This is a genomic window from Corynebacterium bouchesdurhonense, assembly GCF_900078305.2.
GTDB classification, from domain to species: Bacteria; Actinomycetota; Actinomycetes; order Mycobacteriales; family Mycobacteriaceae; genus Corynebacterium; species Corynebacterium bouchesdurhonense.
The window spans coordinates 1-461373 of sequence record NZ_LT546028.1 but is presented as its reverse complement, the minus strand read 5'-3'; the positions used below and the strand labels follow the sequence as shown (position 1 = coordinate 461373).

The following is a 461373-nucleotide window of genomic DNA, read 5'->3' as shown; positions in this document are numbered from 1 at the left end:
TGCTGCCGGAGGTGGGCTGGTACTTCTGGGTCACGGCCCTGCTGCTCTCCATCATCTGGGTGTGCACCGCGCGCATCGTGGCGGAGCTGGCGGGCAACCGCATCTGGGACACGCTCCTGGTGGTCGGCTCTCCCCTGCTGATCATGCACGCCTTCACCAACTGGGACATCCCCTCGATCTTCTTCCTCGTCGCGGCGCTGCTCGCCGCGCGAAACCGTAGATTCTGGGTCGCGGGCATCATGGTCGGCGCGGGCACCGCGTTCAAACTGTGGCCCCTGTTCGCGCTCGGGGCGTACCTGACCATTGCCATCCGCAAACGCGACTTCCCTCCGTTTGTGAAGATGGCGGTCGCGGCGGCCGCAACCTGGGCCGCGGTCAACCTGCCGGTCTATATGCGCAACCCGGACGCGTGGGGCGAGTTCAACCGCCTCAACACGGAGCGCACCTGGGAGTGGACCACCATCTACGCCGTCATCTCCCGCACCTTCGGGTGGGCCGGGTTCGACACCGGCGGCGGCACCCCGGTGATCCTCAACACCGTCTCCTTCGCGCTCTTCGCGGGCGGCTGTCTCGCGGTGCTCATCCTCGGCCTAAAGGCGCCGCGCACCCCGCGCGTGGCGGAGCTGCTCACCCTCATCGTCGGCTTCTTCCTCCTCTTCAACAAGGTGTGGAGCCCGCAATACTCGATCTGGTTGATCGTCCCCGCGGTGCTCGCGCTGCCCTACTGGCGCCTGCTTCTGACCTGGATGACGGTGGACATGATGGTCTGGCCCGTGCTCATGTGGCACATGCTCGGCGCGGAGAACAAGGGCCTGCCGGGCGAGGTGCTCGACATCGTGGTCATCTGCCGCGACGCCCTGATTGTGACGATCATGGTGTGCGTGGTCCAGCAGATGTACGGCAAGGTGCGCGACAAGGTGGCCGACGCCCACAACGGCCACGACCCTCTGCTCAGCCGCCCCGTTGACTGGGAGACCCCCGCCGAAGGCTGGGCGCCGGAGGCCCGACTGGTGCCGGAGGCGCAGGCGTGATCAACACCACCACGGTTCTCGGGATCGCTTCCATTTTCGTGGCGTTCGCACTGTTCATGGCGTCTTTCTACATGGCGCTGAAGAAGCGCAAGCGCGAGGCCATCATCCTCGGTGCGACCGCCTTTGTGTTCATGACGGTCATTCCCGTCAGCCTCGCGCTGTTCGGCGCGGTGCCGAATCCCTCGTGAGGGGTGTGGGGGGTTTGTTTGTAAAGGGGGCGTCGGCAAGCAAAAGCCCCTGCTTTTTGCGCCTGTGAGCTGGCGGGGTACTGTTGTGGGGTTGCTTGACGTAAGCGACCCTCCTGCCACCGCCACAAGGGCGGTGGCCGATCAAACCAAGACCATAGGAGGTGATGAGGTCCGTGCGTCACTACGAAGTAATGATCATCCTCGACCCGCAGCAGGATGAGCGCACCGTTGCCCCGTCCCTGGACAAGTTCCTCGAGAACGTCCGCAAGGATGGCGGCAAGGTGGAAAAGGTTGATGTGTGGGGCAAGCAGCGCCTTGCGTACCCGATCAACAAGAAGGAAGAGGGCATCTACGCCGTGGTCAACCTCGAGTGCGAGTCTGACACGGTCAACGAGCTCGACCGCGTCCTGAACCTGAGCGAGACTGTACTGCGCACCAAGGTGCTGCGTACCGACAAGTAGAACCGGCTAGGCTCGTCACACGAGATCTATTCACCCGGAAGGAACAATCATGGCGCAAGGCGACACTCCCATCACCGTTGTTGGCAACCTGGTTGCTGACCCGGAGCTCCGATTCATCCCCAGCGGCGCACCCGTTGCGAACTTCCGCATCGCGTCCACCCCGCGGACCTTCAACCGCGAGACGAATCAGTGGGAGGACGGCGAAGCGCTGTTCCTGAGCTGCAACTGCTGGCGCCAGATGGCCGAGAACGTCGCCGAGTCCCTGACCAAGGGCATGCGCGTGATTGTGAACGGCCGGCTGAAGCAGCGTTCCTACGAAAACCGCGACGGCGAGAGCCGCACCGTGTTCGAGGTTGAGGTCGACGAGATTGGCCCCTCCCTGAAGTACGCCACAGCCAACGTGTCCCGGACCCCGCGTGAGGGCGGCTCCGGATACGGCGGCGGCCAGCGCCAGGGCGGCCAGAACCAGGGCGGCGGCTTCGGCGGCGGCCAGAACCAGGGTGGTGGCTTCGGCGGCCAGAACCAGGGCGGGTTCGCGGGCCAGGGCAACCAGGGCCAGTACGGCTCGGGCCAGGGCCAGCAGAACCAGGGTCACCAGAACCAGGGCCAGCAGTCCCAGCCCGCGGGCGACCCGTGGAACTCCGCGCCCGCCTCCGACGGTTTCGCAGGGATGGATGACGAGCCTCCGTTCTAAACGCGGTTAAACAGACGAAAACCCACACACAACGTTTCAACTACAAGGAAGGTTAGGATTCATGAAACTGATCCTCACCGCTGCCGTTGAGAACCTTGGTGAGCCCGGCGACATCGTCGAGGTCAAGGACGGATACGGCCGCAACCTCCTGCTCCCGCGCGGTCTGGCCATCCCGGCGACCCGCGGCGCAGAGAAGCAGATCCAGGACATCCAGCGCGCGCAGGCCGAACGCCAGGTCCGCGACATTGAGCACGCAAAGGAGCTGCGCGATCAGCTCGACCAGCTCACCGGCGTGAAGGTTGCCGTGCGCACCTCCGAGTCCGGCAAGCTGTTCGGCTCCGTTACCGCGGCCGACATCGCTGACGCGGTGAAGACCGCAGGCGGCCCGTCCCTGGACAAGCGCCGCATTAACGTGCCGAAGGGCCTTGTGACCAAGACTGGTGGCTACCAGGTGAAGGTCGCTCTCCACGACGACGTGGAAGGCAAGATCAACTTCGAGGTCGTTGGAGCCTAGTTCGCTTCACGACGATCGCTGGTAAACGCGATCCAACGACAACAGCATTTCGGCCGCGGGGCCCGCTTGTGAGGAGCGGGCCCCGCGGTCTTTTTCTACGACGCGGAGGCGAACGCGAGGGGGAGCACCTCGGTGCCGAAGCGCTGCGCGAGGTCCGCCGCGGCGACCGTTACCGTCCAGCCGGAATCGACCACGTCCGTGACCAGCAGGATGGGGCCCTGGGTGGTCGCGTCGACCCCGCTGTAGTCGAAGTAGCGGTCGAGCGCGTTGACGCGGAAGGCGGAGTTGCGGGCCTGGATCTCCTGCGGGCCCGCCGCCACCGCGCCCGCGAACTGCATCCTGCCCACCTCGGCGAGCGCCGCCGCGGTGGCCTCAACCATGGCGCTGCGGGCGGGGTCGGGGGAACCCAGGGCCACAACGGATACCGGGCGTTGCGCCCAATCCCAGCCGGCGAGGACCTCGACGAAGCGGCGCAGCCATTGGTCCTGGCGCCAGTCCGCGGCGGGGCGGTACGCGCTGTCGCGCAGGAGGGCGGTGAGGGCGGGGCCGCGGGCGACATCGTTCAACCGGCCCAGCGCCTTGCCCGGCAGCACGCCCGGGATTTTGCCCTTGCGGGCCGAGCCGGTGGGCCACTGCTTGCGCTGCGGCAGGGGGATACCCGGGGCTTTGAGCTGGGCATCCATCCGCTCGGCGAGGGCCGCGTCCACCTCTACCGGCAGGTGGTTGCCGGTGCAGTTGTCGCAGCGCCCGCACACCTCTCCCTCCGCCACCGTCGGGTCATCCAGCTCCCGGCGCAGGAAGATCATGCGGCACTGATCGGTGGCTTCGTAGTCCAGCATGAGGTTCTGCTCGCGTTCCCGGGCATTGGCCAAACCGGCGTAGCGCTCCTCGTCGTACTCCCACGTTGCGCCGGTGGACAGCCAGCCGCCGCGAACCCGCTCCACAGCGCCGTCCACGTCCAGCACCTTCAGGGCTTGGTCGATGCGGGTGCGGGAGAGGTCCACGACGTTCTCCAGCCGCTGAGTGGAGACGGGCTCGGAGGTGTCGAGCGCCGCGAGCAGCTGGCGCACCGTTTGCTCCGGCGGCATGGACACGGAAGCGAAGTACTCCCAGATGCGTGCATCCTCCGGGCCGGGGAGGAGCACCACCTCGGCGTGGTCGGTGCCACGGCCGGCGCGGCCGATCTGCTGGTAGTAGGAGACCGGGGAAGACGGGGCACCGAGGTGGATGACAAAGCCGAGGTCCGGTTTGTCAAAGCCCATGCCCAGTGCCGAGGTAGCCACAAGTGCCTTCAGTTCATTCGCTATCAGTGCCTGCTCGAGCCGCTCACGCTCTTCGGCCTCGGTACGGCCGGTGTAGGCCGCCACGTTCCAGCCCGCGGTATCGAGCGCCTCGGCGAGGTCGTGCGCCTCGGAGACGGTCAGGCAGTAGATGATGCCGGAGCCCTCGACGGTGCTGAGGTACTGCGCGATCCAGGCGGCCCGCCTTGTCGGATCCGGCAGCTGTACCACGTTGAGCGCCAGCGATTCGCGGTCCAGCCCGCCGCGGATGCTTCCCGTGTCCGCGCCGAGCTGCGCCACCACGTCCGCGACCACACGGTCATTCGCGGTGGCCGTGGTGGCAAGGACGGGTGTGGTGGCCGGCAGATCCCGGATCAGCAGCGCGATGCGGCGGTAGTCCGGGCGGAAATCGTGGCCCCAGTCCGAGATGCAATGGGCCTCATCCACCACCAGCATCCCAATCCCGCCGGCGAGCTGGGGGAGTACCTCGGCGCGGAAGCCGGGGGAGTTGAGGCGCTCGGGGCTAATCAGCAGCAGGTCAAGGGAGCCGATCCCGGCCTGGATGGCGTCCCACTCCGTAGCGTTGGCCGAGTTGATCGTGGCAGCCCTGATACCGGCCCGTGCTGCGGCCGCAACCTGGTTGCGCATGAGCGCGAGCAGGGGAGAGACGATGAGCGAGGGGCCGTGACCGGCCTCGCGCAGCAGCTTGGCCGCGATGAAGTAGACCGCGGATTTGCCCCAGCCGGTGCGCTGGACGACGAGCATGCGGCGGCGCTGGTTCACTAAGGCGTCGATGGCGGCCCATTGGTCGTCCCGCAGCTGGGCACCGGGGCCGGCGATGCCCTGCAGGAGGTGGTTGGCGTGGTCGCGGGTGGCGTTCATGGCGCTCACCCTATAGCACGCCTCCGACATCATCGCTGAGCTGGGAATACGTTCTCCGCGCGGGCGGCCATAAACTCGGCGATCTCGGCCGGGTCGGCGAGGAAGTCGCGCATGGCGCGGAACGGGATCGTCTCTTCCACGGACACGCCCCGCACGCACTCGGTACCAGTGCCCGCGCCACTGCCCGCGCCAGTGCCCGGGGCGCGGCGAACCTCGAAGATCTCGGCGCCGGGCACGGCGAGCAGGATGGGGGAGTGCGTGACCATCAGCACCTGCGCACCGGCCGCGGCGATGGCGTGCAGCTGTGCGAGCAGCGCCATCTGCGAGACCGCGGAGAGCCCGGCCTCTGGCTCGTCCAGGATGTAGAGCCCCTCCGGGGTAAACCGTGACGTCGCATCCAAGATTGACTCGCCGTGCGAGCGCCTCAGGAACTCGCCGTAAGAGCTGGCAGTGCCGTTGTGCGTCTCGGAGCGCAGGAAATAGCCGGCCTTGGCGCGGGGATCGCCGGTGATAGCGATCGAGCCGTAGAGATCCCCGCGGGGGCCGGGCAGCTGGGCGCCGTGCGTGCCGCCGGTGAGCGGGAAGCCGTACGCGCGCGCCACGGCCTCGAGCAGCGTCGACTTGCCGGATCCGTTCGGGCCGGTCAGGGCGGTCACGGAGTGGGTGAGGGCGATGGGCCCGGCCGCCGACAGGTGCGCGATCACCGGCGCCGCCCGCGCCCACTGGGGCGGGGTGCCGGCCACGGCCACCGTGTCCACCCGCATCAGGGCGCCACCAGGTACTGCGCGGTGCCGAGCGGGTCGGCGATGAACTCGCGGGTGGCGGTGACGGCCTCGGTTGCGTCGAAAAGCAATGGCTCAAGCGACGCGTCCACGATCTGCGCGCCGGGAACCGCGAGGAGGACGGGGGAGTGGGTGGCCATGATGACTTGGCTGCCGCGGCGGCCGAGCACGGTGAGCAGGCCGAGGAGTTCGAGTTGGGTGAAGATGGACAGGCCGTCCTCGGGTTCGTCGAGAAGCAGGAGCGTGCCAGGGCCGACGCGCCGGGTGAGCACGTCCATGATGCCCTCGCCGTGGCTGCGCTCGCGGATGCCCGCAAGCGGATCGCCCGGCAGCGACGCGTGGTACTCGGCCAGGTCGAAGAAGGATTCGCCGCGCAGGAAGAACACGTCGCGCGGGTTCTCGGTGCGCCCGATCCGCAGCGGCAGCGCCGTGACCTGGTCTCCCGCGGCGGTGAACCGCGCATTGCGCGACCCGCCGGAGGGGTTCGCGTGCTTGTCCACGGCCACCGATTCAACAAACGTGGACTTCCCCGAACCGTTCTCACCCGTAAGGATGGTTACGGCGCTGGTGAGCCGGAACGGGCCGGCGGCGAGTCGGCGAACGAGGGGTAGACCGGCGGCGTAGCCGCGCACCGCTCCGTCCAGCCGCACCGTGTCCACGTACATGGTCCGAGTATGCCTGAGCGCGCCGGGGCCGGGGAGTTGGGGGCTGTGGATAACTGTGGGTAACTGTGGGCAACAAAGGCCAGCTCACGGCCCCGGAGGTAGATGCTGGGGGGCATTGGGTGCCGGCGCGCGTTTGTCAAACGCTGTGGTGAGGGGGTTATGCACCGCTGGCGCAGGGCAGTGAGATTTGCAAAATGCGCCATCAGCTGCGGAAATAATGTAGTCCCACGAGGTCCGAGGGTGCGCGTCCACACGTTGTCCACAGTCCCGGGCATGGGGGTGTGGATAACGCCCGGCGGAAACGGGAATTTACTCACAGGGGTTGTGGATAACTTCCCTCGAGGTGGCGGATCCGGGGTACTTCTTCACCGGCTGACCGGGTACGCTGACCGGGTACGCTCACCGGGGAGCAACGACGGGAAGAGAGGGGACCCCACCATGGCCGCAGACAGCAGCTTCGACGACGATTTCGTGCCGCCCCCCGAGCCGGAGGAGGACGCGGCACCGGAGTTCTCGGACGAGGGCAGTGACGGCGGATCCCGCCGCCGCGGGGCGTCACGGTACGACGGGGGGCGCCGCGGCTCGGGCGGATCACATCGGATCTCCCGCGACGAGTACCGCACGCCGCCGCACGACGAGCGCGCGGAGCGATCCGTGCTCGGCGCCATGCTGCTCAACTCCGGCGTGGTGGTGGACATTGTGGACCGCCTGCGCGCGGAGGATTTCTACTACCCGGCAAACCAGCTGATCTTCAGCGCGATCGTGGACCTTTACTCGGAGGCGAGCGAGATCGATGTGCTCATCGTCTCCGGCCGCCTCGACCGCTTCAACCAGCTCGAGCGCGTTGGCGGCGCCCCGTACCTGCACACGCTGATCTCCGAGGTGCCTACCGCGGCCAACGCGATGTACTACGCCAGCATCGTGGAGGAGAAGTCCATCCTGCGCCAGCTGGTCAGCGCCGGCACCCACGTGGCCCAGTTGGGGTACGAGGGCGACGAGGGCATGGAGGTTGAGGCGCTGGTGGACCGCGCCCAGCAAGAGGTCTTCGCCATCACGCGCAACGACCGGGGTCAGGACTTCCGCGCCCTGTCCGAGCTGCTGAAACCCACCATCGACGAGCTGACCCAGATTGCCGCGGGCGGCGCGCTGGATCAGGGCGTGCCCACCGGGTTCATCGACTTGGACAACCTCACCAACGGCCTGCACGCCGGCCAGATGGTCATCGTGGCGGCGCGACCCGGCGTGGGCAAGTCCACGCTCGCGCTGGACTTCATGCGCTCGTGCTCCATCCACCACGGCAAGACCAGCGTCATCTTCTCGCTGGAGATGAGCGCATCCGAGATCATCATGCGCCTGCTCTCCGCCGAGACGGAGATCAAGCTGTCCTCCATGCGCTCGGGGCAGATGGAGGAGCGCGACTGGGAAAAGCTGACCCGGCGCCTTACCGAGATCCAGGACGCGCCCCTGTTCATCGACGACTCCCCGAACCTAACCATGATGGAGATCCGCACCAAGGCCCGCGCCATTAAGCGCCAGCACGGGCTCGACCTGGTGGTGCTGGACTACCTGCAGCTGATGAGCTCGGGCAAGAAGGTGGAGTCGCGTCAGCAGGAGGTCTCTGAGTTCTCCCGCCAGCTCAAGCTCCTGGCTAAGGAGCTGGAGGTGCCCGTAATCGCCATCTCCCAGCTCAACCGCGGCCCGGAGGCCCGCACCGACAAGAAGCCGCAGCTGGCGGACTTGCGCGAGTCCGGCTCGCTGGAGCAGGACGCGGATATGGTGTTCCTGCTCTACCGTCCGGATTCGCAGGACCGCGACGACGAGCGCGCGGGCGAGGCCGACATCATCGTGGCGAAGCACCGCGGCGGCCCCATCGACACCATCCCCGTGGCCCACCAGCTGCACTACTCCCGCTTTGTCAACATGGCCCACGGGTAAGGGGCAATTGCTTTTCGACGTTCGCTGTCCAAGCCGCAGGGCACCTACGCCAGCGCCACGCCCTTCTGCTCGGGGAGCGTGAACGCGGCCGCGCAGGCCACCGCGAACGCCGCCGCAAAGACGCTGAACACTGCGATGTTGCCGCCGAACGCCAGCACCGGCGGGACGATGAGCGGGGCCAGGATGGAGCCGATGCGGCCGAAGGATGCGCCCGCGCCCGTGCCGGTGGCGCGGATGGCGGTGGGGTAGAGCTCCGGGCCAATCGCGTACAGCGCGCCCCACGCGCCGAGGTTGAAGAAGGAGAGGAGGCACCCGGCCGCGATGATCTGCCACTCGGCCGTAGCCAGGCCGTAGAGCAGGGCGGAGACCGCGGAGCCTCCGAGGAAGACGGAGAGTGTGGAGCGGCGGCCCCAGACCTCGATGAGCCACGCTGCGGCCGCGTAGCCGGGCAACTGGGCGAGGGTGATGATGAGGGTGAAGCTGAAAGAACGCACCAGCGTGAAGCCCTGGCCCACCAGCAGTGACGGGATCCAGGTGAACGCGCCGTAGTAGGCCAGCGACACGCAGAACCAAACGGTCCAGAACGCGGCTGTGCGGGCGCGCAGGTCCGGGCCCCAGATGCCCCCGCGGATCGCTACCTCCTTCGGTGGGACGGAAACGTCGTAGTCAGCGGGGTCGGCCTCGGCCTCGAAGGCCCGAACGATGTCCTCCGCTTCCTCGTGCCGGCCCTTGGATTCCAGGAACCGCACCGACTCGGGCAGGCCCATCCGCACGTACAGCGCGTACAGCGCCGGCACCGCGCCGAGCGCGAGACCCCAGCGCCAGCCGGTCTCGCTCTGGGCCACGATGAAGGTGCCAATGATGGCGGCCAGGATCCAGCCGACGGCCCAGAACGCCTCGAGGAGAACAACCATGCGTCCGCGCACTCTGCGGGGCGAGAACTCGCTGACCATCGTGGACGCGACAGGCAGCTCGCCGCCGAGACCAAGCCCGACGATGAAGCGGAACACCATGAGCATGCCAACCGAGGTGGCCAGTGCGGAGGCGCCGGTGGCGATGCCGTAGATCAGCAGCGTCGCGGCGAAGACTTGGCGGCGGCCGATCTTATCCGCGAGCAGGCCGGCGAGTGACGCGCCGATGGCCATACCGATAAAGCCCACCGACGCGATCCAGGAGGTGGTGGACTTCTCCAGGTCCCAGTGGACCGCTAGTGCGGCGATGATGAAGGACACCAGGCCGATGTCCATGGCGTCCAGCGCCCAGCCGATGCCGGAACCGAACAGGAGGCGGCGGTGTTTCGGGGTGACCGGCAGGCGGTCCAGGCGTTCAGTGCGTGTGAGCTGCTGCGATGCGTCCATGCCGGGGAAGCGTACCCGTTTCCCAGGGCTGCGTGTTGGCCTCCCGGAATGCCACCCTGCGCTAACCCGCGAACTCCGCCTTGAACCCGCGCAGCCGCAGGGAGTTCGACACCACGAACACCGAGCTGAACGCCATCGCGATGCCGGCCAGCATGGGGTTGAGCCAGCCCAACGCCGCCACCGGGATGAGGATGACGTTGTAGGCGAAGGCCCAGAACAGGTTTGCCCGGATGGTGCGCAGCGTGCGGCGCGACAGCCTGATGCCGTCCACCGCGGAGCCGAGCGAGTCGCGCATCAGGGTGATATCGGAGGCCTCGATGGCCACGTCCGACCCCGCGCCCATGGCCATGCCCAGGTCCGCGGCGGCCAGGGCGGCGGCGTCGTTCACGCCGTCGCCCACCATGGCCACGTTCTTGCCCTGCGCCTGCAGCGCGCGCACCACGTCGACCTTGTCCTGGGGCAACACCCCTGCGGTCACGTCCGCCTCGTCGATGCCAACCTCGCGGGCGGCGGCCAGTGCGGCACCCTCGTTGTCGCCGGTGAGCAGGTGCGGGGTCAGCCCCAGCTCCTTCAGCCGGGCGATGGCGGCGGGGGAGTCGGCCTTCACGGTGTCGCGCACCGCGATTACGCCGGCGGCGCGCCCGTCCACCTCCACGGCCACGGCGGTCGCCCCGCCCGCTTCGGCGGTGTCGAAGGCGCTGCGCAGCACGCCGAGCTCGGTGGTGGGCCGGCCGACGCGCACCTCGTGGCCGTCGACAAGCGCTATGGCCCCCTGACCGGGCTCGTTGCGGAAGTCGGTGGCCTCCGGCGCATCGGTGGTTTCGGCGATCGCTTGCGCGATCGGGTGTTCGCTTTGCTTCTCGACGCCAGCCGCCAGCCGCAGCACCTCATCCTCACCAAAGCCCTCCGCGGGCGTCACCCCAACCACCCGCATCCGGCCGGCGGTGACCGTGCCGGTCTTGTCCAGCACAATCGTGTCGGCCTGGCGGGTGGATTCGAGCACCTCGGGGCCTTTGATGAGAAGGCCCAGCTGGGCGCCGCGGCCGGTGCCCACCAGGATGGCGGTGGGGGTGGCCAAGCCCAGCGCGCAGGGGCAAGCGATGATCAGCACCGCCACGGCGGCGGTGAACGCGGGCGCGGTGCCGTGGCCGAGTGCCAGGTGCACCACCAGCGTGACCAGCGCGATCGCGATGACGGCGGGCACGAACACCTGCGAGATGCGGTCCACCAGGCGCTGCACCGGGGCCTGGCCGGACTGGGCGTCCTTGACCAGCTTGCCCATCTGGGCCAGCGTGGTGTCAGCGCCGACCCGGGTGGCCTCCACCACGAGGCGGCCCGAGGTATTCAGCGTGGCGCCGGTGACGGTGTCGCCCTCCGTTACCTCCACGGGCACGGACTCGCCGGTGAGCATGGAGGCGTCCACGGCGGAGTGCCCGGAGACCACGCGGCCGTCGGTGGCGATCTTCTCGCCCGGGCGCACCACAAACTGGTCGCCCACCTGCAGCTGCGCCACCGGCACGCGCACCTCCCGGCCGTCGCGGATCACCGCGGCATCCTTCGCTCCCATGTCCAGCAGCTGGCGCAGCGCCTCGGAGCTCTGCCCCTTCGCCTTCACCTCGAACCAGCGGCCCAGCAGCAGGAAGGTGATCACCACGCAGACGGACTCGAGGTAGATCTCGTCCATGGTGGCGTGGGCCGGGTTGAGGCTCATGTGCATCTTCATGCCCGGCTCGCCCGCGTTGCCGAAGAACAGGGCGTAGATGGACCAGAAGTACGCGGCCGTGGTGCCGAGGGTGATCAGCGTGTCCATGGTGAAGCTGCCGTGGCGCAGGTTCAGCCACGTGGCGCGGTGGAACACGGAGCCCGCCACGAAGTACACGAGCGTCGTGGCGGCAAACGCCGCCCACTGCCAGTTGGTGAATTGCCATGCGGGGATCATGGACACCAGCATCACGGGCACGGAGATCAGCGCCGACCAGATCATTGTGCGCTTCAGCTGCTCGGCCTCGGCGTTGCGCGCGTCCTCCAGCTGCGCCTCTTTGCTCGCGCCGGCGGCGGGCGCGCCCGCGCCCTCGCCCGCCGTGCCCGCCTCTTCGCCTGCGCCGACCATCTCGAACGCGTCGTAGCCCGCGCCGCGCACCACCTCGATGAGCTTGGCGGGGTCCGCCTTTGCAGGGTCATAGTCCACGGTGGCGGTTTCCGTGGAGTAGTTCACCGCCGCCTCAACACCGTCGAGCTTGTTCAGCTTGCGCTGAACCCGCGACGAGCAAGACGTGCACGTCATGCCCGTCACGCCCAGCTCGATGTGCTGTAGGGCGGTTGGGGTCGGGTTTTTCTCGGGTGCGGTCATACTTCCACTGTATGCCCCGCGTCAAGGGGCATCCCCCGGCCCCCAAAACCGCGACCCCCGAGTCTGGCCAGCTTATGCCAGCGTGTAGCCGGCTTCCTCCACGGCGGCGGCAACGTCCGCGTCAGAGAAGCCCTCGCCGTCCACCACCACGTCGCCGGTGGTGTGATCGGCCTTCACCCCGGTCACGCCGGAGATCTCGCCGATCTCCTCCTGCACGCTCAGCTCGCAGTGGCCGCAGGTCATGCCCTCAACTTTGTAGGTGGTCTGTGCCATGGTTGTCTCCTTTGATCGTCGAAAAGCAACTGCCCCCAACGCTACGCCGAAATCTCAAACCCGGCGTTCTGCGCGGCCTGCAGCACCTCGTCGCCGGAGAAGTCCTCGCCGGTGATGGTCATGGTGCCGGCGTCGGTGTCCACATCCACGGTGTGCGTGCCCTCGATGAGGGAAACTTCGTCGATCAGCGAGTCGACGGCGGCCTCCGTGGAAGGGCCGGAGATACGGTAATTCTTGGTCATAAGCACTACCTTTGCGCGAGTTAGCAGGCCTAAAAGCCTGGCTGGGAATCAAACTGCCCCTGGTGCGGTTGAAACAGTTCGTACCTTAACAAACCCCACGCAAGGAGTGAGTCATGAGCACGATCGATGTAACCGAGGACACGTTCGAGCAGACCGTTACCCAGGGCACCGTCTTCGTCGACGCCTGGGCTTCCTGGTGCGGCCCCTGCCGCCAGTTCGCACCCGTGTACGAGCAGGTCTCCGAGCAGCACCCCAACGCCACCTTTGCCAAGCTGGATACCGAGGCGAACCAGCAGCTGGCCGCCGCGCTGGAGATCCAGGCCATCCCCACCCTGATGGCGTTCCGCGACGGCATCCTGGTGTACCGCAACGCCGGTGCCCTCCCGGCATCCGCGTTCGAGGACCTGGTTTCCCAGGTCGAGGCGCTGGATATGGACGAGGTTCGCCGCCAGGTAGCGGAGCAGCAGGCGCAGGAGGGCCCGCTTGAAGACGATCCCTTTGAAGACGACGCGGAGTAAGTAGCGCCGGTGCGCCGGCACGCCGGCGCACCGGCGCTGGGCTGCGGTGATGCGTACACTCGGGGCGGTCAGCAGCGAAACGCGACTTACCCCGGCGCCCGCGCGGCGCCCCGACGGAAGGATGTACGTCATGGCGAACCCGTTCTCGAAGGGCTGGAAGTACCTCATGCAGTCGTTCGACTCCAAGATCGACGAGAACGCCGACCCCCGGGTGCAGATCCAGCAGGCGGTGGCCGCCGCGAAGCAGAACCACCAGGAGGTCACCCAGCACGCGGCCGCGATCATTGGCAACCGCAACCAGCTGGAGATGAAGCTGGACCGCCTGATCAAGTCCCAGGAGGATCTGCAGGCCAAGACCCGCACCGCGCTGCAGGCGGCGGACAAGGCCGCCTCCGAGGGCGATGCGGAGAAGGCGCAGCAGTACAACTCCACCGCCGAGGTGCTCGCCTCCCAGCTGGTGGCAGTGGAGCAGGAGCTGGAGCAAACCCGCCAGGCGCACGCGGCGGCGGCGCAGGCCGCCAAGGAGGCGCAGGCCCAGCAGCAGCAGTCCGAGGCGCGCCTGCAGGAGCAGCTGCAGCAGGTCTCGCAGCTGGAGTCCCAGCTGAACCAGGCGAAGATGCAAGAGCAGACCGCCCAGACGATGGACACCATCCAGCAGTTTGGCGGGAATGACAACGTGCCCACCCTTGATGGCGTCCGCGACAAGATCGAGCGCCGCTACGCCAACGCGCTGGGCGCCCAGGAGCTGGCCAAGACCTCGATGAATGACCGGATGGCGGAGATCGAGGCGGCGGGCACCGACATCGCCGCGTCCAACCGCCTGGCTGAGATCCGCGCCTCCATGGGCGGGGAGCTCGAGTCGGGCACCGGCGCGGGCGACCGCGCGCTGGAGCAGGGCGCACCGGCGGAGGAGGACACCACCACCACCGGCGAGGACGGCGCGGAGAACGCGGAAAAATAGCCGCTGCGCCGGGCCTTCCGGCTTAGCCGCGGTGGATGTTGATCAGCACGCCGCGGATGCCCGAGTGGAAGCCGTCGCGCAGGTTGACCCGCTGCGCCTCGCTGAGCGTGTACTCGTGCAGCGTCTCGCAGGCGAACTGCAGCAGCGGGCGGTCAATCTCCGGGGGCAGGCCGCCACCAGAGAGCATGTGCGCCTTGTCGCGCTGCTCCGAGGTGGCGGCATTTTCGTACCACCAGGTGGCGTACTGCTGGCCCACGTCGTACGGCGTCTGGAACCCCGCGGAGGACCACACCTCCTCGGGCAGTGGCACGTAGCGGGAACGCAGCTTGCGCCGCGGCGCCATCATGGAGGGCTTCGGCGCCGGCTTGGGGCGGTCCGCCGGCTCCGGGTTGCTCAGCGTCTGGTTGCCCGGCTGGTTGCTCTCGGTGTTCGCCTCCACCTGCGCCTCCGAAGGCTCGTCCACCTCGGGGTTCGCGGGCGCTTCGGTGCGCTGCTCCGCGGGGGCTTTGCCTGCCGACGGCACATTGTGGCGCCGCGCCGCCTCCGCCACCATCGCGGGGGAGGGGCGCTGCGGCTGGGGATCCGGCTGGGGGCTCACTTGGCGTTCCAGCGGCTCCGCGGCGGGCGCGGGTTGCTCAGGTGCGAGCTGCTCCGGCGCCGAGGCACCCACCTCGGCATCGGCAGAAGGGGTCTCGGAGGGGGTGGTGGCGGCACTGGGGGCGTCGCCAAGCAAAAGCTCCTCCTCCGGGGTGCTGAGCGGCTCCGGGCCGTACCCCGGCACGGCGCTGGGGCCGTCGTCTTGGCTGAGCGGCTCCGCGTCGCTGAGCGGGCGCTCGCGGATGGTCGGCGGCAGGGGGCCCTCGAGCACCTGCAGCTGCATCGCGTCGGAGAAGTCCTCGCGAGGGTCGATGATGGTGGTGGTGTCGCACGCGTGGCGCAGTGCGGAGGACATGGAATCCCACCCGAAGCCGTAGAGGTGCACGCGCACCCCCATGTCCGCGGCCTCTTGCACGCCGGGGATCATGTCGGCGTCACCGGAGACCAGCACAAAGTCGGTGAAGGTGCCCCGGGTGGCGTTGATCACCAGATCCGCCACCAGGCGCGTGTCCACCCCCTTCTGCGTGCGGCGTTCGCCCCACTCGATGAGCTGGCCGGTGCGCAGCTGCACGCCCGAGCAGGAGCGCAGCGAGCGCTGGTAGCGGTGCGGGCCGGAATCCGGGATGCCGTCATACCAGTACTGCCGGTGCACCGGCTGACCGAGTTGCTGGGTAATCATGCCGCCGAGGGTGGCCACCACCTCGGGCAGGTCAATTTCTAACTGTGCGCGGGCGCCGATCTCCCACGAGTTGTAAAAACTCGCGAGCAGGTAGGACGTGTCCACGAACACCAACGTGCGTTCAAGCATGGCTCCTAAGTTCCGATTCTTTCGATTAATTCATTGGTTTCAGCTCCCTAGTCTGCCGTATATGCCCGTGCTTTGTCACCGGCGGGGGCGTGGCCAGCGGGTTTGTGGCAGGACGAGCGGGGCGGGGGCGGCTTGCTGGGTTCGCGCGGCGCCCTTGACGGTCCGCGGGGCCTCTTCTATGGTTAGTTACGCAAGTAACTAACCAACCAACGTCCCACACGGGACCCGCGGAGCAAGAATCCGCGGAGAAGGGAGGCCGCCTGTTGAACGCCGATACCGAGCCGCTCTTCATTCAGGTGGCCCGTTTTGTCCAAGACCTGATTGTGGACGGCTCGCTCGAGCCTGGCCAGCGCGCGCCATCCACCAACGAGCTCGCCGCCTTCCACGAGATCAACCCGGCCACCGCCCGCAAAGGGCTCACGCTTCTGGTGGATGCCGGGGTGCTGGAAAAGCGCCGCGGCATCGGGATGTTCGTCACCGCCAACGCGCGCGATGTGATCACCTCCGAGCGCCGCGGGGAACTGGCCGGCAGCTTCATCGCCCCGCTTATCGACGAAGCCCTGCGCCTCGGCTACACCCGCGCGGAGCTCCACACCTTGATCGACAAAGTTGCAGAAAGTAGAGGCATGTACCGATGAGCCAGCTTCACCCGCCAGTGATCCACGCCCGCGGCCTCACGCGCGCGTTCCGCAAAAAGGAGGTGCTCACCGGGGTGGACCTAGACGTCGCCGCCGGCGGCATTCACGCCCTGCTCGGGCGCAACGGCGTGGGCAAGTCCACGCTGCTAAGCATCATCGCAGGCCAGCTGAGGCCCACCGGTGGGGAGATCGAGGTGCTCGGCCTGCCGCCCTTCGACAACGCGGCGGTGATGGACCGCGTGGCCTACACCGGCGTCGACGTGGCCTACCCCTCTTCTTGGAAGCTCCGCAATGTCCTGCGCGCCGCCGCGATGCGCTACCCAGGCTGGCAGCAGCCGCTGGCCGACGAGCTGACTGCGGACTTCGGCCTCGCTCCGGACTTAGAAACCGCCTACGGCAGCCTGTCCCGCGGCCAGCGCGCCATGACGGGCATCATCGTCGGCCTGGCCTCGGGCGCCGAGCTCACCCTCCTCGACGAGCCTTACGTGGGCCTGGACACCCACAACACCGACGTGTTCTACCGGCACCTGCTGGAGCAGGGCGCGACCGGCCGCACCATCATCATGGCCACGCACCACGTCGTGGACGCCGCCAAGATCCTGGACACCGCCGTCATCCTCGGTCGCGACGGCCGCGTAGCCCAGCACATCGCCGCCGAAGACGCCGACAACTACCTGGTTGCCGCCGGCTCGTTCGAGCAGCTCGAGGGGGCCATTGCTTATCGACGCTCCCCCCACTCAACCAAAGCCCTCACCCCCCGCCCCCCGGAAGCCGCCTTGGCCCCGGGAATCCGCCCCAGCCCCGCCGACCTCGGCGACGTGATCGAGGCCTACCTGGAGGTGTCCTAAATGCCCGCCCTTCCCGCTCCGTCGTTCTCCGCCCGCCGGCTGTTCTGGCTCCAGCTGAAGGCGGGCCCCTGGTGGCGCTTCTTCGTGATGCTCCCGTTCCTCCTCATTCTGCTGACGAGCGCGGCCATCGGCAGCCCGGTGGTTGCAGCCGTGGCGCCGAGCATGGCCGCAACCGTGCTCATGCTCATCCTCTACCCCGAGGACGACATGGCGCAGGCGTACGGGCTTACCCGAGAGCAGACAGCCGGCGTGGTGGCCTACGCGGCAGTCCCCGCGGCGGCCATCTCCTTCCTCGCCTCGGTGGTGGTGCACCCCGGCGGCATCAATTTCCTCGGCGGTTCCCTGGCGGTTATCGCCACCGCCGCGCTGGCCGCGAACAGCCTTCCCAACGACGAGCCGAAGCGCAAAAACCCCGGCGCCGGGGCAGGATCTGCAGCAGGCTCCGCAGCAGGCTCCGCAGCAGGCTCTGCGTTCGCGGGCGGCGCCGCGCCGCAGCGCGCGTGGTTCTACCCGGCTCTTTGGGCCGTCGTCCTCGGCGCCGCCACTGGCGTCGTGTACCCGCTGAGCGCCCACATCCCCAACGAGGGCATCCGCCAAGTTGTCGCGGTATTCCCTGCCCTCTTCTTGTGGTTCGCTGTGCTCTTCCGCCCGGAACTGCGCCCCGCCACCGCAAAGACCCTCGGGCTTACCCGCAAGCGTTGGGCGCTGACCGCCCTCGCAGTCGCCGTCGGCGCCAACGCACTCTTCGGCATCACCGCGGGAGCTATCGCATTGCTTTTCGACGCCCCCCTCCAACCAATTCCCGTCCTCGCCGCCGTCGGAGTCCTCGCCACCTTCGCCGCCCTGGTGAGCACCGTCAACGCGGAGCCGCTCGCCTTCGCCCTACTGTGGATGTTCTTCTTCCCCGCCCGCTTGTCCATGGACGTCGCGATGCCGGCCGGGTGGCAGGAAGTGTTGGTGGGCACCGCGGTGCTGAGTGCGGCCGCCGCCCTCATCAGTGCCGTCATCCTGGTCTTGTACCTATCCGGCAGGATCAACACTTCGACAAAAGCAGCGAGCTTCCTAGGCGTCGACGATTAGCCAGAAAAGCGTGTTGTGCTGCGGGTTTGTGTTGTTGTTGGTGTGTGTGTAACTTTATCTGGGTCAGCGAGACCGACAGCGCCCCGCTAGAGAGTGTGATTGCCTCTGGTGTGCGGGTGGATAAGAAAACGATCGTCTGGCAATAATTTTTCGGCGCTTGTGTGCGCATGGTTGTGTGTGCGGGGTGTGCGTGTGTTGTTTGAGAACTCGATAGTGTGCCAATGCATTTTTTGTTTGTGGATTGGTTGTGTGCCTGTGTGGTGCATTGCTGGCTGGTGCCTGTTTTTGGGTGTTGGTTGGTGTGTGCTGGTGGTGGTGCCTGCGAACCTTTGATGGTGGGTGCTGCTTTGTGGGCATGTGATTGTTCACGGTGTTGGTCTTTGTTTTGTCCCCGTCGGGATGTGGGCCAATGCTTTTGTAATTGAAGGATTTTTTGTTTTGCCAGCCTGGCATTTATGCGCTGCTGTTTTTGGTGGTGTGTGGTGTTGGTTGGTTTGTTTTTGGTTGGGTTTGGGCTTTTCACGGCCTGTTTCTGCTGAAACGTTTTTGTGGAGAGTTTGATCCTGGCTCAGGATGAACGCTGGCGGCGTGCTTAACACATGCAAGTCGAACGGAAAGGCCTCAGCTTGCTGGGGTACTCGAGTGGCGAACGGGTGAGTAACACGTGGGTGATCTGCCCTGCACTTCGGGATAAGCTTGGGAAACTGGGTCTAATACCGGATAGGACCATCGTGTTGTGGCGGTGGTGGAAAGTTTTTTCGGTGTGGGATGAGCTCGCGGCCTATCAGCTTGTTGGTGGGGTAATGGCCTACCAAGGCGTCGACGGGTAGCCGGCCTGAGAGGGTGTACGGCCACATTGGGACTGAGATACGGCCCAGACTCCTACGGGAGGCAGCAGTGGGGAATATTGCACAATGGGCGCAAGCCTGATGCAGCGACGCCGCGTGGGGGATGACGGCCTTCGGGTTGTAAACTCCTTTCGCCAAAGACGAATTTTGACGGTATTTGGAGAAGAAGCACCGGCTAACTACGTGCCAGCAGCCGCGGTAATACGTAGGGTGCGAGCGTTGTCCGGAATTACTGGGCGTAAAGAGCTCGTAGGTGGTTTGTCGCGTCGTTTGTGGAATACCGCAGCTTAACTGTGGGGTTGCAGGCGATACGGGCATAACTTGAGTGCTGTAGGGGAGACTGGAATTCCTGGTGTAGCGGTGAAATGCGCAGATATCAGGAGGAACACCGATGGCGAAGGCAGGTCTCTGGGCAGTAACTGACGCTGAGGAGCGAAAGCATGGGGAGCGAACAGGATTAGATACCCTGGTAGTCCATGCCGTAAACGGTGGGCGCTAGGTGTGAGTCCCTTCCACGGGGTTCGTGCCGTAGCTAACGCATTAAGCGCCCCGCCTGGGGAGTACGGCCGCAAGGCTAAAACTCAAAGGAATTGACGGGGGCCCGCACAAGCGGCGGAGCATGTGGATTAATTCGATGCAACGCGAAGAACCTTACCTGGGCTTGACATACACCGGATCGGGCTAGAGATAGTCTTTCCCTTGTGGCTGGTGTACAGGTGGTGCATGGTTGTCGTCAGCTCGTGTCGTGAGATGTTGGGTTAAGTCCCGCAACGAGCGCAACCCTTGTCTTATGTTGCCAGCATTTGGTTGGGGACTCATGAGAGACTGCCGGGGTTAACTCGGAGGAAGGTGGGGATGACGTCAAATCATCATGCCCCTTATGTCCAGGGCTTCACACATGCTACAATGGTCGGTACAACGCGCAGCGAGCCTGTGAGGGTGAGCGAATCGCTTAAAGCCGGTCGTAGTTCGGATTGGGGTCTGCAACTCGACCCCATGAAGTCGGAGTCGCTAGTAATCGCAGATCAGCAACGCTGCGGTGAATACGTTCCCGGGCCTTGTACACACCGCCCGTCACGTCATGAAAGTTGGTAACACCCGAAGCCAGTGGCCTGTCATGGGAGCTGTCGAAGGTGGGATCGGCGATTGGGACGAAGTCGTAACAAGGTAGCCGTACCGGAAGGTGCGGCTGGATCACCTCCTTTCTAAGGAGCTTATTTGTTTTTCTGCCTCACGGTTGTGGGGTGTGGTTGGTTGAGTCGCCGTGGGTGCGGCTGCCGACCGTGTTATTGAAAAATCCAGGTGGACATGCACCGGCGCCACTGGGTGTGGCGCTCATGTGGTGTGGCTGCGTGGGTTACGCAATCAAGTGTTTGCAAGCAGTGTTTTGTGTGTTGGCATGCTGTCGGGTGTCTGGGGCAACACGCTTTGTTGTGTGTGCCTGGATCTGCGCACTGTGCTTTAGCCTTGTTGTGGTTGGGGTGTGGTGTGTGGGTGTGGTGTGTGAGAACTGGAGAGTGGACGCGAGCATCAAGCTAGGCCTGCGCGCGCTGTTTGTGTGTGTGGGTTTGGTTTGTGTGTGATTTCTTCTTGTTTGTTGTGTTTTAGTATGTGTGTGTTTGTTTGTGTGTGTTGTTGATCAAGGGCGTACGGTGGATGCCTTGGCATGCTGGGCCGATGAAGGACGTGCGAGGCTGCGTTATGCCTCGGGGAGTTGCCAACGAAGCGTTGATCCGAGGATGTCCGAATGGGGAAACCCCGCACCAGTTGTGTGGTGTGACCTGCAGGTGAATGCATAGCCTGTGTGGGGGTGTACGCGGGGAAGTGAAACATCTCAGTACCCGCAGGAGAAGAAAACAATTGTGATTCCGTGTGTAGTGGCGAGCGATAGCGGATGAGGCTAAACCTGATGCGTGTGATACCTGGCAGGGGTTGCGTGTTGGGGGTTGTGGGATGTCACTGTGCATGCACTGCCATGTGTGCGAAGTGTTGATGCGTGTTAGCGGAAGGTGCTGGGATGTGCCGCCGGAGAGGGTGAGAGCCCCTGTACGTGAAGGCGTGTGTCGCATTTGTGTGATGTCCCGAGTAGCAGCGGGCTCGTGGAATCTGCTGTGAATCTGCCGGGACCACCCGGTAAGCCTAAATACTCAGTGTGACCGATAGTGAATTGAGTACCGTGAGGGAATGGTGAAAAGTACCCCGGGAGGGGAGTGAAAGAGTTCCTGAAACCGTGCGCTTACAATCCGTCAGAGCACCACTTTGGGTGTGATGGCGTGCCTTTTGAAGAATGAGCCTGCGAGTCAGCGGCATGTCGCGAGGTTAACCCGTTTGTGGGGTAGTCGTAGCGAAAGCGAATCCGAAATGGGTGTTTGTAGTGGCATGTCCTGGACCCGAAGCGGGGTGATCTACCCATGGCCAGTGTGAAGCAGCTGTAAGAGGTTGTGGAGGCGCGAACCCACTTAGGTTGAAAACTGAGGGGATGAGCTGTGGGTAGGGGTGAAAGGCCAATCAAACTCCGTGATAGCTGGTTCTCCCCGAAATGCATTTAGGTGCAGCGTTATGTGAGCTTGCCGGAGGTAGAGCTACTGGTTGGTTGAGCGGGACTATCATCTTAGCAATGTCAGCCAAACTCCGAATGCCGGTTGAAGTGTTGCATGGCAGTGAGACTGTGGGGGATAAGCTTCATAGTCGAGAGGGAAACAGCCCAGATCGCCGGTTAAGGCCCCTAAGGGTGTACTAAGTGGAAAAGGATGTGGGATCGCGAAGACAGCCAGGAGGTTGGCTTAGAAGCAGCCATCCTTGAAAGAGTGCGTAATAGCTCACTGGTCGAGTGGTTCCGCGCCGACAATATAGTGGGGCTCAAGTACACCGCCGAAACCGCGGCAACGTATTTTTGCGTTGGGTAGGGGAGCGTCGTGTGTGGGGTGAAGCCGTATCGTAAGGGGCGGTGGACTGCATGCGAGTGAGAATGCAGGCATGAGTAACGAATGATACGTGAGAATCGTATCCGCCGAATGATCAAGGGTTCCTGGGTCAAGTTCGTCTTCCCAGGGTGAGTCGGGTCCTAAGGCGAGGCCGACAGGCGTAGTCGATGGTCAACGGGTTGATATTCCCGTACCCGTATGTGCGCGACCTATACCAGAAGCGGTGATACTAACCACCCTGACGCTACCCACACGCATCTTTGATGTGTGTGGGTGGTTGATGCGTGGGGCCTGAGTCGTGGAGGTCAGTGATGGGGTGACGCAGAGTGGTAGCCAAGCCGCTTATTGGATTGCGGTGCAAGCGTGTAGCACTGGGGCATGTGAAATGCGGCCCCTATGGTGTGTGAGGCGTGATGCGTAGCCCATGAAAGGGTGATGTTGGTGATCCTGTGCTGCCGAGAAAAGCCTCTAGCGATGTGCATGTACGGCCCGTACCCCAAACCGACACAGGTGATCAGGTAGAGCATACTAAGGCGGTCGGGTGAACTGTGGTTAAGGAACTCGGCAAATTACCCCCGTAACTTCGGGAGAAGGGGGACCACACCCGGTGATGGCCACGTGCTGGTTTGAGCTGGGGGTGGGCGCAGCGAAGAGAGGGGAGCGACTGTTTATCAAAAACACAGGTCCGTGCGAAGACGTGAAGTTGATGTATACGGACTGACGCCTGCCCGGTGCTGGAAGGTTAAGAGGACCTGTTAGGTAGGAATACCGAAGCGGAGAATTTAAGCCCCAGTAAACGGCGGTGGTAACTATAACCATCCTAAGGTAGCGAAATTCCTTGTCGGGTAAGTTCCGACCTGCACGAATGGCGTAACGACTCCCCTGCTGTCTCAACCACAGGCCCGGTGAAATTGCACTACGAGTAAAGATGCTCGTTACGCGCGGCAGGACGAAAAGACCCCGGGACCTTCACTACAGCTTGGTATTGGTGTTCGGTGCGGTTTGTGTAGGATAGGTGGGAGACTGAGAAGCGGCCACGCCAGTGGTTGTGGAGTCGTTGTTGAAATACCACTCTGACCGTAGTGGATACCTGAACCTTGGCCCATGATCTGGGTTGGGGACAGTGCCTGGTGGGTAGTTTAACTGGGGCGGTTGCCTCCCAAAATGTAACGGAGGCGCCCAAAGGTTCCCTCAGCCTGGTTGGCAATCAGGTGTTTAGAGTGTAAGTGCACAAGGGAGCTTGACTGCGAGACTTACAAGTCGAGCAGGGACGAAAGTCGGGACTAGTGATCCGGCACCTACTTGTGGATGTGGTGTCGCTCAACGGATAAAAGGTACCCCGGGGATAACAGGCTGATCTTCCCCAAGAGTCCATATCGACGGGATGGTTTGGCACCTCGATGTCGGCTCGTCGCATCCTGGGGCTGGAGTAGGTCCCAAGGGTTGGGCTGTTCGCCCATTAAAGCGGCACGCGAGCTGGGTTCAGAACGTCGTGAGACAGTTCGGTCTCTATCCGCCGCGCGCGTTGAAACTTGCAGAAGGCTGTCCCTAGTACGAGAGGACCGGGACGGACGTACCTCTAGTGTGCCAGTTGTTCCGCCAGGAGCACCGCTGGTTAGCTACGTACGGAAGGGATAACCGCTGAAAGCATCTAAGCGGGAAGCCTGTTTTAAGATGAGGTTTCATTTGAGGTTCCCAGGAGACTACTGGGTTGATAGGCCAGAACTAGACAGTCAGTAATGACCACAAGGCGACTGGTACTAATACACCAACAATTAACCCGCACAATCACCTATGTGTACTGATACACACCGTGCAAACAAATCAACGAAACCACACACAGTTGTGTGTGTTCGCGTCCACTCACCAGTATCTGACACACCACACCAACCCAGGTGTGGCCCCACATGTGTGTCGGTGGTTCATAGCGGCGGGGAAAAGCCCCGGCCCCTTCCGAACCCGGGAGCTAAGCCCGCCCGCGCCGATGGTACTGCCCCCGGGGGGGTGGGGGAGAGTAGGTTACCGCCGACCCAACAACCCAAAACAACAACTGCATATCCACGGCCCCGCACACCACACGTGCGGGGCCGTTGCGCTCTCACCCCTCACCGGTGAAACAGGCATCACCCCTTTTGGTCGGGCCCAACATGCGTTAGAACTCGAACACTGCACCTCGTTACCGCCATACGAACATGGTGGTAACGAGGTGCTGGTTTCGAGTTTCAGCACCCCCCGGGACCAGACGGGGTGTGAGCGCTCTTCGAAATGTAGCCCACTGGCGCTCTTTGAAAAGTAGCCCAGTGTGGTCTTGGGTTATTGTGCCTGATGTGGTTGCGGGGCGGGGGTTGTTGCGGGGATTTCCCTGCCTTTGATGCGGTGGCTGGTGCCGCGGTGTTGGAAGATTTTGGCGTGGTGGACAATACGGTCAACCATCGCGGTGGCGACAGTGACGTCGCCGAAGCATTGCGCCCATTGGGAAAATGCCAGGTTGGACGTGACAATGATGGAGCCGTGTTCGTACCGGCGGGACACGAGTTGGAAGAACAGGTTCGCGGCGTCGGCCTCAACTGGGATGTAGCCGAGTTCGTCGATGATGAGCAGGTGGTAGCCGCTTAAGCGTTTCAAGGTTGGTTCCAACCTGCCCATCGCGTGTGCTTCGGTCAGCGTGTTGACCCACCCGGCGGCGGTGTCGAACAAGACCCGGTAGCCTTGCTGGGCTGCGGTGACGCCGAGTGCTGTGGCGAGGTGTGTTTTACCGGTGCCGGGCGGGCCGAGGAGGACGACGTTTTCGGCGGTGGCGACCCACGCGCCCGTTTCAAGACGGGCGATCTCTGCCCGGTCGATTGCGGGTTGGGCGGTGAAGTCGAAGTCGGCGATGGTTTTTATCGAGGGGAAGCCGGCGCGTTTGACGCGTTGGGTGGCGCCGGATTCTGCTCTGGCGGTGGCTTCGACAGACAGCACTGCGGCGAGGTATTCCTCGTGTGTCCAGGATTCGGCGCGGGCTTGTTCCGCGATGGTTGCGTGGATGCTGGCGATGCGGGGTGCTTTGAGCTGCCTGGCGTAGCGGTTAATTGTTGCGGTGGTGTCGTGTGCTGGGGTGCGGGTCATGCCGTGGTCCTTTTCGCAGGGCTTGAGGTGATGCGGTCATAGACGGTGAGGTCGGCGGCGGCGATGTCGAAGCTGGGTTTCGGTGCAGGCGTGGTTGCGCGCTGCTGGCGCATTGCTTTGGCCGCGGCCTGGTGGGCGGGGTCGGTGATTGTGCGGCCTTTCGCCCAGATTCTTTGGTGGGAGGCGATTGTTTCCCCGCCCGGGCCGGTCACGATGACCTGGTGCAAGGTGGTGTGCACCGTGACGAGTCGGTCGACGTAGGCGGGGTCGACGCTGTAGTGGTTGGTGTCGACGGTGACGTAGTAGTTACGCGGCAGCCGCACTGCGGGGCGGGTGCCGAAGGTCGGTGTGTATGGCGGTAGCGGCCGCATCCCGGCCCGATCTGTGGCGAAGGCTTCAGCTGGTGAAGTCTTCAACACCGCGTGTGTTCTCACGTTGGCAACGGTGGTGAACCAGTCGTCGAGCTGGGCTTGCACATCCTTCGGACTGGTGAAGCGCCGTGCCGGGAAGAACGAGGTTTTCATGTACCCGTTGGTGCGCTCAACGATGCCTTTGGATTCCGGGTCCCTGGGTGGGGTTTGCACGATCTTGCAGCCCAACGCGCCGGCGAACGCGATCACCGGTTCGCACAGTCTGGCCCTGCCGATGCCCGATTCGCGGTCCCACACCAGTCGGGTGGGAACCCCTGTGAAGGTGTGCTCGAGGAGATCCCACATCCCGGCCAGAAGGTCGTCGGTGGTGCGCGACGGCAAGATCCGCGCCCCGGCGAAACGGGAATGGGAAGCAACCATCACCAACACCGGCAGCTTGCGAAACGCTCCGGTGTCATCGGGCAGCCCGCCCGGAGCGAACGTCAGGTCGCACTGGATCTCATGTCCCGGCAGGTGGTCCAGCGTGTCGACCGGATCTGGTGGAAGGTATTCCGGGCGTATTTTGGCTACGTTTTTGCGGAACCATGATTCTGACCCTTCCCAACCGACGCGCTGAGCGATGACTTTCGCGTTCAACCGGGGCGACTCGGCCAACAGGGCGCGCACCGCCGGCTCATAAGCGTCGAAACTCGTTGACCTGGCCGGGCGTGGAGAGTACTTCGGGGGAGAGTCAGACGTCAGAGCGCGTTCAACGGTTTTCTTCGCGCAGCCGACTTCCTCAGCGATCTTCCTGATTGATAGTCCCTGCCCACGCAGGAACCGAATTTGAGCCCATTGATCCAAAGAAATCACCCATCCAATCTTTTTCGGATGGGCTACATTTCGAGGAGCGTTTTGGGCTACTTTTCAACGAGCGCTGACACGGGGTCTGGTCCCCCGCCACAGGCCATCTGGTTCACCCCCCACACCGCCGCGGGCCGGTAAATAGGCATATTCCCCACCCGGGCCCCGCGCCCACAAACAGGCATAACCCCAGGTCGGTGCTCCATGGTAGGCGAATATGCCTGTTTGCAATATGCCTGTTTGGAAAAACCAGGCCACCACAGGCCACCGCGGGCCACCGAACCGGCCGCCGAGCCCACCCGGCGACGCCGCGGGCCGGTAAACAGGCATATTCCCCACCCGGGCCACACGCCAACAAACAGGCATAACCCCAGGTGGCTGATCCCCGGGAGGCGAATATGCCTATTTGCAATATGCCTATTTGTGGAAATGCGTATTTGCGGAGATGCCTGTTCACGAGAAAACAGGCACAACACCAAGGCAGCTAGAGCCAGGGGTCGGCGGCGAAGGTCCGCGGACTGCCGCTGAGGGGGTCGATGAAGTCGAGACCAGTAGATGTCAGGCGCAAGGGGATGGTGAAGTCTCCGTCGTCGGAGGCATGCACGGTGGGGTAGACGGGATCGCCGAGAATCGGCACGCCGGCCGAGCACATGTGGACTCTCAGCTGGTGCGTCTTGCCGGTCACCGGTTCTAGCAGGTACCGGGACAGAGGGTGCGAGACTCCGTGGATGCGCTGCAGGCGCTGCTCTTCGGTAGGGGCGAGGCGCAGAACCGAACGCAGGACGGTTTCCGAGTTCGGCTCGGCGCTGGCGACCTCCCGCGAGGCGATCTCCCCGGGACGCTTTTCGATGTGGCTGCGCCATGTAACCGGGGAGGTAACGCCCGTGTGGGCGGCGACCGCCTCGTACCGTTTGTGCACCTCGCGGCGGGCGAAGAGCTCCTGGTACGCGCCGCGGATGTCGCGGCGTTTGGTGAGAAGGAGTAGGCCCGAGGTCATGCGGTCGAGGCGGTGGGCTGGCGTGAGCTCCTCGTTGCCCGTGGCGCGGCGCAGGCGGACCGTCGCGGTCTCGGTGATGTGGGCCGCCCGCGGCATGGTGGCGAGGAAGGGAGGCTTGTTCACCACCATGATGTTGGCGTCCTCGTAGACCGTCTCAATGTCGTAGGGTACGGACGGTTCGGGCGCGGGCCTACGGTAGAAGAAGAGGTCGGTGCCGGCGGGGATGGGGGTTGAGGGTTGTACTGGGGTTGCGTCGATAAGCACAACAAGCCCCTCGTCAAACCTCCGGAGCACGGCCGCCTCATCATCGTCCGGGTGACGGTGGCGCTGCGTGGCAACGAGGTGCAAGATGAAGTCGAACGCGGAGATTGGCTCGGGCCCGTCGTGTCGGACGCGCGAGGCGCCGAGGCCGTCTCGGGGCGGGAGGGGGATTTTCGGGTGCTTCGCGCGGGCCATAGTGTGTAGTAGATTATCCGCCATGGATCTCGCGGCTCTACTTGAACCTGTGCTGGCCTTCTTCCGGGAGGGAGTGGGCAAGGCGATCTTCGACGCCCTGACCTTCGTGTACAAGCTGCTGTACCCCGCAAATGCGGAGGCGGCGAAGCCGGTGGTCATCCCCAAGTAGCCGGTGGCTCGTGCGGGTAAACTGCTGGATATAAGCAGTTGCCTACCGGAAAGGGCGAGGTATGTCCCGCGAAAATGAGCAAGACACCCCGGTTGTGGAGGCCACCGATGTGGTGGTGGCCGTAGACGGCAGCCCGGCGTCCAACAATGCTGTGCGCTGGGCCGCGAACACCGCCGCTAAGCGCGACGTGCCGCTGCGCCTGGCGTCGAGCTACACGCTGCCGCAGTTCCTCTACTCCGAGGGCATGGTGCCCCCGCAGGAACTGTACGACGACCTGCAGCGCGAGACCCTGCGCAAGATCGACGATGCCCGTGAGATCGCGCTGTCGGTGAACCCCGACCTGCGCATCGGTCACGCTGTGGCGGAGGGTTCGCCCATTGACATGCTGCTGGAGATGTCCCGCGACGCGGCCATGATTGTCATGGGCTCGCGTGGCTTGGGCGGGCTCTCCGGCATGGTGCTGGGCTCTGTTTCCGGCGCGGTTGTTTCCCACGCATCCTGCCCGGTTGTGGTGGTGCGAGAGGATAACGCCGTTAACGACGAAAACAAGTACGGGCCCGTGGTGGTGGGTGTCGACGGCTCCGAGGTGTCCCGTCGCGCCACCGAGGTGGCGTTCCAGGAGGCGCAGGCACGCGGCGCCGAGCTGATCGCTGTGCACACCTGGATCGACTCGCAGGTTCAGGCTCCGGGGGCGGGCTTTGCCATCACCGAGGACCGGTGGGAGGAGGTGCACACTGAGAAGTCCGAGCTGTTGGACAACTACCTCCGCGAGTTGGGTGAGGCCTACCCGGATGTGCAGATGGGCAAGATCATCACCCGCGACCGGCCCGTCCGCGCACTGACCGAGGCGGCCGCCGGCGCGCAGCTGCTGGTGACCGGCTCGCACGGCCGCGGCGGGTTCAAGGGGATGCTGCTCGGCTCCACCTCCCGTGCACTGCTGCAGTCTGCTCCGTGCCCGATGATGGTGGTCCGCCCCAGCTCGTAGGCCGTGGTAGCCCCGATCGCCGTATCGTTGGCGAATCGTGACCAGCATGCTCCCTTCCGGTGATCAACAAAACCTACACCTAGGGGCATAATAGGGCTGGTAAACGTATCACTGATTCCTTTGAAAGGGATATAGACATGACTCCTACCCTCGGTTTCATCGGCTGGCTGGTTATCGGCGGCCTGGCAGGCTGGGTTGCTTCCATGATTCAGAAGACGGACGCCCAGATGGGCCTCGGCCTCAACATCGTGGTGGGCATCATCGGCGGCCTCCTCGGTGGCTGGCTGCTCACCCTCTTCGGCGTCGACGTGGCGAGCGGCGGCTTCTTCTTCAGCTTCCTCACCTGCCTCCTCGGCGCGGTGATCCTGCTCTGGATTGTCAAGGCCGTGACCGGTCGCAGGAGCTAAGTACGCCGCGGAGCGCAGTATCCCCCCGAGGTGATCGAAACGATCACGTCGGGGGGATTCTTCATGTCCGAGCTATGAACGGAAATCGGCTCCGCCATGGGGAGCGCGGTAAGCTAGACGCACCGGTTTGTCTAGTTCCGCCCCCAGGGCGGCCCCTGCGATGCGGAAGAGAAGGAGACGGGCGTGACCAACGCTGCTACAGGCGCCAAAGCGGGCGCCGACTCGAGCACCGATTCGAGTAAGAAGAAGGCCAGCACGCGCCGCCGTAACCGCCCCAGCCCGCGCCAGCGGCTTCTCGACGCCGCCACCAAGCTCTTCAACGAGGAAGGCATCCGCGTCATCGGCATCGACCGCGTCCTCCGCGAGGCCGACGTGGCGAAAGCATCCCTGTACTCCCTCCTCGGTTCCAAGGATAACCTGGTAGTGGCATACCTTGAGCGCATGGACGAGGAATACCGCCAGCGGTGGACCGAGCGGGCCGCCGTGGCCAACGACGCGGACGGCAAGATCCTCGCCTTCTTCGACATGGCCATCGAGGAGGAGCCGGCCAAGAACTTCCGCGGTTCCCCCTTCTTCAACGCCGCGAACGAGTACCCGCGCCCCGAGACCGACTCGGAGCGGCGCATCGTGGACACGAGCCTGAACCACCGGCGCTGGATGCACGAGACGCTCGCGGCGCTGCTCACATCGAAGAACGGCTACGACTCCTCGGAGCAGGCGGACGAGCTGCTCATCTTCCTCGATGGCGGCCTGGCGGGCGCCCGCTTCACCCAGTCAGTGGCTCCCCTTGAAACGGCCCGCCAGCTGGCGAAGAGCACGCTCGGCGCGCCGCCGGCGGATTACTCCATCTAAGACTCGGCCGGCTCCCATCGGGTGTGGCCCTCGAGGGTGGGGGCCACGGCGATGCCCGCGGCCGCCGCCTTCGCGGCAGCTCGGGCTGCGGCGCGCTCTTCAGTCTGGCGGCGCATCAGTTCCTTGCGCGCGGACTTGCGCTGCTTGTTCAGCAGTTTCTTCTCCGCCTTCTCATCCAGCTTGGCCTGCTTGCGCTGAAGCTTCGCGTCGCGGAGCTCGCGGTGCACGCGCAGGGCGGTGTGGGGGCGCAGCACGGCGCTCGCGCGCTTGCGGCGGGCGGCGCGCTTTCGGGCCTTCACCTCGCGGTTCTCGCGGAGGTACGTGGCGCGGGCGTCGCGCTGGTGCTCGCGGTGCACCTCCTCGGCGGGGAATTTGCGCACCACCATCACCCAGAACACCGCGGTTTGCGTGGCGGTGAAGAGGTTGTTCACAACCCAGTACATCAGCAGGGCAATCGGCACGAGGCCGGTGAGACCACCCATGGCCAAGCTGACTGCCACAAACGGGATGACCAAGTACACGAAGCGGTACATGCGCCGCGTAACGGTGCTGTCCCACTCGAGTGTGGAGCGGGTGCGCAACTGGCTGACCACCATGTTGGTGGAGGTCAACACGATGGCGGTGATGATGAGGGGGAGCGCTAGGGAGCGGACGTCGATAAGCGAAGTGCCCAGGAAGTCGAACTGCTCGTCCGTCATCGAGACGTACGCCGGGAGGGGCACCCCGTGGAAGGTGGCGTTGCGGAAGGAGGTGATCTCCGCGTCGGTGAGCACGCCGATGCGGCGGTCCCCAGCCGCGCCCGGCACCGCCATCCAGAGCAGGAGGCGGTAGAGACCCAGGAACATCGGGATCTGAATCATCGCCGGCACACAGCTGGCAAAGGGGTTATAGCCGTGATCTTTCTGGATCTGCTTGCGGGCGTCCTCCTCGGCGCGGAGGTCCTCCGGATCCACCGACTTGCCGTAGCGCTCCTCCACGGCGTTCAAGTGCGGGCGCATGAGGAAGGACTTGCGGGTGGATTTGAACGTCTGCCACGCGAAGGGGAGGATGATGCCGCGGATGGTGAGCACCAGCAGCACGATGCAGGGCACCCAGGCCCGCACCTCGTCCATTCCGAAGACGCCTACGAGCATCCAGTGCCAAAACCGCATCACCGCGGACACCGGGTAGACGAGCATTTCCAGCATGTGCGTTAATGTTAGGCCATGACTCGGGCATCCACCCCACCGCTGTGGCCGGAGCCGCGCGGCGCGCAAGGCCCGCCCGCACCGACAGAGCAGCAGCCACCTTCACCGGCACCCGCGCCCGCGCCCGCAGCCGCGCCGGCGCAGCGGCGCCCGCGCCCGTCGCAGGTGATCGGCGAGCTGTTCCTCACCGTGGGCGTGATCCTGCTCCTCTTCGCCTTCTACGAGTCGTACTGGACCAACCTGGCATCGGGGAGGATGCAGCAGGAGGCCGAGCACCAGCTGGAGATGAAGTGGGACGGTAACTGGGTCAACCCCCGCGAGCGGGCCAAGCCTGCCCTCGGCGACGCGTTCGCGCGCATGTACATCCCGGCGTTCGGCTCGGACTACCAGTTCGCCATCATCGAGGGCGTGGACGAGCAGTCACTGCTTGTCGGCCCGGGCCGCTACCCGGACACGCAGCTGCCGGGCGAGCCGGGCAACTTTGCCGTGGCCGGGCACCGCGTGGGCAAGGGCGCGCCCTTCAACGACCTCGGGGCGCTGAAGGCGTGCGACGCAATTGTCGTGGAGACCCGCTCAGAGTGGGTGACGTCCCGCGTGATGCCGATGGCGCTGGCCCCCCCGCCCCGCCGCGGGGAGGGCGCCGGCTGCCTGCCCGCCGAGCTGAACGAGCGCGTTGCCGCGGGGGACTACGCCGCGGTGCAGGGCCGCCACATCACGCTGCCGGGGGACGTGAACGTGATCAACCCGATGCCGGAGACGCCGTCGGTGGAGGTGGTCCCGGGCATGGAGGCGCTGATCACGCTCACGACGTGTCACCCGCAGTTCTCCAACGCGGAGCGCATGATCATCCACGCGGTGCAGACGGAAACCATGCCCAAGAGCCCCGGCGACGGCGGGCAGGCCGCGCTGCCGCCCGCGATGAGCGAGCTGGGTTAGAGGCCGGATAACAGGAGGTACACGCGATGTACGAATACTTGTGGCGCAAGCTCCCGGGCCCGCCGGTGGTGAAGTGGCTGCTCACCGCCGTCATCCTGGTGGCGCTGTTCCTATTGCTGATGGAGGTCGTGTTCCCGTGGGTCTCGGCGCAGATGCCGTATAACGACGTCGCGGTGTAGCACCTGTTCTCTTATACACATCTCCGAGCCCACGAGACGGACTCCTATCTCGTATGCCGTCTTCTGCTTGAAAAAAAAAATTAACGTCTTCTGCCCGGCGCCCCACCTAACCCCCACCCGGCGCTCACATCCAGCGCGGCACGGGCGGCGTCCACGCGCGCATCGCGTTGAGCAGCTCAATCGGGTCGTCGGCCACCAGCAGGTGGTCGCGGTCGGTCTGGCGCACGAAGCCGTGGGCGACCATGTGGTCCACCATCTCGAGCAGCGGCCGCCAGAACTCGGCGCCGAGCAGCCCGATGGGTTTGGAGTGGATGCCGAGCTGTTGGCTCGTCCATTCGTCGAAAAGCTCGTCGAGCGTGCCGGTGCCCCCGGGCAGTGCGATGAACCCGCCGCTCAGCTCGCTCATCCGCGCCTTGCGCTGCGCCATCGTCTCGACGATCTCGAGCGTGTCCAGCGCGTCGAACTTCAGCTCGTAATTGGCCAGGTGGGTGGTGAGCACGCCGTGGGTAGGGCCTTTGCTTGCCGACGCCCCCTTTGCCACCTCCCCCATCAAACCCAGCTTGGAACCCCCGTACACCAGCGTGATCCCCGCCCTGGCCAGCGCCTCCCCGAGGGAGAACGCCAGCGCCGAGGTGGCCGGGTCTGTGCCGGGCCGCGCGCCCGCGAACACCGTGACCGCCCCGAGGTTGCGTGGCCGCAGCGCCGGGAAAATGCGCGTGGCCAAAAGTGGCGCGAGCTCCACGTGGGGCGCCGCGGGGTCCACCCACGCGTACTCGGCGATCTCCGCGGCTGGCGCCGGGGTGGCCAACATTTCCGCGGCGGCCCCGGCGACGGTGAAGACAGTGGAGGTCACGGTGTGGCCTGGCTCGTTTGACGCGGCCGCGGTGAAGCGCCCGAGGTAACCAAGCTCGCCTCGGGGCACGGCCAGCCCGGTCTCCTCCAGCGTCTCGCGCAGGGCGGCGTCCACCATCGTCTCGCCAGCCTCCGGCTTGCCGCCGGGCAGCTGGAACCGGGGGCTCGCGTGCTTGCGCACGCACAGCACCTCCCCGCCGGCGCGGCGGATCACCAGCGCGGCGACCGCGATGTCCGGCTTGGGCTCTGGCTTGGGCTCTGGCTTGGTCATAGGCCCAGGGTAGCGATGACCTGCTCCGCCACCAGTTGCGCCTTGACCGACTCGTCCTGGTTGGTAAACACCGTCACCGCGGTATCCCCCTTGGCCACGGAGTACGCCGCCCCGATGCGCCCCGGCACCTCGCCGCCGCCGTGGCGCCCGCCGTTCCAGCCGGGGGGCTGGTCCGCCGGCGCCGTGAGATCCACCGGTGCTGCCCAGTCCACCACCCGCATGGCCTCTGTGGGCGACGCCATGCGCCGCACCACCACGGTCAGCTGCGGCTCCTCGGGGTAGGACCAGAACTGGCAGGCGGGCGGGTCGAAGCGCGCGAAGGGAGAGGGAGTGTGGGGGGGGAGAGGAGGCGGGAGGCGGGAGAGGGGACACGCGTAAGATCGTCGGCAGCGTCGGAGGTGTATAAGAGACAGGGGTGGGGGAGGCGGTGTGCTCTGAGGGGGCGTCGACAAGCGAACAGCCCGAAAGCGCAAGGATAGCGCACGCGCACACGGTGGGTAGTGTCAGACGCATGAGCTCCAGACTAGTGATGTTGGAGCGGGACCCCGCGGACATCCCGGACAACAAAGCGCTCGACACGGGTATCACCGTCCTGTCGGTGAGCCTGGTCATCATCTCCCTGTTCGCGCTCGCGCGGATGCCGCTGAACGCCGCGCTGCTGCACATCGTGCTCGTCTCCGCCTTCTCCTTCCTCCTCTTCTACGGGCTCATGGAACTGCCGCGCTGGGGCGCGCTCGGGCGCGCCACGTGGCTGGTTGGCACCACCGCGGTGTGGATGGCGGACATGGCCGTCTCGCCCGTGGCCGTGTACTGGGTGTTCATCCTCTTCTTCATCTCGCTGCGCGCGTTCAACGACTGGCGGGGCGTGGCATTTGTCGCCGCGGGCCTAGCCATCGCGGTGGGCTTCCAGGTGCCGTCCGGGCTCACCCTCGGCGGCGTGCTCGGGCCGGCGCTCTCCGCCGTGGTGGTGGTGGCCATCAACTACGCCTTCACCACCATCGGGAGAGTAAGCCGGGAGCGGGAGGCGCTTATCGACGAACTCCTGGCCACGCGCGAGCAACTCGCAGCGTCCGAGCGGGAGGCCGGCCGCGCCCAGGAGCGCGAGCGCCTCGCCCACGAGATCCACGACACGGTGGCCCAGAACCTTTCTTCCATTCAGATGCTGCTGCACGCCGCGGAGCGCGACCTGCGCGCCACGGGCCTCGGCGAGGAGGAGCTGGAGGCGCCCATGAAGCGGATGGAGGCGGCGCGCCGTGCCGCGTCCAACAACCTCGCGGAGACACGGGCCATGATCGCCGCGCTGACGCCAGCGGGGCTCAGGGAAGCGCCCTTAAGTCAAGCCCTCGAGCGCATCGCGCGCGACTTCGCCGCGGCGAGCGACATGGACATCGAGGTGGAAACCCACGGCGAGGCGGGCAACCTGCCCATGCGCACCGAGGCCGGTTTGCTGCGGATCGCGCAGGGGGCGGTGTCCAACGCCGTGCAGCACTCCGGGGCGAGCCGCGTGCGGGTGACGCTCAATTACGAGCCCGGCGGCGCGCGCCTGGACGTGGTGGACAACGGCACCGGCTTCGACGTGGCGGCGCAGGCAGGCAAACCCGCGGGGCTCGGCCACCTCGGGCTCGACGCCATGCGCTCACGCGCGGCGGAGCTGGGCGGGGAGCTGACCATCGAATCCGCGCCGGGCGGGCCGACCGCGCTGAGCGTGGCCGTGCCGGCGGGGCCGGCGGTGCCGGCAGGACGCAAGGGGACCCGGGGATAGGATGAGGGCATGATTCGCGTGTTGCTAGCAGACGACCACGAGATCGTGCGCCTGGGCCTGCGCGCCGTGCTCGAGGATGCCGAGGACATCATGGTGGTCGGCGAGGTGGCAACCGCGGAAGGGGCCATCGCCACCGCGCAGGCCGGCGGCGTGGACGTGGTGCTGATGGACCTGCGCTTCGGCGCCGGGGTGGAGGGCACCCGCGTGATGACTGGCGCGCAGGCTACCGCGGAGATCAACGCCACCATGCAGCAACCGCCCAAGGTGCTGGTGGTGACCAACTACGACACGGACGCGGACATCCTGGGCGCCATCGAGGCCGGCGCGGTGGGCTACCTGCTCAAGGACGCGCCGCCGGAGGAGCTGGTGGCGGCGGTGCGCTCCACCGCGCGGGGGGACGCGTCGCTCTCGCCCGTGGTGCGCGACCGCCTCGACGCGCGGGAGCAGACCCCGCGCTCCTCGCTCACCCCGCGCGAGCTTGAGGTGCTGCAGCTGGTGGCGGCGGGTTCCTCCAACCGGGAGATCGGCGGGGAGCTCATGCTCTCCGAGGCGACCGTGAAGAGCCACCTCGTGCACATCTACGACAAGCTGGGTGTGCGCTCGCGCACCTCGGCCGTGGCCTCCGCGCGCGAGCTCGGGGTGCTGTAGGCCCGCTGCCTACTGCTGCTGCCTATTGCCTACTGCTGCTGCTTGCTGTGCAGCTCGGCGGCGAGCTGGGTCAGGTCGTCCTCGATCGCGTTGTGCGTGAGGCGCTGCTGCTCGGGGCTGGCGTGCTCGGCGTTGCGGACGGCCTGATCCAGGTTGGTCAGCCGCACGCGGGCGTCCTCGGCGAAGCCGCGGGGCACGGAGGCCTCGTTGTCCAGGTTCGCGCGCATGGCCTCGATGCGTGCCTTCAGCTCGGCGCCGCGGCCGGAGTGGCGCGCCAGATCCTGCGAGGTCAAGCCCATGTCGGAGGCGCGGTTGTTCAGCTTCTGCTGCTGCGCGGAGGTCAGCGCCTTGTAGATCAGCGGCAGCACGATCGGGACCAGCGCGCGGGCGCCGCCGGCGAACTTGGTGGCCTTCTTCCGGGTCAGGCCGGACTGCTCGATGCGCTTGAGGTGGGCCTGAGCGAGCTGCTTCTCGTGCTTGCGCTTGCGCTTCAGGCCCTTCTTCTCCTCCTTGAGCAGGCGCTTCTCGGCCTTGTCCAGCAGCTCGGCGGTGCGCTTGTCCGCCCGCGCCTCGTCCCGCGCGTACTTGCGGGCGCGCGCCTCGGCGGACTTCACCTGAGCCTGAGCCTGGGTGAGCTTCGCGGCTGCCTTTGTGCGGCTCTTCTTCCGCGACTTGCGGATGGTCTTGAGAATTCCCATGGGGCTGCTCCTGTGTGTAAATCCTTCGCTTCGCCCCACCACCATACCCGGACGCGTCGAGCCGCCTCCCGGGTAAACTCGCAAATATTGTGAATCACCCATCCCCCGTGCGAGCGTCCGACCTGGTGGGTTGCCGCTACCGGCTCCGCCAGCGCGCCGCGCACCCGGATGTCCCCCCGCTGCCGGAGGCGCTGGAGCGCAAACCCCGGCTCGACGCAGCCCGCGCGCTGGTGCTGGACCAGCTGCCGGTGAAGCGGGCGGTGGGGGACGGCCGGGGTCGGGCGTTCGTGCGCGTGGACCTGGATCCGGCGCAGGCGGACGAGCTGCGCGTCGCGGAGACGTGGGCGGCGGTACGCAAGCGCGCGCACCTCATCACCAACGCGGCACTGCGCGGGGAGATCGACGGCGTGGACGTGCTGGCGGAGGTAGACGTCCTGGTTCGCGTGGGCGGGCCGGGCGAGCCCGCGCGCTACCTCCCCGTGATCATCTCGGACCACCGCGTTGCCCGGCCGCACGCAGAAGAGACGCTGGAGATGGTTGCGGTGAACCGCCTCGGCCTCTCCGCGCCGTTGAAGGTGGGCGCGAAGGCCCGCCACCACACCCTGGACGGCTACCGGTTGGCGCTGGCGGAGCTCCTCCTGCGGGCGCACGGGCTGGCCACGGGCCGCGGCGGCGTGATCGGCCAGGACCGCTCGCGTGTGTACTTCGCCGACACCACCCGCTACGCCCCCGCGGTGCGCGGGGCGCTCGCCGCCCCCACCCCCACCGAGCCAAAGCGCCTGAAGCAGTGCGCCACCTGCAGGTTCTGGCCGCTGTGCAGGCCGCGCCTGGAGGAGCTCGACGACATTTCTCTGGTGCTGCCCGGCGGCCGGGGCGACGCGTGGCGCGAGCGGGGGCTCACCACGGTGCAATCGCTTATCGACGCCTCCGTTGGAGAGCCCTCCCGCATCGCCGCGGCCTGGCGCGAGGGCATTCCGGTGCTGCGCCGCCCCGGCACGATCGAGGTGCCGCGCGCCGACGTGGAGGTGGACATTGACATGGAGGCCTACCTGGATCAGGGCGCCTACCTGTGGGGCACGTTCGACGGCCGTGCCTACCGCGTCTTCGCCACCTGGGAGGAAGTGGGCGGCGCCGCCGAAGAGGCCAACTTCGCCGCCTTCTGGAGCTGGTTGACCCAGCTGCGCGAGACCGCGCACGCCGCCGGCAAGACCTTCCGCGCCTACTGCTTCTCCGCGAGCGGCGAGAACTACTGGATGCAGGCTTCCGCCCGCCGCTTCGGCAGCATGGATGCGTCTGAGGTGCAGGCCTTCATCGCCTCCGAGGAGTGGGTGGACGTCTTCGCCATCGCCCGGCGCCACCTCGTGGGCACGGACGGGCTTGGCCTGAAGGTGCTCGGGCCCGCCGCCGGGTTCGAGTGGGAGGACGCGGGCATGGACGGCGAGCGCTCCGTGGCCCTGCGCCGCGCCGCCCGGCTCGGGGACGCGGACGCCCGCGCCATGCTCCTGCGCTACAACGAAGACGATTGCCGCGCCACCCGCGCCGTCCGCGAGTTCCTCGCGGCCCAGGCGCCGGGTGTCCCGGAGCTTTTTGCTTAGCGACGCTCCCGGTACGCCAACCACCCCGCCACCAGCGTCAATACCCCCAACAGCCCGGCGAGCACACCGACGAAGCCCGCCCACGGCAGCGCCTCGAAGGCCCGGCCGGTGAGCGCGCCGAGCACCGAAGACCCGAGGTAGTAGGAGAAGACGTACAGGCTGGAGGCCTCCGCGCGGTCCCGCTCAGCGATCTGCCCCACCCACCCGGACGCGGTGGAGTGGACGGCGAAGAAGCTGGCCGTGAACACGAGCAGGCCCGCGAGCGTGAGCCCCAAGTGGTGGCTCGCCCCGATGAGCGCGCCGACGAGCATGAGCACCGCCCCGGCGAGCACCACGCGGCCGCGGCCGAACCGGGAGATGAAGGTGCCCGCCCGGGCGCTGGACCACGTGCCGGACAGGTACATCACAAAGGTCAGCCCCGCCAGCGCCGGCGGGAGGCCGAAGTCGTGGATCGCCCGGTAGCCGAAGAAGTTGTACATGGACACGAACACGCCCATGCCGATGAAGCCGCACGCGGCCAGGGCCACCAAGCGGGGGTTGGCCAGGTGGCGCGCCACCGCCTTTATCTCCGCGCCGGGCCGGATCGAGGCCTTCGGGCGAAAGTTGCGCTGCTCCGGCAGCATCCACCACGCGGCCGCGGCGAGCGCGAAGCTCACCGTGCCGCTGACCATGAGCGCCCACCGCCACGACGCCACCTCCAGCACGAACGCGGGCACGAGCCTGCCCATTAGCCCGCCAACGGTGTTGCCGGCGATGTAGAGGCCCATGGCCCTGGGCAGGTCTCGCTCGTCGATCTCTTCACTCAGCCACGCCATGGCTACCGCCGGCGTGCCGGCGATGAGCACGCCCTGCAGGGCGCGTAGCGCGATCATCTGCCCGATGGACTGGCTCAGCGGCAGGACGAGGCCCATGGCGGTGGCGGCCGCGGCGGAGATGGTGAGCACCCGGCCGCGCCCGAACTTCTCTGAGAGGATCGATGCCGGCACCACGCACACTGCCAACGCGCCGGTCGCCGCCGAGACAGTGAGCGCGGCCTGCGACGGGCTCACGCCCAGCGCCTCAGTGAGCGTGGGCAGCAGCGCCTGGGTGGAGTAGAGGCAGGAGAAAATGGCCAGGCCCACAAACAGCATCCCCACCGTGGCCCGCCGGTACTCGGGTGTGCCCCTGCGTATCGCTTCCCGCTGCTCACCTGTCCCGGCCATGCAGACCATGGTGGCCCTGCCTGCGACCCGGCGCAACAAAAAACCGGCATCCGCCGCGGGGGCGGGTGCCGGTGTATGCGCGATAAACGCTGAGAGCGCTTAGGCGGCGGCCTTTGCGTAGCGCTCGTTCACGTCGGCCCAGTTCACAACGTTCCACCAAGCCTCGACGTAGTCGGCCTTGACGTTCTTGTACTGGAGGTAGAAGGCGTGCTCCCACATGTCGAGCATGAGCACCGGGGTGAAGTCCACGGAGACGTTGCCCTGCTGGTCAGTCAGCTGCTGGATAATCAGGCGGCCAGCGATGTGGTCGTAGCCGAGCACGGCCCAGCCGGAGCCCTGCAGGCCGGTGGCCACGCCGGAGAACTGCTTCTTAAAGGCCTCGAAGGAGCCGAAGTCGCGGTCGATGGCCTCGGCGATCTCACCGGTGGGGTTGCCGCCGGCGTTTGGTGCCATGTTCTTCCAGAAGATGGAGTGGTTGGTGTGGCCACCCAGGTTGAACGCGAGGTTCTTAGACAGCGCGCGCAGGCGGTCCGGGTTGGCCTCGCCGTTGCGCTCTGCCTCGAGGGCGTCGAGCGCGGCGTTGGCGCCGGCAACGTAGGTTGCGTGGTGCTTGTCGTGGTGCAGCTGCATAATCTCCGCGGAGATGTGCGGCTCAAGCGCGTCGTACGCGTAGGGGAGTTCCGGAAGCTCGTAAACAGCCATGGTGGTAAGTCCTTTCGCTTGCGTTCGGTTGACGGGCCCCATGGTAGACACTTTTGCGCGGCCCGGGGGGAACAGGCGGGCTGCCTGGGGCGTTATGGCGGGTATGGGATTCCTTTTTGCCCCTGAACCGAAGCTTGTCGCCCCGGAGCAGGCCCTGCCGGGCCGCAGCGAGCCGATCTTGGCCAACCCGGGCCCGCACGCCGTGCTGGGCACCCCGATCACGGGACCGTGGAAGCCGGAGCAGCGCCGCATCCTGGTGGGCATCGGCTGCTTCTGGGGCGCGGAGAAGATGTTCTGGGAGCTCGAGGGCGTGGACTCCACCTCCGTGGGCTACGGCGGGGGCGTGACCGAAAACCCCACGTACCGCGAGGTGTGTACCGGGCAGACCAACCACGTGGAGCTGGTGGAGGTGGTTTATGACCCGGCGAAGCTGGAGCTGAAGGAGATCGTGCGCACGGCGCTCGAGGCGCACGACCCGACCCAGGGCTACCGCCAGGGCAACGACGTGGGCACGCAGTACCGCTCCGCCTTCTTCACCGACACGGAGGAGGAAGCCGAGCAGATCCGCCGGTGGATCGGGGAGTACGAGCAGTCCCTGGCCAGTGCCGGATACGGGGACATCACCACCGAGGTCCGCGCGGGCGCGGACTATTACCTCGCCGAGGACGAGCACCAGCAGTACCTGCACAAGGTGCCGAACGGGTACTGCCCGCACCACTCCACCGGCGTGGCCTGCGGGATCTAAGTCCCGCTTTAGTACCCGTACTTTGAGGGGAAGCCGCCGGAGGGTTTGCGCAGCTTGGTGGCGTCGTTGTGGATCCACTCGGCGGCGCGCTCGATCTCGCCGCGGCTCAGGCCCGCGCCCTCGCCGTGAACCACGGCGTTCCAGTACGCCACTGTCTCGTCGTGGTAGTTGTGCCCGTGAGGCGAGGGCACGTTCTTGGACACCAGCTGGTCAATCGCCACCTGCCACCAGGTCACCACGGGCATCCAGCGCAGGGAGTTGAGCACGTCGAGGCGCTGGGCGCGCGGGGCGGGGCGGTCGCGCGAGCCCGGCTCCTTCAGCCAGTCCGGGGCGCGCCAGATCAAGCTCGGTTCCCACCACACCACCGGGTCGGAGGCGTGCTGGGCGAAGACGTAGCGCGGCTCCTCCCACGTGCGGGCGTAGGGGTTGCCCTGGTAGTCGTGCTCGAGGTGGTCGGGGTGGGCGACGAAGCGGGCGTGGCGGCCGCCGTCGACAAGCGGGAGACGCTGCGGGGAGCCCTCCTCGCGCGCGCGGGTGAGTGCGCTGTGGTTGCGGGCGAAGCCAGGCACGCCGGTGAAGACGCCGCCGCAGGTGTCGCTCAGAAACTCGTCCACGCTCTCGAAAACATCGGAGACGCCGTAGGCCCCCAGGGATTCGCCGCCCACGTACAGCTTGGGCGCGGCACCCGCGTCCAGCTTGGCCATCTCGGCGCGGATCGCCTCCACGAGGGCGCGCGAGGAGCGCACGGGGGACTCGTGGTCCGCCACGTAGGAGTAGGCCGACGGCAGGAAGGAGTACTGCACGGCCACGATGGCGCAGTCTCCGCGGGTGACAAACTCCAGCCCGGAGGTGTGGAAGTCATTGATCCAGCCGGTGCCGGCGGCGGACATCACGGCGATGTGGCGGCGCTCGAACGCGCCGGTGCGGTGCATCTCCGCCACCGCCTCCTGCGCCATCGCCTCGAAGTCCGGTGCGGCCTCCGCGTCAAGGTCGTGCAAACCGATGAAGATGCGGATGGGCTCCTTCGCCTCGCCCGTGCCGAGGACGCGCTCGATGTCGCGCTTGCGGGGCCCGCCCGCCACCAGCGCGCGGCCCTGGCGCCCGAGCGAGTCCCACGCCACGGTGGAGGCGGGGGAGCCGGAGCGCTCGGGCTCGGTTGGGCGCTGGGCACCGCGCATGAACGCCCGGTCCAGCTCCTGGGCCTGGCGCGAGATGCGGGAGAAGCCCTGGCGGATGACCAACCGGTCCGCGAAGAGGAAGATGAAGCCGGCGCCGCCGAGCACGGCCAGCGGCCAGGAGGTGACGGGCGGTAGGCGGCGCCCCAGCAGCGTATTGAGCGCGTCGATGAAGGTCTGGATCACCTCGCCCAGCGCCAGCAGCGAGCCGTAGCCCACGGTGCCGAGGGTGAGTCCGACGATGGTCTCGAGGCTGCCGCGGCTCTCGCCCTCCACCTCCACCAACTTTTCCTGCTTGCTGCTGCGGTGCATGGAAAGGCCGTAGACGGTCACGGTCACCCCGCTCATGGCCACGCGCACGGGCGTGGGCAGCGGTCCGCGCCGGCCCACGCCGGCGGGGCGCAGCACCTGGGCCACGGCGGTGGCGATGCCGTGCCCGATGCCCTGGAGTACCGCCACGTTTGCGGTGGTGGTCCACCAGTTGTGGGGCAGCAGGGAGGGCGAGACCGCGCCCCAGGTGGCCACCTCGGCGCCGAGCGCGCCCGCGCGGAAGCTCTGCGGCAGGCGCTGGAGGCCGCGCAGGCGGAGCGCCGGGGTGAGGTCCGCGAAGACCTGCAGCGCGGCCACGGGGGCGGCGAGGATGCCGTCGCGGCTCACGGAGTAGCGCCGGCGCGCGCGGTCGACGGCGTTGATGGCGTCGCGTAGTGCGGGGCGGCGGGACGAGGTGGTGAAGGGGGCGTCGAAAAGCACGAAGCTCATTGTCCCAAAACTCGCTCACGCGCGCGGCGGGCCTAACCTGGCAAGGGTGAGCGGAACGAAGATTGTGGCGCATCGCGGCTACTCGGGCGTGTACCCGGAGCTGACCAGGAGGGCGTTCGAGGAGGCGCTGAAGCTGCCGATCCACGGCGTCGAGTGCGACGTGCGGCTGACCCGGGACCAGAAGCTAGTGGTTTTCCACGACGCGGCCGTGAACCGGACCACGAACGGCCACGGCACGGTCTCGCGCATGGACTGGGCTCAGCTGCGGGAGCTCAACGCGGGCACTGAAGAGGATCCGCAGCGCATTTTGCTTCTCGACGAACTCCTTGAACTCATGCAGGACTACCCCGACAAGCACATCTACATCGAGACGAAGCACCCCACGGTGTACGGCCCGGAGGTGGACGAGCAGACGCTGCGCGTGCTGCGCTACAACCACCTGTGGGACGCGGAGCGCGTGCACGTGGTGTCCTTCTCCCACAAGGCAGTGCGCTACTTCACGCAGTTCGCCCCAGAGCTGGAGACCTTTTATTTGTTCCGGCTGCGCGAGCTGCGGTTCAACCCCACCAACCGGATGTTCTCGCGGCCCGTTGGCGTGGGGCCGTCCCTGGGGCACCTGCAGGCGAAGCCGGAGCTTTTGGGCTACCGGGGGCTGAAGACGTACACGTGGACCGTGAACACCCCGCGGGAGATGCGGTGGTGCGCGGACCGCGGCGTGGACGTAATGGTCACGGACCTGCCCGAGCTGGCGCTGGAGACCCTGGCGCCTGAGACTCTCGCCGCGGACTGAGGGGGCGGGCGGTGCCGTAGACTTTGGCGCCATGGCAAAGAAGAACCGCAAGAAGAACGACACCGCTGACCTGCCCGAGGGCATGAGCCGCCGTCAGGCCAAGCTCGCCGCCCGCGCCGCCGAGCGCGAGGCGCTGGCCAAGGACCCGCGCCCCTTCGGCGGGCTGGCCATGGAGGCGGACCTGATCGCGCTGCAGGAGTTCGTGCCCTCCGCCGTGGCGCAGCTCGAGGTGGGCGGCGTGCCGGTGAACCTGGTCACCGTGCTGCCGGGCGCCGGCGCCGCCATGGTGCGCCCCGCCGAGGACGGCGGCGAGCGCTTCGTGGCTCTCCAGGTCGGCTCACACTCGCAGAACCCCGGCCGGGACCTCGCCTACGCCCTTGCCTGGGCGGCCGGTGCGGAGCCGGGCGAGAGCCTGCAGTCTACGGCCGCGGACGGTACCCAGCCGGAGCTTTCCTCGCTTATCGACGCAACCGCCCAGCTCACCATCCACGAGCACAGCGACTTCAACTGGTGGTTCGCCGAGGGCGCCCAGCTGCCGCCCGAGGTGCGCCAGGCGCTCGGCCGCGCGAACGAGGCGGTGATGCCGTCCACCCAGGTGAAGGTGGACGCGCCGGGCTCGGTGTGGTGGGTGAACCCGGGCGGCGGCAAGGCCCACATCCGCTGGGTGCGCCCGGAGGAGAACGAGAACCAGATGCTCTCGGCCCTGGCGCGCATCGCGGCCCGCGGCGAGCTCACCCTGGGCGAGGGCACCAAGTTCGCCGGGGCATTCCGCACCCACGGCGTGGTGGTCCCCGTGTGGGACCTGGACCCGGCCGTGGACGCCCAGAGCTACGCCGCGGCGCTGAGCTCCCTGAACGCCAGCATCGAAGCCGAGTACGGCAACGCCGCGCAGCTGAACGCCGAGGAGCGCAAGCAGCTGGACAACATCAAGTCGCGGCAGGTCACGATCTAGGGGCGTAGCGGCACAAACAAGCATATTGGCGCAAACAGGCATATTCCAAACAGGCATATTGCCTCCCGGGAAAATCTGACCTGGGGATATGCCGGTTTGACCCTTGCCGGGGCGCAACCGAATATGCCTGTTTGTCTCCTTGGTCTCCGCCGCCACGGCGCCCGGCCCTCGGCCGCCGGTTCTCGGCGGGCGGGAAGGATGTGGTTAGAGGGGGGGCGTCGACAAGCAAAAGCCCCGAAAACGGCCCGCAGCGCAAGGTGAATGGTTTACATTTCCTGGTAAATTACTCACCTTCCGAAGGAGTTCCGGTGGCAGCATTCCTTGACACCCTCAACGGCATCATCTGGTCCCAGTGGCTGGTGTACCTGTGCCTCGGCGCGGGCGTGTACTTCACCGCCGCGACCCTGTTCATGCAGGTGCGGTGCATTCCGGACATGCTCAAGCAGCTGCGCGAGGGGGAGAGCTCAGAGGCCGGCATCTCCTCCTTCCAGTCCCTGATGATCTCCCTTGCGGGGCGGGTGGGCGTGGGCAACATCGCCGGCGTGGCCACCGCGATCGCCTTCGGCGGGCCGGGCGCGGTGTTCTGGATGTGGATCGTGGCGTTCCTCGGTTCCGCCACCTCGTACGTGGAGTGCTGCTTGGCGCAGATATATAAGGAGCGCGACCAGGACACGGGCGAGTACCGCGGCGGGCCTGCCTACTACATTGAGAAGGCGTACCGCCACACCGCGGCGCGCCCGTTCGCGCTGGGCTACGCCATCTTCTTTGCCATCTGCATGATCCTTGCCACGTCCTACTTCCTGCCCGGCATCCAGGCCAACGGCGTGGCCGCCGCCGTGGAGAACGCCTGGGGCGTGTCCACCTGGGTCTCCGCGGCGGTGATGGCGCTGCTGCTTGCCTTTATCATCATCGGCGGGGTAAAGCGCATTGCCAACTTCGCCTCCCTGGTGGTGCCGTTCATGGCGGTGATCTACATCATCATGGCCATTGTGATCATGGTGGCCAACGCCTCCGAGGTGCCGGACGTGTTCGCCATGATCTTCCGCTCCGCCTTTGACAAGGAGGCGGCGTTCTCCGGCATGCTCGGCGCGGCCATCATGTGGGGTGTCAAGCGCGGCATCTACTCCAACGAGGCGGGCCAGGGCACCGGCCCGCAGTCCGCCGCCGCGGCAGAGGTGTCCCACCCGGCCAAGCAGGGCTTTGTGCAGTCCTTCGCCGTGTACGTGGACACCCTCTTCGTCTGCACCGCCACCGCCTTCATCATCCTGTCCACGGACATGTACAAGGTCTTCGACGGCCAGTCCGAGGACGGGGCGGTGCGCTACGCCGGCTCGCTGCCCGACGGCGTGGCGGTCGGCCCCGGCTTCGTCCAGTCCGCGCTCGACTCCTTCGCCAGCGGCGTCGGCCCGTCCTTCGTGGCCCTGGCCATCATGTTCTTCGCCTTCACCACCGTGCTGGCCTACTACTACATGGCCGAGGTGAACTACGCCTTCCTCATGCGCTGGGTGCGTAACGACGCCGCCCGCCAGGTGATCAAGTGGGTGCTGCGCGGCCTGATCATCGTCTCCGTGGTGATCGGCGCGACCACCACCCCGGGCACCGCCTGGGCGCTGGGCGACATCGGCGTGGGCACCACCGCGTGGCTGAACATCCTGGCCATCCTGGTACTGCAGGTCCCCGCCATGAAGTGCCTGTGGGACTACCGCCGGCAGAAGAAGGCCGGGTGGGACCCGCAGTTCGACCCGGAGGCCCTAGGCATCAAGAACGCCGACTTCTGGGTGGAGCGCAAGCACCGCATGATCGAGGACGGCACGTGGCCGGGTGTGGAGGGCACCGCGATCATCCGATAAGCCCGGGAGGCGCGGGCGGGCGGCGCGGGAGGCGGAGGGAGAAAACCCCTACCGCAGGGAGGCGAAGAGCGCTTCCGCCGCGGCGTCGTCCCAGACCACCACGTTGCCCACCTCCGTGTCCACGAACTCGCCCACGGGGACGGTCACGGTGTCCATCCCGCCGCGCAGCGCGAGCGGGATGCGGGCGAGGTTCCAGATGTGGTCCCGGTGCCCGACCACGAACAGGGTGGGCACCGTCCATGCGAGCGGGACCAGCTTGAACGGGTTGAGCAGCGTTGACGGAGAGGTGACCTTGCCCATCAGCGCGCTGAGGAACTCGCGCTGGCGCTGCACGCGGTCCAGGTCGCCCTGGGCGGTGGCGCGCGTGCGCACGTATCCGAGGCCCGTTGCGCCGTCCATCACCTGGCAGCCGGGCTGCACGTTGAGGTTGGCCAGCGGGTCATCGATGGCCTCCGCCACGCAGATCTCCACGCCGCCCACGGCATCTACCGCGCTTGCGAGCCCGCCCATGCCGATCTCCGCGTAGCGGTCAATGTGCAGGCCGGTCGCGTTCTCCACCGTCTGCACCAACAGGGGCGGCCCGCCGTACGTGAAGGCGGCGTTGATCTTCTCGTAGCCCACGCCCGGCACGGCAACGTACGAGTCGCGCGGGATGGACATCAGGGTGGCCTTGCCCTTGCGCGGCAGGTGCAGCAGCATGATCGTGTCGGTGCGGGTGGAGCCGATGTCCCCGCCCGTGCCGAGGCGGTCGATCTCCTCCTGCGTCAGACCGGTGCGCGAGTCCGAGCCGACCAGCAGCCAGTTCGTGCCGGAAGTCTGCGCGATTTGCTCCGCGGGCATCGCCTGCACGCGCGTCAGGCGGGTGTCCGTGAACAGCGCCGCCGCGACCGAAAGCACAAGCAGGGTGATCAGCACCGCGGCGCAGCCTGGGGCTTTTGCTTGTCGACGCCCCCCTGCCCCCGCACCCCGCCGCGCCCGCACCCTGTCTCTTATACACGCTCTTATACACCTCCGACCTCACCCGCTGCGCTCGGTGCCCGCGACCGGCGCCGCCGGGCCCGGGGGCGCGGGGGGGGGGGGGGGCGGGGGGGGGGGGGGGGGGGGGGGGGCTCCCCCCCCCCCCCCCCCCCCCGCCCCCCGCCGCGCCCGCACCTGCATCGGCGGCTGCTGGTACTGCGGCTGCTGGTACTGCTGCGGCTGCTGGTACTGCTGCGGCTGCGCGGGACGCTGCGCCGGCGGTCGGTACTGCCGCTGGGGCTGCGGCTGCTGGTACTGCTGCCGCTGCGCGGGCCGCTGCGTCGGCTGCTGGCGGCGCTGCTCCTCTTGGCGCTGCTGGTGCGGCGTGCGCCGGGGCTGGTACCCGCCCTGCTGCGCGGGGGCGCGGCGGTGCACCGGCCGGCCGTAGCGGTCCACCAGCGGTTTTCCGTCCTTGCCCAGCACGTAATCCCCCAGGTTGTCCCGGGGGTCGTTGGAGTGCGGCGTGGTTGGCATGGGGGACAGTGTAAACCTCGGGCGCTAGATCCCCAGCCAGGAGAGGTCCAGCAGCGGGTAGGCGATGTAGGCCACCGCGTCGATGAGGAAGTGCGCCAGCACCAGCGGCCACACCCTGCCGGTTCGGTAGAAGTAGTAGGCGAAGACAACGCCCATCACGATGTTGCCCACACCCGCCGAGACGCCCTGGTACAGGTGGTAGGAGCCGCGCAGGACCGCCGACGCCGCGATGAACTGCCACGGCTTCCACCCCAGCTGCCGCAGCCGGGTGCACAGGTAGGCCACCACCACCAGCTCCTCGCCGAAGCCGTTAGCCAGCGCCCACAGCAGGGAAGTGGGGATCTGCACGGCGCTGGTCGCCGGCACCACCACCTTGGACAGGCCCAGGTGCACCGCCGCGACGTAGAACGCCAGCCCAGGCAGGCCGATCAGGGCGGCGAAGCCTGCGCCGCGGGCCAGGTCGCTCCACCGCGGCCCGCGCCACCGCTCGCCCAGGAGGTACCAGGCCAGCCCGCCCCAGGCGAAGAGGGTGAGCGCGGAGGTGGCCTGCAGCGCGAGGTCGAGCCAGTGCGTTTGGGACTGTGCGTCGACAAGCGTTGTGCTCTGCGTGTTCAGCGGCGCGCGCTGCAGCGAGTCCACCAGGCGCAGCGCGGCGCGGATGCCGGAGGTGCCGAAGGTGACAGCGAGGACCAGCAGGATCTCGGTAATCTGGCGGCGGCGCATGCGGTAACGCTACCGTGAACGCATGACACGCATCGCCTACCTGGGCCCCGCCGGCACGTTCACCGAGGAGGCCGCCCGCCGCTTCGCCCTGCCGGGGGCGGAGTACGTGCCCGTGGATTCGCCCGCGGCGGCGCTCGCGGCGGTGCGCGGCGGTAGCGCGGACGTGGCCGCGGTGGCCATCGAGAACTCCGTGGACGGGGCGGTGACCTCCACCTCCGACGCGCTTGTTGCGCCCGGCGCGCAGATCTTCGCCGAGACAGAGCTGGCAATCGCGTTCGCCGTCATGACGCGGCGGGGCTTTTCGCTTGGCGACGCAACCACACTCGCCACCCACCCCGTAGCCTTCCAGCAAGTCAAGGGGTGGATGGCGGAGCGCACCCCAGGCGTAAGGTTCGTGCCCGCCCCCTCGAACGCGGCGGCGGCGCAGATGGTGGCCGCCGGCGAGGCGGACGTGGCCGCGGCCCCGCTGCGTGCCGCCGAGCTGTTCGGCCTCGAAGTCCACGCCACCGGCGTCGCCGATGTGGACACCGCACGCACCCGGTTCGTCCTCGTGGGCCCGGAAGGCACGCCGCCGGCCCCGACGGGCGACGACCGCACCTCCGTGGTCTTCCAAACCCCGAACGAGCCGGGCGCGCTGGTGGCCATCCTGCAGGAGTTCGCCGAGCGCGGGGTGAACATGACGCGCATCGAGTCCCGCCCCACGCGCCGGGAGCCGAACACCTACAACTTCTTCGTGGACCTGGCCGGCCACGTCTCCGGCGCGGGCCCAGGCGCTGGCACCGGCACCGGATCGGTGGCGGACGCCCTCGACGCCGTGCGCGGGCGTGCCAGCTGGTACCGCTTCCTCGGCTCCTGGCCGCGCGCCTCCCGCCTGGATTAGCCCGAACTAGCTAGCCCCAGCCGAGCTCGTGCAGCTCGTGCTCCTCCAGCCCGAAGTAGTGGCCCACCTCGTGCAGGACGGTGACGGCCACCTCCTCGCGCAGCTCCTCCTCGTCCGCGCACATCGCCTCGAGCGCGTCCTTATATATGAACACCGCGTCGGGCAGGAAGCCGGTGTGGTTGGCGTGCTGCTCCGGCAGGGGCACGCCCTGGAACAGACCGAGCAGGGAGGGGTTGTCCTCGTTGAAGTCGCGCGCGAGGATCACCACGTTGGTCATGTGGCGCGCGAATTCGTCGGGGATGAGGTCGAGGGCGTCGTTGATCATGCCCTCGAAGGTTTCCTGGCTCACCGGCGACATCATCGCTCGAACCCGCCTTTCGCTACGGCGCCGGGCGCAGCGGCCGGCGGTCGGGGCGGGGGCTGGGCGTTATCTACCGCTGATGCTCACTTGCGCAGAGTGCGAGGAGGCGGACTACTGGATCAGCGGTAGGCGCAGGAAAGTGTGAGTGGTTGCTGAGTTAGTAACAGACGAGGGAAACGGCGGCATCCTCAGCGCGTAAGGTCGCCGGCGGCGTCAGATGTGTATAAGAGCCGGGCGTGGTCCAGAACGGCTGCAGCGCGATGCGGTACAGGTTCTCCTCCCCGCCGAGGTACTCCTGCGCGGCGGTGGTGCACACGTTGCCAAGGTAGCCGTCCTGCTCCTCCACGCTCGGCGTGTGGTCGGCGAACACCGGCGCGAGATCCACCTGCGCCGTCACCTCCATCTGGTGCGGCTGGCCGCAATCCGTGGGGGAGAGGGAGTTGGCGCTGTCCACCGCCAGGCACTGGCCCGGATCGAACAGCCGCGCCTGGTCCTGGTCCGCCACCTTGCCCGTGGTCAGGACCGGCTCTCCCGCGCGGTCCGTCTCCTGCAGGCCGCACAGCATGGTGCGGTCCCCGTCTGCCCACGCGCTCGCCGGCGGCAGGATGGGCGCGATGGAGTAGCGGCCGTTGGGGTCATACTTCCCGCCCAGGTAGCGCACCGTGCCCGCGCCGCACAACTCCTCGCGCAGCTGCGCCTGCCTAGTCTGGTTGGGCATCGGCGCGTCCGGCCCGAACTCCGAGGTGGGGTAGGTGCCCAGGTCCTCGCGCAGGCTCACCTCGAAGCGGTGGGGCGCGGCGCAATCCGCCTGCTCGAAGCTCGAGATCGTGCCGTCCTCCGCCACCTGCCAGGTCAGACACGAGCCCTGATCCGCCGTGGTGAAGGAGGGGGCCTTCTCAACCGTCTGGGTTTCTGCGGCCGACTCGGTATCCCCGCCCGCGTCCCCGGCCACCAGGCCGTACGACCCCGCGCCCACCGCACCGGCGAGCGCCGCGATCAGCATGGCGCGCGTCGCGGTGTGCCGGGCCACCGCCTTCGGGCGCGGCGCGGCCTGGGTCGCCGCGGGTGCTGGGGGCGCTGCGGGCTCGTCGGGGGCTGCGGGTGCTGCGGGGGCTGCCATGCGGGACAGATTACCCCGCCTCGCGCGACACCCGGCCCCGCAGGCGGTAGCGGTCCGTGCGGTAGAGGGAGGTGCAGTACTCCACCGGGGCGGCTGGCGTTGCGCTGGCCGTGCCGGCAGTGCCGGCCGTGCCGGCCGTGCTGGCTAGGCGCACCACCTGCAGCAGCGGCGCGCCGGGCTCGACCAGCAGCAGCTCGGCCTCCTCTGGACAGGCGGCAAGCGCCGCCACCGTCTGCTCGGCTTGGGCAACGACCACCCCGTACGCCTCCTCCAGCACCCGGTACACCGAGTGCTCCAGGTCGCGCTCCAGCAGGCCGGGGGCCAGGGCGGCGTTGTACCAGGCATCATCCACGCCGTACGGCTCCCCACCGCCGAGGCGCAGGCGGCGCAGGTGGATGTGTGGGCCCGCCGTGCCGAAGAACGCGGCGGCTGCGGGCGGTGCGGGTTCCACCGCTGCCTCGAGCACTCGGGCGGAGGCCTCTACCTCGTGGCCGCGCATCTCGTCTGAGAGGCTGGCCAGGTGGATGCCGCCGACGAGCGGGGGAGGGGCCACGAAGGTGCCCTTGCCGCGCACACGCGTGAGCTTGCCTGCGGCAACTAGGTCCCCGATGGCGCGCCGCACCGTGATCCGGGAGACGCCGAACTCCTCCTCTAGGGCGCGCTCGCCCGGCAGGGGGTCCCCTGGCTTCAGCTCGCCCGCGACGCGGCGCTCGAGGATCTCGCGCAGCTGGGCGTGCTTCGGCTGCGGGCCGTCGGTGATCCCGTCGGTGATCATGACCCCGATTTTACTGCGCCCTGCCCGCTGCTGGTTATGACCAGTCATGCGGCATGTGCCGTGTGGGGCCAGCCGGTAGAGTGATGAGGCGTGATTGATCTCAAGAGTGTTCGCGAAAACCCGGATGTCGTCCGTGCCTCCCAGGCGGCCCGCGGGGAGGATCCCTCCCTGGTGGACCAGCTACTGGCCGCGGACGAGACGCGCCGCCAGGCTATCCAGGCCGCGGACGAGCTGCGCGGCGAACAGAAGGCCTTTGGCAAGAAGATCGGCCAGGCCGCCCCGGAGGACCGCCCCGCGCTGCTCGAGGGATCAAACGAGCTCAAGGCCCGCGTGAAGGATGCCGAGGCGAAGCAGGCCGAGGCGGAAGCTGAGGTTGCCCGCCTGCAGGTGGCCATCCCCAACCCCATCGTCGGCGCGCCGGCGGGCGGCGAGGAAGACTTTGTGGTGCTCGAGCACGTGGGCGAGATCCCCGAGTTCGACTTCGAGGTCAAGGACCACCTGGATCTGGGTGAGGCGCTGGGCATCATCGACATGATGCGTGGCACGAAGGTCGGCGGCGCGCGCTTCTACTACCTCGTGGGCGACGGCGCCTGGATGCAGTTGGGCATGCTCATGCTCGCCGCGCAGAAGGCGCGCGAGGCTGGCTTCAAGGTGATGATCCCGCCGGTGCTGGTGCGCCCCGAGATCATGGCCGGCACCGGGTTCCTCGACCAGCACGACGAGGAGATCTACTACCTGGAGCGCGACGAGCTGTACCTCGTGGGCACCTCCGAGGTGGCCCTAGCTGGCTACCACCGGGACGAGATCATCGATCTGAGCGACGGCCCGCTGCTCTACGCGGGGTGGTCCAGCTGCTTCCGTCGGGAAGCCGGCTCCTATGGCAAGGACACGAAGGGCATCCTGCGCGTCCACCAGTTCGACAAACTGGAAATGTTTGCCTACTGCAAGCCGGAGGACGCAGAGGAGATGCACCAGAAGCTCCTCGGCCTCGAGCGCGAGATGCTCGGCCTGGTCGAGGTGCCCTACCGCGTGATCGACGTGGCGGCGGGCGACCTCGGCTCCTCCGCCGCCCGCAAATTCGACACCGAGGCGTGGGTGCCGTCGCAGAACACCTACCGCGAGCTGACGTCCACGTCGAACTGCACCACCTTCCAGGCCCGCCGCCTGAACACCCGCTACCGCGACGCGGACGGCAAGACCCAGACCGCGGCCACCCTCAACGGCACGCTGGCCACCACCCGCTGGCTGGTGGCCATCCTGGAGAACCACCAGCAGGCGGACGGCTCCGTGGTGGTGCCCGAGGCGCTGCGCCCGTGGGTGGGGAAGGACGTGCTGACGCCGTAATGGAAACGCGCCGGTACCGCGGCTTCACCGTCCCGCGGCTGTTCAAAGAGATCAGCGTCAACCAGGAAGAGGCCGCAGAGCGCTTCTACCAGCGCAGCATCGCCTCGATCCGGCGCATCCTGCAGGCGTTGCGCATCGACGTCACCGTGGTCGGCGCGGAGAACATCCCGGCCACTGGCGGCGCGCTGATCGCCGGCAACCACACCGGGTACCTGGACTTCGCACTGATGGGCGTGGGCCCGCACATCCGTGGCAAGCGCCTCGTGCGCTTCATGGCCAAGCAATCCGTGTTCGAGGTGCCGGTGCTCGGCGTGATCCTGCGCAAGATGAACCACGTGCCGGTGGACCGCTCCAAGGGCGCATCATCCGTCTCCACCGCGGTGGCGATGCTGCGCAGCGGCAACCTCGTGGGCATCTTCCCCGAGGGCACCATCTCCCGCTCCTTCGAGTTGGCACACTTCAAAACCGGCGCGGCGCGCATCGCCCACGCCGCGGAAGTACCCCTGATCCCCATGGTCACGTGGGGTTCCCAGCGCGTGTGGACGAAGGATCTGCCCAAGCGCCTCCACCACGTGCCCGTGATCATCCACTACGGCGAGCCGGTCCAGCTCACCGGAGACGCGGAGGCGGACACCGCCGAGCTGAAGGCCCAGATGCAATTGCTTCTCGACGCAGCCCGGGACGAATACGCCCAGGCCCACGGCCCCTTCGGCGCCGAGGCGTGGCTGCCGCGCTCCATGGGCGGGACGGCGCCCACCGTGGAGGAGGCCGAGGAGCTGTACCGGCTGGAGAAGGAGGCCAGGGCGGCGCGGAAACGGGAGCGTCGATAAGCAACATGCCCCCCAAACTGATTGTCAGCGACATCGACGGCACCTTCCTCAACCCGCAGGGCCGGGTCACCGCGCGGCTGCGCGACGCGGTGCTGCGGGCCGTGGACGCGGGGGCCCACTTCGGCCTGGCCACCGGGCGGCCGCACCGCTGGCTGATCCCGGTGCTGGATCAGCTGCCGCTCGCGCCGGTGTGCGTGTGCGCGAACGGCGCGGTGATCTACGACCCGGCGGCCGACACCGTGCTGCACGCATTCGAGCTTGCGCCCGACACGATGCGTGACGTGGTGGCGTCGGTGGATCGCGCGCTGGCCGGCGTGCCGCACGGCTACGGCGTGGAGCGGGTGGGCCAGAGCGCGCTCGACCCCGAGGAGGAGTGCTTCCTGGTCACGCCCGAGTACAACCCGGACGCCTGGGACGCGCGCTTCGGCGTGGTGGAGGTAGCGGAGTTGGTGGCGGTTCCGGCTGCGAAACTGCTGGTCAGATGCGAATCCATGATGGCGGCCGAGATGCTCGACCTGATCGCTCCCGTGGTGGATCCCGCCGACGCGCACGTAACGTACTCCATGGACGAGGGGCTGATCGAGATCTCCCAGCCAGGCGTGAACAAGGCCGCCGGTGTGTCGCGTCTGGCCGCCCGGTACGGGGTCGAGGCCGGCGACGTGGTCGCGTTCGGAGACATGCCCAATGACCTGGAGATGCTTGCCTGGGCCGGCCTCGGCGTGGCCATGGGCAACGCATCGCCCGTGCTGCTCGACGCCGCCGACCACGTCACGGCCACCAACGACGCGGACGGCGTCGCGGTGGTTCTCGAGCGCTGGTTCTAGCTTTCAGGCGAAACGCTTCCGGAGGGCTTCGAGCCATTCCCTTCGCGTTTCGGTGAGCCGGTTGGCCATCTGTCGGGTTCCCGGGTGCGCGTCGATGAGCCGCTGCAGGTGGCCGATAAACGCGTCGCCCCTCGCCTGCTCCCACCCGGCCCGGTAAAACACGCCGCCGAGGTTCTGCAATTGCTTCTCCCTGAACCGTTCCACGTCTATCGCGTTTGCGACATGACCAGCTGTCCCGCTGGTTTTTTCCGCCCCGTCCGCCTCGATAACGATGAACCCGTTGAGGAGCGCATCTGCCCACGCCACCGTCGGGGTTCCATACGCATCCTCGATCTTGAAACCCACCTGGAACTCGATCGAGTGCACGCCCCGGAGTCGGCCGTCCGCGATGGCGCGCAGGAGCCTGTCGCGAACGATGGTTTCGAGCACGCTTTCCGACGTATCCCCCGAGAACCCGATCAGTTCCCGGAATTGCCGCAACCCTTTCGCTTGTGGCAACAGGGCGGTCTGCTCCAGCAGGTACCCCGCGGTTAGCTTTGGGTGCTGCCACCTGGCGGACTCGAGCTGCACCAGGGCCTCCATTCGCCCGTAGTACCTGTAGGAGTCGAATATCGTTCTCACCGCAATGGCGGTTCGCAGTCCCTGGTATACGCAGTATTCCTTGGGGCGGATGACCCCGCCGCGGTAGATCCTGTCCGGGTACGCCTTTCCCCAGGTCCTCGCGTTTCCCGGTAAGGCGAGGTCGACCCGGGCGACCCACCCGAGTGTGGAGAGGCCCAGCCACCTGGCTCCCGCCGGCCCAGTGATCACAGCTGTTTTACATTTCCCCGCAACGTCGCGAATGAGCGCGAGCTCAGCCTCGCGCTTTGTTTGATTGTCCCCCATGCGGACAGTTGTACCGTGTCCCGCCAGTTGCCGCCGAGTGAGTGCGGGTGCGCGGCGCCTGTGTCGGGGCATCGGGCACCGGTTGTGTGCTAGCAGGAGGAATGTCTGCTAGCGATGGGCGTCAGCTGCTAGCACGCAACGAAATCGCCGCAGAGTTTGCCCAGGTCATAGCTTTACATAACGGCGAAATGGGCGTTGTCTGCTAGCGGGGCACTAGCAGACAACGATCGAACTAGCGCGAGGCCGCCTGCACGCAGCGGGAATCCCGCACGCGCCACCTTCAGCGCCGCGGCGCCCCGCCCGTAGAATCACCCGCATGCCGCTTCTCGCCGCCATCGACCAGGGCACCACCTCCACCCGCGTCTTCATCACCGACGCCGACGGCGCGGTTGTCTCCCAGGCCCAGTTCGAGCACGCGCAGCATATGCCCCGGCAGGGTTGGGTGGAGCACGACCCAGTGGAGATCTGGCGCAACACCCGCAAGGCGCTGGTGGCGGCGCTGGCTGACAAGGACATCAGCGAGCAGGACATCGCGGCGCTGGGTATCTCCAACCAGCGCGAGACCGCGGTGATCTGGGACAAGCGGACGGGCAAGCCGGTCTACAACGCCATCGTGTGGCAGGACACCCGCACCAACCACGGCGGGGACCCGGCGAAGTATCTGCACCGGACGGGGCTGCTGCACAACTCGTACCCGGCCGGGCCGAAGTGGGCGTGGATCCTGGACAACGTGGCGGGCGCGCGGGAGCGAGCGGAGCGCGGCGAGCTTTTGGCCGGAACCATCGACACGTGGCTGATTTGGAACCTCACCGGCGGCGGGAAGGACCCGGCCAACGCGCTGCACCTGACCGACGTGACCAACGCCAGCCGCACCCTGCTGATGGATCTGCGCACGCTGGAGTGGGACGAGGAGCTGTGCCGGGAGCTCGGTGTTCCGGTGGGGATTCTGCCTGAAATCCGGCCGTCGATAGGCGAGTTCGGACGCATCCGGCGCCGCGGACCCCTCGGCGGCATCCCGATCACGGGGGTGCTGGGGGACCAGCAGGCGGCGCTGTTCGGGCAGCAGTGCCTGGGCGAGAACGACGCGAAGATGACGTACGGCACCGGCCTGTTCATGCTGCTCAACACGGGCACCACCCCGCGGATCAGCGACACGGGCATGCTCACCACCGTGGCGTACCAGCGCGAGGGGGAGGCGCCGGTGTACGCGCAGGAGGGCTCGGTGGCGGTGGGCGGCTCGCTGATCCAGTGGCTGCGGGACCAGCTGGGCATCCTGCGCACCGCGGAGGAGTCGGAATCGCTGGCGGCGCAGGTGCCTGATTCGGGCGGGGTGACCATCGTCCCGGCGTTCTCGGGCCTGTTCGCGCCGCGGTGGCGCCCGGACGCGCGCGGCATCATCTGCGGGCTGACGCGGTTTGTGGATCGGCGCCACATCGCCCGCGCGGCACTCGAGGCCACGTGCCTGCAAACGCTGGAGGTGGTGCGCGCGATGGGCGGCGACCCTAACCAGCTGAAGGTGGACGGCGGCATGACCAGCAACAACCTGCTGATGCAGATGCAGGCGGACATCCTGGGCATCGATGTGGTGCGCCCCGCCAACATCGAGACGACGGTGATGGGCGCCGCCTCCGCCGCCGCGATGGGCATTTCGCTTATCGACGCTCCCCTCGACCTCGGCGCCACCACCACCTTCCAAAGCAAAATGGCCGGCCCCGACAGGGACCGGCTCATCGCGCGGTGGGAGGACGCCGTGGCCCGCGCCCTCGAACAGGCCTAAGCGCTAGTTGGTGATGATGTTCACCGTCTTCGTGGAGGGCGTGAACACGATCGCGCCGCCCTCGAAGGTCATGCGGATCTCGCCGTCCTTCGCCTCGATGGCCTGGGACGTGGGCATGCCCAGCGGCCCGAGGTCCAGGCCTTGCTGCAGCCAGGCGTCCGCGATCTCGCCCGCCAGGGCGTAGATCTCGCCCTTGGCGTCCTTCACGCCGAGGCCGCCGGCGTAGAACACGAGCTCTTGGCCGCCGATGCCGGAGACCGCGCCCACGACCTCGCCGAGGGAGGGCTCGAGGCGCTTCCACGCGTCCGCCGCCTTCGCGCCGCCGGCCAGCTGCAGGGCCGGCCCCACGAGGGGGGTGATGTCCTTGACCGTCAGCCCGCTGATGATCTCGGTGCCCGCGACGTTCTTGATCTGGTTGTCGAAGTAGCCCTTGCTGAACGCCCAGATCAGCACCACACCTGCCAGGGTGCCGGCGGCGGTGGCGATGGCCACCTTGTCGCCGGAGGCGATGCCGGAGATGGCGTTGCTCAGGCTCGCCGCGGCGGTGGCCGCAGTGTTGGTCCCGGCGCCGGCGCCCGGGGTCACCGCGGTGGTGATGCCGTTCGGGTTCACGATGTTGGTGAGCCGGGGTACGGAGGGGTTAGCCACGCCGCGGATGCCGCGCACGGCGTTGTACTTGATGGCGGCGGCGGCGCGGATGTCGCCCATGCGCGCGTAGAGGTTGTCGCCGGGGCACTGGTTGTAGTGGAAGTCGCGGTGCGCGTTGATGTTGGGGAACATCGCGCCCTGGCCTCGCGCGTACTTTGAACCCTCGAAGTCGAACTCGGCGCGGTGGTAGCTGTAGCCCATCGGGTCGAAGCCCGCCACGGCGGCCTTCCAGCCGATGATCTGGCCCAGCGCGGCGATCGCGGCGGGGGGGGGCTGGGGGGGTTGGGAGTTGCCCAGCACGGACACGCCCCCGGGGGTCTGGTTGAAGCCGCCCCCGTGGGCGCCCTGCACCGCGCGGTCCAGGCCGCCCGCGCGGCCCTCGTAGATGTTGCCGTACTTGTCCACCATCGCGTTGTAGCCCACGTCGCCCCACCCGAGGTCCTTGGCGTGGTAGGCCCAGATGCCGCGGACGATGCCGGGGGCCTGGGCCTCGCTGTAGTCGTTCGCGCCCGCGGTGTGGTGGACCGTGGCCGCCGTCACCGGCTCGGTGTAGGTGGGGTTGTTGCTGCGGCCCGCGCCCCACTGCGCGCGCGTGATCACCCTCGGCATGCTCGCGGTGTACGAGTCCGCCACGGGTTTGATCGTGCCGTTGGTGGTGCCGGTGCCGCCGTCGAGGAAGACGGCCTCGATGTCGCGCGCGGTGGTGGCCGCGCCAGCTTGCGCGCGGCCGCCCTCCAAAAGGTCCACGTTGCCGGTGGAGACCTGGACGCGCTTGGTGGGCCCGACGTAGATCGGCTCGGTGCCGAACTTGGTGGCGCCGGCAGGCGGGTCGGTCTGGTCCATCAGGTACCAGGGGGACCAGGAGCCGTCGGCGTGCTGGGCGCGGACGTAGGCCACGATGTCGCGGTCGCCCGCCCAGGTGAGCCCGACCATGGAGAACTCGCGGTCGCGGGTGAACTCCTTGACCACGCGGCGCTCGTCGCCCTCGCCCTGGGACTTTACGGCGGCGTCATCCACCACCACGTTGGCGCCGTCGGCGAACGAGCCGGTGGCGGAGTAGACCTCCATGTCGGCCGGGGCGGCGGACTGGACCTGGAGGATCCGGCGTCCGCCGAACGCGGCGGCGGCCACCATGGCCACGGCGAGGATCGCGGCCAGCATCGGGTACGCGCGGGTGGGCGCGCTGTTGAGGCGTTGGCGTTGTTGCACGTCAGTACTCCTGTGGCAATTGTGAAGACAGTTAACTGATGTGGAGGATACCTGAACCTCAAGTTTAAAGTCAGGCTTTAGGGTTCGGCGTGTCGCTCCGCCGACCGTCGGCAAGCAGCTATGCAAAAATGACCGCATGACATATGACCTCATCGTTGTTGGATCCGGCTTCTTCGGCCTCACGGTTGCGGAGCAGGCCGCAAGCGAGCTGGGCAAGCGCGTGCTGGTGGTGGAGGCCCGCAGCCACATCGGCGGCAACGCCTACAGCGAGAAGGACCCGGAAACCGGCATCGAGGTGCACAAGTACGGCGCGCACCTCTTCCACACCTCCAACGAGCGCGTGTGGGAGTACGTCAACCGGTTCACCGATTTCACCGATTACCAGCACCGCGTCTTTGCCATGCACGACGGCACGGCCTACCAGTTCCCCATGGGCCTCGGCCTGATTAACCAGTTCTTCGGCCGCTACTACTCGCCCGACGAGGCCCGCGCGCTGATCGCCGAGCAAACCGAGGGGCTCGATCCGGCCGCCGCCACCAACCTGGAGGAGCGCGGCATCGCGCTGATTGGCAAGCCGCTCTACGAGGCCTTTGTCAAGCACTACACCGCCAAGCAATGGCAGACCGACCCCACGGACCTGCCGCCGGAGATCATCTCGCGCCTGCCGGTGCGCTACACCTTCAACAACCGCTACTTCAACGACACGCACGAGGGGCTGCCGGTTGATGGGTACGCCGCGTGGCTCGAGCGCATGGCGGAGCATGAGCTTATCGACGTTCGCCTCGACACAGACTGGTTCGACGCGGCCGCCACCATCCGCGCCGAGAACCCGGACGCCCCGGTGGTCTACACCGGCCCCCTCGACCGCTACTTCGGCTACTCGGAGGGTCGCCTGGGCTGGCGCACCCTCGACTTCGAGCAGGAAGTGCTGGCAACCGGCGACTTCCAGGGCACCCCGGTGATGAACTACAACGACGCCGACGTGCCATACACGCGCATCCACGAGTTCCGCCACTTCCACCCGGAGCGCGCCGAGTACCCGGCCGACAAGACGGTGATTGTGAAGGAGTACTCCCGCTTCGCCGGCGAGGACGACGAGGTCTACTACCCCATCAACACGCCCGAGGACCGCCAGAAGCTCGAGGCGTACCGGCGCCTGGCCGCGGCCGAGTCGGAGGAGAACAAGGTGCTCTTCGGCGGCCGTTTGGGCACCTACCAGTACCTGGACATGCACATGGCCATCGGCGCGGCGCTGTCCCTGTTCGACAACCACCTGCGCCCGTACTTTGAGGCCGGCGAGCCGATCTCGCAGCCGCGCGGGCACTAGGCGCGCGGGGGCGAGGGTATAGCGAAAATGGCAGCTCCGGCCATCCGGTCGAGTTTTAAACAACTCAAAACAACGGGTCTGACCTGTGTCGATTCGAGAATCCCGGGTGGGGTTTGGTCGCGAGTTGTTTCAGAGTTGTTTCAAACAACTTGTAAACAACCTTTGTTAATCTGAGTCCATGCTCGATTCAGGTTATGGGGGTGTGGAGGAAGCGCTGTCGGCAATTGAGGCCGGAGATAGCGCTGACAGCTGGGAATCTCAGGTGCTGGATTTCAAAGAAGATCCAGCTGTCCATCCGATGAATGGGAATCCCGATGCAAGCCTTGTGGAATTTCTTGTAGATGAGGTTATTTGTTTCTCCAATGCCGACGGTGGTGTCGCCTACATCGTCCTCGGCGTTAATGACAAGAAAGCGGGCCCTGCTGCGTTCACCGGCACTGATCGTTCATGTGACTGGTTAGTAGGAAAGATCTACAGCAAGACGCAGCCTCATATCCAAGTTGAAGCTTTTGAGATCGAGCGCTGCGGTAAGCGCTTGATTGCCTTGCGCATCCCAAGGGGGATGGCGCTGTATCAACGCTCCAAAGGTCAGGCAAGTAGACGCGTCGGAAAAAATTGCGTCCCTTTGGGGGAGGATGAACGTCGCAGTATTCACCTGTCTCGTTCGAACCCTGACCTGAGCGCTACTGCGTCTCGACGGGGCCCTGAGGATCTTGACCTCCAGGCGATCGAGCAGGCTAAAACCCTCCTTGTCAACCGGAAGCATGCCCTGGGTGATGATTCACCTGTGCCTCAGACGGGGCTTGAACTCTGCAGTGAGTTGGGATTGCTTACGGTGGACGGCGCGCTGACATTGGCGGCGGAAATCCTCTTCATGCGGCCACTGCATAACCGGACGGTTGTGAGGCATCTGCTCCGCGACGTGCCGAGTGGCGATCCAAAAGCAACTGAGATCTCCGCACCGTTGATTACCGCCTCGGACCAGCTTCGTGCGCTGATTAAAGCTCACACGTCGCAGGAGATTGCGCGAGTGCAACTCCCGAACGGCCAAGAGTTTCCCATTCCGGCGTTTCCGGCGACCGCGGTAGACGAAACTATCTCCAACGCATTCGCCCACCGCGACTGGGGAGCGACCACCGCAATCGTAGTTGACCAGTCTCCGACCAGCCTGACTGTGTGGTCTCCCGGAGGCCTCCCCGTAGGTGTGCCCGAGGAGAGAATTCTGACCACCCAATCGATTCCCCGAAACCCGATTCTGATGGGTGCATTGCGGCAGCTGGGGCTCGCAGAAGAATCTTCGCGAGGCTTCGATCGCATGTGGGTCTCTATGCTCGCCAGTGGTAGGCAAACCCCCAGCCTGAAGGCCGATGGGCCGTTTGTCGAGGTCACGTTGCCTGCTGGAAACGTCGATTCGGCGTTCATTAAGTCTCTGTATCTGCTACGTGCTGAATTCGGTGAGGCGATTTTCAATAGCCTGAATGGTCTTTTGGTGGCACGTCATCTAGCGAACCATCAGATTTTGATGACGTCCACAGCAGCCCGACTCATGCAAGTCTCGGAAGCGCAAGCCCACGAGACGTTGGGATGGTACGCAAACCAAGGCTTCCTGGAATCATTGAGAGACGCACCTGAATGGATACTGTCCGCTCGCGCGCGGCAGGCCTTTGAGGGGAACGGTTCCACTGCGAGTGCATTAGTGACTACAGAGGACTGGATCGTTGCTCAGTTGCGCGAAGGGAAGTCTGTGAACGCTCGTGAAGTTGCGAATGAACTTGGCGTAGAGCGTGAATCCGTGAGTCGAATCCTGCGCCACCTTCGGGATCTGGGCAAAGCGAACATCGCCGACGGCAGTCCGACTCGAGGTCCAAGTGTCCGCTGGGTTTCCAAATAAACAACTCAAAACAACTCGAAGTTACTGGGTTGAGCTGCGTCGATGAGCTGGTTTCGGAGAAAAATTTTCAGGGAGTTTTTTCGGAGTTGTTTTATACAACTTTGGCTAGGCACGCGGGACCGGGTCGACGAGCGTTGAGACGAGTCGGAAAACTCAGGCGAAGTACTCAGGCGAAGTTCCATGAGTTCGGCTGATCGGCGAGAAGCGAAAGCCCCCTAATATGTACACCCGTGGGAACATTCATTGCGCTGATCGGCCTGCTATTGGCCACCGTCCTTGTCGCCGCGATCGGTGAGCGAACCGGGCTGCCCTGGCCCGCGCTGCTGACGATTGCGGTGGCGCCAGTGATTTTCATCCCCGGGATCGACACGGTCACAATCGCGCCGGAACTGATCCTGCCGTTCTTCCTGCCGCCGCTTCTGTGGTCGCTCGCGCGACGCACGTCCTGGGGCATGATCCGGTCCCAGCTCAGCGTGGTCATCACCATGTCCGTGATCCTGGTGTTCCTCACCACGGCGGCGCTCGCATCCACGGCGATGTGGCTGATGCCGGGCCTGGGGCTCGCCGGTGCGATCGTGCTCGGCGCCGCCATCGCCCCGCCGGACCCGGTGGCGGTGGACGCCGTGGCGGGCCCCGCCGGCATTCCCAAGCGCATCACCGGCACCCTGCAAACCGAGGGCCTGTTCAACGACGCCGCCTCCATTGTCACTTTCAACGTGGCGCTGGCCGCGGCCGTTTCCAACGGCGACATCGACTTCGGCCACGGCTTCCTCGAGCTCCTCTACGCGGCCGCGGCGGCCGTGATCCTGGGCATCGTGGTGGGGCGCCTCGCCGCGCTGTTTGCCAACTCCGTGCCGGACTCGGTGATCCGCACCGCCTTCACCTGGGTCATCCCGTTTGCTATTTACGCGGGTGCGGAGGCCATCGAGGCCTCCGGCGTCATCGCCATCGTCATTGCTGCGGTGGAGATGTCCTCGCGCTCCACCATGAGCGCCGAGGACCGCCTGACCGGCCACTTCTTCTGGGAAACGGTGGAGATGCTGTTCACGGGTGTGGCCTTCGGGCTGATCGGCATGAGCGTTCGCGACGCCGCCAACACCGCCGGCACCCACATCTGGCAGGCCGTGAAGATCGGGGTGGTGCTGTCGCTGGTGGCCTTCGCAGTGCGCTTCGCCTGGATGTGGGTGCTGTGCAAGGTGAACCAGAGCAAGGGCCGCACCAACGTGTCGCCGTTGCGCCTCCAGGAAGTGCTCCTCATGGCCTGGTCCGGTATGCGCGGCCTGGTCACGCTGGCTCTGGTGCTGTCCATCCCGCCGGCGGCGACCCACTACCACTACGAGCTCTCCGTCATCGCCCTGACAGTGCTCACCTGCACCATGGTTATCCCCGGCCTGCTGCTGCCCTGGCTGGTGGGCAAGCTGGACCTGCAGTCCGGCCCCGACGCCGACGCCGACAAGGCCTATGAGGAGCTCAACCAGCGCGCTTACGCCGCCGCCCGCAAGGCCGTGCAGGAGGAGGCGGACGAGTTTGTCCCCGAGGCCTACGCCATGGTGCAGGAGTGGTTCGACTCCATTGCCGAACGTCGCATGCAGGACCCCGAGGGCTCCAAGGAGCGCAAGGAGCAGTTCCTCCGCGCCCGCGCCGGCGCCGCGAAGATGCAGGAGATCGCCCTGCGCGCCGCCAGCCGGGAGCTGCAGCGGGCGCGCCGGGAGCGCACGTACAACCCCGCCGACGTGGACGCCGTGCTCGCCGACCTAGACAAGCTGATCATGGCGCGCGAGCGCGGGGCCCTGGCCAGCCCCAGCCAGATGGTGAAGTGGGACGGCGAGAGCTAGCGGTTAAAGCTGTCGCGGTAAGCGCTGTCCCAATCGAAGCCGTCCGCCGGGTCCGCGCCGGGGCTGGGGCTGTAGCCGAGCGGGTCGCCGTCCCGGTCCGGGGCCTGGATGCCGCGCAGTAGGAACACGGCTCCCGCCACCGCGGCGAAGACGGCGATGAACACGGCCGTCGCGCCCGTGAGGAAGTAGAGCGAGGCCGCGCCGAGGATGATCAGCGCGGCGCCGAGGGCGTAATCCCGGCCGGATGTGCTGCGTTGATTATTCATGTGGCCGAGTATGCCCGAAACGGCGGCCGCGGTCGGGCCCGGTCCGGGTGGTTGGGGCAGTGGCGGGGCCTGGGTATGCCTGGGCGGCCATGAATTTTAAAAGATTTTTCACCCTCCTGGGCTTTTGGTGCCCCCGTCCACGGATTTTTGAAAATCGTCGGCCAGGGAGGTGGCGGGGCGCCCCGGCCAGCGCCCCGGCGCCCCGGCGGCCTACGCCTTCTCCAGCACCGCGGCCATGCCCTGGCCGCCGCCGATGCACATGGTCACCAGCGCGCGCTTCGCGTCGGTGCGGGCCATTTCGTGCGCGGCGGTGACCACCATGCGAGCGCCGGTCGCGCCGACGGGGTGGCCGAGCGAGATGCCGGAGCCGACGGGGTTCACACGCGGGTCGTCCTCGGAGATGCCCCACGCGTCCAGCACGGCCAAGGCCTGGGCGGCGAAGGCCTCGTTGAGCTCGATCAGGTCGATGTCATCCAGCGTGAGCCCGAGGCGGCCGAGCACCTTCTCGGTGGCGGTCACGGGGCCGATGCCCATCGTCTCGGGCGCAACGCCGGACACGGCCCAGCCACGCAGCACGGCCATCGGGGTGAGCCCCAGCTCGGCGGCCTTCGCGCGGGTGGTCACGATCATGGCGGCGGCCCCGTCGTTCTGGCCGGAGGCGTTGCCGGCGGTCACGCTGGCGCCTTTGACCTTCATCACCGGCCGCAGCTTGGCCAGCTGTTCCTCGGTGGTGCCGGGGCGGATGTGCTCGTCCTTGTCCACAACCACCGGGTCGCCTTTGCGCTGCGGCACCTCCACGGGCACGATCTCGGCGGCGAAGTCGCCGGCCTCCTGCGCGGCCGCGGCGCGGCGGTGCGACTCCGCGGCCAGCTTGTCCTGGCGCTCGCGGGAAACCGAGTACTCCTCGCGCAAGTTCTCGGCGGTCTCGATCATGCCGCCGGGGATCGGGTGGTGCTTGCCGCCGGCCTTCTCGCGGCCCTCCTGCAGGCGGTCGACGAACTGCATGGTGCCGCCCTTGGCGCCCCAGCGGATCTTGCCGTCCACGGTGTACTCGGTGTTGGACATGGATTCCGCGCCGCCGGCGATGATCACGTCCGCGGCGCCGGCGGCGACGTGCGCCGCGGCCGTGGCCACCGCCTGCAGGCCGGAGCCGCAGCGCCGGTCCAGCTGCATGCCGGGTACGCTCACGCCGCCCTCGCCGAGCTGGTTGTCCAGCGAGACGACGCGGCCCAGCGCGGGTGCGGCGCCGTTCGGGCCGGCCTGGCCGAAGATGACGTCGTCGATCGCGGCCGTGTCGATGCCGGACTCCTCGATTACGGCGCTGACCACGGCCCCGGCCAGGTCCTGCACGGGCACGCCGACGAAGGCGCCGCCGTAGCGGCCTACCGCGGTGCGCTTGGGGTTGCAGATAACAATGTCTGTTGCGTTCTCAGTCACGGTGTTCTCCTTATAAGTTGGCGGTTTCCACGTCGCGCGTGATCGCGCGCGCCGTTGCCTGTAGCGGGGGCAGGAGCTTGTCGACGACATCTTCCAGCCCGTATCCCGCCACCGGGGCCGACACATTGACGGCCGCGACGGTCTCGCCCGCGGCGTTGGTGATGGGGCAGGCCACGGAGCGCAGCCCCAGCTCCAGCTCTTGGTCGATCACGTTGTACCCGTTCCGCCGCGCGTCGCGGACGATGCCGGTGAGCGTGGGTGCGTCGTGCACGGTGAGCGGGGTGACGGGGGCGAGCGGCACCGAGGCGAGGTAGGCCTCAAGCTCGGCGTCGGGCAGGCCGGCCAGCAGTACGCGGCCCATCGCCGTGGCGTAGGCGGGGAAGCGGGCGCCGATGGGGATGTTCACGCTCATGATGCGGTTGGCGGCGGCGCGGGCCACGTAGACCACGTCCGGGCCGTCGAGCACGGAGACCGAGCAGGACTCGTTGAGCTCGTGCGACAGGGCCTCGAGGTGCGGCTGCGCTATGGCGGGCAGCCCCAGGCTGGAGAGGTAAGAGAAGCCGAGTTCGAGGGTTTTGGGGGTGAGCCAGAACAGGGTGCCGTCGGTAAGCGCAAAGCCCTCGCTGATGAGGGTGTGCAAGAAGCGCCTGGTGGTGGCGCGGGGCAGGCCGGTGGCCTCCGCCACTTGCGCGAGGGTTTGGCGGGGGCGGTCGGCGTCGAACGCGCGGATCACGGCGAGGCCCCGGCTGAGGCTCTGTACGAGTTGCACGTCACGTTCGGTCATGGGTGTGAGCCTAGCCCACGGAAGTTCGGTTTGTGAACCCTTGTACGCCAGACGCACATGCGTTAGGGTGACCACATGATTAACAAGGTGGTTTCTTCTGCGGAGGAGGCGGTGGCCGACATCTTTGACGGCGCCTCCATCGCCGTGGGCGGCTTTGGCCTGGTGGGCATCCCCGCCAAGCTCATCGAGGCCCTGCGCGCACAGGGCGCCGGCGATCTGACGATCATTTCCAACAACCTGGGCACCGACGGCTTCGGCCTCGGCCTCCTCCTGGCGGACAAGCGCATCTCCCGCTCCATCGGCTCCTACCTGGGCACCAACAAGGAGTACGCGCGCCAGTACCTCGAGGGCGAGCTCACCGTGGAGTTCACCCCGCAGGGCACCCTCGCCGAGCGGATGCGCGCCGGCGGCGCCGGCATCCCCGCCTTCTACACCAAGGCAGGCGTGGGCACGCCGCTGGCCACCGGCGAGATCCCGGTGCGCTACAACCCGGACGGCACCATCGCCGAGTACTCCAAGCCCAAAGAGCTGCGCGAGTTCGGCGGCGAGCAGTACGTCATGGAGACGGCACTCAACCCGGACTTCGCATTCGTGCACGCCCACAGGGCGGACCGCTACGGCAACCTCGTCTTTGCCAAGACCGCGCAGAACTTCAACCCGGACGCCGCCGTGTGCGGCAAGATCACCATCGTGCAGGCGGAGGAAGTGGTGGACGAGATCCCGGCGGCCGAGGTGAACCTCCCCGGCATCTACGTGGACCGCGTGGTTGAGGTCGGCCCGCAGGAGACCGGTATCGAATTCAGGACGGTGAGCGAGTAATGGCTTGGAGCAGGAACGAGATGGCGGCCCGCGCCGCCAAGGAGCTGCAAAACGGGGAGTACGTGAACCTGGGCATCGGCATGCCCACGCTGATCCCCGGCTACCTGCCGGAGGGGATCGAGGTGGTTCTCCACTCAGAGAACGGCATCCTCGGCGTCGGCCCTTACCCCAAGGACGACGAGGTGGACCCCGAGCTTATCAACGCCGGCAAGGAGACCATCACGGTCGCGTCGGGCGGGTCCTTCTTCGGGTCGTCGACAAGCTTCGGCATGATCCGCTCCCGCGCGATCGATGTCGCGGTGCTCGGCGCGATGGAAGTCTCCCAGTACGGTGACCTGGCCAACTGGATGATCCCGGGCAAGATGGTCAAGGGCATGGGCGGCGCGATGGACCTGGTCCACGGCGCCAAGAAGGTCATCCTGCTCATGGAGCACGTGAACAAGCACGGCGACTCGAAGGTGCTCGCCGAGTGTCGCCTGCCGCTCACGGGCGCGAAGTGCGTGGACCTGATCATCACCAACCTCGCCGTCTTCACCGTGGACGAGAAGCAGGGCCTCACGCTGGTGGAGGTCGCGCCGGGCGAGACGGTGGAGTCCGTCCGCGAGGCCACCGAGGCGCCGTTTGAGGTTGCTGTCTAGGGGCTTTCGCTTTTCGACGCTCGCGTGGCGGCAACCGCCGCCCGCCCTACACTGTGCCGGTGACAGTTTTCCTGACAATCATCGGCTTGGTCCTCGCCACCGTTTTCGCCTCCGCCGTTGGCGAGCGCACGTGGTGCTGGTCATGTCGGTGGCGCTGGTCTTCCTCACTATCGCCGCGCTGACGGCCACGGCGATGTGGCTGATGCCCGGCATCGGGATTGCGGCGGCGATGGTGCTGGCCGCGGCGATCGCCCCGCCGGACCCGGTGGCGGTGGACGCGGTTGCGGGCCCGGCCGGCATCCCGAAGCGCATCACGGGCACACTCCAGACGGAGGGCCTGTTTACCGACGCGGCGTCCATCGTGGCCTTCAACGTGGCGATGGCCGCGCTCGTCGCCGGCGGGGAGGTCGACTTCCGCGACGGTGCCCTCAAATTCTGCTACTCGGGTGGTCACCCCTAATTCCGCATCAAAGCTGACGGCGGTGGACGGCGCGGACGTGGCCAATATCAACGTGGCCGAGTGGTACGACGGCTACGCGCCCCGGCACGCTCTCATGCCCCGCGACCCGCTGCTGGCCGAGCTGACGGCCTGGGGCCTGGAGCGCGGGCCGGGCGAGACGCGGCCGCCGGGGGTGGCGTTGTTGGGACGCCGGTAAGCGAAGCCTGTTGCCGGGGTTTTCTTGGAGGGGCGCGGCTGGGGCGGGGCCGGGCGGGGCCGGGGCGGGGTGGCGGGTACTCCCCCCCACAAACAGGCATATTCCCGCAAACAGGCATATTCCAAACAGGCATATTGGCGCTCCGCGAAAACTGACCTGCGGATATGCCTATTTGGAGTCCGCGACCCCTCCGACGAATATGCCTGTTTGGGCGAATATGCCGGTTTGGGACCCAGGGAGCCCGGGGGCGGGGGCGGGGGCGCTCCCCCCCGCAAACAGGCATACCACGAGCTTTCCGTCATCGCGCTGAGCGTGCTCACCTTCACCATGGTGACCCCCGGGCTGCTGCTGCCGTGGCTCGTTCGCCAGCTCAACCTCGACGCCGGCCCGGATGCTGACGGTGGCAGGGTCAGTGCCGAGCTCAACGAGCGCGCGTACGAGGCCGCGCGCCGCACCGTCCAAGAGCACGGCCCCACGCTCGCGCCGGAGTCCTACTTCATGGTGCAGGAGTGGCTCGACGCGCTGGCCGAGCGCCGCCACGTGGGCCCGGAGGGGTCACGCGAACGTCGGAAAGCATTCGAGCGCGCCTGCGCCGCCGCGATCGAGGTGCAGAATATGGCCCTGGCCGCGGCGACCACTGAGCTGGAGCAGGCCCGCAGCGAGCGCCGCTACACCCCCGCGGACGTCGACGCCGTGCTCGCCGAACTCGACGCCATGGTCTTCGCCGCCGAGCGCGACGCGTTAGCGCCTCCTCGACGGCCTCGCTAGGGCGTTTGCTTACCGACGCTCGCCCTCCCCCCACATTCCCAAACGCCAACCAAACCCGTTTCAAAATGCCAAGCAGATGGCTTTCAAAATGTCGAAAACCCAGGTCAGGTCCTGCGGTGAAGAAAGCCATCATCGCGGAGCGGAAAAGCTGCCGCCGATCGCCGGAATGCTGTTGGCCGCCATGTGTCCGCCATCACAGACCCGTTACTACTCTTTACTATTTTTACTATTTCGCCGCACCGGAACTTCGCGTTGCACCGGCACCTCCCGCCCCGCCAAGCCGCGAGCCAGACAAAGATTCCCTGGCCGAACCGTTACGCTTAGGCGCTGTGGATACATCGAACACGCTTGCCGTCGAAAAGCTGCAGCGCGTCCTGCTGCCCAAGAAGGGCGAGCCGCATGACGTACGGATGCTCTACCTCATCGAGGCGGAGCACAACAAGCAGCGTCTGAGCTGGCCGGACCGCACAAGCCTGACCGTCCCGGCCGGCAACGAGGTGAGCTTCGAAACCTATTTCAACGCGTTCCCGGCCAGCTACTGGCGCCGCTGGTCCCAGCTGGACACGGTGGTGCTGGCCATGCAGGTCGAGGGCGCCGCCACTATCTCCGTTTACCGCTCGAAGCACGACGGCACCCGCGTCGCCGTGGACAGCTTCGAGGTGGCGGACCAGCAGGTGGAGATCCCGCTGAAGCTGGCCAACTTCGAGGACGGCGGCTGGCTGTGGTTCGACATCACCGCCGAGACCGACGCGCGCATCACCGACGCCGCGTGGTGCGCTCCCCAGCTGCCGGGGGAGCAGGTGCTTGCCGACGCCACCCGGGTCCCGCCCCAGCCCGCCCGCGTGGCCGTGGGCATCCCCACCTTCAACCGCCCGCGCGACGCAGTCAACGCGCTGCACGCCCTGGCCGAGGACCCGTACGTGCTCGAGCGCATCAGCGACGTGTTGATGCCGGACCAGGGCAACCAGCACCCGGCGGACCTGCCGGACTTCGCCGAGGCGGAGGCCAACCTGGAGGGCCGGTTGCGCATCTTCCCGCAGGGCAACCTGGGCGGCTCCGGCGGCTACTCCCGCATCATGTACGAGGCGCTGGAGCACACCGACGCCCCGTTCATCCTCTACATGGACGACGACATTGCCATCGAGCCGGACTCCATCGTGCGTGCGGTGCAGGCGGCGCGCTACGCCAAGCACCCGATCCTGGTAGGTGGGCAGATGCTGAACCTGCAGGACCGTTCGCAGCTGCGCACCACCGGCGAGGCCGTGGACCCGGCCACCTTCATGTGGGGCGCGGCGCCGCACGCGGTGTACGACCACGACTTCGCCCGCTACCCCCTGGGCTACACCGGCACCCGCGAGGAGCAGATGGACCCGCGCAAGACCACCTCGCGCGCGCTGCACCGCCGCGTGGACGTGGACTACAACGGCTGGTGGATGAACCTCTTCCCCCGCGTGGTGGCGGAGAAGCTGGGCCTGCCGCTGCCGCTGTTTATCAAGTGGGACGACACGGAGTACGCCCTGCGCGCCAAGGCCGCCGGCTTCCCCACGGTGACCTGGCCCGGCGTGGCCATCTGGCACATGGCGTGGGCGGACAAGGACGACGCGATTGACTGGCAGGCGTACTTCCACACCCGCAACCGCCTGATCGTGGCCTCCGTCTACGGCCCGGAGCAGCCGGACGGCATTCTGAAGAACATGCTGAAGAGCACGCACAAGCACATCATGTGCATGGAGTACTCCACCATGGCCATCCAGGTGGAGGCGATGCGCGACTTCCTCGCCGGCCCGGGCAAGCTTTTCGACGTCCTCGAGACCACGCTCCCCAAGGTGCAGGCCATCCGCAAGGACTACCCGGACGCGCAGGTGGTCCCGAGCGCCGCCGACCTGCCGGCGCCCACCGGCGCGCCGGGCGTGCCCACCCGCGACATCGGGGGCCGCCTGGCCAAGGTGAAGAAGCTGCCCTGGGCGGCGAAGGCGTTGCTGCACCAGCGCAAGGTGGAGGACCGGGCCCACTGGGACGCCCCGCAGCTCAACTTGACGGCGGACGAGGCCCGCTGGTTCACGCTCGCGCGGATTGACTCGGCCACGGTGTCCACCGCCGGCGGCACTGGGGTGGCGTTCCGCAAGCGCGACAAGCAGCTGGCCGACGACCTGCTGAAGCAGACGAAGGAGCTGCAGGAGCAGATCAAGCAGCGGTGGCCCGAGCTGCAGCGCGAGTACAGGGCTGCGATGCCCGAGCTGACCAGCCGCGAGAACTGGGGGAGGGTCTTTGATGCCCAGTAAGCCCGTCAAGCCCAGTAAGGAAGCCGACCTGCTGGTTGCGATCCAGGACGCGCTCTACTCGCCCACCGCGGCGAAGGCGGCGCGCACGCTGAGCCATTTCGGCGAGCACGACCTTGGGTGGTTGGGGGTCGCTGTGGTGGGCGCGAGCGTCGATAAGCAACGGCGCTCGAAGTGGCTCGCCCTGGGCGCTGGCACCTTCGCCGCGCACGCGGCGACCGTGGTGCTCAAGCGCATCGTGCGGCGCCCGCGGCCGAATGACGAGCGCGTGAAGATCGGCGTGAAGACGCCCTCGCAGCTGTCTTTCCCCTCCTCGCACGCTGCGAACACGGCTGCGGCCGCGGTGCACCTGGCGGACATCACGGGCAAGAAGTGGCCGTGGCTGCTGGTGCCGGTGATGATGCTCTCGCGTAACGTGCTCGGCGTGCATTACCCCACGGACACCCTCGCCGGTGCCGCGCTGGGGGCGGGCGCGGCGAAGCTTGCCACCTCGGCGGAAAGGCGGATCTCGTGACGCAGGAACCCTTCCTCAAACCCGAGCCCCACACCGAGGGCGTGGATGTGCCGCGGAAGAAGACACCGCCGAAGAACCTGCCGGACGCCATGATCAAGGGCCTGCGCCCGAAGCAGTGGGTCAAGAACGTCCTGGTGCTGGCGGCGCCGCTCGCCGCTGGCATGGACGCCTTCACGTCCCGCACGGCCGTGGACATCCTGCTCGCGTTCGTGGTGTTCTGCTTCGGCGCCTCCTCGATCTACCTGATCAATGACGCGCGCGACGTGGAGTCGGACCGCGAGCACCCCACCAAGCGCTTCCGCCCGATCGCCTCCGGCATGCTGCCGATCAACCTCGCGTACGCCATGGCGCTGATCCTCATCGCGCTTGCCATCGGCCTGTCCTTCCTGGCCACGGACGGCCCAGCGCTGGCGGGCGTGATTGGCATCTACATCGCGCTGCAGCTGGGCTACTGCTTCGGCTGGAAGCACATCCCGGTGATCGACATCGCGCTGGTGTCCAGCGGCTTCATGCTGCGCACCATGGCCGGTGGCGTGGCGGCAGGCATCGCCCTGTCCCAATGGTTCCTGCTGGTGGCCGCGTTCGGCTCCCTGTTCATGGCCTCGGGCAAGCGCTACGCCGAGCTGCTCCTGGCTAAGGAGACTGGCGCCAAGATCCGCCGCGCTCTGGAGGGCTACTCCGAGACCTACCTGCGGTTCGTCTGGACGCTGTCCGCCACCGCGGTGGTGATCTGCTACGCGCTGTGGGGCTTCGAGCTTTCCGACGCCACCGGGGGCGCCGCCGCCATCTGGTACCAGGTGTCGATGGTGCCGTTCGTCATCGCCATCCTGCGCTACGCCGCCGAGGTGGACGGCGGCCACGCCGGCGCCCCGGACGAGATCGCCCTGGAGGACCGCGTCCTGCAGCTGCTCGCGCTGGGCTGGATCCTCTGCATCACCATGGCCGTGTACGTGGTGCCGGCCATGGGCTGGTAGGCCTCCCCCCGCCTGTAGGGAAGTAGTATCTTCCGGGTGAAGAACCAAGCCCGCCTCTCGTTGACAGCCGCAACGCTGGTGGCGGGCGTGTTCGCGTTCTGGGGCGGGTGGGCCCGCCGGGGGATGAGCGATGACGGCCTGATCGTCCTGCGCACGGTGCGCAACCTGCTGGCCGGCAACGGGCCCGTCTTCAACGCCGGCGAGCGCATCGAGGCCAACACCTCCACGCTGTGGCAATACATGATCACGGCCGTGGCTTGGGCGACGGGCGGGCGCCTAGAGGATGTTGCCACCGCGCTGGCCCTGACGCTGACGGTGATCGCCGCGGCGTTGGCCACCTACACCTCCGGCTTGTACTGGCAGCACAACCTGCGCCGGACGGCGCCGGTGATCCCCTTCGGCATCATCATCTACCTGGCGCTGCCGCCGGCGCGCGACTTTGCCACCTCGGGCCTGGAGTGGGGCCTCGCCCTGTTCTGGCTGGCCGTGTGGTGGGCGCTCATGGTGGAGTGGGCCACGCCGGCGCGGCGCGCCGTGCCGCCGCCGGGCTACCTCCTTGCATTTTGGTGCGGCCTGTCCTGGCTGGTGCGCCCGGAGCTCGCCCTTTACGGCGGGGTGTGCGGCATCCTGCTCATCGCCTCCACGCCGCGTAAGACGCCAGGCATCCTCGCGGCCGCGCTGCCGGTGCCGGCGGCGTACGAGATTTTCCGCATGGGCTACTACGGCCTGCTCACCCCGCACACGGCGGTGGCCAAGTCGGCCGCGGAGTCCAACTGGTCCGCCGGGTGGACGTACCTGCGCGACCTGGTGGACGCGCACTGGGTGTACGTGCCGCTGGCCATCGCGGTGCTTGTGGGTGCGCTGCTGTTTCGCGGGGGCTACCGGGGTGGCGGTATGCGGGGGCGTCGATTAGCAATTGCCCTCGTCTGCCTCGGGTGCGCCCTGACGCATGCGCTGTACGTGCTGCGCGTGGGCGGGGACTTCATGCACGGGCGCATGCTCCTGCTGCCGCTGTTCGCGCTGCTGGTTCCCCTGATGGCGGTGCCCTACAACCGGGCGGCGGGGCTGGCGGGCGCGGCCGTGGTGGCGTGGGCGGCGCTGGCGGTGGCACGCCCGCCCTCAGTGGACGAGTCCACCTACCACCTGGAGGACGGCTCGCTGGGCATCGTGGACGAGCGCGATTTCTGGACGCGCGCCGTGGGCCGCGAGCCCGGAAACCCGCCGCGGTACGCCGAGGATTTCCTGCCCATGCCCATGATGACGGACTGGGACACCGTGCTGCCCAAGGCGATGGAGGACGGCGACGGGCAGATTGCCATCGCCCGCCTCCAGCGCAGCCCGGAGAAGTACACCTGGTACCCGCGACCCCGCTTCGACGGGGAGTCGGACCTGCAGCACCTGGGGGTGACGGCGTACTGGATCAACCTGGGCATGACCGGGATGAACTCCCCGCTTGATGCCCGCATCCTGGACACGATGGGGCTGGCGGACCCGCTGGCGGCGCGCATGCCGCGCGACCCCGACGGGCGCGTGGGCCACGACAAGTACCTGCCCGATGAGTGGCAGGCGGCCGATTCCGCCGTGGACCTGCGCAGCCTGCCGGACTGGCTGGACCGCGAGATGGCCATGCAGGCGCGCGCGGCGCTGCGCACGCCCGAGATCAACGAGCTGCTGCGCACCTCGCGCGAGCCGATGAGCTGGGAGCGCTTCAAAAAGAACGTGCGCTTCGCGCTCGGGCCGGGCCGGACGCTGACTATCGACAGCGACCCCTCGGGCTACCTGGACGAGACCACCTTGCGCTTGATCGAGGCGGGCGCGGACCTCGGGCGCCGGGGTGCGCAGGTGGCTTGGCCGGCGGGGGCTTGGTAACGTTACGGTAAATTTTCCAGATAACTGGTTTGAAGATAACCGTGACATAAATTGTCACCAAGACCGTAGGGATTTGGCATGCAAACTACTTCGAAGCGCCGCGGCCTTGTCGCGCTGGTGATGGCGCTGCTGACCATGATCGGCGGCGTGGTCGCCGCGCCTCAGGCGTCGGCCGCGAACCGCGACTGGCTGCGCCCCGATGCCACCGGCACCTGCGACTGGGACCCGGTGAAGTACTGGGTGCAGCGCTGCGACGTGTGGTCCCCGGCCATGGGCCGCAACATCGCGGTGCAGATTCAGCCGGCGCAGCGCGGCGGCAACGCGGGCCTGTACCTGCTGGACGGCCTGCGCGCCACCGAGTACACCAACGCCTGGGTCAACGACGTGAACGCGGCCGCGACCTTCGTGGACAACAACATCACCCTGGTGATGCCGGTGGGCGGCGAGTCCTCCTTCTACACGGACTGGAACGCGCCGGCGACGTACGACTTCAACAACCCGGTGACCTACAAGTGGGACACGTTCTTGACCAAGGAGCTCCCGCCGTACCTGGAGCAGCACTTCGGCGTCTCCCGCACCAACAACTCCATCGTGGGCCTGTCCATGGGCGGCACCGCCGCGGTGAACCTCGCTGCGCTGCACCCGGATCAGTTCCGCCAGGTGCTGTCCTACTCGGGCTACCTCACCACCACCATTCCGGGCGGCCAGACCGCGCTTCGTGCAGCGCTTCTCGACGGCGGGCTGTACAACCTCAACGCCATGTGGGGATCCATCTTCAACCCGCGCCGGTACGAGAATGACCCGTTCCTGAACATGGGCAACTTGCGCGGCAAGGACGTGTACGTCTCCGCCGGCTCCGCAATCCCGGGCCCGGCCGACGAGAAGTACCTGCCGCAGCACCGTGCCGCCGGCATCGCGCTGGAGTCCATCGCCAGCTTCACCACCCGCCTGTGGTCCGCTAAGGCGACGGCGACGGGCGTGCCGCACACCGCGGTGTTCACCCCGACCGGCCTGCACAACTGGGACCAGTTCGGCTCCCAGCTGATTGCCACCAAGCCGCGCATCCTGGACGTGATGAACGCCTGGTAAGCAGCCGGGTTTCGCAACCTGGTGCCAGCGCAACGCCCGCCACTTCGGTGGCGGGCGTTGCTATTTGTGTGCTCCCGGCACAGTTTTCACACCAGCCTCCGGCGTGTCTCTACACTCAAGTCTCAAGTGAAACTTAACCTTTGGGTACCTGACACGAAAGAGGCTTCAATCATGCGCGAATCCCGCTCCCGTTCCCCGTGGCTGCGCGCCGCGGCCCTCCCCGCCGCCGCAATCGTGACTGCTGCCCTCGTGCCGGCTCAGCTGGCGCAGGCACAGAGCGCGGACCTGTCCAGCCAGCTCAGCTCCAACCGCGGGTTTTCGGACTCGATCCGCCCCTCCGACCCGCCGAAGCGCACCCCCATCGACGTGGAGTCCCACCCGCAGGTGCCGGGCCTGCCGGCGGGTGTGTCCGTGGACCGCATCGAGTGGCTCACCCAGCGCCGCGTGGCGGTGTGGATTAAGTCCGCCGCCATGCCGGACCACCCCATCCAGGTGCAGATCCTGCTGGCGCGCGACTGGCACTCCAACCCCACCGCCACATTCCCGGAGGTGTGGGCGCTCGACGGCCTGCGCGCCCGCGACGACGAGAACGGCTGGACCATCGAGACCAACATCGAGCAGTTCTACGCCGACAAGAACGTCAACGTGATCCTCCCGGTCGGCGGCGAGTCCTCCTTCTACTCCGACTGGCAGCGGCCCAACAACGGCAAGCACTACAAGTGGGAGACGTTCCTGACCAAGGAGCTCGTCCCTGTGCTCAACAACGAGTTCCGCTCGAACGGCAACCGCGCCGTGGTGGGCCTGTCCATGGGCGGCACCGCCGCGGTGAACCTGGCGGAGCGCAACCCGCAGCTGTTCAAGTTCGTCGGCTCCTTCTCCGGCTACCTGGATACCACCACCACTGGCATGCCCACCGCTATCAAGGCGGCGCAGTTGGACGCGGGCGGCTACGACGCGGAGGCCATGTGGGGACCGGCGGGCTCGCAGGATTGGATCGACCACGACCCGAAGCTGGGCATCGAGAACCTGAAGGGCATGACGGTCTACGTCTCCTCGGGCTCCGGCCGGGACGACTTCGGCACTCCTGGTTCCGTAGCAAAGGGCGCCGCCAACCCGGCGGGCGTGGGCCTGGAGGTTATCTCCCGGATGTCCACCCAGACCTTTGTGGAGTACGCGTCGCGCACCTCCGTGAAGCCGATCGTGCGCTTCCGCCCGTCCGGCGTGCACTCCTGGGAGTACTGGCAGTTCGAGATGGGCCAGGCGTGGCCGTACATCGCCAACGCCCTGGGCGTGCCGGAGGAGGGCCGCGGCTCGAAGTGCATGCCCGTCGGCGCGATCGCCGAGGCCACGAAGTCCGGCGTGATCGGCAGCTGCGTCAACGACGAGTACACCGTGGGCACGCGCGAGAACCCGGGCAAGGCGGAGGACTTCCGAGCCGGCACCGCCTTCTGGTCCCCGAAGACGGGCGCGCACGCACTGTTCGGCGCGATCCTTGCCAAGTACAACGGCCTCGGCGGCGCAGCCGGCTGGCTGGGCTTCCCCACCACGGGCGAGACGGCGACGCCGGACGGCGTGGGCCGCTACGTCCACTTCCAGAACGGCTCGATCTACTGGACCCCGAAGACCGGCGCCTACGCCATCCCGGGCGACATGTTCGAGGCCTGGGGCAAGAATGGGTGGGAGACGGGCCACCTGAAGTACCCGGTTTCCGAAGCGAACCAGGTGGGCAAGGGCTACGTGCAGAAGTTCCAGGGCGGCTACCTCACCCGCAACCCGGACAACACCCACCACATCGTCCACGGCAAGATCGGCGAGAAGTACGGCGAGCTGGGCACCGCCACCTCGCAGCTGGGCTACCCCACCTCGGATGAGATTGCCATCCGCGGCGGCGCCTTCCAGCAGTTTGAGAACGGCAACATCTACTGGTCCCCGGCCACGGGCGCGCACGTGATCTACTACGGCGACATCTTCAACGAGTGGGGTAAGCGCGGCTGGGAGCAGGGCCGACTCGGCTGGCCCGTCAAGGACATGGCCGCCATCCCGGCCGGCGGGCTGACCATCCAGTTCCAGAACGGCTCGCTGGACCAGATCAATGGCGTTGTGGTGGAGCGCAAGCGATGAGAGCCGGGGAATTAGGCGTGGCCGCGCTCGCCATTGCAACGCTTACCGCGTGCGGCGGGGCCACCGTCGACTCGGCCGACGTGACGGCGAGCCAGGCGACGCAGGCGAGCCAGGCAACGGAGTCGTCGGAGTCGTCGGGGGCAACGGGGGCGTCGACAAGCGAAAGCTCCTCCCGCACCACCGCCACCGTGACGGTGACCTCCACCCGCGCCGGCGCGGCAGCCTCGACCGTCTCCATGGTGCAGGACCAACCGGCGAGCGCGGTCGACTCCATCCCGCAGCAATCGTCGCGGTACTCGGCGGGCGAGCAGGCGTTCCTGGACCACCTCAGGGAAAACGGGCTGAATATTGACGGGGTTGAAGATCAACTCACAGCTACCGGGGCTAGTGTGTGCGCAAACGACACCATCACCCGCGACGCGGTGGCGGGGCAGCTGGTGGAGCAGCGCCGCACGGACATGAATCCGGAGGCGGTGGGCCAGCTGCTCACCGACACCGCCCGCGCGAACCTCTGCTAGGAGGACACTATGCGCAGATCGCGCAACGCGTTCGTCCTCGCCGCGGTGCTGGTGGTCCTCGCCCTGATCGGGCTGGGGATCTACCAGTGGCGCGCCGGGGATACCCAGGGCCCGGGCACCGGAACGTCCACTGAGGCGCAGACCGGGGCCTCGAACACGGAGGCGGAGCCGACCACCCCGGCGGAGCCTGCGTGGTGCCCCGCGGTGGAGGTGGTGTCCGTGCCCGGCACGTGGGAGTCTGCGCCGGACGATGACCCCTTCAACCCGCAGGCGAACCCGGCGAGCTACATGCTCTCCATCACCAAACCCCTGCAGGAGCGCTACGACATCGACCAGGTGCGCGTGTTCACGGTGCCCTACACCGCGCAGTTTAGGAACATCCAGACCGAGCGCGGCCGCGCGGAGATGACGTACGACGACTCCCGCGCCGAGGGCACGGCGAAACTCGCCGGCGAGCTGAAGTTCGTCGCGCAGACCTGTCCGCGGACCCAGTTCATCATTGCCGGGTTCTCGCAGGGCGCGGTGATTGTGGGCGACGTGGCGGATCGCATCGGCACCTGCAACGGCCCCATCGAGTCCGAGCGGCTCCTGGGTGCGGTGATGATCGCGGACGGCCGCCGCGAGAACGGCGTGGGTGTGAACCCGGGGGTGGAGCTGGCCGGCCAGGGCGCCGAGATCACCATGCAGCCCTTCCAGCGCGTGGTGGACGTGGCCACCCCCGGCGCCACCATGACGGGCCCGCGCCCCGGCAAGTTCGGGGAGGTGGCGGACCGCGCGTACGAGGTGTGCGCGCCCAACGACACGGTATGCGACGCGCCGCTGGCCATCGGTAACGCCATCAACCGGGCCGGCGACCTGCTGCTGGCCAACGGCAACCACGCGCTCTACGCCACCAACCCGGATGTGATCCCCGGCAGCACCGCGTCGGCGTGGGCCCTTGATTGGATGGTCAACCGCATAGATAATTTGTAGCGGGAAACTAATTTTGTAGCGTTGTGAGCGCGGTTGAGAACGCGGCTGCAACGCAACGAGCACGCAACGAGAACGCAACTGGAACGCAAGGAGCGCTATGGACCTGAAAGCGATCATCGGCAAGTTCGTCGGCCCGGACGGCGCCATCGCTATCCCCGCCGGCCTGACCATCCCGGCTTTGACTGAGATGCTCTACCAGGCGGCCGAGCAGGCGGGGCGGCTCGACGCCACCTCCATCCGCTTCTGGGACTACTCGGAGGACGCTGAGGGGAAGGACACGGCCTACTCCCGCAGCGAGGTCAACACCCGCATCAAGGCCGTCGCCGCGCGCCTTGCGCAGGTGGGTGCGCCGGGGGACCGCGTGGCCATCCTGGCCGGCAACTCGCCGGAGTACATCTTCGCCTTCATGGGCGCGCTGTACGCGGGCCAGGTGCCGGTGCCGCTCTACGATCCGAACGAGCCGGGCCACGAGCACCACCTGAAGGCCGTGCTGGGGGATTCCGGCGCGCGGGTGGTGCTGACCAACAAGCAGGGCGCGCCCGCCGTGCGCGCCTATTTCAGCGGGCTGCCGGCCGCGGAGCGCCCCCGCATCATGGAGGTCGGCTCGCTGCCAGACTCGCTGGCGCGAGCCTGGGAGCCCATCGCGGCTCCGGCCGGGGACATCGCGTTTCTGCAGTACACCTCAGGCTCCACCCGCAGCCCGGCGGGTGTGGAGCTGACCAACACCTCAATTGTGACGAATGTGCTGCAGATGTACTTCAGCGTGGATGTGGAGCAGCCGCTGCGCATCGCCTCCTGGCTGCCGCTGCACCATGACATGGGCGTGATCCTGGCCACCCTCGGCGTGGTGTTGGGGGACGAGCTGGAGATCTTCGCGCCGCGCGACTTTGTGCAACAGCCGAAGCGTTGGATGGACCGCCTCACCCGCCGCGCCGGAGACCCGGATGACATGCACATCTACACCGTGGCCCCCAACTTCGCGCTTGAGCTCGCAGCCCGCTACGCCGCGGCCGAGGACCCGCAGGAGTACGACTTCTCCCAGGTCACCGCCGTGATCATCGGGTCGGAGTCCGTGACCAAGCCGTCGGTGGAGGCGTTTATGGAGGCCTTCGGGCCCTCCGGCATGCCGCGCGAGGCGCTGCGCCCCTCCTACGGCCTGGCCGAGGCCACCCTGATCGTGGCCACGCCGCAGACCACCGACCGCCCCCGCTACGCCGAGTTTGACCGCGCCGAGCTCGCCGAGGGGAGGGCATTGCTTGTCGACGCCCCCTCCGCCGACGCAGACACCGGCGCAGACACCGGCGCAGACACCGTCTCCTTCACCTCCAACGGCCAGCCGGTGGTCTCGCTGAACTTGGCGATCGTGGATCCTGAGACCCGCGCCGAGCTCCCCGAGGGCCGGGTGGGCGAGATCTGGCTCAACGGCCCGAACGCCGCCGCCGGCTACCTGGACCGCCCGGAGGAGACGCAGGCCACCTTCCACAACACCATCGGCGAGACGTGCACGCCGGGCCTGCCCGCCGAGCACTGGCTGGCCACGGGGGACCTGGGCGTGCTGGTGGATGGCGAGCTCTACATCACCGGCCGCGTGAAGGACATGGTGGTGGTGGCCGGGCGCAACCACTATCCGCAGGACATCGAGGCCACGGTGATGGAGGCCTCGGACCACGTGCGCCGGGATTCGGTGGCCGCGTTCGCGGTGCCCGGCGATGACGTGGAGCGCCTCGTGTTGCTGGTGGAACGCGCGGACGACGCGGGCGAGCAGGGCGACGCCGCCGCCGAGGACGCGATCCGCGCCGCGGTGACGCAGAACCACGGCATTTCGCCGGACGTGATCGAGTTCTCGGCCCCCAACACAATCCAGCGCTCCTCCTCCGGCAAGATCGCGCGCCGGGTGAACGCGAAGCGCTGGCTGGAGGCTGCAGAACCCGCCGGCGGGAGGTAACGGTTGCCCCAGCCAGGGCGATAAGCTCATACGTTATGACTGAGAACGAACTTGGCTTGTGGATCGAGCGGTGGGTCTCCGCCACAACGGGAGAGGAGCACATCGACCGCTCCAAACCGCTCGAGGCCTACGGCCTGTCGTCTCGGGATGCGGTGGTGCTCTCCGGGGAGCTGGAGAACCTGCTGGGCCGCCGCATCGACCCCACCATCGCGTACCAGTACCCCACCGTGGAGGCGCTGGCGCGCGCCCTGACGCAGGAGCGCGGGCGGGGGGCGCGGGTGGCGCTGGGGGAGCGTCGGCAAGCAGCAGGCTCCCCCGCGGAGCGCGACATCGCGGTGGTAGGCGCCGCCGGGCGCTTCCCGGGCGCGGCCAACGTGGATGAGTTCTGGCAATTGCTTCTCGACGGCCGCGTTGCAACCGGCCCCCTGCCCGCCGGGCGCTGGTCCGAGTACGCGGGCGACGCCTACCTGCGCACCAAACTCGCGGAGGAATCCACCGACGGCGGGTACCTGGACGACATCGCCGCCTTTGACAACGAGTTCTTCGGGCTCTCGCCGCTGGAGGCCCAGAACATGGACCCGCAGCAGCGCATCATGCTGGAGGTGGCGTGGGAGGCGCTGGAAGACGCGCACATTCCCGCCGACAGCCTGCGCGGCAGCGCCACCGGGGTCTTCGTCGGCTCCTCCAACAACGATTACGGCATGCTCATGGCCGCCGACCCGGCCCAGGCGCACCCCTACGCGCTGACCGGCAGCTCCTCGGCCGTGATCCCCAACCGCATCTCGTACGCGCTGGATTTGCGCGGGCCTTCCATGAACGTGGACACCGCCTGCTCCTCCTCCCTGGTGTCGCTGCACCACGCCGTGCGCGCGCTGCGCGACCGCGAGTGCGACGTGGCGCTGGCCGGCGGCGTGAACGTGCTGGCCAACCCGTTCGCCTCCCTGATGTTCTCCGAGCTGGGCGTGATCTCGCCCACCGGCGCCATCCGCGCGTTCTCCGACGACGCGGACGGCATCGTTCGCTCCGAGGCCGCCGGCATGGTGGTACTCAAGCGGGTGGCCGACGCGGTGGCGGACGGCGACGAAATCCTCGCCGTGATCAAGGGCTCTGCCACCAACTCCGACGGCCACTCCAACGGCCTGACCGCCCCCAACCCGGAGGCGCAGGCAGACGTGCTCGAGCGCGCCTACACCGACGCCGGCATCGACCCGGCTGAGGTGGACTTGGTGGAGGCCCACGGCACCGGCACCATCCTGGGCGACCCGATCGAGGCCACCGCGCTGGGCACCGTGCTCGGCGCGAACCGCACCAGCGCGACCCCGCTGCTGCTCGGCTCGGCCAAGTCCAACGTGGGGCACTCCGAGTCCGCCGCCGGCGTAGTGGCGCTGATCAAGGTGCTCGAGGCCCTGCGCCACGACACGATCCCGGCCACCGCGAACTTCTCCGCGCCGAACCGCTACGTGGATTTTGACGCCGAGCACATCGAGGTGGTGCAGGACCCGCGCGAGTGGCCGCGTTACTCCGGCCGCCGCGTGGCCGGCATCTCCGGTTTCGGCTTCGGCGGCACGAACGCCCACGTGGTGCTCACCGACTTCGACGCGGGCGAATACGAAGGCGCGGGTGGGGACGACACCGACCGGAGCCTGGCCGGCCTCGAGGTCGCCGCGCTGCCCGTCTCCGGCCTGCTGCCCTCGCGCCGCAAGGCCGCGGCGGGCGCGCTGGCCGAGTTCCTCGAGGGCCGCCCCGACGCGGACCTGATCCCCGTGGCCCGCTCGCTCGCGCTGCGCAACCACGGCCGTTCCGCCGCTGTGGTGCAGGCCGCCACCACCGAGGAGGCCGTGACCCGCCTGCGCAACGTGGAGGCGGGCAAGATCGGCCCCGGCATCACCGTGGCCGACGCACCGGACGCGGCCGGGCCCGTGTTCGTCTACTCCGGCTTCGGCTCGCAGCACCGCAAGATGGCCAAGCGCCTGATGGAAGCCTCCGAGCCCTTCGCCCGCCGCATGCGCGAGCTGGATGAGCTGGTCCGCTTCGAGGGCGGCTGGTCCATGGTGGAGATCATCGAGGACGACGAGCAGACCTACGACACCCGCACCGGGCAGGTCACCATCACCGCCATCCAGATCGCGCTGACGGACCTCATGGCTTCCATGGGCATGCGCCCGGCCGCCGTGATGGGCATGTCCATGGGCGAGATCGCCGCAGCCTACGCCGCGGGCGGAATCTCGGACCGAGACGCCATCCTGGTGGCCTGCCAACGTGCCCGCCTCATGGGCGAGGGCGAGGAGATGATCGCGGGCACCGACGGCGAGGGCGCCATGGCCGTGGTCGAGCTCGGCGCGCAGGCGCTGGCCGAGTTCGTGGCCGCGCACCCGCAGGCCGCCGGCGTGGAGCCGGCCGTCTACGCGGGCCCAGGCATGACCACCGTGGGTGGGCCCGGTCAGGCGGTGGACTTTGTGGTGGCCGAACTGGAAAAGGAGGAGAAGTTCGCGCGCAAGCTCAACGTGCGCGGCGCGGGCCACACCTCCATGCTGGACCCGATCATGGGCGACCTAGCGGCGGAGATCGCCGGCATCGCCGCCTCCCCGCTGCGCGTGCCCCTGTTTTCCTCCGTGGACCGCGAGACTTACCCCGCGGGCAGCGTGGTGCACGGCGCGGACTACTTCCTGCGCATGACCCGCCAGCCGGTCTACTTCCAGGACGCCACGGAGGCCGCCTTCGCCGCCGGCCACACCACCCTGGTTGAGGTCACGCCGAACCCGGTGGCGCTGATGGGCATGATGAACACCGCCTTCGCCGCCGGCAAGCCCGACGCTCAGCTGCTGTTCACCTGCAAGCGCAAGCTGGACGAGGCGGAGACGCTGCTGGACCTGGCCGCCAAGCTCTATGTCCAGGGGCAGAAGGTGGACTTCACCGCCTTCTACGGCCGCGGCCCCCGCATCGCCGCGCCGGGCACCCGCTTCGAGCGCAATCACCTGTGGACTCCCGCGCGCCCCTCCTCCGGCACCGGCTCGGTCCTCGGCGCGCGCGTGCAGCTGCCGGACGGCCAGGTGGCGTTTGCCACCCAAGCGGACTCCGTCTACAGCCCCGACCAGCTCATCGATGCCGCCGCCGCCGAGGTGCTGCCCGGTTCCCGCGTCACCGCGACGAAGGAGCACGGTTACCTGCCGGCGGACGGCGAGGTGACCACCGTGGTGGCCACCTCGCTCGGCGGCGCCAGCGTCCGCGTGTACCACGGCGCGTCGCTGGTTGCGGAGGGATTTGCGAGCTCGGAGCGCGTGCTTGCCGACGCCCCCTCAGGAACCGGCGCGCCCACGGATCGCAGCGCAGACTCCACCAGCGAGCTGGACGGCATCGAGGAGCTGCGCTGGGACCCGGAGTCCGGCGAGACGGTCGAGGAGCGCCTGCGCGCTATCGTCTCCGAGTCCATGGGATTCGACGCCGAGGACCTGCCGGACGAACTGCCCCTGATCGACTTGGGCCTCGACTCACTGATGGGCATGCGCATCAAGAACCGCATCGAGAATGACTTCCAGATCCCGCCGCTGCAGGTGCAGACGCTTCGCGACGCGTCCGTCGCCGACGTGATCACCATCGTCGAGGACGCGGTGGCGGGCCGCGAGCAGGTCATTCCGGCCGCCTACAACGCCGAGACGCGAGACCCGGCCTCCGAGGTGGCCAAGGCGAAGGCGGGCGGCGTGGGCGTGGCCCCGCGTGACGCCTCCGAGCGGATGGTGTTCGGTACCTGGGCCAAGTACGCGGGCGCGGCCCCCGCCGGGGTGACGTCCGAGCTGGCGTCGATAAGCGAAAGCACCGCCACCGAGATTGCCGCGCACCTCACCGAACGCTCCGGCATCGAGGTGACCGCGGCCGACGTGCTGGGTGCGCAGACTCTGGAACCGCTGGCGAACCTGGTGCGCGAGGGCCTCGAGACCGAGGTGGAGGGCAACATCCGCGTGTTCCGCGACGGTGCGCGCACACCCGTGTTCTGCTTCCACCCCGCCGGCGGCTCCTCCGCGGTGTACGCGCCGCTCGCGCGCCGCCTGCACCCGGACGTGCCCGTCTACGGCGTGGAGCGGCTCGAGGGCTCGCTTGAGGAGCGCGCCGCCGAGTACGTCAAGGACATCGAGGAGATTGCCGGCGACCGCAAGGTGGTGCTGGCGGGCTGGTCCTTCGGCGGTGCGCTGGCTTACGAGGTGGCGCACCAGCTGGGCAACGAGAAGGTGGAGTTCATCGCGCTCCTGGACACCACGCAGCCCTCCGAGCCCATCCCGGACACGCTGGAGGAGACCAAGGCCCGCTGGGGCCGCTACGCCGCGTTCGCCGCGGACACCTACGGCCTGGAGTTCGAGGTGCCTTACGAGCTGCTGGAGACGGCCGGCGAGGACGCGCTGATGGAGATGCTGCGCGACTTCCTGGCCAACACCGACGCCTCGGAGCACGGCCTCGCCGCCGGGGTGCTCGAGCACCAGCGCGCGTCGTTTGTGGACAACCAGATTCTCAACCACCTGGACTTCTCCCGCTGGGCCGACGTGGACGTGCCGGTGCTGCTCTTCCGCTCCGAACGGATGCACGACGGCGCGATCACGCTTGAGCCGAACTACGCGCACATCGACGAGGACGGCGGCTGGGGCGCCATCGTGGACGATTTGACTATTGTCCACCTCCCCGGAGACCATCTCGCCGTGGTGGACGAACCCGCGGTGGGCATCGTGGGCAAGCACATGAACGAGTGGATGGATGCACATGACAACCGCGGATAAGCTCGCAGACCTGCGCGCCAGGCTGGACAAGGCGCAGGATCCAGGGTCCGAGCGCTCGCGCAAAAAGCGCGACGACGCCGGCCTGACCACCCCCCGCCAGCGCATCGCCGCGCTTCTAGACGAGGGCTCCTTTGTGGAGATCGGCGCCCTCGCCCGCACCCCCGGCGACGAGAAGGCGGTCTACTCCGACGGCGTGGTCACCGGCTACGGCCGCGTCGACGGCCGGCCCGTGGCGATCTACGCCCACGACAAGACGGTCTACGGCGGCTCCGTCGGCGTGACCTTCGGCCGCAAGGTGGTCGAGGTGATGGAGTTCGCGATCAAGATCGGCTGCCCCGTGATCGGCATCCAGGACTCGGGCGGCGCGCGCATCCAGGACGCGGTGACGTCGTTGGCCATGTACTCCGAGATCGCGCGGCGCCAGCTGCCCCTGTCCGGCCGCTGCCCGCAGATCTCCATCATGCTGGGCAAATCCGCCGGCGGCGCCGTGTACGCCCCGGTGACTACGGACTTCATCGTGGCCGTGGACGGGCAGTCAGAGATGTACGTGACGGGCCCGAACGTGATCCGCGAGGTGACGGGCGAAGACATCTCCTCGGCCGAGCTGGGCGGGGCGCGCGTGCAGGAGCAGGCCGGCAACATCTCCGCCGTGGTGGGCAGCGAGGAGGAGGCGTTCGACTACGTCCGCGACCTGCTCGACCACCTGCCCACCAGCGCGTTTGACCCCCTGCCCGAGACTTGGGCCCCTGCCGACGAGGACTTGGACGACGCCCACCTCAACGAGTTCCTGCCCGACGACACGAACGCGGGCTACGACATGATGGAGCTCTTGGTGCAGCTCGGCGACGACGACACCCTGGTGGAGGTCCAGTCCGGCTACGCCGAGAACCTCATCTGCGCCTTCGGCCGCATCGACGGCCGGCCCGTGGGCTTCGTGGCCAACAACCCGATGTACCTGGCCGGCTGCATCGACGCCGACGCCGCCGACAAGGGCGCTCGCTTCATCCGCACCTGCGACGCGTATGGCATCCCGCTGGTCTACGTCGTGGACACCCCGGGGTACATGCCGGGCGTGGAGCAGGAGCGCCAGGGCCTCATCCACCGCGGCGCGAAGTTCGCCTTTGCCGGCGTGGAGGCTACGGTGCCGAAGGTGGCCCTCATCGTGCGCAAGGCGTACGGTGGCGCCTACGCGGTCATGGGGTCGAAGAACCTCGCCGGCGACCTGAACTTGGCGTGGCCCACCGCCCAGATCGCGGTAATGGGCGCGGCCGCGGCGGCCGTGATGCTCCAGGGCAAGCAGCTCGCCGCCATCGAGGATCCCGCTCAGCGCGAGGCGATGAAGAAGATGTTCATGGACTTCTATGACGAGAACATGACGTCCCCCTACGTCGCAGCCGAGCGCGGGTACATCGATTCGATGATCGAGCCGGCCGAGACGCGCATTGCTTTACGACGCGCCCTGCGCCAGCTGAGCACCAAGCACGAACTGGACCTGCCCAAGAAGCACACCATCTCCCCGCTGTAGTTGCGGAAGCTTCCCGGCTACACTCCCTCACAGACTCCGACTGAAAGGCTACTTACCATGATCCTCGTAACCCTCGACCTGCTCGGCGACATCATCAACAGCATCGTTTGGCTCGCCCTCGGCGTGGCCAACGGCAACCCGCTGTACAACCTGGGCTCGAGCTTCTAGGGGCTAGTTGCGCTTGCCGACGGCCCCCGCAACGCCGCGCCAACCCAGCATCAGCAGCGCGGAGACCGTGGTGGCGACGATAATGAAGGACCAGTGGGGAACCTTGCCGTTGCGCAGGCCCCAGATGACCAGGCCCGTGACCACGGTGATGATCCAGATCACGCCGCCCTTGTTCTCGCGGGTGATCAGCCACCCGAGGGTCACGCCGAGGGCGAAGGGCCACAGGGTGGACAGCCAGCCCGTGAAGGTAAACGGCATGTCGTCCGACTGGTGGGCCGCGCGGGCAAGGAGGGCGAAGGTGGCGATGGCCACGTAGTCGGCGGCGATGGCGGAGGGCTTGGAAATAGTTTTGCGCATGGGTCCCATGCTAAAGCAGTTCGGTCTCAGTTCGGCGCTTTGCCGAGCATGAAGCCGCGCCCCGCGTACACGGCCGCGTACACCACCCAGCCGATGGCGGTGACGAGGAGGAACGAGATGGCGCGGTAGATGGCGGTGGCTGCGGTTGCGTCGACAAGCGTCATGCCCCCGGCGACGAGCATGCCGGCGGCGACCGGCTCGACCGTGCCGAGCCCGCCCGGGGTGACCTGGGCGGAGCCGGCCAGCTTCGTCATGATGTAGGCGAGCGCGACGCCCATGATCGTCGTCTCGTTCAGGCCGGCGCGCAGGCCGGGCGCGGAGCCGAGGACGGCCCAGACGGAGAAGTACATGGTGGCGACGTCAAAAATCTGGTTGAGCAGCGAGAGCGTGGCGGCCGCGCCGAACTCGGCGGGACTGATGCGGATGGCGGCGATTTGGTCGATGACGTCGGCGAAGCGGCCCGGAAACCACCGCTTGAGCGGCTCCGGGTGGCGCGTGGCCCAGAAGAGGGCGGCCATGGTCGCCACCGCGACGATGAGCGATGCCGCGAGCGACGCCACCGACAGGTCCGCGCCGAGCAGCACCACGGCGCCGAGGCCGATCACCACCATCCACACCGCCGACAGGGCGCCGGAGACCACCACAAACCACCCGCTCAGGCCTACCGACGCCCCCCACGAGCGGTTGACCCGGAACGCGAACCAGGTGGCGATGGCGGGGCCGCCGGGGATGGTGGTGGACCAGGCGTTGGCAGCGTAGACCAGCGCGTTGGTGCGAGCCGGGCCCGTGATGCGGCCCTCAACGTTGAGCAGGACCTGCATCACGCCGGACATGGCGGCCATGGCGCACAGTGCGGTGAGGGCGGCGGCGGCGAGCGGGGGCCAGGTAACGCCGCGCAGCGCGGTGCGCGCCTCGCCGAGGAACGGCAGCTCGTCCCGGAAGAAGATGAGGAGGGCAACGATGGCCGCGAACGGGGCGAGCCACCGCGCCCACTGCTTAGCGCTCAATGGCCTTAGGGGTCTCGCGCCCCTCGCGCCCCTCGCGCTGGTCGAGCTGGCGCACGAGCTCGCCGAAGGGAACGAGGGTGGTGTCCTCCTTGACGGTGACGCCCGAGCGGTACGGCTGGGTGTCCACAACCGTCGCCTCGATCGGGGTTTCGCCAGGTGCGGGCGCGACCGGGGCGCCGGCGGCGTGCCCGCCCGAGGAGCCCTCGCCGAGGGAGGCGTAGGCGCGCTTGATCCAGCGCGGCGCCCACCAGTTGTCTTCGCGCAGCAGGTGCATCACGGCAGGAACCAGCAGGAGGCGGATCACGGTGGCGTCGAGCGCGAGTGAGAAAATCATCCCGAAGGCGATGTACTTCATCATCACGATGTCGCTCATGGCGAAGGCGCCTGCAACCACGATCATGATCGCCGCGGCTGCCGTGATGATCCCGCCGGTGCGCGCGGTGCCGTACGTGATCGCGCGGTCCGTCGACGCGCCGTTGTGGCGGGCTTCAACCATGCGGGAGAGCAGGAAGACCTCGTAGTCCGTGGACAGGCCGTAGAGGATGGAGATGATGAGGACGAGCACCGGGCTCATGAGCGGGCCCGGCGTGAAGTTGAGCGCGCCCGCGCCGGCGCCGCCCACGAACACGGCGGTGAGGAAGCCGAGGGTTGCCCCGATGCCCAGCACGTTCATGATCACGGCCTTGGCCGGCAGGATCAGCGAGCCGAAGAGTAGCGCCATAAGCAGGAAGGTTGCCAGCACCATGTAGAGGGCCATCCACGGCAGGCGCTTCAGCAGTGCCTCGATGGACTCCACCTCCATCGCGGGCGTGCCGGAGACGTAGGCGCGTACGCCGTCCGGGGTGTCGATGGCGCGCAGCTGGTCCACCACGGCCTGGCCGCCGGCGCGGTCTGCCAGCGGGGCGGAGAGCACGGTGGTCCCGTCCTGGGTGGGGCGCACGGGGGCCATCGGCGCGGCGAGGCCTTCCACCTGGCGGGTCTGCAAGACGACGCTGACGAGCTCATTCGGATCCGCGCCGGTGACCACGAGCTTGACAGGGTCGGTGCGGAAGGCCGGGAAGGCCTCGTTGAACTGGTCCTGCGCCTGGCGCGTCTCCTGGTTTGGCGGCAGGTAGGTCTCGTTGATGCCGCCAAAGCTGATGCCCACAATCGGCACCGTGATAGCGATCAGCGCGGCAGCCGTGGCCGCGGTGACCTTGCCCGCGTTGCGCATGGCCCAGGCGGGGAGGCGGTACCAGACGCTGTCCTCGATGCGGCGGCCAGCGGGGCGGCGCCGGCGCACGGACCACATGTCGATGCGCGGGCCCAGCATGCCGAACAGCGCGGGCAGCACGGTCACGGAGATGACGGCGGCGAGCACCACGGAGCTGATCGCGCCGTAGGCCACGGATTTGAGGAAGGCCTGGGGGAACATGAGCAGTCCGGACAGGGCTACGCCCACCATGAGCGCGGAGAAGAAGACCGTCTTGCCGGCGGTTGTGGTGGTGGCGGCCACCGCCTCCTCGGTGCTCAACCCCCGGTCCAGCTCCTCGCGGAAGCGGGAGACCATGAACAGGCCGTAATCGATGGCCAGGCCGAGGCCAAGCAGCGTGATGATGGACTGGGAGAAGATGTTCACCTGCTGGTACTGCGCCAGGATGGCCAGCAGGGACAGGGAGCCGATGATGGAGAGGATGCCCACAATCAGCGGCATCGCGGCCGCGATCACGCCGCCGAAGACGAACAGCAAGATGACGGCGACGAACACGAGGCCGATGCGCTCGGCGCGGGCGATGTCGTCCGCCATGCCTCGGTCAAGGGCGTCGGCGACGGCGGTGGCGCCCGCGACCTGCACGCTCGCGCCGCCCGGCAGCTCCATAGCGTTGAGCGCGGGCTGGATGGTGCGGAAGTCCTTCAGGGTCTGCTCGCCATCCCCGGCCAGCCCGATGGCGGCAAAGGCCTTCGTGCCGTCTGCGGAAACCTGTTGCTGGTTCGGGTTGGAGAAGTAACTGCGGATGTGCCCGATCTGGTTGGGGTACTGCTCCTTCAGCGCGGTGATCTGCTCGTTTGCCGCGTGGAACACGGCCGGGTCATTCACCCCCTGCGGGGCGGTGACCAGGAGGATGACGTCGCCGGAGTTGTCCCGGCCGAACGTGTCCAGCTCGATCGCGGCGGCCGCGGTGGAGTCCGCGCCTGGGTCCTCCCAGCCCTCCTGGGAGAGGCGCTCCTGCAGCTTCGAGCCGAAGAGGACCTGCATGAGGATGATCAGCGCGATGACCAGCACCGGGATAATTTTGCGGTGCCGAAAGGCGAAGTGGCCCCACCTGTAAAACACGTCCGGACCCTCCTACTGCGCGTCGCGGTTGCTGGTGAGCAGCGAGGCCAGCGGGCGGAACGGCTGGAGCCAGGCGCCGCCCTCGGGCAGCTGGTCCAGGTTCACGCGCGGCAGCGGCTCGCGGAAAACCCCGGGGATGTCCTCCAAGTCGACGAAGCGAAGTGCCTCGGAGTTCACGGCCCAGCTGGCGTGCTCGTGGAAGCCGATCACGGTGACGGGGATGCCGCGGGCCGAGAGTTCCTCGATGGTGGAGAGGAAGTTCTGCCCGTCCGCTGAGGCCACCACCAGGCCGCGCAGCACGCCCTCGGCGGCGCGGCGTTCGATGTGGGCCAGCATGTCCTGGTCCACGTCCGAGTCCTCGTCGCTCTTGGGCTTGGCAAACACGGCGAAACCCACGTTTCGCAGGGCCTCGACCCAGGGGCGCACCGCGTCGGCGCCCGCGGGGGAGACGTTTGTGAACACGGTGGCCTCGGGCTCGACGCGCTCGCCGGTGTCGGCGGAAAGCGCCGCCGCCTCGGCGAGCAGCCAGCGCCCGATCGCGTCGAAGCGGGGCCGGTAGGCGGCCGTGGGGCGCCCGCCCAAGATGGCGCCCAGGCCCATGTCCAGGTTCGGGGCGTCCCACACCAGCAGGTAGCTGTTCGGGCCCGCCTCGGCGCCCGGGTTGTAGGGGTGCGTCAGTTCGTGCAGATCCATGTCCTACCTCGTCCTACCTCTTCTCCCACAGGTACTCGCGGATCACGTGATCCTTGTCCAGGCCTTTGCCTTCGAATTTGGTGATCACCTGGCGGTCCGTCAGCAGCGGGGCCTGCGCCCACGGCCAGCCCTTGTACTCGAGCGTGGGCTCGACCTCCACGAGTTCGTCGATCCACTCGGCGTAGTCCGCGTGGTCGGTGGCTACGTGCAGCACGCCCCCCGGCTTGAGGCGCGAGGCAATGAGGTTCAGAGTGCCGGACTGGATGATGCGGCGCTTGTGGTGGCGCGCCTTGGGCCACGGGTCCGGGAAGAAGATGCGCACGCCGTCGAGGGATTCCTCGCCGAACATGCGGGCGAGGACCTCCACGCCGTCGCCGCGGATCATGCGGATGTTGGAAATGTCCCCGCGCACCACGGCGCCGAGGAGTTTGGCCAGGCCGGGCTTGTACAGCTCCACGGCCACCACGTTGGTGTCCGGCTCCAAGGGCGCCATCGCGGCGGTGGAGGTGCCGGTGCCCGAGCCGATCTCCACCACGGTGGGGTGGCCGGCGCGACCGAACCAGGCATCCACGTCCACCAGCTCGTCCTCCAGCACGCGGCCGAGGCGGGGCCAGTGCTCCTCGAAGAGGGCCTCCTGGTTGTCCGTCAGCGTGCCGCGGCGGAAGGTCACCGAGCCGAGGCGGGGGTAATCCAGGCCGGTGTCGAACTCCGTCTGGAGCGGACGGCCGTGGGGGAGTTCGCCCGTGCCGGGGCGGTTTTCAGAATTAGTCATCGCCTCAATTGTTCACATGACGTGCGTAAATGCAAGTGTCGGACGGGTTCGAGCCGCGGGTGGGCGCGGGGGTGGCGGCGCTGCCCCCGTTGCGGGAAGCGGGCGCGGGCTGGCAGATAGTGTGCCTTGCGTGGTGTCGTCGGCAGCGTCATCTGTGTAGAAGGGACAGCTGGACGCCACCCCGGTTCTGGGGTGGGGGGAGTGTGGTTTGCTCGAGGGGGCGTCGAAAAGCAAAAGCTCATCCCCACAGCTGAGGCAAGTCCCTGACGCGCGGGAAGTGGTTGCGTAGTGTGGGAAGAGAGTACGTACAAAAGGAGAGACAATGACGACTGCAGTCAAGCGGCTCGAAGGCGAAGTGCCCACCGACAATGAAGCGCTGATCGACTGGGTGAACGAGGCCGTTGACCTCTTCGACCCGGACCGCGTGGTGTTCGCGAACGGCTCCCAGGAGGAGTGGGACCGCCTCGCCGCCGAGCTGGTGGAAAAGGGAACGCTGATCAAGCTCAACGAGGAGAAGCGCCCCAACTCCTACCTCGCCCGCTCTAACCCCTCCGACGTGGCCCGCGTGGAATCGCGCACCTTCATCTCCACCCCCAAGGAATCCGGTGCCGGCCCCACCAACAACTGGATGAAGCCGGAGGCGCTCAAGGAGGAGATGCTCGAGCACTTCAACGGCTCCATGAAGGGCCGCACCCTGTACGTGGTCCCGTTCTGCATGGGCCCCATCTCCGACCCGGACCCGAAGCTCGGTGTGCAGCTGACGGACTCGGAGTACGTGGTCATGTCCATGCGCATCATGACGCGCATGGGCACCCAGGCCCTGGACAAGATCCACGGGGATAATTTCGTGCACTGCCTGCACTCGGTTGGAGCACCGCTTGCCGACGGCGAGGCTGACGTGGCGTGGCCCTGCAACGAGACGAAGTACATCTCCCAGTTCCCCGAAACCAAGGAGATCTGGTCCTTCGGCTCCGGCTACGGCGGCAACGCCATCCTGGCCAAGAAGTGCTTCGCGCTGCGCATCGCCTCCGTGATGGCCAAGGAGGAGGGCTGGATGGCGGAGCACATGCTCATTCTCAAGCTCACCGACCCGCAGGGCAGGGTCTACCACGTCACCGGCGCGTTCCCCTCGGCTTGCGGCAAGACCAACCTGGCCATGATCACCCCCACCCTGGAGGGCTGGAAGGCCGAGGTTGTGGGCGACGACATTGCGTGGCTGCACCTGCGCGAGGACGGCCTCTACGCCGTGAACCCGGAGAACGGCTTCTTCGGCGTGGCGCCGGGCACCAACTACGCCTCCAACCCGATTGCCATGCAGACCATGGAGCCGGGCAACACCCTGTTCACCAACGTCGCGCTGACCGATGACGGTGACGTGTGGTGGGAGGGCATGGACGGCGAGGTGCCCGCGCACCTGATCGACTGGCGCGGCAAGGACTGGACGCCGGACGACGAGCGCAAGGCCGCCCACCCGAACTCTCGCTACTGCGTGGCCATCGAGCAGTGCCCCACCGCGGCCCCGGAGTACGACGACTGGAAGGGCGTGAAGATCGACGCCATCCTGTTCGGCGGCCGCCGCCCGGACACCGTGCCCCTGGTCACCCAGGCGTACGACTGGAACCACGGCACCCTGATTGGCGCCATGCTCTCCTCGGGCCAGACCGCCGCCTCCGCCGAGGCGAAGGTGGGCTCTTTGCGCCACGACCCGATGGCCATGCTGCCCTTCATCGGCTACAACGTGGGCGACTACCTGCAGCACTGGATCGACATGGGCGTCAAGGGCGGGGACCGCATGCCGTCCGTGTTCCTGGTCAACTGGTTCCGCCGCGGGGACGACGGCCGCTTCCTGTGGCCTGGCTTCGGCGACAACTCCCGCGTGCTGAAGTGGATCGTGCAGCGCATCAACGGCGAGGTTGGCGCCAACGAGACCGTGGTGGGCCACACCGCCCGCGCGGAGGACCTGGACCTGTCCGGCCTGGACACCCCGTTCGAGGACGTGCAGGAGGCGCTCTACGCCGGCCCGGATCTGTGGAAGCACGACGTGGAGGACGCCCACGAGTACTTCGAGGAGCTCGGCCCCCGCGTGCCGCGCGAGCTCTTCGAGGAGCTCGATCGCCTGGGCAAGCGCGTGCAGAATGCCAACAAGGCCACCCGCGAGTGGTTGGAGTCCCAGAACTAGGGCTCCGCAGGCTAGGCCTCCGCGTGGCGGGGGCTAGCCGCGGGCCCCGTCCTTGACCAGCACGAGGACGAGGTTGGATACCGCGAACTCGCGCAGCACCGGCACCCGCGTGAGCCACCAGGCCCAACGCGGGTGATAACGCGGGAAGGCGGCCGCGAGCTGGCCGGTGCCCCGCGCCCACGCGAGCCCCTCGGCAGCCGAGACGGCGAAAAGGGACTCGCCCCACACGTTCTTGGGCGGGTGGCCGTGGGCGCGCTCGTAGCGGCGGCGCGCGAAATCCCCGCCCACGTAGTGCTGCCACAGGCCGGTCTCGTGCCCGCCGAAGGGCCCGAGCCACACGGTGTAGCTGAGCACCACCAGCCCGCCGGGGGCGGCCACCCGTAGCATCTCCTGGCCCATGGCGCGCCAATCCGGCACGTGCTCGGCCACGTTGGAGGAGTACACCACGTCGAAGGCGCCGCCGCGGAACGGCAGCGCGGCGCCGTCGCCCCGCACTGCGCCGTAGCCGGCGAGCCCCGCCGCGGCCATCTCGGAGGCGTCGGGCTCGAGCCCCACGTAGCGGCAGTCGGCGAAGGCGTCGGCGAAGTAGCCGGGCCCGCCACCCACGTCGAGGACCCGCTTGCCGGCCAGCGGCGCGCCGGTGAGGTCGGTAGAGAGCGCCTCCAGCAGCGCCCGGGTGTCGCGCGCCAGGTCGCGGTAGAAGACGCCGGGGCGAAACTGCTCGTAGCGGAAGGAGCGCAGCAGGCGCAGCGAGCGGCGAAGCGTGGCCAGGCGGCGGGTACGGTACATAGCGATGAAGATACTGCTGTTGTGCTGGCGCGATTCGACCCACCCGCAGGGCGGGGGCTCGGAGCGCTACCTGGAGCGGGTGGGGGAGTACCTGGCGGCGCAGGGGCACGAGGTGGTCTACCGCACCGCGAAGCACACGGACGCGCCGCGCCGCTCCACGCGCGGGGGCGTGCGTTACGAGCGCGCGGGCGGCAAGTACGGCGTGTACCTGGCCGCGCCGCTCTCGGTGTGGCGTAACCGCCCGGACGTGGTGGTGGACACCCAGAACGGCATCCCCTTCTTCGCCCGCCTCTACACCCGCGCCCCGGTAGTGCTGCTCACGCACCACTGCCACCGGGAGCAGTGGCCGGTGGCGGGCCCGCTGATCGGCCGCCTCGGCTGGTTCCTCGAGTCCCGCGTGGCCCCGCGCGTGTACCGCGGCGCGCAGTACGTCACCGTCTCCGCCTCATCCAAGCGCGATTTGGAGGCCATCGGGGTGCGCGGCGCGGACATCGAGATCGTGGAGAACGGTGCGGATCCCGTGCCCGAGGGGGAGCAGTTGCTTATCGACGCCCCCCATACCCACCTCATCACCCTCTCCCGCCTCGTCCCCCACAAGCGCCTCGAGATGGCCATCGACGCCGCGGCGGCCATCGACGGCGCCGTCCTCGACGTGGTTGGCTCCGGCTGGTGGGAGGACCGCCTCCGCGCCTACGCCCGTGACCGCGGCCTGGGCGGGGACACGGTGCGCTTCCACGGCCACGTCTCCGAGGCCGAGAAGCACGCCCTGCTAGAGCGCGCCGCCGTGCACCTCATGCCCTCGCGCAAGGAGGGGTGGGGCATCGCCGTGATCGAGGCAGCCCAGCACGGGGTGCCCACCGTGGCGTTCGCGGACGCGGGCGGGGTGAGCGAATCCATCCGCGACGGCGTCACGGGGCGCCTCGTCGCCCCCGGCGGCGGGGCGGGCGCGTTCACCCGGGCGGTGCGCGAGACGCTGGAGGCGCGCGCAGACATGGCCGGGCCCGCCCGCGCGTGGGCCGCGCGCTTCTCCTGGGAGGAGACGGGGCGGCGCTTTGAGGAGGTCCTGCGGCGGGTGCGTCCTTAACGCAGCTCTGTTGACCAGTTGAGCTGCTGGATCTTGGTGTCCAGCTCGCGGTAGGCCTTGGAGGCGTCGTCCGCCATCTTGCGTAGCGCCCCCACGTCCACGGTGGGCACGTAGCGTACCTCGGAGCGCGAGTAGCGGTCCTGGCGGGCCGAGGCGGCGTCGGCGACCTGCGCGTACAGGCGGCGCGCGCGCAGGAGGGCGTCGCGTCTGGCGATGGCGTCGGTAAGCGATGCCCCCTCGAACGGGGTCTGGGAGTTGGTGTGGTTGATGCGGCGCACCAGGGTCTCGATCTCCTGGAGCAGGTGCGCGGCCTCCGCGAGGAGCTCCGCCGGGTCTTCCACCGGGGTGTCGCCCTCCTGGATCAGCGCGCCCTGGGTGAGGCGCTGCGTGAGGGAGTGCAGGCGGTCCTGCGCCTCGGCGCGGCGGGCGAGTGCTTCTGCGAGCAGCATGGCGTTGCCTTTCCGTTCCTGTCCCCGTTCCCACCCTCGCGGGTCTGCGCCACCTGCGCGCCCGCCCCCAGCACCGCGGTAGTGCGCCGTGCGCGGTGCGGCCCTCTCGGGCCCTACCCGTGTACCCCGTGCGGGCGGCAGTGCGTGCCGTGAGCGGAATTGAACCGCTCGGCCCTCCGCCGCCACGAGGGCGCCATGGGTGCCGCCTTGCCCGGGCGGCGCGGGTTGGTGCTCGCTGGGTTGGCGCCGGTGAGCGTAGGCCCGCTACCGACAGCGTGTCGCCCACGCTAGCAGGTACGCGAAACGCCCGGCCGATATCGGCCGGGCGCGGGTCTCGCGTTTGCGTTAGGCTGCGTGCCCCTTCAGGTCGCCAGCGTTCAAACGGTTCTTCATCTCCGCCTCCACCAAAAGGGGGAGGAAGTCCTCCACAGCCGCCTGGTTGCGGTGGGCACGGAGTACGGCCTCGAAGGCCTCGGTGATCTCCTGGGCGGAGAAGCGGTCGGACCACTCCGAGATCAGGTCCTCGCGGATGTTGTTCAGGGCGCGCTCGCGGATGATGGAGAAGTCGATCTTGTTGGTGTCGGTGTAGGTACGCATTGTGCGTTGTCCTTTCTTGGTCATTTCTTTTACGTCTTTGATGGGGTGTTGCTGGGGGCCGCTACGGGGCCGTTACCAGGTCGCGGAGGCGAAGGCCGGCGCGTGCGTGCGCTTGGCGATTCCCGCCGCTAGCGATGAAGCGGTCATCTGAAAACCTCCTTGTATGTAACCTGTTGTTCATCTGGCGTTCACTTTAAGACTGGGGGCAGAATAATGCAACCATGTCCACTATTGGCGGGCACCAGTAATGGGTGAGCACCAACTAAATTAGGTAAATGTGCAGGTAGAGAGGTTCCGTCTCGCCGGTTTAGCGCTATTGTGATCTGCGGCACATGCCCAGGAGTGGGGCGCAGCACCAGAGCGCGAAGAGGGTCACGCCGGCCGGCGGCCAGCCCGGGGCGGGCGCGCCGGTGTCCACCACGCGGCCGTCGGGGTAGACCACGAGCCCGATGCCCAGCTCCCGCAGCGTCCCTAGGTCGTGGAGGCTGGCCTGGGCTGCGGCGGCGCGGGGGGAGGGGGGATCGACCACGGTTGCGTCGACAAGCAACAGCCCCGATTCCACCGCGTTCATGGCCTTCGGGGCGGGGTCGACGGCGACAGTGCCGCGGGACTCGATGAGGGCGGGGCGGTCCACGAAGTACACGTCGCGCCCGCGGTGGTCCACGGCGGGCACCGCAACCTCGGTGGGGGCCAGCGGCGCGAGGGCGAGCGCGGCGTCGGGGACCTGGGCGAGCGCGAGCGCCACGGCGGCCCCGGCGCGGCGGGGAGTGAGCGAGCCCGCGGCCGCGGCGAAGGCGGGCAGGGCGAGGAGGAGGAATTTCTGGGCGTCGCGAAGCAGGCCGGCGCCGGGCACGAGGCCGACCAGCGGGGCGGTCAGGCCCGCCCAGGAAGCTAGCGCCACCGCGAAGCCGGCCGCGGCCAGCGCCAGCCAGCGCCGCGGCACCGCGCGCCACCCGAGCGCGAGCAGGGCGAACAGGGCGACGCCGAAGAGGGCGAAGCCCGCCTCGCGCGACGCCGGCACCGCGCGGCCGTTCCAGATCCCGCCCAGGCCGAGCAGGCTGCCCAGGGTGCCGGCGTGCGCCTCGGCGCGGGGCGCGAAGGCTGCCGCGGATACCGGAGAGGAGGTGGAGGCGCCCGCGTGGATAAGGCCCGCCACCACCCAGGGGGCGCAGGTGACGGCGCTGACGGCGGCACCGAGCCGGCCCCGGGAGAAGGCGGCCGCGGCGATCGCCCCGGTGGGCGTGAGCGACGCCACCCAGTGCGCGCACGTGGCGGCCGGCGCGGGGGCTAGCGCCACGGCGGGCAGGAGCCACGCCGCGGCAACCAGGGACCACTGGCCCTGTAGGAGGCGCTCCACCACAAAGGGGTTCCACAGCACCACTGTCATGGCGGCGGCCTCACCGAGCGGGGTGCGCCCGAGGCGGCGCGCGACGTGGACGGCGGCGGCCGCGGAGCCCACCATGATCGCGCGCAGCGCCAGCACGGGGTGGGGCAGGATGCCGAGGAGCGCGTCCTGGGGTACGTTGCGCGCCGCGAGGTCCCCGTAGCCCAGGGCGGCCCTGGTGAGCGCCATCTGGTCGAACACCATCATGTCGCGCAGCGCGAAGGCGTCGCCCGGGAGCAGGAAGGGCCACGTCACCGCGATGACCAGCAGCGCACCGTACGCGCTCACGGCGTGCCGCTTCCATACAATGGCCACATCGCAAAGACCTGTCTCTTAAACAAATCGGAAGCTGCCGACGATATAACGCGGGGAGCAGTAAGAGGAGCAAATAAAAAGACATGAAAACCANCGCCGCGAGGTCCCCGTAGCCCAGGGCGGCCCTGGTGAGCGCCATCTGGTCGAACACCATCATGTCGCGCAGCGCGAAGGCGTCGCCCGGGAGCAGGAAGGGCCACGTCACCGCGATGACCAGCAGCGCACCGTACGCGCTCACGGCGTGCCGCTTCCATACAATGGCCACATCGCAAAGACTAACCCACACCCCGGCCCGCCCCCGCACACTTCCGCGCCCCCGGCGCAGCTGCTGCCGGAGCTCGACGGCCTGCGTGCCGTGGCCGCCTACGGCATCCTGGCCACCCACGCGGCCTTCCAGGCGGGCACCGAATCCGCCCTGCTGGAGCGCTTCGACTACTTCGTGGCCGTCTTTTTCGCCCTCTCCGCCTTCCTCCTCGCGCGCGGGGAGGAGGGCGCGATGCTTCGGCCCGGCTACTACTCGCGGCGCCTCGCCCGCCTCGCCCCGGCGTACCTGGTGTGCGCGGTGGTGGTGCTGTTGAGCCTGCCGCCGCTGAGCACGGTCACTCCGGCGCAGGTGGCGGCCAACCTGCTGCTGGTGCAGATCTACGTCCCGGACGGGCTGATCGAGGGCCTGACGCAGATGTGGTCGCTGTGCGTGGAGGTGGCGTTCTACCTGGTCCTGCCGGCCTACCTGCGCCTCGGACCGCGCGGCCGCGGCCTGGCTGTTGCGCTGGCGGTGCCGGCCGGCCTGGCGTGGCCGCACCTGGTGGATGCCGCGGGATTCGCCAGCGCCCCCGTGAACCTGCAGATCTGGCCGCCGTCCTACACCCCGTGGTTCGCGGTGGGCCTCCTCTGCGCCGAGCTGGAGCGCCTCGGCGTGCGCTACCGGGGCCCGCGCTGGCCCATCGCGTGCGCGTCCCTTCCCGTGGCGTACGCGGCCGGGGTGCTCGGGCCCCCGGGGCTGACGCACCCCACCGCCTGGGAGTTCAACGTCCGCGTCATCCTTGGCACGGTGTTCGCGGCCCTCGTGGTCGCCCCGTTCGCGCTCGGGCCGCGCCAATCGGGCACCGCACTGTCCTCGGCACCGGCGCGCGCGCTCGGCCGCTGGTCCTACTCGCTCTTCCTCTGGCACGTGGCCGCGCTGTACTTCGCGTTTCCCATCCTGGGGCTTTCGCTTTTCGACGCCCCCTTCCTCCCCATCCTCCTCACCACCGCCGCCCTCGGCACGGTGGCCGCCTACGTGTCCTACGAGCTGGTGGAGGTGCCCGGGGCCCGGCTGGTGCGCCGGCTCACGGCGGGTCGGGGCGCTGGATCCGGCCCTGGATCCGGCCCTGGATCTGGCCACGCCAGGCACGCCACGGCGAAGCACCCGGCGACGCCCAGGAACACCGAGCCACCGGCGTAGTTCTCCGCCGGCCACGGGGCGCGCGCCAGAACCAGGCCCCCGACCAGGGCGGCGCCTGCGGAGAGGCGGGAGGCGCGCAGCCCGGTGAAGCGGCGCACCGTCCAGGCCAGCGCCGCCGCGGCCGCGCCCTGGGCGGGCAGGGCGGCCGTCACGGCGATCAGGGGCACCGGGTCCGCGCGGCCGGGGTTGGTGCGGCGCGCGGCGGCGGGGGCCCCCGCCCCGTCTCCTTTACACAACCGCCGCCGCCCGCGGACCTACCCGGGGCGCGTTCCCTGCTGGCCCCCCGTGCTTCCCGTGCTTCCCGTGCCCCCCGTGACCACAGTGCGCGGCTGCCCGCCCACCAGCGTCACCGCGCGGCCGCCCACCATCACCGTCGTGTCGGCGGTGGCGGTGACCGTCACGCGGCCGTCGGCGGGCTCCACCTCGATCCACGGCTCGGTGTCGCCGGGGGCGGGCCACCACGCCGTGTCCACCAGCCCGTCGAAGGCCGCGGTGAGAGACTTCGCCGGCTCGGCCCCGCCGAAGGCGCCCGCGTCCGCCGCCGAGGAGGAGGCGCGCGCCGTGCCCTCGGCGCGCACGCCCACGCGGGTGCCCGCCGAGGGGTAGTCCTTCAGCCGGTTGGCCACGTTGCGGTCCTCCCACCAGCCCGCCAAATGCGCGGACTGGGCCCCGCGCAGCGTGCCGTAGTTGCGCGCCGCCAGCGCCGGGGTGTCGGTGACTATCGCGGCGTCGCCGCTGACCAGGCGCGCCGGGAAGTAGCCCAGCTCGCTCCAGATGAGGGGCAGCACGTCACCGGAGCCGTCGATAGGCAGCGGCTCGTCGGCGGTGATCATCATGTCGCGCGCGGGCTCGATGAGGTAGATGTCCAGCTCCCCGAAGCTCGCGGCGGGCTCGCCCAGCTCTGGCGCCTCAGGCTGGCGTTCCAGGTCGTGGCGCACCACCACGGCACCCACCCCGATCGAGCGCAGGGCTTTAGCATCCACGGCCGCGACCTGCCCGTCCAGGCCCCGAATCGCCTCCGGCTCCACCAGGGGGATGGCGTCCCGGAACGCGAAGCGGGCGCGGGTGAGCGCCTGGATCGGCTCGTCGCGCGTCCACCCCCACGTCTGCCTGGCAAAGGAGGCCGGCGGCACCACCAGGGTGCGGGTGCCGGCCGCGTGCTCGTCGAGCCACTGCCCGGCCTCCACCCAGTCCGGCGACACCTCCCGGTACGCGCCCTCCGGCAGCAGGCGCAGCGACCAGGCGGGGGCGAGCGCCACCGCGGCGGCCGTGCACGCCGCCGCAAGCTGCGGGGGCTTCAAGTGCGCTATGAGCCAGCCGGCGCCGAGCGCGAGGGGCAGGCGCACAAGGGGATCGAACTTGTGCAGGTTGCGCAGGGGTGCAAGGGGGCCGTCGAGAAGCGAAAGCCCCAAATGCGCCGCCGCAAGCACCCAGAACCCGAACGCGAACACGGCCACCAGCTCGCGGCGCTGCGGCATGTCCCCGCGCGCGAGCCCCGCAAGCCCCAGGGCGGCCACCGCGCACGTGGCGATGATGAATGTCGGCTCCGCCACAAGGAGGAAGCCGGCGGTGCGCTCCGTCTCCACGAACGTGGACCACGAGGTGGTGCCGCGCAGGATCTCCACCGGGTTGAGCCACGCCGTGGTCACGCCCGCGGACTCGATGAACTCCGTGAACGGCGGGGAGTAGCGGCCGAGGACCATGAGGGGCCCGATCCACCACGCCGAGACGGCCAAGGCGCCCGCGGTGAACACGGCGGCGGCGCGCGGCTCGCGCCGGGCGGCGAGGTAGATGAACGCAGGCGCGCAGGCGGCGGCGGTGGCCGTGGCGTTGACCCCGCCCATCAGCGCCACGGGCAGGATCGCCGCCGCCGGGTTCGGGCGCCTGCCCACCAGGGGAACGAGCGTCCACGGCACGAGCGCCACCGGCCACGCCTCAGAGGAGATGGCGGTGAGCGTGGTGAGCACGCGCGGGCTCAGCGCGTAGAGGGCGGCGGCGGTGACGGCGGGCAGGCCGCCGCGCAACCCCAGGCGCCTGGCCAGGGCGAGGGTGCCGGAGTAGGCCACGCACAGCAGCAGCGCCCACCACAGACGCTGCGCCATCCAGCCCGGCACGTGCAGGGCGTCCGCGGCGAAGAAGAACGCGCCCTGGGGGAAGAGGTAGCCGTACGCCTGGTTCTGCATCTGGCCCAGCGGGAACTGGTCCGTCCACGCGTGGAGCGCGCCCGCGAGGAAGCCGCGCGGGTTGGCCGTGAGGTCGAACTTGGTGTCCGCGGCCGTCAGGCCGGGCGGCTGGGCGAAGGACAGCAGCGTCAGCGCCAGCCAGCCGAGCCAGTGGGCGCGCATCCTGCTCGCCCTACTCGCGGGAGCCGTACTCCGGCCCGCCGAGCACGGCCTGGTCCGCCGGCACCGCCCCACCCTGCGGCACGGTGGCCTGACCGGAGAAGGCAGCGATGCCGAGCACCCCAGCGATTCCCAGCACCACGCCCACCACGGTGCTGGCAAGCAGGGAGGTGGCGGTGCGTCCGCCGGCCGGCTCGGGGGTGAAAGACATGCGTAGGAGCCTACCAGCGCACGCGTGGGGCGGGTGCGTAGAGTGAAGGGCGTTTCGCTGGTGGAAGTTCGGGACGGTTCGGGACGGTTCGGGCTAGCCCGGGCTAGCTCGGGAAGGGAGGTGGCGCGGTGCGCGTACTCGGCGGCGGGGCACGTGGTGGGGCTCGCGGTGCCGTACGGGCCGCCGCCCTCGCTGCCGCGCTGGCGTGCGCGTCCTGCGCCTCCCCGGCCGAGCGGGAGCCGGGGAGGCGCAGGACGCGGACCTGTCTCTTATACACATCTCCGAGCCCACGAGAAGGGGTCCTATAGCGTGTGGCGTCTTCTGCTTGTAAAAAAAAAAAGTATTCTTGTCTTCGCGCTATGAAAAGTCTCTCTCGGGGGCGCGGAGATGTTTATAGGAGACGGGGGAAGGGGGCGTCGACAAGCAAGAGGCCCCGGCACCGCCCGCGATCGTGCCCCCTTCCGCGCCGGCTCCCGCCGAGGCCCCCTTGAGCCCCGCCCAACAGCGCGTGCCGCAGGACCTGCGCGCCAAGGTGGCGTCCCTGATGGTGGTGGGGGTGGCCAACTACGAGCAGGCGAGGTTCGCGCTCGACCAGGGCGCGGGCGGGCTGATCATCCCCAGCTGGGCGGACCCGGCGCTGCTCACGCAGGAGGGGCGCGACATCAACGCGCTGCGCGCCGAGTACCCGCGCCCGTTCACGGTGGGCATCGACTTCGAGGGCGGCCGCGTGCAGCGCCACACGCAGGTGCTGGGCGAGTTCATGCCGCCGCGCGCCCTGGCCGCCGCCACGCCGGAGGTGATCCAGGGCACCGGCTTCGACATCGGCCGCAGCCTGCGCGCCCGCGGCATCAACGTGGACTACGCCCCGCTGCTGGATCTGGACGTGGCGGACCTGGGCATTGTGGGGGACCGCTCCTTCAACGCCGCGCCCGACGAGGTGGTGCGCGTGGGCGGCATGTTCGCCCAGGGCCTCGTCGACGCGCAGGTGACGCCCACCTTCAAGCACTTCCCCGGCCACGGCCGCGCCTCCGGCGACACGCACCTGCAGCTCGCCGTCACCCCGCACCTGGAGGAGGTGCGGGCCCTGGACATGCTTCCGTACGGCCCGCTTCTGCAGCGCTTCCCCCGCGCGAGCGTGATGATGGGCCACATGATCGTCCCCGGCCTCGGCGCCGAAGGCGTGCCCAGTTCCCTAAACCCGGAGGCGTACCGCGTCCTGCGCCAGGGCGATTACCCCGGCGGCGTGCCTTTCGACGGCGTGGTGATCACCGACGACCTCTCCGGCATGCGCGGCATCCTCGACTACGCGCCCACACCCGAGGCCGTCAAACGCGCGATAGCGGCCGGCGCGGATCAGGCGCTGTGGTCCACCGGCGCCGACCTACCCGGCATCATTGACGGGGTCACCGCCGCGGTGGAAACCGGGGAGATCCCCCTCGCGCGCGTGGATGAGGCCGCCACCAGAGTGCAGCAATTGCTTATCGACGATCACCTTTAGCACCGCCAGCCCCTGCAACCGCTGCGCCAAACCCGATACGATACTTCCCCGTGAGTACGGTAGAGGCGACTTCCCAGACCAGCGCGCGACGGCCCCGCGGCCGGAGGATCGCGCTCGGCGTGCTGCTTGGCACGCTCGCGGTCCTGATCGCCGTGTACGTGGCGGATCTGGCCATGAACCGGGGCAACATCCCCCGCGGCACCGAGGTCGGCGGCGTGGCCATCGGCGGCATGAGCCCCGAGGATGCGCGGGCGAAGCTGCAGGAGGAGCTCGGCGGGGTGGCAGATGTGCCCGTCGAGGTCGCGGCCGACGACAAGCGCGCCTCCTTCGTCCCTGCGGCCGCGGGCCTGGGCATCGACTGGCAGGGCACCATCGACGCCGCCGGCCCCCAGTCCGCCAACCCCGTGACCAGGCTGCGCCGCCTCTTTGTCACCCACGAGGTAGACGTGGTGACCGCCGTCGACGAGGCGAAGCTGAACCCCGAGCTGGAGCGCCTCGGCCGCGAGCTGCACGCAGACCCGGTGGACGGCACCATCGCCATCGAGGGCGGGCGCGCCGTGACCACCGACCCGAAGGCCGGCCAGGACGTGGACCCGGCCCAGCTCCGCGAGCGCGTGACCAGCCAGTGGCTGCGCAAGGACGGCGTGGAGGCGCCCACCGTGGCGATCGAGCCGGCCGTGGACAAGGCCGCCATTGAGGCGGCCCGCGAGGGCGAGGTGCGCGCGGCCCTGGACGGCCCGCTGACGGTGCGCGGCCAGGCTGCCGGCCCGGCCCTTATACACATCTGACGCCCCGGCCCTTATAGCGAGCGTTCCGTTGTCATCGTGACACTACAAAAGTTTCTGGCGGGGAGGGTGCTGGCGGGCCGGTCGCCGCGTCCATCCCGCAGGATCGGCTCGGCGAGGTTGTGCAGTTTCCCGTAGTCGACGGCGCGCTCACCCCGCGCGTGGACCCCGAGGCGGCGCAGGCCATCCTGGCGGAGCAGCTCGCCCCCACCGAGCGCGAGATGCAGAACGCGCGCGTGCTCGCCGGCGGCGGCGTGCAGGAATCGGTGGACGGCACCCGCGTGGACTGGGAGGCGACCATGCGCGACTTCCCGGACCGCGTCCTGGGCAAGGCGCCCCGCGACTGGGACGCCGCCTACGTGGCGGTGCCCGCCACCTTCACCACCGAGATGGCCCGCAACGCCACGTTCAACGAGGTGGTCGGCTCCTTCACCACCGGCGGCTACTCTGGCGCGTCGGGCACCAACATCGCCCTGGTGGCGCAGGCCGTGAACGGGGCCATTGTGAACCCGGGCGAGACCTTTTCCCTGAACGGCTACACCGGCGCGCGCGGCCCGGCCCAGGGGTACGTGGAGTCCGGCATCATCCTCAACGGCCGCGCCGACAAGGCGGTGGGCGGCGGCATTTCCCAGTTCGCCACCACGCTCTACAACGCGGCCTATTTCGCCGGTATGACGGACGTGGCCCACACCCCGCACTCCTACTACATCTCCCGGTACCCGGCGGGCCGCGAGGCGACGGTGTACGAGGGCGCCATCGACCTGCAGTTCCGCAACGATTCCCCCTACCCCGTGAAGATCGTCACCTCTGTGGGCGGTGGCGAGGTGACCGTGAGCCTGATGGGCGTGAAGACGGTGTCCGTGGACTCCGTCAACGGCGGCCGCTGGGCAGAGACGCAACCCAAGGAGCAGGTCATCTCCGGCCCCGACTGCATCCCCTCAAGCGGTATCCCGGGCTTCACCACGTCCGACACCCGCATCATCTCGGATCTTTCCGGCAACACCTTGAGCCAGGAGACCCAGACCACCGTCTACGACCCCCAGCCAATCGTCCGCTGCAAGTAGGCCCCGCCCCGGCGGCCCCGCGCTGGCCCGAGCCGGTCTCCCTGGGCCCCGCCCGAGCCGGTCTCCCTGGGTCCCGGTCTCCCTGGGTCCCGGTCTCCCTGGGTCCCGGTCTCCCTGGGTCCCGGTCTCCCTGGGTCCCGGTCTCCCTGGGCCTCAAACCGGCATATTCGCCCAAACAGGCATATTCGCGGGAGGGGTCGCGGAGACCAAATAGGCATATCCGCAGGTCATTTTTCGCGGGGCGCCAATATGCCTGTTTGGAATATGCCTGTTTGCGGCAATATGCCTGTTTGTGGGGGGGGGGGAGTGCCCGCCGCCCCCGGCCTCCCTGGGTCTCAAACCGGCATATTCGCCCAAACAGGCATATTCGCGGGAGGGGTCGCGGAGACCAAATAGGCATATCCGCAGGTCATTTTTCGCGGGGCGCCAATATGCCCCCCGCCTCCGGCACAAAGGCGGGCGGCGGTGGGCGGGGGGGCGGTGGCCAGCATCGACGTGGCCGGGGGGGCGGCCGGCGCGGCCCCCCGGCGCGCCCTCAGGCCCCGGGCCCCCCGGCGGGCGTCTCGCCCGGCCCGCGTTCCAGGCCCCAGGCCGTCAGCTCAGCCAGCAGCGGGTCGCGGGGCATGAGGGCGTGCCGGGGCGCGTAGCCGTCGTACCACTCGGCCACGTTGATATTGGCCACGTCCGCGCCGTCCACCGCCGTCAGCTTTGATGCGGAATTAGGGGTGACCACCCGGTCCGCCGGGGAGTACAGCGAGGTGTACACCACCTGCGGATCCGTATCCGGCACGGCGGCGTGCGCCAGGGACCACGGCGAGCCCACCAGTTGCTGCACCCCGCCCGGCGCCACGAACGACGCGAACTTGGGGTGGTGGGTGATCACCGGCTCGAGCCAGGGCAGCCACCCGCCGAGGTCCGTGCCGTGGAAGTTCGCGCCCATCGCCACCACGCGGCGCACCCGCTCGGCCCCGCCGCCGGCGATGTAGAGCTTGGTCATCAGCCCGCCCTGCGAATGCGCCACGATGTCCACCTGCCGCGCGCCCGTTGCCGCCCGCACGCGGTCCACGTTCTCCGCTACGTCGCCTGCCAGCAGGTCCAGGTCGCCCACGCCGCGGAAGCCGGGCGCGATCATGTCGCCGTATTCGTAGCCCCACACCCAGTACCCGCGGCCGCGCAGCAGCTCCGCGTTTTGCCGGAAGCTGCGCACGCGCGCAGAGATGCCGTGTATATACAGCACCGGCGTGGGGTGCGCGGGTTCGAATTCGGGGTCATTGAAGGGGAGCGGTGGCCGGGTGGCGCGCGCCAGCCGCGCGCCTTCGGCCCACATCGCGGCTAGGAGAAGCTGCATAGGGAGCATTGTGCTTGACGACGGTTGCCATAGACCAAGCTGTCTAGTAGTGTCGTGGTCGCGATCAGGAAGATTCGACGCGAAGCCCCCCGGCTCGTCGACTAGCAACCGCGCCACTCGCGCACGGTGCTCCCGGGGGAAGATCGGCCGGACGCGCAATCCCGCGCCCCGGAAGAGCGAGAGATTTACGGAGTCAATCCATGTCCACCTGGATCCCAGCCACTATTAACTGCATTAGCGGCAGCGTGCTTGTCTTCACCGCCGAGGGCATGCCCGTCATGCGCGTCTTCGACTCCAACGCGGACGCCGTCAAGGCCGCGGCCACAGCTGGCGTGCGCTTCGAGTTCTGCGCCGAAACCAACCAGATCCGCACGCCCGGGGGAGAGACGCTGGTGTTGCCGCAGCTCGCCGCACCGCAGCAGTTCGTGCACCCCGCCCGCTGCCAGCTCATCCTCGGTGGCCACCGCCCGCACTACATCCCCGCCCTGCGCGCCATCCACGAAGGTGAGTGGGAGCCGGTCGAAGCCCTCACCGCGGAGGGGCAGAAACTCACCCTCGCCACAGGCGACGGGCTGATGGAGGTCTACCACCACGACCCGGACGCGGCCCTGGCGGCGACGGCCGTGAGCCGCACGTGGAGCATGCTGCGCGCGGGCCAGCAGCTCTTCATGTACTCGCAGACGCCGATCGGCCCCTGCATCGCGTAAGACGCAGGGGCCGGGATCTGGAGCCGGCGACGAGAATCGAACTCGCACTCTCAGCTTGGGAAGCTGATGTTCTACCACTAAACTACGCCGGCGGGCTTTAGGGATCGTACCACTGGGCGTCGATAAGCAAAAAATGCTCCTTCACTACACTCGGGGGCGTGCTGCTTTCAGACCACGACATCCGCGACGCTATCGAAACCGGCCGGCTGGGCATCGACCCGTTCGACCCGGCGCTGATCCAGCCGTCCTCCGTGGACGTGCGGATGGACAAGTTCTTCCGGGTGTTCAACAACTCGAAGTACACCCACATCGACCCCAAGCGTGAGATGCCCGACCTGACCACGCTGGTCGAGGTGGCGGACGGCGAGCCCTTCGTGCTGCACCCCGGCGAGTTCGTGCTGGCCTCCACGCTGGAGACGTTCAGCCTGCCCGCGGACCTGGCCGGGCGCCTCGAGGGCAAGTCCTCGCTCGGGCGCCTCGGGCTGCTCACGCACTCCACGGCGGGGTTCATCGACCCCGGTTTTAGCGGCCACATCACGCTTGAGCTGTCCAACGTGGCCAACTTGCCAATTACCTTGTGGCCGGGCATGAAGGTGGGGCAGCTCGCGCTGTTCGCCATGACCTCGCCGGCGCAGACCCCGTACGGCAGCTCCGCGCTTGGGTCGAAATACCAGGGGCAGCGTGGGCCGACGCCGTCGAAGGCGTACCTGAACTTCCGCTAACTTCGGTAGCCTTTTCGGTAGCCTTGAGGCATGACCGACAACGCGAAGACCCACTCCCACGACACCAACCACGAGGGCCTCTACACCTCCTCCGCCAACCTGATTTCTGATTCCTCGCAGGGCCACGGTGGCTGCGGCTGCGGCGGGAACCACAACCACAACCACGGCGACGGCCACGGCCACGGTGAGGGCTGTGGCTGCGGCTGCGGCGACCAGGACAGCAAGAAGGACTACACCGACCCGGATGTTGTCCGCGAGGACGGCACCAACCCGGCCGTGACCACCGTTGAGGAGGCTCCCAGCTACAACCAGGACGCCGCTTGGAACGACGGCGTGCTTCCTCAGGACGGCGGGGATGCGGAGGCCAGCGGCGCCGCCGACACCGGCAAGGAGCAGATCAACTAGCTTTGTGCGCTGCCCCCTGGGCAAGCCTTGCCCGCCGCCCCCCGCGCCCCCCGCGAACTTGTGAACCTGTGAACGGTGACGGGGGTGCGCATGCAAATTCCAGAACCCGGCAGCATGTTGCAATCCGGAAGATAATTTCCGGATTGCACCATGCTGCCGGTTTCATCTTTGCGCAACACACCCCCCTTCTATGCACGCGCGGTATTCCCGCGCGCCAGCAGTCACACGCGCGGTGCCGATCACACGCGCGGTGCCGATCACACGCGCGCTGCCGATCACACGCGCGCCGCCGATCACACGCGCGCCGCCGCCGCACAGCCGCCCCGCGCCAACCGCCGCGCAGTTCCCCCACGCAACCGGCATAATGGGCAACCATGCGTATGACGGTGATTGGCACGGGATACCTCGGCGCGACCCACGCGGCCTGCATGGCAGAGCTGGGCCACGAGGTGCTCGGCGTGGACGTGGACGAGAGCAAGATCAGCCAGCTCAAGGCGGGCAACGTGCCCTTCTACGAGCCCGGCCTGCCCGAGGTGCTGGAGCGCAACATCGCCGCCGGGCGCCTCGACTTCACCACGGATTACGCAGAGGCCGCGGGCTTTGCCAACCTCCACTTCATCGGCGTGGGCACCCCGCAGCAGCGCGGCTCGTACGCGGCGGACACGCGCTACGTGGAGGCCGTGATTGAGGACTTGGTGCCCAAGCTGGAGGGGGACCACGTGATCTTTGGCAAGTCCACCGTCCCCGTCGGCACCGCGGCCGCGCTCCAGGCTAAGGCGGACGCGCTGGTGGCCGAGCACGGTAACAAAGCCACCGTGGAGATCGCCTGGAACCCGGAGTTCCTGCGCGAGGGCTACGCGGTGAAGGACACGATCGAGCCGGACCGCATCGTCCTGGGCACCCGCGGCAACGGCCCTGACCCGCAGCCGAGCCGCGCGGAGGAGATCGCGCGCGAGGTCTACGCCACCCCGCTGGCCAAGGACACCCCGTTCATCGTCACCGACCTGCAGACCGCGGAGCTGGTCAAGGTCTCCGCAAACGCGTTTTTGGCCACCAAGATCTCCTTCATCAACGCCGTGAGCGAGGTCTGCGAGATCGTCGGCGCGGATGTCACGCAGCTCGCGGACGCCATCGGCTACGACGATCGCATCGGCCGCAAGTTCCTCGGCGCAGGCCTGGGCTTCGGAGGCGGCTGCCTGCCCAAGGACATCCGGGCGTTCATGGCGCGCGCCGGTGAGCTGGGCGCCGACCAGGCGCTGACGTTCCTGCGCGAGGTGGATGCGATCAACATGCGCCGCCGCCAGCGTGTAATTGACCTCTCGCGGGACATGCTGGGGTCGCTGATCGGCAAGCGCATCACGGTCCTCGGTGCCGCGTTCAAGCCGAACTCCGATGACGTGCGCGATTCGCCCGCCCTCGCCGTGGCGGGTCAACTCAACCTCGCCGGCGCCGCGGTGCGCGTGTACGACCCGCAGGGCATGGACAACGCGCGCAAGGTCTTCCCCACGCTCGATTACGCCGAGTCGCTCGAGGACGCCCTGCGCGGCGCGGAGCTCACCATCCTGGCCACCGAGTGGCAGGAGTTTAAGGAGTTGGATCCGGTTCGCGCTGCGGAGCTCGTCGAAAAGCAATTGCTCATCGACGCCCGCAATGTGCTGCCCGTCGACCAGTGGCAGGAAGCCGGCTGGGAGCTGCGCGCGCTGGGGCGCAGCCTGTAGAAATTACAATCTGCCTAGTATGGGCCTTTCAATCTGACGAGTTGGAGGCATAGGCGCAGGTCACGCGCGCGTCTGACCGGTCGGTCGCTCATGGCGCCGAAAGTAATTCGCCACGCTGGGCACACGCTATAACTGTTGTGGAACTGACAGCTTTATGGGAGTAACAGTAAGGTTGGGGGCGGACATAATTCGTGCAGTCTACATATCCGTGTAGGTTGCCCGCCGAACCTGGAGCTTTCATGAACACTCGCCGCCGCACCACGAACCGCGCACTTGGCGCCGCAACCGCCGCCATCCTCGGCCTGACCACCGTCCAGGTGGTCGCCCCCGATTCCACCTTCCTGCCCGCCGCGAACGCCGCGACGCGGACCATCCCCGGCACCACGGTTACGTACGACGATCAAAACCCAGCGTCAGTGCCGTGGTCGACCACGGTGAAGCAGAACCCCTCGATCCGCTACGGCAACCTGTACCTGAGCTTGGACGCGGTGGAACGAGACGGCATTGCCAAGACCGGCACCTACGACCAGTGGGGAAGCCCTGTTCCGCTGACCATCTGGGACACGGCGAACCAGACGAAGTACCGCAAGGGTTTTACAAGCGCAGGCCGCCCAGATCCGTTCAGCAACTCCAACAATATTACGACCCAGCTTGGCGAATGGACCTACGTGTCCCAGAGCTCGTCGTTCACCGTGACCTGGAACCCCGCGCCCGGCTACATCGGCTACGCCCCGCCGCTGCCGATCCAGATTGATCCCACGCGTGCCGACGGCCAGCCCGCGCCGCAGTACGACTACGCCACGACCGGTCTGCCGGGCAAGACCACGACCCCCCTCACATCTACGGGTGCGCTTGGCACGACGCAGACCGCGCAGGCCAAGCCAGGGTTCCAAGGTGTCACCGACGGCATTGTCTGGGATTACCTGCCCACCTACGCGTTCCAGGTTGATCGGAAAGACCCGATCGCGGCGCTCGCTACCGGGACCCTCAATTACGCCACCGACGCGGACGGCAACTACGTCGGCTATGTCACCAATGAGCTGAACACCAGCGAGGGCCGGTACACGATCAACCCGGACTCCGGCGAGGTCACGTTCACCCCGAACAACGACTTCTTCAAGACTGGCGACCTGACCACCAAACAGGCCACGCCGATCCGCGTGATCGTGTCCAACATGACCACGAACACGGACGAGGGCAACGGCCGCGTCATGGCGTACGGCGTCACCCGCCCCGCGCACACGATCAAGGTGAACAACCAGTCCTACTCCGAGGTCAACACCACTTACACCCCGACGGTGACCAAGCCGTCGGTGCAGCTCGAGGACGTCGCAGGGCAGAACCAGGTCGGCCGCGCCGTGACGTTGCGCCCGAACTACGCGCAGGCTGACGGCGCACCGGCGATCAACACGGACACCGTTGAGCTGCTGAACCCGGACGGCACGACCGCCGGCAAGACCCTCACCGTGGAAAACGAGGGCACCTGGCAGGTCAACAGCAACGGCACCGTCACCTTCACCCCGCAGGTCGGCTTTATCGGCGACCCGACCCCGGTGAAATACACCGCGAAGAACACCGTCGGCATCCAGGCGGACCCGGCCACGCTCACCGTCGACTACTTCGTGCCGGACGGTCGCCCGGCAACGACGTTCGGCACCCAGGGCGTGACGCAGAAGTCCACCGACAGGACCACCTCCGAGGGTGACCGCGGACTGACCGCCCAGCAGATGTTCCCGGGTTACCCCACCAACTGGTACAGCTCGTTCACCTACCAGCTTGTCGACCGGAACGGCAACGCAATCGCGCCGAACACCGCGCTCAAGTACGACAACGTTGGCACCTACACCATCGACGCCGCCTCCGGCGAGGTCACCTTCACCCCGGACCCGCTCTTCACCGGCCCGGCACCGGAGGTCGGCGTGCGCATCGCCAACCTCACCACCGCGAACGGCCAGCAGCGCGGCACGGACGGCTCCTACCTACCCGTGGTTACCGCCTCGAACGTGTACCTCCAGCCCGCGTTCGCCAACGGCAACGTCGGCGACACACTCAAGGCCACACCGGACTACGCGATCGCCGGCCTGCCGAAGATCGACACCCAGAGCATTTCGCTTATCGACGACTCCGGCAAACGCGTCGGCACCACCCTCACCGTAGAGGGCCAGGGCACCTGGACCGTCGATCTTGCAACCGGCGAGTTCTCCTTCACCCCGGTTGCGGGCTTCCTAGGCAATCCAGCGCCGGTGAAGTACACCGCGAGGAGTGTCGACGGTATCGCGGCCCGCGAGCCGTCCACCGTCACGGTCACCTACAACCCGCTGGTCACCCGTACCGCCACCACCATCGGCGGCCCGACCGATACCCAGCACTCCACCGATCTGAACTCCCCGGGCGACGCCGGCAAGACCACCGCGGAGCTCTTCCCGGGCCTGCCCGAGGCTTGGTTCAACGCGCCGGTGCAGTTCAAGCTTGTCGACGGCACCAACCTCGTCGACACCCTCACCGTCGATGGCGAGGGCACCTACACCATCGATCCCGCAACGGGCGTGGTCTCGTTTACCCCGGTCGACGGGTTCCTTGGCGGCCAGCCCTCGAAGCAGGCGGGCGGGGTGAAGATTCAGGCCGTCAACACCACTGCCAACGGCACGAAGGTGAACTCGACGCTCATTGCGCAGTACATCCCGACCGTCGAAGACCGCACGTACACGCTGCCGTCCGCCACCAACTCGGCGCCGATCGGCCAGCCGGGTAAGGCGACGCCCGATTACGGCACTACCATCGACCCGACGAGCGTGCAGCTTCTCGACGCTGCCGGCAACCCCGTCGGCAAGACGCTGGACATCCCGGGACAAGGCACCTGGACCGTCAACCCCACGACGGGCGAATTCACCTTCACACCGGTACCGGGATTCGTCGGCACGCCGGTGAGCGTGTTGTACACCGCCGCGGCCACCAACGGCGGCACGGTGACCGGCACCGGTGGTGTGACCATCACGTACCCGGCCGCGGTCACGGTGCCCGCCACCACCGTCGGCCCGCAGGGCACCGCCCAGAACAGCTTCGACAAGGGCGCGAACGACACCGGCCGCACCCCTGCCGAGATGTTCCCGAACCTGCCCGGAGATTGGTACGGCAAGGACAACAGCCCGGTGAAGTTCCAGCTTGTGGGCGCAACCGGCAACGTGCTCACCGTTGACGGCGTGGGCACCTACACCCTCAATCCGCTGGAGGGCACCGTGAAGTTCGAGCCGGAGAAGGGCTTCACAGGCCAGGCCCCGGCAGTGGAGATCCAGACCGTCGGCCTCAGGGACGCCAGCGGCCAGCCGGCCGAGATGACCAGCACCTACCAGCCGTTCGTGGTGCCGGTGCGTGTTGAGATCCCGTCCGACTACGCCAAGGCCACCCGCATCGGGCAGCCGATCACGGTCACCCCGAAGTACCTGGACACGACGGTGGACAAGAGCACGATCCGGATCATCGCGCCGCAAGGCAGCACGCTCTCCGATGACGGCAAGACGCTGGTTGTGCCAGGCGAGGGCACCTGGACCGTCGATAAGCAAGGTAACTTCACCTTCACTCCGCAGGGACCTGACGGTGAGGGCGGCGCGTTTGTGGGCAGCCCGACCCCCATCGACTACACCGCCACCAACGTCGACGGTATCCCTGCACAGGTGCCCGGCCAGATCTCGGCGTTCTACCCCACGCCGGATCCGACGTCGGCTGTCACGACCAATCTGCAGGGCGTGACGCAGCACTCCGACGACAAGAACCGCCAAAACCAGGGTCTCACTGCGAAGGAGATGTTCCCGAACATCGCCCAGGCCACCTGGTGGGACCAGGCAGTCTTCGGGTTGTTTGCCCCGGACGGCACCCCGGCGGAGAACAACACCCTCACCGTCGCGGGCGAGGGCACGTACACCATCAACCCGACAACCGGCCAGGTCACGTTTACCCCCGAGCCGGCGTTCGTCGGCACGGCGCAGTCAGTCGGCATCGGGATCGTGAACGCGCAGGGCACGCCGACGGCGAAGTACACCGCCGTCGTTGAGCCGGTGGATGTGCACCTTTACGACGCCTCCGTGCTCGGCAACATCGGCAGCCCCCTGAAGGTCACGCCGAGGTACCTGGACACGGTCGATAAGTCCACGGTGGAGTTCGTCGGTGCCGACGGGAAACCCGCAGGCAAGGAACTCAAGGTCGACGGGCAGGGAACCTGGACCGTCGATAACAACGGCACCTTCACGTTCACCCCGGTAGACGGTTTCTACGGCACTCCGACCCCGGTGAACTACACGGCGAAAAACGCCAATGGCGTACAGTCCACCGACACGGGCACGGTCTCCGGCGACTACCGCTCGCCGAGGACGTCTCCGTCGATAAGCACTGGCGATGTGAATCAGACCCAGACCTCGAAGACTGGCGCGGAGATGTTCCCGTCGTTCCCGGGCACCTGGACCATCACGTACTCGCTGCCTGGCGCGACGGACAACACGATCGAAACTGCCGACGGCACCTTCACCATCGACCCTGCGACGGGCGTTGTAACCTTCACCCCGGCGAAGGACTTCAGCGGAACCCCTGACCCGGTGACCGTGCGGGCCACCACCGCGACGGGCGCAACGGAGACCACCACGTACCAGGTGTCGGTGACCGGCAGGACAACCCAGAGCGTTCTCACCACCGCAACCCAAACGGAAACAGCCGCACCGGTAACGGTGACAACGGAGGTTCCGACGACCGTCGTGACCACGGTGCCAACCACGGTCACCTCGAAAGTTCCGACCACCGTTGAAGTGCCCACGACGGTTAATGGCACGCCGACGACCGTCACTCAGACGACGGTTGTACCGACGACCGTCGTATCCGAGGTGCCGACCACCCTCACCACGGCCGTGCCGACAACAGTGACCGAGACCGCGACCCCGGTAACCACCACAGTCGAGGTGCCTACCACCATCAACGGCACCCCAACCACTGTGACCCAAACGCAGGTGATCACGGCGGCGCCGGTGACGGTGACCACGGAGGTGCCGACGACGGTAGAAAAGACCACCACGGTCAACGGCACGCCGACGACCATCACCGAGACGCTGGCCGCGCCGACCACGATCTCGTCCACCACCATTGTGGTCGCCGACCTTGCGCTGTCCGACGCCGAGCGCGTCGTGCGCACGCCGGGCCCGGCTTCCGTCACACCGAAGTACTCGGATGCCGTGAAGCGCGACTCCGTCCGCATCGTGTCCAGCACCGGCCAGGAGGTCACCACCTTGGTGGTACCGGGCCAGGGCACGTGGACAGTACACAACGGCACGTTCACGTTCACGCCGGAAGACGGCTTCACCGGAAACCCAAACTCGGTGAGCTACACGGCGTACACCAGTGACGGTGTGAAAGCGCACGCACCAGCGACCATCACCGTCGGTTATGACTTGCCGGCCACCGAGACCAAGACAACCACGTCTACCGAAACCACCACCGAGCTCACCACGGTCACCCCTCCGACCGTCACCGAGCGCGTCACTGACGTGATCACGGCGACGAACCCGGTCGTCACCACAACGGTCACCGCCGAGCCGGTCACGGTCACCCCACCCACAGTGACGGTGACTCCGGACCCGATCGAAACCACGGTCACCCAGGTCAGGGAGCCGCAGCCGGTCACGGTCACCGCGGCGCCGATCACGATCGAGCGCGAGCCGGTCACCACCACCATCACCGTGCCGGGCAAGCCAGCGGTCACCACGACCCTGACGGTCACCCCCGAGCCGGTTACCGCGACCCCGGAACCCGTGGTCACGACCATCCCGGGCGGCACGGAAACCATCGCGGTCACGGTCACCCCGGCACCGGTCACGGTCACGCAGGACCCGACCACCGTGACGCCGGATCCGGTCACCATCACACAGGCAACAACGGCCACGACCACGGTCGACAACTCCCGCGTGGAGTTCACCGCCGGCAGCGCCCGCGTGGACACGCTGCAGGGCACCGAAATTAAGGTAGTCATCCAAGACGAGGCAGTGGACAACCGCACGTTGCAGTTCCGTCCGGTAGAGGGCAGTTTGCTTAGCGACGACCACCGCACCCTCACCATCCCAGATCAGGGCACCTGGACCATCGACGATGAAGGCTCCGTCCACTTCGCACCGAAGGACGGTTTCACCGGCGAGCTGACCAAGGTGGAGATCGACTATACCCACACCGACGGCACCCGCCCGAACAACCCGTACACGATCACCGGTTCCTACCGCCCAGCGACCACGGAAACGGACACGGAGACGACCACCACGACTGCAACGCCTACGGCGACCGATCCCAAGCAGTCCTCGGGCAACGACGTGGTGCAGCGCTGCTTCAGCAACGCGGTGCGTTCCCCGATCCTGTGGGCCATCCCGATCGCGCTGCTGGGCCAAGTCGGCGGCAAGATCGCCGAGCCGTACATCGGCCAGTTCCAATCGCAGCTGAACCAGATGAACGCGCAGTTGCAGGAGGAGATCCGCCGCAACACGCCGGACTTCGGCTTCGGCCGCCAGGGCTACCGGAACGAGGAGTACGAGCGCCTGGTGCAGCAGGTCAACGCCGCGAACCAGCAGCTGCAGTCGTTCGTGAACCGTCCGGAGATCCAGCAGCTGGGCAAGTTCGGCGGCATTGTGCTTGCCGTGATTGCCGCAAGCGCGGTGCTCTACGACTGGTGCTCTGCTGAGCCGGGCAAGGCGTTCACCGCCATCGATATCGAGGGCGGATCCTCGATCGACTCGAAGAAGAACGCTCCCCGGTACGTACGTGCCACCACGGGGAGGCCGTCTGCTGGTCTTACCACCGTGCAGGGCGCGCGGCCGGCTGAGCCGACTAGCCGGTAGTTGACCACCTACGGTGAGCGACGCGCACCCCGGCTAGCCCGGGGTGCGGCGGCCGGCTGCGGCGGCGAAGTCGTCGAGAAGCGAAAGCACGTCAGGGGAGCGCCAGGCCCGCTGGCGCTTGTCCACCTGGGAAGAAACGGCAATTCCGTCGGCTTCCAGGCGGTCCAACGCGTTGCGGGCAGTCTCCGCTGACACCGCGAACTCTTCCGTCACGGCTGCGGTGGTGAGCACAGGCCGCCGGATGAGCAGGTCGAGCACCTGCCACGCCAGGGCGTCCTTGCGCGCGGTGAGGATGCTGTCCCACTCCGCGCGGATGTCCAGCAGCCCGGCAGCTAACCAGGATCCGCGGTCCACGGCGTCGAGAGTGGCGTGGGCCGTCAACTTCACGATCGGTTCCACATTGCCGTCGCGGTAGGCATCCAGCGCAGCGAAGTAATCCTCCACCCGGGCAAGCAGTCCCGCAGAGATGGGCATGGCCACACTGGTGGTCACACCCCGCGCCCGCAGGATCGCGTGCATGAGTGCGCGACCGGTGCGTCCGTTGCCGTCGGCGAACGGGTGGATGGTTTCAAACTGGGCGTGCGCGATTGCAGCTTGTGCAAGCACCGGGAGGTCGCGCCGAGCCATGAATGCCTCGAGGTCAGCCACCAGCCCTGCGACATGGCGTTGGTGGGGAGGAACGAACAACGCGCCGCCGGGATGATGGTCGCTTCCGCCGATCCACACCGGCTGCTGCCTAAACGCGCCGGCGATGTCTGGGGCCGATTCCGCGAGCAGGACCCGGTGCATCTCGAGGATGCCTTCAACCGTCGCACCGCTGTGCTCGATTGCGGCCGCCATCTGGCGGGTGTTGGCCGCGATCAACGCGGCGTTGGCGCTGCCCCGGCCGGTCACTTCAGCTTCAAGGATTTTGCGCGCGGAGGAGGTGAGGTGCTCGATTCGGCTCGACGCCACCGATTCGCTGCGCAGTAACAGCGGAGTGAATGGCAGGATGCGGTGAGCCTCGGTAGCGTCGAAACGCGAAGCGGCGATAGCGGCCTGCTCTACCAGCGCAACGGTACTGCCCTGGAGCTCGAGCTTCGCATGCGCGATTGGGGGGACGAGCGCGCTCTCGTATGTGCGCGGCGTGTTCCGCGCGGAGCGGCGGGAGAGCTCTCGACCCCCGCTCACCCACGGCAGCGTCTCGTACTCAACCCGTGCCCACGCCATGACGCGCAAGCCTACCACCAAACTTCCGCGTGGAAGTTTGGCAATTTTTTGGAACCGCGAAACTTAGTGCTGGTGGTAGTCGCTCAAGAAGTTGCCCAGGCGCTCGATGGCGTTCTCCAGCTGGGACGCCCACGGCAAGGTCACCACGCGGAAATGGTCCGGGGTGGGGTAGTTGAAGCCGGTGCCCTGGACCATCAGGATCTTCTCGGCCTTGAGCAGGTCGAGCATGAACTTCTCGTCGTCGTGGATGTTGTACATCTCGGCGTCGACCTTGGGGAAGCAGTAGAGCGCACCCTTCGGCTCCACCACGGACACGCCGGGGATCTCGCGCAACTTCTTCACCGCCACGTCGCGCTGCTTGTGCAGGCGCCCGCCCTCGGCGGTGAGTTCGTAGATGGACTGGCGGCCGCCGAGCGCCACCTGGATGGCGTGCTGGCCGGGCACGTTCGCGCACAGGCGGGTGCCGGCGAGCAGGTCGAGGCCCTCGATGAAGCCGTGGGCGCGGCGGCGCGGGCCGGTGATGATCATCCAGCCGGCGCGGTACCCGCACACCCGGTACGCCTTGGACAGGCCGTTGAACGTCACGCACAACAGGTCGGGGGCGACTTCGGCCATGGAGGTGTGCTGGGCGTCGTCGTAAAGCACGCGATCGTAAATCTCGTCGGCGAGCACCATCAGCTCGTGCTCGCGCGCGATGTCGGCGATGCCCTCCAGCACCTCGCGCGAGTACACCGCGCCGGTGGGGTTGTTCGGGTTGATTACCACGATCGCCTTGGTGCGCGGCGTGATCTTCTCGCGGATGTCCTCCAGCGAGGGGTTCCAGTCATCCTCCTCGTCGCACAGGTAGTGCACCACCTTGCCGCCGGCCAGCGTGGAGGCGGCCGTCCACAGCGGGTAGTCGGGGGCGGGGATGAGGATCTCGTCGCCGTCGTTGAGCAGTGCCTGGGTGACCATGCTGATCAGCTCGCTCACGCCGTTGCCCAGGTACACGTCGTCCACGTCGAAGGCGGGGAACCCGTCGATCACCTCGTAGCGCGTCACCACTGCGCGCCGGGCAGAGATGATGCCCTTGGAGGTGGTGTAGCCCTGCGAGGTGGGCAGGTTGGCAATCATGTCGCGCATGATCACGTCCGGCGCCTCAAAGCCGAAGATGGCCGGGTTGCCGGTGTTCAGCTTCAAAATGGTGTGGCCGTCGCGCTCCATCTGCTCCGCGGTGGCGGACACCGGGCCGCGGATGTCGTAGAAGACGTTCTTGAGTTTCTCGGCCTGATCGAAGTGGCGGTGCTTTTGCATGGGGCAATCCTAGCCCCGCGGCTTGAAGCGGTTCACCGTGTTCTGGGCCAGCCCGATCGCGTCGCCGGTCAGCTGGTTGAGCTGGTCCTGCCGCTCCAGCTTGCGCTGCGTCTCCAGCTCGAGTTGCTGTGCGCGCATCGCTTGTCGACGATACCGTTCCAACTGCCTCACCGTCGGCGTGTACCAGTCGTCCGGGCCCACCTTCATCACGTAGAGCAGCACGAACAGGGTGGGGATGAGCAGGAAGGTGAGCCCGGCGAGGACCTCGAGCTGGGCGCTGCCGAACACGATCACCCCGGCCAGCGAGCCGATGGAACCCAAAAGGAACGCGCCGAAGCGCTTCTTCTGCCCCTGGCGCCTGGTCTCCACCACCTCGCGGGCGGTGTACACCGCCATCTCGCTGGGGGCCTGCGGCGCGGGCACCCCGGCCGGCGCCCCCGCCTCGTGCTCGCCCGCCCGGTGCTCGCCCGGGCGCTGCGGGATGTCCGCGAACAGCGGCTCCAGCTCGGATCGCAGCTGGGCGGCGGCCACGTCGCGGCAGCGTTCGTCGTACTCGGCCAGCGTGAGCCGGCCCTCGCCGAGGGCATGACCGAGCGCGCTCATGGCGTCGGCGCGCTCGGCGTCGGACAGGCGGATGTGGTCGGGCTGGAAGGCGGAGCTCATGGGACCCACCTTAGTCGCCGCTTGCGTCATCGCCGCTGAACTGGGACTGGTGCAGCCGGTAGTAGGCGCCCTTCGCCGCCAGCAGCTCCTCGTGCGTGCCTTGCTCGGCAATCCGCCCGTGATCCATGACCAGGATCACGTCGGCGTCCCGGATCGTCGACAAGCGGTGCGCAATCACAAAGGAGGTGCGGCTGGACCGCAGGGCGTTCATCGCTTGCTGCACCAAGACCTCGGTGCGGGTGTCCACCGAGGAGGTGGCCTCGTCCAGGATCAGCAGTGCGGGCTGGGAGAGGAAGGCGCGGGCGATGGTGATCAGCTGGCGCTCGCCGGCGGAAATGGAGCCGCTGTCCTGGTCCACCTGGGTGTGGTAGCCGTCCGGCAGCGAGCGCACGAAGCGGTCCACGTACGTGGCCTTCGCGGCGGCGATGACCTCCTCGTCCGTGGCGTCGAGCTTGCCGTAGCGGATGTTGTCCATGATCGTGCCCTTGAACAGCACGGCGTCCTGGAGCACCATGCCGATCTGGGAGCGCAGCTCGGCGCGACTCATGTCGCGGATGTCGGTGCCGTCGAGGGTGATGGCGCCCGCGTCCACGTCGTAGAAGCGCATGATCAGGTTCACCAGCGTGGTCTTGCCGGCGCCCGTGGGGCCCACGATCGCCGCTGTCTGGCCGGGCTCCACGCGCAGGTTCAGGTCCCGGATCAGGGGCTCGTCGGTGTAGGAGAAGGCCACGTCGCGGAACTCCACGAGGCCCTCCGCGCGCTTGCTTGCCGACGCCCCCGGGGCACCCTCCTCACCCTCCTCCTCGGCGTCCAGCAACTCGAAGACGCGCTCGGCGGAGGCAACGCCGGACTGGAGCATCTGCATCATGCCCGCGATCTCGCCGAGCGGCTGGTTGAACTGTCGGGAGTACTGGATAAACGCGGTGGCGTCGCCCAAGGTCAGCTTGCCGGAGGCCACCTTCACCCCGCCGAGGACCGCGATGGCCACGTACGAGAGGTAGGAGATGAACTGCATGGTCGGGTGCATCGAGTTGGCCAGGAACTGCGCCTTCTGCGCGGCCCCGGCGAGCTCCTCGTTGCGGGCGTCGAACTCGGTGCGGAGCTGGTCGGTGCGGCCGAAGATCACCGCCACGTCGTGGCCGGAGAAGGCCTCCTCCACGTGCCCGTTTACCTCGCCCGTGGCCTTCCACTGGGTGGTGAACTGCGCCTGCGAGCGCGTGCCCACCACGCCCATCACCGCGCCGGTGAGCGGGATGGCCAGAAGCGCCACCAGCGCCAGCTGCCACGAGATGGCGAACATCATCACGATGATGCCCACCAGCGTGAGTACCGCGTTGAACAGGGAGGCCAGGGACTGCTGCAGCGCCTGCTGCACGTTGTCCACGTCGTTGGTGGTGCGGCTCATCACGTCGCCGCGCTGGCGGGTGTCGAAGTAGCGCAGGGGCAGGCGGTTGATCTTTGCCTCCACCCGCTCGCGCAGGTCGAACACCGTGCGCATGACCAGCCGGTTCAAAATCGCGCCCTGCGCCCACATCAGCAGGCTGGAGAGCAGGTAGAGCGCCAGCACGGTGACAATCAGCTCGCGCAGGTGGTCGAAGTCGATGCCGGAGCCGGGGTGGAGGTCCATCGCGGCGGCCATATCGGCGAAGCGATCCTGCCCCGCGGCGCGCAGGCCGTCCACGGCCTGCTCCCGCGTGGTGCCCGGCGGCATCTGCTTGGACACCACGCCGGAGAAGATCACGTCCATGGCGCGCCCCATCACGCGCGGGGCGTAGACCGCCAGCACCACCGAGGCCGCGTTCATCACCAGCACGGCCGCAAGCGCCGCCTTGTGCGGGGCCAGCAGCCCCAAAAGCCGCTTGGCGGAAGGCCAGAACCGCTTCGCCTTGCGCGGCGCGTTGTTGGAGAACTGGTCGCCGGCCATCTTCTCCTCGTACTCGGCCAGCTGCTCGTCCGTCATCTGCTCGCTCACGCGCGCACCTCCGCCTGGCTGTCGACGATCTCCCGGTAGGTCTCGCTGGATGCGAGCAGCTCCTCGTGCGTGCCGCGCGCCACGATGCGCCCGGCCTCCATCACCAGGATCTGGTCCGCGTGCTGGATGGAGGACACCTTCTGCGCCACCACAATCACAGTTTTGTCCCGCACGGTCTCGCGCATCGCGGCGTTGAGCTTCGCCTCGGTCAGGGCGTCGAGCGCGCTAAACGAGTCGTCGAAGACGTACACCTTCGCATCCGACACCAGCATCCGCGCGATGCACAGCCGCTGGCGCTGCCCGCCGGACACGTTGGTGCCGCCCTGCGAGATGGGCATCTCCAGGTTGTCCACGAAGTCGGCCTGGGCGATGCGCAGGGCGTCCCACAGCTCCTTGTCGGTGGCGTCCGCCTTGCCCATGCGCAGGTTGCTCGCCACGGTGCCGGAGTACAGCCACGGCTTCTGCGGCACCATGGCCACCGCGCCGACTAGGTCCTCCCGGGGGATGGCGGTGACGGGGGTGGCGTCGATAAGCACCTGCCCCGAGCTAGGTGAGTACAACCCCGGCAGCAACCCCACCAACGTGGTCTTGCCGGCGCCGGTCGCGCCGATGATCGCCGTGGTGGTGCCGGGATGCGCCTCGAACGAGACGCGCTCCAGCACCGGCTGCTCCGCGCCCGGGTACGTGTAGGAGACGTCGGCGAACCGGACGGAGCCTTTGCTTATTGGCGCCCCGCCCGCCCCCGCACTGCCCCCCGCAACGCGCCCGGCCTCGTGCGTCAGCACCTCCTCCACGCGGTCCGCGCAGACGATGGCGCGCGGCAGCATCATCAGCATGAACACGCCCATCATCACCGCCATGAGGATCTGCATCAGGTACTGCATGAACGCGGTGAGCGAGCCCACCTCCACCAGGCCCTGATCCACGCGGTGGCCGCCGAACCACAGCACGGCGGCGGTGGCCAGGTTCAGAATCAGCATGATCACCGGGAACATGGTGACGAAGACGCGGCCGATGTTCAGGCTCAGTCGCGTGATCTGCTGGTTCGCCTCCGCGAAGCGCGCCGCCTCGTAGTCCTCACGGCCGAATGCGCGCACCACCCGAATGCCCGCGATCTGCTCGCGCAGCAAGCCGTTGATGTTGTCCAGCTTGGCCTGCATCCGCTTGAACAGCGGCATCAGCACGGCGGCGATGATGCCCACCACCACGGTCAGGACGATCACAGCCGTGACCACCAGCCAGGACATCCCCGCGTCCTGGCGCAGCGCCATGATGATGCCGCCGACGGCCATGATCGGCGCCGCCACCATGAAGTTGAGGAACAACAGGAACGTCATCTGCACCTGCTGCACGTCGTTGGTGGCGCGGGTGATCAGGGTGGCGGTGCCGAAGTGGGCCATGTCCTCGCTGTCGAAGCTGGAAACCCGTTCGTAGACCGCCGTGCGGATGTCGCGGCCCGTGCGCATCGCGGCGCGAGACGCGAACCACATTGCGGCGACCGCCGCCGCGACCTGCAGCAGCGCCACAAGGAGCATCGTCCGGCCGACGCTCCAGATGTAGTCCACGTCCGCCTGCGCGACGCCGTTGTTGATGATGTCCGCGTTGAGGTCCGGCAGGTACAGCGTGGCCAGGGTAGTGACCAGCTGTAACACGATCACAGCGGTGATTTCGCCCGCGTAGCTTCTGCCAAATCGGGCGGTGAGGCGGATCAGATTCACGGTTCGCCTTTCTTTGTTCAGGGATACCGGGGGAATCCTAGTGTGAGCCGGGTCGAAGCTGGCGGCGGGCATAAATCGGCCCAGGTCAGCAGCTAGACCGACCGGACATGTCGATTTTGACGCGAAAAATCGACACGTCGCACGGACGTGTCTATTCTTTCGACATGGACGCTGAAAAGGTGGAGTTTGATCCGGCGAAGCCGCATAACCATTTGCCCCCGCTGCCACCGCAGCAGGTGTTGGAAACTGCGAGGGTGCTCAAGGCTGTCATCGATGCGCGGAGCGAACTTGCTGCGTTGAACACCGCGTGCAGGCTCATTCCAAACCCGGAGATTATCACCTCGACTATTCCACTACGGGAGGCGCAGGCTTCGACGGAGATCGAGAACATCGTCACCACTAACGACGAATTGTTCCGGGCGCAGTGGAGCGTTGACCAAGAACCAACCCCGGCGACGAAAGAGGCCCTGAGGTATCGCGACGCACTTCGGAGAGGTGTCAACCTCATCGATGACCGGCCGGTGTCGGAAAGGGTAGCTGTTGAGCTGTGCTCAATCCTCCAGGGTGGCCAAGCCCATCTGCGTTCAACCCCGGGCACCTATATCGGTGATCCGGTATCCGGCACCCGCGCGTACACACCACCGGAGGGTATCGATACGATCCAACGGCACCTGGCTGCGTGGGAGCGGTTCATCTATTCAAAGCACGGCCTCGATCCGCTCGTGCTAATGGCGGTTACGCATTACCAGTTTGAAGCTATTCACCCGTTCTACGACGGCAACGGCCGCACCGGCCGTATCCTCAACATCTTGCTTCTCTTGCAAGAAGAGGTGCTAACGCTGCCGGTTTTGTACCTGTCCGGGGTCATTGTGGACAACAAAGCCGAGTACTACCACCTCCTTCGCGCGGTGACGGCCGAGGGGGCGTGGGAGGAGTGGATCCTATTTATGGTGGGCGCGGTGGCTGAGTCGGCCCGGCGCACCAGCGCGCTCGTTGATGACCTTCGAACCCTCCAAGACTCGACGACAGCACGTGTGCGCGATGCGGGAGTTACCCCTGCTGCGGAACTGACAGAGCTGCTGTTCGTTCAGCCATATATCCGCATCGCGGATGTGATCACAGCAGGATTAGCCAAGCGACAAACCGCGTCCATGTGGTTATCACAACTCGTTGATGCAGGCATTCTGGAAGAGCTGAAAGTTGGCCGTTCGAAGGTGTTCCTCAACACCGAGGCGCTCACAATTCTCACGCGGCGCTGAGCGAATCCAACCCCCAGGCGCGGACATGCCGATTTTGACGTGAAAAATCGACACGTCGCACGGACGTGTCGATTCGGTGTACGTATCGACCAAGTCCGACGCGAAGGAGACCACCGACATGCTGGTGGCCGACGCCGCCGCCGGCGCGGGAGTGCGAGAGCATGTCCTCCCACTCCACGATTTTCTTGCGTTCGCGCGGGCGTGTGGCGTCGGCGGCGCCGGCGGCGCGCTCCGCCTCGTCGAGCTTGTACCAGCCCTCCCAGGTGGTGTAGTCCACGCCGCGGGAGCGCAGCAGGTCCAAGATGTCGTCCTCGCCGGTGTGGGACGGCGCGGCCAAGGCGCCGGCGGCGGCGTCGGCCACCAGCATGTCGGTGGTCTCCTTCGCGTCGGACTTGGTGTTGCCGATCAACCCGATGGGGCCGCGCTTGATCCAGCCGGTCACGTACAGCTTGTTCTCGATGCCGGCGCCCTCCTCGGCGGAGGCGAGCACGTGGCCGCCGTCGTTGGGGATGACGTGGCGCTCGAGGTCGAAGGGCACGCCCTCCACCGGCTCGGAGCGGTAGCCCACGGCGTGGTAGACCTGCTGCACCGGCCAGTCGGTGAACTTGCCGGTGCCGCGGATCCCGCCCTGGCCGTCGAGCTCCTGGCGCTCGGTGCGCAGGCCCACCACGGCGCCGGCGTCGTCGGTGAGCACCTCCACCGGCTCCTCGAAGAAGTGGATGTGGATCTTGTGGGGCGAGTCGTCCGGCTCGCGCATGGCGTACTGCTCCAGCACCTGGCACACCAGGTCCACGGACTTGTCGGCGCGGCGCACTTCCTCGGACAGCTCGTCGTAGTCGATGTCCTCCGGGTCCACCAGCACCTGGATGGTCTCGGACTCGTCCAGCTCGCGCAGCTCCTTCGGCGTGAACTTGGCCTGGGCGGGGCCGCGGCGGCCGAACATGTGCACCGTCTCGGCCTGGTTGCCGCGCAGGGACTCGTAGACGTTGTCCGGAATCTCGGTGACCAGGAGCTCGTCGCCGGTCTTGGCCAGCACGCGGGAGACGTCCAGCGCCACGTTGCCCACGCCGATCACGGCCACTTCCTTGGCGCTCAAGTCCCAGTTGCGCTCGAAGCGCGGGTTGCCGTCGTAGAAGCCCACGAACTCGCCGGCACCGATGGACTTCTCGCCGCCCGGCACCAGCAGCTCGCGGTCGCGCACGGCGCCGGTGGAGAGGACCACGGCGTCGTAGTAGTCGCGCAGCTCGTCGATGGAGATGTCGCGGCCCACGGTGATGTTGCCCAACAGGCGCAGCTTCGGCTTGTCCAGCACGTTGTGCAGGCTCTTCACAATGCCCTTGATGCGCGGGTGGTCCGGCGCCACGCCGTAGCGGATCAGGCCGAAGGGGGCGGGCATCTGCTCGAACAGGTCCACGTGGATGTCGTGCTCCTGGTTTCGGATCAGCAGGTCCGAGGCGTAAATGCCGGCGGGTCCGGCGCCAACAACGGCGACACGCAAGCTCATAGGTCGCAGGGTCCTTTCACAGCGGTGGTTCGTTCTCGTTGGCCAATATAGCCGATAGACCGGGCTGTCTGTAAACGCCCCGGGATTTTTATCCAGGGGGCATTTTTCGCTTATCGACGCCCCCTTCCTCCCCTCCAACCCATTTCATTCACCGCCAAACCCGCAGGACATGAACCCCGCCCGGCACACGTCCTTGCGGTAGACCGCCCGGTACGGCAAGCTTCCTCCTAGTGTGCGTCGATAAGCGATGCAATAGACCGATCAGTTCAGAGTAAGGAGCGGCCGTGAGCGCACCGGCAGTGAAGCGGACCCGCGCCCGCAAGCCCGAGGGGCAGTGGCGGGTGGACGGCACCGCGCCGCTTAACCACGACGAGGAACTCAAGCAGGAGTCCGAGATCTGGGACGTGAAGCAGCGGGTGATCGATACCTATTCCAAGCAGGGCTTCGACTCTATCGCGCGCGAGGACCTCTACCCGCGCTTCAAGTGGCTGGGCCTGTACACCCAGCGCAAGCAGAACCTCGGCGGCGAGCACACGGGCGAGGACAACTCGGTGCTGGAGGACAAGTACTTCATGATGCGGGTGCGCTTCGACGGCGGCATCTGCTCCACCACCCAGGCCCGCGCCGTTGGCGAAATCTCCCGCGACTACGCCCGCTCCACCGTGGACCTGACGGACCGGCAGAACATCCAGCTGCACTGGGTGCGGGTGGAGGACGTCCCGGCCATCTGGGACAAGCTGGAGCAGCACGGGCTGAACACCTGGGACGCCTGCGGCGACGTGCCGCGCGTGGTGCTGGGCTCGCCGGTGGCCGGCATTGCCAAGGACGAGATCATCGACGCCACCCCGGCCATCCGCCGCATCCAGGAGATCTTCACCGACGAGGAGTTCCAGAACCTGCCGCGCAAGTTCAAGTCCGCCATCTCCGGCAACGCGCGCCAGGACGTGGTGCACGAGATTAATGACCTCGCCTTCATCGGCGTTGAGCACCCCGAGCTCGGCCCCGGGTTCGAGTGCTACGTGGGCGGGGGCCTGTCCACCAACCCCATGCTGGCGCAGTCCCTCGGCGCCTTTGTCACCCTCGAGCAGGTGCCCGAGGTGTGGGCGAACGTGGTGCGCATCTTCCGCGACTACGGCTACCGACGCCTGCGCAACCGCGCCCGGCTGAAGTTCCTCGTGGCCGAGTGGGGGATTGAGGAGTTCCGCCGCGTGCTCGAGGAGGAGTACTTGGGCTATGCGCTTGCCGACGGCCCCCACGCCCCCAACAACCTCGTGGACCGCGACCACATCGGCGTGCACGAGCAGAAGGACGGCAACGTCTACATCGGCGTCAAACCCACCCTGGGCCACATGTCCGGCGAGCAGCTCATCGAGGTCGCGGATTTGGCGGAGCGCTACGGCGTGGACCAGCTGCGCTTCACCCCGTTCAAGGAGCTGCTCCTGCTGGGCGTGAGCCCGGCGGACGTGGACGCGTTGAAGTTGGACCTGGAGCGCATGGGCCTGTCCAGCGAGCCCAGCGAGTTCCGCCGCGGCCTGATCTCCTGCACCGGCCTGGAGTACTGCAAGCTGGCGCACGTAACCACCAAGTCCCGCGCCATCGAGCTGGCGGATGAGCTGGAAGAGCGCTTCGGGGACCTGGATTCCCCGATCTCCATCTCGCTGAACGGCTGCCCCAACGCGTGCGCGCGCCACCACGTCTCCGACATCGGGCTGAAAGGTCAGATGGTGGCCGGGCCGGACGGGGAGAAGGTGGAGGGCTTCCAGGTGCACCTCGGCGGCACCATCGGCGAGGGCGCCAACTTCGGCCGCAAGCTGCGCGGGCACAAGGTGCTGTCCTCCGAGCTCAGCGAGTACGTCACGCGCGTGGTACAAAACTACGTTGACCAGCGCGAGAATGGTGAGACGTTCCGCGCCTGGGTGCAACGAGCCGACGAGGAGGATCTGCGATGAGCTTTCGCCGCGAACCAAACCCGAACCGCAACCACCCCACCTTCTGCCCGTACTGCGGCGGCGAGGAGCTGTTGCCGAACGAGGAGACGGACTTTGCCTGGAAGTGCGGCGAGTGCCTGCGCGTGTACGAGGTGAAGTTCCACGGCCAGGACGACCCGGCCGCGCCGCACGCCGCCGCGCCGTCCACGGAGGAGGCGCTGCAGGCCTCCCTGGCCCGCCGCGCGCCGGAGCTGGTGAAGGGGGCCGCGCGATGATCAACCTGCTGGATGCCGCGGGCGGCCGCAACTACCGGGACCCCGAGATCAGCCCGGACGGCCCGAAGGAGACTGAGGCGTTGGAAGGGGGCGTCGAGAAGCAGAATGCGCTCCTGGTGGAACAGTGGGCCGACAAGCTCTACAACGCGCCCGCCGAGACGATCCTCGAGTGGGCCCACGAGCACGCCCCGGGGCCGCTGGTGGTGACGCTGTCGATGGAGAACACCGTGCTGGCCGAGCTGGCCGAGCGCCACCTGCCCGGCGCGGACTTCCTGTTCCTGGACACCCAGTACCACTTCCCTGAGACCCTCGAGGTGGCCGACGAGGTGGAGCGCCGCTACCCCTCCCACCGCCTCGTTCGAGCGAAGGCGCAGCTCAGCCGCGCCGAGCAGGACCAGGTCTACGGGCCGAACCTGTACCTGCGCGCGCCCGGCGCCTGCTGCCGGATGCGCAAGGTGGAGCCCCTGGCCGTGCACATGAGCCCGTACGCCGGCTGGATCACCGGGCTGCGCCGCGCCGACGGTCCCACCCGCGCCGAGGCCCCCGCGCTGAGCCTGGACGCCACCGGCCGGCTGAAGATCTCCCCGGTGGTCACCTGGACCCTGGAGGAGACGGAGGCGTTCGAGCGGGACAACAACCTGATCATCCACCCGCTCACCCGCCAGGGCTACCCCTCCATCGGCTGCGCCACCTGCACCATGCCCGTGGCAGAGGGCGAGGACCCCCGCGCCGGGCGCTGGGCGTTCTCCGCCAAGACCGAGTGCGGGCTGCACCAGTAAGCCCGCACAGGAACCCGCTACACCCCTAACTCTTTTCAAAGCTCTTTTCAAAGGACGTACTACTGTGACTGCGCCAGCCACACCCACGCTCTCGCCGCACCTGCGGGATCTGGAGAACGAGTCGATCCACATCCTGCGCGAGGTTGCGGGGCAGTTCGACAAAATCGGCCTGCTCTTCTCCAGCGGCAAGGACTCCTGCGTGGTGTTCGAGCTCGCCCGCCGCGCCTTCGCCCCGGCCGCGATGCCCATCGAGCTTCTGCACGTGGACACCGGCCACAACTTCCCCGAAGTGATCGAGTTCCGCGACCGCCTGGTTGAGCAGACGGGCGCGCGCCTGCGGGTTGCGCACGTGCAGGACTGGATCGACCGCGGCGACCTGGTCGAGCGCCCCGACGGCACCCGCAACCCCCTGCAGACGGTGCCGCTGGTGGAGACCATCGCCGAGGTGGGCTACGACGCCGTGCTCGGCGGCGCCCGCCGCGACGAGGAGCGCGCCCGCGCCAAGGAGCGCGTCTTCTCCGTGCGCGACTCCTTCGGCGGCTGGGACCCCCGCCGCCAGCGCCCGGAGCTGTGGGACCTCTACAACGGCGGCAAGCTGCCGGGCGAGAACATCCGCGTGTTCCCCATCTCCAACTGGACCGAGTCGGACGTGTGGGAGTACATCGGCGCCCGCGGCATCGAGTTGCCGTCCATCTACTTCGTGCACGAGCGCGAGGTGTTCAACCGCGGCGGCATGTGGCTGACCGCCGGCGAGTGGGGCGGCCCGCGCGAGGGCGAGGAGATCCAGACGCGCCGGGTGCGCTACCGCACGGTGGGGGATATGTCCTGCACCGGCGCGGTGGACTCGGACGCCACCACCATCGACGAGGTGCTCGCGGAGATCGCCACCTCCACCCTGACCGAGCGCGGCGCCACCCGCGCGGATGACCGTTTGAGCGAGTCCGCCATGGAGGACCGCAAGAAGGAGGGCTACTTCTGATGTTTGATGATCGCGCAACGCTGCGCCTGTGCACCGCCGGCAGCGTCGACGACGGCAAGTCCACCTTCGTGGGCCGCCTGTTGCACGACACGAAGTCCGTCCTCGCGGACCAGCTCGCCTCCGTGGAGCGCACCTCCGCCGACCGCGGGTTCGAGGGCCTCGATTTGAGCTTGCTTGTCGACGGCCTCCGGGCCGAGCGCGAGCAAGGCATCACCATCGACGTGGCCTACCGCTACTTCGCCACCGACAAGCGCACCTTCATCCTCGCGGACACGCCGGGTCACGTGCAGTACACCCGCAACACCGTCACCGGCATGTCCACCTCCCAGGTGGTGGTGCTGCTGGTGGACGCCCGCAACGGCGTGGTTGAACAGACCGTGCGCCACCTCACCGTGGCCCACCTGCTGGGCGTGAAGACGGTGATCCTGGGCGTGAACAAGATCGACCTGGTGGACTACTCCCAGGACGTCTTCAATTCCATCCGCGACGCCTTTGAGGCGAAGGCGCGCGAGCTGGGCATCGACGAGCCGATCGCCGTGCCGATCTCGGCGCTGAAGGGCGACAACGTAGTCGAGCGCAGCGCGCAGACCCCGTGGTACGAGGGCCCGACCGTACTCGAGCTGCTGGAGACCATTCCGGTCAACCACGGCCGCGCCCTGGACCTGGATTTCCGCTTCCCCATCCAGTACGTCCTGCGCGAGCACGCAGCCGATTACCGCGCCTACGCGGGGCGCGTCACCGCCGGCAGCATCCGCGTGGGCGACGAGCTCACCGCACCCGGCGGGCGCACCACCACGGTGGCGGGCATCGACACCGCGGACGGCGAGGTGGATCAGGCGAGCGCCGGCGATTCGGTGGCGCTGCGCCTGGCGCACGACATCGACCTGGCCCGCGGCGACCTCCTCGCCGCCGGCGAGCGCCCGGAGGACGTGCGAGAGTTCGCCGCCACCGTGGTGGGCCTGACGGACAAGGAGCTCACCCCGGGCAAGGCCGTGAAGCTGCGCTACGGCACCTCGCTGGTGCGCGCCCGGGTGGCCAGCGTGGACCGCGTGCTGGACATCGATTCCCCGGAGGGCGACACGCTCGACCCCGCCGGCGTGGGCCTCAACGACATCGCCCACGTGACCATCCAGACGGCCGAGGAGCTGCCGGTGGAGGAGTACGCGGCGCGCGGTGCCGTGGGCAGCTTCCTGCTGATCGACCAGGCCAGCGGCAACACCCTCGCCGCAGGCTTTGTGGGGACGCGGTTGCGGTGACCGCGCTGATCACGCTGTCGCACGGGTCGCGGCACCCGGCGGCCCGTGCGGGCGCCCAGGCGCTCACCCGGGCGGCGGCGGCAACGCTCGGGGTGGCGGGGTTGGGCGCCCACCTCGAGTTCACCGAGCCCACCCTCGAGGAGGCGGCGCGCGAGGTGGCCGGGCCCGCCGTGGTGGTTCCGCTGCTGTTCACCGAGGCGTTCCACGCAACCCACGACGTGCCCGCGCACCTGCGCGCCGCCTCCCGCTTCGCCCCGCTCACCCTCGCCCGCGGGGTGGGGATGGGCGCGGACCTCGCGGCGGTGCTCGCGGAGCGCGTGCTTGCCGACGCCCCCGCCGCAGCCCACGCCGTCCTCTACCCGGTGGGCACCTCCGACGCCGCGCAGGCGAGGGGGTATGAGGCGCTGGCGGGGGGCGTCGAAAAGCGATGCTCGAGACCGGTGAGCGTCGTGGCCGCAACCCGCGGCGGCGAGCAGGCACTGGTCAACCTCGCGCGCGTGCGCGGGGACCTGCACATCCTGCCGCTCTTCGTCACCGAAGGGCTGCTCTTGGACAAGGCGCGGGAGGCCATCCCGCGTATCGAGGCGGAAACCGGGGCGCGCGTGACGTGCTCCGGGCCGCTGACCACAGATCTGGCCGGCATTGTCGCCGACCGCTACCGAACCACACTGGAGGTGTGACATGCGCAACCTGACAACGCTGCTGATTATTGCGGTGGCTGGCCTGGCGGCTCAACTTGTGGACGGAGGGTTGGGCATGGGCTTCGGCGTCACCTCCACCACCATGCTGATCGCGCTGGCGGGGCTGACCCCGGCCGCCGCATCCGCCGTGGTGCACACGGCCGAGCTGGGCACCACCCTGGTGTCCGGTATCTCCCACACCCGCTTCGGCAACGTGGACTGGAAGACGGTGGCCGCCATCGGCATCCCGGGCGCCATCGGCTCGTTCGCCGGTGCGACCGTGCTCTCAAAACTGTCCATGGCGTCCGCGAAGCCCCTGATGTCCCTGATCCTGGCGCTGATCGGCCTGAACCTGATGCTGCGTTTCGCGCGCGGGCTGACCAAGCGCAAGGCGGGGGATACGCCCCACTCCAAGGCCTTCCTGGGCGGCCTGGGCCTCTTCGGCGGCTTTGTCGACGCGGCCGGCGGCGGCGGGTGGGGCCCCGTGACCACCTCCACGCTCATGGCCGCGGGGCGCAGCGAACCGCGGCGCATCGTGGGCACCGTGAACACCGCCGAGTTCCTGGTCACCGCCGCCGCCACCGCCGGCTTCGCCATCGGCATGTGGGAGGACCTCACCGCCAACCTCGCGGCCGTGCTGGCGCTGCTGGCCGGCGGCATGATCGCCGCGCCCCTGGCCGCCTGGCTGGTCACCCGCATGAACCCGATCCTGCTCGGCGGCTTCGTCGGCTCACTCATCCTGGCGTTGAACCTGCCGGTGGTGCTGGCGGCCGTGGGCCTTGACCAGAACCTCTGGGTGGTGCGTGTGCTGGTGCTGGCCATCGGCGCCATCCTGTCCTGGCGCGGCGCGGTCACGGCGCGGGCGAACTCCCGCGCGGCCTCCGAGAAGGAGGGTTCCGAGCGCGTGACCATCGTGGATGCCTCCGAGCCGGCAGTGGCGGCCCGTGCGTAAGACCTTCGCGGAGGAGGCGGGCATCGAGCTCGCGGACGCCCCCGGCCCGCTCTTCCAGCTGCTTGTCCTGTGCATGCTGCAGGCGAAGCCGATCCGCGCCGAGGTGGCCGTCGAGGCCGCGCGCGGGCTCTTCGCCGCGGGCCTCACCTCCCCCGAGGCCCTCCGCGACGCGCCCCGCGCCGAGCTCATCCGCATCTTCGGCCGGACCGGCTACAAGCGCTACGACGAGTCCACCGCCACGCGTCTCAAAGCCATGAGCGCATTGCTTATCGACGCCCACAGCGCCGACCTCCGCACCCTCCGCGACGCCGCCCCGGCATCGCTCGAGGTCTTCGACGGCGTCGGCCCCGCCTGCGCCACCATGTTCGCCCGCGAGGCGCAGGGGGTGTGGCCGGAACTGGCGCCCGTCTTCGACAACAAGGCCCTGGCCGGTGCTGAGGCGCTGGGCTTGCCCGCGGACCCGGAGGCCCTGGCCGCGCTGGTGGAGCGCGGTGAGACGGGGGAGCAGGGCGAGGACCTCCCACACTTCGCGGCCCGCCTTGTGCGCGCGGCGCTGCGCAAATGAAAATGCCTGCTAGCGGGCTGCTAGCAGGCATTGCTGTCAGGGGAGTTACTTGGAGAACTCCTCCACCAGCGCCTTGTTGAACGCCGGCAGGTCGTCCGGGGTACGGGAGGAGATGAAGCCGTCGGCCACCACAACCTCCTCATCAACCCAGTTCGCACCGGCGTTGACCAGGTCGGTCTTCACGTTCTTCACGGAGGTGAGCTTCACACCCTCGAGCAGGTCGGCCTCGGTGAGGATCCAGCCGCCGTGGCAGATCACGCCGATCGGCTTACCCGCCTCGCGGAAGGCCTTTACCAGCGCAACGGCATCCTCGTCGGTGCGGATGGTGTCGGCGTTGACGGTGCCGCCGGGGAGGATAAGCGCGTCGTAATCGGAGGCGTTCGCGTCGGCGGTGGTGCCGTCGACAGCGACCTTGGTGCCCTTCTTGCCCTCGATCTCGCCGCTCTCGGTGGAGAGCACGTGGGTGGTGGCGCCGGCGGCCTCCACGGCCTCCTTCGGGGAGGTGAGCTCGGAGTCCTCGAAACCGTTGGTGGAGATGATTGCGATCTTCTTGTTGTTCAAATCAGCCATGCCACCACCGTACGTAAAAATCGCGGAGCGCGTTTTGCGCGCCCGCTACACGTCGTCGTTCTCCAGCTGGCGCTGGCGGTCCTTGTCGCTGCTTTCCGACGGATCGATGGCGCGCGTCTCGCCCGGTGCCTCCTCGTCGTAGCGCTTGGTCGGGGTGTCCTTGGCCAGCGGGACGCGGGTGGAGCCCAGCGAATCCTTCACCGGGGCGTCGATGGAGACCTTTTCGCGCTTGGCCATCTTGGCCATGTGGCGGCGCACGGCCATGAAGGCCTCCTTGGAGTCCATGGTCTGGCTCTGCTGGGTGGCTATCTGGATGTCGTCGGCGGTGATCTCGCCCGCCCGCAGGGAGACCATCTCCGCCCAGTAGCGCAGCCACACGGCGATGACGGCCGCCACCGGCACGGCGAGGAACGCGCCCACGATGCCGAAGAGGGTGCCGCCGAGGGCCACGGCCAAAAGCACGATGGCGGCGTGCAGGCCCATGGCGCGGGACTGCAGGATGGGCTGGAGCACGTTGCCCTCGATCTGCTGCACGGCGATGATCAGCAGCAGCACGAAGATGGCGTTCCAGAATCCGTTGGACACCAGGGCCACAATCACGGCCAGGGCGCCGGCGGTGAAGGCACCCACAATGGGGATGAAGCCGCCGAAGAAGGTGAGCACGGCGAGCACCGGCCACAGCGGCACCTTGAGGAAGATCAGGCCGATGCCGATGAAGATGCCGTCCACCGCGGACACGATCGCCTGCGTGCGGATGAAGCCGGACAGCGTGTTCCAGGAGCGCATGAGCACCTCGGTGAGGTGCCAGCCTGCGCGCACGCCGGTGTACTTGCGCAGCCACGGCAGGAAGCGGTCCCCGTCCTTGAGGAAGAAGAAGGTGAGGATCAAGGTCAGCGCCAGCGTGGTGCCCAGCGAGGCGATCACGCCGATGCCGGAGAACACGCCGGAGGCGATGTTGGAGGCCTGGCCCTTGGCAAAGGAGGTGATCTGGTCGATGCCCTGCTGGATGCGGTCCGGGTCAATGATCTCCGAGTCCACGCGCTGGTCCAGCCAGTCCAGGATCTGGTTCACGCCCTGCTCGGCCTGGTCCCACAGCTGCACGCTCTGGGTGCGCACCAGCGGCGCCATGGCGGAGAAGATGCCGATGATGATGCCGAAGAAGCCGACGATCACCAGGAGCACGGCCAGCGCGGCGGGCACCTTGTGGCGGCGCAGCCAGCGCACCGGCGGCCACAGCACGGTGCACACGATGAGGGCGAGCAGGATCGGCAGGAGGCCGAACCAGACGTACTTGAGCAGGTAGAGCAGCACCGCGGAGGCGGCGACCACGATGATGAAGCGAAGCGCCCAGGCGGCGGCGGTGCGGCCGTCGGCGGCGATGACGTCGCCGCGGTCGATGGGCTCGCCGGAGAGCTCCTGCGCGGCGTCGGCGGGAGTGGGCATCATTTGGATGGCGTCGACGGTGGTGTCGAGCGCGCCCACGTAATCCGTGTTCTTGTCGTTTGTCACCCGCGCTATCTTGCCAGATAACACCAAATATTCCGGTCACGGACCCATCTCGGGATGATCGCAGTTGGATCCCGGTCACCGTGTGGGGGAGGGGTGTTACTTTGTATGCGTCGATTAGCAATGCCCTGAGAAAGGTCTTCCAAATGCCTGTTTCCCGCCCCAAGATCGCGGTGGCAACGCTCGCCACCATGGCAACCGTCTCCGGCGCCGTTGTGGCCGCGCCATCCGCCGGCGCCTGGACCACCAGCTACAACGCCGAATCGGGCACCTGCACCATCTCCTTCAGCGAGGGTGAGCAGCAGAAGCTGAACACCGCCTGGAAGACACTGTTCGAGGCGATGGCCGAGAACACCAAGAACGAGACGCTGAAGGACGGCTTCGCCAGCGCCGCCGAGAACCCGGTGCTGGACGCGGCGACCGTGACCGTGACCCCGGAGGAGGCGCAGGCCAACGGCGGCCTCTACGGCATCGACGTGTACAAGCTGGTGCTGCCGTACGGCGCTGCGAAGGCGATCGAGAACATCGGCGTCGAGGACGTTGTTGACAACATCGACTGGGACGCGGCGCTGCAGAACGTCCAGTTCGGAAACATCGTCGAGGCCGTGGATTGGGCGCAGGCGATCGGTGACCCCGCTGATGTGGACGTGCAGGCCGCGCTGAAGTCGCTGCCGATCAACGAGGTGATCAAGAACCTCGATACCGCCGAGGCGTTGAAGGGGTTCTCCCCGTTGGCGCTGTTGCGCCAGGGTACCCAGGCGTACCTCGCCAACTTCCTCAAGCAGAAGGACATTGAGAAGCTCCTCGGCGACGCGCTGGCCAAGACCGACATCGACGCCCAGAAGACCATCGCCGACGCCATCAACGCCTCCGGCATCGACCCCGAGACGGTGGCCAAGAACATCCTGAAGCAGGACGCCGTGCAGGCCGCCACGAAGGCGGAGCTGAAGAAGGTGCCGGTCAAGGACGTGCTGGCGGACGCGCTGACCAAGGCCGGCAAGAAGCCGAGCATCGACCTCGTGCTGGGCTACAGCCCGTCCGAGGTGCTCGCCGCCGCGAAGGCCGCATTCAAGGAGGTCGGCCCGGCCGTGACCGCCCCGATCCTCACCGCCCGCCCGGCCTTCACCAACTGCGCCGCGCCGCAGGACGGCCAGGCCTTCACCCCGGCATCCGGCTCGGTGGTGTCCGGCTCCTCCAACCTGGACCTGAAGGGCCTCGTCATCGTCTCGGTGCTCGGCCTCGTTGCCACGCTGCTCGCTAGCGGCGCCGTGGGCTTCGCCCTGCGCCCTGCCTACGACCAGTTCATCGCGCAGTTGCACTAGTTTCGGGCATTGCTTGCCGACGCCCCCTTGGCCGCCACCCGGCGCCAACGGGGGCGTTTTTCCTGCTCACGGGCCCTCCGCGCGATGGTGAAAAAGGAGCGAAAAAGAAAGTTGAGCGAACCGGGAACAAGTTTGCTGACGGTTCGTTGTACTCATTGAGTGCGCCAGGCTCATGGCGGCGCGAGGGTTGCTATAGTGGCCACCGTGAAGTTGAGCCGGAGCGCTTCAACTTGAAACGAACACTCTTTACAGGAGGAACAAACTTTTATGGCACGCGCAGTAGGTATTGACCTCGGCACCACCAACTCGGTCGTCTCCGTCCTCGAGGGCGGTGAGCCGGTAGTTATCGCCAACTCTGAGGGCTCCCGCACCACCCCTTCCGTCGTCGCGTTTGCGAAGAACGGCGAGGTGCTGGTCGGCCAGTCCGCGAAGAACCAGGCGGTGACCAACGTTGACCGCACGATCCGCTCCGTCAAGCGCCACATGGGCGAGGACTGGACCGTGGACATCGACGATAAGAAGTACACCCCGCAGGAGATTTCGGCCCGCACGCTGCAGAAGCTGAAGCGCGACGCGGAGGCCTACTTGGGCGAGGAGGTCACCGACGCGGTGATCACCGTCCCGGCGTACTTCGAGGACGCACAGCGCCAGGCCACCAAGGAGGCCGGCCAGATCGCGGGCCTGAACGTCCTGCGCATCGTCAACGAGCCGACCGCGGCTGCTCTGGCCTACGGCCTGGAGAAGGCCGAGAGCGAGCAGACCATCTTGGTCTTCGACCTCGGCGGCGGCACCTTCGACGTCTCCCTGCTGGAGATCGGTGACGGCGTGGTTGAGGTGCTCGCCACCGCCGGCGACAACGAGCTGGGCGGCGACGACTGGGACAACCGCGTTGTTGAGTGGCTGGTGGACAAGTTCAAGTCCGCCAACGGCGTAGACCTGTCCAAGGACAAGATGGCTATGCAGCGCCTGCGCGAGGCGGCCGAGAAGGCCAAGATCGAGCTGTCCTCCCAGCAGCAGGCCTCCATCAACCTGCCGTACATCACGGTGGACGCGGACAAGAACCCGCTGTTCCTGGACGAGACCCTCACCCGCACCGAGTTTCAGAAGATCACCTCCGATCTGCTGGACCGCACCAAGGCCCCGTTCAACCAGGTGATCAAGGACGCCGGCCTGTCCGTGTCCGACATTGACCACGTGGTGCTCGTGGGCGGCTCCACCCGTATGCCGGCCGTGACCGACCTGGTCAAGGAGCTCACCGGCAAGGAGCCGAACAAGTCCGTGAACCCGGACGAGGTTGTGGCGCTCGGTGCCGCACTCCAGGCCGGCGTGCTGCGCGGCGACGTGAAGGACGTGCTGCTGCTCGACGTCACCCCGCTCTCCCTCGGCATCGAGACCAAGGGCGGCGTGATGACCAAGCTGATCGAGCGCAACACCACCATCCCGACGAAGCGTTCGGAGACCTTCACCACCGCCGAGGACAACCAGCCGTCGGTGCAGATCCAGGTCTTCCAGGGCGAGCGCGAGATGGCGTCCGCCAACAAGCTGCTCGGCTCCTTCGAGCTGGCCGGCATCGCCCCGGCGCCGCGCGGCGTGCCGCAGATCGAGGTCACCTTCGACATCGACGCAAACGGCATCGTCTCCGTGTCCGCCAAGGACAAGGCGACCGGCAAGGAGAACACGATCAAGATCCAGGACGGCTCCGGCCTCTCCCAGGACGAGATCGACCGCATGATCAAGGACGCGGAGCAGCACGCGGACGAGGACCGGAAGCGCCGCGAGGAGCAGGAGACCCGCAACAACGCGGAGACCGCCGCTTACCAGACGCGCAAGTTCATGGACGAGAACTCCGACAAGCTGCCGGAGGATCTGAAGACCCGCGTCACCGAGGCCGCGGACGCCGTGGACGAGGCGCTGAAGGGTGACGACCTGGACGCTGTCAAGGCCGCCGTGGAGAAGCTCAACACCGAGTCCCAGGAGCTGGGCAAGACCCTCTACGAGGCTGAGGCCAACGCCGGCGCTACCCAGGCCGACGGCGCCGCAGCCGCCGACGACAACGTTGTGGACGCCGAGGTTGTCGAGGACGAGGACACCGCGGCCGGCACCGACGCGACCGACGCCGACAACAAGTAACCGACAACACGTAACCAGGACGAGCAAGAAGGAAGGGAACACGACATGACTGACCCGAACGTGAACCCGCAGATGCCGAACGACCCGGGCGCGCCGGAGAACACGGACGAGCAGTACGTGTCCCCGGACCGCGCCGAGTCCCTCGCGGACGAGGCCGCCGAGTCGGAGGCGTTCGAGGCTGCGCAGGATCCGGAAGCCGAGGACCCCCTCTCGTCCGCCTCCACCATGACGGACGCGGAGATCGAGGACGCGGTCCAGGCCGAGCTCGCCGGCGAGTACGGCGACGCCAACCCGGACGCCGACGGCGACGGTGCGGTTTCCGACGTGGAGCTGCAGCTTGCCGAGCGCACCGAGGACCTCCAGCGCGTCAGCGCCGAGTACGCCAACTACCGGCGCCGCACGGAGCGCGACCGCGCGCTCATCGTGGAGCAGACGAAGGCCAAGTTCGCGGAGCAGCTGCTTCCGCTTCTCGACGATCTCGATCTGGCGCAGCAGCACGGAGACCTCGCCGAAGGGCCCCTGAAGGCTTTCGCCGACAAGCTCCGTGGCGCGCTGGCCAGCCAGAAGCTCGAGAGCTTCGGGGCCGAGGGCGAGCCCTTCGACCCGGAGATCCACGAGGCTGTGCAGGACCTCTCCGAGGGCGAGGAGAAGGTCGTGGGCACCGTCCTTCGCAAGGGCTACAAGATGGGCGACCGTCTCGTGCGCAATGCGATGGTGATTATTGGTGGCGGCGCTGGGAAGGATGCGTCGTAAAGCAACAAGCCCCAAGTAGCCGGGAGCGAGCGGCACTACCGCTCGCCCCGGCTTTACCTTTAGAACCTTGAGAAAGGAGGAAGCGACATGGCAATGCAACAGGAATGGGCGAACAAGGACTACTACGGCGATCTCGGCGTGTCTTCGAGCGCGTCCGCCACGGACATTAAGAAGGCGTACCGCAAGCTCGCTCGCGAGAACCACCCCGACTCCCACCCAGGCGACAAGGCGGCCGAGGAGAAGTTCAAGCGCGTCGCCGAGGCGTACGACGTGGTCGGCGACGAGGAGAAGCGTAAGGAATACGACCAGTTCAAGTCCATGGTCAGCTCCGGCGGCTTCGGTGGGCGGTTCGGAGGTGGTTCCGGCTTTCCGGGCGGGTTTCGCTCGACGCGGACCGACTTCAACGTCGACGACCTCTCCGACATCTTCGGAGGCGCGGCTGGACAAACTGGAGACGGCGGCCTTGGTGATATCCTCGGTGGCTTCTTTAACCGCGGCGGCGGTGCTGGCGGTAGGAACGCGCGGCCGTCGCGGGGGGCGGACGTCGAAACCGAAATAACAATCGACTTCCGCGAGGCCGCCAAGGGCACCACCTTCCCGGTGGAGCTCACCGGCGAGGCCCCGTGCACCGACTGCCACGGCTCCGGCTCGCGCACCGGCAAGACCACCACCTGCCCCGTGTGCTCCGGCACCGGGTACGTGCGCGAAAACTCCGGCTCCTTCGGCATGGCCCGGCCGTGCACGAACTGCGGCGGAACCGGCGAGGTTATCGAGGATCCCTGCCCCACCTGCGGCGGCACCGGCACCGTGCGCCGCACCCGCTCCATCACCGTGCGGATCCCCGCCGGCGTGGAGGACGGGCAGAAGGTCCGGCTCGCCGGCCAGGGCGAGGCGGGGCCGAACGGCACGCCCTCCGGGGACCTCTTTGTCACCGTGCGCGTGCGCGGGGACAAGGTGTTCACCCGCTCCGGCGATGACCTGGAGGTGACCGTGCCCGTCTCCTTCGGCGAGCTCGCGCTCGGCGCCGCGGTGACCGTGCCCACCCTGGACAAGCCCGTGAAGGTGAAGATCCCGGCCGGCACGCCGAACGGCCGCACCCTGCGCGTGAAGGGCCGCGGCATCCCCCGCAAGACCGGGGCCGGTGACTTGCTGGTCACGGTGGAGGTGGCCGTGCCCAAGGACCTGGACGCCAGCGCCATGAGCGCCCTGCGCACCTACGCGCAGGCGGAGAAGGACTCCGGTTTTGACCCGCGCGCCGGGTGGGCCGGGGCCCAGTAGAAGGAGGTGAGTGGAATGGATGAACGCAAGACGCAGCTTCGAGAGGGCGAGCAGTACTTCGTCATCTCCGTCGCCGCCGAGCTGACCGGCATGCACGCCCAGACCCTGCGCACCTACGACCGCATGGGTCTGGTCACCCCGGCCCGCACGCCCGGCGGTGGGCGGCGCTACTCCTCCCGCGACATCACCATGCTCCGGCGCATCCAGCACCTCTCCCAGGAGGAGGGCGTGAACCTGGCCGGCATCAAGACCATCATCGAGCTCACCGAGCGCATCGAGTCCCTCGAGGGCCAGCTCGAGGCGGAGCGCGACCAGTCCGCCGAGCTGCGCGAGCGCCTCTCGTCGCACCGCCGCGGCGGCGAGCTTGTGCACGTGCCGCGCTCCACCGCGGTGGTCGCTTGGGAGCCGTTTGCTTCTCGACGCTCCCGGGGCCGCGGGTAGAACCCCAGATTGGGCAAGTCCCGCGGGACGGTGAAAGCCCGGCCGGGGCGAGACTTCGAGGTCTCGCCCGGCCGGGCTTTCGTTGTGTAAGCGGCTGAGTATAAGCGGCTGAAGCTTTGCGCCGCTTACGTGGTGTTAAGGCGGTGCCTACTTACGCACGACGCGCTGCTGGTTGTCGCGGTTGAGCACGGAGCGAGCGCCTGCGGCACCGCACAGTGCGGAGATGACGGCACCGATCAGCAGGCCGGCCAGGGTCCACCAGGTGCCCTCGGCGGCGTCGTCGGAGTACTCGTTGTAGGCGTCCTTGGCCTTGTCGGCGGCGTTGTTGGCGGCGTCGCGGGCCTGGTCGGCGGCGTTGTCCACGTCCTGCTGGGAGACGTTGTCGCGGGCCGCGTTGGAAGCGTCCTCCGCGTCCTGGCGGGTGACGTTAGCGGCCTGGCCAGCGGTATTGGCCACGGTGTCGACGGTGTTGCCCACGATGGAGCCGAGGCCACCGATCATGGAGGCGCCCAGCCAGCCGGTGAGCACCAGGGTGGCGATCAGGGACGTGGCCCAGGTGGCGAAGCCGTGGAACAGGCCGGCGCGCACGCCGAGTGCGCCGGAGACGTAGCCGGCGGCCGCGAAGGCGACAGCCAGGGAGATCAGCGCGAAGATGCCGGTGGCGGCACCGGAGGTACCCTGCAGGCCCATGGCCGCGGCGGCGACGCCGAGCAGGATCATGAGGCCGAGGAAGGTGACCACGCCGGCGAAGATCGCGCCCCAGGAGACGTTGCCGTTGGAGACCTCGGTGGAATCGGTGCCGATCCAGGCCTCCTGGCCGATGTGGTCGTCGGCGTCGCGAGTCTCGTAGGCCACGGACTCACCGCGGGCGGCCGGTGCGGCCGGTGCGGCGGTGCGGGTGGTGGTTTCGACGCGCTTCACGCGCTTGGCGCCGCGGTTCGGGTTCTGGGAATTGGTCATGAAAATGCATCCTCTTGGATAAACGGATCGAAACCAGCTGGGGTTTCGCTGACTTATGCAACGGTACTTATCGGCGACGGATGTTGGGTTGCGTTTAGGTAACATCAACGACACAGTCTGGCGACGACCCGGAATGTGTGGTCTGTGTCTCGTTTTGGGGTGGGAAGGGGGCGTCGACAAGCAAAAAGCCCCTCCCGAAGGAGGGGCCGCATGCGCGCGGACTATCCGAACTCGATGGCCGCGGCGCCGCCGATGTGGCGGAGGTTGGACTTAGCCAGGTTGAAGAGGCGGCCGACGCCGCCCTCGAGGAAGGCGGTGCGGGCACCGGACTTGGCAAAGCCCTTCATCATGTCCCAGGTGATCCCCGGCGGCAGGGAGAGGGCCTCCGGGTCGGTGACAATGTCCACCAGCACCGGGCCGTCATACGCGAGGGCCTCCTTGAGCACCGGCTCCAGGTCGTCCGGGTCCTCGATGCGGTAGGACTGGATGCCCACGCCCTTGGCAATCTCGGCGTAGTTGGCCTGCTCGTGGTCGGTGCCGAAGTACGGCATGCCGGCCACCATCATCTCCAGCTTGACCATGCCCAGGGAGGAGTTGTTGAAGCAGATGACCTTCACCGGCAGCTGGTGCAGCTTGATGGTCAACAGCTCGCCCATGAGCATGCCCAGGCCGCCGTCGCCGGACCAGGAAATGACCTGGCGGTCCGGGAACGCCGCCTGCACGCCGATGGCCATCGGCAGGGCGTTAGCCATGGTGCCGTGGAGGAAGGACGCGGCCTCGTCGCGCTTGCCGTTGGGGGTGAGGTAGCGCGAGGACCACACGTTGCACATGCCGGTGTCCACGGTGAAGTAGGCGTCTTCGTCCGCCAGCTTGTCCAGCACGGACGCGGCGAGCTCCGGGTGGATCGGCTTCTTCGACTCGAAGGCCTTGTTGGTGTAGTGGTCGATCACGTGCTCGAGCAGCTCGTAGTGGCGCTTGAGCATCTTGTCCAGGAACTTGCGGCTCTTTTTCTCCTCGATGTGCGGGAGGATGTTCTCGATGACGCTCTTCACGTCGCCCACCACCGGGTAATCCACCTTGGTGCGGCGGCCGATGTGGGTGCCGTCGATGTCGATCTGCGCCACGTTGTCCTGCGGCAGCCAGTCGGTGTACGGGAAGTCGGTGCCGACCATGATGAACAGGTCGCACTCCTCCATGGCGTCGATGCAAGCGCCGTAGCCGAGCAGACCGGACATGCCCACGTCGTACGGGTTGTCGTACTCGAAGTACATCTTGCCGCGGAAGGAGTGGCCGATCGGGGCCTTGATCTTCTCCGCCAGGGCGAAGACCTCGTCGCGGGCATCGCGCGCGCCGTATCCGCAGAAGAGGGTGACCTTGTCGGCCTTGTTAATAGCCTCCACCAGGCGGGCGGCCTCGTGGGGGTCCGGGAAGACGCGCTTGTTCTTGCCGGTGGCGTACACGGAGTCCGCGGTGTGCGGACCGTCCGCCACGTCGGAGGCGAAGACATCGCCCGGCACGACGATCACGGACACGCCGTTGCCGGCGAGGGTGTTCTGGAGGGCGTTGTGCAGCACGCGCATGCCCTGGTCGGCCTCGTGGACCACCTCGCAGTAGGAGGAGCACTCCTGGAAGAGCAGCTCCGGGTGGGTCTCCTGGAAAAAGGAGGAGCCGATCTCAATGGTGGGGATGTGCGAGGCGATGGCCAGCACCTTCGAGCCATTGCGGTGGGACTCGTACAGGCCCTGCACGAAGTGGGTGTTGCCCGGGCCGCAGGACGCGCCGCAGACCGCGAGCTCGTCAGCCGCCAGCGAGTCGGCGCCGGCGGCGAAGGCCGCGGCCTCCTCGTTACGCACGTGCACCCACTCGATCTGGTCGCTCTGGCGCACCGCGTCGGACAGCGGGTTCAGCGAGTCTCCCACCAGGCCATAAATGCGCTTCACGCCCTCGCGCTCGAGGCGCTTCACCAGCTGCGTGGCAAAGTTGGTCATGATGCTCCCTTAAAGGTTTGTTAGGTCGTCTTTACTTGCCCAACCCATGGTACTGAGACTTCTGCATTCCGGCTCGGGGGCTGTGACAATGCGGTCAGGAACGCCTCGTCTGTGAAGTAGTCCAGGTGGTCCCCGCGCACGCCCTCGATCCGCGTGGCGCCGTAGGAGCTCGCGGACGACCTGTGGCTGCTGGGCAGCGCGGGCGTGGACGGCGAGAGCGTGGCGGACCTGACCCTGGCGGGGTTCTTTCCCGCCCCCCGCTCGTGTACTGCGCCTTCTGCTTCCCGTCTGGGGGTCTGTGACAATGCGCTCGGTCCCCCCTTGTTTGTAACGTAGCCCGGCGTCCCCCCCCTCCCCCCCCCACCCCGGGCGGCTCCTTAGGAGTTCGATGGCGGGTTGCCCCCCACCCCCCCCGCCCCGCCCGCCCGCAGGCCAAGGATGGGGTCCCGGTCCGCGTCCACCACAAACACCTTCGCGTCCGGCCCCGCCAGGGTCAGGTCCGCCACGCTCTCGCCGTCCACGCCCGCGCTGCCCAGCAGCCACAGGTCGTCCGCGAGCAGCCCGTCCCGGTTGGCCGCGCGGGTGGCCACCAGCGTGCCGTACGAGTGGGCCACCACGGTCTTCTGCGCGTTGGGGAAGCGCTCCTCCAGGGCCGCCTGGAACGCCGCGAGGTTGCCCGCGCCCTCCGAGGCGGGCGCGCCGGACAGCGCGGCGCCCAGATCCGGCGGCGGGTTGTAGCCCTGCCACACCACCACCGCTGCGCCGGTGCGCTCCGCTATCCGCCCAGCCTTCTCCAGCTCCCCTTCCAGCTGGCGGGGGTTGCCGGTGGTCGCGCCAGCCACCAGCGTGATCACCCGCGCCGGGTTCTCCGCACTGCCCACCATCACCGTGGTCGAGCCGGGCCCCGCCTCCAGCACGAGCCCGCCGGCGGCCTTGATGGTGCCTCGGGTGCTGGCCGGCAAGGTGGCCATGTGGCGCGCGGAGAGGGCCTCGAGGCTTTCCTGCGGGCACTCCGCCAAGCGCTCCATCCCCCGCCCGCGCGTGCGGTTGAGCTCGCGCGCCAGCTCGGTGTCCAGCTGTTGCGACAGCTGGTTGAGCCAGAGGATCACGCGGTACTGGCCCACCAGGAGCGCGGCGCGGGCAAGCGCGTCGAGCGATTCCTGTGCGCGGGCGGCGGCGTCGAGGGCGTCGCCCATGGCGTGCAGGGTGTCGGCGCGGCGGCGGAGGGTGGTGGCGTAGCCGCCCACGCGGGCCAGGGCGAGGTCCGCGGACTGGCCGGCGAACCCGGTGGCAGCGAGTGCTGCGCGCGACCCGTCCGTGGCGCGGGCCTCGGCGCCCACCGCAGCCTGTGCCCGGTAGCAACTTTGCGCAGCGGCGCGCAGCTCCGCGGGGTCGAGGCTGGGGGAGTACTGCGCCGCCTTCGTCGCCGCCGGGGCCGGGGCTGGAGCCGGGGCCGGGACGCCCACAGCGACCGCGCTAGCCACGGTCCAGCGCCCCGGCGAGCTCGGCGTCGGAGGACGTCACCTTTTCGGCGAAGGCCGCGATGGACCGCAGGTGGTTGGAGAGGGCTTGAAAGGTTGCGTCGATAAGCACAAGCTCCCTCGAGGCGGCGGCGTTGAGCGCGGCGGAGGCGCGGGAGGGTGACAGCGACGCGAGCGTCAGCGGCGGGGGGGGGGGGGCCGCCCCCCCCCCCGCCCCCGGCCCCCCCCCCCCCCGCGCCCCCCCCCCCCCCCCCCCCCTCCAACCTTACCAACTAACACACAACACCACAGTTGAGCTCGGGCATTTCACAGCACACTCATACTACCACACACGTCAGCGGCGGGGGGATGGGGACGTGGGAGCGGGCGGCGCGGGCGGTGGAGTCGGAAAGTTCGAGGAAGGTCATGCCGCGGAGTGTGGCAAAGCGCAACAGGCGAAGCAAGGGCGAAATGCGAAACTGTGGATAACCCGTCCTTGGTCGCACTAAAGTTATCCACATGCGCATTGCCTTATTGCAAACGGTCACCGGCGCGGACAAGCGCGAAAACATCGAAACGCTCGCCCCGCTGATCCGCGACGCCGCGCGCGCCGGCGCGACCCTGATCGTGCTCCCCGAGGCCGCCAGCCAAGCCTTTGACCAGGGCAGATTGGACACGCAGGCGGAGGAGCTCGACGGCGAGTTCGCCACCGCCATGCGCGGGCTCGCGGACGAGCTGGGTGTGACCGTTGTGGCCGGTATGTTCCGCCCGGGCGATGTCAATAACGTCGACGGGAAGACCCTCCACCGGGTGCGCAACACCGCCCTCATCACCGGCGGCGGCGTGCACAAGGGCTACGACAAGATCCACGCCTACGACGCCTTCAACTACCGCGAATCCGACACCGTGCAGACCGGCCGCGAGCTGGTCACATTCACCCACGAGGCCGCCGGCGAGCGCGTGGTGGTGGGCGTGGCCATTTGCTTCGACATCCGCTTCCCCGAGCAGTTCAAGGAGCTCGCCCGCCGCGGCGCCGAGGTGATCGTGGTGCCCACGAGCTGGGCCGACGGCGCCGGCAAGCTCGAGCAGTGGCGCGCGCTGACCGCCGCCCGCGCGCTGGACGCCGGCGTGTTCATCGCCGCCGCCGGCCAGGCCCGCCCCGAGTGGGAGGAGCACGCCGGCGAGGAGTCCGGACCCACCGGCATCGGCCACTCCGCCGTCGTCAACCCGCACGGCCGGCGCATCGCCGAGGCCGGTTACGCCCCCGAGACGCTCATCGTGGACATCGACGCGGCCGAGGTTGCCGCCGCGCGCGAGGCGCTGCCGCTCATCGCGATCACCGACCAGACGGGGGCTTTTGCTTAGCGACGCCCCTACAACGTCGCACGCCCCCGGCCGAAACCCTTCGCGGTCACCCACCAGCGAAACACGTTCCTGCTGACCCTTTCGCCCTCCCCGAACACCTCCGCCTGCCGGTGATAGGGCAACGCCGAGGCGACGAGCGTTGCCACGGTTCGCGCCTCGGGGATGCGCGGGTCCTCCCTGTCGGCCGCGCCGGAGAACGCGAGCAGCCCGATGACGATCATCTCCAGCTCCTCCCAGGTGAATGCAATCGGCGGGGGCTGCTCCCCGGGCGCCAGCCAGTAGTAGCCGTTGACTCCGGGCTCGCACTGGATGTTGTAGCCGGCGCGGCGCAGCTGGGCGAGGTACTCGCGGGCGCACCGCTCGCTCACGCCCAAGGCGGAGGCGAAATCCCGGGCCTGGTTGCGCTTCTGCCACTGCATCATGCGAAAGAGTGTGACGCCGCGCATGGCCGTTTCGACGCGCTGGCCCCCGCCGGCCCCGCCTGCGCCGCCGGCGCCGCCTGCGCCGCCGCGCTGGTGGTGCGCCGCCTCCGCTCCCGCTTCCGTCGCGGCGTCTGCGATCCACTTGAGCCTGGCGTGGCGCTCATCCCGCTCGGCCTCGAGCCGCTCCTCGTAGGAAGGCGCGCGCTCCCCGGCGTTGTCCCGGCTTGCTTCCCCGCTTGCTTCCTGGTTTCCGGTTCCCATTTCGGCCCCCGCTTCCTTGGTTCTTGAGTTTCTGGTTCCTGTGCATTTTCTGTGCAGTTTCTGTGCGTGGAGAGGGGTGGTGGCATGCGAATTGGCGAACCCGGCACATAGTTGCAATCCGGAATATTGGTGCGGGATTGCAACTATGTGCCGGTTTCGAGTTTGCGGAACATTCCCCCCACGGTTCCCTGGCCGCCGTTTTCCTGCCGCCGTTTTCCTAGCCGCCGTTTTCCCGCCGCCCCCGGTCCGCGCTCAGCGTAACTCAGGGGCGACGGATCCGCCGGGCGTCGCAGCGAACGAGGCGGGTGGCGCCGCAGTTGAGCGCCGCGTTGGCAACTTTTTCGGCTTGATAGGAACAGACTCAACTTCTCGCGCGTTACATCTGATGTAATCGACGCAAGACAAAGACACGCAAGGAGCACGAACACCATGGGATCGTTCAACCCCACAACGAAGACGCAGGAGGCGATCCAGCAGGCGCTGCAGAAGGCGTCCGCCGCTGGCAACCCGGACATCCGGCCGGCGCACCTGCTCGAGGCCATCCTGAACCAAGAGGAGGGCATCGCCGCGCCGGTGCTGAAGGCCACGGGCGTGGACCCGGACACCGTCTCGCGCGAGGCCGCGGAGATTACCCGGGGCTACCCCAAGGCGGAGGGCCAGAACATGGCCAACCCCAACTTCAACCGCGACGCGCTGAGCGCCATCAACGCCGCCCAGGAGCTGGCGGGCGAGCTGGGGGACGAGTACGTCTCCACCGAGGTGCTGCTGGCGGCCATCGCAAAGGGCACGGACGAGGCCGCCGAGCTGCTGAAGAAGCGCGGCGCCACGTACGACGTGCTCAAGGGCGCGTTCCCCTCCGTCCGCGGCAGCAAGAAGGTGACCACGCAGGACCCGGAGGGCCAGTTCCAGGCGCTGGAGAAGTACTCCACGGACCTCACGGCGCGCGCCCGCGAGGGCAAGATCGACCCGGTCATCGGGCGCGACACGGAGATCCGCCGCGTGGTGCAGGTGCTGTCGCGCCGCACTAAGAACAACCCGGTGCTTATCGGCGAACCCGGTGTGGGCAAGACCGCCGTTGTGGAGGGCCTCGCCCGCCGCATCGTGGCGGGCGACGTTCCGGAGTCCCTCAAGGGCAAGACGCTGATCTCCCTGGATCTCGGCTCGATGGTTGCGGGTGCGAAGTATCGCGGTGAGTTTGAGGAGCGTCTCAAAGCAGTGCTCGATGAGATTAAGAGCTCGAACGGCGAGATCATCACGTTCATTGACGAGCTGCACACCATCGTGGGCGCCGGCGGCTCCGGCGAGGGCGCGATGGACGCGGGCAACATGATCAAGCCGATGCTGGCGCGCGGCGAGCTGCGGCTGGTCGGCGCGACCACGCTGGACGAGTACCGCAAGTACATCGAGAAGGATGCCGCGCTGGAGCGCCGCTTCCAGCAGGTGTACATCGGTGAGCCGACGGTGGAGGACACCATCGGTATCCTCCGCGGCCTGAAGGAGCGCTACGAGGTGCACCACGGCGTTCGCATCCAGGACTCGGCCCTGGTGGCAGCGGCGGAGCTGTCCAACCGCTACATCACCAACCGGTTCCTGCCGGATAAGGCGATCGACCTGGTGGATGAGGCCGGCTCCCGCCTGCGCATGCAGATCGACTCCTCCCCGCAGGAGATCGATTCGCTGGAGCGTGTGGTGCGCCGACTCGAGATCGAGGAGATCGCGCTGACGAAGGAGTCTGATGAGGCCTCAAGGGAGCGTCTCCAAGCATTGCGCCAAGAACTCGCTGACCAGCGCGAGAAACTCGGCGAGATGAAGGCGCGCTGGGAGAACGAGAAGGACGAGATCAACCGGGTGCAGTCCGCGAAGGAGGAGCTGGAGCGGCTGCGCAACGAGTCCGAGATCGCCGAGCGCGACGGGGACTACGCCAAGGTGTCCGAGCTGCGCTACGGGCGCATCCCGGAGCTGGAGGCCGAGGTGGCCGAGATCGAGTCCCAGGCCAGCACCAAGACCATGCTGGAGGAGGAGGTCACGCCGGACACGATCGCGGACGTGGTGTCCTCCTGGACGGGTATCCCCGCCGGCAAGATGATGCAGGGCGAGACCGAGAAGCTGCTGAATATGGAATCCGTGCTGGGCGAGCGCGTGGTGGGCCAGCGCGACGCGGTGGTTGCGGTGTCCGACGCCGTGCGCCGCTCCCGCGCGGGTGTGGCGGACCCGAACCGCCCCATCGGCTCCTTTCTCTTCCTGGGCCCCACCGGCGTGGGTAAGACGGAGTTGGCCAAGGCGCTCGCGGAGTTCCTCTTCGACGACGAGTCCGCCATGGTCCGCATCGACATGAGCGAGTACGGCGAGAAGCACTCGGTGGCCCGCCTCGTCGGTGCCCCTCCGGGATACGTCGGGTTCGACGCCGGCGGTCAGCTCACCGAGGCCGTTCGCCGCCGCCCGTATTCGCTCGTGCTTTTCGACGAAGTGGAGAAAGCCCACCCCGACGTCTTCGACGTCCTCCTGCAGGTGTTGGACGAGGGCAGGCTTACCGACGGCCAAGGGCGCACCGTGGACTTCAGGAACACCGTGATCATCCTGACCTCCAACCTCGGCGCCGGCGGCAACCGCGAGCAGATCATGGACGCCGTGAAGCACCACTTCAAGCCCGAGTTCATCAACCGCCTCGACGACGTGGTGGTGTTCGAGCCCCTCTCCAGCGACCAGCTGGTGGGCATCGTGGACATCCAGCTGCAGGACCTGGCCTCCCGCCTGGCCGCTCGCCGCCTCACCCTCGAGGTGTCCGACGCGGCGAAGCACTGGCTGGGGGACCGCGGCTACGACCCTGCCTACGGCGCCCGCCCGCTGCGCCGCCTGATCCAGCAAGCGATCGGCGACCAGCTGGCCAAGAAGCTCCTGGCCGGCGACATCCGCGACGGCGATGCGGTGCACGTGGACGTGGCGGACGGCGGCGAGCGCCTGGACATCCGCCGGGACACCAGCCGGGACACCAGCCGGGACATCGCCGCCCGCTAGGCGCGATACACTGCCACCCATGCAGCCGACCACCACCATCACCACCCGCGTCGCAGTCCCGGGTGTGGAGAACGAGCAGCTCGCCGCGAACCAGCTCACCGGCAACCATTTCGTGGTGGCCAGTGTCCCGTTCGTGGACACCACGCTTGCGGTGGGCGACATCGTGGAGTGCGTGCTGGTGGGTGGGTCTTTCCACGTAGACAGGGTGGTGGTGCGCGGCGGCGCGTCGACGGTGCGCATCCTCCCGGAAACCGACCAGCCGCATCAGATCGCCGAGACGCTCCTGGCGTTCGGGTGTCGCGTGGAGGTCGGCCCCGGCGGCATGCTCGCCGCCAGCATCGGCGCGGACTGTCCCCGCGACGGCATTATGGAGTGGCTCGATGGTCTCGAGTCGGAAGGCGCCATCCATCAGGCTCCCGGCTACATGGCCTAGGCGCCCGTGACGCCTCCCGGCTCTCCTAGCGCCAAATGGTCATTAGCACCTGGTCATTAGTCGAGTGGCGGGCGGGTCCCGTCAAGTGGTGAATGCACCACCTCAGACAGAAAGAGGTGGTTGTTGTGGGTTCGAAGGAGATCCCCGCGGAGGTTCGCCGGGAGGCGGTTGCTCGGGTGGCGGCTGGTGAGATGGTTGCCGAGGTTGCTTCTTCGTTAGGCGTCACGAAGCACAATGTGTGGAGATGGTTGAGGAAAGCCGGTGTGCCTGCGCCGAAGAATGCTAAAGCGGCTGCTAATGACGCGTTGTTCGTTGAGGCGAAGAAGCTGCTCGCGCTAGGGATGAGCCAGGCCAAGGCTGCTCAAATGGTTGGGATGGATCCGGGGGCGTTGTGTTATCGGCTGCGCCAGGAATCACCCATTGCGGTGGCGGGGGTGAAAAACGCTACTGCCCAGGAGCGGGAGTACGCGTTGACGCAGGTGCGTGCTGGGCGTAGCCCTTACCATGTTGCGAAAGAGATCGGCCGCAGCGCGCACGCAGTGTATGTGTGGATGGGCAAAGCGGGTGTGCAAGGCCCACGGGGCAGCCAGAAGCACTTCACGAAGAAACGAGCAGAAGCGCTCGTACTGGCAAATAGAGGGTGGCGGGTGCCCCAGATCGCCGACACGCTTAGCTTGAGTGAGGCCACTGTATACCTGTGGTTGAAAAATGAGGCCATGACGATCACAGAGCCTCGTGTCGTAAGCACACAACCCAGCCAAGCCGGCGAGAAAGTTGGGCGGGGAACCCGTTTGAGCACAGTGGATCGTATCCGCATTGCTGAAGGGATCGCAGCCGGTCGCAGCATCCGCGCGATCGGTCGGGATATAGGCCGCGACCACACTGTGGTCAAGCGTGAGATAGAACGAAACGCCGTCACCTGCATCGACCATGATGGGGCCGTCACAACCTTCTACAACGTTGAGCACGCTGAAGAGCTCACCGCCGAGCGCAAACGGCGCCCCAAGCCCCGAAAGATTGACGTTTGCCTGCTACTGCGTCAAGAAGTGCTGGCCGGTTTAGCCAGGCGATGGTCGCCTAAGCGCATCGAGCGGCGTTTGCGTAGCTGCTACCCGGATGATGGGGCTATGCACATCTCCCACGAATCGATCTAGAGAGTGTCCGATTGTTTGTGTGCGGGGGCTTAGTTTACAAGTAGTCCGCGAATCGGTCGGGGTATGCCACGGCTAGTTGGTTGATGGCTTGTTTCCACCCGGTGGCTTTCGCCCCTTCAATATAGCCGTTGGATTCGGTTACCCGTTTCGCTTTCTTCGCCCGCTGGGCGGCGCGCTTGTCTTCGATGTTGCAAATCATCAACCACAACGTCTTCAACGCCGCGGTATCGTTCGGGAACTGGCCCCGGTTCCGGGTGGCTTTGCGCAACTCAGCATTAAGCGACTCGATCGAGTTCGTGGTGTAGAGCACCCGGCGGGCCGCCGGAGGGAACTGCAGAAACGGCACGAACCGGTCCCACGCGTCGCGCCACACCTTCACCGATTGCGGGTAGCGGCGCCCAAGCTCAGATGCCTCGAACGCGTCTAGGGCGGCACGGGCGGTGTCCTCATTCGGTGCGGTGTAGACCTTCCGCAGCGCTCGGGAGACGGGTTTGCGGTCCTGGTAGGACACCCACCTATTCGCCGCCCGGATCAGGTGCACGATGCAGGTTTGCACCATGGAATTCGGCCACGTCGCTTCGACCGCCTCGGGCAGGCCTTTGAGTCCGTCGCAGCAGACGATGAACACGTCTTGCACCCCACGGTTGGCAAGGTCAGCGCATACGGATGCCCAAAATGCGGCACCTTCGGTATCAGCGATCCACAACCCCAAGATGTGTTTGATGCCGTCCATGTCCACGCCAACGGCCATGTAGCAGGACTTGTTGACCACGCGGTGGCCGTCGCGGATCTTGACTCTAAGTGCGTCGAGGAAGATCACCGGGTAGAACTCATCTAGCTGGCGGTTCTGCCACAGCATCACCTCATCGAGCACCGCGTCGGTGATCGTGCTGATGGTATCCGGGCTCATGTCCACCCCAAGGGTGGTTGCAAGGTGGTGCTGGATGTCGCGCACGGTCATCCCACCCGCGTACAGGGAGATGATCATGTCATCAAGCTCGGTGAGCCTGCGGACACCTTTGGGCACCATCTGCGGGCGAAACGTCCCCGCCCGATCCCTGGGCACGGTCACTTCCAGCGGGCCATAGCCAGAATCCACGGTTTTGGTGTAGGACCCGTTGCGGTGGTTACCACCATCACCGGTATCTACCTGGGCTTTGGCTTTGCGGTCGGAGTGCTCGTAGCCCAAATGGGCGTCCATCTCCGCCTGCAGGCCAGCGTTGATCGATGCCTGCAAAAGCCCCTTCACCAGCTCACTGGCGTCGTCGGTGGAGGTGGAGAGCTCCCCGATGAGCTTTGCGAGCTCGGGGTTATCCATCAGCTTCTCGCTGATCGCGTTGACCCTCGACGGGTCATAGCCTTTCTTCGGTGACACCGTAGTCATTATCGGTGAAACTCCTTTCAGATCAGAGCCTCACACACAAACTTCCTGACACTCTCTCGATCTACAGCGCCATCTACATTCAAGGTGCCGGCAGCCTGCGTCAAGAACTCGAGGCCTACATCAAAGACCAACACGCGCTGATCCGCGGCGGGGCACAACGCAAACCACGCAAACGCACCGCTGGGTTGCTGACCAACCGACGTGGCTGGATCAAGGGTGCTGAAATCACCACACGCCCCCCTGAAGTCGACGACCGGGCCATCTTCGGGCACTGGGAAGGCGACCTCGTCATCGGCAAAAACGGCAAGAGTGCCCTGATCACCCTGGTTGAGCGCACCACCCGATTTACCCTGTTAGGTCACCTTCCAGACGACCACAGCTCGAAGACAGTGGTGGAAACGATCCAGGACATGGTCAAAGACCTCAACAAAGAGCAGCTAAAGACCATCACCTGGGATCAAGGGGCAGAAATGGCGATGACCGCCCAGGTGAAAATTGCGGAAGGCTGTGCGGTGTACTTCTGCGACCCGCACTCACCCTGGCAGCGCCCCACCAACGAAAACACCAACGGCGAGATCCGGCGCCGGTTCTACCCCAAAGCCACCGACTTCAAAGAAGTCACCGTCGACCACGTCGCCTGGGTCCAAGACGAACTCAACGACACGCCCAGAGTCATCTTCAACGGCATGACACCGCGTGAGATGATGCAACAACTAGCACAAAGTGGTGCAACCACCGCTTGATAGCGCCGCGCTTCACCCGGGCGCTTTACCCGACTAATGACCAGGTACTAATGATCATTTGGGTTTTGCCCCGCGTAACCACCGCATCGAGCACCCAACCTCCGCCCCGGCGCCCTGCCGCCAACACCCCGCACGCCCTGAGCGCCCTGCCGCCAACTCCGCGCCCACCCCGCACGCCCTGAGCGCCCGCCCAACCCTGGCTACACTTGGCGCCATGAGCGTCTTCGTCTCCGCGGAAACCCTGCACGAGCACATTAAATCCGGAAAGCGCCAAACCGTTCTCGCGTCGCTGTGGGAAGCGAAATCGGGCCAGTCCTGGTCGAAGTTCCAATCCGAGCACATCCCCACGGCTGTGTTTTGCGACCCAGCGTCGCAGCTCACGGGCATGCCGGGCCGCCGTGGCGGGCGTAACCCGCTGCCGGACGTCGAGACGCTGCGCAGGGCGGTCCGCGCGTGGGGCGTCGAGCCGGGCCGCCCGGTGTTCATCTATGACGGCGGCAACGGCCTCTTCGCCGCCCGCGCGTGGTGGGTGCTGCGCTGGGCGGGCATCGAAGACGTCTCGATCCTGGACGGCGGCTTCGCCGAGTGGGATGCGAGGGGGCTTCCCACCGTGGCGGGCCCGGGCAACGTGGTCGTGCCGCGCCAGGTGGAGATCTCCACGGGCCACTTGCCCACCGCGGAGATGGAGGAGGTCCGCGAGTTTGAGGGCTTGCTTGTCGACGCCCGCTCCCAACGCCGCTTCCAAGGCCGCCGCGAGATCCTGGATCTGCAGGCGGGCCACATCCCGGGCGCGGTGAACCTGCCGGTGGGTGACCTCTTCGAGGAGGACAGCAACGCGGTCAAGCCCGCCGAGGAGATCCGCGAGCGCCTGGCTGAGGTCGGAATCACGCAGGACTCGGACCCGGCGGACGCGATCTTCTACTCCGGCTCGGGCAACCACTCGGCGCTGTTGCTCGCCGCCATGGCGCACGCGGGCCTGCCGGTGCCGCGCCACTACATCGGCGGCTGGTCCCAGTGGTCGGCCAACCCGGGCAACCCGGTCTCCACCGACCTGTAGCGATACCAGCCGGCCCCGCGCGGGGCACTAACATCGGTTCCCAATGGCATACCTACTTATCCTCCTGGCGCTGGTGTCGCTCGCCGCCGGCCTGTGGTTGTGGAACGCGGACGCGCGCGAGCGGGAGCCTTCGCTTGTCGACGCCCCCCAGCCCGGTCTGCAGCTGCCGGGAGCGTCGCGCCGGGAGCGGCGGGAGCGCCGGGCGTGGGCGGAGGCGCGCGGCTTCGCCTTCGCCAGGGAGGACGACCTGTTGGCGGGGGAGTGGCAGCGGGGGGCGGCGGCGTCGGGAAGCACGGCGCGCGACGTGGTGTCGGGGCAGGTGTACGGGCACGACATGCACGTGGCCGACCTGGGCGCCGCCACGGTGATCGCCATGTCCACCGGCGAGGCCTCGGCCGTGGTGGTGGACATGCGCCGCGACGGTTTCGCGGTGGAGTCCTCGACGGACCTGGTTGAGGTGGCGCGCGAGGAGGGCTTCACCGTCTTCGGCACCGACGCCGGCCCGGTGCGCCGCTTCGTCGACGTCCGCGTGCGCACCGCCCTGGCGGAGCTGCCGCCGGCCGTGTCTGCCGTGTGGTGCGAGGGCGCGTGGGCGCTGGCGCAGCTCGCGCCCACCTCCACGCCGGCGCAGTGGGAGGAAGCGCTCGCGCCGTTGGCGCTGATCGCCGACGCGGCGCGCACCCCTGTCTCTTATACACCTCCGACGCTCCCCCCGTTCATCGTGGTCAGCGCGCGGGCAGCCGCGCCCCCCACCCCCCGGGCGGGGGGGGGCGGCCCCGGGGGGGGGGGGGGGCGCCCCCCCCCCCCCCCCCCCCCCCGCCGTTATCCACAACCACCACCCAACCCCTTGACCGCCCACCCCCAAGGCGGCACACTGGGACGGTTAGTTCGCGTGCAGCGCGTCGTTGAGCGCGATGCCCTTCGCCGGCACCACCTCGATGGCGCCGCTGAGCGAGTTGCGGCGGAACTGCAGCCCGCTCTTGCCGGAGAGCTCGAGCGCCTTCACCTCGGCACCCGCCTCCTTGCCCAGCGCCTCCGCCACCGGCGCGCTCAGCACGACTTTGGAGCTTGCGGTCACGTAGAGGCCGGCTTCCACCACGCAGTCGTCGCCAAGCGAAATGCCCACACCCGCGTTCGCGCCGAGCAGGCAGCGCTCGCCCAGGCTAATCACTTCCTTGCCGCCGCCGGACAGGGTGCCCATGATGGAGGCGCCGCCGCCGATGTCGGTGCCGTCGCCCACCACCACGCCGGCGGAGATGCGGCCCTCAACCATGGATGCGCCCAGCGTGCCCGCGTTGAAGTTCACAAACCCCTCGTGCATCACGGTCGTGCCCTCGGCGAGGTGCGCGCCGAGGCGGATGCGGTCCGCGTCGCCGATGCGCACGCCGGACGGCACCACGTAGTCCACCATTCGCGGGAACTTGTCCACGGAGTAGACCACCACGGGCCCCTGCGCGGCGAGGCGCCCGCGCGTCATCTGGAAGTCGGCCACCGCGCACGGCCCGTAGTTGGTCCACACCACGTTGGCCAGCAGCCCGAACACGCCGTCCATGTTGGCGTCGTGCGGCTTGATCAGGCGGTGGGATAGCAGGTGCAGGCGCAGGTACACGTCGTACGCGTCCACGGCCGGCTGCGTGAGGTCCGCGATGGTGGTCTCCACGGCCACGCGCGCCACCCCGCGGGCCTCGTCGGGCCCCTCGAGCTCGGCGAAGCGCGGGTCCGCCTCCTCCAAGCGCTTTGTGCTTGTCGACGCACCCTTTGCACCAACCTTCGGCGCCGGGTACCAAACGTCGAGAACTGTGCCGTCGTGGGTGATGGTGGCAAGGCCGCGGGCCTGCGCGGAGAGAGCAGTCATGCCTTGCACCTTAGAGCATCGCCGCTACAGGCCAGGGGCGGCGCTCCGGTCGCGCCGGCCGGTCAGAAACGACGCGGCGATGAGGCCGGCGGAGAGGATCAGGACGGAGATGATTTGGTTGCGTGTGGATGCGTCGAAAAGCATGAGCCCCATGAGCGCAACCAGCGCGGCGAGCGTCACCCACGGCAGCCACGCGGCGCCGTGAACCTTCACGGCGGAGTCGCGGATGGTGGGGTGGAGGCGGATGTAGCTGAGCGTGATCATGATCCACGTGACGATGAGGCAGCCGCCCACGGCGTTCATGAGGAAGTCGAGCAGCCCCGGCGGGTTCCACCACTGCAGGGCCACGGCCACGAGCGCGAAGAAGATGGACACCCACACGGAGTTGCGCGGCACGTTGCCACTGGTGCGCGCGAGCCAGCGCGGCGCGTCGCCCTCGAGCGCGAGCTGGTACGCCATGCGCGAGGTGCCGTAGATCTGGGCGTTGAAGGCGGACAGCAGCGCGAGCACGATCACGGCCTCCATGAAGCCGACAACGCCGGGGATGTTGGCCATGGCGAGTACGAGCGCGAAGGGGGAGTCCGCGGCGGAATCCGCGCCGTCGATCTGCGCGAACGGCAGCAGCAGCACAATGGCGATGACGGAGCCGACGTAGAACAACGCGATGCGCCAGATCACGGAGTTGACCGCCTTCTTCACGGCCTGCGCCGGGTTCTGGGACTCCGCGGCGGCGATGGTGACCACCTCGATGCCGCCGAATGCGAACGCAACGGCCAGCAGGCCGGCGGCGATGCCCGGGATGCCGTTGGGCGCGAACCCGGATTCACGCACGTTGCTGAAGCCGACGAACTCCTGCCCCGGCCACAGCCCGAGCCACAGCAGCGCGGCGATGATCAGGAAGCCGAGGATGACCGCGATCTTGATCATGGCGAACCAGAACTCGAACTCGCCGAAGCCGCGCACCTGCGCGAGGTTGACCACGGCGAACACGGCCACGGCCACCAGCGCGGGGATCCACTGCGGGATGCCGAACCAGCCGGCCATGATCGCGGCGGCGCCGGTGATTTCCGCGCCGCACACCATGATCAGCAAAAACCAGTACAGCCAGCCGAGCAGGAACCCGGCCCAGTGCCCGAACGCCTGGCGCCCGTAGGTGGCAAAGGAGCCGGAGGAGGGGTCGGCGGCGGCCATCTCGCCGAGCATGCGCATCACGGCGATGACGATCGCGCCGGCGATCACGTACGCGAGCAGAATCGCGGGCCCGGCGGCGCGGATGCCCACGCCGACGCCGAGGAAGAGCCCGGCGCCGATCGCCGTGCCCAGGCCCATGAGGGTGAGGTGGCGGGGCTGAAGGCCCGTGCCGAGTTCGTTTTGGGGGCTCGTGCTTGCCGACGCCCCCCTGGTACCAGCCGCGCTACTCATCGCCGCGAACTCCTTGCTGCTTGTGGTTGGATTGGAACGTTTCCGTGCGCGTCCACGCCGCGCCGCACAGTGCAATCACGCCGACGACAACGGCCACGGCGAGCACCTGGAAGCGCCCGTCCGGGTTGGTGAGCATGAGCGCCACGATGCCGCCGGCCAGGGCGATGGTCGCCCACGGCAGGACACCGGGCGCCCACATGCGGACCTCGGTGATGTCACCGTCCGCCTCCAGCTGCGGGTGGATGCGCAGGAAGGAGAACGCGATGGCGAACCAGATCACCACCAGGCAGCCGCCGACCGCGTTGAGCAGGAAGGCGAGCAGCCCCGGCGGGTTCCAGTACTGCAGCCCCACGGCCGCGAGCCCGAAGAGGACGGACACGACCACGGAGCGCACGGGCACGCCGCGGGCGTCGGTGGCGGCGAAGGCCGCCGGCGCGTCGCCGCGCACGGCGAGGTTGTGCAGGAAGCGCGAGGAGCCGTAGATCTGGGTGTTGCAGGCGGACAGCAGCGCCACGGCGATGACGGCCTCCATGATGCCCACCGCGCCCGGGATGTTGGCCATGCGCAGCACGGCGGTGAAGGGGGACTCGGAGGCGTCGCTGGCCCCGCCGATCTGGTCGAAGGGCAGCAGCAGCACGATCAGGAGCACCGAGCCGATGTAGAAGAAGCTGATGCGCCAGATGATGGTGCGAATGGCGGAGTGGACGGCCACCTCCGGGTCGTCGGATTCGGCGGCGGCGATGGTGACCAGCTCGATGCCGCCGAACGCGAACGCCACGGCGAGCAGGGCGGTGGCAACGCCGCCCCAGCCGTTGGGCATGAAGCCCACATCGGCGACGTTGGTGAGCCCCACGAACCCGGTGCCGGGCAGGGCGCCGAGCCACAGCAGCGCGCCGAGCACCAGGAACGCGGCGATGACCACCACCTTGATCAGGGCGAACCAGAACTCGAACTCGCCGTAGTTCTTCACGGCGGTGAAGTTGATGGCGGTGAACGCGGCCATGGCGATCAGGGCGGGGATCCATGGCGAGACCCCGAACCAGGCGGCGATGATGGCGGAGGCGCCGGTGATCTCCACCGCCATGATCATGATCATCATGAACCAGTACAGCCAGCCGATGGTGAACCCGGCCCAGGGCCCGAACGCCTGCTCGGCGTAGGTGGAGAAGGTGCCGGAGGAGGGCCGGGCGGCCACCATCTCGGCAAGCATCTGCATGACTAGCACGGTGATGGCGCCGGCGATGATGTAGGCCAGAAGCACCGCCGGCCCGGCCGCGGCGATGCCCACCCCGGTGCCCAGGAACAGCCCGGCGCCGATGGCGGAGCCGAGCCCCATCATGGTCAGGTGGCGCGTTTTCAGCCCGCGCGCGAGGGAAGTTGACATGCGGATAACTCTAAACCACCCCCCACGTAGGATTTGCGGGGTGACTGAGCTTTTGCTTTTCGACGACCCCGTTGCCCTCACCGCCGCCCTCATCGACATCGAGTCCCCCTCCCACCACGAGGCCGAGATCGCGGACGCGATCGAGGCGGCGCTGCGCACCCTCGGGGGCGTGGAGGTGATCCGCAGCGGCAACACCGTGGTGGCGCGCACCCACTTCGGGCACCCGCAGCGGGTGGTGCTCGCCGGCCACGTCGACACGGTGCCGCTGGCCGGCAACACCCCGCACCACTTCGGCCGCGGCGCGGACGGCGAGGATCTGCTCTTCGGCTGCGGGTCGGTGGACATGAAGTCCGGCCTGGCCTGCTACCTCAGCGTCTTCGCCCGGCTCGCCTCCCGGGGCGGGCAGGCGTGCGCCTTCGACATGACGCTGATCGCCTACGAGGGCGAGGAGGTGGCCGCGCGGTACAACGGGCTCGCCCACTTGGAGCGCGACCGCCCCGAGCTTCTGGCGGGGGACTTGGCGCTGCTGGGCGAGCCCTCCGGCGGCGTGATCGAGGCGGGCTGCCAGGGCACCATCCGCGTCTTCGTCGACGCGCACGGCACCCGCGCCCACTCCGCACGCAGCTGGCTGGGCGAAAACGCCGCCCACCAGCTCGCCCCGGTGCTCACCCGCGTGGCGGAGTACCAGCCGCGCACTGTCACGATCGCGGGCTGCGAGTACCGCGAGGGCCTGAACGTGGTGGGCATGGAGGGATTCGTGGCCACCAACACCATCCCGGACCACGCCCGGCTGGTGATCAACTTCCGCTTCGCCCCGGACCGCAGCCTGCCAGAGGCCAAGGCGCACCTGGAGGAGGTGCTCGCCCTCGCCGGCCCGCTAGAGCTGACCTACGATGACGCCTCGCCCGGCGCCCTGCCCGGCCTCGACGACCCGGTGGCGGCCGAGCTGGTGCGCGCCGTGGGCGGCAATTTCCGCGCCAAATTCGGATGGACGGACGTGGCCCGCTTCTCTAGTCTGGGTGTCCCGGCCGTCAACTTCGGCCCCGGCGACCCCGGCTTCGCCCACAAGAAGGACGAGCAGTGCCCCGTCTCCCAGATCCGCGGCGTGCACGCGCAGCTGCTCGCGTACCTTTCGGGGGAGTAGGGCAGCAAGGGAAACGTCGACAAGCAAAAGCGAAAGAGACCACATGGCGCCCCACATCACCCCGAAACCCGAGCGCGACCGCAAACTGCGCGGGCCGATAATGGTGCGCAGCGACGACGCGCACCAGCCCACCACCTACGACCAGCGGCTGCTCGAATCCCTCGGCCACTCCGACCACGATTGGAAGCACGCGGATCCGTGGCGCGTGATGCGCATCCAGTCCGAGTTCGTGGCCGGCTTCGACGCGCTGTCCGAGCTGCCCAAGGCAGTGACCGTGTTCGGCTCCGCCCGCCTCGGCGAGGGCACGCCGGAGTACGAGATGGCGCGCGAGGTGGGCAAGGCGCTGGCCGAGGCGGGCTACGCCGTGATCACCGGGGGCGGACCCGGGCTGATGGAGGGCCCGAACCGCGGCGCGCACGAGAGCGGCGGCATGTCCGTGGGCCTCGGCATCGAGCTGCCCTTCGAGCAGGGCCTCAACGAGTGGGTGGACCTGGGCCTGAATTTCCGCTACTTCTTCGCGCGCAAGACCATGTTTCTGAAGTACTCCCAGGCGTTCATCTCGCTGCCCGGCGGCTTCGGCACCATGGACGAGGTCTTCGAGGTGCTGTGCATGGTGCAGACCGGCAAGGTGACCAACTTCCCAATCGTGCTGATGGGCACGGAGTTCTGGTGCGGGCTGGTGGAGTGGATGCGCAGCCAGCAGCTCGCGCGAGGTTTGATTTCGGAGGGCGATGACGAGCTCTTTATCGTCACCGATTCCGTCGAGGAGGCCGTGGACCACATCGTGCGCGCCCACCAGGTGATGACGGACGGCCGCCTGGGCGACGACGGCCGCCCCCGCGACGCCTAAGGTTGCGCCCGTGGCCGAGCAGCTCGCCCGCGTGATGGCGATAGTGAACCGCACGCCCGACTCCTTCTATGACCGCGGCGCCACCTTCGCCGTGGATAAGGCGGTGGAGCGCGCCGGCCGCGCGATCGCGGACGGGGCGGACATCATCGACGTCGGCGGCGTCAAGGCGGGCCCGGGCGACGAGGTGGACCCGGCCGAGGAGATCCGCCGGGTGGTGCCCGTGATCGCCGCCGTGCGCGCCGCCCACCCGGGTGTGACGCTGAGCGTGGACACGTGGCGGGCGCGGGTGGCCGAGGCCGCGATCGAGGCGGGCGCGGACCTGATCAACGACACGTGGGCGGGCTTCGACCCGCAGCTGGTGGAGGTAGCGGGCGCCGCCGGGGTGGGATACGTGTGCTCCCACACCGGCGGGGCCGTGCCGCGCACCCGCCCGCACCGCGTGCGCTACGACGACGTGGTCGCGGACGTGATCCGCGAGACCACCGCGTTGGCCGAGCGCGCCGTCGCCCTCGGCGTGCCGGCGGAGAAGGTGTTCATCGACCCGACACACGACTTCGGCAAGAACACCTACCACGGGCTCGAGATCCTGCGCCGCGTGGACGAGCTGGTGGCCACCGGGTGGCCAGTGCTCATGGCGCTGTCCAACAAGGACTTCGTGGGCGAGACGGTGGACCGCGGGGTGGAGGAGCGCGTGGCCGGCACCCTCGCCGCCACCGCCTGGGCCGCCGCCCGCGGCGTGGCCGCCTTCCGCGTGCACCAGGTGCGCGAGACCGTGGACGTGATCCGCATGACCGCCGCGATCTCCGGCGAGGCACCGCCGCTGCACACGGTGCGGGGGCTGGCGTGAGCGACGCGGTTGATCTCGCCGCGGTCAGCGTGGTGATCCCGGCGCTCAACGAGGAGCGCACGGTGGCCGGCGTGGTGGACGCCTGCCTGCGTTCGGGCGCCGGTGAAGTGCTGGTCATCGACTCGGACTCGGCCGACGGCACCGCCGGGGCGGCCGAGCGGGCCGGGGCGCGCGTGGTGAACTGGCGCGACGTGGACCCCCGTCAGCCGGTGCCCGGCAAGGGCGAGGCGCTGTGGCGCGGGGTGAAGGCGGCGCGCGGGGAGGTGGTCGTCTTCGTCGACGCGGACGTGGTTAACGCCCAGCCGTGGTGGTTCCCGGCGCTCGCCGCCCCGCTCGCGGACCCGGCGGTGCACCTGGTCAAGGCCAACTACGTGCGCGCCGCCGGCGAGACCGGCCGCGGCGGCGGGCGGGTCACGGAGCTCACGGCCAAGCCCCTGCTGCGCGCGTTCTTCCCGGAGCTCGCGCACGTGCGCCAGCCCTTGAGCGGCGAATACGCGGTGCGGCGCTCCACGGCGCTGCGCCTGCCGTTCGTGGCGGGCTACGGGGTGGAGGTTGGGTTGCTGGTTGACGTCGCAAAGCAATACGGCCCCGAAGCGGTGGCTGAGGCCGAGCTCGGCTCACGGGAGCACCGCAACCGGCCCCTCGCGGAACTCGCGCCGATGGCCGACGTGGTGGCGCGCACGATTCTCGCCCGGGCGGGCGCGACGGGCGCGGACGAGGTGCTGCAGCGCCCGCCGTGGCTGGCTGATTAAGATAGCGCGCATGCTGCTTTCCTGGATCGTGCTCATCGCCGCGCTGATCGTGTTCAGCGTGCTGGGTTTCTGGATCTTCTCCGCCCTCTTCGGCCGCGGCGAGGCGCTGCCGCCGCTGGAGGACACCGAGGACGTGAAGGGAGCGAACCGCGCCGCCGTGGAGGAGGGGCGCTTCGACGACATCCAGCTCGAGGTGGTGCACCGCGGCTACCGCATGGACCAGGTGGACGCGCTCATTGCGCAGCTGACGGGCGCGGACCTGTCCGAGGGCTACGCTTCGCCGCGGCGCGAGCTGGCGGCGCCGGCGGCCGCGGCCCCCGCGCAAGTTGGCGTAGAATCGGCGGAAGCAATTGCAAAGAGTGAAGGAGACCCGACGCATGGCAGCAATGAAACCGCGCACCGGTAACGGCCCGATGGAGGCCGTGGAGGAGAGCCGCAAGATTGTGATGCGCATCCCCTCGGACGGCGGCGGCCGGCTTGTGGTGGAGCTGAGCAAGGAAGAGGCCGGCGAGTTGGGCCAGCTCCTGCTGGACGCCTCCGAGTAGCCGCCCGAGCCTCGTACCGCACGCAGCCCCGCTACCGCGACGTTTCGCGGCGGCGGGGCTGCGGTACTATTGCCACATGCTTTCGAATATCGTCGACGTGCTGGCGGACCCGGTCGATCTGACGCGCTTACGCGGCGAGGACGGCTTTTCGCGCCTCGTCTCCGAGTCGGGCCACTCCTACGACGTGGCGCGCCAGGGGTACGTCTCCCTCGTGGGCGGCAAGGGGCTGAACCACGGCGGCGATTCCCTGGAGATGGTCCGCTCGCGCGAGGCGTTTTTGGCGCAGGGGTACTTCGCGCCGTTCGTGGAGGCGGTGACGGACGCGGTGGGGGACGTTATCGAGCGCAGCGCGGCGCAGGTGGATGACCCGGTGGTGCTCGAAGTGGGCGCCGGCACGGGTTACTACCTCGCCCACACGCTGGACAGCATCGACGGCGCGCGCGGCGTCGGCCTGGACATCTCGGTGCCGGCCGCGAAGCACCTAGCCAAGTCCCACCCTCGCACTGGGGCCGTGGTGGCGGACGTGTGGGAGCGCATCCCGCTTCGCGACGCATCGGTGCACGCCATCACCGTGGTTTTCGCCCCGCGCAATCCGGAGGAGTTTCGGCGCGTGCTTGTCGACGGCGGCGAGGCCGTCATCCTCACCGCCGATCAGGGCCACCTCGACGAGCTGCGCGAGCCCCTTGGAATCCTCGGCGTGGAGGAGGGGAAGCTTGAGCGCATGCTCGAGCAGGCGAAGGGGCACCTCGAGCCGGTGGCCGACGCCGAGCTGATCGAGTTCCCGATGCAGCTCGAACGCGAGGCGATCGCCGCGCAGGTGGGCATGAGCCCGTCGGCGCGCCACCTCGACCCGGCCACGCTGGCGGAGCGGGTGGCCGCCCTGCCGGAGCGCCTCGAGGTGACGGCCCGAGCGCAGCTCATCCGCATGCGCAAGGCCGGCGAGGCGTAGGCGGGCCTCGGCGCGCGCCGGGTTTCCGGGTTATCTCGCGTTATCTGGTCCCCGCGTGGCCGCGGCGCCACTCGCTGAAGATCTCCGCGTCGCCGTCGGTTCGGGTGCGGATCCCGGACGCCCCGCCGGCGGGCCAGAAGCGCGAGGACATGGCCACGCTGCCGCCGCCGGCGTAGACCTCCAGGGTGGAGCCGTCGACGATGATGGTGATGTTGTCCTCGTCTTCGTCGTGAAGCGGCGCGGTCTTCGGCTCGCCGTCGAAGCGGTCGAGGACTATGTGCTGGCCGTCGTGCGTGATGCGCGCGGCGGGCTCGCCGGCCGCGTCGAGCACCTCGGCGACGATGTCTGAGCCCGCCGGGATGGAGCACAGGCCCGTCCACATGAGCGCGCGCTGCGCTAGGTCAACGGCCTCGGGCAGGCCGGGCGCCGGCACCTGGTAGAGGTGGCCGTGCTGCAGGGTGACGCGCCGCGGCAGGGTGAGGGCGTTGGCCCAGCCCTCCGCCTCCCAGTTGGGCTCTCTGGTGGGGTCGCCGGCGCGCCCGGAGTTGGTCATGAACCCGTAGATGTAGGCCCGCTCGTAGCGCTGCAGGTCGTCGGCCGCCGCGCGCGGGTAGTTAGTGTTGCGCGGGCGGGTGAAATCGTGCCCGTAGTCGAAGAGCTGGCTGGGCGTGACCACGTGGAAGCGGTTGCCCTCCAGCTTGCCAATGATGTAGCTCGCAATATCCTTGCCGCCGCGCTCGACGGTGATGAACAGCACGTCGTAGATCTCGCCGTCCACCTCGTCGCGCAGGCGGATCAGGCGCGGCGCCACCAGGGAGGCGTCGAGGTCGATGCCTGGGTCCCCGTCGAATTCGAGCGCGCCGTCCACGCGCCACTCGCGCCCGTCGGCGGAGCTGAGCACCACCGGCTGCGGGTCGTCGGTGGTGCCGGCCACGGCGAGCATGAGCCACCCGGTGTGGCCGCCGGCGCGGTTGTCCAGCTCGCTCCAGCCCGGGATCACGCAGGGGGAGCGGAAGTTGGTGAAGCCGCCGCCGTCGCCCACCACAACGCCCACGCGGGAGACGGCGGCCGACAGCGCTGCGCCGTCTAGATCCTCGCCCAGGTCCTCGTCCAGGTCCTCGCACAGCGCGTCAACGTCGTCCACGCGCGCGAGCTGGATGGTGTTGCCCTCGGGCCCGCGGGAGGTGAAGTACATGTCCACCCCGCCGTCGCTCTCGGCGCCGCCTACCACGGCGCCGGCGCGGATGTGGCGCTCGCCGTCGGTGGGCGCGATCGCGTCGTTGCACTCGAACCAGCTGAACGGGTCGCCCTCGCTCATGTCGTGGCCCCAGCGGCTGGCTCCGTCGGGGGTGGGGCGGTACTGGTAGAACATGTGCCAGACGCGGTGCTCGGGCCCCCCGAGGCGGATGACGCCGGCGGGCCCTTCGAGGATGCCGCGTTCCGCGGTGACGTGCAGTTCAGGTCTGAAAGTCATTGCGTCACACCAACTTCTTGTAAATGTCCACGGTCTGCTCCGCAATCGCGGCCCACGAGAACTCGGCTTCCGCCCGCAGGCGGCCCGCCTCACCCATGGCTCGGGCTTGTTGCTTGTCGACGGCCACCTGGTTCACCGCCTCCGCCAACCCCCGCTCGAAATCCTCGGGCCTGGCCTCGTCGTAGTCGACGAGCGTGCCGGTTTCGCCGTCGGCCACCACCTCGGGGATGCCGCCCACGCGCGAGGCCACCACGGCGGTGCCGCACGCCATGGCCTCCAGGTTCACAATGCCCAGCGGCTCGTAGATGGAGGGGCAGACGAAGACGTCGGAGGCGGAGTACACCTCGCGGATGCGCTCGGCGGGCATCATGTCCTGAACCCAGAACACGCCGTCGCGCTCCTCGCGCAGCTGCTCCACCAGCGCCTCCGTCTCGGCGGCGATCTCCGGGGTGTCCGGCGCGCCGGCGCAGAGGATGAGCTGGATCTCCGGGTCGAAGTGGCGGGCCGCCTTCAGCAGGGGCGGCACGCCCTTCTGGCGGGGGATGCGCCCGACAAAGGACGCAACGGGCCGGGTCGTGTCCACGCCCAGCTCGTCGGCGATGGTGCCGGTGTCCGGGTACCACTTCTCGGGGTCGATGCCGTTGAGCACCACGTGCACCTTGTCCGCGTCGATGCGGGGGTAGGCGCGCAGGATCGCGTCCTTCATGCCCGCGGAGACGGCGATGACGGCGTCCGCGTACTCCATGGCGTTCTTCTCGCTCCAGGAGGAGATGTCGTACCCGCCGCCGAGCTGCTCGCGCTTCCAGGGGCGGTCGGGCTCGAGGGAGTGGGCGGTGACGACATGGGGAACGTCGAAAAGCTGGCCCGAAAGATGCCCGGCGAGCCCCGCGTACCAGGTGTGGGAGTGCGCCACGTCGATGCCCTCGGCGGCGTTGGCCATGCGCAGGCCGGTGGAGAGGGTGGTGATGGCGCCGTTCGCGCCCGCGAGCTCGGGGTCCGCGCCGTGGGCGAACACGTTCGGCTCCTCGCGGGGCTCGCCCCAGCAGTGCACGTCCACGTCCACGCCGTCGAGCTGGCGCATGAAGCGAGTCAGCTCGGTCACGTGAACCCCGGCACCGCCGTACACCTCGGGCGGATACTCTCTGGTCATCATTCCCACTCTCATGCCCGCCGAGCTTAATGACGTTTCACCGGGCGTGCATGCACCCCAAAGCGCTGCAGGCGCGGGGCAATTTCAATACGCTGAGTGGTATGAAGAGCCAGCCCCGAGTTCTCGCCATCGTCCTCGCGGGCGGCGAGGGGAAGCGCTTGTTCCCCCTCACCGCCGACCGCGCCAAGCCCGCGGTCCCGTTCGGCGGGAATTACCGCCTCATCGACTTCGTCCTCTCCAACCTGGTCAACGCCGGCTACATGCGCATCGCGGTGCTGACCCAGTACAAGTCCCACTCCCTGGACCGCCACGTGGCCACCGCGTGGAACGTCTCCGGGCCGACGCCGCAGTACATCGCCTCCGTGCCCGCCCAGCAGCGCCGCGGCAAGCGCTGGTACAACGGCTCCGCGGACGCGATCGTGCAGTCTCTCAACCTGATCTACGACGACATGCCGGACTACGTGCTGGTCTTCGGCGCGGACCACGTCTACCGCATGGACCCCTCGCAGATGGTGGAGGACCACATCGCCTCCGGCAAGTCCGCCACCGTGGCCGGCATCCGCGTGCCGCGCTCCGAGGCAACCGCGTTCGGTTGCATCCAGGCGGACGACGACGGGACGATCACCGAGTTCCTGGAGAAGCCGGCCGACCCGCCCGGCACCCCGGACGACCCGGAGGTGACGTACGCCTCGATGGGCAACTACGTCTTCTCCACCGAGGCGCTGATCAAGGCCTTGCTGGAGGACGAGCAGAACGACGACTCCTCGCACGACATGGGCGGCGACATCATCCCGTACTTCGTGGCCAAGGGCGAGGCGAACGTCTACGACTTCTCCGGCAACGAGGTCCCCGGCGCCACCGACCGCGACAAGGGGTACTGGCGCGACGTGGGCACGATCGACTCCTTCTACGAGGCCCACATGGACCTCATCTCCTCGCACCCGGTCTTCAACCTCTACAACAAGGCGTGGCCGATCCACTCCACCGAGGACTCGAACCTGCCGCCCGCCAAGTTCGTGCTCGGCGGCATCGCGCAGGAGTCCATCGTGGCCGCCGGCTCCATCATTTCGGGCGCCACGGTGCGCAATTCGGTGCTCTCCACCGACGTCCGCGTCGAGGAGGGCGCCACCGTGGAGGGCTCGGTGCTCATGCCGGGCGTCCGCATCGGGCGCGGCGCGGTGGTGCGCCACGCCATCCTGGATAAGAACGTCTACGTCTCCGATGGCGAGATCATCGGCGTGGACCACAACCGCGACCGCGAGCGCTACACCGTCTCTGACGGCGGCGTGGTGGTCGTGGGCAAGAACGAGGTGGTCTAGCGCTTGGTCACCAGGGTCAGCCCGCCGTCGAGGGGGAGGCGGGTGACCACGGCGCCGTGGTCGGCCGCGAGGGTGTCTACGTAGTCGTCCGCGGCGCGGGCGGCTTCGGTGTCGCGGTCGCGGCGGGTGGCGTCGGCAAGCGTGCCGTCGAGAAGCGAATCGGCGAACACGAGCGTCCCTCCCGCGGTGAGCAGCGGCCAGGCGCGCTCCGCGAAGGCCGTGAGCTCCAGCGGGGAGACGTCCGCGTAGATCAGCTGGTAGGAATCGGCGGCGAGCCTACCCATCACGTCCAGCGGGCGGGCGGTGAGGAAGCGGGCGCGGGAGGGGGAGTAGCCGCCCAGCTTGAAGGCCTGTTTGGCGGAGTTTTGCAGCGCCGCCTCCGGCTCGATGCACGTCAACGTCGCCTTCTCGGGCAGGCCGCGCAGGATGTGCAGGCCCACCACGCCGGCCGCCGGGGTCACGCACACCGCGCCCTGGGAATGGCCGGACGCGCCGCCCGCCGCGAGGGTGGCCAGCAGCGTCCCCACCACGGCCGAGGGGGCTCGCAGCCCGTTCTCCTCCGCCTCCACGTGGGCGTGGCTCAGGCCTTCGCGGACCGCCTCGGGGAACAGGGCGTCGCGCGAGTTTCGCTCGGCGATATATGCAGACATTTGGGCGAACACTTGGGCAGACGCGGTCTCAATCACGCACTTCATCATAGACTTCACGCGCGTTCGGCAGGCCTGCCGCGGGCAGGGAGCGGCGCACAGGCAGTTGGCAGGTGAATGCTTGGCGGGTGTGGGGCGGGTCTGACACAATGACCGCATGAGTTTCGTGCGCCCGCGCCCCGAGCACCCAGCCCCCGGCGGCGGGGATGGGGAGGAGCTGCGCGGCACCGCCGCCTTCGACGCCGGGGCGGGGGAGATGCCCTCCTGGTCCGAGTTGGTTGCGGAGCACGCGGACAGCGTCTACCGGCTGGCGTACCGCCTCTCCGGCAACCAGCACGACGCGGAGGACCTTACGCAGGAGACGTTCATGCGCGTCTTCCGCAACCTGAAGCAATACCAGCCGGGCACCTTCGAGGGCTGGCTGCACCGCATCACCACCAACCTGTTCCTGGATATGGCGCGCCACCGCTCAAAGATCCGCATGGAGGAGCTGCCGGAGGACTACGAGCGCGTGCCCGGCACCGGCCCCACCCCGGAGCAGGCGTTCTCCGACACCAACCTGGACCCGGCGTTGCAGCGCGCGCTCGACGCCCTCAGCCCGGACTTCCGCGTGGCCGTGGTGCTGTGTGACGTGGTGGGCATGAGCTACGAGGAGATCGCGGAGACCCTCGGCGTGAAGATCGGCACCGTGCGCTCCCGCATCCACCGCGGGCGCGCCCAGCTGCGCGAGTCCCTAGAGCGCGAGGCGGCCCGGGACGCGTCGGTGCAGGAGCTCCTGCGCACCCGCTAGCGGCGGGGGTACGGTGTAGGGGTTTCAGAAAGGAGGCCATGGGCGATGGTTGCACGGTTCCCGCGGCGCGCGGCTCGGCAGGCGGCTGCCAGGGCACAGCGCTTCTCGTCCACGGACCACCTGAGCGCCGAGGCGGTGGCCGCGCTGGTGGACGGCGAGCTTTCCCCCGCCGCGGAGCGCCGCGCCCGCGCCCACGTGGATCAGTGCCCGGAGTGCTTGGCTGACGTGATCTGCCAGCAGCGCGCCGCCGACCGCCTGCGCCGCTGCTCCTCCGACGACGGGGTGCACGCCCCCAGCGCGCTGGTGCAGAAGCTTTCCTGCCTTGACGACGGAGGGCCAGGCGGCGCCCGCGGCGAGGACGCGCGCCGCGTGCCGTCCACAGCGAAGTCGGCGCTGCGCGCGCTTCGGCGCCGGGGGTAAGGTAAGCGGCGTGTTTTCGAGTTTCGGATGGGGCGAGTTCTTCTTAATCCTCGTTCTGGGGCTGATCATCGTCGGGCCCGAGCGGCTGCCCGGCGTCATCGAGGATGTGCGCGCGGCGGTCTACGCGGCGCGCAAGGGCATCGCCAACGCGAAGCGCGAGCTCAACGGGGAGATGGGGGAGTTCGAGGAGTTCCGCAAGCCCATGAGCGCGGTGTCCAAGTACGCGTCGATGGGGCCGGCGCGGGCGATGTCTTCGCTGCTTTTCGACGGCGATGAGGAGTACCTGCAAAGCTTCGACCCCCGCCGCGTCCTCGCGGACGAGGACGAGCAGGGCCCGCGCGTGGCCTCTGGGCCGCGCCCGCCCGCGCAGAAACCAACGCAGACACCCCAGCCGAAACCGCAGGAGGGTGGCAGCACCCGCGCCGGCGGGGGCTTCTCTTGGGAGGACGTGACGTAGCGCCGCGGCCTACGGGGGCTTAGGGGCGCACGCCCAGGTTCTTGCCGGCGAGGGAGTTGCGGCGCACCTTCAGCGTGGCGGCGATGCCCTCGATCGCCTTCGCGGCGGGGGACTGCGGGTCGGCGAGGACGACGGGGGTGCCCGCGTCGCCGCCCTGGCGCAGCGTCGGATCCAGGGGCACGGAGCCGAGCAGCGGGACGTCGTTGTCGGTGAGCTGCGTGAGGCGGTCCGCCACGTGTTGGCCACCGCCTTCGCCGAAGACGTGCATGGTGGTGCCGTCGGCAAGCAAAAGCCCCGCCATGTTCTCGATCACCCCCGCGATGCGCTGATCGGTCTGCTGGGAGATGGTGCCGGCGCGCTCGGCGACCTCCGCCGCGGCCGCCTGCGGGGTGGTGACGATGATCAGCTCGGCGTTGGGGACGAGCTGCGCGACGGTGATGGCCACGTCGCCCGTTCCCGGCGGCAGGTCCATGAACAGCACGTCCAGGTCGCCCCAGTAGACGTCCGCGAGGAACTGCTGGATGGCGCGGGTGAGCATCGGCCCGCGCCACACGATCGGCGCGTTGCCCTCCACGAACTGGCCGACCGAGATGTGGCGCACGCCGTGCGTGATCGGCGGCATGATCATGTCGTCCACCACCGTGACTTCCTTGTCCACGGAGCCCATCAGGCCCGGGATGGAGTGGCCGTAGATGTCCGCGTCCAAGATGCCCACCGTGAGGCCCTGGCGCGCCATCGCCGCCGCGAGGTTGACCGTCATCGAGGACTTGCCCACGCCGCCCTTGCCGGAGGCGACCGCGTAGACGCGGGTGCGCGAATCCGGGTCGGCGAACGGGATGACCGGGCCGGTCTGCTCGCCGCGCAGCTTCAGCGACAGGGCGCGGCGCTGCTCGTCGCTCATCGTGTGCAGCGCAACCGAGACAGCGCCCACGCCGTCGAGCTCCTCGAGCACGGCGCGGACGTTGCCCTCGATGGTGTCGCGCATCGGGCAGCCGGCGATGGTGAGGTAGATGCCCACCGCGACGTCAGCGCCGCTGATGGTAACCGACTCGACCATGTCCAGCTCGGTGATCGGCTTGCCGATCTCTGGGTCCTCCACGCGCGAGAGCGCCTCGCGCACGGCCTCTTCTGTGATGTGTGCGTGTGTAGCCATGACAGTGCGCAAGTATATGTGGGCCGGGGCGGGGTGGGGTACGTGTGTAGACTTACGCGCATGGCTTCCACCAGTGCGCGATCGCTGCAGAACCCCAACTCGCGTCCCGGCCGCGTGCCCACCGGCTGGCCCGTGGGCACCTTTGCCACCTACGCCGAGGCGCAGGCGGCCGTGGACACCCTCTCCGACCGCCAGTTCCCCGTGGAGAAGCTCACCATCGTGGGGGTGGACCTGATGCAGGTGGAGACGATCACGGGCCGGCTCACCTGGGGCCGCGTGCTGGGCAGCGGCGCACTGTCCGGCGCTTGGTTCGGCATCTTCATCGGCCTGCTGTTCGCCCTGTTCGCGCAGCCCGGCACCGGTTGGGGCGTGTTCTTCTGGTCGCTGCTCATCGGCGCGCTCTTCGGCCTCATCTTCGCGGCCATGGCGTACGGGGTGACGGGCGGCAAGCGCGACTTCGCCTCCGCCACCTCCATCGTGGCCGGCCACTACGACGTGCTCTGCGAGCCGGATTCCGCGCCCCAGGCCCGCGACATGATCGCGGCAGCGGCGGCGGGCGGCGCCCCCCAGCAGTAGCGGGCGGACATGGGAGGGTTTTTCCCGCGCGCCGCGGTCGGCACCGCAATGATCGCCGCGGTGTCGGCCGCGTGCGCGGCCTGCGCCCCCGCTGAGCCGGACCGCACGCCGCTCGCGATCGGCATCGACGCAACCTCGCCCGAGCAGATCGTGCTGGGGGAGATCTACAACGAGATCTTCACCGGCCTGGGCTTCGCGGTGAGCGTGACCGACGTGAGCGACCGCGAGGCGCAGGACCCGGTGGAGCTGCTGCGCACCGAGGAGCTGGATCTCACCATCGCGTGCACCGGCACCCTCCTCGAGGAGCGGGACCCGCGTGCGGCGCGGGCGCTCGACCGCGAGGAGCCGGACCTGTCGGTGGCCACGTACGACGCAGTGGTGGGGACGTTCCCCTCCGACGTGCGCACCGTGGACCCTTCGCCGGCGCAGGGATGCGGCGGCGAAGGCAAGCTGCCCCGCAACATCATCCCGCTGGTGGTCAAGGGCAAGCTCGACCGCTGGGCCGTCTACCGCCTGAACTTCATCACCCGCGTCATGGCCACCGAGGACATCGCCGAGATGGCGCAGCGCGTGCGCGATGGGGAGCCGGTGGCGAACGCGACGCGGGACTGGCTGCTGGAGTACGCGGGCATCACGTACGACGGCGACGTGATTGCGCCCTCCGAACCCAAAACGGCCCCCGGGGTGTAAGCGCAACACCCGGGGGCCGAGGCGGTGGTGAACCGCCTGGGATTACTTGGCAAAGGCTTCGTCGATAAGCGACTGCTCCTCCTGCTGGTGCACCTTGGCCACACCGGTTGCGGTGGTGGACTGGGCGCGGCGCGAGACGCGGACCATCTCCGGCATGTCCGGGATCAGCTCGCGCAGGTGCTCGTTGTAGAACGGCCACGCGCCCTGGTTGGCGGGCTCGTCCTGCACCCAGCGCACCTGCTTCGCGTTGGGGTAGTTAGCAAACGCGTCCTTGATGCGGTTGAACGGGATCGGGTGCAGCATCTCCACGCGGACGATCGCGACGTCATCGCGGCCCTCCTTCTCCTTGCGCTTGGCCAGCTCGTAGTAGATTTTGCCGGAGCACAGGAGGATGGTCTCCACCTTATCCAGGTTGGCGCCGTCGACCTTCTTGTTGCCGGTCTGCACGAAGTTCGGATCGTCGATGACGGACTCGAACTTGGTGGTCTCGATGAAGTCGGACGGCTGCGAGACCGCGGCCTTGTTGCGCAGCATGGACTTCGGGGTGAACACCACCAGCGGGCGCTTCATCTCGCCGAGCGCCTGGCGGCGCAGGAGGTGGAAGTGGTTCGCCGGGGTAGAGGGCTGCGCGATGGTCATCGAGCCCTCGGCCACGAGCTGCAGGTAGCGCTCGATGCGGGCGGAGGAGTGGTCCGGGCCCTGGCCCTCGTAGCCATGCGGCAGGAGCATGATGAGGCTGGACAGCTCGCCCCACTTGGTCTCGCCGGAGGAGATGTACTCGTCGATGATGGTCTGGGCGCCGTTGGCGAAGTCGCCGAACTGCGCCTCCCAGGCCACCACCGCGTCGTGATTGGCAATGGTGTAGCCGTACTCGAAGCCCAGGCCCGCGTACTCGGTCAGGGCGGAGTTGTAGACCACGAAGTGGCCGTCATTGCCCGCCTCGATCGCGGCGTGGTCCAGCGGGTTGAACGCCTCGCCGTTCTCCGGGTTGTAGAGCACCGCGTGGCGCTGAGTGAAGGTGCCGCGCTGGGAGTCCTCGCCCGCGAGGCGCACGAACTTGCCCTGCTCCGCCAGGGAGCCGAAGGCGAGGAGCTCGCCCCAGCCCCAGTCGATGTCGCCGGACTCGAAGGAGCCGCCGCGGTTCTTCAGCACGTTCTTCAGGCGCTTGTTCGGCGTGAAGTCTTCCGGCAGGTCTGCGTACGCCTCAGCGAGGCGCTTGAACGTCTCCTCGGAGATGGAGGTGTCCAGACCGCGGGTGAGCTCCTGGGAGTCGGTGATGCCGGTCTGCTCGCTGGGCTGGCCCTCAGATGCCTTGACATCGGAGAACACGGAATCCAGCTGGTCGTGGAAGTCCTGGGCGGCGATCTTCGCCTCGTCCTCGGTGATGTCGCCGCGGCCGATCAGGTCCTTGGTGTAGCGGGTGCGCACGGACTCGTGGGCGCCGATGCGCTCGTACATCACCGGCTGGGTCACCGTCGGGTCATCGGCCTCGTTGTGGCCGCGCAGGCGGTAGCAGATCAGGTCGATGAAGACGTCCTTGCCAAACTCGCGGCGGTACTCGGTGGCCAGCTGGGCAACCCAGGCGGCAGCCTCCGGATCGTCGCCGTTGACGTGGAACACGGGGCAGTCGAAGCCCTTGGCTAGGTCGGTGGCGTAGAAGGAGGAGCGGCCGGAATCCGGGGTGGTGGTGAAGCCGATCTGGTTGTTCACCACGATGTGGATGGTGCCGCCCACGGAATACCCCGGCAGGCGCGACAGGTTCAGGGTCTCCTGGACAATGCCCAGGCCCGCGAAGGAGGCATCGCCGTGCAGCATGAGCGGCACGACCGGGTAGTCCTCGCGGCCCTCGGTGGCGCGCAGGAGGTCGGTCTTGGCGCGGGCCATGCCCACCATGACCGGGTCCACGGCCTCGAGGTGGGACGGGTTGGCGGCCAGGGAGACCTTGATCTCGCCGTCGCCGAACATCTGGATATGCTCGCCCTGGAAGCCGAGGTGGTACTTCACGTCGCCGGAGCCGCCCTGCTGCGCGGCCTTGAAGTTGCCCTCGAACTCGTTGAAGATCGTGGCTACCGGCTTGCCCACGATGTTGAACAGCACGTTCAGGCGGCCGCGGTGCGGCATGCCAATGACAACCTCGTCCAGGCCCTGGCCGGCGGCGGTGTCGATTACGGCGTCCATCAGCGGGATCAGGGTCTCGGCGCCCTCGAGGGAGAAGCGCTTCTGGCCCAGGTACTTGGTCTGCAGGAAGTTCTCGAAGGCCTCGGCGGCGTTGAGCTTCTGCAGGATGTACTTCTGCTCCGCGCCGGTCGGCTTGGGCATACCGGCCTCGATGCGGTCGCGCAGCCATTCGCGCTCGTCGCGGTCGAGCACGTGGGTGTACTCGGCGCCCACGTGGAGGGTGTAGGCGGCGCGCAGGCGGGTGAGCACCTCGCGCAGCGTCATGGTCTCCTTGCCGCCGAAGCCGCCGACGTGGAAGGTGCGGTCCAGGTCCCAGATGGTCAGCCCGTGCGTCTCAATAAGCAGGTCGCGCGAGTCCGGCGTGGGCAGGCCCGGCTGGTGCCAGCGCAGCGGGTTGGTGTCCGCGATCAGGTGACCGCGGGAGCGGTACGCCTGGATGAGCTGCATGACGCGGGTGTCCTTGTTAATGCCCGTGTTCGGCAGGTCCTGAGCCCAGCGCAACGGCGAGTAGGGGATGGCCAGGGACTGGAAGACGTCGTCCCAAAACTTGTCGTCGATAAGCAACTGCGAAATGTCGCGCAGGAACTCGCCGGACTCCGCGCCCTGGATCACGCGGTGGTCGTAGGTGGAGGTGAGCGTGACCAGCTTGCCCACGCCGAGCTCCGCCAGGCGGTCCTCCGACGCGCCGGCGAACTCCGCCGGGTAATCCATCGCGCCGACGCCGACGATGGTGCCCTGGCCCTTGGTCAGGCGGGGGATGGAGTGGCGGGTGCCGATGCCGCCCGGGTTGGTCAGCTGGATGGTCACGCCGGAGAAGTCGTCCATGGTGAGCTTGCCGTCGCGGGCGCGCTCGACGATGTCCTCGTAGGCCTTGACAAACTCGTCGAAGGAGAGGGTCTCGCACTCTTTGATGGCGGCCACCACTAGGTTGCGGGCGCCGTCCTTGCCCGGCAGGTCGATGGCCAGGCCGAGGTTGATGTGCTCCGGCTGCACCGCGAAGGACTTCTTGTCCTCCTCGCGGTAGTTCTTGTTCATGTCCGGGTGCAGCTTGGTGGCCTGGACGATGGCGTAGCCGATGATGTGGGTGAACGAGATCTTGCCGCCGCGGGTGCGCTTGAGGTGGTCGTTGATGATCGCGCGGTTCTCGAACATCAGCTTCACCGGCATGTCGCGCACGGTGGTGGCGGTGGGAACCTCGAGGGACTCGTTCATGTTCTTGGCAATGGCCTTGAACGCGCCCTTGAGCTGGGTCTCGCCCGGGGTGACCTCGACAGCGCCGATTTTGTCCAGCGGGGACTGCTTCGGCTTCGGCAGGACGGTCGTGTTCTTCTTGGTGGCCTCGGCGGCCGCCTGGTCCACCTTGGTCTCGCGTCCGTCCTGGCTCGGGGCGGCGGTGGTGCGGGCCACCTTCGGGTCCGTCTTCGCCTCGGAGGCGCCGTCCGCGGACGGGGTCACGCGCTCGGTGCCCTGCGCGGTGTCCGGCGCACCCTTGCTTTCAAAGAGCTCGCGCCATTCCTGGTCAACGGAGCTCGGATCCTCTTGGAACTGCTGGAACATCTCGTCGACCAGCCAGCTGTTCTGGCCGAATGTGTTTTCGCTGCTCACGGCAGGTGATCGCCTTCCTTGTTAATTTGCGTTCATCTACGTACATCAACGTCCATCGATGTGCGTTTATTCACACCGACTCTAACGAAACATGTTCGTACAGGGGATGCTCTATAGCAATTCTGCGTCGGCCCAGCGCACCGGCACCCCCATTATCGGTGAACTGCCCACATCCGGGCGTAGTGGCCGCCGGCTGCCACGAGCTCCGCGTGGGTGCCGTCCTCCACGATCCGCCCGGCGTCCACCACCACAATCCGGTCGGCGCGGGCGGCGGTGGCCAGGCGGTGGGCCACGATCACCGAGGTGCGGCCGGCGGTGGCGCTGTCGGCGGCGTCCAGCACCGCCTTCTCGGTGGCGGGGTCCAGGGTGGCGGTCGCCTCATCCAGCAGCACCACGTCCGGCTCGAGCATCTCGGCCCGGGCGAGCGCGATGATCTGGCGCTGCCCCGAGCTCAAGCCCCGGCCGCGCCCGCCCACCGGGGCGTTGAACCCGCCGGGAATCGCCGCGATGACGCCGAGCGCGCCGATGCGCCCCACCGCGGCCTCGATCTCGGCCTCGGAGGCACCGGGCGCGCCGTACGCGATGTTCTCGGCCACCGTGCCCTGGAAGAGGTACGTCTCCTGCGGCACTTGGGCCAGCGCCCGCCGCCACGCCGGCAGCGGGAACTGCGCGATGTCCGCGCCGGAGGCGGTGACCCGGCCCGACGACGGGTCGTAGAAGCGCGCGAGCAGCTTGATCACGCTGGACTTGCCCGCGCCGGTGGGACCGACGAGTGCCACGGTCTCGCCGGGGCGCAGCCGCAGGTCCATGTCCTCGATCACCATGGCGGCGGCGGGGTCGGTGGGGCGGTAGGTAAAGGAGGCGTCGGCAAGCGAAAGCTCCCCCTTGGCCGCCTCCCGCGCGCCGGGAGCGGTGCCGGTGTCGGGCACGGTGGTGCGCTCGGCGAGCAGCGAGGTGATGCGCTCGAAGCTGACGGTGGCCTGCTGCCACGAGTCGAAGATCTGGCCGAGCTGCTGGATGGGGCTGTAGAGCTGGCCGAGGTACATGGTGAAGGCCACAAGCACGCCCACGCTGAGTTCACCCTGCGCTACCCGCTCGGCGCCGACGCCCACCACCGCGGCCGTCATGATCTGGGAGATGGCCTGCATACCGGGGAAGTAGAGGCCCATGGTGGTCACGGTGCGCATGCGCAGGCGGCGGTAGGTGTCGGACTCGCGGGCAAACGCCTCCTCCGCGCGCGCCTCGCCGCGGTGCATCTGGGTGACGCGGATGCCGCCGATGAGCTCCGCAAACTGCCCGTTCACGGCCGAGACCTGCTGGCGGGCCTCGGTGTAAAAGCGTTTGGAAAAGGAGCGGAACACCACCGTGGCCGCGGCGATGACGGGCACGGCCGCAAGCGCGAGCAGGGTGAGCGGGATGTCGGTGGCCACCAGCATCACCGACACGCCCGCCAGGCTGCCCACGGCCACGATGGCCTGCGCCAGGCCCGTCTGCAAAAAGCTGGACAGGGTGTCAATGTCCGTGGTCATCCGCGTCATGATCTTGCCGGAGAGCCGCGATTCGAAGTAGCTCAGGCCCAGCTGCTGCAGGTGCGCGTAGGAGCGCAGGCGCAGCGCGTAGAGGAGCCGCTCCCCGGCGCGGGCGGAAAGCACCGTCATCGCGGCGTCCGCGGCCCACGCCGCGAGCACCACCGCGAGCGCGGCCGCGCCCACGCGCACGAGGGTCGCGCGGTCCGCCGGGGCGATGCCGCGGTCGATCGCCGCGCGGATGAGGGTGGGGAACGCGAGGTCCGCCGCCACGCCCACCACCAACAGCGCCACTGTGGCCGCGATGAGCCAGCGCACCGCCTTGAACAGGCTGGACACCTTGAACTCCTCGCTCGCCCGGGCGTTCAGCTCGCGCAGGCGCCGCAGCTGTTCGTCGGTGAGGTTCGGCTGCTCAGTAGCGGGCGGAAGCTTGTCGACGCGCCCCTTGAGCTCATCGCTCATCCCCGCCGCAGCGCGCGCGGGGGCCGGCGGTGCCGGGGGCCAGAGCTGGGCGTGTGAGGGGCGCGCGCCGGCGGGCGCGGTTGACTCCGTGGCGGGCTCCGTGGCCGGCGCAGCGGGCGCGGCGGCCGGCGCGGGGTCCATCAGCGCGCGGTAGGCGGGCGTGGCCGTGATCTCGGCGCGCGGCCCGTCGGCGACGACGCGCCCGGCATCCATCACCACTACCCGCTCGGCGTGGTCCACGGTGGACTGGCGGTGCGCGACCGAGATGACGGTCACGCCGCGCAGCTCGGCGGTGAGGTTGCGCAGGATCTCGGCCTCGGTGACGGCGTCGATGGCGGAGGTTGCGTCGTCAAGCAGCAGCACGCGCGGGCGCGACATGAGCGCACGGGCGAGCGCGATGCGCTGGCGCTGGCCGCCGGAGAGCGTCAGGCCCCGCTCGCCGACCTCCGTGGCGTAGCCGTCCGGCAGGCGGGCGATGAACTCGTCGGCGCAAGCCAGGCGCGCGGCGCGGTGCACGGCCGCCTCCAGCTCGGCGGGCGTGAGCGCCGCGCCCGCGCCGCCAGCGCCGGCGCCCAGGGCGATGTTGTCGAAGACGGACGCCGAGAACAGAAAAGCCTCGTCGAACACGCAGGTGACCTTGCTGCGGATCTCGGCCAGGGGCAGGCTGGGGTAGGGAGTTGGGCGGCCGGTGGCGCTCACAAGCGAAATGCTCCCCGCATCCGGCTCGTAGAACCCCCCGGCGAGCTGCACTGCCATGGATTTGCCGGCGCCGGGCGGGCCCACCACCGCGATCTGCTCGCCAGGGGCGGCGGTGAGGCTCACCTCGTCTAGCACCCGGTGGCTGCCGGTGGAGAAAGTAACGCCCTGGAACGCGATGCCGCACGGGCCCGCCGGCGCGGCGCCGGTGGGCGCGTGGGCGGGTTCGGGGGCGAGCCGTAGCACCTCCTCGAGGCGGTCGACGGAACTCATTCCCATCTGCAGGCGCACGTACTGGCTGGTCACGGCCGCGAGCTGCGCGGTCATAGAGCTCAGGTACGCGGTGAACGCGACGAAGCCGCCGATGGTGATGCGCCCGGTGATCGCGGCGAGGCCGCCGGCGATGATGGTGACCACCAGCGCCACCTTGGGCAGCTGCGCCAGCACCGGCTGGAAGCGGGCGGTGAGCTTGGCGGCTCGCATCTTCACCGCGTAGAGCTCGCGGCCGAGGCGGTCTAGCGTGTCTACCTCGCGCTGCTCCTGGCCGAACGCCTTGACCACGCGCACGCCGGAGACGGTCTCCTCCACGTGCTGCGTGAGGTCCGCCGCGGCCTGCTGGTTTGCCCAGGTGGCGGCGTAGAGCGCGCGGCGCGAGCGGTTGGCCTCCCACAGGATCAGCGGCAGCAGCGCGAGCGCCATGAGCGTCAGCGGGACGTCCATGGCGAACATGACCACCAGCGTGGCTGCGAGCTGCAGCGCGCGGGTGGCAAACATGGGCGAGCTGGCCAGCACCATGTGGAACTGGTTCAGGTCCGTGATCGAGCGTGAGACGATCTGGCCCGCCTCGATGCTGTCTTGGCCGGGCCCGTCCAGTCGGTGCAGGGTGCGCAGCAGCTCCACGCGCAGCCAATGCTGCGAGCTGGACGCGAGCCGGCCGGAGGTGAAGCGCCGCACGAAGTTGCAGGCGTAGGTGACCAGGGCCACGGCCACCATCAGCCACGCCACGCGCGTGACGGATCCCGCGGCCTGCCCGGTGGCAATGTCCACCGCGCGGCCCGTCAGCGCCGGCACCGAGGTTTGCAGCAGCGCGCTCGCCGCAGCCGCGCCGAATGCCGCTGCCGCCGGCGCGGGGTTCGCCTTCAGGGAGCGGGTGAGGAGGTTCGCCATCAGGAGCGCTTGCTTGCCGACGCCCCCTTGCCCCCGTCCTTGCCGTGACCGAACAGGGTCAAAATCCACGCCGCGAACTCCCGCGGGTCGGCGCTGAGCTTCGCCTTAGTGCCGTTTTCATCGGTGTTGTCGGCGCCATCGGTATCCGCAGTATCCGCGTCCTTGGGCGGCAGCGGCTCCGGGAAGGTGTCCGGCACCGGCCCGAGGCTGGACTGGATGTTGCCCAGGATGGTGTCGGCGAGTTTGCGGTTGGCGGCGGTGCCGGCCGCCGCGCCGAGGCCGAGCGGCATCAGCTTGTCCAGCCAGGCGTGGCGCAGGCGCTTGTTCAACGAGCGCATCGCGGCGCGGGTGAGCACGTTGTTGGTCTGGGCGAGCTGGGGCCCGGCGAACTTTGCCATGGTGTGCTTGCCGGGCAGGCCCTTTGCGTCCTCGCCGAGCATGGCGTCCACGATGGCCAGGCCCTGGGAGCCCATCAGCGTGGTCAGGACGATGGCGCGGCGGCGCTCCGGGTCCGAGATGTCCTCCCCGCGCAGGTACGAGGAGGCCACGGCGTAGAACGCGGCAAGATCCAAAAACAGCACGGACTCGCCCGCGATGGCGGCGGTGCCGGTGACCAGCCCAACGCCCGGCACTGCCGCCGCCGCACCCGCACCCGCGCCGGTGCCGGTCACGGTGTTGCGGAAGTGCTTGGCCATGCGCTCCTGGATCTCGGCTGGGGTGGCGTCCTCGTCCTGGCGGCGCAGCCAGTTCACGTAGGCGCGGATGGTGCCCGTTTGCAGGTGCACCGCGGTATCCACCGCAGCAATGAAGGCGCGGCCGAGCGGGCCGGCATCGCGCTCGAGGGCGGCCGGGTCCGACCCGATCACGTCGTTGATGGTTTTCTGCGCCTCGCGCTTGTCATTGCGCTTGTCATTGTCACTGCGGTTGAGTCCGAACACGCGGCACAGTCTATTCCCATCCGGGCTCGCTAGGCTGTGGCACATGAGCGGGACAGCAGGCGACCCCGCGTTCGACGTGCCTACCACCAGCGGGCGCGTGCGCGGGATGTACCACGGGCGTACCGGCGTGCGCACGTGGCGCGGCATTCCCTACGGCGGCCCCACCTCCGGCAATGACCGCTTCCGCGCCCCGCGGCCGGCCGAGCCGTGGCGCGGGGTGCGCGACGCCACGCGGTTTGCGCCCCCGGCGCTGCAGGGCACGTACGGCTGGAAGGATGCCGTGGTGGGCACCGAGGACTGCCTCACCCTGGACATCGTTCGCCCGGACACGGAAGACGTTCTGCCCGTAGTAGTCAACTTCCACGGCGGCACGTTTGTCACCGGTGCCTCCAACGAGCGGGTGCTGCGCGGCTACTACCTCTCGCGCGCCACGGACGTGGTCTACGTCTCCGTGAACTTCCGCCTCGGCGTGCTGGGTTACTTGGATTTCCGCTCCATCGGCAACGACTGCGACGCCAACCCGGCGCTGTGGGACCAGATCCTGGCGCTGCGCTGGCTGCGCGCCAACATTGCCAACTTCGGCGGGGATCCGCGCCGGGTGACCATCATGGGGGAGTCCGCCGGCGGCGCCGCCGTGGTGCACCTGATGTGCGCGCCCGCGGCGCGCGGCCTCTTCCATGGGGCGGTGGCGCAAAGCCCGCCGTCGGCAAGCGTGCACTCCAGACTCCAAGCCGCGATGTGGGTGCGCAGGCTTATCGACGGCATGGGGATGTCGCACCTATCCACCCTGGACGATCTCCGCGCGGCCGACGCGGCTGACTTGGTGCGCGTGGGGCAGTCGATGCTGCTCAACTCCAAGGAGCTAGTGCAGCTCAACACCAGCTTCATGCCCACCGTGGACGGGGTGAGCCTGCCCGAGCACCCCATCGACACCTTCGAGCGCGGCCGGCAAGCGCCGGTGCCGCTGATCATCGGCACCAACTCGGGAGAGGCCAGCTTTGCCAAGGCGCTGTACCAAACCACCAAGCAGCGCCAGAAGGCGGCGCGCCGGGCGCTGGCCGTGTACGACCCGGATAACGTGCACCGCGTGCTGGAGGCCTACGGGCAGGTGGGCGGGCGCGCCGACTTCGCCGACCTGATCGCGGACGCTGTGTTCTGGGCGCCGTCGGTGATGCTTGCCACCGCGCACCGGCGGGTTGCACCGACGTGGATGTACCGCTTCGAGTACGCCTCTGAGACGATGCGCCGGCTCGGCCTCGGCGCCATGCACACCGCGGACCTGCTGGCGGTGTTCGGCGACCCGTTTGGCACCCGCGCCTCCCGCATCGAGCTCTTCGGCCCGCCGCAGGGCTTCGAGGAGGTCAGCGAGCTGATGCAGTACCACTGGGGCAACTTCTTCCACACGGGTAAGCCGGGGCCGGAGTGGCCGGTGTACGGCTTCCGTTCGGATGAGCGACCGGGCCGCGCCACCGCCGTGTTCGACCGGAATTTACGCATCGAGCTGGACCCGAAGTCCGAGCAGCGCCTGGCGTGGGAGAGCTTCGACATGCGCGAGTGGGGCTCCAGCCGCGACGACGTGATGGAGATGCTGGCCGAGTACTTCGGCATAGACCTGCCCGGGCCGGAGGTGGACGATGACGAGTAGTTCGCCCGCGCCGCTGGTGTTTCGTGGCTAGGCTGGGGCGAGCCCGTCTTCATCCGCGGGAGACGCCCTGAGGAAGGACTTGCCCAAATGAGCTTTTTCGAGGACATCGCCGCCGCCCTTGACCGGGACGGCATCGAGTCGCGCGTCCACGATGAGACCATGTTCGTGCCGATCACGGCGGACGTGGAGATCCAGTTCGTGGAGATCGACGCGCACCTGCCCGCAGCCAACGTCTACATCGCCGCGGCGGACGTGGACGAGGACGACGACGAGTTCGAGGCGATCTTGGTCTCCGTGGTGTTCTCGGTGGAGGACGCGGTGCGCACCGTGGCGGACCACATGGCCACCGACCAGGTGGTGACCGTGCTGCGCGACCTGCTCGAGGGCACGGACGAGCGTATCGGGGACCTGGAGTTTTTCCAGGACCGCGTGAACCCGGACCTGGTGCGCGCCGAGGTGGGCGAGAACGCCGAGCTGCAGGTGCTGGTGGAGGTGGCCGACGGGGTGCCGAGCGCCACCGTGCAGTTCGTCGCCCTCTCCGACGGCCAGGACGACCTGATCGATGACGCGATCGGCGAGCTGTGGGAGTCCGACGGCGATGCCGAGCTCACGGACGAGGACCGCCTGCGCCTCTTCGAGGCGATCCAGAGCGAACTTGTCGACGATTCCGAGGTGCTCGAGCTGGGCAAGTTCACCGACTTCGACCGGCTCTTCGACGTGCTATCCCTTGCCGCCGACCAGGCCGAGGACTGGGAGTCCCAGCTACTGCCGGTGGAGGACGACTTCGACGAGCCCGACGTCTACGACCTGTTCGCCGCGGACGCAGACGATGCGGACAACGAGGATGATGCGGACGACGAAGATGACGCAGACGACGACTTCGGCGACGCGCTGAGCGACGACCTCGAGGATGACGACCTCGGCGACGACGACTTCGGCGACGACGACAGCGAGGACGCCACCACCCACGGCTACTTCATCGACCCGGCGGACGAGGCGATGTCCGACGGTGTCGACGGCCCGACCGGGCTGGACCCGGATACCGAGGTCGATGCCGAGGACGAGATCTAGGCGCTCCGCCCGCCGGCGCCCGCTTGCACCCGCGGGTTACGCCGCAGACAGCCCCTCGAACATGGAGGGCGGGGAGGCGATGGGGTTGAATTGGCCGTCCACCAGCCAGACGTAGCTGGCGGCACGCGCCGCCGGCAGCTCGTGGACCGCGTCGATCGCATCCTCCGGGACGAGGGCGCGCACCCAGGCCTCGGTGTAGCGGCGGTCCGCCGGCAGGCCCGAGGTGTCGGTGATGCGCAGTTCGACCAGGTAGGCTGGCACCTGCGTCTCGCCGTAGCCGCGGATGCGGGCGCGCGCCCGCGGGCCGACGCGCCGGCGGGTGACGGCCGCGCTGAGCTGCGGCCCGCCGTCGAAGCGGGGGAGCGACTTCACAGGCGGGCGCCCCGGGGGGGGGGGGGGGGGGGCCTTTCCATACATCCGGCGCGCCGCGGGCGTCGCGGCCGTGGGCGGCTGCCCACCGCCTCCTGGCGCCCGCCTGTGAAGTCGCTCCCCCGCTTCGACGGCGGGCCAGCGAGCGGGGGTGGTGGATGATGGCGGCCAGGGCGTCGACGGTGGCCCTGTGGCGGTCGAGGATCGTGCCCGCCAGCGCGGCGGGGGTGCTGATGGTGGAAGTGAACATGGCCCGAACTCTAGAACGCCGGTTCGACACGCCCGCGACACAGTAGAACAAAGGTTCGATAAATCCGCAGTTCGGCCAGTTAGGGCTAGGGTTGGCAGGCGATGTCAACAACCGAGCACCCCCAACAAACCCGCCGCACCGAGCCCCAGCCCCAGATCCCGCGCACCATTTGGGTGCTCGCGGCGGCGGCGTTCATCATCGCGCTGGGCTACGGCTTCATCGCCCCGGTGCTACCGCAGTTTGCCAGCAGCTTCAACGTGTCCATGGCGGCGGCCGGCGCGGTGGTCTCCGTCTTCGCGCTCGCGCGCCTGCTCGGCGCCCCGGGCGCGGGCGTGCTGGTGGACAAGCTGGGGTCCCGTCCCGTCTACCTCACGGGCTTGAGCATCGTGGCGGTGGCCACCTTCTTCGTGGCCTTCGCTCAGGCGTACTGGCACATCGTGGCGCTGCGCTTCATCGCGGGCTTCGGCTCCACCATGTTCACGCTTTCTGCGCAGGCGCTTATCGTGCGGGTGACGCACCCGTCAATCCGCGGCCGCGCCAACGCCATCTACGCCACGTCCTTCCTGCTGGGCAACATCTTCGGGCCGATCATCGGCGCGGCGCTGTCCTTCTTGGGGTACCGCGTGCCGTTCGCCGTCTACGGCATCGGCGTGGGCGTGGCGGCGGCGCTGGTGTGGGCGCTGACCCACAAGCCGGCGGGGGAGGGCGCGGCGCTGCCGCCGGCCAAGCCCGCGATGCGGTTCGCCGAGGCTTGGGCCCGCCCCACTTACCGGGCGCTGCTGGTCACGGCGTTCACCAACGGCTTCGTCAACATGGGCGCGCGCGTAGCGGTGCTGCCGCTGTTTGCAGCGTCGGTGTTCGAGCACGGCGGCGCGGCCTCGGGGCTCGCGCTCACCGCGTTCGCCGCGGGCATGGCCGTCACCCTGCAATTCTCGGGTCGGCTCGCGGACGCGCGGGGGCGCCGGCCACTCATCCTCGCGGGCCTGGCCACCGCGGGCGTGTTCACCGGGGTGCTCGGCTTGGCGCACAGTTTCTGGCCCCTGATCATCATCTCCGTGCTCGCGGGCGCGGGCGGCGGCCTGATGAGCCCGGCGGTGCAGGCGTCGCTGGCGGACATCATCGGCAATGACCGCTCCGGGGGTAAGGTGCTGTCCACCTACCAGATGACGCAGGACTTCGGCCAGATCCTCGCCCCGATCCTCTTGGGCGCGGTGGCGCAAGCGGCCGGCTTCGGCACAGCCTTCGGGCTGTGCGGGGCGCTCGCCGCCGCGGCCTTTGTCCTGTTCCTCTTCCAAGGCAAGGAGACGATGCAGCGATGACCCGCGTCATCCTCGATTGCGATCCTGGCATCGACGACACGTACGCCCTGATCTATCTCGCGGCCCTCAACCACGCCGGCGAGCTGGAGCTGGACTGCGTAACCACCACCACCGGCAACGTGGAGGCGGACCAGTGTGCTCGCAACGCCGCCTATGTGCTCACGCAGTGCGGGTTGCGCATGATTCCGCTGGCGGCCGGCGTGCCGGAGCCGCTGGTGTGCGAGGCCACCACCACGCCGGAGACGCACGGGGAGACTGGCCTGGGCTACCTCACCGCGCCCGAGCGCCACGTGGAGCACGACTGGGAAGCGCTGTGGATCGATGCCATCGAGCGGGGCACGGACGACCTCCACCTCATCGTCACTGGGCCCATGACCAACCTCGCCGCGTTCGCGCGCCTGCACCCCGCCCACTTCGCGCGGCTCCAACACATCACGGTAATGGGTGGGGCGGTGAACTACCCGGGCAACACCACGCCAACCGCCGAGTGGAATTTCTGGGTGGACCCGCACGCGGCCGCGGAGGTGTTCGACCGGGCCGAGGCGCCGATCACGCTGTGCCCGCTCAACGTGACGGAGCGGATGGTGTTGGAGCCGGGGCGGTTGGAGGGGATCGTCGATAAGCTAGGCCCAACCCCCCTGGACCTTGAGGCAATCACCCGCTTCTACTTCGAGTTCCACGAGGACGTCGGCGAGGGTTACCGCGCGCAGATCCACGACCTGCTCACGGTGATGGTCGCGCTTGAGCGCGTGCCGGGGAGCTTTTGCTTGTCGACGCTCGCCGTGGAGCACACCTCCACCCTCACCCGCGGCACCGCCGTGGCGGACCTGCGGGGCATGTGGGAGCGCGACCCCAATGCGCGCCTGCTCACGGGCGCCGATATCGACGCGGCGTGGCGCGAGTTCGAGCGGGCGTGCGAGGTGCACGCGCGCTTCTTCGGTGGGGACGCGGCCGTGGCGGCGGGCTACCACCGCAAGGCGGAGGATTAACGGCTACACTGCTCCACCGAACGAGCCGCCACCGAGGTGACATAGGTGGCACGGGCCGTACACGCACGCATCCTCCGACCCGAAGGTACCCATGCCCACTGTCACTACCGCACCCGCCACCAGCCGCCGCGGCGGCGCCGAATGGACGCCCGCGCGGCGCGGCCTAGTCATCGCCGGCGCCGCGATCATCGCTGCCACCTGGCTATACCTCGTCTTGGTCCGCCCGACGGACTGGGAGAACGTCACCGGCTCCACGCAGGGCATTATCACCCTGCTGGGCTACGGTGCGGGCACGGCCCTGCTGCTCGCCGCCACCGTGCCGGTGCTGCCGGCGCGCACGCTGGGCCTGATCCCGATCGCGATGATCATCAACTCGGTGGTGGGGGAGATCGTGGGCTCCATCGGCCTGCCTCTCTACCTGGACACCATCGGCACCGTGCTGGTGGCCGCCCTGGCCGGGCCCGTGGCCGGCATGACCACGGGCGCGCTGAACAACGTGGTGTGGGGCCTGCTCAACCCGGCGGCCCTGCCGTTCGCCGCGGGCGCCGCGCTGGTGGGCTACCTCTCCGGCGTGTTCATCCACCGCTTCCACGCGTTTAAGCACCTCGGCACCGTGGTGCTCTACGGCCTGCTGTTGGGCCTGGTTGGCGGCATGGTGGCCGCCCCGGTGGCCGCCTTCGTCTACGGCGGCACCGCGGGCGTGGGCACCGGCGCGCTGGTGAGCCTGTTCCGCGAGATGGGCGGCTCGCTGATCGCGTCGGTAACCACGCAGGCGTTCATCTCGGACCCGGTGGACAAGATCCTGGTCATGCTCATCGCCTACGCCACGGTGAAGGCGCTGCCCAAGCGCACCGTGGACGCCTTCGCCCCGCGCGAGGGCCAGGGTTCCGCGGGCGCGACAGCCGCAACTGCGTAAGTGGTCAACCCGCTCACCGCGCTCGCCGTCGGCGCCTCCGGGTGGATCCTCGTGATGGGGATCAACACCCCGCAGGCGTCGGCGGCGATTGTCATCGCCGCCCTAGCAATCGCCGCCGCCAAGACGCGCAACTTCGCGCCCGCGTTCGCCGTTATCGCCCTCGCCCTGCCCGTGGCGCTGTCCATGCTGATCATCCACGCCCCCTATGGCGAGGAGCGGATTGCGCCGCTGCTCACCGCGGACGGTGCGGCTATCGCCGGCGAGCTAGCCCTGCGCTTCACTGCGCTCATGGCCTGCCTGGTGGCCGCGGGCGCGTTTGTGCGGGTGCCGGACCTGGCCAAGGCGCTGCAGGCGCTCCCCGGCGGCAACCGGCTAAGCTACCTCGCCGGCTCCACCCTGCAGCTCTTCCCGCAGGGCACGCAGCGGGTGCGCGTGACCCGGGACGCCAACCGGCTCGAAGCGCGCCCCATCACTGCCAAGACCGTGGTGCCGAACCTGATCATGCCGGTGCTCACCGAGCTGCTCACGCTCAGCTCTCACCGCGGCCGCGCCCTGGAGACCGCAGGCTACGACATCCCCGGCCCCAAAACCGTGCTGCGCCCCGTGCCCGATTCCGCACTCGAGCGCGCGGTGCGATGGACCGCGCCTCTGATCTGCCTGGCGGTGGCGCTGTGGCTGTGACCTTCGACCTCGCTCCGCTCGAGCAGGCCCTCGCGGACTACAGCACCGTCCAGATCACGGCCGATTCCGGCGCCGGCCTGACCAGCCTGGCCAACCAGATCCACGAGACGTGGCCCCACGCCGCCGTCGTGGGCCAGGACCCGGTCGCGCACATCACCTACCTGCGCGAGACCGTGATCGAGGAAATCGCCATCGGCCTCGAGCAGCGCGGGTGCCCTCGCGCCGAGATGCAGGCCCGCTGCGAGCGCATCCTCGCCGCCGCCGGGCTCACGGACCTCGCCGAGCGCAACCCCGCGAAGCTCTCCGGTGGGCAGACGCGCCGGGTGGCCATCGCTGCCGTTGCCGTCCTGGAGCCCGAGGTGCTCGTGCTGGATGACCCGTTTGCCGGCCTCGACCCGCACTCCGCCGCCCGCATCCAGGACCTGCTTCGGGCCCTGCCGTCGCGCGTGGTGCTGCTCGGCACCCGCGCTCGCCCAATCCCGTCCATAGAGCTTTCGCTTATCGACGCCACCCTCCAACCACCTCCCACACCCCAACCCGCCCCGGCCTTGCCCGCGCCCGTGCAGCCTCCGCAGCTGCCCCCGCTTGATCTCGGCGAGGTTTCCGCCACCCGCGGGGGAGGAAAGCGCAGGTGGTGGCAGTTCCGCGCGCCCAAAGACCCCGCCTTTACCGCGGGACCAATCACGCTCCGGGTCGTGCCCGGCGAGGTGCTGTGGCTGCGGGGTGCGAACGGCTCCGGCAAGACGACGCTGCTGCGCGCCATGGCCGGCCTGGACAGCAACCCCGGGCTCCTAGCCACCCGTGGTGTGAGCGTCTCGCTTGCGCTGCAGCGCGCCGCCGACCAACTCGCCGAGTCCACCGTGGGTGACTTCGTAGGCAGCGACGCGGCGCTCGCTCGCCTCGCCGAGCTCGGCGTCGAGCTCGACGCGGACGCCCACCCGCTCGATCTCCCGGCCGCGCACCTGCGTTTGGTACAGCTCGCGCAGGTGTTCTCGCAGGGGCGTCAGCTTGTGCTTCTCGACGAACCCGACGTAGGCCTCGACACCCCCAACCGCGCCCGCGCCCACGCCCTCATCGCGGATGCCCTAGCGCGCGGTGCCGCCGTTATCCTCACCTGCCACGACGCCTCTTTCGCCGACGAGGTGGGGGAGTACGCGGTGGTCATCGAGCGGGAGCTTGTAGCTCCCTAGTCGGCTACTGGCTAGCCTCCTCTGGGGTGAAGAGACGGTCGTGCACCGCGTCCGCAACGTCCCTGATTTTGGCTGCGTAACTATCGCGCTGGTTTAACGTAGCTCCACGTACGCCGTCCTTGGCCTGCAAGTCCGCGATTGGGGCGTGCACATCTTGCGCAGTTGCGGGCATTGAGAACATGTGGGGAACGTGACCCAGCAGGTACTCGGTTTCGCGCTGGCCCAGCGTGTGGCCAATGGTTCGCGCCTCGTCCGAGAACTTGTCTCGGAATCGCTCGAATGCCCCAACAAGTTTTTCTTCGCCGTTCGCTTTCTTCTTTACGTATTCCAGGGTGGTGTAGCCGAGGTATTGGAGCTGGCTACCACCGTGGCCAGGAATGCGCAGGCTTTGTGCTTTCTTTTGGTAACTCGGACTGAACTCTCGCCATCGGCTGACGTTTGCCTCTGCCATCTCGGAATACTCCGACACCCACGCGTCGAACCAGCGCGCCAAGTTTCCAAATGCGTGGTAGCTGAACAGGTCGGTCGCGGTTGGGGTGACAAATGCATCACAACCCAGCAGGACTGTCCGGTTGAATGGACCGAGGCTCGGTCCCACGTCGAACATGATCACGTCATACCGATCCGCTTTCTCCATTGCAGATACCAGCTGACCTGCCCAATGCACGCGCCGGAACGACGCCGTCTCCTTACTGAGAGCCGCTTGCCACGCGGACGACATCACATCTTCGATCTGGGACAGCATCGAATGCCCGGCCATCACGTCGACTTTGAAGCGCTCAGACCGATACACCGGGATTTCATGGTCAATCTCGGGCTCACCTTCGCGCAGTGGAATAAACAGGCCGTAAACCGTCTTGCCTAGGGATTTTTGGAGCGCGTCCTTTGGGTCAGCATCACCGTCGTAGATGGCCGCGGTCTGTTTTTCGTTTAGGAGGAGCTGCGTGGCGTTGCACTGCGGGTCACAGTCGACGTAGAGAACCCGTTTACCCCTCTGGGAGAAGTTGTATGCAACGTTCGTCGAAAGGGTGGTCTTGCCGACGCCCCCCTTGTTGTTGAAAAAGCTCAGGGTTCTGACGCCAGACACGTTTCCTCCAGTTCATTGCGACCTGCCGGATCTTATCTCACCCACGCGCAACCCGCCCGGACGACAGGGAATTACTTTCCGTGCTGGTCAACGAGCTTGTTAGCGGTGATGACGTCGAAAAGCGAGGATTCAATAGGGACGCGGATCTTTAGGTCAGTGATGACAACGTCTAAGTTTTCCCCCGCGTTGCCTCGCATGACAGTTTGGCGCGCATTCTCAGCGTCGACTTGGCCGAGGTAGTAGAAACCAGTTCCCTCCGCATCCTCGCGTTTCACAAAGAGAAGAAGGTCGACGGAGCCGTCCAGGATGGGTTGCAACCCTTTGCTATCCAGCCGATAGCCGTGGCGGGAGAACCATCGCATGGTGGAGGTGTCAAGCAACGTGTCCTCATAGCGCATGCTTGCCGCTACGTCAGCTCCCTTGTGGTACGTGACAAAGATAGGGCAGGTACCCGTTTCTTTATCAACCTTGTACCCGAACATCGTAGATTGCCCATTCGAACTCCAATTCAGAAGTCGAGAGACGTCCTTGCGGGTGTATATCTCCCCGACGACCAGCTCATCGGATCGACCATATCGCCGAGCATTAATCATGAGCCCGGTCTTGATAACGTCGTCCACGTGGTGTCTAAAGCTCGCCTCGGGCGAAGGATGGCTTCCAGAATAAGAGAAGTACAGCCCGGCGAAGTCTGGACCTAACCGAAAACCGCGTTCGTCGCGCTCCACCAGCGGGCTAGCGCCGTACATCTTCCGGCCTGCGTCTTTAAACCATGTGATCGAAAGAATATTCTCCACGGTCCGCAGCATTATCTCGCTGACCTGGATGCTGGAGTGCCATCGGGTGAGAATCTCCGCATATCGCTCTGTAGAGACGATGCCGTCGGGCCCCTCTCGCAGCAGTTCTTGGAGTAAAAGCAATTCCTGCGGGCGTTTGCCGTTGAGCAGCTCTACCGTCACGAATGACAGAAATTGTTGTTCGCGAGCGGATGGACCAGCCTCTACAAATCCCAATTTGTGAAGAAGGGACCAGTAATTTCGTGATTTACCGTCCTTCTCAGTCGTCGCAGCCAGGATAAATGGATCCATGGCCTGTTGGATCACAAAATCGGAGAGCATGGGAGTCCGACCGAGACGCGATTCGAGCGCAGCGATCTCCTTCCGCTTGGCCACCTGACTGGTCAGGCGGGCTTTCTTCAGCGATTCGACAATGCGGGCAGTGGAAACCTCATCGAAGCTGACAGTCGATCCTCCCGCTACCGGGTTCCGCCTGGTTTTCCGGACCTTCTCACGGATTTTGTCCGGATCTGCGGAGTGCTCGCCTGTAAGAGCAATCGGGATGAGGTAGTTGTTCGCGTAGTTCCCGATAAAGTCGATGACTCGCAGTGATTTCTTTCCGTCGGCCTTCCGCAGCCCCCGCCCGAGCTGCTGCGTGAAGATGATGGAAGACTCTGTGCTGCGGAGGAAGATCACCACATTAACCGCGGGGATATCAATGCCCTCGTTGAAGATATCGACGGTGAGGATGTAATCTAGCTCACCAGATTCGAGTCTGCTGACGACCCGAAGGCGTTCGTCGACCGGGGTGGATCCCGAAATCGCTTCCGTTCGCAAGCGCTTCCCGTGGGCGTCCCGCATATTGAGCGCTGCCGACAAGCCTGCGGCTTCCTTATTACTGCTGCAGAAGATCAGCCCTTTGCTGCCTTCGGCGAAGGAATAGTCCTGTATTGCCTCCACAATGTAGGAGACACGCTCCGTTGAAAGAAGATCAGACAGCTTCGAGGAATCGCCGATGGAGCCGCGGGCGTTCTGATAGTCCGTGACCCCGTAGTAATCGAACGGGACCAGCATGTGGTTTTCGAGCGCGCCCTCGAGTCGGATCTCGTACGGCACGTTGTAGTCAAAGAGCTTGTAAATGTTGAAACCGTCGGAGCGCTCCGGAGTCGCTGTGAGGCCCAGCGTGAACTTTGGGTGGAAATAATCCAGTACGCGCTGGTAGGAGATAGCGCCGGAACGGTGAACCTCATCGATGATCACCAGGTCGAAATGAACGGGTGAGATTTCGGCGAGTGTCTCCATCTTGGACAGCGATTGGATAGTCGAGAAGACCACCTTTCTGTTTGTTTCGCGCTGATTTCCGACGAGAAATCCAATATGACCGTCTTCAAGCCCGAGCACTCGTTTGAAAGAGTCTGCGGCGCTCCGGAGGATTTGCTCGCGGTGCACTACGAACAGGATGCGGCTTGCCTGCAGCTGACGCGCCGCGAGTGCGGCGAGAATGGTCTTGCCGGTTCCTGTCGCCGAGATGATGAGTGCACGCTTCCCGCCCTTCTGGACGACTTCATCCAGGGCCGAGAGCGCTTCCACCTGCATGGCGTTTGGCTCGATCTGTTCTCCGTCCGGTGTTATTGCTACCGGCTGGGAGTCTCTGATGACAATGCGTCTGGGTTCGCGCTCCCGTTCGTAGTTGGCAATCCATTCTTCGGTCAGTGGGACCGCATTCGCACGGTGGTTGTGCGCGGCCTGTTTCAGTTGCCAGGCAATATCACCGTCTTTGTGGGTGGAGAACCGTACATTCCACTCCCGGTTCGAGATCAGCGCAGTTCGAGTGAGGTTAGAACTCCCGATCACCGCGGTGATGTGATCTGAATGGGTGAAAATGTAGCCCTTGGCGTGGTGGGGCACACCTTCCATAACGAACACATCAACGTTTTTCAGCGTGAGTAATTCACGCAATGCCGCAGGCTCGTTGAAGTCGAGGTAAGTACCGGTGACGATCACGCCGCGGCCGTTAAAGGTTTGCAGATCCTGTTTGATTGCACCCACGCCATCAGCTGAAACAAACGCGACCGAGAAAATGAAGCTATCCGCAGTTGCCAGCTCCGAGCGCAGGAAGCTGAACATCGTGGATTCGTCTTCGTTGGCGATGAGAGCCGGGTTCTCGATGAAGGCGGCCTCGGCATTCCGATCGATAAATCCGAATTGAATATCGCTTTGCAGCGATTCGAGAGAGCGGCCCATCGTCTATCCGAACCTCGAAACGACGAGGTTGACTGCCTCCACGTCGGCAGGCGCCCATTCGAGCGAGAGCAGCTGGCGAGGTTCCACCCACCGAAGCTCGGCGTGCTCGCGGGCTACTGGGGTCGAGTCATCCAGCGCGCAGTAGTACGTCGAGAGGTTCACCGTTCCGAAGCCGTATTCGTAACTTGTGGTGACGATGTGTTCGCCGACCTCGATGGCTACCCCGAGCTCCTCGCTGATCTCTCGGGCGAGGGATTCCTGCTTGGTTTCGCCAGCCTCGATCTTGCCGCCGGGGAACTCCCACAAGCCCGCCATGGACATAGCGGGGCCGCGTCGGGCAGCCAGGACCAGCCCGTCGCGGACGATGACGGCTCCAACGACATCGATGTGTTTCGCCATGCTGTTTAACTTAGGGGAAGCGGGGGAGGGAGGCGTCGATAAGCAAAAAGCCCCCCGGAGGAGGCTTTTGGGTGAGCGGAGACTAGTCGGTCAGGCCGGTGGATTCGACGACCTCGCGCAGGGTCTTGGCGGAGGCGTCGAACTTGGCAAACTCGTCCTCGGAAAGGCGGAGCTCGACTACGTTGCGCACGCCGCTGCGGTTGAGCACGGTCGGGGTGCCGATGTAGATGTCGCTGTGGGTGTACTCGCCGTTGACCAGCGCGGAGACCGGCAGGGCCACGTCCTCGTTGCGCAGGATCGCCTTGGTGATGCGGGCGAGCGCCGAGCCGATGCCGAAGGAGGTGTTGCCCTTGGCCTTGATGATGTCGTAGGCCGCGTCGCGGGTGCGCACAAACATCTCGTCGATCTTGGTGTAGATCTCGGGGTCCTGCTTCGCCTCGTCGTCGAGGATGCTCTCCAGGGGTACGCCGGCCACGGAGCCGGTGGAGATCACGGGCAGCTCGGAATCGCCGTGCTCGCCGATGATGTAGCTGTGGATGGCGGACGGGGCGATGTCGAAGTGCTTGCTGAGGTTGTGGCGCCAGCGGGCGGTGTCCAGCACGGTGCCGGAGCCGATGACCTGGTTGGACGGCAGGCCGGTCTGCTTCCAGGTGACGTAGGTGAGCACGTCCACCGGGTTGGTGGCCACCAGGTAGATACCGTTGAAGCCGTTGGCCATGATCTGCGAGTTGATGGAATCGAAGATCTTCACGTTGCGGGCCACCAGGTCCAGGCGGGTCTCGCCGTCGCGCTGGGCGACACCGGCGCAGTTGACAATGAGGGCCGCGTCGCGGCAGTCCTCGTACGTGCCCACGGAAACCTTGATGTTGTTGCCGCTGAACGGCACGGAGTGGCTGAGGTCCTCGACCTGCCCCCAGGTCAGCTCCTCGTTGAGGTCGATGATGGCCAGGTGGTCAGTCAAGCCCTGGTTCAAAAGCGCGTAGGCGTAGGCGATGCCCACGGCGCCTGCGCCGATGAGGACGACCTTGGTGCCCGGGGTGACGGGCTGCTGGTTCTGGTTGGTGGGGGCAGTCATCGGGTTCGTTCCCTTCTCTCCTCGCCGGCTACGCGGCAATGGGGTTCGTATTACCTACAAACCCCATCATGCCCCTTTACTTCCGATTGTGCGCGGAAGCCGCGGGCGCGACCGCCTTGTTCCGGCCCGTGATGAAGTACAGGGCCGTCATCAGGACCAGGAAGCCCACGCCGACCGCGAGCGCCAGGTGGTACTGCGGCAGCCACGCCATGATGCCGAAGGTGAAGAGGATGAACGCCACAGCGAACCACTGGCCGTAGGGCCAGAACGGGACGGGGAAGCGCAGGGCTTCGACCTGGTCGGGGGTCATGTTGTGTCGAGAAGCAAGGTGTGCGAGGAGGATCATCAGCCACACAAAGACGGTGGCGAAGGTTGCGAGCGCGGCGATGGTTTCAAAGACGTTGGGGAAGGCGGCGTTGAGCACCACGCCGAGGATGAGCACTAGCAGGAGGGACGCGGTGGTCATCACGGGGATGTCGCGCACCGTGCGGCTCATCGCCTTCGGCGCGAGTCCCTCCTTGGCCAGGCCAGTGAGGACGCGGCCGGTGCCGAAGAGGTCCGCGTTGATGGCGGACAGGGCCGCCGTGATTACGACGAGGTTGAGCAGGCCCGCGGCCCAGGACACGCCGAGGGTGGAGAAGATCTGCACGAAAGGGGACTGCTCGCCGTCGATGGTGCGCCACGGGTTGAGCATGAGGATGACCAGGATGGCCAGGACGTAGAAGAGCAGGATGCGCGCGGGGACGGTGTTGACGGCCTTGGGGATGGCCCTATCCGGGTCATCCGCCTCGGTGCCGGCCACGCCGATGATCTCCGTGCCGCCAAAGGCAAAGAGCACGAGGATGAAGGCGGCGATCATGCCCTGGACGCCGTTTGGGAAGAACCCGCCGTCATTCCAGAGGTTGTCTATGCCGGTGAGCTCCGGGTTCTCGCCGAGGTTGAACGCCAGGATGGCGGCACCGCCGAGGATCATGGCCACCACAGCGCCGACTTTGATAATGGTGAAGGCGAACTCCAGCTCGCCGAACCACCGCACGCTTGCCAGGTTGGCTGCGCCGATGACGAGCAGCGTGACCGCGATCCACACCCACGATGGTGTGGCGGGGAACCACAGCTTCATGTAAATGCCGATGGCGGTGAGGTCTGCCAAGCACACGATCATCATCTCGAAGGCGAACATCCACCCTGTGATGTAGCCGCCCAGGCCGCCCAGGTGTTCGCGGCAGTACACGGCGAAGGAGCCGCGCACGGGGTGGCGCACGCTCATCTCACCCAGGGCGCGCAGCATGAAGTACACCACCGCGCCGCCGAGGAGGTAGACCAGCAGCACGCTCGGGCCCGCGGCCTGGATGGCGCCGGCCGAGCCGTAGAACAGGCCGGTGCCGATCGCGGAACCGAGCGCGATGAAGTGGATGTGGCGGTGGGTGAGGCCGCGCGCACTCTGGGGCGGCTTGGCGGGTACGGCGGGGGAAGTCATCGGCCTGTGCACCTTTTGAGCATATCGGTACCGGTTAGGCGAAGAGGCCGAAGGCCCAGCCGCCGAGCACCAGCACCACCGAGAAGCCCCAGCACAGTGGGAAGGCGAGGCGGATGTACTTGCCCATCTCGCCACGGGCCAGGCCCAGCGCCAGCCAGAGGGCGGGGGAGAAGGGGCTGACGAAAGTGCCGATCACGTTGCCCACGATCATGGCGGAGGCGGCACCCATGCCGGAGACGTCGAAGGCCGCGGCGGTTTGCTGCACGATGGGCAACACGGAGAAGTAGTAGGCGTCCGTGGAGGTGGCCAGGTCCAGCGGTACGCCCAGCAGGCCGACGATGACGTGGATGTATGGGCCTACGGCAGCCGGCAGGATGGCGATCAGGGACAGCGCGATTTCCTCCAGCATACCCGTGCCGTCAAGGATGCCCAGGAACATGGCTGCGGCGAGGATGACGCCGGCCATGGATAGGGCAGTGGGCGCGTGGCGACGCAAGACATCGTTCTGGCCCTCCATGGATGGAAAGTTCAGCACGAGCAGCACCGCCGTGCCGACGAGGAAGGCCGGGGCCGGTGAGACCATGCCGGAGACGAGCAGTCCGATCAGGGCTAGGGTGATGATGGAGTTGGCCCAGGTGACCCACGTGCCCTGGCGCAGCTTCAGGTCCAGGCGGGCGCGCTGCTCAGCCTGGGTGCTGAGGAACTGGTCGGCGATCTCGTGCACATCCACGCGCCCCGAACTGCCGTCGGCGCCTCGGGTGCGGCGGCGCTCCACGATGCCGAACACCGCCGCGACGATGAAGACCATGACAATGGCCACGCCCTGCATCGGCAGCAAGTGCGCCCAGATCTCGTTGGGCGAGGGGCCGATGACGGAGCTCGCGCGGCCGACGGGCCCGCCCCACGGCAGCATGTTCATCACGGAGGCGGACAGGGCCACGATGGTGATCAAGGTGTATCGCGACAGGCCCATCGCCTCGTAGAGGGGCAGGAGCGCCGGGATGGTGAGCAGGAACGTGGTGGAGCCGGAGCCGTCCAGGTGCGCCACGATGGCGATCGCGGCGGTGCCGAGGGTGACGCGGACGACATCGCCGCGAGTGAAGCGGATGAGTTTGGCGATTACCGGGTCGAACAGGCCGACGTCGGAAAGGACGCCGAAGTAGATGATGGCGAAGATGAACATCACCACGACCTTCATGACGCGGTCGAGGCCTTCGAGGTAGAAGTCCGAGATCTCGGCCACGCCGGCGCCGGTGAGCACCGCGCCGATGATGGGGATGAGGGTCATGGCCACGATGGGGTGCGTCTTGCCCGTGAGGAGGAGGCCCACCGTGACCACGATGATGGTCAGCCCGATCAGGGTCAGCGCCAGCGATGAAGTCATGAGGTGCATCCTAAATCACAGTCACCGCTCGAGCATGACCGCGGTCATGGGTGGGGAGGTGGTGTGAAGGGGGCGTCGACAAGCAAACGTGCTCCCAAACCGAGAAATAGCAGAACAGCGGGCATGTGGCGTAGGGTGGCAAGGCAATGATGAATTCCGAAAACGCCACCGGCGGCGAAAATGAGCCGGATGTGAACATGTCGGAAAATCAGGAAAACCCGCAGGATGTCGCGGCCGAGCAGGCCGCAGAGGACACCAGGGATGCGGGAGCTTCTGATCTCACCGGCGCTGTGGATGCCGCAGCCAACGCCGAAACTGAAGAGACTGAGCAGATTCTGAGCGTCGCCGATGTTGTCGGTGTAACTGCTGACGAGCCGCAGGAGCCTGCTGCAGAAGAGGCCGAGCCGGCGGAGGAGGCCGAGCCGGCGGAGGAGACCGGCGACGACGCGCACGGGTTTGAAAACTTGGGCCTGCCCGAGCGGGTTGTGGACGCGGTGAAGCGCGTCGGCTTCGAGCAGCCCTCCCCGATCCAGGCGGAGACCATCCCGCTGCTGATGGAAGGCCGCGACGTGGTCGGTCTCGCGCAGACCGGTACGGGCAAGACCGCCGCGTTCGCGCTGCCGGTGCTCTCCCAGATCGACCCCAAGCAGCGCCACCCGCAGGCGCTGGTACTCGCGCCCACCCGCGAGCTGGCACTGCAGGTGTCCGACTCCTTCCAGTCCTTCGCCGACCACCTCGGCGGGGTGCACATCCTGCCGATCTACGGCGGCCAGGCGTACGGCATCCAGCTCTCCGGGCTGCGGCGCGGCGCTCAGGTGATTGTGGGTACGCCGGGCCGCGTGATCGACCACCTAGAGAAGGGCTCGCTGGATATCTCCAACCTGCGCTTCCTGGTGCTGGACGAGGCGGACGAGATGCTCAACATGGGCTTCCAGGAGGATGTGGAGCGCATCCTCGAGGACACCCCGGAAGACAAGCAGGTGGCCCTGTTCTCGGCAACCATGCCGGGGGCAATCCGACGCATTTCCAAGCAGTACCTCAACGAGCCGGTAGAGGTGACCGTCAAGAGCGAGACGCGCACCAACACCAACATCACCCAGCGCTACCTTTACACCGCGCACCGCAACAAGCTCGACGCCATGACCCGCATCCTCGAGGTGACGGAGTTCGAGGCGATGATCGTGTTCGTGCGCACGAAGAACGAGACCGAGGAGCTGGCCGAGAAGCTGCGCGCCCGCGGGTTCTCCGCGGCCGCCATCAACGGCGATATTGCCCAGGCGCAGCGCGAGCGCACCGTGGACCAGCTTCGCGACGGTCGGCTGGACATCCTGGTTGCCACCGACGTAGCCGCCCGCGGCCTGGATGTGGAGCGCATCAGCCACGTGCTGAACTACGACATCCCGAACGACACGGAGAGCTACGTCCACCGCATCGGCCGCACCGGCCGCGCGGGCCGTTCCGGCGAGGCCATCCTCTTTGTCACCCCGCGCGAGCGTCGCATGCTGCGCTCCATCGAGCGCGTGACGAACGCGACCATCGACGAGATGGACCTGCCGACGGTGGATGAGGTGAACGAGTCCCGCAAGGGCAAGTTCATGGACTCCATCACGGCCTCCCTGGAGGAGTCCGACCTGCAGGTGTTCAAGTCCATGGTGCGCGAGTACTCCGCGGCCAACAACGTACCGATGGACGATATCGCCGCGGCGCTGGCCACCCAGGCGCAGGCGGGCGACGAGTTCTTGATGAAGGAGCCGCCGAAGGACAAGCGCGACCGCCGCGACCGCGAGCGCTTCGACCGCGACGACCGCCGCGACCGGGACCGCGGTGGGCGGCGCGACCGGGACCGCTTCGACCGCGACGACCGCCGCGAGCGGGGCCGCGGCCGCTTTGAGGGCGACAACGAGAACTTTGACACCTACCGCCTCGACGTGGGCAAGCGCCAGCACGTGCGTCCGGGCGCCATCGTGGGTGCCCTGGCCAACGAGGGCGGCCTGAACTCCAAGGACTTCGGCCGGATCACCATCGGCGGTGACTTCACCCTGGTGGAGCTGCCCAAGAACTTGGACCAGGCGGTGCTCGACAGGTTGGAGGACACCCGCATCTCCGGCCAGCTGATCAACATCCAGCGCGACCACGGTGCGCCGCCGCGTGACCGCGGTGGCCGCGGCGATCGGGGCGGCCGCGGTTTCCGCGACGGCGACGGTTACCGCGGTGGACGCGGGGGCCGCGACGGCTTCCGCGGCGGACGCGGGCGCGATGACCGGGACGACCGCGGGCGTGGGGACCGAGGCGATCGCGGTGGCTACCGTGGCGGTCGCGGACGCGATGACCGCGATGACCGTGGCGGCCGCGGCCGCAGCTGGGACCGCGACTAGCTCCAGGACGGGCGGCGCCGGCGCCGCCGGTGCTGCTGGCACCGCTACAGCGCACGAAAAGAGCCGCACTCCCCGGGATCGTTTCCGGGGAGTGCGGCTTTTGCATGCACCGGGTGCGCGCGTGACGCCTGTTTGAGTGCGCTGCGTGAGGCCTGGTAGACTTGCGCGGCTTGTTAGGCCGGTGCCGGGATGAACATGAGAATCAGCACCAGGAACCACAGCAGGTTGAAGATGCCGGCGCCGGCTGCGGCCTGCGCCTTAGACTTCTCAAAGTTGCTGGTCACGTCGGACGGGTCTGCGTCAGCGGGATCGAGGGCACCGAGGGAGCCCATCAACTTGCGCTGCTGCGGGATGACCATGCCGTAGAGGATGCCCCACGCGATCACGGAGAGCACGATGGCGGTATGCAGCCAGTAGTTGGTCTCGTGGGTGTCCCAGTCGAAGGCCATGACCACGCCGCCGAGCAGCGGCACCAAGAGGGAGAGCATGCCGTAGGTCTTGGTGATGCGGTGCAGGACGGAGGCGCGGCCGGTGGATTCCTCACCGCCCGAGCGGGCCTTGCCGGCCTCCGCCGGGAACATGGAGGTTGCCACAACCACGGGCCCGAGCAGGATGATCGCTGCGGCGACGTGGAGGAAGGTAAAGAAGGTATTCATGTGTGCCTACTGTACGGCAGATGTGGGTAAAGCTCTCACCACACGCTGGAGGAGGTCAGCCCCCGCAAGCCCGCGCAAGAGCGGCGCATGACCTTCCTATCCGCGCGTGGCAGGGCGAGCTCGTACTTTGCGGCCACTTGGGCCAAGCGCCGCGAGTACGCGCAACGGTTGCGCCTGGCCGGGGGCATCCACTCGGACGGTAGGCTGTCGGACTTGGCCTGATTCGCCCGAGAGGACGTCACCACCAGGTTCAGCGGGTCATTGGCAAAGGCGAGGCGCTTCTCCTGCGGCCAGGCGTGCGCGCCCATGTCCCAGGCGGCCGCCAGCGGGTAGAGGTGGTCCAGCTCCACGTCGCTGGGCAGGAGGTCCTCGTTGGTGTACGGATCCGAGATCGGGGCGGCGCCCCACTGGGTGTACGGCACCGCGCACGGTTGCGCCCAAGCCTCGGCCATCGCGATCTGCCGGCTGTCGCAGCCGCCGGGGCCCTGGGCCCACCCCGGGCCGAAGGCGCGCTGGCGGTCGTACCCGGTCACGGTGAATCTGGTTTGGGCTACGGGGGCGTCGATAAGCAAAAGCCCCGTGGGGAACGGGGCAATTGCGGCGGAGCAGCAGATGAGAATGATGATGTAGCGCTTCACCACCAATTAGACGTTCGAAACACCTCCGTGGTTCCGCAGCGCCTCAGAAAAGGTGGATTCCGGGTGCGACACGGCGTAGTCGGTCACGGCCACGGCGCGGTCAAACTCCTCAACCACACCGGACTTCGGCTTGGTAAGCAGGGAAACCAGCACCATTGCGATGGTGGCGAAGGCGACCCCCGGCACGATCTCGTAGATGGTATCCGCGAGCGCCGGCACGGAGCCCCACACAAAGACGGTCACGGCACCGACCACCATGCCCGCGATGGCGCCGGGTGCGGTAAGCCTGCGCCAGTAGAGCGAAGCGACCACCACGGGCCCGAACGCCGCGCCGAAGCCGGCCCACGCGAAGCCGACCAGGCCCAGGATGGTGTCGGAGGGGTTGAGCGCCATGAGCATGGCCACCAGCGCCACCGCAACCACCATGGCGCGCGAGGCCAAGAGCAGCACCCGCTGGGAGGGCTGCTTGTTTGCAATGCGGTAGAGGTCCTCGATCAGGGCGGAAGAGGTGATGAGCAGCTGGGACGACATGGTGGACATGATCGCGGCCAGCACGGCGGTGAGGATAACGCCGGCGATCAGGGGGGGGAACATCAGGCGCGCGAGGTCCAGAAAGACCGTCTCAAAACCCGCCTGGTCCGTCACGCGCGCGGATTTCTGCGAGAAGTACACGGTGGCCACCAGCGCGGTGAACACGGCGCCGAGGTAGCAGATCAGCACCCACACCATGCCCGTGCGCCGCGCCTGCTTGGCCTCGGCGGGGGATCGCAGCGCCATGAAGCGGGTGATAATGTGCGGCTGACCGAAGTAGCCCAGGCCCCACGCCACGTTGCCCACAACCGTGGCCAGCGACACGCCCGCGACCATGTTGAAGTAGTCCGGGTTGCCCTCCGGCCAAGGGCCGTAGGCGTGGTTGGTGGCCCAGCTGAAGATGTCCCCGGGGTTGTCCAGCGCAACCAGGGCCATCACGGGCACGATCACCAGCGCCAGGAACATCAGCGCGCCCTGCACCACGTCGGTGTAGCTCACGGCGAGGAAGCCGCCGACGAAGGTGTAGAGCACCGTGATCGAGCCGACGATGAGCATGCCGGTGGTGTAGTTGCCGCCGAAGGTGGACTCGTAGTAGCGCCCGCCGGAGACCATGCCGGAGGAGACGTAGAAGGTGAAGAAGAAGATGATAATCAGGGCGGAGACCACGCGCAGCACGCGGGAAGCGTCGTGCGTGCGGTTTTCAAAGAAGCTGGGCAGGGTGATCGAGTTGCTGGCCACCTCGGTGTAGGAGCGCAGGCGCGGTGCGACCCATTTCCAGTTGGCCCAGGTGCCGATGAACAGGCCCACCACAATCCACAGCTCGCTGAATCCGGAGACGAACAACGCGCCGGGCAGGCCCATCAGCAGCCACCCGGACATGTCGGAGGCCCCGGCGCTCAAGCCCGCCACCAGCGGGTTGAGCCCGCGGTCTCCGAGCACGTAGTCGTCGTACTTCGCGGTCTTGCGCCAGGAGTAGAACCCGATGGCCACCATAAGGCCGAAATACAAGACGATGGCCAAAACCAGCCAGAAGTTCTCGCTCACGCGCGCAACCTCGTTTCCCTAGGTCCGGTGGCCGATGCGCGGCCAGTGCTGCAAATGGCTAGAGTTTACTGCATTGGGGCCTTGCTAAAACCCGCTTCACGCGCGAAATAAACGCTGTGTGAGGCTGTGTCGGGGTTAGGGTTGGGGGCCGGTGGTATAAGGAGGGGTATGCCTGATTACCTGTTGCACGGTCTGTGGTTGCCGCAGTCCGGCCTCAATTTGTGGATTGAGCAGGTCGAAGGCCACAGGGTGGTCACCCTCGAGCAGGTGCCTTCCGGCACCTTTCCGCCGATTGTGCACTCGCTTCTTAACGGAGCCCTGTTCGCGCAACGCAACCGCATCGAGCTGCAAACCCCGCGGGGCAAAACGGTGCACCTCCTCGCCCCCACTGTGGCGCTCGCGCCCCGCCAAGCCGTGGCGTTCCTCGCCGCGCTGGAGCCCTTGGATGCCGGCTCCCCGGCAGCCACCGCCTCGCAGCGCGCCGCGATCGCACCGGACCTGTACTGGCTGATCCGCATGTACCGCGGCCTGGACCGCTTCGCCTCCGCCGGGCGCGTGAGCATTCACGTGCCGCGCCGGGACGGGCACTGGTACGCGCAGTGGCAGCTGGGCACCGGTGTGGAGGAGCGCGGCTGGCTGGCGGAGATGACGGCCGCGGCGCCGGGTGTGCTGGTGGCCAACAACGCGGGCTTGAGCGAGGACATGGCCAAAACGCTCACGCACGACGTGGTGGCGGCCAAGCTGGAGTCCCTGGGGGCGGAGGAGCACATCCGCCCCCACGCGCAGCACGACTTCATCCGCTCCCTGCTCCTGGGCCTGCCGCTGCGCCGCGGCAGCGCCGCCCTGTCCAAGCGGGTGGGGGACTGGAACGGCTCGATCACCGCCGTGAACCTGCAGCTGGTGTTCATCGCCACCGAGCCGTACGAGGACGCGGACGGGGGCCCGGACGGGGGCGGGGCGCCGGCGATGTGGCCGGTGCGCGTCCAGGTGCGCTCGGGCTCGGACGCGCCGCGCCCGGTGCGCCAGCTGGATTATGACGGGCAGACCGCCCAGAAGCTGCGGGCCGAGCTGCAGCGCGCGCTCGCCGCCGCCGGCTCGGACCTCATCGACCCCGCCCGCCACCCGCGGCCCGCGCACGTGCCGGCGCCCGCGGACGAGGGGGACTGGGACATCTACCTCACCACGGACGAGATTGTCCGCTTCGCCACCACCGAGGCAGGGCGGCTGCGCCTGGCCGGTTTCGCGGTGATGCTGCCCAGGGCCTGGACCACCGCCCAGACCAAGGCCACGCTGAACGTGGCACGGCAGGAGAACCCGTACGATTCCTCCACGGTCAAGCACCTCGGCTTCGACACCCTCATGGCCTATGACTGGCGACTTTCGGTCGGCGGGGTGGACCTCACCGACGCGGAGATGGAACAGCTGGTGCGCTCGAAGTCCGGGCTGGTCAAGCTGCGCGACGAGTGGGTGCTGGCGGACACTGCAGAGCTCGCGCGCACCAGGAAATACATGGAGAGCCTGCACTCCCAAGCGCTGAAGAAGGCCAAGGCCGCGCTCGACGCGGCGGAGGTGCTCGCCGCGATGGCCGAGAAGGCGGGCAGCGCGGACGCGGCGGAGCTGGCCCGCGCAGCCGAGGCCGCCCGCGCGGAGTACGAGGAGCTTGCCGAGGCGGACGCGGCGGCGGCCGGCACCGTCAGTGCCTCGGACCTGCGGGAGCTTGCGCTGGACTCCAACGCGGACGCGGGGTCGGCCTCGCCTATCGAGTTCACGGGCTCGCCGTGGTTCTCCTCACTCATCGGAGGCGCGGAGAGCCCCGCGCCGGAGCGGGTGGAGATACCCGCAACCGTCAAGGCGCAGCTGCGGGACTACCAGCGCCGCGGGGTGGATTGGCTCTACTTCATGTCCAAGAACAATTTGGGGGCAGTGCTTGCCGACGACATGGGGCTCGGCAAAACCCTCCAGCTGCTCAGCCTCCTGGCGGTGGAGCAGGAGGCGGGCGTGGCCGACGGGCCGACGCTGGTGGTCGCGCCGACCTCGGTGGTGGGCAACTGGGCGCGCGAGGCGGGGCGCTTCGTGCCCGGCATGCGGGTGCTGGTGCACCACGGCGCCCAGCGCGCCAAGGGCGACGAACTGGTGGCCGCCGCGCTGGAGGCGGACCTGGTGGTCACCTCCTACGGCGTGCTCAACCGGGACGTGGCCGACCTGGCCCGGGTGTCCTGGAACCATCTCGTGCTCGATGAGGCGCAGGCGATTAAGAACGCGGGGACGCGAGCGTCGAAAAGCGCCCGCTCCATCCCGGCCCGGCACCGCCTCGCGCTGACGGGCACGCCGATCGAGAACAAGCTCTCCGAGCTGCGCAGCATCCTGGACTTTGTCAACCCCGGCCTGCTCGGCTCGCAGGCGTTCTTCCGCAACCACTTCGCGCGCGCCATCGAGCGCGGCCAGGGGGACCCGCTGGCGGAGGAGATGGGGGAGCGGCTGCAGCGGCTCACCGCGCCGTTCATCCTGCGGCGGCTGAAAACGGACCCGGCGATTATTGATGACCTGCCGGAGAAGGCCGAGCACGTCATCGGCGTGGACATGACAGCGGAGCAGGCGGCGCTGTACAAGGCGCTGGTGGACGAGATGCAGCGCGAGCTCGAGGTGCGCCGCGGCATGGCGCGCAAGGGGCTGGTGCTGTCGATGCTGACTCGCATCAAGCAGATCTGCAACCACCCGGCGCACTTTTTGGGCGACGGCTCGGCGGTGACCGAGAACGGCCGCCACCGCTCCGGCAAGGTGGAGAAGCTGGTGGAGATCCTGGATCAGGCGGCCGCGAGCGGGCAGCGGGTGCTCATTTTTACCCAGTACAAGGCCTTCGGCGACATCCTCCAGCCCTACCTTTCCAGCCGCTACGGCCGGGAGATCCCCTTCCTGCACGGCGGGGTGGGCAAGTCCGGGCGCGACGCGATGGTGGAGGATTTCCAGGCGGCCGACGGTCCGCCGGCGATGCTGCTCAGCCTCAAGGCCGGCGGCACGGGGCTCAACCTCACGGCGGCGTCCATTGTGGTGCACATGGACCGCTGGTGGAACCCGGCTGTGGAGAACCAGGCCACGGACCGGGCGTACCGCATCGGGCAGGATAAGGACGTGACGGTGTACAAGATGATTACCCGCGGCACCATGGAGGAGCGCATCCAGGAGGTGCTCGACGGCAAGCTGGAGCTCGCCGGCACCGTGGTCGGTGAAGGCGAGGGCTGGATCACCGAGCTGGACTCGGATGATCTGGCCACCTTGATCCAGTACAGGGGGCAGGATGAGTAAGCCGAACGACGGCCGGGGTGACCGGGACGGCCGGGACGGCCGGGACGATAACGTCATCTACGCCAACTTCACCACGAAGACGCGTGTGGCGTCAGCCGCGGAGACGGGCCCGTCAGTTGCTGGGGCGGTCCACCCGTCGCGCGGCGGCCTGAAAGATGCGGCGCGCGGGGGCCTGTCAGCTGCGGCGGAGCGGGTGGTCAACGCGGCGGCGAGCCAGACGGATGCCGGGCGGGTAAAGCGCGGCCGCGCTTACGCCGAGGGCGGCAACGTGGTTGCGCTCCGTCTCGGCGCGGGCCGCGTGGACGCGGAGGTGATGGGCAGCCAGAACGAGCCCTTTGCCACCGGCCTGCTCTTGCCCCCGCGCACACCGCAGGAGCTGCAGGAGGCGCTGCGCGCAATGGCCGCCCACCCCGGGGCGTCTGAGCGGGCGGCGCGCGGGGATTTCCCACCGGAGGTGCTCGACGCGCTGCTGGCGCCGGAGGCAGGAGACTTCCGCTTTTACTGCGACTGCCCGGATTCCGCCGCGGTGTGCAAGCACTCGGTGGCGCTCGCCGAGGTGCTCGCCCAAAACATCGACGCGGAGCCGCTCTCCCTGTTCACCTTGCGCAACTTGAGCCCCACCGTGGTGGAGGAGACGGTGCGCAGCAGCGCGCGGTCCTTGGCGCAGGAGAACGCGAGCGAGGGCTCGCCCTTCTTCTGGTCCGGGCGCGAGCTGCCGGACCTGCCGCGGCCGAAGGTGGCGCCGATGATCGACGATTCGGACACGGACCTTCTGCGGCACGCGCTGGAGACCGTCTCTTTCACCAACATCGACCTGCTGAACGCCGTGGCGGACATCGAGGACCTCTACGACCTGATGAGCGGCCGCGAGTAACCCACCCGGATCGTACGTGTGTTCGATCGGGTGGGGTGCGTGTGGGGCGGGGCTGGTAAAGGTTGGGGCATGACGAAAACCACCTTCATCCACACCTCGGACCTGCAGCTGGGCATGAAGCGCAAGTTCCTCCGCCCCGAGGCGCAATCGCGGTTTGACGATGCACGGCTGCGCGCCGTGGAGCGGGTGGGGGAGCTCGCCCGGGAGCGCGGCGCGGAGTTCATCGTTGTCGCGGGCGACGTCTTCGAACACAACTCGCTGGAGAGCTCCACCTTCGGCCGCGCAAAGGAGGTACTGCGCGCCCTGCCGGTGCCCGTCTACCTGCTACCCGGCAACCATGACCCGCTCGTGGCGGATTCCATCCTCGCCCGCGCCGCCGAGGCGGACGGCGTGCACGTGATCACCGATTCCCAGCCGCTGGAGGTGGCCGAGGGGGTGGAGCTTATCGGCGCGCCGCTCACTGCCAAGCACGCCGCCGAGGACCTCTGCGCTAGGGCCGTGCGCGGCCTCGAGCCGACCGAGCGCATCCGCGTGCTAGTGGGCCACGGCGCCGTGGAGGGGTTCGGTGACGAGGACACCGCGGCCGTGATTGATATCGGCGTGTTGGAGCCGTTGCTAAGAGACGGCACCTTGGACTACGTCGCCTTGGGCGACACGCACTCCACCCACAGCCTCGGGCGGACCGGGAAGATCTGGTACTCCGGCTCGCCCGAAACCACCGACTACCTGGAGCGCGGAGCGGGGGAAGTAGCCGGCGGCGAGGTGGATTCCGGCAACGCCCTAGTGGTGAGCGTGGACAAGCAGGGCACGAACTCGACCGTGGAGGTGGAGAAGGCGGCCACGGGCAGCTGGGCGTTCGAGGTCCGCTCCTGGGAGGTGGCGGACGCCGCGGACGTGGACGCCGTGCTTGCGGAGCTGCGCGAGTACCCGGTCAAGGACCGCACCGTGATCAAGTACGCGCTCACCGGCACCCTGGGGCTGGAGGCCACCGGCACCCTGCAGCGGGGGTTGGAGGCCCTCGAGCCGGTCTTCGCTGCCCTCTACCCGCGCGAGCGGCTGATGAGCCTGCACCTCGAGCCGGGCGCCGAGGAGATGGAAAACCTGCCGCTGACCGGGTACGCGCGCGACGCGATGCGCGAGCTGGTCGAGCTCGCCGCCGCGCCGGGCGCGGACACCCAAGCCGCGAAGGACGCCGTCAACCTGCTCTTCCGCCTGTCCAAGGAGGCCAATTAACCATGCGCATCCACGCCCTGACCATTGATAACTTCCGCGGCATCGAGCACCTCGAGCTGGCCAACCTGCCGGATACCGGGGTGATTATCATCCACGGCTGCAACGAGGCGGGGAAATCCACCATCTTGGATGCGATCGACACGGTCCTGCGCGAGCGCCACACCGCGGGTGGCAAGAAAATGAAGATCTACGCGCCGGCCGGCAAAGACACCGGCCCTGAGGTGACGTTGAGCGCCACCGTGGGGCAGTACAGCTTTACCATTCACAAACGCTGGCTGAAGGCCAAGCTTGCCGAGCTCACCGTCACCGCACCCGTGCGCCGCAACCTCACCGGCCGCGAGGCGGACGACGAGCTGGAGCGCATCCTGGCGGAGCAGATGGACACCTCGTTGGCCACCACGCTGTTTTTGCGCCAGGGCGCTCTGGAGCCGGGGATTGCGGCGGCGGGCATACCGTCGATAAGCAAGGCCCTCGACGCGCAGGCAGGCGGCGAGCAGGCGGGGGAGGAGGACACCGCGCTGATGCAGGCGATCGAGGCCGAGTACGCCCGCTACTTCACCGCCGCCGAGCCGCCGAAGGAGAAGGCGAGCTACAAGGCGCTGTTCACGGCCGTGGACGAGGCGCGAGAGGAGTGTAGCCGCCACGCGCAGGAGGTGGAGCGCCTCGCCGGGTTTGTGGAGGAGGTGGAGCGCAAGCGCGCCGAGATCGAGGCGATCGGAGAGGAGCTGCCGCAGGCGCAGGAAGAGCTGCGCGTTCGCCAGGCAGAGCACGAGGCCGCGGGCCAGGTGGTGGCCAAGTCCGAGCAAGCCCGGGAGCGGCTTGCGCTCGCGACGGTGACGCGCGAGCGCGCTGAGCAGGACGTAGCCGCGCGGGCCGCGCTGCGGGATCGCGCGGAGGAGGCCGCCGAGCAGGAGCAACAGCTGCAGGGCAAGCTCGGGCCCGCCACCGAGGCGCGCGACGCCGAGGCCGAAAAGATAGGTGAGCTCACGCGCGCGGTGGAGGACGCGAAACGCCACCTGGGCGCCGCCCGCGAGGGGGTGAAGGTGGCTGAGGCGCGCCGCGAGCGGGTGCGCGCGCAGCACCGCCTGCGGGTGGTGGACGAGCAGCTCCAGCGCATCGCCGCCGCCGAGGACGCGTACGCCGAGTTGCTGCGCCGCGCCCCCGAGCGCGAGGTGAGCGACAAGGACGTCCGCGCCCTCGAGCAGGCCGAAAACCAGGTGACGCTGCAGCGCCGGCTGCGCGACGCCGCCTCCGCCAAACTGGAGATCACCGCCGCGGGCCAGACTGCGGTGGTGGAGGGGGAGCAGCTGCTTATCGACGGCACCGAGGCCGTCCCCGTCTTCGAAGGCACCACCCTAACCCTGGGCGACTTTGCCGTGGTTTTCCGCGCAGCGCAGGGCGCGGGCGATCCGCGCGAGGCCGTTGAGCGAGCCGAGGGCGAGCTGGCCGCGCTGCTAGAGGAGGCCGGCTGCGACACCGTGGCCGCGGCCCGCGACGCCCGAGACGCCTGCACCGCCCACGCCGCCGAGGTGAAGGCGGCCCGCCAGCGCCGCGAGGACGCCCTGGCCGGCGCTGGTGCCGACGCCGACGAGCTGCGCGCCGAGCGCGACCGCCTCGCCGCGGCGGCCGAAACCGCTGGCAACGCGGAGCAGCCGAGCGAGGCCGAGACGGAGCAGACGCTAAAGGAGGCGCAGCAGGCCCTCGCCGCGGCCGAGCGCGACGTTGAGGTAGCCGAGGCCGCCCTCAAGCCATACTCCGAGAAGACCGCGGCCCACGAGCTCACGGTGCTCCAGACGCGCCTGGAGGCGAAGGCGGCGCAGGCGCAAGCCGCCGCCTCTGAGCTGGCCAAGGCGGCGGAGGCGGCCGCGGCGGCGGACCTGGATGCCGCGGTTGTCGCCGCCCAGGCCGCGGAACAGGAGGCACGCGCCGCCGTTGAGGCGCTGGACGCGGACTTGGCAAAGGCCGATCCGGAACTCGCCCAGCAGTTGCTGGAGGGTGCCGCGGCGCGCCTGGCCAACCTCGAGGCGCGTCGAGCCGAGGCGCAAAACCGGGTGGCGGAGCTCTCCGGCCACATCGACCTCGCCGCCGGTGCCGCGGAGCGCGCCGACCGCGCGGAGGCGGAGCTGGACGCCGCCGAGACGGAGCTGGCCCGCGCCACCCGCCGCGCGGAGGCGGCGAAGCTGCTTTGGCAGACCATGCGGGCCCACCGCGACGCGGCGCGCGCCCGCTACGCCGCCCCCTTTAACGAGGCGATTCGCAACCGCGCCCGGACACTCTTCGGCCCCAGCGTGGATTTCAACCTGGGCGAGGACCTCACTATCAGCGAGCGCACCGTAGACGGCGTGACCGTCCCCCTGACTGAGCTCTCCGGCGGCACCCGGGAGCAGCTGGCCATCCTTACCCGCTTCGCCATCGCGGATGTGGTCACAGACAGTGGATCCACCACCCCGGTTCCGGTGGTGGTGGACGACGCGCTCGGGGCTACCGACCCCGAGCGGCTTTCGCGCATGAACGCGCTGTTTTCACAAGTGGGCAAGAACGCCCAAGTGCTGGTGCTCACCTGCTTCCCCCAGCGCTTCGACCGCGTGGCGGCCGCGCGCACCTACTCCATGGACGAGCTCAAGGCGGCCCGTGGAGCGTAGGGGAAGAGGCGGGCGCCCGCGGCTACGCGCGGGTTGCGGAGCCCTCGATCTCCACCTTGATGTCCTTGGATAGCAGCAGGCCGCCGGAGTTCATCGGCGCGTTGAAGTCGATGCCGAACTCGGTGCGGTCGATGGTGGTGCTGGCCTCGAAGCCCCAGCGGGTCTCGCCGCTCGGGTCCTCCGCCACACCGAGGGTCTCCACCTTCAGGGTGACCGGCTTGGTCACGTCCTTGATGGTGAGGTCGCCGGTCACGGTGCCGTTGCCCTCGGCGTCGATGTCCGCGGCGGTAGAGGTGAAGGTCGCCTCTGGGAACTGCTCGGCGTCGAAGAAGTCCGCGGAGCGCAGGTGCTCGTCGCGGTCGGTCATGCGGGTGTCCACGGATGCCACCTTGATGGATGCCTCGGCGCGGGACTGCGCCAGGTCGTCGCCATCCACGGTCACGGTTGCGTTCCAGTCGGTGAAGGAACCGCGCACCTTGGTCACCATGGCGTGGCGGACCACAAAGCTCAGGGTGGAGTGGACGGGGTCGATGTTCCAGGTTCCGTGCAGATTTGCCATTGCGTATCGCTCCTGTGTGTTCTGATTGTGTAAGTTGCGCCACTCGGCGTCGGGCCCCATAGTAGCAACCTAGTATGACGTGTCAACAACAATTTTTCCCGGAGAGGTGTGAACGGTGTCGGAAGCAAACGAGACCCGCTGGTTGAGTGAGGAAGAGCAGCAGCTCTGGCGCCACATGATCGCGGCGTCGGTCAAGATCACGCGCCGCATCGACGACGCGCTGCGTGAGGTTTCCGGCCTCTCGTCGCCCGAATACGCCGTGATGGTGAACCTGTCGGAGGCCCCGGGCGGGGAGATCCGGCTGCGCGACCTGTGCGTCGAGCTGGGGTGGGACCGCTCCCGCGCGTCGCACCAGATCACCCGCATGGAAAAGCGCGGGCTGGTGTCCAAGTGCACGGCCAAGGACGACTCCCGGGGCGTGATGGTCTCCCTGACGGAGGAGGGGTGGCGCCGCCTCGAGGTCGCGGTGCCGGACCACGTGGAGACGGTGCGCAGGCTCGTGTTCGACCCCACCGGCGAGCAGGACCGCGCCGGCGCCCTGCGCTTCCTGCGGGCCATCGTCGAAGCCGAGGAAAACTCGGGGCCGAAATCGGGGTAAACCCCGTTGCCGGCTTCCCCGCGCATCCGTTTAATGGGTGGTGTAACCGAGATTGTGTTCAAAAGAAAGGCATATGTCATGAGCTCCCCGTACCCCACCTACAACCAGCCGCCGGAGCGCAAGCTCACCCGCTCCATGACAGACAAGATGATCGCCGGCGTGTGCGGCGGCATTGCCCAGTACCTGGGCGTCGACGCGACCCTGGTGCGCTTGGTCTTCGGCGTCCTCGTGCTCGCCGGCATCCTCCCGGGTGTCCTGGCGTACATCGTGGCCTGGATCGTTATGCCGGCCGAGTTCTAGCGTCCGCCCGGCACCTCCGCACCCGCGCCAGCGTCGGCGCGGGTGTTCTTTTTGCTGCTCTTTTTGCGCGCGCGGCACGAAACGCCACAATCCATGCACCTTCGTACCGAGTCCGGCCCGCGTTGCGGGGGCTGGGAGATGTGTAAAGGAGACAGCCTTCGTACCGAGTCCGGCCCGTGGGCTGGCGGGTGCTGGGCGGGTGGGCATAGCGTCTGGAAGCAAGGCCGGAAACGCTGGCCGCACGCACCGATAGGAGAACCAATGAACCTCAAGAGCGCAGCCGCAGCCACCCTGGCCGCGGCAACCATCCTCACCGCCGGCACCGCCCACGCCGAGACTGCGGCCCCGCAGGAGGCCGCCACCTACACCCCGACCGCGGATGGCGCGGGTTTGGAGATTTCGCTTGTCGACGGCACCCACTTCGCGCAGTCCCACAACGCAATCGAGGTCCTCGACGCTGCCGGCAACGTTGTGGAGGCGCTGCCCGCGACCGCGAAGGACAAGGACGGCTCTGACGTGCGCTTCGTCTACACCCAGCGCTCCGACTCGCAGCTGCGCGTGGACGTGGTGAGCGCCAACGGCGTGACCACCTACGGCTGGTGGGGCGACTGGGGCAAGTGCGCCGCAGGCATTGCCGGCGGCGCCGGCACTGAGGCCCTCGGCGGCGCAGCTGTGGGCTCGGCCGTGCCCGGCATCGGCACCGCAACCGGCGCTGTGGTGGGCGGCGTGGCCGGCGCGCTGACCGGCGCCGCGGCCGCCTGCTAGCGCGAACCCGGTTTTGACGAAGCTTTGTCGAAGGAGGTAAGCGACATGAACAGCACGAAGACGGCCGTCCTTGCGGCAGCAAGCCTGGTGGCGGGGATGCTGACATCCCTGCTCGTGGCGGGCGGCGATGTATCCGCGGCCTGGAAGTCCCCTATCTTCCTGTCCGCCGTGGTCCTGGCGGTGGCGGCCATGCTGGCCACGCTGGCGCAGAAGCGCCGCGGGCGCTAGGGCCCGGGGGAGGGGGCGGGGAGTCGCTGCGCTCGCTACGCTCGGGGCCATGCTGACGCAACAAGAGATCGTGGTCACGCAGACGAAGGCGCTCGGGCGCGACGAGTTTGCCATCCAGACGCCCGGCGGCGAGCTACTTTTCACGGCCCGCCAGACGCTGAAAATGAGCGACGTGGTCAAGGCCTCCCGCGGGGTGGAGGTGTTCGACGCGTCCGGCGCGCACGTGCTCAGTATCGAGGACCCCATCGACCTCGTCCGCGACACCTACGTCGTGCACCTGGTGGAGCCGCCAATGCAGCTGGCCCGCCTAACCAAGCGCTTCGCGTGGATCGGGTCCAAGTTTGACGTGGAGATCGCGGGCTTTCCGGGGGTGGAGATCCAGGGTGAGGTGTTCCAGCTCAACTACGTGCTGACATCCCAGGGCCGGCCCTTTGCCCGGGTGGACGCGGAGTTCAGCGGCCTCGGCCGCGCGGTTACGGGCAAGACGAGCTACCGGGTACGCATGGAGCCCGGCCTCGACGAGCGCCAGCACGCCGCGGTGATCGGCATCGCGCTGGCGATCGACATGCGCCGCGCGAAGATGCGACGGCGCAGCGGGTAGGGGAGGCGCGCTGGGTGTCGCTGGGTGCGATCTGGGGGAGACAGATGGCGCGTAGCGCGACCTCCGACCCGGCGGTTTCAGTTAACTCCGCGACCAGTTGTAGCGGGTTAGTGGCTACACCCCGGCTACACCGGGTTGCTCCACCGTGAACGCTCGACAAGTTCGTCAAAGTTGAGCTCTTCCGGTGACTTACCGTTCGAGCGGAAACTTTCAAAGCTACGGAACTTGGAGCCAATTCGGTTGCCTTCGGCGCGGCACAAATCGCACATGGGCCGATTACCAGAAACGAGCGTGGTTCAACCAAGTAAGCACCGCCGCCAGTGTTGTCTCCCTCGTTGTCCCTCTCGGCACTCCATCCGGCAAGGCTCTCCTTGGCGGCGCGAACCGTCGTCGAACCCCGAGGTGCCCCCGCTGCAAACGGGAATCGAGTCGAGGCTGCGGATGAGGTAGATAAGTTTGTTTGGGCCTTCCCGGTTCAAGATGATGAGGCCATCGAGTGTTGTCCCGTTCGGGTCATTGCTTGGGGCCTGAAAACCGATCTCCCGAACTGCGCCAGGCTCGTGCGCAACGTGAATCTCGAGCTGGCGAGGCTGTTTTCGCAACTTTTGCTGGAAACTCTGCCATCTCTGCTACTTCCACTGTCTCTTAGGCAGCACACACAGCTGCACCGCTACCCGGAATTTGACTAGTTCAGTGCTCGCTGTATAGTTCAGTGCATGCTGACTATTACTTCGCGTCTCGACGTGATGAACCGCCTGGGTCGTGCACTGGCCGACCCCACTCGATCCCGGATCATCTTGACCCTGCTCGACCATCCCGCTTACCCGGCGGAACTGTCCCGAGATCTGAACCTGACGCGCCCGAACGTGTCCAACCACCTGGCATGCCTGCGCGATTGCGGGATCGTCGTCTCCGAGCCCGAGGGTCGTCGGACGCGATACGAGATCGCCGATCCGCACCTGGCGCAGGCGCTGACTGCATTGGTCGATGCCACCTTGGCAGTAGACGAAGACGCCCCGTGCATCGATCCCGCCTGCTCGCTTCCCGGGTGCTACGCAGCTGGGGAGGGCGCGTAATGCTCACCACGGTCTTGCAGGCGATAGGCCTGTTCGCAGCTACCAACATCGACGACATCATCGTGCTCTCCCTTTTCTTCGCGCGAGGGGCAGGCCAGAGCGGCACTACCGCCCGTATTCTGGCCGGCCAGTACCTCGGATTTGCCGGCATCCTCGTCGCCGCGATCCTTGTGACCATCGGCGCCGGAGCATTCCTGCCCCCGGCAGCCATTCCATACTTTGGTCTCATCCCTCTGGGCATCGGCCTCTGGGCCGCATGGGAGGCCTGGCGCGGGGACGATGACGACGATGACGACGAGGCCAAGGTTTCCGGCAAGAAGGTCGGCGTGGGGACAGTCGCAGGCGTCACCTTTGCCAACGGTGGCGACAACATCGGCGTCTACACCCCTGTATTCCTCAGCGTGGAACCTCTCGCAGTAGTCACCTACTGCGTTATCTTCCTCGCGCTCGTTGCGGTCCTGGTGGCCCTGGCAAAGTTCGTCGCCACTCGCCCCCCGATCGCGGAAGTGCTCGAACGCTGGGAGCACATCCTCTTTCCCACCGTTCTCATCGGCCTCGGTATCGTGATCCTCGTCAGCGGCGGAGCCTTCGGGCTCTGACGTAGGGGCAGCGTTCCAAACGGCCCCGACCGGGCGCATCCCTCTCGGTTCAGACCCCAACAACTACCCGCGGCCAGTCTTGCGTGATCGCAGCAACAAGACCGCCATGGAGCGCTGCAAAACCCCGCCATCGAGCGAACGAAGCCACAGCCTCTGAGTGCAAGCGCCTCTACTGTTCATCTACAACAACAAGACGCACAACGAACTCGGGAAACCCGAAATCGAAAATCTCGAGGCACCGTAGGAACGATGTCTCGAGACTTCATGATTTCGGAAAGTTAATCGAAACCCCCGGCTCACACTGTGTCCCCGACAGTGTCTGAAGTCACGACATAGTTGACACCGTGTGCCTGGGAAAAGGTTCTTGATGGTTGTCAGATCAGCCGCGACATAGGCGACAATTAGCCCCCCGAAAGTACTTGGGGTGATGGTTGACACCTCAGTCGCGACATAGTTGACAAATGAATAGCCCCAACCGCAACCTCGCCATTGTTAAAGTGTCAGCGCTCTTTGAAAAGTAGCCCAAAACGCTCCTCGAAATGTAGCCCATCCGAAAAAGATTGGATGGGTGATTTCTTTGGATCAATGGGCTCAAATTCGGTTCCTGCGTGGGCAGGGACTATCAATCAGGAAGATCGCTGAGGAAGTCGGCTGCGCGAAAAAGACCGTTGAACGCGCACTAGCATCCGAATCGCCACCGGAGTATTCCCCGCGCCCGGCAAGGCCAACGAGTTTCGACGCCTATGAGCCGGCGGTGCGCGCCCTGTTGGCCGAGTCGCCCCGGTTGAATGCGAAGGTCATCGCTCAGCGGGTCGGTTGGGAAGGGTCAGAATCATGGTTCCGCAAAAACGTAGCCAAAATACGCCCGGAATACCTTCCACCAGATCCGGTCGACACGTTGGACCACCTGCCGGGACATGAGATCCAGTGCGACCTGACGTTCGCTCCGGGCGGGCTGCCCGATGACACCGGAGCGTTTCGCAAGCTGCCGGTGTTGGTGATGGTTGCTGCTCATTCCCGTTTCGCCGGGGCGCGGATCTTGCCGTCGCGCACCACCGATGATCTGCTGGCCGGGATGTGGGATCTCCTCGAGCACACCTTCACAGGGGTTCCCACCCGACTGGTGTGGGACCGCGAATCCGGCATCGGCAGAGCCAGACTGTGCGAACCGGTGATCGCGTTCGCCGGCGCGTTGGGCTGCAAGATCGTGCAAACCCCACCCAGGGACCCGGAATCCAAAGGCGTCGTTGAGCGCACCAACGGGTACATGAAAACCTCGTTCTTCCCGGCACGGCGCTTCACCAGTCCGAAGGATGTGCAAGCCCAGCTCGACGACTGGTTCACCACCGTTGCCAACGTGAGAACACACGCGGTGTTGAAGACTTCACCAGCGGAAGCCTTCGCCACAGATCGGGCCGGGATGCGGCCGCTACCGCCATACACACCGACCTTCGGCACCCGCCCCGCAGTGCGGCTGCCGCGTAACTACTACGTCACCGTCGACACCAACCACTACAGCGTCGACCCCGCCTACGTCGACCGACTCGTCACGGTGCACACCACCTTGCACCAGGTCATCTTGACCGGCCCGGGCGGGGAAACAATCGCCTCCCACCAAACAATCTGGGCGCAAAGCCGCACAATCACCGACCCCGCCCACCAGGCCGCGGCCAAAGCAATGCGCCAGCAGCGCGCAACCACGCCTGCACCGAAACCCAGCTTCGACATCGCCGCCGCCGACCTCACCGTCTATGACCGCATCACCTCAAGCCCTGCGAAAAGGACCACGGCATGACCCGCACCCCAGCACACGACACCACCGCAACAATCCACCGCTACGCCAGGGAGCTCAAAGCACCCCGCATCGCCAGCATCCACGCAACCATCGCGGAACAAGCCCGCGCCGAATCCTGGACACACGAGGAATACCTCGCCGCAGTGCTGTCTGTCGAAGCCACCGCCAGAGCAGAATCCGGCGCCACCCAACGCGTCAAACGCGCCGGCTTCCCCTCGATAAAAACCATCGCCGACTTCGACTTCACCGCCCAACCCGCAATCGACCGGGCAGAGATCGCCCGTCTTGAAACGGGCGCGTGGGTCGCCACCGCCGAAAACGTCGTCCTCCTCGGCCCGCCCGGCACCGGTAAAACACACCTCGCCACAGCACTCGGCGTCACCGCAGCCCAGCAAGGCTACCGGGTCTTGTTCGACACCGCCGCCGGGTGGGTCAACACGCTGACCGAAGCACACGCGATGGGCAGGTTGGAACCAACCTTGAAACGCTTAAGCGGCTACCACCTGCTCATCATCGACGAACTCGGCTACATCCCAGTTGAGGCCGACGCCGCGAACCTGTTCTTCCAGCTCGTGTCCCGCCGGTACGAACACGGCTCCATCATTGTCACGTCCAACCTGGCATTTTCCCAATGGGCGCAATGCTTCGGCGACGTCACTGTCGCCACCGCGATGGTTGACCGCATCGTCCACCACGCCAAAATCTTCCAACACCGAGGCACCAGCCACCGCATCAAAGGCAGAGAAATCCCCGCAACAACCCCCGCCCCGCAACCGCATCAGGCACAATAACCCAAGACCACACTGGGCTACTTTTCAAAGAGCGCCAGTGGGCTACATTTCGAAGAGCGCTCACATAAAGCCGTCCGGGAGCAACGAGAGCCCGTCGCCAAGGTTGCGAAACGATTCGGCATCTCCAGACAACGCGTCTACAAAATCCTCGCCGAGTACGACGCCGGCGGTGCGCAGGCCATCGCGCCGAAATCCCGCGCACCCCACACTCACCCTCAAGCAGTGCCGCAGGCACTGCGAAACCGCATCATCGACATGCGCAAAGAGCTGGTGAAATCTGGCCTCGACGCAGGCCCCGACACCATCGCCTTCCACCTGGAACGGCAAGGAATGCGCGTGCCGTCAACCTCTACAATCCGCCGCATCATCACCGACGCCGGGCTAGTGAGCCCGCAGCCGAAGAAAAAACCGCGCAGCGCCTACATTCGGTTCGAAGCCGCTATGGCCAACGAATGCTGGCAAGCAGACATCACCCACCTCTACCTGCTCGACGGCACCCGAATCGAAGTCCTCGACTTCATCGACGACCACTCCCGCTACCTTTTGTCAATCACCGCCAGACACGCCTTCACCGGCCCAGCCGTCGCCGCCGAACTCCAACGCCTGATCACCACCTACGGCCCACCAGCATCAACACTGACCGACAACGGCCTGGTCTTCACCGCCCGCCTAGCCGGGGCAAAAGGTGGGCGCAACGCATTCGAGAAAACCCTCAACGAGCACCGCATCCAACAGAAAAACGGCCGCCCAGGACACCCCCAAACCCAGGGCAAAATTGAGCGCTTCCACCAAACACTCAAAAAATGGATAGCCGCCAAACCCCCAGCAACCACCATCAGCGAACTGCAGCGCCTCCTCGACGAATTCGCCGACTACTACAACACCCAACGCCCCCACCGAGCACTCGGCAGACGCACCCCAGCCGAGGTCTACACCACCGGCACAAAAGCCGAACCCAACGACAACCCCACCGAAGAATGGCGCATCCGCAACGACATCGTCACCCCCAACGGCAAAGTCACCGTGCGTTACGCCGGCAAGCTCTACCAACTCGGCATCGGCAGGAAATACGCCGGCGAACCCGTCTTAATGGTCATCACCGACAACCACATCACCACATCACTGAAAGAAACCGGCGAGATCATCACCGAGCACTACATCGACACATCCCGCAACTACCAAAAACCATATTGGAAACACGGCCAACCACCCCTGGCCTAACAAACAACAAAACCGGCACCCCAGAAAACAAAAAACCAAGGTGCCGGTTTGTCCACCATGTCGCGACTGAACTGTCAACTATGTCGCGACTGATGACACACTGTGTCCCCGACAGGATTCGAACCTGCGACCTTCGGTACCGGAAACCGATGCTCTAATCCACTGAGCTACGAAGACATCCGCCGGCAGCGGCAGCTGCCAACGTGAAAAGCCTAGCACCCGGGGGCCTCCGCCTTGAAATCGCCCTCCGCGCTCCGGCCCCCGGGGCAACCCAGCGCAATGACAAAGAACCGGGGAGGAACACACAGCCCGATTCAACGCTCCTCGAACGTTGGCCCGCCATACTCATTCCTGCGCGCGATACAAAGCGTGGCACGGGAAACAATGACAGCAAAACGGCCGGTCGCTTCCGAAAGGAAGGGCCGGCCGTTTTGTGCGCTCAGCTGCGCTCAGCTGCGCTCAGCTGCGCTCAGCTGCGCTCAGCTGCGCTCAGCTGCGCTCAGCTGCGCTCAGCTGCGCTCAGCTCGCAGGTGCTAGTGCAGCACCATCACCACCAGGTCGCGGGGGCCGTGGACGCCCTCGACGCGCACGAGCTCGATGTCCGAGGTGGCGGAGCCGCCCGAGATCATCGTGTTCGGCTTCAGGGGGTCCAGGCGGCCGATCATCTCAGGCACGCCGTAGACCACCGTCTCGGGGCGGACCACGCACACGTGGTGGTCCGGCACCAGCGACAGGGCGCGACGGCCGCAAACGTCGTCGGCCTGCAGCACGATGGTGCCTGTGACGGCGCAGGTGACGTGGGAGTCGGTGACCGCCACAACGTCGCCGAGATCGCGCGGGTCCTTGGACGTGTCGTCCGGGCGGGCGCCGGGGAGTTCGGCGAAGAGCTTCTCGTCCATGCCGGGGGCGTAGACGGGGTTCTTCCAGTCGCGGTCCTCGATCGCCTTCTTGATGTCGGCGGCGAGGTCTGCCTCGGTGGTCTCCACCACGGCCGCGCCGTAGTCCACCAGGCGGTCGATGAGCAGCTCGCGCAGCTCATCTGCACCCTTGTCGGAGGTGGTGTTGTAGTTGCGCACCACGTCGACGTGCTTGGGCGTTCCGGAGAGCTGCTGCGCGTCGCGGATGCGCTTGAGCATCTCCTGCTTCGCGTCGGCGTTGCGGCGCTCGTCGTCGCCGAAGGAGCCCGGCTGCGCGGCGCCGGCGTCCGAAGAAATCTTCGTGGTCATGACTACTTGAACTCCTCCGGGGTCTCAATCAGCTTGTCGGCGTCGGCGTGGCCCTTCTGGCTGGGGATGCCCTCCCTGCGGGCGTTGGCCAGAAGCTCCTGGGCCTCGTCGGTGTCCCACCACTGGCGGAAGGACTTCTTCGGCGGCACCGCAACGTCGCGGTACTCGGTCCAGCCGGAGATCGGCGGCGGCATGGTCTCGATTTCGCCGTTTCGGCCGCCGAGGATGCGGCCCAGCGCCACCATGCGCACGGCGCGGTTCCACAGCTTCGGGTTGCCCCACAGTAGGGAGATGCCGGCAAAGGCGCCCTGCTCCCAGCGGGTCGGCTCCTCCTTGGCCTTCTGGTAGCGCAGGTCGAGCAGGATGTCGGTGATCGGGATCTTCACCGGGCAGACCTCGTTGCAGCGGCCGCACAGGGAGGACGCGAACGGCAGGGAGCTGTTCGGGTCTTCCGCGGAGTCGATGCCGGTGAGCTGCGGGGTGAGGATGGCGCCGATCGGGCCCGGGTAGGCGGAGCCGTAGGAGTGGCCACCGGCGCGCTCGTAGACCGGGCACACGTTCAGGCAGGCGGAGCAGCGGATGCACTTCAGCGCCTCGCGGCCGATCTCGTTGGACATGGCGGCGGTGCGGCCGTTGTCAATCAGCACGATGTGGAAGTTCTGTGGGCCGTCGCCCTCCGTCACACCGGTCCACAGGGAGGTGTACGGGTTCATGCGCTCCGCGGTGGAGGAGCGCGGCAGCAGCTGCAGGAACACGCCCAGGTCATCGAAGGAGGGGAGGATCTTCTCAATGCCCATGACGGAGATCAGGGTCTCCGGCAGGGTCAGGCACATGCGGCCGTTGCCCTCGGACTCCACGATGGACACGGTGCCGGTCTCGGCGATGCCGAAGTTGACGCCGGAGATGGCCACCTTGGCCCTCATGAACTGGTCGCGCAGGTACTGGCGCGCGGCGTTGGTCAGCTCGGTCGGGTCGGAGGTGAGCGTGTCGTCCGTGTTGGGCATCCGGTCCACGAAGATGTCGCGCACCTCGGCGCGGTTGCGGTGGATGGCCGGCACGAGGATGTGGGAGGGGAAGTCATCGCCCAGCTGGACAATGAGCTCCGCCAGGTCCGTCTCCTGCGCGTGGATGCCGTGCTTCTCCAGCTCCTCGTTCAGCGCGATCTCCTGGGTGGCCATGGACTTGATCTTGACCACCTCGCTCTCACCGGTCTCCTTGACCAAGCGGGCGATGATCTCGTTGGCCTCCTTGGAGTCGCGGGCCCAGTGCACGTGGCCGCCGCGGGCGGTCACGTTGCGCTCGAACTCCTCGAGCAGCTCCGGCAGGCGGGACATGACGTCCTGCTTGATGGTGGAGCCGGCCTCGCGCAGATCCTGCCAGTCATCCAGCTCGTCCACGGCGTTCTGGCGCTTCACGCGGATGGTGGTGGTGGCGTACTGCAGGTTGCGGCGCTTGGTTACGTTGTCCAGCTCGTGGTGAGCGGCCTTCTGAAACTTCTCGGTGCCGCGCAGGTGGTTCGGGCCCACCGCGTGGGGCGGCATTTGGGGCTTGCCAAGTGCAACTTTCACAGCATTTTCTCCCTCGAGTACGCGGCCGAGGTCGGGGTCCACGGGTGCTCCTTGGTGGAGGCGAGGATCTCGGCCATGTGCAGGGCGCGGACGCCGTTGTGCTGGCGGCTCATTGCGCCGGCGATGTTCATCAGACAGGAGGAGTCACCCGCGGTGACGTACTCCGCGTTGGTCTCCTTGATGTGGCGGGTCTTGTCCGAGACCATTGCCGCAGACACCTCCGGCATCTTCACGGAGAAGGTGCCGCCGAAGCCGCAGCACTCCTCCGCGTTGGGCAGGTCCACCAGCTCGAGGCCCTCCACATTGCGCAGCAGCTCCTTCGGGCGCTCGCCGACCTTGATGAAGCGCAGCGAGTGGCAGGAGGAGTGGTAGGTCACGCGGTGGGGGAAGAAGGCGCCCACGTTGTAGGTGCCGGCCACGTCCACGATGAACTCGGACAGGTCGTAGGTCTTCTTTGACGTTTGCTTGGCTCCGTCGACAAGCGCCTTGCTCCCGAACCGCTCAGCGAGCATCACGTGCTGCTCGCGCACGGCGCCGGTGCAGGAACCGGAGGGCACGACCACGTAGTCGATGGACGGGTCGGAGAAGGTGTCAACGTAGTTCTCGACGATGGGCATCGCCTGCTCTTGGTAGCCGGTGTTGACGTGCATTTGGCCGCAGCAGGTCTGCGACTCCGGGAACACGACCTCGAAACCGAGACGCGAGAGCACAAGTGCCGAAGCCTTGTGCGCGTCGGGGAAGAGGGCGTCACCGATACAAGTAGAAAACAGCGCTACTCGCAATTGGGACTCCTTAGAAAGGCGGTTGATAGACGCTTGGCAGTCGAGCTTGGCTGCAAAGTATTACTTTAGAGCAGCCTTACGGGACAACGGGAGCCAGACCGCTCAAGATGTTCGTTTGCAGGAAGACGATCACGCAGACGGCGATCAGGAAGCCGAACGACCAGCCCACGACCTTCTTGAAGATTTCGGACTCCTTGCCCTCCATGTTTACCGCGGTTGCGGCAATCGCGAGGGACTGGGGGGAAATCATCTTGCCCACAACGCCACCGGTGGTGTTGGCGGCGAGCATCAGATCCGGGTTCAGGCCGAGGCGGTCGGCGGCGGTGACCTGCAGGTTGGCAAACAGCGCGTTGGCGGAGGTGTCCGAGCCGGTGACGGCCACGCCCACCCAGCCCAGCATGGGGGCGAAGAAGGCGAAGGCGCCGCCGAGCCCCGCGAAGAACTCGCCGATGGTCACGGTCTGGCCGGAGTAGTTCATCACGTACGCCAGCGCCAGCACCAAGAAGATGGTGGCCGCGGACCAGCGCATGCGGTAGACGGTGTCCACGAACTCCTTGCCCACCTGGCCCCAGGTGAGGGAGTAGCGGCCGTTCTCGTTGAAGATCATGTAGACGATGGCCACGATCAGGCCGGAGATAACCAGCAGGGTGCCCGGGTTGTTCAGGTACGCGAACGAGTAGTCCGTCTTTACCTCGCCGCCGGTGGCGTTGAGCAGCTTGCCCGTCTCAATACCCGGCCACGGGAAGGAGATCTTGAAGCTCTTCAGCCAGGTCGGGATGGTGCTGCCCAGGTTGGCCAGGCCGAAGATGACCACCACCACGGCGTAGGGGAACAGGGCCATGGCCACGCGGTTGGCGGGGAGGTGGATCTCCTCGGAGCCGCGGGTGTCCTCGAGACCGAGGCGAGAGCGCATGCCCTCGAGGCCGCGCGGGTTCCAGAAACGCAGGAGCAGGAACGCAGCGCCGAGGGAGACGATGCAGGCGATGACGTCGGTGAGCTGGTAGGCGAAGTGGTTGGAGGTCCACCACTGGGCGATACCGAAGGACAGGCCGATGGTGAACGCGGCCGGCGCGGTGTCCTTCACGCCCTTCCAGCCGTCGATGATGAAGGCGATGATGAAGGGCACGAAGAAGGCGAGCAGCGGGGTCTGGTGGCCGATGATGGCCGCGATGTTCTCGGTCTGCTCCAGGGTGCGGCCGCCGACCTCGCCGGCGGTGGTGATCGGGATGGCCACGGCGCCGAAGGCCACGGGCGCGGTGTTGGCGATCAGCACCACGGTGGCTGCCTTGAGCGGCTCGATGCCCAGCGCCAGGATCATGGTGGCGGTAATGGCCACGGGTGCGCCGAAGCCGGCGAGCGCCTCGAGCAGGCCGCCGAAGCAGAACGCGATCAGCATGGCCTGGATGCGCACGTCGCCGTTGCCCATCTTGTCAAAAACCAGGCGCAGGTCCTCGAAGCGGCCGGAGGCCACGGTGATCTGGTAGAACCAGATCGCGGTGAGGATCACCCAGACGATGGGGAAGAGGCCGTAGAGACCGCCGCGCAGGGCGGAGGACAGCGCCATCCCGGTGGGCATGTTGAAGCCCAGGATGGCCACCAGGATCGCCACAATCAAGGCGACCAGGCCAGAGGTGTGCGCGCGGGCCTTGAAGCCCAGCAGCATGATGAAGAAGGTGAGAAGCGGCAGGGTGGAAACCAGTGCCGAAAGCCCGACGCTGCCCCCGACGGCGTCGGTGAACACCTGGAATTGTTCCATAAACGCGTTCCTTGTCTAGATGGGTTCGGTCCGGCACCGGCGCTGCGCCGGAACCGGGCTGGAAAAGGAGGAACGACAGGGCTGTGCCGCCGCTCATCACCGCGGTGCCCTTGTGATCCACAGCGAATTATGACACCTCGGCCAGACATTCCATAGCGTGCGGGTAAGTTTTCTGCCCCCCGGGGCTGAACTAGACTGTCGGCCCATGACGCCAGCTGACTTAGCAACAGTAATTAGGCAGGCCACGGTGGACGTACTGGGCCAGCGCGGAATGGATGCCGCCGCCGCGGAATCGACCGTGCCGGAGACCGTGACGGTGGAGCGCCCCCGCAACCCCGAGCACGGGGATTACGCCACCAACGTGGCGCTCCAGGTGGCCAAGAAGGCCGGCATGAACCCGCGCGAATTGGGGCAGTTGCTTGTCGACGTCCTCCTAGCAAACCCCAACATCGCCGCCGCCGAGATCGCGGGCCCCGGCTTCATCAACCTGCGACTCGCCACCGGCGCCCAGGGGCAGCTCGTCGCCCAGATCCTCCAGCAGGGCCGCGAGTACGGCCGTTCGGACCTCTACGCGGGCCAGAAGATCAACCTGGAGTTCGTCTCCGCCAACCCGACGGGCCCGATCCACCTGGGCGGCACCCGCTGGGCCGCGGTGGGCGACTCCCTCGGCCGCGTGCTGGAGGCCTCCGGGGCTCAGGTGACCCGGGAGTACTACTTCAACGACCACGGCGGGCAGATCGACCGCTTCGCGCGCTCGCTGGTGGCCGCGGCGAAGGGCGAGCCGACCCCGGAGGACGGGTACGGCGGGGCGTATATCCGCGAGATCGCTCAAGGGATCGTCGACAAGCACAGCAATGCTCTCGAGGGCACCCCCGAGCAGGTGCAGGAAACCTTCCGCCGCGAGGGGGTGGAGATGATGTTCGCGCAGATCAAGCAGTCCCTGCATGACTTCGGCGTGGACTTCGACGTGTACTTCCACGAGAATTCCCTGTTCGAGTCCGGGGCGGTGGACCGCGCGATCCAGACGCTCAAGGACAACGGCAACCTCTACGAGTCCGAGGGCGCGTGGTGGCTGCGCTCCACCGACTTCGGGGACGACAAGGACCGGGTGGTGATCAAGTCCGACGGCAACGCGGCCTACATCGCGGGTGACATCGCGTACGTGGCAGACAAGTTCGACCGCGGGCACACCCTGGCCATCTACATGCTGGGCGCGGACCACCACGGCTACATCGCGCGCCTGCGCGCCGCGGCCCAGGCGCTGGGCTACAACCCGGAGGCCGTGGAGGTGCTCATCGGCCAGCTGGTCAACCTGGTGCGCGACGGCGAAGCCGTGAAGATGTCCAAGCGTGCCGGCACCGTGATCACCCTCGATGACCTGGTGGACGCCATCGGCGTGGACGGCGCGCGCTACTCGCTGGTGCGCTCCTCGGTGGACTCCACGCTGGACATCGACCTGGATCTGTGGACGAAGCAGTCCTCCGACAACCCCGTCTACTACGTGCAGTACGGCCACGCGCGCCTGTGCTCCATCGACCGCAAGGCGGCCGAGGCCGGCCTGGGCAGCGATGCAGGTGCCGACCTCTCCCTGCTCGACCACGAGAAGGAAGGCGACCTGATCCGCACCCTCGGCGAGTACCCGGGCGTGGTGCGCGCCGCCGCCCAGCTGCGCGAGCCCCACCGCATCGCTCGCTACAGCGAGGAGCTGGCCAGCAGCTTCCACAAGTTCTATGACTCCTGCCAGATCCTGCCCAAGGCGGGGGAGGCCCCCGAGCCCGTGCACGCCGCCCGCCTCGCGCTGGCGCGCGCCACGCGGCAGGTGCTGGCCAACGCACTCGAGCTGATCGGCGTGAGCGCGCCGGAGCGGATGTAGGGGGCGGCCGAGATGGAACAGTGGATGACCCCGGGCCCGCGCGAAGACCAGCCCGCCTCCCAGCGCCCTGGCGCCGGTGCGCCGCGACGCCGCTCCGCGGCCTCCGCCGCGGCGACCACCGAAGCCTTCAACGGGCTGCCCGCCCACGTCTGGCCGCGCACCGCGCGCCGCGAAGAGGACGGAGTGGTCACCGTCGCCGGCGTGCCGCTGACGGAAATCGCGGAGGAATACGGCACCCCGGTGATGGTGGTGGACGAGGATGACTTCCGCTCCCGCTGCCGCGACATGGCCGAGGCCTTCGGCGCGCCGGAGCACGTGCACTACGCCTCCAAGGCCTTTCTCACCCGCCGGGTGGCGAAGTGGGTGGACGAGGAGGGCCTGGCGCTCGACGTGGCCAGCGAGAACGAGCTGCGCATCGCGCTCGCCGCGGACTTCCCGCCGGCGCGTGTCACGGTGCACGGCAACAACAAGTCCGCCTCCTTCCTGCGCCTGTGCGTTCAGGCCGGCGTGGGCCACGTGGTGATCGACTCGCGCCAGGAGCTGGCAGAGCTCGCCGCGATCGCCGCCGAGCTGGGCGCAGTGCAGGACGTGTTCGTGCGCGTGAAGCCGGGCGTGGACGCCCACACCCACGAGTTCATCGCCACCAGCCACGAGGACCAGAAGTTCGGCATCTCGCTCGCCTCCGGCGACGCGTACGAGGCGGCGCGAGACGCCATCGCCTCGCCCCACCTCGAGCTCACGGGCCTGCACGCCCACGTGGGCTCCCAGGTCTTCGACGCCGAGGGCTTTAAGCTGGCCGCCGAGCGCGTGCTGGAGCTCTACGCCGACATCTTCCGCGAGCTGGGCGTGGCGCTGGGCTACCTGGACCTCGGCGGCGGCTACGGCATCGCCTACACCGAGTCCGAGGCCCCGCTCGACGTGCGCGCCGTGGCCGCGGACCTCCTGCGCGAGGTGCAGGAGGTGGCCGATGACTTGGGCATCGCCGCCCCCACCGTGGTGGTGGAGCCGGGCCGCGCCATCGTCGGGCCCTCCACCGTGACGGTGTACTCCGCCGGCGTGGTCAAGGATGTCCACGTCAGCGACACGGCCACGCGCCGTTACATTTCCGTCGACGGGGGCATGAGCGACAACATCCGCCCGGCTTTATATGCATCGCTTTACGACGCCCGCTTGGTCAACCGCTTCGCCGAAGGGGAGCCCACCGCCACCCGCCTCGTCGGCTCGCACTGCGAGTCCGGCGACATCGTGGTGGAGAACGCCGCGTGGCCCGACGACGTTACCCGCGGCGACCTCATCGCGGTGGCCGCTACCGGCGCGTATTGCTACTCCATGAGCTCCAACTACAACGCCTTCGGCCGCCCCGCCGTGGTCTCGGTGCGCGCCGGGCGCGTCACGCCGATGCTGCGCCGCGAGACGGTGGAGGACCTCCTCGCCCGCGAGGCGTAGCCGGGCGACCGCCGCGCGCTGCGCAGAAGCGGGCGCCGGCGTAGTAGACAAAGCTGTACACTTGCGCGCAGCTAAGCGCACAACCAGTCAATGAACGAGACACCAACTAGACAAACGCAAAGGGAACGCATGAGCCTCGAACACGCTGCGGCGGTGGAAAGCAACGGCAACTACCCGGGCAAGGGCATCGGCCAGCCGGTCGGCGTGGCGGTGCTGGGCAAAGGCACCGTCGGCACCGAGGTGCTGCGCCTGATCGCCGAGTTCTCGTCGAATCTCGAGCACCGGATCGGCGGCCCGATTGAGGTGCGAGGCGTTGCGGTGTCGAACGTCGACAAGCACAAGAATGCCCCCGAAGTGCAGGGCCTGTACCTGACCGACGACGCGCACGAGCTGATCGACCGCGACGACGTGGACGTGGTGGTGGAGGTCATCGGCGGCATCGACTACCCGCGCGAGCTGGTGCTCAAGGCGCTGCGGTCAGGCAAGTCCGTGGTCACGGCCAACAAGGCGCTCGTAGCCGCGCACGGCTCCGAGCTCGCGGACGCCGCGAACGAGGCCGGCGTGGACCTCTACTACGAGGCGGCGGTGGCGGCGGCGATCCCGGTAGTGGGCATGCTGCGCCGCTCCCTGGCCGGCGACAAGGTGGAGCGCATCGCTGGAATCGTCAACGGCACCACCAACTTCATCCTGGATGCGATGGCGTCCACTGGCGCGAGCTACGAGGACGCGCTGGCGGAGGCGACGCGCCTGGGCTACGCCGAGGCCGACCCGACGGCGGACGTGGAGGGCCACGATGCCGCCTCGAAGGCCGCCATCCTTGCCTCCATGGGCTTCCACACGCGCGTGACCTTCGACGACGTGTACTGCGAGGGCATCACCAACATCACCGCCGAGGACATCGCGGCCGCCAAGCGCGCGAACCAGACCATCAAGCTGCTGGCGATCTGCGAGCGGCTTTACGACGAACATGGGGAGACCCGCGCCGTGAACGCCCGCGTCCACCCGACGCTCGTGCCCAACGACCACCCGCTGGCCACCGTGGACAAGAGCTACAACGCAATTTTCGTCGAGGCGGAGGCAGCCGGGCGCCTGATGTTCTACGGCAACGGCGCCGGCGGCGCGCCCACCGCCTCCGCGGTGCTGGGCGACTTGGTGGGCGCGGCCCGCAACAAGATCCACGGCGGCCGCGCCCCGGCAGAGAACCCGTACGCGGACTACCCCGTGGTGGGCTTCGAGGAGGTGACCACCCGCTACCACATCAACATGACGGTCAATGACCGCGTGGGCGTGCTGGCGGACCTGGCCCGCCAGTTTGCCAACTCCAACGTCTCGCTCTCCGCGGTGCGCCAGGAGGAGGCCGGCGACGGCGCCCACCTGGTGGTGGTGACGCACCAGGCCACCGAGCGCGACCTGCAGGACATTGTTCGCCGCCTCGCCGACCACGAGGATGTCCGCTCCGTCAACTCCGTGCTGCGGCTGCAGGACTAGCGCGCGCATCCCCCCCACCAGCGAAGAAAGGCAGGCGCACGCCATGGCAACAGATCTCCAACCCGGCCTGAAGGCCACCGTCACGGTGCCCGGCTCATCGGCCAACCTCGGCCCCGGCTTTGACACCCTGGGCCTGGCCGTGGGCATCTACGACACGGTTGAGGTGGAGGTGACGGATTCCGGCCTCGAGGTGGAAATCTTCGGAGAGGGAGCGGATGACCTCCCGCGCGACAACTCCCACCTGGTGGTCAAGGCGATCCGCTCCGGGCTGAAGGCCGCGGACGTGGAGGCGCCCGGCCTGCGCGTGATCTGCCACAACACCATCCCGCAGTCCCGCGGCCTGGGTTCTTCGGCGGCGGCCGCGGTGGCGGGCGTGGTGGCTGCCAACACGCTGGCCGGCTCGCCCCTGTCCACCGACGAGGTGGTGCAGCTGTCCTCCGAGTTCGAGGGCCACCCGGACAACGCGGGAGCCTCCGTGTTGGGCGGCGGCGTGGTGTCCTGGACCGAGATCCCGGTGGACGGCTCCAAGCCCCAGTACCGCGCGGTGCGCATCCCGGTGGACGAGTCCATCCGGGCGATCGCGCTGGTGCCCAACTTCCACGCCTCCACAAACGCCGTGCGCAAGGTGCTGCCCAGCCACGTCACGCACACGGACGCGCGCTTCAACGTCTCGCGCACCGCGGTGATGACGGCCGCGCTGCAGCACCACCCCGAGCTGCTGTGGGAGGGCACCCGCGACCGCCTGCACCAGCCGTACCGCGCCGACGTGCTGCCGGTAACAGCCGAGTGGGTCAACCGCCTGCGCAACCGCGGCCACGCCGCCTACCTTTCCGGGGCGGGCCCCACGGCGATGGTGCTCACCACCTCCCAGGTTGAGAGCTCTTTGCTTGACGACGCCAAGGAGGCCGGCCTCCGCGTCCTCGAACTGGACATCGCCGGGCCGGCCACGGCCGAGCTGAGCCGCTCATAGCAGCTGGGAGCCGAGCGCAGCTGCGAGCGCTGCGCGCCCTCATGGCGATTGTGTGCTAGCACGGGCCGTGTCTGCTAGTGCCCGCCGTGGCGTGCTAGCAGACAGTGAGGCGAGCCCGGCGTTTCCCCAGGTCGCAGCTTGACATAACGACGGATTATGCGTTGTCTGCTAGCGGGCTGCTAGCAGACAACTCGCGGCGTCGTCGAGCGGGGCGGGGCAGGGGGGGGGGGGGGGGGGGGGCGGGGGGCGGGGGCGGGGGGGCGGGGGCGGGGGCGGGCTCTTATACACATCTGACGTATGGGTCACGCGGGGGGCGCGGGGCGGGGCAGGGCAGGCTAGCTGGCGGGACGGGGCTACAGGCCCCGCAGGCGGTTGAGGCCGCCGCGCAGGCTGGCCAGGCCCGCCACGCCGCGGGCCTCGAGCGCCGCCACCGCCTGGGCGGAACGCACGCCCCCGGCGCACACCACCACGGCGCCGTTCTCCAGCTCGGGCGGGGTGGCGCCGGCGAGGATCTCGCCGAGGGGGACGTTGATGGAACCCGGCAGGTGGAAGTCGGCGTACTCCTCGGGCTCGCGAACGTCGAGCACCAGCGCGCCAGGCGCCACCTCGGTGACTTCCGCGGGCCCGCGCGGGGGCTCCGCCCGCAGGACGCTGGCGAGGACCTCGCTGTCCGCCGCCACCGGCACGTACTCCCAGGTGCCGGCCAGCGAGTCGTAGTAGCCGAGGCGGCCAACCATGGGCTCGCCGAGACCGGTGATGATCTTCAGCGCCTCCATGGCCATGGCGGAGCCCACCACGCCCACCAGGGGGCCCAGCACGCCGGCCTGGGCGCAGGACGGCACCGACCCGGGCGGAGGCGGGGCGGGGAAGATGTCCTCGTAGACGGGCCCGCGGCCGGCCCAGAACACCGACATCTGCGCCTCGAAGCCCAGGATGGAGGCCCACACGTGCGGCACGCCCAGGCGGGCGGCGGCGTGGGAGGCGATGTGGCGGGTGTCGAAGTTGTCCGAGCCGTCCAGGATCACGTCGCACCCGGCGAAGGTGTCGAGGGCGTTGTCCCAGGTGAGACGGCGGGCGTGGGTGATCACCTGGACCTCCGGGTTGAGGTCGCGCAGGCGCTGCGCCGCTGAGGCGGCCTTGTCCACCCCCACCGAGGCACTGGAGTGGATCACTTGGCGGTGGAGGTTTGAGGTTGAGACTTGGTCGTCGTCGACAAGCACAATGCTCCCAACCCCCGCCGCGGCGAGGTAGAGCAAGGCCGGCGAGCCGAGCCCGCCGGCGCCGATGACGCCCACGCGCGCGCCGCGGATGCGGGCCTGCGCGTCGGCGCCGATGAGCGTGACCTGGCGCGCGTACCTATCCATCGATGCCCACCCACTGCGTGACGCCGCTAGCCAGCTCCTGCTCCTTCCAAATGGGCACCTCGGCCTTCACCCGGTCCGCGGCCTGCTGGCACGCGGTGAAGGCGTCGCCGCGGTGGGCGGCGGCGGCGAGCACCACGAAGGCCAGCTCGCCGATGGGCACGGGGCCGGTGCGGTGGAAGGCGGCGAGGCGCACCGGGTGCGCGGCGGCAACCTCGGCGCACACGCGCTCCAGCTCGGCGGCGGCGGTGGGGTGGGCCTCGTAGCGCAGGGCGGCGACGCGCGCGCCGCCGTCGTGGTCGCGCACCACGCCGTCGAAGCGCACCAGCGCGCCCATGGCGTGCGTCATCACCTCGCGGGCGGCGCCGGCGGTGAGCTCCTCGAGGGGGCGGTCGGTGACAGTGGAAGTGAACAGCTGCCCGGTCTGGGCGGCCACGTAGGCGGGGTCCGAGTGGGCGGGCCGCGCGCCGGCCGGGTGCGGATCGCCCGCGCCGCGCGTGAGCTCGACGATGTGGGGCAACACGTCCGCGAGCACCGCGCACCCGTCCTTCACCCCGCCCGGGGAGCCGGGCAGCGTCATGACAAAGGTGCGGCCGGCGAGCCCCGCCACTGCGCGCGAGAGCACGGCGGTTGGGGTGTTGGCCAGCCCGCGGCGGAAGAACTCCTGCGTGACGCCCGGCAGCTCCTTGTCCAGCAGGGGAGCGACCGTCTCCACAGTGAGGTCGTCGGCAGTGAGCCCGGTGCCGCCTGAGGTGAGCAACACGGCCGGCGCCGCGGCGAGGGCCTCGCGCACCGCGGCGCCGATCTCCGCGTCTGGCACCACCGTGGCGTCCGGCACCTCGAAGCCCTGGCCGCGAAGGAAGTCCACGGCTGCGGCGCCGGAGCGGTCCCGGTACTCACCGGCTGCGGCGCGGGTTGAGGCGACGATGACTACTGCGTGCTCTTTGGTGTGTTCCCTGGTGTTCATCCCCGCCCACCTTACAAGGGCTCTACACGGCGTAGACCAGCGCCAGCTCGCCCGGGCGCAGGCGCGCGCCTGCCGGCACGCGGATGAGGCAGTCCGCCCCGGCGCCCTGGCTCAGCAGGTGGGAACCCGCCCCGCCGAGCGGGACGGCCAGGCCGTCCTCCACGCGCCCGCGCAGGAACTGCTCGCGCCCCGCCAACCCCTCCACCGGCTCCGCGCCGCCCAGCGGCACCCACACCGGCGCGGGGGCGTGGCCAAGCACGGGCGCGACGTAGAGGCGGAAGCTCACCAGCGTGGATACCGGGTTGCCAGGCAGGCTGATCACTGGCACGCCGCGGAAGCTACTCAGCCCCTGCGGCCCGCCCGGCTGCTGCGCCACGTGGCCGTACCAGCCGTGCGGGAATGCCTGGCGCACCACCTCGAACTTGCCGTGGCTGATGCCGCCGGAGGTCACCACCGCGTCGGGGGCAAGCACCTCCACCGCCTCCGCGGCGGCGCGGCGCAAGGCGTCCGGGTCGTCGTCGGTGCGCAGCCGGCCGGCCACCTCGATGCCGTGGCGGGCGGCCAGCGCCTCCAGCGCCGGGCCGTTCGAGTCCGGGATCGCCGCGGCACCCGGCCGCCCGATCTCCGCGCCGCCGGTGACGACGAGGATGCGCGCGGCCCGGTGCACGGGCACCGCCTCCACGCCCTGCGCCGCCAGCGCCCCCACCAGCGCCGGCGTCACCCGCACCCCGGCCGGCGCGAGCACCTCGCCCGCGGCGATGTCGGTGCCGGCGCGCCGGATGTACTGCCCTGGCGCGGCCGCGGGGGCGCGCACCACCTCGCCGTCCGCCACGAAGGTCCCCGGCTGGCACGTTTCCACCGCCACCACGGCGGCGGTGCCGCGCGGCAGTTTCGCGCCCGTCATCACCGGTGCGGCCAGGCCGGCGAGCCCGTGCGGGTAGAGCGCGTCCGGGTCCGCGCCCGCCGCCACGGTGGGGCCGGTGGTGTACGTGCCCGCCGTGGCGGCCGGGAGCGCGTAGCCGTCCATCTGCGAGTTGTCAAAGGCTGGCGAGTCCCGCACCGCTCGCACCTCGGCGGCAAGTCGCGCGCCCCGCTTCGCCGCGTCGATGGGCGTGGCGCTCACCACGGCCTCCGCGGGGAGGGCGGGCACGAGCTCGCGCACCGCAGCGAGGTGGGCTTCGGGAGTTCTGGCCATGGAAGATACTGTAGTGACATGCGCATCCACTACTTCGCGGCCGCCCGCGCCGCCGCCGGTGTCGCCGAGGAGGAGGTCGGCGAGTACCCCACCTTGGGGCTCTTGCTTGCCGACGCCTCCCTGCGCCACCCTGCCCCCCAGACCGGCCTCACACTCGGCGAGGTGCTCACCCGCTGCACCTTCCTGGTGGACGGCCGCCGCGCCGACCTCGACACCCCGCTGGCCGGCGCCAGCCGCGTCGACGTGCTCCCGCCGTTTGCCGGCGGCTAGGCCAGAAGGTGGGCCGAGAACGCCGTGCTCGGGTCGGCTGCCTCCGCGGCGGTCGGGCGCAGCGCCACCACCTCGCCGCGCTCCATCACCGCGGTGTGGGCGCACAGGGCGGCCACGTCCTCGCGGTTGTGCGTGATCATCACGGTGGTGCGGTCCGCCGCGGCCGCGGCGAGCAGCGCCCGCCACTGGCGCGCTGAGGTGGTGTCGAGGGGGGCGAGGGGTTCGTCGAGAAGCAATGCCCTAGGCCGCGCGGCGAGCGCGCGAACGAGCGCAACCTGGGCAGCCTGGCCGCCCGAGAGCGCGGTGACGGGGACGCCGGAAAGCTGGCTGAGCCCCGCGGCGCGCAGGAGCTCGGCGGCGCGGGGCTGTCGCACACCATTGAGACGGCGCCGAGCGCGGTGGTGGTGGGCGGCAGGCCCGGGTTCTGGGTGAGCAGCACCACCCCGCGGCGGTGCGGGGGCACGGGGCGGGCGCCAGGGGCGTCCAGGACGCGGTCGCCGAGCGCGACGGGAGCATCGGCACGTAGCCGGCCGGCGACGCGCCCGAGCAGCGTGGACTTGCCCGCGCCGTTCGGGCCGATCAGCGCCGTGGTGGCGTGGGCGGGAAACACCGTCTCGCCGATGCGGATCGGCTCCGCGGGCGCGGCGGGGCGGGTGAGGCGGCGCAGCTCCGCGGCGTCGACAGGGCCGGTGGCGCGCGGCTTCGGCCGCGGACGGCGGCGGCGCGCCGCGATGGCCGGCAGGAGCGACACGGCAAGGGCCGCGACCGCGATCCCCACCAGGATGGCGGACAGGCCGTAGGCGGCGCGCTGGTCGATCTCGCGCTCGAGGTAGATACCGAGCGGCAGGGTACGGGTCACCCCTGGCATAGAGCCGGCGAAAGTGAGGGTGGTGCCGAACTCGCCGAGCGAGCGGGCGAAGGCCAGGCCGGCGGCGGTGGCCAGTGCGGGGGCGATGGAGGGTATCACGACGCGCCTGGTCACCACGCCGGGCGGGATGCCCACCGAGGCCGCCGAGTCCGTCACCTCCCGGTCCAGCTGGCGCAGCGCCGCGTCGAGGGTGATCACCACAAAGGGCAGGGTGACGAAGACGTGGGCGGCCACCACCCCGGGGAACGCGAAGGCGAACTGCCATCCCAGGGCGTCAAGGAGCGGGGCGGCGAGGCCCCGGCGGCCGATGAAGGCGGAGAGCGCCAGCCCCGCCACCACGGGCGGCATGGCTAACGGCAGTAGCACCAGCAAGCGGGCCAGCTGGGCGCCGAAGCGGGCGTGGCGCATCCACAGCGCCAGTGGGGTGCCCAGCGCCAGCGACACGGCGGCGGCGATGAGGGAGGACGCCAGCGTCACCCGCAGCAGCTCGCGGGTCTGCGGGGTTTGGGCGATGGCGCCCAGCTCGCCCCACGGCACGCGGGCACCCAGCGCGATGATGGGGGCGGCGAGGAGGAACAGCGCCACCGCGGCCAGCGCCGCGACCGCAGGCGGCGCGTGGGTTCGGGCGGCGCGCAGGGTGTCGCGGTGGGTGTCGCGGTGGGTGTCGCGGTGGTGTGCGGGATCGCGGTGGCGCATGCTTCTTCGGCGGCGCGGGCGCTAGCCCTCGGCGGGGGTGAAGCCGTGCTCGCTCCACACCTTGGCCATCTCCGCGCTGCGCAGCAGCGCCACGAGCTGAGAGGCGTCGCTGTCGCGCGCGGTAGAGGTGACCACGGCGGCCATGATGGCGTTGCGGTAGTCCTCTGCGTGCGGGATGTCAATGGTCTCCACCGCGTCGCCCGCGGCCTGCGCGTCGGTGCGGTAAACAAACGCTGCGTCCGCCTCGCCCGAGGTCACCTTCCCCAGTGTGTCGGTGACGTTGTGCTCGAGGGAGACCGGCTGCACCGAAAGGTTGTTGGCCCGGATCAGGTCCTGGGCTGTGGCGCCGCAGGGCACCTGGGCGTCGCACAGCACCAGGTTCACGCCCTCGCGCTGCACGTCATTCACGCTTTCGATGCCCGCCGGGTTGCCCTTGGGCACCACCAAGACCATCGAGTTTAAGGCCACCTCTTGCGGGGCTCGCGCCACGCCCGCGTCCACGGCGGCATCCATGGAGCGGCGGTCCGCGGTGATCAGCACGTCCGCCTCGGCGCCGTCTTTAAGCTGCTGCACCAGGTCGGTGGACCCGGCGTTGACAAATGTGAGGTTGTTGGGGGAGAGGGCCTGGAAGCCCTCGTTGATCACTCGGGTGGAGGCTGCGCCGAAGACCGTGAAGTCCGGGGTCGCCTCGTGGTCCGTGGTGGGTTCGTGCGGGGAGCACCCGGCGAGCGCCGCGGAGGCGAGGGCGGCCGCGGCGGCCGCCGCGAGGGATCGGGCGATACGCATGGGTTCAACCTAGCATCGCGGAGTGGCTGGCTGAGAGCTCCGGGCCCGCGCCGCTCGGGCGCTACCGGCGGATACCTTCCTTCTTCACCTGGCGGGTGTTGGAGCGGATCGGCTCCCACTGCGCCTCGGTGCGGCGGCCCGTGACGTCGCGGCCGCGGGAGCGGTACACCACGTAGGGGCGGGTGGAATAGCCCACCGGCACGGAGAACGCGTGGACCAGGCGGGTGAACGGCCAGATGGCAATCAGGGTGAAGCCCGCGATCACGTGCACCTTGAACTCCCAGGGCACGTCCACCATCCACTCCGGGTGGGCGTTGAAGATCAGCAGCTGGCGGATCCACGGGGAGATGGTCTCCCGGTAGTCGTAGCCCTCCGCGCCGCCGAAGACCTGGGTGGATACCGTGGCGATGAAGCCGGAGAGGATCGCCGCGGTGAGGAAGATGTACATGATCTTGTCCGACGTCGCCGTGGACAGGAACACCGAGCGGTTGACCACGCGGCGGTACAGCAGCCCGATCAGGCCCAGCACCACCGCGATGCCGGCGATGGTGCCGGGGATGGTGGCAATCAGGTGGTAGGCGTGGTCGTTAATGCCCACCGCGCGGGTCCAGGACTTGGGAAAGGCCAAGCCCATAATGTGGCCGATGATCACAAACATCATGCCCCAGTGGAACAGCGGGGAAGACAGGCGCAGCAGCTTGGACTCGTAGATCTGGGTCGAGTGGGTGGTCCACCCCATCTGGTCGTAGCGCCAGCGCCAAATGATGCCGATGACAAACGCGGCGATGGCCAGCCACGGGAACGCCACCCAGAAGAACTCTTGGATACCGGTCATTGTGTTGTCCTTTCGTCAGTATTGGGGCACAGCCGTGGGGAACGGCAGCGGGGTGGTGTCCAGCCCCACCATCTCGGCGGGCGGGCCTTGGCGGATGAGGTTGATGTAGCGGTCCACGGTCTCCGGGTCCATCTCGGGCAGCGCCATGCACAGCGCGGCGAGCACCCGCTCGTAGGGCGAGTCCAGGCCGGCAAGCGCGTTGCGCAGCACCTCAATGCCGTCGCGGTGGCTGGCCACCATGGCGAGCGCTTGGTCGTGCACGGCGGCGTCGGCAAGCGCGAGCGCCTCGAGCACCACGCACAGGTGGTCCGGCAGCTCCTCGGAGGTTTCCTCCACGCCCAGGGCCTCGAGCTGCTGGCGAAACGCCAGGATCGCCGCACCGCGCTGCCGGGTATCGCCCACCGCGTAGTAGCTCAGGTTCAGCGAGCACCGGCGGCGCTGGTCGAAGGTCTCCACGTAGTGCTCCTGCAGCGCCAGCGGGCCCAGCTGCGCGGCTCGTTTGAGAAACTCGCCGAGCGCGGCCGCTACCGGTTGCGGAAGGAGGGGCAATTGCTTCTCGACGTCCCCGAACAGCGCCCAGTTCCGCGCCTCGGGATAGCGCAGCAGCAGCGACACCGCCATGGCGGCCAGCCGGCGCTGCTCCTCGGTGTGCGGCACCGGTGGCACCGTAGGCACCGCCTGCGCCGACTGCACCGCCTGCGCCGACTGCGCAGCCTGGCCCGCGCCGCGCCCGCGCATCACTGCTCGCCCTCTCGCCGGGCGGCGCCGGAGGAGCCGCGACCCTCCGGCGCGGCACCGGGGCCGCCTTGCGCGGCGCCAGGCGCCGGGACGTCGGGCGTGGGCGAGCCCGGCTCGAAGTGGCCGCTGGGGTTGCGGCGGTCCTCCGGCTCGTAGGTTTCCAGCGGCTTGGTGGGGAACATCGCGTCGGGCCGCTCGCCGGTCCAGGACATGAGGCTCACCTTGCCGGCGGAGGCGTTGCCGGCCTCCTCGTGGCAGGCGGCGGGCGCGCCCATGCCCAGGTTGTCCATCAGCCCGCTGGCCGCGGGGTCCACGCCGCCGTAGGGGTCGAGCTCGGCCACGCCACGCGGCGTCTCGGGGGAGGCGGAGGGGATGACGTAGCGGTCGTCGTACTTCGCCACGGCCAGCAGGTGGTACATGGACTCAAGGTCGTTGCCGTCCATACCCACGGCGGAGGCGATTTCGGCGTTCTGCGGCAGGCCGAGGTTGATGTTGCGCATGTGGGAGCGCATGGCTGCCAGCCGTCGCAAAGCGAGCTCCACCGGCACGGTGTCACCCGCGGTGAACAACCCGGCCTGGTACTCCAGCGGGATGCGCATGTTGGAAATGGCCGAGAGCAGCACGCGGTGGTCCTCGCCGTCCGCGCCAGACTTGGTCACCTGGTCCACGATCGGGGAGAGCGAGGGGATGTACCAGACCATGGGCAGGGTGCGGAACTCCGGGTGCAGCGGCAGGGCCACGCCGTAGGTGAAGATGAGGTCGTAGATCGGGGACTGCTGCGCGGCGTCGATCCAGCTGTGCGGGATGCCGGCGGCCGTGGCCTCGCGGATCACCTCCGGATCGCGCGGGTCCAGGAAGAGCGACTTCTGCGCCTCCAACAGGTCCTGCTCGTTAGGGGTGGAGGCGGCCTCGGCCACGCGGTCCGCGTCGTACAAAAGCACGCCCAGGTAGCGCAGGCGGCCCACGCACGTCTCGGAGCACACCGTGGGCTGGCCCACCTCGATACGCGGGTAGCACAGCGTGCACTTCTCGGCCTTGCCCGTCTTGTGGTTGAAGTAGACCTTCTTGTACGGGCAGCCGGACACGCACATGCGCCAGCCGCGGCAGGCGTCCTGGTCCACCAGCACAATGCCGTCCTCGGTGCGCTTGTACATCGCGCCCGAGGGGCAGGAGGACACGCAGGTGGGGTTCAGGCAGTGCTCGCAAATGCGCGGGAGGTAGAACATGAAGGACTCCTCAATCTCGCGCTTGACCTCCATGTTCAGCTGCTTGAGCACCTGGTCATCATTAACAATTTCCGGCGAGCCGCCCAAGTTGTCGTCCCAGTTGGAGGACCAGGAGACCTTGTTGATGGGGTTGCCCGTGATCTGGGAGACCGGCGGGGCGGTGGGCTGCGTCTTCTGGCCCGCGGGCGCGGCCATGAGCTTCTCGTACTCGTAGGTCCACGGCTCGTAGTAGTCCTCGATGGAGGGCATGTTCGGGTTGTGGAAGATGCTGGCCAGGCGCTTGACGCGCCCGCCCTGCTTCGGTTTCAGCCGGCCCTTGCCGTCCAGCGTCCAGCCGCCGTTCCACTTCTCCTGGTCCTCCCAGGAGCGCGGGTAGCCCACGCCCGGGCGGGTTTCCACGTTGTTGAACCAGATGTACTCGGTGCCCTGCCGGTTGGTCCACGCCTGCTTACAGGTGACGGAGCAGGTGTGGCATCCGATGCACTTGTCCAGGTTCATGACCATGGCGATTTGCGCCATAACTCGCATTAGTACTGCACCTCCTGGGAGCGGCGGCGAACGCGGGTGACTTCGTCGCGGTTGTTGCCCGTTGGGCCGATGTAGTTGAAGTAGTAGCTCAGGTGGCCGTAACCGCCGGCCACGTGGAGCGGCTTGATGGTGATGCGGGTCAGCGAGTTGTGCGTGCCGCCGCGGCGGCCCGTGTGCTCGTTGACCGGGGTGCCAACTGTGCGCTCCTGGGCGTGGTTCATGATCACGGTGCCCTCGGGGATGCGGTGGGTGACAATCGCGCGCGCGGACACCACGCCGTTGCGGTTATAGAGCTCCACCCACTCGTTGTCCTTCACGCCGATCTTCGCTGCGTCGGCCTCGGACATCCACACCACCTGGCCGCCGCGAGAGATGGACAGCACGTGGAGGTTGTCGAAGTACTGCGAGTGGATCGACCACTTGTTGTGCGGGGTGAGGTAGCGCACCGTGATCTCCGGGTCGCCGTTCGCGCCCTGGATGGTCTGGCCGGGTGGCACCTCGCCGTTGAGGCGCAGGCGGTCCAACGGCGGCTTGAACACGGGCAGCTGCTCGCCGTAGTCGATAAACCAGTCGTGGTCGATGAAGTAGTGCATGCGGCCGGATAGGGTGTTCCACGGCTTGCCGGTGGCCAGGTTGAGCGAGAACGCGGTGTAGCGGCGCCCGTCGCGCTTGTCTCCGGACCACTCGGGGGAGGTGATGACCTCCTGCGGGCGCTCCTTGACCTTGTCCCAGCCGAGGCGGAAGTCCTCGGTGCCCTCCCACATCTCGGTGGTGTCGGTGCCCATGAGCTCGCCGAGGTTCTCAAACCCGTTGCGGGCCACGGCGCCGTTGGTCACACCGGACAGGTGCAGGATGGACTCGGCCGCCTTGACCGCTGTGTCCAGCGACGGCCGCGGGCCGGCGCTTTCGGTGTTGACGGTGCCGTTGATGCCGTAGAGCTCTTGCACTTGCTTTTCGACGTTAAACGGCGTGCCGTGCACATTCGTCCCCGCCTTCTCGGTGAGCGGGCCGAAGGACATCCACTTCTCAAACACCTTGGTGTAGTCGCGCTCCACGGGCACGAGCTTGGGCATGGTCTGGCCCGGGATGAGGCCTACCTTGTCCACGTCCGGCACCGCGCCGTTGGCCATCGCCGGGTTGATCTCGTCCGGCGAGTCGTGGTTGAGCGGGGCCGCCACCACGTCGGTTTGTTTGCCCAGCCACTTCACGGACAGGCGCGAGACGGCGTCGGCGAGGTCCCGGAAGATCTCGTAGTCGCTGCGCGCCTCCCACGGCGGGTTGATCGCCGCGTTGAAGGTGTGCACGAACGGGTGCATGTCGGTGGTGGATATGTCGTTCTTCTCGTACCAGGTGGCGGCGGGGAAGACGATGTCCGAGACCAGGGTGGTGGACGTGTTGCGGAAGTCCGTGGTCATCATGAGGTCCAACTTGCCGGCGGGGGCCTCGTCGCGCCAGCGGATGGCGGCGGGGCGGTCGCCCTCGGGCAGCTCCTCGGCGGAGACATCCGAGTCCACGCCGAGCATGTGGCGCAGGAAGTACTCCGTGCCCTTGGCCGAGGAACCCATCAGGTTGGTGCGCCAGTTCAGCAGGATGCGCGGCCAGTTCTCCGGGGCGTCCGGGTCCTCGCACGCGAACTCCATCTGCCCGGTTTCGAGCTGGTTGACAATGTAGTCCTTCACATCCATGCCGGCCTGCTCCGCCTGCTCGGCGAGCAGGAGCGGGTTGCGGTTGAACTGCGGGTAGGACGGCATCCAGCCGCGCTTCATCGCCTCCACCAGCGTCTCCGAGAGGAACTTGCCTTCCGACGCCCCCTTGCGGGCCAGCGGCGAGGACAGGCGCGACGCCTTCGAGTTGTCGTAGCGCCACTGGGAGGTGGTGAGGTAGTAGAACCCGGTGGTGATCATCTGGCGCGGCGGGCGGTTCCAGTCGTTGGCAAAGGCGTACTGGCTCCAGCCGGACTGCGGGCGCAGTTTCTCCTGGCCCACGTAGTGCGCCCAGCCGCCGCCGTTGACGCCCTGGGTGCCGCACATGGAGGTCAGCGCCAAAAAGGTGCGGTAGTGGGAATCCGCGTTGACGTAGTGGTTCACGCCGGCGCCCATGATGATCTGGGAGCGGCCGCCCGAATCCAGGGCGTTCTGCGCGAACTCGGTGGCGATGCGCTCGATCTGGGCCACCGGGACGTCGGTGAGCTCCTCGGCCCACGCCGGGGTGCCCATCTCCGTGGCGTCGTTGAAGTCGCGCGGCCAGGAGCCGGGCAGGTGAAGGTCCGGCCGGTTCACGCCGTAGTGGGCGAGCATGATGTCGTAGACGGTGGTAACCAGGCGGCCGCCCACCTCGCGCACCGGCACGCCGCGGCGGGTCACGCCGGCGCCGATCGGGCCGTCGGAGTCAATGGCCTCGCGCGAGGCGTCCAGGTCGAAGCGCGGCAAGGCGATCTCGGCGGTGCGGTACTCGCCGGTGTCCGCGATCGACATCACCGGGTCCACGCCCTCGTGGTTCAGGTTCCACTTGCCGGGGTCCGTCTTGTAGTGGTCCGCCAGCGTGCCGCCCGGGTCCACCACGGTGCCGTCCGCCTCCATGTTCAGCAGGCGGTAGTTGGCGTTGTCGGTCTCCGCGAGGGGATCGCCTGCGAGTTTGTCGGCGGTGAGGAACTTGCCGGGCGAGTAGGAGCCGTCGGCAAGCTGATCGAGCTCGACCAGGAAGGGCGCGTCGGTGTACGAGCGCATGTAGTCCATGAACTGCTCGGGTGCCTGCGCCACGTGGAACTTGCTCAGGATGACGTGGCCCATGGCGAACGCGAGGGCGCCATCGGTGCCGGGGGACATGCGCACCCACTCGTCGGCGAATTTGGCGGCGTCGTTGTAGTCGGGGGCGACCACCACGATCTTCGCGCCCTTGTAGCGCACCTCCGTCATGAAGTGCGAGTCCGGGGTGCGGGTGACCGGGATGTTCGAGCCCCACATCATGAGGTAGCTGGAGTTGTACCAGTCACCCGATTCGGGCACGTCCGTCTGGTCGCCGAACGTTTGCGGGGAGGCGGGCGGCAGGTCCGCGTACCAGTCGTAGAAGGACAGCATCGCGCCGCCGATGAGGCCGAGGAAGCGGGTGCCGGCGGAGTAGGACACCTGGGACATCGCGGGGATCACGGTGAAGCCGGCGATGCGGTCCGGGCCCCACTGGCGGATGGTGTACACGTGGGCCGCGGCGGCGATCTCGATGGCCTCCTCGTAGGAGACGCGGACTAGGCCGCCCTTGCCGCGGGCGCCGACGTAGGCGCGGCGCTTCAGGGCGTCCTCCTGGATGGCCTTCCACGCGAGCACCGGGTCGCCGTCGTGGGCCTGCTTCTCCTGCCGGTACATCTCCAGCAGCGCGGAGCGCACGTACGGGTAGCGGATGCGCGTGGGGGAGTAGGTGTACCAGGAAAACGACGCGCCGCGCGGGCAGCCGCGGGGCTCGTACTCGGGGAAGTCGGGCCCGGTGGTGGGGTAGTCCACGGCCTGGGATTCCCAGGTGATCACGCCGTCTTTGACGTAGACCTTCCAGGAGCACGAGCCGGTGCAGTTCACGCCGTGGGTGGAGCGCACAACCTTGTCAAAGGACCAGCGGTTGCGGTAGAAGACGTCCGCCTGGCGGCCGCCCTGCAGGATGATCTGCTGGCCGGACGGGGTGACCTCGCCCTTGCGCACGAAGCCGCCGAGGTCGAACAGCGGGTTGGGGGATTTGGTGTCGGACATGTGAAACGGGTTTCCTCTCGGATCAGTGCGGGATTAACCCGGGAAGGGGGCGTTCGGGCGGGCGTAGAAGATCCAGGCGAGCGAGGTGGCGATGGCGAAGTACACCACGCAGCCCCAGAAGAAGGTGGTGGCCGGCATCATGGTCAAAAGCACGCCCACGATGAAGGGGCCGAAGGCGGCAATCGCGCCGGTGAAGCCGATCACGCCGCCGGCCTGGCGCTTGGGCAGGATCATCGGCATCTGCTTGAAGGTGCCGGCGTTGCCCAGGCCGGCGAAGAAGGACATGACGATCATGGTGATGTAGAACGGCAACGCCGCGTTGCCGCCGCGGGCGAGGAAGATCGCGGCGATGGCGGCGGTGACGGTCATGCCCGCGCCGCCGATGAAGGTCCAGATTGCGCCGCCGTACTTATCGGCCAGCGGGCCCCACAGGGCGCGCACCACGGCGCCGACCATGGCGAAGAGGAAGGCCCAGCCCAAAAGCCCGGTGGCGCTCTCGCCGAAGTTGTTCTTCATCAGCAGCGTCAGCTGGGCACCGAAGCCGGCGAGGGCGCCGAACGTCATCACGTAGATGATGGTGAGGATCCAGGTGTTCTTGTTGCCGAAGATGTCGATCTGCTGGCGGAAATTCGCCGTGACCGGGACGTCCTTGAGCATGGTCCACGCGAGGACGGCCATGACGATCACCCACGGGACGAAGAAGCCTGCGACGTTGTAGAGGTTCATCACCTCGCCGGTCTCGGTGTTGTGCATGGTTTCCAGCCCGCCGAAGCCGAACAGCGTGGTGCCGATGAGGAACGGAGCGCTCAGCAGCACAACGGACATGCCGAGGTTGGACAGGCCCGCCTGCAGGCCGAGCGCGGTGCCGGACTTGGACTTGGGGAAGAAGTAGCCGGTGGACGGCATGAAGCCGGAGAACACGCCGCCGCCGATACCGGTCATGAACGCGAGCAGCAGGAGCACGGGGTACGGGGTGTCGTTGCGCACCGCGAAGAACCAGCCGACGAGCGGGATGAGGAAGAGCAGGGTGGAGAAGGTGACCAGCTTCCGGGTGCCCATCACCGGCGGCAGGAACATCCAGATCAGGCGGAAGATACCGGCGGCGAGGCCGGAGCTGGCGGTGAGCCAGTAGAGCTGGGAGGCGCTCAAATCAAAACCCACCTCATTGAGGTGGGGAGCGATGGCCGCCACCAGGTACCAGGTGACGAAGCCGAAGAAGAGCGCGATGGTGGAGATCCAGAGCGTGCGCCAGGCGATGCCGGAATCCCACTTCTCCGGGTCCTCCGGGTCCCAGCCGTGCAGCACTCGTTGTGATGTGTCGATGGTCGACATAGGGGTGCATCCTCTCAAAAGGTAACGGATGTTTCCCCTTCGAATTTAGCGCCTCTGACCTGCTACTCTCAATTTTAAACCGGAAAAGTTTAGAAATAATTAGCGCACATTAACGTGACGTAAATGCGGCCCGCCGGAGACCCCGGGGCTGTACGCAGCGGAAAGGCTCGAGGAACGTGCAACAAGTCAAACCGACCGCCCGGATCATCGTGGTCTCGGACCGCGTCCACGGGGGTGATCGGGAGGATTCGACTACCCCTGTCGCCGAAACGCTGCTGGCCGAGGCGGGCTTCCACGTCGCCGGCGCGCAGGTCGTGCCGGAGGGGAAAGAGGCGGTCTCGGCCGCACTGGATCAGGCGATCGCCGCCGGCACGAACCTGATTCTCACCTGCGGCGGCACCGGGCTCGGGCCGAACAACCTCACCCCCGAGGCAACGCAGGAGCGCATCACCACCCGCCTGCACGGCGTGGAGACGCAGATTCTGCTCACCGGCCTGAAGCACTCCGACCGGGCGGCGCTGTGCCGCGGCGTAGTGGGCCTCACCTCGCGCGAGCCGGGCGGCAGCCTCATCGTCAACTCGCCCGGGTCCCGCGGCGGCGCCGCCGACACCCTCGCGGTGGTGCTGTCGCTGTGGCCCAGCATCGCGGAGTGGCTGGTTTAGAGCTCCACCTCGCCCAGCGCGGCCAGCTCCGCCGGCGAATCGTAATCGCGCTCGGCACCGGTTCCGGGGACGAGCGCAAGCTTGTCGACGCCCCCGAGCAGCGCCTTCGCCGCCACATCACGCGCCCCCACCCGGTCGAGCTGCGCGGCGAGCACCTCGCGCCGCCACACGGCGCACAGCGGTTGCACGTGGCCGTCTCCGGCCTCGACCACGGCCGCGTCCGCGCCGCCGGCCACCGCCTCCACGAGCGCGGGCAGAAGCGCCGCGGAGTTCGGCGCGTCCACGGCCAGGACCGCCACCAGCTCGGTCTCCAGCGCATCGCACCCGGCCGCGATGCCGGCCACGGGCCCGCCGAAGGGCGGGTCCTCGCAGATGGTGGGCATGCCTAAGTCGAAGGGGGAGACCACCACCCGCGGGCTCGCCGCGGGCAGGGTGGCCAACAGCGCGTCCACAAGCCGGGTCCCGTTCACGCGCACGGCGGCCTTGTCCGCGCCCATGCGGGTGGAGCGCCCGCCGGCGAGGATGATGACGCCGAGCTGGGTGGCGTCGACAAGCAATTGCACCTCAGGTCGACCTACGCCTCGCCCGGCAGCTCGCGGGACCAATCCCCGGAGCGGCCGCCGGACTTGGCCGTGATGCCCGTGCGGCGGATGTAGGCGGAGCGGTCCACGCCCTTGACCATGTCGATCACGGCGAGCGCGGCGACGCTGACGGCGGTGAGCGCCTCCATCTCCACGCCGGTGCGGTCCGCGGTGCGCACCGTGGCCTCGATAAAGACGTGGTCCTCGCGCAGCTCAATGTCCACCGCGCAGCCGTGCACGCCGATGGTGTGGGCCAGCGGGAGCAGCTCCGGCACGCGCTTGGCCGCGGCGATGCCTGCCACGCGGGCCACGGCGAGCACGTCGCCCTTGGGCACAGTGCCGTCGCGCAGCGCGGCGATGACCTCGGGCGAGCAGGCCACCTCGCCCTGGGCGGTGGCTTGGCGGACGGTGGGCTGCTTGGCGGTCACGTCGACCATGTAGGCCTCGCCGCCGGAGTTGAGGTGGGTGAACTGCATGGCTCACGACCCTACTTCAGGCGGGTGGGCGGGTGGGCAGCACGCTCACGGTGCGCGGCGCGCCGCGTGGCGCCGGCGTCTCCCGGGCATCCTCGGCCGGCGGCAAAACAACCAGCCCGTCCACGCCGGCGAGCGATGCCACGCGGTGCGAGCCCGTGCCGGAGAACGCGGGCTGGGCGCACGGGTGCGGGCCCGCGAAGTCCAGGCGCACCGGCACCACCAGGCTGCGACCGGGAAGTGGGGCGGGGAACCCGGCACCCACCTCGGCGGCGAAGCGCGGGCGCTCATGAACGCGCAGCCCCCGCGTGTGCCCGGCGAACGCCCGGATCAGGGGCACGAGGTAGAGGTGCGCGGAGACGAAGGCCGCCACCGGGTTGCCCGGCAGGCAAAGAAGCGGCGCGCCTTTGTACGTGCCGATGCCCTGAGGGCCACCCGGGCGCTGCGCCACGTGGCCGAACCACATACCGCCCGCGCCCTGGGTGGTGGTGCGGACCACGTCGAAGGCCCCGGCGCTGACCCCGCCGGACGTCACCACCAGGTCCGCGCCCGCAGCGGCGCGGTCGAAGGCCTCCGCGAAGCCGTTGGCGGCGGAGGCGTTGCCAGCCGAAACGCCAGCCGAATCGCCCGCCTGGAAGGTGCTCACCTCGCCGGCGCCGGCGGCGCGGGAGATTGCCGCGAGCATGGGCAGATTGGAGTTTGGGATCTGCGCGCCGGCGATGTCGCCCGGCCACGCCACCAGCTCGTCACCGGTGCTGATCACCGCTACCCGCGGGGCGGCGTAGGCCTCCACCTCGCGCACCCCGGTGGCCACCAGCGCGGCGAGCGTGGCCGCGTCGAGCACGGTGCCCGGCTCGGCCACGGTGTCGCCGGCTCGCACGTCGCATCCGGCGGGCCGCACGTGCGTGCGCGCCGGGTCGAAGCGGCGGATGGTTACCGCGTCAGGCAGGGGTACGGGGCCGGCGGGAATGTCGGTCTGCTCGACGGGGACCACGGCAATGTCGTCCCCCGGCGGGACGGGGGCGCCCGTCATCACCCGCACGGCGTGGCCGGGCGGGCACGCAATCGCCGCGCTCCCGGCGGGGATGTCGCCGGCCACGGGCAGCCGCAGCCCGCCGGCATCATCCGCGCCCGCCTCGACAGCGCAAGCCTCGACAGCGCCAGCCCCGCCCGCCAGGTCGGCCGCGTGCACCGCGAAGCCGTCCATGGCGGAGTTGGCAAAGGGGGGTACCGGCAGCCGCGCCGCCACTGGGGAGGCGAGCGCGAGCCCGGAGGCGTCGACAAGCGAAAAGCTCTCCAACCGCGGGCGCGCGAGCGCGAGGGCGGCGTCGGTGTGCTCCGCGATGGTGCGCATTTAGCCGCCGATCTCGCTCATGAGCCGCTCCGGTTGCAGGAAGCCCGGGTCGTCGATGCCGTGGCCAGGCTTTTTGCGCCACATCGCCCCGGCCCACGCGTCCGCGAGCTCCGCGTCGGAGGCACCTGCGCGCATGAGATCGCGCAGCGAGACCTCATCGGCCTGGGAGGAAAACAGGCAGGAGCGCACCGCGCCGTCGGTGGTCAGCCGCGTGCGGTCGCACGCGCCGCAGAACGGGTGCGTGACGGAGGCGATGATGCCCAGCTTGCCGCTTCGCGCGCCGTCGGAGACGTCCCACAGCGCGGCGGGGGCGGCCCCGCGCGGCTCCGCGGCCGGGGTGAGGGTGAAGCGCCGCCCCAGCCGCTCGAGGATCTCGCCGGCGGTGACCATGTCCGCGCGCCTCCAGTGCTCGCGGGGGCCCAGCGGCATCTGCTCGATGAACCGCAGCTGCAGGCCCTTGTCCAAGGCAAAGTCCACCAGGTCCTCGATGCCGTCCTCATTTATGCCGGGCATAACCACCGCGTTGACCTTTACCGGGGTCAGGCCCGCGGCGAGCGCGGCGTCGATGCCCGCGTAGACGTCCCGGATCCGGTCCCGCCTGGTCAGCTCCGCGTAGAGCTCCGGGCTGGTGGTGTCCAGCGAGATGTTGATGCGGTCTAGCCCCGCCGCCTTCAGCCCCTCGGCCCGCACGGCCAGGCCGAGCGCGTTAGTGGTCAGCGCGGTGGTGGGCGCCACCCCCTCGTCGGTGCGCAGCGCCTTGGTGGCTCGCACGATCGCTTCCAGTGACTTGCGCAGCAGCGGCTCGCCGCCGGTGAAGCGCACCTGCCGCACACCAAGCGACTCCACGGCGAGGCGGATCAGGCGGATCACCTCGTCGTCGGACAGGGCCTGCTCGGTGGGCATCCAGTCCAGCCCCTCGGCCGGCATGCAGTAGGTGCAGCGCAGGTTACAGCGGTCCGTGAGGCTCACGCGCAGGTCGCGCGCGGTGCGCCCGTACGCGTCATCGAGCGTGCGCGCGGTGCCGGGGCTTGTGCTTGTCGACGCCCCCGTGCCCCCCGCCGCCGCTACCGGGGTGGGAAGGAATTGAGGTGAGACCATAATGCTCACCATGATAAACGGCGCGTCAACCCGCCTCGGGCGCCGGGCTCGCCTGGGCCTGCCCGTCCGCCGGGGCCCGGCCGCCCGGGCCGGGCAGCGCGATGATGTCGAACTCGTCGTTGGCAAGGTGCTTGCGCAGGTCCTTCTTGTCAAACTTGCCCACCGACGTCTTGTCGATGGCCCGCACGAACGTCCAGTACTCCGGCGCCATCCAGCGCGGCAGCACGTCCGCCAGCCCTTTACGCAGGTGCGCCGCCGTCTCGGCGGACGGCTCGACGCCGGGCAGGACCACGGTGACGGCGAGCGGGCGCTCGCCCCACTTCCTATCCGGAATGCCGATGACCGCGCACTCGATGACGTCTTCCGATTCCATGATGAGGTTCTCCACCTGCGCCGAGTAAATCCACTCGCCGCCGGAGCGAATCACGTCGCGCGCCCGGTCGTACAGCGTCATGAACCCGTCGTGCGTCACGGTGCCGACGTCGCCGGTGCGCAGCCAGCCGTCCGCGGTGAAGTGGTCGTCCTCGTCGGTGATGTCCTCGCCGCGGAACGACGACGCCAGCTGCCCCGCCTCCTGGGTGGGTGAGTGGTAGTAGCTCTGCGCCACCATGTTGCCCCGCACCTGGATCTCGCCCTGGGTGAGGTCGTTGGAGGCCACCACGCGGCCGTCGTTGACCACCCGGTACTCGATGCTGGGTGCGAACCGGCCCTGCGAGACGCGGTAGGCCCAGCGGGCCTCGCCAGCTGCGCCCGACGGCGGGCGCGACACGGTGCCAACCGTCGAGGTTTCCGTCATGCCCCAGACGTGGACGATGTCCACGCCGTAGCGCTCCTCCCACACCTTCATCAGCGCCGGCGGGGCAGGGGAGCCGCCCACGTAGATTTCCTGCAAGCTCATACGCTCGGGCGGGTTGTGCACGTAGTGCACCATCAGCTGGATCCACAGGGTGGGCACGCCGTGGGCAACGCGCGGGCGGGTCGAGGCGATTAGCTTGGCCAGCGTGGGCGCGGAGACGTCCGCGTCCGGCAGCACCAGCGGGGCGCCGGCGAGGAAGGCCGCGAAGGGAACGCCCCAGCTCAGCACGTGGTAGATGGGGATGCAGCACAGGAAAGACTCGCCGTGCGTGACCGCCAGCGAGTCCGTGGCGCGCAGGCTCATCGCCTCCAGCCACAGGGAGCGGTGCGAGTAGGCCACGCCCTTCGGCGCACCGGTGGTGGCGGTGGAATACACCAAGGCGGCCGCCGTGGTTTCCGGCAGGATGGGCCAGGGGTAGAGCGTGGAGCGGCCGTCGAGAAGCATTTCGTAGCTGTGCACCTCCACCTCGCCGGGCAACCCTTCGGCGAGGTGCGAGGCGGGTCCGGCCCCGATGAACGCGACCGTCTCCACCAGCGGGCAGCGGGCCAGGATTCGCCCGAGCTTGGCGGCCAACCGCGGATCCGCCACAATCACCTTCGCCTCAGAGTGGTTGACAATGTAGGCGATCTGATCCTCCATCAGCTGCGCGTTGAGCGGCGTAAACACCGCGCCCTTCGCGGCCACCGCGAACATCACCTCGATGTGCTCCGCGCAGTTGTACAACAGTGTGGCCACCCGCTGGTCCCCGTCAACGCCCAAGTCCTCGTGGAGCGCGTTGGCAAACGCGGCGGCGCGGGCCGCGATTGCCGCAAACGTGGTCTCCTCCGCACTATCGCCCCGCCACGTTGTGCACTTGGTGGACCCGTGCGCGGTGGATCCGTACTCCAAGATCCGCGCGACGGAGAACGGCACCTCCTGCATCGTTGAAAGCATGCGCACCATGGTAGCGCCGCGCTGGGGCCGCGTTAGCGCCGTGCCGGCCCCGGTGCCGGGCGCGCCGGGTGGGCCGGAAAACGTGCGCCGTGCGGGCATGCGTTATACTTCCCGGCAGGATTCCCGCAGTACGGCTGCGGGCGCCGCCACAGATGCGTCGCCCGAGCCTTTACCCGCCTCCCGCACTACGGGAGTTGTGAGGCGAGATCCACCCCCAACGTTTCTGCCCGGTAGCTGCCGGGTTCCGCACTAGGCGGGCGCGTTCGGTGCACAAGCGGTACACGGGTGCACATCGCGCGGGGGAGCGCGCACGGACACGCGGCGCGTCGGCGGACGCGCCGCGCCATACCGGAACATGTGCGGGCGCGCCGACATATCTCAATACGCACGCCGCCGGCCGGGCCGACAGACTGCAACGCGCGGGCCTCGGGGGCGGCAGATCCACGAAAGGATATCCGTGACCGAATCGGGCAATACGGCCGCAGGCCAGGATCTCAGCACGCTGAAACTGCCGGAGCTGCGCAAGATCGCGGCGGAGAAGGGGCTCAAGGGGGTCTCCACCCTGCGCAAAGGCGAGTTGATCCAGGCGATCACCACCGGCCAGGTGCCGGCTAGGGCCGCAAAGGCCGCCGACCAGGGCTCCGTGCAGAGCGACGGTGCCCCGGCGCAGCGCGCTGCGCACGACGAGCCGGCGCAGGAGCGCGCGAACACGGCCGGCGGCGCTGAGCGCAACAGCGCAGAGAGCGCGGAGACCGGAGCCGCCAACGGCGCCGAGGACAGGGCGGAAACCGGCGAGCAGCGCGGCGAGTCCCGCTCCGCCGCCCGCCGCGCTCGCCGCAACCGGTCCCGCGGCCAGGACCAGGACCAGCACGACCGCGGGGAGCGCGAAGAGCACGGGGAGCGTGAAGAGCGCAGTGGCCAGGCCGAGCGCGCCGAGCGGCGCGACCACGCCGACGGCGACAACCGGGATACCAGCTCGCGCGCCAACGACCGGGGGGACCGGGATAATAACCAGCGGGACAACAACCACCGCGACAACCGCGACAACCGCGACAACCGCGACAACCACCGCGGGGACCGCGACGACAACGAGGGCGGCCGGCGGGGCCGTCGGGGCCGCCGCAACCGGAACCGCAACCGCGACAACCGCGACAACAACCGCGATACCAACGGCAACAACGGCGGCAACCAGAACGACAACAACCAGAACTTCTCCCCGGAGGAGCTCCAGGAGGTTGCCGGCATCGTGGACGTGGTGGACAACAACACCGCCTTCATCCGCACCACGGGCTACCGCCAGAACTCGGCGGACGTGTACGTGAACAACAAGCTGGTCCGCCAAAACGGCCTGCGTTCGGGCGACGCCGTGGTGGGCCAAGTGCGCGCCAACGGCCAGGGCCACCAGCACGGCAACGGCCGCAACCGCCAGCGCTATAACCAGCTGGTGCGCGTGGACAGCGTCAACGGCATGACGCCTGAAGAGGCGCGCGGGCGCAAGGAGTTCCACAAGCTCACCCCGCTCTACCCCAACAAGCGCTTGCGCTTGGAGACGGAGCCGAACATCCTCACCACCCGCGTGATCGACCTGGTCATGCCCATCGGTAAGGGCCAGCGCGCCCTGATTGTCTCCCCGCCGAAGGCCGGTAAGACCACGATCCTGCAGAACATCGCCAACGCGATCGCCACCAACAACCCCGAGTGCTACCTCATGGTGGTGCTGGTGGACGAGCGTCCGGAGGAGGTCACCGACATGCAGCGCAGCGTGCGCGGCGAGGTTATCGCCTCCACCTTTGACCGCCCGCCGTCAGAGCACACCGCCGTGGCGGAGCTGGCCATCGAGCGCGCGAAGCGCCTCGTGGAGATGGGCCAGGACGTGGTGGTCCTGCTCGACTCCATCACCCGCCTCGGCCGCGCCTACAACAACTCCTCGCCGGCGTCCGGCCGCATCCTCTCCGGCGGCGTGGATTCCAACGCGCTGTACCCGCCGAAGCGCTTCCTGGGCGCTGCCCGCAACATCGAGGAGGGCGGCTCGCTGACCATCATCGCCACCGCCATGGTGGAGACGGGTTCTGCCGGCGACACGGTGATCTTCGAGGAGTTCAAGGGCACCGGCAACGCCGAGCTGAAGCTGGACCGCAAGATCGCGGAGCGCCGTGTGTTCCCGGCCGTGGACGTCAACCCGTCCGGCACCCGCAAGGACGAGCTGCTGATGAGCCCGGAGGAGGCGCGCGTGATGCACAAGCTGCGCCGCATCCTCTCCGCGCTTGACCCGCAGCAGTCCATCGACATGCTGATCAAGCAGCTGAAGAAGACCAAGACCAACGGCGAATTCCTGATGGGTGTGGCCAAGTCCGCGCCCATGGCCGCCGACCAAGGCGAGGAGGATTACGTCTAATGGCTAACGGATCGAGCGTTTCGCTTGTCGACGACTACGTAGCCGAGTACGAGGGCATCCAGGCGCAGATGGGCGACCCGGACGTGGCCGCCGACCAGGACCAGTTCCGCAAACTCTCCAAGCGCTACGCGGAGCTTCAGCCCATTATCAAGGTCAACAACGACCTGACCCAGGCCCGCGAGGACCGCGAGGCCGCCCTCGAGATGGCATCGGAGGACAAGGAGTTCGCCGAGGAGGCCGAACGCCTCGAGGGCGAGATCGTACGTCTCGAGGAGGAGCTCGCGGACCTGCTCGCCCCGCGCGACGAGCGCGACGGCGACGACGTGATTATGGAGCTCAAGGCCGGTGCCGGCGGCGAGGAGGCCGCCCTGTTCGCGGGCGACCTGGCGCGCATGTACCAGAAGTACTGCGAGAAGCACGGCCTGAACTGGGAAGTGCTTGACGTGGCCGAATCGGACCTCGGCGGCGTGAAGGACATGACCGTGGCGGTCAAGGCGAAGAACCCGTCGCGCGACGGTGCGTGGTCCAAGCTGAAGTTCGAGGCCGGCGTACACCGCGTGCAGCGCATCCCCGTCACCGAGTCGCAGGGGCGCATCCAGACCTCAGCGGCTGGCGTGTACGTCTTCCCGGAGCCGGACGAGATCGAGTCCGTGGACATCGACGAGAAGGACATCCGCGTGGACGTGTACCGCTCCTCGGGCAAGGGCGGCCAGGGCGTGAACACCACCGACTCGGCGGTGCGCATCACCCACCTGCCCACCGGCATCGTGGTGACCTGCCAGAACGAGCGCTCCCAGATCCAGAACCGCGCCCGCGCCATGCAGGTGCTGCAGGCCCGCCTGGACCAGCTGGAGCGCGAGAAGGCTGAGGCCGCCGAGGCCGAGGGCCGCGCCTCGCAGGTGCGCACCATGGACCGCTCGGAGCGCATCCGCACGTACAACTGGCCGGAGAACCGCATCTCGGATCACCGCATCAACTACAAGGCCAACAACCTCGATTCGGTGCTCGACGGCAACATGGATGACCTGATCGGCGCCCTGCAGACCCACGAGCGCCAGGAGCGCCTTGAGGCCGAGTAGCCGGCCCAGCCCGCGCGAGCGGATCGCCGAAGCGGCGCGCACGCTGGCGGAGGCCGGCGTGCCCACCCCCGGGGTGGACGCCCGCCTGCTCGCCGCGCACGTGCTGGGTGTCGCGCCGCTCGAGGTGGGCTTCGCCCAACCCGCCGGTGACTTCGAGGCCCGCTACGCCGAGGTAGTGCGCCGCCGCGCGGCACGCGAGCCGCTGCAGCACATTACGGGCAGCGCGCCCTTCGGCCTGCTCGACTTAGCCGTGGGACCTGGCGTGTTCATCCCGCGCCCGGAGACGGAGCTGCTGGCGGAGTGGGCTGTGCGTGAGGTGGGGGGCGTCGATAAGCTTCAGCCCCTCGTTGTGGACCTCGGCACCGGCACGGGCGCGCTGGCGCTGACCGTGGCCACCCGCTGCCCGCACGCGCGGGTTATCGCGGTGGAGAAGTCGCCCGCGGCGCGCGAGTACGCCCGACGCAACGCCGAGGCTGTCGGCGCGCGGGTGGAGATCGTGGCGGGGGACATGACCGACCCGCAGCTGCTCAGCGAGCTGCGCGGGCGCGTGGACGTGGTGGTGACAAACCCGCCGTATGTGCCGGAGACCGGCGAGCTGGACCCGGAGGTCTACCGCGACCCGCACGAGGCGGTGTTCTCCGGCGCGGACGGCATGCGCGAGATCCGCGGGCTCATCCCAGTCGCGTCCGGGCTGCTCGCGCCCGGCGGGGCGCTCGGCATCGAGCACGACGACACCACCTCGGGCGCGGTTCGGAGCTTGTTGCTTGCCGACGCCTCCCTCACCGCCGTCACCCCCCTCGAAGACCTCGCCGGCCGCCAGCGCTTTGTCACGGCGAGTAAGGTAACCGCCAACCAACCAACGGAGGACCCATGGCCAGCACCATCCACAACTGCCTGAACCCCCAGGGGCGCGAGGAGGGCCTGCGCGCCGCCGCCGAAGCGGTGCGCGCTGGCGAATGCGTGGTGCTGCCGACGGACACGGTGTACGGCATCGGGGCCGACGCCTTCAACAACGCGGCCGTGGCCTCGTTGCTGGCCACCAAGCGCCGCGGCCCGGACATGCCGGTGCCCGTGCTGGTGGGGTCTTGGACCACCATCCAAGGCCTGGTGCGCGAGTTCTCCGACACGGCGAAGACCCTGGTGGAGGCGTTCTGGCCCGGCGGGCTGTCCATTGTGGTGCCCGAGGCGCCCAGCCTGCCCTGGAACCTCGGGGACACGCGCGGCACCGTGCTGCTGCGTATGCCCAACCAGCCGCTCGCCCTCGAGCTGCTGCGCGAAACCGGCCCGATGGCCGTGTCCTCCGCCAATATCTCCGGCAACCCGCCGGCGCTCACCGCAGCCGAGGCGAAGCAGCAGTTCGGCGACGCGGTGCGCACGTACCTCGACGGCGGTCAGGCCCAGGTAGGGGAGCCGTCCACCATTATCGACATTTCCCGCGGCCACCCGGTGATCCTGCGCGAGGGCGCGATCCCCGCCGAGCGCATCGGTGAAGTGCTCGACCTTGACCCCGAGTCCCTGCGGAGGAAGTAGGTGAGCGGGGCTGGCGTGCCGCTGCGCGAGCTCGGCCTGGTGCTGCTCGTCGCCGCCGCCATCACCTACCTGGCCAGCGGCTTGGTCCGCTCCGCGCTCGTGCGCACCGGCCGGGTGGCGGAGATCCGACAGCGGGACGTGCACACCCAGCCCACGCCCTCCGTGGGTGGGCTGGCCATGTTCACCGGGCTGGTGTGCTCCGTGTTTCTGGCCCAGCAGCTGCCGGCGCTCACCCGCGGCTTCGCCCCCGTGACCCCGGAGATGACCGCCGTGGTGGCCGGGGCCTTCGCCATCGTCCTCGTTGGCGTGGTCGACGACCTCTACGAGCTGGGGGCGCTGGTGAAGCTGGTGGGGCAGTTCTTCGCGGCCCTCCTGATGGCGTTCATGGGTATTGCGTTCACCGTTTTTTACGTCCCGTTCGGCGGGGGCACCACCCTCATCCTCGACCAAGTCCAGGGTGTGGCCTTGAGTGCGGTGTTCACCGTGCTGCTCATTAACGCCGTGAACTTCGTCGACGGCATCGACGGCCTCGCCGCCGGCACCGGGGTGATTGCCGGCACCGCGATCCTGCTCTATTCGCTCACCGTCCTGCACGACCAAGGCGGGGCCGTGTCCGCGTACCCGCCCGCCATCATCTGCGCGGCGCTCGTGGGTATCTGCGGCGGATTCCTGCCGCACAATTTCGAGCCCGCCCGCATCTTCATGGGGGACTCGGGCGCGATGCTGATCGGCCTGCTGCTCTCCGCCGCGAGCGTGTCCGCCTCTGGCAAGATCAACATGTCCCTCTACGGCGCGGCCGACTTGGTGGCCCTCATCAGCCCCATCATCGTAGTGCTCGCTGCGGTGGCGCTGCCGGTGGTGGACCTGGTGTGGGCCGTAGTCCGGCGCACCGCCCGGGGGCAGAGCCCGTTCCAGGCGGACGCGGGCCACATCCACCACCGTCTGCTGCGCCTCGGCCACACCCACCGTCGCACCGTGCTGGTGCTCTACATGTGGGTGGCCGCGGTGGCGTTCGGCGCGGTGAGTTTCTCCATCGTGCCGCTTCGCTACGCCGCGGCCTTCTCGGCCACCGCCGTGGTCCTTGCGTTTCTGGCCACGCTCGTGCCCCTGGCCAAGGGCAAGATTGGCCCGGTGAAGGCGGGGGCGGGGGAGGCGTCGGTAAGCAAAAGCTCCGAGGGCGCGACTACACTGCTCGGGCGTGAGTGAAGAGCTAACCGTCCGCGACGCCGCCGAGTTCGAGGATCAGCGACGCCCCCTTGTGCGGGCCCTGCGCGCGGGTGCGTGGGCGTTGGTGGCGCTTACCCTGCTCTCCCTGATCGGGTGGGGCTACGCGCGCGATCTGCCCGGCATCTGGGGCGTGCTGCTCGGTGTGGGCATCGGCGGTGGCTTCGTGCTGGCCACCGCGGCCTCGGTGCTGGCCACCTCCAACTCGTCGCCGACCACCACCATGGCCGTGGTGCTTGGCGGGTGGCTGGTCAAGATGGCTGTGGTGGTCCTCCTGCTGCTGTGGCTGCGCGGGTTCGACTTCTATGACCAGGGCGCGTTCGGCGTCACCACCATCGCGGCGCTGGTGGTGGCGCTTGCGGCGGAGGCGTGGGGGACCATCACCACGCGTACGGCCTACATGGGCTAAACCCCGCCCTGCGGTGCGGCTGTGAGATAAATAACAACGGGGTGGGTGCGGGGTGGATCTGGCCTGTACCCAGCTTCAATGAACGGGGGGCTTGCGGGGGGTGAGCTGGGGCTGGGACAACCAGCCCCAAAAGCGCGAGAACGAGCCCCCACCTGTTAGGCTGTCCGCTGGGTTTACTTGAGGTGGAGACTGCCCGCCCAGCGGGCATGGCTGCCGAAAGCAACATCCCCTGCCCCGCGGTAGCAGATGTGCGACGGAGTCCGCCGCGCGGGCAGACCTTGTTGAAGACGTCCATCGCACCGCATCCCGCAAACGGGTGCGGCCCGAGAACGGGAGAGAACGCTGAGCGTTACAACGTTGGCCATGAAGGGTAGTTTCCACGCACCCCAACTTGGTCCAGAATTTTTCCCGGGGCAGACGTTCGGCCAGATCATTGGTGAAGACTTTGCCAATGGCTGGTTCGCGCTGGATCGCATCATGATTGTCCGCCTCTTCATCGCGGCGATCCTGGTGCTCCTCTTTGTTATCGCCTTTCGGAAACCGCAGCTGGTTCCCAAGGGCCTGCAAAACTTCGCCGAGCTCGGCGTGGACTTCGTCCGCGTCAACATCGCCGAAGAGATTTTGGGCAAGAAAGATGGCAAGCGGTTCCTTCCGGTGATCGCCACCATCTTCTTCACGGTTCTGTTCATGAACGCGGCCACGATCATCCCCTTCCTCAACATCTCGCCGAACGCGCGCATCGGCATGCCGGTCGTGCTGGCGGTGGTTGCGTACATTGCGATGATCTACGCCGGCGTGCAGCGCTACGGCTTGGCCTACTTCAAGCACTCGACTGTGATTCCGGGGCTGCCCCCGGCACTCCACCTGCTGGTGGTGCCCATCGAGATTTTCTCGACCTTCATCCTGCGGCCGATCACCTTGGCGCTTCGTCTTATGGCGAACTTCCTGGCTGGCCACATCATCCTCGTCCTGCTGTACTCCGCCACGAACTTCTTCTTCTGGCAGCTGAACGCATGGACGGCGGTAAGTGGCCTGACCCTGATCGCGGCGCTGCTGTTCACCCTGTACGAGCTGATCATCATCTTCCTGCAGGCGTACATCTTCGCCCTTCTGACGGCGGTGTACATCGAACTGTCGCTCCACGCAGATGCGCACTAACAAAGCGCGAATCACCGGCCAAACTGAATAACCCCAAAACATTGTCACTCGCGCCGCGGCGTCCCAACCTCAAGGCCGCAGGTGCACCAAGAAAGGGAACGACTTTCAATGAACGAGATCATCCTTGCAGCTGACGCAGCCAACACCGTGAACGAGTACACCGGCCTCGGCACCATCGGCTACGGCCTCGCCACCATCGGCCCCGGCATCGGCATCGGCATGCTCGTTGGCAAGACCGTCGAGGGCATGGCCCGCCAGCCGGAGATGGCCGGCCAGCTCCGCACCACCATGTTCCTGGGTATCGCCTTCGTCGAGGCGCTCGCCCTCATCGGCCTCGTTGCCGGCTTCCTGTTCTAAAAGCAACACGCGTTTCACCCCGTACACCTTTTAGATCAGGAGCAACCCTATGACTAACGTCAACGCATTTTTCGTGGCGGCTGAGGCCGGCCACGAGACGCTGCCGCTGGAGAAGGAACCGTCCATTCTCCTGCCGGCCGCGTACGACGTGGTCTGGTCGCTCGTTGTCTTCATCATCGTTTTCCTGCTCTTCTGGAAGTACGTGCTTCCGAAGTTCCAGGAAGTGCTGGCGGAGCGCGAGGACCGGATCAAGGGCGGCATCGAGCGTGCTGAGGTCGCCCAGAAGGAAGCCAAGGCTGCCCTGGAGAAGAACAACGCCGAGCTCGCCGAGGCACGCGCCGAGGCCGCCGAGATCCGCGAGGCCGCGCGTGCACGCGGCAAGGAGATCGAGGCTGAGTCCCGCGCCCGCGCCGAGGAGGAGTCCCGCCGCATCGTCGAGGCCGGCGAGAAGCAGCTGCTCGCTTCCCGCGAGCAGGTTGTTTCTGAGCTGCGCAACGAGATGGGGCAGAACTCGATCAACCTGGCCGAGCGCCTGCTCGGCACCGAGCTGTCGGATTCCACCCGCCGCTCCAACACGATCGATGAATTCCTCTCGGAGCTCGACAACGTTTCGACGAGGAAGTAGGCGACATGAAGGCAGCTAGTCGCGAAGCACAGACGCACGTGGCGGAGAAGCTCGATGAGCTGATCCGTTCCTCCGACAACGCCGTCGCCGTGGCCGCACAGGTGGGCACCGAGCTGTTCCTGATCGTGGACCAGCTCGACGCTAACCGCTCGCTGCGCGTCGCCGTCGCAGACGCGTCGCTCGAGCCCGAGCAGCGCGCCGGCATCATCGGCGAGGTCTTTGGCGACAAGGTTGCGGAGCCGACGAAGCAGATCATCACGGACGCCGCTTCCCAGGAGTGGTCCACCCCGCGCGAGTTCCGCACTGGGCTGGTCGCACTGGGCCGCCGCGCACTCATGCGCGGCGCAGAGCAGCAGGGCCAGCTGGAGCAGGTCGAAGACGAGCTGTACCAGCTCTCCGTCCTGCTCGAGTCCGAGACCGAGCTCACCCAGCTCCTGGCGGACCGAACCGCCACCGCAGCGCAAAAGCGCGGCCTGCTGGCCAGCGTGATTTACGGCAAGGTGACCATGTTCACCGAGGCTCTCGCACTGCAGGTGATCGGCCGCCGCGAGCACAACCCGGTCGACGACTTGTCGTCGCTGGCGGATGAGGTGGCTGATCTGCGAGGCAAGACTGTGGCGCGCGTCGTCGCGGCGGAGGAGCTTTCCTCCTCCCAGCGCGAAGCCCTCGCACGCAAGCTTGAGAACATTTACGGTCGCGAGATGGCCATCCACTCCGAGGTTGACCCCAGCCTCCTCGGCGGGATGATCGTCCGGGTTGGCGACGAGGAGATTGACGGTTCCACGCGTGGCAAGCTCACGCGCCTGCGCACCGACCTCGCCGCGAGCACGACCCTTTAACGAGTAACAAATGCTGGAAGAATCTACCGAGAGCAGGAAGAACATGGCGGAGCTGACGATCTCCTCCGATGAGATCCGTAGCGCGATAGCGAACTACACCTCGAGCTACTCCGCGGAGGCCTCCCGTGAGGAGGTCGGCGTGGTGACTTCGGCTGCAGATGGTATTGCCCAGGTTTCCGGGCTGCCCGGCTGCATGACGAACGAGCTGCTCGAGTTCCCCAACGGCGTGATTGGCGTCGCACAGAACCTCGACACCGACACGATCGGTGTGGTGGTGCTGGGTAACTTCGAGACCCTCACCGAGGGCGACAAAGTCAAGAGGACCGGCGAGGTCCTGTCCATCCCGGTCGGCGAGAACTTCCTCGGCCGCGTGATCAACCCCCTGGGCCAGCCGATCGACGGCCTCGGCCCGATTGAGTCCACTGAGGAGCGCGCCCTGGAGCTCCAGGCTGCCGGCGTTCTCGACCGCCAGCCGGTCGAGGAGCCGATGCAGACCGGCCTCAAGGCAATCGACGCGATGACCCCGATCGGCCGCGGCCAGCGCCAGCTGATCATCGGTGACCGCAAGACCGGTAAGACCGCGGTGTGCATCGACACCATCCTGAACCAGAAGGCGTTCTGGGAGTCCGGCGATCCGTCGAAGCAGGTGCGCTGCATCTACGTCGCCGTGGGTCAGAAGGGCTCGACCATCGCCGGCGTGCGCCAGACCCTCGAGGACGCGGGCGCGCTGGAGTACACCACCATCGTGGCCGCCCCGGCATCCGACTCCGCGGGCTTCAAGTGGCTCGCGCCGTTCTCCGGCGCGGCCCTTGGCCAGCACTGGATGTACCAGGGCAAGCACGTCCTGGTTATTTACGATGACCTGACGAAGCAGGCCGAGGCCTACCGCGCCATCTCCCTGCTGCTGCGCCGCCCGCCGGGCCGCGAGGCGTACCCGGGCGACGTGTTCTACCTGCACTCCCGCCTGCTGGAGCGCGCCGCCAAGCTTAACGACGAGCTCGGCGCCGGCTCCTTGACCGCGCTGCCGATCATCGAGACCAAGGCGAACGACGTGGGTGCCTTCATCCCGACCAACGTCATCTCGATCACCGACGGCCAGGTCTTCCTCCAGTCCGACCTGTTCAACCAGGGCGTGCGCCCGGCTATCGACGTGGGTATCTCCGTGTCCCGTGTCGGTGGTGCCGCGCAGACCAAGGGTATGAAGAAGGTTGCCGGTAACCTGCGTCTGGACCTGGCCGCGTACCGCGACCTCGAGTCCTTCGCGGCGTTCGCGTCCGACCTCGATGCTGCCTCCAAGAAGCAGCTCGAGCGCGGTCAGCGTCTGGTGGAGCTGTTGAAGCAGCCGGAGAACTCCCCGCAGCCGGTGGAGTTCCAGATCGTGTCCATCTGGGCCGCGAACCAGGGTGTCTTCGACGTCGTTCCCGTCGAGGATGTCCGCCGCTACGAGCGCGAGCTGCAGGAGCAGATCCACGCTTCCGCGCCCGAGGTGTACGAGCAGATTGCCGGCGGCAAGGCTCTCGACGAGGCGTCCCAGCAGGCGATCCTGCGAGTGAACGAGCAGTTCGCGCGCAACTTCCAGGCGTCCACCGGCGAGCGCATCGTGCGCGAGCCGGAGGAGCGCGCGCTGGATGCCTCCCAGGTGTCCAAGAACCAGCTCAACGTCAGCCGCTCCTAAATCTGGCCAGTGCTACCCACCCAGATGAAGGAAACGAATAACAAGGAAGGGAGGAAGTAAACCATGGCTACACTTCGCGAATTGCGCGACCGAATCAGGTCCGTCAACTCCACGAAGAAGATCACCAAGGCTCAAGAGCTGATCGCTACGTCGCAGATCACCAAGGCGCAGCAGCGCGTTGATGCGGCGAAGCCCTACGCCGATGAGCTGCAGGTTGTCATGGAGCGCCTCGCAGCTACGAGCTCCCTCGACCACCCCATGCTCCACGAGCGGGAGAATGGCAAGGTTGCGGCGATCCTCGTGGTCACTTCTGATCGCGGCATGGCGGGCGGTTACAACCACAACGTGCTGAAGAAGGCCGCCCAGCTGGAGCGCATGCTCCGCGACGCAGGCTATGACGTGGTCCGCTACGTCACCGGCAACAAGGGTGTGACCCACTACCGGTTCCGCGACATGGATGTCGCGGGTGCGTGGACCGGCTGGTCCCAGCAGCCGTCATGGGAGGCAACCCACGAGGTGCGCCGCCACATGATCGACGGCTTCATGGCCGGTTCCGAGGGCACCACCAAGTGGCGCGAGGGCGTCAACGGCGCCGAGGGGACCGCTGTGCGCGGCTTCGACCAGGTGCACGTGGTCTACACCGAGTTTGTCTCCATGCTTTCGCAGGAGGCGCGGGTGCACCAGTTGCTGCCGATCGAGCCGGTGATCAAGGACGTGGAGTACGAGCAGGAGTCCATGCTGGAGACGTCCGGAAACGTCCAACCGGACATGGATTTCGAGCCGGATCCGGACACGCTGATGTCCGAGTTGCTTCCGGTGTACGTCTCCCGTTCGCTGTACTCGATCTTCCTGGAGGCCTCGGCATCGGAGTCCGCTTCGCGCCGCACCGCCATGAAGAACGCGACGGATAACGCAACGGAGCTGGCCAACAACCTCTCCCGCGAGGCGAACCAGGCCCGCCAGGCTAAAATCACCCAGGAAATCACCGAGATTATCGGCGGCGCCGGCGCGCTGTCCGGTAGTGAGGAAAGTGACTAAATCATGACTACTGCTTACTCATTTACTGAGGGCAACGATGAGGCGGCGGGCGAGGCCACTATCCCGGCTGAGACCCAGTCTGAGGCCCGCCCCTCGGCCCCGGTAGAGAACACGCAGAACCCGCGTGGTTCCGAGAACGGCCGCGTTGTCCGCGTCATCGGCGCGGTCGTGGACGTCGAGTTCCCCCGCGGCGAGCTGCCCGCTCTCTACAACGCGCTCGAGGTGGGCATCGACCTCGGCGAGATGTCCAAGACCATCATCCTCGAGGTTGCCCAGTTCCTCGGCGACAACCTCGTGCGCACCATCGCCATGGCTCCGACGGACGGCCTCGTCCGCGGCGCCCAGGTGATCGACTCCGGCAACCCGATCTCCGTGCCGGTGGGCGACCAGGTGAAGGGCCACGTGTTCAACGCGCTCGGCCAGTGCCTGGATGACCCGTCGGTGGGCCAGGACGGCGAGCGCTGGGGCATCCACCGCGAGCCGCCGGCCTTCAAGGACCTCGAGGGTAAGACCGAGATCCTCGAGACCGGCATCAAGGTCATCGACCTGCTCACCCCGTACGTGAAGGGCGGCAAGATCGGCCTGTTCGGCGGTGCAGGTGTGGGCAAGACCGTGCTCATCCAGGAGATGATCACCCGTATCGCCCGCGAATTCTCCGGTACCTCCGTGTTCGCCGGTGTTGGCGAGCGCACCCGTGAGGGCACCGATCTGTTCCTCGAGATGGAGGACATGGGCGTGCTGCCGGATACGGCGCTTGTGTTCGGCCAGATGGACGAGCCGCCGGGGGTCCGTATGCGCGTGGCCCTGTCCGGCCTGACCATGGCGGAGTACTTCCGCGATGTGCAGAACCAGGACGTGCTGCTGTTCATCGACAACATCTTCCGCTTCACCCAGGCCGGTTCCGAGGTGTCGACCCTTCTGGGCCGCATGCCTTCCGCCGTGGGTTACCAGCCGACGCTGGCGGACGAGATGGGCGTGCTGCAGGAGCGCATTACCTCCACCAAGGGTCGCTCTATTACGTCGCTGCAGGCCGTGTACGTGCCTGCGGATGACTACACCGACCCGGCGCCGGCGACCACCTTCGCCCACCTTGATGCAACCACCGAGCTGAGCCGTTCCATCGCCTCGAAGGGTATTTACCCGGCTGTGGACCCGCTGACCTCCACCTCCCGCATCCTGGAGCCGGGCATCGTGGGCGAGCGCCACTACGCGGTCGCCCAGAAGGTGATCGGCATCCTGCAGAAGAACAAGGAGCTGCAGGACATCATCGCCATCCTCGGTATGGACGAGCTGTCCGAAGAGGACAAGATCACCGTCATGCGCGCACGTAAGATCCAGCGCTTCCTCGGCCAGAACTTCTTCGTGGCGAAGAAGTTCACCGGCGACGAGGGCTCCTACGTGCCGCTCGAGGAGACGATCGAGGCCTTTGACAAGCTCTGCGAGGGCGAGTTCGACGCGTACCCGGAGCAGGCGTTCAGCAACCTCGGTGGCCTGGACGATGTCGAGGCCGCGTACAAGAAGCTGCAGGAAGCGTAGGAGGGCACCATGGCTGAACTTACCGCGCAGCTGGTCTCCGTCGACCGCATGCTCTGGTCCGGCCAGGCAAGCATCGTCACCGCGCAGACCACCGAGGGTGAGATCGGCATCCTGCCCGGTCACGAGCCGCTCTTGGGCCAGCTCAAGGACAACGGTGTTGTGACCATCCGCCCGGTCGACGGCGAGCGCATCGTCGCGGCTGTCCAGGGCGGGTTCCTCGCAGTACAGGGCGAACGCGTGACAATCCTCGCGGATTACGCGATCTTTGCCAGCGAGGTCGATTCCGCCGACGCGGAGTCGCACCTGCAGGATGATGACGCTGTGACCAAGGCGCGCTCGGAGGCCGAGCTTGCCGCGGTGCGTCGCGCATCCCACTAGGCCAAGCGCCCGCCGCATCTCTTCGAAGCGCCGCCGCCCTCCTCGGGGCGGCGGCGTTTTCGCGCTTTTGCTTGTCGACGCCCCCCTGAGCACAACCGCAAAACTCCCCGTGCCGCACCCGTTGTTTGCGTGGGAACTGGGACTAGGATGAGTCAAAACCCTACAACGCGCGGACCTTGCGGCGCGTGCCCTGAGGAAAGGCGGGACGGCATGAAAATCCTGGAGTACGTCCTGCTGCTGCTCGCCGCCACCGCGGGCATCGCCTCGGCGTGGCGTTTCACCATGTTCCGCGGACACGGTGCGCAGTGCCTGCTGCGCGGCCTGCCTGCGGAGGGCTCGCACGGCTGGCGCCACGGCGTGCTGCGCTACGTGGGGGAGCAGGCCCGCTTTTACAAGTTGCGCTCCTTGTCCTTCAACTACGACCTCTCCTTGGACCGCCGCACGGTGACGTTCAACGGGGTGCGCGAGCTCACCGCGGAGGAACGCGACTTTATGCCCGGAGTGGAGTCGGTGCTGGTGCTCGGCGGCCCTGAGGGCGAGATGGAGTTCGCGGGTGCGCGCCACGTGGAGATGGCGCTGATCTCCTGGCTGGAGTCCGCGCCGGATAGCCGGGACCAGCGCGAGGACATGAACGCGCTGGCGGAGCGGGCCAACCGCGGCCGCCGCGAGCAGTAGGGGGCGCGGCCCGGGGCTGGCTGGGGAGGCCGCACGGCCCGGCGGTACGCTGGCTGTCATGCGTTTAGTCATCGCCCGCTGCTCCGTGGACTACGTTGGCCGCTTGGACGCGCACCTCCCCGCGGCGGTGCGCCTCATCCTGATCAAGGCGGACGGTTCCGTGTCGATCCACGCCGATGATCGGGCCTATAAGCCGCTGAACTGGATGACACCCCCGTGCTCCCTCCGCGAGGAGGCCGTGGTGGACCTCGACGGAGCTGACACGGGCGAGCAGCTGTGGATCGTGGAAAATCCGAAGGGGGAGCAACTGCGCATCACCATCGAGGAGATCCTCTCCGATTCCTCCCACGAGCTGGGCGTGGATCCGGGCCTGGTCAAGGACGGAGTGGAGGCGCACCTCCAGGAGCTGTTGGCGGAGCACATCACCACGCTCGGCCAGGGCTATTCGCTGGTGCGCCGCGAGTATCCCACGGCGATCGGGCCGGTTGACATCCTCGCGCGCGACCCGCGCGGCGGCACTGTGGCCGTGGAGGTGAAGCGACGGGGCGGGATCGACGGGGTGGAGCAGCTGAGCAGGTACGTGGAGCTGTTGAACCGCGACGAGCTGCTGCGCCCGGTCTCCGGGGTGTTCGCCGCCCAGGAGATCAAGCCGCAGGCTCGAACGCTGGCGGAGGACCGGGGTTTCCGCTGCGTCACCCTCGACTACGGCGAACTGCGCGGTATCGAGTCCAACGAGCTGCGGCTCTTCTAAGAAAACGGGATCGCACTATGCCCAGAAAGAACCGGCGCGCGCCGCGCACCCCCGGCTACATCCTGCCGCGGGACGGATCCACCTTCATCGGCACCCAGGAGATGGAGGGCCCCAGCTGGACGCACGGGGAGATGTACTGCGTGCGCCAGATCGGTGCCGCGGCGGCGGTGAAGTTCTACGTCTGCCCGCGGTGCAACCAGAACATTTCGCCCGGGGTCGCCCACGTGGTGGCCTGGCCCAGGGACTCGGGCCGCGGCGTGGATGACCGCCGGCACTGGCACCGCCACTGCTGGGAGCGCCGGTAGGCCGCCCGCTTGTAGGCTTAGGTCCATGATTGCAGCGTTCTCAGTAGCCCCGACGGTGACGGACAACCCCAACGGGGAGATGTCGGAGGCGGTGTCTCGCGCGGTGCGGGTGGTCCGCGAATCGGGCTTGCCGCACGAGACCACGTCGATGTTCACCACTATCGAGGGCGAGTGGGACGAGGTCATGGACGTCATCCGTCGCGCCACCGAGGCCGTGGAGGCGGTGTCCCCGCGCGTATCGTTGGTGATCAAGGCGGACATCCGCCCCGGCTACACGGACATGCTGCACCAGAAGATCGACTCACTGAACAAGCACTTCGAAGAGCACCAGGATTAAGGAGATCGGCGTGGCCGAATTCAACCAGTCATTTACGGGCGGCGCGGTGGACTTGGCCGCCCTTGCGCAGCAGGCCCAGGCCCGCCGCGAGATGGAGGGCACCGCGTTCGAGCCCTTCATCACGGTGTCCGAGCGCGACGTGGAGGCCAAAGCCTTCGAGCGCTCCATGCAAGTGCCGGTGGTGCTCTTGGTGGGCAGCTCCCGCTCGGCCGAGTCGGAGGCGCTGAAGGCGACGCTGCAGCAGTTGGCGCAGGGCCAGCGCGAGTTCCTGGTGGCCTACCTGGACGCGGACGCCAGCCCGCAGCTGGCGCAGGCGCTGGGCGTGCGCGCAGTCCCCACCGCGGTTGCGCTGGCCGCTGGACGCCCGGTGACCAGCTTCGAAGGCAACCAGCCGGAGGAGCAGCTGCGCCAGTGGGTGGACGCGCTGGTGAGCCAGATCGGCCCGCAGCTGCAGGGCCTGGGTACGGAAGAACCCGAGGGTGCAGCTGGGGGAGAGGGCGCGCAGGCGGGGGACCCGCGCCTCGATGCGGCGGAGGCGGCGCTGGCCGCCGGCGACTATGACGCCGCGGCCGCCGCCTACGACGACATCCTCGCCGCCGACCCCCAAAACGCGGAGGTGAAGCAGGCGAAGGCCACCGTGGCGGTGATCAAGCGCCTCGACCCGTTGAGCCGGTCCACCGACCCGATCCAGGACGCCGCGGCAGACCCGCAGGACGTAGCCAAGCAGCTAGCCGCGGCGGATGCCGAGGTGGTGGCCGGGGCGCCGGAGCTGGCCTTCGACCGCCTGCTCGCGCTGGTGAAGGCGCACCCGGAGGCCAAGGCGCGCCTGATCGAGCTGTTCGGGCTGTTTGACCCGGCGGACCCGCGCGTGATCGCCGCGCGCACCAAGCTGGCCAGCGCGCTGTTTTAGCGCGCAGGAGGGGGCGTCGGCAAGCGAATGCCCCCTACTGCGCCAGCTTGTACCACTGCACGCTGAGCGCGGGGACGTGCAGCTGCAGGGACTGCTCGAGGCCGTCCCAGGAGGTGGGCTCGGTGGCCACGCGTCGGGGCAGGTCGTTTCCGGCGCCGCCGTAGATGGCGTCGTCGGTGTTGATCACCAGCTCCCACTCGCCGGCGACCGGCGCGCCGAGGCGGTAGGCGGGCAGGGAGGTGCCGGAGAGGTTCACCACCGCGATGAGCGGCTGGCCGTCCGCGCCCCAGCGGGTGTAGGCGAGGAGGTTGTTGGCGGCGTCGTCGCCCTTCAGCCACTGGAAGCCCATCGGGGAATTGTCCTGGGAGAACAGCGCCGGGGTGTCGCGGTAGACCAGGTTGAGGTCCCGCACCAGGCGGCGGATGCCGCGGTGGTACTCGTGGCCCCAGGTCTCGGCGACGTTGTCCCAGTTGATGGAGTGCGCCTCGTCCCACTCGGTGGTCTGGCCCCACTCGCAGCCCATGAACAAAAGCTGCTTGCCGGGGTGGGAGAACATGTAGCCGTAGAGGGCGCGGAGGCCCGCGGCCTTGTTCCAGTCGTCGCCCGGCATGCGCTGCCACAGCGAGCCCTTGCCGTGCACCACCTCATCGTGGCTAAACGGGAGCACGTAGCGCTCGGAGAAGGCGTAGACCAGGGAGAACGTGATCTCGTTGTGGTGGTGGGAGCGGTGGATCGGGTCGAGGGAGAAGTACTCCAGCGTGTCGTTCATCCAGCCCATGTTCCACTTCAAGGAGAAGCCGAGGCCGTCCGCCTCGGTCTGGGCGGTCACACCCGGCCAGGCGGTGGACTCCTCGGCGATGGTCACCACGCCCGGGTGCGTGCGGTGCACGGTGGCGTTCATCTCCTGGAGGAACTGCACGGCCTCCCAGTGCTCGCGCCCGCCGTACTGGTTGGGCAGCCACTCGCCGGGTTCGCGGGAGTAATCAAGGTAGAGCATCGAGGCCACGGCGTCCACGCGCAGGCCGTCGAGGTGGTACTCCTCGCACCAGTACAGCGCGTTGGCCACCAGGAAGTTGCGCACCTCGTTGCGCCCGAAGTCGAAGACGTAGGTGCCCCAGTCCTTTTGCTCGCCGCGGCGCCAGTCCGGGTGCTCGTAGAGTGCGGTGCCGTCGAAGCGGGCCAGCGCCCAGGCGTCTTTGGGGAAGTGCGCCGGCACCCAGTCCACAATCACGCCGATGCCCGCGTTGTGCAGTGCGTCCACCAGCGCGCGGAACTCGTCCGGGGTGCCCCAGCGCGCGGTGGGGGCGTAGTAGCCGGACACCTGGTAGCCCCAGGAGCCGCCGAAGGGGTGCTCTGCGACCGGCAGGAACTCCACGTGGGTGAAGCCGTTGTCCACCAGGTAGGGTACGAGCTCCTCGCGCAGCGAGGTGTAGGTCGCGCCCTGCTTCCAGGAGCCGATGTGGCACTCGTAGACGCTCATCGGCGCGTTGGTGGCGTCGACGCCCACGCGGCGCTGCATCCACTCCTCGTCGCCCCACTCGTAGCCGCCCTTGGGCGCCACCACGGAGACGGTCTCGGGCGGGCAGAGGGTCTGCTTGGCCAGCGGGTCGGCCTTGTCCACGCGGGTGCCGTCCGCGGTGTGCACCGCGAACTTGTATTGCGCGCCGGCCTCGATGCCGGGGATGAAGATCTCCCACACGCCGGTAGAGCCGAGGGTGCGCATGGGGTACTGGTTGGGGTTCCAGCCGCAGAACTCGCCCACCACGGCAACGCCCTGCGCGTTCGGTGCCCACACGGCGAACGAGGTGCCGTTGACCTGGCCCAGGGTGGTGGTGTAGCTGCGCTCGTTGGCGCCGAGCACCTCCCAGAGGCGCTCGTGGCGGCCTTCGCTGATCAGGTGCAGGTCGAGTGAGCCGAGCGTGGGCAGGAAGTGGTAGCCGTCGGCGATCACGCGCGGGGTGGCGCCGGGGTAGGTGACGCGGAAGCGGTAGTCGGGGGCAAGCTCGTCTTCCAGGCCAGCCACCCAGATGTCGTCGCCGGTGTCGTGCATCTCGCGCGCCTCGCCGTGCACCAACAGCTCCACCCGCTCCGCGCCCAGCTGCCGCGTGCGCACCACGGAGGCGGGGCTTTCGCTTGTCGACCCCCCCTTTCCACCCCCAATCGAATGCCAGCCGTAGAAGTCGTGCGGGGCGTGGTGCTTGCACTCCAGCAGCCGGCGGCGGTCCTGCTCCGGGATGAGCAGGGAGGGGTTGAGGTCCTGCGCGGTCATGTGTGTCCTTTGTGGGTTCGCGTGCGGGTGTGGGAATTGCTGGTGACTGCGGGCGAGTCTACGGCCGGTAGTCGTGGTCCGAGATGCGGCGGTACGCCAGCGGCTCGCGGCGCTCCGGGACGACGTCCGGCAGGCGGAAGATGTGGGCCACGTTCTCCTGCGGGGCGAGGCGGATGTAGGCCGCCCCGCCGGGCTCGCTGCCCCAGGTGTAGCGCGCGCCGGTGATCTGGTCGGCAACCTCGAAGGGCTCGCCCGGGTTGAGGTCGAGCTCGCCCAGGTCGAGGCGCAGCGTGGCCTCCTGGGTGAAGTACGGGTCCAGGTTCACCACCACCAGCACGGCGTTGCCGGTCACCGCGTCCACCTTGCTGTAGGCCAGCAGTTGCTCGTTGGAGATGTCGTGGAAGACGATGTTGCGCAGCTGCTGCAGGGCGGGGTTCTCCCGGCGGATGCGGTTGAGCAGGGCCAGGTAGGGCTCGAGCGACTCGCCGCGGTTAAGCGCCGCCTCGAAGTCGCGCGGGCGCAGCTGGTACTTCTCGGAGTCTAGGTACTCCTCCGACCCCTCGGCGACCGGCTCGTGCTCGTAGAGCTCGTAGCCGGAGTACACGCCCCACAGCGGGCTCATCGTGGCGGCCAGGGTGGCGCGGATGGCAAACATCGCCGGGCCGCCCTTCTGCAGGGACTCGTGGAGGATGTCCGGGGTGTTCACGAAGAGGTTGGGGCGGGAGACATCGGAGACGTCGACAAGCAGCTGCGCGAAGTCGGTGAGCTCCTCCTTCGTGGTCTTCCAGGTGAAGTGCGTGTAGGACTGGCTGAAGCCGGCCTTGGACAGCCCGTACATGCGCGGCGGGCGGGTGAAGGCCTCGGCCAGGAAGATCACGTCCGGGTCCGTCTCGTGCACCTTAGAGATGAGCCAGTGCCAGAAGTTCACCGGCTTGGTGTGGGGGTTATCAACGCGGAAGGTGGTTATGCCCAGGTCCACCCAGTACATCACCACGCGGTAGATCTCCGCGTAGAGCTTCTCCGGCGCGTTGTCGAAGTTGATGGGGTAGATGTCCTGGTACTTCTTCGGCGGGTTCTCGGCGTAGGCGATGGTGCCGTCCGCCAGCACGGTGAAGAAGTCCGGGTGTGCGGCCGCCCACGGGTGGTCGGGCGCGGCCTGCAGGGCGAGGTCCAGCGCCACCTCGAGGCCCAGGTCCGCCGCGTGATCCAGCATGTCCAGGAAGTCCGCCTCGCCGCCGAGCGCGGGGTGGAAGGCATCGTGCCCGCCGTCTGCCGAGCCGATCGCCCAAGGCGAGCCCACGTCGTGCGCGTCGGGAGTCAGCGTGTTGTTGCGGCCCTTGCGGTTGACCTCGCCGATGGGGTGGATCGGCGGGAAGTACACCGTGTCGAAGCCCATCGCGGCCACGCGGTCGAGCGCCGCCGCGGTGGTTTTCCAGGTGCCGTGCACCGGCTCGCCCGCGCTGTCCCAGCCGCCGGTGGAGCGCGGGAAGAGCTCGTACCAGGAGTTCACCAGGGCCTCGCGGCGCTCCACCTGAATGTCGCAGACCGGCCCGTGGGTGACCAGCTCACGCAGCGGGAAGGCGTCGAGCACCTCGCGCACCTCGGTGCCCAGGGCGGGCGCGAGTCGCTCGCCCAGGTCCAGCGACTCGTCCGCCAGCGCGTCGCGCGCCTCGGCGAGCACGGTGCGCTCGGGTTCGGGGGTTTGCTCCACGGCTGCGTCGAAAAGCAACAGCCCCCGAGCGAGGTCATTAGCCATCTCGGCGGCGCCCTGGCCAGCTGCGAACTTCTTGGACGCGGCGTTTCTCCACGTGGCCATCACGTCGCTCCAGGCGTCCACCCGGAAGCGCCACAGCCCCTGCTCATCCGGCGCGAACACCGCGTGGACGTAGTCGGGGCGGTAGACCTCCTGCTGCATGGGCACGGAGTGCTGCTCGCCGCTGGGGGAGGTGAGCAACAGGGTCGCGCCAACCGCGTCGTGCCCCTCGCGCCACACCAGGGCGGAGACTGGCACCACCTCGCCCACCACCGCCTTGGAGGGCAGCGTGCGCCCGGAGACTTGGGGGCGGACGTCGTCGATGCCGAAGCGTGCAACCATTGGAGTACTCCTCACCTCGAATTGAGCGGGTGTTGTGCCGTTGCGCGCCCGTGCGCGCCTCCCCGCCAACACTAGCGCCACACGCGCGAGCCCGCCCCGGCCCGGCTCCCACACCGCGAACGGGAAATAGGCCACAATGGGACGGGTGAGCCGAGATGCAGTCGACACCGCCCCAACCACCGACCCGGACCTGCTGGTTGATTTCCGGGACGTGACCTTCGTGCGCGACGGGCGCACCCTGGTCGGCCCGGTGACCTGGCAGGTGGAACTGGACGAGCGGTGGGTCATCGTCGGCCCCAACGGCGCCGGCAAGACCACCCTGATCCGCATGGCCTCGGCGCAGGAATTCCCTACCGCCGGCACCGCGTTCGTGCTCGGTGAGCGCATCGGCCGCACCGACATGCGGGACCTGCGCGCCTCAATCGGCCTGACCTCCTCCGCCGTCGCGCAGCGCGTCCCGGACGGGGAGAAAGTGGGGGACCTGGTGGTCTCCGCCGGCTACGCCATCATGGGCCGCTGGCGCGAGGAGTACGACGAGATGGATTACGCCCAAGCCCTCGAGGTGCTCGAGCAGGTCGGCGCCATCCACCTGATGGACCGCACGTGGGGCACGCTTTCCGACGGCGAGAAGAAACGCGTCCTCATCGCCCGCGCGGTGATGACCAACCCGGAGCTGCTCATCATGGACGAGCCCGCCGCCGGCATGGATCTCGGCGGCCGCGAGGACCTTCTGGCCTACCTGGGCGAGTTGGCGCTGGACCCGGACGCGCCCGCCATCGTGATGATCACCCACCACCTGGAGGAGATCCCGCCCGGGTTCACCCACGCAATGCTCCTAGACGAGGGAGAGATCGTGGCCCAGGGCCTCATCGAGGACGTGCTCACCGCCGAAAACGTGTCCAAGGCCTACCACCAGCCGATCGAGGTGAGCGTCGATGCAGGGCGCTACTTCGCCCGCCGGGCGCGCCGCGGCCGCGGGGGCGCGCACCGCGCGTAAGGCCGTGGGCGAGCGGGTGAAGCGCACCACTGGTACCGGCAGTGCCGGCGCCGGCGGGACCACCGGCGCGGTGTCCGCGGACGCCGGCGACGCCATCGACGTCACCGAGACCAGCGGCTACTTCGGCGCGCGCCTGTCCGCCACCGTGATGCTGCTGCGCGACGGCGCAGGCGGGCTGGAAACCTGGGTGCAGGAGCGGGTGCTCAGCATGCCTAACTTCCCCGGCATTACCGTCTTCCCCGGCGGCGGCGTGGACACCCGCGACTTCCCGGGCCGCTCCTGGGACGACGGCGCGCTGTGGGAGGGCCGCTCCGCCATCTCGCTTGCCCGCCAGCTGGGCCTGAACAAGTACAAAACCCACGCGGTGATCTTCGCGGCGGTGCGCGAGCTGTTCGAGGAAACGGGCATCTTCTTGGCCGTCGACAAGCAGCAAAAGCTCCTCGAGGACGCCAGCGAGTACCACGAGCACCGCCTCGCGCTCGAATCTCACCTGCTCTCGCTCACCGACGTGCTCGACCGCCACGGGCTGAAAGTATGCGGTGACCTGCTCGTGCCGTACGGGCGCTGGGTGGGGCAATCCGAGATCGGCACCTGGTTCGACACCTTCAGCTTCCTCGCCCTGAACCCGCAAGGCCAGGAACCGGACGGCAACACCGGCGAGGCGGACGACGCGAACTGGTTCCGCCCCTCGCTGCTCATCGACGGATGGCGCGCCGGGCTTGTGCGCTTTGCCCCCTCGACCTGGCTGCACCTCGTGGAGCTGTGCGCGTTCGACGCCGCCGAGGACGCGATCGCCGCCGCGCGGGGCAAGACGATCCTGCCCATAGTGGGGGACCCGCTGGAGGACGAGCGGATGGCGGAGTACTTCCACCGCGCTCCCAGCGACCGGATAGGCAGGCGCGAATGAGCTTCAGTGTGGACGAGGTGGCGTTCCTCGCGGCCAAGGCGCATCGCATCGCTGAGGTGGCGCCCGGCATCGAGCTGAGCAAGCGCACCGTGTTCGCAGACCGTGCGGTGCTCGAGCGGGAATTCGGCGGCTACGCCCGCGCCGTGAGCGTGCTCATCGCCGCCCAGCGCGGGGCGGCCGGCAAGTTCCCGCAGCACTGGCTCACCGACGCCGACGCGGCGCAGCAGGCCACCCCGCGGGCGGTGGCGGACGTGCGCGCGGCGAAGGTGGCGGATACGGGTGCACGGGTGGTACACGACGTGACCTGCTCCGTCGGCTCTGAGGCCCCCGCGTTCCTCGACGCATCCGTGGCGTGGCTCGGTTCCGACCTGGACCGCTCGCGCCTGGCCATGGCCCGCCACAACCTCGGCCCCGGCGCGTGGCTCGCCGAGGCGGATGCGCTCGCGCCCGTCTCCGCCGCGGACGTGGTGGTGGCGGACCCCGCGCGCCGCGCGGACGGCCGTCGCATCACCGACCCCGCCAAGCCCGTCCCGCCCCTGCCCGATCTCCTCGAGGCCTACCGGGGCCGCGAGCTGGCCGTGAAGTGCGCCCCCGGCATCGACTACTCGGGCTGGGACGGCCTGGTCAGCGTGGTCTCCCTGGACGGCGGCGTCAAGGAAGCCTGCCTCTACACCCCGGGCTTCGGCCGCGGACGCGAGGCGGTGGTGATCAAGCGCGGGTTTTCGGAGCATTGCTTGTCGACGCACCCCGCCCACGCCCCCGCCGGCCCACCCGGCCGCTACATCGTGGAACCGGACGGCGCCGTGGTGCGCGCCGGGCTGGTCAACCACTGGGCCACCCGCCACGGCCTCTGGCTGTTAGACGAGCACATCGCCTTCTGCACCGGCGACACGATCCCCGACGGCTACACCGGCTTCGAATTCCTGGAGGCCGTGCCCCTGAAGAAGCTGAAGGCCGCGCTGACCGCCCGCGACGCCGGCAGCCTGGAGATCCTGGTGCGCGGCGTGGACCAGGACCCGGACCAGCTGCGCGCAAAGCTCAAGCTCAAGGGCACAGAACCGCACGCCGTGGTCATTGCGCGGGTAGGCGACGCGGCCGTGGCCCACATCTGCGGCCCCCGCACCGCCGCGCGGGGCTCGGGTTGGGGGCTCGGGCGCGGGGATCGGGTTGGGGGCTAGGGTTGGCCGCATGGTCTACCTCGATCACGCAGCAACCACCCCCATGCGCCAAAGCGCCATCGACGCTTGGCTCGCCCACGCCGGCGCGGTCAACCCCGGCAGCGCCTACGCCTCGGGCCGCGGCGCCAACGCCGTGTTGCAGGAGGCCCGCGAGCAGGTCGCGGAGCTCCTCGGTGCCGAACCCGTCGAGGTGATCTTCACGGGCTCGGGGACGGAGGCGGACAATATTGGGGTGCGGGGGTTGTATGGGGCGTCGACAAGCAAGCGCGTCGTGTGCAGCACCATCGAGCACCCCGCGGTGCTCGAGGCGGTGCGAACGCTTGAGGCCGTCGACAGCGCCGAGGTGGAGTGGCTTACCGCTGGGCGCGACGGTCACGTGCGCGACCTCAGCCCCCTGGACCGGCCCGCGGCGGTGGCCGCGCTGATGTGGGCGAACAACGAGACGGGCGCGATCCAGCCAGTCCGCGAGGCTGCCGAGCGCGCGGCCGCCTCCGGCACGCCCCTGCACGTGGACGCCGTGCAGGTGGTGGGCAAGATCCCGGTGGATTTCCACGCGCTCGGCGCAACCACGCTCGCGGCCAGCGCCCACAAGTTCGGCGGCCCGCGCGGCGCGGGGATTCTGCTCGCGCGCCGCTCGCCGGCCCCGCAGCCGGTGATCGTGGGCGGCGGGCAGGAGCGCGGCATCCGCTCCGGCACCGTAGACGTGGCCTCCGCGTCGGCGACGGCCGCGGCGCTTTCCGAGGCGGTGCGCGACATGGAGGTCGAGACCGCCCGGGTGACGCAGCTGCGCGACTACCTGGTGCGCGGTGTTGTGGCCGCGGTGCCCGACACGCTGGTGACGACCGCCGAGCCCGCCCTGGCCGGCCACGCCCACTTCATGTTCCCGGGCGCGGACGCGGACTCCATGATCATGCTGCTCGACGTCGCCGGCATCGAGGCCTCCGCCGGCAGCGCCTGCTCCGCGGGTGTTGTGCGGCTTTCCCATGTCCTCGAGGGCATGGGGGTCGGCCGCGAGGAGGGGATGGGCGCCCTGCGCGTCACCCTGGGGCGGACCACGCGCCGCGAGGACGTGGACGCGCTACTGGCCGTGATCGCCGACACGGTGGAGCGGGCCCGCGCCGCCGGGGCGGTGCGGTAGACGCGGGGGCTCGCCTCGGCTGGGCTGGCGCCCGTCCCTTATACAACTCTCAAGCTGCCGACGAACCTACCCGCTGTTGATACGGGCAGAGGCCGACCCCTAACACTGCAATACAAGCTATCATGTTTAGACCCCTCAAAAGATGTCGTAGTTCTGGCTGTCTTTCTTTTTTTCTTTTTTTTTTTTCTTTTTTTTTTTTTTTTTTTCTTTCTCTTTTTCTTTTTTTTTTTTTTTTTTTTCAAAGAAGAAGCCGGCATACGAGAGGGGAGCCCGTCTGGGGGGCGGGGAGATGTGTAAAAGAGCCGGCCCCCCCCCCGCCCCCCCCCCCGCCCCCCCCCCCCCGCCACAGCTGCCGCAGTTACGGCGGCTCTGGCCGTAACCGCCGCCACCGCCCCGGCGGCGCACGCCCAGTCCTTCCCCGGCCTGGTCTCCGGCGTGGACGTCGCGGGCCACCAGCGCCCGGGTGGCGCACCCATCGACTGGAAGATGGTGGCGGGCCCCGGCGGCCAGCAGTTCGCGTTTGTGAAGGCCTCCGAAGGCGCGGGCTGGAAGAACACCTTCTACGAGGAGGACGCCCGCACCGCCGCCGAGGCCGGGATGAAAGTGGGTGCCTACCACTACGCCCGCCCCGCGGAGGACCCCGTCGCGCAGGCCCGCTACTTCGCCGACGTCATCAACGCCGGCCCCACCCTCCAGCTGCCGCCGGTGCTGGACCTGGAGGTGGACGAGGGCCTGAGCCCCACCCGCCTCGCCGCCTGGACGCAGCTGTTCCTCACCGAGCTCAAGGCGCGCACGGGCAAGACCCCCATGATCTACACGTACCGCTATTTCTGGTACGAGCACATGGACAACACCAGCGCGTTCACCTCGTACCCGCTGTGGCTGGCCGCGTACCAGAACCAGCCGCCGCGCCCGGTCGGCGGCTGGGACAAGCTGAGCTTCTGGCAGCGCAGCGAGTCCGGCCGTGTGCTGGGCATCAACACCCCGGTGGACATGAACCTGTTCAACGGCAACGTGGGCCAGCTCAACCAGTTCGCGGCGGGCAACCTGAAGGCCGGCGGCGGCGTGCTGGAGACCTTCCAGGTGTCGGATTCGGGCGAGCTGAAGGTGCTCGAGCAGGACAACACCAAGCTGGTGCTGGCCATCCTCGCGCTCGCGGCGGGCGCACTGGGTGCCAACCAGCTGGCGCACGCGGCGGACCGCGCCGGGTTCAACGACACGGACGCCCGCAACATCGCCGGCGTGGTGCAGAAGCTGGTCCAGCAGGGCGAGCTGCCGGTAGACGACCTCAAGCACATGGTCACCGGCCGCTACCAGGTCGGGGACCTGCTCATCCTGCTGGACAACGCCGCGAAGCAGGCGCAAGGCTAGTTTAGGCCCAGCGCGCCGAGAATCTCCCCGGTGCGCTGCGGAAGTTCGTTGTGCCTTACGCGATCGAGCCGGATCACCCGCCCGAGCTCAGAGGACCACGCTGGCACGACGCGGTCAGCGGTAGAGGTGATAGAGATGACCGGGACGTCGCGGTAGCACAGCGGCTCCGGGATGGGATGATCGAGCTCGACGATGGACTCGCCTGCGATGGCACGGATGAGCAATTCGGGGCGGTACCACGCGCCGTTATCGGTGCCGCGCCACGCCGCACCGAGTCCCACTAGGCAGTGCACGCGGGCGCGGGCAGTGGGATCACGCAGCGCAGCCAGGCCCACCAGCCCGCCGAACGAATGCCCGACCACATCCACACGAGTCACTTGGTGCGGAAGTGAGCGAATTAACCCCGAGATTTCAGCTGCGCATACGTCAACCGGTGCGGTGCCGCGCCTGCCGTAGAACGGCGCAATGAGCGGAACGGGACAGTCGCGCGCGAGGACGCGGAATGCGGCGGGTTCCGCCAACGTGCCGTGAAGTGCGAGCACCAGGCGGCCGCTGGGCTGCGAAGTAGCTGTGGAAGGATCCGGAAGAACCCTCGGCACGAGGCCAGCGAGACTCATGCGGAGTAAACCTACTCACGTGAACACGATCCGGCAGATATCTGTGGTGGGAAACACCGCCGCAGCGGTGATTTATGTGCTGCTCGCGGTGGCAGTGGTGGGAGCGCTCTGCGTGCTCTCGCACCGCCCGCGACGCATCGCATGGGCGGCTGGCTCGACACTCTTGCTCCTCGCTGCAAGCGTGTTCGCGCTCACCGTGTGGCCGAAGCCGTTCCCTGACGCGGTGCCGGTGCGCATCTACGCGGCCGGGGCCGCTGCCGCCTTCATTGCGTTCGCGGCGGTGTTCGCTCCTAGACGCCGGCTTCCGTTGGTGCTGCTCGCCGTGCCCTCGCTTTTCCTGGGCTATCTCGGCACGAACCTGGTGTACCAGCAGTACCCCACGGTAGGCTCTTTCCACACAGATCCGGTGACGGTGGCGATGTCTCTGGACGAGTTCCAGTCGCGCACGAGCGCCCCGCATCTCGGAGACCGGGAGGTCGGTGCCCTCGTCACCCTGCCCGCCGAGCCGATGCGCGACGCGATTGCGTATGTGCCTCCCGCATACTTCCACGGAGTAGCGCTGCCCGTGGTGGTGCTGCTCGCCGGCCAACCCGGCACGCCTTCGGGGTGGTTCACCGACGGGCAGGCCGATCGAGTCGCCGACGACTTCCAACAGGAGCACGGCGGCCGGGCCCCGATCGTGGTCAGTGTTGACGGCACCGGCTCCACCACGGGCAACCCCGCCTGTGTAGACGGGCCAAACGCGAAAATGCAGACCTACCTGGCCGAGGACATCCCGGCAATGATGAAGAGGAATTTCCGGGTGGTGCAGGACCAGTCGAAGTGGACGATTGGGGGATTGAGTTACGGCGGCACGTGTGCCCTGCAGGTGATCACCAACGCACCCGACGCCTACGGGACGTTTTTGGACTTTTCGGGGGAGCCGGAGCCTTCGATAGGCAGCCATGAAAAAACCGTCAACGAATTGTTCGGAGGTGACGAGGAGGCCTTTAGCAATATCAACCCCTCGACCCTCCTCGTGCGCGCGGCTGGCAGTCAGAAGTACACCCACATCGCCGGGCGCTTCGTGGCGGGCGAAAGCGACCCCATGGCGTCGAGGGCGTTGCCATATTTGAACGCATTGGCCCAGAAAGCGGGAATGGTCTCCACTTACACGGCATTGCCCGGAGGGCATTCGTACCAAGTGTGGCGCGTCGCGCTGCGCGATAACTTCGGTTTCGCGGCTGAGCGAGGAGATATCAAGTGAAATACCAAATTAAACTCACGCTGGCGCTGACGCTCGTGATGTGGCTCGCCTTCGGTGCCTCCGGCGGCGATCCGCGACGCGCCTTCGGCTACAACCTGCCCGCCGATCCGGCGCTCTGGCACCTGCTCTCCTGCGGCTTCACCGCCGCGCACCTGACGACGCTGGGTTACCTTAGCGTCGCAGCGATCGCCTTCGCCGCGCCTGCTGAGCGTGTGATGGGTTCGCGCCGCTTTGCGCTCGCCGCCATCGCCTCGCAGGCGGTGACCATGCCGCTTGCTTGCGTCATCGGCGCGGCAGTGGAGCGCGCCGGCTTCAACCTGTGGGGCCCGAACCTGGTCAACGAGGTCTACTGCACGCCCGTGGCGTGGATTTTCGGGCCCCTCGCCTTCGCTAGCGCGCGGTTCAACTTGCTGTGGCGCCGCCGGGTGCGCTTGGTAACCACCACACTCGCTGCGACGCTGGTGCTCTACGCTGGGTCGCTCGCGTCTGTCGCCGCACTGACTGCGGTCGCGGTTGGGTGGGTCGCCGGCGAAGTCGCAACTGGCTTCAACCGCCCGCGGCGCGCGATTTCTTTGCGTGAGTCCCGCGTGCTCGTCGCCACGGTGGTCATGGCTGTGGCCGCCGGGCCAGCGGTGACCGCGCTGAACCCGGCCGCGCAGGGCCCGTTCGCGGCAACGAGCGAACTGATGTGGGAGCCGACAGTCGCAGCCCGCGACGTGGCGCGCGCATGCGCGGACCCTACGTCCACCGCGTGCCTCGAGGCCCAGGCCATCAACCAGCAGAACGGCCTCGGCCCGTTCGTACTCAACTGCGTTCCGTTTATTTTGGCGGTGCTTCTCGCGTTCGGCCTTGTGCGGGGCAGGCGTTTGGCGTGGATTGGCGCGCTCATTCTAAGCCTGGTTTCGGCCGCGGTGGTTGGAAGCCAGGCGTTATCGGAAGCCCATCGCCTCGACGTCGGCGTCTTTGGCGTGTGGAACACTCTGCTCGTCGTGCTGCCTTTCGCGCTCGTGGCGGTGGCGCTGATTTCGACCCGCACACGCTTCCGCGTCAGTTCCGCATGGCGTCCGGCGGTGGCACCAGTCGCCGCGGCACTCGGTGTCTCCGCGGCGGCGTGGCTTGCTGGCTCGCTCATGCTTTGCGACGGCTTCCTCAACACCCCAACACTTTCCTCCGCCGTCGCGGAGCTGCCGAGCCGCTACCTGCCCCCCGTCCTCGCAGCGCAGCTGCCGCACCACCTATTCCCGCACACCGCGCCCGCTTGGGTGCTCTACGAATGGGTCGGCATTGTCTTCTGGGCTATCGCCTTTTGGCAGCTGTGGAAAGTGCTCACCTCAGCGCCGTCGCCGGCCGCAGAGAGAGACCGGGAGCGGGCGCGGAGCCTGCTCATGGCCGGAACCGGCGACCACCTGGCGTGGATGACGCTGTGGGAAGGCAACGCCTACTTCTTCATCGACGACTCTTACGTGGCCTACCGCGTGGCTAATGGCATTGCGGTGACGGTGGGAGGGCCGGTGGTCGGGGAAACGCGACCACGCGAAGGCGTCGCGGAAGCGTTCGAGACCTTTGTGGCGCAGCAGGGCTGGCGCGTGGCCTGGTATTCCGTGGACGGCGAATTCACTCGCGACGGATACAAGCGGATACACGTCGCTGAGGAATCGCTGCTGCGCACCGACAACGTTGAGTTCAAGGGCAAGAAATTCCAGAACGTCCGCACCGCCCGCAACCGCGCAGCGAAGGAAGGCGTGCGCGCTGTGTGGACCACGTGGGACGAGTGCGATGTTGAAACACGGGAAAAGATCGCCGCGCTGTCGGAGCAATGGGTGGCCGACAAGGCGCTGCCGGAGATGGGCTTCACGCTGGGAGCCCTCGAGGAGCTGAAGCTCGAAGACACGAAGCTTCTGCTCGCGCTCGACGACAACGGCCGCCTCCACGGCGTGACTAGCTGGCTGCCCGTTTATGAAAACGGGGCGCTCGCTGGCTACACCCTGGACTTCATGCGTCGTGACGCCAAGGGGTTTCGTCCCGTTATTGAATTTCTCCTCGCGGAGGCTGCGGTCATCGCCGGTAGGGAAGGGCTCGGCTGGGTATCGCTTTCCGGCGCACCGCTCGCGCGCACTGACGCGCCGACGGACTTCCTGGAAATCCTCTTGGACAAAGCCGGCGCCACCATCGAACCGCTCTACGGGTTCCGTTCGCTCGCAGCATCGAAGCATAAGTTCAATCCCGAGCACCGCAGCTGGTATCTCGCGTATGACGATGAGATAGCGCTGGCCAACATCGGGCTGGCTGTCGTTCACTGTTATCTGCCGGAGATGAAGGCCACCGACGCCGCGGCCGTGGTCAAGGAGTTTCTGGCCCGCCGGCCTCATGCTGCGCCTCATCACGCCGAGGTTGCCCCTGCGCAGCCAGCTTCCGGCACCACTCCTCGTCCTTGAACTGCGCAGGCACCGCGCCCATGAGCAGCGCGCGGGTGAGCTCCGGCGTCGCCTCCAACGGCCTATTCGCGCCGATGAGCACGATGTTGCCGTAGCGGCGCCCTTTGAGCATCGGCGGATCCGCGATCGCCGCCACGTGGGGCCACACCTCCAGCATGCCGGCAAGCTCCTCCTTCGCCTCCCTGAGGTCCGCGTGCGAGCCGCAGTTGGCGATGTAAAAGCCGCGCTCGCTTAGCGACGCCCGCGCCGCAGCGTAGAACTCCACCGTCGTCAGAGTGCGCGGGGTAGTAGCGGAGGAGAAGACGTCGCGGATGATCACGCCCCGGGTTGCCGGCTTGAACGCGTCCGTGACCTCGCGGGCGTCCCCGACGCGGATTTTTACGGCGGGGGCCCGGGGGACGTCGAAAAGCATGCGCGCAAGCACCGCAAGTTCCGAATCGATCTCAACCACCGTGCTGCGCGATCCAGGCCACGTGTGGGCGAAGTAGCGGGGCAGGGTGCAGGCGGCGCCGCCGAGGTGTGTGAGGCGGGCCTTCGGCTTCGCCTCGTCCGGGTACGCGGCGTCTAAGAAGTCCGCGATCCAGCGCATGTACTCGAAGTCGAGGCGCGCCGGATCGCCCGGCACGATGTGCGAGCTGGGCACGCCGTTGACCAGCAGCACCATGGAGCCGTCCGGCTCGTGGAGCACCTCGGCCACGCCGGTGTCGATCTCGTGGAACTCACTTTTGGCGGCCATGGTGTGGTAAGCGTACACTCCCGCGACATGCGTGTTTTGGCGGCCATGAGCGGGGGAGTGGACTCCTCCGTCGCCGCCGCGCGCTTGGTTGAGGCCGGCCACGACGTGGTCGGCGTGCACCTCGCCCTGAGCCAGGACGCGCGCCAGACCCGCGAGTCCGCCCGCGGGTGCTGCTCGCTCGAGGACTCGGCTGACGCGCGCCGCGTGTGCGACAAGCTGGGCATCCCGTTTTACGTGTGGGACTTCTCGGATCGCTTCAAGGAAGAGGTCATAGACAACTTCGTGTGGTCGTATGAGAACGGCGAGACCCCGAACCCGTGCCTGCGCTGCAACGAGAAGATCAAGTTCGCGGCGCTGCTGGACCGGGCGATGGCCCTCGGGTTCGACGCCGTGGCTACGGGCCACTACGCCACCATCGACGCAGACGGCAACCTGCGCCGCAGCGCGGACCCGAAGAAGGACCAGTCCTATGTGCTCGGCGTGCTCACCCGCGACGAGCTGGACCACTGCCTCTTCCCCGTCGGCGACACCGAAAAACCGCAGATCCGCGAGGAGGCCGCCCGCCACGGCTTCTCCACGGCGACGAAGCCGGACTCCTACGACATCTGCTTCATCCCCGACGGCAACACCCAGGCCTTCCTCGGGCGCTCCATCGGCGTACGCCCTGGCTTGATCCGCGACGTGGACGGGACGGAGCTGAAGGAGCACGACGGTGCCTTCCAATACACCATCGGCCAGCGCAAAGGTTTGAACATCCGGGTGCCCGCGGCGGACGGCAAGCCCCGCTACGTCACAGATGTGGACGCCGCCACCGGCACCGTCACCGTCGGCCCCCGCGAGGCGCTTCGCGTGTCGACGATCACTGCCGACCGCCTCAAGGTGCTGCACCCGGCCATGCACGGCGAGTTCGAGGCGAATGTGCAGATCCGGGCGCACGGCGGGGTGGTGCCGTGCCGCGCCGAGATCCGCGATGGTCGCATGACGCTCACCCTCCACGAGCCGCTGGAGGGCGTGGCCCGCGGCCAGGCCGCGGTACTCTACCTCCCGGACCCCGATGGCGAAGGGGACATCGTCCTCGGCTCGGGCACCATCTGCGCCACGGCGTAGGCGGAGTAGGCGGCGTAAGCGGCGTAGGCGTGCCCACTGCGCCCTCGCCTCGCCGGAACTCGAAAGTAGCAGCTCGTTAAGGCCTGTATTTAGCACGATAACGATGCCCTAGTAACGAGTTTTGGGGGAATGTGGGGCTCGTGCGGCGCAAGCGGTCGCCAGTGCCGGCCGCAACACCGCCGGTAGCATGGATCCCCGTGACCAACCCAGCCACAACCGCCCCCGCAGCCTCAACCGCGCCCGCAGCCCCAACCGCCTTCGGTCTCGGCCCCCTGCCCGGCACCGACTTGGTGCAGGCGGCGGACGTCGTTCTCTCCGAGTCCCCGCTGCCGCACATTCCGCAGCTGCCTGACCGCGGCGTCGGCTCGGACGCGGTGGGCCGCACCGCCGCGCTGTTGGAGATCCCCGTGGACCGCGGCCCGCGCGGCTGGCGCGTCGCCACCCGGCATCGGGGCGCCCGGGACCTCATGTCGCGCGACCTGGACACCCTCGAGGAGCTGTGGTCCGGCAAGGTCGATCGGGTGAAGGTGCAGGTCACCGGCCCGTGGACGCTGGCCGCGGAGATCGAGATGCCCAACGGCCACCGCATGATCACGGACCCCGGGGCGCTGCGCGACATCACCGACGCGTTGGGGGAGGCGGTGGGGCGGCACCGGGTGGACGTCGAGAAGCGCATTGCTCCAACCGTGCTCCAGCTGGACGAGCCGCGGCTGGCGGACGTCACTGCGGGCACCCTCGCCGGCGCGACGCGCTACGAGGAGATCGCCGCGGTGCCCGAGCCGTGGGAGCGGCTCGCGCCGTTCGGGGAGTTTCTGCTGCACGCGCCGTTGCTTATCGACGCCCCCTGGCAAACCGCAGACCTTGCCCAACTCACATCGCCGGAGGATCGAGACCGGGTAGCGCGCCTCGTTGATTCCGGTGCGCGGCTGGCCATCGCGTCAGTTGAGCCTTCGTGGCTGTGGCGCTACTTCGAGGAGCTGCAGCTCGATCCCGGGGAGGCGCGGCTTGATGTGTGGGCGCGGCCTGCGAGTAACCTTCGCGAAGCTGCGAGCAACTTGGCCGAGGCGCGGCAGATGGCGGACGGGTTGGCCTAGACGGTCGGCATTTCTGCCGCGCATACTAACTTTCTACCCCTGCATCGGCCAGCTTGAGGAGAACCCCTTGGTGTTGCGGCCTTGGGATTCGAAGTACTTCCGCAAATTGTCCTGGAGGTGGTAGTACTCAACGGCCTGGTACTCCATAAGGTCGCCAGTGCTCATGTCTGCAAGCTCCGGCCACCTGCGGACCTGCTTCCAGGCAATGCGAGCGGCGGCCATCGCATCTGAGGTGGCCTCGTGCGCGTTGTCGAGGCGCACCCCGTAGAACTCGGAGAGCGCGGTGAGATTGCGGCGACCTTTGCGGTAGCGATCCTTCGCGCGGTCAATGAGCAGCGGATCATACACCGGGCCGGTGATGGTGAAATCACCGGTGAGACGGCGAAGAATAGTGAGGTCATACGGGGCGTTAAAGACCACGAGGGTAAGCCCGTCCTCCCATGCCTGCTTGATTGCGGCGACAGTTTCTCGTAAGACTTCCACGTGGTCCCGGCCCTCCGCGCGGGCCTTCTCAGTGGTGATGCCGTGGACTGAGGCGGCCTCCTCTGGGATCTCCACGCCCGGGTCGGCGAGGGTCTCCTTCGCGGTTACGTCCTTTCCGTCGATCCGCACCAGGGCGCTGGTGACAATGCGCGCCTCGAGCGCATTCGCGGACGTGGTCTCGAGGTCGAACGAGAGCATGCGGGACGCGTTGAATGCGCCGGGTGCGGGAGCCATGTGCGCCATTGTATCGAGGCACCCCACGCACCCCGTTCGGCTTGTTCGAACAGCGCCGGTTGGGCAAGCCTGAATGCAATTATTGTACCGAGCGGTCTAGTGGTGGATAGTCGAGGGATTACCGACGCTGAACCAAAGAAAGGCGGCTTACACCGTGGCACAACTCAATGACTTCCAATCTCAGATCCTCAACGCCAAGCGAGTGGACCTGACCCACCAGGTGCACCCTGGAATCCCTCGTTTCGCCGCGTTCGAGCCGATGCAGGAGCGGACGATTCGGACGATCGAGGAGGATCGGTTCTTTGCCAAGGAGTACACCTTCGCCACCCCATACGGCACGCACATCGATGCCCCGGGGCACTTCGCCGCGGGCAAGCGGCTGGTGTCCGAGATCGGAGTGGACGAGCTGGTCCTCCCGCTGTATGTACTGCACCTCGAGGAGGAGGTGGCCGCGAACCCGGATTACGCGGTGACCGTCGACGCGATTAAGCAGTTCGAGGCAGAGCATGGCCAGATCGCGGAGGGCAGTTTCGTTGCGTTCTCCAGCGACTGGTCCAAGCGCTGGGATGACCCAGAAGCGTTTGTGAACCTGGACGAGCAGGGCGTCCAGCACACGCCGGGCTGGTCGCTTGACGCGTTGAAGTTCCTGGTGGAGGACCGCAAGGTAGCGGCGGTGGGGCATGAGACCCTCGATACTGACCCGGGTGTCGCAATGGCGGAGAGCGGATTCCTCTACGGTGAGCTGTACGTGCTGGAGCAGAACATCTACCAGGTGGAGGTACTGGCCAACCTGGCCGAAGTCCCGGCGACCGGAGCAGTGATCGTTGTTGGCCCGGCCAACATCAAGGACGCGCCGAGCATCACCTCCCGCGTTTTCGCCCTTCACCAGGATTAGAGCGGCAGCGAACCGGTCATGTGGGTGGAGGAACTACACTCCATCGGCATGACCAGACCCCAGCCGGAAACGCCGGAAACGCCGGAATCGCTCACCGCCAAGACCGACGAGGTTTCGCAGGACCTCCACCGCGAGTGGGACGAGCTGGCGGAGGAGGTCCGCCACCACCGGGACCTGTACTACAATGGCCAGCCGGTCATCTCGGACGCCGAGTTCGACGCGCTGTTTCGCCGCCTGCAACAGTTCGAGGCGGAGCACCCGGAGCTGGCGGTGCCGGATTCCCCGACGATGGAGGTCGGCGCCCCGGCCACGAGCGACGCCTTCGCGGACGTCACCCACCTCGAGCGGATGATGAGCCTGGACAACGTCTTCTCGGCCGAGGAGATGCAGGAGTGGCTGGACAAGACCCCGGGCCCGTACCTGACCGAGCTGAAGATTGACGGCCTGTCCATCGACCTGGTGTACGAAGACGGCAAGCTGACCCGGGCGGCCACCCGCGGCGACGGGCGGGTGGGCGAAGACATCACCGCCAACGCGCGCGTGATTGAGGACATCCCGCACGAGATCAAAGGCGACTTCCCGGCCTTGGTGGAGGTGCGCGGCGAGGTGTTCATCCGCCCCGAGGACTTCCCGGAGCTCAACGAGCAGCGCATTGCGGAAGGCGGCAAGCCGTTTGCCAACCCGCGCAACACCGCCGCCGGCGGCCTGCGGCAGAAGCACCCGGAGGACGTGGAGAAGCGCAAGCTCCACATGATCTGCCACGGCATCGGCGCCCGCGAGGGCTTCACGCCAAAGACCCAGCACGAGGCCTACGAGAAGCTGGCGGAGTGGGGACTGCCGGTATCCGAGTACACGCGCCGCGCCGAGACGGCGGCAGAGGTGCAGGAGGCGGTGGCGTACTGGGCGGACCACCGCCACGACGCGATCCACGAGATGGACGGCCTTGTGGTGAAGGTGGACAGCATCGCCGCGCAACGCTCGCTGGGTTCCACCTCGCGCGCGCCGCGTTGGGCCATCGCGTACAAGTACCCGCCGGAGGAGGTCACCACCAAGCTGAACGACATCGCGGTGTCCATCGGCCGCACCGGCCGCGCGACCCCCTTCGCCGTACTCGAGCCCGTCTTCGTTTCCGGCTCCACGGTCTCCATGGCCACGCTGCACAACCAGCACGAGGTCAAGCGCAAGGGCGTGCTGATCGGGGACACGGTGGTGGTGCGCAAGGCCGGCGAGATCATCCCGGAGGTCTTAGGCCCCGTGGCGGACCTGCGCGACGGGACCGAGCGCGAGTTTGTCTTCCCCTCGGCCTGCCCGGTCTGCGGCACCGAACTCGCGCCGGCGAAGGAGGGCGACGCGGACTGGCGTTGCCCCAACACCCGCTCCTGCCCGGCGCAGCTCGGCGCGCGCCTGGAATACATCGCCTCGCGCGGCGCGTTCGACATCGAGGCGCTCGGCGAGAAGGGCGCCGCCGACCTCATCGCCTCCGGTGTGCTGGTGGACGAGGCCCGCCTGTTCGACCTCACCGAGGAGGACCTGCGGAAGTCCCAGGCCTACACGCGCAAGGACGGCCAGGTCAACGCCGCCGGCAAGAAGCTTTTGGCCAACCTGGAATCCGCCAAGCACGCGGAGTTGTGGCGGGTGCTCGTCGCCCTCTCCATCCGCCACGTCGGGCCCACCGCCGCCCGCGCGCTCGCCGCGCGGTACAAGGCCATGAGCTCGCTTGTCGACGCCCCCGTTGCAGACCTCGCGGAAACCGACGGCGTGGGAACCATCATCGCCGAGTCATTCAAGGACTGGTTCGAGGTGGACTGGCACCGCGACATCGTGCGCGCCTGGGCGGACGCGGGCGTGACCATGGAGGACTCGGCGGAAAACACCGCCCCGCAGACCCTGGAGGGGCTCACAGTGGTGGTGACCGGCACACTCGAGGGCTTCTCGCGCGACGAGGTCAAGGAGGCAATCTTGTCCCGCGGCGGCAAGGCCGCCGGCTCGGTGTCGAAGAAGACCAGCTACGTGGTGGTGGGTGCGAACCCCGGCTCCAAGGCGGCGAAGGCCGAGGAGCTCGGCGTCACCATCCTGGGCGAGGAGGAGTTTGTGCGTCTGCTGGATGGTGGGGAGGCGGCGCTCGGGGGCGTCGACAAGCAATAGCCCGAAAGCCCGGGGCTACCGCAAAATCGCGCCGATGATGCAGCCGAGGTCGCCGATCTGGGAGACTTCGGAGGCGAGGAAGTCCGGGCCGCCGATGCGGCCGACCACCAGCACTAGGTCCGTGCCGTCGAGCGGGGTGATGGCCAAGGCGGTGTCGAGCAGGCTCCAGCTGCCGGGCATCCAGGTGTCCGTGTCCTGGAACAGGATGCGCGGGCCGTCCACGTCGAGCATGTGGGGCGAGGAGCCGTCGTCCGCCGGGGCTGCCTGCGAGGCTGCCACCCGCACCAAGCCGGAGGCGGTGTTGCGCAGCACCACCGCCCACGAGGAGGTCATGGTGCGGGGCATGACGTCCACAAGCTCCTCCATGGCGGAGGAGAGGTTGGTGGATTGGCGCGCGATCCGCGCGAGCATCTGCACCTGCTCGCGGCGGTCGACCCGGCCGGTAAACGGGCGGATTGAATCCACCTCCGCGCCGTCCACCGAGGCAGCGGCGGTGACCACTGCGTCCACCATCGTGCCGGGGGGCAGCGAGACCACGATATCGTCGGTGACGGGGCCGTCCGTGCCCGTCTGCACGATGTCCACGGACTGGATGTTCGCGTCGGCGAGGCCGAACGCGACCGCGAGCTCGCCGAGGCTGCCGGGGACGTCCGGCAGCGATACGCGGATGAGATAAGACATGCCCACATTTATAACACCGGCCATCTTCGCTCCCCGGCCAAAGGCGCGGCGGCGGGCGTGCCGTAGGATTGGGCCCCGTTAGCTAAACCCGCGAGAGGATTGGAATCACCTTGGCTGAGTTTTCACGCGATGAGGTCTCCCGCATCGCACGCCTGGCGCGTATCGCGCTCAATGAGGAAGAGCTGGACCAGATTTCCCAGCAGCTGGACACCATTATTGACGCGGTGTCGAAGGTGCAGCAGGTGGACACCAAGGGCGTGACCCCGATGAGCCACCCGCACTCCATCGAGGCGGGCATGCGCGCGGACGTTCAGCGCACCACGCTGACCCAGGAGCAGGCGCTGGACCAGGCGCCCGCGGCCCAGGACGACCGTTTTGTGGTTCCCCAGATTCTCGGAGAGGGTGGAGAGTAAATGACCGAGTACACGCTCCCGCACGAGGGGCTCGTGTCCAAGCCAGCCCACGAGCTCGCACGGATGATCCAGGCAGGCGAGGTGACCTCCCGCCAGGTCACCCAGGCGTTCCTCGACCGCATCGACGAGACCGATAGCGAGATCAAGGCCTTCCTCCACGTCGGCGCCGAGGCCGCGCTGGCAGCGGCCGACGAGGTGGACGCGCAGGTGAAGGAGGGCCGCGAGCCCGCCTCCGCGCTGGCGGGTGTGCCGCTGGCGCTCAAAGACCTGCTGGTGACCACCGACGCGCCGACCACCGCCGCCTCCAAGATGCTCGAGGGCTACATCAGCCCCTACGACGCAACCGTGGTGGCCAAGCTGCGCGCTGCCGGCATCCCCATCCTGGGGAAGACCAACCTGGACGAGTTCGCCATGGGCTCCTCCACTGAGAACTCCGCCTACCAGGCAACGAAGAACCCGCATGACCTCGAGCGCGTGCCGGGCGGCTCGGGCGGCGGCACCGCCGCGGCGCTCGCGGCCGGCCAGGCGCCGCTGGGTATCGGCACCGACACGGGCGGCTCCATCCGCCAGCCCGCGTCGCTCACCGGCACGGTGGGTGTCAAGCCGACCTACGGCGGCGTGTCGCGATACGGAGTCATCGCCTGCGCGTCCTCGCTGGACCAGGTGGGTCCCTGCGCGAACACGGTGCTGGACACCGCGCTGCTGCACGAGATCATCGGCGGCCACGACGAGTTCGACGCCACCAGCGTGGACTCCCCGGTCAAGGCGCTGGCGGACGCCGCGCGCGAGGGCGCGTCCGGAAACTTGAGCGGCGTGAGGATCGGCCGCGTCAAGCAGTTCGACCGCCCGGGCACCCAGGACGGCGTGCGCGAGCGCATCGACGAGGCCTTCGCGCAGCTCGAGCGCCAGGGCGCCGAGATCGTCGAGGTGGATTGCCCCAGCTTCGACGACGTGATGGGCGCCTACTACATCATTCAGATGTCCGAGGTGTCCTCCAACCTCGCCCGCTTCGATGGCATGCGCTACGGCCTGCGCGCAGGCGACGACGGCAAGCACTCCGCCGAGGAGGTCATGGCGCAGTCCCGCGGCGAGGGCTTCGGCCCCGAGGTCAAGCGCCGCGTGATCATGGGCACCTACGCCCTGTCCGTGGGCTACTACGACGCCTACTACCTGCAAGCGCAGCGCGTGCGCACGCTCATCGCGCAGGACTTCCAGCGCGCCTTCGAGCAGGTGGACGTTATCGCCGGCCCGGCCGTACCCACCACCGCGTTCAAGCTGGGGGAGAAGGTGGATGACCCGCTGGCCATGTACAACTTCGACCTGTTCACGCTGCCGCTGAACCTCGCCGGCCTGCCCGGCATGTCCGTGCCCGCGGGCAACGCGGCGGACACCGGCCTGCCGGTGGGCCTGCAGCTGATCGCCCCGGCCTTCGAGGACGATCGCCTCTACAAGGTGGGCGCCGCGTTTGAAGCCGGCCGCTAACCCCTGGAATACCCTCGCGGCGCTCGCCGCGGGGTATTTTCTTGTGCTCATTGACCAGGGGTTCATGCCGGTCATCACGCCGCTTCTGCCTTTCGACGTCAGCGGCGCGGTGTGGCTGACCAGCGTGTACCTGCTCTCCACCGTGGCGCCGATGCCCGCGGCGGGCCGGCTTGGCGACGCCCACGGGCAGCGCCGAGTCTTCCTCGCCGGGCTGGCCGTCTACGTCGCCGGGCTCGCGCTCGCGGGCGCGTCGTGGTCCTTCGGCGCGCTGATCGCCGCCCGGGGGCTGCAGGGCTTCGGCGCGGGCCTGTTCCTCCCGCAGGCCTTCGGGCTCATCCCGCGGGTGTTCGCCCCGGATGCCCAGGGCAAGGCGTTCGCTGCCTGGGGCGTGATCGGCTCGGTGGCGTCGTTGATTGGGCCTGTGGCCGGCGGCGCGATCGCCCAGGCGCAGGGCTGGCGCGCGGCCTTCTTCGCCCAAGCTGGCGTCGGCGCGGCCGCGCTGGTTGCAGGGCTCGTTGCCCTGCCGCGCCTGCGCACGACGGGCCAGCGGGTGCACCTTATGCCGGTGGTGCTCTCCTTCGCGGGCCTTGGGTGCCTGGTCTACGGCCTGCAGTTCGGCCACCTGTCCACGGCCCTGGTCGGCGTGGGGTGCCTGGTCGTGCTGGTGGCCTCCGCTATCGCGGGCGAGGACCACGGGTTCCTCCCGCTCGGTCTCATGCGCCAGCGCTCCTTCGCGCTCGGCACGCTCGGGGTGGCGATGATGGGGTTCACCGTCGCCTCCATGTTCATTCCGTTGATGTACTGGCTGCAAACGGTGGCGGGAGCCTCGCCCGCGAGCTCTGGCCTGATCACGGCGCCGATGTCGGTGTTCGCCCTGGTGCTCACGCCGATCGCCGGCCACCTGGCGGACCGCCTGGACCCGGGCAAGCTCTCCGCTGCGGGGTTCGCGGTCAGCGCTGCGGGCCTGGGGCTGGGCGTCGCGCTAATCCAGGCGGGCGCGGGGTTGTGGTGGTTTGCGGCCGTGACATCCCTGCTGGGCATCGGCGGAGCCTTCGTGTGGGCGCCGAACGCCGCGGTGACTATGCGCGGCATAGCGGAGCACGAGACCGGCGCGGCGTCGGGCCTGTACAACACCGCGCGACAGGTGGGTAGCGTCATCGGCGTGGCGCTGGTGGGTGCCGTGCTCGCGGCGGGGGATGTCGCGGATACCGCCGGCCGCGCACTCGCTTTGCCGGTGGGGGCGATGGTGGTGGGGGCGGTGGCGTCGATAAGCATGAAGCCCCGCGCGAGCTCCCCAACTGCGCGCTAGGGTGAAGTGTATGCGACTTGCCACGTTGACCTCTGGCGGTGACTGCCCCGGGCTCAATGCCGTGATCCGCGGCATTGTCCGCACGGCGAATGCGGAGTACGGCTCCACCGTGGTGGGCTACCTTGACGGCTGGGTGGGACTCATGGAGGACCGCAGGGTGGACCTGTACGACGACGCGTACATCGACTCCATCCTGCTGCGCGGCGGCACCATCCTGGGCACGGGCCGCCTGCATCCGGACAAGTTCAAGGCGGGCCTGGACCAGATCAATGCCAACCTCGAGGACGCCGGCGTGGACGCGCTGATCGCCATTGGCGGCGAGGGCACGCTGAAGGGTGCGAAGTGGCTCGCGGACAACGGGATCCCGGTGGTGGGGGTACCCAAGACCATCGACAACGACGTCGCGGCCACCGACTACACCTTCGGGTTCGACACCGCCGTATCCGTGGCCACGGACGCGATCGACCGCCTCCACACCACGGCGGAATCCCACAACCGCATCCTCATCGTCGAGGTGATGGGCCGCCACGTGGGATGGATCGCGCTGCACGCGGGCATGGCCGGCGGGGCTCACTACACGGTGATCCCGGAGGAGCCCTTCGACATCGACGAGATCTGCAAGGCCATGGAGCGCCGCTTCCAGATGGGGGAGAAGTACGGCATCATCGTGGTCGCCGAGGGCGCGGTGCCGAAGGAGGGCACGATGGATGCCGGCTTGGGCGAGGAGGACCAGTTCGGCCACATCACCTTCAACGGCATGGGCCAGATCATCGCCGACGAGATCAAGCAGCGCCTGGGCTACGACGTGCGCACCACGGTGCTCGGCCACATCCAGCGCGGCGGCACCCCCACGGCGTATGACCGCGTGCTGGCCACCCGCTACGGCGTGCACGCCGCCCGGGCCGCGCACGAGGGCAACTTCAACACCTGCGTGGCGCTGCACGGCGAAAACATTGACCTCGTGCCGCTGGAGAGCGCGGTGGCGCACTTGAAGCAGGTGCCGGAGGAGCGGTACCGCACCGCCCGCAGCATGTTCGGCTAGAGCCCCGGTTATGCACGACCGAAATCTCGCTGACGCGAAGCTCTGGATCGTGGGCATCAACCCCGGCGGCCGCTCCGAGGAGGTGGATGCCCCCTTCGCCTACCCGGGCAACCGCTTTTGGCCCGCGCTGCACGCCGCCGGCATGACGCCGTACTTGGTTGATGCCCGCGATGGACTCAGCCCGGCGGACGAGCAGATGCTCTACGGCCGGGGCATCGGCTTCACCAACATTGTCAACCGCTACACCGCCCGCGCGAGCGAGCTGGACAACGTGGAGCTGCGCGACGGCGGCGCGGCGCTTGCCGCGAAGGCGGAGCGCTACCAGCCGCAGGCGCTCATGGTTGCAGGTATCGGCGCGTACCGCATTGCTTTTCGACGCCCCAGAGCCACCCGCGGCCCCCAACCCGAGCGCATCGGCGGCGCCGCCGTGTGGGTGGTGGGCAACCCCTCTGGCCTCAACGCTCACGAGACGGTGGACACGCTCGCCGCGAGCTACCGCGAGGTCTGGGACTCCCTGCGCTAGCCCGCCCGGCTTCCTTCGGCGGCGCGGGCTCCGGCGCAGCGCCGCGGAACTCGAAACCTGCAGCTCGTTAACGCCCCTAAAACCGGTCTTTTCGAGCTGCAGGTTTCGAGTTTTGGCGCAGTCGTCAGTGTGGCGGCGCGGGGGTGACGGCAAAACGTCCATTATGTGGGAGTACTGTTCCACACTATGGAAGAACCGCAACACGAGCCAACTTCAGGCGCGCAATCAGCAAACGCTGCCTCGACCCAAGACCGCTCCGCGTTCCTCGCCACCCTCGGATTCCCGGTGCTGGTGATTATCGGAGGCTTGCTCGGCTACCTTGCCCCCGCGGTGGTGGAGCCGATCTCCGGTTGGACCACCTGGCTGCTGGGTATCGTCATGTTCGGCATGGGGCTCACTCTCAAGGCCGCCGACTTCGCCCTCATTGCCAAGCGGCCGCTGCCCGTGGTCATCGGCGTGGTGGCGCAGTTTGTCATCATGCCCGTCATCGCGGTGGTGGTGACCAAACTGCTGCACCTGCCACCCGAGCTGGCCGCGGGCGTCATCTTGGTCGGATGCGCCCCAGGCGGTACGTCTTCCAACGTGGTCAGCTACCTGGCGCGGGGCGACGTGGCGCTCTCCGTCACCATGACCGCCGTATCCACGCTGCTCGCGCCGATCATGACCCCGCTGCTCACCCTCTGGCTCGCGGGCCAGCAAATGCCGGTCAGCGCCGGGGCGATGGCCGTCTCGATTGTAAAAATGGTGCTTGTGCCCGTCACGCTCGGCATCCTGATCAACGTCTTCGCTCCGAAACTTGTCGAGGCGGTTCTGCCCGCGCTGCCGTGGGTTTCCGTTATTGCGATCTCCATGATCGTGGCCAACGTTGTGTTCGGCTCCCGCGAGAAGCTGGTTCAGGCCGGCCTGATCGTGCTCGCCGCTGTGGTCATCCACAACGTGATGGGCTACCTGCTGGGCTACCTCACCGGCAAAGTGACCGGGCAGCCGGAAACATCTGCGCGCACCATGGCAGTGGAGGTGGGAATGCAGAACTCCGGCATGGCGGCCACCCTCGCGGCCGCGCATTTCAGCCCGCTCGCCGCGCTGCCCGCCGCGGTCTTTTCGGTGTGGCACAACCTCTCCGGCGCGCTGTTGGCCATGTTCTTCCGGGCGAAGGACCGCAAAAACGCCACAGTGTAATGGGACTGCGAGGTGAGCTGTAGCCTTGCCCTATGTACCTCGATGCGCCCGTTCTTGAAAACTTTCACGTCAGGTTGGAACCGCTCGCGCTAGGCCACGCAGCCGACCTTGCGGCGGCGGTGGGGGACTTGCACACGCTGTGGTACCAAGACCATATTCCGGCGCCCGGAGAGGTGAAGGGGATGATCGAGCACATGCTTCTTAGCGAAAACCGAGTCGCGTGGGCAATCGTCGCCCCCGACGGACGCGCGGTGGGCGTGACCACGTATCTGCACATCGACCCGCCGAACCGGAGCCTGGAAGTTGGATCGACGTGGATCGGTGAAGAGTATCAGGGCACGGCCGTGAACCCGGCCGCGAAGCTGCTGCTTCTGACGCGCGCCTTCGAAGATCTCGGGTGCGGGCGGGTGGAGATCCGCACCCATTTCATGAACCACCAGTCCCGCGCCGCGATTGAGAAGCTCGGGGCCAAGCTGGACGGAGTGCTGCGCCGCCACAAGGTGCTGAAATCCGGCCTGGTGCGCGACACGTGCGTGTACTCCATTTTGGACTTCGAGTGGCCGGAGGTGAAGGCGGGGCTGCAGGCGCGGCTCGCGCAACCGGCGCATTAGAATAGGCAACCATGACTGCGTACGACCTGATGGATTACGACGAGGTGCTGGAGAAATACGACCCGGTGATGGGGCTCGAGGTCCACGTCGAGCTGGCCACCGAGACGAAAATGTTCTCCACCTCCTCCGCCCACTTCGGCGCGGAGCCGAACTCGAACGTTGACCCGGTCTCGCTGGGGCTTCCGGGCGCGCTGCCGGTGGTCAACGCGAAGGGCGTGGAGTGGGCGATCAAGATCGGCCTCGCGCTGAACTGCAAGATCGCGGAAAGCTCCAGGTTCGCGCGTAAGAACTACTTTTACCCGGACCAGCCGAAGAACTACCAGATTTCGCAGTACGATGAGCCGATTGCGTACGACGGCTACCTGGACGTAGTGCTGGAGGACGGCACGGAGTGGCGGGTGGAGATCGAGCGCGCCCACATGGAGGAGGACACCGGCAAGCTCACCCACCTGGGCTCCTCCTCCGGGCGCATCACGGGCGCTACCGCGTCGCTGGTGGACTGCAACCGCGCCGGCATCCCCCTGATCGAGATCGTGACCAAGCCGATCACCGGCGCCGGCGAGCGCGCCCCCGAGGTGGCCAAGGCCTACGTGGGGGCGCTGCGCGAGCTGGTGAAGGCCCTCGGTGTGTCCGACGCGCGCATGGACCAGGGCTCCATGCGCTGCGACGCGAACGTGTCCCTGCGCCCTATCGGCCAGGAGAAGTTCGGCACCCGCACCGAGACGAAGAACATCAACTCGCTCAAGTCCGTGGAGCAGGCCGTGCGTTTTGAGATGCAACGCCAGGCCGCCGCTTTGGACAACGGCGAGGAGATCGTGCAGGAGACCCGCCACTACCAGGAAAAGGACGGCACTACCTCCAAGGGCCGACCCAAGGAGGAGGCCTCCGATTACCGCTACTTCAACGACCCGGACCTGCCGCCGGTAATTGCCAAGCCCGAGTGGGTGGAGGAGATCCGCCAGACCCTGCCGGAGCTGCCGTGGGTGCGCCGCGCGCGTATCCAGGAAGAATGGCAGCTGCCGGAGAAGGAGTTCCGCGACCTGGTCAACGCCGGTGCGCTGGACCTGATCGTGGACACGGTCGAGGCGGGCGCCACCCCGGACGAGGCCCGCGCATGGTGGGTCAGCTACATCAACGGCAAGGCCAACGAGGCTGGCAAGGACCTCGACGCGCTCGGTGTCACCCCGGCAGACGTAGCGCGCGTGGTGGAGTTGGTCAAGGAAGGCAAGCTGACCACCAAGCTGGGCCGCCAAGCCATCGACGGTGTCATCGCCGGCGAGGGCACCGTGGACGAGGTTGTCTCGGCCCGCGGCCTGGAAGTCGTGCGCGACGACGGTGCCATTGAGAAGGCCGTGGATGAGGCGCTGGCCGCCAACCCGGACATCGTAGAGAAGTACCGCTCCGGCAACACCAAGGTCACCGGCGCGATTGTGGGCGCCGTCATGAAGGCCACCCAGGGGAAGGCGGACCCGGGCCAGGTCAACCAGCTCATCGCCAAGAAGCTCGCGGAGTAACCGCCGCAGATGAGTTTGCCCCGCCAACCGGCACCACAGGTGCTGGTTGGCGGGGCGGTTTCGCTTGCGGGAGCGTCGAAAAGCTACTGCTTCTCGGTGGGCTTGACCGCGGGGAACTCGCCGGTCTTGTACATCTCCTCGTAGGCCTTCCAGTGGATCTCGTCGCCCGGGGTGTCCGGTGCGCCGTCATAGGACTTGGAGTCCGGGTCGAGCGCGGGGACATCCTTCAAGCTGAAGTCGCTGGAGGAGTCGGCGTCTAGGTCGGCGGCGACCTCCTCCTGCACGGACTGCCACAGCTCTTGGTCCGCCACGTGGGAGTCGGAGGTGAGTTCCTCCACCTCGGCACGCTCGGCGCGGGTGAGGTCCTCCGCCGACGGGTCGAGCTGGGTCTCGGCCAGCTCGGCGAGGCGCTCGCGGCGGCCCGTCTCGTCCTTGATGTTCTGGCGGTCGCGGAACCAGGCCACGCCCATCACCACGGCGAGAATAAGGCCCAGGTAGCCCAGCAGCGGGTAGACCCAGCCGACCAGGTCGGCGAAACCGATGAAGGACAGCGCGAAGCCGGCCAGCACCGCTGCGAAGTAGTAGGGGCGGAACTTGCCCGGCTTGTTGTTGCTCAGACGGCGGCCGAGGGCGTACAGCAGGCCCACGGCGGTGTTGTAGATCATCAGGTAGATGACGATGGACACGAACACGCCCACGGCCGGGTGCATCGTGTCAAAGACCTTGAGCAGCGGCATGTCCGCGCCCATGATGTCCTCCATGTTCATGAACAGGATGAACGTGAGGATCATCAGCAGCACGGCGAACATGATGCCGCCGAGCAGGCCGCCCTTGCCGGCCTGGGCCGGGTTCATGTGGGAGCCGGCGAAGACGAGCATCATGGAGGTATCCATGATCATCACCAGGGTGGCGTAGTTCAGCGCGGTGATCAGCCAGTTGTCAAAGGTGCCGGAGGCGTGCGGGTTGGTCTGCGCGATCTCGTTGAGGTGGCCGATGTTGTCCGGCATGTTGCCCAGGGTGATCACGAACGCGCCCAGCAGGCAGATGATCAGCAGCGGGGTGATAAATGAGATGACGCTGGTCAGCTTGTCAATGTCCAGGAAGCCGGACAGCACGAGCAGCACCACCATGATCAGCGAGCCGACGAAGGTGGGGAAGCCGAACTGCTGCTCCAGGTTGGAGCCGGCGCCGGCGATCATGACAAAGCCGATGCAAAACAGGGTGAACATGGTGGTGATGTCCATGTACTTGGCCAGCCAGGGCCGGGAGACGCTCTTGAACACCACGCTGTGGTTGTCTGCCAGGTAGTATGAGCCGAGCTGGTAGACCCACCCGCTGAACACCGCGATGGTCAGGCCGGCCACCGCGGCACCCACGATGCCCCAGTAGCCAAACGAGAGGAAGTACTGGATCACTTCTTGGCCCGAGGCGAAGCCGGCGCCGACCGTGAGGCCGACGAGGGCGAGGGCCACCTTCAGAGTTTTACCCATTAATATGTTTCCCTAATGAGGTTGACGAATACGAACCTTAAGCCCGACGATGGTAACAACGATGTGCCCGGGGTGCGACTTTGCGCGGCGGGGAACGGCGGGGAACGGCGGGAAACGTGGGGGCGGTTAGCCGATGATCTGCTGCTTGCCGCGCTTGAGCATCTTTCGCAGCAGACCCGTGAGCTGCTCCGCCTCCTCCGGCGTGAGCACCTCGAAGATGGACTCGCGCATCCGCTCCATCACCGGGGGCGCGGCGGCGGCGAGCAGTTCCTGGCCCTCGGGGGTGAGCGCCGCGTAGGTGGAGCGGCGGTCCTCGGCGCTGCGCAGCCGCTCGGTCAGCCCGCGCCGCTCGAGCCGGTCCATCACGTGCGACAGCCGCGAGGGGGACATCCGCGTCCAGCGCGCGAGCCTGGACATGGTGATCGTATTTTCGTTTCGCGCGATGGCCAGCATGGTCAAAAACTCGGTCAGCGCGACGCTCGACGTCCGCTTCAGGTGCGCGTCCAGCTGTTCCGGCACCCAGGTAATGAACGTCCACAGCGCGATCCAGAGTTCCAAGTCGCGTTCCTCGAGCCAGTCAATGCGCTGCATGGGTAGGAGTTTAAACCACTGCCCCCACAGCAATGGGGCTTGTTTGCTTGTCGACGCCCCCAGCCACCGCCAAAAATCCCCAGCCACGCCGGTTCCGGTCCGGGAAGAAGACCGAGCGTTCGCATACCTTGGCTTTATGGCCATAAACAACCAAAACAATACGCCCGACAGCACGCACGACGTGACCGCAGACGACTTCGACCACGTCGACGTACCCGCCTACACCCCGGCGAACAGCACCGAGTACCCGGCTACCGAGACCATCTCCGAGTACAAAACCACCGAGTACCCGGCTACCGAAACCATCTCCGTGGGCCGCGAGCCCGCCTACATCCCGCCGGCCGAGCCGGTGTACGAGACGCCGGTGCCCGTCGCCGAGACCGTGGTGGAGGAGCCGGCACCCAAGCGCGGCACCATCGACCTTGGCCTGCTGCTGCTGCGCCTATGCTTCGGCGCCTACCTGATCATCACCGCGCTGTCCACGTTCTTCCGGTGGGGCGCCAACGAGGGCATCTCCGGCCTGGAGGCCGCGTACGCCGCGTACCCCTTCGGCAGCGGCCTGGCCGTAATCGTGCCCACCCTCGAGCTGGCCGCGGGCGTCTTCTTGGTGCTCGGCCTGATCACCCCGGTCGCTGCCGCCGTCGCGCTCGTGGTCACCGCCTTCAACGCGCTGCACGCGGTGGTGGCCGCGGGCAGCGACTGGAACGTGCTGAACTGGGACGCCGCGGTGTGGCTGCCGGTCGTCCTCCTCGGCATCGCGCTGGCGCTGCAGTTCACCGGCCCGGGCCTCTACGGCGTGGACGCCGGCCGCAGCTGGGCCCGCCGCCCGCTCGCGTCCTCTTGGATCTGGGCGGTGGTGGCCATCGCCCTCGCCGGCGTGATGTGGTGGTTCGGCACCGAGGTCAACCCCTTCGCGTAAGCCCCTAGAGCCCCCGAGAGCCCCCTAGTCCACCTGGCGCACGGCGCCCTTGTCGGCGCTGGTGGCCATCTTGGCGTAGGCGCGCAGCGCCTTGGACACCTCGCGCACGCGGTTCGGGGTCCACGGGTGCTCGGATGCCTCCATTGCCTCTCGGCGCTGGCGTAGCACTTCCTCGTCCACGTCCAGCGTCAGGGAACGGTTAGACACGGAGATCGAGATCGTGTCGCCGTTTTCCACCAGGCCAATCAGGCCGCCGTGCGCCGCTTCGGGGGAGATGTGGCCGATGGACAGGCCCGAGGTACCGCCGGAGAAGCGCCCGTCCGTGATCAGGGCGCACTTCTTGCCCAGGCCGGCACCCTTGAGGAATGAGGTGGGGTGCAGCATTTCTTGCATGCCCGGGCCGCCGGACGGCCCCTCGTAGCGGATCACCACTACCTCGCCTTCCAGCACCTCGTGGGCCAGGATCATCGACACGGCCTGCTCCTGGGAGTCCACCACGCGGGCGGGGCCGGAGAACTCCCAGAGTCCCTCCTCAACGCCGGCGGTCTTCAGAATGGCGCCGTCCGGGGCGAGGTTGCCGCGCAGGACCACCAGGCCGCCGTCGGAGGTGATGGGGTGCTCCACGTCGTGGATCACGCCGTTGGCCGAGTCCGTGTCCAGGCTCTCCCAGCGCGCGGACTGGCTGAACGCCTTGGTGGTGCGCTGGCCGCCGGGCGCGGCGTGGAAGAGCTCGAAGGCCTCGTCGATGGCGCTGCCGCCGCGGATGTCCCAGTCCGCCAGCCACGAATCTAGCGAGTCGTAGGCCACGGTGTGGACGTCTTTGTTCAGCAGGCCGCCTCGGTTGAGCTCGCCCAGGATGGCGGGGATGCCGCCGGCGCGGTGCACGTCCTCCACGTGCGCCTCGCCGTTGGGCGCCACCTTGGACAGGCAGGGGATGCGGTGGGAGAGCTCGTCGATGTCGCCCAGGTCGAAGTCCACTTCGCCCTCCTGCGCGGCGGCGAGGATGTGGAGGATGGTGTTGGTGGAGCCGCCCATGGCCATGTCCAGCGCCATCGCGTTGCGGAAGGCGTCCACGGTGGCAATGGAGCGGGGGAGCACCGACTCGTCGCCTTGGCCGTAGTAGCGCTCGCACAGCTCCACGATGCGGGTACCGGCCTGGGTGAACAGGTCCCGGCGGGCGGTGTGGGTGGCCAAGGTGGTGCCGTTGCCCGGAAGGGAGAGACCGAGCGCCTCGGTGAGGCAGTTCATGGAGTTTGCCGTGAACATGCCGGAGCAGGAGCCGCAGGTGGGGCAGGCACCGTTGGCGATGGTGTCCAGCTCCGAGTCCGAGACCGCGTCGTTCGCGGACAGCGCGATGGCGTCGATCAGGTCGGACTTGGGCTTGACCACACCGCCCGCGTTGATGGCCTTGCCGGCTTCCATCGGTCCGCCGGAGACAAACACCGCGGGGATGTTCAGGCGCATCGCTGCGTTGAGCATGCCCGGGGTGATCTTGTCGCAGTTGGAGATGCACACCATCGCGTCCACGGTGTGGGCGTTGCACATGTACTCCACGCTGTCCGAGATGATCTCGCGGCTGGGCAGGGAGTAGAGCATACCGGCGTGGCCCATCGCAATGCCGTCGTCCACGGCGATGGTGTTGAACTCCTTGGGCACGCCGCCGGCGGCGCGCACGGCCTCGGCCACAATGTCGCCCACATCCTTCAGGTGCACGTGGCCGGGCACGAACTGGGTGTAGGAGTTGACAATGGCCACGATGGGCTTGCCAAACTCCCGCTCCTCGGTGCCGGTGGCGCGCCACAGGGCGCGCGCCCCGGCGGCCTGGCGTCCGACGGTGGTTACTCGCGATCGAAGCGGAATCACGGTGGTTCTCCTTCTAGCTGCGTTTCGCTACGCGCCCGGGGTCGGCCGCGGGCCCGGGGTGTCCGGGTGCTCTTTGAGGTACTCCTCGTACTGCCCCTGGTCAAGCAGCACGCCGTAGCCCTCCTTGTTAATGATCTCGTATTTGCCGTCCGCGGCCTCGCTCGCCGCGGTTACCACGTCGGTGATGCGCCCGCGGGAGGCGTCGGCCAAGTCCGGCAAGGAGTTGAACGTGACGCCGGGCATGGGGTACTCGTCGCCGCTGTGGGTTGTGGCCAGCGCGCGGGTGCCCTTAAAGCCGATGCCCCGCAGGTCCTCCCACGGAATCCGAGCGTTCTTGCGAAAGAGGTACTTCACCGCGATCCCGTCCTCGCCGACGGTGGTGGAGGCGGTGTAGATCCACGCCAGCGCCGCGACGGGGAAGAGCAGCACCCAGCCGAGCTTGAGCGGCGCCCAGAGGATGCCAATCAGCGCGATGCCCGTCATCACCGCAATCGCGATGACGTGCTCGCGGGAGGGGCGAAATACCTTCTGCGCGTCGTTCATGCGTGCAATGCTAGTCAGGAGCATTTTTGCTTTGCGACGCCCCCTACCAACCCGCGCCAAAACTTTCCCCCGCATTTCCCGCCCCCGCGGGGGCAGGGCGTGTAATGTTGCGCACATGATCAACACGCGACTTGCTGTAGTACTTATTCCGATGCGGCGCTTGCCGTAGCGGTCAGTCACATCTGTAAGCCGCCCAAACCAAGCGCCCTCGAGAGCTTCGGCTCGCTCGGGGGCTTTTGTTTTGTGATCAGCGTTTCGTGATCAGCACCGACGCACCACATCGAGTTTGTACGAGTTTGTGAAAAGGAGCTTTGCATCGTGGCAACTGCACCATCAACAGCAGGCGACGCGGAGGCTGCGGCCGCCGCGCCGGCCGGGCGCGACACTGACGGGGCCACCGAGATCATCACCGGCGCCGACGCGGTAGTCCGAAGCCTCGAGGAGCTTGGCGTAGACATTATTTTCGGCCTGCCCGGCGGCGCCGTCCTCCCGCTCTACCACGCTCTTTCCCAGGCTCGGACGCTGCGGCACGTGCTGGTCCGCCACGAGCAGGGCGCCGGCCACGCCGCAGAGGGCTACGCCGCCGCCTCCGGCAGGGTCGGCGTGTGCCTGGCCACCTCGGGTCCGGGCGCCACGAACCTGGTCACCGCGTTGGCCGACGCCTACCTGGACTCGGTGCCCATCATCGCGATCACCGGCCAGGTCGGCTCGCCGCTCATCGGCACAGACGCCTTCCAGGAGGCGGACATCCGCGGTATCACTATGCCGATCACCAAACACAACATCATGGTCACCCGCACGGAGGACATTCCGGCCGCCATTGCGGCGGCCTACCAGATCGCCTCCACCGGCCGCCCGGGCCCGGTGCTGGTTGACATTCCCAAGGACGTGCAGGCGGCTCAGATGCAGTTCTCCTGGCCCCCGCAGGTGGATCTGCCGGGTTACAAGCCGAACACCAAGCCGCACAACCGCCAGATCGCTCAGGCCGCGAAGATGATCTCCGAGGCGAAGCGCCCGGTGCTCTACATCGGCGGCGGGGTGGTCAAGGCGGAGGCCCACCGTGAGCTGCTGGAGTTTGCGGAGCTGACCGGCGTACCAGTGGTGACCACCTTGATGGCCCTCGGCGTGTTCCCGGAGCACCACCCGCTCTACATGGGCATGCCGGGGATGCACGGCTCCGTCCCCGCGGTCGGTGCCCTGCAGGAGTCCGACCTGCTCATTGCCATCGGCACACGTTTCGATGACCGCGTTACCGGTGACACGGCCTCCTTCGCCCCGGAGGCGAAGACCATTCACGCGGACATCGACCCGGCCGAGGTTGGCAAGATCCGCGCGGTGGACGTGCCGATCGTCGGCGACGCGAAGCGCGTGCTCAACCAGCTCACCGACGCCTTCCGGGACTCCAGCCGCAACGCGGCCCCCAAGATTGACGCCTGGATTGAGCGTTTGGGCACCCTGAAGGAGCGCTTCCCGCGCGGCTACGACGAGCAGGAGGACGGCTCGCTGTCTCCGCAGTTCGTCATCGAGACCCTGTCAAAGGTGGTCGGCCCGGATGCCGTGTACGCCGCGGGCGTGGGCCAGCACCAGATGTGGTCGGCCCAGTTCATCGACTTCGACCGCCCGCGGCACTGGCTGTGTTCCGGCGGCGCCGGCACCATGGGGTACGCCATCCCCGCCGCCCTCGGCGCGAAGGCAGCCTGCCCGGAGAAAGAGGTGTGGGCCGTGGACGGTGACGGTTGCTTCCAGATGACCAACCAGGAGATCACCACCGCGGCGATGGAGGGATTCCCCATCAAGGTCGCCCTGATCAACAACGGCAACTTGGGCATGGTGCGCCAGTGGCAGACGCTGTTCTATGACCGCACCTACTCCCACACGAAGCTGGGCCGGGAAAGCGACTACATTCCGGACTTTGTCAAGCTCAGCGAGGCGCTGGGCGCGGAGGCCATCCGCGTCACCACCAAGGACGAGGTGGTCCCGGCCATTGAGCGGGCCCGCCAAATCAATGACCGCCCGGTGGTGGTCGAGTTCATCGTGGGCGAGGACGCCCAGGTGTGGCCGATGATCGCGGCCGGCGCGTCCAACTCCGACATGCAGTACGCACTCGGCATGCGCCCGTTCTTCGACATGGAGGAGTCGGCGGGGGAGGCCCCCGAGGACATCGACGAGGTGGTCGAGCAGCTTCAAGAAGCACAACCAGGAATCATCCAGAACGAGGAGGGGGCAGAGTAATGGCCCACGAAGACGAGCACACCCGTAACATCCTCTCCGTCCTGGTGCAGGACGTGGACGGCATCATCACCCGCGTCACCGCGCTGTTCACCCGTCGGGGCTACAACCTGGTCTCCCTGGTGTCCGCCAAGACCGAGACCGAGGGCATCAACCGGCTGACCATCGTGGTCAACGCCTCCGAGTACGCCATCGAGCAGATCACCAAACAGCTGAACAAGCTCATCCAGGTGATCAAGGTGGTGCGCCTCGAGGACGACACCACAATTGCCCGGTCGCTGCTGCTGGTGAAGGTAAACGCAAACAACCAGAACCGTGCCCAGGTGGTTGAGACCGCGAACATCTTCCGCGCCCGCGTGGTCGACGTCTCGGCCGACTCGCTCGTGCTCGAGGCCACCGGCACCCCCGAGAAGCTCCAGGCGTTCATTGATGTCGTGGAGACCTTCGGGGTGCGCGAGATGATCCAGTCCGGCCAGGTGGCGCTCACCCGCGGCCCGAAGACGATGGCGCCGTCGAGGAAGCTCCACTAGACCCCGGCGCTTTGCGAGCTTCGCGCACCCGGCGCGGCGAAGGGCGGGGAAAGGCCCTCCGGCGACGGGGTGTGTGTCATAATATGAAACAACCGTCCCAACCTATAGGAAAGGTGAGTGTTCCACTCATGGCTATTGAAGTGCTCTACGACCGCGACGCAGACCTGTCGATCATCCAGGGCAAGAAGGTGGCCATCATCGGCTACGGCTCCCAGGGTCACGCCCACGCGCAGAACCTGCGCGAGTCCGGCGTGGACGTGGTGATCGGCCTGCGGGAGGGCTCCAAGTCCGCCGAGAAGGCGAAGGAGGCCGGCTTCGAGGTCAAGTCCAACGCCGACGCCGCCGCATGGGCCGACGTGATCATGCTGCTCGCCCCGGACACCTCCCAGGCCGAGATCTTCAAGAACGACATCGAGCCCAACCTGAAGGACGGCGACGCGCTCTTCTTCGGACACGGCCTGAACATCCACTTCAAGCTGATCGAGCCGGCTGAGAACATCACCGTGGCTATGGTTGCGCCGAAGGGCCCGGGCCACCTGGTCCGTCGCACGTTCGTCGACGGCAAGGGTGTGCCGTCCCTCATCGCCGTCGAGCAGGATCCGCAGGGCAACGGCCGCGACCTCGCGCTGTCCTACGCGGCCGCCATCGGTGGCGCGCGCGCCGGCGTCATCCCGACCACCTTCGAGGCGGAGACCGTCACCGACCTCTTCGGCGAGCAGGCTGTGCTCTGCGGCGGCCTGGAGTACCTGATCACCGCCGGCTTCGAGGTGCTCACCGAGGCTGGCTACGAGCCGGAGATGGCCTACTTCGAGTGCCTGCACGAGATGAAGCTCATCGTGGACCTGATCTACGAGGGTGGCATCGCCAACATGAACTACTCCGTGTCCGACACGGCCGAGTTCGGCGGCTACCTGTCCGGCCCGCGCGTGATTGACGAGGGCGCGAAGGACCGCATGCGCGGCATTCTGAAGGACATCCAGGACGGCACCTTCACCAACCGCCTGGTGGCCAACGTGGAGGGCGGCAACAAGGAGCTCGAGGGCCTGCGCGCCGAGATCTCCCAGCACCCGATCGAGAAGACGGGTGCGGAGCTGCGCGACATGATGAGCTGGGTCAAGTCGCCTTTGACCGAAACCGCGTAGTTTCCCCAGGTCACGCCCCGCCCTCCACCACCCGGAGGTGGGGCGATCCCGCAAAAATCCCGCACCCCGCCAAAGACGACGCCGCACGCACCCGCTCCTGATACCCAGCGAGCACGTGCGCGTACGTCTTCATCGTCATCGCAACGGTGTGCCCCATCACCGCCGCCACGTCCTGCACCGGCACACCCGACGTCAAAAGGCTCGACGCGTAGTAGTGCCGCAGCGCGTGGAAATGCACCCGCTCCGCATCCGCCGCGACCGCGGCGCGCTTCACCACCACCGACGCGTGCGACGTGTTAATCGGCCGCCCCGTCTTGGTGGTGAAAAGGAGATCCTCCGGCGCGCGTCCCGCGGTGCGCTCTTCAAGCATGGGCACCAGCTCCTCGGGGATCGGCAAGTCTCGACGGGACCGCCGCGTTTTCAACTCCACCCGCGACCGCGGCGGCTGCTTACCCAGCTGCTTGCGCACCAGCAGGACGCCCGAATCGAAATCCACCTCCGAGACGTTGAACCCAGCAACCTCGCTCACCCGCGCGCCCGTACCGACCGCGACGAGCATCATGTCGGCGATGTCGGGCCGTGGCCGCTGATAGGCCGTGTACTTCGTGCCGCGCTTCTCGGGAAACTTCGACCGGCTGCTCTCCTCGTACGGCGCCCCACCCTCACGGACCAGGTCGACGACGCGGCGTATCTCGTCCACGGTGGGGATCTCCACTGGGTCGACCGCCTCGTCGTCGATCTGGACGTGGACGGGGTTACGCGCCACCAGCTCCGCGCGACGCCCGTACTCGTAGGCTGACCGTAGGTGCCGCAGCCCCATGGTCACGCCGGCGCGCTCGAGGCCCGCATCGCTGCTACTTACCCACGGGCGACCGTTAGCGAGCTGGTTCGCCCACGCCTGCACGTCAGTGTTCGACAGCTCCACCGCGGGGTAGTTGTGCAGCGGCACAAGGTTCTTGTCGCGGGTGTGTTCGTACAGGGTGCGGCTGGAATCGCGAAGGGGTCGGGAATCCAGCCAGCGGTTGTAGAGCTCGAGCACCGTGATCTTCTGCGGTGCGGTGTTCACGCCGCGTGCGGCGCGCACCTCGACGTCGGCGAGGAACGTCTTCGCCTCCCGCTTCGTGTCGAAGCTCCTGGAGTGTTCTTTGCCGCCTTTGTCGCGCCAACGCGCCACCCACCGCACCTGGCCTGTCTTCGTCTGGCGTCGCTGAATCGCCATGTAAACTCACCTTGTCTCTCGTCTAAGGGACACTTTAAAGTCGCCCCACGGTCAGCCCGCCAGCTGCCGTGGGGCGCATTTTTATTGGTACTGGGAGCAGATCGCCGGATCTGTGATGTAGCCCTGCTGGCAGCCCCACTCGGCCTGAAGGTCGCCGCTCGAGCGATGCGGGTTACCGTTCGCGTCGGTGCCGTACCCATTGACCGCAGCGCCGCCGGGCTGCAGGCCGGACTGCGACTCCTGCTCGACGTACGCCGACCCGCCCATCTTCTGGAAGCACTCCTCCGAGTAGCGGGTAGACCCATCCGACCATTCAGCCGGCCCAGGCGTGCCCTCCAGGCAGCGCACCACGTACGGCGCCGCACCCGCTGCGGGCGCAGGCGCGGGCGCTGGAATGGCCGATTCTGCTGCCGGCTGCCCGAGTTCTGCCTCCATCTTCGCTGCAACGGCGTCGCCGAGACGTCGCGTTAGATCGCCTGCTTTCTCGTACTCCATTGGCCCCTCGCAGGTACCGGATTCGACGGGAGATCCATCGGCCTTAGTGACCTTGCCGCCGTTACAGACGTAGTAGTTCCCGGTGTCGGGGTCGATGAATAAACCGACGGTGCCCAGCGCGTCCACGGGGTGCAGGTGGCTGTCGCCGGGTGCATACTCCTTCGCCTGTACCGAGGTAGTGGTCGCCATGGTCGTGGTGCTCGACGCTGACGTGGTTGAGGTTGCGGTTGAAGTGGTTTCACCGCTACACCCCGCTAGGGCGAGGGCTAGTGCGGCAAACAGGGCAGCGGGGGCGCGCTTCATGCTGCGGTGGTCCTTTCGATGTGGTCCCGCCAAGTGGCGAGCAGGGAAACAGTCACGCCGAGTTCGGCGGCGATCGCGCCGGCCTGGCCGTCGTAGATTCTCTCAAGTTCCGCGTACTCGCGCGGATCAATGAGCAACTGTGCGGCGAACAAGTCCGCACGCTGCTCGTACTTGGGGTGGTGGCCGGCGGGGTCATTGTGTGCTGCGTGGCCGAGCTCGTGCGCGAGCGTGTGGACCCGGTTGCGCGGCCCGAGCGACGGGGCGACCACTATGAGCCGCTGCGACGGGTACCACGCGCCCAAATCGCCGGCGCGGAGGTGGCCCGTGTCGTCCTCCACCCGCACGCCCAGCTCGTCTGCGAGCTGCAGAAGCTTAAGCTCCAGATCCAAAATCGTCGTCCCCTTCCTCCGGCTCCGGTGCACGTCGGTTCGCAGCATAGGGAAGCGGCTCGACAACCTCGAGGTGCTTTGTCGAACTCCTGTGCCCAGCCTCCTCTTCGAGAGCGGTGATGACCTGCTCGAGGCGGATAGAGGATGCCGTGACATCGACGCTCGCGTTCCTGGCGAGACGAACCGCTTGGCGCAGCTCATCGAGTGTGCTGTCGCCGGTGGCGCCGGCTTCCTCCGGGGTGATGAAGCCCGCGGCGACGAGAGCGTCGAGGACGTTGGCTTCGTAGGCGCGCGCGAGCTTTACGGCGAAATCTGCGTCGGCGCGGGCGCCCTGCTTCCAGCGAGTAAACGCGGACTTATCGAAACCAGCCTTTGCCGCCGCTTCCGAGTAGGTGTCTTCGCCGATTAGGGCTTCTACGTAGTTCCACCAGTTAGTGCTTTCCATGCCCTTAGCTTACGTTGCGTGCGTGCAATTCTGCAAGTGGTAGGCCCAACCCAACATGGTGTTGCGCAGCAACAACGTTGTGTGTAGGGTGGCTGTTGTTGCAAAGCAACGCGGAGATGTGCAAGAACAACGGAGGTTCAATGGAAACGATTCACACCGTTCGGGTGAACCTCAAGTGGCTCGATGAAGCTGTCGCAGCCGAAGGCTCGGCCACAAACTTGGCCAAGCGCCTCGGCGTCTCACCGTCCACCATCACCCGGCAGTACCGCGAGCAAGCGGAGGCCAGCCCCCGGCTCATTGGAGCTGTGCTGGTGAACTACCCCGTCACATTCCAGGACGCTTTCGACGTCACGGAAGAACAAGTGAGGGTCAGGCGCGCGCGAATGGTCAAGACAACCGCCGCCTAACCCCCTTAGAAACGAAAGGAGGCGCCCTGAATGCAGCAGGAAGCCAACGTCGAGATTACACCGTTCGATTTCAACGGCACCAACGTGCGCGTGGTCGGCGACGCCGATACACCGATGTTCGTGCTCAACGACGTGGCGAACGTCCTCGGCATCAGGAACATCGGCAACGTCGTGAACAGGCTCGATAAAGCTGACATCCGCCGAATGGATGTCAGGTCTGGCGGCCAAGTCCGCAACATGGTCACCGTCAACGAGTCGGCGCTCTACGAAGTCGTGCTTCGAAGCGACAAGCCGCAGGCGCGCGAGTTCTCACGCTGGGTCACCCACGAGGTGCTGCCCTCGATCCGCCGACATGGTGGATACCTCACGGAGCAGAAGATCGAGGACGTGCTCGCGGACCCGGACACCATCATCAAGCTCGCGACTGACCTTAAGGCGGAGCGCGCCCGCCGCGCCGAGCTCGAGGCGCAGCAGCGTGAGGACGCGCCGAAGGTGCTGTTCGCCAACGCGGTCGCCACCTCGAAGTCCGAGATCCTCGTCGGTGACCTCGCAAAGATTCTCAAGGGCAACGGCATCGACATCGGTGCGAACCGCCTGTTCTCGTGGATGCGCACGAGCGGGTTCCTGATCAACCGCAAGGGCACCGACTGGAACATGCCCACCCAGCGGGCAATGGAACTGGGCCTGTTCCGCGTCAAGGAAACCGCCATCACCCACTCGGACGGTCACGTGACGGTGAATAAGACGCCGAAGGTCACCGGCAAGGGCCAGCAGTACTTCATCGAGCGGTTCCTGGACGGCCGCTTCAACCCCAAAACCGCAGCCTAACCACCTACAAGGAGAAACCCATTATGCATGCTGCTGTTCGTCAGTCCCGTTCCCCGGAGGGCGCGTTCACGTTGGATGTGCTGCACCTCGCGAATCTGGCGGGGGAGGAGCGCGAGGGTGTTCTGCACCGCGCGATCCGTGCGCTCGTCCGTGAGGTTGCCGCGGTGCACGACCCGGAGGACGTGTCGCTCGTGTTCAACGACCTGCTCAGCGAGATCGACCCGGCCTGGCGCGTGAAGCTCAACGAGGAAGGGGCGGGTGAGCCGCTGTGAAGCTCGTCAAGAACGCCACCGTCGATAAGTGGCTGACCGGCTGGGCGAAAGCCTCAATCCGAGCCCACGACTTGGACGCCGCAGTTGACGCCGCGACTCGCAAGCAAGCCCAGGGCGAAGCCGTCGCCTACGCCCGCATCTTCCTAGATCTCGCCGGCGGCAGCTATGGCCGCTACTGGGAGCGGTTCCTCACGGCCCGGAACAACCGGGTCGCAGAGATCCGTGACACGTACCGCGCGGAGCTGGAAACCGTCGCCATGCACCAGCGCCGCACCACCGAAACCCCTTAACCCACCCTTTGAAAGGACCCCACCCATGAGCACCAAAACCATCAAGACCGACGCCCAGGTACGCGAAGACGCGGAAATGTACCTCAAGCACTTCGAGCACGACTCGCTGATGCGCTTCGCGTTGGCGCTCGTCGTGCGCGAGGAGGTGAAGAAGCGCCTGGAGAAGGAGGGCAAGACGTTCGATGAGGACTCCGCCGCGGAAACGTTTACGGCCTGCGTGGTGGTGATCCGCTCGCTGCTCGATGACATCCTCGGCGTCGGGGAGGAGTGCGACTGCGCGCCGGGCGAGTGCGAGAAGGACAACCGGGTCGCGGAGGCGGAGCAGCGCCGCAAGGACGATCACGTCGAGGCGAAGGAAGACGCAGCCGCCGGCGTAGACCCGGAGGAGGACGCCGAGGACGACAACACCGATGCGGCCCCCGAGGATGCCCTGAAGCTGGACGCCAGCCAGGAACTGGTGGACGCCGCGATCTCGCTGCTGCTGCGCGCACTCGACTAACCCCCAACCCTGCCTCGGCATAGGGCGTGATGCTGCCGATCGGATCGGCGCCGGGGTACTAGGGGCGGGCGTCAACAGGTGGGTTGCGGTTCATGCGCCTGAAAGGGCAACCCACGACCGGGTACCGCTTCCGCCTGAGAGGTTGCACCTGCGCCCGCCCCGTCCCCAACAAGAAAATGGGCCGCCCAGCTTGCCCCTGGACGGCCGCGATCCTCCGAAAGGAAAACGCACATGAATACTACCAAACCGGCCCCCGAGTGCCGTACCTACTCGGCGGCGGAGACCGCCCGCATCCTCGGTATCGGCAAGTCCACGCTGACCGACCACGTGCGCGCAGGCACCGCCGACCACCTGCAGCCCATCCGCGTCGGGGAGGCCCTGCGCTTCCCCATGACCGTGATCGACGACCTCGCTGGAGGTGCGGCATGAGCAATGACGAACTGACCGCCCTCGCCGAGGCCGTAGGTGTGCTCCACGACCCGGACGCCCCGCCCACCCTGGCCGACATCGCGTGGATGGCGATTACAGCCCTATCGACCTACGCCTGCCTTGTTCTGGCGGGCCTTACCCAAGGAGGTGCGGCATGACCGCAATCGCCTATTTCGTCATCGCGCTGTGGTTGACCGCGCTCACCGCGGCGTCGCTGTTCCTCGCCGCCCGCATCGGCCAGCACGAGGACCTGATGCTCGATCTCCGACTGCTGATCGCGGATCTCAACGAAACGCTGGAGAAGCGCCGCATGGTCACGATCGACGTGCCGAAGCCCCAGTTCACCTCGGGCGAGATGGACAAGCTGAAGGAGGCGTTCGGCAATGCCAACGATCGTTAAGTCCCCGCCCGCGCCGGGCACCGCGGAGTGGTTGGGCCAGATCACCGCGTCGAAGGTGCCGGCGATCCTGGGCGTGAGTCGCTTCAAGAGCCAGTATGCGCAGTGGCACGAGATGGCCGGGTTGACGCCGCCGGCGCCGGTGGACGAGGACCGCATGAAGTGGGGCCACGTCGCCGAATCGTCGCTGGCGAGCTGGTGGCGGTACAAGAACCCCGGCTGGCTGTTGAATCCCCGGCGTGGCGGCACGTTCGAGCTGGCCTACACGAACCCGGAGCTGCCGTTTCCGAACATGGCAACGCTGGATCGTCGTGCGTACCGCCCGGACGCGCCGCGCGCGGAGCGGTTTAGGATCCTCGAGCTGAAAACCGCCGGCACCCTTGCCGACTGGGGCAGGCCGGGGGAGGAGGACTCCATCCCCGCGGACTACTACACGCAGGTGCAGTTCCAGATGGGCGTGTCTGGCATCCATTCGGCGGATGTGGTGGTGCTTGGCACCTCGACCCGCCCGGAAATCCACCACGTGACGTTCAACGATGACGAGTTCGCCCGCATCGTGGACCGCTGCGTCGACTGGGTCGCCAGCCTGGAAATGGGCATCGCCCCGGCCCTGGATGACCAGGAATCCACCTACGTCGCGATCCGCGGTAAGCACCCGAACATCCATGACGGGGAGGAAGTGCAGATCAACGCCGCCACCGCAGTGCGCCTCCTCGACACCGTCGTCGGCCTGGACGAGGCGGAGAGCGCATTCAAGGAGGCTCGCAGCGAGGTCGCCGAGCTCATGGGCGAAGCGAAGTACCTCAAATGCGGCGACGTGAAGATCGCCGACCGCCGCGCGAAAACCGGGGGCACCCCGTACGTCCAGTTCAACAAGAAAGCCAACCTCGAAGGAGACCACTAATGACTGAAGTAGCAACCACCCAGACCGCCGGAGACCTTGTCGGCACCGAGCAGGACCGAGGTATCCACCGCGAGGGTGACCTGTCGAAGTACTCCACCTCGGAGCGCGACCAGCTGCGCGCCCTCGCCGGCCTGGACGAGGCATCCGACGCCGATCTGGACATGCTCGCCGCGGTGTCTCAACGCACCGGCCTCGACCCGTTCCTCAAGGAGATTTACCTGGTCGGCCGCAAGACCAAGACCGGCGGGTACCGCGGGGAGCCGGAGCGATGGGAAACGAAGTGGACTGTGCAGGCTGGTATCGACGGTTTCCGCAAGGTCCTGTTCCGCACCGCTGAAATCAAGGGCCTGGGCCACGAAATTGGGGCGCCTGTGTTCCTCGATTCGGAGGGCAACGAGCGCCGCGTCTGGCTCAAAGATTGGGGCTATCCTGCGGCCGCGCTAGTAAGCGTGCGCCTGGGCGACTCCATCGGCCACGGCATCGCCACCTGGGATGAATTCGTACAGACGAAGCGCGACGGCTCCCCGAACTCCATGTGGGAGAAGATGGGCCCGACCATGCTGGCGAAGTGCGCGGAGGCACAGGCACACCGCAAGGTCAACTCGCTGACCTCGGGCATGTACACGCCGGAGGAGATGGGGCAGGCCGACAACCCCGGCCGTGTTCGCGCGGAGGCGCGCCGGGTTGATAACCCGGGCCGTGGATCCTCTGGCCTGCGTGCCGCGCTCGAGGCTGCGGAACCCGCGCCGGCCACCGAGGCCGAGCTGTCCGAGATGGCGCTGCACGCCAAGTCTGACATCGACAACGCCGAGGACCGCGACGCGCTGACCGGCATCATGCAGCAGCTCAAGGGCAACTTTGAGCAGGCGGAGTACGACTTCCTGTACTCGGCGGGCACCGCGCGCTGGAAGGAACTCGCCCCCGCCCCGGCCGCCGAGGGCCAGGCCGAGGACGCCACTGGCGCGGAGGTGATCGACGGTGAGTAACGAGCAGGAGCGTCTCGCCCGCCAGTGGGCGGAGCGGGTTAAGTCGGTGCCGGAGGTGAATTACGGCCCGGAGGCGAACGCTGCCGCCGATTTCATCCTCGCCAATACCGCGCCGGACATGCCCGAGCTGAGCAGGTGGGACGGTGTGGAGATGGACGGCCGTGAATGGGTGGTGTGGTCTGTAAGCGAGACCGGGGCGCTAGTTCTGGTCGCCGCTGACGGGAACGCCTATGCGCACGACTTCGCGGAAAACACAACCCCGAACGGGAAGCGGTACGAACTGCGCGAGGTGCCAGAGGAGATTGACCAATGAGCTACATCTACTGCCTGCAAGTCTTGGACACCGACGGCCAGTGGCGGTTCACCGACGGCGACCACGTAGCCTCCAGCCCGCACGAGGTGCTTTGGGGCGACCTCGACCAGGCCGAGGAAACCCTGCGCGCCATGTCCGCAGACGTGTTCTGGGACGACTGCCGCATCGTGCGGCGCCGCGCCGGCGACATCGAGGTGATGGGGAAATGAACCATCAAGCCGTCACCTACCGGGTCGCGTGGGATGAGACGAAGCGCAACCGGATCGATGAGGTGCGCACCCTCAAGGAAGCCCAGGACGCCGCCCGCCGGATCAGTACCGCGAGCAACGTCCAGAACGTCCGAATCGAGAAGATCACCCGGACCGTCACCACCGAGGAGGTGACCAACAGTGCAGAAGTGGAAGGTGCGTAAGAACAACCCCTACCTCGGCGGGTGGCGCGTGCTCGGCCCGTTCGGCAGCGTGCGGCACGAGGAAACGTTCTCCGACGCTATCGACTGGCTGGACCGGGAACTGCGCACCACAAAGGTGGTCATGCGCCCCGACTACACCGCCGACCCGACGGTGCAAGCCGTGGGGCGCGGCCAGGAACTGCTGATGTTCGTCCACGAGGACAACGAGCACGCCGGCATCACCGCCCACACAGGCGGGATGATCCGCTTCCCCCTTGGGCTGCTGCCGGAGCTGGCGAACGCCGCGCTCACCCTCTACAGCCAGCACCTCTGCCACCTCCACCGTGTGGGGCTGGGCGAGGTCATCGACCCGATTATCGAGGAGACGAACAAGTGATTGATTACGAGTACCGGGCGGGTGCGCTGGTGCAAGACCCGGAGCTGCGGTTTACTCCGAACAGCGGCACCTCGTGTCTGAACCTGCGTCTGGGTCAATCCGCTTCGCGCTACAACGACCAGTCCGGCCAGTGGGAGCGCACCAAGGAGCACTACTTCGATGTGGTGGTGTGGCCACAACGCCGGGGCGACCAGACCATCGACCTGCCCACCTTGGCGAACAAGGTGCTGCGCCGCGGCATGACCGTGGTTGTGCGCGGCCAGTTCCACACCCGCAAGTACGTCAACAAGCGCGGCGATGACGTGTACGCCACGGAATTCGTGGCCGACCGGATCTTCGTCGACGTCCTCGACCTGGACGCTGGCGACGCGCAGGCAGCCGCCGCCGGCGAGGATGAGCCCCCGTGGATGCGTGACCGTGTCAGCTCTTAGCCCCACCCGCACGCTCGCGCTGCGCGTCTCCCTGGACGTGTGCGCGGACGCGCACATATTCCCCACCCTGGGCCTCATCGAAGCCCTGACCGACCTGTTCGAGGGCGCGTTTACCCGCGCCGATTTGGAGGTGCTCTGTGGAATCACCGACCCCGAACCCACGTAAATGGCGCGTGTACACGCTGCCCGCCTCGCGTGGCATCTGGTTCATCGCCAAGCCGACTGCGGACGGGCGGCTCACCACGGTCGCCAGCACCAGCTCACACCGCGCCGCAATGGCCTTCGCCGACCTGTGCGCCCGCGGCGTGCCGCATACCCGCGCCCACAGCGTGGCAGAAGCCATCGAGCGCGGCGACCCGCTCGCCAAGATGCACGCGTCCACTGCGCTCCTATGGGCGCTGCAAACCGCGGCCCCTGGGAGGGAGTGACCCACCGTGTCCTGGTTCAAAGTCGACGATGGTTTCTATGACCACCCGAAGGTTGAGGAGCTACCGAATGCGGCCGTTGGGCTGTGGGTAAAAGCGGGCACCTGGTGCGCCAAACACGAGACGGACGGGGTGATCCCAGCGTCCCGGGTGAAGGCGCTCAAAGGCACCGCGAGTCAGATTCGAGCGCTAATTGAGTGCGGGTTGTGGTGTGAAACCACTACCAGTTTGGGTGCGAAAGCGTACTCATTCCGTGACTGGCTTGACTACCAGCCGAGTCGCGAAGAGCGTGAGGAAGAGCGTGCCTCGTGGCGTGAAAAGAAGCGTAAATCGCGCCGCCAAAAGCTCGACAACCGGCGCAAAAGTGAAAATGTCCACGGGGGAGTCCCCGAAATGTCCCCCGAGGGGACAAACGAGGGAGTCCCCGAAATGTCCGGTACCATACCCGGCCCGGCCCGACCCGGCCCGTCCTATATAGGTGGTACAACGAGCCAGCCTTCTTACGGTGGTACCGCGCGCGAGGCAGGCGGCGGCGCCGAAGAACACGACCCCCTCGACGCGTTGGCGGCTGCTGCGCAGCGCGCCCGCGACGCCGGCATCTCCGAACGCGCCATCACAGCCGGCACCCGTGAATTCGACCGCCGCCCCCACCCCAAAGGGCCCGGACTCCTCCGCGCCCTCATCGACGACGCCTGGCGCGACGAACAAACGGCCGCACGCACCCTCGCCACCATCGACGCCCGCCGCTCCGCCCGCGACGAATGCGAGCGCTGCAACGACCAAGGGTTCATCGAAACCACCATCGACGGCCACCCCGCCGTCATCCGCTGCAACCACCAACCACCCGCAGACCTCGACCCAGACGACGACACACCACCATGGGAGAAACACGCATGATCACGTTCACTGCCCCCGGTGTGCCGCAAGTGCAAGGCAACCACCGCGTCTCAAAGCATGGCTACACCTACGACGCCAACAAGAACCTCGCCGGCTGGCGCCGCACCGTCGCACTCTGCGCCCAACAAGCCATGACCGCCGCAAACGCCGAACTCATCACAGGCCCCGTCCACCTCGACCTCGAGTTCGTCATGCCCCGAACCAAAGCCATGCGCACCGACCCGCCCCCGCCAATGATCCAACGCCCAGACAGCAGCAAACTCCAGCGAGCCATCGAAGACGCCCTCGCTGGCATCGCCTACCGAGACGACTCCCAGATCACCGACCTCACCGTCCACAAACGCCGCGCCAACCTCGGCGAACAACCACACGCCAAAATCCGCGTCACACCCGCACCGAAAGGACAACCACACCAGTGACCCCCGAAGACCAGGACACCGCAACCCGCCTCGCCCAAACCGCCGCCGACCTCGCCCGCGCCCTGGTCCTCCTCAACACCATGAAAAACACCAGAGGCGGAAACCGCACCAGCCGCATCATGCGCGCCACCCCAGGCCCAGCCCTACCCGGCAACCCCCGCGCCATCCTCCTCTCCATCGAACTCGACGGCTTCCTCCACGAAATCTGCCGCGACCTCCGCGACACCATCGCCCCCGGACACATCCTCCCAACCGACGGCCGCCGCCTCGCCACCTGGATCGCCAACACCGCCGCCCCCATCACCCCCACCATCGACTGGGCCAACGACCTCACCGAAGCCCTCAACGACTACGCCGCCCGCGTCCGCCGCACCATCGGCTACGACCAAACCACCCCACCACCCGAACCACGCCAATACGCATCAGCCATCTGCCAACGCCTCCACCAAGACGGCATCACAGCCAACCCCGACCTGCTCACACTCTGGGCCCACCGCTCGGGCGGAACCATCACCACCAGCAAGAAAGGCGGCAAAAACACCTACCTGTACTCCGAAGTCCACGCCTGGGCCACCCGCAACCATTCACCCAAACAGGTGCAACCCCCACACAACTGAAAGACCATTTGCTAACCTCGACGCGACGACACCGCACGCCCACAAACGGCTGCGGTGTTACTCATTCACGGAGGACCACACGTGACCACCGACCTCTGGCGCACCGGCGAAGCCGCACAAATGCGCAAACGCTACCGCCAACACTGCGAAGAACACCACGCCCCCTGCTGGCTCTGCGGCCAACCAATCGACTACCAAGCCGCCGCACTCCACCCCAACGCCTTCGAGGTCGACCACTACCTCCCACGCCGCGACTACCCCGACCTCGCCCTCGAAGAATCGAACTTCAGGCCCGCGCACTCCTCGTGCAACCGGTCACGCGGCGCGCGGGACGACGTCCTCCAGATCGGGCCAACCACCATCAACTGGTGACCAGGGGGGAGGGGGCCTCGAAATCACGAAACGAAAACGCCGCCAAAACTGAGGGGGGCGGGGAGGCAATCTCTCCCCGCGCGCGGCGAAGCCCCCATCGCGCGCGTGTGCGCGTGCGCGCGCGAGGCCCCACCGACCGAGAGGAGACCCCGCATGGACACCACACTCCGAAGCTCGGTGCTCGCCAGTGTCGAAGCTGCCGGCGACGCCATCGGCGAGAAAGACCGTGGGGCCGTCGACCTGGCGCTGAAGTACGCCGACGCCATCGACGCCGCCGCCGAGGTCGGGGGCCAAGCACTCACGAAAGCCCTGTACCTCGGACCGCACCTGCTCAAAGCACTCGTCGAGCTGGGGCTAACACCCGTGAAGCTGCCGGCCGCGCAGGAGGCGGAGGAGACAACGCCGAAGCAGGCAGTCACCGACGAGCTGTCGGCGCTGCGGAGCCGCCACCGTGGCGGCGCGTAAAGGAAACGCCGAGCCCCGCATCTTCACCCCGCCCCTTCGCGAGCTGACACCGGAAACCTCCCTCGGTTTCGAGGCAATCGACTTCGCTGAGAACATCCTTGGGCTGACACTTCGCCCGTGGCAGAAGTTCGCGCTGATCCACGGTCTCGAGCTGGACATGCGCACCGTGCCCGGCTCGGACGTGTTCGACCCGGACACCCCGCCGCAACGCCTGTACGACTACCGCTTCCGCCAAGTCGTGGTGCTCGTGGCGCGTCAGAACGGCAAGACCGTGGTGATGAACCTGCTGGGCTTGTGGCGCCTGTTCGTGGACGGGGCTTCGGAGATCCTCTCCTCGGCGCAGAACCTGTCGAACGCGGAGCGCGCGCTCGGCGATTCGTTCAAGCTGGCGAAGAATACGCCAGTGCTGGTCAAGTACTTGCCGTACCGGATGGAGCGTGGCAATTGGGTTCCCTATATGCGCATGGTCAACGGCGGCAAGCAGATCGAGCTCGCGAGCGTGCCGCCAGGTTTAGAGGGGGTGCTCGATATTTCGGGCGCGATGCCGGCTTGGTACGTGGTCGCGGCCGGCGGCGCTGGGCGCTCCTATTCGGCCGACCTCGCAATGCTCGATGAGCTGCGCCAGCACCGCACCTCAGAGATGTGGGACGCGATCGAGCCGACCACGAAGGAACGCCCCCGCAACCAAATCTGGACGTTCTCGAACGCTGGCGACGCTCGCTCGGTAGTGCTGAAGCGTCTTCGCAACCTCGCACTACGTGCGATTGAGGAGAACACCACCGACCGCGAGAAGCTCTGCCTCATGGAGTGGTCCGCCGAGCAGGACCGCTCGATCTTCGACCCCGAAGGCTGGTACGAAGCCAACCCTTCGCTGGGGTGGGGCAACGCCACCGAGGAGGACATGGCCGCCCTCGCGCGCGCCGCGCTCGACCCGGAGGACCCAGAGGCGGACGAAGCATCGTTTCGCACCGAGTACCTGTGCCAGTGGGTGCAATCCACAGAACCCGGCAAGTTCACCTCCGCCCAGTGGGAGACTCTGGCCAACCCGCTCGACGGCCTGCCAGAGGGCACGGAAGTGCACGTCGGCATCGACTGCTCGCTCGAGGCCCGCCGCACGCACATCGCTGTCGCCTTCGAGCGCCCGGACGGGCTCTGGCATGTCGAGGTGATCGCCTCGCGCGCCGGGTTCGCATGGGTGCCGGACTGGCTCAACGAACGCCGCGGCGGATGGTTCACCGGCGAGGTGGGGCTGCAATCCACCGGCAACGCACCCGCAACGGTGCTCGTGCCGCTCCTCGCGGAGGCCGGCATCGACGTTGCCGAGTGGCGCGGCGCCGCAATGACCGGCTCCGTCCTCGCATACACCTCCGCCATCCGTGACGGCCTTATCCGCCACCCGGGCCGCGCGCCCGGTGTGGACGAGCCGACCCTACTGGAATCCTCCGCGCTCGGCGTGCGCGACCGGAAGCTCAGCGACGTCGCCTTGTGGGACCGCGAACGCTCCACGGGTGACGCCGCACCGTTCATCGCCACGAATATCGCGTGGTGGATGGGCCACCGGGTGGAAGACACGTTCGTTTCCGCCTACGCAGGCGACGACTGGGACACCGATTCGGACGGTGCATCCGACGGTGACTACGACGACCTGGACGATGACGGCCTGCTCATCGTCTAACCACAACACCCTGAAGGGAGGGCGCCTGCATGGGCATTCTCGAACGCCTCGGGCTGCGCAAGTCTGCGCTTGACGCGCCCGCCGACGCCAACTACGACACCCACCTCGACTTCCTCGAACTCGCCTCGGCGGTGCCGGAGATGAGTGTCGAGCAGCTGTGGCACGAACAGCCGCACCTGCGCACGGTCACTAGCTTCATCGCCCGCATGGTCGCGACCGTGTCCATGCACGTGTACGAGCGGATGGATGACGGCGGGCGCGCGCGGGTGCGCGGTACTTACCTCGCCGAGCTGATGCGCAAGCCCAACGAGTTCGAGACGGCCTACCGGTTCTTCTACGACTCGGTGATGGACTTCTGCCTCTACGACGAGTTCGTGTGGTTCCTGGACGATAACCCTGCCCGCGACACCCGGTTCCACCTGTACCGCATTCCGCCGCAGTGGATCGTGCACACCAAGTGGGATGACCCCTGGCACCTGACGCACGTGGGCGTGAACTTTCCGACCCGCGAGCCGATCGTGTGGTTGCCGGGGGAGCGGGTGATCCGGTCGCACGGTTACTCGCCGTCGTCGGTGCGGGTGGGAGATTCGCCGATTAACGCGCTGCGCGGTGTGCTCAAGGAGCAGATCGAGGCGGCCGCCTACCGGCAGCAGCTGTGGCACAACGGCCCCCGCCTGGGTGGTGTGATCACCCGCCCGCAGGACGCGAAGTGGGACGACATCGCTCGCCGCAGGTTCAAACAATCCTGGCGCGCCACCTACGCCGGCTCCGGCTCCGGCGCGGGCGGGGTTCCCGTCCTCGAAGACGGAATGCAGTTCCAGCAGTTCCACCTCAAGGCCCAGGACGAGCAGGTCGTGGAAATGACCAAGCTGTCCCTGTCCACGGTGGCGCAGGTGTACCACATCAACCCGACGATGGTCGGCCTGCTCGATAACGCGAACTACTCCAACGTGCGCGAGTTCCGCATGTCGCTCTACGGTGACAGCCTCGGCCCGATGATGAAGCAGATTGAGGAGCTCATCAACCACGTGCTTCTGCCGCGCCTCGCCGCCCTCGACCACACGCTCGACCCCGCGCAGGTGTACGCCGAGTTCAACATCGAGGAGCGCCTGCGCGGCCGCTTCGAGGAACAAGCTGCTGTCACCTCGACCGCCGTCGGCGGGCCGTGGATGACCCGCAACGAAGCCCGCGTGATGAACAACCTGCCGAAGGTCGACGGCGGCGACGAGCTCATCGTCCCGCTGAACGTGTCCACCGGCGAGGACGCCAGCTTCACCCCACCCGCTGACGCCGACGAGGAGGCCCCAGCATGATCCACTTCGTTTCCTACGGCATCACCAACGGTGCCCCACCCCCGCACGACCTGCTGATTGACTGCCTCGACCTGCCCGACCCCTCGCCGGTCGTGCATGACCTGCCCGGGTTCACTGCCACCACGGCGGAAGTGATCATGGGCATGAACGACCTGGTCGACTCGTGGCTGCAGCTCGCCGCGAACCTCATCTACACGCGTGCGAAGATCACCCCCTCGTTCACCGTGGCGTTCGCCTGCTCTGCAGGTGTGCATCGCTCGCCGTTCGCCGCCGAGCACGTCGCCGCGATGATGCGCCGCGCCGGCCTCGAAGTCGCCGTGGTGCACCGAGATCTGGAGGTGACGCCATGACCGTGCACGTTGTTGTGGGCGCGCCCTGCTCTGGCAAGTCCTCGTTCGTGGATGCTGCCGCCGCGCCGGGTGTGCCGCGCTTCGACTTCGACCGCGTCGCCCAGGTCGTCGCCGGCACGGACTCCCTTGGGGTGGCCGCCGGCGCGACCGAGGCGGTGCTCGCCATGCGTCGCGGGTTCATGGGGTGGCTGCTCGACCCCGAATCCGAACCGGGGGAGGTGTGGCTGATCAACGCCCACCCCTCGCCGGCCACTATCGAGCGCCTGCAAGGCGTCGGCGCGGTGTTTCACGTGTGCGACCCCGGTCTCGAGGAGTGCCTCGCCCGCGCGGTGCGCGAAGGCCGCCCGGACGGCACCGAGGAGCGCATTCGCGCCTGGTACGACAATCCGCCGGACATTCCCGGCCACACCATGAAAGGAGGGCCTGTGCGCCTGAAGAATTTCACAGCCGACATCACCGTCAAAGCACCCGCCCCCGACACCGCCGAAGCCACCGCTGCGGTAGCCGACGGCACCACCCCGCAGGGGCGAATCGAGGCGTATGCCTCCGTCTTCGACACCGTCGACTCCTACGGCGACGTCGTGCGCCGCGGCGCGTTCACCGACACCCTCGCTGACTGGGCCGCACGGGAGAAGACGATCCCGCTGCTCTACGGCCACGACTTCAACGACCCGTTCAAGAACATTGGCGGCGTCATCGAAGCGGTCGAGGACGACCGCGGCTTGAAGATCACCGCCGACCTCGACATGGACAACCCCACAGCGGTGCAGGTGTTCAACCTCATCCAGAAGGGCCGACTGTCCGAAATGAGCTTCGCCTTCCGCTACGTCGACGCCGGCATGGCCACCGAAGACGGCGAAGACATCTACGAGGTCCGCAAGGTCGACCTCTACGAAGTGTCCGTCGTGCCCGTCGGCGCGAACCGCGACACCGAGATCCTGTCCGCCAAGTCCGCGCGCGAACTTTTGACCGCTGTGAAGCAGGCCAACCTGGATGCCGCGACCGAAGCGGTCGTCGTCGGTGCGCTCACCCGAGCCGCCGGCGACACCGACACGGAGGCGGCAGCGCCCCCCAACCCGCCAGCAGATGGCGACAACACCAACCACGACGCGCTCGCGCTCCACGCACGGGCGCGTCTCGCACTCATGGAAAGGATTAGCTCCTAATGACTACGTCTCTTATCGAGCGCCGTTCCGCCCTGCTGGCGGAGGCGCGCAACCTGATCCCCGCCGACGGCGAGAAGATGACCCCGGAGGTCTACGAGAAGACCACCGCCCTCATGGACGAGTACGACAAGGTCGACTTCGAAATCAAGGAGGCCGCCAAGGCCGGCAACCTCATTGACCGCGTCAAGGGCGCGTCCATCGAGGACCGCCCGGCGGACACCCCTGCAGACCGTGCCGCAGCGACGCTCGGCGATCACTTCGTCAAGCACGCAGGTGACCTGCTCACCCGCCAGGCTGGCGGCGCGCAGCTGCAGACCGCCACCCCGGACTACGAAACCCGCGCGGCGGACGACCCGTTCCGCACCCCGCTGGCAACCGACTCCGAAGCGGGCGACTTCGCTCCGTGGGTGACCGAGTTTCGCCGCAGCATCGTCAACGCCAAGCGCGACAAGCTGGTCATCGCTGACCTGATGGGCTCCGCCCAGGTCGCGCCGCAGACCCAGGCCATCTCCTACCTTGTGGAGAAGACCCCCGGCCTCGCCGAGGGCACACCGGCCACCGTCGCCGAGGGTGCGCGCAAGCCGTACGTGCGCTTTAACCTCTTCGACATCGAGACCGAGCGCATCACCAAGATCGCCGCGCTGACCAAGATCACCGACGAGACCGCGCAGGACCTCACCTTCGTGCGCTCCTGGATCAACAACAAGCTGATCTACGAGCTGTCTCTCGTGGAGGAGGCACAGCTCCTCAACGGCGACGGCGCCGGCGCGAACCTCACCGGCCTGCTCAACCGCGAGGGCCTGCAGCAGTACGACATTGCTGGCGACCTGTTCGACGGCATCTTCATCGCCTCCCAGAAGGTGCCGGAGTTCACCGACCTCCAGGCCGACGCGCTCGTGATGAACACCGCCGACTACGTGCGAGTGCGCCTCGCGAAGGACGCCAACGGCCAGTACCTTGCCGGCGGCCCGTTCGTGGGCCAGTACGGCCAGGGCGGCATCAAGATCAACCCGGAGATGTGGGGTCTGCGCACCGTGGACACCCCGGCCATCGAGCGCGGCACCTACGTCCTCGGCGCATTTCGCCAGGGCGCGACCGTGCTGCGCAAGAGCGGCCTGCGCGTCGACTCCACCAACACCAACGTGGACGACTTCGAGAAGAACCTCATCACCCTGCGCGGCGAGGAGCGCTTGGGCCTGATGGTCGAGCGCCCCGCCGCGTTCGTCACCGGCTCTCTCGCAGGTGCTGAGATTCCGGGCGTGCCGGCAGTCGCTGCCGGCACTGGCCAGTAAGGGGAGGTGCGCTCATGGCAACGCTCAAGCCGTACCGGGTGACCATCGGGCGCCGCGAAACGATCCTCCGCCTGTCGGAGGAGACCGCCGCGCGCGCCTACCCTGACGCAGTCGAGCTGAAGATCGGGCCGGAGCCGGTCACGCCGGAAACGCCGAAGGCGACTCCGCGCACCCGCAAGACCGCAGCGAAATAGGAGGTGAACCGTGACCGAACCAACCACGAAGCCGGATCACGGTCTCACCCCCGATTCGTTCCCGGGCGCCACACTCACCCAGGAAGCAATCGACGCCGCAGTCGAAGCAATCCGCCGGCTCGCTGCCTGGCACGTGTGGCCCGAACGCGACGAGACACTCACCTTCGACGCGCCCGGCGACCCCCTTGTGCTCGTACCGACCAAACGGCTCGTCGCCGTGAAATCAGTCAAGGTCGACGGGAAAACCGTCAAGATCGGCCCGCATGACTGGTCACCGGACGGCACCTTGTGGATCGACGGGCTACGCCCGCACCCCAAGGGCCGGCCACGGCGCATCGAAGCAGAAGTGCGGCACGGCTACACAGGACCCGGCGACGTCATCGCACTTGTGCGGTCGATGGCCGGACGCGCCGCAGCACCCGGCCAGTCCTACACCGTCGGCCGCATCAACGTCGGCGCGCCGGGGGCGATCACCCCGCAGTCGACGGAGTGGCGCATCGTGGACCAGATCAGATTGGGGCCGATCCCGTGACCGAGCCTCAGATCATCTTCAACCAGGACCTCGAGATCGCGGTGCCGGCCCGCATCGAGTCCCCTTACGCATCCGAGCCGGTCTTTGACTACGACAACCCCGTCTGGCACGAGGTCGCCTTCATGGTGTCCGTCCAGCCGGAAACCTCGAGCGAAGACGACCTCGAACGGCCCGTCACCGTGTCGCGGCTGGTGCTCATCACCCCGCCGGGCACTGACCTGCCGGAGATGACTGCCGAGTCCAAGGTGCGCGTCGGCGGGGTGATGGTGTGCGACGTTGTCGGCGCGCCTGCGCGCTGGCCTGACCCCTGGAACAAGGGGAAGGTGCACCACCTCGAAGCCACCTTGGAGGTGGTCGATGGGTAAGCAATCCGGCGACATGTGGCGCGCGATCAACGAGTCCGTCCTGAAATCCGGCGCGCTCGAAAAAGCGGCGCGCGACCTGGCCGCCGACGCGACCCGCATCTCGCGGCAGAACGGCGGCAAGGCGAACTACTCCGTGCGCTCCGGTATCCGTCCTGGTGGCCGCGCCTACGTGGACGTGGTCTCCGACAACGAGGCGGAAGAGCGCGGGTCGGAGCAGGTGCCGCGGATTAACGCTCTGCGCCGCGCGGCGAGGGGACGGTGACGCATGGATGTAATCGCAGCGCTCACCCGTCACATCGCCCAGGTCGACGGCGTCAAGGCCGTCTACGAAGAAGTGCCGCACAACGCGATCCCGAACATGCTTCCCCTGGTCCATCTCGAATCGGCTGGCCCGGCGAGGCGCGCGCCTGCGCTGCAAGGTCTTGGCGTGGACCAGGTCGGGGTCGACGTGAACCTGGTTGTCCCGGAGAGCATGTGGCGCTCCGGGGCGGCTGCGGAGCTCGCCCAGCGACTCCGGCTTCACCTGTACGAATTCCGCGCGGGCCACATGCGCGCGGTCGAAGTTTCCAGGCCCGAAAAGTGGCCGGACCGTAACCCGAAATCTCGCCGGCTCGGCATGACCATCGAAGTCATGATTCCGGCTCACCCATAGAAAGGATTCCGTCATGGCGGATCAGTACAAGGTCGACCTGACCGACCCGAACTTCAACTCGCAGCTGGTGACGATGGGCGTTACCGGCTCTATCCACTACGCGCCGCACGGCACCCCGGCACCGAAGGGGATGGAGGAGTACCCGGCCCCGTGGGTAAACATGGGCTGGCTGTCCGAGGAGGGCATTAGCGAGGCGATCTCCCGCGAGTCCAACAGCTTCACCCCGTGGCAGACCAACTCGCCGGTTCGCGACGCCGCATCCTCCGAGGAGTTCACCTTCAACGGCACGCTGTGGACCATCGGCGGTCTGGCGACCGCGATGCGCTACGGCATCCACGAGGACGACATGGAGTTTGTCTCCGACGGCGAGTACGTCGAGTTCATCCAAGGCAAGGAGCTGCCGGAAGAGTTCCGCTTCGCCCTGGCCTTCGACATCATCGACGGCAGCAAGCACCGCCGCTTCGTCCTGCCGAACGCCTCGGTGAGCGACCCCGGCGATGTCACCTACAACAAGGACGGCCTGGTTGGTTACCCCATGACCTGGCGCGCGAACTTCGACCAGGAGGCCGGTTACTCGGTGCTGCGCCGCTTCAAGGAGGGCTGGCGCCCGGGCCAGGCCGGCGTCGACAAGTCGCTGGAGGCGGCGAAGGTGCGCGACCTTGGTGACTGGTCGGACGCGTCGCTGTCTGCCGCCGGCACCGGTGACACTGGTGCTTCCGGCGGCTCTACCCGCACGGGTGGCAACACTGGCGGCACCGCTGGCGTCGACCAGTAGGTAACGCCGGGGCCCAGGGAGTTTAAGGGGTTCGCCCTGGGCCCCTCTTATCGAACCCCTTTCCGTAACCCCAACTCCGAAAGGAACCCCCAATGACTTCCAAAAATACTAAGCCCGCGAAGAATCTGCGTGACCTTCCCAGCTTCGATGATTTCATCGCGCAGCGCGCGGACGCGGTCGGCGCAGATGGCGGCACCGTCCAGATCGAAGGCTTCGGCAAGACGTGGAACCTCAATGTTCCAGCTCTGCAGTCCGCTGACTGGAATGACCGATTCCAGGAGCTCACCGACGACGTGCGCGAGGAGGTTATCTCGCCCCAAGACTTCCGTCATGAGTTCGGAGAGCTCCTGCTTGGCGAGCAGAAGGACGATTTCTTCGAGGCGGCAGACAAGGCCGGCATCGACCCGTTAGTGTTGCTGCGTTGGGCGCTTGAGAACATGGCTGAGGCTGTGGCGGAAAACCCTTTCCCCCAGAGCTCGCGCTCTACCCGACCGCGTGCGAAGCGGCGTTAAGCGCCCACTACGGCGGCGACCCCGTCGCCCAATGGCACCGCGGCGAGATTTCATCGCGGCGCCTCCAAGCCCTCATTGATTGGCTGCCTGAGGGTACGGCCCTAGATAAGGCACGCGAGCAGGTGCCGGCAACACGTACTTGGACGATGCGGGACTGGATGCTGTGGTCCATCTACGGTGAGCTGATCCGCGCAAATGGCTACTACCGGGCGGAGCTCGGCATTAAACCGAATCGAGATCGGTTCAAGTGGCCGGCCAGCCCCTTCGAAGCACCCGAGGACGACAAGACCCGGCTCGGAAACGTCGCGTCCGAAGACCAGGCCGCAGCCGTCGACTACCTGCTCGCGCTCTCACCCCCACCTGCGACCTAGAAACGGAGGTCTCCTCATGGCAATCGGAAGTTCCGGCGATGCAGTCTTCGTCCCGATCATCCCCAGCTTCGATAAGTTCTTCGCGGAGACCCAGAAGGCCTCGGCGCAGGCGGGTAAGTCCGCGGGCGAGAAGTTCGCCCAGGAGATGGAGCGCTCCACCGCCAAGGCGCAGAAGGCTGTCGATTCTGCAGCCAAGGCGCAGGAGCGCGCCCACAACCGGGCCGCTGACGCCGCCGACAAGACCCGTATCGCGCAGCTGAAGCTCAACGAGACCCTGGAGAAGGGCACGGCGACGCAGTCGCAGATCGCGAGCGCTACCGCGGCCTACGAGAAGGCGCAGCGCGACGAGGCCGCAGCCGTCAAGGCCTCCGAGCAGGCCACCCGCAACTACGAGCAGGCCCAAGACAACCTGGCGAAGGTCACCCGCGAAGCGCAGAACGCCACCGAGGCGGGCGCTGACGCGGTCCGTGACTTCGGCGACGCCACAGAAGCGGCGGACGGCAAGAGCCGTGGGCTCGAGCTGTCCATGACGCAGGTCGCTGCCGCCGCTGCGGCGGGTGCGGCGGCCGTCGGTGCCGCGGGTAAGGCCCTGTACGACATCGGCGCCGAGTTCGATGATGCCTACGACACCATCCGTATCGGCACGGGTGCCAGCGGTGAGGCGTTCGCTGAGCTGCAGGAGTCCATGCGCAACGTCGCCCGCGATTCAATCGGTGTCGGCTCCGACCTGGGAGAAATCGGCACCACCCTGGCCGACCTGAATACCCGCCTCGGCGTGACGGGCGAGCCGCTAGAGAAGCTCACGACCCAGTTCCAGCAGCTCAAGGGCATGGGCATGGAGACCGACATCAACGCGGTCACCGGCGCCTTCACCCAGTTCGGCGTCGAGGCCGACGCTATGCCGGACATGATGGACACGCTGTTCCAAATTTCGCAGGCCACCGGCCGCAGCATGGACGACCTGGTCGGCAACCTGTCGAAGAGTGGCCCCGCGCTGCAGCAGTTCGGATTCGGTTTGACCGAGTCCGCCGGCCTGCTCGGTGCCCTCGATAAGGCCGGTCTCGATTCCGAGAAGACCCTCGGCTCCATGACGAAGGCCCTGGGCGAGTTCGCCAAGGAAGGCAAGGATCCGCAGGAGGCACTGTGGGGCACGATCCAGCAGATCGAGGAGCTCCAGCGCGCCGGGAAGAACATGGAAGCCGTTGACCTAGCGAACTCGATCTTCGGCGCTAAGGGCGGTGCCGGGTTCGTCGCCGCCGTCGAAAGTGGGCAGTTCGCTTACGACGACTTCATGGACTCCATCGGCGCGTCTGCCGACACCATCAACGGGCTGGCGGATGAAACCGCTGACTTCGCGGAGCGGTGGGACCAGCTGAAGCTGCAAGCCAAGCTGGCTATCGAGCCGATCGCGACCGCCGTGTTCGACGCAATGGTGCCCGCCCTCGAAACCGCCTGGGACGTTGGCGGCAAGCTGGTGGACCGGTTCAAGGAACTCGGCGCGTGGGTGCAGGACAATGCTTCCTGGCTCGGCCCGCTCGCCGCAGCCATCGGCTCTGCCGCCGCCGCGGTCGCGATGTGGCAGGGCGCCATCATGGGCTGGAAGAAGGCGGTCGACCTCGCCAAGGGCGCGCAGATCGCGTTCACTGCCGTAATGAACGCTAACCCCATCATGCTGATGGTGACCGCCATCGCGGCACTGGTCGGTGGGCTGACGTACTTTTTCACCCAGACGGAGAAGGGGCGCGAGCTTTGGACGAAGTTTACTGACGCGCTGAAGAACGGGTGGCAGACCGCGCAGATCGCCCTCACCGCAGGGTTCGAGACCGTCAAGAGCGCGTTCAAGTCCCTTGGTGATTTCATCCAGGGGGTGTGGCAGAACAGCATCAAGCCGGTGTTCGATTGGTTCGGCAACGCCGCGACGTGGCTGTGGGAGAACGCCCTCACGCCTACGTTCGCCGCTATTCAAACTGGGTTCCAAGGCCTCGGTACTGCGATGCAGTGGGTGTGGGAGAACGTCATCAAGGTCGTGTTCGATGCCCTCGCCGCAGGTGTTACGTGGCTGTGGCAGGACGTGCTCATGCCCACGTTCGGCTTCATCAGCGCCGGCTTCGAGGCAGTGGGTAACGGCTTTCAGTGGGTGTGGGAGTCGGTCATTAAGCCCGCGTGGGATTCTCTCGGCTCCGGCATCCGCTGGGTTGTCGACAACATCATTGATCCGGCATTCGGCGCGGTACGCGCCGGCCTAGACACCCTCAAAGACTGGTTCGACAAGACCGTTTCCGCCATCGGCTCCATCTGGGACCGCATGAAGGAAGTTACGGCCGCACCCATCCGTTTCGTGGTCGGCACCGTGTGGAACAACGGCCTGCTCAAGGCTGTGAACGCGGTGACCGGCTTTATCGGAATGCAGAAGCTGGAGCCGGTGCCGCTCGCATTCGCCCGCGGTGGTGTCATGCCTGGTCCGTCTACTCCTGGACGTGACATTCACCGCTTCTACTCGCGTACGGGCGGTGTACTCGACCTGTCAGGGCGCGAGGCAGTCATGCGTCCAGAGTTCACCGACGTAGTTGGTCCTGACTGGGTCGATGCGGTCAACGCCGCCGCTCGCGTGGGTGGGCGTAGGGGAGTCGCGCGTGTCCTCGGCGCGATGCCGCACCAGGCGTTCGCATCGGGTGGCGTCATCGGCTCCATTTCGGGCCTGGTGCGAAAACACTTCCCGATGATGACCATTACCTCGACGCTTCGCCGGGGCGACCCGGGCCACCACGGCACGGGTAACGCTGTCGACTTCTCCAACTCGACGGATACGACGCCGCAAATGCAGGCCGCCGCGAAGTTCTTCCACGACAACTACCGCGCCGGCCTGTACGAGCTGATCCACTCGCCGAGCCCGTACAACGTGAAAAACGGCCGCAACGTCGGCGACGGTTTCGGTCTTTACGGTGCGGGCACTATGCGTGCGCACCGCAACCACGTCCACGTGGCCGCACCGGCACCTTTGGGTGACCCGTCGGTCGCCGTCGAGATGTTGGAGGATGCCGGTTTCGGCGGGTTCTTCCAGCCCCTGCGCGACATCGTCGGAGCAGCGTTCAAGGCGATTTCCGACCCGATGCTCAAGCTCATTCCGGAATTCGCAGGTTACGTGGGCCAGATCCCGCGCGCGGTGGCTACGTGGGGCCGCGACAAGCTCCTGGAGTTCGTCACCGGCAAGGCCGATGATTATTCGCCGGCCGCGGGTGCCGTCGGTTCGGCTGAATCGTGGCGCCCAATGGCGATGGCGGCCATGCGTCGCGTCGGCTTCAACGCCGACGACCCGCGCCAGGTCAACGCCATGCTGAAGCAAATCATGTCCGAATCCGGCGGTAACCCGGGCATTGCCCAGCAGATCGTGGACATCAACGGCACCGGCGAATCCGCCGGCGTCGGCCTCCTGCAGATCATCCCGGGCACGTTCGCCACCTACCGCGACCCGTCGCTGCCGAACAACCGCCGCGACCCGGAGGCGAACATGGTCGCCGCGCTGCGCTACTACAAGGCCCGCTACGGCAACGACCTCACCACCACGTGGGGCCACGGCCACGGTTACGCGCTCGGCGGAGTCCTTCCCGGCTGGTCGCCCGGCCGAGACATTCACGCCTACACCTCGCCCACCGGGCCGCCGCTGATGTTCTCCGGCGGCGAAGCGATCATGGTGCCCGAGTTCACCGCGCAAAACGGTGGACCCGCCGGCATCGCACGGCTCAACCGCGAAGCCCGCGCCGGGCGGACTGCAGTACCGCACCGCGCGGGTGCATTCGCTAATGGTGGCGTTATCGCTACCGGCGACGCCACGGGCGTGCGTGATCTGCGGGCCGCTGCCGGGTCGCTGCAGCTCGCCGCGGAGGAGATCCGCGTATCGTTCCGTGGCGGTGACTTCGGGTATGGTGCGCTCGCTGCTGTCCTGCGTAACGAGGAGTGGGCGCGGGCCATCGTCAACGGTGCGGCGTCGCTGGACAAAATGGCTGATCCGACGTCGCTTGAGGGTATCGCTGGGCGTTCGTTTGCCTCCGAGCTGGCTGACATCGTCGGCAGCTTGGGCATGACGAACACGACCCAGATCACCGGCACGCTCATGGCTGCGGAGAAGAACCTGATCGACGCCCGCGCGGGCCATGCCGAGCGTCTCGCGAAGATCGCCGCGAACGAGAAGGCGTTTGACGAGGCTCGTGCGGCACTCGCGAAGGTGCAGTCCGAGAAGAACGATGACCCCAAGGCCCAGGCAGACGCGGTCGCGAAGGCGACCGAGGACGTCAAAAAGGCAGAGGGTGAACTGCTCGACGCCCGCCGCAAGTCCGCCGCAGCGTTGGACATGACGGTGCACTCGGTGTTCCCGCAGCTGTCCGGCATGGCCGAGAATGCGGCGGCGGCGACGTCGGCGTTCCCACCGCTGTCCGGCGCGTTGTCCGCGGTTGCTGCGGCGACCGGCCCGGCGGGTATGTCCCTCGGTGTCGTCGTCACTGGCGTCAAGTCGATCATCGAGATCGGCAAGACCATGCACGACATTGTGCAGCGCATCGTGTCCGGCGTGAAGCAAGCGAAGGTCGAGGTGTATCAGGGTCTTTCGCAGGCGATGGGGTCTGTTAAGGAACTCAACGCCTTGTATGCGAAGCAGCGTGAGCAGGTCGCCGGCCTGGTCGTGGCGTGGAACAAGGCGATGCTGGACATGCAGTCCGCGTCCCGGAATGTCCGCATCACGCAGATGGACGGGATCATCGCGCAGCTCAAGGGCGCTAAGGACGTTGCCGTCGCGCAGGCGAACCTGAACAAGCACATGAAGGACGGCAGCAAAACGCTGGACGAAAACAGGTCCTCGTGGCGCGGGTTCTACACCGACCTGCAGTACGGCACGAAGGAAGCCGGCAAGAAGGTCGTCGATACCTGGGTCGAGGCCGGCGCGTACGTCGGTGTGACGCAGGAGCAGATTGCCGACTCGATCGCGCAGTCGCAGGAGGAGTACTTCGCCTGGATGCGTGAGCGCGAGGCTCTCGAGATTGAGATCGAGGGCGCTCGTGCGCAGCAGCGGGTACTCGAGCTGCAGGCACAGCAGGCCAACCTGGAGGCGGCGTACAAGTACGCCAGCGCCGTCATGTCGATGGAGTCCGTCACCCGCCAGCTGGAATCCGCTGCGAAGAACCTTGCGATTATGTCCGGTAAGGCCTTCGGCTTCGACCAGGCCGGGGCGATGGTGGGGCAGCGCGTCGCCGACCTGCTCACCGAGAAGGCGCAGATTGAGGCGGAGCAGTCCGCGAATCGCCTCAAGCTTTTCTCGTGGCACGCCTCCGGCGCGAACCGGGCGGCGAACACGAGGAAGTCGCAGATCGACTCCGAGCTGCAGCGTCTGTACGCGATGCCGGAGTGGACCGGCTGGTCTCCGGCGCAGCAGGCGTCCATCGATGCTGTGATGTCACAGGCGAGGCGCCTGGGCGCGCTCGGCGGCTCCGCCAGCATCGACCGTCTGATTAAGACGTCGGCGATTGGTGATCCAGGTCGAGCGATGGCTGATATTCAGCTGCGTACTGAGCTGCAGGGGCTGAAGGATCAGCAGGCTGCGATGAATGAGCAGATGCGCAAAGCTGCGCTCGATGCGGCGTACCAGATCCAATCCGAGCCGCTGGCAATCCAGATCAAGGCAGCGGAGATGGATAAGGCCGTCTTTGATGCTCGCGCCGAGGCGGCTCGCTCCGACTCGGATATCGTGCGCACCGCCCTTGACGATTTGGCGAAGGCGTACGAGAAGAGCGCGGTGGAGATGCGCGGGATCGCGGAGTCCAATCCGCGGGTTATCTCGCTCAACGTCCCGAACGGCAAGACCGCCTTTACGACGGCGGAAATGCAGGAGCTCACCGAGGAGTTCAACCGCCAGGTCTCCGGTTTGGAGATGCGTCTGGAAGGGGTGGAACGTCGCGGGAACGCGAGCGCTGCCGATGTTGCTATGTCACGGAGGTGATGATGAGTGAAACTCAATTACACGATTGATTACAATGGTCCCGGCGAGACGCTGCGGATCGCGTCGGATCCATCCTCCGAGGTCTTTATCGAAGCGGGCACGCTCGCGGGTTTTGTTGGGCAGTTCGAGGACTCTGGCGTGCAGGCTATCGGCGTGCCGGGGCAGGTCGTCAATATCCGGGACCGGGTCACGCAGCCGATGGAGGGCGGCTTCACTTTGGTCGTCTGGGATCCGAAGATCTGGCCGAAGGTACGGGCCGCGTTTTCGTCACGTTACGAAGGTCAGCTGGTGCTCAAGGGTCCCGTACGCGAGCTGTATTTGCCGGTCCGACTCGCCGAATCGCTCCCATCTCCCGATGCTCACCCCGAGAAGGGGTCGCGTATCGAGGTGCGGCTCATCGCCGACGGGGGAGTGTGGCTCGACCCAGTCGTGGACCCCGGCCCCCGCGTCGTGGTGTCAAATGCCGGCGACGTTCCGGTGTGGTTGCGCATCGATTGGGAGGGTGCCGGCGGCAAGGTGACTATGCCGTCTGGCGCGAGCTTTACGCTCCCGCGGGTGACCGGTATGCACACCTTGCTGCTCGACCGTCGCCACGCCGGCGAGGTTTACCTCCCGGACGGCTCGTACTCGAATATGCTGTCGCGCCAGATTGGGGCGTTCGCGGAGATGGTGCCGGTCGGCGGCGAAGCCGAGGTGGTGATCCCAGCTGGCGCGCAGGTCTCGTACTCGCAGGGGGTGTATGACCCGTGGATCTAGCACAGTGGCGGCGCCACATCGACTACGTCGTCGACACGGAGGGGCAATGGGTTGGTCTGCTCGATGAGAACGGCTGGCCGCTGCTCGACTTCCCGGCGGTGGTCAACGTCCAGGCGCCGGAGACGCGCATGGCCGCCTCCTCGGTCGAGGTCACTGCCGACGTGTCTGCCGGTGGTGGGCGCCGGCTCCTCGATGAGCTCGTCGCTGACGGGCTCGGGAAGCAGGAGCCGAACGCTCGGCTGACCCCTGCGGTGGGCGCGGCCCGATTCATCTGCCTGATCCGGCAGGCTGGGGAGCGAATCGTCGCGCGAGTGGTGCACACTGTCGTCTCTGGCGATGCTTCCCCGGTGACTATGGCGGTGCACGGCACAGATCTGACCGAGGGGCTGGCGTGGTGGCCGTGCCCCTCCGCCCCCCAGCATTGGAGAAACGCCCAGTTCTCCGACTGGACCACCGACGCGTCGTACCTGCCGTACAGGAAGACACGGTCTCTGGCGAAGGTGCAATTCGCCACCGATACGCTCGCGACCACGAAACGCGGCACCGCCCGCGACCTGATCCGCGACGTGATCCAGGATGCTTTCGATACCGTCAACGCGGCGCGCGGCTGGTCGAGCGACCCGCACGCCTATGTGGACTATGGGCAGACCGGCCGTGATACGACCCCGGAAGTGCTTATCCGCCTGGATGATTCCTACGTCTGGGACACGGTCGCAGCGACCGCGCTGCAGTCTGGCGTGACGATCCAGGTGGATTTGTGGTGGCCCGGTGACGCTCCCGTCCGGGTGCGCTCCGGCGCACTGCGCGCGTGGCCGCACCCCGTGCAAATCGTGAAAGTGAGGTCTTCATCATGACCAAGGTCCCGATGGTCGCCGATGGTGGTGAGCTGACTACCCTGCGCGAGCTCGCCTCGGACGTCTACGGCCGCGAGCGCGTCGATTGGCCGGAGCAAATGCCGGACGAAGTCAAGCCGAAAATCGAGGACGGATTCGAGTTCGGCTACCTGTACCGGCTCAACCGCGGGGTGGGCCGGATGGGCCGCAGGTGGGTGCGTGCGGACGCGTCGATCCTCGCGGCCGACTTCGAGGACGGCCGATCGACCCCCATCCCTGACTCCGGGTTCTCCGACTTCGAGGCCGTCTTGGACGAAGCCTCGGCGCGTGTCTCCGGCGAGGCGCTCTTCCAGAAGGAAATCACCCGCTCCGGCCTCGGCCCGCTGGTGCCGTTTCGCGATTTCAACGTCGGCGACGTGTGGCCGGTGTTGGTCTGGGACTTACTCGTTCTGGATGTGGTGGTGTCGCGTATCGAGGCGACCTCGGAGGTCGGTGCAGCTACCGACTGGCGCGTCCTCATGGGTAACGAGCTGGTCTCGGACTACGCCGCGCAGCAACGGGCCAACGAGTCGGCGGCGCGCGCGGTGGAGCAGTCGCGCCGCCAGGCTCGCTCCGAAGCTCGCCGCCAGGCGGAGGCAGTGCGTTCGTATGCGGATTCCGCTGTGGCTGTGGAGCGTGCGGAGCGTCGTGATGATGTGGATTCGGTGCGTGTGGTGTTGGGTGGGGCGCGGGCGTCGGAGGAGTCGTTGGTGTCGCAGTTGGCTGCGGTGCAGGCGCAGATCACGGGCATGGTGGACGATGGTGAGCCCCCACCGGCACCGGGGTTGCTGAACTCGTATCTGTGGTTGAACACCAAGCTGTGGGAGCAGCAGCAGGACATTAACCGCCTGAACCGGGAGTTTCAGGCGGAGGTGCAGGCGCGGCAGCGTGAGCAGGCAGTGCTGGACGCGAGGCAAGACGCGCAGGCGCAGCAGATTGCTTTGGCGGTGCCGCGGGTCGCGTCGATTAAGGAGGGGGAAAATGAGTCGGCGGAGAATGATTTTTTCCGGCTGTCTATCAGTGGGCGGGACCCGAATGTGCGGGACAACTGGGTTTTTCAGGTTCAGTTGAAGCAGGGGTGGGAGGGGTCGATGATCGTGCTTGTGCGTAGTGATGCAATGCCTATGAGGGTGTATCCGTTGACGGTTTCGCGTGATGGTTTTGTGGCGGGTCAGTCTGTGTTGTCGGCGTTTGCGTTTTCGTGGCCTCGGGAGGGGCTGTCGTTGGTGGCTATTGGTGTGGCGAATCCGCCTGTGTAGCTCTGACCGCGTGGTTGTGCTTTGTAGTTTCACCCCTGTGTAGGGGTGTTTTTAATGCCTTGAGGAGGGTGAGAATGGTTCGTGTTTCTGGGCCTTTGCGGGTGGTGACGGATAGGCCGCTTTTGGTGTCGCAGGTGCGGGTGCGTGCTGCCCGTGACCGTGCCGAAAAGGGTGGTCTGACGGCGGCGTTTTCTGACACTGTGACGGTGCAGGACGGGCAGCTCACGATGGAGGTGTTGCCTGGGCCTGCTGTGCTGGATGTGGCTGTGACTGGTGGGCATTCGCATGTGGTGCGGCTGGTGGTGCCGGACATGGCGGCGGCGACGTTGGAGCAGTGTGTGCTGGCGGCGGAGGCGGCGTCGGAGGGTGAGCTGCGGACGTTGGAGCGTCTGGCTGGTGGGGTGGTGGCTGATCGTGATGAGGTGCGCCGGTTGGCGGGGGAGGCTGCGGGGTCTGCGTCTCGGGCTGCGTCGTCGGCTGGTGCCGCGTCTGGGTCTGCTGCTGCGGCGGGGCAGTCGGCCGCGTCGGCTGGGCAGTCTGCTACGGCGGCGTCTGGGTCTGCGTCGGCTGCGTCATCGTCTGCTAGTGCCGCAAAATCGTCGGAGACCAGGGCTGGCCAGTCGGCTACGGCTGCGGGCCAGTCCGCGTCGCAGGCTAGCCAGTCGGCTACCGCTGCGGGCCAGTCCGCCACGAGCGCGTCTGGGTCTGCGACGTCGGCGGGCCAGTCCGCGTCGGCTGCTGCTACCTCGGCGACGAATGCGAAGACCTCGGAGACCAATGCGGGTAAGTCTGCGTCTGCGGCGTCTACGTCCGCGTCTGGTGCGGCCACGTCGGCGACGAATGCGAAGACATCGGAGACGAATGCTGCGGGGTCGGCGCGGTCTGCGGCCACCAGTGAGCAGAACGCGGAAGACCACGCCAGTAAGGCTGCGGGGCATGAGGTGGCCGCGTCCGGCCACGCGGACAGCGCCAAGCAGAGCGCCGACAGGGCTGCGACCATCGCCGGGTCTACCCGCTGGGTCGGCACCCGCCTAGAGGTCAATGGGAAGCTGTCCCCGGATCTGAAGGGTGAGCGGGGCGACCCGGGCCGCGACGGCACGATGACGTTTGAGGATTTGACCCCGGCGCAGCGCGCCTCCCTGAAGGGTGATAAGGGTGATCCGGGGCCGCAGGGGCCGAAGGGTGATCCGGGGCGGCCTGGTGATCCGGCGACGGCTGCGGAGCGGGTACAGACCAAGGACACCCGCAATACGAACGAGACCCCCGGGTGGTACATGTCCACCTACCCGCAGTCCGTGGTGTCGGAGTTTAAGTCCACTGGCCCGGTGGGTATTGACCGGGCGTTGGGCCTGTACGCGATGGTGTACACCGTGACCCCGTGGCGTGACCGCTCTGGTGGCTACCCGTCGCAGACCGCGTACGTGGGGGATAGGGTGCTGCGCAGAGTGGGCACATCCGACACCACATGGAGCGACTGGCTGGATACGACGGCGTGGGAGGGGATCACCGGCAAGCCGGAGCAGTTCCCGCCGGAGTCGCACACGCACCCGTGGTCGGAGGTCACCGGCAAGCCGTCCACGTTCGCCCCGTCTACGCACTCGCACGCATGGTCGGAGATCACGGGCAAGCCCAGCACGTTTGCCCCGTCGTCGCATACGCACACCCTGTCGCAGATCAGCAATGCCCCTAGCTCGCATACCAGCGCGCAGACCGCGAGCACGCTCATGTCCCGAGACAGTGGGGGCAGGGCACGTGTCAACAACCCGGTGAACGCGCTGGACATTGCGAATAAGCAGTACGTGGACGCGGTAGACGCACGCATCGACACCCGCCCGGCGTTCTTCTCCGCGCCGGACGCACCACCAGCGGGGGTGAGGGTCGGGGACTACTGGCTGGACGAAACCACGATGAAGCTACACAAAATCACCGGAATCTAGGGAGGCATGACATGGCAATAAGCACACAGCTCATAGGAAAACTCGGGGGCGGAATGGAGACCGCCACCGTGACCGACCCCGGGTACCGGGAGAGTATCCCCGACGGGTGGAGGAAGGCCGTAGGGGTGTTCACCAGCAGCGGGAAGGTCATGGGGTACGTCCGGGTTTTTAGTAATTTTGTGAATCTGAAGGACTATGCCTACATGAACGGGGGGGGTGCTCACAGCAGGCGAGACCACGGACTTCAGCAACATCACGGGCACGCTCACGTGGTACCGGCTGGAGTGATCCTCGGGGCGGTGGTCTAGATGGCGGTAAGCTCACAGATCATCGCAACCCTCGCCGCCAGCGGGGGGAAAATCTACGCTACGGACGTGTCGAGAACGCAAATCGGCGAGAGGGGGAAGAACTACCTCGTCATCTCCCGAAGCTCGTACTCCGCCGACTACAACCTATCCCTGGTAACCGGCCCGGTGACAGCCAACCAATACGGAGTCACCGTCGCTATCGAGCTGTCCGAGTAGCCCCCCAGGTGGTGGTGGTGTAAATGGCCATCACCACACGACTTATAGGCCACATCGGACTTATACGCGGATACGCAACCACGGATGCAAGGCCCGGCGTCATCTACAAACTCCCCCCAGCTCCCTACGGCTGGGTGGCAACCGCTAGCGGGTCGAGCACGGTGACGATTGCGTTCCTGCATCCGTCAACGGGGGAGGTGCTCGACTCTTGGGCAGGAGATCGCTACGGCACAGGGATTCGCACCAGCGCGACACAAAAATGTCAGGAGGTTGCTACCACGCTCGGTATCAACATCCGATTTACTGGCGCGTCTCGCTTATACGCGATAGGGATTTCCCCTATCTGGGCCGACGGAGACGCATACGCAACACCATCTGAACTCTAACGATAAGGAGCAAAGAATCATGGACACATTGAAGCAGCAAGTACAGGAACTCACCCCTGACCAGTGGACAGAGTTTCTGGGGTGGGTGACTGGTGTGGAGCGTGCCCGCCGCGACGCACTGCCCCTGATCGAGGAGGCGCAGGCGACGCTGGTGGAGGAGCTGTGGGAAGCCCGCCCCGAACTCCGCCCCGAGACGGGCACCACCGAGATCACCCCCGCCGTCACCGAGGAGGAGCTGGTGGCGCAGGTCAAACCGTGGGCGCAGCCCGCCACCCCGCTCGACGGGTACCCGCGCAGCGAGCTGGCCGCCCTGGACGGCAAGGTGTGGCGCAACCGCCGCCCCGGCAACACCAAAAAGCCGGGCACCGCTTTCTCTGGGTGGGAGGATGTGACCGATGAGTACCTGCGCCTCGCGGACGCGGTGGACGGCAACGCCCCGGGCGTAGGCACCGACGCGCCCGGACTGATCACCGAGCCGGTAAACGACCCCGCACATCACCACTAGCCGATCCTATTTGAGTTATACGCCACTTTATTTATGTTTCAATAGTTTCAGTGTGAACTGCTCTCTTCTTGGCTTTCTTTTCTTCTTTCTACAACGTCCCCCCCCCCCACGGACACCCGCACGGGTAGGGTCGCCGGCCGCGTAAGATGTGAAAAAGAGAGGGGGGCAAACCCCGCCGCTACACCGACGGCAAAGTCTACGTCTGGCAGAAGAACAAGCTGGAGGCCACCAGGCCGGAGACCGCCCCGGACAAGGGCACCGGCCACTGGCTCCAACTCGGCTAACCCCACCACGCCCCGCTGACCGCCCAGGTCGGTGGGGCATTCTCATGCCCGAAAGGAGGGCACACCAATGGCCACAATGCCCGTACCCAAGGGCTTCGAAGTCACATCACCATTCGGCCCACGCTGGGGCACAATCCACAAGGGCACAGACTTCGGCCGCCAAGGCGGCGCGGCGAACCAGCCGATTTTCGCGGTGCGTGATGGCACGGTCATTATGACCGGCGCGGCCCAAGGCTACGGCGGCCCCGGCCCCGCAGGCTGGATCGTCATCGACCACCCCGCCAGCGTCGGCGGCGGCACCAGCGAGTACGGCCACATCATCTCCGAAGTCGCGGTGGGCCAAAAGGTGCGTGAGGGACAGCGCATCGGCTACATCAACCCCAACCAAGCCACGAACGGTGGTGTGGCGCCGCACCTGCACTTTTCCTGGATGCCGAAGGGGTACAACCCGTCAGCGAAGATTGACCCGATGACAACCGTCCTTGCCGGGGCGAAATGGCCCGGTGGTGAGCAGGCGGCAAGTTCCGCCGTCGCCACCCCGGAGGTCAACCCCCGCGACATCTTCGATATCGACTGGTCCCAGAAGTTCTGGGAAAACGGCACTTACTCGCCCAAGCGCCTGATCGTGCTCCACACCACCGAGAACTCCGCCAAGTCAACCGTCGAAGGTGTGGCGACGTTCCAGCTTGGCCCGGAGAACACCTGGAAGGGCGCCTACACCGGCCTCGTGGACTCGCGTGGTGCCGCGTTGCGCGCCAACACCGACGATCAGAAAGTTCCCGCCGCCGCCAACATCTCGAACAGCTACGGCCTGCACCTGTCGCTCGTCGGCTGGTCGTCTTGGAAGCGTGAGGAATGGCTCGCACAAGAGAAAATGCTGCGCCGCGCCGCCCGCATCGTCGCCGACTGGTCCACCAAGCACGGCATCCCTATCCGCCGACTCACTGCGGAGCAGATCAAGGCCGGGTCGTGGGGCATCACCGACCACAACGGCACCCGCCTGGCCTACGGCAAAACGACGCACACCGATGTCGGCCCCGGCTTCCCGTGGGACGTGTTCCTGGAGATGGTCAACGACGCGATGAAACCGAAACTGGAGGCAACCATGACTGAACCAATCGCCTGGCCGGACGGCCCCGGCGCGCTCAACGAAGCGAAAATCGCGGCGACGGAGGCGCGGGACACGCTGCGCACACCCGTCCCGTCCCTCATCAACCCGAAGAAGCTATACGAGCCGCTCGACCTGCTGCGCATCGTGGACGCGCAGGTGTGGGAGCAGCGCCATCTGCTCGAAGCGCTGTGCCGCAAACAGGGCCTCGACCCGGCGCGGATTGTGGCCGACGCGAAAGCACTAGACAGGGGAGTGAAGTAGATGAACAACAAGGCAATTGCCGCTGACGCGGTAACCCGCGCCTACAAAGATCAGCCCACGTGGCTGCGGTACAAGGGCACGATTCTCATCGTCCTGACTGGCCTCGCGTCCATCGCGGGCCAAGTAGCGACGCTGCCGGAGTGGGACGGCACCACCGTCGGCATCGCAGCGACCGCCGCAGCCACCGTGATCACCGCCCTCGTCAACCGGAGCACGAAGGACGGGTTCACCCCGTCGATGGTGGAGCGCGCCGCCGACGCAGCACCCACAACCACCACAGACACGCTCGATGATCTCCGCGACCGCCTCGCCGTCCAGGAGGCCACCAATGCCGATTGAGCACCTACCCGAAACATGGCAGCCCGGCGTGCGGCGCTTCCGCGACTGGATCGCCACCGACCACGGCATCATGCTCGTGCTGGTGGCCGTGTTCTTCTGCCGCTCCGTGTCCTACCTCGGCGACCATAAAGCCCTCATTCAGCACGTGTTCGAGTTGCAAAGCCGGTGGCTATCCCCCGCGATCTGGATTTTTGGTACGCTGGCGCTCCTCCTGGCGCTGGTGTCGCGGGGAACCCGGTTCGACAGTTTCGCCCTAAGCCTCGCCACCGCCATACTTGTGCTGTGGGGTGTGCTGTACCTATGGAGTCCCCCAGAGGACGTGAACATGCCGGTGTGGTGGCCGGTCTGGCTGGGCTGGATAGAGCGCCTACTAGAGCACCTCGTGCCATTCCTTAGCCGGGGCGTTGTCTACATCGCACTCGGAGGTATCACGATTTACACCGTGTGGCGGGGCCGCTCCGAAACCGTATACGTGAGGGAGGTGCCCGCCGATGCCAGACCTTGACGTATCCGCGATCAATAACGGCTGGCAAGCGATTGCCTTCGTCGCCTCTGTCACCGTCGTGGTGCTGGGCTACATTGCGATGCAGCGCGCCAAAACCGGAGCCGACAAGCAGGTAAACGCGAACAAGGAAGTCGCAGCCCGCGTCGCCGAAGTGCCGCGCCTGCTGGAGACCGTGGAGCTGCTCACGGCCCAAGCGAAAGAGAGCGCGGCCCGCATCGAGGCGCTGGAGGTTGACCTCACCGACCACCGGGACTACGTGGCGCACCTGGAGCAGATGGACGAGTTCACCGACCCGCCGTTCCCGTCGCTGGCACGATTCAAGGCGGAGCGGGGACAGTAACTCGAAACCTACTCGAAACGCGGGCTACCGCACTGACCTGCGCTTGTCTCGCTACTCGAAACCGTTTCGAGTAGACCTTTGACCCTCACCTTTTGTGGTGGGGGTCTTTTTGCGTTTCTACCCACGCTTTTCCGGCACATCACCCGGCCCATGCGCCTCCAAAAACTCCACATCCGCCATGTGTGCCCGGTACCGCAGAACAGTGTTCCGCACATTCGTGTGCGTCACCCCATACCGCCGCCCAATCTCCGACCAGCCCGCCCCCTCCGCGTGAAGCTGATCCCACACCTCCGCCGGGGCACTAGACTTAGACCTGTACGTGCTGATCCGGGCACACAGCGGGGAGCACGTGGACCTATCCTTCCTGCCTACGATGGGCCGGTCGCACACCTCGCAGCGGCGTGTGATCGGCTTCCGCGCCCCCGCGATGTTTCGCTTCGCTACCTCGATCTGGCGGGCACGGTCCTTACCCCTGCGCTGGAATGACTCGCGGGTGCGGGCGTGTGATGCCGCGGTGGGGTCTCGTTTCTCCACCATGCGTAGCCACGCCTCCGACCCGACACGGGCAGCAGACGCCGCTGAGACCGCTTCCCTCGTCTCGGTGGCGATCAGCGGCACCCGCTGCGGGATACCATGCGCCGCCCGGTACTCGTCCGCCGTCATGCCGTGCGCCGTGTAGGCGTGCACACCCAGGGAGCGGTAATGCCCGCCGCATTCGTGGCAGAGAAGCCCGTCGGCTTCCTCGTCCACGTGGCCGTACCGCCCGTGGCCGTCCGGGTCGCCGACCTGCATTACTGCGCCCTGATCTGCTCGACGCGCTGGCGGGACAGTCCGGACGCTGCGGCTACGTCCTTCACGCGGGCACCAGCACTAAGCGCTTCCCGAATCGCGGCGTTGCGCTGCTGCTCCATCGTCTCCAGGGTGTCCTGCGCGGCCTGGACCTGCGGCATGAGGTCTTCCAGTGTTGCGAGCTGGCGCTGTCCGAGGTCGCCGGAGCGCTGCGCCTGCACCATCGATTCGATGAGGAAAGCGGCGTCGTCGTCGCTGATGTTGCCGCGGTCGATCTCGCGGGACTCCAGAGCCTCAATTTGGCGGATGTAGGTTTCGAGTGCGTCTTCGGCTGTGTCGTCGGTGAGGTCGAGTTTTGCGGCGGTGCGGATTGCGAGGGTCTGAATGTCAGTCATGGTGGTGGCTCCTTCTGGTGTGGGTGGGGGGGGTTAGGCGAAGGTGGCTGCGTAGGCCTCGTAGCCGTATGCATCTTCGTCATCGATGGTGTCAATGAGGTCGGCGGTGGCGGCGGCGAAGGCTGCGCCTTCTTCGGTGCACGCCCACTCGGGGGAGTGAAGCAGGGGAATGTGGTTTGCGACGGCGTATTCAATGAGGCTGCGTGCGTGCCCCTCGCCTTGGAAGCCGTCGGTGGTCTCGATGTTCATAATCTGGCCCGTGGTGAGGTCTGCGTAGAGCTCAGAGATGAGGGTGCCGTCTGCGTTGTGCTTTTCGATGATGCGCATGTCGCCGGGTTCGTTGTAGTACTGCCCGGTGCGGGTGGTGATGGTGGTCATTGTTTTTGCCCTTTCCCTCTTGCTTACATCCCTAGTATATGCCACCGCACTAGCATGTGCAAGTCGGGTAGCACGCAGTGAGTTGCAGGTCACCTTCCTCACTGCGGCGTCATTGTAAAAGGCGTCGTCACTGTAAAGAGTGACGCCATAGTGAGAGAAGTGAGCCCCCGATCCCGCAGAAATCCCGCACGCGCCCCCGTTCTTGGCGGCTTGGCCGGCCACCCCGGCCACGCCGGACAAGCAAAGGTGCAGGTCAAACCAATAGATCAGGTCGCGGAAAGTGCGCGACATGATGAGCTGGGTGAAGAACCCGCTCAACGAAACCGCGTAGTACGAGCAGTATCAGCTGTACCGGCGTAGCACCGGCACCGCGGAACCGCAGACACCCCGCTTCCCGTGAGGGAGGCGGGGTGTCTGCGGTGAAAGGGGGCGTCGACAAGCAAAATGCCCCGCCTCCAGGGAGGAGGCGGGGCTCTCATCGCGGGGGGCGACTAGGTGGTCGGAACGACGGTCTCGGTGACCTCGGAGACAACCTCGGTCTCGGTCACGGTCTCGTCAGCCGCGGTCGCGGAGGCGGAAGCAGTAGCGGTGCCCTCGGTCACGGTCTCGGTGTTCTCCACGGTGGAGGTGGCAACGGTGGAGGTTGCGGTCTCCACGGTGGCGGTGTCCTCGTCGTTGTTGTTGAACAGGGAGAGCAGCAGCCACAGCAGCAGCAGAGCGACCAGCAAGCCGATCAGCCACTTCCACCAGCCGCCGCCCTTGTTCTCCTCGGCGTTCACAGCGGTGGAGCCGGCAGTCGGAGCGACAGCGCGCTTGGTGGTGGTCGGGGTGGTCTCCACGCGACGGGTCTCGTGGGTCTCAACCTTCTCGACCTTCGGGTCGAGCTTGCGGTTCGGGTCATTCGGATTCGGGGTCGCGGTAGTCATAGCAACTTCCTTTCGTATCTAAGTTGGCTTTGGCTCCCTCTGAACCTTCTGGGTGAAACCTCAGCTGGCGCCAAGGCCGCTTTGCGCGTAGCGGTACAGCGGCCGTCGCTATCGAGGGTAGCAAACTGGGGCGGGTGTGATTTTGATCGCCACGGCGTTTCCCGAGGTGGATTCCTATCGGCCCAGCTCAGAACGATTCGTTGCGAGCGGCAAGCGTTTTCAATAAGTTGTCATTAAGCGCGGCGCCGCCCTACACTGGGTCGCATGAGCACAGGGACGCACGCGCACCAGGACGCGCACCAGCACAGCCACGCGAACGGTGGGGCAGATGCGCCGCTGCGCGCGCTCGCGGCGGCGCTCGGCATCACCACAGTTATTTTCGTCGCCGAGGTTGTGGGCGGGTTGCTCTCCGGCTCGATGGCGCTGCTGGCCGACGCGATGCACATGCTTTCCGACGCCGCCGGGCTGATCATCGCCCTCATCGCCGTCCTCACCGGCCGCCGTGCCGCCTCCCGGCGCGCCACCTACGGGTACCGGCGCGTGGAGGTGCTGGCCGCGCTGGCCAACGCGGCGACCGTCATGGGTATCTCCGTGGTCATCGTGGTGGAAGCGGTGCGCCGCCTGCGGGCGCCGGCGGAGATCGCCACCGGCCCCATGATGGCCGTCGCCGTGATCGGCCTGGTGGCTAACGCCGTGTCCGCGTGGCTGCTCGCAGCCCACCGCGGCCAGTCCGTCAACGTGCAGGGCGCGTTCCTCCACGTGGTGGTGGACATGCTGGGCTCGGTGGCGGTCATCGCCGCCGGCGCTGTCATCCACTTCACCGGGTTCGCCGCGGCCGACGTGATCGCCTCCTTACTCATAGCCGCGCTCGTGGTGCCGCGCGCGTGGCAGCTCCTGCGCCAGTCTGCGGCGGTGCTGTTGGAGCAGGTGCCGGAGGGTTTCGATGTCGAGGCCGTGGAGCCGGCGCTGCGCGCGGTGCCGGGGGTGGCGGACGTGCACGACATCCACCTGTGGTCGCTCGACGGCCTGAGCGTCCTGGCCACCGCGCATCTCGTCCTGGATGAGGCGCACTGCGGGGACGCCGCCGGCGCCGCGGACCAGGCCCGCGTGCTCGACCGGGCGCAGGCCGCGCTGCTCCAGCTGGGCATCACCCACTCCACGATCCAGCTGGAGCGCCCGGAGCACGAGGATCACGAGAGCATTTGCTGAAACTGCTCTAAAGTCGGGGGCCATGGGCTTCACCACGCCGAGTTACTCGTTGATTGACCTGTTCGAGCGGGCGGAACGCGGCGAGCTCCAGCTGCCGGACTTCCAGCGCGAATACATCTGGGACGTCGACCGCATCCGCACCCTGATCACCTCCGTCCTGCGCGGCTACCCCGTCGGGTCGTTCCTCGCGCTGGATACCCGCAACTCACCGGTGCGCTTCCGCCCCCGCCCGCTTGTGGGGCTGGACGTGGGCGGGGTCGAGCCGGGGCTTTTGCTTCTCGACGGTCAACAGCGCCTGACCTCCCTCTACCACGCGTTCAAAGGCGACGGGGTGATCCCCACCGTGGACTCGCTGGGGCAGCCGATCCTGCGCCGCTTCTTCGTGGACGTGCGCGCCGCGGTCGCCGCGAACCCGATGCCCGTCGAATCCGTCTTCGCCGTCGACCTGGACGGGCGGGTGCGTTCCCACTTCGGCCCGGAGATCCCCGGCGGCATCGTGGACCGGGCGGACATGCTGCGCCACGGGGTCGCACCGGTGTCTCTGCTGCTGTGGAAGGAAGGCAGCGACCTCCTTATTGATATGGCTGCCGGCGCGGGGGACCCGGAGATGCTGGAGGCCGTGAAGCTGTTCCACCGGCAGGTGCTGCGCTGGTTGCCCGCCTATGACGTCCCGGTCATCCGCGTCGACCGGGGTACCTCCCAGGTGGGTGTGGGGCAGATCTTCGCCCACGCCAACTCCGCTGGCGTGCAGATGGACGTGTTCGAGCTGCTCACGTCCCTGTTCGCCTCGCAGGATCCGGATTTTGTGTTGGCGGAGCACTTCGGGGGCGTCGAGAAGCAATTGCGCGAATACCCCGCGCTGGACCGCATCGGGCGCGTGGAGTTTCTGCGCGCGATGGCGATGCTGGTCTCCAGCCGCAAGGGGCAGGCGAGCGGGCACCGTGGCGACATCCTGGCGATCTCCCTGGACGAGTACCTGGCGCACGCCGACGAGTTGACCCGCGCGTTCCGCGAAGCCGCGGAGTTTTTGGGCGAGCGCTGCATCTTCACGGTGGATCAGGTCCCGTACTCCTCGCAGATCGTGCCGCTGGCGGCGATCCTCGCGCGGCTGGGGGAGCGGCCCGGCGCGCTGGAGGATCAGCGCGGCCGCGACCGCCTCAACAGGTGGTTCTGGTCCGGCGTGTTCGGCGAGCTCTACGGGGCGCACTCGCCGGCCATCCGCGCCGCCGTGGACCTGGAGGAAGTCACCCCCTGGGTGCTGGGGGAGACCGACGAGGTGCCCCGCACCGTGCTCGACGCGGAGTTCGCGGAGTCGCGGCTCATCACCGCCGACGAGACGAGCGGCGTCTACCGCGGCCTGTTCGCGCTGCTCATGGCACGCGGTGCGCGCGACTGGCGCACCGGCAAGCCGTTCGACGCCGGGACCTACGCCGAGCTGCAGCCCCGCTTTGACACCGTCTTCCCGGCCGAGTTCTGCTCGCGGATCGGCGCCCGGCAGGATGCGTCGGCAAGCGTGCTCAACCGCACCCCGATGGGGCGGCGCACCGAGATGGTCATCGAGGGCAACGAGCCCAAGCGCTACCTGCCGCGCCTGCAGTCCAAGTCGCTGCTGGACGACGCCGAGTTCGATGCTGTCATCGAAGGCCACGAGATCAACCCCGAGCACCTGCTCGGGTCCAAGTGGGAGGCGTTCCTTCAGGACCGCCGCCAGCGCTTCACGGGCCTGATCGAGTACGCCATGGACAAGCCCGCGGTGCGCGACTTGGACGCGGACGCGATGCAGGGGGAGGGCCGGGACACCTTTGCGTAGCACCCACCTCAGCCGCCTCGTCGCCGCGGTAGTCCTGGCCGCGGTGGGGGGTTGCGCCGTCGGCTGCGCCGACAGCCGCCAGAACCTCAACCCGCTGGACCAGGCGATCGCGCTCAACGAGTCGCGCCACGTGGCAACCGCGTTCGAGGAGCGCCCCGTGGTCATCGACGGCGAGCGGGGCATGGAGAGCCTGCGGTACTTCTTCACCGCCTCGGAGACGCTGGTTGTCACCGACGCCACACTCGAAGCCCAGCTGCGCGGCGCCTCCATTGCCGTGGCCGCCCACGCCCCCATGCTGGTCTACTCCCCGGGGCACCGGCAGGAGATCTTGCGCGAGATAGAGAAGCTGAAGACGCACACCGTGCTCACCGTTGGCGACGTGTCGCTCGCGCGCACCTCCGGCAGGGTCCGTGTCTACCGCGATCCCGGCGGGATGGATGCCCTGGGCGCAATGACCGCCGAGCGCTTCACCGCCCACGTGGTGGAGAGCCCCGAGGACGCCGCCGCGGCGGTGGCCGGGCTCGACCCCAACCACCCCACGTGGCTGCGCGCCGGGTGGGCGGACCCGGTGGTGATGCCCGGGGCGGAGGCGAAGCCGTTTCCGATCTCCTCCAGGCGCGACGCCCAGATGGCACCCGTGGTGGTGGCCACGAGCGAGAGCCCTGTCGCCGCCGTAGCCAACGCCCGCAGCTTCGGCGCGGCGGTGACGGTGGTGGACGATCCGGATCCCCGCGAATCGGAGCAGACGCTGTTCGCCATGGCGGGCCTGGCCGAGCTGCCGCTGGTGGCGCTCGGGAGCCAGTTCGGGACGTCTGAGGAGCTGTCGTCCCGGATTATGCAGGCGGAAGAATATTACTCCGCCCAAACTCGGGTTACCGGGGCCCAGGGCGGATAGAGTTTCGGGGGTAGCTATTCACCGCCCGTATCCAGGAGGCTGACCCGCCGTGGCAAAACCCGTAGTCCTCATTGCCGACAAGCTTGCTCAATCCACCGTCGACGCGCTCGGTGACGCGGTGGAGGTGAAGTGGGTCGACGGCCCCAACCGCGCGGAGCTCCTCGCCGCGGTGCCGGAGGCTGACGCGCTGCTCGTGCGCTCCGCAACCACCGTGGATCGCGAGGTGATCGAGGCTGCGCCGAAGCTGAAGATCATCGGCCGCGCCGGCGTCGGCCTCGACAACGTGGATATTCCGGCCGCCACCGAGCGCGGCGTGATGGTGGCCAACGCGCCGACTTCCAACATCCACTCCGCCTGCGAGCACGCGATTGCGCTGCTGTTGTCCACCGCGCGCCAGATCCCGGCCGCCGACAAGACGCTGCGGGACGGCGAGTGGAAGCGCTCGGCCTTCAAGGGCGTGGAGATCTTCGGCAAAACCGTCGGCATTGTCGGCTTCGGCCACATCGGCCAGCTCTTCGCCCAGCGCCTCAGCGCGTTTGAGACCACCGTCATCGCCTACGACCCGTACGCCAACCCGGCCCGCGCCGCGCAGCTCGGTGTCGAGCTGGTGGAGCTGACCGAGCTGATGGCCCGCGCCGACTTCGTCACCATCCACCTGCCCAAGACCAAGGAAACGGCCGGCATGTTCGATGCCGAGCTGCTGTCCAAGGCCAAGCAGGGCCAGATCATCATCAACGCCGCCCGCGGGGGTCTCGTCGATGAGCAAGCGCTTGCCGACGCAATCAAGGAGGGACGCATCCGCGGCGCCGGCTTCGACGTGTACGCCACGGAGCCGTGCACCGACTCCCCGCTGTTCGAGCTCGAGGAGGTCGTGGTTACCCCGCACCTCGGCGCGTCCACCGTGGAGGCGCAGGACCGCGCCGGCACCGACGTCGCTGACTCCGTGCTCAAGGCCCTGGCCGGCGAGTTCGTCGCGGACGCGGTGAACGTGACCGGCGGCAAGGTGGGCGAGGAGGTCTCGCGCTGGCTCGAGCTCGCCCGCAAGCTCGGCCTGCTGGCGGGCAAGCTGCTCAGCGGCGCGCCGGTTGCGCTGAACGTCACCGCCCGCGGCGAGCTGTCCAGCGAGGACGTCGAGGCGCTCGGCCTCTCCGCGGTGCGCGGCCTGTTCTCCGGCATCGTGTCCGACCCGGTGACCTTTGTCAACGCCCCGTCGATCGCCGAGGCCCGCGGCCTGACCTACTCCGTGGCTACCGAGACCGAGGCCCGCGCCCACCGCAGCGCCCTCGAGGTGCAGGTGGTTGCGGCCGACGGAGAGACCGCGACCGTGACCGGCGCGCTGACCGGTCTTGAGGGCGTGGAGAAGATCGTGCGCATCAATGGCCGTGGCGTGGACATGCGCGCGCAGGGCCGTAACCTCTTCCTGCGCTACACGGATGCCCCGGGTGCGCTGGGCAAGGTGGGCACCCAGCTGGGCAACGCCGGCATCAACATCGAGGCCGCGGCGCTGACCCAGACCACCAAAAACGACGGTGCGTCACTGATCCTCCGCGTCGAGTCGGAGGTGCCTGAGGACCTCGAGCGCGAGATTGCCGAGTCCATCGGCGCGCAGTCCCTGCAGATCGACCTGGACTAGGGCCTGGAGTAGGGCCTGGAGTAGGACGCGCCGGAAACGCGGCCCGCGTGGGGCCGGGCTGCTACGCTGTGGCCCGAGAGTGTTCCGCTATATAGGAAAGGTGTTCCACACCATGAAAATTGCAGTGATCGCCGGCGACGGCATCGGACCCGAGGTGATGGAGGAGGGCCTGAAGGTTCTCCGCGCGGTGCGAGACGACGTCGAGACCACCGAGTACGACCTCGGCGCGCGGCGTTACCTGCGCAACGGCGAGCTGCTGACTGACGCGGACCTGGACAGCCTGAAGTCCCACGACGCCATCCTGCTTGGCGCGATCGGCGACCCGGAGCGCGTCCCCGCCGGCGTACTCGAGCGCGGGCTGCTGCTGCCGCTGCGCTTCAAGCTGGACCACTACGTCAACCTGCGCCCGTCGCGTCTTTACCCGACGTCCTCCAGCCCGCTCGCCGAGCCGGGTGATATCGATTTTGTGGTGGTGCGCGAGGGCACCGAGAGCCTCTACGCCGGCAACGGCGGCACGCTGCGCCAGGGCACGGTCCACGAGGTTGCCTCCGAGGTGTCCCAGAACACCTACTACGGCGTAGAGCGCGTGGTCCGCTACGCGTTCGAGCTGGCCCAGACCCGCCGCAAGAAGGTGACGCTGGTGCACAAGACCAACGTGCTGGTTAACGCCGGCGGCCTGTGGCAGCGCGTGGTGGACGAGGTAGCAGCCGAGTTCCCCGAGGTGGAGGTGGACTACAACCACATCGACGCGGCCACCATTTATATGGTGACCAACCCTGGGCGCTACGACGTGATTGTGACCGACAACCTCTTCGGCGACATCCTCACGGACCTCGCGGGCGCTGTGACCGGCGGGGTGGGACAGGCTTGCTCCGGCAATATCAACGCCGCCCGCGAGACCCCGTCTATGTTTGAGCCGGTCCACGGCTCGGCGCCGGACATCGCCGGCCAGGGCGTCGCGGATCCGGCGGCCATGATCCTCTCGGTGGCGATGATGCTGCGCTTCCTGGGCGACGAGGACAACGCCACCCGCATCGAGGACGCGGTGGAGCGGGAGGTGGCCGCGCGTGACGGCAGCCCGATCCGCACCGCCGAGGTGGGCGACAGGGTCGTCGCCGGCCTGCGCAGGGCGTGAAGTAGGGTAAGGCCCGCATAGCCGCCCGCCTGAAGGAAGGACCCGCATCATGACCCACCGCCCGGCTCGCCGAGGTGCTGCCGTCCTTACCGCCGCCGCCCTTGCACTTACAGGGACGGTGGTGGCCGGCTGCGGCGTCGACGGCGCCGACGGCGGCAACGGCGGTGGGGCAGCCGGCGGAGGATTGGGCGGCAAGATCGGGTCCGGCAAAGAGCGCGGGCGCCTAGAGACCAACGGCGCCGAGGTGATCCAGGACCCCGACGGCACCGGCGCCGAGGTTTCTGCCCGGCTGTTCACCGAGGCCGACACCGTGGTGGTGTCCGACCCGGACCGCGAGCACCAGCTCACGGCTGCGGCGCTGGCCGTGGAGCTGGGCGCACCGATGCTGGTGCGATACCCGGAGGCGGTGGGCGCTGTGGACGCCGAGATTGACCGCCTCGGCGCCAGCCGGGTAATTGAGGTGCCGGGCGACGCGGACGAGGAAGACGCGAACGCCATCGCTGAGGCTATTGAAAGGGAAGCGGTCCCGGCCACGGCGGGCGCGGGCGAGGACGTCGCGGCGATCGCGGGCCTCGAGGCCGCCAACCCGATCGACCTCGAGCTCCCGCCGATGCTGGCCACCGCGGTTACCTCCCGCGCCGCCGCGGCGACGGCCCGCGCCGCCGGCGCGGACATCCGGGTGCTTGGGGTGGCGGACCCGCGCGAGACGTCGGAAAGCATGCGCACCGTTACCGAACAGGACACAATCGCGCTCGGGCGGCAGTGGGGCAGCACCGACAACTACGCCGCCCGCGTCGCGCTCGCAGCGAATGGCGAGCTGCCGGGCGGCGGCGGCCTGGTCTTCCCGGGCCGGCGCATGATCGCCCTCTACGGTCACCCCTACGGCCCGGACCTTGGGCTTCTTGGGGAGCAGCCGCCGCAGCAGGCGGCGGCGCTGGCCCGGCAGTACGCGGACATGTACCAGCCGCTGGACCCCCAACCCGTCGTGCCGGCCTTCGAGGTCATCGCCTCGGTCGCCTCCGAGTTCCCGGGTGATGACGGCAACTACTCCAACGAGACGCCGGTGGAGGACATCGCCCCCTACGTCGACGCGATTGTGAACGCCGGCGGCTACGCCGTGATCGACCTGCAGCCGGGCCAGGGCAACTTCCTCCAGCAGGCCAAGCTCTACGAGGACCTGCTGAAGCGGCCCAACGTGGGCCTCGCGCTCGACGCGGAGTGGAAGCTCAACCCCGGCGAGGCGCCCCTGTCGCGTATCGGCAGCGCCACCGCCGCGGAGATCAACGAGGTGGCGGACTGGCTGGCCCAGCTCGTGCGGGATAACCACCTCCCGCAGAAGGCGATGGTGCTGCACCAGTTTCAGGTGGGGATGTACCCGGACCGCGAGAACATCGTCACCGGCCAGCCGGAGCTGGCGTGGGTGCTGCACGCCGACGGTCACGGCGTGCCGGGCCAGAAGTTCGAGACTTGGGACGTGCTGCGCCAGGGCCTCGACCCGAACTTCTTCATGGCGTGGAAGAACTTCATCGACGAGGACACCCCCACCTTCACCCCGGAGCAGACCTACGCGGACGTCGTGCCGCGCCCCTGGTTTGTCAGCTACCAGTAGCCGCCAGTCGCTGCCATTAGCCGCCAGTAGCCGCATGTAGGCGTACTGAAAACGCCGCCGGGACGCACGCCCGCAGGCTAGTGTGTGGCCATGTCAGTGGAACTGGATGAGGTCACCCGCTTCCTCGCCGAGCACGAGCCGTTCTCGCACCTGCCCGCGGAGGAGCTGGCGAAGCTGCCCGCGCAGATGGGCATCACCTACGTCAGGCGCGGGGAGGCCGTGGTTAGCCCCGGCCAGGTCAACGACACGCTCTACATCATCCGCTCGGGCGCGGTGGACATTGTCGGTGGGGACGGTCTGCTTCTTGATCGTCGAGAAGCAGGGCTCAATTTCGGCTACTCCACGCTGGTCGGCGAGCCGGAGTCGGCCTACCTGATGGTGGCGGTGGAGGACAGCGTACTGCTGATGCTGCCGGGCAGCGTTTTTACGGCGCTGCTCGCAGAGCACCCGGACCTCGAGCGCTTCTTCCAAACCGCGTCGCGCCGCGTGCGGGCTGCGGCGGAGGAGCTGCGGGACGCCCCCGCGTCGGATGTGCTGCGCACGCCGCTGGCCCAGATCGTGGCGGGCCACACCGCCGCCACCTGCGACCCGGGGGTGAGCATCGCCGAGGCGGCCCGCACGATGGACGAGCGCGGGGTTTCGTGCCTTGTGCTTGTCGACGCATCCTGGGACCTCGGCGTCATCACCGACCGCGACCTACGCTCCCGGGTCGTGGCCCGCGGCGTGGACGCCTCGCAGCCCGTTCGCAGCGTGATGACCCAGCCCGTGCGCACCGTTGCTGCGGACGCGTTGGTGTTCGAGGCGATGCTGGCCATGAGCGAGCTCGGCGTGCACCACCTGCCCGTGCTCGGCGCGGGCGGGATTGCCGGGGTGGTGTCCTCGGCCGACATTATGCGGCTGCTGCAAGCGGACCCCATCTTCCTTGCGGCGGATGTGGAGCGCTCGAGCGCGGAGGAGCTTGCGGGCGCGTATGCGCGGGCCGCGGACGTGGCCGTGAAGTTCTTCGAGCGGGGCGCCTCCGCGGCCGAAACCCAGCGGCTGCTCACCATGGTCGCCGACGCGGTCGCCCGCCGCCTCTTCCAGCTCGGGGTGGAACGGTTCGGCCCGCCCCCGGTGCCGGTGGCGCTGATCGCCGCCGGTTCGCAGGCGCGCCTCGAGATGGGGCCGGCGTCCGACCAAGACAACGCGTTCGTGCTCGCCGACAGCTTTGACGAGGCCACGCATGGGGCGTACTTCGCCGAGCTCGCCGAGTTCATCTGCTCCGGCCTCGCGGGCGCGGGCCAGGCCCTGTGCCCGGGGGAGATGATGGTCTCCAACCCGCAGTGGCGCATGACGGAGGTGCAGTGGGACCGCACGTTCCACGGCTGGGTCACCGCGCCCGAGCCGGATGCCCTCCTCCACGCGCAGGTGTTCTTCGACGTTCGGCCGGTGGCGGGCTGGGGCGAAGGCTGGGAGGAGATGGCGCAGCGCGTGCACCACGCGGCGCTGCTCTCCGCCAAGGGATCGCGCCGCCTGCACACCCACCTAGCGGCGCTGGCCACCTTCCGGGAGCCGCCCATCGGTTTCTTCCGGGGCCTGGTGGTGGAGCGCAGCGGCGACTACGCCCGCACGTTGGACATCAAGCGCGGGGGGCTCGCGGCTGTGGTGCAGCTCGCGCGCCTCTACGCCATCACCGCGGGGGTGGGCGAGGTCAACACGGTTGAGCGCCTGCGCGGCGCGGCCGGGCGCAGCATCTCGGAGAAGGGGGCTCAGGAGCTTCTCGACGCCTACGAGTACCTCTCAGACCTCGCCGTTCGGCACCAGGCGACCCAGCTGCGAGCGGGCGCCGCCCCGGATTACCACGTGGATCCGAAGGAGCTGCGCGAGCGGGACCGCGCGGCCCTGCGCGACGCCTTCGGGGTGATCAAGGGCACCCAGAACGCGCTCGCCACCCAATACCCCACGCGGGCGGTGTGAGGTGCTCTTCCGTAAACGCGGCCTAGGTGCCGATTCGCCGCTTTTGGCGGTGGACGTGGAGACCACCGGGCTCAAGGCCGACCGCCACCAGCTGGTGTCCATCGGGTGGGTGCCCGTCAACGGTCGGGTCATCGACCTCTCCGGCGCCCGCTATTTCGTCCTGGCCGGCGCGCAGGTAGGGGAATCCGCCACCATCCACGGGGTTACCGACGACGACGTCGCTCGCCTCGGCCGGGACCCGGCCGAGGTGCTGGACGAGTTCGACCGCGCGATTGCCGGCCGCCGGCTGCTCGCGCACTTCGCCCAGATGGAAACATCCTTCATCTCCAAGCTGTACGCGGACACGCGCGGCCAGAAATACCGCTTCCACGACCGCGACGTGGTGGATACGCTCACGCTCGAGCGGCGGCGGATGGAGCACATGGGCACCTACCCGCGCGGCGAGGATCTCCGCCTGGCTCGGGCGCGGCAGCGCCACCAGCTGCCCGCGTACGGCAACCACAACGCGCTGACGGACGCCATCGCCTGCGCCGAGCTCTACCTCGCCCTCACCACCTCGGCAAAGCCCGCACGCGGCGGTGAAAAGTGATGCGCGCCACCCCGGCGCGGGTATGCTTGCGCTCATGCGTTTTGGACGAATTGCAACCCCCGAAGGGATGACGTTCGCCGTCATCGACGACGAAGCTACAACCGCGAAAGCCATTGCGGGCACCCCATTCACCGAGCCGGAGTACACGGGCAGGCAGTGGGCGCTCGATGAGGTCCGGCTCCTCGCGCCGACCCTGCCCAGCAAGGTTGTCGCCGTCGGGCGCAATTACGCCGATCACGTCGCCGAGGTGTTCCAGCAGTCCGCCGAGCACCTGCCGCCGACGATCTTTCTCAAGCCCTCCACATCGGTGGTCGGCCCCGGCGCGCCGATCAAGATCCCGGAGTTTGCCACCCGCGTCGAGTTCGAGGGCGAGCTGGCCATTGTCTTCGGCGTGCCGTGCAAAAACGTCAAGGCGGAAGACTGGAAGTCCGTGGTCCGCGGCGTCACCATTATCAACGACGTTTCCTCGCGTGACCTGCAGTTCGCCGACGGCCAGTGGTCGCGCGCGAAGGGCATCGATTCCTTCGGGCCGCTCGGCCCCTGGATCGAGACGGATCTGGACAAGTTCGACTTCACCGACCTGCCCATCAAGGCGCACCTGACGCACGACGGTCAGACGGAGACGAAGCAGGACTCAAACTCCAACCAGATGATCATGAGCATCGGCGAGATGGTGGAGTGGGTCACCCAGTCCTTCACCATGCTGCCGGGCGACGTCATGGCCACCGGCTCGCCCGCGGGCACCGCGGAGATGGTGCCGGGAGATTACATCGAGATCGAGATCCCGGGCATCGGCAAGCTGGGCAACCCGGTCGAGCGCGCCTAGCGCAGGGGCTTACGGCCCGGCAGGCGGCGTCTCCAAGCCGAGCGCCCGCATGATCGTGCGGAGCTTGGCTGTGGTTTCATCCAGCTCGGCCTGCGGGTCGGAGTCCGCCACGAGCCCGCCGCCGGCCCAGGCGCGGGCGGCGGTGCCGTCGCCGCTGACCTCGGCGCAGCGGATTGCCACCACGTACTCGCCGTCACCGGACGCGTCGGTGTAGCCGACCGCGCCGGCGTAGAAGCCGCGGGCGGTCTCGGCGGTGGTAATCAGCGCCTCCGCCGCGGCAGGCGGGGTGCCGCACACCGCAGGGGTGGGGTAGATGAGCTCCGCGAGCTCGAGCGCGGTGGGCGCCGGGTTTGCGGAGCTGTCGAGCAAGGTACCGGTAATGGGGGTAGCCAGGTGCCACATCTCGCTGGTCTGCTCCAGCACCGGCCGGTCCGGCACGGAGAGCTCGGAGCACACAGGCTCGAGCACGCGGCGGATGTGGTCGACCACGAAGGCGTGCTCCACCAGGTCCTTCGCGGAAGAGGCGAGGGCGCGGCCGGCCGCGACGTCGGCCTCGGGGGCGCCGGGGATCCGCGCGGCGGAGCCCGCGAGCGGGTAGGAGCTCACCGCCAACCCGCGCCGCCGCACGAGCACCTCGGGGGAGGAGCCGACCAGCATGTGGCCGCTGCGGCCTGCGGGGGAGAGGTCCGCGATGAAGCCGTCGCCGTTGTGGGCCAAGCGGATGAGTCGCGCCGCCACCAAGCGCGGGTCCACGGGCGGGTCGAACGCGATGTCCACGGCGCGGGCGAGCACCACCTTGTCCAGCCCGGAGTGCTGGATGGTGGACACCGCGGCCTCCACGCGGCGCAGGTGCTCGGTGGGTGCCGGGTCGAAACCCGTGATGCGGGCGTGCAGTTCCGACCCGGGGCCCTCGCGGTAGTAGGGGTGCGGGTCGAGCGCGTGCGGCTCGCGGACGACCGTTTCCGGCACGGTGAGCGCGGCGGCCGAGCCTTTCTCGAAGGGGAGCGCGCCGACGACGATCTCCGCCTCACCGCCGCGCAGCGCGCGGGCGGCGTCTCCTACCGCGGTGAAGGTCCGCCGGGCGCCCTGGGTGCGCACCGAGCCCGAGGGTCTCGAAAGCAGGAAATCGGGCGCGGTTGCCGGCCGAGCGGTGGAGAAGGGGGATGGCATGGGGTATGAGTGTATCGGCGGGTTCCGGTGCCGACAGTCTCGCCCACACTTATCTTCGTGCGCCGCGTTGCCGCCTCCTTCCCGCGTGGTTATTGTTTCCTGTGTTACATATGTGACTTGAGTGAAGATTGGGAACTTAAAGGGGTACCAGGACAATGACATCGAAGCTGAGCCGCGTCGCGGCAGTTGTGGCCGCGACGGCTGTGGCGCTCGGGCTCGCCGCCGCGCCCGACGCGACGGCGCAAGACCTCTCGTCGCAGCTGCAGCGCGACATTGACGGCGCGGTTGCTGACGCCACGAACGCGGTCAACGGCGCGGTGGCGCAGGCGAATGCGGAGTGGGATGCCTTCGTGCGCAAGGCTAACGAGTCCCTGCCCCCGGGCTCCTCGCTGCCCGGCGCCCCGGCACCCGCCCCCTTGCCGGCCCCGGCACCCGCCGCGGGCCCGTGGCGCCAGCAGGCTCCGGCGCCCGTGGCCAACGGATCCAACGGCGAGGTGCACGCCGCCGGGCGCAGCTACCTGGTGTGGGTGCCGCGAAACTACGATCCGGCGCGCCCCACGCCGGTGATGGTGGGCTACTCGGCATTCGAGGATTCCACCGAGAACTTCCGGAACTACTCGCGCCTGCGGGAGTCCTCCGTTGGCCGGGACGCGATCATCCTTTACCCGCGCGCGATCGGCGCCTCCTGGGAGGGCTCGCCCACCGCGTCGACGGGCCCGGGGCAAGACATCGCGTTCGTGCGCGCGATGATCGCGGACGTGCAGCGCTACTACAACATCGACCGCCGGCGCATCTACGCTACCGGTATGTCCACCGGCGGCGGCATGGCGGCCGTGTCCGCCTGCCACATGCCCGACATCTTCGCGGGCGTGGCAGGCGTCTCCGGCGCCTACTACGCGCCGGTGAACCAGGGCTGCCAGCGCACCCCGGTCGCCTTTATGGCCGTCCACGGCATGGCCGACTCCCTCACCCCGTACTACGGCACCATCCGCCGCGGCCAGCGCGTGATGCCCGTGCCGGAGCTCTTCGCCTCCTACGAGCGCCGCAACGGCTGCGCAGGCGGCGTTGACCGCGCACCGGTGGGCAACAACGCCACGCGCGTCAGCGCCCGCGGGTGCAGCAAGGGCGTCGAGGTGATCCAGGTCCACGGCTCCAACCACTTCTGGTGGTACTCGCCGTCGGCCGCGGACGAAATGTGGGCGTTCCTCATGCGCAACCCGAAGTAGCGGCGAGCTTCAAGGTGGGCGTCGATAAGCATGCTCGAGGATCATGCTTATGGGCGCCCACTTTGCGCGCGGTAGCATGAGCTGCATGACTGAAGCTGGAAATATGCGCGTCCGATTCTGCCCGTCACCGACCGGAACGCCGCACGTGGGCATGGTTCGCACCGCGCTGTTCAACTGGGCGCAGGCGCGCCACTCCGGTGGCACCTTCGTCTTCCGCATCGAGGATACGGATGCCGCCCGCGACTCGGAAGAGTCCTACCAGGCCATCATCGACTCGCTGGAGTGGCTCGGCCTGACCTGGGACGAGGGGGTGGTCACCGGCGGGCCGCACGAACCGTACCGGCAGTCGCAGCGCTCCGAGATCTACAAGGACGTGCTGGACAAGCTCATCGAGGCCGGCGAGGTTTACCCGGCGTACTCCACCAACGAGGAGGTGCAGGAACGCCACATCGCCGCTGGCCGCGACCCCCAGCTGGGCTACGACAACTTCGACCGTGACCTGAGCGAGGAGCAGATCGCCGCGTACGAGGCGGAAGGCCGCAAGCCCGTGTGGCGCCTGCGCATGCCTGAGCAGGACTGGACCTGGACCGACCTGGTGCGCGGCGAGGTGACGTTCAAGGCCGAGACCCAGCCGGACTTCGTGGTGGCGCGCTCGAACGGTGCGCCGCTGTACACCCTGGTCAACCCGGTGGATGACGCGCTCATGGGCATCACCCACGTGCTCCGCGGCGAGGACCTGCTCGCATCCACCCCGCGCCAGATGGCGCTGTACGAGGCGCTGAAGCGCATCGGTGTCGCCGAGTTCACCCCGCAGTTCGGCCACCTGCCGTTTGTGATGGGGCAGGGCAACAAGAAGCTGTCCAAGCGGGACCCGGAGTCCAACCTCTTCAACCACCGCGACAACGGCATCATCCCCGAGGGCATGATCAACTACCTCGCGCTGTTGGGCTGGTCGCTCTCGGCCGATCAGGACATCTTCTCGGTGGACGAGTTCGTCGCGGCCTTCGACGTCCACGATGTGCTGGGCAACCCCGCGCGCTTCGACCAGAAGAAGCTCGAGGCCATCAACGCCGACCACATCCGTTTGCTGGAGCCGGAGGACTTCAAGAACCGCCTGCGCGCCTACCTCACCGAGTACACGGACTTCCCGGAGGATTACCCGGAGGAGAAGTTCGCCATCGCGGCGGACCTGGTGCAAACGCGCATTAAGGTGCTTGCCGACGCCTACGGGTTGCTGCGGTTCCTCGTGGTGGGCGACGCCGAGCTCCAGTTGGACGAGAAGGCGGCCAAGAAGAACCTCAAGGACACCGCGGTGGAGCCGCTGGACGCCGGTATCGCAGCGCTCGAGGCGATCGGCGACGGCGAGTGGACCACGCCGAATATCGAGGCGGCGCTCAATGAGGCGCTCATTGCCAACCTCGGGCTGAAGCCCCGTGTGGCCTTCGGCGCGCTGCGCGTGGGCATCTCCGGCGAGGCGGTGTCCCCGCCGCTGTTCGAGTCCATGGAGTTGCTGGGCAAGCAGTCCACGCTGGCGCGCTTGCGCGCCGCCCGGGCGGTGACGCCGTACCAGGCAGCGGAGTAGTTACAACCGTGTTGTTCGCCGTCTTTCCTGGCCACCGTTTTCGCGCGGTGGCCTGGAGATTTGGTGGGTTGCCCGCAACGTGGTTATAGTACTCCATGTTGTTCACGAGGACAGGCGCTTAACCGAGAGGGAAGGCGCAGGTCAGAGTGATGAACAATGGCCTATGGTGTAATTGGCAACACTACGGTTTCTGGTACCGTCATTCTAGGTTCGAGTCCTGGTAGGCCAGCTGCAGAGCTTGTGAAGTTCTGTGTCCTTATGCCCCGTTCGTCTAGCGGCCTAGGACGTCGCCCTCTCACGGCGGTAACACGGGTTCAAATCCCGTACGGGGTACAACGTACGCCCTCCGGCTCAGTCCCAGCACTGAATCCGGGGGGCGTTTCGCGTGTGTGGGATTAGAAAAGAAGGTTGCCCAGCGCGGGTTGGGCGCCGGTGATACGGTGGGCCCGTTTTGTGAGACCAATGTAGAACCGTGCAAGGAGTTCCCATGAAGTTTTCCCGCTTGTCCATCTCCGGTGCCGCCATCCTCGGTGCCGCTGTTCTCGCGCTCGCGGGCTGCTCGGAGCCGACCACCGAAAGTGAGACCTCGACCAACGCCTCCGGCACTTCGGCCGCCTCCGGCGAGAAGACTGTGCTGACCATCTACACCTCCGAGCCGGAGGACAAGGTGGACGAGATCAACCGCGCGTTCCAGGAAGAGAACCCGGATGTGGAGGTGCAGGTTTACCGCGCGGGCACCGGCGATTTGAAGGCGCGCATCGACGCCGAGCGGACCTCCGGCAAGGTGGAGGCGGACCTGATCTGGGCGGCGGACGCGCCCACGTTCGAGGGCTTTAAGAAGGATTCCCTGCTGGCCAAGTTCGACTCGGTGGAGACCGGCGATGTCCTCGAGGAGGTCGTGGACGAGGAGGGCTACTACGTGGGCACCCGCCTCATCCCCACGGTGATCGCCTACAACACCGACGTCATCGACCAGGCGGACGCTCCGAAGTCTTGGGCAGACCTGACCGACGCGCGCTTCGCGGACAAGATCGTCATGCCGGACCCGGCTGTATCCGGTGCGGCCGCGTTCAACGCCACCGTGTGGATGAACAATGAGAAGCTGGGCGAGTCCTGGATTAGTGACCTCGGCAAGAATCACCCGATGATCGCCGCTTCCAACGGCCCGACCTCCCAGGAGATCGCCGGCGGCGGCCATCCGGTTGGCGTGGTGGTGGACTACCTGGTGCGTGATCTGGCCGCCAAGGGTTCTCCGATCAAGGAGGTCTACGCTACCGAAGGCTCCCCGTACATCACCGAGCCGATCGCTGTGTTCAACGACTCCGACAACAAGGACGCAGCGCAGCGCTACATCAACTTTGTGCTGTCGGAAAAGGGGCAGAAGCTCGCCGTGGAGCAGAACTACCTGCCGGTGATCGACAGCGTGGGCACCCCCGGGGACGCGCCGAAGCTGGAGGACATCGCGCTGATGGATGCCAGCCTGGACACCCTGACCAAGGATCGCCAGCGTTCGGTGGACTTCTTCCAGAGCGCGATGAACTAGCAAACGCCGGAACCTTCGCTGTGAAGACGCGGTTCTCGCCGGGCCTCAGCCTCGCGCGCATTGGCGTATGGCTGGTGGCCGCGGCGATGTTTCTTGCCCCGCTGGCGATGGTGGTCTCCCTCGCGCTCGGCGGGAATCAGTTCCCGGTGCTCATAGAGCAGGGACTCGCGCTGGCGACGTGGAACTCGGTGTACACCACGCTGCTGTCCTCGGCTAGCGCGGTGCTGATCGGCGGCGCGATCGCCATCCTCCTCGAGCGCACCGACGTGGCCGGTTCGACGCCGTTGCGCCTCCTGCTGCTCTCCCCGCTGCTTGTGCCCCCGTTCGTCGGCGCGATCTCCTGGCTGCAGCTCTTCGGTCGCAACCAGGGGTTGAATGCAGCTTTCGGACGCCCCGTGTGGGACATTTACGGCGCGGACGGCATCATTTTCCTGATGACGCTGCACTCGTACCCGGTGGTATACGTGATCGTTTCCGCGGCGCTGCGCTCTATCCCTTCTGATTTGGAACTTGCGGCCCGCGTCAGCGGCGCGGGCAGTGGCACCGTGCTGCGCACCGTGACCATCCCGCTGCTGGGCCCGGCGCTCCTGAGCGCGTTCACTCTCACCGCGGTGTCGAACCTGGCGGACTTCGGCATCCCCTCCATCCTTGGCTCGCCGGTGCGCTTCGAAACGCTGGCCACCATGGTCTACCGATTCATGGAGTCCGGCACCGTTGGCAACCCGCTCCAGGTTGTCTCGACGGTGGGCGCGGTGCTTATGCTGCTCGGCATCGCCGCGGTGGTAGCGGACTATCTCGTGTCCAAAGGCGGATCGTCTACCACGAGCGGACACGGCACGATGAAGCTCGCGCTCGGCGGAGCGAAATGGCCGGTCACGGTCGTCTCCTGGGTGCTGGCGCTGGCGATTACGCTCGGGCCGCTGCTCGGGTTGACGTACCGTGCGCTTCTGCCCGCGCCCGGCATCGCGTTCACACTCGACACCATCACCATGGACAATTTCGCTGCCACGGTGCAAAACCCGCGCGTGCGCGAGGGATTCAGCAACTCCGTCACCCTCGCCCTCGGCGCGGCACTGCTGTGCGGCCTGCTTGGCTGGGTTATCGGCATCCTAGTTACGCGCACGAGCGCACGCAGCAACACGGCGCTGTCTCTGGTGACGCTCCTGCCTGCGGCCCTGCCCGGTCTGATCATCGGCGTCGGGTGGGTGATCGTCGGACGCTACCTGGGCATCTACAACACGCGCTGGGTGATTCTTCTGGCCTACGTGTGTGCGTTCACATCGATGGTGCTCCAGGCCGTGCGCGCGCCGCTGTCCAAGATTCCCAGTGCGGTGGAGGAAGCGGCGCAGATTTCCGGTGCCGGCCGGCTGCGGGCGCTCGTTGACACCAGCGGGCGCATGGCACTGCCGGCGGTTCTCTCCGGCGCCGTGCTGGTGGCTGTCACGGCGGTCCGCGAACTGACGGTCTCCATCCTGCTCGTCGCACCGGGCACCACCACCATCGGTGTGCAGCTGTTCAATTTGCAGCAATCCGGCAACTACAACCAGGCCTCGGCACTCGCGCTCATGTTCGCGGTGATCGGCATTATCGCGCTCGCGCTGACGGTGCGGGCACCCCGGAAGGAACCGCAATGAGCGACATCACCATCGACAACCTCGGCGTCACTTTTCCGGACGGCACGGTGGGGCTCGAGAACATCAACCTGGGCATCCGCAGTGGCGAGTTTGTGGCTTTGATCGGTCCATCCGGCTCCGGCAAGACGACGTTGCTGCGCACCCTGGCGGGTTTCATCCGGCCGTCCGCGGGCACAATCTCAATCGGCGGCGCGGACGTCTCTGCAACGCCGCCGGAGAAGCGCCGGATGGGGATGGTGTTCCAGCAGCACGCGGTCTGGCCGCACATGAGCGTGGCCGACAACGTTGCGTACCCGCTGAGGCGCGCAGGTGTGAAGCGAGCGGAGCAACGGGAACGGGTGGAGCGCACGCTGGAGACCGTCGGGCTCGAGGGCTACGCGGGACGCAACCCGTCCACCTTGTCCGGCGGCCAGCGCCAGCGTGTAGCCCTGGCCCGCGCGATCGTGTCCGCGCCGAGCGTGCTGCTGTTGGACGAGGCGCTGTCCGCCCTCGACGAGCCGCTGCGCGATTCGCTGCGCCGCGAGCTGGTGACGCTCACGCGGCAATCGCAGCTGACCACCGTGCACGTGACCCACGACCGCAAGGAGGCCATCGCGATCGCCGATCGCATCGCCGTGCTTCACGACGGCCGCCTCGAACAGTTCGCCGCCCCCGACACCCTTGTCACCCGCCCGGCCACGGCGTGGGTCGCTTCCTTCATCTCTGACGCGACACTGTTGCCCGCCCAGGTGCGGGGTGGCCGGGTGGTGGTCGAGCGCCCGGGGCTGTCGTGGCCGGTACAAAGCCTCGAGGTGGTCGGCGGCGGTGCCGGGATGGAGGGTGCGCCGGTGACGGTGGCGGTCCTGCCGGAAGCGGTGGGGATTGGGGGAGGCGGCGAGATGGGGGCGTCGACAAGCGGCAGCTCCTTTGAGGCGACCATCACCTCCGTGTTATTCGAGGTCACTGGCTACTCCGTCACGCTGGAGGCGGGCGGCGTGGACTTCCGCGGACGGATGCCGGCAGCGCCGCGACCGGAGGTGGGGGACCGGGTGAGTGTCGCGGTGACGCGTCCGCTCGTCTACGCCTAGAGGCGCTTATTACGGCCTCTGACCTGGCGATTTGTGCAAACATGGGTGGCTCCCATATCTTTAACGAGTCGCAAGCAAGCGAGCGCGCCCCGTTCGTCTAGCGGCCTAGGACGTCGCCCTCTCACGGCGGTAACACGGGTTCAAATCCCGTACGGGGTACAAAAAGAACTCCCGATCCGGACTCCCGGGTCGGGAGTTTTCGCGTTGGAACGCTCGGCGCGGTGACCTCCCTAGACTTCTTCGAAATCGATGTTTTCGCCTCCAGCGCGTTCACGGGCAACCCGCTCGCGGTAATCTGCGGCGCGGATAGCCTCACCGGTGAGCAGATGCAGCAGATTGCGTCGTGGACCAATTTCTCGGAGACGACGTTCCTGCTTCAGCCCACAAGCCAGGAGGCGGACTACCGCGTGCGCATCTTCACGCCCGTCGAGGAGTTCGATTTCGCCGGCCATCCCACCCTCGGCACCACTCGCGCGTGGCTCGAGCTCGGCAACACACCCCGCCAACCTGGCCGCGTGGTGCAGGAGTGTGGCGTGGGCAACGTCGAAGTACGCATCCAAGGCGACATGCTCGCGTTCGCCACGCCGCCTCTCAAGCGCAGCGGCGAGCTCACCGCGGAGGACAGGGACGCGGTGTGCGAGACCTTTGGCCTTGAGAAGCAGGTGCTTATCGACGCAGCCTACGGCGACAACGGACCCGGCTGGAAGCTTGCGCTCTTGGATGGCCTAGACGCGCTGAGGTCCCTAGAGCAGCCGACGGACAGTGATCTGAAAGTGGCGTTTGCGGCGCTGATCGGAGGTACGGATCCCGCGTACGAGCTGCGGGCGTTCACCCCGACCTTTGAGGATCCTGTGACGGGAAGCACAAACGGGGCGATGGCGCAGTGGCTGCGCGGAAGGGGAGACGTTCCCGCCCGATACTCGGTGTCGCAGGGCGCGTCGCTCGGCCGCGACGGCCGCGTGCAGATCCATGACGACGGCGGAGACATGTGGGTTGGTGGACGGGCACAGGTGCGGGTGCGGGGAGCGATAACCGTTCGATAGATCATGCGTTTGAACGCCTGGCGGGCGGTGTCGACGGCGTTCGTAGAGTGGTAGCTGTTTCCGGCAGAAAGGGGCCCATAATGGCCGAGTCTCTCGTCGCATCCCCGCGACTCATCCATGCAATCAACACCGCCGCGTGGGCGCACCGCGACCATGTTCGCAAAGGCACGGACATTCCGTACGCCTCCCACGTCTTCGGCGTGATGCACCTCGTTTCCCAGGTCACTGACGACGAGGACGTACTCATCGCGGCGCTCTTTCACGACATCCTGGAGGACGTCCCGGAAGAGTACAGCCCCGAGCGCATGGCCGAGGAGTTCGGCGACCGGGTCGTCGAGCTTGTTCGCGGCGTGACCAAAGACAGCACGCTTACGAGCTGGCAGGACCGCTCGGACGCGTACCTCGCGCATCTGCGCCAGGCGGAGGACGGCAGCGTGCTCATTTCTGCGGCTGACAAGTTGCACAATCTGTTGTCCATCCACGCGGACTTGGACGCCATCGGCGATGCGTTGTGGTCCCGGTTCAACTCGGGCAAAGTGCGCCAACTGTGGTGGTACCGCTCGGTGGCGGACCTGGTGCAGGAACGCCTGCCGGGAAACGCGCTCGGTGAGGAGTTGGAGCGCCAGGTTGCGCGGCTGGAGGCGCGTGGCGCATAAGGTGGTGCGCATGGACGTTTCCGCATAGACAGGCCTTCTTAGCGCCATCGGCGACACGCCGCATGTGGACCTCTCCGTTGGGTTCCGCGGGCGCGTGTGGGGCAAGCTCGAATCCTTCAACCCGGGTGGCAGCGCGAAGGATCGCACGGCGCGTGCGATGGTCGCCGCAGCCACGGCTCGGGGCCTGTTGCACCCCGGCCGGAGGGCTACGTGGCGGGGCAGGGGCGGCACGTCGGGCGCGCAGGTCGCGTCGAGATCACCGACGACGGCCGCGACATCTGGGTGGGCGGGCTGGTCACCGCGCGCGAGCGCGGCACCATCGAGCTGTAGGGGGGCGGCCTACGTCATCATCACCTTGGTCTTGGCGACCGCCTCGTCCATGCGGCTGATCGCGTGGTGCAGCCGGTGGCGCAGCCAGAGGCCGAGGAAGAGGAAGGGCAGCGCGAAGAGGACGAGGCTGCCGAGGGCTCGCCAGAAGTCCCAGCCGTAGGTGCCGAAGACCGCGGCGCGCATAGCGCGGATCGAGTAGGTTGCGGGCAGCCACGGGCTGATCGCCTGCGTCCAGCCCGGCAGCAGCTGCAGCGGGTAGGCGCCGCCCGCCGCCGAGACCTGGAGCACCAGGATGAGCACGCCCACGGCCTTGCCGGCGTTGCTCAGGGAGAGCACCAGCGTGTAGCAGATCAGGTGGAAGACCAGGCTCGAGACCCACCCCGCCATGAAGAGGAGGAAGGGGTGCGCGGGCTCGATGCCCACGTAGACGATGAGCCCCCCCATGAGGAGCGTGGATTGGGCCAGGCCGGTGGTCACGAACGTCAGGTAGCGGCCGAAGTACTTCTGGCCCTCGGTGAGGCGGTCGGGATCGACCACGTTCTGTTCGATGGAGCGGTCGTCCGTGCGCACGGCCACCGACGTCAACAGGGCGCCCACCCACAGGGCGAGCATCGTGTAGAGCGGGGCCATGCCGGCGCCGAAGCTGACGCGGGGGAAGACCTCCTTGCGCTCCACCTTAACTGGGTCGACGAGGGCGTCGGCGAGCACTTCCGGGTGGCTGGAGACGAGGTCGGCCAGCTTCGTCAGGTCCCCGCTCGAGCGCGCCTGCGCGATCGACCGCTGCGCCTCCTGCATCCTCGCCGCGTTGGCGCGCAGAGATTCCGCCGTGTCGCGCAGGTCCGAACCGGAGGCTTCGAGGGTGACGCGCAGCGAGCCGGGCCGGTTGGCCAGGGCCGAGGAGACGCCGTCCATGTCCGAGCGGGCCTTGTCGACGTTCGCGCGGACGTTGTCCAGCGAGCCCGACAGCGCCTCGAGGCGCGGGCGGATCCCGGTGTCGTAGGAATTCTTGGCCGAGTCCATCGCCTCGCGGGCCCGGGCGATCGAGTCCTTGATCTCCTGCCGGTCCGCGTTCTTCTCGTCCCGGCCGCCCTGCCCGGAGGTGAGGCGCGCGGCGGCGTCGTTGAGTCGGTCGCGCACGGCCGTCTGGCGGGCGATGGCGTCGTTGAGGTGGCCGACCACCGCGCGCACCCCCGGCTGGGCGTCGGGGGGAAGCGCTGGGGCGACTTGGCCGTTGATAGTGTCGCGCAGGTCCGTGTACTGCTTCACCTGGACATCGATGCGCGCGGCGATGTCCGTCAGGCTCGCGGCGGTGGCCTGGGAGGTGGCGGAGGAGTCCGCCATCAGCTGGTCGACGCGGTCGCTTACGGCGACAAAGCTTGCCGAAGTTGCCCCCAGCGCCGCCGCAAGCGCCGCGCCGTCTCCGCCGAGGCCCGCCCCGGTGGCCCCGAGGTCGACGGAGCGGACCTGCCCGAGGGAGTCGCCCAGCGCCCCGGAGATCCGCTCGGCGCTGTCGACGAGCGGCACGCTCGACTCTGTGAGCGCGGCGAGCGCGTCGACGGTGCTGGCGCTGGACAGCAGCTGGGCGCGGGCGCTGGCGGTGCGCGTCTCGATGGAGTCGAGTGCCTGCTTGGTCTCCGCCTCGTCGAAGAAGTCCGAGGTCGTCTCGATCAATCCGAAGGACACCTCGGCGAGGACTCTAGTAAACGACGCGCTGATCTGGGCGCTGACGCCCTGCGTGCCGCTGGAGATGAGCACCGGGGAGATGGGGTTCTTCTTCTCGTTGACGTAAAGGTCGATGCGGCTGGGTTCGGCGTTTCCGGCGTAGAAGGTGAACATGTCGTCGCTCAGCGTGGGCGGCAGGACGATGGCGGCGTAGTACTCACCGGACTTCGCGCCCTCGATGGCATCGTCGGCGTCGGTGATGACCCAGTCCATAGAGTCGTCGCGGTAGAGCTGGGAGAGGACCATGTCGCCGACGTTGACGGACAGCGGGGTGAAATCGCTCGTGTGGCCGCGGTCGGTGTTGGCCACCGCCACCTCGAGGCGCTCGGTGTTGCCGAATGGGTCCCACGTGGCCAGCACGTTGAACCAGGCGAAGAGGCAGGGGATGGCGATCAGGCCGACCATGACGATGCCCGCCATGACATTGGTGTAGAGTCGGCGCAGGTCGTTGTAGGCGATGGAGAAGACGGTTCTCATTTGGTGCCCTCGCTTTCGGCGTCCCCGGGCCCGATGGGGAAGCTGGTGCCGGCGGAGTCGTGGCGGTGTATTACGGCCTCGCGCCGCTCGGTGTCGCCGAGGCGCGAGACCTGTTCGGCGTCGACGAGGCTCTGCGTGAAGTACTCCACCGCGCCGAGGTAGAGGATGACCAGCAGCGACCAGCCGACGACGATGGCGAGCATGATCGTCTTGTCGGTGGGCAGGAGCATGGTGAGCAGGGTGATGATGGCGATGCCGACAACGCCCGCGCCGATTCCGCTGAAGATGAGGGTGCGGTAGTTCTCCCGCAGCATCCGCGCCCGCTTCTCGACGCGCTCGCGGAACTCATCCCGGTCCGACAGGGCGGCCATGATGTCGGACGCGCGGTAGGGCGAGCCCATGACCTCCACCTTCTCGTTGGTGATCAGGTTCGTGCGCGCGAGCTGGCGGTTGAACAGGAGGTTGGCGTGCGAGGAGGTGAGTCGGAACAGCCACCCCAGGGCGAAGGCCGCGGCGGACATGGCGAGAAGCGCCGCCAAAAAGCGGAGGTAGTGATGGCCGTAGAACCCGGCGATGGTCTCGCGCATCGCGTCGATGCCGTAGCGGAAGGGGAGGAAGGGGTAGATGCGGCGGAAGAAGGCGGGCATGAGCTCGATGGGGTAGAGGCCCGACGCGCCCGGGATCTGGATGACGACGAGGAAGACGGCAATGCCGCGGCCAATGTGGCCGAGCGCGGAGACGATGGAGTAGATGATCCCCGTGTAGGCGACCCCGATGGCGATTGCGGTGGCGAGAAAGGCCGTGACGGACTGCATCTGCACCCCGAAGGCCACGTTGCCGAGCGTCACCACGACGGCCTGGAGCACCGAGAGCGTGGCGAAGAGGAGGAAACGGCCGAGGTAGGCCTGGCCGACGGTGAGGCGGCGGAAGCCCTCGGTGTCGACCTCGACGCGGAAGATGATCGTCAGCACGAACGCGCCGATCCACAGGGCCAGGTTGGTGAAGAAGGACGCCATGGAGCTGCCGTAGTTCTCCGTGGGGAAGACGGCCTGCTGCTCGACGGTGACGGGCGAGGAGATGTACTCGCCGATCTTCGCGGAGTTGAGGTTCGTGACAGTGTTGAGGGCCTCCGAGTCGGAGGTGGCCAGGAGGGCGTTGATGTCGGACTGGGCGGAGCGGGCACCAACGGCAAGCGTGCCGAGGTTGCCCGAGACCTCGTCGAGGATGCCGAGGCTGGCCACGAGCTGGTTGTCCACCCCGGCGAGCAGGGAGGTCGTTTCCTCGCGGAGGGCACGCTGGCTGCTCAGCGCGCCGCGCACGGAGGCGACGCTGCCGGAGGCCTGCGCGAGCGAGGCGTTGATCGCGGGCACGGACTCGCCGAGCTGCGTGCTCGCGTCGCGCGCTGCGGCGTTGGAGTCGGCGGTCGCGGCTTCGAGGGAGTCGCCGAGCTCGCCTATCGACGCCAGCGCGGCGCCCGCGCTGCGGTCCACGTTGTTCAGGCCGTCGAGGATGGCGCGGGAGGCGGCGGTACGTTCCTCCAGCGCGCTGACCGCGGCGTCGAGCTGAGCGCGGACCTCGGGCGATAGGGCGGCCCCGGCCGAAATGGCGCGCAGCTGCGCGACGGCGGATTCGCCCTGCTTGACCACGTCGTCGACCTCGCCGACGGCGGAGCGCACCCGCCCCTGGGCGGTGCCGAGCTGGCCCGTCGCCTCCGCGATGGAGGCGTTGGCGGAGGCGGCGCCGAGGCTGAGCGCGTTGGTGGACTCGACGAGCGCGGTCGACGTGTCGGCGCTGAAACCGGCGGAGGACTTCTGCAGCTCGGCGATGATCCCCTCGGCCTCGCCGAGGGAGGAGTCCACGGACCCGAGGGTGTCGTCGACGGAGCCGACGAGGGTGTTCAGCTCGGCGACGACCGGGCGCGCCCCGCTGATGCTCTGCTTCATCGTGGCCACCCGCCCCTGGGCGGCGTCGAGGTCGGCGGCAATTTGGCCGAAGCTCCCGGAGGCCTTGCCTCGGACCTCCTCGGCGTCGTCGCGCGACGCGAGCCCCGTGTTGCGCAGCTCGGTCGCCGCGGCCTCGCCGACCTTCTTCTTGAAGGCCTCGGACACGGCCGTGTCGACGGCGGAGGCGCCGGCGTCGGTGATCGAGGGGGCGACGCCATTGCTCTTCTCGTTGACGTAGTACTCGAGCACTGGCTGCGTGTAGGTGCCGCTGACCAGGCTCAGCATGTCCTCGCTGAACTCGGGCGGGATGAGGAACATGGCGTAGTAGTCGCCGCGCATGAGCCCGTCGCGGGCCTCGTCCTCGGGGAGGAACACCCACCCGATCTTGTCGTTGCCCTTGAGCTGTTCGGTAATCTGCTCGCCGATGTCGACCTCGCCAACGCGCTCGGCGGAGGCGCCGCGGTCGTTGTTGACCACCGCGATGCGGATGTTCTGGGTGTGGGCGTAGGGGTCCCAGAAGGCGTTGATGTTGAACCACGCGTAGAGCGCGGGGATGATGAGCACGCCGACGATGATGATGAAGGCCCGGGGAACGCGCAGTAGGCGACGAATGTCTCGTCCAAGAATCTGCCCGCTCTTTCTCACGTGGCGAGCGTACCCTCGAACGGAGCCTTAGGCGAAACGTCCCGCGGCGGCCCCGCCGGCCCGGAACGCATAAGCTGGCGTTCATGCTTTCCGAAATATCCCCGGGCCTGCTCGCTGCAGTGGGCGGCACGCCCCTCGTTTTCCTTCCCGAGCTCGGCGGCGGGAACGCCCGGGTCTGGGCCAAACTCGAGTCCTTCAACCCCGGCGGCAGCGCCAAGGACCGCACAGCCCGCGCCCTCGTCGCCGACGCCCTCGAGCGCGGCGTGCTCGGCCCGGGCGGCGTCGTCGTGGAGTCGAGCTCCGGAAATCTGGGCGTGGCTCTCGCCCGCGAGGCGGCCGTCGGCGGGGGGGAGTTCCACTGCGTCGTCGACCCGCGCACCAACCAGGCCACGCTCGCCCACATGCGCGCCCTCGGCGCGCACATCCACCCGGTCGAGGAGCCCGACCCTGAGACGGGGGACTGGCTCACCGCGCGACGCGCGCTGGTGGGGCGTAGGGCCGGCGGGGGGGTAGGGTGGGATAAAAGGACCCCCCCCGCCGGCCCCCCCCCCCCCCCCCGCGGGGGGGGGGGGGCGGGGGGGGGGGCGGGGCGCCCCCCCCCCCCCCCCGCCCCCCCCCCCCCCGCCGCCCCCCCCCCCGCCCCCGGGGGGGGGCCCGCCCGCCACATCCGCGACAACGGTCTGCCCACCCGCGCCATCGCCGTCGACGCCGAGGGCTCCGTCCTCTTCGGCGGCACCCGGGGCGAGCGCATCCTCCCCGGCTACGGGGCGGGTGTCGTCACCGAGCTGTCGCGCGAGACCGTTCCTGACGAGGTGATCCGGGTCAACGCGCGCGACGCGGTGGCGGCGGCGCGGCGCTGCGCGCGGTCAACCGGCTTTCTGCCCGGTGCCTCGGGCGGGGCGGTGTGCGTGGGCGTCGAGAAGCTCGCGCGCGAGAACGAGGGGGCGGAGATCGTGGCGGTCTTCCACGACGACGGCCGCGCGTACCTGGATACGATCTACAACGACGAATGGGTCGAAAGGAACGTGAACTGATGAGGGCAGCGATCATCGGGGCCGGCCCGCGCGGGCTCTGGGCCGCGGAGGAGCTCATGGCCAGGGCGCGCGAGCGTGGCGCGGCGATCGAGCTGGACGTCTACAACGACGGCCCCGTCAGCGGTGCGAGCGGGCCCGGCGCCTACCAGCCCGGCCTGCCTGCCCAGTGGCTGCTCAACGTCCCCTCCGAGGTCGTGGAGACGCACCTCGGGACGTTCAACGACTGGCGCGGGGCGGGCGACACCTTCCCGCCGCGCCGCGAGGTCGCCCGCTTCCTCGCCGCCTCCTGGGCAGCGCTCGCAGCGCACGTGCCGCTCTCGTGCTCGCTGAGCTTCGTGGATGCGCGGGTGCGGGAGGTCGCACCCGCCGGGGAGGGGGTCGATGTCGAGGGCACGCTTTACGACGAAGCCCTGCTCACCACCGGCCACGCCCACGACTGGCCCGGCGCCCTGACCCGCGGCGGGGTCGAGGGTGTGGGCAAGGTGCTCAGCGCTTTCGCTCCCGGCGACCTGGACGCGGTGACCGAGGCGGATATCGCGATAGTCAGGGGTGCCGCCTTGACTTTCGTTGACGTCGTGCGCCACGCCCGGGCCGGGGTGTTCTACCCGTTGACCCGGGGCGGGCGCTTCATGGCCGTCAAGGCCTTCCTGCCCGACGACGTCGCGGCGCAGCTCGGCCCGGCGCTGGCGCTCGCGCGGGAGCGGATCCGCACGGCGGAGGGCTTTGAAGACGTGTACGAGGCCCTCGTCGAGCTTTCCGGTGAGGTCCTCGCCGCGAGCGGGGCCGGCCCGGACGAGGCGGGCGTTCGCGCGGTGTTGGACGGCAAGGACCGCGCGGACCCCGTCGAGGATCTGCGCGCCTCCCTCGGGGTCGCGCTCGGTGAACGCGCCTGGACGCCCGAGGCGGCGGTGGGCTACGCCTTCCGCGCCGCCTACGACGCGGTGATCGAGCGATCCTCCTTCGGCGGCCGCGACTCCATCGGCGGCGAGCGCTTCGGCAGGCTCACCCGCACTCTCGAGCGCGTCGCCTTCGGCCCTCCCGCTGAAACTGCCGGGGAAGTGCTCGCCCTCATCGACTCCGGGCGCATCCGCACGGACCTGCTCGGGCGCGGGGACGAGGACCTGGCGCAGCTCGCCCGCGAGGTCGGCGCCTCCGCCGTCATCGACGCCGTCAATGCCCCGCCCGGCCTCGTCGAGGGCACCCTCGAGGCGGAGCTGGTGCGCCGCGGCATCGGCCGGGAGCACCCGGAGACCGGCTCGCTCATGGTCGAACGCGACGGCACCCTCGCGGGCCAGCGCCACATCGCCGCCGCAGGCAGAGTGAGCGAGGGGTGGATCCTCGGGCACGACACGCTGCGCCGCGGCGAGCACGAGGTCATCCCCGCGTGGGCGCGTCGCGTGACACGTGCCGCGCTCGCCGACCCGGAGCGGGTCCACGGCCTGCCGCCGCTGCGGCCGCGCGAGGTGAGCTGGTGGCGTGAACTGCTGGGGGATGGGCAGGAGTGCGCCCGGCTCGTCGAAACGTTTGGCAGCCCCGTCAACGTCGTCAACCCCGCACCGATGCGTGACAACATCGACGAGCTCGTGCGCGCAGGGGCCGCGGCGGGCGTGGAGACGAAGGTGTTCTTCGCTCGCAAAGCCAACAAGGCGCTGGTATTCGCCGACGAGGCGCGCGAGATGGGCCACGGCGTCGACGTCGCCAGCGAGAACGAGCTGCGCCAAGTGCTCGAGCGGGGGATGCCCGGGGAGCGGATCATCTGCTCCGCGGCGATCAAGCCCGACCGGCTGTTGGCCCTGGCCATCGACAACGCGGTGGTTATCTCCGCGGACAGCCGCGCGGAGGCGGAGCGCATCGCTCGGCTCGCCACCGCGCGCGGCGCGGTGGCCAAGGTCGCGCCCCGGCTCGCCCCGGACCCGCGCACGATGCCGCCGACTCGCTTCGGCGAGCGCCTCGACGCCTGGGCGGAGTACTTTCGCACGCCGCGCCGAAACCTCGGGGTCGTGGGAATCCACGCGCACCTGCACGGCTACGCGGCGGCGGACCGCGCGTCCGCGCTGCGCGAGTGCATGCGGCTTGTTGACGCGCTGGCTGCATCCGGCCACGCGCCCGCGTTCGTGGACATTGGGGGAGGTGTGCCCATGTCCTACCTGGCGGATGAGGCGCAATGGCGCGCGTACCAGCACGCGATCGCGCTGCAGCGCAGCGGTTACGCCGAGCCCTTTACCTGGAAGACCGACCCGTTGCGCAACACGTACCCGTACTGGCAGGAGCCGACGCGCGGCGCGTGGCTCACCGAGGTACTCTCCGGCGGCGTCGCAGAGGCGCTGCGCGAGCGCGGGTTGCGTCTGCATCTTGAGCCGGGGCGCTCGCTTGTCGACGGCTGCGGGCTAACCCTTGCCGAAGTCGCCTTCGCCAAGACCCGTTCCGACGGCGTGCCCCTGGTGGGCCTAGCCATGAACCGCACCCAGTGCCGCACGACGTCGGATGACTTCCTCATCGACCCCTACCTGGTCAAGCGGACCTCGCCGAGCGAGGAGATCGAGGCGTTCTTGGTCGGCGCCTACTGTATCGAGGACGAACTGATCCTGCGGCGGAAGATCCGCTTCCCCCGCGGTGTCGCGGCGGGAGACCTCGTCGCGATCCCGAACACCGCCGGCTACTTCATGCACATCCTTGAGAGCGCCTCGCACCAGATCCCGCTGGCCAAGAACGTGCTGTGGCCCTCGGGCGAGCTGGACGACATCGACCGTCGCTAGCACCCGCCCCCCAACAGCACCAGCGCCCCGCCACCGAAGTGGCGGGGCGCCGATCGCGCTCGGTCAGGTCCGGGCTAGATATTGAACTGGTTGCGGATGTCCGTCATCAGCTGCGGGTTGGCAATGAGCACGATGGAGGCGAGCGCCGCCAGGATCGCTGCCAGCACCGAGAAGACGGTGATGATGATGCCGAAGGTGCTGCTGCCGCTCGAGCTGCCGCTGTCACCGGTGGACGGCTTGTCGGTCTTGGTCGTCGGCTCGGTGCTCGTCGGGCTCGTCGTGCTCGTCGGGGTCTCCGAAGTCGCGGAGGACTCCGAGGTCGACGTGGTCGTCGAGGTCGTCGTCGGCTCGGTGCTCGTCGTGGTGGCCGGAGAAGTCGTGGTGGCCGGAGAAGTCGTGGTGGCCGAGGTCGTGGTAGGCGTCGGCTCTGCGCTCGTCGTGGTGACCGGGGCTGCAGTGGTGGTCTCCGCCGGGGTGGACTGCTCGGTGGTGGTCTCCGCCGGGGTGGTCTGCTTGGTGGTGGTCTCCGCCGGCGTGGTCTGCTCGGTGGTGGTCTCTTCCGGCTTCTCCTGCTCCTTCTTCTGGATGGTCACCTGGTCAACCACGTACGGGGTGTTGATGTTGTAGGTGGTGAGCTTCAGCTCGGTCGGGGATACCTCGACGTTGGTGTAGTCAGGGTTGTAATCCTGGCGCCAGCGGGCGGTGGACGCGTGCGCCAGGTCGCGGGCGTACTGCTCGCGAATGTTGGGGTGCGTCTCGCCGAACTTGTCCTGGAAGTCGTAGTACTTGCCGCCGGTGGCGGTGGTGGAGGTGACGTAGAGCACCTCGCCGTCCTCCGGGAGGAGCAGGTCGCCGGACTTGGCGGCACCCTCTGGGATAACCGGGTTGAAGCCGTCCATCAGGTGGGTGCGGGTGTAAATGTGGTCGTGGCCGCTGAGGACCAGGTCCACGCCGGCCTCGGACAGCTTCGGCGTCAGGCTGTTGCGCAGCTCAACCACGTCAGAGTCCGTGTAGTGAGTGCCCTGGGAGAACGGTGCCTGGTGGATGCCCACGATGACCCAGTCCGCGTCCGCACCGTGCTGGGCGATGGTGTCGTTTACAAACTTCGCGTGACCGTCGATGTCCGACTTGCTGGAACGGTTGCCGTCCAGGCCGATGAACAGCACGTTGTTGTAGTTGAAGAAGTAGTTGGCGGACGTGCCCACCTCGTTGGGGAGGAAGTACGTGTCCTGGAAGTGGCGGTCCGGCGCGTACGTCTCGTGGTTGCCCTTCAGCACCGCAAGGCGGTAGTTCTGCAGCTTCTCCGGCGCGGTGAACGCCTCCAGCTGCTTGACCGGCGCACCCCAGCCCTCGGCCTGGTCGCCCAGGTGCATGATGAAGGCGGAACCCGGGTGCTCGCCGGTAGCCACGTTCACCGCCTTGTTCCAGGCTGCGGCCTGCTCGCGAATCTTCAGGTCCACGCCGATCTGCGCGTCTGCCATGGCGAGGAAGTTCCAGGTGTCGGTGTTAGCCCCGGTGGTGAACGAGCGCGGCTCGGTCCAGCCGCTTTGAGCGCTGCCCACGCGGTAGACGTACTCGGTGTTCGGCTCGAGCCCGGTCATTGTCGCCTCGTGGGGGTAGGAGATCGCCGCGTTGTACCTGCCCGCCTTGGACTGAACGTTGGTCACGTCCCCCGGGTTGTTCGCGGGCCAGTACTGCAGCTGCTGCGTCTCCGAGTCCTTGGACTGCCAGGCCAGGTTCGCTTCGGTGGCATCGGAGCCGATGCCGAGGACAATGCGGCTGATCTTCGTGTTGACTGCGTCCGCCGGTGCGGCGACGGCGGTGGTGGGGGCGAGGAGCGATACGACAACTGCGGTGGCGACGGCGCTGCGGCGCAGCGGGCGGGTCTGAGAAGAGCGCGAGGTGGTCATGACTACGTACTCAACTCCACCGGTTTTAACAGCCGGTTACAAGCATCGTGTCACCTGATTGAAATCAAGGTGAATTTAAGGTGACTACGCACTGCTGAAATTGCGCGGGTCTGGCAGCTGGTTGAAAGTGGGCTGCATGAGCCCTCAGTTCCGCGCCAACCGCCGCGTCTTCCTCCAAGCCGTCGCAGCCGCCGCTGCCGCCACCGCCGTCGGTACGGGCGGAGCGTACGCCGCCCGCCGCGGCACCGTCTCCACCCCGGAGGAACCCACCCCCGCGGACCAGTGGGACCTGCCGTTCCTGCACGGCGTCGCCTCGGGCGACCCGCTGGCCGACCGCGTGGTGCTGTGGACTCGCGTGACCCCCTCCCGCGAGGCGCTGCCCGGGTCCGGCCTTGGTGAGGACGTGGAGCTGGAGTGGCAGATTGATACCTCGGAGGAGTTCCGCAACCCGACAACAGGCACGGTGACGGCCACGGCGGAATCCGACCACACCGTCCACGTGGATCCGGAGGGGCTGAAGCCGCGAACCGAGTACTTCTACCGCTTCATTGTGAAGAGCGGGGCGTTCAAGGGCTCGACCTCGCCGGTTGGGCGCGCGCTGACCGCGCCGGCTGCGGACACGGAGCTCGACCGCCTCAACCTGGCCATCGCCTCGTGCGCGAACTGGGAGTCCGGTTTCTTCAACGCCTACGGTGACATGGCGCAGCGCGCCCGCGGCGGGGAGATCGACCACGTGGTGTTCCTGGGCGATTACATCTACGAGTACCCCACCGGCGAGTACGCCGGCAAGAGCGGTGTCGCTCGGATGCACCACCCCGAATGGGAGATCACCACCCTGGAGGATTACCGCCAGCGCTACGGCCGCTACCGCACCGACCTCCACCTGCAGGCCGCGCACGCGGCGTGCCCATGGATCGTGGTGTGGGACGACCACGAGACGGCGAACAACAGTTGGCGCGAGGGCGCGGAGAACCACACTGACGGCCGCGTCGAGGGCGAGTGGCCGGAGCGCATGGAGGCCGCGGTCCAGGCCTACTACGAGTGGCTCCCGGTGCGCGCCCAGTCCGCCGAGGACGAGCGCCTGCTCTACCGCACCTTCAACTTCGGCACCCTGGCCCAGCTGACCATGATGGATCTGCGCACCTACCGGGATCAGGAAACCTCTGGTGACCACTTCGGCGACGATGAGCGCACGATGTTGGGGCATAAACAGTTCAAGTGGCTCGCCGAGCAGCTGCAAAACTCCAACGCCCGCTGGGACGTGCTGGGCAACTCGGTGATGATTTCCCCGATGCGCTTCGTCACCATCCAGAACAACGAGAAGGCCAACGTCGCCTCCGGCTACATCAAGGAGCGGGCCACCGGCATTGCGGTGAACTCGGACCAGTGGGACGGCTACGCCGCGGAGCGCGATCGGCTGCTGACCATGCTGGACGAGCAGGAGTCCAACGCCCTGTTCCTCACCGGTGACATCCACTCCGAGTGGGCCAACTCCATTTCCTCCCCGTCGGGTTTTGGCGAGATCGGCTGCGAGATGGTCACCACCTCGATCTCCGCGCCGAACGTGGACGAGATCCTCACCACCACGTTTGGCACCTACCACGCGGAGGACAACTCCACCTCGCTGCTGGTGGAGAAGGTCATCCGCGACTACAACCCGTGGGTCAACCACATCGACTTTGATTCGCACGGTTACGGCGTTGCGAGCATCAACTACAACCACGTGGACATGCTGTACTACCGGGTCTCCGACGTTGAGGATCCGGATGCCACGGTCGGCCTCGCCACGAAGCGCACGTGGCGCATCGGCGAGGGATTCGTCAAGGCCTAAAGCGAGCTCTAGAGCGCGGCCTCGAGCTCCGCGCGGGCGGCGAGGAGCGCGTTGCCCCACTTGCCGGCGGGGGAGGGCTTGAGGCGCTCGGCTGGGCCGGAGACGGACAGGACCGCGGCGAGGGCGCCGTCGGGCTGGAATACCGGGGTGGAGACTGAGGCGAGGCCGACTTCTCGCTCGGCAACTGACTCGGCGAGCCCGGTGTCGGTGACGGCTTGAAGTTCTTCGGGCGGGAACAAGTGTGCGTCGACAAGCGAAAAAGCCCCGAACACGCGCGCGGCGGAGCCGGCGGTGAGCGGCAGCTGTGAGCCGACGGGAACGGTGTAGGTGAGGCCGGAGGCGGGCTCCTCGGAGGCGACGCAGGTGCGGGTGTCGCCCGTGAGCTCGTAGAGTTGGACGGATTCCCCGGTTGTGGCGACGAGCCCGCGCATGATCGGCACCGCAACTGTGAGCAGACGCGGCGAGGTGCCGGAAGCGAAGCCGGCCAGCGCGGGGCCGATGGTCCAGGCCCCTGACTCGGTGCGGCTAAGCACGTGGTGGACCTCCAGCGCAGTGGCGATGCGGTGGGTGGTGGCCCGCGGCAGACCGGTATCCTCGCTGAGGCTGGCCAGGGTCTTGTCGCCCCTGCTTACGGAGCTGACAATCGCAATCGAGCGGTCCAGCACTTTGATGCCGGAGTCTTCGTTATACTGTCCCACGACATGGATAGTAGCATTCCGCATACTGGAACGCCGGGCGTTGGGTGCGGTGCCGGTGCGGGCGCGCGAGGACAGGAGGATCAGGTGGCGGACAAACCGTTGACGCTGGCAGAGAAGGTGTGGCGCGACCACGTCGTGACCAAGGGGGAAGACGGCCAGCCGGATCTCATCTACATCGACTTCCAGCTGCTGCACGAGGTCACCTCCCCGCAGGCGTTCGACGGCCTGCGCATGGCCGGGCGAGCGATGCGCCACCCGGAGCTGCACCTCGCTACCGAGGATCACAACGTGCCCACCGAGGGCATTGTCTCCGGCGACCTGCGTGAGATCGCCGAGCCGACGTCGCGCACCCAGGTGGCCACGCTGCGCAAGAACTGCGAGGAGTTCGGCGTCACCCTCCACCCGATGGGCGACATCCAGCAGGGCATCGTGCACACCGTGGGCCCGCAGCTGGGTATCACGCAGCCGGGCATGACCATCGTGTGCGGCGACTCCCACACCTCCACCCACGGCGCGTTCGGCTCCATCGCCATGGGCATCGGCACCTCCGAGGTCGAGCACGTGATGGCCACCCAGACGCTGCCGCTGAAACCGTTCAAGACCATGGCGGTGGAGGTGTCCGGGGAGCTGGCCGAGGGAGTCACGGCCAAGGACTTGATCCTGGCCATCATCGCCAAGATCGGCACCGGCGGCGGGCAGGGCCACATCATTGAGTACCGCGGCGAGGCCATCGAGAAGCTCTCCATGGAAGCGCGCATGACCATCTGCAACATGTCCATCGAGGCGGGCGCGCGCGCCGGCATGGTCGCTCCGGACCAGAAGACGTTCGACTACGTGGAGGGCCGCCAGTACGCGCCGAAGGGCGCCGATTGGGATGCGGCGGTGGAGTACTGGAAGACGCTACCCACAGACGAGGGTGCCGAGTTTGACACCGTGGTGGAGATCAACGGCTCCGCGCTGACCCCCTTTGTCACCTGGGGCACGAACCCGGGCCAGGGCCTGCCCCTGTCCGAGAACGTCCCGGACCCGGAGGACTTCGCCGACGAGGCCTCCAAGCAGGCCGCCGCGAAGGCCCTGCAGTACATGGACCTGACCCCTGGCACGCCCCTGCGCGACATCGCGGTGGACACGGTCTTCCTCGGGTCCTGCACCAACGCGCGCATTGAGGACCTGCGCGCGGCGGCGGAGGTCGTGCGCGGCCGCCACATCGCCGAAGGCACCCGCATGCTGGTGGTGCCCAGCTCGACCCTGGTGAAGGAGCAGGCGGAGGCGGAGGGCCTGGACCGCATCTTCACCGAGTTCGGCGCAGAGTGGCGCACCGCAGGGTGCTCGATGTGCCTGGGCATGAACCCGGACCAGCTGGCTCCGGGGGAGCGCTCCGCGTCCACGTCCAACCGCAACTTCGAGGGCCGCCAGGGCCCCGGCGGGCGCACCCACCTCGTCTCGCCGCTGGTGGCCGCGGCCACCGCCGTCACCGGCCACCTGGCCAGCCCCGCAGACCTGGCAGACGCCACCCCCGCATAGCAGCAGCAGTAAGGAGCACACCAATGGAGAAGTTCACCACCCACACCGGCGTTGGCGTCCCCCTGACCAGGTCGAACGTGGACACGGACCAGATCATTCCGGCGCGCTACCTCAAGCGCGTCTCCCGCACCGGCTTCGAGGACGGCCTGTTTTCCAACTGGCGCGAGAACGAGCCGGACTTCGTGCTGAACCAGGACGCGTACCGCGCCGGTTCCGTCCTCTTCGCCGGCCCGGACTTCGGCACCGGCTCCTCGCGCGAGCACGCTGTGTGGGCGCTGATGGATTACGGCTTCCGTGCCGTGTTCAGCCCCCGGTTCGCGGACATCTTCCGCGGCAACGCGGGCAAGGCCGGGCTCTTGGCGGGGCTGATGGCGGAATCCGACATCGAGCTCATCTTCAAACAGCTCGAGCAAGAGCCGGGCCTTGAGGCCACGGTCTCGCTGGAGGACCGCACGGTGACGGTCGGCGAGAACACCTACACGTTCGACATCGACGACTACACCCGCTGGCGTTTGATGGAGGGCCTCGACGATATTGGGCTCACGCTTCGCGACGAACCCGCCATCGAGTGCTTCGAGGCGGGGAGGCCGGCGTTCAAGCCGGCCGTCGACAAGCAATAGCCCCCGCTAGCTCCGGCCCGCGCTCTCGTCGATGCGGGCGAGCACCTCCGGCGCGAAGTGGGCGAGGAAGTCCCGCGAGGCGTTGAGCACGCCCTCGATGCCGGAGCTCAGGTGCGCGGCGAACTGGGTGTCCGTGTACTCCCAGAAGCCGGGCATGGAGTACACCGCGCCGAGTGCGGCGAGGTTGCGCTGCGGATCCTTCACAGCGGAGACGGAGGGAAAAGCGTTGGCGTTGTTGAAGCTCTCCGCCCAGTTCAGCACCTCCTCGTAGCGGTCGGCGGTAATGGCGTCTACAGCGACGGAAGAGGTCACGGCCAGGTTTGGCGCGAGGTACGCCACCTCGAGGCCCATGCCCGCGAACCCGGTGCGGATGCTCTGGGGCGAGGAGCCGTCCTCGTACTTCCAGCCCTGAGCGTCGAAGTACTCGCGAACGCGCTCGATGGACAGTGGCTTGAGTGGTGTCAGTGCGGTGTCGCTCACGGGTTACGCCTCGCCTTTCGTGTTGGGGGTCTGGCCCTTGAGGTGGGGCAGGGCCTGGTCGAGCTGGCCCATCACGTGGTGGATGGCCGAGAAGTAGAACTCCAGCATTTCCTTGAGCTGGCCGTCGGTCGCGCCGTCGGTGGTGAAGAAGGGGGCCTCGATGAGCACCACGGTGGTGGCGTCCTCGCGGCGCACCGCGTGCGTGCGCACCAGCGGCATGGAGGCGTTGAGGCGGTTGGCCAGCTCGCGGGCCGTGCGGGTGTCCGCCTCGCCGCTAACCACCGGGATCCAGCGGGCGGTGGCTTTGAACCCCACCTCGGAGACCTGGAAGAAGACCACCAGCCCCGGGAAGGCGGTCTGCGTCATCCCTTCGTCGGAGCGGAAGTGCTGCAGGTTGTTCGCGTCGAGTTGGGACTCGATGCGCTCCTGAGTGATTGGGGAGAGCGCGTCGGTGGCTGCGGTCGGTTCTGTCACTGGCGTTCCTTTCGTTTTGGGCGGTGCACTCTACCGGCTACTTCACCGGTTACTTCACCGGCAGGGCGGACGGCAGGTAATCGGCCCCGGTGAGCTCGCCGCCGCGGAAGCTCAAGACCCACACGGAGCCTTTCTTCGCGTGCAGCTCGGTGTCGATGGGCAACGTGCCGCGGGCGGACAGCCAAGCCACCATCGCCGGGATCACCTCGCCCTGGGCGCAGATGACGCTCACGCCGCCCTGGTCCACGATGTCCGTGAAGGCCCGCTGCGCCTCGACCATGTTGCGCAGCCACGCGTCGTCGCCCAGGCGCTCGTCCACGGTCACCTCGATGCCCAGCTCGTCCGCCAGCGGCTCGACGGTGTCCTGGCAGCGGTCCGGCAGGGCGGAGTAGATGCGCTCGGGTGCAAACGGGGCGAGCATCGGCACCAGCATTTCCGCTTGCCTCCGACCCTTCTTGTCCAGGGGGCGCAGGTTGTCGTCGCCAGACCACTTCTCCCGCTCGTGCGCGCGGGCGTGGCGAACGTAGAGGATGCGCGTCTCAGCGGGCGCGCGGAAGCGCTTCTGCGCCTTGGCCAGCACCTCGCGGTCGAGGTCGTAGCTCATCAGCGCCTTCGCCTCCTCGATGGGCAGCCAGCGAATCTCGTCCACCTCGTCGTTGGGTGCGAACTCGCCGCCGGTGACCTCGCCCGTCCAGTAGTAGACCACCTTGGACGAGTGCTTCACGGGGTAGACCGTCTTGCCGAGGAGTTTGCCCAGCCGCACCTCGTAGCCGGTCTCCTCCCGGATCTCCCGCACCGCGCAGGCCACCAAGGACTCGCCTGGGTCGAGTTTGCCCTTGGCCAGGGACCAGTCGTCGTAGTGCGGGCGGTGGATGCAGGCAACCTCCACGCTCTCCGCGTCGGCGAGATCCCCGCGCCACAGCACCGCGCCGGCGGCGAGGGTGGTGCGCTCAAACTCCTGCTCCGGCTTCACCGGCACCTCCTGGTGACGCCCGGTGAGAAACATTTCCCCCGACGTGTCTTTGTCCTGCTCGTGCAGGTCGGTGCGGGCACCGTCCCGCCCGGTGGTAGTGGTGGACTTCGCGTCTTGGGGTTGAGCCATACCCACCATTGTGACGCAGGACCACCCGCCGCGCAGGAAGCGCGCCGGTGGAGGGGCCGGGTGGGTGGGCGCCGCCGCCCGCCCCGTGCCACCCGCGCGGAGGTGTTAGCGTGGTGCGCGGAAACCTTGTCCTGCCCGGCTGTGGCCGCGGCGGCGCTCAAGAGCGAACAGACGAGCAGACGAGCAGACGAGACGAGCAGACGAGCGAAGGCGGGTTGAGGATGGTCAACGTGGCGGTCATGGGGGCGGGATCCTGGGGCACCACCCTGGCAAAGGTGTTCGCCGACGGCGGCAATGCCGTGCAGCTGTGGGCCCGCCGCCCAGAGCTCGCGGACGCGATCACCGCCACCCGCGTCAACCCCGACTACCTGCCCGGAATCGCGCTACCCGCCGCTGTCACGGCCACTGCGAACCCGCGTGAGGCGCTGGAGCGGGCGGACATCGCCCTGTTCGCGGTGCCCAGCCAGACCATGCGCGGCAACCTCACGGAGTGGGCGCCGCTGTTGCGTCGAGACGCGACCTTGCTCTCGGTGTCCAAGGGCATCGAGACCGGGACGCACATGCGCATGAGCCAGATCATCGCGCAGGTCACGGGCGCAGGGGAGGAGCGAGTCGCCGTGCTCAGCGGGCCGAACCTCTCCCGCGAGATCGCCGAGGAGCAGCCCGCGGCCACCGTCATCGCGTGCCGGGACGCGGACCGCGCCAAGCTGGTCCAGGCCGCCTGCGCCACCCACTATCTGCGCCCCTACACCAACGCGGACGTGGTGGGCTGCGAGATCGGCGGCGCCACCAAGAATGTCATCGCGCTGGCCTGCGGCATGGCGGCGGGGCAGGGCCTCGGCGAGAACACCATCGCAACGCTGATCACCCGCGGCCTGGCCGAGATCACTCGGCTGGGGCTGGCCCTCGGCGCGGACGACCGTACCTTCGCTGGCCTCGCGGGACTGGGGGACTTGGTGGCCACCTGCTCCTCGCCGCTGTCGCGAAACCGCACCTTCGGCGCCGCGCTGGGTGCGGGCGCCAGCATGCAGGAGGCGAAGGCCGCCACCAAGGGCCAAGTGGCGGAGGGCGTGACATCCTCGATCAGCATCGCGCAGCTGGGGGAGGAGCACGGGGTGGACCTGCCCATTACCAAGGCCGTGCACGCCGTGTGCCACCGGGGCACCAGCGTCACCGACGCGATCGCGGCGCTGATGGGCAGGAGTAAGAAATCGGAGTAGCTCGCCGGGTACGCTCGTCGTGTGATTCGCATAGCAGTTATCTACGGTGGCCAGTCCACCGAGCACTCGATTTCCTGCATTTCCGCCGGCTCGATCATGGCCGAGCTGCCCTCCGGCGAGTTTGAGGTGTACCCGGTTGGCATCACCCGCGACGGGGACTGGGTCGAGGGGTCTTTTGACCCGGTCGGCGGCGCGACGCTGCCTGAGGTCACCGCGGGCCGCAGGGTGACGTTGTCCGCCAGCCCCGCCACCAAGGGCCAGTTCACCGACGCGCTCACCGGCGAGGTCACCGCAGAGGTGGACGTGATCTTCCCGGTCCTGCACGGCAAGTACGGCGAGGACGGCACCATCCAGGGCCTCTTCGAGCTCTCCGGCATCCCCTACGTCGGCCCGGGCGTGCTCGCCTCCGCCTGCGGCATGGACAAGGAGTGCACGAAGACGATCGTGGCGGCCGAAGGCATCCCGGTCGCGCCGGGCGTCACACTGCGCGCGTCGGGCCCCCGCACCCTCAGCGGTGAGCAGCGCGAGCGCCTCGGCCTGCCCGTGTTTGTGAAGCCGGCCAACGGCGGTTCCTCCATCGGCGTGTCCAAAGTTGAGCGATGGGAGGACCTAGACGGGGCCATCGCCACCGCCTTCGACAACGATGCCAAGGTGCTCGTCGAGGGGGCGCTCGTGGGCGACGAGGTAGAGGTTGGGGTGCTTGAGCTTGTCGACGCCTCCGTGCGCGCGTCCGTCCCCGCCAAGCTCAACGGCACTGACGACTCGGCGGAGGGCTTCTACGGCTTCGAGACGAAGTACCTCGACGACCACGTCACCGCCACCATCCCCGCCCCGTTCGATGAGGAGCTGACCCGCCAGCTCCAGGACATGGCCATCCGCGCGTTCGGCGCGTTGAACTGCAAGTCCCTCGCCCGCGTCGACTTCTTTGTCACCGACCGCGGGCCCGTGCTCAACGAGGTCAACACCATGCCGGGCTTCACCGCCATCTCCATGTACCCGAAGGTGTGGGAGGCGACGGGCCTGAGCTACCCCGAGCTGGTTCGCTGCCTGGTGGACACGGCGCTCGCCCGCGCCAAGTAGTTCGCGCCGAGTAGCCCGCGCCGGGTAGCTCGCTACGCGGGCGGAACGGTGCCGGCGATGAAGTCGGTGAGGTTGGTGATCACCTCGTTGCCCCCGGCGGCCGGGATGTACGCGGCTACCTGCGCGGCGCGGCCGAGGGCGTACCACGTGGCGGCCCCGGCCGCGCCGCCGGATGCGGAGTCCTCGAACCAGGGCGTGCCGTTGACCTGGGCCAGGCGAGCGCCGGCGTGGTAGTGCTCGGGAGCGGCCACGCCGCAGCGGACCACCACGGGCTCGCGGCCGGGGGCGGTCCAGGCGACGGTGTTGGTGTCGGGGTCGGCCAAGGGGGCGTCGACAAGCGAAAAGCCCTCCGCAATGTGCTCCGGCGCGGCCTCGGCGAAGCCCCGGCACGCGGTGGCGTCGCCGCTGGCCAGCTGCGACAGGGGCGCGGGCGCGGGGGCGGGATCGACCTGCGCGAGGCGGGAGGCGTCGATGTCTTCGACGGGGCTGCGGCCACTCGCCGTGTCGCCCGTGACGGCGATAACGGGGGAGCGGTCGGTGGTGAACCAGGTAGCCAGGGTGGACCCGGGGGCGGTGTCGCGCACCTCGAGCCACCGCGCGCCGCCGATCTCCTCCGGCTGAGACAAGGTGGTGTACTGCAGGGGCAGGTCCACCCCGCAGCGCAGCGTCACGCGCTCGGTTGAGCTCTTCTGCCACGCCGCGGCGCCCGCGGGCGCGGGGTCGGCGAGCTCCGCGCGGCCGTATCCGAGCACCTTCGCCGGCAGGGCGTCGATGAACTCGGTGCACTCGGTGGAACTGGCCTGGGGCGCGGGGATCACGGGCATGGCCACCGGCTGGTCCGCGGCACGCTGTAGCACCAAGCGCGCCCCCACGAGCACGGCGATGGTGAACGCGACCGCGATGCCGAGCAGGATTCCGGCGAGCCTGCGGTTACTCTGGAACGGGCCCGCCGCGCTCGCCTGAGAGCCCGCTCCGGTGGTTGCTTCGGTGCTCGCTGCCGTAGTCATGGCGGCACAGTCTAGTGAAAGGCCTTGTCACAGTCATGATCCACACCGGTTTCCCCGCAGGCGGCCCCACCCTCGGGGAGGTGGGCGAGCGCGGGGTGATCCAGGCCATCGTGGGTGCGGCGCCGTCCGCGGTCAACGGTGACGACGCGGCCGTGCTCGGGCCCGCGGCACCCAACTCGCGGGTGGTGGCGTCGACCGACATGCTCGTGCAGGACCGCCACTTCAGCCCCCGCTACACCACCGCGTACCAGGTGGGCCGCAAGGCGGTGGTGCAGAACTTTGCAGACATCGAGGCCATGGGCGCGCGCCCCATCGCGGCGCTGCTCGCGCTGTCGGCGCCGCCGAGCACGCCGGTGGCGGTGGTGGAGGAGCTCGCCCGCGGCGTCGGCGCGATGACGCAAGCGTGGGGCGCGGAGCTGGTGGGTGGCGACGTCACCTCGAGCTCCGAGCTGGTGGTCTCCGTCACCGCCATTGGCTCGCTCGGCGGCAACCTGGACGCGCTGCGCCTCGACCGGGCGCGGCCTGGCCAGCGGGTGGTGGCCCACGGCGTCATCGGCTGCTCGGCCGCGGGCCTCGCGCTGCTTCAGTCCGGGGTGGACATCCCGGCGGAGCTCGCGCCGCTGGTGGCGGCGCATCAGGCGCCCGCCATCACGCCGGGGCGCGGGGTGGTGGCGCGCGCGGCCGGGGCCACAGCCATGACCGATAACTCCGACGGGCTGATCAAGGACCTCACCACACTGGCGAATGCCTCGGGCGTGGGCATTGACTTAAGCAGCGTGGCCCTGACACCGGACCCGCTGCTCGTGCGCGCCGGTGAGCTGCTGGGCACCGACCCGTGGGAGTGGGTGCTTACCGGCGGCGAGGACCACACCCTGGTGGGCACCGTGGACGGCTCGGCACCCGTGGGGTTCCGCTCCATCGGCACGGTCACCCGCACCCCGGGGGTGCGGGTGGACGGTGCCCAGCCCGCGCACGCGGGAGGATGGGAGAGCTTCGCATGAGCCTGCCGGTGCACCCCTCCTGGGTTGAGCCCCTGAGCCCGGTGGAGGATCAGATCCACGCCATGGGCGACTTTTTGCGCGCCGAGGACTCCTACCTGCCGCGCGGCGAGGACATCCTGCGCGCCTTCCAGCAGCCGTTCGACGAGGTGCGCGTCCTCATCGTCGGCCAGGATCCGTACCCCACCCCGGGCCACCCGATGGGCCTGGCGTTTTCCACCCAGCCGGGGGTTGCGCCGCCGCGCTCGCTGGTGAACATCTACACCGAGCTCGAGCGCGACCTGGGGGTCCCGCCGCGCCCGGACGGGGACCTGTCCTCCTGGTCGCGCCAGGGCATTCTTCTGCTCAACCGCGTGCTCACCGTCAGGCCTGGCAAGCCCGCGTCGCACCGCGGCAAGGGGTGGGAGCCAGTGACGGAGGCCGCCATTCGGGCACTTTCGCTTCGCGACGCCCCCTTGGTGGCCATCCTCTGGGGACGCGACGCGCAACAGGCCCAGCGATTCCTGGGCGAGACCCCGGTGATCGCCTCGGCGCACCCTTCGCCGCTGTCCGCAAGCCGCGGCTTCTTCGGCTCCCGGCCGTTCTCCCGCGCCAACGAGGCGTTGGAGCGGCAAGGGGCGCGGGCCGTGGATTGGTCGCTGTAAGCCGTTGTAAACGTTGTAAACTAGGCCGTCATGGCTACTCCTCCCGCGTTCGACGGCGCCCTGCTTGTGGCGTGGGCCCGCGCGGCCAGCACGGAGCTTGACGCGCGGCGGGTGGAGATAAACAAGCTCAACGTCTTCCCCGTGCCGGACGCGGACACGGGCTCCAACATGGCCCACACCATGGCCGCCGCGGTGGCGGAGGCGGACCGCCTGCCTGCGGGCGCCGGCGCGCAGCAGATCGCCGAGGCCTTGGCCGTGGGTGCCGTGAAGGGCGCGCGCGGCAACTCTGGAGTGGTCCTCTCGCAGGTGATGCGCGGGGTGGCCCAGTCCGTCACCGAGGACACACCCGGCGCGACCGTCATCGCCGACGCCCTGCGCGCCGCCGTAAAGTTCGTGGACCGCGCCATCGCGGACCCGGTGGAGGGCACCGTGATCACCGTGCTGCGGGCGGCGAGCGCGGCCGCGACCGACGCCGCCGCGCCGCAGGGTGGGCAGGACGGACAGGGCGACGAAGACGGGGCCAGCGCCCAGCAGCCGGACATGCTCGCCGTGGCCGAGGCCGCCGCGGAAGCCGCACGGGTGGCGCTGGCCCACACGCCATCCCAGCTCGAGGCGCTGCGCGAGGCGGACGTGGTGGACGCCGGGGGCACCGGGCTGGTGGTCCTCCTCGAGGCGCTGGTGGGCGTGCTTTCCGGTGAGAATGCGGGGGGCTGGGGGGCGTCGACAAGCGTTGCCCCCTCGAGCGAGGGGCACGGCGCGCCGGGCTACCTCGAGGTGATGTTCATGTTCGAGGGCGACCTGGACGCGCTGGAGGGCGAGCTGCGGGGCCTGGGTGACAGCCTGGTCATCGCGCGCCTTGGCAAGGGCGCGGGCAAGGTGCACATCCACACGCGGCGCGCGGGCGAGGTGATCGAGCTGGCCTTCCGAGTGGGGCGGGTGAGTGAGCTGCGCCTCGAGGTGCTGCCCCCGCAGCCGGCCACCCGCGCGCCGGAGCGGCTGATCCTCGCGCTCACCCCGCCCGGCTCCCTGGCGGAGCTGTACCGGCAGGCGGGCGCGCTCACGGTGCACCCGGGGCCGGACGCGGTCTCCGACATCCTCTCCACGGTGCGACGATCCGGCGCGCACGAGGTGCTGCTGCTGCCCAACGGCCTGCTGAGCCAGCGCGAGCTCGGGGCGGTGGAGAAGGCCGCGCGCGCGTTCGAGCAGGCGGTGACCATCCTGCCTACAGTGCGCCTGGTGTCCGGCATCGCGGCGCTGACCATCCACGACCCAGATCAGCCGCTGGCCACCGCGGCCTTCGCCATGTCCGAGGCCGCGGGCGAGATGCGCACGGCCGTGGCGCACCGGGCCCCGCGAGCGGGCCTGCTGCTCGGCGGGGCGGTGGCCAAGGGCGACGTGGTGGTAACCACCCACGGCCAGTTGGTGCTGGTGGCGGATGATGCCGCGGGCGCCATCGAGCGCACCTGCCACCAGTTCTTGGAGCGGGGCGGCGAGCAGATCCTCATCCTCTTCGACCCGGACGAGGTGGAGGCGGAGGCGCTGGAGGAGATCGGGCAGCGCCTGGGTGTGGAGACGCTGGCCTACGCGGCCGACGGGCTGGGCGCGATCGCGGAGATCGGGGTGGAGTAGCGGCATGCTCGGGTTCGACGACACCAGGCCCCTGAACCTGGTCATACCGGCGAAGCAGGCCCGCGCCATGGCCAAGCACCTGGAGTTGCGCACTTGCGGCGAGCTGCTGCGCTACTACCCGCGCCGCTACCTCCACTTCGGCTCCGGCGCGGACCTGGAGGGCCTGCGCGAGGGCGACACCGTCAACGTGGTTGGCACCGTCACCTCCGCCGCCAAGCTGGACAACCGCAAGACCCCGGAGCGGCCCATCTTCAAGGTGAGCATCGACGACGGGCGCCGCACCTTCGGCGCCACCTTCTTCGGCTCCAAGTACGCCATGCGCGTGCTCACCCCGGGCCGCCGCGCGATGTTCACGGGCAAGCTCTCCTTTTACAAGGGATCGCCCCAGCTCCAGCACCCGGACTTTGTGCTTCTCGACGGCCCCACCGAGGCCACCGGATCCCTGCGCCAGTTGGGCCACTTCGGGGACCTGGAGGAGATCCTCTCCGGGCGCGAGTGGCTGCCGCTGTACCCCGCCACCAAGGGCGTGAGCACCTGGACCATCATGGGGGCGGTCCACGCCGTGCTGAAATCCCTGCCGCCCATCGAGGAGCCGCTCGGGTTCACGCCCATCGGCTACCTGCCGCTGAATTCCGCCGTGCGGCAGATCCACGAGCCTGGCCCGGACGGCCCGTCGGCCGCGCTCAAGCGCCTGAAGTACGACGAGGCGCTCTCCGTCGCCCTAGCCATGGGGGTGCGCCGGGCCGACCAGGCCCACCACACCGCGCCCGAGCTGCCGCGAAAGCAGGGACGCAACCAGGACACCCTGCTCGAGCACCTCCCGTTCCCCCTCACGTACGGCCAGAGCGAGGTGTTGCGCGAGATCAGCGAGGACATCGCCACACCCCAGCCCATGAGCCGGCTGCTGCAGGGCGAGGTCGGCTCGGGCAAGACCATCGTGGCGCTATTGGCCATGCTGCAAGCCGTGGACAACGGCGCTCAATGCGCGCTGCTGGCGCCTACCGAGGTGCTGGCGCTGCAGCACGCCAGGTCGCTGACGGACACCCTGCTGCGCGCCGGGGTGCCGGCGCGGGTGGTGGCGTTGACGGGATCGATGGGGAACGCGGCGAAGCAAGATGCGCTCCTGAAAACCGTCAGCGGCGAGGCGGACATCGTGGTGGGCACGCACGCGCTGATCCAGGAGGGTGTGGAGTTTTTCCGCCTCGGAATGGTGGTGGTGGACGAGCAGCACCGCTTCGGCGTGGAGCAGCGCGACCAGCTGCGGGCCAAGGCCGGCGAGACCACGCCGCACCTGCTGGTGATGACAGCCACGCCCATTCCGCGCACTATCGCCATCACCGTGTTCGGGGATCTTGCCGTGTCCACGCTGCGGGAGCTGCCAGGCGGCCGAAAGCCGATCCAGTCCTCCGTGGTGCCGGAGTTCAAGCCCAAGTGGGTGGCGCGCGCGTGGGAAAAGATCCGCGAGGAGGTCGCCGCCGGGCACCAGGCGTACGTCGTGTGCCCACGCATCGATGGCGAGGGCGGCGTGCTCGAGGTGGCGGCGGCGCTCGACGGCGGGGAGCTTCGCGGGCTCGAGGTGGGCGTGCTGCACGGCCGCCTCAAGGGGGAGGAGAAGGACGCGGTGATGTCGGCGTTCGCCGCCGGGCAGATCGACGTACTGGTGTCCACTACCGTGATCGAGGTGGGCGTGGACGTGCCCAACGCCACGGTGATGATGATCCGCGAGGCCGAGCACTTCGGCATCTCCCAGCTGCACCAGCTGCGCGGGCGCGTGGGCCGCGGCGGCAACCAGTCGCTCTGCCTCTTCCACACCCTGGCTGAGCCGGGCAGCGCGGCGTTCGAGCGCGTGGGGCAGGTGGCGCAGACCACCGACGGCTTTGCCTTAGCGGAGTTGGACCTGCTCAACCGCCGCGAGGGCGATGTCCTGGGCACCGAGCAGTCCGGCATCGTGCGCACCTTGCGGCTGGTGAACCTCGTCGATGACTTCGACATAGTTAAGCGCGCGTACGATGACGCCGCGGGCATCGTGGCGGACAACCTCGCCTTCGCCCGGGCGGCGACGGCGGACTTCGTCCCCGAGGACTTTGAATACCTGGATAAGAGCTAGAGAGGTGGACAACACACCATGTCGATGACCCGCATCATTTCGGGCGAGGCGAGGGGCCGCAAGATCAAGGTCCCGCCGCAGGGCACGCGCCCGACGTCGGACCGCGCCCGCGAGGGCCTCTTCTCCTCCCTCCAGGTGCGTTTCGGCTTCGCCGGCCAGCGCGTGCTCGACCTCTTCGCGGGCTCGGGTGCCCTCGGCCTGGAGGCCGCCTCCCGCGGCGCCGAGGAGGTTGTCCTGGTGGAGAACAACCCGGAGGCCGTGAGGATCATCGAGCACAACGCCTCCGTGGTGGGCCATCCTCGCGTGCGCATCGAGCCGGTCAAGGCGTCTGCGTACGTTGCTCGCGCTCCGCACCGACACTTCAGCATGGTGCTCGCGGACCCGCCGTACGAGCTCGCGGACGAGGCTGTGGCGGAGATGGTGCGTGCTTTGGAGCCTTTGCTTGTCGACGGCGCCGTTGTCGTCGTCGAGCGCCACCGCGACAGCCCCGAGACCGACTGGCCGGACTCGTTCACCCCGACCGGCCAAAAGTTGAAGAAGCGCCTCTACGGCATCGCGCGCATGGACATGGCCGTGTACTCGGCGCACACGGACCCGGCCGCATCGGAAGCGGAGGAATAGATGACCGTCGCAGTTTGCCCCGGGTCCTTCGACCCCATCACCAACGGCCACCTCGACATTGTCACCCGGGCCTCCCGCCACTTTGATGAGGTGGTGGTGCTGGTGACCGGCAACCCCACGAAGACCACCGGCTTGTTCTCGGTTGCCGAGCGCGTGGAGCTCATCCGCGAGGTCACCCGCGACAACCCCCGCGTGACAGTGGACAGCTGGGGAGGGTTGCTGGTGGACTACACCACAGCCCACCAGGTCACCGCCCTGGTCAAGGGCCTGCGCTCCTCGCTCGACTACGAGTACGAGCTGCCGATGGCCCAGATGAACCGCCGCCTGACCGGGGTGGACACCTACTTCCTGCTCACCGACGAGAAGTACGGCTACATCTCCTCCTCCCTGACCAAGGAGGTGGCCAAGTACGGCGGCGACATCACCGGCCTCGTGCCCGAGGCGGTGCGCCAGGCCATGAAGGACAAGCTCCGGTGACCATTCCCGTATGGGCCACGCTGGTCGGCATCGCGCTGGCAACCTTCGCTGGGGCCAGCCTGCAACGCATCGCCGGTATGGGCTTGGGTCTTATCGCGGCTCCCGCCTTGTCCGTCATGCTGGGCCCGGTCGCCGGTGTGTTGGTGGTCAACGTGCTGGCAACGGTGAACGCCGCTGCGAACACCTATGCCATGCGCCGTGCCGTGGACTGGCGCCGTTTCGCGCCGATCGGGGCCTCCTTGGTTCTCGGCGTGGTGCCAGGTGCATTCCTCATCCGCGCGGTGTCCGCGGACGCGTTGTCGATCACCGTCGGTGTCCTACTTCTCGCTGCGCTCAGCGTGGTGACACTGGGCAAACGCCACGTCCCCAATATCGAGGGAACAGCGCCGGCGATTACCGCGGGCGCTGTGGGGGGATTTATGAATACCCTCGCCGGGGTTGCCGGGCCCGCGATCACGGTCTACGCGCACGCGGCTCGCTGGCCGAAGGAAATGTACGCCGCCACGCTGCAACCTATTTTTTTGGTCAGTGGTGCTTTGTCGTTTCTTGTGAAGGAGGCGACTGGCGCTGCGGACTTCGCTGCCGTGCCGGCCGGGGTGTGGATCGCGGGAGTAGGGGGGATGTGCGCCGGCATTATCGTGGGCAGGCAGGTAGCCCCAAAGGTATCCCCGGCAAAGGGGTACGCGCTGGCACTTGCGCTGGCTGTGTTCGGCGGCGTCACCGTGTTGGTCCGCGGCATTGCGGGCGCAGTGTTGTAGCGTATCGAACACGTGTGCTAGGTGTTCGAACCTGTGTCGGACGCGGTTGTTACCCTTCTCGCATAACGCCAACGCAAGCGGAAGGAGGGCCCATGACCAGCGACATTACGCGCCTCGTTGACACGATCGGCAACGCGATGCTGCAGTTGCGCGACGTGTTCCAGGACCCCTCCGCCCTGACGTTCGCGGGCGTCCATGCAGATATGGAGCGGCTCGAGGCGTTTTACAACTCCAAGGCGCTCGTTGACGCTGCGTTCGCCCACATCTGCGAGCGCGACGATGCAGGCCGTCAGGTGGGCGCCAATTACGCCACCACCTACCTCGAGCAGCGCCTCGGCCTCTCGCGCGGAGAGGCATGGAACCGCCTCGCCCGCGGCCGCGACCTCTTCGCGCCGCCGGAGCCCGCCCCCGAACCGGACGCGCGGGACAATTCTCCTGCGCCGGAGGACCTTTTCGGCGGCGCGGGCGATGCCGGTGGCAGTGCGGGTGCGGGTGCGGGCGCCGACCACCCGGCTGAGCAGCGGCGTAAGGAGCAGGAGGAAAACCGCAAGCGGGCTGCGGAGGTCAGCGCCGAGAAGCAGGACATCATCCGCCGCGAGCTGGACAAGCTGCTCAAGGCTGCGCGCGGCGAGCGGGCCCGCATCTACGGGCTGGCCATGTCCGAGGCGCTCGGCCGGAACGCCCAAGATCTCCGCATCTACGTGCGCCAGCAGGTGGACGCAGCGAACCGGAAGCACGCCAAGGACAACCCCAACGCATCCATGGAGAAGCGCAGCGCCACGGTGGGAAAGCGCAAGGCCGACGGAACCGTGGACATCCATGTCTGTGCCCCGGCCGGCCAGGGCGCGCTCATCTCCGCGCTGCTGGACAAGGGCCTCGCTCCGAATTCCAACCTGCCCAAGGATCGTCAGGGGGAGCAGGACCCGCGCACCCGAGGCCAGCGGCGCTTCGACCAGCTCATGGCCATGGTGAACCAGTACGAGGAGGCGCAGCAGGCCGCCAACAACGGGGCTGCCTCGGTGGTCGTGGCGATGACGCTGGATGACCTCGCCGATGGGGACGCCGCGATGCTGTGGGACACCAACTCCGGCATCGAGGTGGACTGCTTCGACTTGGTCCGCCTCGGCATGCACGGCACCACCGACTTCGTCCTGCAGGTCGACGGCGTCACCGGGGTGCCGATCGCCCTCGGCCGCACCGAGCGCTGCGCCTCCATCGAGCAGCGAATCGCCATGTTCGCGGTCCAAGGCGTGTGCTCCTGGGCCGGGTGCACGGCCCCCATGACGGAATGCGAGGCCCACCACATCCTGGCGTGGATCCGGGGAGGCAACACGGACCTGGATAACCTCACTGGCCTCTGCCGGGAGCACCACAAGTGCAACAATGACCGCAGAGATGGCTCCTTTAACAAGGGCTACATGGATTATGACCCGGGTACCGGGCGGGCCGGGCTGCGGAGGCCCGGCGCGGCCACGGCCGTGTACAACCATTCCGTGCCGGCCTCGCGCTCGGCCGTGAACAGGCTGCGCAAAACCTTCGGGCGGTGCCAGTGCGACGACCCGCACCAGCCCGATCCATCCCTCGCGTTCCCGCCCCCGCCGCCCGACGACGCCTTCGCGGGCTAGAACAGCGTGGACAAAAACGCCTTAGTGCGCCCTTGCGTGGGGTTATCCAGGACCTGCTCCGGCGTGCCCTGCTCCACGATCTGCCCATCCGCCATGAACACGATGTGGTCCGCAACCTCCCTGGCGAAGGCCATCTCGTGGGTGACCACGAGCATGCTCATGCCCTCGTCGGCGAGGTTGCGCATCACCCGCAGGACCTCGCCCACGAGCTCGGGATCGAGGGCGGAGGTGGGTTCGTCGAAAAGCATAAGCTTCGGATCCATCGCCACCCGCTGCTGCTGGCCGCCCGAGAGCTGGATGGGGTACGCGTCCGCCTTCGACTCGAGGCCCACCATCGCCAGAAGTTCCATGGCCCGGGCCTTGGCGCGTGCCGGATCCTCGCCCTTGACGTGAACGGGCGCCTCGATGATGTTCTCCAGCACCGTGCGGTGGCCGAAAAGATTGAAGTTTTGGAAGACCATGCCGATGTCCCGGCGCTGCCTGGAGGCGTCCTTCTCGCTCATCTCGTAGAGGACGCCGTCGCGCTCGCGGTAGCCGATCAGCTCGCCGTCCACGTAGAGCCGGCCGGCGGAGACCTTCTCCAGGTGGTTGACGCAGCGCAGGAACGTGGACTTACCGGAGCCGGAGGGGCCGATGATGCACGTCACCGTGCCGGGCATAACCTCGAGGCTGATGCCCTTGAGCACGTCGAGGCTGCCGAAAGACTTCCAGACGTCCACGGCCTGGACCATCGGGGTGTGTTTCACGGTCACTGTTTACAGTCCTTTCGAGCCGGGGGTGTCGACGATTTGCACGTTGCGGGGGATGGTGCCCTCCGCGTCCGCGAGGCTGGCGAGCTGGCGCGTGGTGAGCTGGCGGGTGGCGCCGCGATCGAAGTGGCGCTCGAGGTAGTGCTGGGCAACCATCAGGATCGAGGTGATGACCAGGTACCACGTGGCGGCCACCAAAAGCAGCGGCACCGGCTGAAACAGTGCCGCCGCGATATCCATGGAGCGGCCGTACAGCTCCAGGGAGTACGGCACCGCGACCACCAGTGAGGAGGTCTTCAACAGCGAGATGAACTCGTTGCCGGTCGGCGGGATGATGATGCGCATCGCCTGGGGCAGCACGGTGCGGCGCATCGTCTGCCCCCAGCCCATGCCGAGCGCCTTGGACGCCTCGATCTGGCCCTCCGGCACCGAGGACACGCCCGAGCGCACGATCTCCGCCATGTATGCGGCCTCGTTCAACCCGAGGCCAACCACCGCGAGCATGAACGCGGACGAGGTGAAGGGATCCAGGGGGATCTGGGCGAATCCGAGGTTGATCGAGTCGTAGATCGCGCCGAGGAGGCCCCAGAACATCAGCTGCACGTACACCGGCGTGCCGCGGAAGATCCAGAGGAAGACCCACGCCACCGCCTTGAACACGGGGTTCGGGCTCATGCGCATCACCGCGAGCAGCACGCCGCCTGCCACGCCGATGAGCATGGCCAGTACCGTGATCGCGATGGTGTGCAGCGCGGCGGTAGCGATGCGGGTGTCCAGAAGGTAATCAAAGTAGGTGTCCCACCCGTACGCCTCGTTGCGCGCGGCGCCGACGATAAACCACGCCACCAGGGCTATCAGGAGGGCGGCGAGGATCCACCTGCCCGGGTGGCGAAGCGGTTTGGCTTCGATGCGTGCGGGCTTGCCGCCCGAATGTGCGATTTGGGTGCTCATGTCTCTTCCGGTTTCTCCTGGTCTTAGTTGTAGCTCGAGGCCTGTCCCTAGCGCGGCCCTAGTTCGGCCCTAGCGCGGCCCTAGCGCGGCCCTAGTGTGGCCCTAGCGTGCGCCGTAGGGTTGCTCGTTGATCTGCGCCTGGGTGAGGTGCCCACTGTCCACGCCCCACTGCTCGAGGATGCGGTCGTACACGCCGGTGTCGATGAGGTGCTGCATCGCGGCCGCCAGCGCCGGCGCCAGCCCGGAGCCCTTCTGCACCGCGATGCCGTAGGGCGCGGCGTCGAACATGTCGCCCACCAGCTCGAGCTTTCCGCCGGAGCGCTGCACCGCCCAGGCCGTCACGGGGGAGTCGGCACTCAGCGCGTCGGCGCGCCCCACGAGCGCCGCCAGCGCGGCGTTGTCGGAGGTGTCGAAGGCCAGGACGGTCACCGGGTCCTCGCCGTTGGCCACGCACTCCTCGCTCTTGGGCCGCACGTCGTCGGTCTCGGAAACGGTGGTGCGCTGCACGGCCGCGGTGAGCCCGCAGGGGTGCGCCGGATCCACGTCGGTGCCGGGCTGGGTGGCCCACTGAATGCCGGCGGTGAGGAAGTTGACAAAGTCGAAGCTCTGCCGGCGCTCCTCGGTGTCGGTGAACCCGGACATTCCGGCGTCGATGCTGCCGGATTGCACGCCCGGCAGGATCAGCGCGAAATCCATTTCCTGTGGGCGGTACTCCAGCCCCATCACGCCGGCCAGGGCTCGGGCGAGGTCCAGCTCGAGGCCGATCAGCTCGCCCTTGGAGTCCTTGAACTCGAAGGGGGCGAACGGGGGGTTGGTACCGATGGTGAAGGTGCCGTCCGCGGCCACGTCGGCCGGCACCATGGCGGCGATCTCGGCGACGGTGCCGGGAACGATCGGCTCCCACCCGTCCGGGTTGCCGCCCTCGGTGTTGGTCACGCACGCGCTCAGGGTCGCGGCCGCGGCGAGGCAGGCGGCGGCGCGGAGTGCGCGGTGCGGAGAGTTGAGGTGCATAGTGATTCCGAATCGTTTAAAAAATACGGTTCTGTGCATAATACACCGCGCATTGCTTGTCGACGCTCCCCCCAACACAAAACCCCGCCCAGCGCACGAAGCGCCGGGCGGGGAGGGAAGCGCGGCGTTACCGGCCCGCGTTCCGGATGGCGCGCATCACCAGCTCGACCAGCTGGCCGACGACAACCACGCCCACGAACACTGCCAAGATCACCGATGCAGCCTGGCCGAACCCGCTGGCTGCCTTTTCGGCGTCGCCCGAGAGCAGGCCCTCCGTCATCGTGCGGAAGCCTGCCAGCTCCTGCTTGGTCAGATCCCGCGGGTTCGCGGTGTCCGGCACGGCGAGGTTGTCCGTCCACTCCGCGGTGCGCTCGTCGCGGGTGTCGCTCGCTGCGGCCGGGGCCGCCTGGGCCACCGGTGCCTCTACGGCACCCAAAACCAGCGTCGAAACCAATAGGCCGGAAGTGAGGGTCTTACGCATGCCGGGCAGTGTAGCCAATCGGCGGTGCAACCTGAAGCCGGCGTTGTGCGCGGGCTAGAAGGGCAGCGCCGCGCGGCCTTCCTCGAGGGCGGCCTTGATAGCCGGGGGAAGGGGAAGTGCGCCGGCGTTCAGTGCGGCGAACCCGAGCCCGCCGAGGAGTGCGGCCAGGATGCCCAGTACGATCGCTGCGCGCGCGGCGATGGACGATCCGCCCAGGGCTGAGCTTGTAGTCGACCCGTTCGAGCTTCCGTCAGGCTGCTCGGTGATCGGCTCGCAGGCGGCGTCGCGCTTCGCCGGGGTGCCGTCCTTTGTCAGCAGGATCTCCTGCACGTCGTGGTACACGCGGCGCTCGACCCGGACCAAGTCGTAGTTGGAGTCGAGGACGGGGAAGAGGTAGACGGGGGAGGTGGTCAACTTGGCTGCGATGTTGTTCGAGCACTTCAGCGGTTCCAGATCCATCTGCAGGTGCCCGTAGTGCTTGCCACCGTCCTTCAGTTGGCGCACACCGTTCTCGTCGTCGACCCACATCTCCGGCTCATCTGCCTGGGCCATCCATTCGCGGTACGTGTTGAAGTCGACGGGTTCGTAGGTGCCGTCGCCCTTCTTGGTCAGGTAGTCGCCGCGGAGACCGTCAGCAGCGATGCCAACGTCAAAGTTGTGGAAGCCGATCCCGTCGGCATCGTCGTCGATGAACGAGCGCTCGAACATCTCATCGTGGCCGCTAATCACCGCCGCGACACCGTACTTCTCAAACATCGGGGTGTACACGCGCATCGGGGTGCCAGGCTGCTCATCCGGAGTGGCGGAGGCGGTGGCGGTGCCGTGCACGCCAGAGGAGTAGGGGGTGTGGTGGAACTGTACGAGGATGTACTGGCCCTTGGAACGGGCGTCGGCTAGCTGCGCCTGCGCCCACGCCCACTGCTCGGAACCCTCGCTGAAATCGGGCTGGCTCGTCCCACCGGCCTTGTGCATGCTGTCGCTGGAGTAGGAGGTGTTGGTGTCAGTACCCCAGTCGCCCTTTTCCGCGCGAAACTCGGTGTCCTTGCCCGGGATGGCCTTCTTCTTCTCGTCCCCGGCGTTCTCATCCGGTAGACCGTTCGTGGAGTCGAGGGTGATGATGGTGATCGGACCGTGGTCGACGCGGTAGTAGGAGTCCTGGTGGTCTGGGTTGTCGGAACCAAACGTGTCGAAGTAGGTCATGTAAGCGTTGCGCCCCTTGGCTGCGCCCCACGCCACGCCCTCTTTGTCGGCGTACCCGCCGTTCAGCGCGCCGAACGTCTCCCAGTTGCCCAACGCGGTGAGCATGGGGACGGACCCGGCGAGGTCGCTGTGCTTGCCGGCAAAGTAGCTGAAGTACTCGTCCCAACCGGGCTGGTAGCCGCCGCCCTGGCCGAGGTCGCCCGGGAGCATCAGAAGATCGGGCTTCTGCTCCTGAATTTCCCGCACGTTGAACTGCATCGCCTCGTCCTGGGTGAGCGGGTAGCGGGGTTCCTGCTTGCCCAGGCGGCTGTTCGACCCGAACTTCTCGAACCATGCGGAGTTCTCGCCTGGGCGCTCAAGCGAACCCTCCGCCAACGTTCGGTTACGCTCCCATTCGCGGGCACCGCTCACCTTCGGCCTGCCTGCGGGCTCGGTCTCCGTATCCGACATCGCGATGATCCGGATGTTCCCCCACGCATCGCGCGAAGGGGCGGTCGTGAACGTGTTCCTCTTCGTGCGGCCGTCGAGCGTGGCGGTGTACTCATACGTGGTTCCCGGCTTCAGATCCGTGAAGGTGACGGAGTACTTGTAGTTGTTGTTCGAGTACAGCCAGGACCCCTGCGCGAGCCCCGTAATCTTCTGGTTGCGCTCACCCTCGGTGTAGCGGAGGTTCTCCTGGAGCTCGCCCTTGACGGTTGCGCGTTCAATCTCCTCGCCCGACTCCCGCAGTACCACGGTGGCGTCGGTTCCCAGCTCGCCGAAAAAGTTTAGAGTCATCTGGTCCGACGCCGGTTTCTGAAGGTACGGGGTAATGCGGAAGCCAGGCTGGGGCGCGTTCGGGTGCTCACCGGCGTTCAGGTATGTGAAATTAGGGGTCTCTGCGGCAAGCGCGATGGGCGGGACGAGAGCGGTCGTGAGCGCGGAGGCGACGAGGATGGTCTCTGCCATTACGCGGGAGTTTCTGGACACGGGGCTGGCCTTTCTTTAGAAGTATCAAAAAAGAAGCTGGCAAAACCCATTTAATTTCCCACCGTGAACGGACGATGTTGCGAGCCCAAACAGTTGGTGAACTTCGCGGGAGCGGCGGGTGGGTGGCGTCGAGAAGCAATGCCCCGAGTACCCTCGAGAAAGTACAACGTTGAAGGAGCCCCCAATGATGAAGAAAATCGCACTGAGCGCCGCCACCATCGCCGCCGCAGCCACCCTGACCGCGTGCGGCAACTCGCACGACGGCACCTACACGGGCGACGTGACCAACATCGACACCGGCGAGAAGGAGGGCACCGCCACCCTCGAGCTTGGCCGCAAGTGCCACTGGAGCTTCACCGACAACCAGGGCAACACCGGTGACGCGCGCTGCGAGGCGAAGGATGGGGGCACAAAGATTAAGCTTGCCGACGTCAACACAAAAACCGACCTCAAGTTCAAGGGCGAATTCAACGGTGAGACGCTCACCCTGCAGCCCGACGACGACCACAAGCAGATGATGGTCCTGACCAAGACCGGCAAGTAGGCCTGCGATTCACGCCGGAGCGGGCCCCTGGGTTATAGTTTCGGCGTCGCCCCAGTAGCCCAATTGGCAGAGGCAACGGATTCAAAACCCGTCCAGTGTGAGTTCGAGTCTCACCTGGGGCACCAAGTCCCCTGCGGTCGCTTTAACGGCTCCTTTGTTCCCTGTTTGGTGAAGAGGAAGTCTGTTTTCTTCTTCCCCTTGCACAGTTCTTTGAGTTCGTCGTCCAGCTTCGAAGAGAAGGCAACTACACGCCTTGCACCCTCAGTCTTGGGAGCTTCCTTGATATGCACTTCATTGCCAACCGTGACGGCCTGACGCTTAATACTGATATGGTGCCGTTCAAAGTCAAGGTCTCCCACCTGAAGCCCCGCAAATTCACCGAACAGTATTTCCCGCCTGCATTCCGCAGAATCGACCTAGACTTAAACGTGAACGTGGTGCTGCCACCACTTGCAGAACGGAGGGAAATTCATGGTCAACGAGAACATCGAGAAATTATCAGCCACGCTGGAGGAAACTCGTGCCGAGCGGGAAGAGCTGTATAAGTGGTTCCACCGGAACCCGGAGTTGTCCATGGAGGAGCATGAGACAGCCGCCCGCATCGAAGAAGAGCTCAAACGCATGGGGCTCGAGGTGCAGACATTCGCGGGGACCGGCAGAGTCGCTGTCATCGAGAACGGCGACGGCCCGACCGTCTTGTTCCGGTCCGACCACGACGCGCTGCCGATCGCCGAAGACACTGGAGCCGATTACGCCGTGCCGGCCGAGAAAGGTGTCATGCATGCGTGCGGCCACGACATGCACACCGCCGCGCATCTCGGTGCCGTGAATGCGCTCGTCCGCAACAAAGACGCTTGGTCGGGTACCTTCATCGCCCTTTTCCAACCCGGCGAGGAAGCTGGGGGTGGGGCCCGCCGAATGGTGGAGGACGGCCTTGTTCAACGGTTGCCTAAGCCGGATTACGTGTTCGGACAGCACGTTCTAGCCGAAGACCCGCCGCTCGGCTTCGCATTCACGCCGGGACGAATGACTACCGCCGCGTCGAACTGGAAGGTCCGCATCCACGGAAAATCCGGCCACGGCTCCCTTCCGCACCGCGCAATCGACCCGATTCCAACCGCGGGGACGATTGTCACCCGACTGCAAGCTGCGGTAGCCCGCGAGATCGACCCGCTCGAGATTGGCGTGATCTCGGTGGGATCTATCCACGGCGGAACCTCGTCCAACTCGATCTGCGATCTCGTCGAGCTCGGAATCAACACGCGTGCCTCAACCGACGAGATCTCCGAACAGATCCAGGACATCATGAAACGCGTCATCACCGCCGAGTGCGAGGCCGGTAACTGTCCGGAACCGCCTGAGTTCGAATACCTCGATTCCGTCCCCGTGATCTACAACGACAGGGAACTGACCGAGCGCCTCAAGAACACTTTCACCGATTACTTCGGCGAAGAACTGGTCGGATGGGGCACCGGCTTATCCGGCTCCGAGGATTTCCCGGTCATCCCGAACGCCTGGGATGCCCCCTATGTCTTCATTGCCTGGTCCGGATTCGAGGAGGGCCACGACGGTCCGCCCAACCACAACAAGGGTTTCCTCCCGCAGCTCCAGCCGACTCTCGACCGCGGCTCCATGTCTGTGCTCCTCGCCGCAGCCACGGTCATGGCCAAGGATTAAGGCGCGCCCCCGCTTATCGACTATCGGCCCCGAGGCTTCCCCTCGGGGCCGATTTCGTGTGTCGGCACGATGCTAGCGCTGAAGTCTGCGAGCTACTTCTTCTGATTCTTCGCCCACAGCTTGCGGGTTTTCTTGACCGAGAGCGTGAATCCGATCATGAAGATGACCGTCACGAACGGGACGAGGACGAAGCCGGCACCATAAGAACCGAATTTGTCTGGGAACGCTCCCCACAACGGTGTTCCTACCGCCAAGCCGATGGGGTAGGCCATGCCGAGCACACCCCAGATCTTAGAGAAGTCACGCTGCCCGAACGTCGCCTGCGCGACGAGTGGGGGAGACACCGTACCGTTCGAAGTGCCCAGGGACATAATGACGATGAGGACAAGGTACGGAATGAAGTAGGTGACCCAGGTGGAGATGAACACCGCAACACCGGCCACTCCCAAGGTCAGCCACATCGCCGGTAGAAGCCCCATCTTGTCGATCAACCAGCCGATCAGCGGTTTGAACACGATCAAACTCAGAGTCGCGGTGATGACCACCGCGGAGATTTTGCTGGAGGAGACAAAGATGCCCCACGGAGTGCCAGACAGGTACGCCACCAAGTGCTGCGTCATCGCGTACGTCATGCCGAAGAGAAAGTAGGACGCGATGAGCACGTAGAACCAGGGCACCGAGAACGCTTCTTTTTGGGTCAAGCCCGGCTCGACTCCGGAGACGTCGGCGGCTTCATCAGCGTTGACAGCCGTCTCGCCGTAGCCGGGGATTTGATAATCCAGTGGGGAGTTGCGCACCAGGAAGATCGCCGGAAGTAACGTGAACGCCGCCATGAATGCCGCGAGGAAGAATGAGGCGGCGCGCCAGCCGACTGAATCCAAGAGATATGGCATGCCGATTCCGAGGATCATGCCTCCCACCCCGGAGCCAGCCAAGACGACACCCATGATGGTGCCCTTATTCCGGAAGAACCATCGGTTGACCACAACGATGGGCACATACTGTGCAGAAAGGCCCACACCGACACCGATCACGATGCCGGCGAGGTAGAACATCCACAGCGACGTTGACAGCCCAAAGATGATTAGCCCCACCGCAGCAATGATTCCGCCGATAATGAGCAGTCCCTGTGCCTTCAGCTTGTCCACCAGCTGACCTGCCACTGGCATCGCCAAAGCCGATGACACACCGAGCAGCGTGTAGTAGACGAGGAACGACGAGCTCGTGAACTCCGGGAATTGCGACAAGATCACCGGGGTGAAAAAGCTCATCGCCGTGAACGACACGGCCATCGCGATATTGACTAGCAGCGCACCGACGGCCACCCGCAGATAGATTCCGGACAGCTTCTCGCTGGCGGCGATGTCTTCACCAGAAAAACCGCCCGCCCCGGGATTCGATGCGCCATCAGCTCCGATAGCAGTAGACATAGGGTCTCCCTTCTCTCACCTTGAGCGTACAGCTCGATGAACAAGGGGCCGTGGGTTTCGCGCGTACTCTGGCTGGCCCGTCGCAATGACAGACACATTGGGCGGGCCTGCAGTTTTCGCTGTCGACGATGGTTAATGTGTTTTCATGGACTCGCCCCAGTAGCCCAATTGGCAGAGGCAACGGATTCAAAACCCGTCCAGTGTGAGTTCGAGTCTCACCTGGGGCATAACTTTTTCCTGGCAGGGGGTTTCGGAAAACTTTTTCCGGAGGCCCCTCTACGTTTGTTTTCGGCAAACAGAGACGAAACCCGCTGGTAAAAAGAGCTTCTCTAAACGTCAACCGCCCGGAAGTCGGCAAATTAAGACCGATTTCCGGGCGGTTTTCGTCACTCGAACACGACTTCTAGGGCGCCGACCTCCAGAACTCGTTTCTGGCGGCTTGCGGCCTGTGATTTTCGCTCAGGGGCTACCGAAGTGTTCCTAGAAACCGGTATGGGGACGTGCGCCGTTTGCTGGTGCTTTGGAAAAAATCTGATGCCCAAAGCACCCGCCTTAGCTTCTTACTAGCCGTTTGTGACCGTGCTCGGCCGCTCGTGGGAAACCTTCCAATACCCCCAGGCCATAAATGCCAAAGCACCCACTGCAACGACGGTCGTACTAACAGTCAGTGACCCAGTGAATACTTCGTACACCAAAACGCCGAGGATCAAGGCCATAATTAGAACTAGCGCGGATTTACGCAGCGCCTTTACGTTCATCTTTCACCCTACTTTCCGAAGCATGAGTTAAGGGCATTCCACTCTGACCCTGCAACAACCGCACCCGCCGCGAGGGACGCACCCAAAGTTTCCGGTGCTGCGATCAGGCTACCTGCGACCGTACCCCCAAGGATTAGGGCATCCCCGAAACAATCCCTATCCAATCCACGGGTTGGGCGAACGTGCGCCTCCAATTTCGTGTCTGAGGCCACGGTGTAGGTTACCTCAGCTTCTTGGCCATCGGGGAGTGTTACTTTTCCAGTCTTGAACACGCGACTTACTTGTCCGTTGGCATCGATAAGCCGCGGTTGCGACCCGTCGATTTCAAAGGTCCCGTTAGATGCTGAGATGTCCATTGTGAGCCGGTCCAAAGCATTCGGTTGTACGTCGAGCAGGACTGTCTGCTCCGATACCTGTGAGTCGGCCGCATGGGCGGTGCCAAGCGTCATTGAGAACATGAAACCAGTGGCCATTATCGCCGAAGCCGCGACGCGTGCCGTTTTTGCAAGTTTGCGAGTAGGTTTTCGCATGATACAGAGCCTTTCCGGTGTTGAGAGGATGTAACAAGGTACTTAATGGACACTAGTTTCGACGCAACACTCTCTCAGACCAATATCAATTTCCGGCACCTTCGTATCCACCCTTTAAGGGCGGCCTCGTTGCATGCCGGCCCACTTCTATGACCCTCATTACGGGTGTTGGCCATGCGCGCAGGCGTTCGATTGTTAGTCGTCTGCGCTGGCCACTGCGCATGACGCGGTGAGTCAAAAATCGGCCGATTTCTCTGTCAGCGCTCGTTGAAAAGTAGCCCAAAACGCTCCTCGAAATGTAGCCCATCCGAAAAAGATTGGATGGGTGATTTCTTTGGATCAATGGGCTCAAATTCGGTTCCTGCGTGGGCAGGGACTATCAATCAGGAAGATCGCTGAGGAAGTCGGCTGCGCGAAGAAAACCGTTGAACGCGCTCTGACGTCTGACTCTCCCCCGAAGTACTCTCCACGCCCGGCCAGGTCAACGAGTTTCGACGCTTATGAGCCGGCGGTGCGCGCCCTGTTGGCCGAGTCGCCCCGGTTGAACGCGAAAGTCATCGCTCAGCGCGTCGGTTGGGAAGGGTCAGAATCATGGTTCCGCAAAAACGTAGCCAAAATACGCCCGGAATACCTTCCACCAGATCCGGTCGACACGCTGGACCACCTGCCGGGACATGAGATCCAGTGCGACCTGACGTTCGCTCCGGGCGGGCTGCCCGATGACACCGGAGCGTTTCGCAAGCTGCCGGTGTTGGTGATGGTTGCTTCCCATTCCCGTTTCGCCGGGGCGCGGATCTTGCCGTCGCGCACCACCGACGACCTTCTGGCCGGGATGTGGGATCTCCTCGAGCACACCTTCACAGGGGTTCCCACCCGACTGGTGTGGGACCGCGAATCCGGCATCGGCAGAGCCAGACTGTGCGAACCGGTGATCGCGTTCGCCGGCGCGTTGGGCTGCAAGATCGTGCAAAGCCCGACCAGGGACCCGGCACCCAAAGGCATCGTGGAGAGCAACAGCGGGTAGATGAAAACCGCGTCCTTCCCGGCACGGGGCTTCAGCAGTCCGAAGGATGTGCAAGCCCAGCTCGACGACTGGTTCACCACCGTTGCCAACGTGAGAACACACGCGGTGTTGAAGACTTCACCAGCTGAAGCCTTCGCCACAGATCGGGCCGGGATGCGGCCGCTACCGCCATACACACCGACCTTCGGCACCCGCCCCGCAGTGCGGCTGCCGCGTAACTACTACGTCACCGTCGACACCAACCACTACAGCGTCGACCCCGCCTACGTCGACCGACTCGTCACGGTGCACACCACCTTGCACCAGGTCATCGTGACCGGCCCGGGCGGGGAAACAATCGCCTCCCACCAAAGAATCTGGGCGAAAGGCCGCACAATCACCGACCCCGCCCACCAGGCCGCGGCCAAAGCAATGCGCCAGCAGCGCGCAACCACGCCTGCACCGAAACCCAGCTTCGACATCGCCGCCGCCGACCTCACCGTCTATGACCGCATCACCTCAAGCCCTGCGAAAAGGACCACGGCATGACCCGCACCCCAGCACACGACACCACCGCAACAATTAACCGCTACGCCAGGCAGCTCAAAGCACCCCGCATCGCCAGCATCCACGCAACCATCGCGGAACAAGCCCGCGCCGAATCCTGGACACACGAGGAATACCTCGCCGCAGTGCTGTCTGTCGAAGCCACCGCCAGAGCAGAATCCGGCGCCACCCAACGCGTCAAACGCGCCGGCTTCCCCTCGATAAAAACCATCGCCGACTTCGACTTCACCGCCCAACCCGCAATCGACCGGGCAGAGATCGCCCGTCTTGAAACGGGCGCGTGGGTCGCCACCGCCGAAAACGTCGTCCTCCTCGGCCCGCCCGGCACCGGTAAAACACACCTCGCCACAGCACTCGGCGTCACCGCAGCCCAGCAAGGCTACCGGGTCTTGTTCGACACCGCCGCCGGGTGGGTCAACACGCTGACCGAAGCACACGCGATGGGCAGGTTGGAACCAACCTTGAAACGCTTAAGCGGCTACCACCTGCTCATCATCGACGAACTCGGCTACATCCCAGTTGAGGCCGACGCCGCGAACCTGTTCTTCCAACTCGTGTCCCGCCGGTACGAACACGGCTCCATCATTGTCACGTCCAACCTGGCATTTTCCCAATGGGCGCAATGCTTCGGCGACGTCACTGTCGCCACCGCGATGGTTGACCGTATTGTCCACCACGCCAAAATCTTCCAACACCGCGGCACCAGCCACCGCATCAAAGGCAGGGAAATCCCCGCAACAACCCCCGCCCCGCAACCACATCAGGCACAATAACCCAAGACCACACTGGGCTACTTTTCAAAGAGCGCCAGTGGGCTACATTTCGAAGAGCGCTCACATTCTCACACACGTCCACTGCGAGTTCGAGTCTCACCTGGGGCACGCTGTGTTGTTGGGGGTTTCGGAGAACTTTCTGAAAGTGTTCGGAAAACTCCCTCCGAGCCCCCGCGACTACGTCGGCTGACTCTTGCTTCCATTGAATTTCGGACGAGCTCGTGGTCCGACAGTGAAAAACGCCCCGTTTTGGGATTGATTTCGCCCAGAACGGGGCGTTTTCACGCCTCCAAACACGGCTTCTAGGCCACCGCCCTCCAGAATGGTTTTCTGGTGGCGTGTGGCCTACTCGCTTTACGCGGCGACTGGCGGGGCGTTCGGGAACGTACCGGCAATTGACCTCTCACTCCTCTTGCGTTCGAGGTCATCGCGACTGCCGCGCGGTGTCGGGTCATTACCGGTGCTGTCCTCGTCTGAGGCGTCCTGGGTTTAGTTCCGATCGTTTCTAGAGGAGGATTGGATCATGCCTAGGAAGTTCAGTGACGAGTTCAAGGACAAGGCGGTGAGGTTAGCCGAGGAGCTCGTTGAGCTTGAGGGGTGTTCGAAGTGGGCGGCGGCGGAGGAGATCGGCGAGAAGCTCGGCGTCTCGGCGCACACGCTCAACAACTGGTTGAAACCTGTCAAAGCGTCCCCCGATGTTCAGCGGAGCACTGGCGAGTCGGTTGACGACGAACTGAAGCGTCTGCGGCAGGAGAACAAAGAGTTGCGCAGGGCGAACGAGATCTTAAAGACCGCGTCAGCTTTTTTCGCAGCGGAACTCGACCGTCCCACCAGAAGATGATCGAATACATCGACACGTATCGCGATCGCTTCGGGGTCGAGGCCATCTGTCGCACGTTATGGCAGACAGAATGTGGGTTTATCACCTCTCGCGGCTACCGAGCAGCGAAAACACGAGCCCCGTCGGCCAGGAGCTTGTCAGACGCGCTGCTTATCCCCGAATTGGTGAGAGTCTTCGAGGACAACTTCAGCGTGTACGGGGTACGCAAGATGTGGAAGGCCATGCAGCGCGCTGGCTGGGACATCGGTCGTGATCAGACGGCACAGTTGATGAAACTCGCCGGCATCCAAGGCCGCAGAAGGGGCCGCACTCCGATCACAACGCTTCGGGCTGATGTCCCGGATCGTCGTCCTGATCTGGTCAATCGTGACTTCACCGCGTCAGCGCCGTACCGGCTGTGGGTCGCTGACATCACCTACGTGCGTACCCTGTCGGGGTTTGCGTACACCGCGTTCATCACCGATGTGTACTCCCGCAAGATTGTCGGGGTTGCCACCAGGGCGAGCATGCGCACCGATGAGCTGCCTCTTGAGGCTTTTGAGCACGCTCTGTATCACGCAGGTGATCTTCGCGCTGAAGGACTAGTACACCACAGCGATCGCGGCTCGCAGTACGTGTCCATCCGCTACGGTGAGGCACTCGCTCAAGCTGGGATCGATCCGTCCGTTGGCACCGTCGGCGATTCCTACGACAACGCGTTGGCGGAAACGGTCAACGGTCTCTACAAGACCGAGCTGATCTATCCCCACCGGCCGTGGACGTCGGTTGGGGAAGTCGAAATCGCGACCCTTCGCTGGGTGTACTGGTGGAACAACCACCGCCTGCACGAGTCATTGGGATACATCACCCCACAAGAGATGGAAGACGCCTACTATCGACAATCACACGCCCCGCCGTTGGGCGTTCAATAAGCGGAACGAAAACCAGGACGCTTCACAGTGGTACGGATTTGGCGGACGGACCAACCTTTGAGCACAAGGTCCATCACCGCCCGGTAGTCAGTCACAACTGGACTCCTCTGGCAATGCCGCGCGCCCTGTAGTCGCGCGGTCACCTGCATCGTCCCCCAAGGCGTTACTGGATACTCACCATCGCGTTACTCGAAACCCACCACGGTGTTACTAGATAAACCCGCGCAACATTTCTGTCATCAATGACTCGGAAAATGGAACACCGTTGATAAGGCGCAGATTTTCGCGAGCTAGCAGGACAACGGCGCGACCACGTCCCTCGAATACGGCATCGAAGCCCTGGGGCCGGTAGTGTGGGCGGGCAACCCGCTCTCCAGTCCGGCTCGTGGGCGGTTAGTGAACAAATTCGCATTGGTTAGGAACTTGCTACATGGGTTCTCGGTTTGAAATGGGTTTCGGAGGGGCGCTCGCCGCACGAGAGGAGAATGGGGCACCGTGGGTTCCGCCATGGTGGCAAAGCCTCGTTATTGTGCCTCTCGCAGTGATCGCCATGTACGTTGTTTTTCCTGTCGATACAGATTCCAACACGCGGTCCCCAAATGCGGGCGGTTCATTCTGGAGCAACTTGAGCTTGGATCACTTGATCATGCCGGTGGCGTTTACGTTAGGCGTTTACTACCTGTTGATTTTGCCGATCTTTTATCTCCGCAGGTATCGCTGGAATAAGAAGAACCGCTAGTCGTTTTGCAGCGCGTGCAAGCTCTCGTCGATTCGGTCAGGCGCTGTTGAAATGTAAACAGCTCAACGAATCCGCAGTTCAAACTTTCGAACACACCTCACGTGATGGTGAGTATTAGGCAAACGGTCCATCGTTTCGAATTTAAGGGGGTTTTACAAATGGGTGCCGCCCTTGCGATTTCTGCCGTGGCCCTCCTTTTTCTCGGCGTGAATTCCCTAATACTGTGGAGAAGGACGGTAAATGGAACGAACTCGCGCAACGATGGTTCTGGAATTCGAACTCAAGCGACCAAGACGAGCGACGCGGCATGGAATGCGGGGCACAAAGCAGCCGTCCCACTACTGCGTACCTTTGGTTTTCTCGATATCCTATTCGCCCTACTCCTCGCCACAACGGGGCGTGGGGGTTTGCGGTGTGGAACTTCCGTGACGGCAGACTACCCGATTCCCGCTACGTGTGGCTACATTCGGACACCAGCTCGAATGAGGTTGGAACTAAACAGAGAAAGTCGTGGAACTAGGTCTGGAATAAGGTCTCGTTGGTGGTGGTCAGAGAGTTTTCCGAAACCCCCGTTGTTGGCCGGGGCGGGGCCGGGGGATCTTCCAGCGGCAGCAAGATTAAGTTCGTTTGCCCCGGCTCGTATTAGCTCGTCGAAGCTTTACCCTCCTCCTCGCGAGCAACCTTCGAGTTTTCCGTCACCTTTGTACCCGCCCGCGCAGGGGCGGTGTGTGGTGTGCGCCCCACCTACGTATGCGTAGCGGCGTGCAGCCCCCGTCGGGTGAAGCGGCCCCGGGTGCCCTACACTTCTGCGAGTGGTAGAAGCTATAAGAAATTTTGGACAAGTGTCCCCGGGCCGTTCCCGGGACAGATTCACACTCACGGTGGTCGTTGCCGCGGCAGTGCTGGTGGCCATCGCGCTCGCGGCACCGCGGATCGCACAGGCAAACTTGTCGGAGCCCGCCGAGCGCCCCGAGGAGGCCGCACAGCCGGTCGCGCTGCACGGGGTGACCGTGCCGGATCGCAGCGGCAGCGACCTCGAGTGCCGCCCCACCTCGCAGTTCGCCTCCAACGAGCAGCAGTGGGACTGCGGAGAGACGCAGGTGACCGCGAAGTACGGGCAAACCACCGATGACCCGAGCCGCGCCCTGGCCCGGTTCGTGCGCTACCGGCTCTTGGAGCGCGAGCCCGACACTTCCGTAATTGAGGACCTCGGCGGAGACGCCAGGGTTGCCCGCGTTGACCGGCCCGAGGGCACCCTCGTCGCGGTCGCCGTCCCGCGCGGCAACGGCAGTGTGTACGTCGAGTTTGCCAAGGGCGATGCCGAAGCGGCGGCGCAGCCGCTGATCGACGCCGTCCGCGGAGGGGAGTTCGACGATGAGCAGTGAGCCGATGAGCAGTAGGACTGCAAGCCGCGTTTTGTTCGCATTCTTTGTGGCGGTCGGGCTCTTCACTGGGATCCGAAGCCTTGCCAAGGCGCCGGTGGCGCCGGTGGCTTGGGCGGTCGCGCTCGGGTTCTCCCTGCTCCAAGCGCTGGTGATCTGGGCGCTGGTCCGCCGCCACCCCGGCCGCCCGGCGAATCCTGCCTTCGTGTGGGCGGGTCTGCTCGGCGGTTTCGCCGGCGGGATTGCCGTGCCCTCGAATTCGGCCTTGGTGGCCATCCAGTCCCAGATGGGGGGGCCAACCTACGCTGCGGCGCTTGTTTCACCGACCGAGGAGGAGCTTGTCAAGGCCCTTGCGGTGCTGCTCATTGCCGCCGGTTGGCTGCGCATCCGGCGGCCCGTCGAGGCGGCGGTGCTGGGCATCGCCGTCGGCGGAGGCTTCTCCATCATGGAGAACATCTCCTACATCAATCGGTTCGCGCTCGAATCATTCACGTCCGATGCGGGCGGCGCTTTAGAAGGGACCCTCGTCCGGCTCTCCGCCTGCCCCTTCGCCCACAGCCTCTACACCGGCCTGGCTGCCTGGGGTATCGGATGCCTGCTCGCCCGAACGGACAAGTCCGCGGGCTGGCGCATCGGCCGGATGCTGGGCTGGTTCGCGCTCGGTTTTGTAGTCCACGGGGCGTTCAACGCGTCGCCAGATCTCGCCGGGCTCGTCAGCGAGGAAGTCCAGGCGGCCGCCTACCTGGTTGTGATTGTGCTCCAGTGGGTGCTGGCTTTCTGGCTCTACGCCCGGACCAGGAAGATCGGGCGGCGGAGCTAGCTTTTCGACGCCCCCGGCCTCGCCGCGCCGCGGAAGGCGTACGCGAGAACCGCTACAGCCGCCGCCGAGGCCGCAAACTGCGTCAGCATGGCGCCGAAGGATCCCGGAATGCCGTAGTCCTGCATATCTACCACGGTGTTCCACGCCGCGTGCGCGGCGAAGGGGAACGCGATCCCGCCGAAATACCAGGCCAACCACGAGTAAAGGGCGCCGTCCACAAGATAGTGGGCGAACTCCGCCGCCGAGCCGGGCAGGTGGACCGCGACAAACAGCAGGGTCGAGATGAGCGCGCCGAGAAGTGGACGCTTGGTCAGCGCCGAAAACGCCTGGAAGGCGAGGCCGCGAAACGCCAACTCCTCGCCGAGGGCGGCGCACATCACCAGCACCACGGTGAGCGGAAAGGTGCGCGTCACCCCGCCAACCGACCTATCCCACGAGGATCCGTACGCGTACACGCTGATCAGGCCAAGAACCATGAACATCACCGCGAGCGCGACGAGGTAGGCAAGCAGCACGGTCCACAGCTTCGGGGCCGGACCGGTGCCGAAGACCGTGTCTAGCGGCCGCCGCCCGGCCAGTTTCACCGCGATGAGCGCCGCCGGCACCTCAACCGCGACGGTGAGGTACAGGAACAGCTCTCCGTACTGGTCACTGGACGGGTCCGCCCCAGCCCACATCATTGCGTACCCCACCGCGAACACCAGGGCGACGGTGATCACGAGGAGGGTGATGATCTCGAGGACCGGTCTCCACCAGGCGTAATTCAGTTGATGGCGGCTGCCGAGCGGAAAGCTGGGCACGTCGATCGGGGACATTTGTTGCTCCTTCCTTTTGCAGTACGCCGATGTAGCTTATGGGTTGCGCAGGCGATGTGCAGCGCCAGCGTTGGTCACCGGCGCGGTCCCACGCATCCGGGGCAGAGAAAAAGGACCGCCCGAAACCGGGCGGCCCTTCGAAGCTCAGCTGGCAGTCAGCTGCTCCTACTACTCCTTCTCAGCCGGCGGGCGGCCAATGGCGGCGGAAACCGGGGAGCCCCACTTCACCAGGTCCTGCGTCATGTCGTCGTGCTCGATTTGGGCCTCGATGAGCACGAGGCGGCCGCGCTGGGCGCGGGCGATGGTGAGCGCGTCGCGGAGCTCGCCGGCGGTGGTGGCGGTGATGCCGATGCCGTCGCCGTCCTCCGCGTTGAAGGCGTTGACCAGGGCGGCGTAGTCCCAGTTCTTGTAGTAGTTGTACGGCCCCTCGTGGAGGGCGGACTCGATGACGTAGCCCTTGTTGTTCACCACGATGACGGTGATGTTGTCCTCGTAGCGGATCATGTTGCACACCTCCTGCGCGGTGAGCTGGAAGGAGCCGTCTCCGACCATGAGCACCGTGTGGTGGTCCTGGCCCTTGGACACGGCGTAGCCGTGCGCGGCCGGCACGGACCAGCCGATGGCGCCCCACTGCATTTCGATCTCGAAGCCGGCGCCGTCGGGAAGGGCCATGTGCATGCCGTTGAACCAGGAGTCGCCGGTCTCTACAAAGAGGGTCGAGTCCGCGTCGATCAGCTCGTTGATCTGGTGCACCATCTCGGCGCGGGTGAGCTTGGCGCCGTCCTCGGCCGGGGTGTACGCTGCGGCGGCCGCCGGGGCGTCGTCGCGCTTGAACTGGTCGAGCGTCTTCGGGTTACGCTCCACCTTTGCGGCCAGCTGGGAGAGGAACTCGCCGAGCGGCAGCTGGGAGTACTCGGCGTCCGGGGTCACCACGGCGAGCTCGGTGGCGGAGATGTAGCCGGAGTCGGCGGGCACGGAGGTGGTCCAGCCCACGGTGGAGTAGTCCGTAAACATCGCGCCGGCGGCGAGCACCATGTCGGACCAATCCACCATGGCCTCAACTCCCGGAGCGGAGGCGCTGCCGAGGAAGTGGCCGATGAACTGCGGGTGCTCCTCGGGGAAGAAGCCCTTGGCGTTGGGCTGGACGGCCACCGCGCAGCCGAGCGCTTCGGCGAGCTCGCGGAAGGCGTCGATCGCGCCGTAGGGGCGCAGGTGGGGGCCGGCGATCAGGATCGGGGCCTCGGCCTCGTTGAGCTTGGCGGCCACGTCGCTCGTGGCCTTGTCCATAGCCTCCTGGGAGAAGGAGCCGGTGGCCTCCGCGCCGACGGCGCGCTCGGTGGCCCGGCGGAACTCGATCGGCTGCGGCGCGGGGCACTCGGCGTCGGCGAGGTTGGAGGCGATCTCGATGTAGCAGGGCTTGGACTCGCGCAGCGCGGTGGCAATGGCGTGGTCGATCTTGCTCGGCGCCTCGGCGGCGTCGAGGATCCGCACGGTGGTGCAGGTGACCGGGCGGAACATCTCCTCCTGGTAGGAGTAGTCGGTGGTGCCAATGGTGTGGTGGAGGAGGCGGCCACTTGCCTCGTCGTTGGTGTTGTAGCCCGCGGAGATGAAGATGGTGGGCACGCGCTCGGCGTAAGCGCCGGCGATGCCGTTGAGGGCGGAGAAGGCGCCCACGTTGAAGGTGACCACGCAGGCGGAGGCGCCGTGGGCGCGGCCGTAGCCCTCCGCGGCGTACGCGGCGTTGAGCTCGTTGGTGCAGCTGATCATTGTGAGGTCGTCGACCTTCAGCATTTCGTCGAGAAGCTGCAGGTTGTAATCGCCCGGCACCTGGAAGAAGTGATCGAGGCCGATCTCGCGAAGCCGCGTGGCCAGGTAGTGGCCGACGGTGGTGGTTGCCATGCTGGTACCTTTCATAAGTATCTCGTTATTGCTCCCACCATTTTAGGTATCACCTACCCGCACCGCTGCGCACGCGCGCGAAGTGGGTGCAACGGCACAGCTGCCGCCCGGGCGGGGAAATATCACCGCGCTCGGCGCCCGTCTAAGCTTGGCGGGCGTGACTGCTGACGGGAACTCGAAGAATCGCTTGCTGCTTATCGACGGTCATTCGATGGCCTTCAGGGCCTTCTACGCCTTGCCGGCGGAGAACTTCTCCACCTCCGGGGGCCAGCACACGAACGCGGTCTACGGCTTCCTCTCGATGCTGGCGAACATCCTCGCGGAGGAGGAGCCCACCCACGTGGCGGTGGCCTTCGACGTGGGGCGCAAGACCTTCCGCACGGAGAAGTTTCCGGACTACAAGGCGCAGCGCGAAGCCGCCCCGCCGGAGTTCAAGGGGCAAGTGCCCATCATCGAGCGCGTGCTGGGGGACCTCGGCATCGCAACCCTGTCCAAGGAGAACTTCGAGGCCGACGACATCGTGGCCACGCTGACCACCCAGGCGAACGCGGAGGGGGGCTTCGAGGTGATCTTGGTCAGCGGGGACCGGGACTACATCCAGCTGGTCAACGGGCAGACCACCCTGCTGTACCCCACGCGCGGCGTGTCCACCATGACGCGGTTCACGCCCGAGGAGGTGGAGCGCAAGTACGGGCTCACCCCGGCCCAGTACCCGGATTACGCCGCCCTGCGCGGGGACCCCTCAGACAACCTCCCCAGTATCCCGAAGGTCGGGGAGAAGACCGCCGAGAAGTGGATCGTGCAGTACGGCACCCTCGAGGGCCTCATCGAGCACGCCGAGGAGGTCAAGGGGCAGGCCGGCGCGAACTTCCGCGAGCGCATCGAGCAGGTGCGCATGAACCGGGAGCTCACCCAGATGATCCGCGACGTGGAGCTGCCCGTCGGCCCGGCGGACCTGGAGCTGAAGCCGGTGGAGGTGGGCGATGTCGCCCGCGCCTTCGACGACTTGGAGTTCGGCGCGAGCCTGCGCGAGCGCGTGCTGGCCTCGGTGAAGACGACCGGCGGGGACGCGCAGCCGTCCGGCGAGAACACTACGGTGCAGCTGCCCGAGGTCGTGGTGGAGGACGCCCCCCTGGACGAGTGGCTCGCCGCCCGCGAGGGCCAGGGCCTGGCCGTCTACGTCTCCGGCACCCCGGCGCCGGGGGCGGGGGACTGGGTGGCGATGGGGATCGTCGACAAGCAACGGCGCGCGAAGGCGGTGGAAGCATCCGAGCTCACGGCCGCCGAGGACGCGGCGCTCAAGGCGTGGGCCGAGTCGGATGCGCCGAAGTACCTCCACGAGGCCAAGGCGGCGTTCCACATGCTCAAGGGGCGCGGGATCACGCTGCGCGGAATCGCGCACGACACGGCGATTGCTGCCTACCTGCTTCGGCCTGGCCAGCGCACCTACGCCCTCGAAGACGTCTACCAGCGGCACCTGCAAAAACAGCTCACCCTCGGCGGGGACCAGCTGAGCCTGCTGGGGGACACCTCGCTTACCGACGCCGCCGCCGCGGTACTCGAGCTCGCCGCCGAGCTGAGCGGTCAGCTGCGCGGCATCGACTCCTACGAGCTCTACTCCGACCTGGAGATTCCCCTGGTGACCATCCTCGCGGAGATGGAGCACGCCGGCATCGCCGTCGACGTGGACGTGCTCGAGGGCCTGCGGGGCGACTACGCGGCCAGGGTCGAGCGCGTGGAGGAGGAGGCCCGCGCCCTGGTGAACGAGCCCGCGCTGAACCTCTCCAGCCCCAAGCAGCTCTCCGTGGTGCTCTTCGACAAGCTCGAGCTGCCCAAAACCAAGAAGACCAAGACGGGATACTCCACCGCGGCCGGCGAGATCGAGGCGCTCGCGGAGAAGCACCCGCACCCGTTTTTGGATCACCTGCTCGCGCACCGCGAGTACCAGAAGATGAAGTCCACCATCGAGGGGCTGATCAAATCGGTGCAGCCGGACGGGCGCATCCACACCACCTTCAACCAAACCGTGGCCTCCACCGGCCGCCTCAGCTCGGCCGAGCCGAACCTGCAGAACATCCCCGTGCGTACGGAGGCCGGCCGGCGGATCCGCTCCGCGTTCACTGTGGGCGAGGGCTTCGATTGCTTGTTGACGGCCGACTACTCCCAGATCGAAATGAGGGTGATGGCGCACCTCTCCCAGGACGCCGGCCTGATCGAGGCCTACAAGGCGGGGGAGGACCTCCACAACTTCGTCGGCTCCCGCGTCTTCGACGTGCCCATCGACCAGGTCACCCCCGAGCTGCGCCGCCGCGTGAAGGCGATGAGCTACGGCCTGGTCTACGGCCTGTCCGCCTACGGCCTGTCCAACCAGCTCGGCATCCCCGCCGGCGAGGCGAAGCAGATCATGGAGAGCTACTTCGAGCGCTTCGGCGGCGTGAAGCGCTACCTGGACGAGGTGGTGGAGCAGGCCCGCCGCGACGGCTACACCTCCACCGTCTTCGGCCGCCGCCGCTACCTGCCCGAGCTGAACTCCGACAACCGCATCGCCCGCGAGAACGCCGAGCGAGCCGCCCTCAACGCCCCGATCCAGGGCACCGCGGCCGACATCATCAAGGTGGCCATGGTCCGCGTGGACGACGCGCTGACGGGTTACAACTCCCGCGTGCTGCTCCAAGTCCATGACGAGCTGGTGGTGGAGGTCGCGCCGGGCGAGCTCGACGCGGTGCGCGAGATTGTGGAGCGGGAGATGGACGGCGCGATTGAGCTGCTCGTGCCGCTCGAGGTCTCCGCCGGGGTGGGCCGGAACTGGGACGAGGCGGCGCATTAGCACCCCAGCACCCCAGACCGCCTGCCCGGCATCCGCGCCGCGTTCGCGCGCTTCCTTTCTTCCCGCCGCGTCTTCCCGTCGCGGGACGGGAAGCGCCGCCGGCGACGTGGGGACCACCTGACCCTCGTGGTTGTTGTGATCGCGCTTGTCTCACGTGCGTCGGCAGTCCCCGTTTGGTTTTTTTTTTTTTACAAGAAAAAGGGGGCAAGACGGGAGGGGTCCCCTTCGGGGGGCCGGGGAGTTTTTTAAAAGAGCCGGGGGGCCGGGGGGGGGCCCCCCCCGCCGCAAACCCACCCGCACCACGCCCGCGCCACGCCCGCGCCACGCGAGCCAAATATTTGCCCCAGCTGGGCAAAGGCACTACTGTTGCTGGGGCGTATCAACGCGTTGGGGTGGCAGCAGCCGTGATAGGAGGGCTTGCTCCACCGCCGCGCGAGATCGTCTCCCGAACACCCTGCACGTCTACAAACTGCATGTTTAGGGGCGAGAGATGCGCCCATGTCAATTTCGATCTCCTATCTTTTCGGAGCACATTACAAATATGCGCACTTCCAACGCACCGCAGGTAGCCATCAACGACATCGGTGGCCCTGAGGAATTTCTCGCCGCGATTGACGCGACCATCAAGTACTTCAACGATGGCGATATTGTCACCGGCACCGTGGTCAAGGTCGACCACGACGAGGTCCTCCTGGACATCGGGTACAAGACCGAGGGTGTCATCCCCACTCGCGAGCTCTCCATCAAGCACGACGTCGACCCGGACGAGGTTGTCGAGGTCGGCGATGAGATCGACGCGCTTGTCCTGACCAAGGAGGACAAGGAAGGCCGCCTGATCCTGTCCAAGAAGCGCGCCCAGTACGAGCGCGCTTGGGGCACCATCGAGGAGCTGCAGGCCAACGACCAGCCGGTTACCGGTACCGTCATCGAGGTCGTCAAGGGCGGCCTCATCCTCGACATCGGCCTGCGCGGCTTCCTGCCGGCATCCCTCGTCGAGATGCGCCGCGTGCGCGACCTGGATCCGTACATCGGCCAGGAGCTCGAGGCGAAGATCATCGAGCTGGACAAGCACCGCAACAACGTTGTGCTGTCTCGCCGCGCCTACCTGGAGGAGACCCAGTCCGCGGTCCGCTCCGACTTCCTGCACCAGCTGCAGAAGGGCCAGGTCCGCAAGGGCGTCGTGTCCTCCATCGTCAACTTCGGTGCGTTCGTCGACCTCGGCGGCGTTGACGGCCTTGTGCACGTCTCCGAGCTGTCCTGGAAGCACATCGACCACCCGTCCGAGGTTGTCGCCGTGGGCGACGAGGTTACCGTCGAGGTGCTCGACGTGGACCTGGACCGCGAGCGCGTCTCCCTGTCGCTGAAGGCGACCCAGGAGGATCCGTGGCGCGTGTTCGCCCGCACCCACGCCGTGGGCCAGATCGTTCCGGGCAAGGTCACCAAGCTGGTGCCGTTCGGCGCGTTCGTCCGCGTCGAGGAGGGCATCGAGGGCCTCGTCCACATCTCCGAGCTGGCCCAGCGCCACGTGGAGGTCCCGGACCAGGTTGTGAACGTCGGCGAAGAGGTCATGGTCAAGGTCATCGACATCGATCTCGAGCGTCGCCGCATCTCCCTGTCCCTCAAGCAGGCTGATGAGGACTACACCGAGGAGTTCGATCCGTCCCGCTACGGCATGGCCGACTCTTACGACGAGCAGGGCAACTACATCTTCCCGGAGGGCTTCGACCCGGAGACCAACGAGTGGATGGAGGGCTTCGAGGAGGCTCGCCAGGAGTGGGAGGCTCGCTACGCCGAGGCGGAGCGTCGCCACCAGGCCCACGGCGCGCAGATCGAGCGTCACCGCGCCGCGGCCGCCGAGGCTGCGGAGCAGGGCACCGACTCCGCCAACTACTCCTCCGAGAGCAACTACTCCTCCGAGACCGACGGCGCTGCTCCGGCCGCTTCGTCCGAGGAGACCCAGGGCTCGCTCGCTTCCGACGAGCAGCTCGCCGCTCTCCGCGAGAAGCTGGCCGGCAACTAGCCTCACGCTGACCCGCGAGGAGATTTAAACGGCCCGCGCCGCCCCACTCGGGGTGCGCGGGCCGTTTCGCGTACGAGCCGGCGCTGCTACCGTGGCGGGCATGATCAGAGTGGGACTCACGGGCGGCATCGGCAGCGGCAAATCCACGGTGGCGCGCATGCTGGCCAACGAGGGCTTCACCGTCGTCGACGCGGACCAGATCGCCCGCGAGATCATGGAGCCGGGCTCGCCGGTGCTCGCGGAGGTCGCGCGCGAGTTCGGGGAGGAGCTCGTGCTTGCCGACGGCTCCCTCAACCGCGCCGAACTCGCCCACCGCGCCTTCACCACCGCGGACGCCACGGCCCGCCTGAACGCCATCACGCACCCCGCGATCCGCGCCGAGTCAATGCGCCGCCTGGACGAGGCCGAGGCCCGGGATGAGGCCGCCGCCGTCTACGACATGCCGCTGTTGGTGGACCTCGGCCTGCACAAGGCCATGGACCTCACCGTGGTAGTGGATGTGGAGCCCGAGGAGCGGGTGCGCCGCCTCGTGGCCTCCCGCGGCCTCGACGAGGCGGACGCCCGCGCCCGCATCGCCCGCCAGATCCCGGACGCCGAGCGAAACGCCGCGGCGGATGTCATCATCAATAACAACGGCCCGGTCGAGGAGCTCGGGCCGCAGGTCGAGGCCCTCGCGAACCGGCTGCGCTCGGGGAAATAGTTGGAAACCTAAAATGTTGGTTTTAGACCAACGAAATTCACCCGGGCGCAACATTGCCGTTACTTCCGGGCGGTACCTTTGCTCGCCATGGGAACGTGGGACACGGGTCCGTTCGACAACGACCCGGCTACCGATGCCGTCGCGGCGCTCGCCGACGGCACGTTCCGTATGGACCAGTTCCGCTTCGAGTGCGGCCGCGGTCCGTTGGGCGCGGAGGACGCCGAGTCCGTGATCGCGCTCGCCGCCGTGCTCAACGGACACGTCCCGGCCGCGGAGAAGGCGGGGGCCCTATCGTTCCCCTTCAGCGTGGATGACCGCAGGTGGATTCGTCGACAAGCGGCGCAAGTCACCCGCCGGGGCGGGTCGGAGCTCTACGACCTCTGGGAGGAGGCCGGGGAGCTGGACGAGTGGCTCGAGGCCACCCGCCGCTTCGCTTCCTAAAAGCAGCGCGGGGGCCTGCCCCGCGCCCCTGCGCGTATGCTTGCCACCATGGCTTTTGCTGCAGAACACCCCGTCCTCGCCCACTCCGAGTTCCGCCCGGTGGGGGAGATCGAGCGGCGGGAGAAGCCCTTCGAGGTGGTCTCGGAGTACCAGCCTTCCGGCGACCAGCCGGCCGCCATCAAGGAGCTCGACGCCCGGCTGCGCCGCGGCGAGGAGGACGTGGTGCTCATGGGTGCCACCGGCACCGGTAAGTCCGCCACGGCGGCCTGGCTGATCGAGCAGCAGCAGCGCCCCACCCTGGTCATGGCGCCGAACAAGACGCTCGCGGCGCAGCTGGCCAACGAGCTGCGTCAGCTCCTACCCAACAACGCGGTGGAGTACTTCGTGTCGTACTACGACTACTACCAGCCCGAGGCCTACATCGCGCAGACGGACACCTACATCGAGAAGGACTCCTCCATCAACGACGACGTGGAGCGCCTGCGCCACTCCGCCACCTCCGCCCTGCTCTCGCGCCGCGACGTGGTGGTGGTCGCCTCCGTCTCCTGCATTTACGGCCTGGGCACGCCGCAGTCCTACCTGGATCGCTCGATCGTGCTCCGCGTGGGGGAGGAGGTGGAGCGCGACCGCTTCCTGCGCCTGCTTGTCGACGTCCAGTATGAGCGCAACGACGTGGCCTTCAAGCGCGGATCCTTCCGCGTGAAGGGCGACACGGTGGACATCATCCCGGCCTACGAGGAGGTCGCGGTGCGCGTCGAGTTCTTCGGTGACGAGGTGGACGCGCTCTACTACATCCACCCCCTCACGGGCGACGTGCTGAGCCAGGAGGACGAGGTGCGCATCTTCCCCGCGACGCACTACGTGGCCACAGAGGAGCGCATGGAGAAGGCGATCGAGGCGATCAAGCTCGAGCTCGCGGACCGCCTGGAGGAGCTGGAGGGCAAGGGCAAGCTGCTGGAGGCGCAGCGCCTGCGCATGCGCACCGAGTACGACCTGGAGATGATCCAGCAGGTGGGCTTCTGCTCGGGCATCGAGAACTACTCGCGGCACATGGACGGCCGCCCGGCGGGCTCCGCGCCCGCGACGCTGATCGACTACTTCCCCGAAGACTTCCTCACCATCATCGACGAGTCCCACGTGACCGTGCCCCAGATCGGCGGCATGTTCGAGGGTGACATGAGCCGCAAGCGCAACCTGGTGGAGTTCGGCTTCCGGCTGCCCTCGGCGGTGGACAACCGCCCGCTGACCTTCGACGAGTTCGAGGCCCGCGTGGGGCAGACCGTCTACATGTCGGCTACCCCGGGCGACTACGAGCTGGCCGCCTCCGGCGGCGAGTTCGTGGAACAGGTCATCCGTCCGACGGGGCTGGTGGACCCGAAGGTGGACGTGCGCCCCACCAAGGGGCAGATCGACGACCTGATCCACGAGATCCGGGGCCGCGTGGAGAAGGACGAGCGCGTCCTGGTCACCACGCTGACCAAGCGGATGGCGGAGGACCTCACCGACTACTTCCTAGACAACGGCATCAAGGTCCGATACCTCCACTCGGACATCGACACCCTGCAGCGCGTGGAGCTGCTGCGCCAGCTGCGCCTCGGCGAGTACGACGTGCTGGTGGGCATCAACCTGCTGCGCGAAGGCCTCGACCTGCCCGAGGTATCCCTGGTGGCCATCCTGGACGCGGACAAGGAGGGCTTCCTGCGCTCCACCAAGTCGCTCATCCAGACGATCGGCCGCGCGGCCCGCAACGTCTCCGGCGAGGTGATCATGTACGCCGACAACGTCACAGAGTCCATGCAGGAGGCCATCGAGGAGACGGAGCGCCGCCGGGAAAAGCAGCTGGCGTACAACAAGGAGCACGGCATCGACCCGCAGCCGCTTCGCAAGAAGATCGCGGACATCCTTGACCAGGTGTACGAGGACACCGACGGGGAGGCGGCGCCGGCGGGGCAGGCGGGCGGCTCATCCGGGATCGTCGAGAAGCGAGATGTGTCCTCCATGGCGTCCGATGAGCTGCAGCAGCTCATCACCGACCTCACGGCGCAGATGGGCGAGGCGGCGCGGGAGCTGAAATTCGAGCTTGCGGGCCGGTTGCGCGACGAGATCGCGGATCTGCGCAAGGAGCTGCGTGGTATGAAAGAGACGGGAAATTAACGGAAAGGGGCTCGCAGCCATGCACTCGTACACGTCCATCGCCGTCGGCACTGACGGGTCGCCGACCTCCATGCGCGCGGTGCGCGCGGCCGCGAGCCTGGCGCGGGCGTACGGCGCCACGCTGACGATCATCTGCGCCCACTACTCCGCGTCCGGCTCGATGGTAAGCAACACCAACAACGAGCTGCGCCAGCTGGACATCGTTACCGAGACGGCCTCGCAGGAGATCCTCGCCAGGGCCAAGGCGGTGGCGGAGGAGGAGCAGGCGCCCGAGATCAACCTGGTTTCCGCCGGGGGCCAGCCCGCCGCCGTGCTGGTGGAGTCCGTGGCCGAGCACGACGTGGACCTGCTGGTGGTGGGCAACAAGGGGATGCGCACGATGGCCGGGCGCATCTTCGGCAACGTCCCGGGCAGCGTGGCCAAGCGCGCGCCGGTTGACGTCATGCTCGTGGATACCACGAGGGCGTAACGCACGCGCGTCGGCGGGGGACTAGAATGGTCACCACAAACTCACCCCGCTCCATGTGAAAGGTTGGAGATTCACCCATGGGTTCCTTCTACAACACCATCGTCGTTGGCTCGGACGGCTCGAAGTCCTCGTTCCTCGCCGTTGAGCGCGCCGCCGCCCTGGCCGCCGCGTTCGACGCGACGCTGGTCATCGGCACCGCCTACTACCAGTCCGAGGAGGACGCGTCCAAGGCGCTGCGCCAGGACTCGGTGACGATCCTGGGCGACGACCAGGCGCTGAAGAACCTCGAGGCAGCCGCCGAGCACGCCCGCAAGGCCGGCGCCACCAACGTGCAGACCGCCACCCGTCCGGGCACCCCGGTCGAGGCCCTGATGGCCATCGTGAACGACAACAACGCCGAGCTGCTCGTGGTGGGCAACCGCGGCATCAACTCGCTCACCGGCCGCCTCCTGGGCTCCGTCCCGGCGGACGTCGCCCGCCAGTCGGACTGCGACGTGATGATCGTCCACACGGTTACCGAGTAGGGACCGAGTAAGCGGCCGCGTAGACGCGGTTACAGCTCCCCGATCACCGACAGGGTCTGCGTGGCCCGGGTGACCGCAACGTAGAGGTCTTGCCACCCCTGTGGCGAGGCCTCCACTATTTTGCGCGGCTCCACCACAATCACGTGGTCGAACTCGAGCCCCTTCATGTCGGCGACGTTGCCGGCGGTGATCACGGCGCAGGAGCGGGCGTCGAGAAGCGAGCGGACGTGCCCCACCTCCGTGCCGGAGGGGAAGTGCGCGACAGGCACGCCCGTGGAGCGAATGCTTGTCGACGCCCCCTTTTCACCACCACCCAGCTCCAGCACCGCATCGGCGTACTCCATCACCTCGGCCGGCGTGCGGTAGTTCACGGTGAGCTCGTGCAGGCGGAAGCGGCCGGAGACGAACGGCGCGAGCGCCGCGGACCAGTCGTCCGTCCCCGCCGGCGCCGAGGTCTGCGCGGTGTCGCCCACCAGGGTCATCCAGCGCGACGGGCAGCGCCGAAACACCATGCGCCACTCCATCGGGGAGAGCTCCTGCGCCTCGTCCACGATCACGTGCCCGTACGCCCAGGCTTGGTCCGCGCGCGCCCGCTCGGCCGTGGAGCGAGTGTCCCGCTCGCGCTGGCGCGAGGCGAGCGTCTCCGCGTCGATTACGTCCGCGGCGGAGAGGATCTCTGCCTCGAACTGGTCGTCGTCGTTGTCCGTGGACTCCGAGGAGGCGAGGATGTCCAGCGCGTCCTCGGCGTCCGCGACCTGGCGGCGCCACTCCTCCTCCTCGCGACGGCGCTCCTCCTCCGCGTCGGCCACGCCGATGAGCACGCCCAGCTCGTCCACCAGCGCGGTGTCCGAGGGCGTGAACGGCGAGCCGGGGACGCGGTAGAGGGCGTCCTGGGTGTACTCGTCGTAGTCACCGGCCGCGTCGGCGATGCGGTCGCGGTCCGTCAGCAGGGCATCCAGCACGGCTGCGGGGGAGAGCAAGGGAAAGGTGGCGTCGATAAGCGAGCGCACCTGCGGGTGCTGGGCTAAGTCGTCGTGCAACTGGTCCACGTCGGCCGCCGAGAGCAGGTTGGCGCCGCCGAGCGGGTCCGCGCCGATGCGCTCCGCCAGCGCGCCCGCGAGCAGCCGGGTGAGTTCCTCGGCGTACACGGCCTGCGCCGGGTTGTGGGGCTTGCGCGAGCGGCGGGCGCGGGTGCGCGCCGCCTTCACCATCGCCGGCGTCGCCTCGATGGCCACGCCGTCGACGGTCAGCTCCACCGGGGCCTCAGGCACGGTCTGGTACGCCTGCACCGCGCGCTTGAGCACGGTGACCATCTCCGCGGACCCCTTCACCTCGCGCGCGGCGAAGGATTCGCTGGAGGCGGCCGCGGTGGGCGCGAACCCCGGCACGAGGTGCTCGAGGGTGGTCAGAACCACGCCCGTTTCGCCCAGCTCGGGCAGCACGCGCGAGATGTACTCCAAGAACGTGTCGTTGGGGCCGAGGATGAGCACGCCGGTGCGGGAGAGCTGCTCGCGCCAGGTGTAGAGCAGGTAGGCCACGCGGTGCAGCGCCACCGCGGTCTTGCCGGTGCCCGGTCCGCCCTGGACCACCATCACGCCGCGGGTGGCATCCCGGATGATCTCGTCCTGCTCGCGCTGGATGGTCTCCACGATTGACTGCATGTGGCCCGTGCGGGCGGCGTTCATGGCGCGGCGCAGAGCCGCCTCGGAACCGACGTTCGCGTCCGTGGCGTCCACGACCTCGCCCGAGAGCACCTCGTCGTCCACCGCGGTGACCTCGCGGCCGCGCATGCGGATGTTGCGGCGGGTCTCCACGCCCTCTGGGTGGGCGGTGGTGGCGAGGTAGAACGGTCGCGCCTGGGGCGCGCGCCAATCGAGCAGCAGGGTGCGGTAGTGGTCGCGGCGGTCGTCGATGCCCATACGGCCCACGTACCGGCGGTCCAAGCCGGCGCGGCCCGGCACCGGGTTCTCCGGCTCCGGGTCCGCCACGTCCACCCGGCCGAAGACGAGCCCTACCTCCGCCACGCCGAGCTGGTCCAGCTTCGCGTTCAGGGCATGGTACTCCGTCTCGCGGCGAACCAGGGCGTCCGAATCGGGGTTGTCCGGGTCCACGTCCGCCTGCACCTGAGCAAGCTTGCGCCTCGCTGCGTCCACCTCGCGGCCGAGGTGGTCGAACAGGACATCCACGTGCTCCTGCTCGGCGGCCACAGCAGCGTTCGCGGCGCTAGCAGCGGCAGCGGCGCTAGCAGGGTCCTCCGGGTGATCGGTCAAAACCGCGCTCCTCTCCTTTGCGTCTGGTTCCAACTCACGCGAAACGGCCCCCGCCGCCGGAATATTCCAGGAATAACTCCGGTGCGGGGGCCGCTCGGGCTGGGCGGGGGTTAGCTCAGCTTCTTCTGCGCCTTCTTCACCAGCTTCTTCGCGCGCTTCTCGGCCTTGTTGGCCTTGCGCTTCCAGCGGCGCTTCTGAATCCAAGACGGGGAGGCATCCAAGTTATCCCAGGCGTCCTGCAGATCATCGACCGCGCCCTGGGCCTTCTTCTGCACCTTCTTGGAGCCCTTCTTCACCTTGTGCTTCGCCTTGAGCTTATCCAGCTCGGAGGGGGCGAGGTCATCCAGGGAGGACTGCAGGTCACTGACCACGCCGTGGACCTTGCGCTTCGCCTTGAACTGCTGCAGCTTGCTCGGCTTCAGGTCCTCGTACTTGTCCTGGGCCTCGTCCGCGGCATCATCGAGCCACTCGCCGGCGTTGTTCAGGAACTTGGAGGTCTGCTTCTTCGCGTCGCCGAGGAAGTCAGAGGCCTTGTCGCCCGCGCGGGACGCGGCCTTGCGCCAATCGCCCTTGTTGTCGTCGATGTACTCGCCGACCTGGTCGGTGGCGTCGGAGAACCAGTCGGTGGCCTTGCCCCACGCCTTCTCCGCCTCGGACTGGGTGGGCAGCGCCTGCTGCACGTTGCGCTTGGCCACCTTGGCGGCGTTCTGCGCGCGCCACTTCATGTCCGGCTTGCCGTCGGTGTCCACCGTGGCCAGCAGCACGCCGCCGGTGAGGGCGAGATCGGTCAGGGCGCCGGCCTTGCGGCGGGTCTTCTCGTCCTCGTCATCGGTGTCCCAGAACGCGTTGCGGCCCGCGAGGGACGCAAGCGAGGTGGCGGTGAGCAGGCCCGCGGCGGTGCGGGGAGCCTTGCCCAGCGCGAACAGGGAGGCGGCGCAGGCCTTCACCCCGCCGACGATCTGCGCGGCGGTCTCCGGGTCCTTCGGAATGAAGGCGCGGTACTGGCGCGGCACCGCGGCGCGCACCTGCTTCAGCACGCTGTCGGCGCTCTCCTTGTGGCTGGCGGGGTTCAGCACCGTCTGAACACCGTCGATGACAAACGCCGATGCGAGCATCGGGCGTGCGATTTTCCTGATCATGTCTAACCCATCCTTTTCATAGAAATGTGGCAGTACCGTCCACTGTAGACTTTTCCGGCTCCCGCGGGGCGGTGCCCGCAGAGGTTTCCGTCTACCAGCGGCGCTCCCACCACTCGTCCAGGTGCGGCCGCTCAGCGCCCACGGTGGTGGGCTGGCCGTGGCCCGGGCGCACCACGGTCTCGTCTGGCAGGCGGTCGAATATCTTTTCCTTCACGTCATTGAACAGGCGGATGAAGTCGGACTCGGAGGCGGTCTTGCCCACGCCGCCGGGGAAGAGGGAGTCGCCCACGAAAATGTTGGGCACGCCGTCCACCTCCGCGTAGAGGCACGCACCGCCGGGGGTGTGGCCGCGCAGGATCGCCACCGGCAGGCGCTCGCCGGCGAACTCGAGCACGTCGCCGTCGCGCAGCTCTCGGTCCACCTCGGCGGGCAGGGCGGGCGCGTCTAAGTACGGGGCCCAGTGCGTTGCCCCGGTGGCCTCGAGGACCTCGGGCAGGGCGCGGACGTGGTCGTGGTGGCGGTGGGTGGTCAGCACGTCGGTGATGGCCACCCCGTTGGACTCGGCGAGGTTGAGCAGGGCTGGCGCGTCATCGGCGGCGTCGATAAGCAGGCCCTGCTTCCCCTTGCACAGCAGGTAACAGTTGTTGTCCATCGAGGACACGGAGATCTGGTGCAGCGTGAAGTCGGTGCTCATGGGCCCAAGGCTAGTGCGGCCGCGGAATAGTTGGGGTGGCGGGCTCGTTGGTAGGTTCGTTGGGGGTAGAAACGGCAGAACTTCGAGTAAGGACGCAGGGATTCACGTGGCTGAACGGCTGACTGTGCGCGGCGCGCGCCAACACAACCTCAAGGGCATCGACGTCGAGCTGCCCCGGGACAAGATGGCGGTGTTTACCGGGTTGTCCGGCTCCGGCAAGTCCTCGCTGGCCTTCGACACCATCTTCGCCGAGGGGCAGCGCCGCTACGTGGAATCCCTGTCCTCCTACGCGCGCATGTTTCTCGGGCAGATGGACAAGCCGGACGTGGACTACATCGACGGGCTGAGCCCCGCGGTGTCCATCGACCAGAAATCCACCAACCGCAACCCGCGCTCCACGGTGGGCACGATCACGGAGATCTACGACTACCTGCGCCTGCTCTATTCCCGCGCCGGCACCCCGCACTGCCCGGTGTGCGACGCGGTGATCCAGCGCCAGACGCCGCAGCAGATTGTGGACCAGGTGATGGAGCTCGAGGAGCGCACCAAGTTCCAGGTGCTGGCGCCGGTGGTGCGCCAGCGCAAGGGCGAGTTCCAGGACCTGTTTCGGGACCTCGCGGCCCAGGGCTACTCCCGCGTGAACGTCGACGGCGAGACGTACCAACTCTCTGAACCGCCGGCCCTGGAGAAGCAGGTCAAGCACACGATTGACGTGGTGGTGGACCGCCTGACGGTTAAGGCCAGCCAGAAGCAGCGCCTCACCGATTCGGTAGAAACCGCGCTGAAGCTTGCCGACGGCCTCGTGGGATTCGACTTTGTCGACCGCGAAGTGGACGACCCGGACCGCGTGCAGGTGTTCTCGGAGAAGATGGCCTGCCCGAACGGCCACAAGCTGGACGTGGAGGAGTACGAGCCGCGCGCGTTCTCCTTCAACTCGCCGTTCGGCGCCTGCCCGGCCTGCGACGGCCTGGGCGTGCGCAAGGAAGTGGACATCGACCTGGTGATCCCGGACCCGGACGCCCCGGCGGTGGATGCCTTCCAGATCTGGAACTCGAGCCCGAACAAGGCCTACTTCACCAAACTCATCGAGGTGCTCGCGCGCGAGGAGGGCTTCGACGCGCACGCGCCGTTCAGCTCGCTGACCAAGACGCAGCAGAAGCACCTCGTGCACGGCTCGAAGACACAGGTGAACGTCCGGTACAAGAACCGCTACGGGCGCCAGCGCTCCTACACCGCGGCGTACGAGGGCGTGATCGGCTACCTCGAGCGCAAAATGGAGCAGGCGGAGTCAGATTCGCAGAAGGAGCGCCTGCTCGCGTACACCCGTGAGATCCCGTGTCCCACCTGCGGCGGCGCCCGCCTGAAGCCCGAAATCCTCGCCGTGCGGCTGAACTCCACCACGCACGGCGAGAAGTCCATCGCCGGGCTGACCGAGCTGTCGATCGAGGAGGCCTCCACCTACCTGGACAACCTGGTGCTGGGCTACCGCGAGGAGATGATCGCCGGCGCGGTGCTGCGGGAGATCCAGGCCCGCCTGCGCTTCCTGCTGGACGTGGGCCTGAACTACCTCACCCTGTCGCGCTCCGCGGGCACGCTCTCCGGCGGGGAGGCGCAGCGCATCCGTCTCGCCACCCAGATCGGGTCCGGCCTGGCCGGCGTGCTCTACGTGCTGGACGAGCCGTCCATCGGCCTCCACCAGCGCGACAACCAGCGCCTGATCAAGACGCTGAAGAAGCTGCGGGATCTGGGCAACACGCTCGTGGTGGTGGAGCACGACGAGGACACCATCCGCGAGGCGGACTGGCTGATCGACATCGGGCCGAAGGCCGGCGAGTACGGCGGGGAAGTGGTCTACCAGGGCAAGCCCGCGGGCATTGTGAAGGCGAAGGACTCCCTGACCGGCGACTACCTCTCCGGGCGCAAGAAGATCGAAGTGCCTTCCTCGCGCCGCCCCGTGGACAAGGGCCGAATGCTCAAGGTGGTCGGCGCACTCGAGAACAACCTGGACAACGTCTCGGTGGACATCCCGCTCGGCGTGCTGGTTGCGGTCACCGGCGTGTCCGGTTCCGGTAAGTCCACGCTGGTGAACCAGATCCTGGCCAAGACGCTGCAGAACGAGCTCAATGGCGCCCGCCAGGTTCCGGGGCGTGTCAAGCGGGTGGAGGGCCTGGAGCACCTAGACAAGCTGGTGCAGGTGGACCAGAGCCCGATCGGGCGCACCCCGCGCTCGAACCCGGCGACGTACACGGGCGTCTTTGACAAGATCCGCAACCTCTTCGCCGAGACGCAGGAGGCGAAGGTGCGCGGCTACAAGGCCGGACGCTTCTCCTTCAACGTCAAGGGCGGGCGCTGCGAGGCGTGCCGCGGCGACGGCACGATCAAGATCGAGATGAACTTCCTGCCGGACGTCTATGTGCCCTGCGAGGTCTGCCACGGCGCCCGCTACAACCGCGAGACGCTCGAGGTGCGCTACAAGGGCAAGAACATCGCCGAGGTGCTGGACATGCCGATCTCGGAGGCCGCGGAGTTTTTCGAGCCGATCAGCTCCATCCACCGCTACCTCAACACGCTGGTGGACGTGGGCCTCGGCTACGTGCGCCTAGGCCAGTCCGCCACCACACTCTCCGGCGGCGAGGCGCAGCGCGTGAAGCTGGCCGCGGAGCTGCAGAAGCGCTCGAACGGCCGCACCATCTACATCCTCGACGAGCCGACCACGGGCCTCCACTTCGAGGACATCCGCAAGCTCATGCTGGTGCTCAACGGCCTGGTGGAGAAGGGCAACACGGTGCTGGTGATCGAGCACAACCTGGACGTGATCAAGTCCGCGGACTGGATCGTGGACATGGGCCCCGAGGGCGGCTCCGGCGGCGGTACGGTGGTCGCCCAGGGCACCCCGGAGCACGTGGCCGGGGTGGAGGGTTCCTTCACCGGCCAGTTCCTCGCAGAGGTGCTGGCCAAGGGGTAGCGATTTGGCCGGCGCGGGGCGGGCGTGCTACGTTTGGTCGCACTACCGCCCGGCGCACCTTCTCCAGGTGCGCGGGCCGCAAGTGGAGTTCCTCCCACCCCATGCCGCCGTTGAAGGTTGGATACGGGTTTGACGCGGGTGATCGTCGAAAAGCGATTGCCCCAAAGGAGAGATCCCGCCATGCGCGGGATTTTTTCGTGGATGGGAACGCACGCTGCGCGGCTCGGTAGCTGTCAACCTTGTTTCTCTTGTTTAGGAGTGTTCTCATCAGCGCTGAAGCTCGGATTAATGAACGGATCCGTGTCCCGGAAGTTCGTCTCGTCGGCCCGTCCGGCGAGCAGGTGGGCATCGTCCGCACCGACGACGCCCGCAAGTTGGCCTACGAGGCCGACCTTGATCTTGTTGAGGTGGCCCCCAACGCGAAGCCGCCGGTGTGCAAGATCATGGACTACGGCAAGTACAAGTACGAGCAGGATCAGAAGGCCCGCGAGGCCCGCAAGAACCAGCAGCAGACCGTGGTCAAGGAGCAGAAGTTCCGTCCGAAGATCGATGAGCACGATTACCAGACCAAGAAGGCCAACGTAGAGCGCTTCCTTGAGAAGGGCAACAAGGTGAAGGTCACGATCATGTTCCGCGGCCGCGAGCAGTCGCGCCCGGAGCTCGGCTACCGCCTCCTCGAGCGTCTCGCGGACGACATCGGGGAGCTGGGAGTGGTCGAGTCCCGACCGAAGCAGGACGGCAGGAACATGACCATGGTCTTCGGGCCGGCTCGCAAGGGCAAGAAGTAGCACCCCTGATAACCAACTTGGAAGGGCTCACACCATGAAGCAGAAGACCCACAAGGGCACCGCGAAGCGAATCAAGGTCAACGGCGCCGGCAAGCTGCGCCGCGAGCAGGCCGGTAAGCGCCACCTGAACGAGAAGCTCTCGTCCAAGCGCCGCCGTAAGCTCTCCGGCACCACCGACGTTGCCAGCGCTGACGTGAAGCGCGCGAAGCGTCTCCTCGGCATGTCCTAAGTACTGCCTGTTCATCATCCCCTCTCCGGCGCCCGGCCGGAACCAACGATCTGAGAAAAGGAAGTATTGACTTATGGCACGTGTCAAGCGCGCAGTCAACGCCAAGAAGAAGCGCCGCGCAATTCTGAAGTCCGCCAAGGGCTACCGCGGCCAGCGCTCCCGCCTGTACCGCAAGGCCAAGGAGCAGTGGCTGCACTCCCAGACCTACGCGTACCGCGACCGCCGCAAGCGCAAGAGCGAGTTCCGCAAGCTGTGGATCCAGCGCATTAACGCTGCCGCCCGTATGAACGGCATCACCTACAACCGCCTCATCCACGGCCTGAAGCTGGCCGAGGTCGAGGTGGACCGCAAGATCCTCGCCGAGCTGGCCGTGAATGACTTCGCCGCCTTCTCCGCTCTGTGCGAGGTGGCCAAGAACGCCCTCCCGGAGGACGTGAACGCGCCGAAGGTTGCCGCGTAATCGCGCATTGCTTGCCGACGCCCCCTGGAACACCACGCGGTGTACCAGGGGGCGTCGTGCATGTGCGGGTGGGGGTGTATGAGGGTGCGTCGGCAAGCGGTGCTCTACCGGCGGCCGTTGAGCACCTTCACCACCAGGTCCAGGCGCGAGGAGACGCCGTAGAGTGCGATCAGGTTGGAGACGTGCTTCTTTACCGTGGATTCGGAGTAGTTGAGGCGCTTGGCTATGTCGGCGTTGCTCAGGCCCTCACACAGTAAATCGAGCACGTTTCGCTCGGACTCGCTCACGCCGGGCGCGTACGCGCGGGACCGCTGCTCCGGCGGGGTGGTGTCGGCGGGGGCGAGGTACTGCACCAAATTGGTCATGGCGGCGGGGGAGACCACCGTGCCGCCCGAGACCGCCTGGCGCACCGAGAGGACGATCTGCTCCGGCGGCTGGCTCTTGAGAATGTAGCCGCGGCCGCCCATCGCGAGGATGTCCAGCATTGCCTTGTCGTTCTCCAGCGAGGTGATGGCGAGGAAGGCCGGCGTGTCCGGGCGTTCCCGCAGGTTGCGCAGCAGCGTGGCGCCGTCCATCTTGGGCATGTAGACGTCCGAGAGCACCAGGTCGATCTCCGCGGGGCGGATGCGCTCGAGGGCCTCGGCGCCGTTGGACGCGGTGCCCACCACGTCGATGTCGCCCGCCTTGGCCAGGTAGCTGGTGAGGACCTCGCGCACCAAAGGGTCATCGTCCACAAGAAAAACCCGGATGCGGGGCGCGTCCGCGCCGGTATCCGGGTTTGCGGGGGTGGGGGTTACTTCTTGCACCAGAGTTTCCCGATTGCCCCGCCGCACTCGAAGGTGTCACCGATGACACCGGCGGCGAAGGTGGTGACGGTCAGCTCGGCCTGCTCGGCCGGTGCCGGTGCCGGCGCCTCGGAGGCGGAGGCCAACGGGGCACAGGCGAGAGCGGTCGCGGCGGCGAGTGTTGCCGAGGAGAGCTTCAGTGCTCGCTTCATGGTGTGGTCCTTTCTTTCGACTCGACCTTTGGCTCAACCAAAGTATTCTTAAGAATCTGCTGGCAGACAAGCGTAGCAGGACGCGGCGGGGGAACTCGGTACGAAAGTTCCCACCCGCGCAGCTACTTTCGTTCCGCTGGGCCGGCTGGGCTGGCTGGGCTGGCGGGGCTGGCAGGAATGATGAGGTCCGAGCGCCACAGGTCGTCCTCGAAGCCGTGGCGTAGGACTGCGCCGTCGAGGCCCACCAGCTCCTCGGCGTCCTCCAAGCCGATGCCGGTGGTCATGTGCACGTCGCGTTGGCGGTCGGCGATGGCGTTTTGAATGGCCACTGTTACCGCTTCCTCGTCGCGCACCGCGGCCACAATCACCGGCTTCTCGGCGTCGGCGTACTTTAAGATGTTGGTCTGCAGCTCCCGGCACACGCTCTCGATGTGGTTGAGGCGGACGCCGCCCAGGACGCGGTCGTTCAAACCCGTCTCGATCACCGTGAAGCCGTGGCTGCGCAGCGCGTCGGCGAGGTCGGCGAGCGCCGTGCAAATGGGTGCGGCGGGTGCAGCACCCGGCGGTTGGGGTGCCTGCGGGTTCACTACCGCGCCCTCCAGGTCGGCTGCGTCGTCGCGCATGAAGCGGATCAGGGCGCGGACCTCCTGCATGGCGCGGCGGGCGTCGTCGGCAATCAGCTGGGCGGATTCCGCGGTCTGCCCGGAACTGCCCATGGCGAGCGCCTCGCTGCGCAGCACCACGGAGGTGAGCGAGGTGGCCACCGAGCCGTGAAGGGCCTTCACGGCCCGGTCGCGCTCGTCTTCCAGCCGCTGCTGGAACGCCGCGGAATCTTTGGCGCGGGTGGTCAGCGTGGCCCGCAACGCGGTGCCGCCAGCCCAGGCGGAGGCGAACATCAAGGCCGCGAACACCGCCGTGTTGAGGTCCAGCGGGACGAGCACGCCGCCGCGTACGTCAACCTGGATGAAGTACCAGAGCACCGCCACGCACACCGCGCTCACCCGGGGAGCGGTGCGCAGCGACACGATCAGCGCCAGCGCGATCGCACCAACTACGGTCAGGGGGCTGCGCAGCTCCTCGGTCGCCGCCCCGATCTGCAATAACACGGCGAACGCCGCGGCGGCGCTGGCCGGCGCGAACCAGCCGGCCACCACCACAGCCACGCACGCCAGGGTGTAGATCAGTGCGCTTGCGGCCCCGGCAGGCGCCGCAGCGGCCGCGATCAGCGCCACTGCCGCCGTGGCCAGCGCCGCGGCGGCGGCAGCAAGGCGTTGCCGGCGCGGCGCTGGGGCGGCGAGGGTGGGAGCGGGGGTCGCGGCGGTTTTCGCGGCAGGGTTAGGCACGGGTTGTAGCGTATCGGGCGCCACGTACCCTGTGCTCTATGACGTTGGATTTCACGCAGCCCTTCACGGAGCGCACCCCCAGGGTGGTCAACGCGGCAAAGCTGAAGCGGGCGGCCGGCCGCAAGAAGACGAAGGCGTTTTTGGCCGAGGGCGAGAACTCGGTTGAGGCCGCGGTGGCAACGGGCGCGGCCACGGATCTCTTCGTCACCGAGGCCGCGGCCGAGCGTTTCAGCGAGGTGGTCACCACCGCGCGCTACATGGACGTCTACACCCACCCCATCACGGACAAGGCCGCCGACTCGCTCGCGGACACCATGAGCCACACCGGCATTTTCGCGGTGTGCAAGCCGGTGCTGTGGACGGTGCCAGCCGTGCTGAAGGGCCGCCCGCGCCTGGTGGCGGTGTGCGTAGAGACCAACGACCCGGGCAACGCCGGCACCATCATCCGCATCGCCGATGCCGTGGGTGCGGATGCCGTGATCTTCGCCGGCGACACCGTCGACCCCGAGCAGCCGAAGGTGGTGCGCTCCACCGCGGGCTCGCTCTTCCACATCCCCGTCGCCCGCGACCGCGACATTAACCGCGTTATCGGGCAACTGAGGAGCGCTGGCTTATCGACGGCAGCGACCACCATGCAAGCCGAAACCAACCTCGCCCAGGCTGCTGAGGTGCTCTCCCAGCCCACAGCATGGCTCTTCGGCAACGAGGCCCACGGCCTGCCGGAGGAGCTCCTGGCCGGCGCGGATCACCGCATCTCCATCCCCATCCGTGGCAGCGCCGAGTCGCTCAACCTGGCCACCGCAGCGGCGATCTGCCTCTGGGAGTCGTCGAAGGCGCTGGGGGACCGGAACTAGCTTCCCAGTGGCGGCATCCCGCCCGGTGGTGGGCCGCTAGGCGGCTCGCCACCCGGCCCGTCCGGACGCGTTGGACGCATCCGCAATGTCGTCCACGGACGCGAACACCTCGAAGTGGATGTGCGGCCACCGGCCTTCGTAGCAGCCGGGGACGATGGTGGTGAACTCCACTGATCCATCCTCTCCAGCGACCTGCACCCCGCGCAGATACGTCTTATCCTCAAGACCGGAGGAGTACATCGAGTACCTACCCGCTGCGTCGCAGTGCCAGATGTACACCGCCGCGCCAGCCATCGGGGCGTTCGACTGCACCATGTCGATGATGTTCATCTTCAGCGTGAGCGGCACTCCACTGGCGGTGGCGCCCCCGCCGATCGAAGACCGGATATCGCGCCGCTGGACACCGACCCTTTCAAGCACATCCGGCCCGTTGGAGCCGTCACCGGGGTACGGACCAGCGGTTTCAGTGTTCATCTCCGTCAGTGCTTGGCTTGCGGTGGTTTGAGCGGAGCTGCTTGTCGACGCTCCCTCTCCGCGCCTCCCCGGAGCGCAAGCGGCCAACGCCGCAGAACCCGCCCTCGCGCCGGCTGGGCAGGGCCCGCGGGTACAGTAGTGAACGCTGAAAACCGACACCGCCGCGGACCGCTTGCGGGCGCGCGGCGCCCATGTTGAAAGGTGCGGGTGAACACGAGCGTGGCCGAAAACGCGAACCCCATTCCGGATATCGAACTGACCGAGGACGCGCTGAACCTGGCGGCCGACGATGCGATTGCGGCCTTCGAGGCGGCGGCGGACCTCGCGGCTCTCGAGGAGGCGCACCGCGCACACCTGGGGGAGAAGGCGCCGATCCCGCAGGCCCGCCGCGCGCTGGGCACCCTGCCGAAGGACCAGCGCAAGGACGCCGGCCGATTTGTGAACATGGCCCGCGGCCGGGCCGAGAAGCGCTACTCGGAGCTGCGCCAGCTGCGCGAGGCCGAGCACCGCGAGCGCCAGCTGCGCGAGGAGGCGGTGGACGTCACGCTGCCCACCGCGCGCTCCCAGGCAGGTGCGATGCACCCCATCACCACGCTGAGCGAGCAGATCGCGGACATCTTCATCGGCATGGGCTGGGAAGTTGCCGAGGGGCCCGAGGTGGAGGCCGAGTACTTCAACTTCGACGCCCTGAATTTCATCCCGGACCACCCCGCGCGCACCCTGCAGGACACCTTCTACATCGGCGAGGAGGGCTCGAAGCAGGTGCTGCGCACCCACACCTCCCCGGTGCAGGTGCGCACCATGCTCGAGCGTGACGTACCCATCTACATCGCTTGCCCCGGCCGCGTGTTCCGCACCGACGAGCTGGACGCCACCCACACCCCGGTCTTCCACCAGGTGGAGGGCCTCGCGGTGGACAAGGGCCTGACCATGGCGCACCTGCGCGGCACGCTCGACCACCTGGCCAAGACCCTGTTCGGCCCGGAGACGCGCACCCGCATGCGCACCAACTACTTCCCGTTCACCGAGCCGTCTGCGGAGGTGGACGTCTGGTTCCCCAACAAGAAGGGCGGCGCGGGCTGGATCGAGTGGGGTGGCTGCGGCATGGTCAACCCGAATGTGCTGCGCGCCGTCGGCGTGGACCCGGAGGTCTACACGGGCTTCGCGTTCGGCATGGGGCTCGAGCGCACGCTGCAGTTCCGCAACGGCCTGACGGACATGCGCGACATGGTCGAGGGCGACGTCCGTTTCACCATCCCGTTCGGCGTGCAGGCATAGAGGCAGGAGAGAAACAATGCTGATTTCGAAGAATTGGATCATTCGCCTGCTGAACAACGCGGGCAACGAGGGCTGGAGCGTTACCGACGAGGAGCTCGACGCCGGGTTCGTGCGCGTCGGGTTCGAGACGGAGGGCTACGCGCCCATTGAGGAGACCACCGGCCCGCTGGTGTTCGGCCGCGTCCTTGAGATCGAGGAGCTCACCGGTTTCAAGAAGCCGATCCGCTACTGCCAGGTCGACGTGGGCCAGGCCAACGGCACCGGCGAGCCGCAGGGGATCATCTGCGGCGCGCGGAACTTTGCCGAGGGCGACACCGTGGTCGTATCCCTGCCCGGCGCCGTCCTGCCCGGCGGCTTCGCCATCGCCGCCCGCGAGACGTACGACCACATCTCCAACGGCATGCTCGCCTCCGCCGCGGAGCTTGGCCTGACCGCGAAGAGCGAGGGCATCATCACCCTCGACGGCGAGCACACCCCGGGCGAGGATGCGCGCGGGGTGCTGGGCTTGCGTGACACGGTCTTCGACGTCAACGTCACCCCGGACCGCGGCTACGCCCTGTCCGCCCGCGGGCTCGCCCGCGAGATCGCCTCCGCCTTCGGCCTCGAGTACACGGATCCGGCCGAGGCGCCGGCGGTGGCTGGGGTTGAGGTGGGCAAGGTTGCGTCGATAAGCGAAAAGCTCATCGATGTGGACCTGGAGCCTTCCACCAAGGCGAAGCGCTTCGGGTTGCGCAAGGTGGAGGGGATCGATCCGGCGGCGCCGACGCCGTTTTGGATGCAGCGCGAGCTGATGCTCAGCGGCGTGCGCTCGGTGAACGCGGCGACCGACGTGACCAACTACGTGATGCTGCTGCTGGGCCAGCCGATGCACGCGTTCGACGCTGACAAGATCGCCGGCAACCTGCGCGTGCGCAACGCCGAGGCCGGCGAGCAGTTCGAGACCCTCGACCACGTCACGCGCACCCTGCTGCCGACGGACGTGGTGATCGCGGATGACAATGGCATCCAGTCCCTGGCCGGCGTGATGGGCGGCACCACCTCGGAGATCTCGGACGAGACGGTGAACGTGTACTTCGAGGCCGCCACCTGGGACGAGCTCACGGTGGCGAAGACCGCGCGGCACCACAAGTTGAGCTCAGAGGCTTCCCGACGCTTCGAGCGCGGCGTAGACCCGCAGCTGGTCGAGGTGGCCCTAGACGTGGCGTGCGCGCTGCTGGTGGACATCGCCGGCGGCGAAATCTCCGCGCGCGGCACCATCGTGGGCGGTGTGCCGGCCCGCGAGCCGATCACGATGCGCGTGTCCCGCCCCTCCGAGCTGATCGGCGTGGAGTACTCGGCGGAGACCGTGGCCCGGCGCCTGCGCGAGGTGGGCTGCGAGGTGGAGATCGCCCGCGACGAGGCGGAGGTCACGCCGCCGACGTGGCGCGGCGACCTGACCGTGCCGGTGGAGTTGGTGGAGGAGATCGTGCGCCTCGAGGGGCTCGACGAGATCCCGTCTATCCTGCCCACGCCGAAGGGCGGGCGCGGGCTGTCGCCGCTGCAGCGCCGCCGCCGCGCCGTGACCCACGCGCTGGCCTACTCCGGGTACGCGGAGATCATCCCGACGCCGTTTATGAAGAACGACACCTTCGACGTGTGGGGGCTCGAGGCCGGAGACCCGCGCCGCAACACCGTGAAGGTGCAGAACCCGCTCGACGCGGAGTACGGGGTGCTGGGCACCACGCTGCTGCCGCCAATGCTCGAGGCGGTGGGGCGCAACGTGTCCCGCGGCCGCCGAGACCTGGCGCTCTACTCGGTGGCGCAGACGGCCCAGAAGCGCGGCGACGTCTCGCCGCTGCCGAGCGTGGCCGCCCGCCCGGACGAGAAGACCCTGCGCGAGCTCCTCGAGTCCCTGCCGGAGCAGCACCTGCACGCCGCCACGGTGGCAGTGGGCAAGCAGGAGCTCGAGGGCCCCTTCGGCCCGGGACGGGACTACACATGGGCGGACGCGATCCAGTCCGCGCAGGTTGTAGCCGCGGCGGCGGGCGTGCGCCTCGAGGTTGCAGCGGCCGAGTACCTGCCGTGGCACCCGGGTCGCTGCGCGGCCCTGAAGGTAAACGGGACCGTGGTGGGCCACGCAGGCGAGCTGCACCCGCAGGTGCTGGAGGCGCTCGAGCTGCCGGCGCGCACCTGCGCGATGGAGATCGACCTCACCGCGCTGCCGTTCGACGCGGAGCTGCCGGCGCCGATGCTCTCTGCGTTCCCGGCCGTGCACCAGGACATTGCGCTGGTGGTGGACGAGGCCGTGCCGGCCGAAGCGGTGCGCCGCACCGTTGAAGAGGCCGCGGGCGAGCTCCTCGAATCGGTGTCGCTGTTCGACGTCTACCGCTCCGAGCAGCTGGGCGAAGCCAAGAAGTCCCTGGCCTTCGGTCTGGTCTTCCGCGCGGGCGACCGGACGTTGACCGAGGACGAGGCGTCCGAGGCGCGCCTGCGTGCGGCCCAGGCGGCCGAAATCGCGCACGGTGCGGTCATGCGCGGTTAGGGGGAGACCGAGCGGGGTAGGCACCTGGCCGCATATTTTGCGGCTGGGTGCATAATTCGCTACTGTGGCGGCATGGCGTTTACAGTGGCCGTTGCCGGCGCGACCGGATATGCGGGGGCGGAGATCCTCCGCCTCCTGCTCAACCACCCCGCCTACCTGGCGGGAGATATGGAGATCGGCGCGCTCACTGCCCACTCCAGCGCGGGCCAGTCGGCGGCGGCCACGCTGCCGCACCTGCCGCAGCTGGCCGGGCGGGCCATCGAGGACACCACGCCGAAAACCCTCGACGGGCACGACGTGGTGTTTCTGGCGCTCCCGCACGGGCACTCCGCGCGGGTGGCGGCGGCGCTGGGGGAGCGCACCGTGGTGATTGACTGCGCCGCCGACCACCGCTTGCGGGATGCGGGCGCGTGGGAGCACTACTACGGCTCGGAGCACGCGGGACACTGGCCGTACGGGATCCCGGAGATGCCCGGCCACCGCGAGCTGCTCGCCGGAGCCAAGCGCGTGGCCGTGCCGGGGTGTTTCCCCACGGGCGCGACCCTGGCGGCGCTGCCCGCCGTGCAGGCGGGGTTGGTGGAACCGGACCTGCGGGTGGTGTCCATCACCGGCGTCTCCGGGGCGGGGAAGAAGGCCGCCGTGGGCATGCTGGGTGCTGAGACCATGGGCTCGCTGAAGGCGTACAACACGGCGGGGAAGCACCGCCACACCCCCGAGATCGCGCAGAACATCGCTGAGGTGACAGACGGGCCCGTCACGGTGAGCTTCACGCCGGTGCTGGCCCCGCTGCCCCGGGGAATCCTGACCACCGTGACCGCCCCGCTCGCCGGCTCTCTCGGCGCCCAGCCCGATCAGCTGCGCGCAGCGTACGAGGAGTTCTACGCCGACGAGCCGTTCGTGTGGGTACTGCCCGAGGGCGAGCAGCCGCAGACCCAGAACGTGGTGGGATCCAACATGTGCCACGTCCAAGTCGAGGTGGACGCCGGCGCCGGGGTGGTGCTTATGACCTCCGCCATCGACAACCTGACCAAGGGCACCGCCGGCGCCGCCGTGCAGTGCATGAACCTCGCGCTCGGGTTGGGTGAGACCGCCGGGCTGCCCCGCCAAGGCGTGGCGCCCTAAGCGCCGGGCCGCCGCATGCGCGCGGCGCAGATCAGAAACGCGGATCAGAACATGACGTCTACAAGGAGCAAACAGTGAACGCAACGGTGACCACGCCCCAGGGCTTCCTCGCGGCGGCGACCACCGCGGGGATCAAGCCCTCCGGCAAACCGGACATGGCGCTGGTGGTCAACCAGGGCCCCGAGTACAGCGCGGCGGCTGTCTTCACCCGCAACCGCGTCACGGCCTCGCCCGTGAAGGTGAGCCGCGAGGCCGTAGCCGACGGGCAGCTGCGCGCCGTGCTGTTCAATTCCGGCAACGCCAACGCCTGCAACGGCGCGCAAGGCGACGCCGACGCGCGGGCGGCGCAGGCCCGCGCCGCGGCCGGCCTGGGCGTCGAGGCGGGCGACGTGGCGGTGTGCTCCACCGGGTTGATCGGGGAGCCGCTGCCGATGGACCTGGTGCTGGCCGGGGTGGACACCCTGGTGCCGGCACTCGGGGACAACGGCGCGGCTGCGGCCGAGGCGATCCTGACCACCGACACGGTGTCCAAACAGGCGAGTGTCCAGGGCGACGGATGGACTGTGGCAGCCATGGGCAAGGGGGTGGGCATGATGGCCCCCTCGCTCGCGACGATGTTGGCGTTGATCGTCACGGATGCGTCGATAAGCAATGAAGCCCTCGGTGAGGCCCTGCGCAAGGCCACGGCCGCAACCTTTGACACGCTCGACATCGACGGCTCCACCTCCACCAACGACACCGTGATCGCGATGGCCTCCGGGGCGAGCGGCCGCACCCCGTCCCAGGCCGAGGTGGACGAGGCGGTGCACGCGGTGTGCGCCGACCTGGCGCGGCAGATGCAGGCGGACGCCGAGGGCGTGACCAAGCGCGTGAGCATCACCGTCCGCGGCACGGCGGACGACCGGCAGGCGCTCAACGCCGCGCGCACCATCGGCCGCGACAACCTGTTCAAGTGCGCGATGTTCGGCTCCGACCCGAACTGGGGTCGCACGCTGGCGGCGGTGGGGATGGCGGACGCGGAGATGGACCCGGACAACATCTCGGTGTCCTTCAACGGCCACCCGGTGTGCGTTGCCTCGGCGGGGGCACCGGGCGCGCGCGACGTGGACCTGAGCGGCGCAGACATCGACGTGGAGGTGGACCTGGGCACCGGCGGCCCGGGACAGGCCACGGTGCGCACTACCGACCTGTCGCACTCGTACGTGGAAATCAACTCGGCGTACAGCACGTAAACAGGCACGAAGGAGGATACCGTGGATTTTGATGCGATCAGCGCGGACATGAGCAACGAGCTGCGCGCCCACGTGCTGGCGGAGGCGCTGCCGTGGCTGCAGCACTACCGCGACAAGATTGTGGTGGTGAAGTACGGCGGCAACGCCATGATCGACGAGGAGCTCAAGTCCGCCTTCGCCGCGGACATGGTGTTCCTGCGCACCGTGGGCGTGAAACCTGTGGTGGTGCACGGCGGGGGGCCGCAGATCACCGACATGCTGGGCCGGCTCGGCCTCGACGGCGGCGAGTTTGTTGGCGGGTTCCGGGTGACCACCCCGGAGATACTGAACGTGGTGCGCATGGTCCTCTTCGGGCAGGTCGGGCGTGACCTGCTGGGCAGGATCAACTCCTACGGGCCCTATGCGGTGGGCACCTCGGGCGAGGACGCCGGCCTGTTCACCGCCGCCAAACGATTCGTGGAGGTGGACGGGAAGCCACAAGACATCGGGCTGGTGGGCACCATCACCGACGTCAACCCGGCGGCGGTGATGGACATCATCGAGGCGGGCCGCATCCCGGTCGTCTCCAGTATCGCGCCCGGTAAAGACGGCGCCGTGTACAACGTCAACGCGGATGAGGCGGCAGGCGCGCTCGCCGCGGCCATCGGCGCGGAACGCCTGGTGGTGCTTACCAATGTGGCGGGCCTTTACACCGACTGGCCCAGCGAGGAGTCGCTGCTGTCCAAGATCGGCGCGAGCGAGCTGGAGGCACTGCTGCCGTCGCTGGGCTCCGGCATGATTCCCAAGATGGAGGCCTGCCTTAGGGCCGTAACCGGGGGAGCGAAGGCCGCCCACGTGATCGACGGGCGCATCCCGCACTCGGTGCTGCTGGAGCTGTTCACCATGGGCGGCATCGGCACCATGGTGCTGCCGGATGCGTTCGACGCCAGCGAGTACCCGCACGGCGCGGTGTTCAGGAAGGATGAGCAGTGACCGAGCAAACCACACCCGCCGGCGGGCCGGGCGCGATCCTCGGCGCGTGGGATACACACCTGATGAACAACTACGGCCGCCCCCAGCGCGCCCTGGTGTCGGGCCGCGGATCGACGGTGGTTGATGAGCAGGGCAACGAGTACCTCGACCTCCTGGCCGGCATCGCCGTCAACGCCCTCGGCCACGCCCACCCGGCCGTGGTGGAGGCGGTGCAGCGCCAGGTGGCGCAGCTCGGCCACGTGTCGAACTTTTTCGCCGCCGGCCCACCGGTGCGCGTGGCGGGGGAACTCGCTGCGCGGTTCGGGGACCCGTCGGCGCGGGTGTTCTTCTGCAACTCCGGCGCGGAGGCCAACGAGGCGGCGTTCAAGCTGGCCAGGCTCACCGGCCGCCGCCGGATCCTCGCGGCGCACCACGGCTTCCACGGCCGCACCATGGGCGCGCTCGCACTCACGGGCCAACCCGCCAAGCGCGCGCCGTTCGAGCCCGTCGCCCCGGGCGTGGAGTTCTACCCCTACGGCGACATCGATTACGTACGCAAACTCGTGGACATCAACCCGGCGGACACCGCCGCCATCTTCATCGAGCCCATCCAGGGCGAGACCGGGGTGGTGCCGGCGCCGGAGGGGTTTATCGAGGAGCTTCGTTTGCTTTGCGACGCCCACTCGATCCTGCTCGTTACAGACGAGGTGCAGACGGGCGTGGGGCGCACCGGCGACTTCTTCGCGTTCCAGCACGACCTGCCCGCCGACACCCGCCCGGACATCGTCACCATGGCGAAGGGCCTCGGCGGCGGCCTGCCAATCGGAGCGGTGATCGCCACCGGCGAGGTGGCCGCCACCTTCGCCCCCGGCACGCACGGCACCACCTTCGGCGGCAACCCGGTGTCCTGCGCCGCGGCCGAGGCGGTGCTGGGCGCGGTGGACGACGCGTTCTTGGCCGAGGTGCGCCGCAAGGGCGCCGCCTTCGCGCGGCGCCTCGCAACTATCGGCGGTGTGGCCGAGGTGCGCGGCAGGGGTCTGATGCTGGCCGCGGTGCTCGACGCCCCGGTGGCGAAGCAGGCGGTGGCCGCGGCGCTGGACCACGGGCTGATCATCAACGCCACGAGCGAGCGGGTGCTCCGCTTCACGCCGCCGCTGATCATCACGGATGATGAGCTGGAACAGGCCGCCGAGCGCTTAGCGGACACCCTGGCGCAGGTGATAAACGCGAATGCATAAAATGCTTAACGTGACTCAACCCGTATCGCGCACCGCGCGCCAGGCACTCATCCTCGACCTGCTCGAGTCGAACCGGGTGACCTCGCAGGTGCACCTCTCCGAGCTGCTGCTCGCCGAGGGGATTGACATTACCCAGGCCACGCTGTCGCGGGACCTGGACGAGCTTGGGGCACGGAAGGTGCGGCCGCTAGACGGCGGCCGGTCCTTCTACACGGTCGCCTCGGACCCGGCGGCGCTGGATCATGCGCAGACCGGTCCGCGGGAAAAGCTCGGCCGCATGATCGAGGAGCTGGTGATTTCCGTGGACCACTCGTACTCCACAGCCGTGCTTCGCACCCCGCCCGGCGCCGCGCAGTACCTGGCCAGCTACATTGACCGCGTGGGGCTAGACCAAGTTGTCGGGTGCATCGCCGGCGACGACACCGTGTTCGTGCTCGCCCGCGAGCCGCACACGGGCGAAGATCTGGTGGAGCATGTGTTCGCGGCCGCCCCGCGGCGCCGCGACTAACCCGCCGCACTAAACAAATACAGACACGCTATTAACAGACACGCTATTAAGGAGCTCAATCCAACATGACGAACCGCGTAGTGCTCGCATACTCCGGTGGCCTCGACACCTCGGTGGCCATCCCGTACCTGGCGGAGATGACGGGCGGCGAGGTCATCGCCGTCTCCCTCGACCTGGGTCAGGGCGGCGAGGACATGGAGTCCGTGCGCCAGCGTGCCCTCGACTGCGGCGCCGTGGAGTCCATCGTGGTGGATGCCAAGGACGAGTTCGCCGAGGAGTACTGCTTGCCCACGATCAAGGCGAACGCCCTGTACATGGGCCAGTACCCGCTGGTGTCCGCCATCTCCCGCCCGCTGATTGTCAAGCACCTTGTGGAGGCCGGCAAGCAGTTCGGCGGCACCCACGTCGCTCACGGCTGTACCGGCAAGGGCAACGATCAGGTGCGTTTCGAGGTGGGCTTCCTCAACCAGAACCCGGATCTGGAGATCATCGCCCCGGCCCGCGATTACGCGTGGACCCGCGACAAGGCCATCGAGTACGCCGAGCACAAGAACCTGCCCATCGAGCAGTCTGCGGCGTCGCCGTTCTCCATCGACCAGAACGTGTGGGGACGCGCCGTGGAGACCGGCTTCCTCGAGGACCTGTGGAACCCGCCGACCAAGGACCTGTACTCCTACACGGAGGACCCGGCGCTGGGCAACGCCCCGGACGAGGTGATCATCTCCTTCGAGGGCGGCGCGCCCGTGGCCATCGACGGCCGCACGGTGACCGTGCTCGAGGCCATCGAGGAGCTCAACCGCCGCGCCGGCGCCCAGGGCATCGGCCGCCTGGACATGGTGGAGGACCGCCTGGTGGGCATCAAGTCGCGCGAGGTTTACGAGGCGCCGGGCGCGGTTGCGCTGATCACCGCCCACAAGGCGCTGGAGGATGTCACGGTGGAGCGCGAGCTGGCCCGCTACAAGCGTCTGATCGATGCCCGCTGGTCCGAGGAGGTCTACGACGGCCTATGGTTCGGCCCGCTGAAGCGCTCCCTCGATGCCTTCATCGAGTCCACCCAGGAGCACGTCACCGGCGATATCCGCATGGTCTTGCACGCCGGTACCGCGACGGTGAACGGCCGCCGTTCCAACCACTCCCTGTACGACTTCAACTTGGCCACCTACGACACGGGCGATTCCTTCGACCAGACCCTGGCCAAGGGCTTCGTGCGCCTGCACGGCCTGTCCTCGCAGATCGCCAACAAGCGCGACCGCGAAGCCGGCGCGCAGAACTAGGAGCACAAGAGGTAATGGAGCAGCACAAGACCAACGAGGGCGCGCTATGGGGCGGTCGGTTCTCCGGCGGCCCGTCGGAGGCGATGTTCGCGCTCAGCGTGTCCACCCACTTCGACTGGGTGCTCGCCCCCTACGACGTCCTCGCGTCGAAGGCGCACGCCAAGGTCCTCCACAGGGCCGGACTGCTTGACGACGCAACCTTGGACACCATGCTCCGGGGGCTCGACCAGCTCGGCCGTGACGTTGCCGACGGCACCTTCGGCCCGCTTCCCACCGACGAGGACGTGCACGGCGCGATGGAGCGTGGCCTGATCGACCGCGTCGGTCCCGAGGTCGGCGGACGCCTTCGCGCGGGGCGCTCCCGCAACGACCAGGTGGCCGCCATGTTCCGCATGTGGCTGCGCGACGCGGTCCGCGGCGTGGCGCTGGACGTGGCCGACTTGATCGACGCGATCTCGGCCCAGGCGAAGGCCCACCCGGACGCGATCATGCCGGGCAAGACCCACTTCCAGGCCGCGCAGCCGATCCTGCTGGCGCACTCCCTGCTGGCGCACGCCCAGCCGCTGCTGCGCGACCTCGAGCGCATCGAGGACCTGGATAAGCGCCTGGCGGTCTCTCCCTACGGTTCCGGCGCGCTGGCGGGATCCTCGCTGCAGCTGGACCCGGAGGCGATAGCCGAGGAGCTCGGGTTCGACTCCTCCGCCGACAACTCGCTCGACGGCACCGCGTCGCGCGACTTCGCGGCGGAGGCGGCGTACGTCCTCGCCCAGATCGCCGTCGACCTGTCCCGCTTCGCCGAGGAGATCATCGCCTGGTCCACCCCGGAGTTCGGCTACGTCACCCTCGATGACGCGTGGTCCACCGGCTCGTCGATCATGCCGCAGAAGAAGAACCCGGACGTGGCGGAGCTGGCGCGCGGTAAGTCCGGCCGACTTATCGGCAACCTGGCCGGCCTCATGGCCACGCTCAAGGCGCAGCCGCTGGCGTATAACCGTGACCTGCAGGAGGACAAGGAGCCGGTGATCGACTCGGTCGCGCAGCTGCGCCTCGTCCTGCCCGCCTTTACCGGTCTGGTGTCCACTCTGACCTTCCACGAGGACCGGATGCGCGAGCTGGCGCCCGCCGGATACACCCTCGCCACCGACCTTGCGGAGTGGATGGTGCGCCAAGGCGTGCCGTTCCGTGAGGCTCACGAGGCGTCGGGCGCCTGCGTCCGCATTGCGGAGTCCCGGGGTGTCGGCCTCGATGAGTTGACTGACGAGGAGCTCGCGAGCGTCGATAAGCGATTGCTTCCTGAGGTGCGGGAGGTGCTCACCGTCGATGGGGCAGTGGCCTCGCGCGCAACCCGCGGCGGCACCGCCGGGCCGCGGGTGGCCGAGCAGCGCGAGCGCGTCGACGCGGCGAACGCGCGGCACCGCGAGTGGGCTGCGGCCCCAGTGCGGCCCGCGGGCGCTAACTAGGCGGCGCGACCAGCAGCGGCACTCTACGATGACGGTATGAGTGTCCCCAGCAGCGCATCAAGTTCCGGCACCAAGCGCGGACGCGGTCTCAGCGTCCTGCTTGGTGCCGTACTTCTTTTGGTGGTGGTGGCGGCCGTGGTGCTCGGGCGGTGGGGCGGAATCGGCGGCGCCGACGGCGGCCCGGGGACCGGTGGTGCGGGCGATGCGGGCGGGGTGACCGTCGTCCACGGTGTCATCGGCTCGGAGAAGCGCGGCTACTTCGAGGACCCGGACGTGGCGGCGCGGCTCGCCGAGTTGGGCTACCGGGTGGAGTTCTCCACCGCGGGGTCGCGCAGCATCGCCACCAACACCGACCTCGCCGCGGAGGACTTTGTCTTCCCCTCGTCCGCGCCGGCCGCCCAGAAGGTCCGCGAGCAGGGCAGCGGCCTGTCCGTTGAATACCCGTTCTTCACCCCCATGGCGGTGGCTAGCTGGCGGCCCATTGTGGACATCCTCGCGCAGCAGGGCGTGGTCACCGAGGACAACGGCATGTACGTGATGGACATGGCCAAGTACGTCGACCTGGCCAAATCCGGCGCCCGCTGGCGGGACTTCGGAGACGCCTTCCCCTCGCCGCGCGCCGTGCAGATCCGCTCCACCGATATCCGCACCTCCAACTCGGCTGCGATGTACCTCTCCGTATTGGCTTACGAGTTCGAGCAGCGCGACCCAGCGAAGGCCGGCGACGTGAACTACCTGGTGGAGCAGATCTCCCCGTTTTTCACTGGCCAGGGTTACTCAGAATCCTCCTCGTCCGGGCCGTTCGCCGAGTACCTGAGCCAGGGCATGGGGGCCGCGCCGATGGTGATGGTCTACGAGGCGCAGTTCATCGAAGAGCAGCTCAAGCCCAACTCCCGCATCCGCGACGACATGGTGCTGCTGCAGCTGAGCCCGACGGTGCTGGCCAACCACGGCATCGTGGGCGTGTCGGCGGAAGGCAAGGAACTCGCCCGCCTGCTCACGCAGGATGAGGAGCTCCAGCGCCTCGCCGCCCGGCACGGCTTCAGGCCGAGCACGTCCGGCTCGCTCGCCGAGGAGATGGAGCAGCGCGGGCTCAACCCGCCGGCGGACTACGTCAACTCGATCGACCCCCCGAACTACGACCGCCTTGAGCAGCTTATCGACGGCGTGGGGATGCGCTACGGCACCCTCGCGCCGCCCCCGACCCAGGAGGAAGAACAGTGAAACGCGTGCGGGCCCTCATCCTCGGTGTGCTCAGCCTGATCGCGGCGCTGGCGCTGGCGGGCTGCTCCGCCGAGCCCGACGGCGGCTCAGGCGGCTCAGGCGGCTCCCGGGGCGGCAGCGACACCAGCGCGGATCTCGTCATCGTCGCCGCCACCGAGCTGAAGGACCTGCGCGACCTGGTGGACCAGGCGTCGCGCGAGCTCGGGTTCAGCATCGAGATGTACTTCCCCGGCGGCACGCTGGACAACTCGCAGGCGCTGCACCGCGGCGAGTTCGACCGCGTGGTTGACGCAACCTGGTTTGCCACCAACCGCTACACCAACCTCATCGGGGCGCAAACCAAGCTCGCCTCGGAGACGAAGATTGCCACCAGCCCCATTGCCTTCGGCGTGTGGGAGGACACGGCCCGCCAGCTCGGCTGGGACGCGAAGCAGCCGACGTGGGCAGATTTCGCGGCGGCCGCTGAGGCCGGCGAGTTCCGCTTCGGCATGACCAACCCGGCGTCCTCTAATTCGGGCTTTTCCGCGCTCGTGTCCGTCGCCACCGCAATCGCGGACACGGGCGAGGCCATTGCGCCCGCGGACCTCGAGCGCATCAGCCCCACCCTCGAGGGGCTGTTCAAGGCGCAGTCGCTCGTCTCCGGCTCCTCGGGATGGCTCGCCGACGCCTTCGCGGCGGACCCTTCCCGCGCCGACGGCATAATCAACTACGAGTCCACGCTGCACCAGCTGCGCGAGCAGGGGCAGCCCATCCGGGTGATCGTGCCCAACGACGGCGTGATCTCCGCCGACTACCCGCTCTCCACCCTCGCGGAGCCGAAGCACCCGGAGGCGGCGGAGCGCGTGGAGCGGCTCGCGGCGTGGCTGCTGGACCACCAGCCGGAGATTGCCGAGACCTACCGCCGCCCGGTCACGCAGGTGGACGAGGTGCCCGCGGAGATCGCGTCCCAGCAGGTCATCGAGCTGCCGTTCCCCGCCAACCAGGGCGTGGTGGACGAGCTGCTCTACACCTACAACAACCAGTACCGCCGGCCGGGCACCACCACGTTCGTGCTCGACACCTCAGGCTCGATGGCAGGCGAGCGGATCAGCTCGCTGCAATCCATCATGCTTTCGCTTATCGACGGAACCGCAGCGACGAACGTGGGCGACGTCTCACTGCGCGACAACGAGCGGGTGACCATCCAGTCCTTCTCCGACGAGCCCCACCCGCCCGTCACCGCCACCTACAACCGCGCCGACCCGCAGGCCGCAGTCGAGCTCCGCGGCTACGTCGAGTCCCTGCGCGCCGCCGGCGGCACGGCGCTGTACCCGGCGCTGCTCGAGGCGATGGAGCGCGCCGACACCAGCGAGGGGATCCCGTCGATCGTCCTGCTCGGAGACGGCCAGGCCAACATCGGCGAGAACTTCAGGCAGTTCGCCGAGCGGTACCGCGACCTGCCGGCCGAGAAGCGGGGGATCCCGGTGTTTGTGATCCTCTACGGCAGCGCCAACACCGCCGAGATGGAGAAGCTGGCGGAGCTGACGGGCGGCGCGGTGTTCGACGCCATGAACGGCGACCTCGACCAGGCCTTTAAGGAGATCCGTGGCTTCCAGTAAACCCAGTAGCCAGGGCGCTAACCCGGTGGGGGCCTACCTCGCCTCCCGCAAGAACCAGGTCGGCCTCCTCATGGCCATCGTGGTGGTGGTGCTCCACATCGTCTTCGGCTTCGGGGCGTACTGGCCCATCGCGGCGCTCGCTGCCTACGGCGCGGGCGCGGCGCTGACCCCGCCGCCGAGGCGGCCGGAGCTCGAGCCCGCCCCGGTGGTGCCCACCCCGCAGCTGCTCGCCCGCACGCTGGCGGAGACCACGCAGCGCCTCCTCGCCGCAGGGCCGCCCGCGGGCGTCGAAACGCGGGCGCGCGAGCTGGACGCGAATGCCCGCTTCGTGCTGGGCGAGTGGGACCACCTCGAGCCCACCCCGGACCACCGCCAGACCATGTGGAACATCATCCAGGTGTACTACCCGGAGATCACCGCGACGTTTGTCGGCGGCTCGCACTACCGGGACCCGCGCGCAGTGGCGGTGGTGGTGGGCTCTTTGACCACGCTGTCCCAGGCCGCTGGGCGCATCAAGCAGGGCATCCTCGACGACAACCTCCGCGCGATGGACTCCCAGGCCCAGTACCTGCGCACCCAGCTGGGCGCGCTGCCCGGCCTCGACGAAAATCCCGCCGGGTAGGCGGGTAGCATTACGCACCATGAGCCTTGACCCGCAGCTGCTGGAAATCCTCGTCTGCCCCCAGGACAAAGGCCCGCTGGCCTACAGCGAGCCCGAGCAGCTCCTGATCAACGAGCGCCTCGGCGTGGCGTACCGCGTCGAGGACGGGATCCCGGTGCTGCTGTCCAGCGAGGCGCAGCCGTACCCCGAGGCGGGCGGCGCTGCGTAGGGGGCGTCGACAAGCAATGCAACAAGCCCAGCAAAACTTCTAGAAACGAGTGTGAGCAACCGAATGAGCGAAGCGACCTCCGCCGGCATCGTCAGCGAGCTCGAGTGGCGCGGCCTGATCAACCAGTCGACGGACCTCGACGCGCTGCGCGAGGCCACCGGCACCCCGATCACTTTGTACTGCGGGTTCGACCCGACCGGCCCCTCCCTGCACGCGGGGCACCTGGTGCCGCTTCTGATGCTGCGCCGTTTCCAGCTCGCGGGCCACCGCCCGATTGTGCTGGCAGGCGGCGCCACCGGCATGATCGGCGACCCGCGGGAGGTGGGGGAGCGCACCCTCAACAGCGAGGACACCGTGAAAGAGTGGTCGGAGCGGATCGCGGGCCAGCTCTCCCGCTTCGTCTCCTTCGAGGGGGAGAACGCCGCGCTGCTGGTCAACAATAACGACTGGACAAAGGACCTCACTGCCATCGAGCTCCTGCGCGACGTGGGCAAGCACTTCTCGCTGTCCACCATGCTCGGGCGCGAAACCGTGAAGCGCCGCCTGGAATCGGACGGCATCTCGTACACCGAGTTCTCGTACATGCTCCTGCAGGCGAACGACTTCGTGCAGCTGCGCCGCGAGTACAACTGCATCCTGCAGATCGGGGGCGGCGACCAGTGGGGCAACCTCGTTGCCGGCGTGGACCTGAACCGCCGCATGGACGGCGAGTCGGTCCACGCGCTGACCGTCCCGCTGGTCACGGACTCGGAAGGCAAGAAGTTTGGCAAGTCCACCGGCGGCGGGTCCCTGTGGCTCGACCCCGAGATGACTAGCCCGTACACCTGGTACCAGTACTTCCTCAACACCGCTGACGCCGACGTGATCCGCTACCTGCGGTGGTTCACCTTCCTCGGCGAGGAGGAGCTGGCGGCGTTGGAGACAGAGGTCGCGGAGCGCCCCTTCAAGCGCGAGGCGCAGCGCCGCCTCGCCCAGGAGATGACCGACCTCGTCCACGGCGAAGAGGCGCGCCGCGGTGCCGAGCTCGCCGCGCAGGCGCTGTTTGGCAAGGCGGATCTGCAGGACCTCGACGAGCCCACGCTCGCGGCCGCACTGTCCGAGACCGGCGTCTACGAGATCTCCGCCGCCTCGCCGCTCGACATCGTCGACCTCCTGGTCGGCGCCGGACTCGCGGATTCGAAGGGTGCCGCGCGTCGCTCCATTTCGGAGGGTGGGGTGTACATCAACAACGAGCGCGTGCTTGACGACGCATCCGAGGCCCTCCCCGAACAGTTCCTCCACGGGCAATGGCTGGTGCTGCGCCGCGGCAAGAAAAATTTCGCGGGCGTGCGTCTCGTGCATGCGTAAGCTGCACCGCGAAAACGGCACTGCGAAAACGACACTGCGAAAACGGCCGTCAAGCTGGTGATTTGCCAAGCTTGACGGCCTCTGGTTAATGTTTCTCCTCGCTGCCGGCGAGCAGAGCGGAAGCCGAAACGCTAGGTAGCAGCTACAACTGAAGATCGCCTCCGAGAACAACGCGCTCAGCGTTTTGACACGGAGACGGGGAAACAGTAAAGTAGCGCAAGCCGCTTTTGAAACGGGCTGAGATCAGATCGGATCAGAGCGTGCGTGTGTTGTTTGAGAACTCGATAGTGTGCCAATGCATTTTTTGTTTGTGGATTGGTTGTGTGCCTGTGTGGTGCATTGCTGGCTGGTGCTCTTTTTTGGGTGTTGGTTGGTGTGTGCTGGTGGTGGTGCCTGCGAACCTTTGATGGTGGGTGCTGCTTTGTGGGCATGTGATTGTTCACGGTGTTGGTCTTGTGTTTTGTCCCCGTCGGGATGTGGGCCAATGCTTTTGTAATTGAAGGATTTTTTGTTTTGCCAGC

At 67.5% G+C, this 461373-nt stretch carries 405 protein-coding genes, 7 tRNA genes, 3 rRNA genes, 9 pseudogenes and 1 riboswitch (1 of these 425 only partly in view); of the genes and pseudogenes, 282 read left to right on the top strand and 142 right to left on the bottom strand.

Going from position 1 to position 461373, the window contains the following annotated elements:
* The 5 genes from BN4252_RS06875 to rplI all read left to right on the top strand — a co-directional run.
* A protein-coding gene (locus BN4252_RS06875) for a glycosyltransferase family 87 protein (RefSeq protein ID WP_078056861.1) crosses the window boundary here: on the top strand, positions 1-1031 show its 3' portion. Its footprint begins 364 nt before the window's first position; 1031 of the gene's 1395 nt are visible here — the last part of the coding sequence; its start codon lies off the left edge, out of view; its stop codon occupies positions 1029-1031.
* Positions 1028-1219, top strand: a complete 192-nt coding sequence (locus BN4252_RS06870) for a hypothetical protein (protein ID WP_230208596.1) — start codon at positions 1028-1030, stop codon at positions 1217-1219. The genes BN4252_RS06875 and BN4252_RS06870 overlap by 4 nt, the downstream gene beginning before the upstream one ends.
* A 173-nt stretch (positions 1220-1392) precedes the next feature.
* Positions 1393-1680 carry a 30S ribosomal protein S6 gene (gene rpsF, locus BN4252_RS06865; protein ID WP_187370942.1) on the top strand — a complete coding sequence of 96 codons (288 nt, stop codon included), beginning with the start codon at positions 1393-1395 and terminating at the stop codon, positions 1678-1680.
* Positions 1681-1729: 49 nt separating this feature from the next.
* Positions 1730-2374, top strand: coding sequence for a single-stranded DNA-binding protein (locus tag BN4252_RS06860; RefSeq protein ID WP_066528036.1), 645 nt, complete (start codon positions 1730-1732; stop codon positions 2372-2374).
* A gap of 61 nt (positions 2375-2435) precedes the next feature.
* A complete protein-coding gene (gene rplI / locus BN4252_RS06855; protein ID WP_066528033.1) occupies positions 2436-2888 on the top strand; it encodes a 50S ribosomal protein L9 in 453 nt (150 codons plus the stop codon).
* Positions 2889-2983: 95 nt separating this feature from the next.
* Here rplI and BN4252_RS06850 read toward each other — a convergent pair whose 3' ends face one another.
* The 3 genes from BN4252_RS06850 to BN4252_RS06840 are packed head-to-tail and all read right to left on the bottom strand — an operon-like array spanning position 2984 to position 6497.
* Positions 2984-5050: a RecQ family ATP-dependent DNA helicase gene (locus BN4252_RS06850; RefSeq protein WP_066528030.1), complete on the bottom strand. Its 2067-nt coding sequence runs from the start codon at positions 5048-5050 to the stop codon at positions 2984-2986.
* Between the two features lie 29 nt (positions 5051-5079).
* Entirely contained in the window at positions 5080-5814 is a 735-nt protein-coding gene (locus tag BN4252_RS06845) for an AAA family ATPase (protein WP_066528025.1), read from the bottom strand.
* On the bottom strand, positions 5814-6497 hold the full coding sequence (locus BN4252_RS06840) for an AAA family ATPase (protein WP_066528024.1): 684 nt from the start codon (positions 6495-6497) through the stop codon (positions 5814-5816). The genes BN4252_RS06845 and BN4252_RS06840 overlap by 1 nt, the downstream gene beginning before the upstream one ends.
* 438 nt (positions 6498-6935) lie before the next feature.
* Between BN4252_RS06840 and dnaB the strand changes: the two genes are divergently transcribed.
* Positions 6936-8432: a replicative DNA helicase gene (gene dnaB, locus BN4252_RS06835; protein ID WP_066528023.1), complete on the top strand. Its 1497-nt coding sequence runs from the start codon at positions 6936-6938 to the stop codon at positions 8430-8432.
* A gap of 44 nt (positions 8433-8476) precedes the next feature.
* On the opposite strand, the gene BN4252_RS06830 is transcribed toward dnaB, so the two are convergent.
* From BN4252_RS06830 to BN4252_RS06815, 4 genes are all read right to left on the bottom strand, one after another.
* Positions 8477-9790: an MFS transporter gene (locus BN4252_RS06830; protein WP_066528020.1), complete on the bottom strand. Its 1314-nt coding sequence runs from the start codon at positions 9788-9790 to the stop codon at positions 8477-8479.
* A 61-nt stretch (positions 9791-9851) separates the two neighbouring features.
* Positions 9852-12140, bottom strand: coding sequence for a heavy metal translocating P-type ATPase (locus BN4252_RS06825; protein ID WP_066528015.1), 2289 nt, complete (start codon positions 12138-12140; stop codon positions 9852-9854).
* A gap of 72 nt (positions 12141-12212) precedes the next feature.
* Positions 12213-12413 (bottom strand): heavy-metal-associated domain-containing protein, encoded by a 201-nt coding sequence (locus BN4252_RS06820; protein ID WP_066528013.1) that lies wholly within the window; start codon positions 12411-12413, stop codon positions 12213-12215.
* 41 nt (positions 12414-12454) lie between these two features.
* The gene (locus tag BN4252_RS06815) at positions 12455-12655 is read right to left on the bottom strand and encodes a hypothetical protein (protein ID WP_066528011.1); all 201 of its coding nucleotides are present in this window, start codon (positions 12653-12655) and stop codon (positions 12455-12457) included.
* Positions 12656-12768: 113 nt separating this feature from the next.
* On the opposite strand from BN4252_RS06815, the gene BN4252_RS06810 reads away from it, so the two are divergent.
* Together BN4252_RS06810 and BN4252_RS06805 are read left to right on the top strand one after the other, a co-directional pair.
* A complete protein-coding gene (locus BN4252_RS06810; protein WP_066528009.1) occupies positions 12769-13173 on the top strand; it encodes a thioredoxin family protein in 405 nt (134 codons plus the stop codon).
* Between the two features lie 130 nt (positions 13174-13303).
* Entirely contained in the window at positions 13304-14134 is an 831-nt protein-coding gene (locus BN4252_RS06805) for a PspA/IM30 family protein (protein ID WP_066528005.1), read from the top strand.
* Between the two features lie 22 nt (positions 14135-14156).
* Here BN4252_RS06805 and BN4252_RS06800 read toward each other — a convergent pair whose 3' ends face one another.
* Positions 14157-15539: an NYN domain-containing protein gene (locus BN4252_RS06800; protein WP_066528002.1), complete on the bottom strand. Its 1383-nt coding sequence runs from the start codon at positions 15537-15539 to the stop codon at positions 14157-14159.
* A gap of 263 nt (positions 15540-15802) precedes the next feature.
* On the opposite strand from BN4252_RS06800, the gene BN4252_RS06795 reads away from it, so the two are divergent.
* The 6 genes from BN4252_RS06795 to rrf all read left to right on the top strand — a co-directional run bounded on the left by BN4252_RS06795 (position 15803) and on the right by rrf (position 23908).
* Complete coding sequence (locus BN4252_RS06795; RefSeq protein ID WP_066528000.1) at positions 15803-16177, top strand: GntR family transcriptional regulator; 375 nt, start codon at positions 15803-15805, stop codon at positions 16175-16177.
* Complete coding sequence (locus BN4252_RS06790) at positions 16174-17025, top strand: ATP-binding cassette domain-containing protein (protein WP_078056819.1); 852 nt, start codon at positions 16174-16176, stop codon at positions 17023-17025. Before BN4252_RS06795 ends, BN4252_RS06790 begins: the two co-directional genes overlap by 4 nt.
* Entirely contained in the window at positions 17026-18105 is a 1080-nt protein-coding gene (locus BN4252_RS06785) for a hypothetical protein (RefSeq protein ID WP_066527997.1), read from the top strand.
* A gap of 545 nt (positions 18106-18650) precedes the next feature.
* Positions 18651-20158, top strand: a 16S ribosomal RNA gene (locus BN4252_RS06780).
* 424 nt (positions 20159-20582) lie between these two features.
* Positions 20583-23661: ribosomal RNA gene (locus BN4252_RS06775) — 23S ribosomal RNA — on the top strand.
* Between the two features lie 129 nt (positions 23662-23790).
* Positions 23791-23908, top strand: a 5S ribosomal RNA gene (rrf, locus tag BN4252_RS06770).
* Together the 16S, 23S and 5S rRNA genes form the textbook arrangement of a ribosomal RNA operon.
* Before the next feature lie 282 nt (positions 23909-24190).
* Here the strand turns inward: rrf and istB (BN4252_RS06765) are convergent.
* From istB (BN4252_RS06765) to BN4252_RS06755, 3 genes are all read right to left on the bottom strand, one after another.
* Complete coding sequence (gene istB / locus BN4252_RS06765; RefSeq protein WP_066526885.1) at positions 24191-24985, bottom strand: IS21-like element helper ATPase IstB; 795 nt, start codon at positions 24983-24985, stop codon at positions 24191-24193.
* Complete coding sequence (istA, locus tag BN4252_RS06760) at positions 24982-26208, bottom strand: IS21 family transposase (RefSeq protein WP_143341181.1); 1227 nt, start codon at positions 26206-26208, stop codon at positions 24982-24984. Before istA (BN4252_RS06760) ends, istB (BN4252_RS06765) begins: the two co-directional genes overlap by 4 nt.
* Positions 26209-26683: 475 nt before the next feature.
* The gene (locus tag BN4252_RS06755) at positions 26684-27652 is read right to left on the bottom strand and encodes a pseudouridine synthase (RefSeq protein ID WP_230208595.1); all 969 of its coding nucleotides are present in this window, start codon (positions 27650-27652) and stop codon (positions 26684-26686) included.
* Between the two features lie 22 nt (positions 27653-27674).
* On the opposite strand from BN4252_RS06755, the gene BN4252_RS11320 reads away from it, so the two are divergent.
* The 4 genes from BN4252_RS11320 to BN4252_RS06740 all read left to right on the top strand — a co-directional run bounded on the left by BN4252_RS11320 (position 27675) and on the right by BN4252_RS06740 (position 30065).
* The gene (locus BN4252_RS11320; protein WP_187370933.1) at positions 27675-27821 is read left to right on the top strand and encodes a hypothetical protein; all 147 of its coding nucleotides are present in this window, start codon (positions 27675-27677) and stop codon (positions 27819-27821) included.
* A gap of 61 nt (positions 27822-27882) precedes the next feature.
* Complete coding sequence (locus BN4252_RS06750) at positions 27883-28806, top strand: universal stress protein (RefSeq protein WP_066527993.1); 924 nt, start codon at positions 27883-27885, stop codon at positions 28804-28806.
* Between the two features lie 137 nt (positions 28807-28943).
* A complete protein-coding gene (locus tag BN4252_RS06745; protein WP_066527992.1) occupies positions 28944-29213 on the top strand; it encodes a GlsB/YeaQ/YmgE family stress response membrane protein in 270 nt (89 codons plus the stop codon).
* 183 nt (positions 29214-29396) lie between these two features.
* The gene (locus tag BN4252_RS06740) at positions 29397-30065 is read left to right on the top strand and encodes a TetR/AcrR family transcriptional regulator (RefSeq protein WP_066527986.1); all 669 of its coding nucleotides are present in this window, start codon (positions 29397-29399) and stop codon (positions 30063-30065) included.
* On the opposite strand, the gene yidC is transcribed toward BN4252_RS06740, so the two are convergent.
* On the bottom strand, positions 30062-31252 hold the full coding sequence (yidC, locus tag BN4252_RS06735; protein ID WP_078056818.1) for a membrane protein insertase YidC: 1191 nt from the start codon (positions 31250-31252) through the stop codon (positions 30062-30064). The two genes, BN4252_RS06740 and yidC, sit on opposite strands and share 4 nt — an antisense overlap.
* Before the next feature lie 18 nt (positions 31253-31270).
* Between yidC and BN4252_RS06730 the strand changes: the two genes are divergently transcribed.
* Positions 31271-32188 (top strand): class E sortase, encoded by a 918-nt coding sequence (locus BN4252_RS06730; protein WP_078056817.1) that lies wholly within the window; start codon positions 31271-31273, stop codon positions 32186-32188.
* Positions 32189-32214: 26 nt separating this feature from the next.
* A complete protein-coding gene (locus tag BN4252_RS11315) occupies positions 32215-32367 on the top strand; it encodes a hypothetical protein (protein ID WP_096877781.1) in 153 nt (50 codons plus the stop codon).
* 124 nt (positions 32368-32491) lie between these two features.
* On the opposite strand, the gene BN4252_RS06720 is transcribed toward BN4252_RS11315, so the two are convergent.
* Both BN4252_RS06720 and BN4252_RS11465 read right to left on the bottom strand, forming a co-directional pair.
* Positions 32492-33490 (bottom strand): TIGR00730 family Rossman fold protein, encoded by a 999-nt coding sequence (locus BN4252_RS06720; protein ID WP_078056816.1) that lies wholly within the window; start codon positions 33488-33490, stop codon positions 32492-32494.
* Positions 33487-33747 carry a DUF2020 domain-containing protein gene (locus BN4252_RS11465; RefSeq protein WP_230208594.1) on the bottom strand — a complete coding sequence of 87 codons (261 nt, stop codon included), beginning with the start codon at positions 33745-33747 and terminating at the stop codon, positions 33487-33489. The genes BN4252_RS06720 and BN4252_RS11465 overlap by 4 nt, the downstream gene beginning before the upstream one ends.
* Before the next feature lie 254 nt (positions 33748-34001).
* Between BN4252_RS11465 and BN4252_RS06710 the strand changes: the two genes are divergently transcribed.
* Both BN4252_RS06710 and BN4252_RS06705 read left to right on the top strand, forming a co-directional pair.
* Complete coding sequence (locus tag BN4252_RS06710; protein WP_066527980.1) at positions 34002-35252, top strand: sensor histidine kinase; 1251 nt, start codon at positions 34002-34004, stop codon at positions 35250-35252.
* A gap of 9 nt (positions 35253-35261) precedes the next feature.
* Complete coding sequence (locus BN4252_RS06705) at positions 35262-35900, top strand: response regulator transcription factor (RefSeq protein ID WP_066527979.1); 639 nt, start codon at positions 35262-35264, stop codon at positions 35898-35900.
* A gap of 29 nt (positions 35901-35929) precedes the next feature.
* Here BN4252_RS06705 and BN4252_RS06700 read toward each other — a convergent pair whose 3' ends face one another.
* Positions 35930-36598: a DUF6474 family protein gene (locus BN4252_RS06700; protein ID WP_066527976.1), complete on the bottom strand. Its 669-nt coding sequence runs from the start codon at positions 36596-36598 to the stop codon at positions 35930-35932.
* An 89-nt stretch (positions 36599-36687) separates the two neighbouring features.
* Between BN4252_RS06700 and BN4252_RS06695 the strand changes: the two genes are divergently transcribed.
* On the top strand, positions 36688-38193 hold the full coding sequence (locus BN4252_RS06695; protein ID WP_230208593.1) for a TM0106 family RecB-like putative nuclease: 1506 nt from the start codon (positions 36688-36690) through the stop codon (positions 38191-38193).
* On the opposite strand, the gene BN4252_RS06690 is transcribed toward BN4252_RS06695, so the two are convergent.
* The gene (locus BN4252_RS06690; protein ID WP_230208592.1) at positions 38190-39395 is read right to left on the bottom strand and encodes an MFS transporter; all 1206 of its coding nucleotides are present in this window, start codon (positions 39393-39395) and stop codon (positions 38190-38192) included. The genes BN4252_RS06695 and BN4252_RS06690 overlap by 4 nt on opposite strands.
* Before the next feature lie 99 nt (positions 39396-39494).
* Positions 39495-40097, bottom strand: a complete 603-nt coding sequence (locus BN4252_RS06685; protein WP_066527964.1) for a superoxide dismutase — start codon at positions 40095-40097, stop codon at positions 39495-39497.
* A gap of 103 nt (positions 40098-40200) precedes the next feature.
* Here BN4252_RS06685 and msrA point away from each other — a divergent pair, with 103 nt between their 5' ends.
* Positions 40201-40842 (top strand): peptide-methionine (S)-S-oxide reductase MsrA, encoded by a 642-nt coding sequence (gene msrA / locus BN4252_RS06680; RefSeq protein WP_187370932.1) that lies wholly within the window; start codon positions 40201-40203, stop codon positions 40840-40842.
* An 8-nt stretch (positions 40843-40850) separates the two neighbouring features.
* On the opposite strand, the gene BN4252_RS06675 is transcribed toward msrA, so the two are convergent.
* A complete protein-coding gene (locus BN4252_RS06675) occupies positions 40851-42776 on the bottom strand; it encodes an alpha/beta-hydrolase family protein (RefSeq protein WP_078056814.1) in 1926 nt (641 codons plus the stop codon).
* A gap of 46 nt (positions 42777-42822) precedes the next feature.
* On the opposite strand from BN4252_RS06675, the gene BN4252_RS06670 reads away from it, so the two are divergent.
* From BN4252_RS06670 to BN4252_RS06660, 3 genes are all read left to right on the top strand, one after another.
* Complete coding sequence (locus BN4252_RS06670) at positions 42823-43566, top strand: glycerophosphodiester phosphodiesterase (protein ID WP_066527955.1); 744 nt, start codon at positions 42823-42825, stop codon at positions 43564-43566.
* 31 nt (positions 43567-43597) lie between these two features.
* Entirely contained in the window at positions 43598-44518 is a 921-nt protein-coding gene (locus tag BN4252_RS06665) for a DUF5926 family protein (protein ID WP_066527953.1), read from the top strand.
* Between the two features lie 308 nt (positions 44519-44826).
* A complete protein-coding gene (locus BN4252_RS06660) occupies positions 44827-46368 on the top strand; it encodes an alanine/glycine:cation symporter family protein (protein WP_066527950.1) in 1542 nt (513 codons plus the stop codon).
* A gap of 48 nt (positions 46369-46416) precedes the next feature.
* Here BN4252_RS06660 and BN4252_RS11675 read toward each other — a convergent pair.
* Positions 46417-47316: pseudogene (locus BN4252_RS11675) on the bottom strand (LCP family protein); the annotation flags it as partial.
* Positions 47317-47883: 567 nt separating this feature from the next.
* Entirely contained in the window at positions 47884-48582 is a 699-nt protein-coding gene (locus BN4252_RS06645) for a CPBP family intramembrane glutamic endopeptidase (RefSeq protein ID WP_066527934.1), read from the bottom strand.
* Between the two features lie 22 nt (positions 48583-48604).
* On the opposite strand from BN4252_RS06645, the gene pheA reads away from it, so the two are divergent.
* Complete coding sequence (pheA, locus tag BN4252_RS06640) at positions 48605-49462, top strand: prephenate dehydratase (RefSeq protein WP_066527931.1); 858 nt, start codon at positions 48605-48607, stop codon at positions 49460-49462.
* Between the two features lie 10 nt (positions 49463-49472).
* Here the strand turns inward: pheA and BN4252_RS06635 are convergent, their stop codons facing one another.
* The 3 genes from BN4252_RS06635 to BN4252_RS06625 form a co-directional block, all read right to left on the bottom strand.
* Positions 49473-49820, bottom strand: a complete 348-nt coding sequence (locus BN4252_RS06635) for a metallopeptidase family protein (RefSeq protein WP_066529253.1) — start codon at positions 49818-49820, stop codon at positions 49473-49475.
* A gap of 160 nt (positions 49821-49980) precedes the next feature.
* Positions 49981-50943, bottom strand: a complete 963-nt coding sequence (locus BN4252_RS06630; protein WP_230208591.1) for a septum formation family protein — start codon at positions 50941-50943, stop codon at positions 49981-49983.
* A 10-nt stretch (positions 50944-50953) separates the two neighbouring features.
* On the bottom strand, positions 50954-51718 hold the full coding sequence (locus BN4252_RS06625) for a GntR family transcriptional regulator (protein ID WP_066527925.1): 765 nt from the start codon (positions 51716-51718) through the stop codon (positions 50954-50956).
* Positions 51719-51808: 90 nt separating this feature from the next.
* Here BN4252_RS06625 and serS point away from each other — a divergent pair, with 90 nt between their 5' ends.
* The 3 genes from serS to BN4252_RS06610 are packed head-to-tail and all read left to right on the top strand — an operon-like array spanning position 51809 to position 54716.
* Positions 51809-53062 (top strand): serine--tRNA ligase, encoded by a 1254-nt coding sequence (gene serS, locus BN4252_RS06620; RefSeq protein WP_066527919.1) that lies wholly within the window; start codon positions 51809-51811, stop codon positions 53060-53062.
* Entirely contained in the window at positions 53062-53892 is an 831-nt protein-coding gene (locus BN4252_RS06615; RefSeq protein WP_066527916.1) for a lysophospholipid acyltransferase family protein, read from the top strand. The genes serS and BN4252_RS06615 overlap by 1 nt, the downstream gene beginning before the upstream one ends.
* 5 nt (positions 53893-53897) lie before the next feature.
* On the top strand, positions 53898-54716 hold the full coding sequence (locus BN4252_RS06610) for an HAD family hydrolase (protein WP_066527915.1): 819 nt from the start codon (positions 53898-53900) through the stop codon (positions 54714-54716).
* Positions 54717-54719: 3 nt separating this feature from the next.
* Here the strand turns inward: BN4252_RS06610 and BN4252_RS06605 are convergent, their stop codons facing one another.
* Entirely contained in the window at positions 54720-55601 is an 882-nt protein-coding gene (locus tag BN4252_RS06605; protein ID WP_066527913.1) for a hypothetical protein, read from the bottom strand.
* A gap of 316 nt (positions 55602-55917) precedes the next feature.
* Between BN4252_RS06605 and glpK the strand changes: the two genes are divergently transcribed.
* Entirely contained in the window at positions 55918-57378 is a 1461-nt protein-coding gene (gene glpK, locus BN4252_RS06600; RefSeq protein ID WP_066527912.1) for a glycerol kinase GlpK, read from the top strand.
* Positions 57379-57381: 3 nt separating this feature from the next.
* Here glpK and BN4252_RS06595 read toward each other — a convergent pair whose 3' ends face one another.
* On the bottom strand, positions 57382-59235 hold the full coding sequence (locus tag BN4252_RS06595; RefSeq protein WP_066527910.1) for an N-acetylmuramoyl-L-alanine amidase: 1854 nt from the start codon (positions 59233-59235) through the stop codon (positions 57382-57384).
* A 136-nt stretch (positions 59236-59371) separates the two neighbouring features.
* Here BN4252_RS06595 and glf point away from each other — a divergent pair, with 136 nt between their 5' ends.
* The 3 genes from glf to BN4252_RS06580 all read left to right on the top strand — a co-directional run bounded on the left by glf (position 59372) and on the right by BN4252_RS06580 (position 64288).
* Positions 59372-60562 carry a UDP-galactopyranose mutase gene (gene glf, locus BN4252_RS06590; protein WP_066527908.1) on the top strand — a complete coding sequence of 397 codons (1191 nt, stop codon included), beginning with the start codon at positions 59372-59374 and terminating at the stop codon, positions 60560-60562.
* A gap of 178 nt (positions 60563-60740) precedes the next feature.
* Complete coding sequence (locus tag BN4252_RS06585; RefSeq protein WP_078056809.1) at positions 60741-62453, top strand: RNA-binding domain-containing protein; 1713 nt, start codon at positions 60741-60743, stop codon at positions 62451-62453.
* A 230-nt stretch (positions 62454-62683) separates the two neighbouring features.
* On the top strand, positions 62684-64288 hold the full coding sequence (locus BN4252_RS06580) for a cation:proton antiporter (protein ID WP_066527902.1): 1605 nt from the start codon (positions 62684-62686) through the stop codon (positions 64286-64288).
* On the opposite strand, the gene BN4252_RS06575 is transcribed toward BN4252_RS06580, so the two are convergent.
* The 3 genes from BN4252_RS06575 to BN4252_RS06565 form a co-directional block, all read right to left on the bottom strand.
* Complete coding sequence (locus tag BN4252_RS06575; RefSeq protein ID WP_066527896.1) at positions 64285-64554, bottom strand: hypothetical protein; 270 nt, start codon at positions 64552-64554, stop codon at positions 64285-64287. The genes BN4252_RS06580 and BN4252_RS06575 overlap by 4 nt on opposite strands.
* Before the next feature lie 210 nt (positions 64555-64764).
* Positions 64765-65991, bottom strand: a complete 1227-nt coding sequence (locus BN4252_RS06570) for an acetyl-CoA C-acetyltransferase (protein ID WP_066527895.1) — start codon at positions 65989-65991, stop codon at positions 64765-64767.
* Between the two features lie 10 nt (positions 65992-66001).
* Positions 66002-66775 carry an IclR family transcriptional regulator domain-containing protein gene (locus BN4252_RS06565; protein ID WP_066527893.1) on the bottom strand — a complete coding sequence of 258 codons (774 nt, stop codon included), beginning with the start codon at positions 66773-66775 and terminating at the stop codon, positions 66002-66004.
* Positions 66776-66850: 75 nt separating this feature from the next.
* Between BN4252_RS06565 and BN4252_RS06560 the strand changes: the two genes are divergently transcribed.
* From BN4252_RS06560 to BN4252_RS06490, 16 genes are all read left to right on the top strand, one after another.
* Positions 66851-67594 (top strand): CoA transferase subunit A, encoded by a 744-nt coding sequence (locus tag BN4252_RS06560; protein WP_066527891.1) that lies wholly within the window; start codon positions 66851-66853, stop codon positions 67592-67594.
* The gene (locus BN4252_RS06555; protein ID WP_066527889.1) at positions 67594-68232 is read left to right on the top strand and encodes a CoA transferase subunit B; all 639 of its coding nucleotides are present in this window, start codon (positions 67594-67596) and stop codon (positions 68230-68232) included. The genes BN4252_RS06560 and BN4252_RS06555 overlap by 1 nt, the downstream gene beginning before the upstream one ends.
* Positions 68233-68374: 142 nt before the next feature.
* Positions 68375-68692, top strand: a complete 318-nt coding sequence (locus BN4252_RS06550) for a cation:proton antiporter domain-containing protein (RefSeq protein ID WP_078056860.1) — start codon at positions 68375-68377, stop codon at positions 68690-68692.
* Positions 68679-68888, top strand: coding sequence for a hypothetical protein (locus BN4252_RS11100; RefSeq protein WP_143341180.1), 210 nt, complete (start codon positions 68679-68681; stop codon positions 68886-68888). The genes BN4252_RS06550 and BN4252_RS11100 overlap by 14 nt, the downstream gene beginning before the upstream one ends.
* A 312-nt stretch (positions 68889-69200) precedes the next feature.
* The gene (locus BN4252_RS06545; protein WP_066527884.1) at positions 69201-69656 is read left to right on the top strand and encodes a hypothetical protein; all 456 of its coding nucleotides are present in this window, start codon (positions 69201-69203) and stop codon (positions 69654-69656) included.
* Between the two features lie 329 nt (positions 69657-69985).
* On the top strand, positions 69986-71938 hold the full coding sequence (locus BN4252_RS06540; RefSeq protein WP_066527883.1) for a glycosyltransferase: 1953 nt from the start codon (positions 69986-69988) through the stop codon (positions 71936-71938).
* Positions 71928-72449 carry a phosphatase PAP2 family protein gene (locus BN4252_RS06535; protein WP_066527882.1) on the top strand — a complete coding sequence of 174 codons (522 nt, stop codon included), beginning with the start codon at positions 71928-71930 and terminating at the stop codon, positions 72447-72449. Before BN4252_RS06540 ends, BN4252_RS06535 begins: the two co-directional genes overlap by 11 nt.
* Positions 72446-73423, top strand: a complete 978-nt coding sequence (locus BN4252_RS06530; RefSeq protein WP_066527880.1) for a decaprenyl-phosphate phosphoribosyltransferase — start codon at positions 72446-72448, stop codon at positions 73421-73423. The genes BN4252_RS06535 and BN4252_RS06530 overlap by 4 nt, the downstream gene beginning before the upstream one ends.
* A 36-nt stretch (positions 73424-73459) precedes the next feature.
* Entirely contained in the window at positions 73460-75292 is a 1833-nt protein-coding gene (locus BN4252_RS06525) for a hypothetical protein (RefSeq protein ID WP_066527877.1), read from the top strand.
* Positions 75293-75370: 78 nt separating this feature from the next.
* Positions 75371-76381, top strand: coding sequence for an alpha/beta hydrolase (locus BN4252_RS06520; protein ID WP_066527874.1), 1011 nt, complete (start codon positions 75371-75373; stop codon positions 76379-76381).
* Positions 76382-76552: 171 nt separating this feature from the next.
* Positions 76553-78502 (top strand): alpha/beta hydrolase-fold protein, encoded by a 1950-nt coding sequence (locus tag BN4252_RS06515; RefSeq protein WP_066527872.1) that lies wholly within the window; start codon positions 76553-76555, stop codon positions 78500-78502.
* A gap of 17 nt (positions 78503-78519) precedes the next feature.
* Positions 78520-79020 (top strand): hypothetical protein, encoded by a 501-nt coding sequence (locus BN4252_RS06510; RefSeq protein WP_066527869.1) that lies wholly within the window; start codon positions 78520-78522, stop codon positions 79018-79020.
* A gap of 9 nt (positions 79021-79029) precedes the next feature.
* Entirely contained in the window at positions 79030-79992 is a 963-nt protein-coding gene (locus tag BN4252_RS06505) for a cutinase family protein (RefSeq protein WP_066527866.1), read from the top strand.
* Between the two features lie 97 nt (positions 79993-80089).
* The gene (locus BN4252_RS06500; protein WP_066527863.1) at positions 80090-81937 is read left to right on the top strand and encodes a FadD32-like long-chain-fatty-acid--AMP ligase; all 1848 of its coding nucleotides are present in this window, start codon (positions 80090-80092) and stop codon (positions 81935-81937) included.
* Positions 81938-81972: 35 nt separating this feature from the next.
* A complete protein-coding gene (gene pks13 / locus BN4252_RS06495; RefSeq protein ID WP_066527858.1) occupies positions 81973-86700 on the top strand; it encodes a polyketide synthase Pks13 in 4728 nt (1575 codons plus the stop codon).
* A complete protein-coding gene (locus BN4252_RS06490) occupies positions 86684-88225 on the top strand; it encodes an acyl-CoA carboxylase subunit beta (RefSeq protein WP_066529248.1) in 1542 nt (513 codons plus the stop codon). Before pks13 ends, BN4252_RS06490 begins: the two co-directional genes overlap by 17 nt.
* A gap of 171 nt (positions 88226-88396) precedes the next feature.
* On the opposite strand, the gene BN4252_RS06485 is transcribed toward BN4252_RS06490, so the two are convergent.
* From BN4252_RS06485 to trmB, 5 genes are read right to left on the bottom strand one after another with little or no spacing between them, the layout of a single operon-like run.
* Complete coding sequence (locus BN4252_RS06485) at positions 88397-88750, bottom strand: DUF3054 domain-containing protein (RefSeq protein ID WP_230208590.1); 354 nt, start codon at positions 88748-88750, stop codon at positions 88397-88399.
* Between the two features lie 26 nt (positions 88751-88776).
* Positions 88777-89757: a lysylphosphatidylglycerol synthase transmembrane domain-containing protein gene (locus BN4252_RS06480; protein ID WP_066527856.1), complete on the bottom strand. Its 981-nt coding sequence runs from the start codon at positions 89755-89757 to the stop codon at positions 88777-88779.
* Positions 89747-92071, bottom strand: a complete 2325-nt coding sequence (locus tag BN4252_RS06475) for an MMPL family transporter (RefSeq protein ID WP_066527854.1) — start codon at positions 92069-92071, stop codon at positions 89747-89749. Before BN4252_RS06475 ends, BN4252_RS06480 begins: the two co-directional genes overlap by 11 nt.
* A 12-nt stretch (positions 92072-92083) precedes the next feature.
* The gene (locus BN4252_RS06470) at positions 92084-92764 is read right to left on the bottom strand and encodes an NYN domain-containing protein (RefSeq protein WP_066527852.1); all 681 of its coding nucleotides are present in this window, start codon (positions 92762-92764) and stop codon (positions 92084-92086) included.
* Between the two features lie 13 nt (positions 92765-92777).
* The gene (gene trmB / locus BN4252_RS06465; protein ID WP_066527848.1) at positions 92778-93536 is read right to left on the bottom strand and encodes a tRNA (guanosine(46)-N7)-methyltransferase TrmB; all 759 of its coding nucleotides are present in this window, start codon (positions 93534-93536) and stop codon (positions 92778-92780) included.
* Between the two features lie 322 nt (positions 93537-93858).
* Here trmB and BN4252_RS06460 point away from each other — a divergent pair, with 322 nt between their 5' ends.
* On the top strand, positions 93859-95715 hold the full coding sequence (locus BN4252_RS06460; RefSeq protein ID WP_066527840.1) for a phosphoenolpyruvate carboxykinase (GTP): 1857 nt from the start codon (positions 93859-93861) through the stop codon (positions 95713-95715).
* A gap of 33 nt (positions 95716-95748) precedes the next feature.
* Here BN4252_RS06460 and BN4252_RS06455 read toward each other — a convergent pair whose 3' ends face one another.
* Complete coding sequence (locus BN4252_RS06455) at positions 95749-96504, bottom strand: class I SAM-dependent methyltransferase (RefSeq protein WP_066527838.1); 756 nt, start codon at positions 96502-96504, stop codon at positions 95749-95751.
* A gap of 4 nt (positions 96505-96508) precedes the next feature.
* On the opposite strand from BN4252_RS06455, the gene BN4252_RS06450 reads away from it, so the two are divergent.
* The gene (locus BN4252_RS06450; RefSeq protein ID WP_066527835.1) at positions 96509-97588 is read left to right on the top strand and encodes a glycosyltransferase family 4 protein; all 1080 of its coding nucleotides are present in this window, start codon (positions 96509-96511) and stop codon (positions 97586-97588) included.
* Here the strand turns inward: BN4252_RS06450 and BN4252_RS06445 are convergent.
* The 3 genes from BN4252_RS06445 to BN4252_RS06435 all read right to left on the bottom strand — a co-directional run bounded on the left by BN4252_RS06445 (position 97585) and on the right by BN4252_RS06435 (position 100306).
* The gene (locus BN4252_RS06445) at positions 97585-98037 is read right to left on the bottom strand and encodes a DIP1984 family protein (protein WP_066527833.1); all 453 of its coding nucleotides are present in this window, start codon (positions 98035-98037) and stop codon (positions 97585-97587) included. The genes BN4252_RS06450 and BN4252_RS06445 overlap by 4 nt on opposite strands.
* A gap of 345 nt (positions 98038-98382) precedes the next feature.
* Positions 98383-98634, bottom strand: coding sequence for a three-helix bundle dimerization domain-containing protein (locus BN4252_RS06440; RefSeq protein ID WP_066527831.1), 252 nt, complete (start codon positions 98632-98634; stop codon positions 98383-98385).
* A gap of 313 nt (positions 98635-98947) precedes the next feature.
* Entirely contained in the window at positions 98948-100306 is a 1359-nt protein-coding gene (locus tag BN4252_RS06435; protein WP_078056807.1) for a hypothetical protein, read from the bottom strand.
* A gap of 268 nt (positions 100307-100574) precedes the next feature.
* On the opposite strand from BN4252_RS06435, the gene BN4252_RS06430 reads away from it, so the two are divergent.
* Positions 100575-101777: an acyltransferase family protein gene (locus BN4252_RS06430; RefSeq protein WP_066527819.1), complete on the top strand. Its 1203-nt coding sequence runs from the start codon at positions 100575-100577 to the stop codon at positions 101775-101777.
* 254 nt (positions 101778-102031) lie between these two features.
* Here BN4252_RS06430 and BN4252_RS06425 read toward each other — a convergent pair whose 3' ends face one another.
* Entirely contained in the window at positions 102032-104122 is a 2091-nt protein-coding gene (locus tag BN4252_RS06425) for an alpha-(1->3)-arabinofuranosyltransferase domain-containing protein (RefSeq protein ID WP_066527816.1), read from the bottom strand.
* Between the two features lie 10 nt (positions 104123-104132).
* A complete protein-coding gene (locus BN4252_RS06420; RefSeq protein ID WP_066527814.1) occupies positions 104133-104330 on the bottom strand; it encodes a DUF2613 domain-containing protein in 198 nt (65 codons plus the stop codon).
* A 451-nt stretch (positions 104331-104781) separates the two neighbouring features.
* On the opposite strand from BN4252_RS06420, the gene BN4252_RS06415 reads away from it, so the two are divergent.
* From BN4252_RS06415 to BN4252_RS06405, 3 genes and pseudogenes are all read left to right on the top strand, one after another.
* Complete coding sequence (locus tag BN4252_RS06415) at positions 104782-105828, top strand: glycoside hydrolase family 3 N-terminal domain-containing protein (protein WP_230208589.1); 1047 nt, start codon at positions 104782-104784, stop codon at positions 105826-105828.
* A gap of 50 nt (positions 105829-105878) precedes the next feature.
* Positions 105879-106616, top strand: coding sequence for a VanW family protein (locus tag BN4252_RS06410; RefSeq protein ID WP_143341179.1), 738 nt, complete (start codon positions 105879-105881; stop codon positions 106614-106616).
* Positions 106617-106708: 92 nt separating this feature from the next.
* Positions 106709-107677: pseudogene (locus BN4252_RS06405) on the top strand (VanW family protein); the annotation flags it as partial.
* Between the two features lie 535 nt (positions 107678-108212).
* Here BN4252_RS06405 and BN4252_RS06400 read toward each other — a convergent pair.
* The gene (locus tag BN4252_RS06400; RefSeq protein WP_230208588.1) at positions 108213-109025 is read right to left on the bottom strand and encodes an esterase/lipase family protein; all 813 of its coding nucleotides are present in this window, start codon (positions 109023-109025) and stop codon (positions 108213-108215) included.
* 62 nt (positions 109026-109087) lie between these two features.
* A riboswitch (SAM riboswitch) is annotated at positions 109088-109208 on the top strand.
* Positions 109209-109225: 17 nt separating this feature from the next.
* Here BN4252_RS06400 and BN4252_RS06395 point away from each other — a divergent pair.
* Positions 109226-109732 carry a hypothetical protein gene (locus BN4252_RS06395; protein WP_066527799.1) on the top strand — a complete coding sequence of 169 codons (507 nt, stop codon included), beginning with the start codon at positions 109226-109228 and terminating at the stop codon, positions 109730-109732.
* A gap of 18 nt (positions 109733-109750) precedes the next feature.
* On the opposite strand, the gene BN4252_RS06390 is transcribed toward BN4252_RS06395, so the two are convergent.
* Positions 109751-109824, bottom strand: a tRNA-Gly gene (locus BN4252_RS06390).
* A gap of 66 nt (positions 109825-109890) precedes the next feature.
* Between BN4252_RS06390 and dcd the strand changes: the two genes are divergently transcribed.
* The 4 genes from dcd to BN4252_RS06370 all read left to right on the top strand — a co-directional run bounded on the left by dcd (position 109891) and on the right by BN4252_RS06370 (position 119437).
* Entirely contained in the window at positions 109891-110454 is a 564-nt protein-coding gene (dcd, locus tag BN4252_RS06385; protein ID WP_066527796.1) for a dCTP deaminase, read from the top strand.
* 30 nt (positions 110455-110484) lie between these two features.
* Entirely contained in the window at positions 110485-110859 is a 375-nt protein-coding gene (locus BN4252_RS11310) for a hypothetical protein (RefSeq protein ID WP_066527792.1), read from the top strand.
* A gap of 374 nt (positions 110860-111233) precedes the next feature.
* Positions 111234-112577 carry a UDP-glucose dehydrogenase family protein gene (locus tag BN4252_RS06375; RefSeq protein WP_066527789.1) on the top strand — a complete coding sequence of 448 codons (1344 nt, stop codon included), beginning with the start codon at positions 111234-111236 and terminating at the stop codon, positions 112575-112577.
* 239 nt (positions 112578-112816) lie between these two features.
* Complete coding sequence (locus BN4252_RS06370; protein ID WP_066527787.1) at positions 112817-119437, top strand: Ig-like domain-containing protein; 6621 nt, start codon at positions 112817-112819, stop codon at positions 119435-119437.
* A gap of 33 nt (positions 119438-119470) precedes the next feature.
* On the opposite strand, the gene BN4252_RS06365 is transcribed toward BN4252_RS06370, so the two are convergent.
* The 5 genes from BN4252_RS06365 to BN4252_RS06345 all read right to left on the bottom strand — a co-directional run bounded on the left by BN4252_RS06365 (position 119471) and on the right by BN4252_RS06345 (position 126292).
* A complete protein-coding gene (locus tag BN4252_RS06365) occupies positions 119471-120646 on the bottom strand; it encodes a Fic family protein (RefSeq protein ID WP_066527776.1) in 1176 nt (391 codons plus the stop codon).
* Between the two features lie 63 nt (positions 120647-120709).
* On the bottom strand, positions 120710-121939 hold the full coding sequence (locus tag BN4252_RS06360; protein WP_066527774.1) for a pyridoxal phosphate-dependent aminotransferase: 1230 nt from the start codon (positions 121937-121939) through the stop codon (positions 120710-120712).
* Positions 121940-121948: 9 nt separating this feature from the next.
* Entirely contained in the window at positions 121949-122602 is a 654-nt protein-coding gene (locus BN4252_RS06355; RefSeq protein WP_066527771.1) for a DUF1707 SHOCT-like domain-containing protein, read from the bottom strand.
* A 10-nt stretch (positions 122603-122612) separates the two neighbouring features.
* Positions 122613-124562, bottom strand: coding sequence for an ABC transporter ATP-binding protein (locus BN4252_RS06350; protein ID WP_187370939.1), 1950 nt, complete (start codon positions 124560-124562; stop codon positions 122613-122615).
* An 8-nt stretch (positions 124563-124570) separates the two neighbouring features.
* Entirely contained in the window at positions 124571-126292 is a 1722-nt protein-coding gene (locus BN4252_RS06345) for an ABC transporter ATP-binding protein (RefSeq protein ID WP_066527762.1), read from the bottom strand.
* Positions 126293-126399: 107 nt separating this feature from the next.
* Between BN4252_RS06345 and BN4252_RS06340 the strand changes: the two genes are divergently transcribed.
* Positions 126400-127551: a Fic family protein gene (locus tag BN4252_RS06340; RefSeq protein ID WP_066527761.1), complete on the top strand. Its 1152-nt coding sequence runs from the start codon at positions 126400-126402 to the stop codon at positions 127549-127551.
* A gap of 145 nt (positions 127552-127696) precedes the next feature.
* On the opposite strand, the pseudogene BN4252_RS06335 reads toward BN4252_RS06340, so the two are convergent.
* Positions 127697-129055: pseudogene (locus BN4252_RS06335) on the bottom strand (FAD-dependent oxidoreductase); the annotation flags it as partial.
* Positions 129056-129339: 284 nt separating this feature from the next.
* Between BN4252_RS06335 and BN4252_RS06330 the strand changes: the two are divergent.
* From BN4252_RS06330 to BN4252_RS06295, 8 genes are all read left to right on the top strand, one after another.
* Entirely contained in the window at positions 129340-131004 is a 1665-nt protein-coding gene (locus tag BN4252_RS06330; protein ID WP_066527759.1) for a nitrite/sulfite reductase, read from the top strand.
* A complete protein-coding gene (locus BN4252_RS06325) occupies positions 131001-131258 on the top strand; it encodes a hypothetical protein (RefSeq protein ID WP_066527756.1) in 258 nt (85 codons plus the stop codon). Before BN4252_RS06330 ends, BN4252_RS06325 begins: the two co-directional genes overlap by 4 nt.
* Positions 131255-132037, top strand: a complete 783-nt coding sequence (locus BN4252_RS06320; protein ID WP_066527753.1) for a phosphoadenylyl-sulfate reductase — start codon at positions 131255-131257, stop codon at positions 132035-132037. Before BN4252_RS06325 ends, BN4252_RS06320 begins: the two co-directional genes overlap by 4 nt.
* Positions 132038-132101: 64 nt before the next feature.
* Complete coding sequence (cysD, locus tag BN4252_RS06315) at positions 132102-133016, top strand: sulfate adenylyltransferase subunit CysD (protein WP_066527750.1); 915 nt, start codon at positions 132102-132104, stop codon at positions 133014-133016.
* The gene (locus BN4252_RS06310; RefSeq protein ID WP_066527743.1) at positions 133016-134272 is read left to right on the top strand and encodes a sulfate adenylyltransferase subunit 1; all 1257 of its coding nucleotides are present in this window, start codon (positions 133016-133018) and stop codon (positions 134270-134272) included. The genes cysD and BN4252_RS06310 overlap by 1 nt, the downstream gene beginning before the upstream one ends.
* Entirely contained in the window at positions 134269-134952 is a 684-nt protein-coding gene (locus tag BN4252_RS06305; protein WP_066527741.1) for a sirohydrochlorin chelatase, read from the top strand. The genes BN4252_RS06310 and BN4252_RS06305 overlap by 4 nt, the downstream gene beginning before the upstream one ends.
* Before the next feature lie 10 nt (positions 134953-134962).
* Entirely contained in the window at positions 134963-135904 is a 942-nt protein-coding gene (locus tag BN4252_RS06300; RefSeq protein WP_078056857.1) for a sulfite exporter TauE/SafE family protein, read from the top strand.
* The gene (locus BN4252_RS06295) at positions 135897-136469 is read left to right on the top strand and encodes an HhH-GDP family DNA glycosylase (RefSeq protein WP_222859810.1); all 573 of its coding nucleotides are present in this window, start codon (positions 135897-135899) and stop codon (positions 136467-136469) included. The genes BN4252_RS06300 and BN4252_RS06295 overlap by 8 nt, the downstream gene beginning before the upstream one ends.
* A gap of 45 nt (positions 136470-136514) precedes the next feature.
* On the opposite strand, the gene BN4252_RS06290 is transcribed toward BN4252_RS06295, so the two are convergent.
* Both BN4252_RS06290 and BN4252_RS06285 read right to left on the bottom strand, forming a co-directional pair.
* On the bottom strand, positions 136515-137039 hold the full coding sequence (locus BN4252_RS06290) for a type 1 glutamine amidotransferase domain-containing protein (protein ID WP_066527730.1): 525 nt from the start codon (positions 137037-137039) through the stop codon (positions 136515-136517).
* Between the two features lie 45 nt (positions 137040-137084).
* On the bottom strand, positions 137085-138485 hold the full coding sequence (locus BN4252_RS06285; protein WP_078056856.1) for an AI-2E family transporter: 1401 nt from the start codon (positions 138483-138485) through the stop codon (positions 137085-137087).
* 206 nt (positions 138486-138691) lie between these two features.
* Between BN4252_RS06285 and BN4252_RS06280 the strand changes: the two genes are divergently transcribed.
* The 5 genes from BN4252_RS06280 to BN4252_RS06260 all read left to right on the top strand — a co-directional run bounded on the left by BN4252_RS06280 (position 138692) and on the right by BN4252_RS06260 (position 144469).
* Complete coding sequence (locus BN4252_RS06280; RefSeq protein WP_066527726.1) at positions 138692-139867, top strand: hypothetical protein; 1176 nt, start codon at positions 138692-138694, stop codon at positions 139865-139867.
* Between the two features lie 267 nt (positions 139868-140134).
* On the top strand, positions 140135-141997 hold the full coding sequence (gene dnaK / locus BN4252_RS06275) for a molecular chaperone DnaK (RefSeq protein ID WP_066527723.1): 1863 nt from the start codon (positions 140135-140137) through the stop codon (positions 141995-141997).
* Positions 141998-142042: 45 nt separating this feature from the next.
* Entirely contained in the window at positions 142043-142750 is a 708-nt protein-coding gene (grpE, locus tag BN4252_RS06270) for a nucleotide exchange factor GrpE (protein WP_066527720.1), read from the top strand.
* Positions 142751-142837: 87 nt separating this feature from the next.
* Positions 142838-144028 carry a molecular chaperone DnaJ gene (gene dnaJ, locus BN4252_RS06265; protein ID WP_066527715.1) on the top strand — a complete coding sequence of 397 codons (1191 nt, stop codon included), beginning with the start codon at positions 142838-142840 and terminating at the stop codon, positions 144026-144028.
* A 15-nt stretch (positions 144029-144043) separates the two neighbouring features.
* Entirely contained in the window at positions 144044-144469 is a 426-nt protein-coding gene (locus BN4252_RS06260; protein ID WP_066527712.1) for a heat shock protein transcriptional repressor HspR, read from the top strand.
* Positions 144470-144616: 147 nt separating this feature from the next.
* Here BN4252_RS06260 and BN4252_RS11305 read toward each other — a convergent pair whose 3' ends face one another.
* From BN4252_RS11305 to BN4252_RS06245, 3 genes are all read right to left on the bottom strand, one after another.
* Positions 144617-145429: a TIGR04086 family membrane protein gene (locus tag BN4252_RS11305; protein ID WP_066527709.1), complete on the bottom strand. Its 813-nt coding sequence runs from the start codon at positions 145427-145429 to the stop codon at positions 144617-144619.
* A 221-nt stretch (positions 145430-145650) separates the two neighbouring features.
* Positions 145651-147420, bottom strand: a complete 1770-nt coding sequence (locus BN4252_RS06250; RefSeq protein WP_096877778.1) for a pyruvate dehydrogenase — start codon at positions 147418-147420, stop codon at positions 145651-145653.
* 374 nt (positions 147421-147794) lie between these two features.
* Positions 147795-148901, bottom strand: coding sequence for an alpha/beta hydrolase (locus BN4252_RS06245; RefSeq protein WP_143341178.1), 1107 nt, complete (start codon positions 148899-148901; stop codon positions 147795-147797).
* 495 nt (positions 148902-149396) lie between these two features.
* Here BN4252_RS06245 and BN4252_RS06240 point away from each other — a divergent pair, with 495 nt between their 5' ends.
* Positions 149397-150242, top strand: coding sequence for a nitrilase-related carbon-nitrogen hydrolase (locus BN4252_RS06240; protein ID WP_066527691.1), 846 nt, complete (start codon positions 149397-149399; stop codon positions 150240-150242).
* Positions 150243-150250: 8 nt separating this feature from the next.
* On the opposite strand, the gene BN4252_RS11185 is transcribed toward BN4252_RS06240, so the two are convergent.
* The gene (locus tag BN4252_RS11185; RefSeq protein ID WP_066527690.1) at positions 150251-150925 is read right to left on the bottom strand and encodes a helix-turn-helix transcriptional regulator; all 675 of its coding nucleotides are present in this window, start codon (positions 150923-150925) and stop codon (positions 150251-150253) included.
* 429 nt (positions 150926-151354) lie between these two features.
* Between BN4252_RS11185 and clpB the strand changes: the two genes are divergently transcribed.
* The 3 genes from clpB (at position 151355) to BN4252_RS06220 (ending at position 155527) form a co-directional block, all read left to right on the top strand.
* A complete protein-coding gene (gene clpB, locus BN4252_RS06230; protein ID WP_066527688.1) occupies positions 151355-153940 on the top strand; it encodes an ATP-dependent chaperone ClpB in 2586 nt (861 codons plus the stop codon).
* Positions 153941-153959: 19 nt separating this feature from the next.
* Positions 153960-154373, top strand: a complete 414-nt coding sequence (locus tag BN4252_RS06225; protein ID WP_066527685.1) for a DUF4265 domain-containing protein — start codon at positions 153960-153962, stop codon at positions 154371-154373.
* Positions 154374-154498: 125 nt separating this feature from the next.
* Complete coding sequence (locus BN4252_RS06220) at positions 154499-155527, top strand: helix-turn-helix domain-containing protein (RefSeq protein WP_066527681.1); 1029 nt, start codon at positions 154499-154501, stop codon at positions 155525-155527.
* Positions 155528-155561: 34 nt separating this feature from the next.
* Here BN4252_RS06220 and BN4252_RS06215 read toward each other — a convergent pair whose 3' ends face one another.
* Positions 155562-156911, bottom strand: coding sequence for an IS256 family transposase (locus tag BN4252_RS06215; RefSeq protein ID WP_066524898.1), 1350 nt, complete (start codon positions 156909-156911; stop codon positions 155562-155564).
* Between the two features lie 56 nt (positions 156912-156967).
* Here BN4252_RS06215 and BN4252_RS06210 point away from each other — a divergent pair.
* Together BN4252_RS06210 and BN4252_RS06205 are read left to right on the top strand one after the other, a co-directional pair.
* Positions 156968-157654 (top strand): annotated as a pseudogene (locus BN4252_RS06210) (IS30 family transposase); the annotation flags it as partial.
* A gap of 214 nt (positions 157655-157868) precedes the next feature.
* Positions 157869-158711 carry a sulfurtransferase gene (locus BN4252_RS06205; RefSeq protein WP_066527680.1) on the top strand — a complete coding sequence of 281 codons (843 nt, stop codon included), beginning with the start codon at positions 157869-157871 and terminating at the stop codon, positions 158709-158711.
* A 27-nt stretch (positions 158712-158738) separates the two neighbouring features.
* Here the strand turns inward: BN4252_RS06205 and BN4252_RS06200 are convergent, their stop codons facing one another.
* The 4 genes from BN4252_RS06200 to BN4252_RS06185 form a co-directional block, all read right to left on the bottom strand.
* Positions 158739-159392 (bottom strand): hypothetical protein, encoded by a 654-nt coding sequence (locus tag BN4252_RS06200; RefSeq protein ID WP_066527679.1) that lies wholly within the window; start codon positions 159390-159392, stop codon positions 158739-158741.
* Positions 159393-159594: 202 nt separating this feature from the next.
* Positions 159595-160566 carry a 2,3,4,5-tetrahydropyridine-2,6-dicarboxylate N-succinyltransferase gene (dapD, locus tag BN4252_RS06195; protein WP_066527678.1) on the bottom strand — a complete coding sequence of 324 codons (972 nt, stop codon included), beginning with the start codon at positions 160564-160566 and terminating at the stop codon, positions 159595-159597.
* Positions 160567-160590: 24 nt separating this feature from the next.
* Positions 160591-161988 (bottom strand): amino acid permease, encoded by a 1398-nt coding sequence (locus tag BN4252_RS06190; RefSeq protein WP_066527677.1) that lies wholly within the window; start codon positions 161986-161988, stop codon positions 160591-160593.
* Complete coding sequence (locus BN4252_RS06185) at positions 161981-163372, bottom strand: amino acid permease (RefSeq protein WP_066527674.1); 1392 nt, start codon at positions 163370-163372, stop codon at positions 161981-161983. The genes BN4252_RS06190 and BN4252_RS06185 overlap by 8 nt, the downstream gene beginning before the upstream one ends.
* Positions 163373-163412: 40 nt before the next feature.
* Here BN4252_RS06185 and dapE point away from each other — a divergent pair, with 40 nt between their 5' ends.
* The 7 genes from dapE to BN4252_RS06150 all read left to right on the top strand — a co-directional run bounded on the left by dapE (position 163413) and on the right by BN4252_RS06150 (position 168459).
* Positions 163413-164516, top strand: coding sequence for a succinyl-diaminopimelate desuccinylase (gene dapE, locus BN4252_RS06180; RefSeq protein WP_230208587.1), 1104 nt, complete (start codon positions 163413-163415; stop codon positions 164514-164516).
* A 43-nt stretch (positions 164517-164559) separates the two neighbouring features.
* Positions 164560-165366, top strand: coding sequence for an LOG family protein (locus tag BN4252_RS06175; RefSeq protein ID WP_066527669.1), 807 nt, complete (start codon positions 164560-164562; stop codon positions 165364-165366).
* Positions 165367-165400: 34 nt separating this feature from the next.
* Positions 165401-166213, top strand: a complete 813-nt coding sequence (gene folP, locus BN4252_RS06170) for a dihydropteroate synthase (RefSeq protein ID WP_066529236.1) — start codon at positions 165401-165403, stop codon at positions 166211-166213.
* Positions 166210-166965: a glucosyl-3-phosphoglycerate synthase gene (locus BN4252_RS06165; protein WP_066527665.1), complete on the top strand. Its 756-nt coding sequence runs from the start codon at positions 166210-166212 to the stop codon at positions 166963-166965. The genes folP and BN4252_RS06165 overlap by 4 nt, the downstream gene beginning before the upstream one ends.
* A 10-nt stretch (positions 166966-166975) precedes the next feature.
* Positions 166976-167371: a cell division protein DivIVA gene (locus tag BN4252_RS11300; protein ID WP_187370930.1), complete on the top strand. Its 396-nt coding sequence runs from the start codon at positions 166976-166978 to the stop codon at positions 167369-167371.
* Positions 167343-167510, top strand: coding sequence for a DUF3117 domain-containing protein (locus tag BN4252_RS06155; RefSeq protein ID WP_078056801.1), 168 nt, complete (start codon positions 167343-167345; stop codon positions 167508-167510). Before BN4252_RS11300 ends, BN4252_RS06155 begins: the two co-directional genes overlap by 29 nt.
* A 76-nt stretch (positions 167511-167586) precedes the next feature.
* Complete coding sequence (locus BN4252_RS06150; RefSeq protein ID WP_066527658.1) at positions 167587-168459, top strand: methyltransferase domain-containing protein; 873 nt, start codon at positions 167587-167589, stop codon at positions 168457-168459.
* Between the two features lie 40 nt (positions 168460-168499).
* On the opposite strand, the gene BN4252_RS06145 is transcribed toward BN4252_RS06150, so the two are convergent.
* Together BN4252_RS06145 and glgA are read right to left on the bottom strand one after the other, a co-directional pair.
* The gene (locus BN4252_RS06145) at positions 168500-169933 is read right to left on the bottom strand and encodes a GH32 C-terminal domain-containing protein (protein WP_066527654.1); all 1434 of its coding nucleotides are present in this window, start codon (positions 169931-169933) and stop codon (positions 168500-168502) included.
* Between the two features lie 4 nt (positions 169934-169937).
* Positions 169938-171098, bottom strand: a complete 1161-nt coding sequence (gene glgA, locus BN4252_RS06140) for a glycogen synthase (RefSeq protein WP_066527652.1) — start codon at positions 171096-171098, stop codon at positions 169938-169940.
* 86 nt (positions 171099-171184) lie between these two features.
* On the opposite strand from glgA, the gene glgC reads away from it, so the two are divergent.
* Positions 171185-172402 (top strand): glucose-1-phosphate adenylyltransferase, encoded by a 1218-nt coding sequence (gene glgC / locus BN4252_RS06135; RefSeq protein ID WP_096877777.1) that lies wholly within the window; start codon positions 171185-171187, stop codon positions 172400-172402.
* On the opposite strand, the gene BN4252_RS06130 is transcribed toward glgC, so the two are convergent.
* A complete protein-coding gene (locus tag BN4252_RS06130; RefSeq protein WP_066529233.1) occupies positions 172399-173052 on the bottom strand; it encodes an O-methyltransferase in 654 nt (217 codons plus the stop codon). The two genes, glgC and BN4252_RS06130, sit on opposite strands and share 4 nt — an antisense overlap.
* Before the next feature lie 154 nt (positions 173053-173206).
* On the opposite strand from BN4252_RS06130, the gene sigE reads away from it, so the two are divergent.
* From sigE to BN4252_RS06115, 3 genes are read left to right on the top strand one after another with little or no spacing between them, the layout of a single operon-like run.
* Positions 173207-173839: an RNA polymerase sigma factor SigE gene (gene sigE / locus BN4252_RS06125; protein WP_066527643.1), complete on the top strand. Its 633-nt coding sequence runs from the start codon at positions 173207-173209 to the stop codon at positions 173837-173839.
* Between the two features lie 45 nt (positions 173840-173884).
* Positions 173885-174259: a zf-HC2 domain-containing protein gene (locus BN4252_RS06120; protein WP_066527641.1), complete on the top strand. Its 375-nt coding sequence runs from the start codon at positions 173885-173887 to the stop codon at positions 174257-174259.
* A 10-nt stretch (positions 174260-174269) separates the two neighbouring features.
* Positions 174270-174716: a Sec-independent protein translocase family protein gene (locus BN4252_RS06115; protein ID WP_066527638.1), complete on the top strand. Its 447-nt coding sequence runs from the start codon at positions 174270-174272 to the stop codon at positions 174714-174716.
* A gap of 19 nt (positions 174717-174735) precedes the next feature.
* On the opposite strand, the gene BN4252_RS06110 is transcribed toward BN4252_RS06115, so the two are convergent.
* The gene (locus BN4252_RS06110; protein ID WP_066527634.1) at positions 174736-175869 is read right to left on the bottom strand and encodes an Mrp/NBP35 family ATP-binding protein; all 1134 of its coding nucleotides are present in this window, start codon (positions 175867-175869) and stop codon (positions 174736-174738) included.
* Positions 175870-175929: 60 nt separating this feature from the next.
* Here BN4252_RS06110 and BN4252_RS06105 point away from each other — a divergent pair, with 60 nt between their 5' ends.
* Together BN4252_RS06105 and BN4252_RS06100 are read left to right on the top strand one after the other, a co-directional pair.
* The gene (locus BN4252_RS06105) at positions 175930-176445 is read left to right on the top strand and encodes a general stress protein (RefSeq protein ID WP_066527629.1); all 516 of its coding nucleotides are present in this window, start codon (positions 175930-175932) and stop codon (positions 176443-176445) included.
* 9 nt (positions 176446-176454) lie between these two features.
* Entirely contained in the window at positions 176455-177135 is a 681-nt protein-coding gene (locus BN4252_RS06100) for a type 2 periplasmic-binding domain-containing protein (RefSeq protein WP_066527626.1), read from the top strand.
* Between the two features lie 42 nt (positions 177136-177177).
* On the opposite strand, the gene BN4252_RS06095 is transcribed toward BN4252_RS06100, so the two are convergent.
* The 3 genes from BN4252_RS06095 to BN4252_RS06085 form a co-directional block, all read right to left on the bottom strand.
* Positions 177178-180918 carry a multifunctional oxoglutarate decarboxylase/oxoglutarate dehydrogenase thiamine pyrophosphate-binding subunit/dihydrolipoyllysine-residue succinyltransferase subunit gene (locus BN4252_RS06095; protein WP_066527624.1) on the bottom strand — a complete coding sequence of 1247 codons (3741 nt, stop codon included), beginning with the start codon at positions 180916-180918 and terminating at the stop codon, positions 177178-177180.
* Positions 180919-181070: 152 nt separating this feature from the next.
* Positions 181071-184769, bottom strand: a complete 3699-nt coding sequence (locus BN4252_RS06090) for an ABC transporter ATP-binding protein (RefSeq protein WP_066527621.1) — start codon at positions 184767-184769, stop codon at positions 181071-181073.
* Positions 184769-185707 carry a hypothetical protein gene (locus BN4252_RS06085; RefSeq protein WP_230208586.1) on the bottom strand — a complete coding sequence of 313 codons (939 nt, stop codon included), beginning with the start codon at positions 185705-185707 and terminating at the stop codon, positions 184769-184771. Before BN4252_RS06085 ends, BN4252_RS06090 begins: the two co-directional genes overlap by 1 nt.
* Before the next feature lie 43 nt (positions 185708-185750).
* On the opposite strand from BN4252_RS06085, the gene BN4252_RS06080 reads away from it, so the two are divergent.
* Both BN4252_RS06080 and BN4252_RS06075 read left to right on the top strand, forming a co-directional pair.
* Entirely contained in the window at positions 185751-187352 is a 1602-nt protein-coding gene (locus tag BN4252_RS06080; RefSeq protein ID WP_066527618.1) for a carboxylesterase/lipase family protein, read from the top strand.
* A gap of 87 nt (positions 187353-187439) precedes the next feature.
* Positions 187440-188282 (top strand): annotated as a pseudogene (locus BN4252_RS06075) (DNA primase); the annotation flags it as partial.
* 177 nt (positions 188283-188459) lie between these two features.
* Here BN4252_RS06075 and BN4252_RS06070 read toward each other — a convergent pair.
* Positions 188460-188795 (bottom strand): hypothetical protein, encoded by a 336-nt coding sequence (locus tag BN4252_RS06070; RefSeq protein WP_066527614.1) that lies wholly within the window; start codon positions 188793-188795, stop codon positions 188460-188462.
* A gap of 348 nt (positions 188796-189143) precedes the next feature.
* Here BN4252_RS06070 and BN4252_RS06065 point away from each other — a divergent pair, with 348 nt between their 5' ends.
* The 5 genes from BN4252_RS06065 (at position 189144) to BN4252_RS06045 (ending at position 194137) form a co-directional block, all read left to right on the top strand.
* The gene (locus BN4252_RS06065; protein WP_066527609.1) at positions 189144-190361 is read left to right on the top strand and encodes an MFS transporter; all 1218 of its coding nucleotides are present in this window, start codon (positions 189144-189146) and stop codon (positions 190359-190361) included.
* On the top strand, positions 190358-191350 hold the full coding sequence (locus BN4252_RS06060; RefSeq protein ID WP_066527607.1) for a nucleoside hydrolase: 993 nt from the start codon (positions 190358-190360) through the stop codon (positions 191348-191350). Before BN4252_RS06065 ends, BN4252_RS06060 begins: the two co-directional genes overlap by 4 nt.
* 91 nt (positions 191351-191441) lie before the next feature.
* Complete coding sequence (locus BN4252_RS06055; RefSeq protein WP_230208585.1) at positions 191442-192266, top strand: ECF transporter S component; 825 nt, start codon at positions 191442-191444, stop codon at positions 192264-192266.
* Positions 192267-192947 carry an energy-coupling factor transporter transmembrane protein EcfT gene (locus BN4252_RS06050; RefSeq protein WP_230208584.1) on the top strand — a complete coding sequence of 227 codons (681 nt, stop codon included), beginning with the start codon at positions 192267-192269 and terminating at the stop codon, positions 192945-192947. It begins immediately after the preceding gene.
* Positions 192938-194137, top strand: a complete 1200-nt coding sequence (locus BN4252_RS06045; RefSeq protein ID WP_066527605.1) for an ATP-binding cassette domain-containing protein — start codon at positions 192938-192940, stop codon at positions 194135-194137. The genes BN4252_RS06050 and BN4252_RS06045 overlap by 10 nt, the downstream gene beginning before the upstream one ends.
* 4 nt (positions 194138-194141) lie before the next feature.
* Here BN4252_RS06045 and BN4252_RS06040 read toward each other — a convergent pair whose 3' ends face one another.
* From BN4252_RS06040 to BN4252_RS06015, 6 genes are all read right to left on the bottom strand, one after another.
* Positions 194142-195224 (bottom strand): ParA family protein, encoded by a 1083-nt coding sequence (locus BN4252_RS06040; RefSeq protein WP_066527602.1) that lies wholly within the window; start codon positions 195222-195224, stop codon positions 194142-194144.
* A 71-nt stretch (positions 195225-195295) separates the two neighbouring features.
* Positions 195296-198241: a DUF3427 domain-containing protein gene (locus BN4252_RS06035; protein ID WP_066527599.1), complete on the bottom strand. Its 2946-nt coding sequence runs from the start codon at positions 198239-198241 to the stop codon at positions 195296-195298.
* Positions 198242-198244: 3 nt separating this feature from the next.
* On the bottom strand, positions 198245-198640 hold the full coding sequence (locus tag BN4252_RS06030) for a (deoxy)nucleoside triphosphate pyrophosphohydrolase (RefSeq protein ID WP_066527597.1): 396 nt from the start codon (positions 198638-198640) through the stop codon (positions 198245-198247).
* A gap of 82 nt (positions 198641-198722) precedes the next feature.
* The gene (locus tag BN4252_RS06025; protein ID WP_066527595.1) at positions 198723-199715 is read right to left on the bottom strand and encodes an L-lactate dehydrogenase; all 993 of its coding nucleotides are present in this window, start codon (positions 199713-199715) and stop codon (positions 198723-198725) included.
* Between the two features lie 76 nt (positions 199716-199791).
* On the bottom strand, positions 199792-201192 hold the full coding sequence (locus tag BN4252_RS06020; protein ID WP_066527590.1) for an amino acid permease: 1401 nt from the start codon (positions 201190-201192) through the stop codon (positions 199792-199794).
* A 34-nt stretch (positions 201193-201226) separates the two neighbouring features.
* Positions 201227-202576 (bottom strand): CitMHS family transporter, encoded by a 1350-nt coding sequence (locus BN4252_RS06015; RefSeq protein ID WP_066527588.1) that lies wholly within the window; start codon positions 202574-202576, stop codon positions 201227-201229.
* Between the two features lie 146 nt (positions 202577-202722).
* Between BN4252_RS06015 and BN4252_RS06010 the strand changes: the two genes are divergently transcribed.
* Positions 202723-204951 (top strand): DEAD/DEAH box helicase, encoded by a 2229-nt coding sequence (locus BN4252_RS06010; RefSeq protein WP_066527582.1) that lies wholly within the window; start codon positions 202723-202725, stop codon positions 204949-204951.
* Positions 204952-205124: 173 nt separating this feature from the next.
* On the opposite strand, the gene BN4252_RS06005 is transcribed toward BN4252_RS06010, so the two are convergent.
* Genes BN4252_RS06005 through putP form a run of 3 tightly spaced genes read right to left on the bottom strand, consistent with a single transcriptional unit; the run spans position 205125 to position 207820 of the window.
* On the bottom strand, positions 205125-205607 hold the full coding sequence (locus tag BN4252_RS06005) for a hypothetical protein (protein ID WP_066527577.1): 483 nt from the start codon (positions 205605-205607) through the stop codon (positions 205125-205127).
* A gap of 35 nt (positions 205608-205642) precedes the next feature.
* A complete protein-coding gene (locus BN4252_RS06000) occupies positions 205643-206245 on the bottom strand; it encodes an HNH endonuclease family protein (RefSeq protein WP_066529223.1) in 603 nt (200 codons plus the stop codon).
* Between the two features lie 6 nt (positions 206246-206251).
* A complete protein-coding gene (gene putP / locus BN4252_RS05995) occupies positions 206252-207820 on the bottom strand; it encodes a sodium/proline symporter PutP (RefSeq protein WP_066527575.1) in 1569 nt (522 codons plus the stop codon).
* A 168-nt stretch (positions 207821-207988) separates the two neighbouring features.
* Between putP and BN4252_RS05990 the strand changes: the two genes are divergently transcribed.
* The 4 genes from BN4252_RS05990 to BN4252_RS05975 all read left to right on the top strand — a co-directional run bounded on the left by BN4252_RS05990 (position 207989) and on the right by BN4252_RS05975 (position 215872).
* Positions 207989-211123 (top strand): DEAD/DEAH box helicase, encoded by a 3135-nt coding sequence (locus BN4252_RS05990; RefSeq protein WP_066527568.1) that lies wholly within the window; start codon positions 207989-207991, stop codon positions 211121-211123.
* A complete protein-coding gene (locus BN4252_RS05985; RefSeq protein WP_066527566.1) occupies positions 211116-211997 on the top strand; it encodes an SWIM zinc finger family protein in 882 nt (293 codons plus the stop codon). The genes BN4252_RS05990 and BN4252_RS05985 overlap by 8 nt, the downstream gene beginning before the upstream one ends.
* Before the next feature lie 69 nt (positions 211998-212066).
* On the top strand, positions 212067-213230 hold the full coding sequence (locus tag BN4252_RS05980; protein ID WP_066527564.1) for a metallophosphoesterase family protein: 1164 nt from the start codon (positions 212067-212069) through the stop codon (positions 213228-213230).
* A 2-nt stretch (positions 213231-213232) separates the two neighbouring features.
* Positions 213233-215872, top strand: a complete 2640-nt coding sequence (locus tag BN4252_RS05975) for an AAA family ATPase (RefSeq protein ID WP_066527545.1) — start codon at positions 213233-213235, stop codon at positions 215870-215872.
* Between the two features lie 22 nt (positions 215873-215894).
* Here the strand turns inward: BN4252_RS05975 and BN4252_RS05970 are convergent, their stop codons facing one another.
* Entirely contained in the window at positions 215895-216431 is a 537-nt protein-coding gene (locus BN4252_RS05970) for a YceI family protein (RefSeq protein ID WP_066527538.1), read from the bottom strand.
* A 175-nt stretch (positions 216432-216606) separates the two neighbouring features.
* Here BN4252_RS05970 and BN4252_RS05965 point away from each other — a divergent pair, with 175 nt between their 5' ends.
* The 10 genes from BN4252_RS05965 to BN4252_RS05915 all read left to right on the top strand — a co-directional run bounded on the left by BN4252_RS05965 (position 216607) and on the right by BN4252_RS05915 (position 224405).
* Positions 216607-217029 (top strand): MarR family winged helix-turn-helix transcriptional regulator, encoded by a 423-nt coding sequence (locus BN4252_RS05965; protein ID WP_066529217.1) that lies wholly within the window; start codon positions 216607-216609, stop codon positions 217027-217029.
* A gap of 78 nt (positions 217030-217107) precedes the next feature.
* Entirely contained in the window at positions 217108-217329 is a 222-nt protein-coding gene (locus tag BN4252_RS05960; protein ID WP_066527536.1) for a PspC domain-containing protein, read from the top strand.
* 261 nt (positions 217330-217590) lie between these two features.
* A complete protein-coding gene (locus BN4252_RS11460; RefSeq protein WP_222859809.1) occupies positions 217591-218094 on the top strand; it encodes a hypothetical protein in 504 nt (167 codons plus the stop codon).
* A 45-nt stretch (positions 218095-218139) separates the two neighbouring features.
* Positions 218140-218322 (top strand): hypothetical protein, encoded by a 183-nt coding sequence (locus tag BN4252_RS05950; protein ID WP_066527532.1) that lies wholly within the window; start codon positions 218140-218142, stop codon positions 218320-218322.
* A gap of 49 nt (positions 218323-218371) precedes the next feature.
* Complete coding sequence (locus tag BN4252_RS05945; RefSeq protein WP_066527530.1) at positions 218372-218923, top strand: LURP-one-related/scramblase family protein; 552 nt, start codon at positions 218372-218374, stop codon at positions 218921-218923.
* Between the two features lie 716 nt (positions 218924-219639).
* Positions 219640-219999, top strand: coding sequence for a Cd(II)/Pb(II)-sensing metalloregulatory transcriptional regulator CmtR (gene cmtR / locus BN4252_RS05935; protein WP_066527527.1), 360 nt, complete (start codon positions 219640-219642; stop codon positions 219997-219999).
* Complete coding sequence (locus BN4252_RS05930; protein WP_066527524.1) at positions 219999-220598, top strand: cadmium resistance transporter; 600 nt, start codon at positions 219999-220001, stop codon at positions 220596-220598. The genes cmtR and BN4252_RS05930 overlap by 1 nt, the downstream gene beginning before the upstream one ends.
* 568 nt (positions 220599-221166) lie before the next feature.
* A complete protein-coding gene (gene istA, locus BN4252_RS05925) occupies positions 221167-222393 on the top strand; it encodes an IS21 family transposase (protein ID WP_143341177.1) in 1227 nt (408 codons plus the stop codon).
* On the top strand, positions 222390-223184 hold the full coding sequence (gene istB / locus BN4252_RS05920; protein ID WP_066527521.1) for an IS21-like element helper ATPase IstB: 795 nt from the start codon (positions 222390-222392) through the stop codon (positions 223182-223184). Before istA (BN4252_RS05925) ends, istB (BN4252_RS05920) begins: the two co-directional genes overlap by 4 nt.
* A gap of 12 nt (positions 223185-223196) precedes the next feature.
* Positions 223197-224405, top strand: coding sequence for an IS481 family transposase (locus tag BN4252_RS05915; RefSeq protein ID WP_066527519.1), 1209 nt, complete (start codon positions 223197-223199; stop codon positions 224403-224405).
* A gap of 103 nt (positions 224406-224508) precedes the next feature.
* Here BN4252_RS05915 and BN4252_RS05910 read toward each other — a convergent pair.
* The 5 genes from BN4252_RS05910 to BN4252_RS05890 form a co-directional block, all read right to left on the bottom strand.
* Positions 224509-224582: transfer RNA gene (locus BN4252_RS05910), tRNA-Arg, on the bottom strand.
* Positions 224583-224938: 356 nt separating this feature from the next.
* Positions 224939-225541: a LutC/YkgG family protein gene (locus BN4252_RS05905; RefSeq protein ID WP_066529211.1), complete on the bottom strand. Its 603-nt coding sequence runs from the start codon at positions 225539-225541 to the stop codon at positions 224939-224941.
* Positions 225542-225633: 92 nt separating this feature from the next.
* Positions 225634-227199 (bottom strand): LutB/LldF family L-lactate oxidation iron-sulfur protein, encoded by a 1566-nt coding sequence (locus tag BN4252_RS05900; RefSeq protein WP_187370929.1) that lies wholly within the window; start codon positions 227197-227199, stop codon positions 225634-225636.
* Positions 227196-227981: a (Fe-S)-binding protein gene (locus BN4252_RS05895; RefSeq protein WP_066527516.1), complete on the bottom strand. Its 786-nt coding sequence runs from the start codon at positions 227979-227981 to the stop codon at positions 227196-227198. The genes BN4252_RS05900 and BN4252_RS05895 overlap by 4 nt, the downstream gene beginning before the upstream one ends.
* Before the next feature lie 76 nt (positions 227982-228057).
* A complete protein-coding gene (locus BN4252_RS05890; RefSeq protein ID WP_066527513.1) occupies positions 228058-229737 on the bottom strand; it encodes an L-lactate permease in 1680 nt (559 codons plus the stop codon).
* A 205-nt stretch (positions 229738-229942) separates the two neighbouring features.
* Between BN4252_RS05890 and argS the strand changes: the two genes are divergently transcribed.
* The 4 genes from argS (at position 229943) to thrB (ending at position 235514) form a co-directional block, all read left to right on the top strand.
* Entirely contained in the window at positions 229943-231610 is a 1668-nt protein-coding gene (argS, locus tag BN4252_RS05885) for an arginine--tRNA ligase (protein ID WP_066527508.1), read from the top strand.
* 24 nt (positions 231611-231634) lie between these two features.
* Positions 231635-233056 (top strand): diaminopimelate decarboxylase, encoded by a 1422-nt coding sequence (gene lysA / locus BN4252_RS05880; RefSeq protein ID WP_078056798.1) that lies wholly within the window; start codon positions 231635-231637, stop codon positions 233054-233056.
* A 129-nt stretch (positions 233057-233185) separates the two neighbouring features.
* Entirely contained in the window at positions 233186-234544 is a 1359-nt protein-coding gene (locus tag BN4252_RS05875) for a homoserine dehydrogenase (RefSeq protein WP_066527504.1), read from the top strand.
* A gap of 43 nt (positions 234545-234587) precedes the next feature.
* On the top strand, positions 234588-235514 hold the full coding sequence (thrB, locus tag BN4252_RS05870) for a homoserine kinase (protein ID WP_066527501.1): 927 nt from the start codon (positions 234588-234590) through the stop codon (positions 235512-235514).
* A gap of 353 nt (positions 235515-235867) precedes the next feature.
* Here thrB and BN4252_RS05865 read toward each other — a convergent pair whose 3' ends face one another.
* Genes BN4252_RS05865 through BN4252_RS05855 form a run of 3 tightly spaced genes read right to left on the bottom strand, consistent with a single transcriptional unit; the run spans position 235868 to position 239037 of the window.
* Positions 235868-236878: a ThiF family adenylyltransferase gene (locus BN4252_RS05865; protein ID WP_066527498.1), complete on the bottom strand. Its 1011-nt coding sequence runs from the start codon at positions 236876-236878 to the stop codon at positions 235868-235870.
* Positions 236871-237842 (bottom strand): molybdenum cofactor biosynthesis protein MoaE, encoded by a 972-nt coding sequence (locus tag BN4252_RS11580; RefSeq protein ID WP_066527495.1) that lies wholly within the window; start codon positions 237840-237842, stop codon positions 236871-236873. The genes BN4252_RS05865 and BN4252_RS11580 overlap by 8 nt, the downstream gene beginning before the upstream one ends.
* A 22-nt stretch (positions 237843-237864) precedes the next feature.
* Positions 237865-239037, bottom strand: coding sequence for a molybdopterin molybdotransferase MoeA (locus BN4252_RS05855; RefSeq protein WP_066527488.1), 1173 nt, complete (start codon positions 239035-239037; stop codon positions 237865-237867).
* 18 nt (positions 239038-239055) lie between these two features.
* Here BN4252_RS05855 and BN4252_RS05850 point away from each other — a divergent pair, with 18 nt between their 5' ends.
* Positions 239056-239307, top strand: coding sequence for a MoaD/ThiS family protein (locus BN4252_RS05850; RefSeq protein WP_066527483.1), 252 nt, complete (start codon positions 239056-239058; stop codon positions 239305-239307).
* Here BN4252_RS05850 and BN4252_RS11445 read toward each other — a convergent pair.
* The 9 genes and pseudogenes from BN4252_RS11445 to BN4252_RS05815 all read right to left on the bottom strand — a co-directional run bounded on the left by BN4252_RS11445 (position 239304) and on the right by BN4252_RS05815 (position 250050).
* Positions 239304-239447: a hypothetical protein gene (locus BN4252_RS11445; protein ID WP_230208655.1), complete on the bottom strand. Its 144-nt coding sequence runs from the start codon at positions 239445-239447 to the stop codon at positions 239304-239306. The genes BN4252_RS05850 and BN4252_RS11445 overlap by 4 nt on opposite strands.
* A gap of 132 nt (positions 239448-239579) precedes the next feature.
* Positions 239580-239681: pseudogene (locus BN4252_RS11545) on the bottom strand (hypothetical protein); the annotation flags it as partial.
* Positions 239682-239761: 80 nt separating this feature from the next.
* Positions 239762-240583: pseudogene (locus BN4252_RS11440) on the bottom strand (ABC transporter permease subunit); the annotation flags it as partial.
* 309 nt (positions 240584-240892) lie between these two features.
* Entirely contained in the window at positions 240893-241657 is a 765-nt protein-coding gene (gene modA, locus BN4252_RS05840; RefSeq protein ID WP_066527474.1) for a molybdate ABC transporter substrate-binding protein, read from the bottom strand.
* Positions 241658-241718: 61 nt separating this feature from the next.
* On the bottom strand, positions 241719-242492 hold the full coding sequence (gene narI, locus BN4252_RS05835) for a respiratory nitrate reductase subunit gamma (RefSeq protein ID WP_066527470.1): 774 nt from the start codon (positions 242490-242492) through the stop codon (positions 241719-241721).
* Between the two features lie 15 nt (positions 242493-242507).
* Positions 242508-243230, bottom strand: coding sequence for a nitrate reductase molybdenum cofactor assembly chaperone (gene narJ, locus BN4252_RS05830; protein ID WP_078056797.1), 723 nt, complete (start codon positions 243228-243230; stop codon positions 242508-242510).
* Entirely contained in the window at positions 243230-244984 is a 1755-nt protein-coding gene (gene narH, locus BN4252_RS05825) for a nitrate reductase subunit beta (RefSeq protein ID WP_078056796.1), read from the bottom strand. Before narH ends, narJ begins: the two co-directional genes overlap by 1 nt.
* The gene (locus BN4252_RS05820; protein WP_066527468.1) at positions 244984-248718 is read right to left on the bottom strand and encodes a nitrate reductase subunit alpha; all 3735 of its coding nucleotides are present in this window, start codon (positions 248716-248718) and stop codon (positions 244984-244986) included. Before BN4252_RS05820 ends, narH begins: the two co-directional genes overlap by 1 nt.
* A gap of 33 nt (positions 248719-248751) precedes the next feature.
* Entirely contained in the window at positions 248752-250050 is a 1299-nt protein-coding gene (locus BN4252_RS05815) for an MFS transporter (protein ID WP_066527466.1), read from the bottom strand.
* A 176-nt stretch (positions 250051-250226) separates the two neighbouring features.
* On the opposite strand from BN4252_RS05815, the gene BN4252_RS05810 reads away from it, so the two are divergent.
* Entirely contained in the window at positions 250227-250712 is a 486-nt protein-coding gene (locus BN4252_RS05810; protein ID WP_066527464.1) for a molybdopterin-binding protein, read from the top strand.
* On the opposite strand, the gene mobA is transcribed toward BN4252_RS05810, so the two are convergent.
* From mobA to BN4252_RS05785, 5 genes are read right to left on the bottom strand one after another with little or no spacing between them, the layout of a single operon-like run.
* Complete coding sequence (gene mobA / locus BN4252_RS05805) at positions 250709-251275, bottom strand: molybdenum cofactor guanylyltransferase (protein ID WP_316244771.1); 567 nt, start codon at positions 251273-251275, stop codon at positions 250709-250711. The genes BN4252_RS05810 and mobA overlap by 4 nt on opposite strands.
* A gap of 11 nt (positions 251276-251286) precedes the next feature.
* Positions 251287-251769 carry a cyclic pyranopterin monophosphate synthase MoaC gene (moaC, locus tag BN4252_RS05800; RefSeq protein ID WP_066527459.1) on the bottom strand — a complete coding sequence of 161 codons (483 nt, stop codon included), beginning with the start codon at positions 251767-251769 and terminating at the stop codon, positions 251287-251289.
* Positions 251770-251785: 16 nt separating this feature from the next.
* Complete coding sequence (locus tag BN4252_RS05795) at positions 251786-253120, bottom strand: molybdopterin molybdotransferase MoeA (RefSeq protein ID WP_066527457.1); 1335 nt, start codon at positions 253118-253120, stop codon at positions 251786-251788.
* Positions 253121-254218: a GTP 3',8-cyclase MoaA gene (gene moaA / locus BN4252_RS05790; protein WP_066527454.1), complete on the bottom strand. Its 1098-nt coding sequence runs from the start codon at positions 254216-254218 to the stop codon at positions 253121-253123.
* A 25-nt stretch (positions 254219-254243) separates the two neighbouring features.
* Positions 254244-256007 carry a long-chain fatty-acid--CoA ligase gene (locus BN4252_RS05785; protein WP_066529192.1) on the bottom strand — a complete coding sequence of 588 codons (1764 nt, stop codon included), beginning with the start codon at positions 256005-256007 and terminating at the stop codon, positions 254244-254246.
* 457 nt (positions 256008-256464) lie between these two features.
* On the opposite strand from BN4252_RS05785, the gene rho reads away from it, so the two are divergent.
* The 19 genes from rho (at position 256465) to BN4252_RS05690 (ending at position 273228) form a co-directional block, all read left to right on the top strand.
* Complete coding sequence (gene rho, locus BN4252_RS05780; RefSeq protein WP_066527452.1) at positions 256465-258402, top strand: transcription termination factor Rho; 1938 nt, start codon at positions 256465-256467, stop codon at positions 258400-258402.
* The gene (prfA, locus tag BN4252_RS05775) at positions 258402-259481 is read left to right on the top strand and encodes a peptide chain release factor 1 (RefSeq protein ID WP_066527449.1); all 1080 of its coding nucleotides are present in this window, start codon (positions 258402-258404) and stop codon (positions 259479-259481) included. The genes rho and prfA overlap by 1 nt, the downstream gene beginning before the upstream one ends.
* Complete coding sequence (gene prmC / locus BN4252_RS05770; protein WP_066527448.1) at positions 259468-260379, top strand: peptide chain release factor N(5)-glutamine methyltransferase; 912 nt, start codon at positions 259468-259470, stop codon at positions 260377-260379. The genes prfA and prmC overlap by 14 nt, the downstream gene beginning before the upstream one ends.
* Complete coding sequence (locus BN4252_RS05765; protein ID WP_066527446.1) at positions 260352-261011, top strand: L-threonylcarbamoyladenylate synthase; 660 nt, start codon at positions 260352-260354, stop codon at positions 261009-261011. Before prmC ends, BN4252_RS05765 begins: the two co-directional genes overlap by 28 nt.
* On the top strand, positions 261012-262217 hold the full coding sequence (locus BN4252_RS05760; protein ID WP_066527442.1) for an MraY family glycosyltransferase: 1206 nt from the start codon (positions 261012-261014) through the stop codon (positions 262215-262217). It begins immediately after the preceding gene.
* Positions 262210-262644, top strand: coding sequence for a hypothetical protein (locus BN4252_RS05755; RefSeq protein WP_066527433.1), 435 nt, complete (start codon positions 262210-262212; stop codon positions 262642-262644). Before BN4252_RS05760 ends, BN4252_RS05755 begins: the two co-directional genes overlap by 8 nt.
* A 363-nt stretch (positions 262645-263007) precedes the next feature.
* The gene (atpB, locus tag BN4252_RS05750; RefSeq protein WP_066527432.1) at positions 263008-263802 is read left to right on the top strand and encodes a F0F1 ATP synthase subunit A; all 795 of its coding nucleotides are present in this window, start codon (positions 263008-263010) and stop codon (positions 263800-263802) included.
* A gap of 108 nt (positions 263803-263910) precedes the next feature.
* Positions 263911-264159: an ATP synthase F0 subunit C gene (locus BN4252_RS05745; protein WP_066527428.1), complete on the top strand. Its 249-nt coding sequence runs from the start codon at positions 263911-263913 to the stop codon at positions 264157-264159.
* A gap of 49 nt (positions 264160-264208) precedes the next feature.
* Complete coding sequence (locus BN4252_RS05740) at positions 264209-264784, top strand: F0F1 ATP synthase subunit B (protein ID WP_066527425.1); 576 nt, start codon at positions 264209-264211, stop codon at positions 264782-264784.
* A 5-nt stretch (positions 264785-264789) separates the two neighbouring features.
* A complete protein-coding gene (locus BN4252_RS05735) occupies positions 264790-265623 on the top strand; it encodes a F0F1 ATP synthase subunit delta (protein WP_066527423.1) in 834 nt (277 codons plus the stop codon).
* Positions 265624-265633: 10 nt separating this feature from the next.
* Complete coding sequence (atpA, locus tag BN4252_RS05730; RefSeq protein ID WP_066527420.1) at positions 265634-267298, top strand: F0F1 ATP synthase subunit alpha; 1665 nt, start codon at positions 265634-265636, stop codon at positions 267296-267298.
* A 63-nt stretch (positions 267299-267361) separates the two neighbouring features.
* Positions 267362-268336, top strand: coding sequence for a F0F1 ATP synthase subunit gamma (locus BN4252_RS05725; protein WP_066527413.1), 975 nt, complete (start codon positions 267362-267364; stop codon positions 268334-268336).
* 3 nt (positions 268337-268339) lie between these two features.
* The gene (gene atpD / locus BN4252_RS05720) at positions 268340-269872 is read left to right on the top strand and encodes a F0F1 ATP synthase subunit beta (protein WP_096877775.1); all 1533 of its coding nucleotides are present in this window, start codon (positions 268340-268342) and stop codon (positions 269870-269872) included.
* A 9-nt stretch (positions 269873-269881) separates the two neighbouring features.
* On the top strand, positions 269882-270250 hold the full coding sequence (locus BN4252_RS05715; RefSeq protein ID WP_066527410.1) for a F0F1 ATP synthase subunit epsilon: 369 nt from the start codon (positions 269882-269884) through the stop codon (positions 270248-270250).
* Positions 270251-270460: 210 nt separating this feature from the next.
* A complete protein-coding gene (locus BN4252_RS05710; protein WP_066527407.1) occupies positions 270461-270925 on the top strand; it encodes a DUF2550 domain-containing protein in 465 nt (154 codons plus the stop codon).
* 58 nt (positions 270926-270983) lie between these two features.
* Entirely contained in the window at positions 270984-271676 is a 693-nt protein-coding gene (gene nucS, locus BN4252_RS05705) for an endonuclease NucS (protein WP_066527404.1), read from the top strand.
* A 17-nt stretch (positions 271677-271693) separates the two neighbouring features.
* On the top strand, positions 271694-271981 hold the full coding sequence (locus BN4252_RS05700) for a hypothetical protein (protein WP_066527395.1): 288 nt from the start codon (positions 271694-271696) through the stop codon (positions 271979-271981).
* A 25-nt stretch (positions 271982-272006) separates the two neighbouring features.
* Complete coding sequence (locus BN4252_RS05695; protein WP_066527393.1) at positions 272007-272318, top strand: thiamine-binding protein; 312 nt, start codon at positions 272007-272009, stop codon at positions 272316-272318.
* Between the two features lie 10 nt (positions 272319-272328).
* On the top strand, positions 272329-273228 hold the full coding sequence (locus BN4252_RS05690; RefSeq protein ID WP_066527388.1) for a tetratricopeptide repeat protein: 900 nt from the start codon (positions 272329-272331) through the stop codon (positions 273226-273228).
* A 34-nt stretch (positions 273229-273262) separates the two neighbouring features.
* Here the strand turns inward: BN4252_RS05690 and glgB are convergent, their stop codons facing one another.
* Complete coding sequence (glgB, locus tag BN4252_RS05685) at positions 273263-275497, bottom strand: 1,4-alpha-glucan branching protein GlgB (protein WP_096877774.1); 2235 nt, start codon at positions 275495-275497, stop codon at positions 273263-273265.
* A gap of 58 nt (positions 275498-275555) precedes the next feature.
* The gene (locus BN4252_RS05680) at positions 275556-277592 is read right to left on the bottom strand and encodes a maltotransferase domain-containing protein (protein WP_066527384.1); all 2037 of its coding nucleotides are present in this window, start codon (positions 277590-277592) and stop codon (positions 275556-275558) included.
* A gap of 145 nt (positions 277593-277737) precedes the next feature.
* Here BN4252_RS05680 and BN4252_RS05675 point away from each other — a divergent pair, with 145 nt between their 5' ends.
* The 4 genes from BN4252_RS05675 to BN4252_RS05660 are packed head-to-tail and all read left to right on the top strand — an operon-like array spanning position 277738 to position 281812.
* Positions 277738-278589: an ABC transporter ATP-binding protein gene (locus BN4252_RS05675; RefSeq protein ID WP_392389924.1), complete on the top strand. Its 852-nt coding sequence runs from the start codon at positions 277738-277740 to the stop codon at positions 278587-278589.
* Entirely contained in the window at positions 278528-279496 is a 969-nt protein-coding gene (locus tag BN4252_RS05670) for an NUDIX hydrolase (protein WP_230208582.1), read from the top strand. The genes BN4252_RS05675 and BN4252_RS05670 overlap by 62 nt, the downstream gene beginning before the upstream one ends.
* Positions 279493-280674, top strand: a complete 1182-nt coding sequence (locus BN4252_RS05665; protein ID WP_066527377.1) for a THUMP-like domain-containing protein — start codon at positions 279493-279495, stop codon at positions 280672-280674. The genes BN4252_RS05670 and BN4252_RS05665 overlap by 4 nt, the downstream gene beginning before the upstream one ends.
* A gap of 10 nt (positions 280675-280684) precedes the next feature.
* Entirely contained in the window at positions 280685-281812 is a 1128-nt protein-coding gene (locus BN4252_RS05660) for a cysteine desulfurase family protein (RefSeq protein WP_066527376.1), read from the top strand.
* A 135-nt stretch (positions 281813-281947) separates the two neighbouring features.
* Here BN4252_RS05660 and BN4252_RS11180 read toward each other — a convergent pair whose 3' ends face one another.
* Positions 281948-282217, bottom strand: coding sequence for a hypothetical protein (locus BN4252_RS11180; RefSeq protein ID WP_187370928.1), 270 nt, complete (start codon positions 282215-282217; stop codon positions 281948-281950).
* A 30-nt stretch (positions 282218-282247) separates the two neighbouring features.
* Between BN4252_RS11180 and BN4252_RS05650 the strand changes: the two genes are divergently transcribed.
* Positions 282248-283183, top strand: coding sequence for a glycoside hydrolase family 25 protein (locus BN4252_RS05650; RefSeq protein WP_230208581.1), 936 nt, complete (start codon positions 282248-282250; stop codon positions 283181-283183).
* Here the strand turns inward: BN4252_RS05650 and BN4252_RS05645 are convergent.
* Positions 283180-283560 carry an alpha/beta fold hydrolase gene (locus tag BN4252_RS05645; RefSeq protein ID WP_143341176.1) on the bottom strand — a complete coding sequence of 127 codons (381 nt, stop codon included), beginning with the start codon at positions 283558-283560 and terminating at the stop codon, positions 283180-283182. The two genes, BN4252_RS05650 and BN4252_RS05645, sit on opposite strands and share 4 nt — an antisense overlap.
* Positions 283561-283819: 259 nt before the next feature.
* Between BN4252_RS05645 and BN4252_RS05640 the strand changes: the two genes are divergently transcribed.
* Positions 283820-285046 (top strand): alpha/beta hydrolase, encoded by a 1227-nt coding sequence (locus BN4252_RS05640; RefSeq protein ID WP_066527368.1) that lies wholly within the window; start codon positions 283820-283822, stop codon positions 285044-285046.
* Positions 285043-287481 carry a bifunctional lysylphosphatidylglycerol flippase/synthetase MprF gene (locus tag BN4252_RS05635; protein WP_066527366.1) on the top strand — a complete coding sequence of 813 codons (2439 nt, stop codon included), beginning with the start codon at positions 285043-285045 and terminating at the stop codon, positions 287479-287481. Before BN4252_RS05640 ends, BN4252_RS05635 begins: the two co-directional genes overlap by 4 nt.
* On the opposite strand, the gene BN4252_RS05630 is transcribed toward BN4252_RS05635, so the two are convergent.
* The gene (locus BN4252_RS05630; protein WP_066529177.1) at positions 287387-288217 is read right to left on the bottom strand and encodes a spermidine synthase; all 831 of its coding nucleotides are present in this window, start codon (positions 288215-288217) and stop codon (positions 287387-287389) included. The two genes, BN4252_RS05635 and BN4252_RS05630, sit on opposite strands and share 95 nt — an antisense overlap.
* A gap of 27 nt (positions 288218-288244) precedes the next feature.
* On the opposite strand from BN4252_RS05630, the gene mnmA reads away from it, so the two are divergent.
* Positions 288245-289324: a tRNA 2-thiouridine(34) synthase MnmA gene (gene mnmA, locus BN4252_RS05625; protein WP_066527364.1), complete on the top strand. Its 1080-nt coding sequence runs from the start codon at positions 288245-288247 to the stop codon at positions 289322-289324.
* A gap of 197 nt (positions 289325-289521) precedes the next feature.
* A complete protein-coding gene (locus BN4252_RS05620) occupies positions 289522-290418 on the top strand; it encodes a uroporphyrinogen decarboxylase/cobalamine-independent methonine synthase family protein (RefSeq protein WP_066527362.1) in 897 nt (298 codons plus the stop codon).
* Positions 290419-290451: 33 nt separating this feature from the next.
* Here the strand turns inward: BN4252_RS05620 and BN4252_RS05615 are convergent, their stop codons facing one another.
* Complete coding sequence (locus tag BN4252_RS05615) at positions 290452-291135, bottom strand: 3'-5' exonuclease (RefSeq protein ID WP_066529170.1); 684 nt, start codon at positions 291133-291135, stop codon at positions 290452-290454.
* A gap of 154 nt (positions 291136-291289) precedes the next feature.
* Here BN4252_RS05615 and BN4252_RS05610 point away from each other — a divergent pair, with 154 nt between their 5' ends.
* Together BN4252_RS05610 and ligA are read left to right on the top strand one after the other, a co-directional pair.
* Entirely contained in the window at positions 291290-292030 is a 741-nt protein-coding gene (locus tag BN4252_RS05610) for a cyclase family protein (RefSeq protein WP_066527357.1), read from the top strand.
* A 48-nt stretch (positions 292031-292078) separates the two neighbouring features.
* On the top strand, positions 292079-294175 hold the full coding sequence (ligA, locus tag BN4252_RS05605; protein WP_066529163.1) for an NAD-dependent DNA ligase LigA: 2097 nt from the start codon (positions 292079-292081) through the stop codon (positions 294173-294175).
* A gap of 15 nt (positions 294176-294190) precedes the next feature.
* Here ligA and BN4252_RS05600 read toward each other — a convergent pair whose 3' ends face one another.
* Positions 294191-294856, bottom strand: a complete 666-nt coding sequence (locus BN4252_RS05600) for an ACT domain-containing protein (RefSeq protein WP_066527353.1) — start codon at positions 294854-294856, stop codon at positions 294191-294193.
* Between the two features lie 110 nt (positions 294857-294966).
* Between BN4252_RS05600 and gatC the strand changes: the two genes are divergently transcribed.
* The 8 genes from gatC to gatB all read left to right on the top strand — a co-directional run bounded on the left by gatC (position 294967) and on the right by gatB (position 302929).
* Complete coding sequence (gatC, locus tag BN4252_RS05595) at positions 294967-295269, top strand: Asp-tRNA(Asn)/Glu-tRNA(Gln) amidotransferase subunit GatC (protein WP_066527350.1); 303 nt, start codon at positions 294967-294969, stop codon at positions 295267-295269.
* On the top strand, positions 295270-296751 hold the full coding sequence (gene gatA / locus BN4252_RS05590; RefSeq protein ID WP_066527347.1) for an Asp-tRNA(Asn)/Glu-tRNA(Gln) amidotransferase subunit GatA: 1482 nt from the start codon (positions 295270-295272) through the stop codon (positions 296749-296751). It begins immediately after the preceding gene.
* The gene (locus BN4252_RS05585; protein WP_066527345.1) at positions 296735-298060 is read left to right on the top strand and encodes an MFS transporter; all 1326 of its coding nucleotides are present in this window, start codon (positions 296735-296737) and stop codon (positions 298058-298060) included. The genes gatA and BN4252_RS05585 overlap by 17 nt, the downstream gene beginning before the upstream one ends.
* 10 nt (positions 298061-298070) lie before the next feature.
* Entirely contained in the window at positions 298071-299102 is a 1032-nt protein-coding gene (locus BN4252_RS05580; RefSeq protein WP_066527342.1) for a 6-phosphofructokinase, read from the top strand.
* Between the two features lie 10 nt (positions 299103-299112).
* Entirely contained in the window at positions 299113-299625 is a 513-nt protein-coding gene (locus BN4252_RS05575) for a mismatch-specific DNA-glycosylase (RefSeq protein ID WP_066527340.1), read from the top strand.
* A 186-nt stretch (positions 299626-299811) separates the two neighbouring features.
* Positions 299812-300804 (top strand): bile acid:sodium symporter family protein, encoded by a 993-nt coding sequence (locus BN4252_RS05570; RefSeq protein ID WP_066527337.1) that lies wholly within the window; start codon positions 299812-299814, stop codon positions 300802-300804.
* Between the two features lie 32 nt (positions 300805-300836).
* On the top strand, positions 300837-301415 hold the full coding sequence (locus tag BN4252_RS05565) for a GNAT family N-acetyltransferase (protein ID WP_066527329.1): 579 nt from the start codon (positions 300837-300839) through the stop codon (positions 301413-301415).
* A gap of 11 nt (positions 301416-301426) precedes the next feature.
* Positions 301427-302929, top strand: coding sequence for an Asp-tRNA(Asn)/Glu-tRNA(Gln) amidotransferase subunit GatB (gene gatB / locus BN4252_RS05560; protein ID WP_066527324.1), 1503 nt, complete (start codon positions 301427-301429; stop codon positions 302927-302929).
* Positions 302930-303012: 83 nt separating this feature from the next.
* On the opposite strand, the gene BN4252_RS05555 is transcribed toward gatB, so the two are convergent.
* Positions 303013-304419, bottom strand: a complete 1407-nt coding sequence (locus BN4252_RS05555) for a YkvI family membrane protein (protein WP_066527320.1) — start codon at positions 304417-304419, stop codon at positions 303013-303015.
* Positions 304420-304545: 126 nt separating this feature from the next.
* Positions 304546-305010 carry a MarR family winged helix-turn-helix transcriptional regulator gene (locus BN4252_RS05550; RefSeq protein WP_066527313.1) on the bottom strand — a complete coding sequence of 155 codons (465 nt, stop codon included), beginning with the start codon at positions 305008-305010 and terminating at the stop codon, positions 304546-304548.
* Positions 305011-305146: 136 nt separating this feature from the next.
* Between BN4252_RS05550 and BN4252_RS05545 the strand changes: the two genes are divergently transcribed.
* Complete coding sequence (locus BN4252_RS05545) at positions 305147-305929, top strand: DoxX family protein (protein WP_066527311.1); 783 nt, start codon at positions 305147-305149, stop codon at positions 305927-305929.
* A gap of 24 nt (positions 305930-305953) precedes the next feature.
* Here the strand turns inward: BN4252_RS05545 and ilvD are convergent, their stop codons facing one another.
* Together ilvD and BN4252_RS05535 are read right to left on the bottom strand one after the other, a co-directional pair.
* On the bottom strand, positions 305954-307792 hold the full coding sequence (gene ilvD, locus BN4252_RS05540) for a dihydroxy-acid dehydratase (RefSeq protein ID WP_066527309.1): 1839 nt from the start codon (positions 307790-307792) through the stop codon (positions 305954-305956).
* A 27-nt stretch (positions 307793-307819) separates the two neighbouring features.
* Positions 307820-308335, bottom strand: coding sequence for a PH domain-containing protein (locus BN4252_RS05535; RefSeq protein ID WP_066527301.1), 516 nt, complete (start codon positions 308333-308335; stop codon positions 307820-307822).
* 405 nt (positions 308336-308740) lie between these two features.
* Here BN4252_RS05535 and BN4252_RS05530 point away from each other — a divergent pair, with 405 nt between their 5' ends.
* From BN4252_RS05530 to ilvC, 3 genes are all read left to right on the top strand, one after another.
* A complete protein-coding gene (locus BN4252_RS05530) occupies positions 308741-310567 on the top strand; it encodes an acetolactate synthase large subunit (RefSeq protein WP_066529161.1) in 1827 nt (608 codons plus the stop codon).
* The gene (gene ilvN / locus BN4252_RS05525; RefSeq protein ID WP_066527298.1) at positions 310567-311094 is read left to right on the top strand and encodes an acetolactate synthase small subunit; all 528 of its coding nucleotides are present in this window, start codon (positions 310567-310569) and stop codon (positions 311092-311094) included. Before BN4252_RS05530 ends, ilvN begins: the two co-directional genes overlap by 1 nt.
* A 128-nt stretch (positions 311095-311222) precedes the next feature.
* Entirely contained in the window at positions 311223-312236 is a 1014-nt protein-coding gene (gene ilvC, locus BN4252_RS05520; protein WP_066527296.1) for a ketol-acid reductoisomerase, read from the top strand.
* A gap of 10 nt (positions 312237-312246) precedes the next feature.
* On the opposite strand, the gene BN4252_RS05515 is transcribed toward ilvC, so the two are convergent.
* From BN4252_RS05515 to BN4252_RS11295, 4 genes are all read right to left on the bottom strand, one after another.
* Positions 312247-313455: a tyrosine-type recombinase/integrase gene (locus tag BN4252_RS05515; protein WP_066527288.1), complete on the bottom strand. Its 1209-nt coding sequence runs from the start codon at positions 313453-313455 to the stop codon at positions 312247-312249.
* Between the two features lie 81 nt (positions 313456-313536).
* On the bottom strand, positions 313537-314139 hold the full coding sequence (locus BN4252_RS05510; RefSeq protein ID WP_143341174.1) for a hypothetical protein: 603 nt from the start codon (positions 314137-314139) through the stop codon (positions 313537-313539).
* Between the two features lie 110 nt (positions 314140-314249).
* Positions 314250-314642, bottom strand: coding sequence for an ImmA/IrrE family metallo-endopeptidase (locus tag BN4252_RS05505; protein WP_066527281.1), 393 nt, complete (start codon positions 314640-314642; stop codon positions 314250-314252).
* Positions 314626-315087, bottom strand: coding sequence for a hypothetical protein (locus BN4252_RS11295; protein ID WP_066527277.1), 462 nt, complete (start codon positions 315085-315087; stop codon positions 314626-314628). The genes BN4252_RS05505 and BN4252_RS11295 overlap by 17 nt, the downstream gene beginning before the upstream one ends.
* A gap of 140 nt (positions 315088-315227) precedes the next feature.
* On the opposite strand from BN4252_RS11295, the gene BN4252_RS05500 reads away from it, so the two are divergent.
* The 46 genes from BN4252_RS05500 (at position 315228) to BN4252_RS05280 (ending at position 349088) form a co-directional block, all read left to right on the top strand.
* A complete protein-coding gene (locus BN4252_RS05500) occupies positions 315228-315494 on the top strand; it encodes a hypothetical protein (protein WP_066527272.1) in 267 nt (88 codons plus the stop codon).
* A gap of 30 nt (positions 315495-315524) precedes the next feature.
* Entirely contained in the window at positions 315525-316322 is a 798-nt protein-coding gene (locus tag BN4252_RS05495; RefSeq protein ID WP_066527269.1) for a phage antirepressor, read from the top strand.
* 23 nt (positions 316323-316345) lie between these two features.
* The gene (locus tag BN4252_RS05490; RefSeq protein WP_066527266.1) at positions 316346-316594 is read left to right on the top strand and encodes a hypothetical protein; all 249 of its coding nucleotides are present in this window, start codon (positions 316346-316348) and stop codon (positions 316592-316594) included.
* Positions 316591-316884 carry a hypothetical protein gene (locus tag BN4252_RS05485; RefSeq protein WP_066527264.1) on the top strand — a complete coding sequence of 98 codons (294 nt, stop codon included), beginning with the start codon at positions 316591-316593 and terminating at the stop codon, positions 316882-316884. Before BN4252_RS05490 ends, BN4252_RS05485 begins: the two co-directional genes overlap by 4 nt.
* 25 nt (positions 316885-316909) lie before the next feature.
* A complete protein-coding gene (locus BN4252_RS05480) occupies positions 316910-317383 on the top strand; it encodes a hypothetical protein (protein WP_066527255.1) in 474 nt (157 codons plus the stop codon).
* A gap of 231 nt (positions 317384-317614) precedes the next feature.
* Complete coding sequence (locus tag BN4252_RS05475; RefSeq protein WP_066527251.1) at positions 317615-317812, top strand: helix-turn-helix domain-containing protein; 198 nt, start codon at positions 317615-317617, stop codon at positions 317810-317812.
* On the top strand, positions 317809-317970 hold the full coding sequence (locus tag BN4252_RS11175; RefSeq protein WP_154670154.1) for a hypothetical protein: 162 nt from the start codon (positions 317809-317811) through the stop codon (positions 317968-317970). Before BN4252_RS05475 ends, BN4252_RS11175 begins: the two co-directional genes overlap by 4 nt.
* A complete protein-coding gene (locus tag BN4252_RS05470; RefSeq protein WP_066527246.1) occupies positions 317967-318212 on the top strand; it encodes a hypothetical protein in 246 nt (81 codons plus the stop codon). The genes BN4252_RS11175 and BN4252_RS05470 overlap by 4 nt, the downstream gene beginning before the upstream one ends.
* Positions 318196-319113, top strand: a complete 918-nt coding sequence (locus tag BN4252_RS05465; protein WP_066527245.1) for a YqaJ viral recombinase family protein — start codon at positions 318196-318198, stop codon at positions 319111-319113. The genes BN4252_RS05470 and BN4252_RS05465 overlap by 17 nt, the downstream gene beginning before the upstream one ends.
* Positions 319113-320099 carry a recombinase RecT gene (locus BN4252_RS05460; protein ID WP_066527244.1) on the top strand — a complete coding sequence of 329 codons (987 nt, stop codon included), beginning with the start codon at positions 319113-319115 and terminating at the stop codon, positions 320097-320099. The genes BN4252_RS05465 and BN4252_RS05460 overlap by 1 nt, the downstream gene beginning before the upstream one ends.
* Entirely contained in the window at positions 320092-320412 is a 321-nt protein-coding gene (locus BN4252_RS05455) for a hypothetical protein (protein WP_066527237.1), read from the top strand. The genes BN4252_RS05460 and BN4252_RS05455 overlap by 8 nt, the downstream gene beginning before the upstream one ends.
* The gene (locus tag BN4252_RS05450) at positions 320409-320621 is read left to right on the top strand and encodes a hypothetical protein (protein ID WP_066527231.1); all 213 of its coding nucleotides are present in this window, start codon (positions 320409-320411) and stop codon (positions 320619-320621) included. Before BN4252_RS05455 ends, BN4252_RS05450 begins: the two co-directional genes overlap by 4 nt.
* Positions 320618-320824 carry a hypothetical protein gene (locus BN4252_RS05445; protein ID WP_066527226.1) on the top strand — a complete coding sequence of 69 codons (207 nt, stop codon included), beginning with the start codon at positions 320618-320620 and terminating at the stop codon, positions 320822-320824. Before BN4252_RS05450 ends, BN4252_RS05445 begins: the two co-directional genes overlap by 4 nt.
* Positions 320802-321200, top strand: a complete 399-nt coding sequence (locus tag BN4252_RS11290; RefSeq protein ID WP_066527224.1) for a hypothetical protein — start codon at positions 320802-320804, stop codon at positions 321198-321200. The genes BN4252_RS05445 and BN4252_RS11290 overlap by 23 nt, the downstream gene beginning before the upstream one ends.
* Positions 321197-321631, top strand: a complete 435-nt coding sequence (locus tag BN4252_RS11285) for a single-stranded DNA-binding protein (RefSeq protein WP_066527221.1) — start codon at positions 321197-321199, stop codon at positions 321629-321631. Before BN4252_RS11290 ends, BN4252_RS11285 begins: the two co-directional genes overlap by 4 nt.
* Positions 321618-321797: a hypothetical protein gene (locus tag BN4252_RS05435; RefSeq protein ID WP_143341173.1), complete on the top strand. Its 180-nt coding sequence runs from the start codon at positions 321618-321620 to the stop codon at positions 321795-321797. Before BN4252_RS11285 ends, BN4252_RS05435 begins: the two co-directional genes overlap by 14 nt.
* Complete coding sequence (locus BN4252_RS05430) at positions 321769-322059, top strand: hypothetical protein (RefSeq protein WP_143341172.1); 291 nt, start codon at positions 321769-321771, stop codon at positions 322057-322059. The genes BN4252_RS05435 and BN4252_RS05430 overlap by 29 nt, the downstream gene beginning before the upstream one ends.
* A gap of 426 nt (positions 322060-322485) precedes the next feature.
* Positions 322486-322953, top strand: a complete 468-nt coding sequence (locus BN4252_RS11280; protein ID WP_187370927.1) for a hypothetical protein — start codon at positions 322486-322488, stop codon at positions 322951-322953.
* Positions 322950-323372: a RusA family crossover junction endodeoxyribonuclease gene (locus tag BN4252_RS05420; RefSeq protein ID WP_066527210.1), complete on the top strand. Its 423-nt coding sequence runs from the start codon at positions 322950-322952 to the stop codon at positions 323370-323372. The genes BN4252_RS11280 and BN4252_RS05420 overlap by 4 nt, the downstream gene beginning before the upstream one ends.
* The gene (locus BN4252_RS05415; protein ID WP_066527204.1) at positions 323369-323989 is read left to right on the top strand and encodes a hypothetical protein; all 621 of its coding nucleotides are present in this window, start codon (positions 323369-323371) and stop codon (positions 323987-323989) included. Before BN4252_RS05420 ends, BN4252_RS05415 begins: the two co-directional genes overlap by 4 nt.
* A gap of 81 nt (positions 323990-324070) precedes the next feature.
* Entirely contained in the window at positions 324071-324361 is a 291-nt protein-coding gene (locus tag BN4252_RS05410; RefSeq protein WP_230208580.1) for an HNH endonuclease, read from the top strand.
* A 153-nt stretch (positions 324362-324514) separates the two neighbouring features.
* Entirely contained in the window at positions 324515-324826 is a 312-nt protein-coding gene (locus BN4252_RS05405; RefSeq protein ID WP_066527201.1) for a terminase small subunit, read from the top strand.
* Complete coding sequence (locus BN4252_RS05400) at positions 324813-326501, top strand: terminase large subunit (protein ID WP_066527198.1); 1689 nt, start codon at positions 324813-324815, stop codon at positions 326499-326501. The genes BN4252_RS05405 and BN4252_RS05400 overlap by 14 nt, the downstream gene beginning before the upstream one ends.
* Before the next feature lie 29 nt (positions 326502-326530).
* Positions 326531-327814, top strand: coding sequence for a phage portal protein (locus BN4252_RS05395; RefSeq protein WP_066527194.1), 1284 nt, complete (start codon positions 326531-326533; stop codon positions 327812-327814).
* The gene (locus BN4252_RS05390; protein WP_066527186.1) at positions 327811-328164 is read left to right on the top strand and encodes a RapZ C-terminal domain-containing protein; all 354 of its coding nucleotides are present in this window, start codon (positions 327811-327813) and stop codon (positions 328162-328164) included. The genes BN4252_RS05395 and BN4252_RS05390 overlap by 4 nt, the downstream gene beginning before the upstream one ends.
* Positions 328161-329330, top strand: coding sequence for an HK97 family phage prohead protease (locus tag BN4252_RS05385; protein ID WP_066527180.1), 1170 nt, complete (start codon positions 328161-328163; stop codon positions 329328-329330). Before BN4252_RS05390 ends, BN4252_RS05385 begins: the two co-directional genes overlap by 4 nt.
* Positions 329330-330622 carry a phage major capsid protein gene (locus BN4252_RS05380; RefSeq protein WP_066527178.1) on the top strand — a complete coding sequence of 431 codons (1293 nt, stop codon included), beginning with the start codon at positions 329330-329332 and terminating at the stop codon, positions 330620-330622. The genes BN4252_RS05385 and BN4252_RS05380 overlap by 1 nt, the downstream gene beginning before the upstream one ends.
* 14 nt (positions 330623-330636) lie before the next feature.
* Positions 330637-330816, top strand: coding sequence for a hypothetical protein (locus BN4252_RS05375; protein ID WP_066527177.1), 180 nt, complete (start codon positions 330637-330639; stop codon positions 330814-330816).
* Positions 330817-330826: 10 nt separating this feature from the next.
* A complete protein-coding gene (locus tag BN4252_RS05370; RefSeq protein ID WP_066527174.1) occupies positions 330827-331348 on the top strand; it encodes a hypothetical protein in 522 nt (173 codons plus the stop codon).
* A complete protein-coding gene (locus tag BN4252_RS05365; RefSeq protein ID WP_066527172.1) occupies positions 331345-331713 on the top strand; it encodes a hypothetical protein in 369 nt (122 codons plus the stop codon). Before BN4252_RS05370 ends, BN4252_RS05365 begins: the two co-directional genes overlap by 4 nt.
* Complete coding sequence (locus tag BN4252_RS05360; protein ID WP_066527170.1) at positions 331706-331975, top strand: hypothetical protein; 270 nt, start codon at positions 331706-331708, stop codon at positions 331973-331975. Before BN4252_RS05365 ends, BN4252_RS05360 begins: the two co-directional genes overlap by 8 nt.
* A 3-nt stretch (positions 331976-331978) precedes the next feature.
* Complete coding sequence (locus tag BN4252_RS05355; protein WP_066527163.1) at positions 331979-332365, top strand: hypothetical protein; 387 nt, start codon at positions 331979-331981, stop codon at positions 332363-332365.
* A gap of 13 nt (positions 332366-332378) precedes the next feature.
* The gene (locus BN4252_RS05350; protein WP_066527157.1) at positions 332379-333140 is read left to right on the top strand and encodes a phage tail tube protein; all 762 of its coding nucleotides are present in this window, start codon (positions 332379-332381) and stop codon (positions 333138-333140) included.
* Between the two features lie 92 nt (positions 333141-333232).
* A complete protein-coding gene (locus tag BN4252_RS05345) occupies positions 333233-333652 on the top strand; it encodes a hypothetical protein (protein WP_066527155.1) in 420 nt (139 codons plus the stop codon).
* A gap of 122 nt (positions 333653-333774) precedes the next feature.
* Complete coding sequence (locus BN4252_RS11070) at positions 333775-334023, top strand: hypothetical protein (protein WP_143341171.1); 249 nt, start codon at positions 333775-333777, stop codon at positions 334021-334023.
* Between the two features lie 16 nt (positions 334024-334039).
* A complete protein-coding gene (locus BN4252_RS05340; protein ID WP_066527142.1) occupies positions 334040-340009 on the top strand; it encodes a phage tail tape measure protein in 5970 nt (1989 codons plus the stop codon).
* Positions 340010-340015: 6 nt separating this feature from the next.
* Positions 340016-340765 carry a hypothetical protein gene (locus tag BN4252_RS05335; RefSeq protein ID WP_066527139.1) on the top strand — a complete coding sequence of 250 codons (750 nt, stop codon included), beginning with the start codon at positions 340016-340018 and terminating at the stop codon, positions 340763-340765.
* Positions 340756-341619, top strand: a complete 864-nt coding sequence (locus BN4252_RS05330; RefSeq protein ID WP_066527136.1) for a hypothetical protein — start codon at positions 340756-340758, stop codon at positions 341617-341619. Before BN4252_RS05335 ends, BN4252_RS05330 begins: the two co-directional genes overlap by 10 nt.
* The gene (locus BN4252_RS05325; RefSeq protein ID WP_066527131.1) at positions 341616-342896 is read left to right on the top strand and encodes a hypothetical protein; all 1281 of its coding nucleotides are present in this window, start codon (positions 341616-341618) and stop codon (positions 342894-342896) included. Before BN4252_RS05330 ends, BN4252_RS05325 begins: the two co-directional genes overlap by 4 nt.
* A 74-nt stretch (positions 342897-342970) precedes the next feature.
* Positions 342971-344833 carry a collagen-like triple helix repeat-containing protein gene (locus BN4252_RS11065; RefSeq protein WP_143341170.1) on the top strand — a complete coding sequence of 621 codons (1863 nt, stop codon included), beginning with the start codon at positions 342971-342973 and terminating at the stop codon, positions 344831-344833.
* 374 nt (positions 344834-345207) lie between these two features.
* Positions 345208-345357 carry a hypothetical protein gene (locus tag BN4252_RS11170; protein WP_154670153.1) on the top strand — a complete coding sequence of 50 codons (150 nt, stop codon included), beginning with the start codon at positions 345208-345210 and terminating at the stop codon, positions 345355-345357.
* 405 nt (positions 345358-345762) lie between these two features.
* On the top strand, positions 345763-346248 hold the full coding sequence (locus BN4252_RS05300; protein WP_066527114.1) for a hypothetical protein: 486 nt from the start codon (positions 345763-345765) through the stop codon (positions 346246-346248).
* A 351-nt stretch (positions 346249-346599) separates the two neighbouring features.
* Entirely contained in the window at positions 346600-347904 is a 1305-nt protein-coding gene (locus tag BN4252_RS05295) for a peptidoglycan DD-metalloendopeptidase family protein (protein ID WP_066527108.1), read from the top strand.
* Positions 347905-348243, top strand: a complete 339-nt coding sequence (locus BN4252_RS05290) for a hypothetical protein (RefSeq protein ID WP_066527103.1) — start codon at positions 347905-347907, stop codon at positions 348241-348243.
* Positions 348233-348748, top strand: coding sequence for a hypothetical protein (locus BN4252_RS05285; protein ID WP_066527101.1), 516 nt, complete (start codon positions 348233-348235; stop codon positions 348746-348748). The genes BN4252_RS05290 and BN4252_RS05285 overlap by 11 nt, the downstream gene beginning before the upstream one ends.
* Positions 348735-349088 carry a hypothetical protein gene (locus tag BN4252_RS05280; RefSeq protein WP_066527099.1) on the top strand — a complete coding sequence of 118 codons (354 nt, stop codon included), beginning with the start codon at positions 348735-348737 and terminating at the stop codon, positions 349086-349088. Before BN4252_RS05285 ends, BN4252_RS05280 begins: the two co-directional genes overlap by 14 nt.
* A 117-nt stretch (positions 349089-349205) precedes the next feature.
* Here BN4252_RS05280 and BN4252_RS05275 read toward each other — a convergent pair whose 3' ends face one another.
* The 4 genes from BN4252_RS05275 to BN4252_RS05260 form a co-directional block, all read right to left on the bottom strand.
* On the bottom strand, positions 349206-349880 hold the full coding sequence (locus BN4252_RS05275) for a MucR family transcriptional regulator (protein ID WP_066527093.1): 675 nt from the start codon (positions 349878-349880) through the stop codon (positions 349206-349208).
* On the bottom strand, positions 349880-350272 hold the full coding sequence (locus BN4252_RS05270; protein WP_066527090.1) for a hypothetical protein: 393 nt from the start codon (positions 350270-350272) through the stop codon (positions 349880-349882). The genes BN4252_RS05275 and BN4252_RS05270 overlap by 1 nt, the downstream gene beginning before the upstream one ends.
* 33 nt (positions 350273-350305) lie before the next feature.
* Complete coding sequence (locus tag BN4252_RS05265; RefSeq protein WP_066527084.1) at positions 350306-350650, bottom strand: hypothetical protein; 345 nt, start codon at positions 350648-350650, stop codon at positions 350306-350308.
* Positions 350651-351141: 491 nt separating this feature from the next.
* On the bottom strand, positions 351142-351576 hold the full coding sequence (locus BN4252_RS05260) for a hypothetical protein (protein WP_066527081.1): 435 nt from the start codon (positions 351574-351576) through the stop codon (positions 351142-351144).
* A gap of 264 nt (positions 351577-351840) precedes the next feature.
* Between BN4252_RS05260 and BN4252_RS05255 the strand changes: the two genes are divergently transcribed.
* The 9 genes from BN4252_RS05255 to BN4252_RS05215 all read left to right on the top strand — a co-directional run bounded on the left by BN4252_RS05255 (position 351841) and on the right by BN4252_RS05215 (position 363238).
* Positions 351841-352785: a cation diffusion facilitator family transporter gene (locus tag BN4252_RS05255; RefSeq protein WP_066527078.1), complete on the top strand. Its 945-nt coding sequence runs from the start codon at positions 351841-351843 to the stop codon at positions 352783-352785.
* 22 nt (positions 352786-352807) lie between these two features.
* Positions 352808-354595: a DUF262 domain-containing protein gene (locus tag BN4252_RS05250; RefSeq protein WP_066527075.1), complete on the top strand. Its 1788-nt coding sequence runs from the start codon at positions 352808-352810 to the stop codon at positions 354593-354595.
* Positions 354588-355490, top strand: a complete 903-nt coding sequence (locus tag BN4252_RS05245; RefSeq protein ID WP_066527070.1) for a hypothetical protein — start codon at positions 354588-354590, stop codon at positions 355488-355490. Before BN4252_RS05250 ends, BN4252_RS05245 begins: the two co-directional genes overlap by 8 nt.
* Positions 355491-355539: 49 nt before the next feature.
* Complete coding sequence (gene serA / locus BN4252_RS05240; RefSeq protein ID WP_066527067.1) at positions 355540-357123, top strand: phosphoglycerate dehydrogenase; 1584 nt, start codon at positions 355540-355542, stop codon at positions 357121-357123.
* 112 nt (positions 357124-357235) lie between these two features.
* Entirely contained in the window at positions 357236-358258 is a 1023-nt protein-coding gene (locus tag BN4252_RS05235) for a 3-isopropylmalate dehydrogenase (protein WP_066527061.1), read from the top strand.
* Between the two features lie 49 nt (positions 358259-358307).
* Positions 358308-359867, top strand: coding sequence for a hypothetical protein (locus tag BN4252_RS05230; protein WP_066527054.1), 1560 nt, complete (start codon positions 358308-358310; stop codon positions 359865-359867).
* 90 nt (positions 359868-359957) lie between these two features.
* Positions 359958-361823: a putative nucleotidyltransferase substrate binding domain-containing protein gene (locus BN4252_RS05225; protein WP_066527050.1), complete on the top strand. Its 1866-nt coding sequence runs from the start codon at positions 359958-359960 to the stop codon at positions 361821-361823.
* A gap of 1 nt (position 361824) precedes the next feature.
* Positions 361825-362412 carry an exonuclease domain-containing protein gene (locus BN4252_RS05220; protein ID WP_066527030.1) on the top strand — a complete coding sequence of 196 codons (588 nt, stop codon included), beginning with the start codon at positions 361825-361827 and terminating at the stop codon, positions 362410-362412.
* Positions 362413-362446: 34 nt separating this feature from the next.
* Positions 362447-363238 (top strand): fumarylacetoacetate hydrolase family protein, encoded by a 792-nt coding sequence (locus BN4252_RS05215; protein ID WP_078056852.1) that lies wholly within the window; start codon positions 362447-362449, stop codon positions 363236-363238.
* 9 nt (positions 363239-363247) lie between these two features.
* Here the strand turns inward: BN4252_RS05215 and BN4252_RS05210 are convergent, their stop codons facing one another.
* Positions 363248-364408, bottom strand: a complete 1161-nt coding sequence (locus BN4252_RS05210; RefSeq protein ID WP_066527023.1) for an isochorismate synthase — start codon at positions 364406-364408, stop codon at positions 363248-363250.
* A 155-nt stretch (positions 364409-364563) separates the two neighbouring features.
* On the opposite strand from BN4252_RS05210, the gene BN4252_RS05205 reads away from it, so the two are divergent.
* The 10 genes from BN4252_RS05205 to BN4252_RS05160 all read left to right on the top strand — a co-directional run bounded on the left by BN4252_RS05205 (position 364564) and on the right by BN4252_RS05160 (position 373159).
* The gene (locus BN4252_RS05205) at positions 364564-365634 is read left to right on the top strand and encodes an alpha/beta hydrolase family esterase (RefSeq protein WP_066527019.1); all 1071 of its coding nucleotides are present in this window, start codon (positions 364564-364566) and stop codon (positions 365632-365634) included.
* A gap of 76 nt (positions 365635-365710) precedes the next feature.
* Positions 365711-367216 carry a glutamate--tRNA ligase gene (gene gltX, locus BN4252_RS05200; RefSeq protein WP_066529150.1) on the top strand — a complete coding sequence of 502 codons (1506 nt, stop codon included), beginning with the start codon at positions 365711-365713 and terminating at the stop codon, positions 367214-367216.
* 157 nt (positions 367217-367373) lie between these two features.
* Positions 367374-367445: transfer RNA gene (locus BN4252_RS05195), tRNA-Gln, on the top strand.
* A gap of 31 nt (positions 367446-367476) precedes the next feature.
* Positions 367477-367549, top strand: a tRNA-Glu gene (locus BN4252_RS05190).
* Positions 367550-367703: 154 nt separating this feature from the next.
* Complete coding sequence (locus BN4252_RS05185; RefSeq protein ID WP_066527013.1) at positions 367704-368759, top strand: ABC transporter substrate-binding protein; 1056 nt, start codon at positions 367704-367706, stop codon at positions 368757-368759.
* 86 nt (positions 368760-368845) lie between these two features.
* A complete protein-coding gene (locus BN4252_RS05180) occupies positions 368846-370393 on the top strand; it encodes an ABC transporter permease (RefSeq protein WP_066529148.1) in 1548 nt (515 codons plus the stop codon).
* Positions 370390-371460: an ABC transporter ATP-binding protein gene (locus tag BN4252_RS05175; RefSeq protein ID WP_066527010.1), complete on the top strand. Its 1071-nt coding sequence runs from the start codon at positions 370390-370392 to the stop codon at positions 371458-371460. The genes BN4252_RS05180 and BN4252_RS05175 overlap by 4 nt, the downstream gene beginning before the upstream one ends.
* An 86-nt stretch (positions 371461-371546) precedes the next feature.
* Positions 371547-371619 (top strand) — tRNA-Glu (locus tag BN4252_RS05170).
* A gap of 62 nt (positions 371620-371681) precedes the next feature.
* On the top strand, positions 371682-372503 hold the full coding sequence (locus BN4252_RS05165) for a PhzF family phenazine biosynthesis protein (protein WP_066527005.1): 822 nt from the start codon (positions 371682-371684) through the stop codon (positions 372501-372503).
* A gap of 80 nt (positions 372504-372583) precedes the next feature.
* Positions 372584-373159: an HD domain-containing protein gene (locus BN4252_RS05160; RefSeq protein WP_066527002.1), complete on the top strand. Its 576-nt coding sequence runs from the start codon at positions 372584-372586 to the stop codon at positions 373157-373159.
* A 339-nt stretch (positions 373160-373498) separates the two neighbouring features.
* On the opposite strand, the gene BN4252_RS05145 is transcribed toward BN4252_RS05160, so the two are convergent.
* The gene (locus tag BN4252_RS05145) at positions 373499-375688 is read right to left on the bottom strand and encodes a YhgE/Pip domain-containing protein (protein ID WP_066526998.1); all 2190 of its coding nucleotides are present in this window, start codon (positions 375686-375688) and stop codon (positions 373499-373501) included.
* The gene (locus BN4252_RS05140; RefSeq protein ID WP_078056782.1) at positions 375685-378276 is read right to left on the bottom strand and encodes a YhgE/Pip domain-containing protein; all 2592 of its coding nucleotides are present in this window, start codon (positions 378274-378276) and stop codon (positions 375685-375687) included. The genes BN4252_RS05145 and BN4252_RS05140 overlap by 4 nt, the downstream gene beginning before the upstream one ends.
* An 83-nt stretch (positions 378277-378359) precedes the next feature.
* Here BN4252_RS05140 and BN4252_RS11570 point away from each other — a divergent pair.
* The 3 genes and pseudogenes from BN4252_RS11570 to BN4252_RS05130 all read left to right on the top strand — a co-directional run.
* Positions 378360-378674: pseudogene (locus tag BN4252_RS11570) on the top strand (pyridoxal-phosphate dependent enzyme); the annotation flags it as partial.
* A gap of 414 nt (positions 378675-379088) precedes the next feature.
* Entirely contained in the window at positions 379089-379310 is a 222-nt protein-coding gene (locus BN4252_RS11565; protein ID WP_316244776.1) for a hypothetical protein, read from the top strand.
* Positions 379310-382066: an FAD/NAD(P)-binding protein gene (locus BN4252_RS05130; RefSeq protein ID WP_078056781.1), complete on the top strand. Its 2757-nt coding sequence runs from the start codon at positions 379310-379312 to the stop codon at positions 382064-382066. Before BN4252_RS11565 ends, BN4252_RS05130 begins: the two co-directional genes overlap by 1 nt.
* 74 nt (positions 382067-382140) lie before the next feature.
* Here the strand turns inward: BN4252_RS05130 and BN4252_RS05125 are convergent, their stop codons facing one another.
* Positions 382141-383976 carry a purple acid phosphatase family protein gene (locus BN4252_RS05125; protein ID WP_066526970.1) on the bottom strand — a complete coding sequence of 612 codons (1836 nt, stop codon included), beginning with the start codon at positions 383974-383976 and terminating at the stop codon, positions 382141-382143.
* A 136-nt stretch (positions 383977-384112) separates the two neighbouring features.
* Between BN4252_RS05125 and BN4252_RS05120 the strand changes: the two genes are divergently transcribed.
* Positions 384113-385807: an alkaline phosphatase D family protein gene (locus tag BN4252_RS05120; protein WP_066526964.1), complete on the top strand. Its 1695-nt coding sequence runs from the start codon at positions 384113-384115 to the stop codon at positions 385805-385807.
* Positions 385808-385815: 8 nt separating this feature from the next.
* On the opposite strand, the gene BN4252_RS05115 is transcribed toward BN4252_RS05120, so the two are convergent.
* Entirely contained in the window at positions 385816-386529 is a 714-nt protein-coding gene (locus BN4252_RS05115; protein WP_066526962.1) for an IclR family transcriptional regulator, read from the bottom strand.
* Between the two features lie 60 nt (positions 386530-386589).
* Between BN4252_RS05115 and leuC the strand changes: the two genes are divergently transcribed.
* A complete protein-coding gene (gene leuC, locus BN4252_RS05110; protein ID WP_066526958.1) occupies positions 386590-388029 on the top strand; it encodes a 3-isopropylmalate dehydratase large subunit in 1440 nt (479 codons plus the stop codon).
* Between the two features lie 23 nt (positions 388030-388052).
* Entirely contained in the window at positions 388053-388649 is a 597-nt protein-coding gene (gene leuD / locus BN4252_RS05105) for a 3-isopropylmalate dehydratase small subunit (protein ID WP_066526950.1), read from the top strand.
* 6 nt (positions 388650-388655) lie between these two features.
* On the opposite strand, the gene BN4252_RS05100 is transcribed toward leuD, so the two are convergent.
* From BN4252_RS05100 to BN4252_RS05090, 3 genes are read right to left on the bottom strand one after another with little or no spacing between them, the layout of a single operon-like run.
* Positions 388656-389129, bottom strand: coding sequence for a hypothetical protein (locus BN4252_RS05100; RefSeq protein WP_066526947.1), 474 nt, complete (start codon positions 389127-389129; stop codon positions 388656-388658).
* Positions 389130-389132: 3 nt separating this feature from the next.
* Complete coding sequence (locus BN4252_RS05095) at positions 389133-389603, bottom strand: YbjN domain-containing protein (RefSeq protein ID WP_066526943.1); 471 nt, start codon at positions 389601-389603, stop codon at positions 389133-389135.
* Positions 389604-389652: 49 nt separating this feature from the next.
* Complete coding sequence (locus tag BN4252_RS05090; protein ID WP_066529144.1) at positions 389653-390609, bottom strand: NUDIX hydrolase; 957 nt, start codon at positions 390607-390609, stop codon at positions 389653-389655.
* A gap of 317 nt (positions 390610-390926) precedes the next feature.
* Between BN4252_RS05090 and BN4252_RS11275 the strand changes: the two genes are divergently transcribed.
* Both BN4252_RS11275 and BN4252_RS11270 read left to right on the top strand, forming a co-directional pair.
* Complete coding sequence (locus BN4252_RS11275) at positions 390927-391925, top strand: NAD(P)H-dependent glycerol-3-phosphate dehydrogenase (protein WP_066526941.1); 999 nt, start codon at positions 390927-390929, stop codon at positions 391923-391925.
* 21 nt (positions 391926-391946) lie between these two features.
* Entirely contained in the window at positions 391947-393005 is a 1059-nt protein-coding gene (locus tag BN4252_RS11270; protein WP_066526937.1) for a D-alanine--D-alanine ligase family protein, read from the top strand.
* A 32-nt stretch (positions 393006-393037) separates the two neighbouring features.
* Here BN4252_RS11270 and BN4252_RS05080 read toward each other — a convergent pair whose 3' ends face one another.
* Positions 393038-394012, bottom strand: a complete 975-nt coding sequence (locus tag BN4252_RS05080) for a DUF3515 domain-containing protein (protein WP_078056779.1) — start codon at positions 394010-394012, stop codon at positions 393038-393040.
* Positions 394013-394047: 35 nt separating this feature from the next.
* Here BN4252_RS05080 and BN4252_RS05075 point away from each other — a divergent pair, with 35 nt between their 5' ends.
* The 8 genes from BN4252_RS05075 (at position 394048) to BN4252_RS05040 (ending at position 402871) form a co-directional block, all read left to right on the top strand.
* Positions 394048-395013 (top strand): thiamine-phosphate kinase, encoded by a 966-nt coding sequence (locus tag BN4252_RS05075; protein ID WP_066526935.1) that lies wholly within the window; start codon positions 394048-394050, stop codon positions 395011-395013.
* A complete protein-coding gene (locus tag BN4252_RS05070; protein WP_096877772.1) occupies positions 395010-395654 on the top strand; it encodes a uracil-DNA glycosylase in 645 nt (214 codons plus the stop codon). The genes BN4252_RS05075 and BN4252_RS05070 overlap by 4 nt, the downstream gene beginning before the upstream one ends.
* Positions 395655-395684: 30 nt before the next feature.
* A complete protein-coding gene (locus BN4252_RS05065) occupies positions 395685-397283 on the top strand; it encodes a DAK2 domain-containing protein (protein ID WP_066526931.1) in 1599 nt (532 codons plus the stop codon).
* A gap of 4 nt (positions 397284-397287) precedes the next feature.
* The gene (locus BN4252_RS05060; RefSeq protein WP_066526924.1) at positions 397288-399390 is read left to right on the top strand and encodes an ATP-dependent DNA helicase RecG; all 2103 of its coding nucleotides are present in this window, start codon (positions 397288-397290) and stop codon (positions 399388-399390) included.
* A gap of 24 nt (positions 399391-399414) precedes the next feature.
* The gene (locus BN4252_RS05055) at positions 399415-400011 is read left to right on the top strand and encodes an RsmD family RNA methyltransferase (RefSeq protein WP_066529136.1); all 597 of its coding nucleotides are present in this window, start codon (positions 399415-399417) and stop codon (positions 400009-400011) included.
* Positions 400012-400488, top strand: a complete 477-nt coding sequence (gene coaD, locus BN4252_RS05050) for a pantetheine-phosphate adenylyltransferase (RefSeq protein ID WP_066526922.1) — start codon at positions 400012-400014, stop codon at positions 400486-400488. It abuts the gene before it with no gap.
* Positions 400485-401246 (top strand): sulfite exporter TauE/SafE family protein, encoded by a 762-nt coding sequence (locus BN4252_RS05045; protein WP_262360148.1) that lies wholly within the window; start codon positions 400485-400487, stop codon positions 401244-401246. The genes coaD and BN4252_RS05045 overlap by 4 nt, the downstream gene beginning before the upstream one ends.
* A 92-nt stretch (positions 401247-401338) precedes the next feature.
* Positions 401339-402871: an HNH endonuclease signature motif containing protein gene (locus BN4252_RS05040; RefSeq protein WP_066526916.1), complete on the top strand. Its 1533-nt coding sequence runs from the start codon at positions 401339-401341 to the stop codon at positions 402869-402871.
* Here the strand turns inward: BN4252_RS05040 and BN4252_RS05035 are convergent.
* From BN4252_RS05035 to BN4252_RS05015, 5 genes are all read right to left on the bottom strand, one after another.
* Positions 402868-403602 (bottom strand): amino acid ABC transporter ATP-binding protein, encoded by a 735-nt coding sequence (locus tag BN4252_RS05035; protein ID WP_066529127.1) that lies wholly within the window; start codon positions 403600-403602, stop codon positions 402868-402870. The two genes, BN4252_RS05040 and BN4252_RS05035, sit on opposite strands and share 4 nt — an antisense overlap.
* A 24-nt stretch (positions 403603-403626) precedes the next feature.
* Positions 403627-404571 carry an amino acid ABC transporter permease gene (locus BN4252_RS05030; RefSeq protein WP_066526911.1) on the bottom strand — a complete coding sequence of 315 codons (945 nt, stop codon included), beginning with the start codon at positions 404569-404571 and terminating at the stop codon, positions 403627-403629.
* A gap of 102 nt (positions 404572-404673) precedes the next feature.
* A complete protein-coding gene (locus BN4252_RS05025; RefSeq protein ID WP_066526905.1) occupies positions 404674-405582 on the bottom strand; it encodes an ABC transporter substrate-binding protein in 909 nt (302 codons plus the stop codon).
* A 127-nt stretch (positions 405583-405709) separates the two neighbouring features.
* Positions 405710-406063, bottom strand: a complete 354-nt coding sequence (locus tag BN4252_RS05020; RefSeq protein WP_143341169.1) for a hypothetical protein — start codon at positions 406061-406063, stop codon at positions 405710-405712.
* A 54-nt stretch (positions 406064-406117) separates the two neighbouring features.
* Positions 406118-408211, bottom strand: coding sequence for a purple acid phosphatase family protein (locus BN4252_RS05015; protein WP_066526900.1), 2094 nt, complete (start codon positions 408209-408211; stop codon positions 406118-406120).
* 205 nt (positions 408212-408416) lie between these two features.
* On the opposite strand from BN4252_RS05015, the gene BN4252_RS05010 reads away from it, so the two are divergent.
* From BN4252_RS05010 to BN4252_RS05000, 3 genes are all read left to right on the top strand, one after another.
* Positions 408417-408776 (top strand): hypothetical protein, encoded by a 360-nt coding sequence (locus BN4252_RS05010; RefSeq protein ID WP_066526897.1) that lies wholly within the window; start codon positions 408417-408419, stop codon positions 408774-408776.
* Between the two features lie 48 nt (positions 408777-408824).
* Positions 408825-408901 (top strand) — tRNA-Leu (locus BN4252_RS05005).
* Between the two features lie 346 nt (positions 408902-409247).
* Positions 409248-410453, top strand: a complete 1206-nt coding sequence (locus BN4252_RS05000) for an amidohydrolase (RefSeq protein WP_066526892.1) — start codon at positions 409248-409250, stop codon at positions 410451-410453.
* 92 nt (positions 410454-410545) lie between these two features.
* Here the strand turns inward: BN4252_RS05000 and BN4252_RS04995 are convergent, their stop codons facing one another.
* Positions 410546-411883, bottom strand: a complete 1338-nt coding sequence (locus tag BN4252_RS04995) for an MFS transporter (protein WP_066526890.1) — start codon at positions 411881-411883, stop codon at positions 410546-410548.
* A 153-nt stretch (positions 411884-412036) separates the two neighbouring features.
* Here BN4252_RS04995 and BN4252_RS04990 point away from each other — a divergent pair.
* The 7 genes from BN4252_RS04990 (at position 412037) to BN4252_RS04960 (ending at position 420207) form a co-directional block, all read left to right on the top strand.
* Positions 412037-412110: transfer RNA gene (locus BN4252_RS04990), tRNA-Leu, on the top strand.
* A 1386-nt stretch (positions 412111-413496) separates the two neighbouring features.
* The gene (locus BN4252_RS04985; protein WP_143341168.1) at positions 413497-414195 is read left to right on the top strand and encodes a helix-turn-helix domain-containing protein; all 699 of its coding nucleotides are present in this window, start codon (positions 413497-413499) and stop codon (positions 414193-414195) included.
* Entirely contained in the window at positions 414196-414723 is a 528-nt protein-coding gene (locus BN4252_RS04980) for a Mu transposase domain-containing protein (protein ID WP_066526887.1), read from the top strand.
* Positions 414720-415514, top strand: a complete 795-nt coding sequence (gene istB / locus BN4252_RS04975) for an IS21-like element helper ATPase IstB (protein WP_066526885.1) — start codon at positions 414720-414722, stop codon at positions 415512-415514. Before BN4252_RS04980 ends, istB (BN4252_RS04975) begins: the two co-directional genes overlap by 4 nt.
* A 523-nt stretch (positions 415515-416037) precedes the next feature.
* A protein-coding gene (locus BN4252_RS04970; RefSeq protein ID WP_230208579.1) for an IS3 family transposase occupies positions 416038-417266 on the top strand; the annotation gives its coding sequence in 2 pieces (ribosomal slippage) (positions 416038-416314 and positions 416314-417266; 1230 coding nt in all).
* 1620 nt (positions 417267-418886) lie between these two features.
* Positions 418887-419390, top strand: coding sequence for a hypothetical protein (locus BN4252_RS04965; protein WP_066526879.1), 504 nt, complete (start codon positions 418887-418889; stop codon positions 419388-419390).
* Between the two features lie 103 nt (positions 419391-419493).
* Positions 419494-420207 carry a PrsW family intramembrane metalloprotease gene (locus BN4252_RS04960; RefSeq protein ID WP_187370925.1) on the top strand — a complete coding sequence of 238 codons (714 nt, stop codon included), beginning with the start codon at positions 419494-419496 and terminating at the stop codon, positions 420205-420207.
* On the opposite strand, the gene BN4252_RS04955 is transcribed toward BN4252_RS04960, so the two are convergent.
* Together BN4252_RS04955 and BN4252_RS04950 are read right to left on the bottom strand one after the other, a co-directional pair.
* Complete coding sequence (locus BN4252_RS04955) at positions 420204-421022, bottom strand: CPBP family intramembrane glutamic endopeptidase (protein ID WP_066526871.1); 819 nt, start codon at positions 421020-421022, stop codon at positions 420204-420206. The two genes, BN4252_RS04960 and BN4252_RS04955, sit on opposite strands and share 4 nt — an antisense overlap.
* Before the next feature lie 168 nt (positions 421023-421190).
* Positions 421191-422921: an alpha-keto acid decarboxylase family protein gene (locus tag BN4252_RS04950; RefSeq protein WP_066529124.1), complete on the bottom strand. Its 1731-nt coding sequence runs from the start codon at positions 422919-422921 to the stop codon at positions 421191-421193.
* A gap of 211 nt (positions 422922-423132) precedes the next feature.
* Between BN4252_RS04950 and polA the strand changes: the two genes are divergently transcribed.
* The 7 genes from polA (at position 423133) to BN4252_RS04915 (ending at position 432056) form a co-directional block, all read left to right on the top strand.
* On the top strand, positions 423133-425748 hold the full coding sequence (polA, locus tag BN4252_RS04945; protein ID WP_066526866.1) for a DNA polymerase I: 2616 nt from the start codon (positions 423133-423135) through the stop codon (positions 425746-425748).
* Between the two features lie 541 nt (positions 425749-426289).
* On the top strand, positions 426290-427768 hold the full coding sequence (rpsA, locus tag BN4252_RS04940; RefSeq protein WP_066526864.1) for a 30S ribosomal protein S1: 1479 nt from the start codon (positions 426290-426292) through the stop codon (positions 427766-427768).
* A gap of 100 nt (positions 427769-427868) precedes the next feature.
* A complete protein-coding gene (gene coaE / locus BN4252_RS04935) occupies positions 427869-428468 on the top strand; it encodes a dephospho-CoA kinase (protein ID WP_066529119.1) in 600 nt (199 codons plus the stop codon).
* Between the two features lie 87 nt (positions 428469-428555).
* Positions 428556-428909 (top strand): DUF4259 domain-containing protein, encoded by a 354-nt coding sequence (locus tag BN4252_RS04930; RefSeq protein WP_066526862.1) that lies wholly within the window; start codon positions 428556-428558, stop codon positions 428907-428909.
* Positions 428910-428957: 48 nt separating this feature from the next.
* Positions 428958-431063 carry an excinuclease ABC subunit UvrB gene (uvrB, locus tag BN4252_RS04925; protein ID WP_066529114.1) on the top strand — a complete coding sequence of 702 codons (2106 nt, stop codon included), beginning with the start codon at positions 428958-428960 and terminating at the stop codon, positions 431061-431063.
* A gap of 19 nt (positions 431064-431082) precedes the next feature.
* Positions 431083-431532, top strand: a complete 450-nt coding sequence (locus BN4252_RS04920) for a universal stress protein (RefSeq protein ID WP_066526861.1) — start codon at positions 431083-431085, stop codon at positions 431530-431532.
* Positions 431533-431609: 77 nt separating this feature from the next.
* A complete protein-coding gene (locus BN4252_RS04915; RefSeq protein ID WP_066526860.1) occupies positions 431610-432056 on the top strand; it encodes a universal stress protein in 447 nt (148 codons plus the stop codon).
* Positions 432057-432085: 29 nt separating this feature from the next.
* Here the strand turns inward: BN4252_RS04915 and BN4252_RS04910 are convergent, their stop codons facing one another.
* The 3 genes from BN4252_RS04910 to BN4252_RS04900 form a co-directional block, all read right to left on the bottom strand.
* Positions 432086-434326, bottom strand: coding sequence for a HelD family protein (locus BN4252_RS04910; protein WP_066526853.1), 2241 nt, complete (start codon positions 434324-434326; stop codon positions 432086-432088).
* A 110-nt stretch (positions 434327-434436) separates the two neighbouring features.
* On the bottom strand, positions 434437-435465 hold the full coding sequence (locus BN4252_RS04905) for a DoxX family protein (RefSeq protein WP_066526850.1): 1029 nt from the start codon (positions 435463-435465) through the stop codon (positions 434437-434439).
* Between the two features lie 91 nt (positions 435466-435556).
* A complete protein-coding gene (locus BN4252_RS04900) occupies positions 435557-436159 on the bottom strand; it encodes an MBL fold metallo-hydrolase (RefSeq protein WP_066526845.1) in 603 nt (200 codons plus the stop codon).
* A gap of 106 nt (positions 436160-436265) precedes the next feature.
* On the opposite strand from BN4252_RS04900, the gene uvrA reads away from it, so the two are divergent.
* From uvrA to rplT, 4 genes are all read left to right on the top strand, one after another.
* Positions 436266-439124 (top strand): excinuclease ABC subunit UvrA, encoded by a 2859-nt coding sequence (gene uvrA / locus BN4252_RS04895; RefSeq protein WP_066526843.1) that lies wholly within the window; start codon positions 436266-436268, stop codon positions 439122-439124.
* Between the two features lie 248 nt (positions 439125-439372).
* Complete coding sequence (infC, locus tag BN4252_RS04890) at positions 439373-439912, top strand: translation initiation factor IF-3 (RefSeq protein WP_230208578.1); 540 nt, start codon at positions 439373-439375, stop codon at positions 439910-439912.
* Positions 439913-439946: 34 nt separating this feature from the next.
* A complete protein-coding gene (gene rpmI / locus BN4252_RS04885; protein WP_066526837.1) occupies positions 439947-440141 on the top strand; it encodes a 50S ribosomal protein L35 in 195 nt (64 codons plus the stop codon).
* A 73-nt stretch (positions 440142-440214) separates the two neighbouring features.
* Positions 440215-440601 (top strand): 50S ribosomal protein L20, encoded by a 387-nt coding sequence (rplT, locus tag BN4252_RS04880; RefSeq protein WP_066526831.1) that lies wholly within the window; start codon positions 440215-440217, stop codon positions 440599-440601.
* 104 nt (positions 440602-440705) lie between these two features.
* Here rplT and BN4252_RS04875 read toward each other — a convergent pair whose 3' ends face one another.
* The 3 genes from BN4252_RS04875 to BN4252_RS04865 all read right to left on the bottom strand — a co-directional run bounded on the left by BN4252_RS04875 (position 440706) and on the right by BN4252_RS04865 (position 442941).
* On the bottom strand, positions 440706-441407 hold the full coding sequence (locus BN4252_RS04875; protein WP_230208577.1) for a response regulator: 702 nt from the start codon (positions 441405-441407) through the stop codon (positions 440706-440708).
* Positions 441395-441598 carry a hypothetical protein gene (locus BN4252_RS04870; protein ID WP_066526828.1) on the bottom strand — a complete coding sequence of 68 codons (204 nt, stop codon included), beginning with the start codon at positions 441596-441598 and terminating at the stop codon, positions 441395-441397. Before BN4252_RS04870 ends, BN4252_RS04875 begins: the two co-directional genes overlap by 13 nt.
* 122 nt (positions 441599-441720) lie before the next feature.
* Entirely contained in the window at positions 441721-442941 is a 1221-nt protein-coding gene (locus BN4252_RS04865) for a histidine kinase (RefSeq protein WP_143341167.1), read from the bottom strand.
* A 38-nt stretch (positions 442942-442979) separates the two neighbouring features.
* Here BN4252_RS04865 and BN4252_RS04860 point away from each other — a divergent pair, with 38 nt between their 5' ends.
* Positions 442980-443795, top strand: a complete 816-nt coding sequence (locus BN4252_RS04860; protein ID WP_066526818.1) for a TrmH family RNA methyltransferase — start codon at positions 442980-442982, stop codon at positions 443793-443795.
* Positions 443796-443864: 69 nt separating this feature from the next.
* Here BN4252_RS04860 and BN4252_RS04855 read toward each other — a convergent pair.
* Positions 443865-444380 (bottom strand): annotated as a pseudogene (locus BN4252_RS04855) (dioxygenase family protein); the annotation flags it as partial.
* Positions 444381-444476: 96 nt separating this feature from the next.
* On the opposite strand from BN4252_RS04855, the gene pheS reads away from it, so the two are divergent.
* From pheS to tyrS, 14 genes are all read left to right on the top strand, one after another.
* A complete protein-coding gene (gene pheS, locus BN4252_RS04850; RefSeq protein ID WP_392389923.1) occupies positions 444477-445547 on the top strand; it encodes a phenylalanine--tRNA ligase subunit alpha in 1071 nt (356 codons plus the stop codon).
* Positions 445548-445563: 16 nt separating this feature from the next.
* Positions 445564-448068, top strand: coding sequence for a phenylalanine--tRNA ligase subunit beta (gene pheT, locus BN4252_RS04845; protein WP_066526812.1), 2505 nt, complete (start codon positions 445564-445566; stop codon positions 448066-448068).
* 72 nt (positions 448069-448140) lie between these two features.
* Positions 448141-449190 (top strand): N-acetyl-gamma-glutamyl-phosphate reductase, encoded by a 1050-nt coding sequence (gene argC / locus BN4252_RS04840; RefSeq protein WP_066526805.1) that lies wholly within the window; start codon positions 448141-448143, stop codon positions 449188-449190.
* A gap of 74 nt (positions 449191-449264) precedes the next feature.
* Entirely contained in the window at positions 449265-450422 is a 1158-nt protein-coding gene (argJ, locus tag BN4252_RS04835) for a bifunctional glutamate N-acetyltransferase/amino-acid acetyltransferase ArgJ (RefSeq protein ID WP_066526802.1), read from the top strand.
* Positions 450423-450470: 48 nt separating this feature from the next.
* Positions 450471-451394, top strand: a complete 924-nt coding sequence (gene argB, locus BN4252_RS04830) for an acetylglutamate kinase (RefSeq protein ID WP_066529097.1) — start codon at positions 450471-450473, stop codon at positions 451392-451394.
* The gene (locus BN4252_RS04825; protein ID WP_392389922.1) at positions 451391-452611 is read left to right on the top strand and encodes an acetylornithine transaminase; all 1221 of its coding nucleotides are present in this window, start codon (positions 451391-451393) and stop codon (positions 452609-452611) included. The genes argB and BN4252_RS04825 overlap by 4 nt, the downstream gene beginning before the upstream one ends.
* Before the next feature lies 1 nt (position 452612).
* Positions 452613-453119 carry an arginine repressor gene (locus tag BN4252_RS04820; RefSeq protein WP_230208576.1) on the top strand — a complete coding sequence of 169 codons (507 nt, stop codon included), beginning with the start codon at positions 452613-452615 and terminating at the stop codon, positions 453117-453119.
* A gap of 65 nt (positions 453120-453184) precedes the next feature.
* A complete protein-coding gene (locus BN4252_RS04815; RefSeq protein WP_066526799.1) occupies positions 453185-454393 on the top strand; it encodes an argininosuccinate synthase in 1209 nt (402 codons plus the stop codon).
* Between the two features lie 14 nt (positions 454394-454407).
* Positions 454408-455853 (top strand): argininosuccinate lyase, encoded by a 1446-nt coding sequence (gene argH / locus BN4252_RS04810; RefSeq protein WP_066526797.1) that lies wholly within the window; start codon positions 454408-454410, stop codon positions 455851-455853.
* A 36-nt stretch (positions 455854-455889) separates the two neighbouring features.
* Entirely contained in the window at positions 455890-457077 is a 1188-nt protein-coding gene (locus BN4252_RS04805; RefSeq protein WP_066526792.1) for a hypothetical protein, read from the top strand.
* Complete coding sequence (locus tag BN4252_RS04800; protein ID WP_230208575.1) at positions 457074-458675, top strand: substrate-binding domain-containing protein; 1602 nt, start codon at positions 457074-457076, stop codon at positions 458673-458675. Before BN4252_RS04805 ends, BN4252_RS04800 begins: the two co-directional genes overlap by 4 nt.
* Positions 458662-459297 carry a hypothetical protein gene (locus BN4252_RS04795; RefSeq protein ID WP_078056774.1) on the top strand — a complete coding sequence of 212 codons (636 nt, stop codon included), beginning with the start codon at positions 458662-458664 and terminating at the stop codon, positions 459295-459297. Before BN4252_RS04800 ends, BN4252_RS04795 begins: the two co-directional genes overlap by 14 nt.
* 19 nt (positions 459298-459316) lie before the next feature.
* The gene (locus BN4252_RS04790) at positions 459317-459505 is read left to right on the top strand and encodes a Trm112 family protein (protein ID WP_066526783.1); all 189 of its coding nucleotides are present in this window, start codon (positions 459317-459319) and stop codon (positions 459503-459505) included.
* A 63-nt stretch (positions 459506-459568) separates the two neighbouring features.
* Entirely contained in the window at positions 459569-460852 is a 1284-nt protein-coding gene (tyrS, locus tag BN4252_RS04785; protein ID WP_066526777.1) for a tyrosine--tRNA ligase, read from the top strand.
* A gap of 243 nt (positions 460853-461095) precedes the next feature.
* Here tyrS and BN4252_RS11430 read toward each other — a convergent pair.
* A partial coding sequence (locus BN4252_RS11430; protein ID WP_222859808.1) for a hypothetical protein occupies positions 461096-461373 on the bottom strand: 278 nt, incomplete at its 5' end.

Bases quoted from the DNA above. Each gene is read 5' to 3' on its own strand.
- BN4252_RS05260 (WP_066527081.1), bottom strand. From the start codon at position 351,576: ATGACTACCGCGACCCCGAATCCGAATGACCCGAACCGCAAGCTCGAC.
- BN4252_RS06810 (WP_066528009.1), top strand. From the start codon at position 12,769: ATGAGCACGATCGATGTAACCGAGGACACGTTCGAGCAGACCGTTACC.
- BN4252_RS05475 (WP_066527251.1), top strand. From the start codon at position 317,615: ATGAATACTACCAAACCGGCCCCCGAGTGCCGTACCTACTCGGCGGCG.
- BN4252_RS11175 (WP_154670154.1), top strand. From the start codon at position 317,809: ATGAGCAATGACGAACTGACCGCCCTCGCCGAGGCCGTAGGTGTGCTC.
- BN4252_RS05075 (WP_066526935.1), top strand. From the start codon at position 394,048: ATGATCCACACCGGTTTCCCCGCAGGCGGCCCCACCCTCGGGGAGGTG.
- BN4252_RS04920 (WP_066526861.1), top strand. From the start codon at position 431,083: ATGCACTCGTACACGTCCATCGCCGTCGGCACTGACGGGTCGCCGACC.
- BN4252_RS06705 (WP_066527979.1), top strand. From the start codon at position 35,262: ATGATTCGCGTGTTGCTAGCAGACGACCACGAGATCGTGCGCCTGGGC.
- BN4252_RS05295 (WP_066527108.1), top strand. From the start codon at position 346,600: ATGGCCACAATGCCCGTACCCAAGGGCTTCGAAGTCACATCACCATTC.
- BN4252_RS06535 (WP_066527882.1), top strand. From the start codon at position 71,928: ATGCCCAGTAAGCCCGTCAAGCCCAGTAAGGAAGCCGACCTGCTGGTT.
- BN4252_RS11295 (WP_066527277.1), bottom strand. From the start codon at position 315,087: ATGGAAAGCACTAACTGGTGGAACTACGTAGAAGCCCTAATCGGCGAA.
- BN4252_RS06340 (WP_066527761.1), top strand. From the start codon at position 126,400: ATGTCGATTTTGACGCGAAAAATCGACACGTCGCACGGACGTGTCTAT.
- tyrS (WP_066526777.1), top strand. From the start codon at position 459,569: ATGAGCGAAGCGACCTCCGCCGGCATCGTCAGCGAGCTCGAGTGGCGC.
- BN4252_RS06585 (WP_078056809.1), top strand. From the start codon at position 60,741: ATGCTCGATTCAGGTTATGGGGGTGTGGAGGAAGCGCTGTCGGCAATT.
- BN4252_RS05565 (WP_066527329.1), top strand. From the start codon at position 300,837: ATGTACCTCGATGCGCCCGTTCTTGAAAACTTTCACGTCAGGTTGGAA.
- BN4252_RS06130 (WP_066529233.1), bottom strand. From the start codon at position 173,052: ATGTCTGCATATATCGCCGAGCGAAACTCGCGCGACGCCCTGTTCCCC.
- BN4252_RS06630 (WP_230208591.1), bottom strand. From the start codon at position 50,943: ATGGCAGCCCCCGCAGCACCCGCAGCCCCCGACGAGCCCGCAGCGCCC.
- cmtR (WP_066527527.1), top strand. From the start codon at position 219,640: ATGCTGACTATTACTTCGCGTCTCGACGTGATGAACCGCCTGGGTCGT.
- BN4252_RS06805 (WP_066528005.1), top strand. From the start codon at position 13,304: ATGGCGAACCCGTTCTCGAAGGGCTGGAAGTACCTCATGCAGTCGTTC.
- BN4252_RS06860 (WP_066528036.1), top strand. From the start codon at position 1,730: ATGGCGCAAGGCGACACTCCCATCACCGTTGTTGGCAACCTGGTTGCT.
- BN4252_RS06365 (WP_066527776.1), bottom strand. From the start codon at position 120,646: ATGGCGTGGGCACGGGTTGAGTACGAGACGCTGCCGTGGGTGAGCGGG.
- BN4252_RS04820 (WP_230208576.1), top strand. From the start codon at position 452,613: ATGCTTAACGTGACTCAACCCGTATCGCGCACCGCGCGCCAGGCACTC.
- BN4252_RS06690 (WP_230208592.1), bottom strand. From the start codon at position 39,395: ATGGCCGGGACAGGTGAGCAGCGGGAAGCGATACGCAGGGGCACACCC.
- BN4252_RS05630 (WP_066529177.1), bottom strand. From the start codon at position 288,217: ATGGCCGCCAAAAGTGAGTTCCACGAGATCGACACCGGCGTGGCCGAG.
- BN4252_RS06575 (WP_066527896.1), bottom strand. From the start codon at position 64,554: ATGAATAATCAACGCAGCACATCCGGCCGGGATTACGCCCTCGGCGCC.
- BN4252_RS05580 (WP_066527342.1), top strand. From the start codon at position 298,071: ATGCGACTTGCCACGTTGACCTCTGGCGGTGACTGCCCCGGGCTCAAT.
- BN4252_RS06110 (WP_066527634.1), bottom strand. From the start codon at position 175,869: ATGGCTACACACGCACACATCACAGAAGAGGCCGTGCGCGAGGCGCTC.
- BN4252_RS04790 (WP_066526783.1), top strand. From the start codon at position 459,317: ATGAGCCTTGACCCGCAGCTGCTGGAAATCCTCGTCTGCCCCCAGGAC.
- BN4252_RS05300 (WP_066527114.1), top strand. From the start codon at position 345,763: ATGGACACATTGAAGCAGCAAGTACAGGAACTCACCCCTGACCAGTGG.
- BN4252_RS05175 (WP_066527010.1), top strand. From the start codon at position 370,390: ATGAGCGACATCACCATCGACAACCTCGGCGTCACTTTTCCGGACGGC.
- folP (WP_066529236.1), top strand. From the start codon at position 165,401: ATGGCGATAGTGAACCGCACGCCCGACTCCTTCTATGACCGCGGCGCC.
- BN4252_RS06730 (WP_078056817.1), top strand. From the start codon at position 31,271: ATGACTCGGGCATCCACCCCACCGCTGTGGCCGGAGCCGCGCGGCGCG.
- BN4252_RS05130 (WP_078056781.1), top strand. From the start codon at position 379,310: ATGAGGGCAGCGATCATCGGGGCCGGCCCGCGCGGGCTCTGGGCCGCG.
- BN4252_RS11580 (WP_066527495.1), bottom strand. From the start codon at position 237,842: ATGAACACCAGGGAACACACCAAAGAGCACGCAGTAGTCATCGTCGCC.
- BN4252_RS06190 (WP_066527677.1), bottom strand. From the start codon at position 161,988: ATGAGTAGCGCGGCTGGTACCAGGGGGGCGTCGGCAAGCACGAGCCCC.
- dapD (WP_066527678.1), bottom strand. From the start codon at position 160,566: ATGACTGCTCTCTCCGCGCAGGCCCGCGGCCTTGCCACCATCACCCAC.
- BN4252_RS06280 (WP_066527726.1), top strand. From the start codon at position 138,692: ATGCCTGTTTCCCGCCCCAAGATCGCGGTGGCAACGCTCGCCACCATG.
- BN4252_RS06010 (WP_066527582.1), top strand. From the start codon at position 202,723: ATGATGAATTCCGAAAACGCCACCGGCGGCGAAAATGAGCCGGATGTG.
- BN4252_RS05395 (WP_066527194.1), top strand. From the start codon at position 326,531: ATGGGCATTCTCGAACGCCTCGGGCTGCGCAAGTCTGCGCTTGACGCG.
- BN4252_RS06370 (WP_066527787.1), top strand. From the start codon at position 112,817: ATGAACACTCGCCGCCGCACCACGAACCGCGCACTTGGCGCCGCAACC.
- coaD (WP_066526922.1), top strand. From the start codon at position 400,012: ATGACCGTCGCAGTTTGCCCCGGGTCCTTCGACCCCATCACCAACGGC.
- BN4252_RS05350 (WP_066527157.1), top strand. From the start codon at position 332,379: ATGGCGGATCAGTACAAGGTCGACCTGACCGACCCGAACTTCAACTCG.
- ligA (WP_066529163.1), top strand. From the start codon at position 292,079: ATGACCAGACCCCAGCCGGAAACGCCGGAAACGCCGGAATCGCTCACC.
- BN4252_RS06360 (WP_066527774.1), bottom strand. From the start codon at position 121,939: ATGCAAAAGCACCGCCACTTCGATCAGGCCGAGAAACTCAAGAACGTC.
- BN4252_RS05230 (WP_066527054.1), top strand. From the start codon at position 358,308: ATGACCCACCGCCCGGCTCGCCGAGGTGCTGCCGTCCTTACCGCCGCC.
- BN4252_RS05680 (WP_066527384.1), bottom strand. From the start codon at position 277,592: ATGGTTGCACGCTTCGGCATCGACGACGTCCGCCCCCAAGTCTCCGGG.
- BN4252_RS06395 (WP_066527799.1), top strand. From the start codon at position 109,226: ATGTCCACCTGGATCCCAGCCACTATTAACTGCATTAGCGGCAGCGTG.
- BN4252_RS06100 (WP_066527626.1), top strand. From the start codon at position 176,455: ATGGGAGGGTTTTTCCCGCGCGCCGCGGTCGGCACCGCAATGATCGCC.
- BN4252_RS04815 (WP_066526799.1), top strand. From the start codon at position 453,185: ATGACGAACCGCGTAGTGCTCGCATACTCCGGTGGCCTCGACACCTCG.
- BN4252_RS06455 (WP_066527838.1), bottom strand. From the start codon at position 96,504: ATGTACCGTACCCGCCGCCTGGCCACGCTTCGCCGCTCGCTGCGCCTG.
- BN4252_RS05745 (WP_066527428.1), top strand. From the start codon at position 263,911: ATGAACGAGATCATCCTTGCAGCTGACGCAGCCAACACCGTGAACGAG.
- BN4252_RS05500 (WP_066527272.1), top strand. From the start codon at position 315,228: ATGGAAACGATTCACACCGTTCGGGTGAACCTCAAGTGGCTCGATGAA.
- BN4252_RS04980 (WP_066526887.1), top strand. From the start codon at position 414,196: ATGAAAACCGCGTCCTTCCCGGCACGGGGCTTCAGCAGTCCGAAGGAT.
- BN4252_RS05450 (WP_066527231.1), top strand. From the start codon at position 320,409: ATGAGCTACATCTACTGCCTGCAAGTCTTGGACACCGACGGCCAGTGG.
- BN4252_RS06505 (WP_066527866.1), top strand. From the start codon at position 79,030: ATGCGCAGATCGCGCAACGCGTTCGTCCTCGCCGCGGTGCTGGTGGTC.
- BN4252_RS06055 (WP_230208585.1), top strand. From the start codon at position 191,442: ATGCCCACTGTCACTACCGCACCCGCCACCAGCCGCCGCGGCGGCGCC.
- pheT (WP_066526812.1), top strand. From the start codon at position 445,564: ATGCTGATTTCGAAGAATTGGATCATTCGCCTGCTGAACAACGCGGGC.
- BN4252_RS05715 (WP_066527410.1), top strand. From the start codon at position 269,882: ATGGCTGAACTTACCGCGCAGCTGGTCTCCGTCGACCGCATGCTCTGG.
- dnaJ (WP_066527715.1), top strand. From the start codon at position 142,838: ATGGCAATGCAACAGGAATGGGCGAACAAGGACTACTACGGCGATCTC.
- dnaB (WP_066528023.1), top strand. From the start codon at position 6,936: ATGGCCGCAGACAGCAGCTTCGACGACGATTTCGTGCCGCCCCCCGAG.
- BN4252_RS05090 (WP_066529144.1), bottom strand. From the start codon at position 390,609: ATGTTTCTCACCGGGCGTCACCAGGAGGTGCCGGTGAAGCCGGAGCAG.
- BN4252_RS05360 (WP_066527170.1), top strand. From the start codon at position 331,706: ATGGGTAAGCAATCCGGCGACATGTGGCGCGCGATCAACGAGTCCGTC.
- BN4252_RS06445 (WP_066527833.1), bottom strand. From the start codon at position 98,037: ATGCTGCTCGCAGAAGCACTCGCCCGCCGCGCCGAGGCGCAGGACCGC.
- BN4252_RS05065 (WP_066526931.1), top strand. From the start codon at position 395,685: ATGGCTACTCCTCCCGCGTTCGACGGCGCCCTGCTTGTGGCGTGGGCC.
- BN4252_RS04915 (WP_066526860.1), top strand. From the start codon at position 431,610: ATGGGTTCCTTCTACAACACCATCGTCGTTGGCTCGGACGGCTCGAAG.
- BN4252_RS06840 (WP_066528024.1), bottom strand. From the start codon at position 6,497: ATGTACGTGGACACGGTGCGGCTGGACGGAGCGGTGCGCGGCTACGCC.
- BN4252_RS05490 (WP_066527266.1), top strand. From the start codon at position 316,346: ATGCATGCTGCTGTTCGTCAGTCCCGTTCCCCGGAGGGCGCGTTCACG.
- BN4252_RS05345 (WP_066527155.1), top strand. From the start codon at position 333,233: ATGACTTCCAAAAATACTAAGCCCGCGAAGAATCTGCGTGACCTTCCC.
- gltX (WP_066529150.1), top strand. From the start codon at position 365,711: ATGAGCTGCATGACTGAAGCTGGAAATATGCGCGTCCGATTCTGCCCG.
- rpmI (WP_066526837.1), top strand. From the start codon at position 439,947: ATGAAGCAGAAGACCCACAAGGGCACCGCGAAGCGAATCAAGGTCAAC.
- coaE (WP_066529119.1), top strand. From the start codon at position 427,869: ATGATCAGAGTGGGACTCACGGGCGGCATCGGCAGCGGCAAATCCACG.
- BN4252_RS05535 (WP_066527301.1), bottom strand. From the start codon at position 308,335: ATGAACGACGCGCAGAAGGTATTTCGCCCCTCCCGCGAGCACGTCATC.
- BN4252_RS06500 (WP_066527863.1), top strand. From the start codon at position 80,090: ATGGACCTGAAAGCGATCATCGGCAAGTTCGTCGGCCCGGACGGCGCC.
- BN4252_RS05510 (WP_143341174.1), bottom strand. From the start codon at position 314,139: ATGGCGACCACTACCTCGGTACAGGCGAAGGAGTATGCACCCGGCGAC.
- BN4252_RS06555 (WP_066527889.1), top strand. From the start codon at position 67,594: ATGGCTTGGAGCAGGAACGAGATGGCGGCCCGCGCCGCCAAGGAGCTG.
- BN4252_RS06150 (WP_066527658.1), top strand. From the start codon at position 167,587: ATGCTTTCGAATATCGTCGACGTGCTGGCGGACCCGGTCGATCTGACG.
- BN4252_RS05575 (WP_066527340.1), top strand. From the start codon at position 299,113: ATGCACGACCGAAATCTCGCTGACGCGAAGCTCTGGATCGTGGGCATC.
- argS (WP_066527508.1), top strand. From the start codon at position 229,943: ATGACGCCAGCTGACTTAGCAACAGTAATTAGGCAGGCCACGGTGGAC.
- BN4252_RS06285 (WP_078056856.1), bottom strand. From the start codon at position 138,485: ATGATGCCCACTCCCGCCGACGCCGCGCAGGAGCTCTCCGGCGAGCCC.
- BN4252_RS05550 (WP_066527313.1), bottom strand. From the start codon at position 305,010: ATGCAGCGCATTGACTGGCTCGAGGAACGCGACTTGGAACTCTGGATC.
- glgA (WP_066527652.1), bottom strand. From the start codon at position 171,098: ATGAGAGTGGGAATGATGACCAGAGAGTATCCGCCCGAGGTGTACGGC.
- BN4252_RS05125 (WP_066526970.1), bottom strand. From the start codon at position 383,976: ATGACCACCTCGCGCTCTTCTCAGACCCGCCCGCTGCGCCGCAGCGCC.
- BN4252_RS05465 (WP_066527245.1), top strand. From the start codon at position 318,196: ATGCCAACGATCGTTAAGTCCCCGCCCGCGCCGGGCACCGCGGAGTGG.
- BN4252_RS05235 (WP_066527061.1), top strand. From the start codon at position 357,236: ATGAAAATTGCAGTGATCGCCGGCGACGGCATCGGACCCGAGGTGATG.
- argC (WP_066526805.1), top strand. From the start codon at position 448,141: ATGGCGTTTACAGTGGCCGTTGCCGGCGCGACCGGATATGCGGGGGCG.
- sigE (WP_066527643.1), top strand. From the start codon at position 173,207: ATGAGTTTCGTGCGCCCGCGCCCCGAGCACCCAGCCCCCGGCGGCGGG.
- BN4252_RS05080 (WP_078056779.1), bottom strand. From the start codon at position 394,012: ATGACTACGGCAGCGAGCACCGAAGCAACCACCGGAGCGGGCTCTCAG.
- BN4252_RS11185 (WP_066527690.1), bottom strand. From the start codon at position 150,925: ATGGGAACCGGAAACCAGGAAGCAAGCGGGGAAGCAAGCCGGGACAAC.
- BN4252_RS05055 (WP_066529136.1), top strand. From the start codon at position 399,415: ATGACCCGCATCATTTCGGGCGAGGCGAGGGGCCGCAAGATCAAGGTC.
- BN4252_RS06030 (WP_066527597.1), bottom strand. From the start codon at position 198,640: ATGGCGAAACACATCGATGTCGTTGGAGCCGTCATCGTCCGCGACGGG.
- BN4252_RS05280 (WP_066527099.1), top strand. From the start codon at position 348,735: ATGCCAGACCTTGACGTATCCGCGATCAATAACGGCTGGCAAGCGATT.
- BN4252_RS05020 (WP_143341169.1), bottom strand. From the start codon at position 406,063: ATGCGTAAGACCCTCACTTCCGGCCTATTGGTTTCGACGCTGGTTTTG.
- BN4252_RS05890 (WP_066527513.1), bottom strand. From the start codon at position 229,737: ATGGAACAATTCCAGGTGTTCACCGACGCCGTCGGGGGCAGCGTCGGG.
- BN4252_RS05015 (WP_066526900.1), bottom strand. From the start codon at position 408,211: ATGGCAGAGACCATCCTCGTCGCCTCCGCGCTCACGACCGCTCTCGTC.
- BN4252_RS06665 (WP_066527953.1), top strand. From the start codon at position 43,598: ATGGCAAAGAAGAACCGCAAGAAGAACGACACCGCTGACCTGCCCGAG.
- BN4252_RS05115 (WP_066526962.1), bottom strand. From the start codon at position 386,529: ATGCGGAATGCTACTATCCATGTCGTGGGACAGTATAACGAAGACTCC.
- atpB (WP_066527432.1), top strand. From the start codon at position 263,008: ATGAAGGGTAGTTTCCACGCACCCCAACTTGGTCCAGAATTTTTCCCG.
- BN4252_RS05060 (WP_066526924.1), top strand. From the start codon at position 397,288: ATGCTCGGGTTCGACGACACCAGGCCCCTGAACCTGGTCATACCGGCG.
- BN4252_RS06845 (WP_066528025.1), bottom strand. From the start codon at position 5,814: ATGCGGGTGGACACGGTGGCCGTGGCCGGCACCCCGCCCCAGTGGGCG.
- BN4252_RS05040 (WP_066526916.1), top strand. From the start codon at position 401,339: ATGACCAGCGACATTACGCGCCTCGTTGACACGATCGGCAACGCGATG.
- BN4252_RS05945 (WP_066527530.1), top strand. From the start codon at position 218,372: ATGCTGACGCAACAAGAGATCGTGGTCACGCAGACGAAGGCGCTCGGG.
- moaA (WP_066527454.1), bottom strand. From the start codon at position 254,218: ATGGTCTCACCTCAATTCCTTCCCACCCCGGTAGCGGCGGCGGGGGGC.
- BN4252_RS04870 (WP_066526828.1), bottom strand. From the start codon at position 441,598: ATGAAGCGAGCACTGAAGCTCTCCTCGGCAACACTCGCCGCCGCGACC.
- BN4252_RS05405 (WP_066527201.1), top strand. From the start codon at position 324,515: ATGGACACCACACTCCGAAGCTCGGTGCTCGCCAGTGTCGAAGCTGCC.
- BN4252_RS04955 (WP_066526871.1), bottom strand. From the start codon at position 421,022: ATGTCCCCGATCGACGTGCCCAGCTTTCCGCTCGGCAGCCGCCATCAA.
- BN4252_RS05290 (WP_066527103.1), top strand. From the start codon at position 347,905: ATGAACAACAAGGCAATTGCCGCTGACGCGGTAACCCGCGCCTACAAA.
- BN4252_RS05255 (WP_066527078.1), top strand. From the start codon at position 351,841: ATGAGCACAGGGACGCACGCGCACCAGGACGCGCACCAGCACAGCCAC.
- BN4252_RS05850 (WP_066527483.1), top strand. From the start codon at position 239,056: ATGCGCATCCACTACTTCGCGGCCGCCCGCGCCGCCGCCGGTGTCGCC.
- mnmA (WP_066527364.1), top strand. From the start codon at position 288,245: ATGCGTGTTTTGGCGGCCATGAGCGGGGGAGTGGACTCCTCCGTCGCC.
- BN4252_RS06025 (WP_066527595.1), bottom strand. From the start codon at position 199,715: ATGACTGCCCCCACCAACCAGAACCAGCAGCCCGTCACCCCGGGCACC.
- BN4252_RS11300 (WP_187370930.1), top strand. From the start codon at position 166,976: ATGCTGCTTTCCTGGATCGTGCTCATCGCCGCGCTGATCGTGTTCAGC.
- BN4252_RS05385 (WP_066527180.1), top strand. From the start codon at position 328,161: ATGACCGTGCACGTTGTTGTGGGCGCGCCCTGCTCTGGCAAGTCCTCG.
- BN4252_RS06820 (WP_066528013.1), bottom strand. From the start codon at position 12,413: ATGGCACAGACCACCTACAAAGTTGAGGGCATGACCTGCGGCCACTGC.
- BN4252_RS04905 (WP_066526850.1), bottom strand. From the start codon at position 435,465: ATGATCAGGAAAATCGCACGCCCGATGCTCGCATCGGCGTTTGTCATC.
- BN4252_RS06470 (WP_066527852.1), bottom strand. From the start codon at position 92,764: ATGGATCTGCACGAACTGACGCACCCCTACAACCCGGGCGCCGAGGCG.
- BN4252_RS06425 (WP_066527816.1), bottom strand. From the start codon at position 104,122: ATGCGCGCCCACTGGCTCGGCTGGCTGGCGCTGACGCTGCTGTCCTTC.
- BN4252_RS06560 (WP_066527891.1), top strand. From the start codon at position 66,851: ATGATTAACAAGGTGGTTTCTTCTGCGGAGGAGGCGGTGGCCGACATC.
- BN4252_RS05025 (WP_066526905.1), bottom strand. From the start codon at position 405,582: ATGCACCTCAACTCTCCGCACCGCGCACTCCGCGCCGCCGCCTGCCTC.
- atpD (WP_096877775.1), top strand. From the start codon at position 268,340: ATGACTACTGCTTACTCATTTACTGAGGGCAACGATGAGGCGGCGGGC.
- BN4252_RS05270 (WP_066527090.1), bottom strand. From the start codon at position 350,272: ATGACTGACATTCAGACCCTCGCAATCCGCACCGCCGCAAAACTCGAC.
- BN4252_RS05855 (WP_066527488.1), bottom strand. From the start codon at position 239,037: ATGGCCAGAACTCCCGAAGCCCACCTCGCTGCGGTGCGCGAGCTCGTG.
- BN4252_RS06515 (WP_066527872.1), top strand. From the start codon at position 76,553: ATGCGCGAATCCCGCTCCCGTTCCCCGTGGCTGCGCGCCGCGGCCCTC.
- BN4252_RS04805 (WP_066526792.1), top strand. From the start codon at position 455,890: ATGAGTGTCCCCAGCAGCGCATCAAGTTCCGGCACCAAGCGCGGACGC.
- BN4252_RS05710 (WP_066527407.1), top strand. From the start codon at position 270,461: ATGAAAATCCTGGAGTACGTCCTGCTGCTGCTCGCCGCCACCGCGGGC.
- BN4252_RS05570 (WP_066527337.1), top strand. From the start codon at position 299,812: ATGGAAGAACCGCAACACGAGCCAACTTCAGGCGCGCAATCAGCAAAC.
- BN4252_RS11445 (WP_230208655.1), bottom strand. From the start codon at position 239,447: ATGATCACGCACAACCGCGAGGACGTGGCCGCCCTGTGCGCCCACACC.
- BN4252_RS05325 (WP_066527131.1), top strand. From the start codon at position 341,616: ATGACCAAGGTCCCGATGGTCGCCGATGGTGGTGAGCTGACTACCCTG.
- BN4252_RS11460 (WP_222859809.1), top strand. From the start codon at position 217,591: ATGAACCTCAAGAGCGCAGCCGCAGCCACCCTGGCCGCGGCAACCATC.
- atpA (WP_066527420.1), top strand. From the start codon at position 265,634: ATGCTGGAAGAATCTACCGAGAGCAGGAAGAACATGGCGGAGCTGACG.
- BN4252_RS06675 (WP_078056814.1), bottom strand. From the start codon at position 42,776: ATGAGCTTCGTGCTTTTCGACGCCCCCTTCACCACCTCGTCCCGCCGC.
- pks13 (WP_066527858.1), top strand. From the start codon at position 81,973: ATGACTGAGAACGAACTTGGCTTGTGGATCGAGCGGTGGGTCTCCGCC.
- BN4252_RS05820 (WP_066527468.1), bottom strand. From the start codon at position 248,718: ATGTCCGACACCAAATCCCCCAACCCGCTGTTCGACCTCGGCGGCTTC.
- BN4252_RS05160 (WP_066527002.1), top strand. From the start codon at position 372,584: ATGGCCGAGTCTCTCGTCGCATCCCCGCGACTCATCCATGCAATCAAC.
- BN4252_RS06520 (WP_066527874.1), top strand. From the start codon at position 75,371: ATGCAAACTACTTCGAAGCGCCGCGGCCTTGTCGCGCTGGTGATGGCG.
- BN4252_RS05285 (WP_066527101.1), top strand. From the start codon at position 348,233: ATGCCGATTGAGCACCTACCCGAAACATGGCAGCCCGGCGTGCGGCGC.
- polA (WP_066526866.1), top strand. From the start codon at position 423,133: ATGGCCTTCAGGGCCTTCTACGCCTTGCCGGCGGAGAACTTCTCCACC.
- BN4252_RS06850 (WP_066528030.1), bottom strand. From the start codon at position 5,050: ATGAACGCCACCCGCGACCACGCCAACCACCTCCTGCAGGGCATCGCC.
- BN4252_RS05545 (WP_066527311.1), top strand. From the start codon at position 305,147: ATGGCCATAAACAACCAAAACAATACGCCCGACAGCACGCACGACGTG.
- BN4252_RS05615 (WP_066529170.1), bottom strand. From the start codon at position 291,135: ATGGCTCCCGCACCCGGCGCATTCAACGCGTCCCGCATGCTCTCGTTC.
- BN4252_RS06615 (WP_066527916.1), top strand. From the start codon at position 53,062: ATGGAAACGCGCCGGTACCGCGGCTTCACCGTCCCGCGGCTGTTCAAA.
- gatB (WP_066527324.1), top strand. From the start codon at position 301,427: ATGACTGCGTACGACCTGATGGATTACGACGAGGTGCTGGAGAAATAC.
- BN4252_RS06490 (WP_066529248.1), top strand. From the start codon at position 86,684: ATGACAACCGCGGATAAGCTCGCAGACCTGCGCGCCAGGCTGGACAAG.
- BN4252_RS11320 (WP_187370933.1), top strand. From the start codon at position 27,675: ATGGATCTCGCGGCTCTACTTGAACCTGTGCTGGCCTTCTTCCGGGAG.
- BN4252_RS06350 (WP_187370939.1), bottom strand. From the start codon at position 124,562: ATGACGGACGAGCAGCTGGCCGAGTACGAGGAGAAGATGGCCGGCGAC.
- BN4252_RS05930 (WP_066527524.1), top strand. From the start codon at position 219,999: ATGCTCACCACGGTCTTGCAGGCGATAGGCCTGTTCGCAGCTACCAAC.
- BN4252_RS06240 (WP_066527691.1), top strand. From the start codon at position 149,397: ATGCGCATTGCCTTATTGCAAACGGTCACCGGCGCGGACAAGCGCGAA.
- BN4252_RS06355 (WP_066527771.1), bottom strand. From the start codon at position 122,602: ATGAGCTCCGCCTTCCAGCCCGACCACATCCGCCTGTCCGACGCCGAG.
- BN4252_RS05660 (WP_066527376.1), top strand. From the start codon at position 280,685: ATGGTCTACCTCGATCACGCAGCAACCACCCCCATGCGCCAAAGCGCC.
- BN4252_RS06320 (WP_066527753.1), top strand. From the start codon at position 131,255: ATGATCAACCTGCTGGATGCCGCGGGCGGCCGCAACTACCGGGACCCC.
- BN4252_RS05250 (WP_066527075.1), top strand. From the start codon at position 352,808: ATGGGCTTCACCACGCCGAGTTACTCGTTGATTGACCTGTTCGAGCGG.
- BN4252_RS06120 (WP_066527641.1), top strand. From the start codon at position 173,885: ATGGTTGCACGGTTCCCGCGGCGCGCGGCTCGGCAGGCGGCTGCCAGG.
- narJ (WP_078056797.1), bottom strand. From the start codon at position 243,230: ATGCGCGGGCGCGGCGCGGGCCAGGCTGCGCAGTCGGCGCAGGCGGTG.
- BN4252_RS06710 (WP_066527980.1), top strand. From the start codon at position 34,002: ATGAGCTCCAGACTAGTGATGTTGGAGCGGGACCCCGCGGACATCCCG.
- BN4252_RS06060 (WP_066527607.1), top strand. From the start codon at position 190,358: ATGACCCGCGTCATCCTCGATTGCGATCCTGGCATCGACGACACGTAC.
- prfA (WP_066527449.1), top strand. From the start codon at position 258,402: ATGGCTAACGGATCGAGCGTTTCGCTTGTCGACGACTACGTAGCCGAG.
- BN4252_RS06080 (WP_066527618.1), top strand. From the start codon at position 185,751: ATGAGCGGGACAGCAGGCGACCCCGCGTTCGACGTGCCTACCACCAGC.
- yidC (WP_078056818.1), bottom strand. From the start codon at position 31,252: ATGCTGGAAATGCTCGTCTACCCGGTGTCCGCGGTGATGCGGTTTTGG.
- BN4252_RS05555 (WP_066527320.1), bottom strand. From the start codon at position 304,419: ATGGGTAAAACTCTGAAGGTGGCCCTCGCCCTCGTCGGCCTCACGGTC.
- BN4252_RS05735 (WP_066527423.1), top strand. From the start codon at position 264,790: ATGAAGGCAGCTAGTCGCGAAGCACAGACGCACGTGGCGGAGAAGCTC.
- BN4252_RS05765 (WP_066527446.1), top strand. From the start codon at position 260,352: ATGGCCAGCACCATCCACAACTGCCTGAACCCCCAGGGGCGCGAGGAG.
- BN4252_RS05965 (WP_066529217.1), top strand. From the start codon at position 216,607: ATGATCGCGGCGTCGGTCAAGATCACGCGCCGCATCGACGACGCGCTG.
- rplT (WP_066526831.1), top strand. From the start codon at position 440,215: ATGGCACGTGTCAAGCGCGCAGTCAACGCCAAGAAGAAGCGCCGCGCA.
- BN4252_RS05600 (WP_066527353.1), bottom strand. From the start codon at position 294,856: ATGTCTTATCTCATCCGCGTATCGCTGCCGGACGTCCCCGGCAGCCTC.
- pheA (WP_066527931.1), top strand. From the start codon at position 48,605: ATGACACGCATCGCCTACCTGGGCCCCGCCGGCACGTTCACCGAGGAG.
- BN4252_RS05215 (WP_078056852.1), top strand. From the start codon at position 362,447: ATGCGTTTTGGACGAATTGCAACCCCCGAAGGGATGACGTTCGCCGTC.
- BN4252_RS05000 (WP_066526892.1), top strand. From the start codon at position 409,248: ATGGTCAACGAGAACATCGAGAAATTATCAGCCACGCTGGAGGAAACT.
- BN4252_RS05875 (WP_066527504.1), top strand. From the start codon at position 233,186: ATGAGCCTCGAACACGCTGCGGCGGTGGAAAGCAACGGCAACTACCCG.
- BN4252_RS04900 (WP_066526845.1), bottom strand. From the start codon at position 436,159: ATGAGCACCGACTTCACGCTGCACCAGATCTCCGTGTCCTCGATGGAC.
- BN4252_RS06440 (WP_066527831.1), bottom strand. From the start codon at position 98,634: ATGCGTACCTACACCGACACCAACAAGATCGACTTCTCCATCATCCGC.
- trmB (WP_066527848.1), bottom strand. From the start codon at position 93,536: ATGACTAATTCTGAAAACCGCCCCGGCACGGGCGAACTCCCCCACGGC.
- BN4252_RS11310 (WP_066527792.1), top strand. From the start codon at position 110,485: ATGACCGACAACGCGAAGACCCACTCCCACGACACCAACCACGAGGGC.
- BN4252_RS05445 (WP_066527226.1), top strand. From the start codon at position 320,618: ATGAACCATCAAGCCGTCACCTACCGGGTCGCGTGGGATGAGACGAAG.
- grpE (WP_066527720.1), top strand. From the start codon at position 142,043: ATGACTGACCCGAACGTGAACCCGCAGATGCCGAACGACCCGGGCGCG.
- BN4252_RS05355 (WP_066527163.1), top strand. From the start codon at position 331,979: ATGGATGTAATCGCAGCGCTCACCCGTCACATCGCCCAGGTCGACGGC.
- BN4252_RS05950 (WP_066527532.1), top strand. From the start codon at position 218,140: ATGAACAGCACGAAGACGGCCGTCCTTGCGGCAGCAAGCCTGGTGGCG.
- BN4252_RS06830 (WP_066528020.1), bottom strand. From the start codon at position 9,790: ATGGACGCATCGCAGCAGCTCACACGCACTGAACGCCTGGACCGCCTG.
- BN4252_RS06375 (WP_066527789.1), top strand. From the start codon at position 111,234: ATGCGTATGACGGTGATTGGCACGGGATACCTCGGCGCGACCCACGCG.
- BN4252_RS11305 (WP_066527709.1), bottom strand. From the start codon at position 145,429: ATGACCAATTCCCAGAACCCGAACCGCGGCGCCAAGCGCGTGAAGCGC.
- BN4252_RS05985 (WP_066527566.1), top strand. From the start codon at position 211,116: ATGAGTAAGCCGAACGACGGCCGGGGTGACCGGGACGGCCGGGACGGC.
- BN4252_RS06005 (WP_066527577.1), bottom strand. From the start codon at position 205,607: ATGAATACCTTCTTTACCTTCCTCCACGTCGCCGCAGCGATCATCCTG.
- BN4252_RS05990 (WP_066527568.1), top strand. From the start codon at position 207,989: ATGCCTGATTACCTGTTGCACGGTCTGTGGTTGCCGCAGTCCGGCCTC.
- BN4252_RS05340 (WP_066527142.1), top strand. From the start codon at position 334,040: ATGGCAATCGGAAGTTCCGGCGATGCAGTCTTCGTCCCGATCATCCCC.
- BN4252_RS05795 (WP_066527457.1), bottom strand. From the start codon at position 253,120: ATGCGCACCATCGCGGAGCACACCGACGCCGCCCTCGCGCTCGCGCGC.
- ilvC (WP_066527296.1), top strand. From the start codon at position 311,223: ATGGCTATTGAAGTGCTCTACGACCGCGACGCAGACCTGTCGATCATC.
- BN4252_RS06155 (WP_078056801.1), top strand. From the start codon at position 167,343: ATGGCAGCAATGAAACCGCGCACCGGTAACGGCCCGATGGAGGCCGTG.
- clpB (WP_066527688.1), top strand. From the start codon at position 151,355: ATGGGATCGTTCAACCCCACAACGAAGACGCAGGAGGCGATCCAGCAG.
- BN4252_RS05375 (WP_066527177.1), top strand. From the start codon at position 330,637: ATGGCAACGCTCAAGCCGTACCGGGTGACCATCGGGCGCCGCGAAACG.
- BN4252_RS06685 (WP_066527964.1), bottom strand. From the start codon at position 40,097: ATGGCTGTTTACGAGCTTCCGGAACTCCCCTACGCGTACGACGCGCTT.
- gatA (WP_066527347.1), top strand. From the start codon at position 295,270: ATGACCGAGTACACGCTCCCGCACGAGGGGCTCGTGTCCAAGCCAGCC.
- BN4252_RS11280 (WP_187370927.1), top strand. From the start codon at position 322,486: ATGTCCGGTACCATACCCGGCCCGGCCCGACCCGGCCCGTCCTATATA.
- BN4252_RS05970 (WP_066527538.1), bottom strand. From the start codon at position 216,431: ATGGCAAATCTGCACGGAACCTGGAACATCGACCCCGTCCACTCCACC.
- BN4252_RS06785 (WP_066527997.1), top strand. From the start codon at position 17,026: ATGCCCGCCCTTCCCGCTCCGTCGTTCTCCGCCCGCCGGCTGTTCTGG.
- BN4252_RS06635 (WP_066529253.1), bottom strand. From the start codon at position 49,820: ATGTCGCCGGTGAGCCAGGAAACCTTCGAGGGCATGATCAACGACGCC.
- BN4252_RS05460 (WP_066527244.1), top strand. From the start codon at position 319,113: ATGACTGAAGTAGCAACCACCCAGACCGCCGGAGACCTTGTCGGCACC.
- BN4252_RS06745 (WP_066527992.1), top strand. From the start codon at position 28,944: ATGACTCCTACCCTCGGTTTCATCGGCTGGCTGGTTATCGGCGGCCTG.
- BN4252_RS06185 (WP_066527674.1), bottom strand. From the start codon at position 163,372: ATGTCAACTTCCCTCGCGCGCGGGCTGAAAACGCGCCACCTGACCATG.
- BN4252_RS06550 (WP_078056860.1), top strand. From the start codon at position 68,375: ATGTCGGTGGCGCTGGTCTTCCTCACTATCGCCGCGCTGACGGCCACG.
- nucS (WP_066527404.1), top strand. From the start codon at position 270,984: ATGCGTTTAGTCATCGCCCGCTGCTCCGTGGACTACGTTGGCCGCTTG.
- thrB (WP_066527501.1), top strand. From the start codon at position 234,588: ATGGCAACAGATCTCCAACCCGGCCTGAAGGCCACCGTCACGGTGCCC.
- BN4252_RS05960 (WP_066527536.1), top strand. From the start codon at position 217,108: ATGAGCTCCCCGTACCCCACCTACAACCAGCCGCCGGAGCGCAAGCTC.
- BN4252_RS06225 (WP_066527685.1), top strand. From the start codon at position 153,960: ATGCAGCCGACCACCACCATCACCACCCGCGTCGCAGTCCCGGGTGTG.
- BN4252_RS04950 (WP_066529124.1), bottom strand. From the start codon at position 422,921: ATGGCAACCACCACCGTCGGCCACTACCTGGCCACGCGGCTTCGCGAG.
- BN4252_RS11275 (WP_066526941.1), top strand. From the start codon at position 390,927: ATGGTCAACGTGGCGGTCATGGGGGCGGGATCCTGGGGCACCACCCTG.
- BN4252_RS05070 (WP_096877772.1), top strand. From the start codon at position 395,010: ATGAGCCTGCCGGTGCACCCCTCCTGGGTTGAGCCCCTGAGCCCGGTG.
- BN4252_RS05515 (WP_066527288.1), bottom strand. From the start codon at position 313,455: ATGGCGATTCAGCGACGCCAGACGAAGACAGGCCAGGTGCGGTGGGTG.
- BN4252_RS05740 (WP_066527425.1), top strand. From the start codon at position 264,209: ATGACTAACGTCAACGCATTTTTCGTGGCGGCTGAGGCCGGCCACGAG.
- BN4252_RS05785 (WP_066529192.1), bottom strand. From the start codon at position 256,007: ATGCTTTCAACGATGCAGGAGGTGCCGTTCTCCGTCGCGCGGATCTTG.
- dnaK (WP_066527723.1), top strand. From the start codon at position 140,135: ATGGCACGCGCAGTAGGTATTGACCTCGGCACCACCAACTCGGTCGTC.
- BN4252_RS06755 (WP_230208595.1), bottom strand. From the start codon at position 27,652: ATGGCCCGCGCGAAGCACCCGAAAATCCCCCTCCCGCCCCGAGACGGC.
- BN4252_RS05180 (WP_066529148.1), top strand. From the start codon at position 368,846: ATGTTTCTTGCCCCGCTGGCGATGGTGGTCTCCCTCGCGCTCGGCGGG.
- glgB (WP_096877774.1), bottom strand. From the start codon at position 275,497: ATGACCGCGCAGGACCTCAACCCCTCCCTGCTCATCCCGGAGCAGGAC.
- BN4252_RS06800 (WP_066528002.1), bottom strand. From the start codon at position 15,539: ATGCTTGAACGCACGTTGGTGTTCGTGGACACGTCCTACCTGCTCGCG.
- glpK (WP_066527912.1), top strand. From the start codon at position 55,918: ATGCCGCTTCTCGCCGCCATCGACCAGGGCACCACCTCCACCCGCGTC.
- BN4252_RS05225 (WP_066527050.1), top strand. From the start codon at position 359,958: ATGTCAGTGGAACTGGATGAGGTCACCCGCTTCCTCGCCGAGCACGAG.
- BN4252_RS06625 (WP_066527925.1), bottom strand. From the start codon at position 51,718: ATGATCACCGACGGGATCACCGACGGCCCGCAGCCGAAGCACGCCCAG.
- BN4252_RS05010 (WP_066526897.1), top strand. From the start codon at position 408,417: ATGATGAAGAAAATCGCACTGAGCGCCGCCACCATCGCCGCCGCAGCC.
- BN4252_RS05815 (WP_066527466.1), bottom strand. From the start codon at position 250,050: ATGTCGACCATCGACACATCACAACGAGTGCTGCACGGCTGGGACCCG.
- istB (WP_066526885.1), bottom strand. From the start codon at position 24,985: ATGACCCGCACCCCAGCACACGACACCACCGCAACAATTAACCGCTAC.
- BN4252_RS06015 (WP_066527588.1), bottom strand. From the start codon at position 202,576: ATGACTTCATCGCTGGCGCTGACCCTGATCGGGCTGACCATCATCGTG.
- BN4252_RS05205 (WP_066527019.1), top strand. From the start codon at position 364,564: ATGACATCGAAGCTGAGCCGCGTCGCGGCAGTTGTGGCCGCGACGGCT.
- BN4252_RS05695 (WP_066527393.1), top strand. From the start codon at position 272,007: ATGATTGCAGCGTTCTCAGTAGCCCCGACGGTGACGGACAACCCCAAC.
- moaC (WP_066527459.1), bottom strand. From the start codon at position 251,769: ATGCAGTTCACCCACCTCAACTCCGGCGGCGAGGCCTACATGGTCGAC.
- BN4252_RS05185 (WP_066527013.1), top strand. From the start codon at position 367,704: ATGAAGTTTTCCCGCTTGTCCATCTCCGGTGCCGCCATCCTCGGTGCC.
- BN4252_RS05145 (WP_066526998.1), bottom strand. From the start codon at position 375,688: ATGAGAACCGTCTTCTCCATCGCCTACAACGACCTGCGCCGACTCTAC.
- BN4252_RS06090 (WP_066527621.1), bottom strand. From the start codon at position 184,769: ATGGCGAACCTCCTCACCCGCTCCCTGAAGGCGAACCCCGCGCCGGCG.
- ilvN (WP_066527298.1), top strand. From the start codon at position 310,567: ATGGCCCACGAAGACGAGCACACCCGTAACATCCTCTCCGTCCTGGTG.
- BN4252_RS06420 (WP_066527814.1), bottom strand. From the start codon at position 104,330: ATGTCTTTCACCCCCGAGCCGGCCGGCGGACGCACCGCCACCTCCCTG.
- BN4252_RS05665 (WP_066527377.1), top strand. From the start codon at position 279,493: ATGAGCTTCAGTGTGGACGAGGTGGCGTTCCTCGCGGCCAAGGCGCAT.
- BN4252_RS06205 (WP_066527680.1), top strand. From the start codon at position 157,869: ATGAGCGTCTTCGTCTCCGCGGAAACCCTGCACGAGCACATTAAATCC.
- BN4252_RS06020 (WP_066527590.1), bottom strand. From the start codon at position 201,192: ATGACTTCCCCCGCCGTACCCGCCAAGCCGCCCCAGAGTGCGCGCGGC.
- istB (WP_066526885.1), top strand. From the start codon at position 414,720: ATGACCCGCACCCCAGCACACGACACCACCGCAACAATTAACCGCTAC.
- BN4252_RS05390 (WP_066527186.1), top strand. From the start codon at position 327,811: ATGATCCACTTCGTTTCCTACGGCATCACCAACGGTGCCCCACCCCCG.
- istB (WP_066527521.1), top strand. From the start codon at position 222,390: ATGACCCGCACCCCAGCACACGACACCACCGCAACAATCCACCGCTAC.
- BN4252_RS06325 (WP_066527756.1), top strand. From the start codon at position 131,001: ATGAGCTTTCGCCGCGAACCAAACCCGAACCGCAACCACCCCACCTTC.
- BN4252_RS06485 (WP_230208590.1), bottom strand. From the start codon at position 88,750: ATGCGCAAAACTATTTCCAAGCCCTCCGCCATCGCCGCCGACTACGTG.
- argH (WP_066526797.1), top strand. From the start codon at position 454,408: ATGGAGCAGCACAAGACCAACGAGGGCGCGCTATGGGGCGGTCGGTTC.
- BN4252_RS06290 (WP_066527730.1), bottom strand. From the start codon at position 137,039: ATGGCTGATTTGAACAACAAGAAGATCGCAATCATCTCCACCAACGGT.
- glgC (WP_096877777.1), top strand. From the start codon at position 171,185: ATGAAGAGCCAGCCCCGAGTTCTCGCCATCGTCCTCGCGGGCGGCGAG.
- BN4252_RS04995 (WP_066526890.1), bottom strand. From the start codon at position 411,883: ATGTCTACTGCTATCGGAGCTGATGGCGCATCGAATCCCGGGGCGGGC.
- BN4252_RS06815 (WP_066528011.1), bottom strand. From the start codon at position 12,655: ATGACCAAGAATTACCGTATCTCCGGCCCTTCCACGGAGGCCGCCGTC.
- argB (WP_066529097.1), top strand. From the start codon at position 450,471: ATGAGCAACGAGCTGCGCGCCCACGTGCTGGCGGAGGCGCTGCCGTGG.
- BN4252_RS05210 (WP_066527023.1), bottom strand. From the start codon at position 364,408: ATGCCATCCCCCTTCTCCACCGCTCGGCCGGCAACCGCGCCCGATTTC.
- BN4252_RS05120 (WP_066526964.1), top strand. From the start codon at position 384,113: ATGAGCCCTCAGTTCCGCGCCAACCGCCGCGTCTTCCTCCAAGCCGTC.
- BN4252_RS05495 (WP_066527269.1), top strand. From the start codon at position 315,525: ATGCAGCAGGAAGCCAACGTCGAGATTACACCGTTCGATTTCAACGGC.
- BN4252_RS05265 (WP_066527084.1), bottom strand. From the start codon at position 350,650: ATGACCACCATCACCACCCGCACCGGGCAGTACTACAACGAACCCGGC.
- BN4252_RS06825 (WP_066528015.1), bottom strand. From the start codon at position 12,140: ATGACCGCACCCGAGAAAAACCCGACCCCAACCGCCCTACAGCACATC.
- BN4252_RS05975 (WP_066527545.1), top strand. From the start codon at position 213,233: ATGCGCATCCACGCCCTGACCATTGATAACTTCCGCGGCATCGAGCAC.
- BN4252_RS05275 (WP_066527093.1), bottom strand. From the start codon at position 349,880: ATGCAGGTCGGCGACCCGGACGGCCACGGGCGGTACGGCCACGTGGAC.
- msrA (WP_187370932.1), top strand. From the start codon at position 40,201: ATGGGATTCCTTTTTGCCCCTGAACCGAAGCTTGTCGCCCCGGAGCAG.
- BN4252_RS06145 (WP_066527654.1), bottom strand. From the start codon at position 169,933: ATGACTTTCAGACCTGAACTGCACGTCACCGCGGAACGCGGCATCCTC.
- modA (WP_066527474.1), bottom strand. From the start codon at position 241,657: ATGCGTATCGCCCGATCCCTCGCGGCGGCCGCCGCGGCCGCCCTCGCC.
- BN4252_RS11315 (WP_096877781.1), top strand. From the start codon at position 32,215: ATGTACGAATACTTGTGGCGCAAGCTCCCGGGCCCGCCGGTGGTGAAG.
- BN4252_RS06065 (WP_066527609.1), top strand. From the start codon at position 189,144: ATGTCAACAACCGAGCACCCCCAACAAACCCGCCGCACCGAGCCCCAG.
- BN4252_RS06720 (WP_078056816.1), bottom strand. From the start codon at position 33,490: ATGACCAAGCCAGAGCCCAAGCCAGAGCCCAAGCCGGACATCGCGGTC.
- rplI (WP_066528033.1), top strand. From the start codon at position 2,436: ATGAAACTGATCCTCACCGCTGCCGTTGAGAACCTTGGTGAGCCCGGC.
- glf (WP_066527908.1), top strand. From the start codon at position 59,372: ATGACATATGACCTCATCGTTGTTGGATCCGGCTTCTTCGGCCTCACG.
- leuD (WP_066526950.1), top strand. From the start codon at position 388,053: ATGGAGAAGTTCACCACCCACACCGGCGTTGGCGTCCCCCTGACCAGG.
- BN4252_RS04930 (WP_066526862.1), top strand. From the start codon at position 428,556: ATGGGAACGTGGGACACGGGTCCGTTCGACAACGACCCGGCTACCGAT.
- BN4252_RS05905 (WP_066529211.1), bottom strand. From the start codon at position 225,541: ATGCTCAAGCGCATCCGCGACGCGCAGCAGCTCTCCGGAACGCCCAAG.
- BN4252_RS05030 (WP_066526911.1), bottom strand. From the start codon at position 404,571: ATGAGCACCCAAATCGCACATTCGGGCGGCAAGCCCGCACGCATCGAA.
- BN4252_RS11065 (WP_143341170.1), top strand. From the start codon at position 342,971: ATGGTTCGTGTTTCTGGGCCTTTGCGGGTGGTGACGGATAGGCCGCTT.
- BN4252_RS06450 (WP_066527835.1), top strand. From the start codon at position 96,509: ATGAAGATACTGCTGTTGTGCTGGCGCGATTCGACCCACCCGCAGGGC.
- BN4252_RS06260 (WP_066527712.1), top strand. From the start codon at position 144,044: ATGGATGAACGCAAGACGCAGCTTCGAGAGGGCGAGCAGTACTTCGTC.
- BN4252_RS06460 (WP_066527840.1), top strand. From the start codon at position 93,859: ATGACGACTGCAGTCAAGCGGCTCGAAGGCGAAGTGCCCACCGACAAT.
- BN4252_RS06750 (WP_066527993.1), top strand. From the start codon at position 27,883: ATGTCCCGCGAAAATGAGCAAGACACCCCGGTTGTGGAGGCCACCGAT.
- BN4252_RS06700 (WP_066527976.1), bottom strand. From the start codon at position 36,598: ATGGGAATTCTCAAGACCATCCGCAAGTCGCGGAAGAAGAGCCGCACA.
- BN4252_RS06565 (WP_066527893.1), bottom strand. From the start codon at position 66,775: ATGACCGAACGTGACGTGCAACTCGTACAGAGCCTCAGCCGGGGCCTC.
- BN4252_RS06645 (WP_066527934.1), bottom strand. From the start codon at position 48,582: ATGCGCCGCCGCCAGATTACCGAGATCCTGCTGGTCCTCGCTGTCACC.
- BN4252_RS06605 (WP_066527913.1), bottom strand. From the start codon at position 55,601: ATGGGGGACAATCAAACAAAGCGCGAGGCTGAGCTCGCGCTCATTCGC.
- BN4252_RS05035 (WP_066529127.1), bottom strand. From the start codon at position 403,602: ATGGTCCAGGCCGTGGACGTCTGGAAGTCTTTCGGCAGCCTCGACGTG.
- lysA (WP_078056798.1), top strand. From the start codon at position 231,635: ATGACCCCGGGCCCGCGCGAAGACCAGCCCGCCTCCCAGCGCCCTGGC.
- narH (WP_078056796.1), bottom strand. From the start codon at position 244,984: ATGCGAGTTATGGCGCAAATCGCCATGGTCATGAACCTGGACAAGTGC.
- BN4252_RS05470 (WP_066527246.1), top strand. From the start codon at position 317,967: ATGACCGCAATCGCCTATTTCGTCATCGCGCTGTGGTTGACCGCGCTC.
- BN4252_RS06310 (WP_066527743.1), top strand. From the start codon at position 133,016: ATGTTTGATGATCGCGCAACGCTGCGCCTGTGCACCGCCGGCAGCGTC.
- BN4252_RS05725 (WP_066527413.1), top strand. From the start codon at position 267,362: ATGGCTACACTTCGCGAATTGCGCGACCGAATCAGGTCCGTCAACTCC.
- BN4252_RS06400 (WP_230208588.1), bottom strand. From the start codon at position 109,025: ATGCAGCTTCTCCTAGCCGCGATGTGGGCCGAAGGCGCGCGGCTGGCG.
- BN4252_RS06105 (WP_066527629.1), top strand. From the start codon at position 175,930: ATGGCTTCCACCAGTGCGCGATCGCTGCAGAACCCCAACTCGCGTCCC.
- BN4252_RS05480 (WP_066527255.1), top strand. From the start codon at position 316,910: ATGAGCACCAAAACCATCAAGACCGACGCCCAGGTACGCGAAGACGCG.
- BN4252_RS06790 (WP_078056819.1), top strand. From the start codon at position 16,174: ATGAGCCAGCTTCACCCGCCAGTGATCCACGCCCGCGGCCTCACGCGC.
- BN4252_RS06175 (WP_066527669.1), top strand. From the start codon at position 164,560: ATGGCGCCCCACATCACCCCGAAACCCGAGCGCGACCGCAAACTGCGC.
- BN4252_RS05670 (WP_230208582.1), top strand. From the start codon at position 278,528: ATGCAGGGCGCTACTTCGCCCGCCGGGCGCGCCGCGGCCGCGGGGGCG.
- rpsA (WP_066526864.1), top strand. From the start codon at position 426,290: ATGCGCACTTCCAACGCACCGCAGGTAGCCATCAACGACATCGGTGGC.
- BN4252_RS05700 (WP_066527395.1), top strand. From the start codon at position 271,694: ATGCCCAGAAAGAACCGGCGCGCGCCGCGCACCCCCGGCTACATCCTG.
- BN4252_RS04860 (WP_066526818.1), top strand. From the start codon at position 442,980: ATGACGTTGGATTTCACGCAGCCCTTCACGGAGCGCACCCCCAGGGTG.
- BN4252_RS05865 (WP_066527498.1), bottom strand. From the start codon at position 236,878: ATGGATAGGTACGCGCGCCAGGTCACGCTCATCGGCGCCGACGCGCAG.
- BN4252_RS06215 (WP_066524898.1), bottom strand. From the start codon at position 156,911: ATGACTACGGTGTCACCGAAGAAAGGCTATGACCCGTCGAGGGTCAAC.
- BN4252_RS05380 (WP_066527178.1), top strand. From the start codon at position 329,330: ATGACTACGTCTCTTATCGAGCGCCGTTCCGCCCTGCTGGCGGAGGCG.
- uvrB (WP_066529114.1), top strand. From the start codon at position 428,958: ATGGCTTTTGCTGCAGAACACCCCGTCCTCGCCCACTCCGAGTTCCGC.
- BN4252_RS06610 (WP_066527915.1), top strand. From the start codon at position 53,898: ATGCCCCCCAAACTGATTGTCAGCGACATCGACGGCACCTTCCTCAAC.
- BN4252_RS05420 (WP_066527210.1), top strand. From the start codon at position 322,950: ATGATCACGTTCACTGCCCCCGGTGTGCCGCAAGTGCAAGGCAACCAC.
- narI (WP_066527470.1), bottom strand. From the start codon at position 242,492: ATGACCGGTATCCAAGAGTTCTTCTGGGTGGCGTTCCCGTGGCTGGCC.
- BN4252_RS05980 (WP_066527564.1), top strand. From the start codon at position 212,067: ATGACGAAAACCACCTTCATCCACACCTCGGACCTGCAGCTGGGCATG.
- BN4252_RS06035 (WP_066527599.1), bottom strand. From the start codon at position 198,241: ATGGGCCGCTCTCTCGAATCGCTGCAAAGCGATATTCAATTCGGATTT.